The organism is Arthrobacter nitrophenolicus, assembly GCF_045833485.1.
Taxonomy (GTDB): domain Bacteria; phylum Actinomycetota; class Actinomycetes; order Actinomycetales; family Micrococcaceae; genus Arthrobacter; species Arthrobacter nitrophenolicus.
This window is the reverse complement of the sequence record NZ_CP174504.1, coordinates 1,409,373-1,870,745: the sequence shown is the minus strand read 5'-3', so window position 1 is coordinate 1,870,745 and position 461,373 is coordinate 1,409,373. Positions and strand designations below refer to the sequence as shown.

Sequence of the window (461,373 nt, the reverse complement as noted above, 5' to 3'; positions counted from 1 at the left end):
CTCGCATTGTTGGCGCGGCGCTCAGCCTTCGAGCTTGGAGTGCTCGCCCAGACGGTGCCATGAACGGTTGTGGTAAACCAGAGCGTCGCCGGGTTCGCCCGCTTGGACGTCACGCATCACGCGGAACTCCAGGGCGTGAACGGCGATGATTGTGGAGGTGCCTACCTCCATGCGATTGATGACGGCGCAGCGCACCCAGGCGCGGACATCGTCATACACCGCTTCGCCGGTTGCAAGGGCCGACCAGCGGTGCGTCTGGTCGAAGCGGTCGGCGCCGGGGGTCGCTCCAAACTTCGCCAAGCCGACGTCGTGCGCGTCCAGCAGGTGCACGACGACGGTTTCGGCGCGCGACAGCACCTCGGACGCAGAAGACAGTGCCGAGACCGAGAAGATCAGCAACGGAGGGTCCGCACTCACCGACACGACCGACGATACCGTCAGCGCCATAGGCCCTTCGCCGGCATCGGCCGTGACGACGGCGACACCTCCCGGGTGCCCACGGAACAGTGCTTTGAATTCATCGGCCGAGAGGGAGGACGGGAAGCTTTGCCGCGGAGCCTCGAGCCAGGTGTCTGTGGGGTAGGCGTGAAACACCGTTATGGCACCCTGGGGACGGAGCGGGCGAGTTCCTCGCGAACGATGCTTGTCCCCGCACTGAGGGCACTCAGCTTGGCCAGTGCGACGTCCCGCGGGAACGGTGCCATGCCGCAGTTCGAGCTGGGGATGAGCTTGTCCGCATCGACGAACTGCAGTGCCTTGCGGAGGGTGTTGGCGACCTCCTCCGGGGTTTCGACGGTCTCGCTTGCGACGTCGATTGCCCCGAGCATGACTTTCTTGCCGCGAAGGAGCTCGATGAGGTCCATGGGCACGTGGGAGTTCTGGCATTCCAGCGAGATGATGTCGATGCTGGAGCTCTGCAGCAGCGGGAACGATTCCTCGTATTGCCGCCACTGTGAGCCGAGCGTCGCCTTCCAGTCAGTATTCGCCTTGATCCCGTAGCCGTAGCAGATATGCACGGCGGTCTCCGCACGCAGTCCTTCCGCCGCTCTCTCAAGCGCGGCCACGCCCCAGTCCTTGACCTCATCGAGGAAGACATTGAATGCGGGCTCGTCGAACTGGATGATGTCCACGCCGGCCGCCTCCAGTTCTTTCGCCTCCTGGTTCAGGATCGTGGCGAACTCCCAGGCCAGCTTCTCGCGGCTCTTATAGTGGTCATCGTAGAGCGTGTCCACCATCGTCATTGGACCGGGAAGAGTCCATTTGATCGGCCGGTCGGTGGCTGCGCGGAGGAACTTTGCGTCTTCGACGAATACCGGCCGCTCGCGGCGCACCGGTCCGACGACGGTCGGTACGCTCGCGTCGTAGCGGTCGCGGATGCGCACGGTTTTGCGCTGTTCAAAGTCCACCCCGCTGAGGTGCTCGATGAAGGTGGTGACGAAATGCTGGCGGGTTTGCTCGCCGTCGCTGACGATGTCGATGCCGCGCCGGCTCTGCTCGTGGATGGCGATGCGCAGCGCGTCCTGTTTGCCCTCGAGCAGCGCATCTCCCTCCAGCTTCCACGGGGACCAAAGAGTCTCCGGCTGTGCGAGCCATGATGGTTTCGGCAGGCTTCCGACAAGGGTGGTGGGCAAAAGTGTGTTCATGATTGACGATTCTCCGTGGGTCAGTTGACGAGAGCGGGGTAGTTGGCGGTCCACTGGTCCAACAGATCCTTGTGGGGCGTGATGAAGTGCTCCTCCGTGTACTTCGCCTGCGTGAGCGCGAGCTGGCTGCGCTCGACGCGGTCGTAAGCGATCTGGGTCCGCGAGTAATCCTGCTCGCCCAGGCTCGGCTGGTAGACGGCGGCGGCGGCGGAGTTCGCGTTGTAGACCTCCGGGCGGTAGATCTTTTGGAACGTCTCCATGGTGCTGATCGTGCCGATGAGCTGCAGGTTGGAGTAGTCGTTGAGCAGGTCGCCGCGAAAATAGAAGGCGAGGGGAGCCACGCTGCCTCGTGGCATGAAGTAGCGGACCTGCAGCCCCATTTTTCCGAAGTACGCGTCCGTCAGGGAGTAATCGTCCTGCTGGTACTCGACGCCGAGGACCGGGTGGCGGTTCCCGGTTTGCCGGTACGTCTTGCTCGTGGACACGCTGATGCAGACCACCGGCGGCTGCGGAAAGCGTTCCTGGCCTACCGGGGAGTCGAGGAAGTGCTGGAACAGCTTGCCGTGAAGGTCGCCGAAGTCCTCGGGAACGGTGGGCTTGCCTGAGTCCCCTGCTGCCGCCGGCAGTACGACGCTGAAGTCAAAGTCACGGACGTAGGAGGAGAAATTGTTTCCCACGATCCCTTGGTGGCGAACCCCGTTCAGCAGGTCGACGATCTGGATGTCGAGAACCTCGAACAGGGGGAACTGCTGATCCGTACCTTCCGCAGTGAACTCAATCTGCGCGGAGACGATATTAAGCTCGAGCGTGTAGCGGTCCCGGTCCGGGTTGTCCCAGTCTGCGAGATCGTTGAAGCGGCGCCGGATCATGGTCAAGGCGTTGCGGAGGTTCTCCTGGCGGTGCTCGCCCCGTGCGAGGTTGGCGAAGTTCGTCGTGATCCGGGAGCCTTCCGACGGGGAGTAGTCCTCGTCGAAGCGGGTCGTGCTGATGCTGAAGGTGAAGTCGTCTGCCATGCGCTGCCAATCCGTTGATGATGGCCGGCGACGGCCTTTCAGAAGGGGATGTATCCATAGTGCTGACTTCAGGGGGGTATCGGGTAACTAGGCACTGCTATGCGTTCATATAGGATATTCCTATGCCCCAGCCTTCAAGCGGACTGACCCTGCAGCAGCTCCGGTACTTCATTGAGGTTGCAGCTGAGGGGTCGATCTCCGCGGCTGCCGATCTTCTCTACGTAGCGCAGCCGACAATGTCCGCGGCGATGAAGGACCTTGAGGCCCGGGTGGGCCGTGCGCTCCTAGTTCGCTCGGCCCGCGGGGTCACCCTCACCGCCGACGGGGCAGAGTTCCTCGGCTATGCGAGGCAGGTCGTCGAGCAATTCGCTCTGCTCGAGCAGCGATACCTTGGTAGGCCACCGACGCGACGTCTGCTCGGGGTCTCAACGCAGCACTACTCGTTCGCGGTGGACGCCTTCGTCCGGATGGTCAAGGCCACCGAGGTCGCCGAATACGAGTTCTCGCTCCGGGAGTCCCGCACCTGGGACATCATCGAGGATGTCCGGACGCTCCGCAGCGAGATAGGCATCCTGTACCGGAACGATTTCAACCGGAAGATCATCGACAAGTTGCTCCGGGAATCCGGGCTCGCGTTCACTCCGCTTTTCCTCGCCGAACCGCACATTTTCATTTCGCGGAATAACCCGCTCGCCTCAAAGGAGCGTGCGACTCTCGCCGATCTTGCCGGCTTGCCGCGGCTAACCTTCGATCAAGGTGCGAACAACTCTTTTTACTTCGCCGAGGAGATTCTCTCCACCCTGTCCAGTAAGCAGGAGATCCGGGTCTCTGACCGCGCGACGATCTTCAACCTCATGATCGGGCTCCACGGCTACACGATCTCGACGGGCATCATCAGCGGGCAGCTGGACCCGGAGATCGTCGCCATCCCGCTCGACGTTGACGAACGCATTGAAATCGGCTGGATCGGCCACGCCGCGATTCCGCTTACCGACCAAGCGCAGCGCTACCTCAGGGAATTGCGGGCCGTCGTCGCTGAGTTCGGCGTAGCGCTACTCGACTGACTGCAGTGGAGCGGGCGGTCTTTACCCCTTCGGTAATCGGACGTGTTTGTTGCAGCCGGGCGGATTGGTGGTATCGCACATGCCCGTCGCCGTCGTTGGCATGGCCAGGGCGAACGAACGCGAGGAAACTGGCCTGTTCCAGGTGGTGACGATCCAGCCCGGGCGGAACGCTCGGGTTTAGACCAAAATTGGCTCTTCCTCGGGCATTCTGAAACGCCGATAGTGGACCTTATGTAAAGCTATACAGTTGAACCTTCAACTAATCCTCTCCCCCCGTATAGTCATTCGTCGGCCTCAAACCTTGGGTACCACCTCCGGAATTCGGCGACGCCGATACAGCGGCTTGCCCGTTGCTCAAAGTCTTCAATGCGATTGAACAATACATAGGAGCCTCACTGGTGGCGAAGCTCCGGCAAAATAGGCGTTGCTTTGCTCATTGCGTGCAAAAGCAGGGTTCTCTGGTACGGGATACTTTCTTCATGACTTTCCGCTATGACCTTGGGGACGCCCTCGCTGAGCACATCGATCCCGCTATGAACGCTGCAAACCGGCTCAGTACGATCGTGACAAAAGGTACGTATGCCGCGGGGAGCTGGATTGCAACGGTTACGCAGCATGATGCTGGCTTTGTTACCGGAACAATTGGTACTGCGCCGGCGACTCAAGCCGTAGCCGGGATTCCCTGGAGCCTGGCCTCCGGAATCGACCACCTTTCGGCCCTCGCTGACAGCCTTCAGTCAGCGAGAACGATCGGATACCCCCTTGCGACTCTCGCTAGAGGCGCAATGGAGGCGTATGGGCGGGCGCACTTCCTGGTGGATGCCACCGACACGGAAACTTTAGTTAAACGTTGGTTGGCTACACGTCTAAGTGACCTAAAGTTCGCAAGCATGTCCTGTGAGGAGCCGGCAGAAGCGCTGCGCTTAGAACAGCTGAGAGATGATCTGAAGTCCGATGCTTCCTCACTGAATTTCTCTGCCGCCGATACCAAATTGTCCTTCACCGCCCTAGCGACCGCCGTTCACGATCATGTTTATCAAGGAAGCGATGGCTCGGCCGAGTATTCAATGCTTTCGGCCGTCGCGCACGCAGAGAACAGTGGTATTCACCGCCTGTCAAAGTTGGAGCAAAGAGACACATCTCCCGGCGTAAATTCCGCCAGAATTGAAGCATCTGATGAATTCATAGGTCACGTCGTAAGTATTGCCGTCACTATTCATTTTAAGGTTCTTGCAGATTGCATTCAAAAATTTGGTGATGACGTGAGCCAGGACCATCCGCTGTTTGCCTCTCTCGCGGGTGTGCACAGCATGTTGGAGAATTGCTAAGTCGGGGATGGCCACAAGCACAGCTGCCAACCTTCGTGCGCGCCTACGTTTCCCTAGACTTCTGAACTCGCCGCCCTGCAATTGCTGTCAGGGAATCAGCTCGGGCCGGCTCTACGAGTAGGGATGTATTCTGTGATGTGTGCTCATAGGGTGATCACACGTTGATTGGGGGAAGCGATAACCGCTGCAAGCACCGGAGCAAGGTCCCGTGATGAGGACTCATTTCCTGTCGGCGCCTCATGACATACTCATATTCAGAGTTCCTTGCTCTGCGCGACGGAGGACTGCTCACAGTCCATGGGACGGTGGTGTGGACGAAGCGAGCGGCCTCCTGGGACAGCCGCTTGTCAGTTTCCCATCCTGCGATGGCAGACGGAGAGCTTCACTTGAGAATGAAGGTGAACCCCAAGCGGCCGTATTCACCACATGTGCTTCTGGTTGCCCGGGACGTCTGCATGCTCCGTCTAGATGTCAATGACAAGCATAGGGAGGGCGCCGAGATGTTCGACTGTACGCACATACAAGAAACGCCATATCCGGACTCCCGGCCGACGTTCCTCCCCGACCCGCCCCCCCCCCCCCGCTAAATTTCCCCCGCGACGGGGAGATCCGGCCCGGCTTGTACCGATCCGTATTCCATTACTTCACGGAACGCTACAAGATAGATGCAGGTGGTGTTACCTGGTGCGATCCTTAAAAGGGGGCTCCCTTATGACCGAAACAACGAGCGAGATCGTTGATGAAATGGTTGCCAGTTACAGGCGTCAAATCGATGTGGAAGAGGCTGGAGGCGGCTTTCTTTTCACACTCCCCCACACCTTGCACGACGGTACACCTGTGGTTCTTTACGTCGAGTTTGATGGTGAAACTGCTCAAATAAGTGATCAGGGCTTACTCTCAGACCATTTGGATATGGCGGGCGTGGACCTGGGAAAGAAGCAGATTTCGGCCGCGTGGCTGCAGATTAGGTCTTCAGTGGGATATTTGCCAGCGCTGGCGGCTGAGGATTGGGAGATCAGCGCTTTCGCTGACAGGAAGTCACTTAGCAGTGCGCTATACGCGGTGGCAGACTCTGCGATACGTGCAGATGGGCTGAGGGTCCTTGCTTCCCAGTACCGTCCGAAATCCTTCTCCGAGCGAGTAGTAAGCACACTGGGTCATCGCCTCACTGTTGTTCCACGCGCGGTGATTCCGGGAAAGTATGGTTCCAAGAGAGTTGTTACATGCTCGGTCGGGGTAAAACACGTGAACTACATACAGGCCGTGGGCGCCTCCGACCGTATGAGCAGCTTCGATCACACCATCTCGCTATTTAACAGTTCCACCATTCCACCCGAGAAACGGATTGCGCTGCTACAAGGCCCTGTTTCCAAATGGGAGAACTGGCAGGTAAAAGCCTTGGAGGACGTCAGCACTACCCGTTTTGAAGATGGGCTGGGAGCGATGGTGGACGAACTGCTTCATGCTGAAGCAGCATAGCGTCTGACTCCTGAATCAAGAGTGCATCAGAGTCGCGTGCCGCCCAAGTTGAATTAGAGTGGCTAGGCGTCTTCCCTAGTCTCCGTCTGTGCAAGGCGGTAATTTGAGCATTCCTTAAGCCAGATCTTGACTTCGTTGTAGGACAAGCCTAGAACTCAACCTCACAGACGAAGTTTGGAGGCTACGGTGAACGGACAGCGGATCGGTTACGTGCGGGTCAGCACGTTGGATCAGAACGAAAAGCGCCAGCTCGAAGGCCAAATTTTGGACCGCGTCTTTACGGACAAGGCGTCCGGGAGGGACACCGCAAGACCCCAACTAGCTGAACTGCTGCGGTTCGCTCGCGACGGGGACACGGTCCTCGTGCACAGCATGGACCGGCTCGCCCGGAACCTTGACGATCTCAGGGCCCTTGTTCAGGGCCTCACGCGCAGAGGTGTCCGCGTCGAGTTCCTGAAGGAGAACCTGACCTTCACCGGTGAGGACTCCCCCTTGGCCAACCTCCTGCTCTCGGTAATGGGTGCCTTCGCAGAGTTTGAACGCTCGCTCATCCGGGAACGCCAGCGGGAAGGAATTGCCCTGGCCAAGCAGCGCGGAGCCTACAAGGGCCGGAAAAAGATGCTCTCATCTGAACGTGTCGCCGAGATGGTCAAGCGTGCCGACACCGGTGTTCCCAAAGTCATTCTGGCCCGTGATTACGGAATCAGCAGGGAGACTGTTTACCAGTACCTGCGCCAAGCCAAGCTGGCATGAAGCTCCTTGCTCGAGCGACACGGCCGCCTGGGCGGGACAACCTACTTTACAGAACGTCCATTATCGGCGTTAGACCACGGGAGTAGAAGTAGCTGCGAGAATCCCATCTATCCTTGAACGGTGACTCTCATGACCGTTGTTTTTTCCTTCGCGCTTGTTGCCGGACTTCTGACACTGGTCCCCGGCTTGGACACGGCATTAGTCCTGAGGTCATCCATTTCCAAGTCGCGAAGCTTCGCCTTTGCCACGGCGCTGGGCATCAGCACCGGCGCGATGATTTGGGGCGTAGCCGCAGCAGTCGGCGTATCGGCGCTGCTGGCCGCTTCGGACTTGGCCTACCGTGTGCTCACACTCGCCGGAGCGGCATACATGGTCTGGCTGGGGGCGACTTTCCTGTGGAAGACTATGCGAAAAGATAAAATCCCTGCCAGGCCGGCAGGTGAAGCGGCTGGAGTCACCTCCGAAAGAAATGATTTGTTCAAGGGCTGGCTGATCGGCACCGGAACGAACCTGCTCAACCCCAAGGTGGGTGTCTTTTACATCGCCACCATTCCCCAATTCATACCGGCGGGCACCTCACCACTGCTGGTAGGCGTGCTGCTCGCCGGCGTCCACTGCCTGCTGTCCATGGCTTGGTTCACATTGCTGATCTTCGGTTCAGGCTACGCCGCCCGCTGGCTCCAGGGCGTCCGAAGCATTCGCATCATCGATAGCATCACCGGATCTGTCCTCGTAGGTTTCGGCGTGAAACTCGCCCTCGACCCTGCCCACTAGCTTTTCCTTGCTGTCCTCAAAGACTCACAACTCATCGTGAATGTCCGCGAACAGTCCCTCTATTTTCCCCTCGGTCGGCGGGGTTGGCCACGGTGCCCCTGATCTCTTCTTAGCCGGCAAGTCGTCCTGGTCTTCGACCCTGCCGTGCCGGAGGACTGTCGTCGTCGACAGGGCGCCGGGACACTAGCGCGAGCCGGTGCAGTCAGCTGTCGCCGAAGTCGTACTCGTAGAGCGCTCCGCTGGCGCCCAGTGCGAGCAACTGTTGCAGAAGCAATCCTCCTCAGGCCGGAAGACCCGACGGGACGGCTAGCGCCAGGAGTGCCCGGAACATCACCGGACGCGTCTCTGCAGGGATGGACCGGCAGGAACGCAACCAGCTAGTACTGCGGTGCCCCCAGGCGTCCCAGCCTTGCGTTGCGGGTCGCAACACTTAGGGCAAACCTGACAAGGTAATCATTGAGCTGTATGGATGCCTGCTGGGCGGCTTCTGCGTCCCGGGCCAGGATTGCCCGCAGCAGCTGCAGGTGCATCCCCTTCCCTGCCCGCACTTCTTCGGCGGCATCAACAACATGAGCCAGCCAGAACCGCCTGGACAGCCCCTGCAGCGGGGTCATGGCATCACCCAGGTACTCGTTGTGTGCAGCTTCGCAAAGTATGCGGTGCGTCGCCCGGACGGCCCGAACGTAGTCCTCCAGATCATGGATGTCTGCCAGCTCCTCGGTGAGTGCCTCAATGCCGGCGAGTTGGGCGGTGGTCGCCCTTTCACATGCCAACGCCACCGCAAGAGCCTCCATGGCCCTGCGGACTTCGAGCCGCCGGAGTTGTTCATCCACCGAATTCGCCGGGATCTCGATCCCCCGGCCGGGCCTGATGCGGACCAAATGGTCCCGGTCCAGACGCTGGAGAGCTTCCCGCAGCGGCGTCCGTCCGAGCCCGACCTCCTCCACCAGTCCGGCCTCTGTATGGAAGGTCCCCGGTTCCAGCCGCCCGGTCTCGATCATCTCGGCAAGCAATAAATACGCGTCGTCAGCCTTCGTCATCCCACTCCCCTTCCCCTACAGGCTACACAATAGGCACGCGCATACTCTTGATATATTCCGGATATATACTCTACGCTGAAGGTGTAGCAGTGATCCCCACCACATGGAGAATGTCGTGAAGTACAACCCGGCCACCGAGCCCAGCCCCTTGCCTTACTCCCCTTTCAAGAGCTGCACTGTCCCCCGTCCCATCGGCTGGCTCTCCAGCGTGAGCACGACCGGCGTGGAGAACATCGCGCCCTACAGCCAGTGGCAGAACTTGACCTTTGACCCGCCGATGGTGATGTTTTCGGCCAACCAATACCCGGACGGGCGCCGGAAAGACACAGTCATTAATGCTGAGAGCACCGGCTGGTTCGTCTGGAACATGGCGACCTACCCGTTGCGTGAAGCTGTGAACAAGTCCGCCATGGCCCTCGGTCCTGAGGAAAGCGAATTCGAGCATCTGGGGCTGACGCGCACCTATGCAGAGAACTTCCCGGTCCCGATGGTGCAGGAGAGCCCGGTTAAGTTCGAATGCAAGTACCACTCCACCCACCGCATCCCCGGGGCCTCCGCGGTCGGAACGGTCGATATCATCTTCGCCACTGTCGAAACGGTGCACATCGATGATGAAGTCATCACGGTTGACGGCAGGCTGGACATCAAAAAAATTGAGCCCATCGCCCGTCTGGGATACTTCGATTACACCGTGGTGCGCGAGACATTTGAGATGCGCGTGCCCGGAGCGGACCAGGACGCCCAGATGGGTCTGGAAGGACGGGCAGCATGACCAACCACAGCAGCTCCACCCGGGCGGCCGCGGGACCGCTGCCTGAGACCACCGCAGCGGATAAGAGCAAAAGGTTCAGGGACCTCATCGCCGTCAACTTCGGCAACACCCTGGAATGGTACGACTGGACGATCTATTCGATCTTCGCCCCCTATTTCGCCGTCCAGTTCTTCCAGCCCGACAACCCCACCTCCGCGCTGCTGTCGACACTTGCCGTGTTCGCCGTCGGCTTCGTGACCCGGCCCCTGGGCGGGTTCCTCTTCGGCGCGTACGCCGACCGTGCCGGCCGCCGCAAGAGCTTGACCGTCGCCATGATGCTCACAGCCTTCGGCAGCATCGCCATCGCCATCGCACCAACCTACGGCTCCGTTGGGGTCCTGGCGTCCGTGCTCCTGCTCGTCGCCCGTCTCCTGCAAGGCCTGGCCCACGGCGGCGAAATGGGCACCTCCGTGACCTACCTGGTCGAACGCGCCCCCCAGGGGCGACGCGCACTTTTCGGCAGCACGTCCTGGGTCAGCGTCGTCCTCGGAACCATACTCGCCACCATCACCGGCCTGATCCTGAACTCCAGCCTCCCCTCGGACGACATGAAAGCCTGGGGCTGGCGGATCGCCTTCGCCATTGGTGGCGTGCTCGGCCTCTACGCCCTTTACCTCCGCCGGCGGCTGACCGAGACCGACGCATTCGAGAAAGCCTCGCACTCCGACGGAAACGACCCCGATGCCGAGTCACTCCTGCCCGGCCAATCAGGTTCGGCCGGGCAGGTAAAGCGCGGCCTGCTTCACTACTGGCGCTCAATCCTCATCGTCTTCGGCCTGTCAGCAGGCGGCTCAGTCATGTTCTACACCTGGCTGATCTACATGCCTACCTACGCACAAGTCCACTACAAACAGGATGCTTCCAGCGCACTGGTCGCCAGCCTCATCGCCCAGGTATTCTTCCTCGGGGCCGTCCTGGGCGCAGGGTGGCTCGGAGACCGCATCGGACGCAAACCCCTGGTCATCGCCTTCGGCGCAGCTTTCGTCCTGCTGACCATTCCGATCTACAACCTCGTCGACGGGACCTTCGGAACCCTGCTCCTGGCCATGCTGGCATCACTGACAGCCATGGCCCTGCTCTTCGGAGTCAACGGCGCAGTCTGGGCAGAAGTATTCCCCACCAAAGTCCGCGCCGCCGGAGTCGCGGGCCCCCTTTCCTTCGCTACAGCCATATTCGGCGGAACCGCACCCTACGTAAACACAGCCCTCGGCCAGGCAGGCCACCAGGACTGGTTCCTCTTCTACCTCGTAGGAGTCGCCGCCATCACCCTGATCACCGGCCTACTCATGCGCGAAACCAAAAACAACAGCCTCGTCCGTGGGGCATAACACAGTCCCCAAACCTGCCCTTCCGGAAAGCGCTGGGGACGTGCAGACGTCCCCAGCGCTCTCCAAACGCTCCGCCTGGGAAGACACCAAACTCGGGCGCGGCGGAGTTTGCAGGCCCAACGCCTCCTCGAGGTCCACCTTCCCGATCCCGATTCGGGCGCTTCCGCAGCGGCAGATCAATCTCCCCTAACCGCTGTGACCGCCATCCCTCTTGGTTCCGCTACCGCCAACAAGTCAAACAATCAGGTGAACCACAATGAAGCAGCGAACCGATCCCCAGCCTGACCGCATGTGTGCCTCTTCCCGGGGCAGCCGTTGGCAGGAGGCACCCCCCATGACACAGGACCTTGTACCAACCAGCTATGACGGTGCCCTGTTCCCCGACATGGAGGAATAACTTCCCGCACCGGGTGGACTGCCATTTGGGTTGGCACTCCCGCAGTTTCCCTGAGTCACTGACATCAGACCCGGTGAAGGCGGTTCAGTCTCCCGCGTCCAAAAACAAAGTCACAAGTCAGTTCACACTTACTTCCTTAAGGAGCCACCATGGCACCCGCCGATTTCACCACCGGTGCCCGCCCGGTCAAAGCAGCCCGCGGCACCGTGCTCACCGCAAAGTCCTGGCAGACCGAAGCCCCGTTGCGCATGCTGATGAACAACCTGGACCCCGAGGTCGCCGAGCGCCCGGATGACCTGGTGGTCTACGGCGGAACCGGCCGTGCCGTCCGCTCCTGGGCCGCATTTGACGCGATCACCCGCACGCTGGAATCCATGGAAAAGGACGAGACCCTCCTGGTCCAGTCCGGCAAACCGGTCGGGGTGTTCCGCACCAACGAATGGGCGCCTCGTGTGCTGCTGGCCAACTCCAACCTGGTGGGCGACTGGGCCAACTGGCCCGAATTCCGCCGGCTCGAGGCCGAGGGCCTGATGATGTACGGCCAGATGACGGCCGGATCCTGGATCTACATCGGCACCCAGGGCATCCTGCAGGGCACCTTCGAGACCTTCGCCGCAATCGCCCGCAAGCTGACCGGAGACGAGAACGGCACCCTCGCGGGCACCCTGACCCTCACCGGCGGCTGCGGCGGCATGGGCGGCGCCCAGCCGCTGGCCGTGACCCTGAACGAGGGCGCCTGCCTCATTGTCGACGTCGACGAGACCCGCCTGCGCCGCCGCGTCGGCAAGCGCTACCTGGACGAGGTGGAAACCGATCTCGACGCCGCCATCGCCAAGGTGCTCAAGGCCAAGGAAGAGCGCCGCGGCTGGTCAGTGGGCTACGTGGGCAACGCCGCCGAAGTCTTCCCGGAGATCCTGCGCCGCCACAAGGCAGGCGAACTCACCGTGGACATCGTCACCGACCAGACGTCCGCGCACGATCCGTTGAGCTACCTGCCTGAAGGCATCTCGGTGGCGGAGTGGCACCGCGAAGCCGAGGCTGACCCGGAAGGTTTCACCAAGAAGGCCCAGGCATCGATGGCCAGGCACGTCCAGGCCATGGTGGAATTCCAGGACGCCGGCGCCGAGGTCTTTGACTACGGCAACTCCATCCGCGACGAAGCCCGCAAGGGCGGTTACGCCCGTGCGTTCGAGTTCCCCGGCTTCGTTCCCGCCTACATCCGCCCGCTGTTCTGCGAGGGGCTCGGCCCGTTCCGCTGGGTTGCCCTGTCTGGCGACCCGGAGGACATCCGCGTCACGGACGAAGCCATCAAGGAGCTCTTCCCGGACAACGCACACCTGCACCGCTGGATCGACGCCGCCCAGGAGCGGGTGGATTTCGAGGGCCTGCCGGCCCGCATCTGCTGGCTCGGCTACGGCGAACGCCACCAGGCCGGCCTGCTGTTCAACCAGCTCGTGAAGGAAGGGAAGGTCAAGGCTCCCATCGTGATCGGCCGCGACCACCTGGACTCCGGCTCCGTCGCCTCCCCCTACCGCGAAACCGAGGCCATGGCCGACGGCTCGGACGCCATCGCCGACTGGCCGCTGCTGAACGCCCTGCTCAACACCGCCTCCGGCGCCACCTGGGTTTCGCTGCACCACGGCGGCGGCGTGGGCATCGGCCGCTCCATCCACGCCGGCCAGGTTTCCGTCGCCGACGGCACCGACCTCGCCGCGCAAAAACTCGAACGCCTCCTCACCAACGACCCCGGCATGGGCGTCATCCGCCACGCCGACGCCGGCTACGACCGCGCCCTCGACGTCGCCCAAGAGCGCGGCGTCCGCATCCCCATGAATGAAAGCAGGTAAGGGATGAAGGACCGGGATTTTCGGGAACAGATGAGCAAGCAACCCCGAGCAACCCGGGAAGGCAAACAGGATGGTACCGAGCGCCCGCCAAGGAGCACCAATTGAACGGTCGGAGTCAGACCACGATGCGGTATCGAGGCCAGGGTGAAGAAACGCACTCTTTACGAGCAGAACCCCGAATTGAACTTTACTGAAGCCCGCGGAGCGAGAACCGGGGAGCACTGCCCGATGGAGGGATGGCGGGAGCATGTAGGCCGGACAGCTGCCTGGCAAGGCATCGCGAAGGGCAGCGTCCTGCAGACGGACAACAGCCCATCTGTGGGGTGGATGCTGGTCGCAAGCGAATCCAGGCACCCTCGGCCCAAGGACGGCCATTCTTTCCCGGGAGATACCATTGGCAGTTTCTAGCCCACCACTCATTCAGCGCGCTGGACGAAACCCGCAGCTTCCCTCGGGGAATAAACCCTGGCAAGCCCCCCGCATCGACAATCCCGAGACCGGATTCCCGGTTGCCGTCCTTCCGGCCGCCCCGCCTTATTGTGACGACGGCTGCCATTACTGCGAGGGACCGGAGACCGACTAGCCCCCGTAGAAGCGCCCGAGAATGCTTAGCCTCTTTAACAGAAAGAACCACCATGAACTCCTACCGATGCGATGACTGGGGCCGCTTTGTGGGCGCTGAAGTCGAGATCCGCAGGCGCGGCCGGTTAGTGCGGGCCGGAGTCGTTGACGCCGTCGCCGCCGACGTCGCAATGCTGTGGCTGGCGGCGGACGGCACAGAAAGCCGAAGGATCTTCGAAGCAGCAGAAGGATTCGAAGTGTGGGCTGATTCCCACGACCTGCCGGAGAAGCGCCGTCCCGCGGCGATCAGCCAACAGGCGACAATGCCGGCGCCTGAGGCTGCGAGGACCAAATGCCCGAGATGATGACGAGCAACAGCACAAGCCACTGCCGCCAGGTTGCCACGAGATGACTTACACCTACAGGAGCAAAGCAGGTTCCGAACAGCGGGCGGTGCGCGACAGGCAGAAACTCCACCAAGGACTCATCATCCAGGGCCAAGGCCTGGCCCGCATCTCCAGCAGACTTAGCAGTCTGCGAGGCGAGCTGGACTCAGGAATTGCACAAGCTATCTGGGACGATGTGCCCGTGCACGTAGTCGCTTGCGCAGCAGGTGTAACCCCCGCCAAAGCAAGATCCCTCGCGTTGGCCTGGGAAGAACTCCCCCACTCCGGCGTCACCGCCAAATCCCACGTTCAAAGCCTCAGCGCCGTTAGCCAGCAGGCCAACAAACTCGAGGCCGTACGAGGGGAATTACAAAAGCAACAGGAACAGCTCATCGTCAGAGCGCTTGAAACGGGACTACTCGACCCAGCACAGCTGGCGACGGCTTCCGGCCTCACCCTCGAACAGATCAGCATTCTGGCCCGCGCAACACGCCACAACAAGCCTCTGACACGACCCGCCCCGGGTCCTGAAAATTTGGCGCCTGCGGGCCTGACACCGAACCTCATGGAAAACCTAGGAGACGAGAAGAACCAGTGACAACGACCTCAGCTTCGCCCGAGGCACCGCAACAAGGCCCTTACGTGTTGGATTCGACCGCGTCGGCAGATCCCCGTGCCGGAGCGGTGAGGGCCGGTGCAGGTGAGCTTCCCGCTTGGCAGCTGACCAAATCCGCAGGACACGTCATCGTCGACTCGCTCGTTGCCCATGGCGTCACGCGCGCTTACGTCGTTCCCGGCGAGAGCTTCCTCGACGTCCTCGACGGGCTCCACGATTCGCCCATAGACACCGTCGTGTGCAGGCATGAGGGCGGTGCCACTTACATGGCTGAAGCTGACGGCAAAATGAAACAGCTGCCGGGCGTCGCCATGGTGACCCGCGGCCCGGGTGCAGCGAATGCACACGTTGGCCTGCACACCGCTTGGCAGGACTCCACTCCCCTGGTGCTCTTCGTGGGCCTCATCCCGTTCGCGCACAGGGACCGGGAAGCCTTTCAGGAGTTCGATATCAAGGCATGGTTTAACAGCGGCGCCAAGCGGGTGATGGTGCTTGATCACGCCGAACGAGCCTCCGAAATCGTTGCTGAAGCCATGTTCGCAGCCATGAGCGGGCGCCCCGGCCCTGTTGTGGTCGGTCTTCCCGAAGACGTCATCCGCGAGCACGTTGACCCAGCAGTGCATCCGGTCATACCCGTCGCCACGGGCGGAATGACGACGGCGGACGCAGCTGCAATAACCGCAGCACTGTTAGATTCCACGAAGCCCTTGTTCGTCACCGGTGGCAATGACTGGTCCCAGGCGGCCGCCGATAAGCTCACGGCCTGGCTGGAGAAGCACCATCTCCCCGCAGCCGCAGAATGGCGGACGCAAGGGACCGTCCCCTTCGACTCCCCATCATACGTCGGGCCAATCGGTTACGGCCGGCCACGCCCCACCTATGATCTCCTGGAAGAAACCGACCTGCTGATATTCGTCGGCACAGTGCCCGGCGATGTCATCACCGACGGTTTTGTCTGCCGGCAGGACTGGAACAAGAAGAATTTTCTCGTCACGATCGACTCCTCCCTGCGCGGACGATCCGGCCCGGTCTCCTGGCAGATCGTGGCGAAACCTGACGTCTTCATCCGCGACCTTGTCGAGATCGAGCTCCCGGTGAAAGAAGAATGGAAGGCCTGGACATCCCGCATGCGCAAGGAACAGGAAGCCTTCGCTGCTCTGCCACCTGCCGCTCCAGGCAACGGTCCGGCACGAATGGACACCCTCATGGCCAACCTCGTCCCCACGCTTCCCCATGACGCCATGGTCACTTTCGGCGCCGGGGAACATACCAACTGGGCCCACCGGTACTTTCCTACCCGCCGTTACGCCTCCATGCTCAGCGCACGCAACGGATCCATGGGGTACTCGGTGCCCTCAGCGATCGCCGCCTCCCTCGAAACACCCGGACGACGGGTCATTACCATCGCCGGCGACGGCGAATTCCTCATGAACGGGCAGGAACTGGCCACCGCAGCACAATACGGAGCCACTCCCCTGGTTGTCGTGATGGACAACCAGGAATACGGAACCATCCGCACCCACCAGGAACGCCACTACCCGGACCGCGTCTCCGGAACCCAGCTGAAGAACCCGGATTTCGCCCTGATGGCCCAAGCCTTCGGCGGCCTCGGCATAAGAGTCGAACAAGATCACGATATCCCGCAGGCCCTCACCGCAGCCCTCAAAGCCATAGACGATGACAACGTATTCGCACTCATCCATCTCATCGTCGAACAACGCGTCAAAGCGTACTAACACCCCCCTTGCCGATCCTGGACCGTTCCGGAATCGACCACATCACTGGAACATCCAGCACATTAGCCTCCGCCGACCCTGACGCCGGACAGCACTCCCCTTCCTCCTCACAGGGACCCATGAAAACCGCTAGGGTTTCCCAACCTCGCAACTGAGAGGCTCCTGATTCAATCTACAAAGGGCCACTGCAGAGGGACCTTGAAGGCTCATACCGCGTGCCCAAAAAGAACGAAAGTCTCAATGGAAAGCACGCGCGCTCTGCCGGACCTGGAGAAGTCACCAATGTTCCCGACCATGCCCGCCGCCCTCTCGGTACGAGTCGAGAGGGCAGGCGGATGAGATTACTTGATCCTGCTTACCGGTAAAAAGCGAATACATCGCGATTCACTGTCAATAAAACGGAACTTCGCGCTATCTTGACGCACCGCCGTTCCCCGTCCGCCGGATAGGTTTCGCTCCGGACTCCCGCGGGATACGTGACTTTCAGCCCCCGAGCGCCGATGTGCTTGCTTGCTTGCTTGTCACCGTTCAACGTTCCGTCCGCCGTGAGGGTTGCCGCGGCGAGTTTCGGTGGATTCGTCAGGCGCCCCGTCACCTCTGCAAGACTGGCCGGCGTTTCGGTATTCGTCGCCCAAAGCGAGTCTGACCACTTGATCCCCCGGGAACTTCTTGCGCGCACCTGGTCCTACCTTCTCAACGATTCAGGGAAACAGACCTACGCCCGACGCGACCCCGGCGCCCACAACTTCACCCCTGACGCCGTCAACAAACTGAGCAGCTGGAGCACCGGACGGTTCCAGCCCATTTCCCGTGCCGCCCAGACGCGGCCGGGGAAATGAACGTCTTCCTCGGCGGGGCTTGCCGACCACCGCCAGAAGCTGGTCCCGGGGTATCGGCGGAGCAACACCCGAGGCGGGGTCGGACAACGTTCTGGCACGGCATGGCCTAGTTGTCGGTCGCTTCCTGTGCCTTCTTGTGGAACCATTCGATGTGCTCTTGCAGGAGTCGGGCCGCGAGTTCTCCGTCGCGTGCCTTGACGGCGTCGAAGATGCCGTGGTGTTGGGTGCGGAGTATGGAAATGACGTCCGGCCAGGCGTCCATGGCCTCCATGGCACCTTTCACGTACCCGACAATGGCACCGCTTAGGGATTCCATCATGGTCGCCACTACTGCATTGCCGGCAAGGGAGCTCAGCGTCACATGAAACCTGGCGTCCAGTTCATGGAAGGCTTCACGATTGATGTCTGGGTGGTCCATGGCGTGCAGTAGCTGAGCGGCCTGCTCCAGGTCTTCCTCACCGCCAACTCTTTTCGCGCCGGCCCGGGCTGTCCAGGTTTCGAGCAGGATGCGGGTCTCCACGATGTCTGCGACCGGAAGTGTGCTGCTGGCAACGTGCAGCCGGAGTGCGGACGATAGTCCGGCGGACGGGTCGGAGACGACGATTGCACCAGAGGTGGGTCCGGATCCGACGGAGCTTCGCAGTATTCCCATGGCGTCGAGGACGCGGATGGCTTCGCGCACTGAGGCCCGGGAGATGCCGTAGTTTTCGGCGAGTGTTCGTTCGCCGGGGAGGCGGTCGCCGACTTTGATTTTGCCCGAGCGCAGGTCCGCTTCGATGTCTTTAAGGAGCGCGTCATGGGTGCGACGGCGTGGGGTCGCTCCTGCGTCAACGGTTGCCACGGGCGGGTCGGTCCTTAATGCGCGGGGAGTGTGCGGGCATGCCTGCCCGCACACTCCGTACTGTTTGGGTTGGAACGCTAGGGCAGCATCCAGCCAAGGATGGGGGTGGACTGGAGGTAGGACAGCGTGCAGAGCACGAGCAGCAGCGCAACACTCCATCCCACTACTTTACGCAGGATCACGGATTCCTTGCCTTCAAGGTTGACCGAGGATGCGGCGATAGCGAGGTTTTGTGGGCTGATCAGCTTGCCGACGACGCCGCCGGAGGTATTGCCAGCCACGAGAAGGTTTGGATCGATTCCGGCCTTCAGGCCTGCGGTCTGCTGGAGCTTGCCGAACAGGGCGTTGGCTGAAGTGTCAGAGCCGGTGACTGCCGTGCCGATCCACCCCAGGACCGGTGAGAGGAATGCGAAGAAGGTGCCGGTGCCGGCCAGCCAAGTGCCGATGGAAATCGTCTGCCCGGAGAAGTTCATGACATAAGCCAAGGCGAGGACCGTGATGATCGTCAAACCTGCCCAGCGCATCCGGTAAATGGTGTTCCAAATCTCCTTTACCGCATCTCCAATCGTGATGCGGTAGCGGCCACCGTCGTTGTACTTGGAATACACGGCGGCGACGATTAGGCCTGTGAGCAACAGCAGGGTGCCCGGGGTGGAGAGCCACTGGAATGAGTAGACGGTGGATGAGATGGGCTTGCCCTCGGCATTGACGAGGGCGTCGTGCAGGATCGGCCACGGGATCTTGATATCGGTCGAGGCGAGGAATGCGGGGACGTTCACGCCAAGTTTCCACAGCTTTGCGATGCCGAAGACGACGATCACGAGGAAGTACGGGAACAGGGCCAGCCAGGTGCGCCTGGGGGTCAGGCGGTCTTCGGCGGTATCTGCGGTGGCGACAGCTGAGCCCCGGCGTGAGCCGCCGCCTGCCGTGGCGGAGGCTGCCTTCTCGGCTGCCTCAGCGAGCACGCCCAGGCGTTCGCGTGCGGCGTTGCTGCCCTTGGGCGTCCAGACGCGGAAGAACAGTACGGCCGCGCCGAGCCCGGCGAGGGAGGCGACGATGTCGGTGAGTTCGTAGGAGAAGTAGTTCGAGCAGAGGAACTGGGCAACGGCGAAGGAGAAGCCGACAACGAGCGCGGCGGGCCAGCAGTCCTTGAGGCCCTTGCGGCCGTCGAGGATGAAGAGCAGGATCAGCGGCACGATGGTGGCCAGCAGCGGTGCCTGGCGTCCGACGATGGAGGCAATGTCCGTGGCCTGAAGCCCGGTGAGCCCGGCGGCGGTGGTGATCGGGATGGCCATGGCGCCGAAGGCGACCGGGGCGGTGTTGGCGACCAGCACGGCGGCAGCGGCACGCAGCGGAGGCAGTCCGAGAGCGAGCAGCATGGTCGCGGTGATCGCGACCGGGGCGCCGAATCCTGCGAGGGCCTCGAGCAGGCCGCCGAAGCAGAAGGCGATCAGGACCGCCTGCAGGCGCACGTCGCCTTTACCGATCACGTCAAAGACGCGGCGGAGGTCCTCGAAGCGTCCGCTGAGGACGGTGACCTGGTAGAGCCAGACGGCCATGATGACGATCCACAGCACGGGGAAGGCGCCGAAGACCCCGCCCTGGGTGGCGGACAGCAGCGCCAGGCCGGCCGGCATCTGGAACGCCACGATGCCGACGAGCAGGGCCGCCAGCAGGGCGAAGGCCCCGGCGATATGGGCCCTGGTTTTGACGACGGCGAGCAGGATGAAGAAGGTCAGCAGCGGCAGCAGGGCGACGATGGCCGACCAGGCGATGCTGTTGAGCACCGGGTCGGTGCTGGGGGTGAACTGGTCCACGGAGTTCCTCCACATTGAGGGGGCGACAGGGGGAGTATGGTCTGACCTCTGTGGTCGGACCAGTAGAGTGTAGCGCACATCTCCCCCGATTGTGAGCCCCTTCACTTGAGCATCGGTTGTTGCCAGTGGCGCCGGTCACGTGGTCTACTATGGTCAGACCACAACCCCTTAGCCCGAAAGGCTGTCATGCGAATCGCTTTGTTCGCTACGTGCATCGTGGATGCGATGTACCCCGCCACGGCGCGGGCCACCGTAAAGATTCTGGAGAGGCTGGGACACGAGGTCGTGTTCCCGTCCGGCCAGGCCTGCTGCGGGCAGATGCACGTTAACAGCGGCTACATCAAGGAAGCCGTCCCCGTCATCGCCAACCACGTGAACGCCTTCGACACCGAGGACTACGACGTTGCCATCGCCCCTTCGGGGTCCTGCGTCGCGTCCGTAAAGCACCAGCACCCCATGGTCGCCCGCGCCTGCGGCGACAAGGACTTGGAAGCCCGGGCCACCGCAGTCGGCGCCAAAACCTACGAACTGTCCGAACTCCTCGTGGACGTCCTGGGCGTCACAGACGCCGGTGCGCAGCTGGGCTCCTACTTCCCGCATCGGGTCACCTACCACCCCAGCTGCCACGGCATGCGCCTGCTGCGGCTGGGTGATCGGCAGTCCCGGCTGCTGGCCACCGTGCAGGGAATCGACATGGCAGAGCTGCCCGAAGCGGACCAGTGCTGCGGGTTCGGTGGCACGTTCTCGATGAAGAACGCCGATGTCTCCTCGGCCATGCTGGAGGACAAGACGGCCAACATCGCCTCAACCGGCGCCAGCCTGTGCGCCGGCGGGGACGCCTCCTGCCTGATGCACATCGGCGGCGGCCTCTCCCGGCAGGGCAGTGACGTCGCCACCCTGCACCTGGCCGAAATCCTTGCAAGCACCGTTGAGGAGCCCGCGGCCGTTAGCGGCGATGTGCTCGTCTCCATCGGAAAGGCAACACGATGAGCACCTTCCTTGGCATGCCCTCCCTGCCCGTCTACGGCACAGGCAACCTGCACGCCTCCCAGTCCTTCCCAAAGGCGGCCCACCGGGAGCTTGGCAACGCCCAGCTCCGGGCCAACCTTGGCCACGCCACCCACACGATCCGGGACAAACGGCTCAACGTGGTCTCGGAACTGCCTGACTGGGAAAATCTACGCGACGCCGGCTCCGCCGTCAAGGAATCTGTGATGGCCCGCCTGCCCGAGCTGCTGGAACAGTTCGAGGCGAACTTCACCGCCCGCGGCGGCGTGATCCACTGGGCCAGGGACGCCGATGAGGCCAACGAAATCGTGGCCGGGCTGATCCGGGCGACCGGGGAAACCGAAGCGGTCAAGATCAAGTCCATGGCCACCCAGGAAATCGGCCTCAACGAGTACCTCGAAGAACAGGGCATCGCCGCCTATGAGACCGACCTCGCCGAGCTGATCGTTCAGCTGGACCACGACAAGCCCAGCCATATCCTGGTCCCGGCAATCCACAAAAACCGCACCCAGGTACGGGACATTTTCCTCCGCGAAATGGAGGGCGTGGACCCTGAGCTGACCAACGACCCCGCACGCCTTGCCGGCGCCGCCAGGGCGCACCTGCGCCGGAAATTCCTCACCGCCAAGGTCGCCGTCTCCGGTGCCAACTTCGCCCTCGCAGATTCCGGTACCCTCGCCGTCGTTGAATCCGAAGGCAACGGCCGGATGTGCCTGACCCTGCCCGAGACTCTGATCACCGTGATGGGCGTGGAGAAACTCCTGCCCACCTGGCAGGACCTTGAAGTGTTCATGCAGCTTCTCCCGCGGTCATCAACTGGTGAGCGGATGAACCCCTATACCTCCCTCTGGACCGGCGTCACCGAAGGAGACGGGCCCCAGAACGTCCACCTGGTTCTGCTGGATAACGGCCGCAGCGCTGCCCTGGCCGATGAAATGGGCCGCTCGGCACTGCACTGCATCCGGTGCAGCGCTTGCATGAACGTCTGCCCCGTCTATGAACGCACCGGTGGCCACGCCTACGGGTCAACGTACCCTGGCCCGATCGGGGCGATCCTCTCACCCCTGATGACCGGCATCCAGGCCGAGGAGAACAACTCGCTGCCTTATGCGTCCTCGCTGTGCGGGGCCTGCTACGACGCCTGCCCCGTCAAGATCAACATCCCCGACATCCTGGTGCACCTGCGCAGCGTGGACGTGGACAGCAAACGCGGGAAAAAGAAGATCCCCACCCAGATGGACATCGGCATGAACGCCGCATCCTGGGCGCTGTCCTCCGGCAAACGGCTGGGCATGCTTGAAAAAGGCCTGCCACTGGGACGCCTGGCGGCCGGCCCGGACAAGAAAATCACCAAACTGCCCGGCATCGCCGCCGGCTGGACGCAAAGCCGTGACATCCCGGCCCCGCCCAAGCAATCCTTCCGCGACTGGTGGAAGAAGGAACACCACGCCCCGGACACCGCCCCCGCCGCAGCCTACAACCAGGAAGACCAGCCATGAGCGCCCGCGAAGAGATCCTCGACCGGATCCGCACCGCCCTAAAAGACACCCCCGAGGTTCCCGTTATCCCTCGTGGGTACCGGGCCTCGAGCCAGTTGGACGAAGCCGAACTGATCGAGCTGCTGGTGGACCGCCTGATCGACTACAAAGCCCGGGTCTCCATCGTGGACACCGCGGACGTTCCTGCCAAGATTGCAGAACTCCTCGCCGGGGCCGGCAGCTACGTTGTGCCAGCCGGGCTGGACGCCGGCTGGCTCACCGGACCGGAACTCGAACAGGACAGCCGGCGGCGCACGGACTCGGTGACCGCGCCACTGAGCGTCGCCGAGCTCGATGGGATCGACGCCGTCGTGACGGGAAGCGCCGTGGCCGTCGCCGAGACCGGGACCATCATCCTGGACGGCAGCCCCAACCAGGGCCGCCGCGCTATCACCCTCGTCCCGGACCACCACATCTGTGTTGTGAAAGTCGCCGACATCGCCGGGATCCTGCCCGAGGCCCTGGGCCGAATCAACGGCACCAGGCCTTTGACCATGATCAGCGGGCCCAGCGCCACCAGTGACATCGAACTGGAACGGGTTGAGGGAGTTCACGGCCCCCGCACACTCGACGTCATCATCGCCCGCTAAAACTACGGGGGCGCGGCCGGCATCCAGGCCGTGCCCCCACAGTGCCGGCGCCCACCCGTTCACCACCGCCGCCGAACGAAAGGCACCCCCATGCCCGTCTACCGCCACGACACCTGGAACACTCTCCGCGGCGCGGCCGTGGAAATCCGAAAAAACGGGACCACTATTCGCACAGGGCTCGTCGAAGACGTCATGCCCGATTCCTCCGCCCTGTGGATCGCCGCCCACGGGCTGACAGGCCGCGTACTCATCGAAGCCGCTGAAGGACACGAAGTGTGGGTGGAACCAAAGCAACTAAAAGGTACCCGCGCCTACCGCATGACCTGGTCCGCGCTTCACCCCGACCCGGCCGGTACCGGCGTGAAGGCCCCACCCACGGACGGCTGCGCTACCACATGCGTACAGCAGTAACGGAAAGAGCATGACCAACGGGTTCCTCTGACTTGTCTACTTCCTCTCCGACAGCACCGGCATCACCGCGGAAACCCTCGGCAACACCTTGCTGAGCAGATAGGCATCACGCTCAAACCCAGCGGCCGGCCAGTACCGACTGAGGCTGGTGCTGGTCCGTGATGGTGCAATCAGCTTCTGAGATTGAGTGCAGGCGGCTTCTGGAAGGGACATTAGGTCCGGAATCTCGTGTGAATAGGCAACACCCCGAACCGGCGTCCGGGGTGCCTGGCCAGGGAGGATACGCCTGTCGCCGGAGTTCACGACAGTCCTTTCGAAACTGTAGAGGTGTAGAACATTACATCGCCAGCCCCTGTCCCAAGAGATGTCCATCAGGCCCCTGATTCTTTGGACTATTTCGATGATTGTCGGTGCACTGCACCCGGGTTTCCTGCCGCTCCTCATGTCAGGTTGGCTTCTGAGAGCATCATGGAGCGACTGTCAATGAAACCGAATTTCGCCCTATTCTGACGCCGAAGTTGATGGGCGCGGTGTGTAGCGGACGCTCCTAGGGTTTCTGTTCCATCGGGCACGACCCGATGGCTACTGACGGCTTTTTGCGTGGACCGTATCGGTGGCGCCAGATGACCATCCTGCGTTTTCCTCCGGCACAAGGATCAGATCGAGGTAGCCCTTGAGGATGCCGGGCACGTCCACGGTGTCAGGATTGAGGAGCCACTCGGTTTGAATTCCTTCCCATAGAGCCACGATGGTAGGTCCCGCGACATCAGGGTCGACGCCCGGCCTGAGCCGGCCAATGCTCGCCAGATACCGCAGTTCCCCGCTGTATTCCTTCCGGAGGCGGGCGAAGCGCTGGACGAAGTAGTTGCGGGCGGGGTGGTCCTCAGTTGTGGCTTCCCCGGAGAGTACGGAGTAGAGCTCTACGAGGTGGGGAAGCCCTTCATTGTGCTCCGCCTGCCGCACGATGGTTTCGGCAAATCGCTCCCGTGTTCCCGGGGTGCTCGTAGATATCCGGTCACGGTACTCGAGCACCGCAACAAGCAGCTGCGCTTTGGTGGGGAAATGGTGCAGGAGCGTCGTCTGACTAATTCCTGCCCGGTCCGCAACGTCCTGGATACTGCCGCCGTTGTAACCCCGTGACCCGAAGACCTCTACCGCAGCTTCAAGAATTTGCCGTTGACGCTCAGCGGTCTTGGCGTAGGGGCCGCGCGGTCCTGAGCGTGCGTTCGCCTTCTTAGTCATGTAATCCAGTCTAATTTCATGAAAGCCGAGCATTCACTCGGGTTTCATGTTAGCCTTGTCACGTCGGGCCATCCGGCTCCGGTGCCGCGTCCGCGGCGCTGACCATAACGAAGTGGGACTCATGCCATCTTTGACACGACGACAACTCCTTTGCGGTGGGCTCGGCGCCTCCGCCCTCGCCCTTCTCACCGGATGCGCCACTCCGGGAACTGTTTCCGTCAATACCGCACCTGCAATTCCTGCCGCCAGTGCCGGTGAGAAAGTGACCCTCACGTACTGGTCCTGGCTCAAGAACGTCCAGAAGGTTGCTGACATCTGGAACGCCAGCCACCCGAACGTCCAGGTCGAGACGGTATGGATCCCCAGCGGCAACCGCGGCGGGTACTCCAAGCTTTACGCCGCGCTAGCGGCCGGCGGCGGCCCTGACCTAGCGCAGGTTGAAATGCGCACGGTCCCCGAGTTCATGCTCGTCAACGGGCTCGTGGATCTCTCGCGCTACGGTGCCCGTGACTATGCGAACCGTTACGACCCCGCACTGTGGAGCCAGGTGAGTTTCTCCGGGGGTGTCTACGGCATCCCCCAGGATTCGGGGCCAATGGCCACGTTCTACCGCCCGGACGTCTTGGCTAAAGTAGGCGCCTCTGCCCCAGCGACGTGGGAGGAGTGGGCAGCCGTCGGGCAGGAGCTGCGCAGTGTCGACGCTTATATCGACTGTTTCTCCCTCGCGGACACCTCCTACTTCGTGTCTTTTGCCGCGCAGGCTGGTGCCCGCTGGCTGCGTCCAGCCGAGGATGGATGGGTCATCAACATGACTGACGATTCAACGCTGAAGGTCGCGCGGTTCTTTGACCGGGCCATCGATGACGGCATCGTTACTACCGCTTACGGCCCCTTTACTCCCGGCTGGTACGCGGCGGCCTCGAGCGGGGAGTTCGCCTCGCTAACGAGCGGCAGCTGGGCCGATGCGCTCGTACAGAGCGTCAGCGGCGGAGCTGGAAAGTGGCGTGTGGCGCCCATGCCCATCTGGGACTCAACGGGATATGGGTCGAGTTACCTTGGCGGGTCTACCGCGGCTGTCCTGGCTAACAGCAAACACCCCCGCGAGGCCCTTGAGTTCGCTGTCTGGATGACGTCCACTCAGGCCGGCATCGACGCCGAGATCGCCAACAGTGGCATCGGATGGTCGCCCGTGCCGGGCATGATCGGTGCCGCGCGTGAGAAGCCATCCGACTTTTTCGGGGGGCAAAACTACAACCAGAACGTCATCGTGCCAGCGAGTAAGTCGCAGAACATGGACTGGTCTTGGTGGCCCGTCACCACGCAGTCCTTCAACATTTTGAGCGACGGGTTTCGTCGTAAGGCATCGGGCACGAGCTTCGTCGACACCGTAGTGGCTGCCGAGCAACAGATCATGACCGCCTTCAGGAACAAGGGCCTGACGATTAGGAAGGAGCAGGCATGAGCACCGCCGCAGAAACAGCACATCCGGCAGTACCCAGGCGGGAGGGCCGTGACCGGGCAAGGCAACAGCGTCGTGCCGTCACCAGCGCACCCTGGATCCTGCTCGCACCCTTCCTGGCACTCTTCGCCCTCACGTTCATCTTCCCGATCATCGCTGCGGTCGGTTCAAGCTTCACAAAAGTGACCCGCAGTGGCCTCTTCGGCGAAACGGGCGTCCACTCCGGGTTTGCGGGTTTCGAAAACTATGCCCGCGCACTCGGAGACGGAAGCTTTGTCGCCTCGATCGGCCGGGTGCTGCTCTTCGGCATGGTCCAGGTCCCTGTCATGATCGCCCTTTGTACGGTTCTTGCGCTCCTACTGGAGTCAGCCTCGGCTAAGTGGCCCGGTTTCTTCCGCGCCGCGTATTTCATGCCTTACGGCGTGCCGGGTGTCATCGCGACCATCCTCTGGTCGTTTCTTTACGTCCCGGGCCTGAGCCCGCTGGTGGACGCGGCCGGGTCTGTGGGCCTCACCGTGAACTTCCTTGGCCCGGATACCGTGCTGTGGTCCATCGCCAACATCGTTACGTGGAGCTACACGGGCTACAACATGCTGATCGTCATAGCCCAGCTCAAGGCAATTCCCAGTGAGGTTTATGAAGCTGCGCGCGTGGACGGTGCCGGACCTTTCCGGGTCGCGTGGACAATCCAGCTGCCGCTCATCCGGCCCGCCCTCGTGCTCACCACGGTGTTTTCCATCATCGGCACGCTTCAACTGTTCGCCGAGGCCCAAGTCCTCCAGACTGTTGCGCCGGCCGTCAATAGCCAGTACACCCCGAACCTGTCCGCCTACACTACTGCCTTTGCGTACAACGACTACAACGTCGCCGCCGCCCAGGCCGTGCTCATCGCCCTCGCGGCTTTCATCCTCTCCTTCACCTTCCTCCGGTTCACGAACAGGAAGTCCTCATGACTGCTGCCACCCCCACCCTTAGCCAGCCGCAGAACATCGCCGAGAAGCCGCCTGTGACCCGTCGTCGGCGCCCCGACTCCACAACCATTCTCGTCACCGGGCTGCTTGTCGTCGCAGCGCTCTATTTCCTGGTCCCGGTCTACTGGGTGGTGGTCGCCGCGACAAAGACCAGCGGTGACCTCTTCGCCACCAACGGGTTCCTGTTCGCCCCGCACTTTGTCTTGTGGGACAACCTGGCGAACGTCCTCGCCTACGGGGACGGCATCTTCGTGCGCTGGTTCCTCAACTCAATTCTGTATGCAGGAGTGGGCGCAGTCGCCGCGACGTACTTCGCCGCCGCAGGCGGTTACGCCCTGGCCAAATACAACTTCCGGGGCAACAGTTTCATCTTCGGGCTCATCCTCGGCGGCGTTCTCGTCCCCGGCACCGCCACGGCCCTGCCCCTGTTTCTGTTCTTCAGCCAGCTCGGTATCGCCAACACGTACTGGAGCGTCCTGCTACCCTCCCTCGTTTCGCCGTTCGGCCTGTTTCTGTGCCGGGTCTACGCGCAGGCAACCGTGGATCCGGCATTGTTGGAGGCTGCCCGCATCGATGGTGCGGGCGAGTTGCGTATCTTCCATTCCGTGGGACTGCGCGTTCTCACTCCCGCCCTCGTGACGGTGTTCTTGTTCCAGCTTGTGGGCATCTGGAATAACTACTTCCTGCCGCTCGTGATGCTCTCCGACTCGAAACTGTTCCCCATCACGGTCGGTCTGAACAACTGGCTTAGCCAGGCCGACCGACTCCCCGAGTTCTACCAGCTGACCACCGGCGGCGTACTGCTGTCTGTCATCCCGCTGGCCATCGCCATGATCGTCCTTCAGCGTTTCTGGCGTGGAGGCCTCACAGAAGGAGCCGTCAAATGATCCCGAACCCAGCGGAGGCAACAGCCTCCACCGCTTACGTCACCGACCCGGGCCCGGGAGAAGGACGGCGGGTACCTGCCCGTTCCTGGCTTCACACCGACGCCCCGTCCCTGTCCCTCGACGGGCAATGGCGATTCCGGCTCCTCAACGGAGTCCCCGGAACGCCCGGCGGCCGGGGGGTCTTGCCCCGGGGGGAAGCCGCAGACGCGATGGCCGCCGCGGAGTACGACGACACTACGTGGGAGTCGCTCACCGTGCCCTCCCACTGGGTGCTTCAGGGCGACGGATCGTACGGCCGCCCGATCTACACCAACGTGCAGTTCCCCTTCCCCATCGACCCGCCGTTCGTCCCCGACGAGAACCCCACCGGAGACTACCGCCGCACGTTCGAACTGCCCGCCGACTGGAAGACCAACGACTCAGCCGGCGACGGCCGCATCGTCCTGCGCTTCGACGGCGTCGAATCCCGGTACAAGGTATGGGTCAACGGCACAGAAATCGGGTGGGGCGCCGGCAGTCGCCTCGCCCAGGAGTTCGACGTCACCGACGCCGTCAGCGTTGGCACCAATACGATCGCAGTCCGCGTCCATCAATGGTCCGCTTCCAGCTACCTCGAAGACCAAGACCAGTGGTGGCTCCCTGGAATTTTCCGGTCAGTGACCCTCCTGTCCCGCCCGGCCGGCGGCATCGAGGACATCTGGCTCAGGACCGGCTACAACGACGGGGCCGGGATTATAGAACCGGAAGTTAAGGCGACGCCGTCCTCATACCCTGTTCGCCTCCGCGTACCCGAGCTCGGCATCGACGTCGAGTGGGCTAACCCCGCCGATGTTGCACCCGTGGCGGTTTCTGCCGTCGAACCCTGGACCGCCGAAACCCCAAGGCTCTACGACACGACGGTGGCGAGCAAGACCGAAACTGTGTCACTGCGGATCGGCTTCCGCACCGTTGAAATCGTTGGAGACCAGTTCCTGGTCAACGGACGCAAGGTCGTGTTCCACGGTGTCAATCGCCACGAGACCCACCCCACGCTCGGCCGCGTCTTCGATGAAGACTTCGCCCGCGATGACCTCGCGCTCATGAAGCGCTCCAACGTCAATGCAATCCGTACCAGCCACTACCCACCCCACCCAAGGCTGCTCGAACTCGCAGACGAGATGGGCTTCTGGGTCATCCTCGAGTGCGACCTCGAGACTCACGGGTTCGAGCGGCACGACTGGGCCCGGAACCCGAGTGACGAGAAGATGTGGCGCGAGGCGTTCCTTGACAGGATCGAACGGACTGTGGAGAGGGACAAGAACCGCCCCTCGATCGTCATGTGGTCCCTCGGCAATGAGTCCGGCACAGGGCAGAATCTCGCCGCCATGTCCGCATGGGTGCACGCACGTGATGCAGGCCGACCTGTCCACTACGAAAATGACTACGCCGGCGCGTACACCGACGTGTACTCCCGCATGTACGCGACCCTGCCCGAGGTGGAGACGATTGGGCGCGACGGCGACACCACGCCGCTGCTGGGCTGTTCCCCTGCCGAGGGGGCACGGCAGCGGAGCAAGCCGTTTGTTCTGTGCGAGTACGTCCACGCGATGGGCAATGGCCCCGGGAACATATCGCTGTATGAGGACCTGGTCACGAAATACCCGCGGCTGCACGGCGGGTTCGTGTGGGAGTGGCGCGACCACGGTATCGCCGCCCGTACCGCGGACGGCACCGATTACTTCGCCTACGGCGGCGACTTCGGCGAGGAAATCCATGACGGCAACTTCGTCCTCGACGGCCTCGTCCTCTCCGACTCGACCCCCTCTCCGGGACTGTATGAATTCAAGGCCGTCGTGGCGCCAGTGGGACTTACCTTTGAAGGGCTCGAGCCGGGCGGCAAGCCCCTGGTCCGGGTGGCAAACCTGCGACACAGCGCTGATCTGGGAGACCTGATCTTCCGCTGGCGCCTTGAAGATAACGGCGAACCAGTCGCCTCCGGTGAGCTCACCGTCGATGGGCTCGACGGCGGTCCTCTCGCCCCTGGCGCTTCAGCCTCAGTGCCCCTCCCAGTGTCCGCGGAAGGATGCACGGGAGAGGTATGGGTGACCGTCGAGGCCGTCCTCGCGCAGGATGCCGGGTGGGCGCCTTCCGGGCACGAAGTCGCCTCGGCGCAAGGCCGCCTCGCGTTACCCGCGACGCGCCCGCTGCCGTTCGCTGCCGGGCTCCCGGGCCGAGCTTGGCGGCAAGGGGAAAGCGCTGGGCTCCTGGAGCTCGGACCGGCAGTCTTCGATCAAGGGCGACTCGTTACACTCGCGGGCCTCCCTGTCGATGGGCCCCGCCTTGAACTGTTCCGGGCTCCCACGGACAATGACCGCGGCGAATCCCGGGGCGGATACATCGACACCGACCCCTGGGCACCAGACGCAGACGGAATCCCCGGCGTAGGAACTCCCGGGCCTTCGTCGGCAGCACGCTGGTACAAAGCCGGACTGGACCGGCTGCACGGGCGCGTTGAGGCAGTCGAAGTGCTCGATGAACGGGCCCTCCGTGTCCGCACCCGGTACGCCGCGGCGGACCAGGTCCGCACCGTCACCGTCGAGGAGCAATGGATCCTCGATTCCGAAGGTCTGTGGCTGCGGGTGGACATTCTTCCGTCCTCCGATTGGGACGGCGTTTGGCCCCGCGTCGGGGTCCGGTTCGGGCTACCCACCCACGTGGACGCAGCGTCATGGTTCGGGCTGGGCCCACACGAGTCCTACCCGGACAGCCTCGAAGCTGCGCATGTAGGACGGTACGCCGCCGGGATCGATCAGCTCGCCGTGCCATACGCGCGGCCGCAGGAGAGCGGTCACCGCGGGGGTCTTCGTTCGCTCAGCCTGCTCCGGGGCTCAGAACCGTGGATACGGTTCGACGCGTTCCCGGATGCACGGGGCCGCCTGCCGGGCTTCACCTTGAGCCGCTACACGGCCCAGGAGCTGGCCGCAGCTGGACACCCGCACGAGCTGCCTCTTGCCACGCGCTCATGGCTATATCTCGACGCGGCTCAGCACGGGCTCGGCACCCGCTCGTGTGGCCCCGATGTTTGGCCCGAGTCAGCGTTGGCGCCGGAGGCACGAACGCTGACCTTCCGCCTGGGGGCCCCCAAATGACCAGCCTCGTAATGCCCAGTACGAGCACCGAAACCGTCCCGATCTCGGGTCGACAGACCACGCTGCGCTACGGCCCCTACACCGCCGAAATAGCCAGCGTAGGTGCAACGTTGCGCTCCTTGCGCCACAACGGCAGAGACCTGATTCTCCCCTTTTCGGAACATCAGGTCCGCCCCGCCTACCGAGGTGCAGTCTTGGCCCCCTGGCCCAACAGGGTGATCGCAGGTCGATATGAATTCGAAGGCGTGGAATATCAGCTCGGTATCAACGAACCGAGCCGGGGCCATGCGCTCCATGGGTTACTGGCCTGGCAAGACTGGTGCCCCGTGGAATCCGACGAGTCCTCGGCAATTCTGTCCACCGTCATTCAAGCGCGGAGCGGTTACCCCTTCCGTTTGGACGTACAGGTGTCCTACCAGCTGGATCTTTCCGGGCTGCACACCACGGTTACAGCCACCAACACCGGCCCTGGCTCTGCACCTTACGGGGCGGCCGGACACCCATACCTGATCGCCGGCGAGGGCCGGGTCGACGACTGGATTCTCGAGCTGCCCGCAAGGAAAGTGCAGCAAGTCACGGCAGACCTTCTGGTACCAACGGGAGTAAGTGACGTTTCCGATGATCGACGCTACGACTTTGTGTCCCCCCGACCTATCGGTTCCACAACACTAGACCATGCCTTTACCGACCTTGAAGGTGACGATGAGGGCTACTCAACTGCACGCCTGACGACATGGGACGGGTCGGGAACTTCGATGACATGGGGCCGGGACTGTCCCTGGGTTCAGATACACACAGCCGACCTTCCGGATGTGGAATCCAGCAGAGCCGGCCTGGCGGTAGAACCAATGACCTGTCCGCCTAATGCCTTCAACACCAGGACAGACCTCATAGTCCTCCTCCCGTGGAGACGCTGGCCAAGCAGTACGTCGCTTCCGTCACCGGCAGCTCGGGACAGCTCTGCACCTCCCCCGGCCTGGTCTTCGTCCCCGCCGGCGAAGGTGGTGAGCGCTTCGCCGCAGCAGTCACCGGCGCCATCAGCGAACTGTCCGGCCAGACCATGCTTAGCGGAGGCATCGCCTCGGCCTGGCAGCACGGCCATGATGCCCTCGAAGCAGCAGCCGATGTGGAGGTTCTCGGCCGCGGCCAGAAGGGACCGGGAGAAAACGCACCGGCACCGGCCGTGTTCTCCGCCGAGCTGGATGTATTCATCAACAACCCCGTCCTGCACGAGGAAATTTTCGGCGCGGCATCCCTCGTGGTCCGCTACAAGAGCATCGAGGACCTGATCGAGGCAACCAGCAAGCTGGAAGGACAGCTCACCGCGTCCCTGCACATCACCGAGGACGACTACACCGCTGCCGCACGGCTCATCCCCACTCTGGAGCGCAAAGGTCGGCCGCATCATCGTCAACGGCTGGCCCACCGGCGTCGAGGTAGGCCACGCAGTGGTCCACGGCGGCCCCTTCCCGGCCACGTCCGATTCGAAGTCCACCTCCGTGGGATCGCTCGCTATCGACCGCTTCCTGCGCCCGGTGGCCTACCAAAACTTCCCCGACCAGCTCCGCCCCGCGGCACTGCAGGACGCCAACCCATGGAAAGTCAACCGGCTCATCGACGGCAAGCCTGAACAGTCCCGCTAGGAACCTCCCGCCTTCCGGCCCCGGGGCATGCCTCCCGCAACGAGTCGCCCTGGGGCCGGAGCCCCAACCGCACACAGAATTGAGCATTAATGTCCGCCATTGCGCTGGAAGATATCGCGGGAACGCTCCGCACCGCCCGCCTGAGCGGCGAACCAATCGCTGCACCGACGGAAACTTGGCCGGCCCTTGACCCGGAAGCCGCCTTCGAAGTGCAGAAGCTCAACGTCAGCCACGCCGTAGCCAACGGCGATCGGCTGGTCGGCTACAAGCTCGGCAACATCGCCAAAGTCATGCAGGACGCCTTCGGCCTGGACCAGCCCGACTACGGCCACCTCCTGGCCAGCAGCTTCGCCTACGAAGGCACAGCCCTCAATCGGGACTCCTTCATTGAGCCGTTCGTTGAGCTGGAGCCGGCCTTCATCCTGGGCAAGAACCTCGGCGGCAAGAACACCACGGTCGCCGACGTCATCAACGCCGTCGAATACGCAGTGCCGGCCATCGAAATCATCGACTCCCGGGTGAAGAACTGGGCCATCGGCCTGGCAGACACCCTCGCCGACAACGGCTCCACCGGCGCGATCCTTCTCGGCGGAACACCCCGGCGCCTCACCGACCTGAACCTTCGCGACACCCGCGGCGTCCTAACCTTCAACAACCGGGAAGTCATCTCCGGAACCACCGGCAACATCCTCGGCAACCCCCTCGCCGCCGTCGCCTGGCTCGTGAACCGCATGGCCGACTACGACGTGAAGTTCGAAGCCGGCCAAGTCATCCTCCCCGGCAGCTGCCTGCAAGCCGTTCCGATGAAGGAAGCCGGCCGCTGGTCAGGGACCTTCGAAGGCTGGGGCACCATTGAATTCGACGTCGTCTAGTCGAAGGTATTAGTCCAATGTGGAGTGCAGAAGTGGGCCAGCCGGCACTAGGTCACATTGCACTACACCCGAACCTGACGTCTAACCCCCTGACGTGGGCGGACTTGAACAGCGGACGGAGCTCCCATTCGTTCTCCGGTGCCCGCCCCGGTTGCAACTGTTGACAGATGCTCCGAAGGACCTTAGCGGACTCATTAACTCCAGAATCGGCGAACTATTTCGATCAGTCCCGAGCTTCACCACGCTTTTCCCTTGCCCGGCATCTGTCAGGGTGGAGTCTGAGAAGGTCAGGAACCGCTGTCAGCAAAAACGGGACTTCGTCTTATCCTGACGCAGCAGCTGCATTCGTTGCGCCCAATTAGCCGAAGGTTCTTAGGACCACAGCACCGAGGGAGTAAACTCACAGGGACTCACAAGACTCACAAGGACTCACAGATGCCCTCGCTGCCGAACCCTTTCCGCCCCACCGCGGGGGCTACTCCCCCGGAACTCATCGGGCGCCAGGGAGTGCTTGACGAGTTCGAGTACGGTCTTAGGCTCGGTTCGGGCGCCCCAGGATTGCTGACCATCATTACCGGCGCCCGCGGCATCGGCAAGACGGCGCTGCTCAGCGAGGCCCAAGACAAAGCGCGGGAGCAAGGCTGGATCGTCGTCTCCGAAACCGCCACGCCCGGCTTCCTCGGCCGGATCGGCGAGACCATGCGGCTTCACCTGGAAGAACTCGGCCCCGGCCCTGCCGGCCGCCGAATCACCGCCCTTGGCGTAGCCGGATTTACGGTAACGACTCAACTGCCGCCCGAGCGGCAGGTAGATTGGCGCCGGCTGGGCGAGCAACTCCTGAATGAACTCGCGGAAAAGAAGACCGGGCTGCTTTTCACCGTTGACGAGATCCACTCAGCTGACCGGACGGAACTGTCCCAGCTCGCCGCGGACGTCCAGCACTTTATCCGCGACGGGCTGCCGATAGGCCTGCTTTTCGCCGGGCTTCCGGCTGCGGTTTCGGACCTGCTTAACGAAGGCGTCGCCACGTTCTTGCGCCGGGCGGAACGGATCGACCTGCACGCCGCGGCCATCAATGAAGTTGAACGTTCCTACGAGGACACGTTCCGGCAGGCCGGAATCAAGATCGACGAGGACCAGGTCCGGCGGGCGGCTGAGGCGACCGGGGGCTACCCCTTTCTGATCCAGCTCATCGGCTACCAGCTGTGGCGTCAAGCCGAGATCAACAATTTCACCTTGGAAGCGGATAACGTCACCCAAGCCATCGCAGCAGCCAGTCGCCGCCATGAGATGACGGTTATAGAGGCAGCTCTCTCCACCGCCTCGGAGAAAGACATGGATTTCCTCCGTGCCATGGCCGAAGACGATGGTGTTGTTGCCGCCGGGAACATCGGCAAGCGACTCAACGCGAAAAGCAACGTCGTCGCCAACTACCGGGCCCGGCTCATCGCCGCGGGACTTATCGAGGCCCCCGCGTACGGCAAGGTCGATTTCGCCATCCCAGGCCTCCGCGAATACCTCCGCAAAAGTCGAGACAAGTAGCTCCCTTCATCGGGCACAGCTTCATCTCGCCCACCAACCAGCCTTATCGAGTCTCCATTATCGAGGCTTGAAATTGGCGGAGTGGGGGCGTCGGAGAAGGGCTAGTTTCGCCTGCCAAAGCACTCGAATTTGCCCATCTGAGTTGAGCGGCGACTCTGGACAGGACGGCGGCAACGGGCGCAGTCTGGCGTTGTGCGCAGCAAAGATGTCCACGTGGGCGAGACGTATCGGGTTGAAGTCCCGCAACGCCTGCCGCCGGAGCTGTCGGTTCCGCTCTGGGCCGCAGTTGACTGGCCGGCTTTGATGCTGCTTCAGGGATGTTGGTTTGAGCTCACGGTCCTCGACATCGAGGCAACACGGGCACCGGCGACCGTCCACGGGATTCGGTTGCTGCGACGCACCGACGTGGTCCTTCCACTCAACAGCGCGCAGGTCGCCGAACTGGGTTTGCCAGCGGGGTCTTACGAAATTGCCGGGCACGTGCGGCCGCTTGACGACGAGGCTGTTGTCTCGATGCCGGCCGTTCAAACGGTCACCATGCCGGTCAGATGGCTGCATACCCTGGCGTCCAAACCTTCCCGGGACCACAGAGACGCCAGCTACAGCGGACTATGAAAGTTGGTCCCTGCCGGCGTCGGTTTCCCTGAGTTCAGAGCACAAGCGAGAACGACCAGAAAATGACAAGTCAGCAGCCTCCGCAGCGCGTCTACTTGTACCACCACCGCCCAGTTTCCCGCGCACGCGCTGCCCTGGGAAGAGTTAGCTTATGTTCGCGCCCGCGCGGTCCGGCTACAAGCTAATACCGCCTTTCCCGGCTAGAACACCCAGTCCCATGGCTTTACAGAACGGCCGTTATCGGCGCCGGGGAGAAGCGCAGGAAAGGGCTTCTCCTGACCTCCAACCTGCGCCTGCGCTCCCATGCGTTGGGGCCCTCAAAGCGCGTCGCCTGGAAACCGCAAACAGGCCATTATTGCCGCCTGACAGAAGGCAGGCCCGTCCAACAGTGAAGCCAGTCGTCGGTGCCAATTCGAGCGTCGGGTTGCCGTGTTTTCGTCGACCTGCCGGTCTCGGGTTGAAGAACTTCCCCGCCTGAGCGTTGGCCCTTCTCTTCAAATCGGCTTCTACGCCCCACCCTCATACGGAAAACCGGTGGTTACGCCTGCCCCTGCAGTACAGCGCACGGGCTGCCGGCCTGCTCTGCAGCGGCGCCTCCTATTGTCTGAACTGGAGACGTGCTTCAGAGAAGCCTTGAACCCGCGTCAGTTCGATACTCAGTACGAGTTCTAGTTTAACTTCATACACATGGATAGTGGAGTGCGTCTCACTGCCGGTTTTATCATCGTGGTAAGCGTCACAACCGTCGCGACGACAAAGACGTCATGTGACGACCGGCATGGCCGCGCATGCAGGCTGAAGACGAGGCAAAGCGCCTCTTTCGAATTGAGGTTTCGTTAGATGAAAAACCACTACCGGGCTGCATCAATAACCGGGATCGTATCGCTGGCTATTATTCTTTCTGGCTGCGGAGCAGCATCCGAGCGCTCTGCGCAAGGCCCGCAAGTAGATGCTTCGATCGCTCCTGAAATTGGCACCGCACTTCAAAAAGAGGGGCCAGTCCAAATCATTGACCAGGATTTTCTCTCGGCAAGTATCCATGCGGAGATGATGGCCCAATTGTTGGAAAAAATGGGCGGCGAAGCATCGACGCTTAAAATTGCAGACATCAATTCTACATGGCCAGCGATGGCTAAAGCAGACAATCTGGTGAATCCAGAAGCCTGGGATATCTTTTTTGGCCCTCAAATTGAAGAGTACGTCGAAAAAGAAAAGAGCGTCGTTCAACTAGGGACACTTTCTATTACTGCCGAGGAGGGTTGGTATGTTCCTACGTATGTTATCAAAGGCGATCCAGAGCGGGGCATCGAACCAGCTTGTCCAGGCCTTCCCGACTGGAAGGCGCTCAACGATTGCGCGCATATATTCGCTTCCCCGGAGACGGGGGGTAAAGGAAAATACCTCACGGGTCCGGCTGGTTGGATCGATTACTACGGTGACGCTCAAAGGATTGAAAACCTAGGCCTCAACTACGAGGTTGTTGCTGCTGGTTCTGAGGCAGCCCTGGTTGCAGAAATTAAGCGGGCGTATGACCGAGGAGAGCCGCTTCTCAGCCTGATGTGGTCGCCGCACTTCGTAACCCAGAAATATGATCTGACGCGAATCGAGTTTCCCCCGTATACGAAGGAATGCTGGGGTACAACGTTTGCCTGCGGCTGGCAGGATCCCAGCTTGCTCAAGCTAGCAGGCAGTGAGTTTCCAGAGAAACGTCCCACAGCCGCTGACTTCGTCTCGAAATTCTCTCTTAGTGATGATGATCTCGGCGCACTGATGGTTGAGATGGAAGAGAGTCAGGATGCCGCAGACGTAGTTGTTAAGAAGTGGATTGACGAGAATCCTGACGTGTGGTCGCAATGGCTGCCGTCAGTTCCTTCAGAATCATGACGACAGTGACCAAAATAGCCCCTGAGCAAGAGACTCCCCGTGCAGAAATGCAAGAGGTGGAGACCAAGAAAAGTAGAACTCGCCGCGAACTGAATCATGTGGTCAGCGGCCTGAAACCCCCCTATTCCTCCCGTGCTCGACGGGTCGCCTTGTATTTGGGCCTTCTCGTAGCCGTGTTATCAGTGTCCTCAGTGGTAGGACAACAATTCCCGACATCATTTCGGGTACCTTTCGGTTCCGCTACAGAAGCAGTATTCGAATGGGGCGTCGATCATCTGGCTTGGCTGTACGAGCCTGTCGCCGAAAGCCTCGAAGACGTATTAGTATCCATGCAGTTCATGCTCGTGGACCTTCCAGCACCGTTGCTGGCACTCCTTCTTATTGGAATTGCCTACGCACGATGCGGTCCTCTTATCGCCGGACTTCTGACGGTTGCCCTTGGCTTCGTTATCTCAGTGGGATTGTGGGACGAGACGCTGCAAACCCTGGTGCTGATGGTTGTGGCTGTGGTGATCGCCGTCATTTTGGGCATCCTCATTGGCGTCGCTGCACAGATGAACAGAAGGTTTGAAGCTTTCGTACTCATCGCACTTGATGCCATGCAAACTTTTCCAGTTTTTGCCTATTTGGTGCCGATTGTGTTTATTTTCGGCCCTGGAAATACTGGTGCCCTTATTGTGACTATTATTTGGGCGCTCCCGCCAGTAACTCGTATGACAATACTAGGAATTAAAACGGTCCCTTCCGAAAGCATCGAGGCCGCCACGTCCTGCGGCTCGACCGGTTGGCAAATCCTGAGGAATGTACAAATACCCCTGGCACGTCCCAGTATCATGGCTGGCGTCAACCAGACAGTCATGTTTGCCATGAGTATGGCTATCGTTGCCGCCATGATCGGAGCTGGTGGTCTGGGTCAGTCGGTATGGGGCAGCCTGACCCGGCTCGCATTCGGACAGGCACTTGAGGCGGGGATTGCTCTCGTCCTCTTCGCTATCGTGCTAGACCGCGTTACCGGCCAAGGGAAAAAAAGCACAGGACATGGACTGTTCTCCGACTTCAGAACCCTGGTTACGACAACCGGCGCAGAGCGTCCCGCGCTTGTGAAAAGAGCTTTTCAGCAGCACCGCAGAACCATCCTGACGGCAGCGGTGTTATTCGCCGGAACCATCTACATTTCTATGGTCCCAGCTCTGCGATTTGCGAACTTCGAGACCCCACCCGAGTCGCTCAGACTTTCGTTTGCCGATCCGGTTGACCAAGCGGTGGACTGGCTCAATCTCAACCTTGGATTCATTCTCGATGTAGTAGTTGATGGCATTCAGGGGTACGTCCTAAATGGCGTGACGGCCTTGCTCCTGGCAATTCCATGGCCAACAGTCTTTTTCGTGGTGGTCGGGGCAAGTCTGTTGCTCCGCGGCATTCGTGGTGCGGCTCTTGCGGCGGCTGGCCTACTGGGCATAGGAGTGCTGGGAATGTGGGAAGCGGCGGCAATTACTCTCGGGATAGCGGGGGCCGCTGTTCTAGTAGCACTCTTCATTGGGCTGCCGATCGGTGCGGTGATGAGCCGCAGTATCAAACTAGAAAGAACTATCCGCCCAGTACTTGATGTCATGCAGACGCTGCCGGTCTTCCTATTCGTTATCCCTATCGTCGTAGTCCTGGGAACGGGTGCGGTGGCCGGCCTGCTGGCAACCGTTCTCTACTGCCTCCCACCAGTAATACGCCTGACAAATGTCGCACTTCGCGGCGTCGACAGCGAAACGGTGGAGGCGGCCACAAGCACCGGCGCGACGGAGTGGCAACTGCTACGCACCGTCAAGATTCCCCTCGGCATGCCCACGATCATGATCGGAATTAATCAAGCGATTATTCTCTCGCTCGCAATGGCGGTCGTAAGTGCATTTATTGGCACTCCTGGGTTGGGACAGGCACTGCTCACCGGCGTGGTGACTGCCAGACTTGACTTGGGGATTGAGGCCGGTGTGGCCATGTTCTTACTTGCAGTTGTTGTCGACCGACTCGTAACCGGCGTGAACCGGAAGATTCAAGCACATAGTCATCTTGTTCCCGCTTGACGACTAAACGATAGGAAAAGACCCAATGAGTAAAGCCCTCACGGCAGACGAGGCGATAGTATCCTGCCGAAATCTTTGGAAAGTGTATGGACCTGATCCCCATCGGTACGTCTCAGCACACAACGCGGGTGTTGGCGCACTGGACGGCCATACGGCCGCGGTTCGAGATCTGACGTTTGATGTGCGGCCGGGCGAGAAATTAGTCGTTATGGGGCTTTCAGGCAGCGGAAAGTCGACGCTCATTCGATGCTTGACGCGTTTAGTGGAGCCCACATCCGGTGAAGTTATCATCGGTGGCCGCGACGTCACTAAAATGGAGCCGGCAGAACTTCGTGGCCTACGGCGTGACGAATGTTCGATGGTCTTTCAGCATTTCGGTTTGTTTGGGCATCGGACTGTTCTCCAGAACGCTGCATATGGCCTTGAAATCAAGGGTGTAAGCCGAAAGGAAAGGGAGCAGCGTGCGCGCGACGTACTAGACACCGTGGGCCTTTCCGGATGGGAAAACCGTTATCCATCGGAGCTCAGTGGCGGCATGAAGCAGCGTGTTGGGTTGGCACGGGCCTTGGCCTCCGATCCCCAGATACTATTCTTCGACGAGCCCTTCAGTGCGTTGGATCCGCTGATTCGCAGGGATCTTCAGGACGAATTACTCCGACTGGCCAAAGACATTAAAAAGACGTTCATATTCATCACCCACGATATGGCTGAGGCGCTCAAGCTGGGCGACCGGATAATTATCATGAAAGATGGGCAGATAGTTCAGGTGGGCACACCGGAAGAGATTCTCTTGCACCCTGTTGACGATTATGTCCGACGGTTTACCGCTGATGCTTCACGTGCGCATATAGTTCGCGTCGGTACTGTTGCTAGTGAGTCGAAGAGCATCAGCGTTGAGACCTCAGCGTTCGATGCCGTGAAGGTTCTCGATGATTCTGGGAATGATTCCGCAATCATTGTCGATTCCCATGGCCGGCCACTGGGTTACATCAACCGGTCAAAGCTTCTCTCGGTCGGGCACAACGATCCCGTCGGTTCGCTGCACGTTCCGGTTCCGATCATCAGCAGCGACCGGACACTTCATGACGCGACCAATTTGGTGATGGACGGTAACAACCCCGTAGCAGTCATTGATTCTGAGGGCCGCCTGGTGGGGGTGGTTGATACTCGTCTGCTGTTGGCAGCTTTGGTCGATCTTCCAGACCACCGCAAGGAATTCGCAGACATTTCCCGCTAGGGCGGCATTTCCTCAAAGGGCCGACTGTAGGGTCATGTTGATCGCGAGGTTATGACGGCGTTCACAGCTAGTCGACCATCCCTCTTCAAGGCCACGCGGACTGTCCGCGCGTCGTAACTTAGCTCGACCCGCCCTATGCGGATTTGAAGCACATCCGATCCCGCCAGTCTTGCGGGATGCACCGATAAGGAGTCCCATATGCACCTCTCCAAGTTCGTCACCCGGGAAAGTTTCGCCGTCCGTATTGGAGCGGACGGTAACCGAAAATCCGGTACGTTAGAGGACCTGTTCCCCGACTGGGGCATGACAGAACGGCTGGGTATCGTCCTGAGCAAACCGTACGGGGCCATCGAGGCGAGCCTCGCGTTGCTGGCCATGACGCCGTTGTTCTACGGACTGGTTCCCGAGCGTGCGACGACTAAGCCGCAGTATCCGCCGATCTTTCTATTCCACATCGACCGGATGCACGGTAGCCATATCATGCTGGACGTCGTTCCGCATCGCTATGAGGTGCTGGTAGAGAATGACCCCTACGCAGTGCTCACCGCCGTGAAGGACTATGGGATCACGCGGTTGATGGTCCCTGACGAACACGCAGAACATGATCTGTCTTATGTCGAGCGGGCTCCACTGGGCTGGACGGACCTCCGTTACCTGCGGGAAAATTTGCGCTCGGTCTATGCCTATGGCCAGGAGAATGGCTTTGCCCGCTCCTCGGATATTGAGATAACTTCGGCCGATCCGCGTCTGGAGGAGTCGGTGACCCAGGTTCTAAGGCCGGAGGAAAGCATAAAGGTGTTTTCTGATGCCACGGAGGAATCGCTCGCTAAGAAGATGATTGGCGAAACCAGCCTGGAAGACCTCGAAGCGCTTACGCCCATCGTAGCTGAGCGAATGAATGAGGTCCGGGCAGAAGAGCGGGCGCGGTTGCTGGCCGATCGAGTAGGGCGCCGAAACGCTGAGGGGAACATCACACAGGCCTATCGAAAATTGAGCGTTGATGATGGCCTCAGTCGCCTGGTGCCATAACCCCCAGCCCATGGCGTCCCTTGCCCATCATGGATTTCAGCCCGAACGCATCCTCCATCTTGAGTACTCGGGCGATGGTGGGGATCAGGGGAACTTCGCCGCTCTGTGTGCAAGGGACAGTAGGGCTCTCGTCGGAAGCTCGAAGGATGAAACTACAGAGTTTGGCCGAACGATGGTTCACCATCATTGCGGCGAGGAGGGCAAGCCGTAAATTTCACAATGTGTAAGAACTGATCCCTTGACACAGTACGGCTGTAGTACGCAGCCATGCGGCCCCTTGGAGTGAACATAGTGCATGTCGCGAAGCAGTTAGCGGAGAAACATCTGCAAATAAAGATTGGCGTCTCAGACGCTTCCCTGGCCCAGCTCTTCCCCGAATCGCACAAGCATGATCGCTTCGGACTGATTGTTAATGAGCCATTCGGTAGCTTAGGTGCCAGCCTTCTGTTGCAGGCTGCCATCGTTCAGTTTTTCAAAGTTGCCCCGGAGAGACGATTCAGCGCTGCCGTATATCCGGAGATTTACCTTTTTCATGTGGGAGGACGCCATGGCGATCACAGTGTGTTCGACTTCTGGCCGCCGCGCAAGGAAGTGTTCTTGGCGGATAATTCCCCTTTGACAGTAGTGGAGGCATTGAACGACCGGGCCATCACCCGCCTTGCTATTCCCGACGGAACAAGTGGTGGGGATACGTCTGTTTTTGCCGATGGACCGAGCACCTGGGCCGAACAAGCGGCAGCAAGAAATCTCCTAGTGTCATGTTTTGCTTATAGCCCAGAGGGTGTGACATCTGGCGCGGACGTGTGGCTGCAGACATCGCACGGATCTTTTGAGGAGAACATCGCCGCTACGCTGGATATCGGCGCAGTCATTGGCTCTGTACAGGATGTTCCGCCAGAGCTTCCGGGTGAATCTCAACCGGTGGACAACGACAGATGGGCGGCTATAGCAAAGTTGCGACTGGGCGAGGTTGAGTACGACTATGCCCGCACAATCGCCGATCGCCGACTCCGCAGTCTTGATGGCAACGGCCTTAGACGTGAATCCTACCGGCGAATCAGCCCAGAAGAAGCGTTGTCGTTACTGACCAGCCTCTGACCGTATGGCTAAATCAGGACGCCGCGGCGATTGCCCGCGGATGGGGACGGGGACTACGACCACGCGCGTTGGGTTCCCGCCTAGGCCGATGGTGCATCCTAAAACATGATGTCAGCGCCCTACACCTAGAGCTGGAACCGCTGACGATCGTCAACCAAAGGCAAGTCCTCTCGTAGGAGGTTGGGTGGATCCAGCGGCTTGACGGCGGACGCTGGCACAAAGCCGTCTACTTCGATGACGGTGCCCGGGTGTTACTGCCTCGAGGTTATCGTCTACGGGCTTTAGGGCACCGGGTGGCGAAACCAGGCAGTCCCGACCTATTTGGCAAGAGGAGTAGAGGAAGGCTCGAAGGGATTACCAACCTAAAGCCGAGTAGCCGGGCAGAACAGCAGCTCCATCGCCGCCTCTCCCTTCGGGTGGCAAGCCGCTGGCACGGCGCTTGTGCATCTTTTTACGATCCGCTGCCTTCAATCGGAAGCGGGAGCCGAATGCGCGGGCAGATTGCGTCCCGCGCCCGGAGTTTTCGGCTTACCGGGGAAGACAAGGGACTGTTAGGGGCATGCGGCCCGACGGAAGCAGCGAGTTGCAGGCTGTAGCCGGCGAACTGGCAATCTCTTGGTTGCGAAAAGCGAGCCTCAGTTCCTGCTCCGACAATCTCGAAGCGATGCGAGGAGTCCTCCGGCCAGTCACGGCACCAGGGTCCGATTACAAGGCCGGAACACCTACGCTCGTAAACTGCCCGGGGAACGAGTGTTGCGCCAGCTTGAGCTCGTCGCCTGAATATTCGCGCTTTTGGGGTCCATCCGTCGTGTGTTCGGGGGCCAACGGCCAGAGCGCGCAGTAGCGGTCCTGGGTGCCGGTAGTGGCGTGCTTGGGGGCCAGCCCGATTTAGGCTCCTTCCGTCGTGTGTATAGGGCGCACGGCGGAAGGAGTAATCATCAATGGTACGGAAGATCAGAGCGAAGCTCGTGTTGCAGCTGCGCGCCGAGGGCCTGTCAGGCCGGGCGATCGCTGCGTCGCAGGGCATGTCCCGTAAGAGCATCACGGCGGTGCTGGAGGCTGCCGACGCGGCCGGCGTGGCGTGGGACGATATCGCCGACAGTTCGGAGGGCGAGGTCTATACCCGGCTGTTTCCTGGGCGCGGTGAGCATCAGAGTGTGTTCGCGCAGCCGGACTGGGACCAGGTGCATAGGGAGATGGCCCGGGTCGGGGTGACGCTGAAGCTGCTGCATGGCGAGTACGCGGATTCACGCGCCGCTGGCGGTGAGCCGGTGATGGGTTATGACCGGTTCTGCAGGACCTATCAGCGGCATGTGCTGGTCACTGGGGTGGCGTCCCGGGTCGGGCACAAGGCGGCGCAGACGGTGGAGGTCGACTGGTCGGGCCCGACGATGCAGCTGACAGATCCGGTGACGGGCAAGCCGAGGACGGTGTATTTGTTTGTGGCTTGCCTGCCTTTCAGCCGGTACGCGTTCGTTGAACCCGCCCTGGACATGAAGCAGGACACCTGGTTGCGGGCCCACGTGGCGATGTTCGAGGCCTTTGGCGGTTCGGTGCCGCGGATCGTTCCGGACAACCTGAAGACCGGTGTCATTAAGCATCCCCGCGAGGGCGAGGTCGTGCTCAATGACGCTTACCGGGAGATGGCGGCGCACTATTCGGCGGCGGTGCTGCCCGGCCGTATCAGGGCACCAAAGGACAAGGCGAGCGTGGAGAACACGGTCGCCCACGTGGCTACTTGGGTCATTGCCGGGCTGCGCCAGCAGCAATTCACCGCGTTGCCGGAGCTCAGGGCCGCCATCACCGATCGGGTAGCTGCGTATAACGCGGAGCCGTTCCAGAAGCGGCCGGGGTCCAGAGCCAGCGTGTTCGCGGCCGAGGAGCAGCCCCTGCTGACGGGGTTGCCGGCGGCGGCCTATGAGATCAGCCGGTGGGTCTACGGGCGCCGGGTGGGCCGGAACGGGCACGTGGTCTGGGAGAGGAACTATTACTCGGTACCCTTCGCCCATATCGGCACCACGGTGGACCTGCGGATCACCGACCGGGTGCTTCAGGCGTACCGGGGCCACGAACGGTTGACCAGCCACCTGCTGCTGCCCGAGAGCGCGGCGAACGAGTACCGCACCAATGATGCCGACCTGCCGGCCGGCGAGCAGTACCGGCAGTGGGATCCGGAGCGGGTGCGGGAATGGGCCGGACGGATCGGCCCGGCGGCGGTGACGGTGGTCAATCGGATCTTCGAGTCCGTCCCGGTCGACGAGCAGGGCCTGGACGCGGCCCTTGCCGTGTTGCGGCTTTCCCGGCGCTATTCGGCCGAACGGGTGGAGGCGGCCTGCCGGCTTGCGTTGGCAGGCCGCGTGAGATCCCCGAGGTATGCGCATCTGCAACCGATCCTTGCCACGGAGCAGGACAAAGCCGCCGGGCTCAGGCCTCCACGGGATGAAGGAGTCGAACACGGCGGATACGTGCGCGGCGCCGAGTACTACGCAGGTGGCGCCAAATGAGCGGGATCGATACTGAAACCAAACGCAAGCTCCGCGAGATGGGTGCCGTCCCGATGCTGGAAGCGCTCGAGGCCCAGGACGAGGCACTCGTGCTCGGCATGGCCTTCGAGGAACGGCTCCGCCTGGTCGTGGACGAGGCCCACTCCGGGTTCAATCACGCCAAGGTCGAGGGGCTGATCCGACGGGCCGGGCTCCGCTACCCGGGCGCGGACCTACGCCGGCTCGACCTCGTGGACGAGCGCGGCCTCGACCGGAGCCTGATCGCCCAGCTCGGCACGTGCTCCTTCATTGAACGGCAACAGAACGTCGTGTTTCAGGGATTCACCGGGTCCGGGAAGTCCTACCTCGGGTGCGCTCTGGCCAAGCAGGCCTGTCTGCACCGGATCCGGGCCCACTACGTCCGCATGCCCGACCTCGAGGAAGCCTGGGCGCTGGCGAAGGACAAGCCCTTGGGGGCCACGAAGTTCCTGAAGAAGTACGCGGCCTTCACTTTGCTGGTGATCGACGAGTGGCTTCTCGACCACCCCGACGAGGGCATGCGCAGCATGCTGCTGGAACTGCTCGAACGGCGATACGACACAGCTTCCACCGTGTTCTGCACCCAATACGCCAAGAAGGACTGGCACCAGCGGCTCGGCTCCGGGGTCCACGCCGATGCGATCATGGACCGCATCGTGCACAACACCATCTGGGTCGATACCGGCAACCACAACATGCGTGAACACGCCACCATGACGCAATAAGAAAACGCCGGTGGGGGCCGGTGGCCTCCATGCATGCGGCCGCTGGCCCCCACCGGCAATATCACTGGCCCCCTACGGCAAGATCGACTGGCCTCCAAGCCTTCAAATACTCACGCCTCGGCAACCCGCATCCGCGCCCTGGAAGGAACCCACCGGCTCCACGCAACTGGGAACACTTCAACGAGCGCCATGAAATGTCAGTCAAGGCCACACCGCAATCGCCCGCGAGCTCGCCGGCTGGTGCTGGTTACTGGCCGCACCACTCCAGCAAGGAGAACGCATGAACCGCGGCCCGAGATGAACGTGCCGCCTAACGTGATCGAAGTCGGCGGTGGCAGCATCCTGAGCTAACCCGAGTTCCCGCTGTGAACCGACGTCCTCCAACGTGCTCGATTCTAGGCACGATATGCTCCAGCCGAACAAATCGTCATGGGGTACAACCCGCAATGTGAGCCTGACACTGCATTCGAAAACGACTCGCTCACGGCCCCCGCAGCATGACCGGCTGGCACAAAGATGAGCGGCTCCCGAAATCAAACCGGGCAGCCGCTCATCCATGCACTCTTGACAACCAGATCTACACATCAGCGGGAGAGCTTGTCACTGTCCGGCTCCATATCGCCGATGTGTCCGGCGGTGCTTGTGGCGAGGACACGGGCCACGAAGGCGCCGTATTCGTCCATGTAGTGGCGCAGGAACTTCGCCGTGCGTTCATCCTTGACTTCGCCACCCTCCCCGAACATGTCGACGTTGTAGTGAACATAGGCTTCAGGGGAATTCAGCTGTGGTGCGTCTAGGAAGCTCAGGATGCTGCGGAAGGACGACTGCATCACTGCGGTGCCGATACTGCCGGGAGAAGTCCCAATAATTCCCGTGGGTTTACGGGCGAAGGAATTCGATCCCCATGGACGAGATCCCCAGTCGATAGCGTTTTTGAGGGCACCTGGAATGGAACGGTTGTACTCGGGAGACACGAAGAGGATCCCGTCGGACGCTTCGATAGCTTCCTTAAGGGCCAGGCCTTCCGGCGGAAAACCGGCGTCGTAGTCGTAGCTGTAAAGTGGGAGGTCCTTGATGGGGATTTCGGTGAACTCGAGGTCCTCCGGGGCAAGCTTTATCAAAGCCTGCGAGAGAGCGCGGTTGATGGAATTGGTCGCGAGGCTCCCCACGAAATAGCCAATTCTGTATTTTGCTGCCAAAAGCCTAGTCCTTTCTTTTCTGATTACGGCCGGCGGCCGACGTGTGCGACGCTGCGAGTTACGGCAGCGGAGTGGAACACGGCTCAGCCAACCGGTTCAGGAGCCCTGGATCAGAGAGCTCGGAGGGAGCCTGTTTCACACTTAAGCGGGTATGGGTCTATCTCGATAAAATTTCTCCGTTCATGCAGTAACCCACCCGATCCAAGGGAGAAGATCCTGGACTTCCGGACCGCGATTTGCTGCGGGGGGCGCCGGGGACAAGGTAGGAGGGGCAGCGCTGCTGGGTTTTTCCACAGACAGGCAGGTACCAGCGGGCGCCAGAACTTCGAAGTGGAGCGAGCGATGGCTAGTAGAGGCCGAGTGGCAAAACTTCGGGCTGAACACGTGGGACGGGTGTTTGTTCACGTCTAGACCTTCTATAGGACGGTGGATGTGGTGAGCGTCTTTCACTTTTAGCCAGGGTGGAACTCCCTTACGGCGCGCTCGGCCGCTGCACGCTTATCCCATTGCCTGGTTCACGCTCGGATTGTTGTGTAGGACTTAACGAGGGTGCTTGCAATGCTCCATCGCCCTCTCCAGCCGTTTTCGAGGATTAGGACTGTCCCGGCGTTGAGTGTGATGCGGGAGCCGTCATCATGGATCAGTTCTCCTTCTCCTTCGATCACGCTAATAAACTCCTCGTATCCCTGATGGACTGTAGTGAATTCGCCGGGGGTTGCCCGCCACAGCCCCAGTTCCGTTTTGCCGTCTGCAAAAAGTACGTGCGTGCTCGTGGCCGGAGCACCCCGGATGATTCGTTCGGGATCAACTGGAACCGGTTCTGCCCAGTGCAGTGAAGAAGCGTGAAGTACGGTGCTCATGCTTTGGTTCTTTCAGAGTCAGAGTCACGGGACGTAGTTTCAAGGCGCTGCATGACACGTTCCGCGGCCCGCTCGCCGCTGCGTATAGCTCCTTCCATTAGGCCTACGAATTCCGGTTCGCTGTACTCGCCAGCCCAGAAAACATCCCCGACCGGCTTTTCCAAGAGGGCCGTCCCAGCGGCCGTGGCGCCTGGGGCATGGGCGGCGTATGCCCCACCTGCCAGTTGATCCTCGGACCATACAGTGGTCAGCGCGGAAGCGTTTCGCGCGATGTCGAGATCCGTGCGAAGTGCTCGTGCTTTGAGAACCCATTCCGCCGGGTTTTGCGTGAGGTTGGCACGGGAGATGGCTGATGGGGAGCCCATGAAGGCGTTTAGCACCGGGGCCACAACCCCGGAGTCGTCGGTGGCAGTCCAAGTCCAGTAGCGGCCTTCGACGGACATGACAGCACTTGTGGGGGGCGGAGTTTCCAGAGGGAGGTGCAGTTTTGCGGCATGTCCTTGAAGAACGTGCTTTAGGGCTGCGCTGCGGGCCTCAGTTGAAGGCAGGTTCACTTGTGGGTCACGGATTACAGCAAGCGGAAGAGCGACAACGACGGCGTCAAACACGGACGTGTCGGTGTCGGTAGTAACAAGGACACCACCGTCACTGATGTTCTCAACGGCCCTCACGGTTTCGCCGTAACGCACGGCAGAACCAAGTGCAGCTGCCATCGCGTCGGGCAGTCGTTGATTGCCGCCAGCCACTCGCCAGCTGGGTTTGGGTTCGAACGAGGCAATATGCTGCAACGATTTCGCCGTGACCTCTGATGCGCTCACAGCCGTAGAGATTTCAATGCGGGCACGAAGCGCGTCGACCAGTTCCGGTTCGTCGGGCAATGCGGCCAGCAGCTCTTCGGCGGTCCCTTGAAGGCCATTGCTGCTGGTTAATTCCAGTGCTTTCCGCCCGGTACGAATAATGTCATCACAAGTGATGCCAGCCATGTCGCCGGGCTCACGAACGTAATAGCTCATGCCAGTATCAACCAAGCTAAGCCCAAAATGCGATAGCAGCCGCCGCATGGAGGTGTAGCCGTCCAGAACGAACTCGGCACCTCGTTCTATGACATACCTGCCTTGTGGTGTGTCAAGTGTTTCTGACCAAACGCGACCGCCTGGGCGGTTACGGGCGTCGAATACCGTGACGTGTTCGCCGGCTTCGGCGAGTTTTGTAGCTGCTGCAAGGCCAGCCAAGCCGGCACCAAGAATTCCTATGCGGGGCACACAGCCACCTCCGTTTTGATGTGGTATGGGGGAGACAGGCAGAAGACGCTGTTTCTAGCCCAGAGTAAGCCGCTTAGGGTGCCGACAAAATCGTGCCGAAGTGATAGATACCCTCAGTTTTCGTACTTTTGAATAATCTTTGCCTTGTCCGCCGTCGGCTAGCTACGGAATGGAGGACTGGGGATCCGTACAAGCAGGTCGAGCGGCTCGTCCTAGGTGCAGTCCTTCCCTTCTTTGCCCGCGCGCCCTAGTCCTACTTGCGTACAGGATTAGTACAAAGATCATTCTCAAGAACTGTTTGCGACCGTAACAGGGCGCTCCATACTGACTGCTGTAATCGTGAGACTTTCATCCGCTTTCGAGTTCATGTTGAAGCACCAGATTCCACAAATCGCACTCTTATGTCTGAGGTATAGCGTGGCAGCACACCCGCGCATCGCTTCGTAAGGAACTACCGCATGCCAGAGCACACAGGCTCATATAGCAAAATCATCACCGTGGATCACCGTGGCGACATGGAAGAACGCCTTACCGCAGCGGTCAGCGAGGCAGTGGCGCATGCGCTACGAACGTCAGACCACCACGGGATTGTTGTCACGCGTCACGACCAAAGAACGTTTAGTGTCCGTCTTTCTACGAAGATAGCGCCAGGGACGACGGTGGAGCGCGACCTCTGGAGAAGCGACGTTGGATGTCGACCGACTATCTAAGGCTGGAACTCTGTACTTCGGGCTGAAAAGTTCTTTCGCCGGCATTCATGCGACTCCGCCTGTCACAGCTTCGCCTGATCGTTGGCGACCGACCCGGGCTTTCTTTAGCAGAACTCTTACTCGCCCCCAACTTGCAGTGCCCCTGCGGCGCAGTCAGTCGCTACAAATCAAATCTCCGAGGACTACAAATGACAGTTGAATCGGCTGTGTTGCCTGCCACTCCCCTAGAGCGCGAGGCGTCTCTGCTCGCGTCCGTGCCCACCGGCCTGCTGGTTGGTGGCCAGTGGGTGGATGCGTCCGACGGCGGAACGTTTGACGTGCGTGATCCTGCTACTGGTGAGGTACTTGCCACCCTAGCTTCGGCCACGAGCGAGGATGCGGTCGCCGCCCTGGAGGCAGCTTGCGCGGCGCAAGCCTCATGGGCGCGCACTGCTCCCCGGGTGCGCGCCGAGATATTGCGCCGTGCATTCGACCTGGTAACAGCGCGGTCGGAGGACTTCGCGCTGTTGATGACGTTGGAGATGGGCAAACCATTGGCTGAGGCCCGGGGCGAGGTTGCCTATGGGGCTGAGTTTCTGAGGTGGTTCTCGGAAGAAACCGTGCGAAATTACGGCCGATTCCTCACCACCCCCGAGGGCAAAAACAGGATTCTTGTCCAGCACAAACCCGTAGGCCCCTGCCTGCTGATAACTCCCTGGAATTTCCCCCTTGCGATGGCTACTCGCAAGGTTGCTCCCGCAGTCGCCGCTGGCTGCACGATGGTCCTTAAACCAGCCAAGCTGACACCGCTGACTTCGCAGCTATTTGCCCAGACGATGATGGAGGCCGGCCTTCCGGCCGGGGTTCTGAACGTCGTTTCGTCATCCTCGGCGTCGGGGATATCCGGGCCGCTGCTGAAAGATTCCCGCCTGCGGAAAGTCTCCTTCACAGGATCCACACCCGTCGGCAAGCGCCTGATGACAGAGGCTTCGCGACATGTCCTGCGGACTTCAATGGAATTGGGCGGAAATGCTCCGTTCATCGTGTTTGAAGATGCAGATCTGGACAAAGCTGTAGAAGGGGCAATAGCGGCTAAGATGCGGAATATGGGCGAGGCCTGCACCGCGGCCAACCGGTTCCTCGTTCAAGAATCCGTGGCGCAGGAATTCACCCGGAAATTCGCAGCCGCGATGGGCGCCCTCGCCACGGGCCGCGGTACCGACCCTGCCAGTCAGGTCGGCCCGCTGATTGACGACAGTGCTCGCGACGACGTCCACGCCCTGGTCAGGGACGCAATCGATGCCGGAGCCGTTGCCCTCGTCGGGGGTGCCCACGTGGACGGGCCAGGCTACTTCTACCAGCCCACAGTTCTCGCCGACGTTCCCAATAATGCGGAGATCCTCAACCAGGAAATCTTCGGTCCCGTCGCCCCTGTCACCACGTTTAGCACCGAACAGGACGCCATCCAACTGGCCAACGCCTCGGAATACGGGCTTGCGGCCTACCTCTACAGCCGCGACTTCAATCGACTCCTCCGGGTGGCAGAGCAGATCGAGTTCGGCATGGTTGGGTTCAACGCGGGCATCATCTCCAACGCCGCCGCCCCTTTCGGCGGCGTCAAACAATCAGGCCTAGGCCGCGAAGGCGGGTCTGAAGGCATCGCCGAATACACCACCACCCAATACGTCGGCATCGCCGACCCCTATGAGAACTGAATTACTGGTCGGGGTTACGTGCCAACTGAACGAGTGAATAATGCGACTTGCTAGGATACAAACGACCAGAGGACCTCAGCATGCGGTATTGCGGAACGGGGACTGGCACCACCTGGAAGACCCGTTTGCCGAGGTACTATCCTTCACTGGGCAAGTGACGCCAGCGGAAGAGGCGAAGCTACTCGTTCCGGTTAGGCCCTCCGTCCTCATCGGCTGAGCCACAACCGCCCCGGTAATAAGCATCCGCTTCCCGTACAGGCCTGGCACAAATCCGTACATACCTTGGCGAACCCGGAAGACAACGTTAAGTTGACTCAGGACGTCGGTGTAGTGCACGTGGAGGGAGAGCTGGCAGTTGTTATGCGCAAACGGGCTACCGGTCTCACCGCCGAAGACGCGACGGATCATGTGCTGGGTTACACGGTCGCGAATGATGTTACAAACGCCGACCAAGGACTTATAGACGAAAAGCTTTTCCAAGCCAAAGCCGGCATTAATTACACACCTCTTGGACCCTGGATTGAGACCGAAATTAAGGATCCTGAAAAGGTCAGCATCACGGTGAACGTGAACGGCCATGTTAGGGCCGAGTCCGGGTCATTCAACCTCCCCACGAGCGTTGTCGACTGTCTGGTGTACGTCACCCGCTGGACGACTCTTGAGCCTGGTGACATCGTTATGACGGGGGCCCCGGGTACCTTCGCAGCTGTTATCCCCTGATTGTGTCAACGTGATCGGAGCCCACTAGGACGGCCCGAACGGTACCCACCCGTCGGACGTCCGGGGATGATGTTGTGAGGGTGTCTAGGGGTTCTTGGCGTGGTTTCTGGGTCTGTGAAAACACTGCCGCGGGTTGGGACGATACCCGGGGTCCCGGTTGTTGGAAGCTGGCGTCTGGCGGAGTAGTGCGTCAGAGGTAGCTGCAGATTTGTTCGGGATCGCAGCTTGCGTCGGTCCCGGACGCGGCAGTGGCGTGAAGGCCGGCGACGATGGATCGCAGCGCCATTAGTTCAGAAATCTGGTGGTCCAGTTCGGCCAGCTGGTTGGAGAGAAGGTCTTGGACGTGGGCGCAGGGGGCTTCTCCGGCGTCACGGAGGCTAAGAATTTCGCGTATTTGGGTCAGGGCGAGGCCTGCGGCCCGTCCGCGGCGGATGAATTCGAGCCTGGCCACGGAGTCGTCATGGTAGTCCCGGTAGCCGTTAGAGGATCTTTTCGCTGCCGGGAGAAGCCCGCTGTCCTCGTAGAAACGCAGCGTCTTGGTTGTCATCCCTGCCGCTGCCGCGGCCTCACCGATACGCATCATGAACTCATTTCTTAGCAGGCGGCCAGGACGGCGATTCCTTGACATTCCAGTGTAGGGGAAGGTTGAGAATGGGATGCAGAGCTGGTCTTCGGTTGAAGGCTGCACATGGCGGTCGGTTGAGCAACAGGTGTGCTGGCGGCTGCTTCCCTTCCATCTTCAGGAGTCCCTCGTGTCGGCAGCATCTTTCGATTATGACCTGGCCATTATCGGTTCCGGCGGGGCTGCTTTCGCTGCGGCCATCCGGGCAACCAGCCGTGGCAAGCGGGTGTTGATGGTGGAGCGCAGCACTGTGGGAGGCACGTGCGTGAACACGGGCTGCATCCCGTCCAAGGCCCTGCTGGCCGCCGCGGAAGCCCGCCATGTCGCCCTCGATGCTTCCGGACGGTTCCCCGGTATCAGCACCTCCGCAGAGCCGGTGGATATGCCCGAACTGGTCGCCGGGAAGCGCTCACTGGTCGAATCCATGCGGTCAGAGAAGTATGTGGATCTCGCCGCGGGCTATGGATGGAACCTGCAGCGGGGGACGGCGGTGTTCGCCGGAACCGCAGCCGCACCGGTTTTGAACATCACCGCCCCGGGCGGAACCACCGAGACAGTCAGCGCGGAACACTACCTGGTCGCGACCGGCTCCACCCCCTGGATCCCTGAAGTGCCGGGAATGGACGAGGTGGATTATCTGACGTCCACGAGTGCGATGGAGCTGCAGGACGTTCCCGCTTCGATGCTGGTGGTGGGCGGCGGGTATGTGGCGCTGGAGCAGGCGCAGCTTTTCGCCCGGCTCGGCACGGAGGTGACCATCCTGGTCCGGTCCAAGCTCGCCTCGGCCGAAGAGCCTGAAGCCGGGCATGCCCTCGCCGGTGTCTTCGCCGATGAGGGCATCCGGGTCGTCCGTCGAGCGACAGCGTCCTCGGTCCGGACCGATGAGGTGTCGGGGGACGTGGTCGTGGATGCTTCCGTCTCAGGAGGAAACGAGGAATTCAGGGCCGCGCGCCTGCTCATGGCAACAGGCCGGCGCCCGGTCACGGAGGATTTGAACCTTTGCATGGTCGGCGTTGAAACCGGGGACCGCGGGGAAGTCCTGGTCGACGGGAGCCTTCGCAGTACTAATCCGAGGATCTGGGCCGCGGGTGATGTGACGGGTCACCCGGAGTTCGTTTATGTCGCCGCCGCGCACGGGGCCCTGATGGTGGAGAACGCCTTTGAGGGTGCCGGGCGTGAGGTCGATTACCGGCACCTGCCCCGGGTCACGTTTACCAGCCCTGCCCTGGCCGCTGTCGGGATGACGGACAAGGAAGCGAACCAGGCAGGGATCCGGTGCATGTGCCGGGTTCTGCCGCTCAAATTTATCCCTCGCGCGCTGGTGAACCGTGATACCCGCGGCTTCATCAAGATCGTTGCCGACGCGGACACGGGTCGGATTGTAGGGATCACTGTCGTGGGTAAGGACGCCGGGGACATCGCCGCCGCAGGGATTTACATTCTGGAGGCCGGGATGACCGTTGATCAGGTCGCGAATCTCTGGAGCCCCTATCTGACCATGGCCGAAGGCATCAAGATAGCAGCCCAGTCCTTCACTACTGACGTCTCCAAACTGTCCTGTTGCGCGGCATGAAGTGGTCAACGACAACCTATGTGTTCGTGGGGCGGGCGGCCGCGGCTACCTTTTAGTGCGCGTTCCTTGTCAGGCTGTGGGCGAGGCGGTAGGAATCGGTGCCGGTTTCGATGATGGTGCCGTTGAACGTCAGCCGGTCAACGATCGCGGCGCAGAGGCGCGGGTCGGTGAATGTCTTGGTCCAGCCGGAGAACGACTCGTTGGAAGCGATGGCGATGGAGTTCTTCTCTTCGCGTTCGGTGAGGACCTGGAAGAGGAGTTCGGCGCCGCGCCGGTCCAGTTCCATATAGCCGAGCTCGTCAATGCAGAGCAGGTCCACTCGGCCGTATCTGGCGATGGTCTTGGCGAGGACTTTGTCGTCGGCGGCTTCGACGAGTTCGTTCACGAGCCGGGTGGCCAAAGTGTATTTGACCCGGTATCCCTTCTCCGCCGCGGCGGTGCCCAGCCCGATAAGCAGGTGGGATTTGCCGGTTCCGGAGTCCCCGATCAGGCATAGCGGTGCACCTTTTCGAATCCATTCGCCGGTAGCGAGGGTATGGATGGTAGCGGGGTTGATGTTCGTGTTCGCGTCGAAATCGAAATCACCGAGCCATTTATCCCGGGGAAAGTTCGCGGCTTTGACGCGTCGGATTGAGGAGCGACGGTCCCGGTCATCGCATTCGGCCAGCAGCAGCTCGGCCAGGAAGCCTTGGTAAGAGAGTTGTTCCTTCCCCGCGACGGTCAGAGCTTCGTCCAGAACCGCCCGGATGGTGGGCAGGCGCAATCGGCGGCATGCTTGGTCCACGGCCGCGACCGCGGCCTGCTCAGTCAGACCGCGGCGCCGTCGCAGGGTTGGGGTGATGGTGGTGGCCGGTGCGGTGGGGCTCATGAGATGTTTTCCTTCGACGCGGTTCCTGCGGAGTGTTCGGTGCGTTTGGCCAGCAGCTCGTCATAGGCGCTGATCGCCGGGAGCGGCCGCTTGTCTGGAGGGAGCCCGGCGATGACCGCCGCCGGGTCCATCAGCCGGCGCTGGGTCAGGCTGACAACTCGTTGCACTTTCGCTTCAGCATGAGCACCGCGATGACGGTCAGGACGGGACCCACCAGCAGGGATGCTGGAGGCATGTCGGCGGCCTTCAACCGCCACGACGTCGGCACTGACGGCACCTACTCCAAGGGCTGCGGTGATCCCTGCCTCGATGTCTTCGGCTTCCATCGATCGGTGCAGCAGCAGGACGTCAATCAGTTCACGGGTCCCCGCGGCATCACCGTTGACCCTGCGCGAGGCAGACCAGAAGGCGTCATGGGCGCTGGTGAAAGCACCCGACTCCCGCGCCCTGGCCAAAGCAGTGGAACCAGGCAAAGCGCCGGGCTTGGTCTTGAGGACCTCCAGATAATGGTCCAACTGGACCGACTGCCCGCCCTTGGCAATAATCCGCTGGTGCCGGGCCGCCACCGCGCGGCCGTCGAACACCACAACTTCGGATGCCCGCAATGAAACCCGGACCCGCCGACCGATGAACCGTGCTGGCACCGAGTACTTCACCATCCGCACGGTGATCATTGAGGACCGGTCCACTCTCGGGTTCAACACCAGACCGGGATCGAACTCGTCGGCCGGCAACGGTGCCAGGAACGGGCGCTCGGCGGCGAAGTCCTGGCCGATAGTGCGGATCCTGCCATCAATCCGCCGCTGATCGTCTTGAACCTCCCGGCTCCGGATCCAGTCGTTGAGCTCATCAAGGGACCTCGCCACGGGCATCGGGGTCAGCCGGTTGCGGCGGAACCAGCCCACCTCGCCCTCGACCCCGCCTTTCTCGTGAGCGCCGGCAAGACCTGGCTGGCAATAAAAGGCATCAAATCCATAGAACGAGCGAAACAACACCCACCGGTCATTCTCCAGGCGGTTCCGCCCCTGACCGAACACCACGGCCCTGACGGCACTGGTGAGGTTGTCATAGCGGATATGTTTGACCGGCACGCCGCCGATCTCGTTGAACGCCTCGACGTGGCCTTCCAGAAACGCTTCCTGGGCCTGGGTGGGGTAAATCCGGTGGATGGCTTTGCCGGAGTGAGAAAGCCGGAAGATGAACATGTGGCATTTCGTCTTTACCCCGTCCAGCACGATCCAGACTTCACCGAAGTCCACTTCCGCTTCCGCGCCCGGGGCGTGCTCCTGAGGAACAAATACCTCAACCCGGCGGCCGGCCTCCACATCGATCTGCGCCCGGCGGACCCGAACGTAGTCACGCACCGTCGAATACGACAACTCGTCCGCTCCATGCTCCTCGATGAGCCGGGCAAGAATCCTCCGGGCAGTGTGACGCTGCTTCCTCGGCGCCGTCGTGTCCTCGACGAGCATGGCGTCGATCGTCGGTTTATAAGGATCAAGCCGCGGCGAGGACCGTACAGGAGTTTTACGCTCTGGCGGGACCGGGGAACTTAACGCCTTACGCACGGTTTTCCGCGCCACCTGGTGCCTGCGGGCAAGCTCCCGGATTGACGCGCCCTCCACCCGGGCATCCCTCCGAATCTGCGCGAACAACTCCACTCTTGACCCCATCCCGGCCCTCCCGTCGTCGATCCAACACTGGATGGATCAACGTTCACAGGTGGGTACCATTCAAGCCGTCATTAGGTTCGGCATGTCCGGCTGGTGGGTACCGTTCGGGCCGTCCTAGTGGGCTCCGATCAGACTGTCATACTCATCCCCGGAGACTGCGTGCAAATCAGTCTCGGGGGAATAGGTACTTTAACTAACTCCATCGTGTAAGCACTGCGATGAAGACCCCTTATAAGGGGTCAGCCACAATTTTCTAAGAGGCTAAAGCCCTGGCCTTTGGCCCCGATCTGCAAGGTGCCCGAGCAGTACGATGTGCTTTGGGTGGAGCACCGGGCCTTACTTTTCCTAGAGTTCGTCATAGCGAGGGAGCCCCGGCGCTCCCTCGCTATGACGAAGACGCGGAGCAATTTCAATGCTCCCAAGCACCGCAACGATGGCCGCGACTCTCGCCCAGGTGACTTCCTCTTCCATGATCGTGCCAGCAAAGGCAACGGCTACTGTGCCTAGACCAGAGCATGTGGCGTAAGCGACGCCTAGAGCTACCGACCTGAAGCCTCGACCAAGCATGAAGGTAGGCCTCAACCATCTGGCCACGTCTTTTCCTGGCAATCGTTGCGGAAGCAGCCGCCACCGGCCTGCTCGCATAACCAAACGATCCAGGAAACCCGAGATTGCGACAGTCACCGCCGTAGAAGATACGGTTTTCACCCACGCATACCCTTGACCTCACCGGGCCGTTAGGGGGAACTGTAAACGAAGAGTAGTCGTGGCAGCGCGTCGCTACGCAAGTAAAAGGTCCCGCTCGGCCGTCTCAACGACATTCGCCAGAAGCATCGCCCGGGTCATGGGGCCAACACCGCCAGGGTTGGGTGAGATCCAGGCGGCCACGTGCATAGCGTCGGCAGCGACGTCTCCTTGGAGGACGGCTTTGCCGGTGCTGGCCTCGGTTATCCGTGACACTCCGACGTCTAAGACTATTGACCCCGGTTTGAGGTGTTTGCCTTGCACGATGCCCGGTACACCGGCCGCGGCCACGACAACATCTGCGCGCTTTAGCAACTTAGGAAGATCAACCGATCCGGTATGCGCTAAAGTGACGGTCGCGTTGATGGTGCGCCGTGTAAGCAGCAGCCCCAAGGGTCGACCAACTGTGACTCCGCGACCGACGACAAGCACCTCCAAACCGTTGAGAGTGATGCCGTGTCGGGTTAGCAGCTCGACTATCGCGTTTGGAGTGCAGGGCAGCGGAGAGCTGAGATCGCCGCTGACGTTGAGTGCAAGTCTTCCAAGGTTGATCGGATGTAGTCCGTCTGCATCTTTTTGAGGGGATATTTTCTCCAGGACAGCGTTTTGGTCGATGTGTGGGGGCAGCGGCAGCTGCACTATGTAGCCTGTGGTTCTAGTGTCTCCATTCAGCTCTTCCAGAACGCTCTCTAATTCCTGCTGAGAAATTGTCGAGGGTAGATCCCGACGAATGGATTCAATCCCCACTTCCGCACAATCTCTATGCTTCCCGGCCACATAAGAATGGCTTGCAGGGTCATCACCAACGAGAACTGTTCCCAAGCCAACTGTCTTGCCACGGCGCTTCAAAGCTGTAACTCGATCTGCGAGTTCGGTTTTCACGGCATCAGCGGTTGCCTTGCCATCCAGGATGTTGTCGACGTTCTCCGGGGGACCCGGTATCTGCATGACGCTGTTAGTCATAGGCCTTCCTTGTGGTGCTCGTTCCTGGCTCTCGCCCGTGCAGAGACGACCTAAGTCGTTGTCTGAGCCAGTGGGGGTCTATGGGACGTGGCTCCTAACCGCGGAGCCGTTCGCCCTTGGGATCGTAAAAGGGCCGCCGGGAGACCTTTGCAGGGTATAGCCGCCCTTTACACCGGACTTCGAAGTCTCCCGAGAGGTCTACATCAGGTTCAATAGCTGCAATTCCGACTGCGCTTCCCAGCGTGTGGCCGTAGCTGCCGCTCGTCATGCGTCCGACGGGTTGGCCGTTGCAGTAGACCGTCTCGTCATGTACGAACACCGGTTCAGGATCTTCCAGCGCCACATACACTGTTCGATGAGCGGGCGCTGCGGGGTCGAGCTTGAGGAGGGCGTCTTTGCCTACGAAGCCTCCTGGTTTGTCCATGGAGATTGTAAAACGAAGGCCTGCCGAATAGGGATCGTCGATGGGCCCGATGTCGTGACCCAGGTGCCGGAATCCTTTCTCGCTGCGCAGTGAATCCAAGGCGTGGTATCCGGCCAACTTGACTCCCAGATCCTGCCCCGCCTCCCACAGTGCATCGAGGACGTTTGTAGCTATGTCGGCACTCGGATACAACTCATAGCCCAGTTCGCCTACGAAGCTCACGCGCAGACTGTAGGCATAGCCCTCTGCAATTTCTACCGTGCGTCCGTGGGTGTATTTCTGTGCATCGTCGGACCAGTCTTCCGGTGAAACCCTGCTAAGAAGTTCTCGGCTTTTCGGTCCCATGACTCCGATTGTGGCCAGGGCCGCAGTGCAGTCGAACACTACCGCCGCTTTGCCCCGAGCTATTCGGTTGAGGTACGCTGCGGTCTTTTGCTGCGTAAACGATGGGGTAACGACTAAGAACCGGTCCGGGCCGAGACGAGTGATGGTTCCGTCTAGTTCGATCCCCGCTCGCTCATTCAAGAAGAGGGTATAGACCGCTTTGTCGGTTTCAACGTCGATGTCTGCTGTTGCGGCCGTCTGACACACTTCAAGGGCGTCAGGGCCGGCAACTTCGAACTTTGCGAATGGACTCAGATCGAAAAGGACCACACCCTCACGTGCCGCTTTATGTTCCTCGGCGACACGGTCGAACCAAGTCGGGCGTCCATAGCTGTAGTCATAGGTGGGAGATGTTCCGGGGGCCCCGTACCAGTTCGCCCGCTCCCCACCGTTAACTTCACCAAAGCAGGCACCGAGCTCAGCCAGGCGCCCGTGAAGGGGCGTTCGACGGACGTTGCGGCCCGTCTCCATCTGCAAGTTCGGCCAGTGCATTGCGTAAAGCCGTCCAAGGCCCTCCTTGGTTCGGGCCTTGAGATACTTGCGGTTGTTTTGATGTCCGGAAAAGCGCTGCACATCGACCGAGGATGAGTCAAAACCGGGAGTTCCTGAAATGACCCACTCAGCCAATTCCTTACCGATGCCGGGAGCAAAAATGATTCCCTGGGAGTTGAAGCCTGCTGCCACGAACAGATTGGAAAGTTCGGAGGTTTCACCCACGGCAAAATTGGCATCCGGGGTGAAGCTTTCCGGGGCATTCAGGAATCGGTCGAATCCCGCTGAAGAAAGTGCCGGTACTACCCCTTCGGCCTTCGCCCTAATCGGAGCGAAGTGTTCCCACTCCGGCTCGAACTCTGCAAAGCCGTTGGAAGGAACTTCCTCAAGCGCGCGTGGAAGCCCGTCAGGCTCGAATGCGCCGACCAAGAGCCTCCCGGCCTCGTGCCGGATGTAATAGCTGTTGTCTAGATCCCTGTACACGGGCAATTCAGGCACAGCCCCGGAAATTTCTGCAGATCGGACGTGGATGTGCTCGGCGGCGTATAAGGGTACCTTCACACCGGCGGTGGCCGCGAGATCACGGGTCCACAAGCCGCACGCCAGAATCACCCGATCGCAGTGCACGATTCCTTGATCGGTGAGCACGCCGACGACGAGATCGCCTTGACGAAGTATCTTGAGGACAGCAACGTTTTCGCGTATCTGGGTCCCAAAGCTATGGGCGAGTTTAGCGAGAGCCACTGTTGCATGTCCGGGGTTGATGTGACCATCGTCAGGCAGCAGGAGTGCTCCGGCAACCCCTGAGTAGGTTGCGAGAGGCCACAATTCCTTGTATCGGTCCTCAGTTAGCCATTCCGTTCTTACGCCCTGCTGGTCGGCCACGTCCTTTGCATACAGAAGTTCATCAACGCGTCCGGCGGTTCGTGCAACGCTAAGGGACCCGCAACGCTGAAATGATACGTCCAGCCCGGACATTTGCTCGAGCTGACCATAAAAGTCCAAACCGTACTTGGCCAGCTTTGTCATCGTCGTGGTACCGCGGGCTCCAGTGACCAAGCCTGCGGCGTGCCAAGAGGTGCCGCTGCCTAGGACGTTACTCTCCAAAAGTAATGTGTCGTTCTCACCTGCAACTGAAAGGTGATAGGCAATGCTGGCACCGATAATTCCGCCGCCGATTACGATTGTCCGCACATGCGTCGGCAAGGGATCATGGGAAGTATCTGTAAACATGTTGGCGCTTACGGTGCGGTCGACAAGCCTGTCCATCGGGGGCCTCATTTCTGCTCAGGTCGCTGCCAGACCCTGGGCAAGTGGTTGTTGTGCTAGTTGAAAACGACGGTGCGGTGGCCGTTTAACAGGATCCGCTGCTCTGCGTGCCATTGAACAGCGCGAGACAGTGCAAGCCGCTCTGCGTCCTGGCCTGTCACTGCAAGTTGAGCTGGACTGTAGTCATGTCCAACGCGGAGAACTTCCTGCTCAATGATTGGTCCCTCGTCCAGTTCGGCGGTGACGTAGTGCGCCGTCGCTCCAACGAGTTTCACTCCCCGTTCAAATGCCTGGTGGTAAGGTTTGGCGCCCTTAAATCCTGGAAGGAAGGAGTGATGGATGTTGATGGCCTTGCCTACAAGTTCGCGGCAAAGATCGTCGCTGAGCACCTGCATATACCGGGCTAGAACGGTCAAATCCACCTGATGTTCTGCAAGGAGAGCGAGTAGCTTCTCCTCTGCTTCCCTCTTAGTTTCAGGTGTCACCGGAATGTGAAAGAAGGGAATGCCATGGGCGTCTGCAACTGGTTGAAGGGTCGTATGGTTCGAGGCGATGAAGGGAAAGTCAACCCTAAGTTGCCCTGAGCGCCACCGGAAGAGCAGGTCGTTGAGGCAATGCTCGGCTTTAGAAACCAGCAGTGCAACCTTGGGCCGGTCGGCGGCGTCGACCAACGTCCACTCCATTCCGAACGTGGAGGCCATTGCTTGAAACGCCTTTTTCAGATCGCCAACGGATACGGCTGCTGGGCAAGAGACGTGCACGCGCATGAAGAACCTCTGTTCGGCGGCATCGTCGAACTGCTGACTGGCAAGAATATTGCAGCCATGGGATACCAAGAAACCGGAGACAGCGTGAACAATTCCGATTCTGTCTCTGCAACTGAGTGAAAGAATCACTTGGCGGAATTGGGCGTTTTCCATGGGACTCCTAGGGGAGATTCGTACGTTGGGGTGCCCTTGCGAGGAGAAGGGTTCGAGCAGTGCCCATAGGCCTACGCCTGCCAGCTGCACCTGCATCCTACGTTGACCATACGGGCCTAAAGCAGCCCTCGCCATGCTCAATTTGTACGAAAAAATCAGCGTTTTCATACCGCAGTGCGGTGACGGGACGCATGCCTTACTGTATCCGTGACTCGCCGGTGTAGCTGCCTGGAACGTGTAAGACGGCCTATGCGAGTAGTGCAGCCGCTGCCCGAGCAAATCCGATTTCAACACAGCAATAACCGCCTGAACCGCCGGCCTAATGCGGCATTGTTGGCTGCTCTTTGGCCAAGTGACCACCTCCGCCAACGGGTGGCCTAGCCCGGAGACGCGCAGACACCAACGGGGTCGCCATATTGGAGGACTTCAGATCTTTGTGAACCGGCTTTATACGGTGCGGGCAGGACGCGCTGCCCGCACCGCGGCGGGATGAGCGAATAGCATCAACGTCCTGAGGAAGACGTTCACTTCTAGCCGAGGGTGGATCAAGCTCCCGGTTGTCAGGTTCTGACTTTGCCGGGCAACCACATTTAGAGAAGCTCAACGCGGCAACGAGGAAGCTCCCGTCCAGTGCGGCGGACGGGAGCTTCTTGGCCTGGGTTCATTTTTTGAAAAGGTGGTGCGCGCCGCAACGATACAGCGCCGCACTTGACCTCGTTATAGGTGACTGCAGTGAGCCCTACACCGAGGCTGCAGTCCTGCTTTTGATGCGGACGGAGGCCACAAAACCGACGAGGAACACGGCTACCGTGCCGATCATCACATAGGGTAGCGCGCTCAGGGGCCCCGGCGCCGGGTACAAGATTCCGTTGACGTAGAGCCACAGAACGGTAGCAGACGCCGCGACAGCTCCAATGTTAACCAGAACAGATTTCCTTGGGCTGGTGCGATTCAACAACACTGCACCGCCGATGCAGATGAGGAAGTAAGGGATCACCCAGAAATAGACCAGCAAGGTGGCGATATACCCGTAGATTTCCAACGGTGTGGATGATGTCAGCCACAGCATGATTGGGGGGCCAATGAGCGAGGGGATTCCAAGAAAGGCGATGGCTGCCACCGGGCTCTTGTAACGCTTGCTGACATTGGTTAGTGCCGCAGGTAGGAGACCGTCTGAAGCTGCGCTGACCACCACTCGCGACCCGTAGTTGAAAAATCCGATCAGACTGGCGAAGACGGCAACGGCAAGAACCAGGTCACTTATGTTTGACAAAAAGCCCACCCCTGCTGCTTCAGCGAGTACCGAATTCGGTGAGACCCCAAGGGCTAGCTGATCAGCAGAGTCGACAAGTGTCGGTACCTGGATCACTGTAGCAGCGAGGAAGGCCATACCCAGGACGACGGGAACTACCATAATTGCCCGAGGGATAGCGCGGGTAGGGTTCTGGGTTTCTGCGCCGAGGGCTGCGCTGCTTTCGAAGCCGATGAAGAATGCCGAGCCTATGGCGAGACCCTGGAGGAAACTGTTGAAGGTGAAATCGCTAAGGCTAAGCTGTCCTGCCAGATCGACATTTCCGCTGAACGCCGTTGCGATAGTGATAGTCAACATCACCGGTACGGAAACGACCGTGAGGATGACGCTGGACCGGACTGACACGTCCAGACCTCGATAGGCAATCCCCATGGCCACCAACGCTGCTAAGACATAAATCACCAGCTGTATTTCTGGTCCAGCTGCGGTGGATAGGCCCACGGACATGAGGAAACTTCCTACATACAGGCCTAGTGATACGACAAGTACCATAACTACGACGATGTAACCCGGAATCATTGCCGCCGCGATGACGAGCGGGCTCCAGGAGCCAAACACATGGCGAATATAGGAGTAAAGAGACCCGGTTCCGATATACCGTCGCGCGAACACAGTGATGAACAGCCCGACGACTGTGAAGGCAACGACCGACGCGGCCATCGCCAACCATGAAGAACGGCCTGAATAAGCCGCAAGGAAGGCTGGGACTGCTGAAAGACCGACAGCGGGAATAAAGGAAGATACTGAGAGCCCCATCACCTGCGATCCTGTGAGGTGCCCTAACTGCAGATCTGCATGGGCTATATCCTGAGTCGGTGGGGCTTGACCACCATCAGCTGTTGCTCCTGCGTTTTCAGAAGAAGTTTGCAAAGCCGTACGCCTTTCGAAAATGAGTCGCGGCCGCACGGCCGCGACGCTTAGTCCCGCTTTTTCGAATCGAAGAAGCGGATTGGGAAGATGCGTCCCTGCACCTACCAGATAGCGACTTCGGCGCGGAGATGGTTCGCGACTGGTTCAGTCTGTACGGATTTCCGAGCCCCTTCGCCGGTATTGTTTTCGGCAATTTCAAGCTGGTTTAGCCCTCCGGCGACAATCGATGCCGGCGGGAGGGGCTGGCTCTTACTGGTCTCAGAAGAACGGCGCCTCACCATGACGCCGTGGAGAAAACAGAGCAGCCGGCAAAGAGCGATCAGTCGCCGCCGTTCGATGTCAAAGGCCGGAGCTAGCAGTGTCGTTTCTAAGCGCAAAGGTGCTTGCACAGGAATCGGAACTGGCGCTCCAGATTGGTGGCAGAGGGTCAAGTCGATGCACGCAGCCCATATAAGCTCCCCAGGGTCAAGGTCGCTTACATGTGATTCACCTTACGAGTTGGCCCCGACGGCCAAAATCAGACAGATTGCCGAAGTTTTGGATTGATTCGTACCCGCGTACCAGAGGCGTGTCTCATACGGCAGTACTAGTATGCCTGTATGGAGCCACAAGTGCTGACGGTCGGGGACCTTGTTACCGCTCAAAGCCTGGGTACAAAGGTACTTGCAGGCGCGGCAGGCCTTGACCGGCAGGTTCTCTGGGCGCATAGCTGTGAGTTGAGCGATCCCGACCGGTGGCTCGGTCCGCATGAGCTACTCATGACAGTGGGTTTGTGCGTTCCTCACAGTGCCGCTGAGCAACGGACTTTTATTGTCAAACTCGATGAGGCCGGCCTTGCCGGTGTTGCCTTGGGGGATCACCCGAGTCTCCCTCCACTCACCCCGGAACTATACGAAGAAGCAGACAAACGTTCCTTCCCCGTGCTTCTTACGAACCATGCAACTCCCTTCGCTGCGATCGGGCGAACAGTTGCTGCTGCTACAGCCACCACACAGACCATGCAGGTACTCAAGCTCAGCAAGCTCTACCAGCTGTCCGCGTACGCCCGCACTGACCCGGTACGGATGTTAAATGACTTGCAGGCTCTTCTAAGGGCTGGCCTCAGTGTCTTTGATGTGAAAACCGGGCTCGCAATTGTAGAGGGAGCACCGCTGGAATCCATGCCCACTTCCGCGCGGGAACGTACTTATGCCCTCCCGGGGGACAGTGATGCCCGGCTCATGATTTCGGAATTCCCAGGCGAAGAGGTGAGCAGTTTCCTGCTAATCCATGTCCTGCAGGTGATTGATGTCGCGTTGAGCCAACTATTGCGGTCACTTCGCCGCCGTTCCGAACGCTCAGCGCATATGCTGGCGTCCATCTTGGAAGGGCGTAGCCCCGACGGGATAGAAAATCTTCTGGGTACGGGCGGTACTTCGTCTGGGTATCAAGTCGTTGCAGTGGCATTGGGCGAGGGCGAGAAGGTAGCCCGGGCGGCGTCAATCAAGTCACTGGCAGTCCTGGCGGGCTCCGGAGGCAGCTCGTTCTTTATCCTGATGCCCGAGCAGAGCCGGAATGACGTCCGGCAGCTGCTCAGCCGCCTCGACGTCCGGGCCGGAGCATCGTCAACATACCTTGATCTGCGGGATGCTAAAGCGGCAGCCGAGGAGGCCGTGAAGGTCTTCTCATCCGGTGGGATGAACGATCAGTGGATTGACTTCGCCGGAGTCCCCGTGTCGCTGCTTACTCGTTCTCGGAAGGAAGCATCGGCCGTAGTCCAACAGGTACTAGGTGGGCTCGCGGGTACAGATCCTAAATCGACTGCTCTGCGTGAAACACTCTTTGCGTTCCTTGCCAATGACCGCCGCTGGAATGAAACGGCAGCCGCTCTTGGCATCCACCGGCAAACTCTGTCCTATAGACTCACCCGAATCAAAGAGATTACAGGGCGAGATGTCGCGTCTTCAGCGGACCTATCTGCCTTCTGGCTCGCGTTCCAAGCCTGGCCCTCTTACTCGACCATATCCGACTAGGACCGCCGTCATCCGGCGGCTCCTTTCTTCAGACGGCTATCTGACTGTCGTTTTGTACGGAGAAGCGATCCAAGGAATCACACAAACGGGACTCGTGTTTTTGGCTTTCCGTATCATGACTGCCGCCGCCGGAACGTTTAGTGTCGATGGACAGTGCTTGTCATGGATGTATGGCGCCCGTGAGCAGGAAGAATGGGGTCTAACCTTACTGGCCCGAGTCTCGATGCGCTAATCGGTGTCTTACCCAGGTTTCGCGTGCCTAGCACAAGCTCCTGTGTCCCCATACACCCCTCGTCCACGAGCACGTGGTCTTGAGGAACAGAAAGGTTTCCACGATGACAGCCGCCATTCCGGAGGAACTTACCGTAAATCCCGGTGACAGTATCCCCACCTCAGGCCAGCACCCGTATCTGGCCCTTGAACCTGCCGGGTCTGGCTGCGAAGAGCACCCCTGCAGATTCTGCAACATTCCGGAAACTGATTGAGCTGGCAACGAAAGGAAGTTAACCGCCCAGCTGTTCCGGGCGATACCTTCCAAAGAACCCGCGCGATACCGCAAGTGCTTTTCCCGTCCCCATTATCCGTGGGCAAACTCCGTTTGGCACTTGCGCGGGCGAAGCTGCGAAATGAGGGAATGCGGTTGGGCCGTCTTGTCTTCCGCTGGTCCTCGGTCTGTCCAAGGTGCAGACGCCACCGCAGAAAAATCAGCATTGACCGCGGTGGATGTCGCCGACGCTGCGGACGCTCTTGGCGTCGGCGATGAATCCCTCCCCCACGCTTTCGGCACATGTTCTTTTAGCTATAACGCTGCAAGGGTCCGCCTTGCCGCTGCTGGCAGTCCGCCGATGAGTTCTACTTCCCGGGCCGGGCCGACGGAAAACCAGCCCACTTTGCTTCGCGCCGCGGAGGACATTCGGGTCCTGGCCTGTGCCAGAGCTAACCTCAGTGCCACACCTACTAACGCGCCCTCCTTTACTTTTCTTTGTTTCGATACAGCAAGAGCAGGAGACAAATTGGCTGGAACAGATCTGACGTGGCGTGACTCGTCAAGCCTTGTGGCACTGCGTCCCGGTGTGTTCGAAACAGTGCCGCCCAAGGGGAATTCATAGGTAACTGGCGTGGCTTCTGTTCGCGCATGGACATCTGCGGCCGTTCCTGTCCGATGCCTGGCAGAGCCCAAGACCTGGAGGCGGTAGGTTGGTCATGGTTCCCAGCCAACCCCATTGATCGTCGCTTGAGGGGTGGTTACACTCGACGCATTCTGTCTCGTGGCGGCCAAGTAACCCCACAAGAAGTCGATCCATCCAGAATAGAAATGCCATAGTGGAATGATGTCCTTTGTATTCAGGGAAATGACCCGCACGTGTTCCGAGCCGCGCGAGAGATCGGCAGCTGTACGTTGACGCGCAGCGTCCTATAGAAGGCGACGCATCTGCTCGACAGTGTCGACGTCCTCGCCAGTAGATTCATCACTGCAATCAATAAGATCTACAAGCCAGGGTTTCTGGCGCAGAAAGCTCCTGGCTCCAGCATCACCCACTACAGTGCTGGCTACTGCTGGCCGAAGTCTCACATCGATGAGCATTGGGTGACCTCGACGAAGCATCCCGAGGTTGTCTGGGGCTGCGTAAGCAGCCGAAGTGATGCGTCCCGGCCGGTGCGAGACGAGGAGCCGGCTAACAGTGCGGACGGTAAGCCCTGGCTGATCTACGAGAGCCACGAGGATATGGTCGTCTGCATTGGCAGCAGCATCACCAATAAGGTAGGAACTTCCCATACCAGATGGCCATTTGTGGTTTACCAGCGTCCGATAGGGTTTAAGGTTGGCCCCGGCGCTGACCGCTTGTGCCTCTGCCCCAAGTACGACAACTACTTCGTGACAGCCGCCGGCAAGTAGATTGTCGGCGATGATTTCCACGAGGGGTCGTCCACGGTATGGCAAGAGTGCCTTGGGGCCACGTCCAAGACGTGTGCCGGCGCCGGCGGCCAGCAGCACACCCGTAACCTGCACCAAATCCGTGTTCTCCAACGTGAGGTTCCTATTCTTCGCGTTCAAAAACCTTCAAATCCCAGTGACTGGTGCGAGCCTGACGCAGCCGATAGTCAGTGCAAATAATCAGCTTCCTCTCGCCCAACCCATCCTGACGGATCCAGATAATGCCAAGGGAAGGAGCGCTGGTGTCCACCACGCCGGAGTAGCGTAAGGTGTCATCTTCCGACACATGGATCCGGTCGCCCTGCCCCAACATCCGCAAATCAAATAGCTGGGTTTCGTCGAAGTCACCCGGTGCTTGGGTTTCTGGGGATTTCGAAACCAAGATGGTCTTGTTTTCTACCGAGGTCTGCCAAGATGAGCTGCCTTCAGAAGATTGGGCTGCGAACCCTTTCTTGTTGCCCATAGCTAGGCCGGGTCCGAGTGCACTGCGCCAGCGGAATCGCGGAGTGGGCGGCCAGTCCCCTGCCAACGCTTGGCGATTATTTCTGCCACGATCGACACCGCTGTTTCCTCTGGCGTTCGTCCGCCGAGATCAAGTCCTATTGGACTATGAAGTTCGGCGATTTGTGGCTCGAGTACTCCAGCCTCAAGGAGCCGGTTTAGCCGGTCATCATGCGTCTTCCGAGAGCCCATCGCACCTATGTAGGAGGGCTTTGATGGGCCTTCCAGCCGCAGGGCGATATCTAGGACTGGGACGTCGAACTTAGGGTCATGGGTCAGAACACAGATGACAGTGCGGTTGTCCACCTTTCCCTTCGCCACTTCTTCCTGAAGGTAAACGTGGGGCCACGATACGATTACCTCATCGGCCCCAGGAAAACGCGCCGTAGTGGCAAACACTGGACGAGCATCGCAGACCGTCACATTGAACCCGACCATTGACCCAGCCCGCGCGACTGCCGCGGCAAAGTCAATGGCCCCGAAGATGATCATTCTGGGCTTCGGCTGGTAGGAAGAAACAAAGACCTTTGTGCCGGTTTCCATCCGCTCTCCACTGGGGCCGTACGTGATCACTTTGGATTCGCCGGAGGCAAGCACCCCTCTAGCATCGTCGGCCACCGCATGATCCAGCATGGCACTGCCAAGGGTTCCGGAAGCGTGGGTTGGCCAAACTACGAGCCGCTTTCCCAGCATTTCTGCCTGGTCATGTTCCACCACGGTCGCGGTAGCAACCGGGTTACCTACCTGAACGTCCTGAATGACAGTCCTTATATCGGGATAACTTTCGTCGGTAACTCGTTCAACGAAGACGTCGATTATTCCGCCACAGGTTAAACCCACTGCTACGGCGTCATCGTCGCTATACCCAAACCGTTGCAATACCGGGGTACCGCCTTCGATTACGTCCTGGGCAATTTGGTAAACAGCCCCCTCAACGCAGCCGCCGGAAACTGAACCGACGGCCTCCCCCGCGGTGCTAACAGCCATTGCTGCGCCCGCTGGCCGGGGGGCCGATTTTGACGTGCTGACCACTGTAGCGAGTGCGAAGGTTTCTCCGCGCATCGTCCACTGTGCTACTGCTTCAATAACTTCACGCATGTGCTATCCGATCTGCTAGGTCCCTAAAGGCGGCCATGGTGTGGCCTGCGACCAAGGCATCGACGTGCGGAAGAACGGCCTTGATGCCGCTCTGTAGGGGTTCATATCCGGGCTTGCCACGGTGGGGATTGGACCAGATGACACAGTGCGCCAAGCTATGGAGGCGGGCAACCTGGTGGGCCAGCTCCCCTGGATCCCCGCGTTCCCACCCGTCGCTGGCGATCACCACCACAGACCCTCTTAGCATTGCGTGTTGTCCCCACAAGGTGATGAAGGCCTGTAGGGCTTCCCCCAGTCGCGTGCCTCCGGACCAATCCGGCACGACGAAACCTGCGTCCAACAATGCGACCTCTGGATCCGGATGCTGTAAGGCCGACGTCACTCTGGTAAGTCGTGTGCCGATAGAAAATACTTCTGTCGTGTCCGCGCCATCTAAAAGCCGGTGACCGAAGCGAAGAAAACTGTCAGCGTAGGCTTCCATCGATCCCGAAACATCCACGATCAGGACGACTCGGCGTGACTTTTTCGTTCGGTGGCGATACTGCAGCTGGCCTGGTTCGCCGCCTCGTTTTAGGTGGTCTCGAACAGTGTGTGCCGGATCGATGCGCTTGTGGCGATGGGTCCGCTTGTAACGCGCCCTTCTCAGCGGTGGTCTAATAGGCAGAGCAGCAAAGGCCTCCGCAAGATACCTCTTTTCCTCAGCAGACATCAGGGCTACATCCCGATGCTGCAGGGCTTCGTCCTTGCTAGCCAGTGCAATTTGCTGCTCGAGTTCTGACTGGGGGCTGTCGCCGTCTGCTGCGTCTGGCAGGCTGGCCTCCTGTCTCTCCGAAAAGGGCACAGGTACTGGAGGCTCGGATGAAAACCACAAGCGAAACGTCTGGTCGTAAGTCTCGAAGTCATCCCTGCTCCTACACAACGTCGCGCGTCCGGCCCAGAAGACCTCGCTGCGGCGTTGGAGATTGAGAACGCTCAGAGCCTCGAGGTAAAGCCGGGCCTGTTCGGCCCCTATGGCCATCCCCTCATCTCTGAGAGCACCTACGAAGCCATAGAAGATCGTCAAACCTATTTGTGAAGACATCACAATCACAATTCCCGGTCAGGTAGGGAAGATGGTTCTCAAGGTGCTCAAGATAAGCTCCCGGTCGTCTTGGTCTTTGCAGAGGGCACCAATCGTCAAGCCAGCACTGTCGGAGTTAATGTCACTTCCGCCAAGGCGGTCCAAGGCCTGGGCCCAGTCAAGCGCCTCCGCTACCCCGGGAGAACGTCGCAAGCGCCCTTCATTGCGCAGGGACTGGACTACGTCAACCACCTGCTGCGCTAGCTTCTCATCGACGCCGGGAAGCCGCGTCTTGATGATTTCCAACTCACGGGCCGGTTCTGGGTGGTCTATCCAATGGAAGTAGCACCGCCGTTTCAAAGCCTCGTGTAACTCACGCGTCCGGTTCGACGTTAGGATCACGATGGGTGGAACACTCGCGGTGATGGTACCCAACTCAGGAATTGATATTTGGTTTGACGCAAGCACCTCCAAGAGGAAGGCCTCAAACTCATCGTCCGCCCGGTCAACCTCATCGATGAGCAGAACGGCCGGCCCGCCTTGCAAGGCACGAAGAATCGGGCGGGGAAGTAGGAACCGCTCCGTGTATAGGGACTGCTCCAGTTGCTCCGCATTCGTTGTCGAATTTGCTGCCTCTAGTGACCGCAGGTGCAGAATCTGACGTGAAAAGTCCCAATCATAGAGCGCCTGGGTCGATTCGATGCCCTCGTAACACTGCAGCCGGATCAACGGGATCGCGAGCATCTTGGCTAAAGCTTCAGCCAGCGACGTTTTGCCCGTTCCTGGAGCACCCTCGACAAGCAACGGCTTATTCATAGCAACAGATAAGAAGACGGTGGTGGACAAGCCCTCGTCAGCCAAGTAGTTGACAGCCTTGAGCCGCGCGGCCATCTCTCCGGGGCTTTCTGGCTTGATCACTTTGTCGTTGCTCATTGTTCGCCTTGCTAATCGTTTGAGAGGTTGTGCATTCTGGCTCTCCGCAGTGACTACGTATGTCGTAACGGATACCGCTGGTAGACGGCCGCTATGCCGTGCACGAGCGTAAGATCAGCCGGTTCCGGGATGTCCCCCCTGTATCAAAAGGCAGGACATCCCGAAGCCGAGAACATCAGCTCGGACTGAACCCTTTGCTATTCCTGCAAGTTGCTCGCGATCATCGTCTTGCCTTTAACAACCCAGATATCTGCCCGCTGGTCGTTCAGGACTGGGAAGGAACTTCGCATTTCATTCAGCGAATCGAGATCCAGACTGGCGTGGAGAACGGTTTCCTCTCTCTCCGCCTGGGTCAGGATGTTTCCGTTGCCATCCACAATCTGACTGTGTCCACCCAACTCTATGCTCTGGTCAGCCCCCGTCATATTGCACTGAATGACGAAGGATTGGTTTTCGATTGCTCGAGCGCGACCCAGAGTCTGCCAGTGCTGAATGCGCGACAGGGGCCAGCACGCTGGTATCACATTCAGTGCCGTACCCTCAGCTGACATATGCCGATACAGTTCGGGGAAGCGAAGATCGTAGCAAGTGCTGAGTCCAGTGATGGCGGTGCCTCGTTCTGTCTGCACCTCGAGAATCGCGGGCTCATCGCCCGCTGCTATCAGCTTTGGTTCTCCATCGGAAAACCCAAAGCGGTGGATCTTCTTATACGTTGCCCGGAGGGATCCGGCCGGGTCAAAAAGAACGGACGTATTCCACATGCCAGAAGCCGCGTTGCTGTGCTCCGTCACCATGAAAGAGCCGGCATGCAACCAGGCTTTCTTTTCCGTGGCCACTTCGGACAGGAAGGTAAACACCTCACTTTGCAGCGAGACAGCGTTCTGTCGCCAGGTGTCGTAGGAAAACCCGCCATGAAGCCACAGTTCAGGCAGAACGATGAGGTCCGCTTCGCCAATGCCAGAAATCAAGCCCTGGGTACGCGAAATCCTGTCCTCGAGCAGTTCTGCCGAGTCGAATCTCACCTGAACAGCCGCTACATCAAGCTGCCCCCTATTTGGTGCTACTTCGCGCACATCCATCAGGTTCAAGACTTTCGGTTGCTTCCGGCTGCAACACCGGCAGCGAAGACCGCAATCAGTGCAGCTACGACAGAAACAATTGCGGGCAGCCATTGTCCGGCTGCGGGGATCTCCATCTGGGGGCCCTTTTTGGCAGCCCGCGTGTCCTTCGCCAGCTTGATGAGGTCCAGTGCTTCGGGTTCTGCCTGCGAAGGCTGCCTTAGTTCTTTTCCTTGGCCTCCTTCAGTCTTTGAGAGCTCAGTGGATGCTCCGCTGGTGGACTCGCCCCCTGAAGTCATCTCCACGGCCAACCTTTGAGCGAAGACTCCGAGGATGGCGGTCGCCGCTTCATTGATCACACCTCGCCCGAACTGGGCGATTTTTCCGGTCATGTCCAGCTCGGTCTGAACGATAACGGTTGCGCCATTGGCTTCCGGCTCAAGCCGGGCGGTAATGGTCGCCGACATATTCCCTTGCCCGCGGGCATCCTTCGCACGGGCCTGGATTACTGCGCGCCGACCCTTTTCATCGACCTCAATAAAGCGGGCGACGCCTACATACTCGGCCGTGATGGGCCCCACCTTGATTTTTGCCTTACCCTCGTACTCATCACCATCAACGCTGGTGATGGAGGCTCCGGGAAGCATGGGGGCGATTCGCTGCAAGTCCAGCAGTACCGGCCACGCCTCCTCCGGTGGGACGGGCACGGTGAAAGTGTTGGTCATCTCCATGATGGTTTTTCCTTAAACGTTCTCGACGACGGATGGTTCATCCACTTTAGGGAGCCCGAATGCAAATGCGGGGTTTCCGGGCTCAAAGCTTCCCCCGTGCTGCAGGCGGGACGCCATCTCTTTAACTTTCTGGAGATAGGCGTTTCCCTGCTGCAGTTGTTTGGTTTCCCAATTTTGCAATGACCCCCGCAGATCGTGGTTCCTTGTAAAGACTTCAGCAAGGGTGCGTGCGTCGTCACAGGCTTTTGCTCCACCCGCAGCTGCGTGGGGCCGGGGAGTCACAGCCGCGTCTCCGATCAACAGGACGCGGCCGTGAACCATGTGATCCACGGTGGCATCTGCCACAACAGTCACAAAAGGGGAAGACGCGTTGAGCACAAGTTCCCTGAAAGGCTTGAAAAGTCGCTCACCCCTGCTGTGGAACTGACGGAGATTGTGGGGATTCAGCGAGTTATGGTGCACTGATGTCGGGAGCCTTATGCCGCGAACGTCTGTCATAAGTTCGTCGATGTCAGCTCCTTCAGGGACGTTCCAGTACCACTGAAAGTTCAGACGCGGAGACTCTGCGTTTTCCCGTCCAGGTATCGGGTAAGCGATGAGATGACCGTCTTCCAGAAGACCGTACGTGAACTTGTCGTTAAAGTAGTTCCACACATCATCGGAAACTTCGCCCGGCTGAAGCACGCCACGCCAAGTGACGTAGCCCGCGTATTTAGGCTCAACGCCCAACAGTCGTTTACGAACTACAGAGGCTCCGCCGTCCGCGCCGATCAACCAGTTCGCTTCAGCCTGCGTGCCGTCGGAAAAGCGCAGCTGCACCGCTTCGGAATCCTGGTTGAGGCCGACGAGGCACTTACTGGTGTGGTATCGCTCGGGTCCGAACAGCTCGTAGAGCGCCCCGTAAATTGAGTCGTAGCTAGTAAAACGCCAGTCTGCAGGAACGGATCCGAAACTTTCTCCTGTCAGTCCGTCGACATATTCCATGGAGGATGACGGAACGCTAATGGAGTCCAGCTCAACACCTTGCTCCATCAAGTAACGAACAAGCTCCGGTTGAACGACGATGCCTGTGCCGAAGCCCGAGAGGGGCTGGGGGGATCGCTCATAGACATCGACCTCAACGCCAGCATCTCGAAGCATCAGCGCTGCGGCCAAGCCAGCTATCGAACCTCCAACTACTGCAATGCGGTCGGTTGTCGGGCTCATGCATTCTTCCTTAGTGCCATGGCGAGCGGCCGCATTGGCGCGCCGCTCGCTCCCCTAAGACGGATCGGAGCAGCGATCAGACAAAATTCCTGCACTCCATCCTTGGCCAGTTCCTCCAGGTTCAACAGTTCCACCATGGGTACACCTGCTTCAGCAAGGAAGTGCGTGTGCCCTGGAAGCCAGTTGTCCTCGTGCTCGGACGGGCCTACCTCTACGCACTCCTGGTCAGCACCAATTGCAGCAATGTTTTGGGTTGTGAGCCACCGGGCAGCGTCCAAGCTTAGGCCCGGAGGGTTTCCAAGAGTCTTGGTTCCGTCCGGCCAGTAACGCATACGTCCGGTACGAACAAAGGGCACATCCCCTGCCTGCAATGCGAGGCCGGCTTTATCCAGTGCCTCTTCAAGGTCTGCAACAGTGATGGCGTAGGAATCAGGAAGGCAGTCAACGTTCTTCAGGCCAGCAATATCCAGCAACACGCCGCGGGTGATGATTGGCGGAATTGTCTCCGCTCCACCCTTGGTCCAGGTCCGGCTGCCCAGATTCTCCTCAGGCCTGTAGCCGTTATAGATCTGTCCGTCGACACCGAAGTGGTTCAACGAGTCGATGTGCGTTCCGGTGTGGGTGTACATGAAGACAACGTCACCCGAGTAACACACGTGCCTGTTGACATGCTCTCCAACGCCGTTAAGGTTATCCACCACTGTGCCCTGGGGGGTGTGGCTCATGAAAATTTGGTAGCTAGGGTCTCCGGCGCCCTGAAAGCTGGGCATGCCCACGAAGTAGTCAACGCTAAGGTCATAGACCCGCGAAGGATCTGCCCGTTGAAGAACGTCTGCGCGAACGGACTCATCAAGGAGGTTTAGTGCCCCTCGCTCGTCATTGGGTCCCCACGGGCTCTTCCCTACCTTTACATCTGCAGTCTGGCTCATTGGGCTGCCTCAACTTCATAATCCACCACAGCCCTATCCGCGAACATCGGCATAAGTGTCGCGACTACTTCGAGGTGGAAGGGATCCGTGGAGTACTTGTCCAGATCAGCCCAGCTTGCAAAGTCAGAAATCAAAACTCCATCCCACGGCGCGCCGTTGTCGCCAGGGTCACCGGAGTGAGTCCCAATCTCCCAGCCTTGAATGAAACCCAGGCGCGGCGGAAGGGTGTTGAGAATTTCAACAATCTCCTCCTGGCTGCTGCCTTCAGCTACGCGCCATGCAAATACGTGTCGAATCTTAGTCATCAGTGGACCTCTCATATGTGTCTTGGATTACCCGCCGGGTTGTCTGTTCAGTTTCGTAAGAGCAGCGAAGTTGTCCCACTGGCGGATTGCACAAGTTACCGTTCTGCTTTGTTCAAACCTTGACAGCGGGTGAAGATCTGCTCGGGCGTGACTGGCAATCGGTCGATGTGTATGCCATCGGCAATGGCATCATCTATGGCGGAAGCGATCGCCGCTCCAGCGGCAATGATGCCAATTTCCCCAAGGCCCTTGGCGCCGAAGGGGTTGTCGGGTGACTTGGCATCTTCAGTTACAAAGCAGTCGACGTTCGGCATCTCCTGAGCGCCCGGCAACAAGTAGTCCATGAACGAAGTCGTAATAGGCTGTCCGTCCTCTTCGTAAAGGAACTCCTCGTAAAGCGCACCCCCAATTCCTTGAACAGCGGCACCTATGATCTGGCCCCTTGTGGTCAGGGGGTTGATTACCCGCCCGGCTTCCGTGGACGTGGAAAAGCGAAGAATCTTATGACCGCCTGTGTCAGGATCTAGCTCGATTTGCACCAGGGTTACGCCGTATGGGTAGTTCATGGCGTTGTTCACGTAGACGGCGTCCGCAGCCAGGCCGGGTTCGTCATTGTCCGCCCTCGCTGTGAAAGGGTCCCTCGCCGCTGCGATCTCGTACAGCGTAATTTGTTGATCGGTGCCCTTGACCTTGAAACTGCCTGCAGTCAGTTCGAGGTCGTCGGGATCGACTTCCAACATCTCGGCGGCCAGACGTCTGGCTTTATCCACCACTGCAAGCGCTGCCTTGCGGGCAGCACCTCCGGCGAGAACGGTTGAACGGCTGGACCAGGAACCAACGCCATCCGGAATAAGCTCCGTATCGCTGTGAACGATGTCGATGTTTTCGGGAGCGATCTGTAGCTCTTCGGCGACAATCTGGGCCAGAACCGTCTCGATTCCCTGCCCTACCGAAGAAGCTCCGGTCTTGACCGTAACGCGGCCGGCACGGCTGACGTCGACACCGCCTGTTTCGAAAAGCCCCAGCCCTGCTTTGTCCATCAGCACGCCCAGGCCTACGCCCACTTTTCGGCCCTCTGCCCGCAACTGTCTGGATTCCTCAAGCCACTCTGGAAAGTTTGCTGCCTGCAGCGCTTCGTCAAAATGTTTGACTACATCACCCGAGTCGAAGTGGTACGGCTCGTGGACGATATCAAGACCCGGCGCCCAAGGGAGGTCCTCCGCCGTTAAAAGGTTCCGTCGCCGGAATTCCGTCTTACTGAGGCCGATTTCTTCACAAGCCAGATCGAAAATCCGCTCGCGAGCGAAGGTGGATTCGTAGCGTCCGGGCGCACGATACGCGCCGACAGGTGTTTTGTTGGTAAACACGGCGTGCAACGTAGCATCGTAAGCAGGAACCCGGTACGGGCCGAACACGATACCGGCAGTAATGTCGCTGACCAGCGGCTCCGCTTGCCTGAAAAAGGCACCATGATTGTGGAAAATTTCGTCCTTCATGCCGAGGATCCTGCCCTCAGCATCGAGCGCGAGTTCGAGGTTATGCACCATTTCCCGGGCATGGGACGTGGCAGTCATGTGCTCGACGCGGTCCTCAATCCATTTGATCGGTACTCCCAGCGCACGGGCCGCCCAAGCTGCAACCACGGTCTCTGGGAAGACTCCGCCCTTCACGCCGAAATTTCCGCCGACTTCCACGTGTTTCATCCGTACGTTGACCTCGGGAAGATCTAGCATCTTGGCGATGATCCTCCGGTTGTCATGCACATGCACGGTGCCCCAGATGAACAATGTGTCCCTTGCCGGGTCGGGCTGTACCAGTACGGCCCGTGGTTCCATAGGTACACCGGAATGGCGGTTGGTGACGTACTTGTGGCGGATGACGTGCTCCGCTTCGGCGAAGGCCCGATCAATATCGCCGTAGGCCTTTTTGATGCGTGCACCTTCGTTACCACGCCCCGGAAAAAGCTCGACCTTACCGGTCAACGCTTCTTCCGGGTCCAAGAGGACCGGGAGCGGCTCATACTCGATGGAGACAAGTTCGGCCGCGTCTTCGGCACGATAAGGATCAACTGCAAGGACGGCAACCACCGGTTGCCCCACGTACAGCACCTTGTCTACTGCCAGGACCGGGTGACTAAAGTCCTCAATGTTGTCATATATCTCGTGGTATCCCAGCTCTTCCAAGAGAACGGAACCCAAGTGCCGTGTGTGCTCAGACGTGATAACCATTCGTACGCCTGGAGTCTTTTCAGCTTCAGTAACATCAATGGACACGATCCGGGCATGGGCCTGTGTTGAACGGACAATGCGCATATGCAATTGCCCGGGCACTCCCAGATCGCCAGCAAATGTTGCTGATCCAGTGAGTAGCCGGCGATCCTCGCGCCGCAGCACCTCCTGGCCTATCCATGCCTGCCTGTTGCCCTCGTCCGCGCCGGCTCTACCGTTGTCAGGGATGAGCGTTTTAGCCTTTGCCATCATGCGCTCAGTATGTCATCGGGCCGTCCAGCCCGGATGTTCAGGCATTGACAAAAACGCGACCCAAGTATCCGCAGTTAGTAGGCGCCCTCGCGCAGCTTCCATAGCATGATCATTTCGCAGCCCCCTTGTGCGGGGTCACGGAAGCTGAATTTAGGGAGATGGCAGGATGACTGTAACTTCGCAAGTGAAACCTGAAGATGAAATGCTGAACTGGGGACGTCTTATCCTTGACGGCGTTTCCTACTCAGACATGGTGGGTGCCCGCGATAGGCCCAAGGAGATCACCTGGTTTGACTACTGGATGAATCTCGCAAATGAGTATGAGCAGGACGCGGAACGAAAAGTGGCCCTGGGCCATGACCTCTCCGCCGGGGAGCTCCTGATGTCAGCCGCACTTTGCGCCCAGTACGCTCAGTTCCTCTGGTTCGACGAGCGCCGACAGAAGGGCCAAGCTCGAAAAGTTGAGCTATATCAGAAAGCAGCTCCACTTCTGTCCCCCCCTGCAGAGCGTCACGATCTGGTCGTTGACGGCATACCGATGCCTGTCTACGTCCGCATTCCTGAGGGCCCGGGACCACACCCCGCCGTCATCATGCTCGGGGGTCTTGAGAGTACCAAAGAGGAAAGTTTCCAGATGGAAAACCTTGTGCTCGATCGGGGAATGGCTACAGCCACATTTGACGGGCCCGGCCAGGGCGAAATGTTCGAACACAAGCGGCTTGCGGGTGATTACGAAAAATACACGTCCGCGGTAGTGGATCTTCTCACCGGACTTGAAACAATCCGGAACGATGCTATCGCAGTGCTGGGGCGCAGCTTGGGCGGTAACTATGCTCTCAAATCTGCCGCATGTGAACCGCGTTTGGCCGCATGCATCTCTTGGGGCGGATTCTCGGACCTGGACTACTGGGACCTCGAAACTCCTCTGACAAAGGAAAGCTGGAGGTACGTCTCCAAGGTTGGCACTCTCGAGGAAGCAAGGCAGCACGTCCACGCGGCTTTGGAGACCCGGGACGTCCTTCCGCAGATCACATGCCCGACGTACATCCTGCACGGGGTTCACGACGAGGTTCCATTGTCCTTCGTGGATACCGTTCTTGACTTGGTGCCGAAACAACACCTGCACCTAGTAGTTGAAAAGGACGGCGATCACTGCTGCCACAACCTTGGAATCCGACCGAGGCTTGAAATGGCAGACTGGCTCTATGATGTTCTGGTAGCCGGAAAGACGCTCACCCCGACAATGAAGGGGTGGCCTATCAATGGATAAAATCAGAAAGATCAGTACCGGCACGGCGCCGCTTGAATCCTGGCAGCCGGATGGCGTCACCGTCCAAGAGGGAAACCCCAATGGTCATGGGTTCACGCTCTTCGAACGCACTTCCTCTCCTCAATTCGGCACGGGTATCTTCACCTCGCAGCCGAGCACAACAACCTATGAACTTATGGACAACGAGATTATTTACGTTGTCGAAGGCTCCGCAACGCTCACTCTGGCGTCCCAAGAGCCGGTGTCCGTGACTGCCGGCGACCTGGTATTCCTGCCGAAGGGGCATGTGTCGACTTGGGAGTTTCACGAGCCCTTCAAGGAGATCTGGTTCTTGGTTGAATAAGAGCTGCCATCAGCGACACCGCAACGGGGCCACTTACGGTGCTGGCTGCGGGAGAGCGGGAGACTCCTCTAGCCCTCCGAGCTCAAGCTTCATGGCCTCGACCATCCGCCAGAGTCTGATGGCGACGGGCAATTCATCTCGCAGCACTCCTCTTGAACCTATTTTGGCTTCGATCAGTTTCAGCCGATAGGCGATAGTTCGGCTGTGCACTCCCAGGCGCTGTGCAGCCAACGCCGCATTCTGGCCCGAAGCAAAATAAGCTTCGAGGGTTTCGACCAGCCTGCTCGGGGGGTCTTGGTGCAATCCGAGACCCCCCAATTCGTCGGAGATGAATGACGTTACTGCGGCGAGATCGCGCGTAGCCAACGCCTCAAGCATGACATCTTCATACCAAGTAACCTGGGTGCCCAGTTTTTGGGCGACCGACTCGGCTTCCAACGCCCGTCTATGGGAAACTACGAATCCATCGACACCTTCGCTTAGAGTCCCAAACGCAATCCTTGTATCCTTCGGCAAGGCATCTGCGAGGACAACTTGCGGTGAGGGCAGTCGATTCGACCACTCGGCCCAGATATAGCCGGTCTCATCCTCGGCCGTGATAACAAGGGGGCGAATCCGAGAGGCGGCGCCGAACGTACGAGCAACAGCCTCAACGCCTTCGCCCGATACCACCGCAGCCAGGTGCCGGCCTGAAAGGTTGTAGGAAAATACTGTCGAATCTATTGGGAGCCCGGCAAGGAGGGCCCTCAACGTCGATAGCTTCCTGCGATTCTGGCTTTGCCTGGAAAAGGCAGTGCTCTCCATTTGGTACGTTTCGATGATGGAAGCGGAAACTCTATCGTTCCAAGCGAAATGGCTTGCACTGGCATGCCTTAGAACCTTTGACCTTTGGAGAGGATCGATGATGATTCGGTGCGCCTCTTCAAGGATAAACTCCCACAACGTGGCTTGGGCCGCCCTAGATCCCCTGAGTAGGTGATGGAGGTCGACGCCCGCCCGTGCCGCCAACCTCACTTCGCGGAGAGTCTCATTGGAAGCCCTGGTGGCTCCTACCCGCCCTTGACCGATGTATTCGAGGACATCGCGCAAGGAAGCCGTAATGGTTTCCGATTCTGCCTCTGTAAGAGACGAGTTCCGTGTCGCGGTCGAATAGTCTTCGTACGCATACTGCAGTCTTGCCCTAATACAGTCGTAGATTTCAGGAATCCTTGCCTTCACGGCAGCGGAGAGTTCATCCAGTCCTTCCTCAATGGTCATACACTGAGACTATCAACGGAGCTGGCCTGCGCCGAGACGCAGGTAGCGCGCATGAAGTAGGAACATGATCCAGACGCAACTTCTATCGGCAATATCGGCTGCCATTACAGCAAATATAGATCAGCTGTCCGACTCTATGGTCCGTCGACTCCAAGATGATGTTCAGGCTGGTGTGGGCTTAGACCCGGCACTGGCGCAGCGGAGGTCTGAGCGGCTCGCCGCTGCCTTGCTATCTATCAGCAGGGCATTGTCCGGGTCAGAGGAACCCGACGAGGATTTTCTTGCCGAGGCCACCCTCGAGGCGCGTGAGACAGCCCAAGCCGGCGTCGATCTACTCGAACTCATTCACACCTATCGAGTGCTGCAGTCTGCGACGTGGGATGTGCTCTTGGACTTTACAACCACTCTTGTTCCGGATGCATCACAGCAGTTGGAAATTCAGAAGTGGGTCTCTCAGCTGCAGCATCGGTGGCACGACGTTGTAGTCGCCAATGTCATCGACGCGTATCGTTCGGAACAGCATCGGTTCTTTTATAAGTCGGAGGATCACCGGCTTAGAAATGAGTTGCGGGATTTCATTGCAGGACGGCGCATTGCCCGACCTAACGCGAAGTACGCCTTTGAAGGACAACATTTATCCGTGGTGGCCTGGGGACATGATCCAAAGGGTACGATCGACCGCGCCGCTACGCTTATCAACAGCGATGCGCCTTTGATACTGGAAAGCACTGGCGGAGCGTTTTTGGGCTGGTTGGCGGTACCGGAGGGCCAGGATGCCGTCACGCAAGTCAGTGAAAGTGACTTGCCTGATGGTGCACATTTAGCTCTAGGGTCCCTTGATAAGGGCTTTTCCGGGTTCCGGCGCAGTCACCAGCGCGCATGGAGGGCCTATAAAGTGGGCCGCCTGACGGGCGCACGGATAACCCGATATTCCGATGTGGCTCTCGAAGCTGTCTTCGCCACAAATATGCAGGCGGTGCGTGACCTGGTCTCGCAGCAGTTGGGCCCTTTGCTCAGCGATCCCCGCAGAGACATACTTTGCGACACCCTTCGGGCTTATTTCTCGGCCGGTTGCAACGCCGTAGCGGCTGCAACGGCGCTCCAGGTCCATGAGCGCACCGTCGCCTACCGGCTCAGATCCATTGAAGAACGGCTTGGCATAAGCGTTGCAGAACGCAATGTGGAGCTCCTCGTCGCACTACGGCTTTATGGCTTGTTGAAGTCAATTGCTGGGACCGACATTCTGTAGTGAAGGTCAGCGTCCAGTGCTAGCGCGTCGCGGGATTGTCTGTTCTAGGTAGGTCGCGGCACTGATTTGTCCCATGACGCAGAGCGCAAATTCATACCAAGGGGGCAAAGTAGTGACATGAACAATGAGCGCGGCCGGCGGTACTGCCCGTGAAGCCACCTTCTTTCGATTACGTTGTTGCCGATTCGGTTGAGCATGCGCTCCGCCTGCTGGCGGACGGCGGCGATGACGCGAAGGTCATCGCCGGCGGTCAGAGCTTAGTCCCGCTCCTAAATTTCCGGATGGCCCGTCCGTCCCTTTTGGTCGATATAAACCGCATACCTGGTTTGGCAAACATCAAGAAATCCGATCAAACTATTGCGATCGGCGCCTTGACCCGTCATGCGAAGCTAACAAGCTCCAAAACCATTTCGCATAACCTTCCAATCCTGTCGGAAGCGGCGGCATGGATCGCGCACCCTCAAATTCGTACTCGAGGAACGATCGGCGGCTCCCTTGCACATGCCGATGCAGCCGCAGAGCTGCCCGTAGTCCTGCTAGCCCTTGACGCCTCCGTCACCGCAAAGTCTCTACAAGGCGAGCGGAGTATTCCTATAAAGGAACTATTGGTCTCGCATTTTGTCTCAAGCATCCTTCCCGGCGAGCTCATTGTGGAGGTGAACGTACCTCTGCTGCCTCCTGGAACCGGTGCTGCATTTGATGAATTTTCCCGAAGACATGGTGATTACGCCATAGGAGGGGCTGCATCCATCGTCACCTTGGACGAGCAAGGCAAATGTTCGCGGGCGAGGATTACTGTCCTGGGCGGAGGGTCAACCGCCATTCGCTGTCACGAGGCGGAGAGCATCCTGATTGATAGCACTCTCTCCAGTCAAGATATTGTCGCCGCTGCGCGCGCCGCGGTACAGGGTCTTGACCCCGTGCCCACAGTGCACGGGAGTGCTTCGTACCGTGCACAAGTTATTCGGACGCTCGTCGAAAGAACCCTCGCCCAAGCACTGAACCGCGCGAGACCGACACAGGAAAGCAGGGATCACTGATGAACGCCTTTCACCTAACGGTTGAAGTAAATGGAGTCAACCACGAAACGGACGTCGAGCCTCGTCGGCTCCTTGCGGACTTCCTACGGGATGACCTGCACCTCAGGGGTACTCGAGTAGGCTGCGAGCACGGCGTATGCGGTTCCTGTACTGTGCTGATGGATGGCCAGCCCGTGCGATCCTGCACCGTGCTGGCCGTACAGGCGAACAATTCCAGGATTGAAACCGTCGAAAGCCTACAGCAGGACGGACAGCTTCACCCGCTGCAAAGTTCCTTCTCAAAATGCCATGCCTTGCAGTGTGGATTTTGCACCTCAGGATTCTTGATGACGCTTAAGCCTCTCTATGATGACGACGAGGTTACCCTCGATGCGACGAGTGCTCGCGAAGCTATCTCGGGAAATATTTGTCGTTGTACGGGATACCAGCAAATTGTGGAAGCTACAGTAGAAGCCTTCAATTGTAGGGCTCACGACGACTGACTCTAATCTCGACCCCTTCGCGGGGCTCAACGTTTCGGCGTCCCCATCATCCCCTAACAGCTTTCCCCGTGGCGGTTATGGATATTTCCGAAACAGAAATTCCCATAGGCACTCTGCATAATAAAAACGCAGAATCTTAGAAGGCGAAGAAAGCAACAACACGTGCTGAATCCCGATGATGACACGACCAGGATGAACGGACCGGATGAGCAATTCTGGCAGGCAGCTTCTGTACAGAAGATACTTCTCAGCGCAGCCTCCGCCTATCGGGATCCTGAGCATGTCTCGATATGGGAATCTTGGCCTCACGGCTGAAGGTCAAAGACACAGAACAAAACGAAAATGGACCGTAGCCGGAAATCCAGCGTCGCCATCGCGAGTGCAAGACTAAACAGCATCATGCGGTCCCTATGTTTCCGGGCCAGACACGACTCCTCCTGGCTCGGGATTCACCATCCTGGGATAACTGCGGGGAATGCAACATCTGCATTCCCCGCAGTTATCCCAGAGTATGACTACTCTGAACACAGGACGATGTCAGCCGTAAGCCATCACCAGCAGTTCAAGCCAGCGACCGTCGAGAAACCGATAGCGGCGGTTTGGGATCTCCCAAAAACGCCGTCGCTGGCGAGCAACATCTCCCAGGTCGTCTTCGTATATCTGAGCGTGCGCCTCACGACACCCGTGCGAATGCTGTGAAGCCTACGATCTGCTTTGTTGCAGATACTCATTCGATTCCGGCGGGAGCAGTGGGCGCCGACCCTTGTTCCCGGAAATCGCGCGATTGGTCCAACGGGCAACCCAGTTCCTCAAGACCTCGTTCCTGTGCCACCTAAATTCCACCGCCCGGAGCACGGTAACGCCAGGTAGTGCAGTGGGTACCGGAGGCTGACCTCCGGCTAGTCATCCGACGATGCGCCCGGCAGGCGGTCTGGTCAATTCCGGCACGAGCGAAATGCTGTTGCCGCTACCACCCCCCGGCTCCGGCGCCATCAGCGTCACCGGACGCGGGCGCATCCCAAGGAAAGACCAACTCCGGAAAGAGGCCAGCCAGCCAGCAGAGATATCATGCCGGTCACTGCCCGTAAACATGGTGGCACCTGCGTTCGGCCCGGCCACGAAACGGTCCATTTTATATGCTGGACACCTGACCAGCTCTGGAGCGGACAGTTGCGCCGGGACGGTTTCGCGTCCCGGCGCCAGCGAGAGAGGTTTAGCCCGGTATCCAGCTCCGATCTACACACCCAGGGGTTTGGATCACGCTACTTTGCCACTGAGCGCGACGCGAAGCTCGGAGTCCCGCTCGCGCATTCCTGCGCGGACCGCATCAGCAAAATCGTAAACTCCGTCAGTAATTCGGCCAACTGCCTGATTTAGGCCTCCAGGCCCCAGGCTGGACCGTGAGTCAGTAACCGTCCGAAGGGCAATGACTCCAATAGCCACCCCGATACCCATCCAAACGAGTCGTTTCATTATTGGTTCTCCAAAACTCAGCGGCTTCGGCGGCCGGTAACGGGCTTGGAGTGATTTGCCAAGGCCGTCCTGACACCATGGCTGAAAGCCAACACCCTAATCAATGGTGACCCGATCGAGGCGGCGACCAAGGAGGACAGCGCGGAGAGATTGGCGCTGGCGTCCGAAACGTTCGATGCTATGTCGTCCACCTTCTTGAGTTGTTGATGTGTAGTGGAAACAGTAGCTGTTACCTCAGCCATCAGCGGTGTGGTGCCCTCACTCAATGACCTGATCGCAATTCGTACCTCGTCGAGTACCTGGCCCAGTTTCATAATGGGCACTGCCAGCAGCAGGACAAGGAGTGCAAACATCACCGCAGCAATGAGGCCGGCGAGAGCACCAACAGACATAGACATTCATCTCCAAGAACTTATATGTGTGAGCACAAAGCTGCTCATATGGATAGGGAAAGCATGCAGGGGGGGAAATCCACTGGGTGCCGGGGACCCTTGAAGTCAAGACCAGAGATAGAGGCGCACCCTCACAGCGGATGCCTTCTTGTGCAGCGCGCACCCTGAAAAGCGGCAAGGTATGAAAGAACAACGCGTACCTGGCCGCTCAGGCGAGAGTCCCGCCGCGGAGCAGCAAGTAAGGCGGTACCACGCCAGCACTCGATGGCGCGGACACGCCGGCCGATCGCTAGGCAGCAAATCACGAACCGTCAAGCTCGTCACTGCTAAGCCATCTGAACGCCACCGGCCCCAGCCATTCCTGGGGCCGGTGGCGTTCATGGAATCAGTTCAACTGCTAGCAGTTTGTTGTTGTCGCAGGCGCTGGCCACAACCCAGACGCTGCAGCCGCCATCTACAGTTCTTAGACGCACCACGTGCTCCAGCCGTGTGACTGCCCTTGGGCCGGAAGTGAACCTGGAACACCAAGGAGAGGTCTTATCGAACCCGCGCTCTACGCGTGCAGGATTGCGTTTACGGCGCCCTCCGCGGTTTCCAGGGCCCCTTCGATATAGCCCGGGAACGCCAACGAAACATCGGAGCCTACAAAATAAATCCGGTCAGCAGGCTCTCCAAGTTCCTTATGCACACGAGTAAACTGCCCCACTCGGGGAGAAACCCAGGGTCCTTCGAAAAGTGGGTCTGCAATCCAGTCGTGGTAGTCGATACCCAGAACTTCAACCTCTGGCAGGTAGTAACGCACCGCGTCCTTGACAGCGCTTAGGTCGGTAGCGTCGAAGGATCCTGAGTCCGTAAAAGCGACCAACAGTCGTTCGCTTTCCGAAACCTCACAATAGTCGTAAAGCGTGGGAAAAACTCCGTCTCCAACGCATTCAATTCCTGCTTCGGCTCCGCGCACGTGAATGAGAATCTTCAGTCCCCGGCCGCCATGCCCTTCCTCGATCACTGACAGCCGCCTTTCAGGAAGGGAGGGGGTAAACAGGATCCTCCGCCAAGTGTTCATTGGCGTAGCAACAATCACGGAATGAGCTTGAAATGCATCCCCATTTTTGGCGGTTACGTGCACTACGTCGCCAGACTGGTCTATGCCCGTAACGACTGTATGCATTCTGATTTCAGGAATATCCTGGCCCATCGCGTCGACGAGGTCAGCGGAACCATTAGCAAAGACTTCATCCAGCGAGAGAACCACGCCGAGGATGCTGTAGTGATGTGCTGCAATAAGTTGCAGCGCCCAAAGCGCGGATGCTTCGTCAGCCGGCAGGCCAAGCATGTTCCACGCCCAGGCGAGCAAGAATTGTCTGGAAACAGGGGGCAAATCCAGTTTGTCAACGTACTCGATTAGTGGGATGTCCAAGTCCTCAAGGTCTTGGTTCTCCAGCCCCTTTTCCAGATCGATCCTGTGTGCATCCCGCAGCAATGTGTAGATGGCTGCTTCCACTGCAACTGCTTCTAAGCCAGGAATAGGAAATGCCTGGTCCAGTGCGGTCGGTCCAAGGCGATGCTTGAACGAGGTGAACTCGCTAGCAGCTGTAGTGGGAATTCCATACCGGTCCAGTTCAGCCGCTAACCGCGGATGGTGCTTCCGGTGAAGGTACGCTCCACCGATCTCGACCTGTAGATTCGGCACATTCCGGGACTCCCGGGAATACGCTCGTCCACCGAGGCGCCCCCCGCCTTCAAGCAGAACTACTTTCTTACCAGCATTGGTAAGGTCACGTGCTGCTTTCAGCCCTCCAAAACCCCCACCAACCACAATCGCGTCATACAAAGTTTTCTTCCTTCACATTCGTGCCCTAAGGGTGTTCGCTTCTACCCAGAAGTTGCAGGAAACAATGCCCCTACGCCAGGTCCATTGCGCCTCGATCAAGCGCAGGTACACCTGCCCGACCCCAGAGTTCTGTCCAATCTTGGGGCCCTTCCAGGTCAACAATGCCCTTGGTGGCGCGAATAATCTTCTCGGGCGTGGCCGGGAGTTCATAGAGAACGGAACCAAAGGGAGATAGGGCATCATTGACTGCATTGAGTACCGCGGCCGGTGCAGCAATCAGTCCTGACTCTCCCATCCCCTTTACCCCTGATGCTGTCATCTTCGACGGAGTTTCAAGATGCCTGATTTCAAATGGCGGGGAAATGTCCATAGTTGGCGTCTGATAATCCAAGAAGGATGTAGTAGACAAGTTTCCTGACTTGTCATAAACCAGCTGCTCGAAGAGGCCGGCGCCAATTCCTTGAATGACTCCGCCGCGGATCTGACCTTCAACAATTGTGGGATTAATCATTACCCCGCAGTCCTCGACGGAGTACACCTTTTCGACCGTCACGAATCCGGTAACAGGATCCAGCTCAACGATCAAGGCATGACCACCGTTAGAAAACATCGGACGCGATGTGTCCCACGCCTTTGTGAACTCCAGGCCTGGTTCAAAACCGGCAGGCCACTTGGATGAGTCCCAGTAGACCGCCATGGCTACGTCGGCGATGCTCACCCGCGATTCCGGAGCCCCAATTACAGACGCGAAGCCCTCTTCCAACACCACATCTTCCTCAGAAGACTCGAGCATGTTGGCTGCGACGGCAACCAGTTTTTCTCGGATGGCATGGGCTGCACGGTTGACGCATCCACCCGCGATGACAGCGGCGCGGCTTCCGATAGTGCCACTGCCATAGGCGCCCTTGGTGGAGGTACCGGCATCTACGCTGATCGATTCGAAGGGTATGCCCAAGACATCCGCCGCTACCTGGGCGAGGGTCGTTTGATGGCCTTGTCCCTGGGAATTCAATCCCGAAGTTACTGTGACCGACCCAGTAGAATCCATCTTGACGGTCGCCGTATCGTGGAACACATCAGTTGCTCCATGAGCCTGCATCATTCCCGTGCTCTCGCCGCTACTTTCGACGAAGACGCTTATTCCCAGTCCCAGGTATTTCCCGTTCTTGCGAGCTTCTTCTTGTCGAAGAAGAAAAGCCGGGTAATCGACCATTTCTTCCAACGCGTTGATTACTTCAAGAAAGGAGCCCTCCTCATATACGACTCCCTGGGGGTTTGTCCACGGGAATTCCCGGACGACATTCTGCCTCCTGATTTCGAACGGAGAGACCTTCATCTGCCGCGCCAGGTCGTCCATGAGGCACTCGCGGGCAAGAGTTCCCGCCGTGTAGCCAACACCACGGAAGGCGCCCATGGGACACTTGTTGGTAACAGCCCCCTCGTACACATACTCAGCGGCCGGGATATCGTACACACCGGTTGGCGTGACTGCTGCTGTGGCCCAACATTCGACAGCCATAGTCTGCGGGGGCATGTGGTAGGCTCCCCCGTCAACTAAAGCATGGGTACGAACCCCGGTTATTCTTCCCTCAGCGTTGGCAGCATATTGAATTGTCACGAACTGCTCATGAGCGTGTGAACCCGCCAGCAGATTTTCACGGCGATCCTCTACCCACTTCACCGGCGCCTTAAGGTGCTTCGAGGCCAAGGGCATGAGCATTTCTTCTGGAAATACGTGCGCCTTCTGCCCGAAGCCACCACCGGTGTCAGGAGAAATGATCTCACTCCGGGACTCATCGAAACCAAGAAAGAGGCTCAGACACATTTTCACGTAATGGGGCATCTGTGTTGACACCCAAAGTTTGAGCCGATCCTCAGTCCATTCGTAGTCTGCTAGGCAACCCCTCGTCTCCATGGGTGCGGCTGCCACGCGGCCAGGGTGGTACAGGGCGGAAACCACATGCGCAGCATTGCTGAATGCCTCATCCACATCCCCAAAGGTTGCCCGCCCCCGGATGCCCACATTGTCAGGGCGTTCGCCGTTTGCTACCGGGCCTCCTTGAATGGATTGGCGGGGGTCAAGTACGACCTCGAGTTGCTCCAGGTCGAGGCCTACGAGATCACATGCATCTTCTGCTACCGCTCGCGACTCTGCGACTATCAATACAACCGGTTCACCAACGTAGCGGACGACGTCCTTGGCCAGGAGAGGCATGGTCATCGCTTCGCATCCCTCAGCGGTGTACTGCGCTTCAATGCCGGCGCAGTACTCCTCAATGTCCGCGGCGGTCCAGACAAGGTGAACGCCAGGCATTTCTGAGGCGGCCGACGTGTCAATGCCGTTTATTTGAGCATGAGCAGCGGGGCTGCGCACGAAACAAGCATGCAATTGGCCGTCAACGTTGACGTCATTCAGATACTTCCCCCGGCCGGTGAGAAGTCTTGCATCCTCAGTTCGGGGGACCCGTTTACCGATGACGTTTCTTGTTATTGGAGGAGAGAAATAATGTGGGTTATCCATTTTCATTTCCAATCTGGCCCGCTGCATCCAAAACAGCCTCAACAATCGTCTGGTAGCCCGTGCACCGGCATAGGTTACCCGACAGGGCTTCGATAACTTCGTCTCTTGTCGGGCTAGGGTTTGATTCAAGCAACTCGGTAGCCGACATGAGGAAGCCTGCAGTGCAAAAGCCGCATTGGAGGGCGTGGTGCCTTTTGAAAGCTTCCTGAAGGGGGCTGAGGGCGGCTCCATCCGAAAGGTCCTCGACCGTCCGGATGGTGCGTCCGTCGCCCTGAGCGGCAAGAGTCAGGCAGGATCGTACAGCCGCCCCATCCATGAGTATCGTGCACGCGCCGCAGACACCGTGCTCACACCCCAGCTTGATGCCCGTAAGTTTTTGGTCGTTCCTCAGATGGTCGGCCAAGGTATCGCGCGCGTCCACTGCGACAGTTCGGCGACGTCCGTTTACTTCCACGTCAATTTCGACGCGATCTGAAGGCGGTGGTGTTGTCACGTACGTGCTCCTGCTTCAACTATGGTGCGTCGGATCAGCTCCTGCACCAGGCCATGCCGATATTCGGCCGAACCGTGCATGTCTGAGATATACGAGAGCGATTTCGCTCCAGCTTCTGAGGCCACTTCTGCCCTATCCGGCGACAGCTCAGATCCGGTAAGGACCTCTTCTGCATCGGGTACTCGTTGGATCTTGCCGACAGCACCTCCAACGGCGATCCGGGCATCGGAAATGCGCGAATCTTCAGCCGACAAAACGACTGCAATATTCGCGAGCCCGTAGTCTCCGGATCGTCTGGCAAACTCCCCATAGCCCCAGCCGTTCGGGCGTGACGGTATCCAAACATCAGTGATAATTTCATCAGCGGCAACACTTGTCATGTACGGACCGACGAACAAGTCATCGGCCTCAATGGTGCGTCGTCCTCTTACGCTTTGGACTTCCACCATTCCATTGAGGGCAACCAGCACGAGTGGCCACTCGCCCGCTGCATCTCCATGAGCCAAGGATCCACCCAGTGTCCCCCGATTTCTAATCTGGGGATGGGCTATGTGCCGTCCAGCTGCCGCCATCATTGGCAGGTGCTTTGCAATGACAGGGGAACTCACGATGGTGGTATGGGTGACCATAGGGCCGAAGCGAATGTAATCTCCAACTTCTTCCATGTCAGTCAGGCCAGGAACGCCTCCGAGGTCTACAACGACGGTCGGTTGGGCTAACCGCATAGCCATGACAGGTAAAAGACTCTGGCCTCCAGCGATCACTTTGGAGTCCTCATCGTTTGACAGTAAGTCGCAGGCTTCTTCGATTGAAGCCGGCGATGCGTATCTAATTGCGGGTAATTTCATCCTTCACTCCCTCGAATGACTTACATCATTCCCTATGGGCCGTTGCTTCTTGCATGGCATCGAGGAACAACTGCGACGTACCTTTTGTCGGAGTGTGCATAAAGAATGTGTCCCGGCTAACATCCGCTTTCCGGCGAGGGCGGGGCGGGTGGACGAAAGACGGTGGTCCAGGCTGAACGCGTGAACCGTCTTGATGAGTGAGGCCCGCAGAGGGATGCTCTTGAGCCCTTTGGTTTTCCTTTCGGCGCTCGTCCTGACAGCGCCGCCGGTCCGGTCCTGCGCACAGGAATTGGAAGGCGTCTCCCCCGCTATGCGGCGGCTCTACCTGCCATCGCGCCGTCTCCGAGTAGGGGCTGGCATATGGGCGGAAGGTTCAAGTGCTGATACTCCTGCGGCCACAAAGCGAAATCTCGCCTGATGCATAGCCACGTGGAAGGTCCTCAAGAGACACCACCGGAAGAACCAGGACGGTACACAAACGCGCACCTTCCGGCGGGGCTGGGGGCAGCCAAGTAGCTAGGTGGTGATCGGCTGCTACGCGCTCGTGCCGGAAGCAGGCCTGCCGTGTAGCCAGTACAGATTGCCTATTATCGGCAGGCCTCCGGTGCAGCCCGGATGTGCCGAGGCTGCACCGGCCTACCCGCCGGCGAAAGGGGGGAGCACGTCAACCACATCATCGGGTCCCACAACGGTTGACTGGTCGCGCACCGCCACCTCATTGAGCAGGAAGCTGCTCCGCGAGAGGATGCGGGGGAGCGGAGGAGTGCCGGCGGGAGGTTCGGGTCGTTCCACGGCCAGCACGGCGTCCAGGAGCCCGGCCACCGTGGTGCCCTCAGGCAGGTCGAACTTCTCTTCCTCGAGGCCTGCGGCTGCACGTGCGGCAGCGAAGTAGCGTACGTTCATGAAAGTGTCAGCCCCCGATGGCGCTCATGCTGCGGTCCGGCTGGACGAAGTCCGGAGCGTCGAGTCCCACGTGGTCCATGCCGTGGGCCTTTGGCTTCAGCCACATGGCGTCCTGCCAGCGGCGTGCAAGGTCGTCATCCGACGCGCCGGACCGCAGGAGGCCCAGGAGGTCGAATTCCTCGCGTGAGAACAGGCAGCTCATGATCTTGCCTTCGGCCGTGATGCGGGTCCTGCGGCAGTCCGAGCAGAAGGGCTCCGTCACCGAAGCGATGATGCCGACTGTCCCCAGCACAGGCCCCTCCACAGCAGCGGCAACAGACCCGGCCACCCGGCGTCGTACTTCAAAGCGTTCGGCGGGGGCGCCGTCACGAGCCCGCGGATCGGTGGTGAGGACGAAGTCGGTGGAGAGCAGGCCCCGGATCTCGGCCGCGGTGATCATATTGCGGCGGGTCCAGCCGTGGTCGGCGTCCAGCGGCATCTGCTCAATAAACCGCAGCTCGTAACCGCGCTCCAGCGCCCATGCCAGCAGCGACGGGGCTTCGGCGTCGTTGATGCCGCGCATGAGGACCGCGTTGAGCTTGACCGGACCAAGTCCGGCCGCCCACGCCGCATCCACCCCGGCCAGGACCTGGTCCAGGAACGGGCGGCGGGTCAGCTGGGTGAATGTTTCCTCATGCAGCGAGTCCAGGGACACGTTGATCCGGGTCAAGCCGGCGGCCTTGAGCGGCGCGGCCTTTTTGGCGAGCCCCACGCCGTTGGTGGTCATGGAAATCGGCAGGTCGGGATGGTTCCGCCGCAGCTCCGCGATGATGTCCACCAGGTCGTGCCGCACCAGCGGCTCACCGCCGGTCAGCCGCAGTTCGCGGACGCCCAACTGCTCGACGCCGATCCGGACAATGCGGACAATTTCCTCGGCAGACATGACCGCCTGTTTCGCGAGCCATTCGAGGCCCTCTGCGGGCATGCAGTATGTGCAGCGCAGGTTGCACTTGTCTGTCAGGGACAACCGCATGTCCGTGGCACGGCGGCCGTAGCGGTCCACCAGCCCGGCACCCGCGCCGGCAGGACGGGCCGCCGGTACGGACAGCCCGGCATCCTCCCGCGGCTGCGGCATTCCTAGCTGGACACTCATGAAATCAGGCTACGCGAAACCAAGATGGACGCGTTTGTGCTGGAAGGGACAATTGGGGCGGCCAGTTATGCCAAGTAGCTATAGCCCGAAACTCCGCATACCTGCTGAAATCATTTTGCAGTCAGGATTACCAGCTTATACACAGCGCAATGGACGCGACGCGTATCTGAAAATCATGCAAGGAGCCGGCGGCCAAAGCTTTCGTCGGAAAAGTGAAGCGCCCTGGCGTGGCCAAGCAGGATTTCAGTAAGACCGAAAAGATCTCCCGAAGGCAGGACATGCAGAGGCAAGAAGAGCAGTTGATCGCGCTGACCGGCAACAGTCCCGGCCCGGGGACCACCGGAAACTCGCTGCCGGAACATGAACACCGAAGCATTTCCACGCACCTACAGGCAATCCGGGATGTGCTCTTTCCGCTGTTGACCCCACCCAAGGTTGAGCAATTGCCTCTAATGGCTGCGCTCGGTCGCGGCCTGGCGGAGACCTTATATGCACCGATAGATTTGCCACCCTTCACCAACTCTCAGATGGATGGCTATGCAGTCAGATCCCAAGACGTAGCAGAGGGCCGGGGACAATTGCGTGTGGCGCCGCCGGTCCCGGCGGGCGCATTGCCGTCCCCTTTGACTCGAGGGACGGCTGCTCCAATCATGACTGGAGCCCTATTACCCGCTGGGGCTGATGCTGTCGTCCCCATCGAGCGGGCAGTGCCAAACCTTTTTCCGCCCCCTGGTTCGGATACGACAGTGCGGCTTCCCGAGACAGCCGCGGGAACGTTCGTCCGTGGTGCTGGCACTGATATAGCTTCCGGCGAGTGTGCACTCGCCGCTGGCACTGTTCTCGGCCCACGTCAGCTTGGTTTGCTCGCGGCGTTGGGTGTCACTGAGGTTGTTGTTAACCAGAAGCTCACAGTGCTGCTGGCCACCACGGGGGACGAGGTCCTTGAGCCCGGAGAGAACCTCGCGCCAGGAAAGATTTACGACGCAAATAACACTCTTTTGGAGTCCTCGATGCTCCAGGCCGGGCTTACCGTGATCAGGGCGGGCATTGTCAAGGATGAGCCTGGCGCTCTATCAAAGCTCCTGAGAAGTCATGCTGCCCATGTCGACCTGATTGTTACCAGTGGTGGTGTGAGTAATGGTGCCTACGAGCCCGTTAGGCAGACGATGGTCGATCATGACGTTGAATTTTCCCATGTCGCCATTCAACCCGGCGGACCCCAGGGAGTCGGCACTTTTGACGGAATTCCAATCCTCGCGTTCCCCGGAAACCCGGTCAGCTGCTTAATCTCGTTCGAGATGTTCCTGCGTCCGCTGCTCAGCGAAATGTTTGCCGCGCCGACACCGAGGCTTTCCCTCCATGCACCCCTTTCGCATCCCCTAACGTCGCCCACAAAAAAGCATCAGGTCAGGCGGGGAGTCCTCTTACCGAATGGCACAGTACGGCTGGAAGGGGGTGAAGGTTCCCATCTGCTCGGAGCACTTGCACGGGCGAACGTTCTGGTGCACATCCCAGAGGGAATCTCTGAACTAGCTGAGGGATCGAAGGTGGAGGTGTGGGCAGTATGAGGCTAAAAAGCTATCCTGGTGGGCTCACTCACCTGCGGCCGGACGGCAGCGCGCAAATGGTGGATGTTTCAGGAAAAATTGAATCCGACCGGGAGGCGACGGCTACGGCAACGCTCCGTACAACTGGTGAAGTTCTGCTGCTGCTCACAGCAGAAGGGTTGCCTAAGGGTGACGCCTTGGCCGTGGCCCGGATCGCTGGCATCTTGGCTACCAAGAGAACGTCCGACTTGATTCCGCTGTGCCACCCGCTGCCTATCTCGAAGGTCGCGGTCGACTTCGTACTGGCGTCGGACAGCGTGCAGCTTGTTGCCACTGTGAAAACCAATGGCGTGACAGGTGTAGAGATGGAAGCCCTGACTGCGGTGACCGTCGCCGCCTTAACCGTTTACGACATGATCAAGGCTGTAGACAAGCATGCTGTTCTCACCGATATCCGGGTGCTCGCCAAGAGTGGCGGCAAGAGTGGAAACTGGGCGCTGTGAGCATTCTTGGAAAGATGCATGGTTCTAATGGAAGAGGCTGCGCTGGCCTAATGAGAGGACAGGCATGAGCACTGTTCAACAGACGAGTCGTGGAAAAATTGCTACCGGACGGCAGCCAAGCAGGCAGGCCCTTACCGTGGTCCATTCCGGGCTCAGCGATCGACAGCTCTCCGTAGACGTGGCCATCGCTGCCGTGGAGTCGAGCGCATCCGGAGCAGTGGTCAGCTTTAGTGGAGTAGTGCGCAATCACGACGGCGGTAAGGCAGTCGAGCGACTGAGCTACACCGCCCACCCCAAGGCGCCCCAGATCCTGAAAGACGTTTTGGAGGCGGTTGCTGCCGAGTACTCATTTCCAGATGAGGCTGAGGGGTCCGTGCCTGTGCGAATTTGGGCGGCACACCGCGTGGGTGCACTTCGGATTGGGGATGCGGCTCTTGTTTGTGCTGTAGCCACCGGACACCGTGGACAAGCTTTCGCCCTGTGTGCGGAACTGGTTGACCGGATCAAGGATGAAGTACCCATTTGGAAGGAGCAGTTCTTTTCCGATGGAACCGTGGAATGGGTTGGTGTCGGGACCGCAGGATGAACTTTTCCGTACCCCTCACATCTGAATTGAGGTGATCAGGTCATCCAGGAAGGATGTCCACGAGTTCTCTCAGTCAGCACGTAGACGTCGTCGCATTGCCCACCGCCACGGTTGTGAGAACCATCAGCGGAGTCGCGAGCCCGGCGATGCACCGACCCGGAAGCAAAAGGGGTGACTACCCGGGCGCGAATGTAGCGTCGGAGCCCTGCTGGGTATTCCCACATTGAATGATCTATAGAAAGAGGACCATGTGAGCATCACCCGTTGCATCAGCGCCCTGCTGGCCGCGGGCTTCCTTGCCGCCGGACTGGCCGGCTGCGCTTCCGCTACCGCGGGCACAGCCCCGAGCGGCTCCACGAACGCAAGCGCCGGCGGCACCAAGGCGACTGTCGGCACCGTGACCGTTTACGCCGCCGCGTCCCTGAAGTCGACCTTCACCGAGATTGCCGCCGAGTTCGAGGCTGCGCATCCGGGCACGAAGGTCACGCTCAACTTCGCCGGATCCTCGGACCTGGTCGCCCAGATCACCCAAGGCGCCCCGGCCGACGTGTTCGCCTCCGCCGACACCAAGAACATGGCCAAGCTCTCGGACGCCCGGCTCATCGACCGAACACCAACCAACTTCGCCACGAACGTCCTGGAGATTACAGTTCCACCGACCAACCCGGCGTCGATAACTTCCTTCACGGACCTGGCGAAGCCGGGCGTTAAGGTGGTTGTCTGCGCACCGCAGGTACCTTGTGGCTCCGCCGCCGAGAAGGTGGAAAAGGTCATGGGAACAACCTTGAAGCCAGTCAGCGAGGAATCCTCAGTTGCGGATGTCCTAAGCAAGGTCATTTCCGGGGAAGCCGACGCTGGCTTGGTCTATGCCACCGACGTCAAGGCCGCAGGCGACAAAGTCAAGGGCATCGAATTCAGCGAGTCGCGCCAGGCCGTGAACACATATCCGATCGCCACTGTGGACAGCAGCAAGAACAAGGATCTGGCCAATACCTTTATCGCCATGGTCACTGGCAGCGAAGGCAAAAAGGTCCTTGCTCACGCCGGGTTCGGCACCCCGTAAAAAGCCTGGACAGCCAGCATGACGCACCGGCACAAGACCGGCTATAACGGTGTCCCGCCGTGGGTTTTCGCCATCGCAGCAGCAGGAGGGCTGTTTGTCCTGCTGCCGCTGGCCGCCATGGTGGCCAAGGTCAACTGGGGGCAGTTCATCCCGCTCGTTACGTCGGAATCCTCGCTCACGGCGCTCGGCCTTAGCCTTAGGACGTCGGCGGCCAGCACGGTGTTATGCATCGTCTTAGGGGTACCGCTGGCCCTCGTCCTGGCCCGCGCGAGATTCCCGGGTCAGCGCCTGCTGCGGGCGTTCGTTATGCTTCCCCTTGTCCTTCCCCCCGTCGTCGGCGGCATCGCATTGCTCTATACCTTTGGCCGCCAAGGCCTGCTCGGGCGGAGCCTAGAGCTGGCGGGCATCCAGATCATGTTCTCCACCACCGCCGTCGTCCTCGCCCAGACGTTTGTGGCATTGCCGTTCCTGGTGGTCAGCCTTGAGGGATCTCTGCGCACCGCTGGCGTAAAGTATGAGGCGGTCGCGGCAACGCTAGGCGCCCACCCCACAACGGTGCTGCGCCGCGTCACTATCCCGCTGGTCCTGCCCGGTCTCGCCTCCGGATCCGTGCTGTCCTTCGCGCGCTGCCTGGGCGAATTCGGCGCCACCCTCACTTTCGCCGGCAGCCTGCAGGGTGCCACCCGCACATTGCCGCTGGAAATCTATCTTCAACGCGAAACGGACGCCGATGCCGCCGTCGCGCTTTCCCTGGTGCTGGTGGCGGTGGCAGTGGCCGTCGTCGGGCTTTCCTTCCGGCAGCCCCGGACGCTGGCGGCAGAGGCGGAATCAAAATGACTCTGGATCTCAATGCCGCGCTGCACGCGCGCAACTTCGACGTCTCTTTCACACTTGAGGCCACGGAAACAGTGGCCGTGCTTGGTCCCAACGGCGCCGGCAAGTCGACGCTGCTGGGGATCATCGCCGGGCTCATCCGCCCGGACAGTGGGAATGCCGTGCTCGGACAGAAAAGGCTGTTCAAACTCGACAGGGGGACGAACCACTTCCTGCCGCCGCACACTCGGGGAACGGCACTGCTCGCCCAGGAACCGCTCCTGTTTCCGCACATGAGCGTGCTGGAGAACGTAGCCTTCGGGCCACGGGCGGCCGGTGCGAACCGGACCAATGCGCTGCAGACGGCCTGGCACTGGCTCACCGAAGTGGAAGCCGAGGAGTTTGCCGACCGGCGACCCGCCCAACTCTCCGGCGGCCAGGCGCAGCGCGTCGCCATCGCGCGTGCCCTGGCCACGGACCCCGAACTGCTGCTCCTCGATGAACCCATGGCCGCCCTCGACATCCATGCCGCTCCCATGCTGCGCCGCCTTCTCAAACGGGTCCTCGCCAACCGCCGTGCCATCATCATCACGCACGATGTCCTGGACGCGCTCGTGCTCGCCGACCGGGCAACAATCATCGAAGGCGGACGGATCACGGAGGAAGGCTCCACCCGCCAGGTCCTGGAAAAACCACGCAGCAAGTTCGCCGCCGGACTGGCGGGCATGAACCTGCTCCCCGGAACCATTACCGGCCACGGGCTCACGTCCCACGGCGGACTGGACATTACTGCGCACCCCGAGGACGGTGCCGTCCCCGGCCAGAACGGCGTCGCCGTCTTTTCGCCGACGGCAGTCTCGGTCTTCCCAAGCGCCGAGCACGGCAGCCCGCGGAACTCATTCGCCGTCACCATCACAGACTTGGAACCCCACGGCGACCAGATTCGTGTGCACGCGGGCGGCCTTTCCGCGGACATCACCCCGGCGGCCTCGGTGGACCTCGGGCTCACGCCCGGGATGCGCGTCCACTTCGTCATCAAGGCCACGGCCATCGCCGTCTATCCGGCGTAGCCTACAGGACACAAAGCAGCCCGTGTTCTCCCCCGCCACGACATGTCCCTTCCCCGCAAATCAAATGGGTGTAAACGCAGGGGTGGGTTCTTGGTTCATTCCTGCCGACCGACTGGCCTCCGTCGAAGTTGATATCAACGGCGTTCAGGCCACTGCCTCCAACGTTGCCCAACATTTTGAGGCAACAAACACACCAAGGAAAGACCCGGCCGGACATGGGCAATCCTGGCCCGCCTGATGCTCCGGCGCACTGGCGTCATCGCTATTGGACGCCTCAATGTACAGCTAGAGCCTGGCTGTTGGTCTTCCCGTTACAGGCAACGGTCTGCGGAAAACTGGGTAGACCACTTCAGATCAGTCCTTCGCTGGCGCTGCGGGATTGGTGGTTCGTCCGATGAGACCCCACCTGCAGGACCCAGCCATTAATCGATGATCTCTCGGCTCCAGGACCATAGGCTCCGATGTCAGGCGACGTTGATCCCGCTGTTACCACACAAGAACATATTGATGACCCGCTAACAGAGGAAGGAGGCAAGGGGCGCAGCAGGCCTCATCAGGTCACACGGCTTCAATCTGACAGTCGGCGGAAAAACTTCAGGCGTTTCCGAATCCATCTCATCACACGACGCTCTCCCCGGCTCCCTTCAGCGGGGATGTAAAAATCTGGATCTGTGCCCCCGCGAGGAAGATAGACCTCCTCCCCCGGCGCTGGGAATGACGTTGCTGTTTTCATATTCTCAGAAGTCATCCAATCCTCCTCTCGGCCCTCCTTAGGGCATCTTGATGAACCGACGTGCCACAGGGAAATTCTTGGTCTGCATTGCTTCAACCTGCGAACGCGCCCTTGACCATAACGGATCCACGGTAGCCTCAGCGTGGCTCGGCGTCTTTAGACGCGACCATCAAATTTGTACTTCTGGCAGGGCCTAGGAAACCCTTCACTTCCGGCTAGGTGCATGATAAACACCCTCGCGCCAAGCGAATAAGGCCCCCATGTGTCATGGCAAAAGCTGCGACACGCCCGCCTTGAAGTGAGCTTTATAAGAAGCCTTGCGAGTCACCTTTTTGAAGCAATTGCAACGACCGGCTCCACCCCTGCGGCAAACCGCCCTGAAACCTTTTGGGTGCATCGGCGATCAGCTGGTTCGACCAGCTAATATACAGGCGGACAGCTTCCGCTACAGGGAAAAGAAGAAGTCGATCCGATCCCCTCCGAGATGGCGGGTACTCGACCGAGCTCCCGGGTTTCCCGCTTCGGGCCAATAGGGGGCCAGCACGTTGCAGTGATCGCGCTCCTTAGACGTACAAGCCTTATGCCGCAGTTGGCCGACGGTGACTGTTGGATGAGCCCTTACCTCGTACTGGCTCATTCCAAGATCAATGACCAAGACCCCATGTCGTAGCGCTGCGCGGACTGAGCTACCAGTTCGATGGCGGCGTCCTATGTTCGCCCCTTTTCGGCGACCTCGTTGACGTCACCTCGATCTTCCTGGCGACCTTGCGTCTCGTTTCGGATGTTGGGGCTGCCTGCATTCTTAGATCAGAAGCTTTGCTTTGAGGGTAAAGACCATTAGTTATAGCATCCGGCACCGTGGTTCCTTGTCGTCGCCGTGAGCCCGGAGAGCAGTCAAAACTCACCGATCTCTCTTGGATGATTCCCTTCGCGAGGGCCGTTGTCGTTAACGTCCAGCGCGCATTGGACGGCTTAAGCGAGGTGCCTAACTGAGTGACCTGAAGTCAGGCCCGCATTTAGCTTTAGTCCAAAGCCTGCGCGGAAGAGCGGAACGGTCATGTCGAACGGCACATCTTCCTATGAGGCCTCGACAGCGGCCATGGAAGACGCAAGGCCGAAGAGGACGGGTTCCCTTGGGCGGGGTGCGTCCAGTAAGTGCTTCTGTCAAACCTTATTGCTGAAGCCAAACCGACATCGGCTAACGCGGCTCTTCGCGGTAGATGGTGAAACGCGTTCCGTGTCTTGAAAGCTGAAGGGCCCGCAGCCCTGCTGTGATGGATGTTCTCTACGCATTCATCAAGTCAGGAGCTACGAGCCTTGATCGAGCCTACTTCCCCGCGCCCAGATGCTGCCACCACCATCTTCAACTTGCCCGACTACCGGGTCACCGGCACCGAGATTCTTGCCTTCGGGCAGCGACGGATCCATGTCGGTTCAACCGCAGAGGCGGGCTGCCCGTCCTGCGGCGTGATCGGCAGTCGCGTACATTCCCGCCGGCCCCAGCGGCTGCGTGACATCCCCGTCGCCGGGCCGGTTGAGGTGGTCTGGGCAAAGCGACGGTTCTTCTGCGATGAGTACCTGTGCTCACGACAGACATTCACCGAAGAGACCTCCCAGGTCCCTCGCCGGGCACGGTCTACCAGCCGGCTTCGGGATGCCCTCGTGGCCGCGGTGATCGGGTCAGGGCGGGCAGCGGCGGAGGTCGCCGCTGCCTTCGGTGTTTCATGGTGGCTCGTCCAGAAAGCCCTGGACTCCGCAGCCCTCACCCTGCCTGATGTCGATGCCTTGGCCCCGCGGATGCTCGGCATTGATGAACACCGCTACCGGTCCGTGCGGTTCTTTCGCGACCCAGCCACCAAGGCCTGGAAACGCTACGAACCCTGGATGACCACCATTGTCGATCTGGACACCGGGCAGGTCCTTGGCATCGTGGACGGCCGCGACAGTGGCGGGGTTGGAGACTGGCTGTTCGCCCGCCCGCTGGAGTGGCGGCTTGGGGTGCAGGTCGTTGCGATTGACCCCTCGGCGGCGTTCAGAAAGGCCCTGCGGATGTGGCTTCCGCGGACCGCTGTCTCGGTCGACGCGTTCCATTTGGTCAAGCTCGGCAATGACATGCTCACCGAAGTCCGGCAGAGGCTCACCCAGCAGGTTCATGGTCGGCGGGGGCGCTCCATCGATCCAGTCTGGGCCAACCGGCGGCTGCTCCTCCGTGCTGGCGACACGCTCTCGGACCGGGCACGCGCCAGGCTCAGCACCGTGTTTGCCACCGACGACGCCACCGGAAAGCTGCAGGCCGCGTGGCTGGTCAAGGAGCAGCTCCGGGCCCTGCTGATTACCGGTTCCCTTGCAGACGCGGCCGTTGCCAAAGACCGCCTGCAGGTCTTGGTCGAACGGGCCGCTCAGCCGGAGACGAACCGGCTCTGGCGCACGGTCTGCCGGTGGTGGAAAGAGATCGAGGTCCTCATTGTCACCGGCGCGACAACCGCGAAAGTCGAAGCCAATAACACCGCGATCAAGCACATCAAAAGGACAGGCCGGGGATTCACGAACGCAGGCAACTATAAAACGCGTATCCTGTTGCGCAGTGCCGCCAGAACAGCGGCATGAACACCCATCACGGCAGAACATTCACCACGAACCGCGAAGAGCCGCTAACGCAACCCGGATGAATTGAATGAGACTGCCCGGGCGTTCCAATGTACAGCGCAGCGCTGGATAGCCCAAGGTTTGGGTTGCAGTCACGGTACGTGAACCTATCGAATCTCTGGACCTAAACAAGACATTTCTGGAGCGCCTGTTTTTGGACCGAGTTCGTGCTCGTCGAGAACTAATTTGTACCCTGAGCATCCTCTATAACGTCATAAAGTGCAGTCTGATGGTCTACCGATTGTAGTTCGTCCAGCCTGGTTCGTGAGGCGAGAAAGGCAGGATCCTTATGCCAGGCCTCCCAGTCCTGCCGGCTTCTCCAGGTCCCTATGATGACTCGCGTGCTGGGTTCATGAGAGGGGGCGAGCAGCTGACCGGAAATCCAGCCTTCCTTGTCGTGGGCTGATTTGAAGCGCTCTCGGATTAGGTGGTCCCATTCGTTCTCTGAGTTCGACTTGAGTTGCATAGTGCTGACAACGGTTATCATGCAATCTCCTCATACCGTGACAATTGTCTACCACTAAGGGTCTAGTCGTGTTATTGGGTTAGATGCGGGCTTATCCACGGAGCAAGAGTCAGGCAGAATGGGGTCGGTTTCGGGAGACCCGCCCGAGGGCTTCGAGATTCTCCTATTTCGTCGCCAGAACCACGGCCTCCAGCGAGCCACGGAAATCCGTTCTACCTAAGGGACCCGCCCATATGAGAGCGGGCCCCTTAGATCAGTGCAGGTGTAGAAGGAGCGGGAACGCTTTTGATGCTTCTTACTGCCGTACCGGCAATCGATTCGTCTTTCTGGAACGGACAGATACTACTAAAGCGATTAGAAAGACCACCACCGTGCCGATCATGACGTACGGTAGTGCGTTCAGGGGCGCAGGCCGCCCGGGGTTTAGGATGCCGTTGAGGTATAGCCAGAGAACCGTTGCTGAAGCCATAACTGCTCCGACGTTGACGATGAGGGACCCACTGGCCTTCGATCGGTTCAGTAGAACGGCGCCCCCGATACAGATGAGGAAGTAAGGGATCACCCAGAAATACACCAGCAAGGTTGCAATGTACCCATTGATTTCCAGGGGGCTTGCTGGAGTAAGCCAGAGAAGCAGGGCTGGCCCGATCACGGAGGGAATCCCGATGAAAGCGATCGCAGCACCCGGGCTTTTGTATCGTTTGTTGACTCTGATCAGTGCAGACGGCAGGAGGGCATCGGATGCGGCGCTGACAATTACGCGGGATCCATAGTTGAAGAACCCGATGAGGCTGGCGAAGATGGCCACCGCCAGAACGAGGTCGCTGACGTTGGCTAGGAATCCGACACCTGCTGCTTCTGCAAGTACGGCGTTCGGGGAGATGCCTAGGGCGAGTTTGTCGGCCGCATTAACGAGGGTTGGTACCTGTATCTCGGTGCCGGCCAGGTAGAAGAGACCGATGCCGACGGGGATGACTATGATCGCGCGGGGGATGTTGCGGTGGGGGTTTTTGGTTTCGGCGCCAAGAGCGGCGCTGCCCTCGAACCCGATGAAGTATGCCGAGCCGATTGCCAGACCCTGAAGAAAGCTATTGAGCGTCAAGTCGTTGAGGCTGAGCTGTCCCGCCAAGTCGACGTTTCCACTGAACGCGGTGGCTATAGTGATGACCAGCATGACGGGCAGGGAAATGATGGTGAGAATGACGCTGGATCGGACTGAAAGGTCGATGCCTCGATATGCGATGGTCATAGCTATCAATGTTGCGACCACATAGATTAACAGCTGGATTCCTGGTCCCGCCGCGTTTTGTACCCCGACCGATACTAGGAAACTTCCAAAAAAACCCCCACTCCTACAATGAGTGACATGATCGCGACGATGTAGCCAGGGATCATCGCGGCGGCGATGACGAGAGTGCTCCATGAGCCGAACACATGGCGAATGTACGAGTAAAGCGACCCGGTTCCGATGAAGCGTCGGGCAAACACGGTAATGAACAGCCCAATGAGAGTGAATGCCGCTACCGAGGCGGCCATCGCCAGCCAAGAGGACCGCCCGGAGTACGCGGCGAGGTATGCCGGCACTTGTGCCAGACCAACAGCTGGAACAAATGAGGCTATGGAAAGGCCCATGACCTGGCGTCCTGTCAGGTGCCCTAGCTGCAGGTCGGGGTTGGCAATATCCCCCGCCCTCCCTATTTGGGGACCAACGCCCTCTCCCTGGCTTCCAGAAGAAGTAACTTGCATGGCAGTACGCCTTTCAATTAACTCGAGTGACCCTATGGACAGAATGCATGAGGTTCAATAGCAGATTGTTATTCGACCGCAAATTTGGGAAGCGTGCTTCTGTGCGTTCACCCGCTACGCGTTCTCCCGTATTGTCCTCGTTGACATAGTCAGCATTCAGGAGGAAAACCGATCCAGGCGCCTCGGTTAGGCCATCCACGGACAGTACACTCACACGACAGTTCTGTCATCGATCTACTGTCTTGCTCGTACGGCCTGACAACGGCCTCCTATTGCTCAACCTGTTGCGGAACGCCCTTTGCGGCCCTACCTGTTCTGTTCGACCTGTTAGAGCGGACGTCTGACGTCTACTCGCTACAGTGACAAAACAGAGCCGAAGTGGATTGTCTTGCTGCCTCGCCCAAATCTCAACCGAGGCTGACTCATCATCTTCCGTTCTTTCGTCAAGGCTCGCGATAGACGACAGGACGAAGTTTCCGCACTATTTGAACTGCAAATACCCTTGACAAGGGCAACCGCCCATGTATAACGGTCGGGTCGCGCGAGCCGGAATGCGAAGCCGCTTGCAATTCGGAAAAATTGATTGACATGGACGCCTGTCCATGTGTTAATGGACGATAACTCTCTCAAGGGCGAGGTCGCTGATTGTCAGCAAGATAAAGGAGTTTGACTTGGTGTCACCAAAAGTAACCACCCCACTTATTATTCAAGGTGACGTTCTTTACCCTGACGACAGCGAATTTGATGCCACCGCAAAAATCTGGGATGGTCGCCACTTGCAGCGGCCGTCTATAATTGCCCGGTGCATAAATGCGGAAGACGTTGGGACATCCATCCGATACGCCCGCGACAACCATCTAGAAATCTCCGTTCGATCCGGCGGCCACAATCCAAATGGCTATGCGACCAACGACGGCGGCATCGTCTTGGACCTCAGGCTGATGAATGCCATTCACATTGACACGTCCGCGGGTCGGGCGCGCGTAGGTGGTGGTGTGATCGCCGGCGATCTCGTCCAAGAGGCAGCCAGGCACGGACTGGCAGCTGTAACGGGCATGCATCCCAAGGTCGGGTTCTGCGGCCTCGCGCTCAATGGTGGCGTTGGCTTCCTCACTCCTTTGTATGGGCTCGCCAGTGACAACATCCTGGCAGCGACTTTGGTGACGGCAACTGGAGACCTTATTCGCTGCTCAGAGGATGAACGGCCCGAATTGTTTTGGGCAATCAGGGGTGCAGGCCCCAACTTTGGCGTCGTGACAGAGGTCGAGGTCGCTCTCCACGAGCTGCCCAGGCAGATGCTTGCCGGGTTCATGACGTGGGAGCCGGCTGTCGATGAACTCGCCGGACTCTTGGCGTCCATCCTCGATGCGCTCAACGCAATGGCGGATCATCTTTACCCGAGCGTTTTCGTCAGCCTGGATGAAGACAGGGCACCTGCCATCACAGTCTGCGTGGGGCACCTCGGAAACCACGATGTCGCCAAACAGGACATGGAACGGCTTCGTGGCCTAGGCCGGCCGGTCTCCGACTCGATTGTCGTCCGCTCCTATGACGAAGTAGTCATGCTCAATGCCGAGGTGGGTAGTTTCGAGGACGGCATGTCAAATCTTTGGATCGACCGGGAGATCGCGGTGTCGAACAAGCGTTTCGCTGAAGCGGTTGCGGCGAATCTCGACAAGTTCATCAGCGAGCCCTCAAATGGAAGTTCCGTGAAGCTGGAGATCGAGGGGATCCCCTTCGCAAACCCGAAGGGGACGCCAGCCCGGCATCGCGATGCGATGGGCGTGTTGGCCGTCGCGGAATGGAACGGGACGAGCCACGGAGGTGCTAAATACCCCGAGAGGGCACGAGAGCTGGACGCCGCACTGCTTCGCGCAGGAGCTACGACTTCTAAATTCGGCCTCCTGAATAACAACTCAGAGGTCACACCAGAGATGGTCGCGGAGGTTTATACCCCCGAAGTTTACCGCCGGCTTGCGGCAGTCAAACGCGAATACGATCCTGAGAACCGCTTTCATCGCAACTACAACATAGCTCCCGAAAGATCCTAACCCTCCAAGGGCCCTGCACTAAAGCCCAGGAGGCTCTGACTGATTACGAAGAAGTTGGAGCTACCCATCGCTATCCCAGGCGCCACCCAACAGGAAGGAGCATGGAGAGCCGGGCCCAGCATGGCACCGTTGCATCTCTGCTGCCTCGTCCAATTGGGGGACGCGCAGCAGATCCGGTTCTACTGCGGCCGACGGCCGGCGCCTTCCGTACGGGTGAGGCAGGTAAGCCCTCCCTCCGTGTGGGCGCATGCACTTGGGCTTGCAAGGAAAAGTATCCTCTCTACATACAGAGATAATACTTATGCCCCGGGTCCTCCTAGCTTTGACTGAGCGGAAAGGTCTGCGAGCCCCAACTACACATCCCTATTAGCGGCTTGCTTACCGTGGTTCGGCAGCGTTCTAAGACCACCAAAGCAGTCGGATGGCAAGAAGCTATGGTGAAGGTGGAAGCACCGAGAGCATATTGCCTTGCCTCTTGCTGCCCGCCTATTCCGCTAAGAAGGATGAGTCTGCAGGAGGCAGAGCATCCAGATATGGTGGAAGGCCGTTATAGACCTACCTTATCGAGGTATGCATCTACGAGGTTGTCGCAGAGGTCCTTGTGACGCGGGTCGGATGGATCGGCAAAGTACTGGAGACTGCATCCGTCCATGATTACAATCAGTGCCCTGGCAAGATTTCGTGCAGAAATAGTCTGGTCCTGATTCCCCCGCTTTGCGGCGGCAATCAGCAATTTGGAAATTTCTTTTTCATAGTCACTGTAAACACTGCGGGATAAGTCACCGTGATGCGGGTTACGCTTCGCCCACATCCCGATTTCAAATTGGGCCAGGACGTTCAACTCGTCTGAGACCATCTGGGCCCAAAACAAGTCCATGACGCGATGCGCGATACCTCTTAAGTCCTCCGAGCCGTCGACTACGTGCGGGATGGCACGGACCAGTTGCTGAAGCAGCTCCGCCGCAGCTGCCTGCATGAGCTCATCTTTGTTCGTGAAGCAAACATGCACAGCTGCTAGAGAAGCATTCGCTTCCCCGGCTATCGTTCTTAGGCTGGCATTTTCGACTCCATCACGCTTGATGACCCGAATGGCCGCGTCGATGAGCTGTTCGCGACGATCTACCGTGGAAATACGCAACTTGTCTCCTCGCCCCCTAGACTCAGGTTCTACTCTAAATGCCGTAGAGGCCCCGCGCGGAGCCACCCGGTTGGACCGTGCTGGTTTCGCCCCACCAACAGCGCGGGTTCAACTGATTACAGTGCATGCGGCATTCAGAGCAACCTGTGCTTCTTGCCATCGGCCGTATAACTTGAAGCGGAGGCGGTGAGGCGCTGTTTGAACTGGGACATGGCATCTTTGCATAAATATCCAGCCCCTTAGGTTTGTCTGGATTGCGGAGCGGCCTACCACTGCGCGGCGTGGCCGTCGCAGCTCTGGGGATGGGCTAGCGTTGGGCCGCTGTCTGATGCCTCCACCGGCAGCACCGTTGCTGTGCGACCAGTAGCGAGGAGCTTTTCGGCCGAATCTGGCGCAGAAAAGCCGCCTAAGTACACCCCAAACTGACGTCAGATTGACGTGGAAAACGCGTCAGAATAGGGTCCAGTCAGCACTTCCCGGACACTGCCGAAGCCGGGTCCTAGACCCATACCTGACAGAAGCACGCAGGCGCGAAGCTCCTGCCGCCGCTGCATCCCACGGGCACCACGCACGCAAAGACAAGCATCCTTCCCAAAATGTCCCACCCCGCCCCTAGACTTTTGGCCATGGACAACAACGGGAAAGAAACCATCGGCAGCCCGACCCCCGAGCCGGATGCAGGCCTGAACCGCGATCCCGAGGACTGGGTGACCGGGGACGAGCCCATGACTGCGGCACAGCGCAGCTACCTGGACACGCTCGCCCGGGAGGCGGGGGAAGAACTGCCCGCGGACCTCAGCAAGGCCGAGGCGTCCAAGCACATCGACCGTCTGCAGCAGCGCAGCGGGAGGGTGTCAGGGGACGGGAACGACGCCGGCGACTAAGCACCGGCGCAATAAAAGAGAAGGGCCTACCAGGCCTGGTGTTCCCGCGTGAGGCCGAAGGGAACGGACTCGCTCAGCGAAATCGTGAACTTGTCGGCCGCGTGCCGCGTGACCAGGATTCCGTGGCGCCGATCAGCAAGGGCACGTGCCTTGGCAGCGGAGACGGCAGCGTCGAGTTCGCTGTCCATGCTTTGGCGGTCGGCGACAGTCAGGGTCAGGGGAAAGTTCATGGTGAAGCCTTTGTTGAATATTGGGGATAGGGGCAGGGCAACCGCCTGCGCTCCCCAAGGCTGCAGACGACGAAAGGCACATAAAAGGCCTTCGGATCATGATGCCTGATCATAGGAGCGCCAACAACTGGAGAAAAATAACCGCCGGTCAGAGCGGATAGCGTTTTCCCGCGAGGCATGATTACGGCGCCCAATGCGCGGTCAACTAAAGTTGGATCCGGGGCGGAGGCTGATTCCCAGCCGGCTCCAACGCCACAGACACCGCCACGCGGCAGAACCAAGCACCAGCGCAACACCACACGTGTGCCACAACTGACAAGGATCCCGCCATTTCCACCGACGCTTTCTTCGGCAAACTGACCAGGATCCGCAACGTCATCCTCCCCGCACCGGCCATGGAAAAGCTGAACACCGGCCGCGGACTGCTGGGCGGGTTCATCGTGGTCCACCTTGTCTTCCTCATCTTCGCCGCCTCGCTCTCCCTCCGCGGCGAGGCGTTCAGTGACACCTTCATCTACCGCGACTGGGCCATGGCCGGGTTCGACGACGCCAACCTCTCCGGCGGCCCCAGCCCCTGGGTCTACCCCATCCTGGCGCTCATCCCCATGGCCATCGCAGGCATCGCCGGGCCGGGGCCTTTTTTCTTCCTCTGGGTCCTGATGACCACCCTCTTCAACGGCTGGGCGCTCCTCAAGCTCACCGGACGCGGCCGGCACCCTGAGGCAATACCCGCCGGCTGGTGGTGGCTGGTGTTCACGTTCCTCATGGGCTGGCTGGGATTCGCCCGCGTGGACGGCCTAACCGCCCCGCTGGTCCTGGTGGCTCTGGCCTACGGCGTCAACCGGCCGTTCATCGCGTCCGTCCTCCTGGCCATCGGCACGTGGGTGAAGGTCTGGCCGGCGGCCATCATGCTGGCCCTCTTCGCGGTCGTTAAGAACCGGATCCTGGTGGTCCTGGCAGGACTTGCGACGACGGCGGGCGTCGTTGCTCTGGCAGCGGCAGTGGGCAGCGTCCCCAAGCTGCTGAACTTCCTCACCCAGCAGGGCGACCGCGGCATGCAGCTCGAGGCCACCTTCACCACGCCCTGGCTCTGGCTCTCCGTCCTGAACGTCGGTGATTCCCGGATGTACATGAACACCGCCATCAACTCCATGCAGGTGGACGGTCCGGGCACCGCCCTCATGTCCGTCCTCATGCAACCGCTCCTGATCCTGGCCGCGCTGCTCGTGGCCGGCATGACCTTCTGGGCCCTCCATAATGGCAAGATCAGTGGCGGTGTGGACCGCACCGAACTGCTCCTCGCGGGCGCCCTCACCCTCGCCACCGCGTTCGTTGTCTTCAACAAAGTGGGCTCACCGCAGTTCATGGTCTGGCTCGCCCCCGCCGTCGCCGTCGGCCTGGCCCACAGCTGGCGCGACTGGCGCGTCCCGGCCGCCATGCTGATCGTCATCGCCGTGGCCACGTACTTCATCTACCCGCTGTTCTACGACGCGCTCAGCCACAACAACCCGTGGATGGCCCTGGTGCTCACCATCCGCAACGTCCTCCTGGTGGTCCTGTTCCTCTGGAGCGTCCGGCGCCTGTACCTGCTGGGCAAGAAGGCCCCGGCCGCCGCCCCCGCGCTCAAGGAGTCCTGAGATTTCCACGAGGTTTTTCGACCGCCTGGTGGCGGTCCGCAGCAAAGTCCTCCCTGCCAAGGTGGTGGACTGGTTCGCCCGCCCGTCCAGCGTGTGGTGGGGCTTCGCCGTCGTCCATCTCTACTTCCTGGGCTGGATGGCGTCCTTCTTCCTGCACGGCGACACCTTCAGCGACACAGAGCAGTACCGCCAGTGGGCCATGGACGGCTACAACCCCGCGGACCTGGACGGAAAGATCAGCCCGTGGGTCTACCCGGTGCTGGCGCAGATCCCCATCTTCCTCGCCAACATCGCCGGGCCAAGCCTCTACCTGCTCACCTGGTTCCTGATCATCACGGCGCTCAACGCCGTCGGGCTCGTCTACCTGACCCGCGGCCCCCGGAGCACCAAAGGCATTGCCCCGGCCTGGTGGTGGCTGTTCTTCACCGTTTTCATGGGCTACCTCAGCTTCGCCCGGGTGGAAGGCATCACCGCACCCATCGTGCTGATCGCACTGCTCTACGCATCGGAGCGGCCCGTGGTGGCCGGCGTCCTGCTCAGCATTGCCACCTGGATCAAGGTCTGGCCCGCCGCGGTGCTGGCGCCGATCGTGATCGCCAGCCACAAGCGGATCCAGGTGGTCCTGGCGGGCGTTGCCGTGACCGCCGTCGTCACCATGGGCACGTGGCTGTCCGGCGGCCTGCCGCACATCCTGGACTTCCTCCTCAACCAGGGCGAGCGCGGCATGCAGCTCGAAGCCACCTTCTCCACACCGTGGGTGTGGCTGAGCGTGTTGAACATTGCCGGGTCGAAGATGGCGGACAACACCGCCATCAACTCCACCGAGGTCTACGGTCCGGGTGCCGCCACCGCCGCGGTCCTGATGCAGCCGCTGCTCATCCTCGCCGCCGTCGGAGCGGCCATCCTGCTGGTCCGTGCCATGAAACGGGGGGCCGAACGCGAGGAACTGTTCCTTGAAGGCTCCCTGATGATGGTCACCGCGTTCATCGTGTTCAACAAGGTGGGTTCGCCGCAGTTCATCATCTGGCTGGCGCCGGTGATCATTGCCGGGTTGACCCACGACTGGGACCGCTGGAAAGTCCCGGCCGCGCTGCTGATGGGCATCGCGATGACCACCTTCGTGATCTACCCGCTGTTCTACACCCCGCTGATCCATGCCCATCCGATCATGGCGGCCATCCTTACCACCCGCAACGTCCTGCTGGTGGTGCTGCTCTGGTGGTCGGTGCAGCGGACGGCGGAACTTGGCCGGAAATCCACCGCGCCGGTTCCCGCCGCGAACGCTTAGGGGTCAGCGGGAGAAGGGGGTCAGCGGCTGACGGCCCGTTCCCGCTGCGCCAGCAGCCACTGCCAGCCGCGCCGGGCGAGGTCCCAGGGCTTGCCCTGGATCAGCAGCTTGCGGGTGTGCACGTCAAGGAACAGCAGGTAGAACGTGAAGGCGAGCGCGGTGAAGAACGCCAGGGTGGACGCATCGATGGGAAGCTCCACGAACGACCATACGGACAGCTGGTCCTGCGCGCCGAACACCACGAAGAACGTGACGCCCACGTACAGGGACCGGATCTGCCAGTCGTCGCGGATCCCCGTGACGGCCAGGAACGGCAGGAACCACAGGATGTACCAGGGCTGGATGATGGGTGAGAGCATCACGACGGCGGTGAACGCCAGGGCCATCCGGCGCACCGCCCGCGAGTAGTCGCCGCGGAACATCAGCAGCAGGACCAGCGCAATGGCGCCCCACTTCATCCCGGTCCTCAGCCACGTGGCGAGCGTGCCGCCCGGGAGCCCCAGCGCGTTGGCGAGCATTTCCACCTGCTGGCCCAGGAAGCCGGACGGCGAATAGCCCGTGTACCCGGGGGTGGGGTCCATGATGGCCCAGGTCCAGCCGATGCCCAGGTTGTAGGGGATGCCGCTGAGGAGCAGCACACCGAAGCTGAGGCCCGCCGTCGCGCCCCACATCAGGAACTTGCGCGGCCAGGAAGCGGACGGGCCCGCCCACATCACGCCAAGGAACGGCAGCAGCAGGACGGTGATGGGCTTGATCCCGATCGACGCGGTGACCAGGAGGATCCCCACGATGTAGCGGCGGGTGGCAGCAAAGTAGACGCCGGCCACGGCCAGGCCCACCATCAGGGCATCGTTGTGGGCGCTGGCGATGAAGCTGATGAGGAACAGCGGGTTGGCCACGGCGATCCAGAGTGCCCGCGCGCCGTTGATGCCGTGCAGCTCCGCCAGCTTGGGCACGTAGATAACGCAGAGCAGCACCCCGACGCCGGCCAGCAGGCGGAAGAGGAGGACGGAGACGTCCGGCTGCGCGCCGGTCAGCCCCACCACCCCGCGCGCCAGCCACAGGAAATACGGCCCGTAGGGGGTCCGGTTCTCCGCCCAGGCGGGGTCGGCGCCGAGGGCGAACCAGTTGCTGAGCGTGGAGATGCCCACCTCGTAGGGGTTCTGGCCCTCCTGCACCAGCCGCCCCTGGCCGGTGTAGGCATAGACGTCGCGGGAAAAGACGGGCACGCAGAACAGCAGCGGCAGGGACCAGGCGGAGACGGCAATCACCACCGACCGCAGGGACGACTTCCCCCACTCGGCCAGGCGCTGTCCCAGCCGCAGCCAGGACCGCATCAGCACCATGGCGCCAACGGTGAGCAGGACGGTGGAGACTGTGACGCCCCAGCCCTCGGTGCGGAGCGCGATGACCACGGGCTGGCGGATCATGGGCGAGCCATTGGCGATCCAGCCGGTTCCGATGGAACCGGCGAACATCATGAGGGCGCCGACGAACCCTTCGATGATTGCCAGGTAGGCGCGTCCGGTCGCCGGCGCGGAGGCCTTGACCGGCGCTACCGGCTGGCTCTCCGACGTCCCGAGATGTGACCCGCCTGCCGTCATGATTGTGTCTGGTCCCCTACTTCGTTACGGCGCTGGTTGGACCAGCTGAAAGGCCGCCCTGCAACCCGGCCATTTTATCAGCAGGCTTTCCTGCCTCCCCGGGACCAGGCGGGATCGAAGGCCACAATCACGCAACAAGGCTGGGGTAGCCTTGGAACGGCAGCCGAGTCGTCGGCGCATTCCTTTTTCCACCCACTGACTTCCGCGGCCGGGCTGGAACCGTGCGCATTGTGGCGCGCAATCACGTTGCCCACCCGCTCTTCCCGCAGAGCCAAGCACCTGGAGCCGCTCCTTGGCCGTCGCCGCCAGCACCCGTCCCGCCCGGCAACCGATTACCGTACTCACGGCCCTGCGCTCTCCACGGCAGCTTTCCCGCGAGGTCCTGGCCGGCATGGTCACCACCCTGGCCCTGGTCCCGGAAGTCATCTCCTTCTCGATCGTGGCCGGGGTGGATCCCATGGTGAGCCTCGTGGCCTCCATCGTCCTGGCCCTGGCGATGTCCATCCTGGGCGGACGGCCCGGCGTCATCACTGCCGCAGCCGGTTCCGTGGCGCTGGTGATCGCCCCTCTTGTGCATGAGCACGGTGTCCAGTACGTCCTGCCGGCGGTACTCCTGGCCGGCGTGATCCAGGTGGTCTTTGGCCTCGCGGGGCTTACCCGGCTGATGCGTTTCATTCCGCGGTCGGTGATGATCGGGTTCGTCAATGCCCTGGGCGTGCTGATTTTCATGGCGCAGGTGCCGCACGTCATCAACGTCCCGTGGCTCGCCTATGTCCTGTTCGCCCTGACGTTCGCCATCATCTTCATCCTGCCGCGCTTCACCAGGGCCGTCCCGTCGCCGCTGGTGGCCATCGTGGTGGTCACGGCAATCGTCATCGCCGTCGGACTCACCGTTCCCGATGTCTCGGACGAGGGACCCCTCACCGGCCGGCTGCCCGGGATCACCCCCTTCCTTTTTCCCGTGACCCTCGAGACCTTCCAACTGGTCCTGCCCACGGCGCTGAGCGTGGCGTTTGTTGGCCTCATGGAAACCCTCCTGACGGCGAAACTCGTCGATGACATGACGGACACCCCCTCGCACAAGGGCCGTGAATCCTGGGCACTGGGCGTGTCCAACATTCTGGCCGGTTTCTACGGCGGGATCGCAGGCTGTGCAATGATCGGCCAGACCGTCCTGAATGTGAAGACCGGCCAGGCGCGCACCCGTATATCCACGTTTGTGGCCGGTCTGTTCCTGCTGGCGCTGGTGACCGGACTCAGCTCCGTCATGGGGCAGATCCCCATGGTGGCCCTGGCCGCGGTCATGATGGTCGTCGCGGTCACTACCGTCGACTGGCACAGCGTCAAACCGTCCACCCTGAAGAGGATGCCGGTGCCGGAGACGCTCGTCATGATGGTCACGGTCGCCGTCGTGGTCGTCACCGGCAACCTGGCGTACGGGGTGCTGGTGGGGGTCATCCTGGCGATGGTGTTGTTCGCCCGCCGCGTGGCGCACGTCATCAGCGTCGAGCGGAGCCTCGCGGATGACGGCGAAAGCGTCCGTTACGAGGTGGTGGGGCCGCTGTTCTTCGGCAGCAGCAACGACCTGGTGGAGCACTTCGCCTATGCGGACGACCCCGCCTCGGTGACCATTGACCTCAGCCGCGCCCAGGTCTGGGATGCCTCGACTGTCGCCGCCCTGGACTCGATCGAGACGAAATATGCCGGCCACGGGGCTGCGGTGGCAATCGTTGGGATGGATGAGCGCAGCACCGGCTTCCACGGCCGCCTCACCGGACATTTGGGCGCCTGAGCACACCGAAAGAGCGGGGCCGCGCGGCCCCGCTCTTTCCGGGTATGAGGCTTAGGAGAACCGTCCCGGCCGGAAGGTGGCGAGCATGGGGTGCTTCCTGCCGGTCAGGATCTCGCCGGCCAGGAGCTCACCGGCAATGAGGCCCAGGGTGGCGCCGGAGTGCGTGAAGGCGACGAAGCAGCCGGGCACCTGTCCCAGTTCGCCAAGGACCGGCTCGCCGTCGCCGGGGATCGGCTTGTAGCCCATCTTCCAGGACGCCGGCTTGAGCTCCGGGTTGCCGGCAACCAGCTTCGACGCCTCGTCGGCCAGCTCCTGCACAACCTCATCCGGGATGCTGAACGAGCCGTCCGCGTGCTCGGTGATGTGCTCCTCGTACCAGTCGTGGTCCAGCGCGAACGTGCCGCCGGGATTGGGCCGGAGCGCGGCCCGCGGGGTGTTCATCACCGCAGCGACATCGTGCTGCACCTGCTTGGTCACCACCAGCATCGACACCGGTGAGCCGTTGGGGATCCGGACGCCAAGGGGTTCGACGACGGCGGGCGTCGCCGCGCCGCACGCCACCAGGACGGCGTCGGCCGGGTAGGTCCCGCCCGCGGCCGTTTCCACCCCCGTGGCCCGTCCACCCTCCATCGTCACGGAGGTCTTGCCCGCGTTCAGGACGAGTTCACCGCCGCGGGAGTGGAATTCCTCCATCAGGAAGTCGATCAGGTCGGGCAGGCTGACCCAGCCCTCGCCCGGGTTGAAGATGGCCTTTTCCGGCACGGCGGCGGCGTCGATGCCGGGGGTAGCGGAAGCGATGTCACCGGGCCCGAGGAGCTTGGAGTCGTAGCCGATGGACTTCTCGTAGGCGTGCCGGAACTCGGTGGCAGCCTGCTGACCTTCGGTATTCCACATCAGGCCGCCGCCGAACTGCAGCCACTCCCGGGTGGGGTCAGCGGCAAAGAGGGTGCGGTAGCGGTCCACGCCGGCGACCCGCAGCTGGTGGTAGGCGGTGGAGCGTTCGCCGGCGGAATTGAGCCAGGACAGTGACCGGCCGCTGGCCTCGCTGGCCAGGCCGCGCTCGGTCAGCAGGATGACGGAGGCGCCTTCGCGGAGCAGGTGGACGGCGGTGGAAACGCCCAGGATGCCGCCGCCGATGACGGCGACGCGCTTGGTGGAGGCTGCAGAGGACATGGTGTCCCTTTCTGTGAAGCGTGATGGTGGTGGCGCGGCGACGCGCCGGAGCGAAAAATGGCGGGGTGCCTGATGTCAGGCCAGGGCGTGGATGCCTTCGATGACCCTCAGCACCTCGAGGGGTTCGGACGGGTTGACGGGCAACGGTCCGTCTCCGCGCAGTGCGGCGGAAAGCCCGGCGTAGAACTGCGGGTAGGCTCCCCGCTCCGCTGGCACGGGAACGGTGGCACCGTCCGCGCCCAGGAGCCCCCAACGCTCCTGGGGTTCCACACCGTAGGCGGGGTCCGACGGCGGCAGGTCGGCCGCGAGGGCAGGTTCCTGGCCGTCCAGTCCCCACTTTGTATAGCCGGACCGGGAGCCCAGGACGTGGAAGCGCGGACCAGCCTGGGCGGCCATGCCGTTCATCCACAGCCTTGAGCGGACGCCGGACGCGTGCTGCAGTGACACGAAGGCCTCGGTATCGGCGGCATCGGGGTGGGGCCCGCGGTTCGCCGTCTCGCCGTAGCTCCTGTCCACCGGGCCGAACAGCTGGATGGCCTGGTCGATGAGGTGCGCCCCCAGGTCGTGCAGGATGCCGCCGCCCTCGGCGAGGGACACGGTGTCCCGCCAGTTGCCGAAGCCTTCGGGACGCCACCACTCAAAGCGCGACTCGAAGCTGCTGATTTCGCCGAGTGCGCCCGACGCCAGGACTTTCCGGAGGGTCAGGAAGTCGGCGTCCCAGCGCCGGTTCTGGAATACGGTGAGCTGCACCCCGCCGTCGGCCGCCCTGCTGATCAGTTCCGCCCCCAGGTCCGACGTGGGAACGAAGGGCTTGTCCACCACCACGTGCAGTCCGTGGGCGATGGCCGTGGCGGCCAGCCCGAAGTGGGTGTCCGGCGGAGTGCCAAGGATAACCAGGTCGAGGTTTCCTGCCTCCTTGAAGAGTTCCTCCGGGGTGGGGAGGATCCGGGCCTGCGGGTAGAGCCTGGCTGCCTCAGCCACCCGCTCCAGGTGTGAGGTGACGATGACGTCGAGGGAGAAGCCTGGATTCGCGGCGATCAGCGGAGCGTGGAACACGCGGCCGGAAATTCCAAAGCCGACGACGGCAGTACGGATGGGTGCCGCTGCAACGGTCCGCATCACAGCACCTCGGACAGGAAGCGCTGGAGCCGCTCGCTGCGCGGATTGTCGAACAGCTGGGCGGGGGTACCGGCCTCCACCACTTCGCCTTCGTCCATGAAGACCACCTGGTCGGCCACCCTGCGGGCGAAGCCCATCTCGTGGGTCACCACCAGCATGGTCATTCCGCGGCGGCCCAGTCCGGCCATGAGGTTCAGCACGCCCTTGACCAGTTCCGGGTCCAGCGCGCTGGTGGCTTCATCGAAAAGCATGACCTCAGGCTCCATGGCAAGTGCCCGGGCAATGGCGACGCGCTGCTGCTGGCCGCCTGACAGGTCCCTGGGCCGGTGGTCGGCCCGCTCCGCCAGCCCCACCTCGGCGAGGCGGCGGCGGGCGAGCTCCATCGCCTGCGCCTTGGGCATCCCCTTGACGCTCCAGAGGGCCAGCGCCACGTTCTCCAGGGCCGTGTGGTCCGGGAACAGGTTGAAGTGCTGGAACACCATGCCGATTCGGGTCCGCAGGGTATCGGGATTGGCGCTGAGGGTGCTTTCCCCCGCGAGCAGCACCTCGCCGCTCTTCGGTTCGTGCAGCCGGTTGATCCCGCGCAGCAGGGTGGACTTGCCCGAACCTGATGGTCCGATGATGCAGGTGGTGGTGCCCGGAGCGACAGTGAGGCTGACGTCGCGCAGGACGTTGATGTCCCCGTAGGCCATGGTCAGGTTGCGCAGTTCCAGGCTTGAGCCGTGGAACGTCGAGGCGTCCGCCGCGGCGTTGTGGGCGGCTGTAGTTGGCAGGTTCATGTGTTGCTCCCGGTGGTGAGCGGCGAGGCCGCGTCGAGTTCCTTGACTTCCTTCAGCCCGCTGGTGGGGGCGGCGGGGCGACGGCGGCCGGTCCGGAACTTGTTGTCGAAGTAGTTCACGAGGTGGGTCAGCGGAACAGTGATCACCAGGTAGAAGACGCCCGCGGCGACCAGCGGGGAGAGGTTGCCGGACAGGACAGCTGCGTCCTGTCCCACGCGGAACAGTTCGCGTTCACTGACGAGCAGTCCCAGGAAGTAGACCAGCGAGGAGTCCTTGACGATGGCGATGAACTGGTTCACCAGTGCCGGAAGGACCCGGCGGACACCCTGCGGCACCACCACCAGGGCCATGGACTTGGCGTAGCTCATGCCCAGGGCCCGGCAGGCTTCGCCCTGGCCCTTGTCCACGCTGAGGATGCCGGCCCGGAAGATCTCACCGATGTACGCGCTGGCGATCAGGCTGAGCGCGATGATCCCCAGGGGGTAGGGCGACGGACCGAAGATGGATTGGCTGAGGCGTGCGAAACCCTGGCCGATCAGCAGGATGGTGAGGATGGCGGGCAGGCCCCGGAAAAGGTCCGTGTAGATCCTGGCCGGAACGCGCAGCCACTTGGAGGGGGAAATGCCCATGACGGCAACCACCATTCCCAGCACCGTGCCAAGGAGGGTGGCTGCGATGGAAATGATCAGGGTATTGAGAAGGCCGACCCCCAGCAGCTGGGGAAGGACCTCGGCCATCGCGCCGAAGTCGAAGAAGGTACGGATGATGGTGTTGAGCCAGTCCATGGTTGCTCTCAGACGTTAGATGGTGTTGACGGTCCGGGCGGACTGCAGGATGCAGCCCGCCCGGTAAACGGCCTGGGCCTATTTGCTGGGCTCAGGCGAGGCGGTCTGCTCGGCTTTTGGCAGGTACTGCTCGGGCATCGGGGAACCCGGGAACCACTTCTGGTAGAGCTTCTTCCAGGTGCCGTCCTCCATGGCCTCCGCGAGTCCCTTGTTCAGGGCTTCCTTGAAGGCCGGCTTGTCCTTGGCCACGGCGAACCCTGCGGGGGCGTCGAAGGACGGGATGTCCGCGGCGCTGACCAAGCCGTGCTGTTCCTGGTAGGCCTTTGCGGCCTCGTAGTCCAGGAAGTGGGCGTCAACGGTACCGCTGTTGACCGCCGCAATGGCGGTGTTGTTGTCCGGGAAACGGACCAGGCTGGCCGACGTGAAGTTCTTCACGGCATAGGCTTCCTGGAGGGTCCCCTGGACCACGCCCAGCCGCTTTCCGGCAAGGCCGTCGGCGCTGGTGATGCCGGAGGTCTTGGTGGTGATGACGGTCAGGTATCCGGCCAGGTAGCCGTCGGAGAAGTCCACGGTCTCTTTGCGCTTGTCCGTGATGCCGATCGCGGCCACTCCGGCGTCGAACTGCCCGTTGGCCACGGCGGCAAGGAGGCCGGAGAAGTCCTGTCCGGTGAAGACCACGTTGTCTACGCCGGCGCGGTGGGCCACGTCCTTGAAGAGTTCCACATCGAAACCCGTGAAGTTGCCCGAGGCATCCGCGAAGGTGTACGGCTTCGAGTCACCCAGGCTGGCCACCCGGATGGTGCCGGGCTGGATCAGGCCGTAGGGGTTGTCCTCCGTGGTGGTGGAGGCGGCAGTGGTGGAGCCGCAGCCGGAGAGTGCAAGCACTGTGGCAAGGGCGGCCGCAGCCAGGCCGGCGGGGCGGAAGTTCAGTTTTTTCACAGCGTTGTCCAATCGTTGATGGGGAGGCGGTGCTGTCAGGGCCGCCAAAGAAAGTGGCCGATGTTCTTGTTGAGTCCGGTCTCAACACCTAGAATTGAGACCGGACTCACATCGATTGATAGAAATGTAGCCGAACTCACATGGGCCGTCAACAGCCCCGTCGAAAGGTGAAGATGAACGGTGAAGGAGCGAGGCGGCGGGACGTGACCGTCGCCGACGTCGCGAAGGCAGCCCAAGTGTCCAAGGCCCAGGCCGCAAGGGCTCTGGGCAACTACGGCGCCGTCAGCGACGATGTCCGCGAACGGGTACTCGCCGCAGCCGAGGCGCTTTCCTACCGCCCCAACGAGCTTGCCCGCAGCATGAACACGGGGAAATCGCACACCATCGGCGTGGTGGTGGGCGATATCGAAAACCCGCATTTCGGCCTTGCCACCCGGGGCATCACCGACGCCGCGAAGAAAGCGGGCTACAACGTCATCCTGGTCAACACGGATGAGGACCGGGCGGCCGAAGTGGAGGCCGTCCGGATCCTGCTGGACAAACGGGTGGACGGCCTGATCGTCGCACCCGCATCATCGGTGGATACCGCGCACCTCCAGCAGGTGCACCAGTCAGGCCGCCCTCTGGTCTTTATTGATCGGACCGGCGGGGACCTGGATGTGGAGACGCTGGCAGTGGACATGGCCAAGATTTCACTCGAGGCCACGCAGCATCTGCTCGAGGCCGGCCACCGCAGGATCGCCTTCATTTCCACGTTGCGGACCGACGCCCCCTACAAGCCGGGGATGACGCTGGACTCGTCGCAGATCGAGGACCGTTTGGAGGGAATGCAGAGGGCATTCCTGGCGGCAGGCCTTCCGTTCCCGGAGGACCTGGTCCGGCTGAATGCCGGAGACGCCGAATCCATCCGCAGCATTACCCGGGACGTCCTTCGCGGGCCGGAGCGGGCCACTGCGGTGGTCGCTTCCGATGGCCTGATCGCCCTCAGCGTGGTGGAGGCGATCCAGGAACTTGGACTGTCGATTCCCGGCGATGTTTCGTTCCTCATGTACGACGACTTCCCCTGGACCCGGCTCACCACCCCGCCCCTGACCGTAATCGCCCAGCCGGTCTACAACATGGGTGTGGCTGCAGCCAAGGCGCTGATCCGCCAGGTGGAGGGCCTTCCGCCTGCCGCACCGGCGCAGTTCACGGCTACCCTGGTGCGGCGCGGTTCGGTCGGACCGTGCCCGGACCTACAGGAGCCGGTCGCTGCGGGCCGTACGGTTGCGGCCCCCTGACTTCGCCACATACAACGCCGCGTCCGCGGCGGCGATGACGCTGTCCACCTCGGCGGTCCCGGCGTCGTACGTGGAAATTCCGTAACTGGCAGTCGGCATTTCCATGCCGTCCACCGTTGGCGCGGAGGCCAGGCGGCGGCTGATCTCTTCCGCGATCAGTTCGGCCCGCTCAGCACTGGCGCCGGGAATCAGGAGGACGAATTCTTCGCCGCCGTACCGGCCCACCAGGTCCGTGGACCGGACGGTGTCGGTGCAGGCTTCGGCGAAGCGCTGCAGGGCGATGTCCCCGGCGGCGTGGCCGTAGGTGTCGTTGACGGTCTTGAAGTGGTCCAGGTCCGCCAGGATCAGGGCGCCGGAACCGCGCGTGATGGTGCGGTCCGAGAGCAACTCGGCGGCCAGGTCAACGAAGGCCTTGCGGTTGAGCAGGCCGGTCAGGTCGTCCCGGGACGCGACCACCCGGAGGGCCCGCGTCTGCTGCTCGCTGCTGAGCGCCGCCATGCTGAAGGAGACCACCACCAGCAGCACCATGGTCACCAGGGTTGTCACTGCAGAGCCAAAGACCGTGGTGAAGGTGGGCCCGTGCTGTCCCTCGAACAGGAACGCCACCCAGCGGAAGAAGTAGAAGACGGCCAGGCCGCCGGCGGATACCGCCATGGGGATCCGGACCCGCGAATAGCCCGGCTCCAGGCGCCAGAGCTCGCGTGACGCCAGCCCGATGCTGACACTCATCGCGGCGAGGAACACCGGGCCGCCGGACCAGGTGTTCGTGGCAGGGTTGTCCAGGACGGAGGCCACCAGCGTGACCAGCGGGATGCCGGTGAACGCCCACTTCGGCGGAGGTACAGTCCGCAACGACCGCGCACCTGCCCAGACCGCCACCCCGCCATGCACCAGCAGCACGTTGCCCAGCGGATTGGCCCATATCTGGTGGACTGTGCCGTCCAGCAGGAAGCAGGCGGACCCCGTAAGGAAAAACAGGAGCGCCAGGCACCACCAGCCGCTGTACGGCGAGCGCGTGATCCGGTAGGCGGAGAAGTAGAACAGCAGCACCAGGACCAGGGCCATCAGGCCGAAGGCGATCCGGAGGGTCGCGGTGTCCAGAACCATGTCTTCGAAGTCCCCCCCAACGCCGAATGCTGTGCCGACCATCAGTATCTCACCGGGCACGCGCATCGGCGTCGTACCCATGAACAGCCGCGGCGAAACCGCCTAAGGTGGTGCGATAAGCACAGGATTCCCGGACAGGACCACGAAAGGCCCGCCATGCTCCTCCTTTTCGGCTTCAAGACGGTGCTCAAGGCGCTGCCAGGAAAGCCCGCAACCTGCCAGTACTGCCGCTCCTTCGTCCATCACCACCTGGAAGAGCGCGCCACCAAGTTCACGCTGTTCTTCATTCCGGTGTTCACCACCTCCCGGAAATACAACATCACGTGCTCCAACTGCGGCTACGTCTCCTCCATCTCGGCGCGGCAGAAACGCGCCCTGGAACTGCAGCGCTGAGTTTCCGTTCTGGCTCTGGCCCCCGGCGGCGGCCGCGGCTAGAGTGGGACACGGTCGCCCCTGCCGTCCCCGGCAGAGCGGAGAGGACCCTTGGAGGGAATGGAGGTGGTTTTGATGACTGCAGTTGCCGTGCGCCCGGAGCGCCCCGCACCCATCAACCAGACCATTTCCCTCCGCTGCACGGTTCCAGCCTGACTTCCCTTTTTCTTTCGGCTGGGCGGTGCTGCGGGACTTACCCGAGGTAACCGACGTGACCAATCCTTCAGGGTTCTCCCTGACCAGCAGTGCAACAGACAATTCAAGCGACCCGGGCGGGCCGGTGGCCTATGGCTATACACCGGCAGTGGCCCGGCACTTCGCCGCCCACCCGCTGCCGGGAGCAACCGGCCGCGGCCGGGTGGTCCGCGTGGACCGCAACCTCCTGCTCGTGGCGGTGGACAACCAGCTCCTGCATCTTCCCTATCCCCTGGCCGGCGGCATTCCCGTCACGGGAGACTGGGTCTGGACGGGCCCCAACCGCGCCGGTGAATGCCAGATCCTGGCCGTCCTGCCGCGGCTGTCCGAACTGAGCCGCAAGCGGGCTTTCGAGAATTCGTCCGCGGCCCAGGTCCTGGCGGCGAACATGGACGTGGTGGGGGTGGTGGTTCCCGTGGACCGGCCGCTGACCCACAACCGGCTGGAGCGGACCCTTGTGGCAGCGTGGGACTCCGGCGCCACTCCCCTGGTGATCATCACCAAGGCCGACCTCGCCGCAGTGGCGGACGACGTCGTCGGGAAAGTCATTCTGCAGGCCGCCGGGGTGGAGGTGGTGACCACGTCCGCGGAAAACGGCGACGGGATTGACGAACTGCTGCAGCACATCCCTCCGGGCGGCACCATCGTGCTCCTGGGACCCTCCGGGGCAGGGAAGTCAACGCTGATCAACGCCCTGGTTGGCCGCGAGGTCCAGCACACCGGCGCGGTGCGCTCCGGCGACTTCAAGGGCAAGCACACCACCACGTCCAGGGAGCTGGTGCCGCTTGCCAACGGGACCGTGCTGATGGACACACCAGGGGTGCGCGGCTTCGGGCTGTTCGACGCCGAAGACGGCATGGAGGACATGTTCGGCGACGTGGAGGAACTGGCCGCCGGGTGCCGGTTCTCGGACTGCTCCCACCAGGGCGAACCCGGCTGCGCCGTACAGGAGGCCCTCGCGGACGGCAGCCTTCCCGAGCGGCGCTGGCACAGCTACCTGAAGCTGCAGCGCGAGCTGGCCGCCCTGGCCCGGCGCAGCAGCGTGGCCGCCCAGCGCGCGTACCACCGGGAATGGCACCATAAGGTGGTGTCGGCCGGGAAGTCGCAGCGCTGGGCGGAGCGGGACCTGGCCGAACGGCAGGACCGCGCCGGCGGGAAGGACCGGAAGCGGCGGCGGTGAGGGTCCGGAGGCCGGCGGTGAGCGCACCAGAGGCGTTCAACGTTGTAAACTCAGCGTAACCGGCCTCCGGGCCTCAAACCTTTTGCAGGGGGATCCATGGCGGCCACGCTCCACGATGTTGCCCGGGTAGCGGGCGTGTCCTTCAAGACGGTGTCCAATGTCATCAACAACCACCCGCACGTCCGGGAATCCACCCGCGCCAAGGTGGAGCAGGCTATCCGCGAGCTGGGGTACCGGCCCAACCTCACGGCCCGCAGCCTTCGTTCCGGACACACCGGCGCCATCACGCTCGCGTTGCCCCAGCTGAGCCTCCCCTACTTCGCCGAACTGGCCGACGCCGTCATCGAGGCCGCGGCAAAGTGCGGGCTGGTGGTGCTGGTGGAGCAGACCGGCGCCGACCGCGACCGGGAACTCGAGGTCATGGCCAGCCCGCGGCTGAAGATGTCCGACGGCCTGATCTTCAGCCCCCTGGCGCTCGGGCAGGAGGACGCGGACCTGATCAAGGCCGAGGTGCCCATCGTACTTCTCGGCGAGCGCATCTTCGGCAGCACCTCCGACCACGTCACCATGCAGAACGTGACGGCGGCCCGCACCGCCACCGAGCACCTGCTGGACCTGGGCCGGAAGCGGATCGCCGTGGTGGGCGCCCACGAGGGTGAGGTCATCGGTTCCGCCGGCCTCCGCCTGCGCGGCTACCGGGAGGCCCTCGAGGCCAGGGGCATTCCGTACGACGACGGCATCGTGGCCTACGTGGTGGACTGGCACCGGTCCAACGGCGCCGCCGCCATGCACGACCTCCTGGACCGCGGGGCCCAGTTTGATGCCGTCTTCGGGTTGAATGACACGCTCGCCCAGGGTGCCGTGCGGGTGCTGCAGGAGGCCGGGTTCCGAGTGCCGGACGATGTGGCGGTGATCGGCTTCGACGACCTGGACGAAACCCGGTACTCCCTTCCCACCCTCAGCACCGTGGATCCCGGCCGCACGGAGATTGCCGAGACTGCCATCCGGATGCTGATGGACCGCATCAAGGACCCGGCCGGAATGCCGCCCCGCGAGGTCGAGACGGCATTCCAGGTGGTGCCGCGGGAGTCAACAGTGGGACGCGCGGCGGCCGTCCCGGCGTAGGGCCTACTCCCACCGCACTTTTGGCCAGCGGTCCTTCCACTCCAGCCCGGCCAGCCCCAGCCGGAAAGCGCCGTCGAGCTCCTCCGCGTAGTAGTGGAAGGCAAGGACGTTCCCGGAGACGGACTGCCCGCCCGGCCCCACCCGCCCGCCGTCGGATGCGAGCAACGGCGTGCCGCCGCCGTCGAGCAGGTCCTTGCCCTCCGCGTCCACGTAGGGGCCGGTGATGCTGTCCGACCTCCCGACGGCGATGTTGTAGGTGCTTTCCAGCCCCTGGCAGCAGAAATCGCGGGAGAAGAACAGATAGTAGGCACCGTCGTGCGGCAGGATATAGGGCGCTTCAATGGCGTTGGGCGGGGCCTGCCGGTCCGCGATGGCCACCGGTTCTTCCGTCCCCGCCCGCAGGCCGCTTGGCCACTCGAGCTCCACCAGCTGCAGCCCGGCCCAGAAGGATCCGAAGGACAGCCAAGGCCTGCCGTCCTGGTCCTCGGCAATGCCCGGATCAATCGCGTTGAACGCTTTCCCCTTGGACGAGATCACCTCGCCCCGGTCCACCCACTCATAGTTGGGGTCCGCAGGGTCAAGGGTGGTGTTGGTGGCCAGGGCGATGACGGAGAGGTTCCTGCCGAAGGTGGAGGCGGAGTAGTAGAGGTACCAGGTCCCGTCATGCTCGTAGAGTTCGGGCGCCCAGAGGTTGTCCACACCCGGCACCGCCTCCGCAAGCCAGGCCGGCTTCTCCTGCCACACCTCGCCGGCATACTCCCAGTCCACGCCGTCCGCGGACCGACGCACCTGGATGTTGCCGTCTGCCACCTGCCCGTTGCCGGTGGAATAGATGAACCAGGGCTCCCCGTCCTCCCCCTTGACCAGGGCCGGATCGTGGGTGAAGAAATCGCCCGTGAGTCCGGCGTGCTTCGCCTCGGGTGCCGCCCCGGGTGCGGCGCACCCGGCCAGGACAAGGACGACGGCGGCCAGCGCCGCTGCCAGCCAGGCCCCCGGCGGGCGGCGGGCAGCGGCGCCTGTGGCTGGTGACGGCACGTCAGCCAAGCGCGACGGCGGACCAGGACACCGGAGGCAGCGTCACCGTGAGCGTGCCCTCGTCCAGGACAACGCCGTCGAGCTGCTTCAGGCCAACCCGGTCCTGGTCCTGGAGGGTGTTCTTGGCGTAGACGTCCTCGTCGTGCAGGGTCACTGCCTCGGTGACCACCGTGGCGTTGAGTTCAGCGACGTTGACGGTCACGTCGATGGACTCGGTCTGGCTGCGGTTCACCAGGAAGATGGCCGACTCTCCGGTGGCGGCGTCGGTGGTTGCCACGGAGTCCACCAGCGGGGCATCGCCGTACACCGCCGTCGTGTAGGTTCCTGCCTCGATGCGGGGACGGAGCACCTCACCCTTTGCCAGCCGGGACGTGACGGAGAACGGGAAGAACGTTGTCTGGCGCCAGGTGTCGCCGCCGGGCTCGGTCATGATGGGGGCAATCACGTTGACCAGCTGGGCGAGGGAGGCTGCGGCCACCCTGTCATGGTTCTTCAGGAGCGTCATCAGCAGGTTGCCGAACACCACGGCGTCGGCCACGGAGTAGGTATCCTCCAGCTGGCGCGGAGCGTGCGTCCATTCCTCGTTGACCTCGTCGGAAGCCTGGTGCTCGTCCAGGTACCAGATGTTCCATTCGTCGAAGGAGAGCTGGATGGTCTTCTTGCTCTTGAGCTTGTGCTTGACGTGGTCGGCGGTGGCCACCACGGTTTCGATGAAGTACTGCATGTCCAGCGAGGACGCCAGGTAGGAGCCCAGGTCGCCGTTGCGCTCCTGGTAGTAGGCATGGCAGGAGATGTAGTCCACGTAGTCGTAGCTGTGCTCCAGGACCACGCGCTCCCATTCGCCGAACGTGGGCATGGCGGACCCGGAGGAGCCGCAGACCACCAGTTCCAGGTTCTTGTCCGCAGTCTTCATGGCCGACGCGGTGCGGGCAGCCAGCTTGCCGTAGTCCTCGGCGGACATGTGCCCGATCTGCCAGGGCCCGTCCATCTCGTTGCCCAGGCACCACATGCGAATGTTGTACGGGTCCTTGGCACCGTTGGCGATGCGCTGCTCGCTGAGCGCCGTGCCTGACGGGTGGTTGGTGTACTCCAGCAGGTCCAGGGCGGCCTCGATGCCCCGGGTGCCCAGGTTGACGGCCATCATGAGTTCCGAGCCGGTGAGCTTGCACCAGCGGGCAAATTCGTCCAGGCCCACCTGGTTGGATTCGAGTGAGTGCCAGGCGAGGTCCCGCCGCACGGGCCGCTGGTCGCGGGGGCCCACGCCGTCCTCCCAGCGGTAGCCCGAGACAAAGTTGCCGCCGGGGTAGCGGATGGTGCTGGAGCCGAGTTCCTTGACCAGTTCGATGACGTCCAGGCGGAAGCCATCCTCATTGGCAGTGGGGTGGCCGGGCTCGTAGATCCCGTCGTAGACGCAGCGGCCGAGGTGTTCCACGAAGGAGCCGAAGATCCGGCGGTTGACGGGGGCCACAACGGCGTCCCGGTTCACGGTGATGACAGTGGGTGCCACGACAGCCAGGTGGGTCTGTTCGGCAGCGGCGGAGGTGATGGTCACGGTTTTTCCTATTCTTTATAACGTTGTAGAACTAGCGAAGGACGAGTTGAAGTGTGCGTGAGGGTGCAGATCGGCTTAGGGGCTTGCGGGCTCCAGCCCGCCGAGCCTCCGGCCCACCAGCCATCCGGACAGGAGCAGGGGAAGCGAAGCGCCGACCAGGGGCACCAGCACCGTCATTCCGGAGAAAATGACAGTGGCCGCCGCCAGGGTTGCCAGCAGGGAAAGGCCCATCACGGGCGAGATGAGCGGCAGCATGAACGCTGCCCGCCATGTCCTGCTAACGGTGTCCCGGTACCGGGCGCAGATGGACACCGCCGTAGCGGCTGCAGCAATGGTCACGGCGGCGACCACCGCGGACAGGACCAGCAGGACGGCCCGCATCAGGGGCGGCATCGCGGTCCCAGCCGGACCCAGCAGGGTCCCGACGTTGAATACCAGTACGACGCCGGCGGTCCAGAACGCGGCTCCCACCAGGTTGGCGCGCCGGAACTGGTACCGGTAGGCGGTGACGAAGTCACGTACCACATGGTCTCCGGCCGAACCGTCCCGCAGCCTGCCCAGGACCGTGCTCGCGGCCACTGCTGCAGGGAACAGGCCCAGGACCACGAGTCCGGCCAGGGTTCCTGCCACAAAGAGCACGTTGACCAGGACCAGGGCTGTGGAGAAGCGGAGCCAGCCCATCAGGCGGCCTGCCCACCCCATCGGCTGATCATTCATAGGGCGACATCCGGGTTCCGCTCCAGGCCACCCCGTGCTGGTCCAGGCCGCTGAAGGACAAGGCCGGGCGGCTGCGGGACCAGTCCCAGGAACCAAAAACCACGGCATCGAGTTCAACGGCACCATCGGGGCTGCCGGGAGCAGCAACGCGGAGCCTCATCTGTTCGGGGGCGCCCGCGGAAACTGCTCCGCCCGCGTCAATGCACTCGACGCTCAGGGCCACCGCCGTGACGAGGTCAGGCGATTCCGGGGCGAAGCGGAGGACCTGCCAGGTTCCCGCGACTGGAACGGAAGTAGGCAGCGCCTCACGCCCTGCCCCTGCGAAGGGCTGGGGCGCGACGACGGGCCAGCCGGAAGCGGTGAAGAAGATCCGGCGCAGCTGCACCACATGCTGGCTGGGATCAGCCGCGAAGCGGACGTGGTGGACCGCGAAGTGCTCGGCCCGCCCGTCCGGCCCCTCCTGCGTCAGGACAGAGTTGTGGCCCGGCGCGAGCCAGCCCGTGCCGCCGTCGAACTGGTAGCTGCCCAGCACCTTCGTACCCACCGACGCGGGCGGGGACTCCAGGTCCGTCATCGGGTTGCCCAGGAAGTCGCGGTAGGGGCCGGTGATGCAGTCCGCCACCGCCACCCGGATGTTGTAGGTGCTGAACAGGGAGTCGTAGGAGCAAAAGAGGACATACGCATCGTCCTCCGGGCGGTACAGCACAAAAGCCCCTTCGACTGCGCCCTCCACGGACTTGGGGCGGCGGGCGATGACGGTTCCGAGGTCGCCCTCCACCAGGGCCAGGCCCGTTGCGGCGTCCAGCGGCAGCGTGTAGATCCCCGAGAAGAAGGACCCGTACGTAAGCCACGGCTTTCCGTCGGCATCGAAGGTGACCGCCGCATCTATGGCGTTCTGGGAATGTTCGCCGGCGCGGGTGGCCACCACAAGGCCGCGGTCCTCCCAGGGCCCGGCCGGTGAGGAAGCAACAGCAAGTCCTATGGCTGAGGTGTTGGAGCCGAATGTGGACGCCGAGTAGTACATGTGCCATCCGCCGCCGGGCCAGCGGACCACATCGGGCGCCCAGAGGCCCTGCGCGCCGGACCAGGCTGCGGCTGGTTGCGGGACGCCGTCGAACGCCGTGCCGGCGTAGGTCCACTCCACGAGGTCGGTGGAGGTCCTGATATGTACCCCTGCAGGAATATCTTGCGCGTTGGCAACGGCATCGGTGGAGAACATGAAGTAGGTGCCGTCGTCCTGCACCACCGTAGGGTCGTGGGCGTGGCGGGAGCCCCATGACGCAGATGGTGGGTTGGCGCCAGCGGGAAGCGGAAGCAGTTCGCGGGAAACATCAGTATCGGTGGCCACGGCTCAGCCCTTGGATCCGGACAGCGCAATGGACTCGATGATCTGGCGCTGGAAGACCACAAAGACGATCAGCACCGGCAGGAGCGCCACGAAGGACGCCGCCATGATCAACGGGTAGTCCGTCTGGATGGCGTACTGGGCGTTGAAGTTCGCGATCACCAGCTGCAGCGTCTGGGTGCCGGGCGAATTCAGGTAGATGATGGGGGCCAGGTAGTCGTTCCACATGGCCATGAACCAGAGGATGAACTGCGCCGCCAGCGCCGGCCGGATGGCGGGCATGATGAGGGTCCAGAAAATCTGCAGGTAGGAGGCACCGTCGATGCGGGCCGCCTCCACGATGGAATCGGGGATGCTGTTCAGGAACTGGCGCAGGAAGAAGATCATGATGATGTTCCCGAAGAGTCCCGGCACGATCAGCGGCAGAAGCGTGTCCACCCAGCCGATGCTGGCGAAGATGGTGAACTGCGGAATCATCAGCGTGGGAAACGGGATCATGAGCCCGGACAGGAGTCCCAGGAACAGGACGTTCTTGAAGGGCATGCGCATCTTCGCGAAGGCAAAGGCTGCGAGCGCGGACGTCAGTGAACCCACGATGGTCACGGAGCAGGCCACGATCAGGCTGTTCTGGATGCCGCTGAGGAGCGGGCCGGCAGTCCAGATGCGGGCGTAGTTCTCCCAGACGAAGGGGTCCGGAATCCATTGCGGCGGAAGCGCAAACACCCCGTCCTTCGTCTTGAGGGAGGTGGAGAAGGTCCAGGCCAGCGGGGCAATCATGACGATCGCGCCCACGCTCAGGACCAGGGTGGTGATGACATTGCCAACGCGGAGCGTTTCCTTGGTGGACCGCGGGCGGCCGCCTGTGGGGCGGGAAGCAGACTTACCTGCGCCCCCGCTGCCGTCGGGGAGTTCCTGCGTGGGTTCCAGCGGCGGAGTGGTGATGACATGCTGTGCGGACATGGCTGCCTGCCTCAATCGATCGAGAACTGGTTGCGGCGGTTGAGCCGGAACTGGATGAAGGTGATAGCGAAAACCAGCAGCCCCAGGACCACGGACATGGCGGACGCGTAACCCATCTGGAGGTTGTCGAACGCCTTCTGCCAGATGTACCAAACGATGGAAGCGGACTGGAACTCGGGGCCACCGGTGGGGGTCATGATGTTGATTTCCACGAAGATCTGGGAGCCGCCGATGATGCTGGTGACGATCAGGAAGAACGTGACCGGCCGGACCATGGGGATGGTGATGTGCCGGAACTGCTGCCAGGCCGATGCGCCGTCCAGGGCCGCTGCCTCGTAGAGGTACTGGGGCACCGACTGGAGGGCGGCCAGGTAGAGCAGCATGGAGTACCCCAGGCCCTTCCAGATGGCCATGATGATGAGGGCCGGCTTGACGGTGTTGGTGTCCTGGAGCCAGTTGGGGCCGTCAATTCCCACCAGGGCCAGGCCCTGGTTGATCAGGCCGAAGTCTCCGTTGAAGGCCCACTGCCAGAGAATCGCGACGGCGGCGATCGAGGAGATGACCGGGAGGTAGTAGACGGTGCGGAAGAAGGTGGTTCCGCGCATCTTCCGGTTCATGGCCAGCGCCAGGCCCAGCGAGATGGCCAGGCCGACGGGGATCCCGATCATCATGTAGAGGGTGTTCCACAGCGACTGGAGGAAGTAGCGGTCACCGAACATCTTGGTGTAGTTGTCCAGTCCCTTGAAGACCGGCGCCGAGATGCCGTTCCAGTTGGTGAAGGAGGCATACACCGAGAAAAGGAGCGGGAAGAGCGTAAAGAGGAGGAAGCCGATCACCGGTATGGCAACAAAAGCGAGGGCCGCCTGGTGTTCTTTCCGGTGGAGCCGTGAGCGGCGCGGGCGCGTTGTGGTTGTTGTCATACCGGTGATCCCTCCCGCTAGTTTCCGGCCTGCTGGTTGGCGGCGTCCAGGAATTCCTGCATCCTGGGCTGCGCTTCCTTCAGGTAGTCGGCGGCGGTCTGCTTGCCGTCCAGGACGGGCTGGATGTTGGTGAACAGTTCGTCATACCACTCGGCGTTGAAAGTATTGCCGCCGGGCAGGGCGCGGCCGTAGTCCTTCACGATCTGCAGGAACTCTTCCTTGTTGGCCGGCTTGGTGCTGGTGTCCGCAGCCCAGGCCTCGGCCATGTCCTTGAGGTTGGGGATCTGGATGCCGGCGTCCACCAGGCTCTGCTGGGCTTCCTTGTTGGCTGTCAGGTACTCCACGAGCTTGACGGCGTCCTCCGGGTGCTTGGTGCTTTCGGAGACGGCGATGCCCAGCGTTCCGATCCAACTGGCGGTTTCGCCGCTGTCCCCGGCCGGGTAGGGGATGACGTCCCAGTCGAAGCCCAGCTTCTGGTAAGTGGACAGGTCCCAGGGGGCGATGGGGAAGAACCCGATTTCGCCCTTCATCCAGCGCTGGTAGGTGTCCAGGGTCTGCGCCTCAGCCACGGACGGCGTGACACCGTGGACGTTCTGCAGGTCCGCGAACCACTGCAGCGATTCAGCGAACTCGGGCGTATCCACCGTCACCTTTGTCCGGTCTTCGTTGAGCCAGTCACCGCCGTTGGACCAGACGAAGGGCTGCAGGTTCCACTGGACGTTCAGGCCGGTGCCCCACTGGTCAAGGGTGCCGTCGCCGTTTGTGTCCTGGGTGAGCTTTTTCGCGGCTGCCACGAACTCGTCGAAAGTGTATGGCTTGTCTTTGTCCGGCAGCGGGATTCCTGCCTTTTCCAGCATGGTCTTGTTGTAGCCGAAGGAGAACGGGCCCACGTCCTTGGGCAGGGCGTAGATGGCACCTTCACCTACGCGCTTGCCGTCATACCGGTAGCTGTCCACGCCGTATTCCCAGATGTTGTCCAGGTCGATAGTGTCAGAGCCCTCAACGTACTCGGTGATGTCCTTGACGATGCCGTTCTGCACATAGGCCTGGACGTCGCCGGGGCCGATGTAGAAGACGTCCGGAACCTGCTTGCCGGCGATCGCCGCCTTCAGCTTGGTGGCGTACTGGTCCGCGGTGGTGACAATGATTTCCACGTCCACCCCGTTATCCGCTTCGAACTGCGAGACTGCCTGCTCATAGGCCTTTTTCTCGTCCTCACCTCCCCTGAACATGAACGTGAGTTTCTTTTCGCCGCTGTCCTCGGCGGAGGGGGCGGAGCAACCGCCGAGCATCAGGCCGGCGGCGGTAAAGAGCGCCAGGGTCGCGGCCATGGGACGTGACTTCATCATCACGCAGTCCTTCCGGGTTGGGTGGAGCACACAAGTGTATGGGTGAGGCGATACGGGAGCCCCACTGTCCGCGGTGGCGGACCGGCATCCGGGGCGTTTTCTTGCAACGTTGTAAGAACCATCACACAGGCCCTCATCCGGCGTCAAGGGGCCGGCGCCGGATTTGTTTCCGGCGCGATTCCGCCGCCATTGACCCAAAACGTGATCCATGCCATATTTTTCTTACAACGTTGCAATGAAACGGCGCCGCGCATCCCTGCTGCCGACCAGCCCCTCTCTCCCGGAAGGACCACGTGATGACGTCACGTCCCTGGGTGCTGCGCGCCGCAGGATTGGCAGCAGCTGCAACCCTTGCCCTGGCAGCCGCACTGCCGACGACGGCCGCCGCCGGCCCCGCTCCCGTCACCCACGCCATCAAGAGCCAGATCAGCCAGGCCGGAGAACCGCCGGGCCAGCAGAAGCTTCCCGTGGACCTGCCCGGTGGAAAGACGGTTGTGGGCGAAACCTCGCCCATCCACGATCCGGCGCTGATCGTTGCCGCCGACGGCACCTGGTATGTCTATTCCACCGGCCTGGTGAACCGGGAAAACGGCGGCACCATCCAGGTGTGGACTTCCCGCGACCATGGGACAACCTGGGAGTACGCCGGGACGGTCTGGGACCGCATCCCGGCATGGATCGACGAACACTTCTCTGACGGCGAGCTGCCCGGCAACCTCTGGGCGCCGGAAATCACCGAACACAACGGCACGTACTACCTGTACTACTCGGCGTCACGCTTCGGCGGAAACAAGTCGCTCACGGCCCTTGCCACCAACACCACGCTCGATCCCAGCGACCCCGACTACGAATGGGTGGACCAGGGAATGGTGGTCTCCTCCCCCGCCACCGGCCTCGACCCGGCCAATCCCGCCAAGACCTTCAACGCCATCGACGCCGGCATCATCGAGGACGCCGACGGCACCCCCTACATGGCCATTGGCTCGTTCTGGTACGGCATCTTCCTGGTCCAACTTGAGTGGCCGAGCGGAAAGCCGGTTGCCGGATGGGAGTCCAAAGCCGTAAACATCGCGGACCGGTTCATGCCCGGGAACCCCATCGAGGCGCCGTACATCACCAGGCACGGGGACTACTACTACCTCTTTGTCTCCTTTGACGCCTGCTGCCGCGGCGGTGATTCGACGTACAAGGTGGCCGTGGGCCGTTCCACCTCGGTCAAGGGCCCGTACCTGGACCAGGAAGGGCGCGACATGTTCGGCGGCGGCGGATCCGTCGTCCTCGATTCGCATGGCGCAATCACCGGCCCGGGCGGCCAGTCCGTCTTTGGCGACTACCTGGCCTTCCACTACTACGACGGCTCCAACCCGGACATCCCGTATTTCCCGACCCTCGGCATCCAGAAGATTGACTGGGTGGACGGCTGGCCGGTCTTCAACCAGACCGTGGAAACGCCGTCGGTCCTGAAGCAGCCAAAGGCCGCCGCCGCAGGCAGCGCCGTCACGTTCACCGCCACCGCGGGCGGCACGCCGGGTCCGGTGGCAGTCTGGGAAATTTCGTACGACGGCGGCGCAAGCTGGCAGCGGGCGGACCACCAGCCCGTGACGAAGCGGACGGACGAAGGCAGCTACCGCTCGACGCTCGAAGTTTCCTCCGGCACATACGGCGATGCAGGCCTGCTGGTCCGGGCAGTGTTCCGGAACGCCCACGGCAAAGCTGCCACTGACGCCGTCGGATTCCCCGCCCCTCCCGGCAGGTAAGGCTCCTTCCGTCAAAGTTCGGGGGCGCGCTCCTCAGGCAGCGCGCCCTCGTCCTCCGGATGCCGTTTCAGGTTCAGCAGGGCAAGCGCCAGGCCGCCCCAGACAGTAAGGATGGCGATGATCATCATGGTGATGGCTATCGGCGTCACAGCGCCTTCTCCTTTTCCTCTTCGGCCACCACGGCGTCGTACTCGGGGTCGTAGTGGGCCTTGGACCGGTGGCTCCATGGGATGAATGTCAGTGCGAGCGCCAGCACCACCAGGGCACCGGCCATACCCCAGCCGAAGATGCCCACAAACCATTCCGGGTAGCCCTCATAGGTGGCAGTGATCTTGCTGATGAACTCGTTCGACACCATGTAGATCAGCGCCAGTGGAACGACGCCGGCCACCAGGATCATCCAGGTGCGCCGCATCTTGACGGTGGAGATCCTGTTCAGGTGGGCGGACAGCAGCGGCAGTTTGCGCAGGAACCAGGCGAGCACCAGGACGGTGACCAGGGCCCCGAGCGTGATGCCGAAGCTGTTGACGAACGCATCGGAGGTGTCCAGCAGGTAGAGGCCGGTGGCCGTGGGGAAAAGACCCAGCGAGACCGCCGCCACCAGCCCGCTGACGACGAGTGACGCCTGGACCCGGCCCCAGCCGAGCTTGTCCTGGACCGCGGCCACAATGACTTCCAGGACCGAGATCAGGGACGTGATGCCCGCGAAGACCAGTGACCCGAAGAACAGCACGCCCATGAAGGCTCCAAACGGGGCCTGGGACACGATGGTGGGGAACGCCACGAATGCCAGCCCGATGCCTTGGGTCACCACCTCGTCCACCGCGGTTCCCGCAGCCTGGGCCATGAAGCCAAGGGCGGCAAAGACGCCGATTCCGGCCAGGATTTCGAAGCCCGAGTTGGAGAAAGCCACCACCATGCCCGAGCCCGTGAGGTCCGTCCGGCGCTTCAGGTAGGAGGCGTAGGTGACCATGATGCCGTACCCCACGGAAAGGGAGAAGAAGATGTGTCCGTAGGCCGCCGCCCAGACGGCCGGATTCGCGAGCGCCGCCCAGTCCGGTGCGAAGAAGGCGTTCAGGCCTTCGGCCGCACCGGGCAGGAAGAGCGACTGGACCACAAGGAGGAGGAACATCACCATCAGCAGCGGCAGCAGGATGGCGTTGGCGCGGGAGATGCCCTTCCGGATCCCGGCCACCATGATGAGGATGACGGCGGCCCAGGTCAGGAGCAGCGGGAAGAACACGGACGGCACGTATTCGAATCCCAGGCCGGGGGCCTCGGCGATGCTCAGGAAGTTCCCGAAAAAGAAGCCCTCGGCGTCATCGCCCCACGCCTCGGTGAAGGAAAAGACCGTGTACATAACGGACCAGGCGATGATGACCGCGTAGTACGCGGCAATCACAAAGCAGACCAGCACCTGCCACCAGCCGAGCGGTTCGGCGGCACGGTGCAGCCGCCGGTAGGCCAACGGCGCCGAGCCGCGGAACTTATGGCCCACCGCATAGTCGAGGAACAACAGCGGGATGCCGGCCGTGAGCAGGGCCACCAGGTACGGGATAAGGAACGCACCGCCGCCGTTGTCGTAGGCGATGTAGGGGAAGCGCCAGATGTTGCCCAGCCCCACCGCCGAGCCGATGGCGGAGAGGATGAACAGCCGGCGGGACGAAAATGTTTCGCGTTTGGCCGGGCTGGCGGGCTGCGCTGGGGAGGAAGCAGTCATGTCCGGACTTTACTGCCGCCCTTCCGCCCGCAACAGCCCCCTCTGTTGTGGCGCACCCGGGAAGGCCTGGCCGGCGGCCTTTTTGTCACCCCCGGAGAGTAGGGTTCCGTCATGGACATCATCATGGTTCCCGGTTTCTGGTTGGACGCTTCCTCCTGGGAGGAGGTGACGCCGGCGCTCGAGGCAGCCGGACACCGCACGCGGCCCCTCACCCTTCCCGGCCTGGAGTCGGTGGATGCCAACCGTGCCGGCATCGGCCTGCGCCAGCATATCGACGCCGTGGCCGCGGAAGTGGACGCCACGGACGGAAAGGTGGTGCTCGTGGGCCATTCAGGCGGCGGGGCCATCATCCACGGGGTGGTTGATGCCCGCCCGGACAGAATTGCGCGGGCCATCTACGTGGACAGCGGCCCCCTCGGTGAGGGCGGCGTGATCAACGACGAACTGCCTGCAGACGGCGACGACGTTCCGCTTCCGCCCTGGGAAGGGTTCGAGGACGCCGACCTGGTGGACCTCGACGACGGCCTCCGCAGGAAATTCCGCGAACGGGCCATTCCGCAGCCCAGGGGCGTGGCCTACGATCCGCAGCACCTGCACGACGAGCGGCGCTACGACGTCCCCGCCACAGTCATCGCCTGCGAATTCCCCTCCGCCATGCTGCGCGAATGGATCCAGGCAGGCCATCCATTCGTCGCCGAGCTCGCCAGGATCCGGGACGTGGAATACGTGGACCTGCCCACAGGCCACTGGCCGCAGTTCACCAGGCCGGCGGAACTGGCCGGGGCCATCCTCGCCGCCGTGGACCGGAACGGCCAGCTACATTGAACGGACCGCCCCGTGCCTAGGAGTTCCCATGCCGCGCCCCCGATCACCGCAACTGTCCGTGGATGCCATCATCCGCGCCGCCCTGTCCCTTGTTGATGCCACCGGAGACTTCAGTTTCCCGAAAGTGGCCAAGGAACTTGGGGTCAGCCAGGCCTCGCTCTACAACCACATCGACAACCGCGAACACATCATCGAGCTGATGCGCGGACTCGTCTTCTCCGAGTTCTCCGCACGGAAGCGCCTTGACCCTGCCGGCCTCCCCTGGGACGAGGCACTTCGGACCCTTGCCCACGAGTACCGCGACTGCCTGGTGGACCACCCCAGGCTGGTCCCGCTCCTGGTGACCCAGACCGTGCAGGATTTGGGCGTGATGCGGATCTACGAGGATATGGCGATCGTCCTGGGCAGGGCAGGCCTGGACCTTTCGGTCATCGTCCCTGCCATCACCACCGTGGACTACCTGGTCCTCGGCTCCGCACTGGAACTGACTGCCCCCGACGTCGTCTGGTCTCCCCCGCCGGGAGAATTTCCCGCGCTGACTGCAGCCATCAGCGGACTGGGCTCCCCCGCCGAGCGGTCCGACACCGCCTTCGCTTTCGGGCTGGAGACCATCGTGGCCGGGATCCGGGAGGTAACAAAAATAAGTTTCTGAAAGGCTTTCACTAAAACCCTTGTGCCGGGCGGGGTCCATCTTCATAATAAATGAAGGCCATTCATTTTGTGACGGCATTCACTCCATCCCAGCAAGGAGAATTCCATGTCCCAGGACGACCCCACCACAGGGCGCGTACCCCTGACGCCGCGCCGGGCGGTTTCCGTCTTCGGCATCAGCGTCGTCGGCTTCATGACCGCCAACCTGGTTCCCGTCATGATCGTCGCCCTGACCGGCGAACTCGGCTTTTCGGACACCGAAGCCGGCACCCTGATGACCGGCTCGCTGCTCGCCTGCGCCGTCGCATGCCTGCTGTCGTCCAGGCTGGCAGCCGGAAAAGGAAGGTACCTGGTGGCGCGCGCCGGTCTGGGGCTTGCCGCGGCAGGTTTCGCAGCCGCAGCCTTCATCCCGTCCGTTCCCGTCGTCGTCGCCGGCGTCCTGATCGGCGGGCTCGGCGCGGGCGGCGCCGTCTCGGCAGGCGGGGCCGCCCTGGGCGCCCTCCGCAACCCGGACCGCGCCTCGGGCCTCAGCGGCTTCGCCAACCGCGTGATCGTTTCCGTGGTTCTCTTTGTCGTCCCTGTTCTGGGCGCGGGCATGGGCAGTGCGTTCGGCCTGCTCGCGGGCCTTGCCCTGGCGGCCCTGTTCACCACCGCCTGGCTGCCGGGCAGCCCCGCCAGTACCACCGACGGGCCGCGGGCAGCCGCCGCCCCGGGTAAGGGCTCCCGGTCCACGACCCTCGCCGGGCTCGGCCTGCTGGCCTGTTTCGCCCTGTGGGCCCTCAGTGAGGATTCCCTCTGGGCCGTGGCCGCCACCATGGGCGCCGACCAGGCGCGGCTCGACGAAACCGGCATGGGGCTGGTCCTCAGCCTCTCCACGCTCGGCGGACTCCTCGCCTCTGGCCTCATCGGGTTGGCCGGGCGCCGGCTGGGCAGGACAGCGCCGCTGGCCGTGGCGCTGGTGGCGGGGGCAGCGTTGAAGATGCTGTCCGGAACAGTGACCGATCCGGGCCTCTACATGGCAGTGATCATCGCCTGGAACACCATCTACATGCTGGCCTTCATCTACATCGTGGCCACCGCGGCCGCGCTGGACGCCTCCGGGCGCTGGTCCGCCCCCGTGCTCGGCGTCTACCTGATTGGGTCCTCATTCGCCCCGTTCTTCGGAACGTTCCTCTCGGCTTCGGCGGGGTATGACGTCCTCGGCTACGTCCTGGCGGGCATGACCCTGGTCCTGGCTGTTCCGCTGATCCTGATCTCCCGCCTGTCCGTCCGGATCGACCGGGAGGCGGTCGGCAACCCCCCGACCAACATCAACAAGGCGGCCATCGTCTAATGCCCTGCTCCGACCTGAAGGAAAGCACTCCCTTGCCTGCACGCACGCTGTATACCAACGCCGCCGTGTTCACCGCCGACGGCGCTCCCGCGGAAGCCTTCGTCGTGGAAGGATCACAGTTCATCCACGTGGGGGACGAAGCCGGTGCCCGCATCGCGGCGGGGAAAGGCGCTGCGGAAGTGGACCTTGAAGGCCGCTTTGTCCTGCCCGGCTTCGTAGATGCGCACACCCACCTGCTGATGACGGGCCAGGCCCTGCAGAAGGTCCAGCTGCGGGACGCCGCCAGCCTCGCCGAACTGCAGCAGCGCCTCCGGGACGCTGCTGCGGCCAGCGATGCACCGCGGATCCTCGGCGCCGGCTGGCTCCACAGCGCCCTCGACGGGCAGCCCCCTACCCGCCAGTTGCTGGATGCAGCGGTCCCGGACCGCCCCGTCTACCTGGACGCCAATGACCTGCACTCCGTCTGGGTCAACAGTGCGGCCCTGGCGGAACTGGGCATCGACAACGACACCCCGGACCCCATCGGCGGACGCATCGGCCGCGACCCTGGGACGGGCGAGGCTGACGGGGTGCTGTATGAAACGGCAGTCCAGCAAATCATCTGGCCCGCCCTTGCGGCGCAGGCCACGGACCAGGACCGCGACGCACAGCTGGAGGAGGCCTTCGCCAACTACCTGGCCGTCGGCGTGACCAGTGCCGTGGACATGGCCGTCCAGGACGACGACCTGGCTGCTTTCCGCCGCGCCATGGAACGCCGGAACGGCACATTGCCCATCCGGGTCAAGGGCCACCTCCTGGTGGCCCGCCACGAAGCGGAGTCCGACAACCTGGCACAGGTGGCCAAGGCCGCGTGGCTGGCGGCCGAACTGCACAGTGACTGGCTGCAGATCTGCGGCATCAAGCTGATGGTGGACGGCGTTATCGACAGCTGCACCGCCGCCATGAAGGAGCCGTACGCGGACGGCAGCAGCGCCGAGCCGGTCTGGGACCGCGCATCGCTGACCCCGGTGGTGATTGCGGCGGACGCCGCAGGGCTGCAGATCGCCCTGCACGCCATCGGCGACGAAGCGTCAGACATCGCCCTGGATGCGCTGGAGGAGGCGTACCGCCGCAACGGGCCGCGGGACCGCCGGCACCGCATCGAACACCTGGAAACAGTCACGGAGGCGAACGTTTCGCGGCTGGCGGCCCTCGGCGTCGTGGCTTCCATGCAGCCCGTCCACGCGGACCCTGCCATCCAGGACACCTGGCGCAGCATGCTGGGCGACCACCGCTGCGAGCGGGCCTTCCCCTGGACCGAGTTCACGGAGGCCGGCGCCACTCTTGCACTGAGCACCGATGCGCCGACGGCACCGCACCAGCCGCTGCCCAACATGTACATTGCCGCCACCCGCCGCTCCGCCCTTGACCCCGCACTGGACGCAAACCTTCCCCGCTACGCCCTGAAGCTTGCTGACGCGTTCTGCCACGCCACCCGGGACGCCGCCTACTCCTGCCGCGCCGAAGACCGCCAGGGCAGGATCGCCGCCGGCTATCTGGCGGACTTCACCGTCCTGGACACCAACCCGCTCCAGGCGGACACCGCCGAACTGCTCACCAACTCCACCCGGCTCACCGTTGTGGGCGGCAAGGTGGCGTACGACGCCGGAGTCTCCCCGGCCGGCCGTCCCGCCGCAGCCGGTGCCCGCGTGGGCCAGCCCGCCTAAGACATTTCCCCACCACAAGCCAGACCGAAAGACCCAGGAATACCGATGAAACCCGCTCCCGCCCCCACCGCAGCCGCCACCGAACCGGCACCGGCAACGTCCATGCCCGCTGAATGGGACGCCCACCAGGGCACCTGGATGGCCTTCCCGCCGCCCAACGACACCTTCGGCGAAGTAGGAAGTCCAACCCTGGACCGCGCGCGCGCCGCCTGGACCAAGGTGGCCCAGACCATCGCCCGCTACGAACCCGTCACTGTGGTGGCCGATCCCCGCGATGCCACCGCAGCCCGGGAATGGCTGGGCGACGGCATCACCGTGCTCGAAGTCCCCCTCGATGACGCCTGGCTCCGGGACAGCGGACCCACCTTCGTGCACCAGCCGGACGGTTCGCTGGCTGCCGTGGACTGGATCTTCAACGGGTGGGGCGCGCAGGAGTGGGCCGCGTGGGACAAGGACCAGGACGTTGCCCGCACCATCGCGGCGGAGACTTCCGTTCCCGTCAGGTCCAGCTCCCTGGTCAACGAGGGCGGCGGATTCCATGTGGACGGTGAAGGAACCGTGCTGTTGACCGAGACCGTCCAGCTTGATCCCGGCCGCAACCCGGGAGCCACCAAGGACTCGGTGGAGGCCGAGATCCATGCCGCGCTGGGCACCACCAGGGCCATCTGGCTGCCCCGCGGCCTCACCCGCGACTACGACGAGTTCGGCACCCGCGGGCACGTGGACATCGTGGCCGCCTTCGCCGGTCCCGGCACTATCCTGCTGCACCGGCAGGACGACCCCTCCCACCCGGACCACGCCGTCTACCTGCAGCTGAAGGCAGCTCTCGCCAGCCAGTTGGATGCGCAGGGACGGCCCCTCCGGATCATTGACGTCCCCGCCCCCACCACGCTCAAGGACGACGAAGGCTTCGTGGACTGGTCCTACATCAACCACTACGTGGCAAACAACGTGGTGGTGCTGTGCGCCTTCGATGATCCCAACGACGCCATCGCCGCCGGCATCCTGGAGCGTGCCTACCCCGGCCGCACCGTGGAACTGGTGGACGCCCGCGACATCTTCGCCTTCGGCGGCGGCATCCACTGCATCACCCAGCAGCAGCCGGCAGCGCGGGGAGGTGCGGCATGAGGCTCGCCGAAACAGCCGGCACACCGGGCACAAAGGCCCGCTTCGACGTCGTCGAGGCCTCCATCAGTGAACTCCGTGAGGCACTGGAGTCGGGGGAGGTCACCAGCGAGGAACTGGTGCGGCTGTACCTGGCGCGGATCGAGAAGTATGACTGCTCCGGAATACATCTGAATGCGCTGGTGGTGATGAACCCGGACGCCCTCGCCGACGCCAAGGCATCCGACGATCGCCGCGCCCGGAACGCCACCCTGGGACCCCTGGACGGCATCCCCTACACCGCAAAGGACAGCTACCAGGCCCGCGGCCTCACGGTGGCCGCCGGATCTCCCGCCTTCAAGGACCTGGTGGCCCAGAAGGACGCCTTCACCATTGAACGGCTGCGCGCCGGGGGTGCCGTCCTGATCGGGCTGACCAACATGCCGCCCATGGCCAACGGAGGTATGCAGCGCGGCGTATACGGCCGCGCCGAAAGCCCGTACAACGCGGACTACCTCACCGCCGCCTTCGCCTCCGGGTCCTCCAACGGCTCCGGCACGGCCACGGCCGCCAGCTTCGCCGCCTTCGGGCTCGCGGAGGAAACCTGGTCATCAGGCCGGGCGCCGGCGTCGAACAACGCCCTCTGCGCCTACACCCCCTCACGCGGCGTGATCTCCGTCCGGGGCAACTGGCCGCTGGTCCCCACCATGGACGTGGTGGTGCCGCACACCCGGACCATGGACGACCTGCTGGAGGTCCTGGACGCCGTGGTGGCGGACGACGCGCAGACCCGGGGCGACTTCTGGCGGGTCCAGCAGTGGGTGCCGGTTCCCAAGGCCTCCGAGGTGCGGCCGGCCTCCTACCTGGAGCTCGCGGTCCCGGACAGCGCAGCCGCCAGGGGTGTGCTCGCCGGCAAGCGGCTGGGGATCCCCCGGATGTACATCAACGCGGACCCGGAGGCCGGAACAGCACCCGCCGGCGGGATCGGCGGCCCCACCGGGCAGCGCATCGAAACCCGGCAGTCCTTCATCGAGCTGTGGAACGCCGCGCGGCGAGACCTGGAAGCCGCCGGCGCCCACGTCGTCGAGGTCGACTTCCCGGTGGTGTCCAACTATGAGGGCGACCGCCCCGGCGCGCCCACCATCGCCACCCGCGGCCTGGTGTCGCCGGACTACCTGCGCCGCGAAATCGTGGACCTCTCCGCCTGGTCATGGCACGACTTCCTCGACGCCAACGGGGACCCGCACCTGAACCGGCTGGCCGACGTCGACGGTGCCGCCATCTTCCCCGCTCCGGACGGTTCCCTGCCGGACCGGTACGACGGGTTCGACGACGACATCAGCGACTACCCCGCCTGGATCCGGAAGCACGGGGTCCCCTCCCTCGCGGACATCCCCCACCTCGAAGAAGGGCTGAAGGGGCTAGAGGAAACGCGGCGGGTGGACCTGGAAGAGTGGATGGACGGGCTTGGCCTGGACGCCGTCGTCTTCCCGGCAGTCGCGGACATCGGCCGGGCGGACGCAGACGTCAACGAAGCTTCGGCTGACCTCGCCTGGCGCAACGGCGTGTGGGTGGCCAACGGGAACCTGGTGCCCCGGCACCTCGGCATCCCCACGGTCACAGTACCTATGGGACTGGCACCGGACATCGCCATGCCGGTTGGCCTCACCTTCGCCGGCAAGGCGTACAGCGATTCGGCACTGCTGCACCTGGCCGCGGCCTTCGAGGCCACCGGCAGCCGACGCGTCCCGCCGCCGCGCACCCCTGCCGCTGGCGCCTGATCTCCTGGCATCACCCCCGGAAACGGATATTCTGGAGGCAGTGATCTTCATATCCTGCCTGTGACCCGCAGCCTCCGCTGCTTCCTCCCGTCGCTCCCCTTCGGAGCGGTGATTCCGCGTGCCCCGGAGGGGAACTCCACGACGAGTTCCCCTCCTCCCCACACCCCAACCGGAACCATCGTCGGGAGACACCATGAACATCCTGCCCCCGGGCACCACCGCCCCGGTCCCAGATCAGAATCGGCTGCGGGCTGACTGCTCACGCTGCTTCGCGCTGTGCTGTACAGCCTTCGGCTTTACCCGCTCGGCGGACTTTGCCATCGACAAACCGCCGGCCTCGCCGTGCCCCAACCTCGGGGCGGACTTCTCCTGCACCATCCATGACCGGCTGCGGCCCCGCGGCTTCCGGGGCTGCACTGTCTTTGACTGCTTCGGTGCCGGCCAGGCAGTCAGCCAGGGCCTGTTCCAGGGTGTCAGCTGGCGTGCCAGCCCGCAGTCCGGGCCTGCCATGTTCGGGGCTTCAAGATCATGAAGCAGCTGCATGAGATGCTCTGGCACCTGGCCGGGGCCGAGGCACGGGTGTTCAGCCCGGACACTGCTGCCGAGGTGCGGGAACTGCGGGAGGAGCTGGCCTCCGCGGCGGACGGAACCCTCCAGGACCTGCTGGACCTTGACCTCGACGTCCTTCACGGCCGGGCCCGCGATGTGCTGGGTGAGGTCAGCGCGGAAATCCGGGCCGGCTATTTCGCCGCGGACGGTGATCCCGGGGCCGGCCGGCTGCATGCCGGTGCCGACCTGGCGGGTGCCCGTCTGCGCGGCGGCCGGTTGTGCGGGGCGGACCTGCGCGGCGCCTGCCTCATCGGGGCCGACCTCCGCGACACCGATCTCGCGGGCGTGGACCTGCTGGGTGCGGACCTGCGCGATGCAAGGCTCGACGGCGCCAACCTCACCAGCGCACTGTTCCTCACCCAGGCGCAGGTCAGCGCTGCCCGGGGAACCCTCGCCACGCTGCTCCCGCCGGTGCTGGCCCATCCCGACCATTGGAAGGGGTCCTGATCCCCGGCGGGGCGGACGGGCTGCTGTCCGCCTTGACACCGCGATTGTTAGCGCTGACAGTGGAGGGAGCCATCCCCGCCGACCGAAAGCCGACTTTATGAAGAACTGGGCAGGAAACCTCGACTACTCATCCCGTGAGGTGCAGCGGCCCGGGTCCGTGGCCGAACTGGCCGAGGTTGTTGCCCGGTCGCCCCGGGTGAAGGCGCTGGGGTCCCGGCACTCCTTCAACACGGTGGGCGACACGGATGGCGTGCACGTTCTGCTGGACGCCCTGCCCCGGCAGATCGAGCCCGATTCGGCGAAAGCCACCGTCCGCGTCAGCGGCGGCGTCAGTTACGGCGAGCTGTGCCGGACGCTGGAAAGGCGGGGCCTGGCCATCCATAACCTGGCTTCCCTGCCGCACATTTCGGTGGCGGGCGCGGTGCAGACCGGCACGCACGGGTCCGGCGTCGGCAACCAGTCCCTGGCGGGCGCCGTCCAGACCATCGAGCTGGTCCGGCCCGGCGGCGACGTGGCCACCCTGTCCCGCGGGGACGGCGACGAGTTCCTGGCCGCCGTGGTGGGATTGGGGGCATTCGGCGTCGTCACCGGCCTGGAACTGTCCGTCCGGCCCAGCTTCCGGATGCGCCAGCGGGTGCTCGAGGACCTGCCGTGGGACCGCGCACTGGAAAACTTTCCGGCCCTGGTGTCCAGCGCCTACAGCGTAAGCCTCTTCACCAACTATGCCGGCGACGCCATCAGCCAGGTCTGGCTCAAGGCTCTCGACGAGGAACCGCCCCTGGCCGGCCTCTTCGGTGCTACGGCCGCCGCCCGGCCCCGGCACCCGCTGCCGGACATGTCCGCGGAAAACTGCACGCCGCAGATGGATGAGCCCGGCCCCTGGCTGGACCGGCTGCCGCACTTCCGCCACGAGTTCACGCCCAGCAAGGGCGAGGAGCTGCAAAGCGAATTCATCCTTCCGCTGGAGCACGCACCCGCCGCCATCGAGGCGGTGCGGGGGCTCGCAGACAAGCTGGCACCCCTGCTGTTCGTCTCGGAGATCCGCACCGGCGCGGCCGACGATTTCTGGCTCAGCCCGTTCTACCGCCAACAGAGCGCCGCCCTGCACTTCACCTGGAAGCCCCTGCAGCCGGAGGTGGAGGCCCTCCTTCCCGAACTCGAGGACCGGCTCCGTCCCTTCGGGGCCCGCCCGCACTGGGGCAAGCTGTTCTCACCCGCCGGCCATGACTGGGAGCAGCTGTACCCCCGCTTTGCAGGGTTCCGCTCGCTGGCGGCAGCGCACGATCCTGACGGAAAGTTCCGGAACGGGCTGCTGGACACCGTACTCGGGGTGCCGGCGGCCAGCCCGCGCTGATTTTGCCCGCTCGGGGCGGCGGCGGAGCAGCGGCTAGGCTTGAAGCATGAAACGCCGCCTCGCCGCCCTGTCCGCCGTCCCCCTGATGCTGCTGCTTGCCGGCTGCGGTGCCGTGGAGGAAGCTGCCACCGATGCCGCCAACGATGCCGCGTCTAAAGTTGCCACGGCGGCCGCGGACGAAGTGAACCGGCAGATCTGTGCCGTGGTCCAGGACGGACTGGTGAGCGTGGAGGACAAGCAGGTCCTTGCCGGGTTGGTTTCTGCAGCCCGCACGGCAGGGGTTCCCGCGGAAATTACGACGCCGCTGGGCGAGATTGCGGAGGCCGGCGACCAGGTGCCGCAAGAGTCCGTCGAGGCATTGAAGGACGCCTGCCCGGCTTAGCTAGTCTTTCCGCTCGGGGTCCACGGCTCTAGCCGGCTGCGCATCGGACTGTGGCTCCTGGGCCAATTCCTCGCCCGGCCCGCGCCGGCCCCCAGTCTTGGGCGTGTGCGGCCGCCGCGTCCGGTGGTCCGGCGCCACGAAGGGGAGCACTTCCGGATGCCGGTTTGCCGGCAGCGCGCTGACGAACTTGGTCAGCTCGTCCTGCAGCACTTTCCAGCCAATGCTGGGGTCATCCGGGTAGGCATTGATCTCGGCATGCCGGGCCGATTCCAGTGCCGTGCGTCCGGCTTCGGTGAGTTCGACTTTGAGCTGCCGGCGGTCTGTTGCCTGCCGCGTCCTGGTGATATGCCCCGCTGCTTCCAGCCGGGTAAGGATCCGGCCAAGCGTCTGGCTTTGCACCCGAATGGCGTCGGCCAGCTGCTCCTGGTTCAGCGGGCCCGGGGCCAGGCCCTCCAATGCAATAACGGCAGCCCTCGTCAGGCCCAAGTGAGCCAGCGCATCATCCTGCCGCCTTTGGACCAGCCGCGCCGCCAACGTGATGAGGCGGTAGCTGTTCCGGGCGTCGGGATCAAGGTTGCTCGTCATCGGCCATGGCCTTCCTGTAGGTGGCAATAGGCTGCTGCACTTGCTTCTCTACGGTCCTACAATAAGCATGCTTAGCATCAAATTCGCAAGTAGGCTTACTATCCTCCCACGTCCCGGCCGCGCAAAATCACAAGCGCTTGCCGCTGCCCCTTGCGCATCAAAAGGGAAGTGTGCTTAGTATCTAGTTAGTAACCATGCTTACTAATCGCCAGCACTGCTGGTTCTTGATCGCCAGCTAACCCTTGAGAAAGAGAGCCCGATGACAGAGAACCAATGGCCCCAGACCCCGAACACCACGCCGGCCGATCCGTACGCCGGACAGGCCACAGGAGTTGATGGCAGCTACACGACTGCTGCCGCGGACACCTCCTCCACCTCCAAGACGCAAGCGGCGAAGGAAGAGGCTTCGCATGTAGCCAGCGACGCAGCAACCGCAGCCCAGGGGGTCGCCCAGACGGCCAAGAGTGAGGCTGCCAACGTGGCTGCCGAGGCGAAGTACAACGCACAGGACCTGCTGAACCAGGCAAAGTCCGGCCTGACCAGCCAGGCCGGCACGCAGCAGCAGAAGGCAGCGGAGGGCATCCGCTCCCTGTCCAGCCAGCTGCAAAGCATGGCCTCCGCCCCGGACCAGCAGGGAATGGCCAGCGATCTCATTCGGCAGGCCGCCCAGCGCGGTGAATCGGTCGCATCGTGGCTTGAGAACAAGGAACCCGGCGATATGCTGACCGAGGTCCAGCGCTTCGCCCGCAACCGCCCCGGCACGTTCCTGCTGCTTGCGGCCGGTGCCGGCGTCCTGGCGGGCCGCCTTACGCGGAGCCTCACGGCAGGCGCACCGGAGACCAGCACTGGAGTGACGGGCACGCTGGCACAGCAGGCGGCCACCCCGCCGGCAGCACCGCTCCGCCAGGAAACGGTCTACGCCGCAGGCACGGACGATCTTTTCACGGAACCGACAGTGGGCACCGGAGCGCCGGTATCCACCTCCACCCTTCCGGCTGGAACCACGGAGGACACCCCGCTCCGCTTCGAGGATGACCCCTACCGGGATGAGGACGGCAGCTACCGTGCTGCTGACGGCACCTACCGGTCAACGGAAGGGCGGCAACTGTGAGTAGCCAGATTCCTGAGATGCCGCCGAGTGAGGCGCATCAGAAGGCCGATAACGCCTCCCTTGGGGAGCTCCTGGGTGATGTGACCCGGGACCTGTCCACCCTGATGCGCCAGGAAGTGGAACTGGCGAAGGCCGAACTCAAACAATCCGCCAGCCGCGCCGGGAAAGGCTCCGGCATGCTCGCCGGCGCCGGCGTGGCCGGACACTTCGTCCTGGTCTTCCTGTCCCTGGCCCTCATGTTCGCCCTCGGCGCCCTGATGCCGCTTGGCTGGGCCGCCGTGATCGTCGCCGTCCTCTGGGCCATCATCGCCGCGGTCCTGGCCAGCATCGGCCGCAAGGAACTCAAACAGATCAAAGGCCTGCCCCAGACCGGCGAAACACTCTCCGAAATCCCCCCAACCCTAAAACCAGGTGAGGTCAACCGATGAGCGAGAACCCCGACGCAATCCGCCAAGACATCGAAGCCACCCGCGCCCGGCTGGGCACCAACGTGGACGCCGTCGCGGACAAAGTCACCCCGTCCAACATCGTCCACCGCCAAACCGACAAAGTCCGGGACGCCGTGACCGGGGTCAAGGAGAAAATCATGGGAACAGCAGACCACGCCACCACCCGCGTCCAGAACACCATGCACACCGGAACCGGACACACCAGCGACGCCCTGCACCACACCGGCGACACCCTCCACGACGCCAAGGACAACGTCGCCGCCCGGCTCTCCGACGCCGGCACGGCCGTGTCCCACGCACCGGACCAGGTCAAAGCCAAAACCCAGGGCAACCCCCTCGCCGCAGGCCTGATCGCCTTCGGCGCCGGGATGCTCGTCTCCTCCCTGATCCCGCCAAGCCAGAAAGAACGCGAAGCCGCGGACCAGCTCAAAACCGCAGCCCAGCCCCTGGCCAACCAGGTCACCGAGGCCGCCAAAGACATGGCCCAGGACCTCAAGGAACCCGCCCGCGAAGCGATGGAAAACGTCAAAGCCACCGCCACCGACGCAGCCCAAAACGTCAAAACAGAAGGCCAACACGCCGCCACCGACGTCAAGGACCGCGCCACCGACGCCAAAACCAACGTCCAAAACACCTAGGACAAACAGCCGAGGGCCGCTCTTCCGTCCGGAAGGGCGGCCTTCGGTTTTCCCCGCCTAAGCCAAGGAGCAACGCCATGAAGAAACTGCTTTTCGCCCTGCTGCCCACCGTCATCAGCCGCATCATGCGTGCGCGGAAGGCGCGGCAGGCGCGCACCGGCCACGTTCCCCCGCGGAACCGGTACTAGGTCTCCACCAGGGCCCTAGCGCTTGCCCTTCTTGCGGGATCCCTTGCCGCGGCCCTTGTCCGGGTTGGGGGCATAGCGCTGGGCGACCTTGGGTGCCGGCTTCCGCACTCCCCCGCCCCGGCGGTCCGGCTTGGGATCCTTCTTCACCTTGGCCGGCTGGGCGGACGGCTGCCGGGAGCTTTGGGCGGTGCGTCCCCGGACGATCCCGATGAACTCCTCCAGGACCTCGTCCGTGGCGTCCGCCAGCCAGACCAGGGCGATCTCGGTTCCCGGGGCGCCGTTGAGCCGGCGGGCCACCGTGTCCTTGACGTTGAAGTGGCGGGCGACGGACATGGGCAGGACAGCCAGGCCGGCCCCGGCGGCAACCACCTGGAGCGCGGCTTCCGGCCCACCGAGGGCAGCAACATCCAGGAAGGACTCCTGCTCCAGGTCGGCGAGCGCCACCTCTTCGAACACAGAGATTTCGTGGCCCTTCGGAGCCACCACCACCGGCTGCTCCTCGTAGAGCGGGATGACGCTCAGGCCGTCGCGCTCAACGGGGAGCCGGACAAAGGCCATGTCCGCCTGGCCTCCGCGGACAGGGCCAACGTGCGCGCCGCCGTCGTGCATGAACGCCTGCAACGGAATGTCCGGCATCCGCTCTTCCCAGCGGCGGATCCACTTGCCGGGGGTCACCCCCGGCACGTAGGCAATGCGGAGGGTCCGCGGCGCCGCCTGCTCCCCCGCGTCGGAGTCCTCGGATGCGTCGGGCGGGGTGGTGTTGTCAGTGGGCACGTCTTCACAGTACCGTCCGCCCGGATACCCTTGAAGCATGACCTCTGCAAACTCCCAGTCCATGAAGCCGGCCACCGTTGCCAAGAAACTTGGCATCTACCTGCCCGCAACACCGCAGGAGTTCCAGGAATCAACCATCACCCGGGAGGAGTTCGCCGAGCTCCAGGCCAACCCGCCGGAATGGCTCGCAGAGCTGCGCCGCAACGGCCCGCACCCCCGTCCCGTGGTGGCGCAGAAGCTGAACATCTCCATCAGCGGCCTGGCCCGCGGCGGCGTTGAGGACGCGCTGACGACGGCGGAAATCACCGCGCTGCTCCAGGCTCCCCCGCAGTGGCTGGTCACCGAGCGCGCCACGCACGCCGCAGTCCGCGCCGAAGCCCAGCGGGTGAAGGAAGAGGCCGCGAAGAAGGCTGCAAAGAAAGCCCGCGCGCAGGCCAACTAGGCTCTCCCGCATCAGAGGCTTGTCCGCCGGTCCCACCCGTAAAGGCGCGGACCCGCGGACAATCCTCTGTTCTTTAAGGAATGTCAGTCCTGGTGCAGCTGGACGAAGTTGCCGCAGCCGTCGTCGAACACGGCGCTGATGCCGGACGGGTCCTCGGCCGGTTCGCCCCGGAACACCACGCCCTCGTTGATCAGCCGGTCGTACTCGGCCTGGACATCCGGGACGCCGAAGACGATGGCCGGGAGGCCGGCGTCGTGCAGGGCATTCATGTAGTTGGCTGCGATCGGATTGTCGCTGGGTTCCAGCAGCAGGCCAACTGAATTCGCGTCCGCACCGGGGTCCTTGATGATGTACAGGTTGTACTCCTGCATGGCCATCAGGGTCTCGAAGCCCAGGGTTCCGGTATAGAAGCTGTGGGCGGCGGCGGGGTCCTTGACGTGGATGCTGCACATTTTGAGTCTCATGCTCCTCACCGTACGTTCCAGCCCCGCTTCAGGGAACCTTCCAGGCCATTGACCCTGCGTCCCGGACACTGTGCAATTAAATGACCAGCCCGGGATTCCGCGGCCCGGGCGCTGTTAGGGTCGGGTGTCAGCCATGGGGGAATCCTTGTTCGAGGGATTGGTCCAGGGGGTGTGGGCGCTGCTGCTGGCAGGGCCTGTCCTGGTAGCCAGCGTCGCCGCCACCGTCTTTGTGGTCCGGCGCCGTGCCCTTGCCGGTGGCAACGGGCAGCCGGAACGGTCGGACCAGCTCTTCTGGGACCTGTTCCTTGGGGCATGCGTCGCTGTTCCTGCCCTTTTGATTCCTGCGCTGGTCTCGCCCTGGACCGGCCTGTTCCTGGGCGCGGCCGGGGTGGCCGCGGGCGTTGCGGCGTACCGGGGAACCCCGCGGTACCTCAGCCGGCGCGCGGCGCGGCAGAACAGCCGCGAGCAGGAGTCCGCGCACCTGGCGGCTATTGCCCGGCACGACGAAGTTGTCGCCAGGTGGCGGCGCTATGAGCTGGACCCGGCGTGCAGCATCGACTATCCAGCCCTCACGGACGTGCGCCTGCCGGAGACCTCGGCGTTCATCAAGGCGATGCGGACGGCGGACCAACTGCGCCTCCATGCCCACCAGGGCTATCCCGACGCCGTCACGCGCCTTGCTGCCTCGCTGGCCGATGCCGAGCGGGCGGCCGGGATTCCCGCCGAGCAGGCATAGGCCGGACGTTAAGTGGTGTGTCGGCGGCGCTGGAAGGTTCCGGCGCACCGGCGATAGCATCCGGAGATGAAGCCAGAGGAATTGCCGGAGCGCGACCAGTTCGGCCGGCTGCTCGAGGACCGCGGGGTGTGGCGCCAGGCCACCACCCTGGAAGCCGCCGGTGAGCTCACCGCCCGCTGGCTGGAGGGCGGCAGCTCGTACCAGCCCGGTCACTTCGCCGCGGGCTACGACGCGGAGACGGGACCCATAGCTGCGGCCTTGGCCGAGCTGAACCGGAACGGGCTGTTCACCAAGGAGTCCCAGCCGGGCCTGCAGACCGGTACCGCCGCACAGCGGGAGTACGTGACAGGCTTCTGCAGCGCCGCCGTTGCCGGAGACCTGCTGTCACTGTCCACCCGGACTGACCTGGTCACGGTGGCCCACGCGCCGGGCGAGGCCAGCAGCGCGTCAATCCCGGTCACCCTGGCCGGAGCGGAAGTCACCACGGTGCTGGGCTCGAGCGAGAACCCGGTGGACGAGGCGCAGATCCGGGATTGGGCCGACGAGACCAATGACGCCCTGGCACTGCTGCTTGCCGACTCCTGGTACGTGGAGATCCTGGACCCCGTGTGGGGACGCAACGGTGTACTGCTTCCCGCCGTGCTCGGTGCCCTGACCGGGCGGGACGTTGGGCACTACCGGACCTGACCTGCGGGCCTGACACTTTGTGGCATGAGCAATCTCCCCACCCCCGGGCGCGTCCCGCTCCGGCCGTGCTCCCCGACAGGCACCCGGTAAGGCATCAGCCATGGACCTCCGCCTTTTCTCTCGGCTGGTGTTCCTGCGCGCCGCCCGGCGGAGAAGGGATCACTGGGACGCCGCCCGGATCACCGCACACCAGGACCACGCCCTCCAGGAGCTCCGCAGCGCAGCCTATGCCGGCTCGGCGTTTTACCGGCGCCACCATGCCGGCCTCCGCGATGCCCCACTGGACCAGTTGCCGCCGGTGACGAAGGCGGACCTGATGGACCACTTCGACGAGGCGGTCACCGCACCGGGCCTGAGGCTCGCTGACCTTGAAAACCATTTGCGCGCCCTGGCCCAGAGCGACGGAGACCCGGGGCTGCCCTGGCAGGGCAGGTGGTGGGCTGCAGCAACGGCCGGGACCACCGGCCGGCGCGGAACCTTCGTCTGGAACCGCGCCGAGTGGGCAACCGTCCTGGCCTCCTACGCCCGGGCGAACGACTGGGCCGGGATCCCGGTCGGGCTCACCAGGCCCCTGAAAATGGCCCTAATCAGCTCGCGCGTCCCCACCCACCAGTCCGCCGTCGTCGGCGCGTCCGTGCGCTCCAGACTTGTCCCTGCCCTCCGCCTGGACGTTACCGCGCCCATGGCCGAGACGGTTGCCGCGCTGAACCGGTTCCAACCCAGGGTCCTGGTGGGCTACGCCTCAGCCCTCAAACCCCTCGCGGCGGAGCAGCGCGCCGGACGCCTGCACATCTCCCCGGAGGGCGTCATGTCCGCATCCGAGGTCCTCAGCCCCCACGCTGCGGCGGAACTGGAGGCCGCATGGGGAAGCAAGCCCTTCGATGTCTACGCAGCCACCGAGACGGCAGGGATCGCATCTCCGTGCACCTACAGAAACCGCCACGTCTATGAAGACCTGCTGATAGTCGAACCCGTAGACCAGGCCGGAACACCCGTACCGGCCGGAACAACGGGGACAAAGCTGCTCGTCACGGTTCTGTTTTCCCGGACGCTTCCCCTCATCCGCTACGAAATGTCCGACACCATAAAGCTCGGCGGACGCGGCTGCCCCTGCGGACGCTCCTTCACACTGCTCCACGAGATCGAAGGCCGGATCGAGGACGTCCTGCACCTGCCCGGAAAAGCAGGCCGGGTGGCGATCCATCCGATCGTGTTCCACCACATCCTCGACGAAGCTGGCAGGAACGGGTGGCAGGTTGTCCAGGAGCCCTCAAAACTCCACGTGCTTCTCTGCGGCCTCGCCCCGGGAGCTTCCATGGAAGGAGTCCGCGACGCAGTAACGGGCGCGCTCAAGACAGCAGGCGCAACAGACAGCCAGGTGGACGTGGAGCTGGTAGACCAGCTAGAGAGGACGGCCCTGGGGAAAGCACCCTTCGTGCGGGGGCTGCCCGGCCGGCAATGACGCATCCACTGCGGGACTCACGGCACAAGGGGAAAACGAAAAAGGCGGGGCTGCTGCCCCGCCTTTTTCATTCACCGAAACCTACAGCTCCACGGTGCCGCTTTCGCCCACACTCATCCGGTCATGGGTGACCTTTGACTTGACCCACTGCAGCACGGTTGCGGCGGTGCCGCCCGGGCTGGTCCAGTACTCGGCGGAGTCCGAATCGACATGCAGCAGGCACACCTCGGGGGTGTCCGGTCCGTCCGGGAACCACGCTTCGACTGCCTGGTTCCACAGCTCGTGGATCTTGGCCCGGTCCGTCACAACCTCGGCGGTCCCGGCCACGGACACCCATTCGGTGCGCTGGCCGAAGGCGACATTGACGCGCGCGTCGGCCCGGACGTGGGCGACCTGTGACGTGCCGAGCCCGGTGAAGAACCACATGTCGCCGTCGTCCTTAACCTCCTGGACTGCCAGCGGCCGGCTCACAAGGGCGCCCTTCTCGTTGATGGTGGTCAACATCCCGATCCTGGAATCGTTGATGATGTCCGTAACCTTGCTGATGCCCTGGGCGTCAGTCATGTCTCACCTCGCTTGTCTGCATAGGGGACGCTCCCCACCGGCAAGCCTATTAGTAAGCATGCTTATTTGCTACCCGACGGCGACAGCCACCCTTGCCACTTCGGCGATCCGGGCGGCGGTCTGGCGGCCGATCCGGATGGCGCCGTCCACGTGCTGGTAGCCTTCGGCGGCGAGGTCGGAGGAGGCCCAGTAGATGGGGCCGACGGGGCTCAGCTGGTCCTTGCCGTAGCGGTGCAGGCCGCCCAGGTCGTAGCTGGCGGCGTAGGCGCCGCGGGTCCATTCCTCCGAGCCCCAGTCGGACTCGTAGTAGACCTCGGGCGTGAGTGCCTCGTCGCCGAGGAAGCCTGCGATGGAGGCCAGGATCGCCTTCTTGCGGTCTTCGGCACCCAGCTCGAAAACCGCGTCGGCCTTTTCATCGGAGACGAAGCCCACCAGGGTGCCGCGGATGTCACCGTGGTTGGTGTTGTCGTAGACCTCCTGGACCAGGGCGTCGGCGCCGAAGCCCGTGCCGGAGAGGCCTTTGTCGCGCCAGAAGGGGCGGTCGTAGACGGCGTGGACCTTGATGACCAGGCCCAGGGACTGGTGCTGGTGCATCTGGTGCTGCCGGCGGGGCAGCGGCGGGTTAAAGGAGACGCGGGAATACAGGTTGGGCGGGACGGCCATGATCACGAACCGGGCATTGACGGTGGCGCGGTCGGATTCGACGGTGACGCGGTGGCCGCCGTCGGCGTCCGGCTCCCAGTTGATGGTGCGCACCGGGGTGTTGAGGACGACGTCGTCGCCCAGTTCCTGCGCCTGCAGCAGGGAGACCTGCTGCATGCCGCCCACCACGCGGCGGTCCAGGATGAAGTCCTCGTCGGTCAGGTGGGTGAATGAGCCAGCCGAGGCTGCCATCAGCACGGCCTGCAGTGCCGAGAAGGCGTGGGCCGGCTTCGTGAGCATGCCACCGGCGATGAACAGGCCGATGTTCTTGCAGGCTTCCTCATTGGCGGAGTTCTGCCGCAGCCAGTGGTGGAAGGAGATGGTGTCCAGTTCCCGCGCCTTGGGGTGGGCCCAGGGTTCGGTGGCGCCGATTTCCGCGGCGAGCCCGTCGAGCAGGGCGACCAGGCGGTCCATTTCGGCCTTGGTTGCGGGATCCACCGGGAAAGTGTCGCCGGTGTAGCGGACGGGGATGCCGTCGGAGCCGATGTAGACGGATTCGCCCTGGCGGTAGCGGGGGTAGGTCTCTAGTCCGAGCTCGTCGAGGAGGTCCAGGAGTACGGTCTGGTCCGGGGAGACCCACTGGCCGCCGATTTCGAGCATGGCGCCGTCCACGGTATCGGTCCAGGTACGGCCGCCCACACGGTCGCGGGCCTCGAGCACGGCGACGGTGAGCCCGGCCTTCTTGAGCTCCCGGGCTGCGGTGAGTCCGGAGGGACCGGCGCCAACGACGACGACGTCGCGGTTCAGGTTCAGCATGATGTCCTCTCTGCCTCCCGCGAAGTGACCGGGAGCACTAAATGAATGCCGTTCATTTAGTAGAACTATAGCTGGTAGTGGCCGGGACCGGAAGTGCCCGGGTGGAATAATGCTGGGGACCACCAAAGAAAGGGCAGGAATGCCGGCAGTATCAGCCGAAGAAGGACGCACCGCGGGGACCGGGACGGGGCGCCGGCGGGCCGGCCGGCCATCGGCTGCGGTGCTGGACAAAGCAGGCATTACGACGGCGGCCCTGGACCTGGTCAGCCGCAAGGGCTACGACGGGCTCACCATGGCGGCGCTGGCGAAGCAGCTGGAGGTGGCGCCGTCGGCCCTGTACAACCACGTGGCGTCCAAGCGCGACGTGCTGCTGCTGGTGGAGGACCACCTGACGTCGTTGGTGGATGTCTCGGCGTTCGGCTCGAAGTCCTGGGAGGATGCGGTGCGCACCTGGGCCTGGAGCTACCGGGACGTCTTTGCCGAGCACACTCCCCTGATTCCGGTCATTGCCGTGCTGCCCGTAACGGACGCACCGCAGACCCTGGCAATGTACGAGACGGTGAGCAAGGGGTTCCTGGACGCCGGCTTCCCGGAGGAGCGGATTGTGTCCGCGATCGTGGCACTGGAGTCCTTTATCTTCGGATCCGCCTATGACGTGACCGCGCCCGGGGACATCTTCGAGCCGGGGTCCATGGCGGATGCGAACCCGCACTTCACCGCCGCCGTCCGCAGCTCCGCTGGCCCCGGGCGCCCCGCCGACACGGCGTTCGGCCTGGGGCTGGAGGCGCTCATCTCGGGACTGGGGGCGCTGCGGGGGCAGGCGGGCTGACCTAGCGCCCGGCGGACCCGCTGCCGTCCGCGATGGTACAGCTGATGTCCCCGAGGAGGCCCGCGTCCGGATCGGCGCCTTCGCCCAACAGGCCGCCGACAACTGCCCCCACGTCCGCCAGGGCATCGAGGCACGTGGGGTCGTCCGTTGGCGGCGTCGGGCTGGAGGGTGCAGCCGGCGCATTCACGGGGGTGGGCGCGGGGGATGGCGCAGCCGGTTGGCCGGTCGTAGTCGGCACCGCCGCCACCGGAGCAGGAGAAGCCGCGGCGGTTCCGCCGCCCGCATCCTGAGGCGTCCCCTCGACGTCGGGGGCCTGCCCGGCTGCAGCGGCCTCCCCCGCCTGCGCGGCGCCTTCCTCCGCCTTCGCCTGGGCTTCTGCCTTCGCCTGGGCTTCTGCTTCCGCGTCGGCGTCAGCCTCGTCCGCGGCCTTCCTGTCCGCCGCGGCCCTGGCCCTCGCAGCCGCCGCCAATTGGCTGGTACCCACCGCAGCGGCGTCGGCGCTGGCCGTGGTCCCGGCTTGCGCCGGATCTGCCGCCGCCGTCGGACCGGGTGCGGTGCACGCGGTTGTCACGAACAGAGCAAAGAGCGTACCGGTGGCCAGCAGATAATTCCTGCGCATGGAAAACAAAGCCTCTTCATGGGAGTGCGGAGCGGCAGGCCTCGAGAGGTTCCCGCCTGGAACGGTTTCCGGCCTGGTAACGGAGGGGCACCCCAGGGGCATAGCACCCAGAAGCAGCAATGATGCTTCGCCGGGCGTGCGCTCCGACCGGTGACCTAAACGTTACATTCCACTGTCGGATCCTGGCCAATCGCCACCCCTGGAAGTACTTGTACTACAAGTTAGTTACTTGTATCCTATGAGGGAGGGCGATGGCGCCCAGCATCCCGCCACTAGGAGAATCCATGAGCACCGTCGACCTGATCCGGCACGTCAAACTGTCCACCGCCCGCCTCCCGCTCGCCGTGCCCATCAGCGACGCCAAAGTGTTCACCGGCCGCCAGAAGCCGATGACGGAAGTGGTCTTCCTCTTCGCCGAGATAACCACCGAGCAGGGCCACACTGGCCTCGGCTTCAGCTATTCCAAGCGCGCAGGCGGCCCGGCCCAGTACGCCCATGCCAAGGAAGTTGCCGAGGGCATAATCGGCGAGGACCCCAACGACATCGGCAAGCTTTACACCAAGCTCCTCTGGGCGGGCGCTTCGGTGGGCCGGTCCGGCGTCGCCACCCAGGCCCTCGCCGCCATCGACATCGCCCTGTATGACCTCAAGGCCAAGCGCGCCGGACTCCCCCTGGCCAAGCTCCTCGGCTCCTACCGCGACTCCGTCCAGACCTACAACACCTCCGGCGGCTTCCTGAATGCCACCCTCGACGAGGTGAAGGCCCGCGCCACGCAGTCCCTCGACGAAGGCATCGGCGGCATCAAGATCAAGGTGGGCCTGCCGGACAGCAAGGAAGACCTCCGCCGCGTGGCGGGCATCCGCGAGCACATCGGCTGGGACGTCCCGTTGATGGTGGACGCCAACCAGCAGTGGGACCGGGCGACGGCACTGCGCTTGGGCCGCCAGCTTGAGGAATTCAACCTCATCTGGATCGAGGAACCCCTGGACGCCTACGATTTCGAAGGCCACGCCCACCTCGCCAAGGTGCTGGACACGCCCATCGCCACCGGCGAGATGCTCGCCTCCGTGGCCGAGCACAAGGGCCTCATCGCCGCCAACGGCTGCGACATCATCCAGCCGGACGCCCCGCGCGTCGGCGGCATCACCCAGTTCCTGCGCCTCGCCGCCCTCGCGGACGAACGCGGCCTGGGCCTTGCCCCGCACTTCGCCATGGAGATCCACCTGCACCTGGCTGCGGCCTATCCGCGCGAGCCATGGGTGGAGCACTTCGACTGGCTGGACCCCCTGTTCAATGAGCGGCTCGAAACCAAGGACGGCCGGATGATGGTGCCGGACCGCCCGGGACTCGGCGTCACCCTCAGCGACCAGGCCCGCGCCTGGACCACCGAATCAGTGGAGTTCGGCGCGTAATCTTGAAGCCATGAGCCGGAACCTCACCGCGGACCTTGCCGCCGACCTTCGCAACCGCATCGTTGACGGCATCATCCAGCCCGGTGAGAAGCTGCCCAGCGAAAACACGCTCATCAGCGATTTTGGCGTCAGCCGCACCGTGGTGCGTGCCGCCCTCACGCGGCTCCAGGCCGAGGGACTGGTGGAAACCGAGCGCGGCCGCGGCAGCTTCGCCCTCACTCCGCCCTCGGACGGGCCCGCGGCAGCGCCGGGGGCCCGTCCGGTGGCCACCACCGAGGACCGGCTGCACCTGCTGGCATTCAGGATGGGCGTGGAAACGGAGGCAGCCGCCCTGGCCGCACGCAACCACACCGAACGGCAGCTGCGTGCGGTCCAGGCGGCACTCGAGGAGTTCACCGCCAGCGCCGGGCACCCGGCCCACGCGATGAAATCCGATTTCGAGTTCCACCGGGCGGTGGCCGCCGCTTCCGGCAACCCGTACTACTCCGACTGCCTCGCCGCCCTGGGGCAGACCATGATCGCGATGCCGCGCACCCGCCTGATGACCGGCGTCGAGCACTACGCCCGGGACCACTTCGACCAGGTGGTGCAGGAGCACCGCTCCATCGCCGACGCCATTGCCGACGGTGACGAGGCCGCGGCGGCAGCCGCCATGCGCAGCCACCTGGCCAACTCACGACGCCGGTTTAAGGCCTCCGCGCGCACGTCCGGATAAGCCGGGCCCAGGCACCCTGGCGGCCTCCCGCCGTCGTACGCCTGCACCCTGAACCCTGCAGCCCGCGCCTAAGCTTGTTCGCGCATCGGAATCCTGAAGGCACTGATGCGCGAACAGGCCCGGGAATCAAGACCAGAAGACAACGCAAAAGAGCCCCGGTCCTAAGACCGGGGCTCTTTCATTTGCGTGCGCGAGGGGGGATTTGAACCCCCACGCCCTTTCGGACACTGGCACCTGAAGCCAGCGCGTCTGCCGTTCCGCCACTCGCGCGCAACTTCTTCCACCGAACCGCACCGGTTTCCCGGATTCGCAGTCTTGTAAAAGCAGCGAGATCAAGCATAACGGACAGATGCCGCAAAACACCAATTGGCCTCCGGGGGGCTGTGTGAAACCCCATACGGACACCCGCTCTTCCCAGTCCCCGCGCAGGTTGAACGGCCGTCGGGCAAGGAGACCGGGACCCCCGGGCATGAACTTTTCCGGGCGGCGGGCCGTTGTGGATTAAGGTCATTCACAGGCCTGCCCAGTAGTATCGGATGTAGCGGCGGCTGCGTCATGCAGGTGCACTGCCGGGTTGTGCATTGCACGTAAAGAGAAGTTCCGGAACTAGGACTGCCCCGCATCCGGGGGGAAAGGAGAAGAACCATGGGTCTGCTGGACAAAGTTGAGCGCGGCATTGAAAAGGCTGTCCGGGGCGTCTTCTCCACCGGATCCAAAGCCCAGGTTGAACCAGTGGAAATCGCCAGCCGGCTGCGCCGGGAAGTGGACCACAGGGCCCTGACCATCACGGCCGGTCGGACGCTGGCACCCAACGTCTTCGACGTGCAGCTCAGCGACGACGACTTCCGCAGGGCCCAGGAATGGGGCACCCCGCTGGCCGAGGAACTCTGCGACGTTGTCATCAACCACGTCCGCGGCCAGGGCTACACGCTGCAGGGCCCCGTCCGGATCTCCTTCCGCCGGGATACGGAACTGCGGGCAGGAGACTTCGAGATCGTCTCCTCCACGGAGAAATCGGGCGCCGCCCAGGCCGCTGCTCCCGCCCGGCCCAGCGTTCCGGCCGCGCCCAGCCGCCAGCCGGTCCGGCTCCAGCCCGTGCTGGACATCGACGGGCAGCGCTATTCGCTCAACGCCCCGTCCATCGTGCTCGGCCGCTCCTCCGAAGCCGATATCCACGTGGAGGACACGGGCGTCTCGCGCCGCCACCTTGAGATCCGCACCGCGAACGGTGTCTCCACTGCCGTGGACATGGGCTCCACCAACGGGAGCTACGTCAACGGGCAGAAAGTTTCCGGAAGCACCGAACTTACCGACGGCTCCACCATCACGATGGGACGGACAAAGATCATTTTCCGCCTGCTTCCAGCCAGCCCGGGTGGCCACGCATGAGCGACCTCACCATTACCGCGCTGCGGTTTGGGTTCCTCCTGCTCCTGTGGGTGCTCATCTTCAGCATCGTTTCCGCCATGCGCCGCGACCTCATGGTCGGGCGCAAAGCAGCGTCCGGGGTGCCCAGCGCACGTCAGGTCCGCAAGAACCCGGACCTCGCCGAGACCCCGCCGACCCCCGCCAAACAGCAGGCCCGGCAGCTGGTGGTGGTTGAGGGGCCGTTGAAGGGAACCTCGGTACCGCTGGCCGCCAGCCCCATCCTGCTGGGACGCGCCCAGGAGGCCACCCTGGTCCTAGAGGACGACTATGCCTCGGGCCGCCACGCCAGGCTGTTCCCCCAGGGCAGCCGCTGGTTCATCGAGGACCTGGGTTCCACCAACGGAACCTACCTCGCGGACCAGCAACTGACCCGAGCCCTCCCCGTTGAGCCAGGCGTACCTGTGAGAATCGGCAAGACGGTCATCGAATTGAGGCCATAGCCATGGCCGTCCCAGAGAACACCGCAGACGGGCAGAAGCCCGCGGAGCGGCACCTCATCATGCGCTTTGCCGCGCGCTCCGATGTGGGCCGGATCCGGTCGAAGAACGACGATTCGGCATACGCGGGACGCCACCTGGCCGTCGTGGCTGACGGCATGGGCGGCCATGCGGGAGGCGACGTTGCCTCCGCTGCCACCGTCCTGGACATGATCCACCTGGACCGCCCGGACTACGACGGGGATGCCGGCACCATCCTCGCGGACGAAATCCAGACCGCGAACTCCCTGCTCTCCGAACTGGTGCACATCAACCCGAAGCTGGCCGGGATGGGCACCACGGTTACGGCACTGCTGCTCGCCGAGGGCAAGCTGCATTTCGCCCACATCGGCGACTCCCGCGCCTACCGCCTCCGCGACGGCGAGTTCAAGCAGGTCAGCGTGGACCACACGTTCGTCCAGCGGCTCATCGACGAGGGCCGGCTCAGGCCAGAGGAAGCGGAAAGCCACCCGCATAAGAACGTGCTCATGCGGGTCCTCGGCGACGTGGACGCGAGCCCAGAACTGGACCTTGACACCCTCGACGTCAAACCGGGCGACCGCTGGCTGCTCTGCTCCGACGGGCTCAATTACGTCGCGGGGCATGCCGTGGAGCGCACGGTCAAGGAAACCAAGGACCTCCGCGAGTGCGTGGAAACCCTTGTGGAACTGACCCTCGAGGCCGGCTCCCCGGACAATGTCACCGTGGTGATGGTGGAGATCGTTGAAGAAACGCCCGACGACGTCAGTACCGCCGCCGTCGACGTCATCACCCCCGTTGTGGGCACCAAGCCTGCTCCCGCGGCCGAGGCGCCGCGCACGCCTGAGGCCGAAGCGAAGGCTCCGGACACCGGCACGGACGATGCCGCCGAAGCCGGGGGCGGCGGGAAGCCCACCGAACGCGCCGGGTCCAGCGTCGTGGAGCCCGGCTCCACCGATCCGCACCTCGGCGAGCACCTCACCGCCGAGGTCCTCCGGGAAGAACTTTCCAGCAGGCCGCATGAGCTCGTCGGGGCCGCAGCGGCTGCTGCCGAATCCGGGTCCATCCCCACTATCGGCGGACGGACTGTCGCCCGGCGGGCCGCAACCGTCCTCACCCACAAAGCCGAACCGCTCACCGGCGATGACGACGAAACCCTTGTGCCGCTGAAACCCCGCCGCTGGGTCACCTGGTCCATCGCGGCCGCCCTCCTGGTGGTCCTGACCGTGGGCTTGTGGCTGGGCTATGCCTGGACCCAGACCCGCTACTACATCGGCGAGTACGATTCCCGGGTCGCAATCTTCAACGGGGTTTCCCAGCGGCTCGGGCCCATCCAGCTGTCCAGCCTGGAAGCGGTCACCGAGATCCGGATGGACTCCCTGCCGCCGTTCTCCCAGCAGCGGGTCCGGCAGACAGTTCCTGCCAACGACCTTTACGACGCGCAGCGGATCGTGAAGAACCTCGAGCTGACGGGCACCACGTCCCCCGAGGACGAATGCCCGTCCCCGTCGGCCGGTGCGGCACCGTCAGCGCCGGCCCCGGCCCCCACGGATCCGGCGGCGCCCGCCCCCACTGATCCTGCTGCGCCCGCTGCGGCCAGCCCGTCCCCCTCACCCACTGTTACCTGCGAGGTGGGCCAATGAGCCAGCTCAGCACCCTTCCCAAACCGCGCCGCAACGTCGAGCTCGCACTGCTTCTGCTGGCTCTGGCCGTCGGCATCGGCGCCAACATGCTGGTGGGCGTCGACCAGGAAAAGGCCTTCGACTCCGATTTCTGGTTCCAGTCCAGCCTGCTGGCAGTGGCGGCACTGGTCTTCCACGGCGTCCTCCGCTTCCGCGCCAAATATGCCGATCCGGTAATACTTCCAATTGTGGTGGCCCTGAACGGGATCGGCCTGGCCATGATCCACCGCCTGGACGCACCCGGCGAGGACACCGGAAACAACCAGCTGCGCTGGACCCTGATCGCCATGGCCGTGGCCATCGCCGTGATCTGGTTCCTCAAGGACCACCGGATCCTGCGCCGCTTCACCTTCATCTCCCTGGCCGCGAGTGCGCTCCTGCTGATCCTGCCCCTCGTGCCTGGCATCAGCGCCGGTGAGATCCTCGGCGCCCGCGTATGGATCCGGCTCGGGCCCATGACGTTCCAGCCCGGCGAGGTCGCCAAGATCACCCTGGCCATATTCTTCGCCGGGTATCTGTCCTCCAACCGCGACCTCATCCTGCTGGCCGGCCGGAAGGTGGGCCCGCTGCAGTTCCCGCGGTTCAAGGACATGGGCCCTATGATCACTGCCTGGCTGGTCAGCATCGGCGTGCTCATCTTCCAGCGCGACCTCGGCTCCTCCATTCTTTTCTTCGGCCTGTTCATCGTCATGATCTACGTGGCCACCAGCCGGATCAGCTGGGTGGTGATCGGCCTGGCCCTCATCGCCGGGGGCGGGTTCGTTGCGGCCCAGGTGTTTTCCCACGTGGAACTCCGGATCTACGGCTGGCTGAACGCGTTCACCGAGGAGGTCTACGGACGCTCCCCGGGAGGCAGCCTGCAGATCGTCCAGGGCCTCTTCGGCATGGCCAACGGCGGCCTGGTGGGCACCGGACTCGGGCAGGGGCGGCCGGACCTGGTTCCGTTCGCCAACAGTGACATGATCATCGCGTCCCTGGGTGAAGAGCTGGGGCTCATTGGCCTGTTCGCCGTCGTCCTGATGTACCTCCTGCTGTTCACCCGCGGGTTCCGCGCGGCGCTGGGCACCCGGGACGCGTTCGGAAAGCTCCTCGCGTGCGGCCTGTCCTTCGCTGTGGCGCTGCAGTGCTTCGTGGTGATCGGCGGCGTGACGCGCCTGATCCCCCTGACCGGCCTGACCACGCCGTTCCTGGCGGCGGGCGGCTCCTCGCTGCTGGCCAACTGGATCATTGTTGGCCTGCTCCTGATGATTTCGCACACCGCCCGCGGCCCCGTGGACACCACGCCACTGCCGCCGGCCAAGGGATCGGAAGCAACCGGCATTGACACTCCAACCGAGGCGGTGAAGCACCTGTGAACCAGGCAATCCGGCATTCATGGGTGGCGGCCGTCGCCATGTTCGCCCTGATCTTCGGCGCCATCAGCTACGTCCAGGTGATCGGCGCTGACGAACTCAAGGCAAACCCGTGGAACCAGCGGGCTGTCCTGCAGAGTTTCTGCAACGACCGGGGCGCCATCGTCGTCGGCGGCTCCCCGGTGGCTGAATCGGTGGAAAGCGGCTCGGAGACCTGTGCTTTCCAGCGCACTTACCCGCAGCCGGAGCTGTACGCGGGCATCACCGGGTACTTCTCGCAGAACTTCGGTGCCACCGGCCTGGAGCAGTCCATGGGCGGTGAACTGGCGGGCAACTCGGACCAGCTCTTCCTGGACCGGGTGGGGCAGCTGTTCCTCGGCAACCAGCCCAAGGGTGCTTCGGTGGAGCTCACCATCGATCCTGAGATCCAGCAGCTCGCCTACAGCCTGATCCCGGATGGACAGCGGGGATCCATTGTGGTCACCAACCCCAAGACCGGCGCCATCCTGGCCATGGTGTCCAAGCCGTCCTACGACCCCAACCTCGTGGCCACCCAGGATCTCGCGGCTGCAGCCGCCAGCATGAATGAACTGGTCAAGGTGCCCGGGATCAACCTGAATCCGAACGTCAGCGGTCCCACGGGCGAGCTGCTGGCTCCGGGCTCCGTGTTCAAGCTGGTGGATACTGCCGCGGCCCTGGCGTCCGGAAAGTACAACAAGGACAGCGAGCTTCCCAACCCGGCCGAGCTGCCGTTCGAAGGCATCCAGTACCGCCTGCCCAACTATGCGGGCGGCAACTGCTACACCCGGGACACGGCCAGCTTCGCTTTCGCCCTGCAGCAGTCCTGCAACACTCCCTTCGCCAGCATTGCCCTGGATCTTGGCCGCGACGCCATCGCCGACCAGGCCGAGAAGTTCGGCTTCGGCCAGGACATGGGTGACCAGCTGAAGCTCGACTACGCCAGCGGCAACACCTTCCCGGATGACCTGGACGGCCCCGGCCTGGCGCAGTCCGTCATCGGCCAGAAGGACGTCCGCGCCACGCCGCTGCAGGTGGCCATGATGACTGCGGCCATCGCGAATGACGGCGTGCAGATGCAGCCCAACCTCATCAAGACCCTGCGCTCCCCGGACCTCCGCGTCATCGATGAGCCACAGCCCAAGCAGCTGCGCACTTCCACCACCCCTGCCATCGCCAACCAGATCACCGAGTGGATGGTCAGCGCGGTCAGCGAAGGCATCGCAAACCGTGCGGGCGTTCCGGGCGTCCAGGTGGCGGGCAAGACCGGAACGGCGGAGCTCGGCAACGGAACCAACAACTCATGGTTTACGGGATTTGCCCCCGCAAACAATCCGCAGGTGGGTGTCACCATCGTCATGGAGGGCGTAGACATCAACACCGGCGCACAGCTGACCAGTCCGAACGCGAAGAGAATTTTTGAGGCGGTGTTGAATAAGTGAGGCCTACAACCGGAATCACCCTCGGCGGCAGATTCCAGCTGACCACGCGGATCGCGATCGGCGGCATGGGGGAAGTCTGGAAGGCGAAAGACCTCGTCCTGGGCCGCATCGTCGCGATCAAGGTACTCAAGGAGGAATACACCGGTGACCCCGGCTTCCTCCAGCGGTTCCGCGCGGAGGCCCGCCACACCGCCCTCCTGAACCACGTGGGCATCGCCAACGTCTTCGACTACGGCGAGGAGGAGGGCTCGGCCTACCTCGTCATGGAGCTCGTTCCCGGGCAGCCGCTGAGCACCATCATCGAGCGCGAGCAGGTGCTGTCCCCGGACCGCACGCTGTCCATCATTGCCCAGACCGCCCGCGCCCTGGCCGTTGCCCACGCACAGGGCCTGGTGCACCGTGACGTGAAGCCCGGAAACCTCCTGATCACCCCTGACGGCCGGGTCAAGGTCACCGATTTCGGCATTGCCCGCCTCGCGGACCAGGTTCCGCTGACCCAGACCGGCCAGGTCATGGGCACCGCCCAGTACCTGGCGCCGGAGCAGGCCACCGGCCAGACCGCCACCGGGCAATCAGACATCTATTCACTGGGCGTCATCGGCTACGAGTGCCTCAGCGGGCACCGGCCCTTTTCGGGGGAATCCCAGATCGCGATTGCCCTGGCGCAGGTCAATGACGCGCCGCCACCCCTGCCGGAGAGCCTGCCTGCACCGGTCCGCGCCCTGCTGATGTCGATGCTGGCCAAGGATCCGAAGGACCGCCCGGCGAACGCGATCAAGCTGGCCGAGGCAGCAGAGGCCATCCGCAACGGTGACATCAACGCAGCACGCGCCGCCGTGCCCGGCATGCTCCTTTTCGATGCCACCACGGGACCCATCACCGCGCCCGTTGACACTGCCACCGCACCCACAGGCGTCATCGGTGCCTCGCGGGATTCGTCCCCGACGCCCACTTCGGCCCTGCCCGTTCTCGGAGCGGCCGCTGCCGGTGCCGCCGCCGGGGCTGCCGGGGCATCCGCCGCAGATGCGGACGGCCCGCAGGGCCCGCTGGCCCGCGCCAACGCGCTGGCTGCCGAACGCAACTGGGTGCCGGAGGAGACAACTTACGACGACGAGCCCGCCGATGAGCCCGAGCGGAAAGGCCGGAGCCCCTGGACCTGGCCCCTCATCGCCCTGATCCTGCTGGTGCTGTTCGCCTTGGTGGGGTTCTTCCTGAACCAGCAGGGAATCCTGTTCCCGTCCAACAACGCAACGTCCAGCCCGCCGTCGTCGAGCCCCCAGGCCACCACCGCCAGTCCCACCGTCACGTCGGCATCGCCGACTCCCACGAGGAACACCCCGAGCCCCACCCAGGAGCCCACGCAGGAGACGGTCAACGTGATCCCGGCTGCCTACCTGGGCAAGGATTACCGCCAGGTCCAGTCGGAGCTGTCAAACCTGGGGCTTGCCGTGACCGTTGAGCCGCTGCAGACCTCGGAGGCCGCACCGGGACGGGTAGTGGGGCTGAACCCGACCGGTCCCTTGCCCGTGGGATCACCCATCACCGTCACCTACGCCGTGGCGCCACCCACCCCCACTGCCACTCCGACGCCCACACCGGTTCCCACCACGTCGTCGGTGGCAGCGCCCACCGCGACCTCGCTGCTGCCTGACTGCGCAGACGGCGAGCTTCCGGGTGCCCCGCCAACCTGCAAGCCGTAGCCCCCAGGACAGCCAGTGAACGAGTCACCGCGCACCCCGATGCACCGGGAGGACAGCCTCCCGGTGGACAACCAGCGTGTCCTGAACGGCCGCTATGAACTGGGCGGCCTGATCGGCCGCGGTGGCATGGCTGACGTCTACCGGGGTACCGACACCCGGCTGGGGCGGACCGTGGCCATCAAGCTGCTGCGACCCGACCTGGCCCGGGACCCCCAGTTCCAGGCGCGGTTCAGGCGCGAGGCACAGGCGGTGGCGGCGCTGAACCATTCGTCCATTGTTGCCATCTACGACACCGGGGAACACACGGTCCCAGACGGTTCCGCCGAGTCCGTCCGCGTTCCCTACATCGTCATGGAATTCGTGGAGGGCAAGACCATCCGCGAGCTCATCCGCGCCAACAGCGTCACCATCGCCCAGGCCATCGATTATTGCCTGGGCGTCCTGGCAGCGCTGGAATACAGCCACAAGGCCGGGATTGTGCACCGCGACATCAAACCGGCCAACGTCATGTACTGCGAGGGCTCCGACTCGGTGAAGGTCATGGATTTCGGCATTGCCCGTGCCATGGCCGACTCCTCGGCCACCATGACGCAGACACAGGCTGTGGTGGGCACTGCCCAGTATTTGTCGCCGGAGCAGGCCCGGGGTGAAACGGTGGATGCGCGCAGCGACCTGTACTCCGCTGCCTGCCTGCTCTATGAAATGCTCACGTCCCGGCCGCCCTTCATCGGCGACAGCCCCGTCTCCGTGGCCTACCAGCACGTCAGGGAGATCCCGGAGCCCGCCAGCAGCGTAAATCCCGACGTTTCCCCGGCGCTGGACTCCGTCCTGGCCAAAGCCCTGCAGAAGAACCGTGAGGACAGGTTCCAGGACGCCGCCGCCTTCCGGCGCGCCCTCCGCGCGGCCAGGTCCGGGATTCCGGTCATGGCGGTCCCCGCCTCGGAGGCACCCACCGACCCCAACGACTACGTGCCGGCCGCGGCGCCGGCAACCCAGGCCTTCGCTGCCACCGGTGCGAGCTTCCTCGACGATGCCCCCACCGGCCGGCTGGCCGCCACCTCCGCATACCCTGACCGCGGCACAGCCGCCGTTCCCGCCGCCGAGGAGGAGGACCCGGCCCCGGCACCGCTGCCGTTGGGGTTCGCTCCGGAAAGCGAGCGGAGCACCCGGCAGACGTCCCGCCGTCGTGCGTGGATAGCCACCCTGGTTGTTGTCACCCTGCTGGTCCTCGCTGGCGGCGGCCTGTGGCTGTACAACACGGTGAACCGGCCCGCGCCCATCGTGCAGGTCCAGATTCCGGCCGTGGCCGGGATGACGGAGTCTGCGGCGTTGCAGGAACTGTACAAAGCGGACCTGCCGCCCAGGATTGTCCGGATGCAGCATGACACCGTTGCCAAGGGAACCGCCATCGGCACCGAACCGGCATCCGGTGCGTTGAACCCGGGCACGGAAGTGGTCCTGAACATCTCGGAAGGGCCCAGCGCCGTCAAGATTCCGGAGAGTCTTCCCGGCAAGACGGAGGCTGCTGCCCGGGACATGCTGCGTCAGAGCGGGCTGGTGGGCGCCCCGTCCACCACCACGGCCAACAGTGCCACCGTGCCGGCGGGAATCGTCATTACCACCAGCCCTGCCCCCGGCCAGATGGTGGGCGTGGGAACCACTGTTGAACTGGTGGTCTCCACTGGCAAGGTGGCAGTCCCCGAACTGCGCGGCCGCACGCGGGAGGAAGCCGAGGCTGCCCTCAAGGAGCTGGGCCTGGTCCCTAATGTCATCGAGGTGGAAAACGGCCAGGTGGAGGCCGGGCGCGTGACGGACCAGAGCGATGCCGTCAACGCCGCCGTGGAACAGGGCAAGACGGTCAGCATTGTGGTGGCCAAGGCGCCGCCTCCGCCGCCGTCACCCACCGCAACCCCAACGCCGACGGCGAGCCCCACCAAACGGGGCTAGTGCTGGATGAGCGGGCTCAGCTTGGCAGCCCGTGCCGCGGCGCCCTTCATGCCCAGCGACTCCAGCCAGTTGCCGAGCATCTGGTAGCCGCCCTCGGTCAGGACCGATTCGGGGTGGAACTGGACGCCGCACAGCGGGGCGGTCCGGTGCTGGAGTCCCATCACCACGCCCGAGGCCGTCTGGGCAGTGACTTCCAGGACGTCCGGAATGGTTTCCCGGACTGCCGCCAGGGAGTGGTAGCGGGTGGCCGTGACGGGGGAGGGGAGTCCTGCGAAAACACTGGTGCCGATGTGTTCCACCAGGGAGGTCTTGCCGTGCATCAGCTCCGGGGCATGCGTCACCTTCCCGCCGAAAGCCTCGGCCAGCGCCTGGTGGCCCAGGCAGACCCCGAACATGGGGACGCTGTTTTCCCCGCACCACTTGATCAGTTCGATGCAGACACCTGCCTCGGCCGGGTTGCCCGGGCCGGGTGAGATCAGGACGCCGTCGCGGGTGCTGGCCAGCTCGATGGCCTCGGCGAGGGTGACATCGTCGTTGCGGACCACGGTGGTCTCGGCGCCGAGCTCCTGGAGGTAGCCCACCAGGGTGTAGACGAAGCTGTCGTAGTTATCCACCACGAGGATCTTGGTTGTGGTCATGGCTGGCTTGCTGCACCAATCGTTGAGTCAGTGAACTGGGTGTACTCGGACATCCACGGAAAAAGGAACTGGACCATCAATACCAGTGCAACGGCAATGAGTACCAGCGAGGTGACGATCCGCAGCCACAAAGGCCCTGGCAGGTGGCGGAAAATCCATCCGTACATGCTCAGCCCTTCCCGACCGCTGCCGCCACCTGGGCGGCGATTTCCGCCGGCGGGCCTGCCGAGGCGGGCCGCCAGCTGTCCAGCAGGGCGTAGGCGATGATGCGTTCTTCCGCCCCGAAACGCGGGTTGCAGCTGGTCATGGTGAGGTAGCTTTCCGTGGGTGTGACGCCGGGCAGGGTTGGCACCGGCTCCAGGACGTCGGTACGGCTGGGCATCACTATCTGGTTGTTGCGGAAGACGTACACGTAGTAGCCGTCTTTGGTCTGCACGTAGATCTTGTCGCCGGGAACCAGGGTATGGATGTTGTCCAGCACGGCGCCGTGCGTCTGCCGGTGGCCGGCGACGGCGAAGTTGCCCACCGCTCCGGGCATGGCCGTGGTGGCGTAATGGCCCAGGCCCAGGGTGTCCAGGACGTCGCTGGTGGTGCCCTGCACGATGGGCCGCGTGTAGCTGGGGCCAAACCGGGGGATGTACATGATGCCGATGGTTCCGGCGTGGCCGGGGGCGGCTCCCACCACCGGCGGACCGAAATCCTCGGCAGGCGCGGGCGCGCCTGTTTCCTGCGGTGCGGGGGCCGGCGGGCTGCCGAGGTCCTGGTTTCCGAGGTCCTTGGCGAATTCCTTGATGACTTGGCTCTGCCGCGCGTCCGATTCCACGTTGGTCCACCACAGCTGCCAGGCGACGAACAACAGGAGGATGATGCCTGCGGTGATGAGGAGTTCGCCGAGTACCTGGATGGTTATGCGGACTATTCCGACGCCGGCAGCCGGCGCAGCGGCGGGCCTCGCCTTCTCCTGCAATACCACGCGTTCTCCTCGGGGCGGTTCCGCTGGGCACCGGCGGCCCAGGAAGTCCGGCTAGAATTGGCTGCTAGTAAGAATCCAGATTTGTCCAAGATCGCGCAGACCGCTGGCAATTTCCTTCTTGCAGGATATCAAGCCCGGGACGCCGAGCTTGCCCACCCTGCCAAGGAGAGCCAGTGCCCGAGTCAAAGCCGCGCAAGAAGACTGCCAGCACCGTCCAGTCGGCCTCCCCGCAGGCTTACAAACCGAACCCTGTCTGGTTCAAGCCCGTTATGTTCGGGTTGATGATCATCGGGCTGTTCTGGATCATCACGTACTACATCAGCGAGGGTCTCTTCCCGGTCCAGGCCTGGGGCTCCTGGAACATCGTGGCCGGCTTCGGCATTGCCATCGTCGGCTTCCTGATGACCACCCGCTGGCGCTCCTAGGCCTTCTTCTCCAAAAATTCTTCACGGCCCCAGGAGGAACCGGATGGCTGCCGACACTGCCGGCTCAGTGATAATCGGCGACGACGGCCTGGCCCGCCCGGCCTGGGCTGCGTCGGATCCGTTGCTCCGGGAGTACTACGACCAGGAGTGGGGCCTTCCGGTGACCGACGAGCACGGTCTTTACGAACGGATCTGCCTGGAAGGTTTCCAGGCCGGGCTTTCCTGGGCAACCATCCTGCGCAAGCGGCCGGCCTTCCGCACCGCCTTTGAGGGCTTCAATCCGGATGCGGTAGCGCTGTTCACCGCCGCCGACGTGGAGCGGCTCCTGCAGGATCCCGGCATCGTCAGGAACCGCATGAAGATCCTCGCCACCATCAAGAATGCCCGGGCCACCGTTGCCCTGAGGAAAGAGGGCGGCCTGGTGGACTTCGTGTGGCAGTTCCGTCCCGTGTCCACCCCACGTCCGGTGGTCCACACCGATATTCCCACCCAGTCCGAAGAATCGGTGGCACTCTCAAAGGCCCTCCGCAAAAAGGGGTTCTCCTTCGTTGGACCCACCACCATGTTCGCCCTGATGGAGGCCATTGGCATGGTGGACACCCACCTCCTGGACAGCCACCGCCGGGGCTCGTCCGGAGTGTGGCAGGAACCAGCCCGATAGGACCTTCTCCCCAGCTGTTGGCAAAGTTATCCACAGTGTTGAAAACCTGCGGATAACGCTGGGGAGTACCGGCCCTCCGGCCCCCACTGGGGCCAGCAGTCAAAACCTGCCCCCGCCATGCGGTTATTAACAGTGTGGAATACCCTGTGGATAATCGCCGCTGTGGAAGGTGCGGCTAGCTTTCCTGGCGGTCGCGCCGGACCGGATGGTGGCTCACGATGGAGATGCGGTTGAACGCGTTCATGCTGACCGCCACCCAGCTGACCACCGAGAATTCCTCTTCCGTCAGGGACTTGCGTGCCATTCCTTCCTCCTGCTCACGGAGCTGCTGGCCGGGGAGTTCAGTGATGCTCTCCACAAGGGCCAGCGCGGCACGCTCCTTCTCGGTGAACAACGCTGTGTCCCGCCATGCCGGCAGCACAGCCAGGCGCTGGGATGTTTCCCCGGCCTCGAGTGCTTCCCGGACATGGAGGTCCAGGCAATAGGCACAGCCGTTGATCTGGGAAATACGCACATTGAGGAGTTCCAGGGTCCTGGCGTCTATTCCGGCGTCCGCGGCAGCTTCCTTGACCTTCAGGGCCAGCCCGTTGATGGCGCGCCAGACAGCAGGATGCTGCTTGTCGAGGAAGATGTGCTGCGTGGTGGTCAAGGAAGACCTCCTGGAGGGGCGGGATTGCGGAACAGGGGCACTTGAAGCTTATCCACTTACCAACATTCCAATACCCACAAGTTATCCACAGCTGTGGAAACCATTTGGGGATTATCGGCCAGGAAAGGCCTGCACACTGGGATGCAGGGCGGGAAAGCATCCTGAACTACATCGGCGGAAGTTATTAACAGTGTGCATAAGAGTGTTGAAAGGACCGCCTGCTACAGCCTTCAGTGCCCTGAGAGCCAAGATATCCAAGGCTTTATCCACAAATCTCCGAAAAATACTCAGTTTGTCCACTTAAGCACAGGGCTATCCCCAAGAGTTATCCACAGATGTGGAGAAAGGCGCCCCGCGTGGTGGAAACATCCCGGAAAGCGGACGCTGGCGCAGAAGTCAGGCATGAATGACAGGCATGTAAGTTATTAACACTGTGGATAAGGCCTGTGGAAAACGAAAACCCCCGGCACCCTGTGTGGGTGCCGGGGGTCATGAGCCGTGTCCGGGATTGTGGGCCGTGCCCGGTGCGGGTCCAGCTAAAGCGCGACGCGTAGCCAGGCTGCGAGGGCGAGGATGACCAGCACAGCCGCCAGTCCTGCTGCCTGGATCAAGCCCTGGCGCGGACCACGCGGGGTGTAGGCGAGGACTGCAGCGCAGAGCCCGCCTGCGACCAGGCCGCCCAGGTGCGCCTGCCAGGCGATCTGGGGGATCACGAAGCCAATCACTCCATTGATGGCGATCAGTACCCACAGCTGGCGGGTGTCGCCTCCCCGGTGGCGCTGCACCAGCAGCATGGCACCGAAGAGCCCGAAGATCGCCCCGGAGGCACCGACAACACCATAGAGGGGCCTGCCCGGTTCATAGAGGGGGGTCAGCAGAAGGTAGCCGACCGAGCCGCCAATGGCGGAGATCAGGTAGAGGGCGAGGAACCTCGCGCGCCCCAGCAGCGGCTCCAGCGCCTGCCCGAACGCCCACAGCATGTACATGTTCAGCACAATGTGGAGGATGAAGCCCTGCGAGTGGAGGAATGCTGCGGTGAGCATCCGCCACGGTTCAAACTGGTTCCAGCGGGGCTCCGCATAGATATTGGCGAAACCCAGGGTCTGGTAAATGGCGTCATTGGGGACCAGCCACTGCAGGACGTAGAGGACTGCGCAGACGGCGATGATCCCGAACGTCACCCTGGGCTTGCCGGCCGCGACGGCGCCGCCATAGACGGTCCGTACCTCCGGCGCCGCACGCTGTGCCTCGTTGACGCAGTCGACGCATTGGAATCCGACGGCGGCCGCCCGCTGGCAGTCGGGGCACGCGGGGCGCCCGCACCGCTGGCAGCGAACATATGAGGGCCGGTCAGGGTGCCGGGGGCATACCGGGACCTGGGCGGACGGCTCAGCCGACGGAATTCCGTAACTCATGGTGTGGTGTTACAGCTGCTCGATATCGATGCTGTTGATGGTGACATCCTCCACGGGGCGGTCACCCATGCCGGTGCGGACGCCTTCGATGGCGTCGACAACCTTCTTGGATTCCTCGTCAGCCACTTCGCCGAAGATGCTGTGCTTGCCCTGGAGCCAGTCGGTGGGGATGGTGGTGATGAAGAACTGGGATCCGTTGGTGCCCTTGCCCATCTGGATGCCGGCGTTGGCCATGGCCAGCTTGTAGGGCTGGTTGAAGCTGAGCTCGGGGTGGATTTCGTCGTCGAACCGGTAGCCCGGTCCGCCGGTGCCGCGGCCCAGCGGGTCGCCGGCCTGGATCATGAAGTCTTTGATGATGCGGTGGAAAATCGTCCCGTTGTACAGCGGAGTGCCGGTCTTGTCCTCGCCGGTCTCCGGGTGGGTCCACGCCTGCTCGCCGGTGGCGAGGCCGATGAAGTTCTTGACGGTCTTGGGCGCGTGGTTGCCGAAGAGGTTAACCACGATGTCGCCGAGGCTCGTGTGGATGGTTGCTTTTGCGGTTGCGATTGCAGTCATAGGCCCCATTCTTCCACGCCGGTCCCTGCCGGTCGCGGCCGCTGCAGCAGTTCCGCGCTGGGTGAAATCGCCCTAAAATCCGCGGTGGGAATAGCAGGTGAACTTCAAGCCACGTAGGCTAACCACAGACCGTCACATTAATCGGGAGGTAGTTGTGAAGAAATCGGATCGTATTGCCCGTGACCTTGAGCTGTCAGTCATTGAGGCAGTAGAAAATGCCAAGGATTGGGCCGCCCCCCGCGTGGAAGCAGCTGTGGACTGGGCGGTTCCACGCCTCCAGCACAGCCTGGACACCGCTTCTCCCAAGATCCAGGAAGGGCTGAAGTCAGCGGCGCACAACCTGGCGGACGGGGTGGCCACCGTGACCCCCCGGATCCAGGACGGACTGGCACAGCTCGCCCCGAAGATCAACGACGCCGTCGAGGGTGCCTCCCCGCGTCTCCACGAGGCGCTAGACAAGGCCACCCCGGTGGTCCTGAACGCCCGCGACCGCGTTGTGGTGGAGTACCTTCCCCGCCTGTCGGACCAGATCGGCCACGCGTCCGAGGCTGTCCACCGCACCCTTGAGGGCACTCCGGCCCGGGTGGATGCGGTGGCACAGAAGCTCGGCGACGTTGGCATCATCCACGCCATCCAGGAGCAGGCACAGGCCACCGGCACCCAGCTGAAGGCAGCCGCAGCGGAAGCCGGCCGCACCGTTGGCATCGAACTCGCCCAGCCGAAGCCCAAGAAGCAGCGCGGCTGGCTGGTCTTCGGCGTCATCGCCGCGGCAGTGGCTGCCGGTGTTGCCGCCTGGAAGGCCTCCAAGCCCGTGGAGGACCCGTGGAAGACACCTTCCCCGGTGACCCCGGCCCCGACTCCGGCGCCGGTTTCTGCCGCCACCGTCAACGAGGTCAAGGAAACCACGGTTGACGCCGCGGACAAGGCGGGCGCAGCCTCGGCTTCGGCCGCCGCTGCGGGTGGGGACAAGGTCTCCGATGGTGCGGACACCGTCAAGGACAAGGCAGGGGATGCTGCAGACAAGGCCAAGCACGTGGCCGAGGACGCCGCCGAAACCACGGCCAAGATTGCAACTGACGCGAAGACTGCCACCAAGAACATCGCCGCAAACATGAACGGGGACAAGGGCGCCAGCCAGGCCTAGTTACCCGCACACACCGCGAAGGGGTTCCGTTCCAGGACGGGGCCCCTTCTGCGTCTGCGGACGCGGCAGGGGGCGGACGCTGGTTCCCGTCCCGGACGCGGCATCCCCGCGGTGCTAGATTTGAAGTGATGTCAGCCGATCAACCCCTTGGGGATGCCTTGAACGACGCAGCCGAGCTGCCCCGCGTGTCCATCGTCATCCCGGCGTACAACGAGGAGGGCGTCATCCGGCAGTGCCTCATCGCTGCCATCTACCAGTCCGTCCCGGCGCACGAGATCATCGTGGTGGACAACCTCTCGAAGGACCGGACCGCCGACATTGTCCGGCAGATGCAGCTCGAGTATCCGGAGAGCCCTGTCATCCTGCTGAGCCAGGACCGCGAGCAGGGCCTGATTCCCACACGTAACTTCGGCCTGGACCACGCCACGGGCGACGTCCTGGGACGGATCGACGCCGATTCCGTCCTGGAACCGGACTGGGTGGAGCAGGTGCAGAAGGCGTTCCTTGACCAGTCGGTGCAGGCAGCCACGGGCCCGGTGGTCTATTACGACATGCCGATGCGCCGGTTCGGACTGAAGGCGGACGACAAGATGCGCCAGCTCATGCTCAAGCTGGCCAAGCACCAGTACCACTTCCTGTTCGGCTCCAACATGGCGCTGCGCGCCTCCGCGTGGGAGACCATCCGGGCCGAAACCTGCCGGGATGAGAAAGACGAGATGCACGAGGACATCGACCTGTCCCTGCACCTGGCCGACCACGAGCTCAAAGTGCAGTACTGTGCCCAGATGGTGTCCGGGATGTCGGCGCGCAGGCTGGAGGATTCACCGCGGGACTACCGCTACTACGTGACCCGGTTCGACCGCACCTACAAGGCGCACAACGTCAAGAAGATGGCCTTGAAGGCCCCGATGGTGGTCTTCTTCTCCGTGTATTTCCCGGCCAAGCTCCTGCGCGCCATCCACACCGTGAACACGGCGCAGCCGGTCCGCCGCGGCGGCCAGTAGCTAGTCCGTCCCCAGCTCCGCCAGCCGGTCCGACGGCGGCTCCTGCCCACGAGCGGCAGGGCGCCTGCCGGCCCTTCCGGGCTTCTGGCCCAGGACGACGACGGCGAGCCCCGCCAGGATCAGGCCCAACCCGGCGTACGTGCCGGCCGGCAGGGTCTCCCCGAGGAACAGCGCGGCAAGCAGCGCAGCACCTGGTATTTCGAGAAGGATAATCATCGACACCAGGAGCGGGCTCATGGTGGCCAGCAGGTGGTTGAACGCCGTGTGCCCCACCAGCTGTGCACAGACTGTGATGGCCGCGATGCCAAGCCACCCTGCGGCCTCGAATCCGGCCAGCGGCTGTCCGGCCACGAGCGCCAGTAACGCCACCAGGGCGGCGCAAACCCCGTAGCAGAGCGTGGTGTAGGTGCTGGTGGTCATGTTCTGCCGCGCTTTGCCGCCAGCGAGCGTGTAGAGGCCGGCCAGGGCGCCTCCGGCCACGGCGAGCAAGTCTCCCAGCAGGGCCTGCGGCGACGATCCCATGTCAAAGCCCGTGATGGCCACGACGCCGGCAAACGCTGTGCCCAGCCCGGCCAGGACCTGCCAGTGGTGCCGGACGCCGCGGAACAGCTGGAACACTGCGATCCAGGCCGACTGCAGGCAGACCAGGGCCGTGGCGGCGGCAACCGACGTCAGCTGGAGCGAGGTGATGAAGCAGGCGAAGTGCAGGGCCAGGGCGGCGGCCGCCAGCAGGGACCAGGCGAAGTCCCTGCGGGTTATCCTGCGGAACTGGCGGGGTTCCTGGATAAGGGTGGGTGCGGCCATCACGGCGGCGGCAATGGCGTTCCGCCAGAAGGCGATGGCGAGGGCACTGACGCTGGTGGCGCCGAGCGTGGCGGCAATCAGCGGACCCGAGGAGGCAACGCCCAGGACGCCCATGGCCGCGAGGAAGAAGGTCACTGCTCCACCCTATGGTGCTTCGTGATGGTGGGGACAAAGCAAAAGTCCCGGCCCGCGTTTCCGCGGACCGGGACTTTCTTATGGTGGAGGCACGGGGACTCGAACCCCGAACCCCCTGCTTGCAAAGCAGGTGCGCTACCAATTGCGCCATGCCCCCATAAGAAGCAACCCGTCAATCATACCCTAGAACCGGAGAGCCATTTACCGGCTTCCAGCCCAGGCGCCTCGGCTAGTCAACCGAATCGGTGGACTCGCTCCAGACAGTTTTCCGGGCTTCGGATTCCTGTGCCTTGCGGTAGACCAGGATGCCTGCGATTGCAGCTGCAAGTACCAGCAACTTCTTCACATGCTCCCCGTTCCGGTCCGGCTGCGGGCTAACCCGAACCAAACCTCCACTTGAACCTGCACAGGTTCCGTGGGCGTACCAGGACTTGAACCTGGGACCTCTTCGTTATCAGCGAAGCGCTCTAACCGCCTGAGCTATACGCCCCGATGCCTCATCGGGCCGAGACATGACTTTACAGCACATCCCGGCCCGATCTCAAATCGGGCGTTTCCGCCGGTCCGGGACCGGCGGAAACGGGACCTAGGGAACCAGATCTAGTCGTCGGTGAGGGTGACGCCGATGCCGCCCACCAGGGTGGCCGAGATGTTGTAGAGCACGGCGGACAGCATGGAGAGTGCGGTCAGCAGGACCACGTTCACCACGGCGATGATGGTGGCAAAGGATGCCACCTGGCCCAGGGAGGCCACCTTCTTCAATTCGAAGCCGCCGCCTTCGGTACCGGCCAGGGTGCCGAGCAGGCTGTCCACCTGGTCGAAGATGCCGGTAAGGTCCAGGACGGTCCACAGGACAATGGCAGCCACCACGGTAACGATGCCCAGGGCCACGGACAGCAGGAAGGCCATCTTCAGGACGGACCAGGGGTCAACCTTGCTGATCAGCAGCCTGGCGCGCCGCACCTTGGCCTTGGGGGCGGGCTTGACCAGCCCGGGAGTGCCCTGCCCCGGAGCACCTGCCGGACGCTGCCCGCCGGTGGCGGGCCGGGAACCCTGCGCGGGCCGCTGTCCCGGCTGGGCCGGTTGACCCTGGGACGGACCTTGGGCGGGGCGCTGGCCGGGCACGGCCGGGCGCTGGCCCGGGGCGGCGGCAGGCGCTGCCGGCCGCTGCTGCGGACGAACCGGGGCGTTCACGCGGGGAGCGGCTGAGGGCCGGTTTCCGTCGGGAACAGTGCTGCTCGGCTTGGGAAATGAGTCGGGATTACTCACTCGTTACCTCCGTGGTGTCTTCGTTCGGCTCAGCGTCGCCCGAGGCGTCCTCTGACTCAACGGCCGGTGATTCGTCTGCCATTCCTGGCCCGGCGGACTCCCCAGGGGCCCCGCCATCTTCAGCCAACGTTACGTCATCCTCCGGCGATTCCTCGCCCTCAAGGCCCCGTTCACTGTTGCGTGCCACTTCGATGATCCGGTCGTTCTTGTCCGGCTTGGCGAAGATGACGCCCATGGTGTCGCGCCCCTTGGCGGGGACGCCGGCCACCGAGGACCGGACAACCTTGCCGCCCTCCATGACCACCAGCACTTCATCTTCCTCCTGGACGATGAGTGCTCCCACCAGGTCGCCGCGTTCCTCCGCCAGCTTGGCCACCTTGATGCCCAGGCCGCCGCGGCCCTGCAGGCGGTATTCCTCCACGGCGGTCCGCTTGGCGTAGCCGCCCTCGGTCACGATGAACACATAGGAACCGTCGGTGACCACGTTGGCGGCCAGCAGCTCGTCGTCCTCACGGAACTTCATGCCGGTCACGCCGGAGGTGGCCCTGCCCATGGGCCGGAGCGCATCCTCGGTGGCGGTGAAGCGGATGGACTGGCCCTTGCGGGAAACCAGCAGCAGGTCGTCTGTCTCGGACACCAGCTGCGCGGACACCAGTTCGTCGCCGTCGCGCAGGTTGATGGCGATGACGCCGGCGGACCGGTTGGTGTCGTAGTCCTCCAGCCGGGTCTTCTTCACCAGGCCGCGCTTGGTGGCGAGGACCAGGTAGGGGGCCTGCTGGTAGTCCTTGAGGTCAAGCACCTGGGCGATGTGTTCGTCGGGCTGGAAGGCCATCAGGTTGGCCACGTGCTGGCCCTTGGCGTCACGTCCGGCTTCCATCAGCTCGTAGGCCTTGGCGCGGTACACCCGGCCCAGGTTTGTGAAGAACAGGAGCCAGTGGTGCGTGGTGGTGACGAAGAAGTGTTCCACCACGTCGTCGCCGCGGAGCTGGGCACCCTTGATGCCCTTGCCGCCGCGTTGCTGGGACCGGTAGTTGTCGCTGCGGGTGCGCTTGACGTAGCCGCCGCGGGTGATGGTGACCACCATCTCCTCTTCGGGGATGAGGTCCTCCATGGACATGTCGCCGTCGTAGCCCATGAGGATCTTGGTGCGCCGGTCGTCGCCGTGCTTGTCCACGATCTCGCCGAGTTCGGTGCTGATGATTTCCCGCTGGCGCTGTTCGGAGCCCAGGATCTCGTTGTATTCGGCGATGAGTGCTTCGAGTTCCGCGTGCCGGTCCTGGATCTTCTGGCGTTCCAGGGCGGCGAGGCGGCGCAGCTGCATGTCCAGGATGGCCCGGGCCTGGAGCTCGTCAATGTCCAGCAGTTCCATCAGGCCGTCGCGTGCCGCCTCGGTGGTGCTGGAGGCACGGATGAGGGCGATGACCTCATCGAGCATGTCCAGTGCCTTGAGCAGGGCGCGGAGGATGTGTGCTTCCTCCTCCGCCTTCCGCAGCCGGTAGCGGGTCCGGCGGGCGATGACGTCCAGCTGGTGCGTGACCCAGTGCCGGATGAAGGCGTCCAGGCTCAGGGTGCGCGGTACACCGTCAACGATGGCAAGCATGTTGGCGGAGAAGTTGCTCTGCAGTTCGGTGTGCTTGTAGAGGTTGTTCAGCACAACCTTGGGCACGGCATCCCGCTTGAGGACGATCACCAGGCGCTGGCCGGTGCGGCCGGACGTCTCGTCCCGGAGGTCGGCGATGCCCTGGATCTTGCCGTCCTTGACCAGTTCGGCGATCTTGATGGCCAGGTTGTCCGGGTTCGCCTGGTAAGGCAGTTCGGTGACCACCAGGCAGGTGCGGCCCTGCAGTTCCTCGACGTTCACCACGGCACGCATGGTGATGGAGCCGCGGCCCGTCCGGTAGGCGTCCTCGATGCCCTTATGGCCCAGGATGGTGGCGCCGGTGGGGAAATCGGGGCCCTTGACGCGCAGCAGGAGCTGCTCCAACAGGTCCTCGCGGCTCGCGCCCGGGTTGGACAGGTACCACTGCACGCCGTCGGCCACTTCCCGCAGGTTGTGCGGCGGAATGTTGGTGGCCATGCCGACGGCGATGCCGGACGAGCCGTTAACCAGCAGGTTGGGGAACCGCGCCGGCAGGATGGTGGGTTCCTGGTTCTTGCCGTCGTAGTTGTCCTGGAAGTCGACGGTTTCCTCGTCAATGTCCCGGACCATCTCCATAGCCAGCGGGGCCATCTTGGTTTCGGTGTAACGCGGGGCGGCCGCGCCGTCGTTCCCCGGGGAGCCGAAGTTTCCCTGGCCCAGCGCCAGCGGGTAGCGCATGGTCCAGTCCTGGATCAGGCGGACCAGGGCATCGTAGATGGCGGTGTCGCCGTGGGGGTGGTACTGGCCCATGACCTCGCCCACCACACGGGCGCATTTGTTGAAGGAACGGTCGGGGCGGTAGCCGCCGTCGAACATTGCGTAGAGCACGCGGCGGTGGACGGGCTTGAGCCCGTCACGGACGTCGGGAAGGGCACGGCCCACGATAACGGCCATGGCGTAGTCCAGGTAGGACCGCTGCATTTCCGTCTGCAGGTCAACCTGCTCCACGCGGTCAACCAGCACGTCGCCCTCAAGAACGGTGTCCGGGTTTCCGGCGTCGGGAGCCGGGTTCTCGGGTGTTTCGTCGCTCATTTATTTATTTCCGTTTCAGGTATATGTCGAAGTCCGAATATCTTGGGCAGTGCCCTAGATATCCAGGAACCTGACGTCCTTGGCGTTCTGCTGGATGAAGTTCCGGCGGGACTCCACGTCTTCGCCCATGAGGACGGAGAAGATCTGGTCCGCGGCGAGGGCGTCGTCCATAGTGACCTGCAGCAGCGTCCGGTTGTCCGGGTCCATGGTGGTGTCCCACAGCTCGGTGTAGTCCATCTCGCCCAGGCCCTTGTAGCGCTGGATGCCGTTGTCCTTGGGGATCCTGCGGCCCGCGGCCTGGCCGGCCACCAGCTTGGCGTCGCGTTCGCGGTCGCTGTAGACGTAGTCGTGCGCCGCGTTGGACCACTTGATGCGGTACAGCGGCGGCTGTGCCAGGTACACGTAGCCGTTCTCGATCAGGGGACGCATGTAGCGGAAGAGCAGCGTCATCAGGAGGGTGGTGATGTGCTGGCCGTCCACGTCGGCATCGGCCATCAGGACGATCTTGTGGTACCGGAGCTTGGAGAGGTCGAAGTCCTCGCCGATGCCGGTGCCGAAGGCGGTGATCATGGACTGGACTTCGGCGTTGCCCAGGGCTTTGTCCAGGCGGGCGCGCTCCACGTTGAGGATCTTTCCGCGCAGCGGCAGGATCGCCTGGGTCTCGGGATTGCGCCCGCGCTTGGCGGAACCGCCTGCCGAGTCACCCTCCACGATGTAGACCTCGCACTTCTCCGGATCCTTGGAGGAGCAGTCCGAGAGCTTTCCGGGCATGCCGAACGATTCCAGCGGGCTCTTGCGGCGCGCGTTGTCGCGTGCCTTCCGCGCCGCCATGCGGGCCTGCGCGGCGGAGATGGCCTTCCGGATCACGTCGCGGGCCGGGCCGGGGTTGCGTTCCAGCCAGTCACCCAGGCCGTCGGTGACCACGCGCTGGACGAAGCCCTTGACCTCGGAGTTGCCGAGTTTGGTCTTGGTCTGGCCCTCGAACTGGGGCTCGGACAGTTTGACCGAAATGACGGCTGTCAGGCCTTCACGGATGTCGTCACCGGTGAGGTTGTCGTCCTTTTCCTTGATGATGCTCTTCTCGCGCGCATAGCGGTTGATCAGCGAGGTCAGGGCGGCGCGGAAACCCTCTTCGTGGGTTCCGCCCTCGTGGGTGTTGATGGTGTTGGCGTAGGTGTGGACGCTTTCGGAGTAGGCGCTGGTCCACTGCATCGCCATTTCCACGGCGATCTTGCGCTCGGTGTCCTCGGTTTCGAAGGCGATGACGTCCTCGTGGACCACATCCACCTTCTTGCCGGAGTTCAGGTGCTTGACGTAGTCCAGCAGGCCGTCGTCGTACTGGTACACCACGGTCCGGTGTTCGGCACTGACCTCGCCCTCGGTGGCGATGGCATCAAGGTCCAGGTCGGCGTCGGCGTCGTCAGCGGCAGGCGTGCGCTCATCCGTCAGCGTGATGCGCAGGCCCTTGTTGAGGAACGCCATCTGCTGGAAACGGGCACGGAGGGTCTCGAAATCGAACTCGGTGGTCTCGAAGATTTCCGGGTCCGGGTAGAACGTCTGGCTGGTACCGGTGCGGTCCGTTTCCTCGCCCTTGACCAGGCTGCCCTGGGGCTTTCCGCCGTTGGCAAAGGACATGCGCCAGACGTGGCCCTGCCGTCGGACCTCTGTGTCCACCCGGCTGGACAGCGCGTTGACGACGGAGATGCCCACGCCGTGGAGGCCGCCGGACACGGCGTAACCGCCGCCACCGAACTTGCCACCGGCGTGCAGGATGGTCATGACCACTTCGACGGTGGGCTTGTGCTCGGTGGGGTGCATGTCCACGGGAATACCGCGGCCGTCATCCACAACCTTGACGCCGCCGTCGGCCTGGAGGACCACCTCGATGTGCGTGCAGTAGCCGGCGAGGGCTTCGTCGACGGAGTTGTCCACCACTTCGTAGACCAGGTGGTGGAGCCCCCGCGGGCCGGTGGAGCCGATGTACATGCCGGGACGTTTCCGGACGGCTTCCAGACCTTCAAGGACAGTGATGTCGCTGGCCCCGTATTCGCGCGGCTTAGCAGATTCCGCCGGAGTATCAGGCGTACGGGCATCCTCGACTACGGGTTCAACTGCCAGATCTGTATTGTCGTTAGCCACAGGCGCTGTCGACTCCTCTGTTCTCGATGATGGCCGGCTGATTCCTCCTCCATCCGGAAAAGGCACCCGCCAACAGGCACAAACTTATGGCGCGGGTGGCTTGCTGACGGTGGGGGTCCGCACCCGTGTGCTGAAAGCACCCGGGTGCGGACGCAGTCAACGTTTCACCCGCGCCCAGTTATCTACAACGATTCTACCGGGAAACAGCCCATATTCCCGCATTCCGGGGCCGTGGACGGGAAGCTGCATGGCTGTGGACGGCCGCTGGCCGCGCCTAGGGCGCCCCAAAAGGACCGTCCCCGGGGGCCTATACACCCACCGGCCCTTCCAGCGCTCTACACGGCGTTGGGAGCATTTTCAATAGTCCGGCCGGAGGCTATCCGTAGGTGTCCCGTGGTCCGCGGCCATTGACGGTCCGTCCGCCCTTGCGCCAGCTGGGCGCGGAGGGGCCCAGGACCTGGATGCTGGTGACCACCCCGTCGCCGAGTTCCACGCGGAATTTCTCCAGCAGGCTGGTGCTGAGCAGCCGGAGCTGGGTGGCCCATGCCGTGGAATCACACCTGACGTGCAGGGTAGTGTCCGTGAAGCTCTCAGGGGTGCAGTGCGCGGAAATCTCCGGGCCCACGAGGGCAGGCCATTCCGCCATGACGGAACCCACGGCCACCGGCGACGTCCAGCCGCGTTCAGCCACGAGGCGTCCCACCACCTTGCCAAGGCCCAGGGGATCGCGGCCGGTGGAATGGAACTGGCTGAAACCGCGGGTATCCCGGATTCCGCCCCTGGCTTTGGGAGAACCCGGCCGAACGGCCTTCCGGCGGACTTCGCCCCGGGCAGCCGCGGCCTCGCGCATCCGGTTCAGCGCTGCCTGCGGCGCATCGATGCTGTCGGGATCGCGGCCGGGCTGCAGCCCGCCGCCGTTGTCACCGTCCCTGCTCATCAATACCTCCCGGGATGACTTTCACCCGCCGGCCGGACAGCTCTTCCGGGATATCGGCGTCGACGGCGGCGGTCACCAGGACCTGTTCCGCGCCGGAGACTATTGCCGCCAGTTTACGCCTGCGCTGGACGTCCAGTTCGGCAAAAACGTCGTCAAGGATCAGGATCGGTGCAGAACCACCGGTGCGGGCGTCGTCGAGCATCACGTAGTAGGAGGCCAGGCGCAGGGACAGGCACATGGACCAGGTTTCGCCGTGCGACGCATAGCCCTTGGCCGGGGCCTGCCCCAGGACAAGTTCCAGTTCATCGCGGTGCGGTCCCACCAGCGAAATGCCCCGTTCCAGTTCCTTCTTCCGTGACTCAGCGAAGGCGAGGACATACCGTTCCGTGAGCTGTTCGACGGAAAGCCTGCGCAGGTCCTCGGTCCCGACGGCGTCTCCCGGCACTCCGCGCGGCGCACCTGCCAGGGGGGCGCCGTCGTCGTCCATCTGGTTCTGGAGTGTGGATCGATAGGTGGCATCGGCTGGCTTGGATGCGTCAGTCAGTTCCGCGTAGGCGCGGGCAAGGTGCGGCCGGAGGCGTTCCACCAGTTCAAGGCGTGCGTGGAGGAGCTCGGCGCCGGCGCGTGCCATGTGCTGGTCCCACACATCCAGGGTTGCCTCGTGTCCGGAGGTGAATTTCCCGGACCGTGCCGACTTGAGCAGGGCGTTGCGCTGTTTCAGCACCCGGTCGTAGTCGCTGCGCGTGGCGGCATGATGCGGAATGAGGCTGGCCAGCAGTTCGTCCAGGAACCGCCGGCGGTTGGCGGGATCGCCCTTCACCAGGGCAAGGTCCTCGGGAGCGAACAGGACTGTCTGGCAAATCCCCAGCAGGTCCCTGGCCCGGACGGGATTGCTGCGGTTGATCCGCCCGCGGTTGGCGCGGCCGGCGTTGATCTCAAGCTCCAGGATGGTGGTCTGGTCCCCGCGGACCAGCCGTGCACGGACCAGCGCCCGGTCGGTCCCGAACCGGAGCAGGGGGGCATCGGAACTGACCCGGTGGGAACTGAGCGTGGCGAGGTACCCGATGGCTTCCATCAGGTTGGTCTTGCCGATGCCGTTGTATCCCACCAGGACGGTGACGCCCGGCTCCAGGGCAAGGTCCACCTGGGCGTAACTGCGGAAATCGGTCAGGGAGAGGTGTTCCAGGTACACGCGGGTTTCGACAATTCTGGGGACAACGGCGGTCCCCGGTGGGTGCTACTTGGCAGGACGGGTTGCGTGTCCGCCGAACTGGTGGCGGAGGGCGGACACCATCTTCATGGCGGGTGAACTGTCCTCCCTGGACTCAAAGCGGGCGAACAGTGCGGCGGTGATGGCCGGGGCAGGAATTGCGTTGGCGATTGCTTCTTCCACAGTCCAGCGCCCCTCGCCGGAATCCTCCACGTAGTCATCAATGTTCTGCAGGCCCGGGTCCTCCTCCAGCGCCTTGACCAGCAGGTCAAGCAGCCAGGACCGCACCACCGTGCCTTTTTGCCAGGCGCGGAAAGTGCCGGGCAGGTCGTTGATGATGTCCTTGGATGCAAGGAGCTGGTAGCCCTCGGCATAGGCCTGCATCAGGCCATACTCGATTCCGTTGTGGACCATCTTGGCGTAGTGACCGGCACCGACCCCGCCAACGTGGACAAAGCTGTCCGCTCGTTCCCCCTCGGGGCGCAGGGCATCGAACACGGGCAGTGCGCGTTCGATGTCAGCCGCATCCCCGCCTGCCATCAGGCCGTAGCCGTTCTGCAGGCCCCAGACACCGCCGGAGACGCCGCAGTCGGCGAAGCGGATGCCCTTGGCAGCAAGGATTTCGCCGTGCTTCTGGTCCTCAGTGAAGCGGGAGTTGCCGCCGTCGATCACCAGGTCGCCCTGGTCCAGCTTGTCCGCCAGCTCGGTGATGACCGCATCCGTAATCGCGCCGGCGGGGACCATCACCCAGATCAGCCTGGGGACGGGGACTGCGGCGAGCAGCTCGTCCACGGAGGCAACATCGCTGATGTCCGGGTTGCGGTCGTAGCCCGTGACGTCGATCCCGCCTTTGCGGAGCCGCTCGCGCATGTTGAATCCCATTTTGCCAAGGCCAATCAGTCCAATGTGCATCAGGAGCTCTTTTCTGCGCGGTGAATGGGTGGCGGTGGTTGGGGCCCCATCGGTGAGGGGCCCGGCCTGAGCTTGCGAAGGCTGGGAGCCGATGGGGACTAGTTGGGGAGGCGGACCGGCATCACCAGGTAGCGGTAGTCGTCCTGGTCCTCGCCGTCGGCGTCCGCCTGGGCCGTGATCATGGCCGGCTTCGGCGCCGAGGTGAAGGAGAACCGGACGAACTTGGTTTCGATCACGCTCAGGCCTTCCACCAGGTAGTGCGGGTTGAAGGCCACGGTGATGTCGTCCCCGGAAAGCTGTGCTTCCAGCTCCTCCGAAGCCTGCGCGTCCTCACCGGTGCCGGCGTCGAGGTTCAGCTGGCCTTCCGTGAAGGCAAGCCGTACCGGGGTGTTCCGCTCGGCCACGAGCGAAACACGGCGGACCGCCTCAACCAGTTCCTGGGTTTGCACGGTGGCATGGATGGGGGTTGATTCCGGGAACAGCGAGCGGATCTTCGGGTAATCGCCGTCCACCAGCAGCGAAGTGGTGGTTCGCCCGCCGCTTTCGAAGCCGATCAGGCGGCTGTCGTCGTCGGAGAGTGCAAGGTTGATGTCCCCGCTGTTGCCGAGTGTCTTGGCGACCTCGTTGAGGGTTTTCGCCTTGACCAGGGCGCTGGTGGAGATACCCGGCGTCACCGGCTTCCACGGGACTTCGCGCATGGCGAGCCGGTACCGGTCCGTGGCCAGGAGGGTGATCAGGTCGTCTTCGATCTCCATCCGGACACCCGTGAGGATGGGGAGGGTGTCGTCCTTGCTCGCGGCGATGATCACCTGGGAAACAGCCTGGGCAAAGGCATCGCCGGGGACTGTGCCGCTGATCGCGGGAAGCGCGGGCAGGGGCGGGTACTCGGCCTCGGGCATGGTGGCCAGGTGGAAGCTGCTTCGGCGGCAGGTGAGCGTCACTTTGTTGCCGTCGGTTTCGACGTCGACCGGAGCGGAGGGAAGGCTGCGGCAGATATCCGCCAGCAGCCGGCCTGACACCAGGATGGTGCCTTCGTCCCGGATGTCCGCGGCAATTTCGAGCCGTGCGGAGGTCTCGTAGTCAAAGCTCGAGAGGCTGACGGTGCCGGCTTCGGCCTTCAGGAGGAGGCCGGACAGGACGGGTACGGGCGGCCGCGGAGACAAGGACCGGGCTGTCCAGGTGACGGCTTCTGCCAGGACGTCCCGATCGACTCTGAACTTCACGGAAGGGTGCCGCCTTTCATTGCTGCTGCGTTTGGGTTCCGGCACTCCCGCGGTAGGAGTCCCTGGAAAGTGTTGTCCCCGCCCTGTTTGGCGCATGGTTTGTACTCGGCGGACCACGCACGGACCCAGGGATGGGAGCGCTGCTGACAGCTTAGCCGGAACATCCGCGATTAACCCATCCCCCAGTCCGGCCCCAAGGGGTCCGGGCCGCCCGGCCCGCCCGGCAGAGGTGTGCAGATCGATCTTGTTGTTTGAGGGACTTCGATTTTTTGGGATTAGTAGTGTTAATAACTGCTGTGGAAACTGTGGATAACCGTGCTTCAGCCTGCGTTCGAGCGGTTAAGCCCTGTTCATGGACTGTGGGTGGAGCAGGTTTTAAACAGGGTGTGGATGGGGACAGAAATTTTCGCCGTTTTCGCGATCCACAGGCGGCTTAAGGGTTTTAAGCCCATTAACCGCGGTTGTCCCCTTAACTATCCACAGCCTTATCCACATGCACCTGTTAATAAGGTATAGGTGGCGGGTCAGGAATCGCGCTGCTGTTGCTTAATCCGGTTGGTCAGCTCTGTCACCTGGTTGTAAATCACACGGCGCTCGGCCATGAGTTCACGGATCTTGCGGTCCGCGTGAATGACCGTGGTGTGGTCGCGGCCGCCGAGCTCCTGGCCGATCTTGGGCAGGGACATGTCGGTGAGCTCCCGGCACAGGTACATCGCGATCTGCCGCGCCGTCACCAGCGTGCGCGTGCGCGACTTGCTGCACAGTTCTTCCATGCTGAGCTTGAAGTAGTCGGCCGTCTGCTGGAGGATCTGGCTGGATGTGATTTCCTGGGCGCCGTCGTCCGTGATGAGGTCCTTGAGGACCATTTCCGCCAGGGCCACGTCCACCGGCTGCCGGTTAAGGCTGGCGAACGCCGTGACGCGGATCAGGGCGCCTTCGAGTTCGCGGATGTTGCTGGAGATCTTGGAGGCGATGTACTCAAGGGCGTCATCCGGTGCCGAAAGTCCCTCGCTGAGGGCCTTCTTCCGGAGGATGGCGATGCGGGTTTCGAGTTCCGGCGGCTGGATGTCCGTCAGCAGGCCCCACTCAAAGCGGGATTTCATCCGGTCCTCGAAGCCAGCCAGCAGCTTGGGCGGCTGGTCCGAGGTGATGACCACCTGCTTGTTGTTGTTGTGCAGCGAATTGAAGGTGTGGAAGAACTCCTCCAGCGTCCGGTCCTTGCCGGCCAGGAACTGGATGTCGTCGATGAGCAGCACGTCCACGTTGCGGTACGTGGTTTTGAAGCTGGCGCCTTCGTCGTCGCGGATGGAGTTGATGAAATCGTTGGTGAATTCTTCGGAGTTGACGTAGCGGACGCGGATGCCGCTGTAGAGGCGCCGGGCGTAGTGGCCGATCGCGTGCAGCAGGTGCGTCTTGCCCAGCCCGGAATCGCCGTAGATGAACAGCGGGTTGTAGGCCTTGGCGGGGGCTTCGGCAACTGCCACGGCCGCAGCGTGCGCGAAGCGGTTGGACGAGCCGATCACGAAGGTGTCGAAAACGTACTTGGGATTCAGCCGGCCGAACTCATGCGAGGTGCTCGGCAGCATGGGCTGGGGCTTCTGCTCCACCAGCTGGTCCGAGACGAAGGACGGTTCGACGACGGGTTCAGGCTCTTCGTGGACGGGCACCAGATCGGTATCGACGTCGATGGCGCACCGGATGTCTTCCGAGAAGACGCTGTGCAGGGCATCGTCGAGGGCATCCTTCACCTGGGTCTGGAGCACCTCGCGGGTGAGTTCGTTGGGTACGGCCACCAGGAGGGTGGAACCGATCAGGCCCTGGGCCTGGGCGAGGATGACGAAGCCGCGCTGCCGCGGGGAAACGCGGTGGTCTTGCTCCAACAAACTGACCACCCGGCGCCAGGAACTTCCGACAGTATTGGCGTGGTTGGCTTCGTCTACTGTCATCAATGGGTTCCCTCAAAACTTGCTTTGCCTGCAATGCCTGCAGCCCAAAGTCCGGAACCAGGGTGCTGGCCCAGCTTAATCCACAGGGTTATGCACAGTCCGTGGATAATCGGCTACTGAGCCACTCTAGGGGATGAAAAGCCTAGAAGATAGCTGGCCAGTTGCTTGTGGATAATTACACGATTGTGGTTCCCAAAAGGGGGCTGTGAGCCACTTCATCCACAGGCTTTGAGGGGTAGTTAGGAACAGCTGGGGATAGCGCTCGGGGGCCGTCCCGGTTTGACGCAGGGGCTCAAATTGCCCTAACGTTGTGAAGTCCTTTGTGTCCGCTTTTTGGCCCCATCTGAATCTCCCAGACGCTCCGCGTTTGGGCAGCCGGGGGAAGCGTGCATATACAAAACTTAGCGTCGGCCAGTTCTTCCCCATACTGATCGGGTGGGCGCACCTTTGATCCACTGGAGTAACTAACGTGAGCAAGCGGACTTTTCAGCCGAATAACCGCCGTCGAGCCAAGAAGCACGGCTTCCGCCTTCGTATGCGTACCCGTGCCGGCCGCGCCATCCTGGCAGCCCGCCGTGGCAAGGGCCGCACCGAGCTGTCGGCCTAAATAACCTGACTTGTCGGTAGACATTCCTTTGCGAGCTTAAGGTGCTGGCCGCCCGCAACCGCCTGAGGACTGCTACCGATTTTTCAACAACTGTACGTTCCGGTGTCCGCAATGGGCGCCGGAACGTAGTGTTATATGCGGCAGCTATCGCTGCCGACGAACCCAGCCGGATCGGGTTCATCGTTTCCAAGAGTGTAGGGAACGCTGTGGTCAGGAACCTCGTTAAGCGAAGACTGAGGGAAGCGGGTGCCGCCTCGCTGCGCGAGCACGGCACCGGTTTCGCCATAGTGGTGCGGGCGCTTCCCGCGTCCGCCTCTGCCAGCTGGGACCAGCTGCTGAAGGACTACAACGCTGCACTGGAATCGACGCTGACCCGGCTGGCCGGACGCCCCATACAGGCGGCCGCGAACGGTTCGGCTGGTACAACACAGGAGGGGACATCGCGTGCGTAACGCCACCGCCGTCGTCGCCCGTCTCCGTCCTGTAGCCGCCGCCGTCGGAATGTTCCTGTGGAACCTGCCCCGGAACACCCTCATCGTGCTGCTCAAGGCTTACCGCAAGGTGATTTCACCCTTGTACGGGCAGGTCTGCCGTTTTTTCCCTTCATGCTCGGCTTATGCCCTTGAAGCGGTTACTGTCCATGGCGCCGTCAAGGGGAGCTGGCTCGCAGTCCGGCGCCTCGGCCGCTGCCATCCATGGAACGCCGGCGGTGTGGACCACGTCCCCGCCGGAAAGCGGGACTGGCCGGAGAGCCAGGCCCCCACAATTGTTGTGCTGAACAACCCGGACAAGTACCTGGCTGCTCGGACTGATGGAGAAGGCCGCAGTGCGGCCTGACGAATAGGGATAAGTATGGACTTCTTTGAAACAATCATGTTTCCGTTCAAGTGGCTTGTGTCCATCATCATGGTGGGCTTCCACGAGGGCCTGACCGCCATCGGCCTGCCCGAGGCATCGGGCTGGACGTGGACTCTGTCCATCATCGGGCTGGTGCTGGTGATCCGTGCCGCCCTGATTCCCGTGTTCGTGAAACAGATCAAGGCTCAGCGCGGCATGCAGCTCCTGCAGCCGGACCTGAAGAAGCTCCAGGACAAGTACAAGGGCAAGACCGACCAGCTGTCCCGCCAGGCCATGGCGCAGGAACAGATGGCCATGTACAAGAAGCACGGCACCAACCCGTTCTCCGCATGCCTGCCCATGCTGATCCAGATGCCGTTCTTCTTCGCGCTGTTCACCGTCCTGTCCGGCATATCAGGTGCCCGCGACAAGGGCGAAGGCATCGGCGCCATGAGCCACGACCAGGTAGTGCAGTTCGACGACTCCACCATCTTCGGGGCACCCCTGAACGCCACGCTGCTGCACGGCGGCGGCGGCGAGAACCAGATCACTGTTGCCGTCCTCTCGATCCTGATGATCCTGGCCATGACGGCCTCGCAGTTCATCACGCAGAAGCAGATCATGGCCAAGAACATGTCCGAAGAGGCCATGGCCAGCCCGTTCATGCGCCAGCAAAAGATGATGCTGTACATCCTGCCCATCGTCTTCGGTGTGGGCGGCATCAACTTCCCCATCGGTGTCCTGATCTACTGGACCACCACCAACCTGTGGACCATGGGCCAGCAGTTCTTCGTCATCCGCCGCATGCCGACGCCGGGATCCCCCGCCGCCAAGGCCCTTGCCGAGCGCCGTGCCGCCAAGGGCCTGCCCGCCCTGTCCATCCTCAGCGGCAAGAAGGATGACGACGCCGATGCCGCCGCGGCAGCAGCCATTGCCGAACCCAAGGGCCAGCGTGTCCAGCCCCAGCGCAAGAACAGGAAGAAGAAGTAATGTCAGCCGAGAGCACCGAACACGCCCTTTCTGAAGACATGATCGAAGAGCAGGACGAGTCCGTGAACGAAGAGACTTCCGCGCCGAAGATGTCCGCTGTCAGCCGTCTCGAGGAAGAGGGCGACATCGCGGCGGACTATCTTGAGGAACTGCTGGACATCGCCGATATCGACGGCGACATCGACATCGAGGTCCGCAACGGCCGCACCTACATTTCAATCGTTGCCGAGGAAGAGTCCGAAGGCTTGGAGAGCCTGGTTGGCGAGGACGGCGAGGTCCTTGAAGCACTTCAGGAGCTCACGCGCCTTGCGGTGCTGTCCGCAACGGAGAACCGGTCCCGGCTGGTCCTTGACATCAACGGATACCGCCAGGAGCGCACCGGCCACCTGCAGAAGATCGCGGAGGACGCCGCGGCCGCAGTGAAGGAAACCGGCAAGTCCGTGGCCTTGGAACCGATGAGCGCCTACGAACGGAAGATCGTCCACGACGCCGTCGCAGACCTGGGGCTCGTCAGTGAGTCCGAGGGCGAAGGCAGCGGACGCCACATTGTTGTATCCGCAGACTAGAGAATTGCTGGCCCGCTGAACATGGTTGACATCACGGCACCTGAGCTTCTGGCCGCCGAAAAAATCTTCGGCGACCGCCTTGATCTGGCCAAGCGCTACGTTGAGCATCTTGCCACTTCGGGAACTGAACGCGGCCTGATCGGGCCGCGGGAAATCCCCCGGTTGTGGAGCAGGCATGTGCTGAACTGCGCTGTCATCGAGAGTCAGATCCCGCACGGCAGCCACGTAGCCGACGTCGGCAGCGGGGCCGGCCTGCCTGGTCTGTGCCTCGCCATCGCCCGGCCCGACCTGGAACTGACCCTGATCGAGCCCCTGGAACGCAGGGTGATCTGGCTCCAGGAGGTGGTGGACGACCTCGGGCTGGACAACGTGACGGTGATGCGCACGCGTGCCGAACTGGCCGTTGGCCATGTTGATGCAGACGTGGTGACGGCGAGGGCAGTCTCGGCATTGAGTAACCTCGCAGGGCTGACCATCCCCCTCTTGAACGGCAAGGGCGAAGTTGTTGCCATCAAGGGACGGAGCGCCGGCGAAGAAATCGAAAAAGCAGCCAAGGTGATCCGCAAACTGGGCGGCGTTGAAACGTCAGTCCTGACCGTGGGTGACAACCTGCTTGAGGAACCCACCACGGTAGTGCGCATCGTTGTAAACAAGTCCCAAAAGAAGTCCTAGTCCTGGCCCGGTAGCCGTAGTCTGCCGGGCCAAGCAGTTAGGCTAGTCAACGGCAGCAAAAAATGGCTGAACGAGAGTGAGTGTGCCCCAGTGACCAGTAGTGAAGCCTCCGCACAACGGATACCGCCGTTTGTGTCATTGGGGTCAGCTCGTTCCGTCACTGGACCGGGACTTGCCCCTGGCCGGGGCGGAAATCATCCGCAATCGGTAGCGAATGCCGGATCCGCCGCCCTCGTTTCACGTGAAACAACCCCTGCCGGTAGATCGAACATCATTGACGCGATGGATGATTCCAGTCCTATCGCCCGCGAGCTCGCGCACGAAACCAAGCGCCGGGAGCGCCTCATGGGCCGCAAGCTGCCCCGGCCGGAGAAGACCCGGATCTTCACCGTGTCCAACCAGAAGGGTGGGGTGGGAAAGACCACCACCACCGTGAACATCGCGGCCGCACTGGCAGCAGCCGGACTGAATGTCCTGGTGATCGATATCGATCCGCAGGGAAACGCCTCCACAGCGCTGGGCATTGAGCACCACGCGGACGTCGACAGCATCTACGACGTCCTCATCAACGATGTGCCGATGGCAGACGTGGTGGCCCAGTGCCCCGATATCGATAAGCTCATTTGCGCGCCGGCCACCATCCACCTCGCAGGCGCGGAGATCGAGCTGGTATCCCTGGTGGCGCGTGAACAGCGTTTGCGCCGGGCCATCGATGTATATGCCAAGACGCGTGAAAAGAACGGAGAGGAGCGGCTGGACTACATCTTCATCGATTGCCCGCCGAGCCTCGGACTTCTCACAGTCAACGCGTTCTGCGCCGCCAACGAGGTCCTGATTCCCATTCAGTGTGAGTACTATGCGCTCGAGGGACTCAGCCAGCTCCTGAAGAACATTGAGATGATCCAGAAGCACCTCAATGACGAGCTCGAAGTTTCCACGATTCTGCTCACCATGTACGACGGCCGCACCAACCTTGCTGCACAGGTTGCTGCCGAAGTCCGCACGCATTTCCCGCAACAGGTGCTGTCTGCCGTAGTACCGCGCTCGGTCCGCATTTCCGAGGCGCCGAGTTACCAGCAGACTGTCATGACGTATGACCCTTCCTCCAGTGGCGCACTGTCTTACCTGGAAGCCGCTGCTGAAATAGCAGAACGCTAGAAATCTTCAAACTGCAACGACCGGAACCGGCACTGCCTGGTTCTACCACTGGAGGGATTTATCCATGAGCGAGAAGCGACGGGGCCTAGGCCGCGGTCTTGGCGCGCTGATTCCAAGTTCCGCCGCATCCAACGGGCAGAGCAACGGTGCAGCAGTATCCCGCCCGGTTGACCTCTTCTTTCCTGAGGGACGGAAGAAAAGTGATTCGCCGGACGCTGCTGCCGGCACAGCGCAGTCCGTTGCAGACAAGCTGATCGCTTCCCCTGCCCCCAGGACCACGTCCAGGCCGTCCAGGAAACAGGATGGTGATTCGCAGGAAGCAGGCACTTCTTCTTCCGCTACGGATTCTGCAGGTGCCAAGAAGACGGAATCTTCCTCCACTTCTGCTGCAACCAAGAGTTCGGCGCGCAAGGGTTCTCCCGCCAAGGCGGATGTTACGAAGCCGGCTGAGGCCGAAGTCCGCGACGATGAATCCTCGGATGGGTCCACGGCGGAGCCGGTAGCTGCCCCCGCGCTGATTGACGACGGGGTGGAGCTCGTCGAAGTTCCGGGTGTCCGCTTCGCCGAAATACCGGTTACGGATATCCATCCCAACCGAAAGCAGCCGCGCAACGTCTTCGATGAGGACGACATGGCGGAGCTGGTGCACTCTGTCCGTGAAATCGGCGTCCTGCAGCCAATTGTCGTCCGTAAGTCAACCGAATCCGGTAGCGAGCCGTTCGAGCTCGTTATGGGTGAACGCCGGTGGCGCGCAGTCCAAGCGGCGGGGCTGGACACCATCCCGGCCATCGTCCGGGATACCACCGACGACGACCTTCTTCGCGATGCTCTGCTCGAGAACCTCCACCGGAGCCAGCTGAACCCGCTGGAAGAGGCTGCGGCGTACCAGCAGCTGCTAGAGGATTTCGGTACCACCCACGAGCAGCTGGCCGACCGGATCGGGCGCTCACGGCCACAGGTGTCCAATACGCTGCGTCTGCTGAAGCTTCCTCCCCTGGTCCAGCGCCGCGTTGCCGCCGGCGTCCTTTCTGCGGGGCATGCCCGCGCCCTGCTGTCCCTTCCGGATGCCGCGGCCATGGAGCGGCTGGCACAGAAGATTGTTGCCGAGGGCATGTCCGTGCGCGCCACCGAAGAGGCGGTCACGCTCTACCAGGATCCAGCCAAACCGGTAAAGAACAACATTCCGCGGCCTGGTGCCCGCCATGAACGGCTCGACTATCTGGCTTCATCCCTCTCTGACCGCCTGGACACTAACGTGAAGATTTCCCTGGGTGTCCGGAAGGGGAAGGTCAGCATTGAGTTTGCGAGTGTTGAGGACCTGAACCGCATCATGGATGTATTGGCTCCTGGTTCCACCAACTAGCAACTTCTTGTGAATAGGCCCGGTTCGTTGCGAACCGGGCCTCTTCTGCGTCTGTTGGGGGCCCTATACTTGCCACTGAACGTCATGAGACAGTCCAAATCACTATTCGGAAATCTCATTCTTCACAATTCAGCAGTTTGTATTGCCCCTCGCCCTCCCGGTAGAAGAGGCAATCGACGTTTTGAAGCCCCGAAACTGCAACATATATGGACACAGATCTATTTGTGAACCAGCTCCGCAGAAACCACACATGAACCGGCTCAGGTCGATGCCGTCATCTAGTTTTGCGTTTCACGTGAAACACGTGGGCCTACTATGCCTAGCGTAGAAGGTGCCCATCGATAGAAGAATCACGATATCCGGCCCCCTCCACCTGCGGCGAAATGCGACATGCTGCCTGATTAATTTCGACGAGCTTGCGGCAGAACATCGGGGCGTCCTAGGCGATTTGTAGAAGCAAAGGCGTCGGACTCCCCTATATTCGATATATGCGACCCCCTATCCGCCTGGAAGCGCGGGTGTGAGGCGTTCAGTGAACAGAGTTCTGATTCTCGATCTGAATCTCGATCCGACCAGTGGGACTATTGCCTGCACCCACCCCAAGCTGGTCTTCTCAGAAACCTACAAATGTCCCGGCCATTTGCGTGCTGTACATCCCTTACGCCTGATCTCGCGCGATACAGGTCAAGCCATAGAAACGGCAATCGCGACGGATCCTGCGGAAAAATACGACAAGTTTGTGGCTGGAAAGGAGACGTGTCCCACTGATTGCCGGTCCTCCCCTAGATACGGCTTTTGTCGCAAGATTACCTGGCAAGAAGCCCAGGAATGTCACCCACACGCTGAAACTACCCATTCTATGGTCCTCTGGTGGCGTTTCACGTGAAACATCAAGATCCGCTAACGCTACGGATGATGTCCTACGGCACGATCACCGGAGCGCCACCCATGGCGTCAGCGTACCCAAGGGCGATATTCACTCTTTCAATATGAGGCAGCACCGCTATCCAGGCCCAACCGAGGCGTTTGCAAATCTTTCGACGCTGGCGAAACTGGGGTGCCTTCGCGTTAAATGCATGGGCGCCGTCAGTAGAATGCCTTCCACTCCGATTGAGTGTGCAGCAGGAGGGCTATCTATTCTGACCCATTTGGCCTGATGTCGCTAGCCATTTCCAATGGTGCGGTTTACCCGCAACAAGCGGGGCAGCTGTTTCACGTGAAACAGAACGTAGGCCCGCTGACGTCACGGACACTCCCCCTAGCGGTACCCACACCCGAATTCGGCACTTCCTCGGACGCCGCGGCCCGCATGGTTCTGTGACCATACAGGCGGCAACCTTCAGTTCTCCCTTTGTTCCATCCGGCCGAGCAGTACGTTCTGCCGGACGCCAGGGGCGACATCCGACTCCGATACTCCGATATGAGCGGAACCCGCAGCAATGCAGTGTGAGCGCATATAGCGGACAGGACGCGCAGACGGAGTGATTCCGCGGCCTTTGATGGGTCCCGTCTGTGCCACGGTCGCGCGGCTCGCCTCCTTGTGGGCAATCCCCGGGACGGCAGGTATGGACCCTTTCCTCTCTGGGAAGTAGGCGGCCGACTCCGCTTTGACATCCGGTACAGGCTCCGCCCACGCCGGGGGCACGACAGGTGCTGCTGGTGACTGGGTACACCTGCTACCGACATACCGCAGGTGTTGCTGTGATGTTCCCAGGCCCGTAGCTGACCAAGAGGTCTGCTTCGAGTGGCCGGGCGCGGACCTTCCGGATGCCGGAGCCGGGCCAACAACAGGAGCGTCTGCCGCGCCAAATGATGGTTTCCAGCTCATCCACACCCCGCGGATCGGGTTCGGACATCAGTGGATATCCCTGTGGATAACGTGGTGGATAACTCGTAGTCATCCTGTTCAGTCCGTCCGAGGACGACGAGCCCAACCGAGCACATGACCGTACCCTCGCAAGCTCGAAGGAGCGTCGTTGGCAAGGGACACGGCTAGCTCTTGTTTCACGTGAAACCGGGCACCCTCACGGATGGCTAGGAATCGCTGCCTTTTAGTCTTTGAAAGCACGAACCGGGTTGATTTCCCTGGCCAGTTAGCTAGGTTTTCGCGTACGACCGATACCATTGCGGGTCGGCGCGACCATCCGAAGACGCCTGAACGCTCCCCGACTCCTTTGTCCTGCCAGGAGACCGCCTAGCAATGCCCACGAGAAGCTGTCTCCGGTCTTGAGCTGCCTGTGGATAACTGTGTGCATAAGATCACTAGTGACCTGTGGAAAACTTGTGAATAGCGGTGGGCGCTAGCGGCCCAGATTTGGTCCGAGAGCTGACGCTTCAACCCCTGCAACCGGCGCCTCTGCTGCTGAGATCCGCTTGTGCCCTGGTAAGCTGCCGTCGGACCGATCATGCCTGGCCCTCCCACCCATTGCGATGAAGCCAGTGTTGAACGAAGCGGCTCCCACTGGGCGACGCGCCCCGCAGACGAATTTTGATGTGTCGGTCTCCGGATTCGTGATGCTTCCACCGTACCTCCGCGATGTTTTGGATAGCCGCTCTGGGTACGCCCGCGATTGCCGTTGCCGCGATATCCCATCGACGCCACGCGTCAAGAGCGTAGTGACCTAGCACCAGGGGCTACCGCGATGCCCTGAGCCTGAACATTCGACTCGGATCCTAAAGGAAAAGGAGGATGCCACCTTAACGACTGCGTTCCGGCTGCCGGTGATTCCGGCGGCCAGCTAGTGAACCTTGCGTTCTCCTTTCCGTCTCTTCCGTTCAGCTCTTTTTTCACGCGGACCGTGACAGCTTCACGCTCCTACTGTTTCACGTGAAACAAGGCAGCGGGCGTGGTGATTTTGCAGCTTCGGATCGCAACGGGAACGGTCCCGGCGGATTGGAAGCCAGGACCGGACGACCTGCGGACCTGCCAGGCCGGCTCAGACTGTGCAGCCCATGAGCGGCTATTGACACGCCGCCATACGGGTAACGCCAGAAGAAGAGCCGATGCAACGTGGTGGCCGTATCGGTACGCCAAGAAGCCTGATTCGCGATATAGGATTCGGAGGTCCGGGTGAGTTACAAGTCAGGTCGAGGACAGGCTTGCGGTCAGGCTCAGGATTAGGCCGCGGTCCAGTTCCAGTCGGGCGATCTGGCCCTCGCTATGCCACTTCTAACTCACCCCTGGTTAGACGTTTTGCGGCACAAGATCCTGCTTGCTTCGGCAACGGCAGCGGAACTGACAGAATTGCACCTAGCAACGCACTTCCCCTTGCTGCAGTGAGTCCTATGTCGCTGCAGCGGGTCTTATGTTGGGAGCTGGGATGCGTCTCTTCGTGTAGGAAGTCGAATCAGTCTTGCGAGATTTGGGCGTAGGCTGCTTAGTTCTTCGCCCGGGCCATACCCGGGTACATGAGCACTTCTGTTTGCTGCCGGCCACAACATCTTGCATCCAGTGGCAGATTGCCGTTGGGAGTTCGGTGGACGTAGCACCCCAATTCGAACTATGAGCACATCAGTACAGTGCGCGCCGCTTGTCTGGGGTATATCGCTGCGAGTACGTGGGTCTGGTTGTGATCACGGTGAGCTGTGCCAGTAACCAAGCACTTATGCTTTCATCCAAGGGAAGCAGGCGTCTGATTACTTCAACTCAAATTTGTGAGGGTCCATGGTGCTGTGGCTCTGCCGCAATGGCGCAGCTTGTTGGGGTGCGTGGGCCAGTGATGTTTCACGTGAAACGCCGATCAAGCAGCGCCGGGCTATGTCGGGAGCCCAACGCCGTGGGCATCGGTGGTCTTGCTTGTGCTCTGCCCCAGCTACTTCCCAATTGTGCCGGTGAGCAGACATCTACGTACCTCGGCGGTAAACACCGTGGACAACTCTCTGTCATCGGAAGGTCTACGGCGCCAACCAAGCAACCCCCAAGGGCTCCGCGAACCACAAGTGCATGTTCCACGTGAAACATGGCCTGACCCTCGTGCCGATCAGCACTGTTGCATTGTCGGGTAATGGGGCAAGTACTTGTAGGGTTTCACGTGAAACGTGACTCACCCCTCCCCGTGCGGCTTGTTGCACGAGCGCGGGCGTTACAAGCCAGGCAAAAAAGTGGCCACCACCCGAAGGCGGTGACCACTTCGACGTTCTCGATGAAGAGCCCGGAAGAGCGTTTACGACAGGACGTCCGCGAATTCCTTCTCGAAGAACTGCTTCGGCTTTGCACCGATAACCGTGCTCTTCACTTCTCCACCCTGGAACAGGTAGACGGCGGGAATCGAGGTGATGCCATACTCCGCAGCAATGGAGGGGTTGTCATCGACATTCACCTTGACGACATCAACCTTCTCGCTGTACTCAACGGAGATTTCGTCGAGGATCGGACCGAGCTTGCGGCAAGGGCCGCACCATTCAGCCCAGAAATCGACAATTACCGGCTTTTCAGAGGACAGGACGTCCGTTCCAAAACTTGCGTCAGTTACGTCTTTTGCGTTGCTCATTGCGTTCTCTTTCTCCTCGGTTCGTAGGTTGCTGACTTATGCGGGCAGGTTGGCCAGGTAGTGTTCCACATCGATGGCAGCCACACATCCGGAACCGGAAGCCGTGATGGCCTGGCGGTAGGTGGGGTCGATGACGTCCCCTGCAGCGAAAACGCCGGGGATGCTGGTTTTGGAGCTCCTCCCCTGCACGGCGATGGTTCCTTCGGGCGTCAGATCGAGGACATCCTTGATCAGGTCGGTCCGGGGGTCGTTGCCGATGGCCACGAACACACCGGTCACGGCAAGATGCGACTCCGTGCCATCGAGGGTGCTCTTCAACGTCAGGCCGGTGACTTTGTCTTCGCCAAGGACGTCCTCCACGGTGCTGTTCCAGATGAAGTTGATCTTCTCGTGGGCCAGCGCGCGGTCTGCCATGATCTTGGATGCCTTCAGAGAATCGCGGCGGTGTACTACCGTGACTGATTTTGCAAACTTGGTGAGGAACAGGGCCTCCTCCATCGCGGAGTCGCCGCCACCGATGACGGCAATGTCCTGGTCCTTGAAAAAGAAACCATCGCAGGTTGCACACCAGCTGACACCATGCCCGGAGAGCCGCTTCTCGTTGGGAAGGCCCAACTCGCGGTACGCGGACCCGGTGGAAAGGATGATTGCCCTCGCCTGGAAGGTCTCCCCCGTCGCAATGGTCACCGTCTTCACGGGGCCCTGGAGATCCAGTGCCGTGACATCCTCGAACTGGATCTCAGTGCCGAAGCGTGCGGCCTGTTTCTCGAAATTCTCCATGAGGTCCGGACCCATGATGCCGTCGGGGAAACCCGGGTAGTTCTCAACGTCGGTGGTGTTCATCAGTTCACCGCCTGCGGTCACAGAGCCGGCGAGCAGCAGCGGCTTCAGGTTGGCACGGGCCGTGTAGACGGCGGCTGTGTAGCCGGCCGGTCCGGAGCCGACAATGATGACATCACGCACTTCGGACGCGGTGTTTTCTGCGATGGTCACTGAACGGTGAACCTCTTCCTTACTTGACGCGCCCCGCTGTGGAGGCCGGCCACATGGCACAACTGCTACTGGATGCTGAATATTCCGGCGCTGGATTTGGGATGACAGCCGGCGAACGGCAAAGTGCGGCCCCCTCCAGGCGCTCGTTCCAGATTACCGCCCCGCCAGAGCCAAGGACGACGGGAAGGCACGCCGTCGAATCCTGGATGACGCGATGCGTCGCCCCGGCCGGGCACCACTACCGGCGCGGATAGAGGAACGGCCCTCCCCCGAAGGGAAGGGCCGTGTACCTGAGGACCGCAGACGTCCAATAAGCCGCTACTGGACCTTGATCTCCGCCAGGCGCAAACCGTAACCATAGCGGGTCTTTGGCGCGGCCAGCTTGGGAAGGGAGTTGATCGAAACGATGACGTACTGTGCCTGGGCAGGTTCTGCCAGCGGCATGTTGAGGTCCGTGGAAGTGAAGCTGCTGGTCCCCACTGCACGCGCCCCGTCCAGCGATGGGCGGTCGTTGGTGTAGACCGTGATGTTGCCCCCGGAGCCACCGAGTTGGGACAGGGTGATGGAGGAGACCGCAGCGGGCTTCTCGAGTTTGACCACGAGCGGTACGCCCTGGGCTGCCAGGCCGCCCCAGTTTTCGGTGGCGAATTCCATGTCTGACCAGTAGCTGGCTGCGTTCCCGTCGTAGGCCTTCACCAGGTCACCGTCGAAGGTCGCGGCAAAGTCGAAATTGCCCTGGCGCGAAACGCTTTCGATGGCCGGCGGTGCGGCAGGCGGAGCGGAGCTGGGTGCCTGGGTTGCCGCGGCTGATCCTTCGGGAGCACTGGTGGGGGCCACCGGTGCGGGGTTGTTTGCCTGCGGCTGGGAGAAGAGGCTGCCCAAACCGGTCAGCGCCCACACGAGGCCGGCAATGAGGACGACGGCCAGCAGCCCGCCCACGAGCCAGCGCATGGAGCGCGGTTCGCGTTCAGGCTCGTCGCGGTCGCCGTCGTAATCCCCCGGGTCGGCGAAGGAGACGCCGGCAGCAGCGGGTGCCGCGGCCCGGGCGAACATGGCGGGCTTCTTGTTGACCGGCTGGGGTTCATCGTACGGCTCTGAGTCAGCGTGGTACTGCTCCTGCTCGTCCGCCTGGGCGTAATCGTCGTCGGACCACAACGACACTTTGGGCTTGCCGGAACCGGTATCCCCGATCGCATTGCCAGGGGCGGTGGCGGGAGCTGGAGCCGATCCGCTGGATACATCCTGCACCGGCTGGGCGGCGGTGGCGTCCGGATCAGCGTGGCTCGTTGCTGCTTTGCCGGTAGCGGACCCCGCAGCAGCGGCGGCACCGCCAGCAGCCCCCGCGGCAGCAGCACCGCCGATTATCGAAGCTCCGCTCCGGCCGCTTCCGGGTGCCGCAGCGGGACGCGCGGGAGGCTTGGGCGGCACAACAGGTGCGGTCCGGTAGGGGTCCACCTGGCTTTGGTGCGTGTCGCCGTAATTGATATATCCGGCGTCGACGTGGTCTTCCTCGTCGTAGGGCTCAGGCTCACGGGAGCGGGGCTGGCCGAAGATCTCGCTGCCCAGCGTGTCAGTGAAGAAAGGCTCCACGTAGGGCGGGTTCGAGGCGACCACAAGGTCCAGCAGGTCAGCGGCGGAGGTGTGGTTGGTAATAAGGTAGGTGGCGGCATCGCTCACGCCGAGGTCCAGGACCTGGACGGTACCAGGCCGCTCACCCGTGGCCACTTCGCGGGCGCTTTGCGCAACCTGCTCCGTGTTCTGCGGACCGGCAACCAGGATGCTGACCGGCCGGTTCAGGACCTGGTCCACACCGTCCAGCACCAGATCGTGGTCGTGCGAGGCCAATACCGTGGCTGTGACCTTGTAGCGGCCGCCCAGTACTGATCCGACATCGATCGGGTTGGACACGTGTTCCTCCTAGACTGTCCGGGGTTGCCGGCATGGATGATGCAACCCCCGTTCAAGGACCCGCCGAGTGGCTTGCCCCCGAATGCAACTCCCCCTGTACCTTTCCGATCCTAGCGGATTGCGTCCGGCACGCCGCGGACTATGGCCGTCGGGAGCGGCCGGGAGCCTACTTTTTACGCCGCCGCCGCTGCTTGAAATAGGGGTTCTCGCCGGCCTTCCCCTGGAAGGTGCGGCGCCCGGGGAGCGGAATCTGCTCGCGGAGCAGGCCTCCCCGTGCGGTGCCGGGCTGGTCCTCGCCGGGCAGGTACCCGCCGTCGGACTTTTCCTGGGGGCCGCCGTCATGTGAATTCGCACCGCCCGCCGTCCGCTCCGGCTCCGGGCCGGCACGGAAGGACACCGCGTCAAATTCGCCGGAGATCCTGGGGATCAGGCCGGTATCCACGGAGGTGGTGGCACGCTCGGGGCGGTGCATGCGGGCCTCCGCCGAGGCACCTTCCACCGATGGGGTCCCTTCCGGGGCGGACGACGGCGGCGCCCCGCCTTCCGCGGCAGGAGCAGCGGGGCCCCCACGGCCCAGGCGGCCAAGCAGCGGCCGGAGCAGGTCACGCAGTTCCGCAACCCGGAACAGCTTCAGCAGGAAGAAGTAGGCCACCAGCATGACGGGGCCCACCACCACCACCGTGATCAATGCAGTCAGGCGGTTCTGCCAGGCGAAGCCATCGGGGCTGTAGCTGCCCATCAGCCAGAGGGCCCCGGCACCGGCGATTGCTGAACCCAGGGCGGCGTAACCCATCCGGATGTAGGAGTTGGCAATCCGCGGACCGTCCAGGTGTCCCAGGAGCCGGCGCAGGAAGTAGGCGCTGATGACCACGGAGAGGATGTTTCCCACCATATAAAGGACGGCGATGGCGTAGATGATCTGGTTTACCGGCAGGAACTGGATGGCGAAGGCACCCGCCACGTAGACCACCGCCAGCAGCAGCTGGATGTAGAACGGCGTGCGCGCATCCTCGTTGGCGTAGAACACCCGGGACATCATGAAGTTCGCGCTCATGAAGGGAGTGCTCAGGGCGAGGATGGTGAGCGTCTGGGCCAGCATCACGCCGTCCTGGCGCGAGCCTCCGGAGAAGAACATGCCGAGCGGTCCGGCCAGCGCGAACAGTGCCAGCGCGCCGAACACGGTGGCGACGGCCATGGTGCGAAGCCCGTGGGACAGCGCATCGCGCAGTTCGTCCCGGTTGCCGTCCTGGGACGCGCGGGTCATCCTGTTGAACAGCACCGTGGCGAGGGACAGCGCAATGATGGAGTGCGGCAGCAGGTACAGCTGGCTGGCGACCTCGAGGACGGCGTTTCCGGGCAGCATGGCGGCTGCCGGGTCGCCCGCCTCCTGCAGCCGGAGGCGTTCGGCACCGGGAATGGTGGCGATACGCATGACGTAAAGGAACGCGAGCTGCCCGACGGCGGCCGTCAGGAGCGTCCATACGCTCAGCCTGGCTGCCTGGCCGAGTCCGACGCCCCGCCAGCCGAAGCGCGGCCGCAGGCCGAGCCGGAGCCGGAAGACCGGGATCAGGAGGATGGCCGTCTGGGAGACGACGCCGATGGTGGAGAACCCTGCCACAAAGAGCGTCTGCGTATCGCCCCAGTTGTCCAGGCTGTGGGGATTGGCCTCGTTGGTGCCGAAGATCCAGATGAACATCCCCAGCCCGGCGATGGCCACGATGTTGTTGAGGATGGGCGCCCACATGGCCGGCCCGAACGCGCCGTTGGCGTTGAGGACCTGGGTGAGGAGGGCATACAGGCCATAGAAGAAGATCTGCGGCAGGCACCAGAAAGCGAACGTGACTGCCAGCGCCTTTTGCTGCGGTGAATAGCCCTGGGTGGTCAGGTCGATGACCCACGGGGCGGCCAGCGTGACCATGGCGGTCAGGCCCAGCAGGAGCAGGACAGCAAGCGTCAGCAGCCTGCTGATGTAGTCGGCTCCCCTGTCCGGCGCTTTGCTGGCCTTGATGATCTGCGGCACCAGGACCGCGTTGAACACGCCGCCGGCCACCAGCAGGAAGATCAGGTTGGGAAGGTTGTTGGCATTGATGAACGTGTCGTTGACCGTGGAGCCAAGCCCCAGGGCAGTGCCGAGCATCCAGGTCTTGCCAAATCCCAGGAAACGCGAAACCAAGGTCCCGGCGGCCATGATGGCACTGGACCGGGTTTCGCTGGCACCCGCCGCAACCTGCGGGGCATCCGGACCGGCAAGGTCCGGCCCGCCCGCTTCCGGGGGCACGCCGTCGGGAACCGCATCGCCGCGGCGGCCGGCGTTATCGGATGGAGAGTTGGTAGCTGACATCGAGTTCATCGTCTCACCCGCAGGGGCTTATCGCCGCAACGCCCGGACGCCAGCGCGGCAGGCACACTGCGGCGGACGGGAGGCCGGGGCACCCTATAAGTGTCCGGGCAGGACCTCACGGGCGAGGTCGGCAATGCGCCGCTCATTGGGGAAGGAGAGTTTCCGGGCCAGTTCCTGGATGGGCACCCACGCCACGTCCACGGCCTCCTGGTCGGGATCGTTTTCGATGGTCAGTTCGCCGCCCGTGGCGCGCAGGAGGTAGTGGTGCACAGTCTTGTGGACGCGGTGGCCGCTGACGGTGAACCAGTAGTCAATGCTGCCCAGCGGGGCCAGGATGCTGCCCTCAATGCCGGTCTCTTCGGCGATTTCCCGGACCGCCGCCTCTTCATTGTTTTCCTTGCCCTCCGGATGGCCCTTGGGCAGGCACCACTCCAGGCGTCCGCCCCTGTTAAGGCGGGCGATAATCGCAACCCGCAACTCGGCGTCGGACGTGTCCACCACCACGCCGCCGGCCGAGACTTCCTCCACCGTGGGCAGCGAGGCCGGCGCCGAATGCGGGGCAGGGGCAACATGCGCACCGATTGCCGATGGCAATGGTGCGTTCGTCCTCCTGCCTGGAGCGCTCGGTACTGGATGGGCCATGGAGTCCACTCTAACGACTGTTGCCCGTTCGTGATGACCGGAACATGACAACAACATGGACGGCATATGACGCAGTTTCATGCCGGCAGGTGGAATCCTCCGGATCTTGACAGTATTTTGGCCTGCCGGGCCGCCGGTTTCTGCCAAGCTTAAGTAACTATGGCGCACGTACATCACAAGACTGAATCTCACACCGTCGACTTCAAGGTGGACCCGGTGGTCCTGGAGCTGGGTCAGCGCTTTGTGGACGCCGGGCATGAACTGTCGCTCGTGGGCGGCCCGGTGCGGGACCTGTTCCTGGGGCGGACCTCCCCCGACCTTGATTTCACCACGGACGCCACGCCGGACCAGACGGTAGCCCTGATCAAGAAGTGGGCGGATAACTTCTGGGACATCGGCCGCGCCTTCGGAACCATCGGCATGCGCAAGGACGGGTTCCAGATCGAGATCACCACCTACCGGGCCGAAGCCTACGATCCGCAGTCCCGCAAGCCTGTGGTGGCCTTCGGGTCGTCGCTGACCGATGACCTGCTCCGCCGGGATTTCACCATTAACGCCATGGCCCTGAAATTGCCCTCCCTCGAGCTGGTGGACCCGTTCGGGGGCGTGCGGGACCTCCACGCTTCAGTTCTGGCCACGCCCGGTGCGCCCGAGCTGTCCTTCTCCGACGACCCGCTGCGGATGATGCGGGCCGCCAGGTTCGCCGCGCAGCTGGGGGTGGCAGTGCACGACGACGTCCGCGAGGCCATGACCCGGATGGCGGAGCGCATCACCATCATTTCGGCCGAGCGGGTCCGCGACGAGCTGGTCAAGCTCATCTGCGGCGCCCGCCCCCGCGTGGGGGTGGACCTGCTGGTGGATACCGGCCTGGCCGAATACGTGCTCCCGGAAGTCTCGGCCCTGCGCCTTGAATCCGACGAGCACCACCGGCACAAGGACGTGTACCAGCACTCCCTCCAGGTGCTGGAGCAGGCAGCGGAGCTGGAAACGGACGCGGACGGCCCTGTCCCCGGCCCCGACTTCGTGCTGCGCTTCGCGGCGTTGATGCACGACGTCGGCAAGCCGGCTACGCGGCGCTTCGAACCGGGCGGCGCGGTCAGCTTCCGCCATCACGACATGGTGGGTGCCAAGCTCACCACCAAGCGCATGAAGACCCTCCGCTTCGACAAGGACACCACCAAGGCTGTTGCCCGGCTGGTGGAGCTGCACATGCGCTTCTACGGCTACGGTGACGCCGGCTGGTCGGATTCAGCCGTCCGCCGGTACGTCACCGACGCCGGGCCGCTGCTGGAGCGCCTGCACCGGCTGACGCGGTCCGACGTGACCACCCGGAACCAGCGCAAGGCCGAGCGGCTCGCTTTCGCCTATGACGACCTTGAAGGACGCATTGTCGCCCTGAAGGAACAGGAGTCCCTGGATGCCGTGCGGCCGGACCTGGACGGGGCCCGGATCATGGCGGTGCTCGGCCTCAAGCCCGGGCCCGTCGTGGGCAGGGCCTACAAGTTCCTGCTCAACGAGCGGATGGAACACGGACCCCTTCCAGCGGAGGAAGCTGAGGCCCGGCTGCTCCGCTGGTGGGCCGGGCAGCCGGAATCGGCACCTGCTGCAGCGGATCCCGCAGGGTCTCCCGCCGTCGTCGAACCTTCCCCCTCCGAGGAGACCAAGTGACATATCCCGCCCTTGCCCCACGCCCCCAGCTCTGGATCCTGCGCCACGGCGAGACCGAATGGTCCAAGAGCGGCCAGTACACCGGGCTGACGGACCTACCGCTCACGGTAGAAGGTGAACAGCAGGCCGTGGAGGCCCGGAAGGTGCTCGACGCAGTGGACTTCGACCTGGTGCTCACCTCGCCCCTGCGGCGGGCCCGGCGCACAGCCGAACTTGCGGGTTTTCCCGACGCACAGCATGAGCCGCTGGCCGTGGAATGGAACTACGGCGACTACGAGGGCATCAGCTCCGACCTGATCCGCAAGGACAACCCCGACTACCTCATCTGGACCCACGGTGTTCCCAACGGCGAGACGCTCGACGAAGTGGCGGCAAGGGCCGACAAGATCATTGGGCGGATCCTGGAATCGGGGATGGACAATGTGCTCATTGTGGCGCACGGACACTTTTCCCGGATCCTGACTGCCCGCTGGCTCGAATTGCCGCCTACCGAGGGCCGGCATTTCATTCTTGGAACGGCCAAAGTCTGCACCTTGGGCTGGGACAAGAAGACCCCCGCAATTGTGCGCTGGGGCCTCTAACAATCCCTCGTTGAAATTTCTTTTTGCAGTTTTCCCGAATTAGGTAGTCAACCACGGATTAGTGGTGTACTTTTATTCCTGTCCCCAAGGCAATCTGCCAGGGGTCAGCGCCCCGGCTGCACGCTTTCATTGCGGCAAACAGGAGAAAAGGAGGTTGGGAGAAATGATGACTTTGACTGGCGGACGGAAGACCACCATCAATGCCGCCCCGGCCTCGGCGCATAATGCGCACCTGTCCTGGGGCTTTCCGGGCTGCTAACGCCTGGCCGCTCGGCCGTCTGCTGATTACCGGCGGCGGCTGACCGGCAGTACATTCCGGGGAACCAGAAGCTCCCGCTCCATGTGGCGGCTTAGGCTTCCCGTATTCTGCAGCCCATGCCGGCCCGCTAGCCGTTGCATGACCTAGTCCTGCCTGCGGCGCGCGGCATTCCCCGCACTTATTGACGCCTGGAATACCCAATCTATACCCGGGGTATTTCCTGCATTAATTATTGCTGCAATTTTCCCATTACTTACCGGTTAATTTGCTGCGCCCTTTTTTCGGGCTGCCTTTTGACCGGCATTCCTTTAATAGGAGGTGAAAAACCATGGTCCGGAAGATCCGTGAACTGCTGTTTCCTCTGCGACTGTCCGGCAGGAAGCAGTTCAACAGGGACCTGCTGGAACAGCAGAGGGAAGACGTCTTCGTCCTGATGCACCAGCAAATGGGCGGCCTCCGCTGAGCACGCCGTGGGCCTGTGGTGTGGGGCGCCCCAGACCACAGGCACACCGGTAAGCTCGATTGCATGGAGGAAAGCCAGCCTGCGGGGAACCGGGCACGGTCGCGGCTGGTGGTTCCCAGCCGCAGCGACGTCCTGTTGCGGAATTTCACCGAGGTAGCCGGCGGTCCCATGGGGCGCAGATCCGAGCCGGGCGTGGTTTCTCCGGGTCCTTTCACCGTGGAGCGGGTCCTGGTACTCCTGGCCGTTCTCGCAGCCTTGGCAGGAGTCCTGCTTAAGGGGTACTGCCGCGCCAACGGCTGGGAGCCGCCCACACACTTCTATGCCACCTGCTATTCGGACTTCCCCGAGCTGTTCCGGAGCCGCGGCCTGGCGGACGGCGCCTTCCCCATCCTGGGCGGGCAGTTCGAATATCCGGTACTCATAGCCTTGGTGGCGGGGCTAACCGCCTGGCTGGTGCCCGGCACTGGCGCCTCCGAAGGACGCGTCCTGGCGTATTTCGACATCAACGCCGTTTTGCTGGCCGCGGCGGCTGTGGTCACGGTCCTGGCAACAGCGCGGATATCGGCCCGCCGGCCCTGGGACGCCGCGATGGTGGCGCTCGCGCCGGGGATCATCCTCGCGGGAACCATCAACTGGGACCTCTGGACAGTGTGCCTGGTGGCGGTGGGAATGTACTTTTTCGCGTCGCAGCGGCTGGTGCCTGCCGGCATCCTTTTCGGACTCGCCACCGCCACCAACCTCTATCCCCTGCTGGTCCTTGCTGCCATCCTGCTGCTGGCCCTGCGGACGGGCCAATACCGTCCCCTGCTGGTGACCGGCGCAGCCGCGGCCGTGACCTGGACTGCAGTGAACCTGCCGTTCGCAGCGGCCAACTTCAGCGGCTGGTCCTACTATTTCCGGTTCAGCGCTGACCGCGATGCCGGTTACAGCTCCCCATGGTTTGCTTACAACCTGCTCGCCGGCAGGCTGCGCTGGCCGGGCCTGAGTCCGGCGGCTGTCGACCTTCTTGCACCGACATTCCTTGCGCTGCTGTGCGCCGGGATCGCCTTTGTTGCGCTGACGGCACCCCGCCGCCCACGCCTGGCCCAGCTGGCCTTCCTGCTGGTGGCAGCGTTTATCCTCACCAACAAGGCCTACTCCCCGCAATTTGTGCTGTGGCTGATCCCGCTGCTCGCGCTTGCCCGGCCACGGTGGCGGGACTTCCTGGTGTGGCAGGGCATTGAAGGCCTCCACTGGGGCGCGGTGTGGATGTACCTTGGTCAGGTGACCAGCGCAGGCTCCTCCCAGCACAACCTGGACATGCCGTATTACGTCCTGGCAGTGGCCGCCCACATGGTGGCCGTGGCGTACCTGATGGTGAGGATCACCTGGGATATCTACGACCCCACTTACGACCCCATCCGGCGCCACCACGTTGATGACCCCCATGGCGGGCCGTTTTCCGGCGCGCCGGACCGCTTCCGCCTCAGCCTGCGCCGCGCGGAACATCCCATTCTTCCTGGAAAGGACCCCACGCATGCCTGACGTAGTGGTAGTCGGTGCCGGCCCCAACGGCCTGGCCGCAGCAGCAGTCATGGCCCGGGCCGGACTGTCCGTGGAGGTCTTCGAGGCCGCGTCCTCCATTGGCGGCGGGACGCGGACCTCCGAACTGATGCAGCCCGGGCACTTCCATGATGTGTGCTCGGCGGTGCATCCCATGGCGCTGGCCTCACCGTTCTTCCGTTCTTTTGAGCTGGCCCGCCGGGTGGAGCTGGTCAGCCCGGACATTTCCTACGGTTCGCCGCTGGACGGCGGACGCGCAGCCCTCGCGTACCGGTCCCTGGACCGCACAGCAGCGGAGCTCGGCAGGGACGGTGCAGCATACCGCCGGCTGATGGCGCCTTTGGTCAGGAACATCGACGGCGTCATGGACTTCACGCAAAACCAGCTGTACCGGATTCCCCGGGACCCGCTCGCGGCGGTCATGTTTGGCCTGCGCACCCTGGAACAGGGGACACCGGCATGGAACGCCAGGTTCCGGGAGGAGTACGCACCCGCCCTCCTCAGCGGGGTGGCGTCCCATGCCATCACCCACCAGCCGTCCCTGGCCGGAGCCGGCGCTGGCCTCATGCTCAGCGCCCTGGGCCATGCCCAGGGATGGCCCGTCCCGATCGGCGGTTCCGCCGCCATCGCAGCGGCCCTTGCCGGGGACCTCACCGCCCATGGGGGTGTCATCCACACCGGCGCACCCGTGGACAGGCTGACGGACCTGCCCAAGGCACGCGCCGTCCTGCTGAATGTGTCTCCGCGTGGCCTGCTGAAGATGGCCGGGGATGCCGTGCCGGCCCGCTACCGCTCCTCCCTGGAGTCATTCCGGTACGGCAATGGCTCCTGCAAGGTGGACTTCATCCTGTCCGGACCTGTCCCCTGGCAGGCGCCTGGACTGGCCGACGCCGGCACCGTCCACCTGGGCGGCACCCGGGAGGAGCTGGCCCGGTCTGAGAATGACGTCAACGCAGGCAGGCATCCGGAGAAACCCTACGTCCTGGTTGCCCAGCCGTCCCGGTTCGATCCGGGCAGGGCGCCGGCGGGCCGCCACACCCTGTGGACTTACTGCCATGTCCCCACCAATTCAACGAGGGACATGACGGAAGCCGTCACCGCCCAGCTGGAACGCTTTGCACCCGGGTTCCGCGACCTCGTGGTGCAGTCGAAGGCAGTTACCGCCGCCGGGCTCGCCGAGTACAACCGCAACTACATCGGCGGCGACTTCAGCGTGGGCACGATGGACCTGCGGGGCCTGTTGCGCCGGCCGGTGGTGTCACGCGTTCCGTGGCGCACTCCCCTGCCGGGCGTCTACCTGTGTTCATCCGCCACACCGCCAGGCCCCGGCGTCACGGGAATGCCCGGCCTGCATGCGGCGACACATGCCTTGCAGGATGTTTTCCGGCTGCCGGTACCCGCGTTGGGACTGAATACTGCCGGCGGCAACTGACCCGCCGGGGCGGTCCGTCATGCAGGCAAAACCGGCGGCAAAAGCAGGGGATAATGGCGCGATGGGGAAAAAATCGATATTTGCTGTTGCTGTTGCCGCGCTCATCCTGGGAACGTCACTGGTTGCCTGCGATGACGGCCGCAGCGGAGCGGAAGCCGCAGCTGCGGAGCTTGCCATCGCCGTTTCCGGCCTGGACATCAGTTCCGTGGAGTTCGACGGCAAGGATGCTGCTGCCGCCAACGACCAGCTCAAGTCCGTCTTCGCGGCCCTCGATCCCCAAAAGCCTTCCGTTGCCGCCGGCGAGCTCACCCTTGATGGGGACAACGCCTCCGCGCCGCTGAACTACACGTGGACGTTCGGCGAGGCGGAATGGAAATATACGGTCTCGGCCAGGTTCAAGAAGTCCGGCGACAAATGGCTGACCGTATGGGACCCCGCCACGTTGGTGCCTGGCCTGGCTGATTCAGAGGTCCTGAGCAAGGGCGCCCAGTCGCCGCCGCGTGCGGATATCCTCGGCGCCGGGGACGTCCCCCTGGTCACCTATCGCCCCGTGGTCAACGTCGGCATCGACAAGCCCCAGCTCGGTTCCGCCGATCCTGCTGATTCGGCCGGCAAGCTCGCCGCCCTGGTGGGCGTCGATCCCGCGGTGTATGCGGAACAGGTCAAGGCCTCGGGCGCCGAAGCTTTCGTTCCGGCGATCACGCTGCGGGAAGAGGGCCGCACCATCACCAACGAACAGATCGCCGCCATTCCCGGTGCCCGCGCCATCCCCGCCACCATGCCCCTGGCCCCCACCCGGTCTTTTGCCCGCGCCGTACTCGGTTCCGTGGGTGAGGCCACGGCGGAACAGATCGAAGAATCCGAAGGGGCCCTCGCTGCCGGCGACCTGACCGGCATCGGCGGGCTGCAGCAGCAGTACGACGAACAGCTCCGCGGGTCTGACGCCGTCGTCATCCGTGCCCAGCGGGCCGACCTGACCCGGGAACAGATCCAGTCCTCGGCAACGGACCCCCGGCGGGTCCTGTTCGAGGTGGAACCGACGTCCGGCACACCGCTGAAGACCACGCTGGACCCCCGGCTGCAGACGCTTGCCGAAGACACCCTGGCGAAGGTGGGACCTGCCTCCGCCATCGTCGCCCTCCGGCCCTCGACAGGTGCCGTCCTGGCTGTCGCATCCGGTCCGGGCAGCAACGGCTACAACACCGCCATGCTGGGCCAGTACGCGCCGGGGTCGATCTTCAAGATGGTCGATTCCCTGGCAATGTTCCGCAACGGCCTGACGCCCGAATCCAAGGTTGAGTGCACTCCCACGCTCACGGTGGATGGCCGGACCTTCAAGAATGCGGAGGGGTATCCGGAGGGTTCCCTGGGCTCGGTCACCCTCCGGGACGCCTTTGCGCACTCCTGCAACACGGCATTCATTGCCGCCCGGGACAAAGTCTCGCAGGGCCAGCTCGAGTCTGTCGCCATGGCCATGGGACTGGCCGTGGAGGCCCCCACCCTTGGAGCGGAAGCCTTCCTGGGATCTGTCCCGGGTGAGGCGTCGGGGACCGAACATGCCGCGTCCATGATCGGCCAGGGCAAGATCCTGCTGTCACCCCTGGCTGCCGCCATGATGGCGGGATCCGTGGCCAAGGGCGCACCCGTGGCGCCGCAGCTCGTCCTGAATCCCGACGGCGGCGAAGCGGCTGCCGGGACCACCAGCGGTTCCACTGCCCCCGCCGCCCAGCCCTCGGCCACGGCAACGGCGGAAGCCCCTGCTCCAGCTTCCGGGCAGCCGATCACCGCGGAGGAGGCCGCGTCCTTGGCGGACATGATGCGTGCCGTCGTCACCAGCGGGCACGCCGGGTTCCTGTCCTCGGTTCCGGGAGCTCCGGTCGGCGCCAAGACAGGCACCGCCGAGTTCGGCAATGATGTACCGCCGAAGACCCACGCCTGGATCGTGGCCGTGCACGGCGACCTTGCCGTGGCCGTCTTCGTGGAGGACGGCGGGCTGGGCGCAACCACCTCGGGGCCGCTGCTCAAGGAATTCCTGACTGCCGCCGGCTAGAATTTTTGTCCACGTATGGCGGCTTCCAAGCCCGTCAGGCCGCCATATCCGGGCAAAAACTCATGGGTGGGGCGTGGGAAGATGGACTGCGTGGCCCATATTGACGTTTCCGGCATCGACTATTTCCTCTCCGACGGCACCCAGCTGCTGAATGGGGTCACCTTCAAGGTTCCGGACGGCACCAAGACTGCGCTGATCGGACCCAACGGGACGGGCAAGACCACGCTGTTCCGGATTATCGCCGGAGACCTCACCCCTGATGAGGGCGTCATCGGACGGTCCGGAAGCATGGGCATCATGCGCCAGTTCGTGGGACAGGTCCGGGACGGATCCACCGTGCGCGACCTGCTGGTTTCCGCCGCCCCGCCGGCGCTGGCTGCCGCCGCCCGCGAGGTGGACGAGGCCGAACTGGCCATGATGGAGCACGACGACGAGCCCACCCAGATGCGGTACGCCCAGGCCATCGTCGATTGGGGCGATGCCGGCGGATACGACGTGGAGACCGTCTGGGATGAGGTCTGCATGGCCGCGCTGGGACTCCCCTTTGACCGCGCCCAGCACCGCCCGGCGTCGAGCCTTTCCGGCGGTGAGCAGAAGCGGCTGGTCCTCGAAGCGCTGTTCGCCGGACCGGATGAGCTGCTGCTTTTGGACGAACCCGACAACTACCTCGATGTGCCCGGCAAACGCTGGCTCGAGGAGAAGCTCAACGAGTCCAGGAAAACGGTCTTCTTCATCAGCCACGACCGTGAACTGCTGAACAATGCCGCGGGGCGGATCGTGACGCTGGAGCCCGGCATCAACGGGGCTGCGGCATGGATCCACGGCGGCGGATTCGGCTCCTACGTGGAAGCGCGGGCAGACCGGAACGCACGGTTCGAGGAACTCCGCAAACGCTGGGACGAGGAGCATATCAAGCTCAAGGAACTCGTCAACATGTACAAGAACAAGGCAGCCTTCCGCTCCGATATGGCCAACCGGTACCACGCAGCCCAGACCCGGCTGGCCAAGTTCCTCGAGGCCGGGCCGCCGGAGGCGCTGCCCATTGAGCAGAACGTGCAGATGCGGCTCAAGGGCGGCCGCACGGCCAAGCGCGCCATTGTTGCGGAGCAGCTGGAACTGACCGGGCTGATGAAGCCGTTTTCCACGGAGGTCTGGTTCGGTGACCGGGTTGGGGTCCTGGGCTCCAACGGGTCCGGCAAGTCGCACTTCCTGCGGCTGCTTGCGACCGGTGGCACGGACCCGGAGCGGGAGCACCTGCCCGTATCCGACGTGGACATAGCGGAGGTGCCGCACGAAGGGACCGTCAAACTTGGGGCCCGCATCCGCCCCGGCTTCTTCGCGCAGACCCATGTGCGGCCCGACCTTCTGGGCAAGACGCTGCTGGACATCCTGCACCGTGGGGACGAGCACCGCTCGGGGCTGGGCCGCGAAGCCGCAGCCGGTGCCTTGGACGGCTACGGCCTGGCCGGACAGTCGGAGCAGAAGTACGAGTCGCTCTCCGGCGGGCAGCAGGCACGGTTCCAGATCCTGCTGCTCCAGCTCAGCGGTGCCACCCTGCTGCTGCTTGACGAGCCCACGGACAACCTTGACCTGCATTCGGCTGAAGCGCTGGAACGGGCCATCGACCACTTTGAGGGCACCGTCCTGGCCGTGACGCACGACCGCTGGTTCGCACGGACCTTCGACCGGTTCCTCGTGTTCGGCTCCGACGGCAAGGTGTATGAATCGGCCGAGCCCGTCTGGGACGAAAAGCGGGTCGAGCGCGCCCGCTGACGGCAAGCGATGATCACAACGATGATCAGTTGCTCAAGAATTGCTATCATTTGAGCATGAAGACGGACGAGCGGCACCGCGCAATCGCAGACCTTCTGCGGGCGCGGGCCGAAGTCAGCGTCGAAGAGCTCACTGTGGCCTGTAACGCGTCCGGAGCAACCATCCGCCGCGACCTTGAGATGCTGGCCGCCAACGGGGTGCTCCGTCGGGTGCACGGCGGGGCCCGCAGCCTGCTGGGGCCCGGGGACAACCCCGGTTACGGGCAGCGCGAACTGGAGGACCAGGACGCCAAGCGACGTATCGCGGCTGCTGTTGCGGGCCTGCTGCGGGACCGTGAGCATGTCTGGCTGGACAGCGGGAGCACGGCCACGGAGGTGGCCCGTGCCCTGGCTGGCAGGGACCTGACGCTGATGCCCATGTCCTTGCAGGCGCTGAACGCTGCCGCCGGTGAGGACGCCGGGGCAGGCGTCCGGCCCGGGCTCCTGCTCCCCGGTGGAAACGTGGTGCCCGGTGAACTGTGTTTCCGCGGACCCCTGGCCGAGGCAAACATCCGGTCCCTGCGGTTCGATACGGCAATCATCACGCCCTGCGCCGTAAGCACCAGGGACGGACTCCTGGCCCATGACCTGGAAGATTCCGCCGTGAAACGGGCCGGGCTGGAATCGGGAACGCGCGTCATCCTCGCTGCTGCCGCCGCGAAGTGGCACAGCAACGCCCGGGTACTGGTCGCCGGCCTTGAGCGGGTGGATGTGATGGTGACGGACAAGGTTTTCAGCTCCGAAGAACGCGCCCAACTCGATGAATACTCTGTGGAAGTAGTGAATGTATGAGCACGAATACGGGCACGGTCCAGGACACCGGACTCAAGGCAGCCGCAGTGGCGACTTTCCTTGTCTTCGGCATCAACGGCCTGGTCTTTGCCAGCTGGGCTGCCCGGATTCCGGCGGTGACCGAAACATTGAACATCACCTCGGGGCAAATGGGCACGCTGCTGCTGTGCACCGCCGTCGGTTCCCTGCTGGCACTGCCCACGGCCGGTTTGGTGGTGGGCCGCATCGGAACGGCAAACACCGTCCGGTTTGGCGGATTGCTGGCAGCCGCGGCCGGGGCGGGCATCGCCCTTTCCCTGTACCTTGAATCCATTCCCGGCACGGCAATCGCGCTCTTCTTCTTCGGAATCGCCATTGGCCTGTGGGACGTTTCGCAGAACATCGAGGGCGCCGATGTAGAGCACAAACTCCGGCGCACCATCATGCCGCAGTTCCACGCCGCGTTCAGTGGCGGGGCCTTCGTGGGTGCGCTGATCGGGGCCGGACTCTCCAACCTGGGAGTGGACCTGCCCCTGCACCTGCTGGTGATCGCAGGCGTGGTGGTACTGGTGACCATGATCGCCCCGCGCCACTTCCTCCCCCATGTCCCCGCAGCCACTCCCGAAGGGGAAGCAAAGCAGGCGAAGGGCCCGTCTGCGTGGCGGGACAGCCGGACGCTGCTCATTGGCGTGGTGGTCCTCGGGGCCACCCTCACGGAGGGTGCCGGCAATGACTGGATTGCCAAGGCCTCCGTGGACGGGCTGGGAACCTCCGAGTCCACGGGTGCCCTCATGTTTGCCCTCTTTGTCCTTGCTATGACAGCGATGCGGTTCCTGGGGGGACGGGTGATCGACAAGTACGGGCGGGTCGCCGTCCTGAGGGCCAGCATGGCGGCGGCGGCAGCCGGCCTGGGCCTGTTCGTGCTCGCCGGGAATGTGTGGCTTGCGGCCGCGGGGGCTGCCTTATGGGGCGTGGGCGCCGCGCTGGCCTTCCCGATGGGTATGTCCGCTGCCGCGGACGACCCGAAGCACGCCGCAGCCCGGGTCTCCGTCGTATCCACTCTCGGCTATATATCGTTCCTCGCCGGGCCGCCCCTCCTGGGTTACCTTGGCGACCTCACCGGGATCCACCTCGCTCTTCTGGCCATCATGGCCCCCATTGTGCTGGCGCTCCTGCTGGCCGGAGCGGCAAAACCCCTCCCGGCCAAGGCTGACGGCACCTAGCCGGCACGGGCAGGAGGATGCCCATCGGCTGGGGGTAGTCTGGGGGCATGCGGAGCTCATGGCGTCACAGCCACCGGTGGATCGGCCGGCTCGATAGATACCTGGTGCGGCATGTATCAGACCTGCCCGGAGGAAACCATGATGATTTCTTCCGCAGGCTCTCGGCCTCGGCCAACCACGGCAAACTTTGGATGGCCGTCGCAGCCCTGATGGCCGCGTTTCCGAGCAAGACCCGCCGCGCAGCACTGCATGGACTGCTGGCCCAGGCGGTGGCGTCGGCGGTGACCAACGGAATCTTCAAGACCCTGCTCCCCCGGACCCGGCCCCTGCCGGAGCACCTGCCTGTCTTCCGTTTTGTGCATCCACAGCCCACCAGTTCCTCCATGCCCTCAGGGCACTCGGCATCCGCCATTGCCTTCGCCGTTGGCGTAGGCCTCGTGCGGCCGGCCATCGGCGCCGCGCTGGCGCCCGCAGCGATTGGTGTGGCCTATTCCCGGGTGCACACGGGCGCACACTGGCCGTCCGACGTCTTCTTCGGATCAGCGCTCGGGGCGGGAGCAGCCTTCGTGACCCGGCACTGGTGGCCGGTGCGGCCACCCTTCCCGCAAACGTCGAGAACCTGGACCGAGGCACCCGAACTGCCGGGCGGGGAAGGCCTGAGCATTGTGGTGAACACCTTGGGAGGATCCTTCCGGGAGGAAACGGCGGCGGCACTGCGCGATGTATTCCCCAAAGCGCATATCATTACGGTCCCGCCTGGGGAAGATCTCCTCGAGGCCATCACCGCCGCAGCCGAATGGCCGGGCACCCGTGCCCTGGGAGTCTGGGGCGGCGACGGAACCGTTGGAGCAGCGGCCGCCGCCGCCGTCGAACGTTCGATTCCCCTCCTGGTCCTGCCCGGCGGAACCCTGAACCACTTTGCCCGTGATGCCGGCACCGGCAGCCTCAAGGAAGCAGTTGCGGCGGCGTCGAGGGGCGAGGCAGCCCTGGCGGACATCGGCATCGTCCGGGCGGAGCGGGGGCTCCCCGGACAGCCGGAAGTGACGGAACTGCTCATGCTGAACACGTCCAGCGTTGGCCTGTACCCGAACTTCGTGCGGCGGCGGGAGCACTTGCAGGCCGCTTTGGGCAAGCCCCTCGCCGGGGTTATCGCCATGTTCCGGACCTTCGCCGCCGGAACCCCCGTCACGCTGAGCGTGGACGGTGTGCCGCACCGGGTGTGGATCGCCTACGTGGGCCGCGGCCGGTATTACCCGCGGGACCACGCGCCGTTGCTCCGGCCCGTCATGGATGACGGCGTGCTGGACGTCCGGCTGATCACTGCGGATGAGTCGTTCGCCAGGTTGCGACTGCTGTGGTCCGTCCTGACGGGGACGGTGGCAGGTTCCAGGATCACGCACCTGAGGGAAGCCACGGAAGTGCGTATCGACGCGGGCGGGGCACCCATGGCCCTGGCTGTCGACGGCGAGGCCCTGGCAGGGGTGCGCAGCGTGGAGTACAGGGTGCTCCCCAGGGCCTTGGCCTACTACTCGCCCCACACCTGACCCGCTGCGCCCCGGGCTGCCGGTCATCCAGGGGGACTACCCTGGTTCGCCCCTGAATCATCCCTGAGGAAGGCGAAAAGGGACCGCTGCGACAGTAGCGTAAGGGGTACACCACCGAGCTGGACCCATCCGCAGCCGTGCGCTGCCGACCGGAGGAACATCCAATGATTGAGGCACACGACCTGGCCAAGGTCTATGGCGCGAAGACCGCGGTGGCAGGGGTCAGTTTTACCGTCCGGGCAGGGCAGGTCACGGGCTTCCTGGGGCCGAACGGTGCCGGCAAGTCCACCACCATGCGCATGATCATGGGACTCGACCGGCCCACGTCCGGAACCGTCACCGTCAACGGCCTGCCGTACGCGGAGCACAAAGCGCCGCTGCACGAGGTGGGCGCCCTGCTGGACGCCAAGGCCGTGCACACGGGGCGCAGCGCCTACAACCACCTCCTGGCCATGGCCGCCACCCACAGCATCCCCAAGAAGCGGGTCCACGAAGTCATCGAGATGACGGGTCTGGAAGCCGTGGCACGCAAGAAAGCGGGCGGATTCTCCCTCGGCATGGGGCAGCGCCTCGGCATCGCCGCTGCCCTGCTGGGCGACCCGCAGACGCTCATCCTGGACGAACCGGTCAACGGCCTGGACCCGGAAGGTGTCCTCTGGGTCCGCAACCTGGTGCGCTACCTGGCCAACCAGGGCAAGACCGTCTTCCTCTCCTCGCACCTCATGAGCGAGATGGCGCAAACCGCCGACCACCTGATCGTCATCGGGCGCGGCCGCATTATTGCTGACGCCCCCGTCAAGGAGATCATTGCCGGCACCCGTCAGGCCAGGACCCTGGTCCGCACGGACTCGGCCCCGCAGCTTGCGTCCCTGCTGGCGGGCAACGGCGTCACGGTGGACCAGAGCGAGCCGGAAACCCTGACGGTGACGGGACTGGAACCCCGCCAGATCGCCCAGGTCGCGTTGAGCAGCGGCGTCCTGGTCTACGAGCTCACCCCGCAGCTGTCCTCCCTGGAGGACGCCTACTTCGACCTCACCAAGGACGAAGTGGAATACCATTCGCACCTGACCGGGGGCCCCGCAGTGGCAGCCCCGGCAACGGCAGGAAAGTAAGGACGATGAGCACCCAGACAGCAACCCCCGCCACGCCGGCCCGTTCTTCCGCGGGAACCCGCGGGGTCACTTTCGGCGGCGTCCTGCGCTCCGAATGGATCAAACTCTGGTCCCTGATGTCCACCCGCATCCTGCTGCTCCTCACCCTGGTGGCAATCGTTGGCGTGGGCGCACTGGCCGTCCTGATCCGCTACACGTTCCTGGACGAGATGATCCGCAACGCCAGGGACCAGGGGCAGACCCTGACGCCGGAAATGATGGAGCAGACGTTCCCGCCGGGATCCGGGTTCGACCTCTACAACCTGCCCAACGCCGGCCTGCAGATCGGCATCCTGGTCCTTGGCTCGCTGGCGGTCCTGTTCATGGCTTCGGAGTACGCCACCGGGATGATCCGTTCCACCATGAACGCTGTACCGCGCCGCACCCCGGCATTCGTGGCCAAGGCCATCATCCTGGCCGTGATCTCCTACGTCATCACCACCATCGCGGGCCTGGCCACGTTCCTGATCGCCATGCCGGTCTTCCAGGGCATCGGGTTCGACCTCGACTGGTCCACGGACGGCGTGCTGTACAGCATCTTCACCGGTGGGCTCTACGTTGCCGGGGTGGCACTAATCGGGCTCTCGCTGGGGACGCTGCTCCGCAACTCCGCCGGCGGGATCACCGTCCTGGTGGGCATCTTCTTCGTGCTGTCCATCGCGGCCAGTTTCCTGACGCTCATTCCGGGCGAATTCTGGAAATACGTCCCGCAGTACATTCCCAGCGAGGCCGGCGGCCGCTTCCTCTCCATCGGCCACACGGACGGTGTCATCGATCCGTGGCAGGGCGGCCTGATCTTCCTGGGCTACGTGCTGGTGTTCCTGGTGCCGGCGCTGATTGTGCTCAAGAAACGCGACGTCTGACCTGCACTCACGAATGAACCAGGAAGGACCGGGGAAGGACGCGGCAGCCGGACAGGCTGACGCGTCCTTCGCAGAGCTCACGGCCCGGCGGCGCGGGCTCATCCGGCGCTACCTCTACCAGCACCCGCGGATCATGGATGCGCTGGTGGCTTCCAGCTATGCACTGCTGGTGGCGCCCACGGTGGTTGATGCAGTCCTCTCCGGCACGTGGCTCGCGGCAGCCCTGCTGGTGGCGGTGGCGGGCGCCATGTTCCTGCGGCGCTCCCATCCGGTGGGGCTGGTGGCGTTCGTGGCGGTGGTGGAGGTTGCGGTCACCCTGCTGCACCCGTGGGGTTCCAATGCGTCCGCCGGGTTGTGGTTTTCGCTCTATGCCGTGGCGGTGGTGCACACGCGCCGCTTCGCGCTGATCACCATGGCGGTGGCCACGGCACCGCTTGCCCTCCTGTACCTGCTGGCCGCCGTCGGACCCATGGAGAACTCGTTTGTCCAGGACCACGGGGTCAATCCGGGGGATTTCCACCTCCTGACCAGCATTGCCACCGGAGCCACCATTGCGCTGTCGAACGTCATTGCCACCGGCATCGGCATCGGCGTCAAGCAGCGGCGGGAACACGAACAGGAGGTGGCGGCGTGGGCGGCCCGTACGGCGCAGCTTGCCTCCGTGAACGAACGCAACCGGATCGCCCGCGAAATGCACGACGTCGTCGCCCACTCCCTGACCGTCATGGTCAGCCTGTCCGACGGTGCCGCCGTCGTGGTCCGGAAAAGCCCCGAGCGCGCCGGTGAGGTGCTGGGGGAACTGTCCCGCACGGGCCGGACAGCCCTTGCGGACATGCGGCGTGTCCTGGGCGTCCTCCGCGATGATGCCGGTGCGGCTGCACCCCGCCTGCCGCTGGCCGGCGACAGCCTGGCCAAGCTGCTAGAGGGCTTCCGGACGGCCGGCCTGCCGCTGCACTATTTACACAGCGGCCCCGCGTTGCCCGATGACGCCGCCTTCCAGCTCACCGTGTACCGGATCGTGCAGGAATCGCTCACGAATGTGCTCCGCTACGGACGGTCCCTGGCCCGGGTGGACGTCAGCATCACCGTGTCCGGCGGGATGGTCACCATCGAGGTGCTCGACGACGGCGCGGGAGTTCCGGGGCAGGCGCCCGACGACGGGGGCGGCCCGCACGGCGGCTCCTACGGCACCGGCCAGGGCCTGGCGGGGATGGCGGAACGCGCCCGCATCTACGCCGGCACGGTGGAGGCCGGCCGGACCGGGCGCGGCTGGCGGGTCCTCGCCGTCCTCTCCTGGCCGGGGGACGGCAGCACCGAAAGACCAACCCATCCGTTCGAACTGCAAGGCAAGGCATGACAGACAATGCGCCCATCACCGTCCTGCTGGTGGATGACCAGCCCCTGCTGCGGATGGGGTTCCGCCTGATCCTGGAGGGCGAGGAGGACCTCCGGATCGCAGGTGAGGCGTCCGATGGCGCGGAAGCCGTGAAGCTGGCCAAAGAGCTCCAGCCCGACGTGGTGCTGATGGACGTGCGGATGCCCGTCCTGGACGGCATCGAGGCCACCCGGGCGATCACCGCTGCCGGTTCCAGCGCCCGGGTCATCATCCTCACCACGTTCGACGTGGACGAGTACGCCTTCGCGGGCCTGCAGGCGGGCGCGTCCGCATTCCTGCTCAAGGACGCGGCCCCGCAGGACCTGATCCACGCGGTCCGGGTAGTGGCCAGCGGCGACGCCGTAGTGGCTCCCCGTGTGACGCAGCGGCTGCTGGAAACGTATGTGCGGGGTGCCGGCCGGCCGGTGCCCGCTGCCCCCGCGCCCGATCCCCTGCTGGCTGAGCTGACGCCGCGGGAAACGGAGATGCTCGGGGCGATGGCCGAGGGCCTCTCCAATGCGGAGATCGCCCACCGGTATTTCCTCTCCGAGGCCACCGTGAAGACGCATGTGCGGCGGATCCTCACCAAGCTCCACCTCCGGGACCGGGTCCAGGCCGTCGTCTATGCGTATGAGACGGGCCTGGTGGTCCCCAGCAACCCGGACTACTGATCCAGGGAAGGTACACGGCGGGGCTCAACGTCACCCCCTAGACTCGGAACCATGCCTTTCGAATCCTCCGCCACCGAGCACATCCAGGACCTTGGCGCCTACGTCAGCGCATCGCCGTCGAGCTTCCACGCAGCGCATGAGGCGGGCCGGCGGCTGGAGGATGCCGGATTCACGCGCCTGGATGAGCAGGAGCCGTGGGAGGGCGGGCCGGGACGGTTCTTCATCATCCGGGACGGTGCCCTGATCGCCTGGGTGGTGCCGGAGGGTGCGGGACCCACCACCGGTTTCAATATCCTCGGCGCGCACACCGATTCGCCGTCCTTCAAGCTCAAGCCCAAGCCCACCACCGGCTCCCACGGCTGGCTCCAGGCCGGCGTGGAGGTGTACGGCGGTCCCCTCCTTAACTCCTGGCTGGACCGGGAGCTGCAGCTGGCGGGGCGGCTGGTGATGCTGGACGGCACCGAGCACCTGACCGCCACCGGTCCCCTGCTCCGGTTCCCGCAGCTGGCGATTCACCTGGACCGCGCCGTCAACGAGGGGCTGACCCTGGACAAACAGCGGCACATGAACCCGGTGTGGGGGCTGGGGAATCCGGCGGACTTCGACCTGCTGGCCGTTTTGGCGTCGTCCGTGCCCGGGAAGGCCCCGGACCCGGCACGGATCGGCGGGTACGACGTCGTCATTGCGGACACGCAGGCCCCCGCGGTTTTCGGGGGCAAGGGGGAGTTCTTGGCGTCCGGGCGGCTGGACAACCTTTCGTCCACGCACGCGGGGCTTGCCGCGCTGGTCGCCCACGCCTCCGGCGGGGCCGCTCCGGGGGCGCCGGTCGCCGTCCTTGCAGCGTTCGACCATGAAGAGATCGGCTCCAACTCACGCTCCGGTGCGTGCGGGCCCATCCTTGAGGACGTCCTGGTGCGCGTCTCCGACAGCCTCGGTGCCTCGGTGAGCCAGCGGCGGCAGGCGATGGCGTCGTCGTTCTGCCTGTCGGCCGATGCCGGCCACGCCGTCCACCCGAATTATCCCGAGCGGCACGACCCGGCCAACCTGCCGGTGCTCAATGGCGGCCCGCTGTTGAAGATCAATGCGAACCAGCGGTATGCCACCGATGCTTTTGGTGCCGCCTTCTGGGCCCGGCTGTGTTCCGAATCCGGGGTGCCGTACCAGGAGTTCGTATCCAACAATGCCATTCCGTGCGGCTCAACCATCGGTCCGCTGACGGCCACCCGGCTGGGCATCCGCACTGTGGACGTGGGGGTGCCGCTGCTCTCCATGCATTCGGCCCGCGAGCTGTGCGGCGTGCAGGACCCGCACCGGCTGGCCACCGTCACGGAGCTGTTCTTCCGGACTGCCGCCTAGCTTTTTCTTTCCGGGGAGTCCGCTACAGGACCGGCAGCACATACGGTGCTGCGGCGCCGTCGTCCCTGGCGGCGGCAAGGGCAGTCAGTTGCGCCCGCGACTCCACCCCGAGTTTCCGGTAGATGGAGGTCAGCCGCACCTCCACGGTCCGCACCGACACATAGAGCGTGGCAGCGATGTCCTTGTTGCGCATCCCCCGTGCCACCATCTTGGCCAAAGCGCGCTCATGGTCCGCAAGCATGAGCATGGCAGGATTGTCCTGCTGCCGTGGGGGCTCCAAAAGCTCGTGGAAAAGGAACGCGTCCACGTGCTGGCTCCAGGCCACAGCCCCTTTCTCCTCGAACATCACCTTGGCATGGGCCAGGGCGTCGCGTGCGGCCCGGACGCGGCCAAAGGCGTTCAGCCGTTCCGCGTAGCACAGCAGCGTCCGTGCCCGTTCCAGCACTGAATCATGCCCGCCCCTGCCCTCCAGCGCCTGGCTGAACAACTGCAACGCCTGCTCGCCGTCGGCCAGCATGGCACGGCTCCGCGCCACCGCCATGATGAGCCAAGGCGACCGCAGTCCCACGGAGCGGCTTTCCAGGCGGACCAATGCCTGCGTTGCCTCCCGGTGGCGGCCAAGCCGGATGAGGACCTCCACCAGGTCCGCCTCGCACCGCAGCAGGGCGGGGTTGCCGAAAGCCTTTCCGATCTCGGCCGCCCGGGACAGCTGCGCGAAGGACTCGGCCAGGTCACCCCGGAGCAGCGCAAAGTGCCCCTGCCACGCGGCCAGCTGGGCAGTGATGGCCGGATGGCTTTCGCAGCCTGCATGGCGGAGTGCCTCCGAAGCGGCTGCCTGTGCCCCTGCCTCGTCGCCCAGGGCATGGGCCCGCCAGACCCGGAAGATGTGCCGCATTCCGCGGTGGTACTTGTTCTCCGGCTCGTGGCGTTCCAGGTCGTCGATGAGCATGACGGCGGCCCGGACGTTTCCGGCCCGGATTTCGTTGTCCGCTGCCAGGTACATTGCGGTTTCGCGCCAGTTGATGCTGCCGGCGTCGCTGGAGCTCCGCACCAGGGCGAACGCCTCCCGGGCGTGTTCGTAGCGTTCCGCGTAACTGAGGGCCCGCCCCTGCACCAGCAGGCTGAGCATCCTGACGCTTCCCGCCGGCTCATGCTTCCGGCTGATGGTGCCCGTATCCCCGCTGGCGGAGGCGACGAGCATCCTGGCCCGCTCGATGATTGCGAGGCACTCAGCAGTCGCGGATTCCCGGAACCCGGTGGCCTGTTCCAGCAGCACGGTGGCATCATCGAGCTCCCACCGTTCGGCGAAGTAGAGCGCAGCCAGCGCCAGCAGGTTAGCCGCATACCCCGGGTCGTGGCCGCCGAATTCCTTCACCAGGCGCAGCACCATGCTTGGCCGGACAAAGCCGCCCTGGATGAACTCGATTTCAAACGCCAGGCCTGTCAGCCGCAGCACCAGGGCAGGGTTCCGCGTCACCCGCTGCGCCCACTCCAGGCAGCGCCTGGCGTACACGAATTCGCCCCGGTTGAACATGAGCCCGGCAACGGTGGTGAGGCGGGCAGCGGTTTCCGCTTCCCAGGGATTGATGGTGAGGGCCCGTTCGATGCACTCGACGGCAAAGGGGACATCCCCATCCTGGATGAGGTCCACGGCGCTGCGAAGGAGGCCGAAGGGAGTTTGCCGTTCCATCGCGGTGAAGCTCAGGTGCCAGCGGCGGGCGTGGGGATCCGCCGTTTCGGACGCCTGTGCGAGGGCATGGTGGCCTGCCGCGCGCACGGCGGGCGTCATGGCCGAGAACAGGTAACCCCGCAGCAACTGGTCCGGGATTCCCAGGTGCGGCCCGGACCGGGTCACCAGGCCGGCGGCAAGGAGTTCATCCACGCCGGACCACATCCCAGGGACCATACCTTCCAAAGAGGTGACCTCAGTGCGCCGGGACAGGGCCAGCAAGTCCAGGATCTGGCGTGCACCAGCCGTCAGCGTGGCGACGGCGGAGGCGGCTTCCGCTTCGAAGCTGGCACTGCAGGGGAACGGAAGAGGCAGGGCGTACTTTCCCTCCGCCTGACGGTCCAGGAGGTGGTGGTAAAGCTCGACGGCGGCCAGCGGGTTTCCCTTGCTGGCCGCGGCAACCGCGTGGGCCGCCGCCGTCGTGCTGTGGCGCGAGGGTATGGCCTCCAGCATCCGCACCGTGTCGCTGTAGCTCAAGGGACCAAGGTGGAGGACGGCCGGCCCGCCGAGGGGGCCTTCCGGTACGTCCTCGCGCACGCTTATGAACAGCGCTATGTCCGTTCCGGCAAGCCGGCGGCTGATGAATCCGATGACCGCCTGGCTGCCGGCATCCAGCTGGTCCGCGTCATCAAGCACGATGACCGTCCGGGCGGAGGACCGCTGGTGCAAACCGTTGAGCAGCATGGTGCCCACCGTGGGAATGCTGGGCGCCCGTGTGCCATCATGCAGGACGTCATCCGCGATTGCGTTGAGTACCGGGTCATCCATGCTGTTGAGGAGCACCGTAAGGCCGGAGAACGGCCAGTCCGACTCTGCTGCGCTGGCGGTAAGGAAGACGGTGCGGTGTTCGGACAGGGTGGGGATTTCGGCAAGCAGGGCAGACTTGCCCGCACCGTGCCCGCCACTGATGGTGAGGGCGGTCTCCTTGGGACCCCGGACTGCCGAACGGATCCGGTCCAATTCCTTGTTGCGGCCAATTAAGCACATGGGGTCCCCATCCCTGAAGAAGGAGACCGCTTTCTTTTCGCTTCAATCCGTTCCAACAGTGACCGCCGCACTGCCGGTTACGGGGCCGCAACCGGAGGTCCGGCAAGCTGCAGGCCCAACGCCTCCAGCACGGTACCCAGCCGTAGAAGTGAATATAACGCCGCCCCGTCACGGGGCACCATGCAGATATCCGCTGGATTGGCTCAAGATTGACTCCGTGTGATTTCCGCTGCGTTTCAACGTTTCCCCTGAAATACCTTTTGATTACTCCTGCTGCTCCCACCTGTGAGAAGATCTGAATCCGGTTCCGGCCATCTGTGCGGCTGCACATGACGCCCCTTCCCGCGCCACGCTTAGGGTTGGAAAAACCCTGTGACCCACCACACTGGATGCAGCGTTGAACGGCACCGGCCAGCCCCCTGACGCCGGCGTCCGGCCTCCATCCATTCCGCAATGACCCAAAGGACGGCGCACCATGCCCGCTGACCAGCAGTTAGCCAAGTCGCTCAAGCCGCGGCACCTTTCCATGATCGCGATCGCCGGCGTCATCGGCGCTGGCCTCTTCGTTGGTTCCGGTGCCGCCATCCAGCAGGCCGGCCCCGGAATCCTGGTTGCCTACATGGCGGCCGGCATCGTGGTGGTCCTGGTGATGCGCATGCTCGGTGAAATGGCTGCGGCCAACCCCGAGACCGGTTCCTTTTCCACCTATGCGGACAAGGCGCTCGGCCGCTGGGCGGGGTTCAGCATCGGCTGGCTCTACGCCTGGTTCTGGATCATCGTGCTCGGCATCGAAGCCACCGCCGGTGCCGCCATCATGCACCGCTGGGTGCCCGGTATCGACCAGTGGATCTGGGCGCTGATCCTGATGGTCCTGCTGACGCTGACCAACCTTGGCTCCGTGAAGTCCTACGGCGAGTTCGAGTTCTGGTTCGCCTCGATCAAGGTCGCCGCGATCGTGCTGTTCCTGCTCTTCGGTGCCGCGGCAATCCTTGGGCTGGTCCCGGGTGTCCCTGCCCCCGGCCTGAGCAACCTCGTGGATAACGGCGGGTTCATGCCCAACGGCGCAGGTGCTGTCCTGGCCGGCATCCTGGTTGTGGTCTTTTCCTTCTTCGGCGCCGAGATTGCCACCATCGCTGCCGGCGAATCCGAGAACCCGGTGGATGCGGTCAAGAAGGCCGTGAAGTCCACAGTGTGGCGAATCCTGGTCTTCTACATCGGCTCGATCGCCATCGTGGTCACCCTGCTGCCCTGGAACGACGCCAGCGTGGCCAAGAGCCCCTACGTTGCCGTGATCGAACTCTTCGGCATTCCCGGCGCCGGCACCATCATGGACGTTGTGGTCCTGACGTCAGTGCTGTCCTGCCTGAACTCCGGCCTTTATACCGCCAGCCGCATGCTCTTCTCGCTGTCCAAGCGCGGTGACGCCCCCGCGTCCTGGACGAAGATCTCGCGCCGCGGCGTGCCCGCCTCCGCCGTGCTGGCCTCCACTGTGGTTGGGTTCGTGACTGTGGGCCTGAACTACATCGCCCCGGACACCGTCTTCCTGTTCCTGGTCAACACCTCCGGTGCCATTGCGCTGTTCGTGTGGCTGGTGATCGCATCCTCCCAGCTGATCCTCCGCAAGCGGATGGGCGCTGCCGGCAAGGACCTGGCGCTGAAGATGTGGCTGTTCCCGTACCTGACCTGGCTGGCCATCGCCAGCATCGTGGCCCTGGTGGTGGGCATGGTCATCCTGGAATCCACCCGCGAGTCCCTGCTGTTGTCCGTGGCACTGGCAGCCGTTGTAGTGGCTGTGGGCGTGTGGCGCTACCGCAAGTCCGGCCCGGCCTCCGCCCAGGCCGGGGACGCCGACGAAGCCCGCGAAGTCCCTGCCACGGCAGGCCCGGCGTCGTAATTCCCGCCCCGAGTGTCCAACGGACCGCCCGCCCGGAAGCCGCCTCGGCTCCCGGGCGGGCGGTTTTCCACATAGGAGCATCCGTCCTGCGCCGGGTGGCGCACGGGGGCTAGGCTCGAAGTCAAGCGCGAATCGCCTATACGTTCCAAATGCACTAAGATAGTGAAGTCTGTGCTGCGTCCCGCCCCGTTCCGGTGGCTGGCCACGGCACTGCATCGCAAATGAACCTCCTGTTACGGAAATGCCGTAACCGCTTAGCCCAAAGGAGGTGGGTTCACATATGCGTCCTTACGAATTGATGGTAATCATCGACCCCGAGGTCGAAGAGCGTACCGTTGAGCCGTCGCTTCAGAAGTTCCTGAACGTCATCACCAACGATGGTGGAACCATCGAAAAGGTTGACATCTGGGGCCGTCGCCGTCTGGCTTACGACATCAAGAAGAAGTCCGAAGGTATCTACGCCGTGGTGAACTTCACCGCCAAGCCGGAAACCGCCAAGGAACTTGACCGCCAGCTGTCTCTTAACGAGACCATCATGCGCACCAAGATCACCCGCCCCGAAGAGCAGAAGGTTGTTGCTGAGTAATTCAGCACCGATCTTCATTCTTTACCCCGCAGGAAACGAACTCTTCACCCAGGATCGAACAAGGAGGCAGTAGATGGCAGGCGAGACCACCATTACGGTCATCGGTAATCTCACCAATGACCCGGAATTGCGGTTCACACCGTCCGGTTCGGCAGTAGCGAACTTCACCATCGCTTCCACCCCGCGCACCTTTGATCGCCAGTCCAACGAGTGGAAGGACGGGGAAACCCTGTTCCTCCGCGCCGCCGTCTGGCGTGAAGCAGCCGAAAACGTGGCCGAGTCCCTTACCAAGGGCATGCGCGTCATCGTTACCGGCCGTCTGAAGAGCCGTTCCTACGAAACCAAAGAAGGCGAAAAGCGCACCGTTATCGAGCTCGAGGTCGACGAAATCGGCCCCAGCCTGCGCTACGCCAATGCCAAGGTCAACCGCACCCAGCGCTCCGGCGGTCAGGGCGGCGGCTTTGGTGGCGGCAACAGCGGCGGTGGCTTCGGAGGCGGCAACTCTGGCGGAAGCCAGGGCGGCAACTCCGGTGGAGGCTGGGGCGGCGGCAACCAGCAGGCTGCGCAGGATGACCCCTGGGCCACGCCCGGCGTCTCCAACGCGGGCGGCTGGGGCAACGGCCCCGATTCCGAACCTCCCTTCTAACAACCAATAAAGGCCCGACGCCGGGACCGCAGAAAGTGCCTTCGACACCTGTGCGGATGCCGCCGCCGGACCACCACCATCCCGTGGATCAACATCCACGGGCTCCCTAGAATAGGAGCTCCACGATGGCTAAGGCTGAACTCCGTAAGCCCAAACCAAAGTCCAACCCCTTGAAGGCCGCTGACATCACTGTCATCGACTACAAGGACGTAGCATTGCTGCGCAAGTTCATCTCCGACCGCGGAAAGATCCGCGCCCGTCGCGTCACCGGCGTCACGGTCCAGGAACAGCGCAAGATCGCACAGGCAATCAAGAACGCCCGCGAAGTTGCTCTGCTGCCTTACTCCGGCGCTGGCCGCGGCTAAGGAAGGGATTAACTAACATGGCAAAGCTCATTCTGACCCACGAAGTAACCGGTCTCGGTGCTGCTGGCGACGTTGTCGAGGTCAAGGACGGTTACGCACGTAACTACCTGCTGCCCCGCAACTTCGCCCTGACCTGGTCGAAGGGTGGCGAGAAGCAGGTTGAGTCCATCAAGGCTGCCCGCGCCGCCCGCGAGCACGCTTCCCTGGAAGACGCTCAGAAGCAGGCCGCTGCACTGCAGTCCAAGCCGGTTCAGCTCGTCGTCAAGGCCGGCGAAACCGGACGCCTGTTCGGCACGGTCAAGCAGGCCGACGTCGCCAACGCTGTTGAGGCCGCAGGCCTGGGCAGCATCGACAAGTGCAAGGTTGAACTGCCCGTCCACATCAAGTCGGTCGGTTCCTACCAGGCCAACGTCCGTCTGCACGACGACGTTGCTGCTGTGATCGAACTCGACGTAGTAGCAGGCAAGTAGTCCCTGACTGCACCTGGAAAGACCCCCGTTGCCGGATTCCGGCAGCGGGGGTCTTTCAATTGGGTTTCAGGGGCTGTGCAGTTCTGCCATGACGTGCCGGTACCCGCTGCGGACCAGCCGGGTGAGAACGTCCCTGTCCACGTCGTCCAGCCTGTTGATATACAGGCAGGCAGCGCCTGTCTTGTGCTTGCCCAATCTCTCCAGCAGCGCCTTGGCTTCCGGGCCGTACGTCAGGCCGTACAGGGCGAGGCTGGCCTTGCGGGGCGAGAATCCGACGGCGGCGGAGTCACCCTCCCGGCCGCTGCCGTACCGGTAGTGGTACCTGCCGAAGCCCACGATGCTGGGACCCCACATCACGGGCTCCTGCCCGGTGGCCTCCCGCATGAGTGCCAGTAGTTCGTAACCATCAGTCCGCCGGCCGGGATGCTCTACTGACGCCAGGAACTCCTCCACCGGGACGCCCGTGGGCATCGTCTTGTTCTCCGTCATGGACGTAGTCTCGCAGACGCCCCAGTGCCATGCCAGCAGTGCTGCTAGCATGCAGCGGTGACTATCGAACCCATCCGGCCGCGCCCCTTCCACCAGGTTGACGTCTTTTCGGAACGGGCGTACCGGGGCAACCCGCTTGCCGTTGTCCTTGATGCCGAAGGCCTCACCGGAGGCCAGATGCAGCACTTCGCCAACTGGACCAATTTGTCCGAAACCACGTTCCTGCTGCCCCCCACCGATCCCCGCGCCGACTACCGGGTCCGGATCTTCACCGGCAGCGAGGAGTTTCCGTTTGCCGGGCATCCCACGCTGGGCTCGGCCCACGCCTGGCTGGAGGCCGGTGGAGTTCCAAAGACGCCCGGCAGCGTGGTGCAGGAGTGCGGGGCGGGTCTGGTCCACATAAAGCACGACGGCGGCCGGCTGGCCTTCGCTGCTCCGCCGCTGACACGCTTCGGGCCGGTGGATGGACCCACCAGGGGGCAGTTGGCGGCGGCACTCCGCCTGGCGCCGGAGGACATCCTTGACGCTTCCTGGCTGGTAAACGGGCCGGAATGGATCGGCGTGCTGCTTGCCTCTGCAGGGCAGGTGCTTGCGCTGGAGCCCGATCTGGCGCTCATGGGGGATTTGAAAGTGGGTGTTGTGGCCCCGCACGGGCCGGGTGCGGATGCCGACTTTGAGGTGCGCACCTTCATTCCCGGGGATGCCATGGTGGAGGATCCCGTTACCGGCAGCTTCAATGCGGGTGCAGCGCAATGGTTGATGGCAAGCGGCAGGGCCCCGCAGGAATACGTGGCCGCACAGGGGACAGTCCTCGGCCGTGCCGGACGCATCCACGTCAAAGCCGGGGGCGGCGAAACGTGGATCGGCGGGCACTCCAGCACCTGCATCCGCGGCGAGGTACTCCTGTAGCTTCGGGCGCACCTGGCAACGGGAATACCCACGGGAGGCCGGCCGTTCACCATGTAGATGCAAATGCATGTATGGTGAATGAACGATCAACAGGAGATATGCCATGGAAACCCGCCGCATCACAGTTCTTTCCGCTGGACTCGGTGTCCCGTCGTCGAGCCGCCTGCTGGCTGACCAGCTGGCGGCGTCCGCGGAGCGGCAGCTCTCGTCCGCCGGTTACGACGTGACGGTGGACGTCGTGGAGCTCCGCGACCTCGCGGTGGACATTGCCAACAACTTCGTGACCGGTTACGCCGCTCCCCGGCTGGCGGAAGTCATTGCCGGCGTGGAGGCGTCCGACGGGCTGATCGCCGTAACCCCCGTATTCAGCGCGTCCTACAGCGGCCTGTTCAAGTCATTCATCGACGTTCTGGACCCCAAGTCGCTGGACGGCAAGGCAGTGCTGCTGGGTGCCACGGGCGGTACGGACCGCCACCAAATGGTCCTGGACCACGCCATGCGTCCCCTGTTCAGCTACCTGCGCACGCGGATCACCGCCACAGGCGTCTTTGCCGGGCCGCAGGACTGGGGAACGGTGGACGACGGCGGTTCCTCGCTCGCGGGCCGGATTGACCGCGCTGCCGGCGAGTTCGCCGGGCTGCTGACCGGCACCCAGCCCGGCCGCAAGCCTGCCCCGATGCAGTCGCTCCCCTTCGAGCAGCTGCTGGCTGGCATCTCCGGGAACCGCTGACGCGGACCGGAGCGAACTTTCGGGGACAGCCGGTCGTTGTGCGGGATATGAAATGCCCTGTGGATGCCGTGGACCTGTTGATGACCGAGCGCAGCGGGGTGGAAATTGACTACTGTCCGCAGTGCCGCGGGGTCTGGCTGGACCGAGGCGAGCTGGACAAGATCCTGGACCGGGCCGCGGAGCTGATGCCAGGCACGGCGCCTGCCCGGCCTGCACCCTCCGCGTCAGGTCCTACGCCGCCCCCGCTCTATCCCAACTTCCAGCCGGGGCGTGAGCAACCGCGCTACGATGACCGGAAGTACGGCAAGCAGGGCTATGACCGGGATTACGACCGCCGGCACAAGAAGAAGGAAGGCTGGCTGGGGGAGCTGTTCGATTTCTAGGCCGGGGCCTTAATCGTCCAGCAGCTCGATGAATTCCCGGGCCTGCTTCATGGAGATGTCCGAGTGGCGGGTCAATGCCATCGCGGCCGCCTCCCTGTCACCATTCCGTGCCAGGGTGCGGATCCTGCCGTAGATCTCGTCGTTAAGCATGTTGCTGCTGACCTCGCGGGTGACGTCGCCCTTGCTCGCAATGGCGCGGTAGCGGTAGGGGAACCGCTGCGGCTCGTCGTCGTCCTCGTCGGGCTCCGGGCCGGCTGCTTCCGTGCTCCGGTAGGGCTGCGGGTGGGCGGCCAGTGCACCCACCGCATCCCGGGAGGCGCGCAAACCGTCGCCGGTGGCCTCGTAGTAAAGCTTGATGGCTGCCATGGCCTGCCCCTGCGCGATCAGGGCATAGAGCCGGCGGTGCTCGTCCTCCGAGAGCTTGGCTGCCGCTGCTCGGGCCAGCTCGGCTGAGGTCGCCGCGGGCTGCGGAGTCGCGGCCGGATGTGCTGCCTTGCGCTTACCCAAGGCGCGCATGGCAAGCATCACTCCTGCCACGACGGCCAGGAGGATGAGGACCGGGACCACAAGCGATTCCATTGTTCTTAGCCTTCTATATGTTTCCTGGCCGGTGCCAGATCTGTTTGCCTGCGTCCTGCTGCTGGATATGCTGCTGCGCGTTTTGGCTGGGGCGCGTCTTCGCCTCCAGCCGGGCGCGGGCGGCGGTTGCCGCTTCAACCTGGGCTGCGTAATGCCGGGCTGAGCGTTCGGCAAGGTCGCGCTGGTATTTTTCCGCGTCGGAGATGCCGGAGTCCCGCGGGCTCAGAGCCGTGAAGAGACCCCAGATGAGCGCCACCAGGACAATTGCCGGCAGAAGCACCAGCAGCAGTTCGCCCATACTTAGAGCTTATGCCAGATCCACGTTATCCACAGCAATATTCACGCGTGCGCATACAGCGTGGCTGGCATTCGTCGCAGTCGCTGCAGGGGGAATATGAGAAGTCCCACTCCCTGCCCATGGCATGGGTCACTTGAGCCGTTTAGCCACCCCCTGGCCCAGCGGAAGGGAAAGACCCTGTGGATGAAATTCCACAGAAGAAATATTTACTCCACAGTCTTAATGTGCTGTTTCCGCAGGTCAGAGCCCGATAGCAGGCAAAAGTTTTTTTCTTTCCACAGGCTTTCACACAGGCTGTGCACAAGCTATGCCGCTTAGTGCACAGGTTATCCACAGCCGCCCAGGCCTTCCGGCTTTGCGGCCGGGGCTCGGGGGGCTAGCGTAGCGGAGTACCTGTTGTGAGGGCAGGAAATGGCTCCGGCAGCCGGGTGTTCACACTCCACGCCGCGGCCCATGACTGTCCTCAGGAGAGGCCTCTGTGGAAAACCTGTGGACAGTGGGGATAACTCCCGGATCATGTGCTTTCGGGGTGGCGGCAGCATTGTCGGACCCCGCCGGTAGAACTGGACAGGTGGCTGGGCACGGACTTTTCCGGGTGAGCCTCAGACAGGACAGTAACCACCGGGCAATCCATGTCCCGGTACAAATGGAGGACGGCAGCTTTGTCAATCGCGCAACTGGACCCGGTGGAAACTACCCGCGGATCAGACTCAAGCCGAAAGCCTCCCCAGGACATCGCCGCCGAGCAGTCGGTTCTTGGCGGCATGATGCTGTCCAAGGATGCCATTGCCGACGTGGTTGAGATCCTCCGGGGCCAGGACTTCTACCGTCCGGCCCACGAAACCATCTACGAAGCCATCATTGACCTCTACGGCCGGGGTGAGCCCGCGGACGCAGTGACCGTCTCGGACGAGCTGACAAAACGTGGCGAGATCAACAGGATCGGCGGCCCGGCCTACCTCCATGAACTGATCCAGACCGTTCCCACGGCGGCCAATGCCGGGTACTACGCCGAGATCGTGGCCGAACGCGCCGTCCTGCGGCGCCTCGTGAATGCCGGCACCAAGATCGTCCAGCTGGGCTATGGCTCCGACGGCGAGGTGGAGGAGCTGGTCAACCAGGCGCAGGCCGAGGTCTACGCGGTGGCCGAGCGCCGGACCGCCGAGGACTATGTGGTGCTCAAGGACGTCATGGAGTCCACCGTGGACGAGATTGAGGCGTCCGGCCACCGCGGTGAGGGCATGACCGGTGTCCCCACGGGCTTCTACGAGCTTGACGAACTCACCCACGGCCTCCACCCGGGCCAGATGATCGTGATCGCTGCCCGCCCCGCCGTCGGTAAGTCCACCTTCGCCCTGGACTTCGCCCGTTCCGCGGCGATCAAGAACAATCTGGCAACCGTCATGTTCTCTCTCGAAATGGGCCGCAACGAGATCGCCATGCGTCTCCTCTCGGCCGAAGCCACCATCGGCCTGCAGGACCTCCGCAAGGGAACCATCAAGGACGAGCAATGGTCCAAGATCGCCACCACGATGGGCCGGATGAACGACGCTCCGCTCTTCATCGACGACAGCCCCAACATGTCCCTGATGGAAATCCGGGCAAAGTGCCGGCGCCTCAAGCAGCAGCACAATCTCAAGCTCGTCATCCTGGACTACCTGCAGCTCATGAGCTCCGGCAAGAAAGTGGAGTCCCGCCAGCAGGAAGTGTCCGAATTCTCCCGTGCGCTCAAGCTGCTCGCCAAGGAACTCGAAGTGCCCGTCATTGCCCTGTCCCAGCTCAACCGTGGGTCTGAACAGCGGCAGGACAAGCGCCCCATGGTTTCGGATCTTCGAGAGTCAGGGTCCATTGAGCAGGACGCCGACATGGTGATCCTGCTCCACCGTGAGGACGTCTACGACAAGGAATCACCGCGCGCCGGCGAAGCGGACATCCTGGTGGCCAAGCACCGTAACGGCCCCACGAAGGACATTGTGGTCGCCTTCCAGGGCCACTACTCGCGGTTCGCGAACATGGCGGCCGACGCCGGCGGCGGCGGCTTCTAGCTGCGGCGTCAGGCCGGAGCAGCCTGCCCGGCGTCCTGTCCGGCCGCGCGGCGTGCCCCGGCCTGTCCAAGCAGGTGGTTCGGCAGCCGGTTTCCAGGGGCGGTGCCCCGGATCTCCAGCAGCTCGCGCGCATGCGCGTGCAGCCTCTTGTCCTCATCGCTGACTGGCACCCAGGCGGGGACCGGCACGGAGTTGCCCTCGGCGTCGCGGGCGACCATGACGGTGAGGCAGTAGGTGGTGAGGTTCAGCTCACCGCCCTTGGGGTCGCCGGACCGGACGTGGACGGCAATGTGCATGCCCTTGGTCCCGGTGTAGACCAACCGGGCCTCCACCTCCACCACATGCCCGATCAGCAGCGGCCGGTAGAAGCGGACGCCGCCGGAGAACACCGCAACTGTGTCCCTGCCGCAGTAGCGGGACGCGCAGACGTAGGCGGCCTCGTCGATCCACTTCATCACAATGCCGCCGTGGACTTTGCCGCCCCAGTTCACGTCGGTGGGGGCCGCCATGAACCGCAGGGTCACCCGCTCGGCCGTACCCGCATCGGTATATTCCTGCCGGTTCATAGCTTCCACGATCTGTTCCCGGACCTTGATCCGGGCCAGGGCGTGGTCCCGCTGCTCGATCTCGTCAGGCGTGGCGGGCTCGAACTGCTGAACGGGGATGGGTTTGCCGTCCTCGCCCACCGCCACGAAGATGACCATGCACTGGCTGCGCATGGTGGCGGGCCCGCCCTTGGGATCGCCGGAGGAAACCACCGTGCGGATGTGCATGGAGGACCGGCCGGTGTAGACGATGGTGGCTTCCACCTCCACCATGTCGCCGCTGTTGACGGGGTCCGCGAAATGGATGTTTCCGACGTAGGCGGTGACGCAGTAGGACTTGGCCCAGCCCACCGCCGCTGCATAGGCGGCCTTGTCCACCCACTCCAGGACTGTCCCCGCGTCCACGGAGCCGCTGTGGCCCACATCCGTGGGGGCGGCCAGGAAGCGCAGGGTCACGGAGTTCGAAGTGCCGGTCGCAGTCATGGTGCGATCATACTGACGCCCCGGGTTACCGGCGGGTTGGGGTGAAACACAACGCTGCCCCGCCCGCCGGAAAGGCGGGCGGGGCAGCATTGCGGGAATCCCCTAGCCGGCCCGGGTGTACACGATATCCGGCTGGGCGGGAAGTTCCATTCCAACACCCATGAAGAAGCCCGGGTGCGGCGGCTGGTTGTAGGAGACGTTCTCCCGCGCCACCGACAGGCGGTACACCGGATCGTGCATCAGGGTCCGGAGCCGGACGTCCGTGCCCGCCGTGGTGGTGTAGATCCGCAGCTCGGTGCTGTCAGCAGAAGGCCAGGCAATTTCCTCCCGCCAGTCACCCAGCAGATCGGCCTGGATGGCAGGCGTTCCCTTGGTGCTGTTGTTCGACTTTGCGCCGGTTGCGGTCAGCAGCCGTTCGCTTGCTGCGGCCTGCCAGTTCCACTTGGCGATGCTGGGCGTGCCGGTGCTTGTGGTGGCGTCCCAGTCGTGGTCGACGATTTCGCGGAGCAGGTCCCCGTCCCACCAGGCCAGGAAGTTGGCGGCCGGAATCTTCTCGGCGATCAGCTCCCCCTTGGCGGAGCGGAGCTGGCCGACGGGGGAGTTCCAGGCGGCGTCCCCGCCGATGGCCCAGCCCTCGGCGCCGGGGTGCCGGGGATCGATGTCGCCCATCGCCGCCCGGCCGGTGTCCTTCACGGCAGGGATGCTCCACAGGACCGCACCGGTCTTCGAGTCGCGGAAGGTGGCGCCCCGGTTGCCGCTGGATCCCATGTCCTCGTGGGCTGCAAAGGTCTCCAGCCCCGGGCGGGACGGGTCGAAATCGCTGGTGTGGATGGCGTCGCCGTGGCCCAGGCCGGTGGTGTAGAGCGGCTTGCCGTTGTCGTCGATCGTCATGGAACCGAAGACGAACTCGTCCTTGCCGTCCGCGTCCACGTCGGCGACGGACATGTTGTGGTTGCCCTGCCCGCGGTACTGCGTGCCGCTGGCGTCAGAGTCGAAGATCCAGCGTTTGGTGATCTTGCCGCCCACAAGGTCGTACGCCGCCAGGACTGCACGGGTGTAGTAGCCGCGGCTGAACATCATGGACGGGCGCTCCCCGTCCAGGTAGGCCACGGCACCCAGGAACCGGTCCACGCGGTTGCCGTAGGTATCTCCCCATGCCCCCACATCCCCGCGGGGCGGGTCATAGGCCACGGTGTCCATCACGGTGCCGGTGGCACCATGGAAGACGGTGAGGAATTCCGGGCCGGTGAGCACGTAGCCGCTGCTGTTGCGGTAGTCGGCGCCGGCGTTGCCGATGACCGTTCCGGCGCCGTCACGGGTTCCGTCCGCGGTCTTCATGGCCACCTCGGCCTTGCCGTCGCCGTCGAAGTCGTATGCCAGGAGCTGGGTGTAGTGCGCGCCGGCACGGATGTTCGGTCCCATGTTGATCCGCCAGAGCCTGGTGCCATCCATCCGGTAGGCATCCACGTAGACGGTGCCGGTGTAGCCCGCCTGCGAGTTGTCCTTGGAATTGGACGGGGACCACATCTGGATGATTTCGTACGTGCCGTCCCCGTCCAGGTCCGCGACGCTCGCGTCACCGGCGGAGTAGGTGTAGGGCTGCCCGTCCTTGGTGTAGTCGTCAGCCGGCTTGTCCAGCTTCACCGCCAGGTAGTCCTGCGCCAGCGGCGTGAACTCCGCGGTCAGCTGGTCGGCACCGGCACCAACGGCCTTGATGGCGTAGCGGGAAGCAGCCGTCCCCGCCAGGTCAAGGAAGGTGGTGCTGTTGCGGATGGGCTCCCCGGTGAGCTGTACGCCGTCGCGGATCACATGGAACCCGATCTGCTCCGGGTCCAGGCCCAGCATGCGCCAGCCTAGTCGTACACCGCCCTCGGTCAGGAGCGCCACGGGAGCACGGTCAATCTGCTCCATCTGCCGGTTGACCACCGTGACCTTCTCCGTGCCGATCACGGGGGAGGGGGCGGACTCACCGCCCTTGTTGACGGTGATCACGCGGTAGTAGTACTTGATGGTGGTCAGCACGGTGTAGTCGGTGAAGTTCACTTCCGTGGCGCGGCCGACGTACTCGAACGGACCGTCCAGGGAAGTGGAGCGGTAGACCTGGTAGGCGGCGGCGTCGGCCACCTTCTGCCATTTGAGGGTCACACTGGTCTTCTCCACTGCCTTGATGTCAACCTTGCCGGTGGCTGCGGGGACCGGGGTCGCGGGGTCAACCAGCGCGGTCTCCGCGGTGTTGGAGCGGACCGACTCGAGGCCGGTGCTGTCCAGCGCCGTCACGAAGTACTTGTACGTGAGCCCCGGGAAAGCGGTGGTGTCCTGGAAGGCCGGAGCCGTCACGTGATCGGCCACCAGCTGCGGGTCGGCCTCAAAAGAGGCCTGGCGGAAAACCTTGTAGCTCGCGGCGTCGTCCACCGGATCCCAGGCCAGATCCACGGTGGCGGGGTCGCCTGCGGCGTTCACGGCGGTGGTGCGCAGGTTGGTGGGCCCCACCAGCAGCGGGGTGACCTCCAGGCCGTTGAGCCGCTGGCCCGATCCGCTGATGGCCAGGTTCAGCTGTCCGTCGGAGACCAGGACCTGGTTGATGATCTTGGTGGCAGAGGATTCTTTTCCGGAGGACACCTGGCCGAACGGGATGCCTTCGGCAGCAACGTCCGTCCGGGTGGAGCCGATCCAGTCGCTGTGGTACGTCTTCAGTGCGTAGGTGCCGTTGGGGACGTCCAGCCGGAATTCGAAGCTGCTGCCGCTCAGGACGAAGTCCCGGAGGAGGTTGCTGGTCACGGCGCCGCGGTCGCGGTCGCTGAGGACGGAGGTGTCCTTGAAGCCGAACGTCCGCTCCGGCGTGTACGCCATGGTCCGGTTCACCTCGGTGTAGCCGGCTTCCACCGGCGCCCCCACCGGACCGAAGTCGAACTTGTACTTCGCCTTCTTGGTGGTCAGGGCCAGGGCGTCGCTGGGCTCGGACAGGCCCTTGCCGTTCATGGCGGCCACCCGCACGCTGTAGGCCGTGCCTTCGGCAAGACCGGCCAGGTTGGCGGTGGGAACAGTGGCGGTAGTGGCGAGTTTGTAGGCGGTATCCGGCTCGTCCGCCAGCTTGCGGTACACCTTGTAGATGTCGGCACCTTCCACCGGCTGCCACTTGAGCAGTGCCCCGGCATTGGAGATGCTGCCCGCCACCAGGCCCTGCGGCTTGGCGGGAACGGACGACGGCGGCGCCACCTCGCGGACGCGCGTGGCCAGGGGCAGGTTCAGGCCCTTCACCCCGCCTGCGACCAGGCGGGCGATCTGGATGGCGCCGTACTCCTGGAAGTGGGTGTTGTCCACGGTGCCGGTGGGCCGGTTGGGGTAGACGCCGGCATCGACGTGGAGGAAGACCGACTTGGTGTCCTCGGGGCCGATCTGGTCGTAGTACGCACGGCTGGAAGCGGAGAGGTCCACCAGTGGCACGCTTTCCTCTGCGGCAAGCTCCTGCATCTTGGCGACGTATTCGGGGAAGCTGACGCGGAACTTGCCTGTGGCCTCGTCGTAGTCACGGCGGCCCACCGGCGTCACCAGGATGGGGGTCGCACCGCGCTGGCGGGCACCGTGGACGTAAGTGCGGAGGTACTCCTTGTAGTCGGCGGGCGACGCGTACCGGTCATCCACGCCGATAGTGGCGTCATTGTGGCCGAACTGGACCATCAGGTAGTCGCCGGGATTGATGACGCGGAGGATTTCGTCCAGGCGCCCCTGGCTGATGAAGTTCTTGGAGCTCCGTCCGCCGATGGCGTGGTTGCGGAAGGTCACGGCGCCGTCAAAGTAGCGGTCGATCATCTGGCCCCAGCCTGCCTGCGGGACGTAGCCGGGATCGTAGGTCTGGACCGTGGAGTCGCCCGCAAGGTAGACGCCGGGATCGGTGGTGGCGGTGCGGGGGGCCCGCGCAGCGATGACCAGCGAGTTGATCTTGGCGGCCGTGCCGCTGAAGTCGAGGTTCAGCTGGCCGTCCACCAGCGAAATGGGGAACTCCATTTCCAGGTACTGGCCGGCAGGCTTGTCCGTGAGCTGGACCTTGGCCATCTTCTCGGCCGTGATGGCGATGTTGGTTGCTTCCGTGGCATCGCCCGCTATCAGCTTGACGGTGTAATCGCCGTTCGGAAGGTCCACGAGGAAGGTGCTGCCCTGGGCCTGGACAAAGTCCGAACGCAGGGCGTCGCCGGTGCCGCGGTCCGCCCCGGAGGTGGCTGAGGTGTCCGTGAAGCCGAACTTTCCTGCTGCGGAGTACTGCGTGCCTGCATCCACGTGCGTGTAGCCGGCGGCCGTAGCACCGGGACCAAAGTCGAACTTGAATCCGCTTCCCGCAGGCGGCAGGGCAGTGTCCGCCTGGACGGCGGGAAGGCCGGTGAAGGCTATCGCCGCCGAGGCGATGGCTGCAGTGGCAGCCCTGGCACCGGAAGCGGCCAGCCGTCGTCGGCGCGGCGGGTCTTCCAGGGTGGGAGGGATGGGTTGCGGGGGTTGGTTCACGGACATCTCCTTCGATGAGCGGTGGCAACGCAGCCCGGTCGGTTGTAACGATTCAAAAGCAGCGCGTCCGCTGAAGGGTGCTTGCTGCAATCGAAGGTGGATCCCGAAAGGGAACCGGTGAAGAGGCTGAGACCTGGGTGCGGGTGATGCAGCTCGCACGCTGCACTCACCATGGTTTATCAGCTTGCCGGGGGGAAGGGCAAGCGTTTTCCCGATCTTTCCCGCGCGATAGTGATATTTGCTGTTCGAATTTGTTGGTAAATGGCATCAGATCCGTTTGGTTAAATGCCCGACGGCGGCCGGGCCCAGAGTGCGCGGCCGCCGTCGGGCGCTGGCTTTCCGAGTTTCTGTTACGCGAGGACAGCCAGCTTGGAATTGCCGCGGCCGAAGAGGGCCCGGTCCACCGAAAGGCGGCCGGCTCCGGTGAGCGCCAGTGCGAAGGCGGCCGCTGCCAGCAGCAGCACCAGTTCGAAGCCGCCGTTCGCGGCAAAGACACCCGCGGACGCGTGCACCAGGAAGAGTGCGCCCAGCATGTCGAGGGCCAGGAGGGCGGCAACCACCCGGGTGAGGATGCCCAGAATCAGGGCAATGCCACCGGCGAGTTCGAGCACGGCCACTGCCGGGGCTGCGATCTCTGCTGCGGGCACGCCCATCTTGGCGAAGGAGGCCTGGGTGCCGGCGATAGTCCATTCGGAAAACTTCTGCCAGCCATGGGCTGCGAAGAGAAAGCCGAGGACGATGCGCAGGGTGGTGAGGGCAGTAGTGGTAAGTCGGGGCTGGTTCATGCTTTCCAGTCTTCAGGAGGAATAGTTGAAGAGTCAACTATGTGGCGCGAAGTGTGGGCTTTGTCATGCAGGTGCGTCCGAAGACGCGGCAATGAGTCTCCCGGTTAAGCTGGCACGGTGCCCCAACTTTCAGCCCCCCTTCCCGCGGCAACCCGCCGGAGCAACGGCAGGGAAATCCTCCGCCTCGCCGTCCCCGCCTTCGGCGCTCTGGTGGCCGAACCGCTGTTCCTGCTCGCTGACTCCGCCATCGTGGGGCACCTGGGGGTGGAGCAGCTGGCCGGCGTGGGGCTGGCATCGGCTGTGCTGCACACCGCCGTCGGGCTCATGGTGTTCCTGGCCTACTCAACAACCCCGGCGGTGGCCCGTGCCATCGGCGAGGGGCAGCTGGGCAAGGCCCTGGCGGCCGGGCGCGACGGCGTGTGGCTGGCATTGCTGCTGGGTGTGGTCCTTGCGGTGGCCGGCTTCGTGGCGGCTGAGCCGCTGATCGGGTTGATGGGCGCGGAAGGGGAGGTCCGCACCTTCGCGGTGAACTACCTTCGCTGGTCCATGCCGGGACTGGTGGCCATGCTCCTGGTCTTCGCGGGCACCGGCGTCCTCCGCGGCCTGCAGGATACGCGGACGCCGCTGGTGGTTGCCACCGCAGGCTTCGGGATCAACATTGTCCTGAACCTGTGGCTGGTCTACGGCCTGGGCTGGTCGGTCACCGGTTCAGCGGTTGGGACCAGCGTCGCGCAGTGGGCCATGGCCTGCGTCTATGTGGTGATGGTCCGGCGCAACGCCGTCCGGCACGGGGTCAGCCTCCTCCCCAGCTGGCGCGGGATCCGGAGCATGACCAAAGTGGGGTCGTGGCTCATGCTGCGGACCTTGAGCCTGCGCGCAGCCATCCTGGTGACGGTGCTGGTGGTGACCGCGCAGGGCGCCGTGAACCTTGCAGCGCACCAGCTGGCGATGACAATCTTTTCGTTCCTGGCTTTTGCCCTGGATGCGCTGGCTATTGCCGCCCAGGCGTTGATCGGCAAGGAGCTGGGGGCCTGCAATGCCGCCAAGGCGCGCGAGCTCACGCGGACGATGATCCGCTGGGGCATCGGCTTCGGCGTGCTGACCGGCCTGCTGCTGGCCGCGGTGGCACCCTGGGTGGGGGCACTCTTCACGTCCGACCGGGAAGTGCAGTCCGTCCTGGCTGTTGCCCTGTGGATTGTTGCCGCCGGCCAGCCTGTCGCCGGGTATGTCTTCGTCCTGGACGGGGTGCTGATTGGTGCCGGGGATGCCAGGTACCTGGCGCTGGCGGGACTGGTGAACCTCGCCGTCTATCTGCCCCTGCTGGCCGCCGTCGCCTGGTCCGGCGCTGCCGGTGGAGCAGGCCTGGGCTGGCTCTGGGCCGCTTTCGCGGTGGGCTACATGGCTGCCCGGGCAGTGACTTTGGGCCTCCGGGCCCGGTCGGACCGGTGGATGGTCCTGGGCTCGGCCTGACTGTTGCGACCGGCCCTCGATACGCGGCGAAGCGCTCCCCACTAAACTGGTCCGGTGACGCAACCACTTACCCCCGCAGGCGCCGCTCCCGAAGCCGCTCCCCAGTCCGACCTCTGGAAGCCGGTCCTGCTCCGCTCGGCGGCTGCGCTGGTGTTCGGTGCCGTGACTATCTTCTGGCCCTCGCCCTCTATCGAAGTCATGGGCTGGGCCGGCGGGCTGTACCTGCTGGGCACCGGCATCGTAACCCTCTGGGGTGCGCCGGCCACGGGTTTCCCGCGGGAGTCCGCATCCGGCAAACTCCTCTCCGCAGCCGGCTCGGTGCTGACCGGTGCCGGTTTCGCGCTGGTGCTGCTGCACGGCGACCTGCTGTTCGCCGTTGTGGCGGCCCTTGGCCTGGGCGCCGTCGGGGCCCTTGAGCTGTGGTGCGGCCTCCGCCAGCGCCGCCGGCACGTCCTGGCCCGGGACTGGGTCGCGTCCGGCATCATTGGCCTCGGAACCGCCGCCGTCCTGCCCTTCTTCATCAGCCTCGGCGCCCACGCCCTGCTGGGAGTGGCCGGCGGTGGAGCCATTATTTCCGGCGTGTTGTGGGTGCTCTCCGGCCTGACGCTAAGGCACGATGCCCGGACCGGTGCCCGCAAGCCGTAAACTAGGAGGGCGCGGTTCTACTCCTCGTAGAAAATTGGGCCGGGCGCACCAGCACATCACCTAAACCAGGACGGCCGGCATGCCGCCTGCAGGGAGGACTTACAGTGGCAGACCAGCATCCAGGAAAACCGCGCAGGCTGCGGACCTCGGTGAAGGGGCCGCTGATGTTCTCCGCGTTCTGGGCCGTCGTCACCTTCATGGCGGTACTCATCTTCGCCTCGGGCGGCAGCGCCAAGACGCCCCGCTTCGACCTCGCGCTCACCGGCGCCGGCATCGCCTTCATCGTCACCCTGGTCATCGCGGCCATGCTGTCCATGAGCTACAAGGAAAACGCCGAGCACCTGGGCAAGGGCTCCGGCATCAACCTCAGCTCAGCCAAGAAGCCCTCCCATGGCTTCGGGCCGGGCGCCGCCAACCCGCCCGCCTCCGACGCCGGCCCTGAAGGACCAGCGGAGCGCTGACCCGCCTGCGGGCCGACTTTCCACCCGGTCAGCCCGCTGCCGCCTGCCGCGCCCGGTAGGCGGCCACATGTGCACGGTTGGCGCAGTTCCCGGTATCGCAGTAGCGCTTGGACCTGTTCCGGGTGAGGTCAAGGACAACAGCGTCGCAGTCCTCCGCCTCGCACGTTCGCAGCCGGTCCATCTCCTTGCCGCGGATCACGTCCGCCAGGGCCATGGCCGCTTCGGTGCTCATCCGGTCGGCCAGCGGCGCTTCGGGCACCGACGCATGAAGGTGCCAGTCCCAGCCATCGTGCTTGACCAGCTGGGGCAGGGCCTTTGCCTCGCGCAGCAGCCGGTTCACGATTTCCACGGCCGTGTCCTCATCCGCGGTCCAGAGCAGGGTGAGCTCGCGCCGCAGTGCGCGGACGCTGTCCAGTTCCGCGGCATCCCTGGTCCTTGAGCCGGTAAATCCCTCGGCTTCCAGGAAGGCATCAAGGTCCGCCTGGGCAGCCAGCCCTTCCCGTCCGTTCGCCGCCGAATTAATCAGGCCCACCACGGAGCGCAGCGCCACCTCGGTGTCAGGGGCAAAAACCATCTTGACTCCTTACAGTGCAGACGGGTACTGTCATGACCAATACCCCACTTTACTCCTGACAGGAGGCGACGGTGCCTGCCGCCAACAACCAACCCCGCAGCCGCGTGGCCCCGGCGGCCGGCCGGGGATTCCTGGCCTCCGGACTTGGCGTCGCGCTGTTTTCCTCCGCCGTCTTTGGAACCTCCGGCTCGTTCGCTAAAGCCCTGCTGGAAACCGGCTGGTCTACGGGAGCGGCCGTGACGCTCCGGCTGACCGGCGCCGCCCTGATCCTTGCCATCCCCGCCGTCCTTGCCCTGCGTGGACGCTGGCACCAGCTGCGGGACAACTGGCTGACCATCCTCCTGTTTGGCCTGATCGGGGTGGCGGCCTGCCAGCTGTTCTACTTCAATGCGGTGGCCCGGCTGTCCGTGGGAGTCGCCCTGCTCCTGGAGTATCTGGCGCCCGTCCTGATCGTCCTCTGGCTCTGGGCTGCCAGCCGGAAGCGTCCGCGCGCGCTGACGCTCGGCGGAACCCTGCTCTCCCTGGCCGGCCTGGTGCTGGTCCTGGACCTCACCGGCGCCGTGAAGGTGGATCCCGTGGGCGTCCTCTGGGGGATTGCCGCAGCGGTCTGCCTGGCCATGTACTTCTTCATCACCGCCAAGGAGAACGACACCCTGCCGCCCATCGTGCTGGCCTCGGGCGGCCTGATGGTGGGTGCAGCGGTAATGTGGCTGGCCGGCGCAACCGGCCTGCTGCCCATGGCGTTCAGCACGGCAGACACGAAGCTCGGGGGATGGGTTGCCCCCTGGTGGGTCTCCCTCGCCGGCCTCGTGGTCCTGGCGACAGTGCTCGCCTACGTCTCAGGCATCATGGCTGCCCGTGCCCTCGGCTCCAAGGTGGCGTCCTTCGTCTCGCTCACCGAGGTGCTCTTCGCCGTGGTCTGGGCCTGGCTCCTGCTGGGCGAACTGCCCGGTGCCATCCAGCTGCTGGGCGGTGTGCTGATCGTCGGCGGCGTCATCCTGGTGCGGCTCGATGAACTGCGCGCCCCGGCCGCGGAAACAGAGGCGGGGCCTGGCGGGGAAGCCGAACCGAAGGCGCCGTCCCCGCTGGAGCACGCGAACGACGTCGAACCCGTCCCCTAGGCCGGGCAGCAGCAGCCGGCAGCCGCGAGGCTTAAAGGGCAGGGCCCGGACGCCGTATGGTGTCCGGGCCCTGCTGCAAGCCTTCGCGACCGGAAGGTTAGCGGGAGGCCTGGCTCTGCTCTTCAGCGTTCCGCTTGGCCTGGCTGCCGGCGTCCTTGAGCGCCTCGGCAACCTTGGTCAGCATGGCGGTGTGGGTTCCGGACCACTCGTTGCGGAACTTGTCCGCGTCCGGGCCCTCCCAGTTGGTGCTGCTCAGAACCTTGGTGAGAGTGGACTTCTGCGTCTCGATCTCGGACGCACCTGCCTGAAGCTTGCTGCCGAGCTGGCGAAGCTGCTCAACGTCTGCACCCCAAATAGCCATCAGTTTCTCCTCTTGGTTAGTGGATCCGAATACGGTCGGCATCCCCAGCGGCCTCCCGGCTCATCCGGAAGATCCATTGCCTAAAACCTATCCCGGCCGCTCAAACAGTGTCGATGGGCACCCCTGCCCATGCCGGACTCCCCATGGACGGATGCCTGCCAACCCGCACGGAAGGGGTCGATCCCAGGCGCTCCAGAGCCTAGCATGGCCTTATGTGCCGGAATATCCGAACCCTCCACAACTTCGAGCCGCACGCCACCTCCGAGGAAGTGCATGCCGCCGCGCTGCAGTACGTGCGCAAGATCAGCGGCAGCACCAAGCCCTCCAAGGCCAACCAGGAGGCCTTCGACGAGGCGGTCCACGAGATCGCCCACATCACCCAGCACCTCCTCGATTCGCTGGTGACGCAGGCCCCGCCCAAGGACCGGGACGCCGAGGCTGCCAAGGCGAAGGCCCGCGCCGCCGTCCGGTACGGCGCCGCCTAAACGGTCCGGTTTCCCGGCGGCGGGGCTACCTGCCGAAGCTGCGCAGCCGCAGTGAGTTGGCCACCACCAGGACCGAGCTCGCAGCCATCGCGGCACCGGCGATCATGGGGTTGAGCAGCCCCAGCGCGGCCACGGGAATGCCCACCGCGTTGTAGAAAAAGGCCCAGAACAGGTTCGTTTTGATCGTCGCCAGGGTTTTCCTGGAGAGCTCGATGGCCTGGGCCACTTGGGTGAGGTCGTTGCCCATGACGGTCAGGTCCGCGGCCTCGATGGCCACGTCGGTGCCGGAACCCATGGCAATCCCCAGGTCCGCCTGCGCCAGGGCCGCAGCGTCGTTGACGCCGTCGCCGGCCATGGCCACCGTTGCCCCGCCGGCCTGCAGCCGGCGGACGGCCTCAACCTTTCCTTCCGGCAGGACACCCGCATACACGTCCGCCGCATCAATGCCGACGGCGGCAGCCACCTGGGCGGCTACGGCGGCATTGTCGCCGGTCAGCAGGATGGGACGCAGCCCCAGGTGCTTCAGCCGGGCAACAGCCGCGGCGGATCCTTCCTTGACGGTGTCCCGCAGGCTGATCACGCCGGCCGGGGTGCCGTCCACGGCAACCCAGATTGCGGTGGCGCCTCCGGCCTCCGCCGCTGCCAGCACCTCCTGCTGTCCGCCCGTAAAGGGAATGCCGTTGTCCTCAAGCCACCCGGTGCGGCCGGCCACCACCAGCCGGCCCTCGACGGTGCCCAGGACTCCGCCGCCGGGTGCTGAACGGAAGGCCTGGACGGCGGGCAGGGCGCCGTCGTCGTGCATGGCCTGCTTTGCCGCTGCCGCGATGGCGTGCGCCACGGGGTGCTCGGACGCAGACTCCACCGCTCCGGCCAGCCTGAGCACTTCGTCCTCCGTGAAGCTGCTGAAGGCAGCGGTGGCATCAACGGCCAGGACGCCGGTGGTCACCGTCCCGGTCTTGTCGAGCAGGATGGTGTCCACGGTGCGGGTATCCTCGAGGACCTGCGGGCCCTTGATGAGGATGCCCAGTTGCGCTCCGCGGCCGGTACCGGTCAGCAGGCCAACCGGCGTGGCCAGGCCCAATGCGCAGGGGCAGGCAATGACCAGGACCGCGACGGCGGCCGTGAAGGCCGAGCGCAGCTCGCCGCCGGTCACGTCCGGGCCGGAGAACAGGAGCCACAGCGCGAAAGTGGCCGCCGCAATGGCCAGGACCACCGGCACGAAGACAGCGCTGATACGGTCCGCCAGCCGGGCGATGGGCGCCTTGCCCGTCTGTGCCTGCGATACCAGCCGGGCCATCTGCGCCAGGGTGGTTTCCGAGCCCACCCTGGTTGCCTTGACCAGCAGCCTTCCGGAGGTGTTGATGGTGGCGCCGGTGACCGCTGAGCCGGGTGCCACTTCCACGGGGACGGACTCGCCGGTGACCAGGGAGGCGTCCACCGCTGAGTTGCCGTCCACCACGACGCCGTCGGTGGCGATCTTCTCACCCGGCCGGACCACCAGGACGTTGCCCACCTGAAGCCGGTCCGCGGGGACGCGCTGCTCCACGCCGTCATGCAGGATGGTGGCGTCCTTGGCCCCGAGGTTGAGGAGGGCCTGCAGGGCGTCGCCGGCCTTTTTCTTGGCGTTCGCCTCCAGGTACCTGCCCAGGAGCAGGAAGGTGGTGACCACCGCCGCCACCTCGAAGTACAGGCCGCCGGTTTCCATTCCCTCCATGCCGGGGTGCTCGGTCATGCGGGGGTCGGCGGCAAGCTGCCAGGCGGAGAACAGGTAGGCCGCGGCCACGCCGAGGGATACCAGGGTGTCCATGGTGGACGCGAAGTGCCGCGCGTTGATGGCTGCGGCCCGGTGGAACGGCCAGGCGGCCCAGGTCACCACCGGCAGTGCCAGTGCGGCAGCAACCCAGCCCCAGTTGGCGAACTGGAACGCCGGGACCATGGAAACCAGGAACACGGGCAGCGTCAGGACGGCGGCCACCAGCAGGCGGGGCAGGAGCTGCGCCGCTGTGCCGCCGTGGGCGAGATGGTCACCTTCGACGGCGGCGCCCCCGGGTGCTGCGGCTTCCCCGGTGTCCCCGCTTGTGATCTGGGCATCGGTGACCTCACTGGTACCTTGGCTCGGACGGTGCGGCTGGCGGACTCTTGCCGTGTAGCCCGCCGCTTCAACCGTGGCTGTGAGTTGTTCGTCGGTGATCCCGGCCGGAACCCTGACGTAGGCCGATTCGAGCGGGAGGTTGACGGTTGCCTCCACGCCTTCGAGCTTGCCGAGCTTCTTCTCCACGCGGTTGACGCAGGAGGCGCAGGTCATGCCCTCGATATCGAGCTCCACTACGCGGGTGTCCGGCGGGCGGAGCAGGTCCTGGTGGCTCATGTCTTGTCCCCGTTGGCCCTTCTAGGCTTCGTTGGCAACGACCAGGTACCCGGCCTCTGCCACTGCTTCGCCGATTTCCGAGGGTGACAGTTTTTGGGTGGACGTGATGGTCACGGTGGAGATCCCGCCTGCGTTGAGTTCAACGTCCACGGCTTCCACCCCCGCAAGGGCTTCGAGTTCTTCGCTGACCGCGGAAACGCAGTGGCCGCAGGTCATGCCGGAAACGCTGACGGTTGTGATGGTGGGGGAGGTGGTGCTCATGGCTGGCTCCTGATCGTCTGGCCGGCGGTGGCCGGCGATGGGTGCAGTTGGGGGTTTAGCGAAGCAGTCTGCCGATGGCCTCGGCCGCTTCCTTGACCTTTGCATCAATGGCTTCGGCGCGCGCTTCCGGGTCGGGTTCGGCGGCGGCCCCGACCACGCAGTGGCCGATGTGCTCCTCCACCAGCCCCAGGCTGACGGCATGCAGGGCTTTGGTGACGGCGGACACCTGGGTGAGGATGTCGATGCAGTATTTGTCCTCATCCACCATCCGCGCAATGCCGCGAACCTGCCCCTCGATGCGCTTCAGCCGGCGGAGGTATGCCTCCTTGTTTCCTGTGTAGCCGTGTTCCGGCAAGTGCTCCACTGCGGACGCGGCGGTTGCTTCTTGGATGGAGTTCATGAACCCACCGTATACCCCTTAGGGGTATCGGGCAAGTACCCCCAGGGGGTATGTGCAAACTTTCGGGAAGAAGGGCACAAAAAAGCTCCGGAGTGCGTTATTGGGGGATACGCACTCCGGAGCAGCTCTTGGGCAAAAACCGGTGTCCACCTGCGTGGACCGGCCTGCTTGAATCAGCTTACTGGCTGGTATTAGCGTCCGCCAGCACCGCGAATAACTACTTTCACTTTATTTTCAGCGTGCCATTTCCGAGCCCTGCCGGCAGCCCCGGGAGGGGTTACGGTCTGTCCTCGTGAGCCGGCATCCGGTACGGAACCACCAGGACGGGCTTGCTCTGGTGGTGGGTCAGCCAGGCTCCCACCGAACCATTCAGTGCCTCCGAAAGCCGGTGCGAGAATCCACGTTCGGACGTGCCCACAATGATCATCGGCACGTTGGCTTCGGCGGCCAGCTGGCCCAGCGCACGGGCGGGATCGCCAGCGAGGGTGCGGAGCGTCCAGTCCACCGTGCCGCTGCCGGGCGGCACCTGGTCCACGGCTGACTGGATGTCTGACTTGAGTTCCGCTGTCAGGGTCCGGATGTCCTCGTCGTCGGCGTCCGGATGAAGCGACAGGCGGTGGGCCGAGCGGGCAGGGTCCCACTCCACCAGGTAGCTGGCCTCATCCACAAACGCGCACACCAGGGGCGTGCCCAGCCGGGCGGCCAGGGTGGCCGCGGTCTGCAGGACTTCCGGATGCTGTTTGGGCATGATCCCCACCAGCAGGGGGGCAGTTCCACTGAACCGTTCCGATGTCATAGCTCATTGTGCGCCCGGGCAACTGCCTTGAACAGGTCCTGCCTCGTCACGTAAGCGCAGGTGAGGCCGTTATCACCACGTTCTTGCCCCACGGGTCTTCGGTGTAGCAGGAGATGAGGACCAGGCGGTTGGGCACGATGTCCCAGATGGGGCTGTCCTTCAAGCTGGACTTCACGAACGTCGTCACGCTGTCCACCTGGTAGGTCAGCGTTCCCGAAGCGGTGTCCACCTCGAAGCGGTCACCCACCCGGGAGGCTGAGCTCAAGTGGTTGAACGGCGCCTCCGCTCCGTCCCAGCTGTGGCCGATCACGTACGTCGTGTTTGCTGAGCCCTCCCCGGGGGTTCCGAACGGAACCAGCCAGTAGCCGTCCTTGGTTTCCGGCGGCACGATGGTCTGGCTGTCCTGCGCGGCGCCGTCGAGGTCCAGGGGGTGCACCGGCACGTCAAAGCCTGCCGCCCCGTACCGGATCCGGACCGGTGCCGCCGCTGCCGGCAGCACCGGTCCAGGTTGTGGTGGAGCGGCCGCGGCGGGCGCCGTCGTCGGCCTTTGGATGTCCGGCGTGCTGCCCACCAGCGGTGCTGCGGTTGCCGGTGCAAGGGTTGCCGTTTCAACGCTTCCGACGGCGGCCGGCTGCGGCTGGTGGAGCAGTGGGCCGCCGAACGTAATGGCCAGGAAGGCCAGGATTCCGGACAGGAGGATCGCGAGGTCACCGCGGTTCAAGCGGCGCCACCGGCGGCCGGTCCGGGCAACGTGCCGGCTGCGATCCTGGGACATCTCTACTCCTCTGCTGGCAGGGGGTGATGGGAAGGAAGGCGCCCCGCCGGGCACTGGCGGGACGCCTTCCTTGTCAGTGGCCGCGGAACGCGGCTCGAGCCCCGGGCTTAGCCTGCGGCGGAGGCGTCGGCCCTGCGGCGTACGGCCACTGCGGCTCCTGCTGCCACCAGTGCGCCCAACCCGGCAACCCAGGCGGGGGAGTATTCAGCCCCGCCAACGGCTGTCTGTGCGTTGTAGCCCTTGTTGGTGCCGAGGTTGGTGGTAGCGCTTGCGGCAGCACCGGTGCGTGCCGGCACCTGTGGCGTGGCGGCGGCGGGCTGCGCTGGAACCACAGGTGCACTGGCAGCAGGCGGCGCGGCCGGAGGAGCCACCACCTCGGCGGCCACCGGCGGGTGGACGACCGGCTGCTCGGCCGGGGGCACCACCACCGGCTGCTCGACGACCGGCTCAACCACAACGGGCGGGTCGACCGGCGGCGTCACCACGGGGGGTGTGACCACCGGCGGTTCAACGACGACCGGCAGTGTTTCGCCCGGCGGCAGCGGCGCGCAGTTGTCGACGTAAAGGAGCTTGCCGGCGTCGGTCCAGTTTTTGCCGGCCGACTGCGACGTGGGTGGAATGATGTCCAACGGGTGCTGGTCGTGGCCGCTGAGGCCATTGACGTTGAATTCCAGCGCTTCCCAGCTGCTGCCGTTGTTGTGGCAGACGGTGACTTTCTCAGGTGCGGCCATGGCAGGGGCAGTGAGGCCAATCAGGCCCAGCCCTGCCACCCCCAAAGTGGCTAAGGTGCGTTTCATTTTTTCTCCCCAGTTATCCGTAGCGGTCCATGCGCGCGGGGAGTGCCAGCGTTGACGCCGTATGCCCCAGCAGCACGGTCAGCTTGCTTGAGGTTTCAGGCTAGGAGCGGCGGCAGGGGCGGGTCGCGAGTAGGAGGTACTCGACTTTATGGGCCGCTGACGTGGGCCGATACCTGCTCCTACGCGGAAATGGGGGAGTACTACTTGTTCAGCGTGGGAAACCGGCCGACTCTTTTGATCCTCCCTTGTCCGCGGTTGGCCCCGCGCCTAACGTTGAAGCATACGAAAGGTGTGTGGACATGGAAATCTACATGTGGTGGCTGGACCTGGACCTCGACACCAAGGAGTGGCTGCGGGAGAACCTCCGTGCCGAGGAGTTGCCGCTTCCCGTGCTCCAGGGCATTGCGGAAGCGGGCGGACCGCACCCCGATAACCCTGCAGCAGTCCTGAGCGATGCCGACTGGGATTTCATCGAGACGCAGTCGGAGTTTGTCGACTGACCCGAGGACCCGGAGGCTTCTGCCGCCATAAAACCGTTGCGGGCCGCCCGCAGCGATGGTTGCATGGGGGACATGGCATCCGCAGAGAGTTTTGTCTTAGCGATCGGGACTAAAAAGGGACTGTGGCTGGCCACCAGCCAGGACAGGAGTACCTGGTCCTTCACCGGCCCCCATTTCCTGATGAGCGAAATCCCCAGCATCGGGATCGATACCCGGAACGGGCGCACCCGGATCATGGTGGGCGTCCGCAATGAGCACTGGGGACCCACGGTTGCCCATTCCGATGACCTCGGCGCCACCTGGTCCGAGCCCGAGCAGGGGGCCATCAGGTTTCCGGAGGACACCGGCGCGGCCGTCGAGCGGGTGTGGCAGATCTATCCGGATGCCAAATCCCGGCCGGGGGTGGTCTGGGCTGGCGCGGAGCCCATTTCCGTGTGGAAATCCACGGACGGCGGCGAACACTTCGAACTGAACCGGGGGCTGTGGGACCACCCGCACCGCAGCGAGTGGGGTGCAGGATATGGTGGCGCAGCGGCGCATTCCATCGTGGTCCATCCCAGTGGGAAGACCGTCCACGTGGCTATGAGCACTGGGGGCGTTTACCGGTCGGTTGACGGTGGCACCTCCTGGGAGCCGCGCAACAAGGGAATCTCGGCCTACTTTATGCCCGACCCCAACCCTGAGTTCGGCCAGTGCGTGCACAAGATTGCCGCGGATGCCGCCGTCGAAGGCCGCCTTTATGCGCAAAACCATCACGGCGTCTACCGTACGGACGACAATGCCGAGACCTGGACCTCCATCGCGGACGGCCTGCCCGCTGATTTCGGATTCGTGATGCTCACCCACCCCCGCCGCGCGGGGACGGCCTGGGTGGTGCCGCTGAAAGCTGACGGCGAACGCATTCCGCCCGATGGTGAACTGGCGGTGCACCGCACGGACGATGCAGGCTCCACCTGGAAGCGGCTGGCGTCCGGCCTGCCCACCGGCGAGTACAACAGCGTGCTGCGCGATGCCGCTTCGGTGGACACGGCGGAACCCGCGGGCGTGTATTTCGGCACGCGCGGCGGCGCTGTCTATGCCAGCGCGGATGAGGGTGACACCTTTACCGAAGTAGCATCGCACCTGCCGGATGTGCTGTGTGTCCGGGCGGCAGTGGTGGCCGGTGCCTGACATCGCAGTGGTCCTGCCGAGCGTCCTGCAGCCCCTCGCCGGCGGGCAGTCCGTGCTGACTGCGCCCGCCGACGGGCCTGTGACGGTGGGGGAGCTGCTGGATGCGGTGACCTCCGGCTACGCCGTTCTCGGCAGGCGGCTCCGCGACGAGACGGGCGCGCTGCGCCGCTTCGTGAATGTCTATGTGGACGGGGACGAGGTGCGCCGCCTGCAGGGGCTGGAAACCGAGGTGGCGCCGGGCCAGGAGGTTCTGGTGATCCAGTCGGTGGCCGGCGGCTGAATCCCGTGTGTGCCGCGGCTGCGGGCAGTCCTTACTGACTACACCCGCTTGCCGCGGCGGCGCTGCCCCGGGAAGGGCAGCAAGGCGTTGAAGTTCAGGCGACCCGCCAGACGGTGCATTCGTCCGCATTGATGGCTTTCCGCAGCCCTGTAATCCGGTCCAGGATCCAGACCACGCCGATGCCCGGCGCTGTTTCCTGGACGCTGCCGCGGCGGATCACCACGTCGTCGTAGGAAGGGCCCACGGAAAGGCGGGCTTCAATTTCGTCACCGCGGTGGAGCTGGTCCAGGGCGCGGACTCTGGTTACATGCGTGGTCGCTTTCTTCAACATTGCGTGGCCTCCTGGCTGGAGCTGGTGCCGGCTCTTGCCTGCACTACCAAGTGTGGCCGGGCAATGTTGCGCGCCGGTTTCCCCGCGGTTAGGGACCGGTTAGTTCTTCGAGCCGGTGTTGTTTCCCTGGTGCCGGGATTCCGCTCAGGCGGCGCCGCGGCTGCGGTAGCCGGCCAGGAAGGCCGAAATCCTTTCCACGGCTTCCTCGATGTCCAGGACGGACGGGAGGATCACGAACCGGAAGTGGTCCGGGGCGGGCCAGTTGAACGCGGTGCCGTGGGAGACCAGGATTTTCTGTTCCTGCAGGAGGTCCAGGACGAACTGCTCGTCATTGGCGATCGGGTACAGTTCCGGATCCAGGCGCGGGAACAGGTACATGGCCCCCGACGCCGGCACGCAGGTGACGCCGGGGATGGCAGTGAGCAGTTTATGGGCGAGGTCGCGCTGTTCCCGCAGCCGTCCGCCCGGATTCACCAGGGCCTCGATGCTTTGGTAGCCGCCCAGGCAGGTCTGGATGGCGTGCTGGGCGGGAACGTTCGCGCAGAGGCGCAGCGAGGCAAGCAGCTCCAGGGCTTCCCGGTAGCCGGCGGTGGCGGCGAGGGGTCCGGTGATGGCCACCCACCCCGCGCGGTAACCGGGCATCCGGTAGGCCTTGGACAGCCCGCTGAAGGTCAGGCAGCACACGTCTTCCGCCACTGACGCGGTGTGGATGTGGCGGGCGCCGTCGTACAGCACCTTCTCGTAGATCTCGTCCGAGAACAGCACCAGGTTGTGCTTGCGTGCCAGGGCAGCGAACTGTTCCAGGATGTGGCGGGGGTACACCGCGCCCGTGGGGTTGTTCGGGTTGATGATCACGATGCCCTTGGTGCGGCTGGTGATTTTCGCTTCCACGTCCGCCATGTCCGGCCACCAGTTCTCTGCCTCATCGCAGAGGTAGTGCACCGGTTTGCCGCCGGTGAGGGTCACGGCAGCCGTCCAGAGCGGGTAGTCCGGCGCCGGGACCAGGATCTCGTCACCGTTTTCCATGAATGCCTGCAGGCACATGGAAATGAGTTCGCTGACGCCGTTGCCGACCACGATGTCCTCAACGCCGATGTTCATCAGGCCGCGGGTCTGGTAGTACTGCGAGATGGCGGTGCGCGCGGTGAAAATCCCCTTGGAATCGCTGTACCCCTGCGCACCGCGAAGGTGGTGGATCATGTCAACGACGACGGATTCCGGCGCTTCCAGCCCGAACGGCGCCGTGTCCCCAAGGTTCATCTTGAGGATGCGGTGCCCCTCGGCCTCCATGTTCTTGGCCGCCTGGAGGATGGGGCCGCGGAGTTCGTAGCGGACATTCCGGAGTTTGCTGGAGTGTTGCATGGCGCGCATGGTTGATCTTTTCACACAGCCGGCGCCGGCCGCCCCTGCTTAGGGCAGGGGAGGCCGGCGGCGGTGCTAGGAAACTGCAGCGCCGGTTCGTTCGGCAGCGATGGCGTTTGGAACTGCGAGAAGTGCTATCAGGGCAAGAGCTCCGGCCGCTGCGAATACGTAGAATCCCCAGGGATAGGCGATGCCTGCTGCCACCAGTCCGCCCGTTACTGCAGGTCCCATGATGGCCCCCACGCGGCCCACGCCGGCAGCGAAGCCGAGTGCCGTGGCACGCAGCCGGGCCGGGAAAAGCTGGCTCACCCAGGCGTAGACGAGCACCTGGGAACTGAAGACGAACACTCCAGTGACGAAGACAAGCACGTTGAGCAGGACTGCGTTCTCCACCTTGATGCTCAGGAGCGCCAGGCACAGTGCCGAGAGGCCGAACCACAGCAGCACGATGGGTTTTGTGCCGTGCTTGTCTGCCAGGATGCCGGCGACAATAAGGCCGGCGACAGCGCCAAGGTTCAGTACCAGCAGCAGCGAGAGGCCCGCGCTGACCGGATACCCTGCGGATGCCATCAGTTGGGGAAGCCACGTGTTCAGGCCGTACACGAGCAGCAGCCCCATGAATGATGCCGCGGCGATGGCTGCGGCTACCACCGGGTACGGCTTCTTCACCAGGTCGCGGAAGCCGGTGCGGGACTCCGCCCCGGCTGCCCTGGCCGGTGGCAGCGTCTCCGGCAGCTTGAACCACAAGAAAGGCAGGAGCAGCAAACCTGCAACGCCGCCCACGACGAACATGGTCCGCCATTCCGGAATGACCAGCAAGGCCAGGAATGCCGTGGCCACGGCGCCGACGTGGTACCCGGTCATGGTGCGGGTGGTCGACTTGCCGGCATTGCCTGCAGGCGAGTAATCGTTCATGTACGCCAAGGCAGCGGGCAGGCAGGCTCCGAGCCCGGCACCGGCCAGAAGCCGGAAAACGCCGAACACGGCAACGTTCGGCGCCCACACGACGGCGAGGGTAAACACCGAAAACCACAGCACGCAGGCCATGAGCAGGTTTCGCCGCCCCAGGCGGTCCGAGAGGGGAGCAATGAAAAGCGCACCCGCGCCCACGCCCACCAGGGAAACCGTGGCCACGAAGGTGGCGCCCACGGCATCAAAGCCCAGCTCGCCGGTCTTGATGAGTGTCGGGATGACGGTGCCGAGAACCACAAGGTCGAAGCCGTCCAGGACCATTGCCAGCCAGCACAGCCATACAGGCCAGCGCGAGGGCAGGCCGGATGAAGAAGTTGTCATGAAATCCTCGTTGATATCAGAAAGATGCCTTCGCCGCCCGGTCAGCAGGGTGTGACCCGCGGCATAAGCAAGAAGACTACATGGCAGTTCTCTTAACGTACAAATGTTCGTCTAGCGAACAGTTGGATTTCGGTGCATCGCTTATGGCGCCAGCCGGTCCCCCTTCCGGTGCACCCGGAACCAACGGTATCCGTAGCGCCCCAGCTCGGCCGTAAAGCCGCCGCCGGGCTCCAGTTCCACGTTGTCGCCGTCGAACAGGTCCAGCAGCATGGCGTCCTTGTAGGCCTGCGGCGGGGCGTCCTCTCCACCCACCAGGCCGCTGACCTTCACCGGGTCCTCGCCAAAGTTGTGCAGCAGCACCAGCGTCCCGCCGTCGGAACTGCAGGTATGGGCGAACACCGCGGGCTCCGGCTGGTCAATGACGTTGAATTCACCCCAGCCCAGCTCCGCGGACTCGCGGTAGCGGCGGATCAGCGTGGCCATGAAGTTGAACAGCGAGTCCGGGTCCCGCTTGGCCGCGGCGGCGTTGACCCGGCCGGGCCCGTAGTCGCCCCTGGCCAGCGGAGCCACCAGGTCCGCTGCCTTGGCACTGGAAAAGCCGCCGTTCTTTTCGCTGGTCCACTGCATGGGGGTGCGCACGGCGGCGCGGCTCTTCTGCCGAAGGTCCTCGCCCATGCCGATCTCCTCGCCGTAGAACAGCACGGGCGTGCCCGGCAGCGAGAACATCAGCGAGTACACCATCCGGATCCGTTCCTGGTCGCCGCCCAGCATCGGCGGCAGCCTGCGGCGCAGGCCCCGGCCGTAGATCTGCATGTTCTTGTCCGGCCCGAAGGCGGCGAAAACCTCCTGCCGCTCGCCGTCGCTGAGCTTGTCCAGGGTGAGTTCGTCATGGTTGCGGACGAACATGGCCCACTGGTTGTCCGGATGGATGGCCGGCCGGCTCTTGAGCGTCTCCGCGAGCGGGCGGGCATCCTGCCGGGCCAGCGACAGGTAGATGTGCTGCATCGACATAAAGTCGAACTGCATGTTCAGCTCGTTGCCCTCGGGACCGCCGAAGTACTCCAGCTGCTCCTTGTAGGGCAGGTTCACCTCGCCCAGCAGCACCGCGCTGCCGTTGCGGCGGCTCACAAAGCTGCGGAGCGCCGCAAGGTACTCGTGCGGGTCCAGGTTGGCGGCCTCATCCTTGGGCTGGCCGCGGGTCTCCAGGAAGAACGGCACGGCATCCAGCCGAAAACCGTCCAGCCCCAGTTCCAGCCACAGTCCCATCGCCTTCGCGATCTGGTCCCGGACGCCGGGATGGGTGACGTTGAGGTCCGGCTGGTGCTTGGCGAACATGTGCAGGTACCACTCGCCCGTGGCGTCGTCCTGCGTCCACAGCGAATTCTCCTCCCCGGGGAAGACCACCTCGGAGGACGTGTCCGGGGGAGTGTCCTGGCGCCACACGTAGAAGTCGCGGAACGGGTTGTCCGTCGATTTCCTGGCCTCGACGAACCACGGGTGCTGGTCGGAGGTGTGGTTGACCACGAAGTCCGCGATCACGCGCATGCCCCGGTCCTTGGCGGCGCGGATGAACTCCACCAGGTCGCCGAGCGTGCCCAGCCGGGAGTCCACGGCGAAGAAGTCCGTCACGTCATAGCCGTCGTCCCGGTCCGGGGACGGGTAGAACGGCATGAGCCAGATGCAGGTCACGCCCAGGGCGGCCAGGTAGTCCACCCGCTGGGTCAGCCCGGCGAAATCTCCGGTGCCGTCGCCGTCGTCGTCAAAGAACGTCTCCACGTCCAGGCAGTAGATGACCGCGTTCTTCCACCACAGGTCGGACGTCTCGGCGAGCCTCATGCCCGGGCCTCCGACGACGGTTCGGCAGCCGCTGCGGCAAGCTGCGGTTCAGGCGCTCCGCCGGATGTCCGCAGGTGGGGCAGGACGTCCGCCGCGAACGCGTCGATGAAGGGAGCCTGCTCCTGGCCCACGAAATGCAGGTAGAGCTCGTCGAACCCGAGCTCGGCGTAACCGGCCAGCCAGTCCACGTGCTGCTCCAGGCTTGCCGATACGTTGACGCTTGTGCGGACCTGCTCCTCGCCCACATGCTCGCCCACGCCGTCGAAATGCCCGGCCGTCGGCAGGTCCCAGGGCACAGGCGGGGCGAACGTGTTGGTCCGCCACTGGTCCACGGCGATGGCAGCAGCCTGCTCTTCGCGGGACGCCCACGAAAGGTGGACCTGCAGCACGGCCTTGCCTTGTCCGCCGTTGTCCCGGTAGGCGGCCAGCATGTCCCGCAGCTTGTCGGCAGGCTGGTTGACGGTGACCAGCCCGTCCGCCCAGGCGGCGGCACGTCGTGCTGTCTCCACGCTGATGGCGGGCGCAATCAGCGGCGGCGGAGAATCCGGGACATCCCAGATCCGCGCCTGCTCCACCGTCACCAGGCCGCGGTGCGTGACTTCCTCACCGCGGTGCAGCCTGCGGATGACGTCAACGCACTCTTCCAGCCGGCGCTGCCGGATGTCCTTGGCCGGCCAGGCATCGCCGGTGATGTGCTCGTTCATGTTTTCGCCGCTGCCGGGGGCGAACCAGAACCGTCCCGGGAACATCCCGGCGAGGGTCGCGGACGCGTGGGCGATGATTGCCGGGTGGTAGCGCTGGCCCGGTGCCGTCACCACCCCGAACCGGAGGCCGGTGGTGGCCAGGGCGGCCCCCAGCCAGGACCAGGCGAACCCGGAATGGCCCTGGCGTGCGGACCACGGCTCGATGTGGTCGGAGCACATGGCGGCGTCAAAGCCTGCGCGCTCCGCATGCTGGACATCCTGGAGCAGCTGGCCGGGACTGATCTGTTCGTGGGAGGCGTGAAAGCCGACGGTAACCATCGTTAACCTCTACCGTCCGGTACGGTGCCCTGTCGAGGGCATCCCGGACGGCGGTGCCCAAACCCGTCCACTTGTCGGATAAGTTTGGAACTTGTAGTACTGCGTTCCTGCCGACGATGCGGGGGCCGGCGGAACGGGAAGGAAGTACCTCAATGGGAGGCGTGCTGATCGGGCTGGCGGTGATCGGCGTCGTGATCGCCGTGGGGTACATCGCGGCGCGCTGCGGCCTGGGCGGCGAGCCCACCGTCACGGCATTGACGCGCACGGCGTTCTTCATCACCAACCCGGTCCTGCTGTTCACGGTGGTCCTGGAATCGGACGTCAGCGTGGTGTTCTCTGCCTACGTGCCGCTGGCCCTGCTTACCGCACTGGTCACCGCGCTGCTGTACGTGGTGATCAGCCGGCTGTGGTTCCCGAGGCCGCTCGCCGAAACGGCGGTCGGCGCCATGGCCAGTTCCTACGTCAACGCCAACAACATCGGCATCCCCATCACCCTGTACGCGCTGGGGGACGCCACCCCCGTGGCACCGGTGCTCCTGGTCCAGCTGCTCCTGCTGGCGCCGCTGGTGCTCACCTTGTTGGACCTTTCGGCCGCCGGCAGGTTCTCGCCGCGGCTGATGCTGACGCAGCCGTTCCGGAATCCCATGATCATCGCCACCCTCCTGGGCGTGGTGCTGGCGGCGTTCAACGTGGAGCTGCCTGAGCCGGTGATGGCCCCGCTGGCCTTGCTCGGCGGCGCGGCCGTGCCGGTGGTGCTGCTGGCGTTCGGCATGTCGCTGCACGGCAGCCGGATGCTGGGCAGCGGCGGGCATACGGCGGAGATCCTCACCGCCACCGTGCTCAAGTCCGCGGTGATGCCGGCGGTGGCGTTCGTCGTCGGTCGCTTCCTGTTCAACCTGGACCAGCCCATGCTCCTGGGCGTTGTCCTCATGGCTGCGCTCCCCTCCGCCCAGAACGCCTTCCTGTTCGCCAGCAAGTACGGCCGGGGAGTGGCCGTGGCCAGGGAAACCATCATGCTCTCCACGGCCGCTGCGGCGCCGGCGCTGATCCTCATCGTCTGGCTGCTCGCAGGCTGATCCGCCGCGCCGGCAGGCAGGGCAGGGGTTCCGCGCCGGCCGCCCCCGGGCAAGAATGGGCACATGGAACTTCCCGTGATGCCGCCTGTCCCGCCCATGCTCGCCAAATCCGTCAGCGGCATCGACGGTATTCCGGGGACAGGGAGCCTCAGCTACGAACCCAAGTGGGACGGCTTCCGGTCCATCATCTTCCGCGACGGGGACGAGCTGGAAATCGGCAGCCGCAACGAAAAGCCGATGACCCGGTACTTTCCCGAGCTGGTGGCGGCGCTGAAGGAGAACCTGCCGCCGCGGTGCGTGGTGGACGGGGAAATCATCCTGGTGGGCGCCTCGGGCGACCGGCTGGACTTCGACACCCTGCAGCAGCGCATCCACCCCGCCGCCAGCCGGGTGAAGCTGCTGGCGGAGCAGACCCCGGCATCCTTCGTGGCCTTCGACCTCCTGGCCCTGGGCGATGACGACTACACCGGCAGGCCCTTTTCCGAACGCCGCGCCGCGCTGGAGAAGGCGCTGGCGGCCAGCAAGGCACCGGTCCACCTCACGGCCGCCACCACGGACAAGGACACCGCCGGCAAATGGTTCGAGCAGTTCGAGGGCGCCGGCCTGGACGGCGTGGTGGCCAAGAGGCTGGATGGCCGGTACGAACCGGACAAGCGGGTGATGTTCAAGATCAAGCACGAGCGCACGGCCGACTGCGTGGTGGCCGGCTACCGGCTGCACAAGAGCGGGCCGGACAGCATCGGCTCGCTGCTCCTGGGCCTGTACAAGGACGACGGCGGCCTGGCGAGCGTTGGCGTGATCGGCGCCTTCCCGATGAAGCGCCGCAAGGAGCTGTTCCAGGAACTGCAGCCCCTGGTGACCGATTTCGACAACCACCCCTGGGCATGGGCGAAGCAGGAGGAAGGCGAACGGACGCCGCGGAACGCCGAGGGCAGCCGCTGGAGCGCCGGCAAGGACCTGTCCTTCGTGCCGCTGCGGCCGGAACTGGTGGTGGAGGTCCGGTACGACCACATGGAGGGGGACAGGTTCCGGCACACCGCCCAGTTCAACCGCTGGCGCCCGGACCGGGACCCGGAGTCGTGCACCTACGCGCAGCTGGAGGAGCCGGTCAACTTTGACCTCGCCTCGGTCCTGGAGACCGGCCGGCCCTAGCCGTTGCCCCGGACTGCCGGGTTCCTGGCGTCCAGCATGCTCCACAGGCCGTCCGCGCGGCAGGGAATGGACGCGTCCACCAGTGCCCGGCTGTGCGGGTGCCGCGGGGCGGCGAAAAAGTCGCGCGTTTCGGCCACCTCCACAACCTTACCCTCGAGCAGGACCGCCACCCTGTCGCACATGTACCGCACCACGTCCATGTCGTGGGAGATCACGATCAGGGACAGGTCATGCTCACGCTGCAGCCGCAGCAGCAGGTTCAGGATGGTCCGCTGCGTGAGCGCGTCCAGGGCTGAGGTGGCTTCGTCGCAGATCAGCACTTTAGGTTCGAGCAGGAGGGCGCGGGCGATGGTGGCCCGCTGCAGCTGGCCGCCGGAGCATTGGCCGGGGCGCTTGTCCAGGAGGGCGGCATCCAGCTCCACCTCCTTGAAGGCGGCCGCGATCCGCTCGTCCCGCTGGGCGGGCGGGAGGTCCCGCCGCGGCGGCAGCGGTGCCTGCAGGCTTGCCCGCAGGGTCATGCGGGGGTCGAACGCGCCGTGCGGCTCCTGGAACACCAGCTGCACCGCCGTGGGCCGGGCGGCGCCGCCGTCGAACCGCCGGCTGATAATCCCGGTGCTGGCCTCCTCAAGCCCGACGATGGCCTTGGCCAGGGTGCTCTTGCCGGACCCGGACTGGCCGAGGACGCCCAGGATCTCCCCGCGGCGGAGCGTGAGTGAGACATCTTCCAGCACGGTACTGCCGCGCCTGCGCCCGAAGCGCTTGCCCACCTTGTCCAGGACCAGCACGTCGCCTTCTCCGGGGGACGGACGACGCCGGGAGGCGGGTGCCAGCTGCGCCGCGGCCAGCAGGTCCCGGGCATACTCCGTTGCGGGGCGGGTAAGCAGCTCACCTGCGGGTCCGTCCTCCACGATGCTGCCGGCGTTCATGACCAGGACGCGGTCCGCGTAAGCGGCGACGGACGCCAGGTTGTGCGTGATGTACAGGATGCCGAGCCCGCGCTCCCGGCGCTCGCGGTCCAGCAGCTGCAGCACCTGGCGTTCAAGCATCTTGTCCAGGGCTGACGTAGGCTCATCGGCCAGGAGCATGTCCGGTTGGCCGGCCAGCGCCAGGGCGGTCATGGCGCGCTGGGCCATGCCGCCCGAAAGCTGGTGCGGGAAAGAGCGAAGGCCATTGCCGGGGTCGGCGAAACCAACCTCCGCCAGCAGCTCCAGGGCCTTGGCCCGGGCCTTGGACCCGCGCAGCCCGGCGTGCAGGCGCAGCGGCTCTTTGAGGTGGTTCCCGATGGTCCGGTTGGGGTTGAACATCCGCTTGGGCTGCTGGAACAGCATGCCCAGCCGCCCGCCGCGGACCGCGTTGAGTTCGGGTTCGCGGGCGCGCGCCAGGTCCTGGTCCCCCAGCCGGATGGACCCTGCGGTGATTTCCAGCTGCGGGGGCAGCAGCCGCAGGCACGACATGGCGGTGAGCGTCTTCCCCGACCCCGAACTGCCCACCAGGGCCACGAACTCACCGGGCTCGACGGCGAGGGAGACGCCGGACAGCAAACGGCGGCCGTGTCCGCCGTCGTCGGTTTTGTGCCGGACCTCCAGGCCGTCCAGCACCAGCCGGGCGCTCACGTGTCCGCCGCCGTCGGAAGCAGCAGGGGCCCGGCGGCCATGTGGGCGGCGCGCTGGCCCAGCAGGGTGACACAGAGGGCAACCGTGAAGATGACCAGGCCCGGGGCCAGGATGCCCAGCGGTGCACGGTCGGCAAACGGCTGCGCCGCGGCCAGCATGGAGCCCCAGTCCGACTGCGGCGGCTGGACGCCCAGGCCGAGGTAGGAGAGGGCGCCTACGCTGATCAGCAGGTGGCCGAACCGCAGGGTGGCCTGGCCCAGGATCGGGGCGGCAAGGTGCGGCAGGACGTGCCGGAAGATAACGAAGCGCGGACTGCAGCCCAGCACCCTGGCGGCATCCACGAACCCGCGGGCGGAGACGTCGTAGGCAAGGGTCCGTGCCAGCCGGGCGAAGGGCGTCCAGCCGGTGACGGTGAGCGCCAGCAGCAGGGGACCGAATCCGGTGCCGAGGGCCGCGACGATGAACAGCGCCACTACCATCTCCGGCAGCGCGAGCAGGACATCGTTCGTGCGGGTGAGGAACTCATCCACCCAGCCACGTCGCCGGGCGCTGAGGATGCCGATGCCCACCCCCAGGATGCACGTCAGCACCGTTGCCAAGGCGGCGACGGACATGGAGAACCGGCCACCCTCCAGGATCCGGCTCAGCGTGTCCCGGCCCAGGTTGTCGGTACCCAGCCAGTGCGCTGCCGACGGCGGTGCCAGGCGCAGTGCCAGGTTCTGCTCCGCGGGCGGGTAGGGCGAGATCCACGGGGCAAGCAGCACCGCCAGGACGATCAGGGCAAGGACTGATCCGGCAACCGCGGTCACGCTGATCCGGCTACGCAAGGGAACCTCCCACCGTGGGGTTGAGGAAGCGGTGGACGAAATCGGCCAGGGTGGTTACCCCCACGGCCAGCGCCACGACCACCACCACGCCGCCCTGTGCCAGGGGGATGTCGCTGTTGACCACGGAATCGAAGAGCAGGCGGCCCATGCCGGGCACGGCGAAGATCACCTCCACGATCACCGAGCCGCCCAGCAGCCCGGCGAACCAGACAGCGAACAGGGTGGACAGGGGCACCAGCCCGTTGGGAATGACATGGCGGATGATGGACTGGGCCTGGCTCAGGCCGCGGGCCCGGGCGGCCGGCACGTGGTCCGCTGCTGCTGCGTCGATGATGCCGGCGCGGACCGCGGAGGTGAAGAAGCTGATGGGCCGCAGTGCCAGGGTCAGGGCAGGAAGGACTGCCGAGGACATGTCGTTCCAGCCGGCCGTGGGCAGCACCGAGAGCTTGAGGGCGAAGACCAGGACCAGAACCGGTGCCACCCAGTACTCCGGCATGGCGATGAACGCCTGGGTCACGGCGGTGATGGCCTTGTCCGGCATGCTGCCCGGACGCAGCCCGGAGATGATGCCGAGCGGAAGGGCGACGGCGGCGGCGAGCCCCAGCGACATGGCCACGAGGCTGAGCGTGACGGCAAGCGCGGGCAGGACCTGCTCTGCGACGGGGGTGCGGCTGACGTAGGACAGCCCCATGTCACCGCTGAAGAAGTCGCCCAGCCACCGGAAGTACTGGGCGGCGAGGGGATCGTTCAGTCCCAGGCTCTCGGCGAGGGCCTGGACGGAGGAGTCCTCGATGGCATCGCCGGCGACCCTGGACCGGATGATCTTCCGGACCGGGTCGCCGGGGGTGACGTAGGGGATGAGGAACACCGCGAAAGAGGACACAGCGACGGCGGCCACCAGGGTGGCCGTCCGTTTGGCGATGAACTGCAGCATGCGGTGGTCCGGTGTTCGAGGGACTTGGGGGCTAGGAGGCGGCCTTGGCCGTCTTTGCCGTCAGGACATAGCGGGACAGCGGGTCCTGGACGTAGGAAAGGACGTTGGTGCGGACGGCGTCGGTGGCCTGCTCGTTAACCAGCCAGGCGTTGACCGCCTTGTCCTGGAGGATCTGTCCGGCCTCCGCGTACAGCTTGTACCGTTCGTTGGTGTCCACCGTCTTGGCCGCCTCGGCAATGATCCGGTCGTACTCCGGATCGCAGAAGTGGCTCAGGTTGTAGGTGCCCTTGCAGGTGTAGTCGGCCGTCAGGAAGCCGATGGGGTCGGCGATGTCGATCAGTCGGTTGCGCTGGCTGAGCAGCATGTCGTAGTTGCCCGCCAGCACATCCGGTTCCGCCGAGGCGTATTCCTTTGCCTGGATGGACAGCGGGATGCCGATGTTCTTCAGGTTCTCCTGGATGACCGCGGCCACGTCCGCGAACTCGGCGCGCTCCACGATTGCGATGATCTCCAGCGGGCGGTCAGCGGTGTAGCCGGCCTTTTCCAGCAGGGCGCGGGCTCCCTCCAGGTCCTGCTTGTGCTGCTCCTGCGCCTCGCCGGCCCAGGGCTCGGACGGCGCGAACGGTCCCGTGGCGGGCAGGGCAGCGCCCTCGTAGACGCTGGCGGCCAGGGCTTCCAGGTCCAGCGAGTCGCGGATCGCCTTGCGGACATCGATGTTGTCCAGCGGTGCGCGGCCGTTGTTCATGTACAGGGTGGCAGTGCGCGGCGAATCGGCGCCCAGCACGGTGACACCGGCGGTGCCCTTCAGGGTGGCGAGACTCGCCACCGGGATGGACAGGGAGATGTCCGCCTCGCCGGTCTGGACCTGGGCCGCGCGGGTGGCGCCGTTGGTGATGAAGCGAATTTCCGCTCCTGCCAGCTGGACCTCGCCGCCCCAATAGTTTTCGTTGCGGTCGAGCGTCAGGGACTGCTTCGCTTTTTCCGAGACGGGGGTGAAGGGGCCGGTGCAGTGGCCGAACGGGTCCACCTCTGCGTCCTTGTAGGCCGCCGGGGCGAGGATGCCGGTGTTGACGCTTGCCAGGCGGTACGGGACCAGCGGGTTTTCGGCCGGGGTGCTCACACGGACGGTGTTTTCGTCCACGGCGCTGACGCTGCTGACCATGGTCCGGTTGAAGGCCCGGGCCGGCACTTTGGCGTCCAGGACGTGGTTCAGCGAGGCAACCACCGACTCCGCGGTGAGCGGGGTGCCGTCCTGGAAGGAAACGTCCTGGCGGATGGTGAAGTCCCAGTCCAGCGGGGACGTCTGCTTCCACTCTGTCGCAAGCATGGGCACTACCTTGCCCTGTGCCTGGTCGAACCGGGTGAGGGTTTCCAGGCAGCCGGACAGCGAAAGGATGTAGGCGGCATCGGATTCGATGGCCCAGTTGGCCACCGGCGCGCGGAAGTTGTCCACCACGATCCGCTGGCTGGTGTCCGCGGCAGCCGTGCCCTGGACGGCCTGGGTCTGGGTGCCGCTGAAGCCGCAGCCGGCCAGGGTAAGGGTGGCGAGGGCTGCCACGAGGACGCGGGGCCGGAGGAACGAGCGCACGAAAATACCGCCTTGCAGGGCTGCCGGGGAAGCAGGAATAAAAAGATGGGAACGACTTAGGGTAGCCTTCCCTTCCTGAAAACCGTGAATTGATGTCGGTCCCTGCCTGCCGGATGACCCAGCCGGCCGCCGTCGTGCCTTCCTGCCCGGTTACTGCCCGCCGGCCGGTCCCCGGGCACCGAAAAGCCCGCCGTTTCCGGGGAAATGGCGGGCTGTCCGGGGAGCAACCGGGAGGGACCGTACGGTGTGCGGCCTACTTCAGGCCCAGCTGCTGGGTGGGGGTCTTGAAGGATTCCTTGGCGGTGAGGGCCGAGATGGCTGCCACGGCGCAGATGACCGCGGTGAAGATGCTGATCTGGACCCAGCCGCCGGCCTTGATGCCGCCCATGGCTGCGACGATGGCCGGGGCGAAGCCTGCCATCAGGAAGCCGAGCTGGGTGCCGATGGCCAGGCCGGAGAACCGGACCTTGGTGCTGAACATCTCCGCGTAGAAGGACGGCCAGACGGCGTTGGAGGCTGCGTAGCCGCAGGAGAACATGCCGATGGCGGCCAGGAACATCAGGGGCACGCTGCCGGACTCAAGGCTGAGCAGGAACAGGGGCGTCAGCACCGCGCTGGCCACCGCGCCGTAGATGAACACGGGCTTGCGGCCGATCTTGTCCGCGAGCATGCCGAACAGCGGCTGGGTGCCCAGGGCCACGAGGTTGGCGCCGACCACCAGCCACAGCGTGATGGTCCCGTCCACCCCGGCAACGGTCTTGGCGTAGCTGATGGCCAGGGTGCCGAAGACGGTGGAGACGGCGGCGATGAAGGCGCAGCAGATAACGCGGAGGACGTCCCGCCAGTGGCCCTTGAGCAGGTCGGCAACCGGGAGCTTGGAGATCTGCGCGGACTTCTGGGCTTCCTCGAAGGCGGGCGGCTCGTGCAGCGTACGGCGGATGAAGAACGCCACCACGACCACCACGGCGCTCAGCCAGAAGGGGATGCGCCACCCGATGCCGTACTTGATCTCGTCCGGAAGGGCCAGGACGGGGATGAAAACGAGGGCCGCGAGGATCTGGCCGCCCTGGGTGCCGGTGAGGGTCCACGAGGTGAAGAAGGAGCGGCGGTTGTCCGGGGCGTGTTCCAGCGTCATGGAGGATGCACCGGCCTGCTCGCCGGCGGCGGAAAGGCCCTGGCAGAGCCGGGCCAGGACCAGCAGTGCCGGAGCCCACCAGCCCACGGTGTTGAAGTCGGGCAGGCAGCCGATGAGGAAGGTGGAGGCGCCCATCAGGATCAGGGTGAACATCAGCACCTTCCGCCGGCCGATCCTGTCACCGAAGTGCCCCAGGATCACGGCGCCAACGGGGCGTGCCACATAGGCGAAGCCGAAGGTGGCGAACGACATGATGGCGGCGTTGGCGTCAGCGTCGGGGAAGAAGACAGTGGGGAAGATCAGCGCCGCTGCCGAGCCGAAGATGAAGAAGTCGTAGTATTCGACGGCGCTGCCCAGGAAGCTGGCGAGGGCCGCCTTCTTGGGCGTCCCGGCATGGGTGGCGGTACCCGCTCCGGCGGACGGAAGAGTCTGGCTCATGGAGTTCCTTTGTGTGACGACATTGTCGCTGGTGAATCTTGGGGGATCGCAGCCGTGCCTGGGTGCGGGCGGGGCGCGATGCGGCTGGAGTCCGGTGGAGGTCCAGGGCGAGTAGCCACATGATGAGAGCTACTTGTGCGATACAGCAATGATGGCTGTGAGGGCAGTCACCTGTCAAGAAAATGATCACGATCTAGAAATAGCTCTCACATTGTGGCAATATCGAGCTATGAGTGTGAATCAAACCACAGTGGCCGATGACGTTCCCGCTGAGGAGGCCGGCGCCCCGGCAGGCGGAAAAAAGACGCGGGCGGGGGACCGGACGGACATGGTGGGCAAGGCCCTTGGCCTGCTGGTCCTCCTGGGTGATGAGCCCCGGGGGGCCAGTGCTGCGGAAATCTCACGCCGCGCGGAGCTGCCGTTCAGCACCACATACAGGCTCCTGGGCTCCCTCGCCCGCGACGGGTTTGTGGATTATGAGCCGGACGGGCGCCGCTACCACCTTGGCCTGCGCATCTTCCAGCTGGGCCAGCGGGTCTCCAGCTATCACGGCTTTGCCGGCACCGCCCTCCCGGTCCTGCGCCGCGTCACCGGGCAGACGGGTGAGGCAACCATCCTCAGCGTCCGCGACGGCCTCCACCATCTCACCGTGAACAAGGTGGATGGGCCGCAGATCTTTCGCGTCACCAGCGACCCCGGACACCTGGGCTCCCTGTCCACCACGGCGGTGGGGAAGGCCCTGGTCGCCTTCGCGGAAGATTCGGAGCGCGAGCGGCTGCTGGACGAACTGCCGCTGGAGGCGCTGACGGAAAAATCCATTACCGACAGGCAGGCCTTCCGCGAGGAAGTCGAGAAGGTGCGCCACCAGGGCTACGCCGTCATGGATGAAGAGAATGAGGCGGGCATGCGCGCCGTCGCCGTCCCGCTGCTGAACGCCCAGGGCCACGCGTTCGCGTCCCTGGCCACCGCGGTGCCCGTCTTCCGGCTCAGCCTCGAGGCGCTCGAGGCCTATGTCCCGCTCCTGCAGGAGGCCGCAGCGGAACTGGCGGCACGCCTTCCCCAGCGCTAAAAGTTCGTATCTCGAACAGGAGTGCGATAAGTGAACAAATGCTGTACTGTATTTTCCATCACCGGAACCGCCGCAGGGCTGGTCCGGTGCCGTTACCAAAGGAGCTGCACGGATGAGTTCTCGAACTGAGTCCTACCTGGTGGGACTGGTCGGCGACGGCGTCACGCCGTCACTCACCCCGCCCATGCACGAACGCGAAGGGGATGTGCAAGGCCTGCGCTACCTGTACCGTCCCATCGACCTCCTGGAGCTGGGCCTGCCCGGCGAAGCTGTGGGCGAGCTCCTTCAGAGTGCACGCACCCTCGGATTCAACGGGCTCAACATCACCCATCCCTGCAAGCAGCTGGTCCTGCAGCACCTGGATGAAATCTCCCCGGACGCCCGCCGGCTGGGCGCCGTGAACACGGTGGTCATCCGGGACGGCCGCTTCATCGGCCACAACACCGACTTCTCCGGCTTCGCCGCAGCCCTGGCCTCCGGCCTGCCGGGTGCACGGCTGGACCGCGTGGTGCAGCTTGGTGCAGGCGGCGCCGGATCCGCCGTCGCCTATGCCCTGCTCACCGCCGGAGTCAGGACGCTGGACCTGGTGGACATGGACCCTGCGCGCGCCGCGGAGCGGGCGGCGGAACTGGCAGGCTTCTTCCCGCACGCCACCGTTACGGCCCGGACGACGGCGGAGCTGCCGCAGCTGATGCCGCTGGCCGACGGCCTGGTGCACTGCACGCCGGTCGGCATGGCTGCGCACCCCGGCGTACCCCTTGACCTTGACCTGCTGGAAGCACGCCACTGGGTGGCGGACATCGTCTACCGCCCCATCGACACCGAACTGGTCCGCGGCGCCCGCGCCAAGGGCTGTGACGTCCTGGACGGCGGCCGGATGGCAGTGGGCCAGGCGGCCGACGCTTTCCGGATCTTCACCGGCCTGGACGCCGACCCGGACCGCATGCGCTCGCACTTCCTGGAGCTCGTGGCCGCCGAGGAGGTGGCCGCCTGATGCGTACGGGAATCGCCACCGTCTGCCTCTCCGGCACCCTCAAGGAAAAGATGCAGGCCTGCGCCATCGCCGGCTTCGACGGCATCGAGATCTTCGAGCAGGACCTGGTCACCTCGCCGCTGAGCCCGGAGGATGTCCGGAAGATGGCCGCGGACCTCGGGCTGGGTTTGGACCTCTACCAGCCGTTCCGGGATTTCGACGGCGTCACCCCGGACCTGCTCAAGGCCAACCTCCGCCGGGCTGAGGCGAAGTTCGGGCTCATGTCCCGCCTGGGCATGGACACCATCCTGGTCTGCTCCAACGTTGCCACGGCCACGATCGACGACGACGGCCTGCGCGCCTCCCAACTGGCGCAGCTGGCCGGGCTTGCCGGAGACCACGGCATCAAGGTGGCGTACGAGGCCCTCGCCTGGGGCAAGCACGTGAACGACTACGAGCACGCGTACCGGCTCGTGGAGATGGTGGACCACCCCAACCTCGGAACCTGCCTGGACTCCTTCCACATCCTCTCCCGCGACTGGGACACCGCGCCGATCGAGCAGATCAACGCGGACAAGATCTTCTTCGTCCAGGTGGCCGACGCCCCCAAGCTGTCCATGGACGTGCTCTCCTGGAGCCGCCACTACCGGGTATTCCCCGGTGAAGGCCAGTTTGAGCTGGCCAAGTTCATGGGGCATGTGGTCCGTGCCGGCTACACAGGTCCCGTCTCCCTCGAAGTGTTCAATGACGTCTTCCGCCAGTCCGACGTCGAGCGCACTGCCGTGGACGCCATGCGGTCGCTCATCTGGCTCGAGGAACAGAGCGCCAAATGGCTCGCCGCCACGGACGCCGAAGGGGCCGGCGGCGCCGCCCTCCGCCGTCGTTATCCCATGGAACTGGCCACCCTGCCCAAGGTGAACGAGCCCGCCGGGTTCAACTTCGCCGAGGTCAAGGCAGACGATACCGCCCAGCTTGAAAAGCTCCTCGGCCAGCTCGGCTTCGCCTTCCAGGGCCGCCACCGCACCAAGGACGTCCAGCTCTGGACCATGGGCCAGGCGCGCGTGATCATCAACGAGCAGGCAGCCCTGCACACCGAACCGGCCATCGCCGCCCTGGGGTTCGACGTCGATTCGCCGGTCATTGCCTCCGCCCGCGCCCAGCAGCTCAAGGCGCCGGTGGTGGCCCGCAAGGTCCAGGCTGACGAGGAGGTGTTCCAGGGCATCGCGGCCCCGGACTCCACGGAAATCTTCCTGTGCCAGGGCAGCCCGGACGGCACCGCGGCGTGGACGCGCGAGTTCGGCGAGGGCCTGGAGCACCCCTCGAGCGGAGCCAGCGCCGTCATCGACCACGTCAACCTGGCCCAGCCCTGGCAGCACTTCGACGAGGCCGTCCTCTTCTACACCAGTGCGCTGGCTTTGGAACCGCAGCCGTTCGCCGAGGTTCCCAGCCCCAGCGGCCTGGTCCGCTCGCAGGTCATGCAGACGTCCGACGGCGCCGTGCGGCTGGTGCTCAACCTCGCACCCGTGCAGCAGGCACAGAGCGAGGTGCGCCAGACCTACCAGGAACACATCGCCTTCGCGGTGGAGGACCTCGTGGCCACGGCCCGGGAGGCCCGCCGCCGCGGCCTGGAGTTCCTGCAGATCCCTGCCAACTACTACGAGGACCTGGACGCCCGGTTCGATCTCGAACCCGGTTTCCTGGCCACGCTCCGGGAACTGAACCTCCTGTACGACCGCGACGCCGACGGCGAATTCCTGCACTTCTACACCGCCACGGTGGGCAGCGTGTTCTTCGAGATGGTGGAACGCCGCGGCAACTACGACGGCTACGGGGCGCCCAACGCCCCGGTTCGGCATGCGGTCCAGTACGACTCCCTGCACCGCCCCTGAACCCGCACCACTGCAAACCCAACCAAACACCAGAAAGGAGCCAGCCGTGCCGCACGAATTGAACGCCCCCACGGACGAGCTTGTCCCGGCTGCCGAACCCAAGGCAGGACATGCGCCCCTGGACACAGCCGTGGAAACCCAGCAGGACCTCAGCGCAGAGATCAACGGCCTGGCCGACGCCTACGCCCGTGCACTGAAGGACGGCGCCCCGGCGGAAACCCAGCCCCGGCTGGACTACCCGCCGTACCGCAGCAGCATCCTCCGGCACCCCACCAAGAGCCTGCACCACGCGGATCCGGAAACCATCGAACTGTTCTCGCCTGCCTTCGGCCACCAGGACGTCCACGCCCTGGAAGCAGACCTGACCATCCAGCACAACGGCGAACCCCAGGGCGAACGCATCATCGTGGCCGGCAAAGTCCTGGACGGCGACGGCCGCCCGGTGGCGGGGCAGCTCGTGGAGATCTGGCAGGCCAACGCCTCCGGCCGGTACATCCATAAGCGCGACCAGCACCCGGCACCGATCGACCCGAACTTCACGGGCATCGGCCGCTGCATCACCGGTCCGGACGGTTCCTACCGGTTCACCACCATCAAGCCGGGCGCGTACCCGTGGAAGAACCACCTGAACGCCTGGCGTCCGGCGCACATCCACTTCTCGCTGTTCGGCACCGAGTTCACCCAGCGCATCATCACCCAGATGTACTTCCCGGGCGACCAGCTGTTCCCGTTGGACCCCATCTACCAGACCATCGTGGACCAGGACGCCCGCGACCGGCTGGTGGCAAGCTACGACCACAGCCTCACCGAACCGGAGTGGGCCCTGGGCTACAACTGGGACATTGTCCTGACCGGTCCCAAGCGGACCTGGACCGAAAACGAGGCACTTGGTGCCGCAGGCGACGAGGAATAGGCAGAGGACCAGTCACATGAGCAACCAGACCAGCCAGCTCGTCCCCACCCCCGGCCAGACCGTGGGCCCGTTCTACGGCTACGCGCTGCCGTTCGAGAAGGACAACGAGCTCCTTGCCCCGGGATCGCCCGGCTCCATCCGCCTCCAGGGCACCGTCTACGACGGCGCCGGAGAGACGATCCCGGACGCCATCCTGGAAATCTGGCAGCCCGACGCGGAGGGCAACATCGTCCAGCAGACCGGTTCATTCCACCGCGACGGCTACACCTTCACCGGGTGGGGCCGCGGCGCCGTGGGCAACACCGGTATCTACACCTTCACCACCGTCAACCCCGGTGCCACCAAGCCCGGCGCGGCCCCCTTCATCTCGGTGGCCGTCTTTGCCCGCGGCCTGACCAACCGGCTCTTCACCCGCACCTACCTGCCGGAAAACGAGGAGGCCCTGGCCCAGGACCCGCTGCTGTCCTCCCTGGACCCGGAACGGCGCAAGACCCTTATCGCGCGGCGTGATCCCGACGGCGGCCTGACGTTCGACATCCGCCTCCAGGGTGAGGGCGAGACCGTCTTCCTGGACTTCCAGTGACGGACGCCGCTGCCCCGAACGCGGCCGCCGGCCACGGTGTCGACGCCGGCCTGCTCCGGCCCGCCTCCGCATCGCCCATGGTGGCTGCGCTGACGGGTGACGGTGCCGTACTGGCGGCGATCCTCGCCGTCGAGGCCGGCTGGGCCGCGGCGCTGGAACAGGCGGGCCTGGCGCCCGCCGGTTCCGCCGCCGTCGTCGCGTCCGCCGCAGAACCGGGCCGCTACAAGGCCGCCGATATCGCGGTGCGCGCCCAGGGCGGCGGCAACCCTGTCATCCCGCTGCTGGCGGACCTCCGCCGGCACGTGGCGGCGCTGGATACTGCGAACATCGGCGCAGTGAAGGCGGTGCACACGTCGCTGACCAGCCAGGATGTGCTGGACACGGCGCTGATGCTGCTCGCCCGCAACTCCGTGGCCGCGCTCCTCGCCGACGTGAAAGGCACGACGGCGGCGCTCGCGGCCCTGGCCGGGCAGCATGCGGACACGCTGTGCGTGGGCAGGAGCCTGACGCAGCACTCCCTGCCGTACACGTTCGGGCTCCGGGCAGCGCAGTGGTTCCACGGGCTGGCTGCCGCCGGACGGCAGCTCGCCGCGGTGGAGTTTCCGGTCCAGTTCGGCGGGGCGGCAGGCACGCTTGCCGCCGGAACGGTGCTGACCGCAGGCTCGGCGGCGACGCCCTTCAGCCTCGCCGATGCCCTGGCCGCCCAGCTGGGCCTCGCCCCCGCGGCCGCGCCCTGGCACACCAGCCGGCTGCCCATCACCTCCATCGGCAACGCCGCGGCCGCGGTACTGGACGCCTTCGGCAAGATCGCGGCGGACGTCCTGTTCCTCAGCCGGCCCGAGGTGGCAGAGGTGGCCGAACCCCGTGCCGCCGGCCGGGGTGTCTCCTCCGCCATGCCGCAGAAGCAGAACCCGGTCCTCTCGGTGCTGGTCCGCAGCACAGCCCTCCAGGCACCCAACCTGGCAGCCCAGCTCCACCTGGCGGCCGCAACCTTCAATGATGAGCGGCCGGACGGTGCATGGCACACCGAGTGGCCCGCGCTCCAGCAGCTGCTGGCCCTGGCGCTCGGCGCTGCCGGAAACATCCGGGAGCTTGCCGAAGGCCTGCAGGTCCACCCGGACGCGATGCGGCGCAACCTCGACCTGGCCGGCCCGCTGCTCCTGGCGGAGGGCGTCAGCGCCGCCGTCGCCCCGCTGCTTCCGGAGCTGGACGGCAGGAGCGGCAAGCAGCAGCTGCAGGATGTGGTGGACCAGACCCTGCAGGCACAACCGTCCGAGCAGCCGTCCGCATACCGGAAACTGCTCCGGGACGCCGTTCCCGCGGGCCTGCTGACGGACCTGCGGCTCGAGGAGCTCCTGGATCCGGCCAGCTACCTGGGCCAGTCCCGGGAAATCTCCCGCCGGATCCTCGCCGCCTACCCGGACTTTGCCTCCCCTGACCTTCCCGCTTCAGCCACCGACGCGAACGGAGCACACCGTGGCTAAACCTGCCCTGAAAGCCGCATTGCTTTCACCCCAGCGCCCCCTTGGCGGGCATCCCCTCGTAGTGGTGGGTTCCTCACTGGGCACCTCCTCCATCCTCTGGAACCGTGCCGCCTCCCTGCTGGGCAACGACTACGACGTGGTGGCCTGGGACCTGCCCGGGCACGGCGTCTCACCGGCCGCCACCGAAACCTTCGACGTTTCGGACCTGGCAGAAGCCGTGGTGGACCTGGTCGATTCCATTGCCCCCGGCGAGGCCTTCCACTACGCCGGTGTTTCGCTGGGCGGTGCCACCGGCCTGCAGCTGGGCATCAAGCACGGCGAACGCCTCAAGAGCCTGTCCGTGCAGTGCAGCGGCGCCAAGCTCGGAACCCCCGAGGGATGGCTGGAACGCGCCGAAACAGTCCGCAGCCAGGGCACCCCGGTGATGATCCAGGGTTCGGCGCAGCGCTGGTTCGCACCCGGCTTCATGGACCGTGAACCGGAGGTCAGCAGCCGGCTCCTGCACGCCCTCCGGGACTCCGACAGGTTCAGTTACGCGTTCTGCTGCGAGGCCCTGGCCGCCTTTGATGTCCGTGCCGGGCTGGGCAGCATCCGGGTCCCCACCCAGGTCATTGCCGGTGCGCTGGACGGTGTGGCGCCGCCGTCGATGGCCGAGGAAGTGGCGGCAGGCATCACGGCCGGGGGCGGGACCGCCACAGCCGTCACCCTGGAAGGCGTGGCGCACCTGGCGCCGGCCGAGGCCCCCGCCCACACTGCCGAGCTGATGCGCAGCCTCCTGGACTGGGCCGAATCACAGCCCGAAAAGGGAGGAAGCAAATGAGCGGGGCCGAGAGGCACGGCGTGGTCCAGCCGGACGCCACGAGCAAGGAGATCTACGACGGCGGCATGGTGGTCCGGCGTGAAGTCCTAGGCGACGCCCACGTGGACCGGGCCAACGCCAACAAGGACGAGTTCACCGACGACTTCCAGGACATGATCACCCGGATCGCGTGGGGCGGCATCTGGACCAGGCCCGGCCTGTCCCGGCAGATGCGCTCCGCCGTGACCATCACCGCCATGGTGGCGCACGGGCACTGGGAAGAACTGGCCATGCACATCCGCGCAGCCATCACCAACGGCCTGAGCCGGGACGAGATCAAGGAAATCCTGCTGCAGACCGCCATCTACTGCGGAGTGCCCTCCGCCAACACCGCCTTCAAGACCGCCCAGCAAGTGTTTCGAGAAATGGACACCACCCCATGAACCAGGCTTTTGTGTACGACGCCGTGCGCACCCCGTTCGGCAAGTTCGGCTCCGGCCTCGCCGCCGTCCGCCCGGATGACCTCGCGGCGCACGTCATCAAGGAATCGGTGAAGCGGGCTCCCGGGCTCGATCCCGAAAGGATCGACGAGGTGGTGTTCGGCAACGCCAACGGCGCGGGAGAGGAAAACCGCAACATCGCCCGGATGGGCACCCTGCTCGCCGGGCTTCCGGTCTCGATCCCCGGGACCACTGTCAACAGGCTCTGTGGCTCGTCCCTGGATGCGGCGATCATCGCATCCCGCCAGATCAACGCCGGCGACGCGGACCTGATGCTGGTGGGCGGTGCGGAGTCCATGTCCCGTGCCCCCTGGGTGCTGCCCAAGACGGAGAAGCCCTACCCGGCCGGTGACATGACCCTGGCCTCCACCACTTTGGGCTGGCGCCTGGTGAACAAGGCGATGCCGAAGGAATGGACCATCTCCCTGGGCGAGGCCACCGAGCGGCTCCGCGAGAAGTACGGGGTGACTCGTGAAGCGCAGGACGAGTTCGCGGCGAACTCCCACAACCTTTCCGCCGCCGCCTGGGACGAGGGCTTCTACGACAATCTGGTGGCCCCCGTGCCCGGCACCGACCTGGTCCGGGACGAGGGCATCCGCCCCGGGTCCTCCGCGGAGAAGCTCGCCGGCCTGAAGACGGTGTTCCGGGCCGAGGACGGCACGGTCACCGCCGGGAATGCGTCGCCGCTGTCCGACGGCGCTTCCGCGGCCTGGGTGGGCAGCGAGACTGCCGCCGGGCTGCTGGGCCTGGACCCGCTGGCCCGGATCGCGGGCCGCGGCGCGCACGCGAATGACCCGCAGTACTTTGGCTACGCCCCGGTGGAGGCGGCGAACAAGGCATTGGCGAAGGCGGGAATCAGCTGGGACCAGGTGGGCGCCGTCGAGCTTAACGAAGCGTTCGCCGCCCAGTCCCTGGCGTGCGTCAACGCCTGGGGCATCGACCACTCGGTCGTGAACCGGCACGGCGGCGCGATCGCCATGGGCCATCCGCTGGGTGCCTCCGGCACCCGGATCCTGGGCACCCTCGCCCGGTCCCTGCAGGCCTCGGGTGAACGCTGGGGCGTTGCCGCGATCTGCATCGGCGTCGGCCAGGGCCTGGCCGTCGTCCTCGAAAACGTAACTGCCGGAGTGAAGGGCTAAAGAGCGATGCTGCAATTCATTGACACTGTTGGCGAGGCCGTGGCCGGAATCAAGGACGGGTCCACGGTAATGATCGGCGGGTTCGGCAACGCCGGACAGCCGTTCGAACTGATCGACGCGCTGCTCGAGTGCGGCGCCACGGACCTGACCGTGGTGAACAACAATGCCGGCCAGGGCGACCAGGGCCTGGCGCTGCTGATCAAGGAAGGCCGGGTGCGGAAGATGATCTGCTCCTTCCCGCGGCAGTCCGATTCGTGGCACTTCGACGCCAAGTACAAGGCCGGGCAGATCGAACTGGAACTGGTGCCGCAGGGCAACCTGGCCGAGCGGATCCGTGCCGCCGGGGCAGGGATCGGCGGGTTCTTCACCCCCACCGGGTACGGCACCATGCTCGCCGAGGGCAAGGAAACCCGGATCATCGACGGCCTCGGCCACGTGTTCGAAACGCCCATCCACGCAGACGTCGCCCTGATCAAAGCTCTGCAGGCGGACGGCAAGGGCAACCTGGTCTACCGCAAGACGGCCCGGAACTTCGGCCCCATCATGGCGGCCGCGGCCAAGCACACCATCGTGCAGGTCTCCGGGATCGTGCCCACCGGCAGCCTGGATCCGGAGAACATCGTGACCCCGGGCATTTACGTCAACAGCATCGTCAAAGTGGCCGGCAGCGGCACCGCTGCAGGCCCGAACCCGAAAGCGGCCTGAGATGAGCCTCACCGAAACCAGCATCAAGACCTCCGAAACAGCCCTCAGCCGCGACGACCTCGCCCGCCTGGTGGCCCGCGACATCGCCCCGGGGTCCTTCGTGAACCTCGGAATCGGCCAGCCCACCCTGGTCTCCAACTACCTCACCGAGGAACAGAACATCACGCTCCACACGGAAAACGGGATGCTGGGCATGGGCCCCGAAGCCACGGGGGACGAGATCGACGATGACCTGATCAACGCCGGCAAGATCCCCGTCACCGAACTCCCGGGCGCCTCCTACTTCCACCACGCCGACTCGTTCGCGATGATGCGCGGCGGGCACCTGGACATCTGCGTCCTGGGCGCCTTCCAGGTCTCCGTCACCGGCGACCTCGCCAACTGGCACACCGGCGCACCCGGGGCGATCCCCGCCGTCGGCGGTGCCATGGACCTCGCCACCGGCGCCAAGGACGTGTTCGTCATGATGACCCTGCTGACCCGCGAGGGCGCCTCCAAGCTCGTGGAATCGTGCACCTACCCGCTCACCGGCGTCGGCTGCGTCACCCGCGTCTACACCGACAAGGCAGTCTTCCTCACCGGACCCGGCGGCGTCACCGTCCGCGAAACCTTCGGCTGCACCCTCGAAGAACTCCAGGAACTCGTCCCCGTCCCGCTCAAGGCCGCACCCGCCGTCGCCGGCGGCTGAACCCGCGGAGGAACCTGGCTCTTCCGCCGCCATAGGATTGGGAACCATGACCACAACAGCAGCCGACGGCGGCACCCCGGCCGCCCCGCAGGCCGGCGACCAGTACGTCCAGTCGCTGGCCCGCGGGCTGGCCGTCATCCGTGCCTTCGACACAGACCACCCGCTGATGACCCTCACCGAGGTGGCAGCCCGGACCGACCTGACCCGGGCCACGGCGCGCCGGTTCCTGCACACCCTGGTGGAGCTTGGTTACGTGCGGACCGACGGGAAGACGTTCGCCCTCACGGCCAAGGTCCTGCAGCTGGGCTATGCGTACCTTTCGGGCCTGTCGCTGCCCCAGCTCGCACAGCCGCACCTGGAGGAGCTGTCCCTGAAACTGGGGGAGTCCACCTCCGCTGCGGTCCTGGACGGCACCGACATTGCCTACATCGCCCGGGTGACCACACGCCGGATCATGACCATCGGCATCACGGTGGGGACACGCTTCCCGGCGTATGCCACGTCCATGGGCCGGGTTCTTTTGGCGCACCTGCCGCCCGCTGACCTGAAGGCGTACCTGGCCGCAGCCGACATCAAGCCCCTTACCCCGCGCGCCCTGGGAACCGTTCCGGAGCTGCTGGCCGTGCTGGAAACAGTCAGGGCCCAGGGCTGGTGCGTGCTGGACCAGGAGCTGGAGCTGGGCCTGATGTCGGTGGCCGCCCCCGTATATGACGGGCCCAAGGTGGTTGCGGCGGTGAACGTGTCCCTGCAGGCCCAGTCGGTGGACGCCAAGCCCGACCGGGACGCCTACCTCGCATCCGTGGCGCACGAGATCGTGGCCACGGCAAAGCTCATCTCGGCTGACCTCAGCGCCCGGAGCTAGTGCTTTTTCCTAGCGCGCTTGCGGCGGGTGTTGAAATCAAAAGAAGGGCGACGGCGGGAGTTCCCGCCGTCGCCCTTCTTTCGTCATCGCTGGGGTGGCCAGCCGCTACCTGACCGGGTTGCCCAGCTCGCGCAGTGGCGTCTTGCTGGTTTCCCGGGCCCACAGGGCACCGACCACTGCAAGGATTGACGACGCTGCGACGATCCACGCTGCCGGTCCCCAGTTGGCCTTGTCCGCCCCCACCAGGGCCGTGCCCAGCAGCGGGGTGAAACCGGCACACAGGATGCCGATCTGGAGGCCGATCGCCATTCCGGAGTAGCGGACCTTGACGTTGAAGAGTTCGGAGAACCAGGCGGGGTAGATGGCGTTGGACATGGCGTACGTGCCGGCGGTGATCAGCGTGCTGGTCAGGAAGATCATCGGGATGTTCCCGGTGGAGATCACCGAGAAGTAGACGAAGATCATGATGCCGGAGCCCAGGACGCCGGTGATGAACACCGGGCGGCGTCCAAAGCGGTCCGAGAGGTGGGCCATGAGCGGCTGGGTGCCAATGGCCAGGACGTTGCCGAGGATGCTGACCCAGAGCATGGTGGAGGCCGGGACGCCGACGGTGACGGCATAGGCGAGGCCGAAGGACTGCATGAAGGTGTTCGTCACGGTCTCGAAGGACATCAGGGCAACCTGGAAGAACTGCGCGGGGTGGGTCTTGAACATCTTCGCGAACGGAAGTTTCACCAGTTCGCCGTGGTCATGCTTTTCCTCGAAGACTTCCGGCTCGTCCAGGGAGCGCCGCACCAGGTACGCCACGATGAGCACGACGACGGAGAGCCAGAACGGGATGCGCCAGCCCCATGCCAGCCGGTCGGTTTCGCTCATGGCGGCCACGGGAAGGAAGGCGAGGGAGGCCAGCACGATGCCGGCCGAGATGCCGCTCATGGCAAAGCTTGCGAAGAAGCCGCGGCGGCCGGTAGGGGCTTCCTCCGTGGAGAGGGCGGATGCGCCGGCTGTCTCCGCGCCGGCGGAAAGTCCCTGCATCAGCCGCAGGGCAACCAGCAGGGCGGGAGCCCAGTATCCGGCGGTGTTGAAGTCGGGCAGGACGCCGATGAGGAAGGTCGCTGCGCCCATCAGCACCAGGGTCAGCACCAGGGTGTTCTTCCGGCCGATCCTGTCACCCAGGTGCCCGAAGAAGACGGCGCCGAAGGGGCGTGCCACGTAGGCCACACCGAAGGTGGCAAACGAGGCGATGAGTGCCACCGTGGGGTCTCCGGCGGGGAAGAAGATCTTGGAGAAGACCAGGGACGCCGCCGTGGCGTAGATGAAGAAGTCGTAGTACTCCAGTGCGCCGCCCAGGAACGCTGCCAGGGCCGCCTTCCTGGCACGCTTGAGCTGCCGTTCTGCCTGGGCAGGTGTCTGGGCCTCGGGCCCTGCTGCGATGTTGGTCATTTGGGTGATCCTTCCACGCTGAAGGCGGTGGGTCTTTTACAGGATGTGTACGCATAGCGAACAACTGTGCGTAATGCGTTTTATATGAGCATACTAGGTGGTGAGGTGGACCACAACGGCAGAAGTGATCCCCCTCGATGCAGCCCCCCGCCTGGTCACGAAAGGCAGCACAATGCAGAACACCGCACACCCCTCCCGATTGGTCCTGATCGGATCCGCAGCATCACAGGCGATGTCGCCCGGGTTGTGGAATCCCGTCCTGGGCCGGCTTGGTACCGGCTGGACATACGAGGCGTGGGATGTGCCGCCGGACGGGGACCTGGTGTCCGTCCGGGACCGGCTGCTGGAACCCGGCATCATTGCGGCCAACGTGACAATGCCGCACAAACACTGGGCGGCGGACGCTGCCGACAATGCCACAGAGGAGGTCCTGCTGGGCGGCGCCTGCAACCTGCTGCTCCGCAGCGGGTCCACGCTCTTCGGACACAACACCGACATCATGGCGGCCCGTTCGTTACTCGGGGGAGAATTCCAGCGAAACGTTCTCCTGATGGGCGCAGGTGGGGCGGCCAGGGCAGTCCTGATCGCGCTGAAAGGCAAAGCCGGCACGGTAACCATCAGCGACAGGGACCCTCGGGCCATGGAGAAACTCCTGGGCCTGGCCAAAGAGCTGGGCATGGCAGCGCGTTCCGTGGACTGGGATGAGGCCCGGGGACTGGCTTCCGAAGCCTCCCTGCTGGTTAACGCCACCCCACTCGGAAAGAGCGTTTCGGACGGGCCGGTGTGGGGCGATGGCCCGCTTGCCCCTGACGCCGTGGTTTACGACTTCGTGTATGCCGGCCATGTCACCGCCACCATCGCACGGGCCCGCCGGCTTGGTGCGCGGTGCATCGATGGCTGGGACCACCTGTATGGGCAGGCGGTGGCGATGGTCCCCCTCCTCGGGATGGACGAACAGGCACGCGAACTGCTCGGGGAATCGCTGGTCCGGGTGCGGTCCGGAGCCTGAAGGGGGCGGCTCGAGGCCTTCCCGGCGGACACCTATATGATCGAAGCGGACCTGAAACCCGGTGCGCCGCACGGGGCGGCCAAGCGTTCGAAGAGGAGCAAAGCAGTCCATGGAGGAGCAGGCCGCCTACTTTGTTAAGTCGGTTGAGAAAGCCTTCGATGTGCTGCTGGCCTTCACGCCGGAGCATCAACGCCTGACGGTTTCGCAGGTCGCCACATTGACGGACATGACCCGGGCCTCCGCCCGGCGGTTCCTGATGACACTGGCGGACCTTGGCTACCTTCGTGCCGATGGCCCTGCATTTGAACTGACGGCCCGGTCCCTGGACATCGGCAGGTCCTTCCTGGCGGGCCTGACACTGCCCGGCGTTGCCGAGCCGCACCTCAAGGACCTGGCGGCCAGGCTCAACGAAACCACTGCCCTGTGCGTCCTGGACGGCGCCGACGTCGTTTACGTGGTGTGCGTCCCGTCCCCCCGGCTGCTGTCCGTCTCCATCACGGTCGGCACCAGGTTTCCGGCCTGGGCGACGTCCATGGGCAGGGTGCTTCTTGGCGGGTTGCCGGAACCGGAACTGCAGCAGTACCTGGAGACGGTCCAGCTGCACCGTTACACGCAGCGCTCAGTCAGCAGCATCGAGCAGCTTCGCGCTGAGGTGGATGCGGCGCGGGACCGGGGCTGGTCCATGGTGTCGGAGGAGCTGGAGGAAGGCCTGCGCGGTGTCGCGGTACCTGTCCGGCGGGGAAACGACATCGTTGCCGCCGCGAACGTGTCCCTGCAAACGCACCGGGCATCGGCCGAGGACGTGGAAAGGGCGGTTGTGCCGCAGCTCCAGGAAGCAGCCAGACGCATAGCCCTCGACTACAGCGGTCCTGTGACGGGGCATCGGCCCACACATCGAAGCGCCTAATGTAACTGTTCCCGTACAAGGCAAGCCTGCCTACTCCCGCCGGGGCGGTGCTGGCCATAGACTCAACCCAACTACGTGCAGCAGCGCCGCTCCGCGAAGCCCCGGGCCGGATCACCAGTCCCGGGACCGGATCAACCGTGGCAGCGCCGCCGCACTCGTCAGCGAGGAGAGTCGGCGGGTGAAACTGGGCATACCGCGGGAACACCGCGAGGGCGAGCGGCGCGTTGCCGCGACGCCGGAATCGGTCAAGCAACTGGCAGGCTTGGGCCTCGAAGTGCTCATAGAAGCCGGCGCCGGTGAAGCCGCGGGCCATGCCGACGACGAGTACCGCCAGGCCGGTGCCGCCGTCGTGCCCCTGCTGGTAGCGAAGGAACTCGATGTCCTGGCCCACGTCCGGCCCCTTGACCCGCATTCGGCCCTCTCCCTGAAGCCTGGGGCGGTCACCGTTGGCCTCGCCTCGCCGGCGTCCGAACTGGACACGGTGCAGGCGCTCGCGGACGGGCGCATCACCTCCTTCGCGATGGAACTGGTCCCCCGGATCTCCCGGGCGCAGTCCATGGACGCCCTCAGTTCCCAGGCCCTGGTGGCCGGCTACCGGTGCGTGCTGGAAGCGGCCATCCGGCTGCCGCACTTCTTTCCGCTCTACATGACGGCCGCCGGGACGGTGCCTCCCGCCCGGGTCCTGGTGCTGGGTGCCGGCGTGGCAGGGCTGCAGGCCATCGGCACCGCGAAACGGCTGGGCGCCCGTGTCTTCGCGAACGACATCCGCCCCGCGTCCGCCGACGAGGTCGCATCCATGGGCGGCACCTTCATCCGGCTGGACCTCGAAACGGCGGAAGCGGCCGGCGGCTACGCCCGCCAGCTCAGCAGCGACGCCGGAACCCGGCAGCGGCAGCTGCTGGCACCCCATGTGGCGCAGTCGGACGTCCTCATTACGACGGCGGCCGTCCCGGGCAGGCCCGCCCCGCTCCTGGTGACCCGGGAAATGGTGCAGGGCATGCGGCCGGGGTCTGTCGTCGTCGACCTCGCCGCCGAGTCGGGCGGCAACGTGGAGGGCGTGGTCGCCGGAGCGGATATCGCCGTCCCCACGGCCGACGGCGCAGGGCACGTGAGCCTGGTGGGGCTCAAGGACCCGGCCTCGGCGATGGCCGCGGATGCTTCCCGGCTATACGCCAAGAACGTGGCAAACCTGCTGGCGCTGATGGTCCGGGACGGCACTGTTGCCCCGGACTTCGGCGACGAGGTGCTGGCGGGCGCATGCCTGACCCACGACGGCGGGGTGCGGCACCAGCCCACAGCGGAACTGCTTGCACAGAGAATCCACGCACGGCAGGAAGGGGCACTCTGATGGACGGAATGAGCCTGCTGACCATCACGGTCCTGGCCGTGTTCGTCGGGTTCGAGGTGGTTTCCAAAGTTTCCAGCACTCTGCACACGCCGCTGATGTCCGGCGCCAACGCCATCCACGGCATCATCCTGGTGGGTGCCATTATCGTCGCCGGCCAGGCCGCCGACCCCTGGGTCCTGGCCGTCGCCTTGCTGGCGGTCGTCCTGGCCACCGCCAACCTGGTGGGCGGTTTCGTGGTCACGGACCGCATGCTGCACATGTTCCACGGCAGGAAAGACGTTGCCCGCTCCGCATCGGCGAAGGCGGAGAGCAAATGACAGTCCTCGATCCCGTCTGGACGGCGCTGCTGTACCTCGTGGCGGCCGTGTTCTTCATCCTGGCGCTGCGCGGCCTCAGCTCCCCGCGGACCGCCCGCCGTGGAAACCTCATTGGTGCACTCGGTGCCCTGATCGGCGTGATCACGGTGTTCTTGTCCGTGCGGCTGGACAACATCCCCTGGATCCTCGGCTCCATCGCGGTGGGCACCGTGGTGGCAGCCCCCGTGGCCCGCGGCGTGAAGATGACGCAGATGCCCCAGCTGGTGGCCATCTTCAACGGCGTGGGCGGCGGTGCCGCTGCCCTGGTGGCCCTCCTCGAGCTGGGCCATACGCCTGATCCCTGGGTGCGCCTTGCCATCGTGTTCACCCTCCTGGTGGGCGCCGTCTCGTTCGCCGGATCCGGCGTCACGTTTGCGAAGCTCCAGGAACTGATGACCACCCGACCCGTGGTGTTCCCCGGCCTCCCCGTGGTGATGGCTGCGGTGCTGCTCGCCTCGGTGGCGGCCGCCGTCGCCGTCGTCTTCACGGGGTCGGTGGCGCTGGCGGTGCTGCTCCTTGTGCTGGGGCTGGCAGCCGGCGTCCTGCTGGTGCTGCCTGTAGGCGGCGCCGACGTCCCGATCGTGATTTCGCTCCTGAACGCCTTCACCGGCCTGGCCGTCGCCGCGTCCGGCGTGGTGCTCGGCAACGTCCTCCTGGTGGTGGCGGGCACCCTGGTGGGCGCCTCGGGCACCATCCTCACCCGCGCCATGGCGGCAGCGATGGGCCGCAGCGTGGCCGGTATCCTCTTCGGTGCCTTCCGGGGAGGCTCGACGGCGGGGTCCACGGCCGTGAGCGAGCGTCCCGTCCGGTCCTCCAGCCCCGAGGACGTGGCCGTGCTCCTGGGCTACGCGCAGCGCGTGATCATTGTTCCCGGGTACGGGCTGGCGGTGGCGCAGGGACAGCACACCGCCGCGGAGCTGGCTGCCGCCCTGGAAGCCCGGGGCATCGACGTCGCTTTCGCCATCCACCCCGTGGCAGGGCGGATGCCGGGGCACATGAACGTGCTCCTGGCCGAGGCCAACGTCCCGTACGAGTCGTTGAAGGAAATGGGGGAGATCAATCCAGAGTTCAAAACCGCGGACGTGGCGCTGGTGGTGGGCGCCAACGACGTGGTGAACCCGGCAGCCAAGACCTCCTCCGGCTCGCCGATCTACGGTATGCCCATCCTGGAGGTGGCCGAGGCGCGGCAGGTGGTGTTCCTCAAGCGCTCCATGCGGCCGGGTTTCGCCGGGATCGAGAATGAACTGCTCTACCAGCCGCAGACGTCCCTGCTTTTCGGCGATGCGAAGGACTCGCTGGCACAGGTGCTGGGAGCCGTGAAGGCGCTGTAGCTACCGGGTGGTTGCGTACCTGCTCCGAACCCTGCCCGGGGCAGGCTACTCTTCTTTCAGAAGTAGCCTTCCAATTGCCACCAAAGGACACCATGACTGCCAACAGCACCGCCGCCCCCCAGCGCGCAGCCATCATCATCAATCCGGCGAAGACGGTGGACGTGGATGTGAAGGAGCTTGCAGCCCGGCACGCGGCGGAAAACGGCTGGGGCGAGACGATGTGGTTCGAGACCACCAAGGAGGACCCGGGCGTGGGACAGGCCAAGGAAGCCCTCGCCCAGGGAGCCGACATTGTGATCGCCGGCGGCGGTGATGGAACGGTCCGGTGCGTCGCCGAAGTCCTGTCCGGCGGGGACGTGCCGATGGGCCTGCTGCCCCTGGGTACGGGGAACCTGCTGGCACGCAACCTGGGCATGGACGTCACGGACTACGACGGCGCCATGGCCGGTGCCCTCGCCGGAACAGAGCGGAAGATCGATGTGGTCCGGGCCCGTCGCAGCGACCCCGACCTGGAGCAGCTCTTCCTGGTGATGGCGGGCGTCGGCTACGACGCCACCATCATGGCGGACACTGACGAGGACCTGAAGCACAAGGTGGGATGGCTGGCCTACGTGGACGCCGGCATCCGCAACCTGCCCGGCAAGCCGGTCAAGGCCACCGTGGTGATCGACGGCAAGCGGGTGGTCCACCGCGGCGTGCGCAGCGTGATGGTGGGCAACTGCGGCAAGGTCCAGGGCGGGCTGGAGATCTTCCCGGAGGCCAAGGTGGACGACGGCCTGCTGGATATCGCCGTCCTGGCGCCGCACCAGGGCCGGCTGGGCTGGCTGTCCGTGCTCGCCGGCATCATCGGCAAGGGCCGCGGCAAGGACACCGCCGTGGAGTACTTCCAGGGCAAGTCCGTGGAGATCACCCTGGAGCACAAGGACGACTACCAGCTGGACGGCGACCACGAGGGCCAGGGCAAGCATGTGCTGATGACCATGGACCCGGGTGCCCTGACCCTCCGCATGTAGCCGTTCCTAGGCCAGCAGCCTGCCCCACCGCGGCTCCAGCAGCGGCGCGCCCGCGAGCTTCAGGGCATGCCAGAGCGTCACCGCCACGGAGTCCAGCACGGCAACGCCGGTGCTGTCCTCGATTTCCGCCGTGATGTTGGCCCCGTACAGGTTCGTGCAGAGGTAGATCAGGGCATCGGGGGCAGCCGCTGCCAGTTCCCGTGAACCGGGCAGCATCTCATCGTCGGTGACCCGGGCAAAGGACTCGTTGTCGCTGAGGCCCAAGGCCCGGTGGTCCATGGTCTTGATCCCTTCCCGCTCATACGAGGCGATGATTTGGCGGTTCACGTCCTCCGTGTACGGGGTGAACAGCGCCATCCGCTCCGTGCCGGACGTCCGGAAGGCTTCGAGGTAGGCCAGGGTGGAAGTGGTGGCGGGGATGCCGGTGGCATCGGTGATTTCCGCCACGAGTTCCCGGTCGTGGTCTGAACCCAGCCAGGAACCGGATGTGCCGTTCCAAGCGATGACGTCCACGTCCGCCGTCGCAAGGAGCCTGGCGGCCTCGCGCATGACTGCCGGGTCGAACTGCCGGTCGGAAGAGTCATCCAGGGCGATCCTGGTGACCGGGATACGGGTGAAGTGGACGGTGACGTCGGTACGATTTCCCAGGATCCGGTAGGTCTGGGGCTCCAGGCACGTGTTGGAGGACGGCACGATCATGCCGATCCTGCGTGGCCGGGTGGTCGATGGCATGGTTGCTCCTAAAAGGCTGCGGCGTGGGCAACGCCGGCGGTGGTGGCGGACTGGTGCTGGCGGAAGCCGTTGCGGGCAAGGAAGCGGCCGGCGGCGCCGGGATCGTGGAATCCCTGGCCGTCCAGCACCACGCGGCCACCGGAAACAACGACGGCGGGCCAGCCGGCCAGCACGTCTCCGTGGAAGGGTGAAAAGTCCGTTCCCATATGCAGGTTTGCGCCGTCTACGGTGCGTTCCTCGGCGGGGTCGAAGATGACCAGGTCGGCGTCGAACCCTTCGGCGATGCGGCCTTTTCCGGGCACGGCGTTGATCCGCGCCGGGCCGGCGGAGAAGGCCTCCACGAAGTCCTCCACGCTGGCGCCGGCACCGGTCATTGCAGTGAAGGTGACGGGCATCCTGGTCTCTACGCCGGGCAGGCCGTGCGGCATGGCGCGGACGTCGTCGGTCCGTTCGCGCTTTTGGGAGAGGTCGTAGCAGGAGTGGTCCGAGGACATGGTGTGGATGGCCCCGGTGGCCAGCCGTTCCCTGAGCGCGGCCACCGTCCGGGCGCTGCGCATGGGCGGGCAGCAGGCGAACCACTCCGGGAAGGCCGAGCCGTAGACGGAATCGTCCAGGGTGACGTAATGCGGGCAGGTTTCTGAGAAGGCCTCAAGCCCGCGGGACCGCGCATCGGAAACCAGGTCCACGGCCCCGGGCGTGGACTGGTGAACGAAGTACACCGGGGCGCCGGTGTACTCGGCCATGGCCAGGGTTTCCTTGACCGAGGTCTCTTCGGCCAGTTCGGGCCGGGTCCGGTGCAGGTGCCCGATGCCGATCCGGCCGTCCTGTGCGTGCTGTTCCGTGCAGTCAGCGATGATGGGGTCGTGCTCGGCGTGGATGTAGGTAAGGCCGTCCAGCCGGACCATCTCGCGCATGACCTTGAGGATGGTGTCCCCGTCGGCCATGGTGGTGCCGCGGTTGGTGGTGTACATCTTCACCGAACGCACCCCCTCGGCGGCGAGTTGCTCCAGCTGCCACGGCACGGTTTCGTTCCAGCTGATCACGGCGCCGTGGAGGGCGACGTCGCACCGGGATTCGGTGGCCAGCTCCTTCTTGTGCAGGACGGCGGCGAGCGGGGTTTCCTGGGCATCCCGTGGAATTCCGAAGTCGATGATGGTGGTGGTGCCGCCCCACAGGGCGGCGGTGGACGTGGTGCGGTAGTCGTCCAGGGTGCGGAAGCGTCCCGTCACCTGGGCGACATGGCAGTGGCCGTCCACGCCGCCGGGTATCACCAGCCTCCCGGCGGCATCAATGGTCCGTAGGGCGGCAGGCGCAGGGCGGGCGGCGTCGGCAAGGTCGGTGACCAGGCCGTCCCGGACCACGATATGGGCGGCCCGGCGCCCGTCACTGTTGACCACGGTGGCGTTGGAAATGACAAGGTCTGGCTGCTGGGACATCGGTGTCCTCCTTCGGGGAAAGCTGCTGGTTCAGGCGGTGGGCAGCGCGGGCACTGCGCTGTCCTGGGCCGCAGCAAGGGCGGCGTCGAGGTTCGGGCTGAGGCCGGCGCGGGCCTTCCCGGGCGGCGGGGCGAAGGCGCCGGCACGGTGCGGACCGGACCCGAGTCCAGCTACCGCCTCGGCCATCCGGATTCCGGCGGAGATTCCGTCCACCACGGGAACCGGGATCTGCCCCTTCAGGTCGCGGGCGAGCCCGGCGAGTGGGGCTCCTGCGAGGATGACGACGTCGGCGCCGTCCTCCGTGACGGCCTGCCGGCTCAGTGCCATGAGGGTTTCCTTGAAGTCCTGCTGGACCGAGCCGATGCTCTTCAGGGACTCGTTGATCGAGCGGATGGACGCCAGCCGTCCGCCGAGGCCGAACCGCTCCACGCAGTCCAGGTACCAGGGTTTGATCCGGTCCGAGATGGCGATAATGGAAAAGCGGTGCCCCTGCAGCGCCGCTGCGCAAAGTGCGGCTTCGGTGATGCCGATGACGGGGACGCCGGCCAGTTCCTTCAGCGCGGGCATGCCGGGATCGCCGAAGGCCGCCACCACCACGGCATCCACGGGTTCGGCGCCGGGGAGGGTGTGCGCGGCAATAATTTCAGCCACGGCGCCGGCGGCCACGAGGGATTCAAAGCGGGTCTCGATGTATTCCATGCCGTAGGCGGCAGTGCGGACCACCAGTTCGGTGCCTGGCGCAGCGGAGCGCAGTGCCTCGGTTTCGATCAGGGCTGTGACATCGTCGCTGATGTTGGGGTTGATGACCAGGAGTCGCATTATCTCTTCCGGTGAAGTTGGGGTTCGGTTTTTTGGAAGTCTTCCGGGAATTGCTCCCGGTACTTTCCGATGTGGGACGCCGATTGTGCCGCGGCACGGTCGGGGTCGCCGCTGGCAATCGCGGCATAGAGTTCGCGGTGTTCCCGGATCAGCTCCGGCAGGTCGCTCACGTGGCGGAACAGCCAGTGCATCCGGCCCTGCAGGGGCTCAAGTGCTGACTTGAGGAAGTTGTTGTCGGCGATGCCGGTGATGGCATCGTGGAATTCGCTGTTGGCACGGTGGGCCTCCATCACGGCGCCCTTGGCGAGGAAACTCTCCGCGTTGTCCAGCAGCCCCTTCAGGTAGGCAAGGTCTTTCGCGGTGGCCCGCACGGCGGCAAGCCGGCAGGCCAGGACTTCGAGGGACTGGCGGACATCGAAGAGGTCCTCCACGTCCTTGGGGCTCAGGGTGCTGACTTCTGCCCCCCGTGCGCCCCGGTCGCTGATCAGCCCCTCCTGGCGGAGCATCCGCAGTGCTTCGCGCACAGGGAGCCTGGAGACGGAGAATTCGGCCGCGAGGTCCCGTTCCACCAGCCGCGTGCCGGGAGGGTAGTGTCCTTCGAAAATCCGAGTGCGGAGCGTGTCCCGGACAGCCTCGCGCAGCGGGCGTTCTTTGTCCTGGGTGTCTTCTGCGGTCAGCATGGTGCTCCATTCGGATTCTTGGTGGACACGGCTCCCGGCAGCGGGAACGCGGATCAGGTGTTGCCTTGGATGGCTAGCTTAGACAGGAAGCCGCTTGTTGTAGTTCAGCGTCAGCACGGAGGCGCCCATGACGATCGCCGAGCCCACGAAGTAGAGCAGCGCCCAGGTGTAGGAGCCTGTGGCGCCCACGATCAGTCCGACGGCGATGGGAGTGACGAAGCCGGAGATATTGCCGCTGAAATTCATCGCCCCGCCCAGGACGCCCGCGTTGGTGCGTCCGCCCAGGATGGAGGGGATGCTCCAGAACAGGCCCACCCAGCGCAGGAAGAACATAACCAGCGAAAGTAGGACGACGGCGGTGGTGGGGTCAGCGACCAGCGTGACGCCGACCAGGCCGCCAATGACCACGGCGCTGGAGATGCCCAGCAGGGTCCGCATGACGCGGTTTGCCGACGCACCGGAGGCCCGCCACTTGTCGGCGATGGTGCCGCCGATGATTTCGCCCACGAACCCTGCGCCGAAGATCACGAAGGTGGACCAGCCGATGGTCTTCAAATCGAAGCCCTTTGCCTGCGCCAGGTAGAGGGGTCCCCAGGTCAGCAGGCCGTAGAACACGCCGTTGAAGCCCAGCCATCCAAAGCACATGGCCCAGAAGGAACGGAACTTGAGGTACGGGAGCAATGCGCGCTTGCCCTGGCTGCCATCCAGCTTCGCCTCGGCATCTTCGGCGGCGTGGGAGGCTTCAATGTAGGCGGCTTCGGCCTCATTGACTCCGCGGTGCTCGCGGGGATTGTCGCGGATGTACCACCAGACGGCCAGGCCCATGAGGACCGTGGCGGCACCGGCGATCACGAATGCCCAGCGCCAGCTGCCGGTGGACGCGATCAGCCCGGCAATGATGATGCCGCCGAGCCCGGCACCCAGCGGAGCGCCGGCGTCGAGGATGGTGGCACCGCGGCCGCGTTCCGACTTGTGCATCCAGATGGCGTTGAGCTTTCCACCGGCTGGCATCACTCCGGCCTCGGTCACGCCAATGCCCATCCGGGCAATGAACATGCTGAGGAATCCGCCGGCCATGCCGGAGGCGGCTGTGGCCGCGCCCCAGCCGACACAGGAGGCGGTCATGACCTTGCGGGGACCGAACTTGTCGATCAGCCAGCCAACCGGAATCTGCATCAGTGCGTAAGTCCAGAAGAAGGCGGACAGCAGGAGGCCCACCAGTTCAGGAGCGAGGTTGAACTCCTTTTGGATGATGGGGAGGGCAACCGAGATGGAGCCCCGGTCAATGTAGTTGACGGCAACGAGGACCAGCAGCAGGAGGAAGAGCTTCCAGCGGACTGCTGTGCGCCGTTGCACGCCGTCCTTGCTGGATTCGACCGGTGCCTGGTCTATGGGTGTATCGACGGCGGATGCCGCCGTTGTTTCAGTGTTTGGGATGGACACAGCTTCTCCTTCACGGGGAAGTTTACGGATGGGGAAAGTGCGGGGATGTGCGCGGTCCGCCCTGCAGCGGCGGGTTCCGCAAAACTAATGGAAACGCGTGGGTCGGCGATCCGGAGCGCCGGGATGGTTCTTTTGGGATCCCAATTTGGGATCCCAAAAACAACGGTAGGAGTGACCCCGACCACTGTCAAGGATTTTCGTGAACTCTGCCCGGGCAGCCTCTTGAAAACGGATTGTGACCGGCATTGGCCAGTCGTTAAGGGCTACTGGGGCGCGGCGGGGTTCCGGTGCGCCAGGATTTCCGCGAGCTCTGCCAGCCGGTGGGCCCGGGCGGATTCCGCCGGCGTAAAGGGCTCGCCGGGCCGGGCGAAGGTGATGGGGCCGTGCCACGCGGTGGGGATCTTAAGCCGGGTGCCGGCGTCGTCCGCGGCGTGGGCCGCGGCCTCCTCGGCGGGGGTGAGGATCCGGGCCCGCAGCAGCTCCGCAACGGCAAGCGGAAGTTCATCGGGCGCATCCGCGATCCGCGCCGCAAGGCTCAGAGCCCGGGTCTGGCCGTCGGCCATGGCCAGGCTGGTGGTCGGCCACACCTGCGGGGCGGAACCGCCCCCATCCAGCAGGGCGTCCAGGAGCTCGCGCTCGCCGATGCCGCCGGGTGCGGCAAGCACAAACTCGTCCAGGACGCCGCCGGGTACCGGATGCACGTGGATACTCAGAATGTTGGTGCCCGTCCGGGCCAGCGCCTTGGTGACCCGCTGCAGCGAGCCGGGTTCATCATGCAGGACGGTACGTGCCCGCCACAGCGCCGGCGCCGTGCCGAGCGTCCTGCGCAGCCGCAGCGCCGGGGCGTGGAGCCAGCCGCGCAGGATCCTGCTGGCCGAGGGTTCCGCCACCCAGATCACCAGGACAGTGGCGGTGACCGTCAGGACCAGCACCTTTGCCAGGTACGGAAGCTCGGTGCCCACCACCAGGGCATGCACCAGGAGTTCGATTGGAAGCATCACGGCGACGTTTGCCAAGGTCAGCCGCGCCTTGGTCGGTTCAGGCATCAGGCCGCAGACTTCACAGCTCAGTTCGGCCGCGGGGGAGTTCCGTGCGGGGAGCTTCATGGCATAAGCATCACCGGCCGCTGTTTCAGCCGCGTTGCCTCCGCGTTCCATTCAAGGGAAAGCGCCGGGTGGTTTCCGGAGCCCGCCCCGTAGGATTTAGCAGGAACGTCAGCGCGGCCGCCCGTTAGATACCTCCTCCCGGAACCTGCAGGAAAGGCGCCACTGTCCCCGTGAAGATGCTCGCTGAAATGTTCAGCATTGCCCCCGGCAACAAGGACCACCACCCCGCCCTGAGGTGCGCCACAGGGGTCTTTGTTCCACTGCTTACGCTGGTGCTCCTGGGGCGGCTGGACCTGGCGATCTTCGCTTCCTTCGGTGCCTTCACCGGGATTTACGGCAGGGGTGAACCCCATGGCGTCCGCTTCGCGCTGCAGTTGCGGGCCGGCCTGCTCATGCTGCTGGTGATCCTCCTGGCCTCGCTGGCCGCGAGGATGCAGGCGGCGTGGGGGCTGGACGACGCGACCACCACCTGGCTCCTGGTGCTTGCCACCACCGTCGTGGCAGGCGCCTGCTCGGTGGCGATTTCCTGGTTCCGGCTGCGGCCAGCGGGCTCCCTGTTCCACATCTTCGCCTTCGCCGCCATCGCGTCCATTCCCAACCAGCCCCCGCTGTGGCAGGGGATGCTCGTCTCGGTCCTCACCACGGTGCTGTGCCTGCTGATCGGGTTCTCCGCCCGGATCCTGCCCAGCCACCGCACCCCGTGGACCCGCCCCCGGCCCATCCGGCGGACCCCCGACGAAAAGCGCGCGGCCTGGCTGGAAGGCCTCGGATACCTGGTGGCTGCCGGACTCGCCGGATCGCTCGCCACCTGGGCCGGCGAACGGCTGGGGTTCGGCCACAACTACTGGGCCATGGTGGCCGCCGTTGTTCCCCTGGTGGGGCACACCACCCGGCACCGGATCCGCCGCGGCATCCAAAGGATCGTTGGCACCGTGCTGGGCCTGGTGATCCTGGCCGGCATCGTGCTCCTGGACCTGCAGCCGTGGCAGACGGTACTTGTCATGGCACTGTGCCAGTTCGGCGCGGAGATGTTCATCATCCGCCAGTACCTGCTGGCCCAGGTCTTCGTGACACCGCTTGCCCTGATCTCCACGCTCCTGGTGGTCCCGTCCTCGCCCGCCATCCTGCTCCGCGACCGCATCATCGAGACGGTGATCGGAGCCGCCGTCGGCATTGCCGTGGTGCTGGCCCCGGGTGCCTGGCGGCGTTTCCGGGAACGCACGACGGCGGGCTGACGGCCTTCCGGCTGCGCGGTACGCTGGGTGCCGGGACCATTCAACGGAAGCTGGTGCGGCGTGGCGAACTCGAGGTCCGGCGACTCGGTGGTGGACCGGATCGTCCGGCTGATCTCGGCCTTTCCCCAGGATGTCGGCACCCTCCAGCTGTCCGAGCTCGCGGCCCGTGCCGGGCTGCCGCTGACCACCGCGCACCGCCTTGTGCGGCAGCTTGCGGAACACGACCTGCTGGAAACCGCGCCCGGAGGCATGGTCCGGCCGGGCGTGCGCCTATGGGAGCTGGTGAACAGGACCTCGCCAACCCTGGCTCTGCGGGAGGCGGCCATGCCGTTTATGGAGGACATCCAGCAGGTCCTGAACCAGAACGTGAACCTGACGGTGCTGGACGGCTGGGAGGCATTGTTCGTCGAAAGGCTTTCGCGGCGCGGGTCGGTGGCAAACCGGGCCCAGGTGGCCGGGCGGATGCCCGTCCACATCACGTCTGCCGGGCTGGCGCTGATGGCGCACCAGGACAAGGCCCTGCAGGCGCAGTACCTTGACCAGTTCAGCGACCCCGACGGCAAGGCCACTGTAGACGCCCTGCGCGGGCTGCTCGGCGAAACAGCCCGCCAGGGCTTCGCCCAGCTGAAGGGCGTGGTGGATCCGGACACCTGGGGCATCGCCGTCCCCGTGCTCAACCGCCGGCTGCGTGCGGTGGCCTCCCTCGGCGTCGTGGTTCCCCTGCGGGAGATGCGCCTGCAGGCCCTGGTTCCGGCCCTGCAGACGGCAGCCCGCGGTATCGCCCGCGGGCTGGGCGACTCCTGACTGTTCCCATTCAACGGAATTGCTGTTACGGCCGTCACCCCTCCTGCCGCACACTGGGTGCCAGAACCCAGAACGCCGGCACCGCACCGCGGGCCCCGCAATGAAGCGAGACGAACCATGGCAACACGCAAGATCATCTCCACCCAGGTGGCCATCATGGGGGCAGGCCCGGCCGGGCTCATGCTCTCCCACCTGCTGGCGAAGGCCGGCATCGACTCCACAGTGATTGAAGTCCGCAGCCATCAGGAGATTTCGGAGACGGTCCGCGCCGGCATCCTCGAACATGGGACCGTGAACCTGCTGGTGGACAGCGGCGTCTCGGACCGTGTCCTGCGCAAGGGGGACCGGCACGACGGCATCGAGCTGCGGTTCAACGGGGAGAGCCACCGCGTGGACTTCAAGGACCTGGTGGGGGAGTCCGTGTGGCTGTACCCCCAGACGGACGTGTTCGCGGACCTGGCCGCCCGCAGGAAGGCCGACGGCGGCGACGTCCGCTACAGCGTCACGGACACCTCCGTCCACGATCTTGAGGGCAGGCCGAAGGTCTGGTTCACCGACGCCGACGGTGTGGAGTTCGAGATCCAGTCCGACTTCCTGGTGGGCGCTGACGGTTCCCGCAGCCACTGCAGGTTCCAGATCCCGGAAGCGCACCGCAAGTGGTACTTCCACGAGTACCCCTTCGCCTGGTTCGGCATCCTGGCCGAGGCCCCGCGCAGCTCCGACGAACTGATCTACGCCAACTCCGCCAACGGTTTCGCCCTGATCAGCCAGCGCACCGAGACGGTGCAGCGGATGTACTTCCAGTGCGACCCCAAGGAAAACGTCGCCGAGTGGGACGATGACCGGATCTGGGCCGAGTTCCGCAGCCGGGTGAACGGCAACGGTTTCGAGCTCAAGGAGGGGCCGGTCATCGAAAAGATGGTCCTGCCCTTCCGCAGCTTCGTCCATACCCCCATGCGCCACGGCAACCTGTTCCTGGCCGGCGACGCCGCGCACACGGTCCCGCCCACCGGGGCCAAAGGCCTGAACCTGGCGATCCATGACGTCAAGGTCCTCTTTGAGGGGCTGGACAGCCACTACAACGCCGGTTCCGGCCGCCTCCTCGAGACCTACAGCGACCGTGCGCTGGAGCGGGTCTGGAAGGCACAGCAGTTCTCCTACTGGATGACCACCATGCTCCACACGCCCGCCGACGCGGACGACTTCTCCCGCGCCCGCCAGCTGGGTGAGCTGAACTCGGTGGTGTCATCTCGCCACGGCATGGCCTACCTCGCCGAGGCGTATACCGGCTGGCCGGGCGCGCGCTAGCCGATCAGGCGCCGGATGGCGTCCGCGACGGCGGCCACGTCCGGCTCGTCGTCGCGCCTGACGGTCAGCAGGTGGAGCAGGAGCCCGTCGCCATAGTCCGCCACGTCCCGCGCCCGCGCGGCTGCGTCCGCGACACCCATCGCCGCCAGCATCTGTTCCAGTCCGCCCACCAGGAGTTGGTGCCCGGCCGTCACGGCCTCCGGGTGGTCCAGGGAAAGGGCCATCCGGGCGCGGGTCAGCCCGGTGTGCTGCCGGGCCAGGGCCAGCACCATTGCGGCGAGTTGTCCGGCAAGTTCCTTGATGTTCGACGGCGGGCCTGCGGGACCCTGGTCCCGCAGGAGCTCGGCGTCCAGCTGCAGCAGGCGGTCCAGCACGCCGTCAACCAGGGCTGCCCGGTTGCGGTAGTAGTTGGACGTTGTTCCTTCGGCCAGTCCCGCCGTTGCATCAACTGCCCGGTGCGTGAGGCCCTTCATTCCCTTGTCCGCCACCACGGCCAGTGCGGCATCGAGTAATTGGGTGCGGCGGTCCGGCATAAAGCCAGTCTAGTGACCCGTTCCGCAATTACTACAAAAGTAGTAGAGTTTGCCCATGGAGACCATCTCGATCGTGGGAGGCGGCATCGCGGGGCTCGCGCTCGCCGCAGGCCTGGACCAGAGCAGGTTCAGCGTCACTGTCTATGAGAAGCGGCCCGAACTGCCGGCTGTGGGCACAGCTCTAGGTATGTGGCCCAATGCCCAGCGGGCCCTGGCCCGGCTGGGGATCCTTGACGCGGCCCGGGCGGCCAGTCCCGTGATCGGCAGCGGGTCGGTGCGAAACGCTGCCGGCCGGCCCTGGGTCACCGTTGACGCCGGCGGGATGTTCGCCATTTCCCGGAAAGACCTGTTGCGGCTGCTGGACGCCGCCGTGCCGGCCTCTGTCCGCCGGGTCACCAGCCAGGTCCGGCATCTTCCGGCCGACGCCGGCCTGGTGGCTGGCGCCGACGGCGTGCACAGCGTTGTCCGCGGGGAGGTTTGGGGTTCTGCTGCTGCCAGGCTCACCCCGTATCTGGCCGTGCGGGGGACGGTGCCTTTCCGTCCTGATCCGGACGACGTGGGGGAGTACTGGGGCCGCGGGGACCTGTTCGGCATCGCTGCCGCTCCGGCCGGAGGCTTCTGGTACGCCAGCTACCGCTCGGAAATCGGCCCCTACGGGATCGATCCGGTGCCAGTCCTGGGGCAGGCCCGGGAGCGCTATGCCGGGCACGCGCCCGCCATCCGCCGGGTGCTGGCGGCGGCAACTCCGGAGGACATCCTGGTGCAGCGCCTCTGGACCACCCCGCGCCTTGGCACTTTCGTCCGCGGCAACGTGGTCCTTTTGGGGGACGCTGCCCACGCCATGTTTCCCACGCTTGGCCGGGGCGCCTGTGAATCGCTCGTGGATGCCGTGACGCTGGCCGATCTCCTTAACACGCGCCCGCGGGAGGAGGCTCTGCAGGCTTACGACAGGCAGCGCCGGCTGCGCACCCGTGCCCTGAGCGTGGCCTCCGCGGCGCTCCTGCGCGTTGCCCTGGCCGATAATGCCCAGCCCCTCCGGGACCGCCTGCTCAACCTGGCGCGGAGGCGGAACGGAAGGGCCGCCGTCGGGAGCGGCACAGCGGCCTGATCAGCGCACGGGCGCGGCCGGAAGCTTGCTGTCCTCCCCGGAGGCGGATGCGGCCGCGGGCGGCGGCACTGCCGCAGACGACGCCGGAGGCACTGCAGGCAGGCGCTTCTTCCCCGCTCCCTGGCGGCCGGACCGGCCGTACACCAGGTACATCGTGATGCCGGTAATCACCATCAGGAGCACCGTGTAGACGAAGGTGTTGGCGATCCCTTCCACGCCTTCTGCGCCGTCGGTGTTGGCCTTGATGACCAGGCCCAGCGGCTGGACCAGCGGGTGCGCCAGGAAGATGGCGGTGTCATAGTCGTCCAGCAGGCTGTTGAAGTTCAGCGCGGTGATGGCGGCGGCCGCGGGAAGCACCAGCGGCAGGAGGATCCGGCGGAACACGTAGAGTGTCCTGGCCCCCATGATGGCTGCGGCTTCCTCCAGCGAGGAGTTCACCGACGCGAAGGATGCCTTGAGCATGCGCAGGGTGAAGGGGATCTTCACCGTGACGAACGCGATCAGCAGGATCACCGTGGTTCCGGTGAGCACGGCGCCGCCCACCAGCGGATTGGGGTGGTCGTAGCTGATGATGAGGCCCAGGGCCAGCAGCGCCGACGGGAGGATCCAGGGGATGTGGAGCAGGTACTCGAACGCTGAAGACACCCAGTTCCGGTACTTCTGGAGCAGCCGGGCCACGAACAGCAGGCCGCCGACGGCGATGAGGGCAGCCAGCGCGCTGTACACAACGCTGACGATGAAGGGCCGCAGCCCGGACTGCTCAGTCAGGACCCGGACGTAATTATCCAGGGTCAGGTTCGCCAGGGAGAGCTGGCCGGTCTGGATGGCGGCGCCGTCGGCGAAGGAATACAGCACGATGAGCAGCACCGGAAGGGTGTACACCGCAAACAGCAGGTAGGCCACCACGTGGACGGCGGCGTTCGCCAGCGGGTTGCCGATCTGCTGCTTCTGCAGCGCCGAGGACACTTTGGACACCGAAAAGTACGTGCCGCCCTTCTCCAGGCGGGTCATGACGGCCAGCATCAAGACCGTCGCCAGGCCCAGGATCACGGCCAGCAGTGCGGCAAGGTCACGGGAGGTGGGGCTGTTGGTGAACGTGAGGATCATCGGGGTGATGGTCTGGAAGTCCCGTCCGCCCAGCACCTGAGGGGCACTCAGGGCGCCCAGGCCGGTGAGGAAGGACAGGATGGTCACCGCGAACAGCGTGGGCTTGAGCATGGGAAGCACGATGCGCCGCAGGATGGTCCAGGTGGAGGCGCCAAGGTTCCGTGCTGCCTCGATGGTCTGGTAGTCCACGCCCTTCAGGGCGTTGGCCACGAACAGCATGTGGTTGGTGGTGGTGGCAAAGGTCATGACCACCAGGACGGCAAAGAACCCGGAAAACCACGCCGGGTCCATGCCCGGAAACACCTTCACCAGCAGCGAGGTGACGATGCCCTTGTCGCCGTAGATGAACTTGTACCCGGCGGCCAGCACGATGCCGCCGTAGATGAACGTTGAGGCGTAGCCCAGGAAGAGGATCCGCGAACCCCGGATCCGGAAGTAGTGGGTCACCAGGACGATGAAGATGCCCACCACATTGACGGTGATGGACAGTGCCACCGCCAGGAGGAAGCTGTTGCCCAGCGCCTTCATGGCCCGCTGCGACGAGAACAGCTTTTCCGCCGCCCGCCCGGAGAAGCTGCCGTCCGGAAAGAAGGTGGCCATCAGGACGTTCACATTGGGCCAGACGAGGAACGCGGCAATGAACCATGTGAGCACCACGCCCACCACCAGCACGAACGGGGAGCGGGCCATGCCGCGGACGGATGTGCTGCTCATGGCAGGGCTACCGCAGGATCCTGCTGCCGCAGGGCAACCCCCGTTTCCGGGTGGTACTGCAGGACGTGGGCAGGCTGGAGGTAGATGGTGGTTTCGGTCCCGGCTTCGGGGTGTGCTCCGCCGTCCTCCCGCACCAGCAGGCGGATGTCCGCGCCGTGGCTGCGCACCACGTACCGGCTGTGCAGGCCGTGGTAGGTGCGGGACAGCACCTTTCCGGACATCCCGACGCCGGCGCCCCCATTGCCGGGAGCGTCCAGGGACGCCTTTTCCACCCGCAGGTAGGACCTGGCGTCCGTGCTGAGCCCGGCCCCTGACAGCCGGTTCAGCTCCGCGACAAACTCCGGTGTCAGGGCCGAGCTGTCACCAATGAAGTTGCAGACGAACTCGGTGGCGGCATGGTCGTAGATCTCCTGCGGCGTCCCCACCTGTTCAACCACGCCCTTGTTGAACACTGCCACCCGGTCGCTCATCGCCAGTGCCTCGTCCTGGTCGTGCGTGACATAGACGGTGGTGATTCCGAACTCGCTCTGAAGGTCCTTGAGCTGCTGCCGGAGCTGGTGGCGGAGCTTGGCGTCCAGGTTGGACAGCGGCTCGTCCAGCAGCAGGATCTTGGGCCTCAGCACCAGGGCCCGCGCCACGGCCACGCGCTGCTGCTGACCGCCGGACAGTTCCGCCACGTTCTTGGCCAGCTGCTCGTCGCTCAGTTCCACCCGGCGGGCGATGTCCCGCACCAGGCGTTCACTGTCCGCCGTCTTCTCCTTCCGCACCCGGAGCCCGAACGCGATGTTCTCCCACACGCTCATGCTGGGAAAAAGCGCGTAATTCTGGAACACCATGCCCACCTGGCGTTTGTCGCTGGAAAGCCGGGTGACATCCTTGCCGTCCACCCGGACGGTTCCCCTGGCCGGCTGGATGAACCCTGCCAGGGTGCGCAGCGCCGTCGTCTTCCCGCATCCGGAAGGGCCCAGCAGGGTGAAGAATTCACCAGGCCGGACGTGCAGGTCCAGGTTGGGGATGGCGGTGAAATCGCCGAAGGTAACTTCGATGTTGTCCAAGCGGATCATGGCAAACCTGTCTGGTGGTGCGGCCCAAAGCGGAAGGGGAAAGCTGCTGGAAACCGGACTACGTCATGTACTCCAGTTCGATCTTCTCCACCCAGGCGCCCATGTTCTCCTGCACGAACTCCCAGTCGATGTCCTGCTGCTTGAGGTCGGCGAAGAAGTCCACAACCTCGGGGTTGGCCTGGGCCGCGGCACCCTCGTTGACAGGCATGGAGTTGAACTGTTTGGCGAACTGGCCTTGCACGTCCGCGCTGCCGAACCAGTCAATGAACTTCTGGGCCTGTTCCTTCTTCTCCGTGCCCTTGACGAGGGCAATCTGCTCGACCGCGAGGGGGACGCCCACTGAGGGAATGACCGTCTCAACGTTGACATTGAAGGATTTCTCGCGGTCGGCGATGATCGAGGACGGCATCTGCCCCATGTCCACCTCGCCGGAGGCAATGCGGGCAAAGAGGTCAGTCTTCGCCACCGCGGGACTGCCGTTCTGGAAGTACTGTTCCACCTGCTTCCACCCCTCATCCGAGATGCCCAGGTCGCCCGAACCGTCGCGGTAGCGGCTGAGGATGCCGGCGAAGACGAGCTGTGCGGTGGCGGTGCCCAGGCCTGTCACGCGCTCGTAGCGGTCCTTGAACTCGTCCTTGGTCCACAGGTCCGTCCAGTCCTGCGGGGCCGCGTCCTTGGAGATCTTGTCCGAGTTGTAGCCCAGCAGGATGGCCTGCTTGACCAGCGGCCAGTACGTCTCGCCGTCGGCCAGTTCTTCGTCCACTTCGCCCGCCCAGGAGGGCTCATAGGGTTCCAGAACGTCCTCGGCCTTGATCTGGGAGAAGTACATGTTGTTCAGCCCGAACGCTACGTCGGCGATGGGGTTGTTCTTTTCGGCGATGAGTTTGTTGGTGGCGTCCGCACCGCCGGCACCCACAATTTCGATCTTGAACCCGGCCTCGGCGGCCTTGGCGGTCAGCCAGTCGCCGCGGCCCTCTCCATTGGAGTTGGTGTACACCACCAGGGTGTCGCCGGAACCGCCGGCAGGGGCGGAGGCGTCGTCGGAAGCGGCCGGGGAGGTGGTGCCTCCGCCGCACCCGGCGAGAAGGGTGACGGCGACGGCGGCGGCAACCAAAGTCTGCAATTTACGCACGATCAGGACTCATTTCTGACTGGAACCGGAGCATGTCCGCACAGCCTATAGCGGGGCAGGCGGAATGCGGGGCTGTTATTGCTATCGATTCGATAAACAGCCCGGCTGTCCAATGTGGTCCAGTCGCGGGAACTGATGGAGGCGTGCGGATTAACGCCGGGTGAAAGGTCAGTCCTGGGTGATGGTCTCCGTTAAATGGTGCGTGGGGATGCGGTCCCGGTCGTAGGTGATCTCCGTGTAGCCGTGGGGCTCGGGCCTTCCGGCCGGGCTCAGGTTCACGAACACAATCTCTTCGATGGTGAGGATGCTCTGCCGGGTGATCATGTTCCGGACTTCGGCCCGCATGGTCAGGGAAGTCCGCCCGAACCTGGTGGCCGTCAGTCCCATCTCGATGAGGTCGCCCTGGACTGCCGAACTTACAAAGTTGATTTCGGAAATGTACTTGGTGACCGCCCGGCCGTTGCCCAGTTGAAGGATGGCGTAGATCGCCGCTTCCTCGTCGATCCACTTCAGCAGGCTGCCGCCAAACAAAGTCCCGTTCGCGTTCAGGTCCTCGGGGCGCACCCATTTGCGGGTGCGGAAGGTGATGTCTGCTGTTTCCATAGGCCGAGATTAGCTGAGGGCCGGAAGGCTTTGCGGAGTGTGACGGCCCCAGCCGCCCCTAGGCCATGGCCGTATGGGCGGCACTGCGCGCGTGGATGCTCTTGGCGTAGCAGTACGAGTGCTCCACGCCCACATACGGGCCGAAGTTGGGCACCGGCTCGAACCCGGAATTCTGGTAGAAGTTCCGGCCGTCCGGCTGGGCGGAACCGGCCTCGGCCTTGATGCGCGTGATCCCCTGCTTGAACGCCTCCGCTTCCAGCGCCGCGAGGATGGAGCTGGCAACGCCCGAGCCGCGCGTGTAGGGGACCACGTACAGCCGTTTGATCTCCGCAGTGGTCGGGTCGAGGAGCCGCAGGCCGCCGCACCCTACGGGTTGGCCGGATCCCTTGTCATAGGCCACGATGAAGACGGCGCAGTCGGCGCTCGACGGCGGGGTGCCGGGTTCGTGGTCCGGGGTGCCGAAGCGGGCATCAAGTTCCGCCTGCTGCGCCCGGCGCAGGTCTGCCCCGACGGGGTTCGACCAGGGAACCTGGCGGATGTTCAGCCTTGGATTGGTCTGCATAGTTCCTCGTTTCGCCGGAGGGTTATGCACTAAAAGGCTAGAAGCATGCGGTTACGCGGGTGTTTCTTCCGGGTAAGGGGCTGGATAACACCAAGAGCCACCAATAGTCAGGTTACTTGGCAGTCTAGTTATCAGACGGTCTAAACTAATCCCATGGTTTCCACAGGTAACGAAGGCTCCGGCTACTGGTACGGTCCGGACGGGCAGCTGGACTACGGCGCTGCCGTTTTGAAGTCCCTGCGCGATTACCGCTCGGCAGAAACCAGCATGCGCCGCTCCACCAGGGATTCCATGGGAATGGGGGAGACCGACCTTCTGGCGCTGCGGTACCTCCTGCGTGTGCAGGCCTCGGGCAAGACCGTGGTGCCCAAGGACCTGAGCCAGTTCCTGGGCATCACCAGCGCCTCCACCACCTCGTTGATCGACCGGCTGGTGGCGAGCGGCCACGTCCGGCGCGAGGCCCATCCTTCGGACCGCCGCTCCGTCGTGGTTGTGCCCACTGTGGAATCGGACCAGGAAGTGCGCGAAACACTGGGCGCCATGCACCGCCGAATGATGGCTGTGGCGGAGAGCCTGACCGCGGATGAGGCGCGCATCGTTGTGGAATTCCTGGAGCGGATGACCGAGGCGGTCAGCGCCCAGGAGGCCACGCACGCCAAAAGTAGCTAGATGCACTAGCTAGTTTGACTAGTAATATGTAAGCTTACGATCAACCCTTGAATGAACTGCCCGATGGAGTCGTGAGCGCGTTGATCACTTTTACCGAAGTTTTGCCGCAGCAGAGCAGCGGAATGCACTGCGGAATGCCCATGGAACTGGTGACTCCCGCCCTCGGGGGTGCCGCCGTGCTTTACACCTTCGAGCCTGTTGGACAAGGAGCCGTGGAGCTGCCCCCGGTCTGGCGCTGCAGGTGCGGTTTCCAGCTGGACGCCTGGCAGCCCTCTGCCCAGGCCGCCGGGCACACCTCCGCTGCCTCCGATCCCGCCCGGGCCACTGCGCCGTACGCCGCATGAACACCCCCGCCCTTGCACCCCCGGTTCATGGGCGCCGCGCAACGCTTCCTGACGGGGACGGGATCCTGGCTGGCCGGTTTCGGCTGCGGGAACGTCTGGGACGCGGATCCGTTGCGGAGGTCTTCCGTGCTGTGGACATGAACGGCGGGCCGGACGTTGCAGTCAAGGTGGCGGTGGAGAACTCGGAGAAGCAGCACGGGCGTATCGGCAACGAAGCGGCTGTCCTGGCCGCCCTTCACCATCCGTCCATCATCAGGTTCATCGCGCAAGGCGTGATGCCGTCCGGCGGCCCGCGCGGCGGACTGCCGTTCGTGGTGGAGGAACTTGCGCTGGGAACCAGCCTTGCAGAGGCCGTCCGCAGCAACCGCAGTCAACCCGACGAGGTAGCCGGCTGGGCTGTCGGGCTGTTCGGTGCGCTCGCCCACCTTCATGGCCGTGGCCTGGTGCACCGGGACGTCAAGCCCGCCAACCTGATGCTGAGCGGACTGCGGCGGAGCCCGGTGCGGATCATCGACTTTGGGATCGCCGCTGCCGCCGGATCGGCGCCGGAACCTGGCATGTCCTCCGGCACCGTGCACTACATGAGCCCGGAACAGGCATCCGGCGGCGAGACTGAAACGTCCTGGGACGTCTACTCGATGGGGCTTGTCCTGTTGGAGCTCCTGACCGGGACTAAGGCATTTCCCGGAACCGCGATCGAGTCGCTGGTGGCCAGGACGCTCCGCAGCCCCCATGTTCCGGACTGGCTGCCGCCCGGCTGGCAGACCTTCCTCCGCTCCCTGACGGCGATGGAAAGCGGGGAGCGGCCGACGGCGGCGGAGGCCGCGCGCATGGCCTCCCGGCTTCTTCCCAAACCCGCCGAAGAGGGCTTCAGTCCCTGCCGCAGGATGGCTGTTTTTCCTGCCCGCAGGATCCGGCAGTTGGTCTAGGCGCCTGTTGCGTCACTGCCCGTAGGGTCCGCTGCCGTTGGATCGGCAAGTGACAGTCCGCCTACCGGGCTGCCGTCCCAGTGGATCAGCTTCCATCCGACGTCCGGGTCACCTTCAAGGGCCACGATTCCCGTGTTGGCCAACACGTGGCGGGCTGCGAATTCATGGTCCACGTCGCCGGCGCGGCGGCCCGCCCATGTACGGATCGCGGCGCCGTGGCTCACTACTGCGGCCGCCTGGTGCTGTGCGTCGAACGCCCGCTCCACAACCTGCCGGATCGCCGCATCAAACCGCTCAAAGAATGTGTGTCCGTCCGGACCGGCCGGCATGCGCTGGTCCAGGTCCCCCGCAGCCCAAGAGAACACGGTTCCCATGTAGCGCTTGTGGGACTCATGGTCAGTCAGTTTCTCCAGGGCCCCGGCTTCGATCTCGTGCAGGCCCTCAAGCACCTCGACGTCCAGGCCGTGCACACGTGCCAGCGGAGCAGCCGTGATTTGGGTCCTGATCAGCGTTGACGCGTACAGGGCCCCGATGGGCTCATTGGCCAGGGACCGCGCCATGGCCTCGGCCTGCCGCTCACCAAGTTCCGTCAGTCCGGGCCCCGGGTGGGCGGTATCCAACTGGCCGAGGACGTTGCCGGGGGTCTGTCCGTGGCGGATGAGCAACAGCTTCATGCTCTCAAGTTTCGCACCCCGGGCACCTGGCTGAGGACCTGCCCACTGTCCCCGGGCAGAGCGAAGGCGCCTGGCCTTCCCAGGCCAGGCGCCGTCGTCGTAATTCTCCTGCCCCTGCGGGGCGGGCTACTTGAGGTGGTCCACCAACTGGTCCGCGATGCCCGTGTACTTGCCGGGTGTGAGTGCGAGCAGGCGTGCCTCGGCTTCGGTGGAAAGGCCGAGGCTCTGCACGAACTCCCGCATGCGCGCGGCATCCACGCGCTGGCCGCGGGTGAGGTCCTTGAGCCGCTCGTAGGGGTTCTCCATGCCCTTGACGCCGGCGACGGCCTCGGCACGCATGACCATCTGGATGGCTTCGCCCAGGACTTCCCAGTTCGTGTCCAGGTCGCCGGCCATCACGTCCTCTGCAACATCCAGGCGCTCCAGGCCCTTGGCCACGTTGGAGATGGCCAGCAGCGAGTGGCCGAAGGCCACGCCGATGTTGCGCTGGCTGGAGGAGTCCGTGAGGTCGCGCTGCCAGCGGGACGTCACCAGGGTTGCCGCCAGGGTGTCCAGCAGGCCATTCGAGATTTCCAGGTTCGCTTCGGCGTTCTCGAAGCGGATCGGGTTGACCTTGTGCGGCATGGTGGAGGAGCCGGTGGCGCCCGCAACCGGGATCTGCGCGAAGTAGCCGATGGAGATGTAGCTCCAGATGTCGGTGCAGACGTTGTGCAGGATGCGGTTGAAGCGGGCCACGTCGGCGTACAGCTCGGCCTGCCAGTCGTGGCTTTCGATCTGGGTGGTAAGGGGGTTCCAGGTCAGTCCCAGGCCCTCCACGAAGGACCGGGAGACCTCCTGCCAGTCGGCGCCGGGAACAGATGCGACATGGGCGGCGTAGGTTCCGGTGGCACCGTTGATCTTGCCCAGGTACTCGGTCTTTGCGATCCGGTCCAGCTGGCGGTTCAGGCGGTGCGCGATGACCGCGAGCTCCTTGCCCAGGGTGGTGGGCGTGGCCGGCTGCCCGTGCGTCCGGGAGAGCATGGGAACGGAGCGGTTGTCCTCAGCCATTCTGCCGATCTGGGCCACCAGGGCGCTGGCGGCGGGCAGCCACACGTCCTCCACAGCACCCTTGACGCCGAGGGCGTAGGAGAGGTTGTTGATGTCCTCGGAGGTGCAGCCGAAGTGCACCATGGCCGTCAGGTTTTCGATGCCGATGCCGGGAAGGCGCCTGCCGATGTAGTACTCCACGGCCTTCACGTCGTGGACCGTGACCGCTTCGATTTCGGCGAGTTCGGCCACGGAGGCGGCGTCGAATTCGGTGACGATGGCGCGGAGCTGGTCCTGCTGGTCCTGGCTGAGCGCTCCGGCGCCCGGGAGCACGTTGTTGCTGGTCAGGTGGATGAGCCATTCAACTTCGACAGCCACACGGTCCCGGTTCAGGGCGGCTTCGGACAGGTAGTCCACCAGCGGTGCTACGGCGGACTGGTAGCGGCCGTCCAGGGGACCGAGGGCGATCTTTTCCTGTGACGCGGCGAGGGCCAGGCGTCCTGAGGGCGTACGTGTATCAGCTGTGGCGGCAGTTTCAGGCATGTGCTGATTGTTTCACGAACTCAGGTGGCCCCCGAAGCGTGCCTGCCCACGTTACTTGTCCACATAGTCGACGGCGGTGCTTCGGCTGGTCCCGGATTGTTCGTAGCGTGGGCGCAACAGCCAGAACGGCACGGGTATCAACGGCACCGGGAAGCCGGAGGAGGGGAGAACTCACATGGGGAACGACCCTGGCGGCAGTATCTGGGGTGTCACCGCGCAGCGCAGCGCCGAAGTACAGCAGCTCGCTGCTCGGCTCATTCTCTGTGAGGCCCGGGCAGAAGAAGTACTTGCGGGGTTTCGGGAGATCCAAATGCAGGAATGGCAGTCTCCGGCCGGCCAGGCCTACCGGAACACGGTCAGCCTCCAGGCCGCGGCCATGCGTCGGGTCCTCGACTCCCTCCACGAAGCGGCAAGCTCGGTGACGAGCCACGCGAGGGCGGTGCTGGCGTCCGAGTGTAATTACGGCGGGCCATCCTGATGGGGGAAGAAACCCCGTCGGACACAGGAGCGGCCTTCCGGCTGTCCCGTCCAGCCGGGGAGGGCAACATGGTCATCTCCGGAGGCATCGGTGGATTCAGCTTCCAGCTTGAGGAACTGGCCTCCGGTTCAGCCCGACTGGATGACCTGGCATCCCGGCTCGGAGCCGTAGAGGGCGACGCGTGGCGGGTGTGGCAGGAACTGGCGCAATTCCAGAATGAGCCCCGGTCCACGGGAACGGCAGCCCTCCTTGCGGTGGGTGCCGCGAATGAGGCCCTCCGTGCCGTTCGGACTGAGCTCCAAGGGATCAGCAGCCGGGTGCGCCAGTGCAGGCATGATTACGAAGCGGCGGAAGCCCGGTCCCGGACGTTCAGGAGCCTCGGAATGTGGAGCCCTGCGGCGGAACTGGAGAAGCACGCCGACTTTTGGCGGACAGGATTCCTCAACCGAAATGCCGCCGAGATGCTGGTGGGCGACTCCGTTGCTGCACTGGCAGCACTCAAGTCCCTGGTCGAGGGTGGAATTCCAGGTCTGAGGCCGGAACCGCTCGACGTGCGGCAGGAGGAAAGCGTTCCGATAAGCCTTAAGGCTTCACCTGCCGGCCTCCTGGAGCGGATCCGGCTGATCGAACAACGGGGCAGCGGATACATCGAGGTTGTCGAAGTTGACCAGGACGGCCGAAAGGCGTACGTGGTGGTCATCCCGGGCACACAGATGGCGGAGGAAGACTCCGGCCGCAATCCCTTCGATCTCGGTGGGATAGCAGACGGGCTGGGCAGTAATTCAGCGGTCGTCAATGCCGCCGTTGTCCAGGCGCTTCGGTCGGCTGGAGCGGAACCCGGATCGCCGGTGGTCGCTGCCGGCTACAGCCAGGGCGGAATTCACGCCATGAATCTGGCGGCCGACCAGCAGTTTCGATCCGAGTACGACATGAAGTATGTCGTCACGGCGGGATCACCCGTCGGCCGGATAACACCGCCGCCTGACGTCAACACCCTCCACCTGGAACATCGGACCGACTGGGTCCCCGGGAGCGACGGCTCACCCAATGCGGACACCGCCAACCAGGTCACGGTGACAATGACCAACGACCTTCACGTCCGGGTAGGGGAGGATGTGGGACTGGGCCCTGGCCACAGTTTCGATGGGTACCAGGAAGCCGCACGCCTGGTCGCCGGCAGCAGCGATCCGTCCCTTGTGCATTCCACCGCGGTGCTGGCAGGAGTCCTGGGAGCGGGCGGGACGGCCACGGCTACCAGGTACTCCCTGTCCCGCACCAAGGGCCCCACTCCCACGCTCGCGCCCCAAGACCCCCGCGCCCATGAGCGGGGGCATGGCGGCCGGTAGGGCCGGCCCTGCGGGCTAGCGCTTCCGTGCCCCTGGCAGGACGCTGGCCACCATCGAAACCAGCGAGATGATGATTGCCGCCAGCACAGCTGTCCAGAAGAAGGAGTCGATGGTGAACTCCACCGGCGTGTAGCTGCTGATCCAGGACGTCAGGTAGAGCATGGCTGCATTGATGATGATTGTGAACAGGCCCAGGGTCAGGATGGTGAGGGGCAGGGCGAGGAACCTGACCAGCGGCCTGACGAAAGCGTTTACGATGCCGAAGATGGCGCCAATGAACAGGTAGGCCAGGACGAGCCCGACGGCGTCGGTGCCCTCTGTGACGCCGCGTTCGGCAACGGCCTCGGAGGCAGCGGAGCTGGAGATTTCCAGTCCCGGCAGAATCCAGCTCGCCACCCACAGCGCTGCGGCGTTGATGATGATCCGAAGAATGAAGGAGCCCATGGAACCATGCTTGCACAGGGCACTGTGCGCGGGCTTACAAGACGGAGAGAAGTAGTCTGGGTTGCATGACGTCTTCAGAGGCCCCGGCCGACGGGATTCCGCCGCGCCCGGTGGTGGGCCGGCTGCCCCGCTATGCGGCAGGGAAGCCGCCGGCCGCCGTCGAAGGACTGGCCAGCTACAAGCTCTCTTCCAATGAGAACCCGCTTCCGCCGCTCCCCGCCGTTGTGGAGGCCATCGCGCGCCAGCAGGACTTCAACCGCTACCCGGACCCGCTCAGCAGCCGGTTGCGGGAGGCCCTTGCCGAATTCCTGGACGTCCCGGCGGAGGACATCGTCACCGGTGCCGGCAGCCTGGGCGCGCTGAACCAGGTCCTGGCCACGTTCGCAGGCCAGAACGACGATGGCAAGCCCGATGAGGTCATCTACGCCTGGCGGTCGTTCGAGGCCTATCCCATCAGCGTTGGCCTGGCAGGCGCCGAGAGTGTCCGCATCCCGGTCACCGCCGATGGCCGGCACGATCTGGCAGCCATGGCCGCCGCCGTCACTGCCCGCACCAAGGTGATCCTCCTGTGCACGCCCAACAACCCCACCGGTCCCGCGCTGGCAGCAGCAGAGACTGAAGCCTTCATCCGCTCCGTGCCTTCCAGCGTTGTGGTGGTCATCGATGAGGCTTACCAGGAGTTCGTCCGGGCAGCCGACGCCGTGGATGGCCTGGCCCTCTACCGCAAGTACCCGAACGTGGTGGTGCTCCGCACGTTTTCCAAAGCCCATGGCCTGGCAGGGCTTCGGGTGGGCTACAGCGTGTCCAACCCGGGGCTCACACAGCACCTGAGGGTGGCTGCCACCCCGTTCGCCGTGTCGCAGATTGCAGAAAAGGCAGCAATAGTTTCGCTGCAGAATTTCCCGCAGGTTGTAGAAAGGGTACAAATGCTCGTGGATGAGCGGACCCGGGTGGCGGCCGGCCTGCGGGACCTGGGCTGGACTGTTCCCGATGCCCAAGGGAACTTCGTGTGGCTGGCCCTGGGTGCCGAAAGTACCCGTTTCGCAGACCTGGCCGCTGCCCGGGCCCTGTCCGTCAGGGCGTTCCCGGGCGATGGGGTCAGGGTCAGCATCGGCGAGCAGGAGGCCAATACGAGATTCCTGCAGTTGTGTGCGGACTATACAAAGCCCTCAGGTCCTTCCTAGCGCTTAACAAGTACTCCCGTGCCTACCTACTGAAGATAAAGTTAGGATCAGTAAGCCAATGTATATGCCGCAACGGGAATGTATTCCGTAAGAGGCATATATCCCAGCGACATTGCATTGCATCCGGATGCGGCAAGCAAGGAGACGGTATGGGCACACATCTGCCTTCCACCGAGTTCGACGGAACAGCGGTAGACGACCAGCGGGAAGCTGACGCGGAAGCCGTCATGGGCGAGCCCCCGGCGCAGATGGTGCAGCTGCTGGGACCTGACGGGAAGCTCGGCGCTGACCCGGTCTACAGCCAGTACGCGGACAAGCTCACGCCGGAGCGCCTGCGCGGGCTGTACGCGGACATGGCCGCAATCCGCCGGTTCGATGTTGAGGCCACCGCCCTCCAGCGGCAGGGGCAGCTGGCCCTGTGGGTTCCGCTCACAGGACAGGAAGCAGCCCAGATCGGATCGGGCCGGGCGAGCCAGCCGCAGGACTACATTTTCCCCACGTACCGGGAACACGGCGTCGCGCTGACCAGGAACGTTGACCTTGCTGAACTGCTCCGCCAGTTCCGCGGTGTATCCAACGGCGGCTGGAATCCGAAGGACACCAACTTCCACCTCTACACCCTGGTCCTCGCCGCCCAGACACTCCACGCAGTGGGCTATGCCATGGGCATCCAGCGGGACCAGAAGCTGGCCGCAGCGGCCGGCGGGGCCCGCCAGGAACCGGACGCCGCAGTGATCGCCTACTTCGGCGACGGCGCCAGTTCCGAGGGCGACGTCCACGAATCCATGGTGTTCGCCTCCTCCTACAACGCCCCTGTGGTGTTTTTCTGCCAGAACAACCACTGGGCCATTTCCGTCCCCACCAACGTGCAGACCCGCGTACCGCTGTCCAACCGCGCCAAGGGCTATGGCTTTCCCGGCATCCGCGTGGACGGCAACGATGTCATCGCGGTGCACGCCGTCACGGAGTGGGCCCTGGAGCACGCCCGGCAGGGCAAGGGTCCTGTCCTGATCGAGGCCTTCACCTACCGCGTTGGCGCGCACACCACTGCCGACGATCCCACCAAGTACCGCCCTTCGGCCGAGGAAGACGCCTGGCGTGCCAAGGATCCGCTGCTCCGGCTGGAGAAGTACCTGCGTGCCGAGGGCCTGGCGGATGACGACTTCTTTGCCAGGGTCAAGGCCGACGGCGACGAACTCGCGGCCTATGTCCGGCGCACCACCCATGACCTCGAGACTCCGGACATCCGCTCCGCCTTTGCCAACACCTACGCTGAGGCCCACCCCCTGGTGGCCGAGGAACTGGCATGGTTCGAAGAATACGAGGCCGGCTTTGCCGGTGTTGATTCCTCCGCGGAACAGGGACAGGCAGCAGCAAAGGCAGGCCACTGATGACCACCATGACCATCGCCAAGGCGATCAACCAGGGCCTGCGCGCCACCCTGGCCGGCAACCCCAAGTCACTCCTGATGGGCGAGGACATCGGCCCCCTCGGCGGCGTGTACCGGGTGACCGACGGGCTGATCGGCGAGTTCGGCCCCGACCGTGTCGTGGACACCCCGCTGGCTGAGTCCGGCATCATCGGCACCGCCATCGGCCTGGCCCTGCGCGGCTACCGGCCGGTCTGCGAGATCCAGTTCGACGGGTTCGTCTTCCCCGGCTTCAACCAGATCACCACCCAGCTGGCCAAGATGCACGCCCGCAGCAACGGCAACCTCACGGTGCCGGTGGTCATCCGCATCCCCTACGGCGGCGGCATCGGGTCCGTGGAGCACCACTCGGAATCACCCGAAGCGCTGTTCGCCCACACCGCAGGGCTCCGGATCATCACCCCGTCCAACCCCCACGACGCCTACTGGATGATCCAGCAGGCCGTGGACTGCCAGGACCCGGTGATCGTCTTCGAGCCCAAGCGCCGCTACTGGCTCAAGGGCGAGGTTGACACCGAAGCGCCGGGCCACGCCGCCGATCCCTTCAAGGCCCATGTCCTTCGGGAAGGCACCGACGCCACCGTCGTCGCCTACGGGCCACTGGTCCCCGTTGCCCTCGCCGCCGCCAACGCGGCCGAGGAGGACGGCCGCAGCGTGGAGGTCATCGACCTCCGCTCCATCTCGCCGCTCGACTTTGACACGGTCACCGCCTCCGTACGGAAGACCGGACGCCTGGTCGTCGCCCATGAGGCGCCTACCTTCGGAGGGATCGGCGGCGAGATCGCGGCCCGCATCAGCGAGCGGGCCTTCCATTCGCTTGAAGCCCCCGTTATCCGCGTTGGTGGCTTCCATATGCCGTACCCCGTCGCGAAGGTGGAGGAAGACTACCTTCCGGACATCGACCGCATCCTGGAGGCGCTGGACCGCGCCCTCTCCTACTGAGGACACCATGACTCTCAACAAGTTCAACCTGCCCGACGTCGGCGAAGGCCTGACCGAGGCCGAGATCGTCTCCTGGAAGGTCAAGCCCGGCGACGCCGTTGCCATCAACGACGTCCTCTGCGAGATCGAAACCGCCAAGTCCATCGTGGAACTGCCGTCCCCCTTCGCCGGGACCGTCACTGAGCTGCTGGTCCCGGAAGGGGTGACCATCGACGTCGGGACGGCCATCATCAGCGTCAGCGACAAAGTGGAAGGCGATCCCACGCCCGCTGACGTTCGCGCCCCGGAAGCACCCGTGCAGCCGCTGTACGGCACGCTCCCTGCCGACGAGGAGGGCGCAAGGGACGACGCCGACGCGCAGGACAATGCCCCGACCGGCGGTCCGCTGGTGGGTTCCGGCCCCAAGGCCGACGCCGTCAAGCGCCGCCCGCGCAAGGTGCAGCCCTCTGCCGCCGTGACCGTCAACGCACCCGAGGTGGAACCGGTCCAGCCCCATACGCCGGCGGAGGTCAGCCAAGCCCCACGCCCCGCCGCTTCCGCCCCGGCGGACGCCATCGACAACCGGCCCACCCTGGGCGGCACCATTACCGGGCTGGTCAACCGGGTCCTGGCCAAGCCTCCCGTGCGGAAGATTGCCCGGGACCTGGGCATCGACCTGGCGGATGTGGTGGCTACCGGTTCCCGCGGCGAGGTAACCCGGGAGGACCTGGTCAGCTACCAGGCCCAGCGCGACGCCGAACTGGACAAGGCGGACGGCTTCTGGGGCAAGGCGGGCAAGCCGCAGGACCAGCGGATTGAACGGATTCCGGTCAAGGGTGTCCGCAAGGCCACGGCCAAGGCGATGGTGGAGTCGGCCTTCTCCGCTCCGCACGTCAGCATCTTCGTGGACGTCGACGCCAGCCGGACCATGGAGTTCGTCAAGCGGCTCAAATCGTCACGGGACTTCGAGGGCATCCGGGTTTCGCCGCTGCTGATCCTGGCCAAGGCCGTCATCTGGGCTGCCGCACGGAACCCCAGCGTCAACGCCACCTGGGTGGACAACGCCGACGGCACCGACGCCGCCGAGATCCACGTCAAGCACTACATGAACCTGGGCATCGCCGCTGCAACACCGCGAGGCCTGATGGTGCCGAACATCAAGAACGCCCAGGACCTGTCCCTCAAGGAATTGGCCCTCGCGCTGAACAACCTTGCCACCACTGCACGGGCCGGCAAGACCCAGCCCGCCGAAATGCAGGGCGGCACGCTCACCATCACGAACATCGGGGCGCTGGGCATCGACACGGGGACGCCCATCATCAACCCCGGCGAGGTGGCCATCGTGGCGTTCGGCACCATCAAGCAGAAGCCCTGGGTCCTTGACGGTGAGGTCATCCCGCGCTGGATCACCACCCTTGGCGGCTCCTTCGACCACCGGGTGGTGGATGGTGACCTGTCCGCACGCTTCATGGCAGACGTTGCGGCCATCCTGGAAGAGCCCGCGCTGCTCCTGGACTAAGGGACGTGGTTGTCAACAGCAACACCATCCGGGCGAAAAACAGGACCGCCAGATGGCTGACCGAGGCGTTCCAGCCGCCCGTGGTGGTCAGCATCCAGCTGCTGGTCAGCCCGCTGACGGAGGACGGGTTCCCCGGAACCATGGTGTACGGGGCGCTGGCAGCCGTGTTCGTCTGCGTGCTGCCGCTGATCCTGCTGCTGGTCCTGGTGCGGCTTGGAAAGGTCACAGACCACCACGTCAGTGACAGGAAACAGCGGGCACCGGTCCTGCTCATGGCGCTGGGCTCGATCCTGGCCGGGCTGCTGGTCCTGGAGGCGGCGGGGGCGCCACGGAGCGTTGTTGCCATGGTCCTCGCCGTGGTCGGCGGGGTGGTGGTCCTGGCCGCTGTCAGCCCGTTCTGGAAAATGAGCGGCCATGCAGCAGCCATTTCCTGCTCTACCGTTATCGCCGTCCTGATGCTGGGGCCGGCGTGGGCCCCGCTGCTGCTTCTGGTACCGGCGGTCGGCTGGTCGCGCGTGGTGCTTCGCGCGCACACCGTGGCTCAGGTGGTGGCAGGCTCACTCTTCGGGGGAGTGGTGATGGCGGGCATCTGGTGGATGCTTCAGGGCCTGATGGCGCCGTAGGACATCGTGGTGAACATCTCGAGGGCGGCCGGATCGGCGGTGTTCCCCAGGGCCACAGCCGCAGCCGTCAGCAGCACGCCCATCGCGGCAGCCATTCCGGCCCACGCCGTCAGCAGCTTCCAGTCCTCGCGCAGCACGCTGCCTACGGTTTCGGGAAGCTGCAGGTCAGGGGCAATGAGGTTCGGCGCACTGTCAACGCTGCCGTCATCCAGCAGTGCCACGACGGTTCCGTTGCTGCGGTCAACCCGCATGGAGCAGATGTGGTTTCCGTGGCGGGCCAGGAGGATGTCGTGGCCTACGAGCTGGCGGCGCTGGAGAGTGATCAATGGTGCCCCTTGGTAGTGGTGTCTGCTGTTGTCCGCACCGTTGGGGCCTGATTCAATTTTATCTTTGCGCTCAGGGCTTAAATGGCGTATAGCGCGTGAGAACGGACACCCCCCGGGGCGACCTTGGCCACCAGGGGGAGTGTCCGCGGTAACTCCTAGTCGGCGTCGTACGTGTTGGCGATGTAGACGTCACAGGGCGCGTTGTGGGCCACGCTGTTCGCCACGCTGCCCAGGACCCGGCCGATGCCCTGCATCCTGCGGTTTCCCACCACGATGATGCGGGCCTCCATCCGGATGGCCTCCTTGATCAGGGCGTCAGCAGGGCGGCCGCGGGCAGCCGAGTACGTTACCTTCCCGCCGCCTCCCAGTGATTCCGCCACTGTCCGCGCAACATGCTCGGCGGCGTCGGCGTCGGAGACGATCCACTGGTCGCTTCCGCTGCCAAACACCTCTGTCCTGTCACTGTCGAAGGCCGTCACCACATGGAGCGAGGCATCCAGGGCGAGGGCCAGGTCCCGGGCGGATTCCGCCGCCTTCTTTGCCGTTCCGCTGCCGTCAACCCCAACAACGATGATTCCACTCATATGTTTGCTCCTTTGCTTGGTTCCGCGGCACTGGTGTGGCCAACGCTACAGCGCGGCGATGGCTTCCTGAAGCACCGGCGCCAGCCGGCGCACGCCCTCGGTAATAGCCTCGGGGGGCACCGCGCTGAAGGCGAGGCGCAGCTTGTTGGACGGCTCGTCCGACGGCGTGAAGGCGGCGCCGGGGATAAAGACCACGCCCGCGTCAATCGCCTTGTGCAGCAGCGGGTAGGTGTCCAGGCCTTCCGGGAGGGTCACCCAGACAAAGAAGCCACCCTCCGGGGTGGTCCAGGTTGTCCCCGCGGGCATGAATTCCTTCAAGGCGGCCAGCATCGCCTGGCAGCGCTCGGCGTACAGGCTCCGGTAGGTCTCGATCTGGCCCTTCCAGTCGTAGTCGCGGAGGTAGGCGGAGACGAGCATCTGGTTCAGGGTGGGCGGGCACAGCGTGACGGATTCAGCGGCAAGGTAGTACCGGCGCTGCAGGTGTTCGGGCACCAGGGCCCAGCCGATGCGCAGGCCCGGAGCGAAAATCTTGGAGAACGACCCCATGTAGATGACGTCGTCGGCGTTATCGGCACGCAGCGGAGGCAGTGGCTCGCCGCTGTAGCGCAGCAGCCCATAGGGGTTGTCCTCAAGGACCAGAATATTCGCCTTGCGGCATATGTCGACGACCTGCTGGCGGCGTTCCTTTGCCAGCGTGATACCGGAGGGGTTGTTGAAGTTGGGGATGGTGTAGAGGAACTTGATGCTCTTGCCGGACAGCTGCAGCGCCGCGATTTTTGCCTCCAACAGTTCCGGGACCAGGCCGGATTCGTCCATGCCCACCGTTTCCACCTGCACCTGGTAGGACTCGAATGTGTTGAGCGCGCCCACATAGGTCGGGTCTTCCACCAGCACCACGTCCCCCGGATTGCAGAAGACCTTCGTGGCTACGTCCTGCGCTGACTGGGAGCCGGCGGTGATCACCACGTTCTCTGGCAGGGCATCCAGGATTCCTTCGGCGGCCATGACATCGCAGATTTGGGTCCGCAGCTCCAGGGTCCCCTGGCCGGTCCCGTACTGCAGCGCGGTCAGGCCGTCCTCTGCAATGATCCGGGCCGCCGTGGCACCCAGCCGCTCCAGCGGCAGCGACTGGAGGTAGGGGCTTCCGCCGGCAAGGGAGACCAGGCCCGGGCGCATGGAGATGTCAAAGACGTCGCGAACCGCGGACTGGCGGATGTTCGCGGCCCGGTCCGAGAACAGTTCCTCGTGCCGGTGCGCCGATGTGGCGGCCCGTTCGATCGCATCTATTGCTTCCGCTGGCAGCGTCCCGGTTGCGTCGATTGTTTCGTGGCTCACACCGACAGGATACAGCCGGGGGTTGCCTAAAAAGCAACACCTGTTGCAAATTAGTGCCTACGGGCTAGTCCTGGCGCAGCACCTCGGAAAGGGGCTGTCCATTTACGTAAACGTCCGCCCTGATGGCGCCAACGGCGGCCACGGCGGTGTGGGTCAACTGGGCCTCCACTCGCGGAACGTCGCAGGCGCCCCCAAGGCTGAGCGTTCCGGCCAAGTAGACCGTGACGGTGGTCCCGTCGAAGCTCCCGGACAGGAACGTCAGCTCGGAGCCGTCCAAGGCGTTGTAAACATCCGACACCTCGATCGGATCCAGCGGAATGTCGGCGTCTCCGGCCCCTTGGAGCAGGGCGTTCATCGCCGCAGTCAGCAGGGGCTCGGTCCCGGGTGCGGCCCGGGCCAGTCCCACCAGGCTGTCGTTGCAGCCGAAACGCACGCCGCTGCTGCCGCCGTCGTCAAGGAGGACGTAGTAAGCGGTAAGCATCCGTGGTGCCGCGGGGTTCACAGGAGGACTCGACTTGGCGGGGGACGGGGACCGTGTTGCGGCTGTTTCCCTCGGCCGCGCCGCCTCCGGGACGGACAGGCCCTGGGGTGGTGCCATTGCAGGGGGACTGGTCGAGGGCCGGGTTGGGGTTGGGGCGAGGGTGGGTTCGGGCGGCGTGGTGGGAGTGCCGGCCGGGGCTGGCTCCTGAGGCTGCGGCGCGGGAGCGGTGGGGACGGGAGTCGGTGCAGGGCTGCTGACGGAACCGCTGCCCGGGTTGGGGGAGGCGGCGGAGGGTGTTTGTGGGGCCTGGTTCACGCAGGAGGCAAGGAGCAGCGGAAGGGCGAGGGCTGCCGCCGCCCAGCGCTTCCTTGTCCGGCGCCTCCCGGCGCTCCGCCCTGCTGCCATGACTGCACCGCGATCCCGTTCCGGTACGTTTCGTGCATCAATGCTACGGCTGGCCCTTCCGGGTGCGTATGTCCGGGAGGTACCGGTTGGGACAAGAGTTGGTCACGGTGTCCGCAGGCGGCAACGCCCGGTCCGTCGGAGGGCGGACCGGGCGTTGCCCGCGGGATATTGCGCCTTAGGCTGCGGGTGCGGCAGCAGCAAGGGCATCGAATACGCCCTTGATCTGCTCAACCACTTCGGCGTCGTCCTTGGGGTGGACTTCGGCGAACCGGACCATCGAGCCGGGGACGGCCAGCTTCACGTCCTCGAGGACCTGGGCGCCGGCGATGCCCGCGGCCTTGCGGGCCTCGTCCTGGGCCCAGACGCCGCCGTACTGGCCGAACGCAGTTCCGACGACGGCGGTGGGCTTGCCGGCGAGGGCGCCGGCGCCGAAGGGGCGGGACAGCCAGTCGATGGCGTTCTTCAGGGCGGCGGGCACCGTGCCGTTGTGCTCGGGGGTTACCAGGAGGACGGTGTCGGCTTCGCTGGCTGCCGAACGGAGGGCGGCGGCAGCGGCGGGAACCTTGCCTTCAACGTCGATGTCCTCGTTGTAGAAGGGGATATTGCCCAGGCTTTCATGGATGACGACGTCCACCTGCTCGGGGGCGTTGAGCTGGATTGCCTCCGCCAGTTTCTGGTTCGTGGATTCGGCACGCAGGCTGCCGACGAGAGTCAGTACTTTGCTCTTGGTCATAAGAACTCCTTGTCTTGGTGGCAGCGGGGCGCCGCTTGCCGGTTTTCTCTGAGGCTGGTCATGCCTTTCACCAGGCTAAACGGACCACGGTCCGTTTCTATTCCCGGGGGCTAGAATGACGCTGTGAGCCTCATCCCACTGCGGCCGGGCATGACGCCGGCGACGGCAGCTGAACGCAGTGACGCCGCCCGCAACCGGGAGCGGCTGCTGGCGGCCGCCCGGGAGATCATCCAGGAGGGCGGCGCACAGGCGCTCACTATGGACCGTCTCGCGGAGCGTGCCGGAGTGGGCAAAGGAACTGTATTCCGCCGGTTCGGCAGCCGGGCCGGCCTCCTGCTGACGCTGCTCGACGACTCCGAAGCGGCGTTCCAGGAGCGCTTCCTGTTTGGTCCACCTCCCCTGGGGCCGGGCGCTCCCGGCCTTGAGCGGCTTGTTGCTTTCGGGGCGGCGCGGATCGCGTATGTGGTGGAGTTCGGCGACCTTGTGCTCGCGGCGGAGAACGCCTCGCGCAGCAGCCGCTTCGAGGTGCCGGCAGCGGCGCTCTGGCACCGCCATATCGAAGTGCTGCTCCGCGAAGAAGGCTTCACCTCCGACCCATGGCTAATGGCGGGCTCCCTGGGCGCTGCCCTGGACCCCGGGCGGCTTCTGAACCTGGTGCGGGTCCACGGGATTACCGCTGACAGGCTGGCTGCGTCGTGGCAGGATCTTGTCACACGGGTGGTCAAAGGCGCATAGATTACGCGGGCAGATGCCCCAGCGTCCAGTCAAATCAACTTCACAGAATTATTCATAACAATCTGGTACCCGCGGGTAGCTTTCGCCCCGGTCGCCCGCAAATTCGCTGGCGGCCTGTGGTAGTTTCCTCTGGAATGTGACCCGCGACATAGTCCGCCAGGACGCCCGGCCAGGGTGCGGGTCGCCAGCTACCCGCTGGCAATGGATCCGGTGACGCGGTACAACTCCCGCTGATCCGGTGGGGACGGAAGGATCCAGATAGCGTGCTCAGGTATCTCGCGCGGCGCGGCCTCATTTACGTGGTCATGATCTTCCTGACGACGTCCGCGGGCTACTTCCTCGCGGTGAGTTCCCTGAAGCCTGCATTGCTCGAGCAGGAACGCATTCCGCGCCCCACTCCCGAACAGGTTGCTGCCTCGATGCGGCTCAAAGGGCTGGACCCGGACCTGAGCCCCTGGGAGCGCTACGTCGACTGGCTGACCGCCATCGTTACCCGGTGGGACTGGGGCAGGAGCCCCAACGGGGCCTTCATCAACGCGGAGTTCGGCGACAGGGTATGGATCTCCACCAGGCTGTTCCTCGCATCCATCATCCTGACCCTTGTCATCGGCGTGGCCCTGGGGGTCTACTCCGCCGCCCGGCAGTACAAGTTCCAGGACCGGGTCATCACGTCGTACAGCTACCTTGCCTACATCGTGCCCGCACCCATCGCCTACTTCCTGGTGCAACTGGGGGCTATCAATATCAACGAGTCCGTGGGTGAACGCATCTTCTTCGTCACCGGCATCTCCACCCCCGGGATTGAACCGGGCTGGGCGCAGTTCGTGGACATGCTGGCGCATTACGCGGTCCCCACCGTCGCAATCACCCTGGTGGGATGGGGTTCCTACCAGATCGCCCAGCGCCAGTACCTACTGGACAACGTGAATGCGGATTTCGTCCGGACGGCCCGCGCCAAGGGGCTCAGCCGCAACCAGGCCATAACCCGGCACGCGCTGCGGGTCTCCTTCATCCCGGTGGCACAAAGTATCGCCTTCACCATCCCGGCCATCTTCGCCGGCGGATTCTTTGCGGAAAAGATCTTCGCCTGGCCCGGCGTTGGCTCCTGGAGCATTGACGCCATTTCGCTGCAGGACGTCAACGCCGCCACGGCCACGCTCGCCTACGGCTCGGTCATTTTCGCCCTGGGAGCCATCCTGGCGGACTTTGCCACCACCCTGGTTGACCCGAGAGTGAGGGTGCAGTAGCCGTGACCAACCTCAACGCCGTCGATCCGGCAGCAGCGGCGCAGGATGCGCACCTGGAAGGCGCCGACGTCGTCATCGGCAAGTCCACCATCATCTTCCGCCGGTTCATGCGGAACAAGACAGCCGTGGCCGGCCTGGCCATCTTCCTTGCCCTGACCCTGTTCTCCTTTGTGGGCGGGTACTTCACGCCCTGGGACAAGGAAACCATCGACCCCTTCAACATCGGGATGCCGCCGTCCGCCGAGCATTACCTGGGCACCTCCCAGGCGGGCATCGACCTCTACGCCATGACGGTGGAGGGAACCCGGATCTCCATCCTGATCGGCCTGGTGGTGGGACTTGTTTCGGTCCTTATAGCCGCGGTCTACGGCTGCACCATGGCCTACTTCGGCGGCAAAGTGGACAAGCTGATGCTTTTCGTCCTTGAAGCGCTCATCATGATGCCGGCACTCCTGGTGGTTGCCGTGGCCACCAGCGGCGGCGGAGCGGGGCTCAAACAGGACCTGCCCTCCTGGCTGCTGCTGATCATCGTCCTGCTGGTCTTCAGCTGGATGGGAACCGCACGCCTCATCCGGTCACTGTCCATGTCCCTCATGCAGCGGGACTTCGTCAAGGCGGCCCAGTACATGGGAGTGCCGCCGCGCCGGATCATCTGGCGGCACCTGGTGCCGAACATCGGCTCGCTGCTGGTCCTGGACATCACCCGCGGCGTCACCGCCGCCATCCTTGCGGAGGTTGCCTTCTCCTTCATTGGCATCGGCATCAAGCTCCCGGACGTCAGCCTCGGCGTGCTGATCGGCGGCGCCACCTCCCAGGTCCAGACGTTCCCCTGGATGTTCTGGGTGCCCCTGACCGTCATGTTCCTCCTCACCGGGTCCCTGGCCATGATGAACGACGGCCTGCGTGACGCCTTCGACCCCAGCTCCAGTTCCAGCGGCAAGGCGAGGAAAAAGAGGGCCAGGAACAACGGAACCGACCAGTCACTCGTGCAGAAGAAGGCGTCATGAGCAGCGAAACCACCGCCGGGCCGGCGGAGTCCGCAGGGTTGCCGGCGGAGCGGCTCCACGTTGCCGGGCTTGCGGCCCCCAGCGACGCCGTGCTGTCGGTCCGCGACCTGCACGTCCGCTTCACCTCCGAAAACGGGATGGTCCACGCCGTCCGCGGCGTGGACTTCGACCTGATGGCCGGCAAGACGCTTGGCATCGTGGGGGAGTCCGGTTCCGGCAAGTCCGTCACCTCCCTGGCCATCATGGGACTCCTGCCCGCCGCCGCGGAGGTCTCCGGCTCCGTCCGGCTTAACGGCCGGGAACTGCTCGGCCTCAGCGACAAAGCCATGTGCGGTTACCGCGGCAATGAACTGGCCATGGTCTTCCAGGACCCGCTTTCCTCCCTGACGCCCGTGTACACGGTGGGCACCCAGATCATCGAAGCGCTCACCATCCACAACCCCGGCATGAGCAGGCAGGCGAAGGAAGCCCGCGCCGTCGAACTCCTGGCCATGGTGGGGATTCCCAGCCCCAAGGACAGGCTGCGGGCCTTTCCGCATGAATTCTCCGGCGGCATGCGTCAGCGCGTGATGATCGCCATCGCCATCGCCAACAACCCGCGGGTCCTGATCGCGGACGAGCCGACGACGGCGCTGGACGTCACCATCCAGGCGCAGGTCCTCGAGGTGCTCCACACAGCACAGGAAGAGACGGGCGCCGCCGTCGTCATGATCACCCACGACCTCGGCGTGGTGGCCGGGATGGCGGACGACATCATGGTCATGTACGCGGGCAGGCCGGTGGAGACCGGCGGGGTGGATGACATCTACTACAACCCGCGCATGCCGTACACCATGGGCCTGCTGGGGGCCGTGCCCCGGGTGGACGTGGCAGAAAAGACGTCCCTGGTGCCCATCGAGGGCATGCCGCCCAACCTGCTCCACCAGCCCACCGGCTGCTCGTTCGCCCCCCGGTGCCCGCTGGCCTCGGACCCGTGCCGTGCCGGGGAGCCCCCACTGTCGGCGGTCCCGGGCAGTGCACGGCACCGCGCCGCATGCATCAAATCGGAGTCGCTTGGAGCGGACGTGGACGCCCAGGACGTCTTTGCGGCTCCGCCGGTGCCCGTCTCCCGCTTCGATGCGATGCCGCGGGAGGAGCGCTCCGCAGTCCTGGAACTGAAGGACATCCGCAAGCACTTCCCGCTCACCAAGGGAGCCCTGCTCAAGCGCCGCATCGGCACGGTCAAGGCCGTGGACGGGATCAGCTTCGACATCCGCGAGGGGGAGTGCTTCTCGATCGTCGGCGAATCAGGTTCGGGAAAGACCACCACGCTCCTGGAAATCATGGAGTTCCACAAGGACCAGGACGGCGAGGTGGTCATCGGCGGCCTGAGCAACAAGCAGGCCGCGGACGCCAGGACCAAAAGCGCGATGCGCCGGGAACTGCAAATGGTGTTCCAGGACCCCACCGGCGCCCTGGACCCGCGGTTCACCGTTTACGAAGTCCTCGCCGAACCGCTGCAGAACGCAGGCATGGACCGGCAGGCCATCAAGAAACGGATCATGGAGCTGATGAGGCTGGTGGGCCTGCAGCCGGACCATGTCAACCGCTTCCCCAACCAGTTCTCCGGCGGCCAGCGCCAGCGGATTGGCATTGCACGGGCGCTGGCCGTGAACCCCAAGCTGGTGGTCCTGGACGAGCCCGTCTCGGCCCTGGATGTTTCGGTGCAGGCGGGGGTCATCAACCTCCTGGACAGGCTCCGCGCCGAGCTGGGGCTGAGCTACCTTTTGGTGGCGCACGATCTTTCCGTGGTCCGGCACATCTCCAACCGGGTCGCCGTGATGTACCTGGGCAAGATTGTGGAGATCGGGGAGGTTGACCGGGTCTTCGGCAACCCGCGCCACCCGTACACCCGGGCCCTCCTGTCCGCCATTCCCGTACCTGACCCCCAGGTGGAACGCACCCGCGAACGGATCATCCTCAAGGGCGACCTGCCCTCCCCGCTGGACGCGCCCAAGGGCTGCAACTTCGCCACCCGGTGCCCTGTCTTCGCCGCCCTGCCGCCCGCAAAACAGGAAAAGTGCCTCAGCCTGGAGCCGCCGCTGGAGCCCGTGACGCCATCAGAGGCGGCACGGACCCTGGAGGCTGCCCCCGGGCCGTCGCCGGACCAGCGCTTTGCCTGTTTCTTCCCGGACGGACAGCTGGATGAAGACATGCTGGTAGTCCACGACACGGCGGACCACCATGCGCCCTAGGATTAGTCGACCCATCACTCCACCCGCACTCAACGAAGGGAAAACCATGAGGAATCTGAACAGGATCGGCGGGGCAGCTGCCATTGCTGCTGCCCTGGCGCTGACGGCCTGCGGCGGTGGTGGCGGAGCCACTGGCCCCGAAACGGCCAAGGGGCAGGAGGCAGGCAGCGACCTGTCCAAGCTCATCAGCATCAACGAGAAGCCTGCGGCCGATCTTGAACAGGGCGGCAAGGTGACACTTCCGCTGGGCAGCATCGGTCCGGACTTCAACGGTTTCTCCAATAACGGCAACAGCTCGGACAACTCCGCCCTGATGGCTCCGATCAACCCCGTTGCAGTGACGGGTGGCGGCATCGGCGGCTGCTGGAAGGTCGACTTCGAGGGCAAGGCGAGCCCCAACAAGGACTTCTGCGAGTCCGTGGAAAGCGAGATGGTTGACGGCAAGCAGACCGTCACCATCAAGGTCAACGACAAAGCAACGTACAACGACGGCACGCCGATCGACATCAAGGCCTTCCAGAACACCTGGAACATCCTGAAGAGCCCGGATGCCGGCTACGACATCGTGTCCTCCGGTTCCTACGCCTTCGTGGAGTCTGTCGAGGCCGGAAGCAGCGACAAGGAAGTCATCGTCAAGATGACGCAGCCGGTCTACCCGCTCGAAGACCTGTTCTTCGGGCTGATCCACCCGGCTGTCAACACGCCGGAGATCTTCAACGAGGGCTTTGTCGGCGAGATGCACCCGGAGTGGATGGCAGGCCCGTTCAAGGTGGACCAGTACGACCCCGCGGCCAAGACCCTTTCCCTGGTGCCCAATGAGAAGTGGTGGGGCACGAAGCCGGTCCTGGAGAGCGTGGTCTTCCGTCAGCTGGAAACCAGCGCCCAGATTGCAGCCTTCAAGAACGGCGAGATCGATGCGATGTCCGCCAACACCATCGCGCTCTACAAGCAGCTGGAAGGCACCAAAGACGCCGAGGTCCGCCGCGGCCAGCGGCTGTTCGCCGGCGGCCTGAACATCAACGCCCAGCGGATCACCGACGTCGCCGTCCGGGAAGCCATGTTCGCCGCTGTGGACCGTGAGGCGCTGCGCAAGGTCCGGTTCAACGGCCTGAACTGGGAGGAGCCCAGCTCCGGTTCCATGATGCTCCTGCCGTTCTCGGACTACTACCAGGACAACTACCCCGTGAAGGAGACCGGCCCGGATGCCGCCAAGAAGGTCCTGACCGATGCCGGGTACACGGAGAACGCCAGCGGCGTCATGGAGAAGGACGGCAAGCCTGTTTCCTTCAAGATCAGCAACTTCGGTGACGATCCCACCACGCTGGCCTTCACCCAGACCCTGCAGAAGCAGCTCCAGGCCGGCGGCATGGACGTGGGCATCGATCAGCGGGCCTCTGCCGACTTCGGAAAGGTCATCGGCGGCCGCGAGTTCGACGTGAGCGTCTCCGGCTACACCGTTGGGGCGGATGCGACGTCCGCCGTCAAGCAGTACTACGACTCCAAGACCAACGAAAACGGCCTGGGAGACGCTGAACTGGACAAGAGGATCGCCGAGCTCGCCTCCATCGAGGACAACGCCGAGCGGAACAAGGCAGCCATGGAGGTTGAGAAGGAGCACATGGCGAAGTACTTCTCCATGGGCGTGGTCATGAACGGCCCGCAGATCTCCTTCGTCCGCACCGGCCTGGCCAACTACGGCCCGTCCCTGTTCCAGAGCCTGTCCCAGGTTCCGGACTGGACCACCCTGGGCTGGGAAAAGAAGTAACCCTGCCCCCGGGACGCCCTCTCACTTAACGTTGGTTTTCCCGCAACGCTCTCTCGCTTCCTTTCCGGAAGTGAGAGAGCGTTAGCGGTTAAGGGCCATTAAGTGAGAGAGCGTGCGGGAGTACGGTAGCCCTATGACCGGTACTGCTGCTGCCCGCCCCATCCGCACTGCCGTCGTCGGCTACGGACTGTCCGGAAGCGTCTTCCACGCCCCGCTGATCGCGGCTGACCCCAGCTACTCGCTGGACGTCGTCGCAACGTCCGACGCCGGCAGGCAAGCGGCTGCCAGCGCCCGGTATCCGGGGGTCAAGACAGTCCGCAATGGTGACGCCGTCCTGGACGTTGCGGGCGACCTGGACCTGGTGGTGCTGGGAACCCCGCCGGCCACCCACTACCCCCTGGCCAGGGCTGCCCTGGAAGCGGGGCTGGATGTGGTGGTGGACAAGCCCTTCACCGTCACCAGTGCACAGGGGCAGGAACTGATCGAACTGGCCGGGGAATTGGGCCGGGTGCTGACGGTCTTCCACAACCGGCGGTGGGACGGCGACTTCCTGACCCTGCGGAAACTGCTGGAGGTGGACGCCGTCGGCACCGTGACAAGGTTCGAGTCGCGCTTCGAGCGCTGGTCCCCCATCATCGCCAAGGCCTGGAAGGCGCGCGCAACGGCAGCCGAAGGAGGCGGTGCGCTGTTCGACCTGGGCAGCCACCTCATTGATCAGGCGCTCCAGCTCTTCGGCCCGGCCACGGTGACCCATGCCGAGCTGCGGGCGCGGCGCTCCGACGAGCGGGCGGATGACGATGTGTTCGTGGTGCTGCGCCACGAGACGGGGGTGCTCAGCCACCTGCACATGAACATGCTCTGCGCGCAGCAGGCCCCGCGCTTCCGCGTCCTGGGCTCGGTGGGCGGCTACACCAAGCACGGCGTGGACCCGCAGGAACCCTACATTGTGGCCGGAGGCAGCCCCCTCGACGCGGAATACGGGGTGGAGGCGCCGGAATGGGCAGGGCTCCTGGGCCGTGACGGCCACCTGGATGTCCTGCCCACCGAGCGTGGAGCCTATCCGGAGTTCTACCGGCTGCTCGCCGGGAAGATCCACGACGGCGGTGCCGCCTCCGGCGCGCCCCTTCCCGTGGACCCGGCGGACGCCGTCGAGACCCTGAAGATCATCGAGGCGGCACGCGGGCTGGCCCGGTAGCGCCTCCTGCTAGGCCGAAACGAGCTCGTGCCAGTCCGCCACGAGGGGCAGGTTGTGCGCCTCCGAAACCGAGTGGTGCGCGACGTGGCCGGCGGCGATGTTGAGCCCGGCTGCGAGGGCGGGGTCACGGTCGAACGCCGCCTTGACGCCCAGGTTGGCCAGGGCCACCGCGTAGCGCAGGGTGACGTTGGTCAGCGCGTACGTGGAGGTGTTGGGGACGGCGCCGGGCATGTTCGCCACGCAGTAGAAGATGGTGTTGTGCACCTTGTACGTGGGTTCCTGGTGCGTGGTGGGGTGGGTGTCCTCGAAGCAGCCGCCCTGGTCCACGGCGATGTCCACCAGGACCGAGCCGGGCTTCATCCGCGCCACGAGGTCGTTGGTCACCAGTTTGGGGGCCTTGGCGCCGGGAATCAGGACCGAGCCGATCACCAGGTCGGCGTCCACCACGGACTTCTCGATCTCGTACTTGTTTGAAGCCACCGTCTTGAGTCGGCCCTGGTACTGGGCGTCCAGTTCGCGGAGCCGGTTGATGTTGATGTCCAGGATGGTGACGTCGGCGCCCAGGCCCAGCGCCATCGCCGCAGCGTTGGTTCCGGCAACGCCGGCTCCGAGCACAACAACCTTGGCGGGGCGGACGCCGGGCACGCCGCCCAGCAGGATGCCCTTGCCGCCGGCGGGCGCCATCAGCGAGGACGCACCCACCTGGACGGACAGCCGGCCGGCAACCTCGGACATGGGCGCGAGCAGGGGCAGGGTGCGTCCCTCCTGCACCGTTTCGTAGGCGATGGCCGTGACGCCGGAGTTGATGAGCTCGCGGGTCAGTTCCGGTTCGGCGGCGAGGTGGAGGTAGGTGAAGAGGATCAGGCCCTTGCGGAAGCGGTGGTACTCGGCCTTGATGGGCTCCTTCACCTTCATGACCATGTCCGCGCGGGCCCAAACATCGTCCGCCTCGTTGACGATTTCCGCGCCGGCGATCGAGTATTCCTCATCGGTGATGCCTGAACCGAGGCCCGCGCCGCGCTCCACCAGGACCGTGTGGCCATGCGTGCGGAACTCGTGGACACCGGCGGCAGTGATGGCCACCCGGAATTCGTTGTTCTTGATTTCTTTGGGGACACCGATGATCATCGTGGGCTCCAGGTTCTCGGCCGTGTGGGCCGGAAAGTGCGGAAGGATTTCGTGTTTCCACGATAAATCCGCTTGTGAGCCAGCTGACATGGACCAGTGGCGGGCATGCAGGGAGAACCGCATGATTCCGCGGATTTCTCCCGTTTAGGATCGACAGATGTCGAGTCCTGGGGCGTCAGGTGTCGCCTGCTGTCCGTTCGTCCGCGCACGTCCACAAGCAGTAGTGTTGCCCCATGCAGCAGGGTGTGGAGCAGCTCGTGGAGCAGGTGGCGCAAAAGCTCGGCCGCGGGCTGTCGCTCGAGGACCTGGACGGGGTGCTCCTCGCCTACAGCTCAAACCAGTCCCACGCCGACCGGGTACGGGTGAACTTCCTGCTCAGCAAGAAGGTGCCCGCCGACGTCTCCGCCTGGCAACTCTCGCACGGCATCGCCACCGCCGTCCGCCCCGTGGTGGTCCCGGCCAACCCGGACCTGGGAATGCTGGGCCGCGTCTGCGTCCCGCTGATGGTCCGCGGGTTCCGCGTGGGATACCTGTGGGTGCAGCAGGACTCGGCCGAGGAGAATCCAGCGGCCATCCTCACCCAGCTTCCGGCGGTCAACCACGAGCTGGAACTGCTGTCCGGGCTGCTGCTGGATTCCAACACCGCCGAATCCGAGTACCGGCGGAGCCGGGAGCGGGAGTTCCTGGCTGCCTGCGCCGGAGAACCCAACGCGGTGGCCGCCGTGGCCGGGTGGAAGGAAGTCCAGGGGAAGGGACCGTGGCAGATGGTCACGGTCCTCGATGCCGACGGCTGGGCCAGCGGACCGGATCCCATCGCGGCCACCCTGACCCACCGCTCCACCGCGCTGCAGGCGACCGTGGGTGTTGATGCTGCCCTGTTCAGCGCCGGCACCGAGACCCATTCCGTGGTGCTGTTCCGCGAATCGACCGGCCGGGCCAACCACGCCCAGGTCCTGGTGCACTACCAGCTGGAACTGGCCAAACGCTCGGGCCGCCCGGTCCACCGCATCATCCTGGGCATCAGTGAAGGCTTCAGCAGGACCCGGCAGCTGTCCGAGGCGTACCGCCAGTCCAGGGTTGCCGCGCAGGCCGCCGCGGTGGACCCGCAGCTGGGCGAACTCGTGGACTGCCGGGCGGCCGGCGTGTACCAGCTGCTGGCCTCCGCCGGGGGAGGGGTGGGCGCCTGGGCGGACTCCGGCTCCGTCTACTTCCGGATGCTGGAGGACCACGACCGCAACGGTGAGCTCATTCCCGTCCTGGAGCTCCTCTATGACAACGACGGCTCGGTGCAGGACGTGGCCGCGCGGCTGCATCTGCACCGCAGCAGCATCTACAACCGGCTGGGCCGGATCCGGCAGCTCCTGGGCGTGGACCCGCTCAAGGGGCTGCCCCGGCTGGAACTCCACGCAGCCCTTAAGATGCGGCGCTGGGCAGGCCGGCCAAGGATCTAGGCGTCCTGCCCGTCCACCGCTTCCTGCGGGCCGGACTTCTTCCTGGATTCCTTCTTCTGGTGCTCCAGTTTCTGCCGTTCAAGCTTCTGCTTGTCCAGCCAGGCCATGATGGCCGCCAGCGGGATGCGCCGGTGCGTACCGCGGTACTCCACCGGGATTTCGCCGCGGTCCGTCATGTTGCGGAGGTAGGTGTGCGAGATGCCGGCCAGTTCCGCGGCCTTGGAGGTGGTCAGCATTTCCTCCACGCTGCTGACCGTGACCGCTTCGCCGCGGCTGAACCGGTGGAGGAGATCGACGACGGCGCCCCGGGCCAGGGGCGGCAGCCGGTGGACCGTGCCGTCCACGAAGACGGTGATGTCATCGCTGCCCGCAAGTGCCCGCTGCAGCTTGTCCGCGTCTTCCCGGGGGAGGGCGCCGGTCATCCGGGGAGCTATCAATGCCATATTTTCAGCCTACCGGTGCCCCGCCGCGGCTGGCGGTATGCTCGGCTGATGGCATTGAGTGGCGGACAGGACGTGGAACACGGCGGCCTGCAGGGAAAGCTCTATGCCTCGGTCCTGCCCGCCGTCGCCGGGCCCAGGCCAAGTTACGTGCTGCTGCACGGGATCGGCGTCTCCCACCGCTACCTGGCACGGCTGCACCAGGAGCTGGCCAAGGCAGCCGACGTCTACACCTTCGACCTGCCGGGATTCGGCAACGCTGACCGCCCCCGCCGCCGGCTTCGAGTGGAAGACTTTGCCGCCTTCGTGACCGCGGTGCTGGCGGAAGCCGGCGTACGGCACTACCTGGCGGTGGGCCATTCCATGGGAAGCCAGCTTGCGGTGGAGCTGGCGCTGCAGGAGCCCGGCCAGGTGTCCGGCGCCGTCCTGATGGGGCCGGTGGTGGATGACAGCCGGAATTCGGTGGCGCGGCAGTCCCTGGCACTGGCCAGGGACGCGCTGTTCAGTGAATCCCTGTCCGCCAACATCATTGTGTTCGGCGACTATTTCCGGGCCGGCCTGCGCTGGTATTTCACCGAGCTGCCGGTGATGATGGAATACCCCATCACCGGGCGGCTGGCCCGCGTCAGCCAGCCCGTGCTGGTGCTCCGGGGCGCCAAGGACCCGATCGCGCGGCGCCCGTGGTGCGCGCGCCTGGCCGGCGTTGCCCCGCAGGGCACCGCCGGCGAAATCCCCGGGCAGGGCCACGTCTTCCAGCACACGGCTCCCGGAACCGCGGCGGAAACCATCAGCGGATGGGTCCGCGCGGTGGACGGGTTCGGCGTCAGCGCCTGATCAGAGCCCCAGCTCCTCCAGGACAGGGAGCTTCTCCCGCACCCACGCCCGTGCCTCGGTGGCGCTCGGTGCGGACAGCGCCAGCTTGGCAAGTTGCTGGGCCTCGGACAGCGTGACGGTCTTCAGCACGGCGGCCACGGCCGCAATGGAGCGCGCGGTCATGGACAGGGTATTCACGCCAAGGCCCGTCAGTACGACGGCGAGGGCGGGATCCGCGGCAGCCTCCCCGCAGACGCCCACGGGCTTGCCGCTGCCTTCTGCCCGGGAGCCTTCAACGGTGAGCCCCACCAGGCGCAGGACGGCCGGCTGCCATGGGGTGTTCAGGTTGGCGAGCGGACCGAGCTGGCGGTCGGCCGCCATGGCGTACTGGGTGAGGTCGTTGGTGCCCAGGCTGGCGAAGTTCACCTCACGCAGGATGGATTCGGCCGTCAAGGCGGCGGAGGGGACCTCCACCATCACGCCGGGGTTCCTGATGCCGGCGCCTGCGCACATGGAAGCGAAGTGGGCTGCCTCCTCGGCCGTCGAAATCATGGGTGCCATCACCCACACGTCCGCCTCCGACTGCTTCTCTGCCAGCGCGATTGCTTCCAGCTGGCGGTCGAGGACGCCCGGAGTGGTGAAATCGGTGCGGTAGCCGCGGACGCCGAGGGCCGGGTTGGGCTCAGTGGAGTCAGTCAGGAACGGAAGCGGCTTGTCCGCGCCGGCATCCAGGGTGCGCAGGACCACTTTCTTGCCCGGGAAGGCATCAAAAACACTCTTGTAGGCTGCGGCCTGCTCTTCAACGCTGGGCTCGGTGTCCCGCTCGAGGAAGCAGAATTCGGTGCGGAACAGGCCCACGCCCTCGGCGCCCAGCTTGGCGGCCGCCTCGGCGTCCTTGCCGCCGCCCACGTTGGCGAGCAACGGCACAAGGTGGCCGTCCGCCGTCGCGCCCGTTCCGCTGAACTCGGCCAGCAGGGAAGCCGTGGCGGCCCACGCTTCCGCTGCGGCACGGAGGGATCCGTCGGGCTGGGCGGTGATGCTGCCGGCAGCCCCGTCCACGTAGACCTCGGTGCCGTCCGGGAGTTCGTCCACGCCCACCGCGGCGACCACGGCGGGAAGGCCGAGGGAGCGGGCGATGATGGCGGTATGGGACTGCGGGCCGCCGCCGGAGGTGACCAGGGCCAGCACCTTGTTGGGGTCCAGGGTGGCGGTGTCGGCCGGGGCGAGGTCCTCGGCCACCAGGATGAACGGGGTGCTGGAGCTGGGGATGCCCGGCGCGGGAACACCGCGGAGCTCAGCGACGATCCGGGCACGAACGTCAAGGACGTCGGTGGCCCGTTCAGCCATGTAACCGCCCAGGTTATGGAGCATTTCGGAGACCGAGGAGCCTGATTCCCAGATGGCGCGCTCGCCGGACACGCCGCGGGCAATGAGCTTGCTGGCGCCCTTGATCAGCATGGTGTCCTTGGCCATCAGTGCGGTGGCTTCGAGGACCGCCTTGCCGTCGCCGGTGGCGTGCGCGGCGCGTGCCTTCAGTTCATCGTGTACCGCCTGGGACGCCGCCTTCAGGGCTGCAGTTGCTTCCTCGGCCGTCGTGCCCGGTGCCAGCTGTTCACCGGCGGGAGGTTCGCTGATCGGTTTCGGCATCTGCCGGATGACTCCGATGACGCGGCCTGGACTGACGCCTACTCCTGGGAAGTTCTGCACTGAAGGTCCTCATTCTCTTCCGGTAGCCAGGCGCGTCAGGATCTCCGGCGCCGTGCCGGGACCGCCAGAGGACTGCTACGTCCAGGGCGGGAAACGTGCCTGAAAAAATTGTATGTGATTCAGTTCATATAGCAATGCTATAGGTGCTAGGGTAGCGGTTATGAGTTTGGATGGCCAGCTTCCCCCCAAAATGCGACTGCTGCGTGCGGCGGCCGAATTGCTGGCAAAATCCGCGGGGGCTCCCGTCTCCACCCGCCAGATCACCCAGCTGGCAGGGGTTTCGGCTCCCACCCTGTACCACCACTTCGGCGACAAGGAGGGCTTGTTCGACGCCGTCGTCGCCGCGGGTTTTGAGGAATATGTCGCGGGCGAAAGGGATTTCGCCCCCTCCGGGCATCCGCTTGAGGACATCCGGAGAATGTGGGACAACCACGTGCAGTTCGGCCTCAACCAGCCGGAGCTGTACCTGGTGATGTTCGGCAACATCCGCCCGGAAAGCCGCCCCGCCATCGTTGCCGATGCCGAGGCCCTGATGGAGGAGATGCTGAACAAGGCAGCGGCGGCGGGCCAGCTGAACGTCCAGCCCCGGGAAGCGGCCAGGTCCATCCTGGCGGCCAACGTGGGCGTGACGCTGATGCTGATTGCGGAGCCCGCCTCCGAACGGAACCTCGAACTGTCCACCATGACCCGGGACGCCATGATCTTTGCGGTGTCCGCCGAGCCCTCCACGGGTCCGGTGCCGGGCGATACCGGGAAGTCCTCGGTTGTGGTGGCTGCGATCGCCCTGAACGCCGCACTTCAGGCCTCGCATTCAGACCAGCTCTCGAGCTCGGAACTCAAACTCTTCCTCGAATGGCTGCACCGGATCTCCACCAGCCCGGCCTGAAGCAGCCTCCTGCGCATCAGCCCGTTACACAGCAGTACGTCGCTCGTCACCATCGGACCATCCTGCGGAGCAGCAGGACAGACGGTTAGGAAATCACATGGCACCAGAAACAGTTGCGAAACCCCGCACCAGCATGCGGGTTGGCGTCCAGAAGTTCGGAACATTCCTGTCCGGAATGATCATGCCCAACATTGGTGCCTTCATCGCCTGGGGCCTCATCACGGCGCTCTTCATCGAGAAGGGCTGGCTGCCGGTTCCCGAACTGGGCGGCTTCGGCACCAACGCCGAAGGCGAACCCAACACCGGCCTCGTGGGACCAATGATCACCTACCTGCTGCCCCTGCTGATCGGCTACACCGGCGGCAAGATGGTCTATGACGTCCGCGGCGGCGTGGTGGGCGCCATCGGCACCATGGGCGTCATCGTGGGCGCCGGCATCCCGATGTTCATCGGCGCCATGATCATGGGCCCCCTGGGCGGCTGGACCATGAAGAAGATCGACTCGATCTGGGACGGCAAGATCCGCCCCGGCTTCGAGATGCTGGTGAATAACTTCTCGGCCGGCATCTGGGGCGCCCTCCTGGCCATGCTGGGCTTCTACGCGATTGCACCGGTGGTCTCCGCCTTCAGCGCCGGCGCCGGCAATGTGGTGCAGTTCCTGGTGGACAACGGCCTGCTGCCGCTGACCAGCATCTTCATCGAGCCGGCCAAGGTCCTCTTCCTGAACAACGCCATCAACCACGGCGTCCTGACCCCCCTTGGCGTCCAGCAGTCCCTGGAGCAGGGCAAGTCCATCCTGTTCCTCCTGGAGGCAAACCCCGGTCCGGGCCTCGGCATCCTGCTGGCCTACATGTTCTTCGGCCGCGGCGCCGCCAAGGCCTCCGCTCCGGGTGCTGCCATCATCCACTTCCTCGGCGGCATCCACGAGATCTACTTCCCGTACGTGCTGATGCGCCCGCTGCTCATCCTGGCTGCCATCGCCGGCGGCATGACGGGCATCGCCACCCTGGCCGTCACCGGCTCCGGCCTGGTCGCCCCGGCCGCCCCGGGTTCCATTTTCGCGGTGCTCGCCCAGACCTCCCGCGACAGCTACCTGGGCGTGATCCTCGCGGTCCTGCTGGCGGCAACGGTGTCCTTCCTGGTGGCCTCGGTGATCATGAAGACCACCAAGCACAGCGACGAGGTTGACCTCAATGACGCCACCTCCCGGATGGAACAGATGAAGGGCAAGAAGAGCTCCGTTGCCTCCACCCTGACCGGCGCAGGCGCTGCCGCAGGCGGCGGCGTGGGCGTCCTGGCCGGGCCGGTGCGGAACATCGTGTTCGCCTGCGACGCCGGCATGGGCTCGAGCGCCATGGGCGCCTCCGTGCTCCGGAACAAGATCAAGGCGGCCGGCTTCCCGGACGTCAAGGTCACCAACGCCTCCATCGCCAACCTCAGCGACACCTACGACGTGGTGATCACGCACCAGGACCTGACTGAACGCGCCAAGCCCGCCACGGCCAGCGCCGTCCACTACTCCGTGGACAACTTCATGAGCAGTCCGCGCTACGACGAGATCGTTGAACTGGTCCGCGAAAGCAACACCTCGGCAGGTACCGCCCCGGGCACCGAGCCCGCCGCCGGAACCCCCGGCGGCGCGCACTCCGCCGGCGCTCCCGCCGGTGTTGCCGCCAGCGCGGGTGCGGCCGGAACCGCCGCCGGGGCAACCACCGGATCCGCGGCGGGCGGCGGGGAGATCCTGGCCCGGGACAGCGTGGTGCTGGACGGCTCGGCCACCACGCGGGACGCCGCCATCGACGAAGCCGGCCGGCTGCTGCTGGCCCGCGGCGCCGTGGATGAGGGCTACATCGCGGCCATGCATGAGCGCGAGGCATCGGTGTCCACCTACATGGGCAGCTTCCTGGCCATCCCGCACGGCACCAACGCCGCGAAGGACCACATCCGCAAGTCCGCGGTGTCCGTGGTCCGCTACCCCCAGGGCATCGACTGGAACGGCAAGGAGGTGAAGTTCGTGGTGGGCGTCGCAGGCGTCAACAACGAGCACCTGCACATCCTGTCCTCCATCGCGAAGGTCTTCACCAACAAGGAGCAGGTGGCCCGCCTGGAAGCCGCCCAATCCGTGGATGAAGTCCTGGAGCTCTTCGGAAAGGTCAACGCATAGTGAAGGCTGTACATTTCGGTGCCGGAAACATCGGCCGCGGCTTTGTTGGACTGCTCCTGCATGACGCAGGGTACGAGGTTGTCTTCGCGGACGTGGCTGATGCCCTCATCGCGCAGCTCGCGGAGGCGGACAGCTACCGGGTCCACGAAGTGGGGGAGAACCCCGCCGTCCGGACCGTGGACAACTTCCGCGCCCTGAACTCGAACACGCAGGAAGCGGAACTCGTCGCGGAGATCGCCACGGCGGATATCGTCACCACGGCCGTGGGACCGCACATCCTGAAGTTCGTGGCGCCGGTCATCGCCAGGGGCATCGCCGCGCGCGGGGACGGGATGGCCCCGCTGCAGGTCATGGCCTGCGAGAACGCCATCAATGCCACGGACATCCTGGCCCGGGAGGTGGCCTCCCGTCCGGAGGCCGCCAACGGGGCTTTGGAAGGGCGTGCGGTGTTCGCCAACACGGCGGTGGACCGGATCGTTCCCAACCAGGAGGCGGGCCAGGGCCTCGATGTCACGGTGGAGACCTTCTATGAGTGGGTCATCGACCGGACGCCCTTCGGCGGTGCCGCCCCGTCCATCCCGGGAGCAACCTTCGTGGACGAACTCTCGCCCTACATCGAGCGGAAGCTGTTTACGGTGAACACGGGCCACGCCTCCGCAGCCTATTTCGGGTTCGAGGCAGGCATCGAAAAGATCTCCGACGCGATGGCCGACCAGGACGTGGCAGAGGATGTGCGTGCCGTGCTGGAGGAGACCAAACAGCTGCTGGTGGCCAAGCATGGTTTCAACAACGACGAGCAGGAGGCCTACGTCCAGAAGATCCTGGCCAGGTTCTCCAACCCGCACCTGCCGGACACGGTCAACCGGGTGGGGCGTGCGCCGCTGCGAAAGCTCGGCCGGCACGAGCGGTTCATCGGCCCGGCCGCTGAACTGGCAGAGCGCGGGGTGGTTCCGGAAGCCCTGCTGGGTGCCATCGCCGCTGCGCTGCGCTTCAACGATCCGGCAGACACCGAGGCGGTGGAGCTGGCCGGCATACTGGCAGCCAGCAGCCCGGCGGACGCCACAGCGAAAATTACCGGGCTGGAGCCCGGGCATCCGCTGTTCAGCGCCGTCTCCACCCTGGTGGAGGAACGGCAGGCGGAGGTGGCCCAGGCGCCCGCCTGACCCCTCCTGCTCCCGCAGCTGACGTATTGCATAAACAACGACGCCGGCACTTCCGCAAGTGCCGGCGTCGTACGTGTTGGCCGTCCCCCAAACGCCCGCTCACTTTTGGCGGGTAAACGCTGAACGCGCGCTCACTCCTGTGCAAGGCTGGGCGGGTGACTTCCGCCCCTGATGCCCTGACTCCTTTGCTGACAGCCGCCGTCGACGGCGGCACCTTCCGCCTGCGCCGCGCCACCCGTGGTGACCTTCCCGCCGTCGTACGCCTGCTGGCTGACGACGCACTGGGTGCCGCCCGTGAAACCGGCGGGGACGTGGCACCTTACGAGCGGGCTTTTGAAGCGATCGACGGCGACCCCGCCCACCTGCTGGCGGTGGGCGAGGTAGTGCCGGACGGTGAAACGGCCGGCACGGTCATTGCCACGTTCCAGCTGAGCTTCCTCCCGGGCATATCGCGGCAGGGTGCCTGGCGCTCGCAGCTTGAGGGCGTCCGTGTGGCCGGCGGCTGGCGCGGGCGGGGTGTCGGCGAACTGATGGTGCGGTGGGCTGTTGACGAGTCCCGGCGGCGGGATTGCGCCCTCATGCAGCTGACCACGCACAAGTCCCGTACCGCCGCGCACCGTTTCTATGAGCGCCTCGGCTTCGAAGCCAGCCACGAAGGCATGAAGCTGGCGCTGTAATGCCACCGGAAGTGCAGGGCTTCTAGGCTTTGACGGAGCCCTTGGGCACGAACAGGGTCTCCGCCTGTTCCAGGGACATTCCGTTCGTTTCCGGCACCTTGAACATCACGAAGAAGAACGACGCCGCGGCGAACAGCGCGTACATGGCGTACGTCAGCGGCAGTGAAGCGGCAGCCATCACAGGGAAGCTGAGGGTGATGGCGAAGTTTGCCACCCACTGGGCAGCCGCGGCCAGGCCCAGGGCGCGGGCACGGATCCGGGAGGGGAAGATTTCGCCGAGGAGTACCCATACCAGCGGGCCCCACGAGGCACCGAAGCTGATGACGAACACGTTGGCGGCCACCAGGGCAACCGGGCCCCAGGCGCCGGGAAGCGTGATGTCCGCTCCCGTTCCGGTAGCGGAGGCAAAGGCCAGTGCCATGACGCCCAGGGATACGGCCATGCCCACGGAGCCGGCCAGCAGGATGGGCCGGCGGCCGATCCGGTCCACCAGCGCGATGGCCACCAGGGTCACCAGGATGTTGGTGACGGACGTTGCCACGGAGATGGTCAGCGAGTCTTTCTCCTGGAAGCCCACGGCCTTCCACAGGGTGGTGGAGTAGTAGAAGATGACGTTGATGCCGACGAACTGCTGCAGGACGGAGAGGATGATGCCGACCCAGACGACTGCCTGCAGCCCGAACGCCTTGCCTCGGAGCGAGCCCTTCTGGCCGGCCAGTTTGTCTTCCTCGATGGCTTCCCGGATGTCGCGGATGTGCCGGTCGGTGTCCTCTGTGGGAGCAATCGCGTCAAAGACCTTGCGGGCCTCGTCCTCCTTGCCCAGGAACACCAGGAACCGCGGGGACTCAGGGAGCGTGTAGGCAACCCAGCCGTAGACCACGGCCGGCAGGGCCGCGGCCAGGAACATCCAGCGCCAGGCCTCGATGCCAAGCCAGAAGGCCTGGTCCGCGCCGCCGGCACTGGTGGCAAACAGGGCGTCGGACAGCAGGGCGGCGAAGATGCCGGTGGTGATGGCCAGTTGCTGAAGTGACGCGAGCCGCCCACGGATCTTGCGCGGCGAGATTTCGGAAATGTAGGCCGGGGCGATCACGGACGCCAGGCCGATGCCCAGTCCGCCCACCAGGCGCCAGAAGATCAGGTCCCAGACGCTGAACGCGAACCCGGTGCCGAGGGCGCTGACCAGGAAGAGCAGGGCGCCGAGCTTCATGGCGGGGATGCGGCCGTAGCGGTCTGCCACCTTGCCGGCGAGGTAGGCGCCGGCGGCGCAGCCCAGCAGTGCGATGGCGACGGCAAACCCGGTCACCGCCTCGGACAGCGCAAATTCGTCCTTCATGGCGTCCACGGCGCCGTTCACCACGGACGAGTCGAAGCCGAATAGGAATCCGCCCACCGCCCCTGCAAGCGCCAGCCAGATCACCCGCTGCGGTATCCGGGCGGTGGTCTGCTCCTGTGCAGTGGGCATGGTTCTCCCTGGGTTTGGGGTCTGGTGGAATGCGGTGCGGACATCGTCGGCTGCGGTACCGGCAAGAGGGCCGGCGCACACGCGCTAAACAGTGTGGCACGTCACCGCCCGAGGTTCCACTTGGCGACGACCACCCCGCTTAACCGGGGACGACGACGGCGGGCCGCGCCGCCGTCGTCGTCCCCGGGGCGGTCAGTGCGCTGCCGCGGCAGCCGCCTCCGGGGACGGCCTGTGGTCCGTCAGCTTCTTGTTGGGGAGCGCGAAGCTGATGAGGAACGCGATGCCCGTGAGGGCCGCGGCGGTGAACATCACCACGTCGATGGAGTAGGCAAAGCCCTCCGTGATGGGCCGGGTCAGCACGTTGTTCGCGGTGTGCAGCCAGCTGGTGTCGTTCAGGGACTCGTTGGAGGCGCCGTCACGGAAGAACTCGTACAGCTTGGCGTTTGCCGGGTCCGCCGCGACGGCCGGGTCCTGCAGCACGGCCAGGTACGCGGGATCGGCCATCGCCGACTTCATTCCGTCAGCGATCCGGCTGGCGGCGAGGCTGAACAGGAGGGAGATGAATACGGCTGTTCCCACCGCGCCGCCCATGGACCGGAAGAAGGCCGCGGAGGATGTCCCCACGCCCATGTCCCGCGCCGGAACCGAGGTCTGCATGGCCAGCGTGAGCGGCTGCATGCAGAACCCGAGCCCCACGCCGAAGAAGACCGCGATGACGCCCGGAACCCACAGGGCTGTATCCACGCCAAGCGAGAAGCCCATCACCGTGGCCGCCGCGGTGAGGATGCCGGTGCCTATGACGGGGAAGATCCGGTAGGTTCCCGACGCCGAAATGGTCCGCCCGGCCGTGATGGACCCGGTCAGGATTCCTACAGTGAAGGTGATCATCATGAGGCCGGCCTGGGTGGGTGTCAGCCCCTTCACCAGCTGGAGGTAGAGGGGCAGCATGGCGATGGCGCCGAACATGCCGATGCCGATGATGAAGTTCAGCAGCGAGGACAGCCCGAAGGTGGTGTTTTGGAAGAGCCGCAGCGGGATCAGGGCGGAGTCGCCGGCCCGCTTTTCGGCCAGCAGGAACCAAATGATGCCCACCACGCCGAGTCCGTAGCAGAGGAACGAGTTCAGGGACGTCCAGCCCCAGCTGCGGCCCTGTTCGGCCACGAGCAGCAGCGGCACGATCGCCAGCGTGATGGCGGCGGCGCCCCAGTAGTCGATCTTCTGCTTCGCATGCTTGGCGGGCAGGTGCAGGAACAGGAACACCACGGCCAGTGCCGCCAGGCCGATGGGCAGGTTGATGAAGAACACCCAGCGCCAGCCGTCAAAGCCCAGGATGTTCGCGGAACCGGCGAACGCACCGCCCACCACCGGACCGAGCACGGACGAGATGCCGAACACGCTCATGAAGTAGCCCTGGTACTTGGCCCTGTCCTTGAGCGAGACGATGTCGCCGATGATGGTCAGCGCCAGGGCCAGCAGGCCGCCGGCACCCAGGCCCTGGACGCCCCGGGCGAAGGCCAGTTCGGTCATGGAGTTGACCGAGCCGGCGTACAGCGAGCCCACCAGGAAGATGGCGATCGCCGTGAGGTAGAGGGGCCGCCGGCCAAAGATGTCGCTCAGTTTGCCGTACAGCGGCGTGCTGACGGTGGACGTGATGAGGTATGCGGTGGTTGCCCACGCCTGCAGCGACAGGCCGTCCAGGTCATTGGCGATGGTGTAGATGGAGGTGGACACAATGGTCTGGTCCAGCGAGGCCAGGAACATGCCCAGCATCAGTCCCACCATCACGGTGACAATTTGGCGCTGCGTCAGCGCTTCTCCGGCTGGACGCGCCGCGGGGGTTTTGGGCATGGAAACTCCAGGTGGGGAAAGGGCCGGGCAAGGATAGTTGCTTTCAGTAACTATCGTACGCCTGCCGGTTATTCCCTCCTCCGGAAATTCTTTTGCTAGCGCTCCACGAGGATGCCGTCCGGATCGCACCACACCATGGCGCCGGGGCGGAAAGTCACGCCGTCCACCACCACGTCCACATCCACTTCGCCCGCGCCGGCTTTGGCGCTTTTCCTCGGGTTGCTGCCGAGCGCCTTCACCCCGAGCTCCAGGCGGGCGATGGCCTCACGGTCCCGGATGGCCCCGTGAATCACGACGCCGGCCCAGCCGTTGGCCACTGCGCTTTCGGCGATCATGTCCCCCATCAGGGCCGTGCCCAGGGAGCCGCCGCCGTCCACGACCAGCACGCTGCCGTTGCCCGGCGTGGCCAGGGTGGACTTGACCAGGGCGTTGTCCTGGAAGCAGCGGATGGTCCGGATGGGCCCGCTGAAGTGGGAGCGTCCGCCCAGGGACTGGAACTGCAGCGCCACGGACGCCAGCTCGTCACCGCGCTCGTCGTACAGATCCGCGGTGTTGACGGTGGTGCTTTCGGGGGTGGACGCTGCGCTCATGTGGTTCTCCTCTGGATCCGTCTTGCCGCCCCGCTGAAACGGCGTGGGAATGCGGTACCGCCCACGATAGTCTGACTTCCACCATCATCTGCTGCACCAGGGGAGCCTGACATGAGCCTGTCCGACACGCCCGCTCCGCCGGATCCGCACGCTGCCAAAGCAAGCTCGACGGCGGCGCTCGCCGAGCCCACGCGGAAGGTCACCGCGCGGTGGGTGACCGGCCTCGTCCTGGTCAACGTCGGCATCAACGCCGCGTTCTTCGGACCCATCAACGTCTTTGTCGCCCAGCAGGCCACTGGCATCGACGAAGCCAACAAGGAAGCCATCGCCTCCCTCGTACTTGGGTGCGGGGCCGCCGTATCCCTGGTTGCCAATCCGCTCTTCGGTGCGCTGTCCGACCGGACGGTCTCGGGTTTCGGCCGGCGCTCCCCCTGGGTCCTGGCGGGTACCATCCTGGCCACGGCAGCGTTGCTGGCAATGTCCGGGGCCGCGGCTGTTGCCCTGATGGTCCTGTTCTGGTGCCTTGTCCAGCTGGGCGCCAACGCGGCCTATGCGGCCATTACCGCCGCCATTCCGGACCGCGTGCCGGTGCTGCAGCGCGGCGGCGTGGGGGGACTGGCGGCCCTGGGCCAGACGGTGGGAATCCTCCTCGGCGCGGTTTTCGGTGCGGTAGTTTCCGGCAACTTCATGGTGGGTTACTGGCTGTGTGCGGCCGCCCTGCTGCTCTCCGTGCTGCCATACCTGTTCCACCGGAATGACCCGCCGCTGCCCAGGGAGCTCCGCCCGCCGTTTTCCTTGGGCAATTTCCTCCGCGGCTTCTGGATCAGCCCGGTTCGCCACCCGGACTTCGCGTGGGCCTGGCTCACCCGCTTCCTGGTCAACGTCTGCAACCAGCTAACCATTGTGTACCTGATCTTTTTCCTCGCGGACGTCATCAAGCATGAGAACCCAGCGCTGGGAGTCCTGACCCTTACCGGCATTTATGCGGCGTTGGTGATGATTACTGCGGTGATCGCGGGGCCGTGGAGCGACCGGGTGGGCAAGCGCAAGCCATTCGTGATCGCCTCCTCGGTCATGATCGCCATGGCGGGCCTCACCATGGCGTTCTTCCCCGTATGGACCGGCGCCTTGATTGGGGCCTGCATCCTGGGCATCGGCTTCGGCGCCTACCAGGCCGTTGACTTCGCCCTGCTGACGCAGGTGCTCCCGCAGGCCGCGGACCGTGGCAAGGATATGGGGGTCATCAACGTGGCCGCTTCGCTGCCGCAAGTGTTCGCGACGGGCCTCGCTTTCCTCGCGGTGACGCAATTCGGCGGGTACGGCACGCTCTTCACAACTGCAGCCATCATCGGACTCCTGGGGGCCGTTTTCGTGGTCAAGATCAAGAGCGTCGCCTGACCGGCGGAAGACCGGGTAGTAAGGTCACTGACAAATAACGTCACACAACTGTGTCGTATAGTTGATCCCGGACTGCAGGCGGATTCGGGATGGGGACGCTCCCGGCTGCTGCACTACAGGATCACAACCCCGGAATGCTGATGCCCGAAACCATTTCAGACCATCCGCCCATGGCCGCCAGGCCCTCCGCTCCTCGCCAGCGGCTCCGCTATACCCGCATCCTGGAGTCCGCAGCGGCGTTCGCCCGCAAAGGCCTGGATTCCGTGGAACTTGCCGAAGTTGCCGCCAAGGCCGATGTGCCGCTGGGAACGCTCTACCGGTATTTTCCTTCCCCCACCCACCTGATGCTTGCCCTGTACCGCCACCAGCTGGATGAGCTGCAGGCAGGCGCCCGGACCGGGCCTGCCCGGTTCCGCGGTCGCGCCCTGCCGGGGCTGGTGATGGAAATCTTCCACATGCGCGTCATGCAGCCTGCCGTGGAGCAGTGCTTGAGCCGGGGCGTCTACCTTCCGGACCGCGACACCACTGCGCTGCTGCGGGAGATCGACGCACTGGCCGAAAAGGTGGTGGGCGCGGCAGCCACGGACGCTGTTGCTGCGCGCGTCCTGCTCTTGACCGTCACTGGTCTGGTCCAGTCCGTCCGGAACCGGCGCCTTTCCCTCTTCGAGGCCGAAGAAGACCTCAAAAAGGCCTGCGCCCGCCTCTCTCCGGGCGCCGAAGCCGGGTTCACACTGTCCCAAAGTGCGTAACCGGCCTAGACCAATAACCCAATAAGTACGCCTTTATCACGTGACGTGGGTCACAAGTGCGCTTGCTCAAGCGTTTTGGCGGCCGCAGGCTGTGTCAAATCGTCGGCCGGCCCCGGAAACCGCTGCCTACCATGGAGGAACCGGAGCAACAGGGAGGAACACAACAGCCCCACGCTCCCGCGGACCCGCCACCCCTGGGTTTCCTGTCGCACCATTCCCCTTGCCTGCGCCCGCCCGGGCGCCGGGCTTCCATGTGCCGTGCGCGCACGGCGAGCACCAGGAGACAACGACGTGTCCATTGACGCAATCACCGCCATCGACGATTCCGCTGCCACCCCGCTGACCGAGGACGAGATCTTCAGCGCCCACCAGGGCGGCAAGCTGACCATCGGCACCACCGCCCCGCTGTCCAACAAGCGGGACCTGTCCATCGCCTACACGCCCGGTGTGGCCGAAGTCAGCCGTGCCATCCACAAGCAGCCGGAACTCGCCCGCACCCTGACCTGGGCCGAGCGCCTGGTGGTCGTGGTCAGCGATGGCACCGCCGTGCTGGGCCTGGGCAACATCGGCCCCAGCGCCTCCCTGCCCGTCATGGAGGGCAAGTCGGCCCTGTTCAAGACCTTCGGCGACCTCGACTCCATCCCCTTGGTCCTCAACACCAGCGATGTTGACGAGATCGTGGAAACCCTGGTCCGGCTCCGCCCCAGCTTCGGCGCCGTCAACCTTGAGGACATTTCGGCGCCGCGCTGCTTCGAACTCGAGGAAAAGCTCATCGAAGCACTGGACTGCCCCGTCATGCACGACGACCAGCACGGCACCGCCGTGGTGGCCCTCGCCGCCCTGACCAACGCCGCCAAGGTCACCGGCCGCGGCCTTGCGGGCCTCCGCGTGGTGGTGTCCGGCGCAGGTGCCGCCGGCATCGCCGTCGCCGAAATCCTGCTGGCCGCCGGCATCAGCGATGTTGTCCTGCTGGACTCCCGCGGCGTCATCAACAGCCAGCGCCCGGACCTGGCCGCGGACGCCACCAGCAAGAAGGCCGATATCGCCGGCCGCAGCAACCCGCGCGGCGTGGCCGGGGGGCCGGCCGAGGCACTCGCCGGCGCTGACGTCTTCATCGGCGTCTCCTCCTCCAAGCTGGACGAGGACCACCTCGCGCTCATGAACCAGGACTCCATCGTGTTCGCGCTCTCCAACCCGGACCCCGAAGTCCTCCCGGAGGTGGCCGTGAAGTACGCCGCCGTGGTGGCCACCGGGCGCAGCGACTTCCCCAACCAGATCAACAACGTCCTGGCCTTCCCCGGCATCTTCCGGGGTGCCCTGGACGCCGGTGCCCGCCGCATCACCCCCGCCATGAAACTGGCGGCAGCCCGGGCCATCGCCGAACTTGCGGCCGAGGACCTGTCCGCGGACTACATCGTTCCCAGCCCGCTGGATCCGCGGGTTGCCCCCGCCGTCACCGCAGCCGTTGCCGCCGCGGCGGCAGCACAGTAGCTCCCCTGAAATTACGACGGCGGTGCCTCCTTGCGACAGGAGGCGCCGCCGTCGGGGGTTAAGGGCGGCGGCCATACACTGGGGTGCATGAACTCCGAGACCGTGGTGACCGTCCTGTGCGGCCTGGCGATCCTCGTGGGGGTGGCCGGCACCGTCATCCCGGTCCTTCCGGGCAGCATCCTGATCGGAGCCAGCCTCCTGGCCTGGGCCATCTGGGGCGGCGCGGGGACGGCAGGCTGGGTGGTCTTCGCCGTCGCCATGCTGTTCGTCGCCGCCGGCATGGCCGCCAGTGCCGTGCTCACCGGCAGGAAACTCAAGCAACACGCCATTCCAAGCCACAGCATCGTGGCTGCCCTCGTGGCCGGGGTGATCGGCATGTTCATCATCCCGGTCGTGGGACTCTTCGTCGGCTTCGCGGCCGGCCTGCTGCTCAGCGAATTCCTTCGCACCCGCAACATCGGCCGGGCGGCCACCTCCAGCTGGGCAGCCCTCAAAGCCACGGGGCTGGGCATGCTGGCCGAATTCGGGCTCGCGTCCCTTGCGGCCAGCACGTGGGTCATCGGGGTGTGGATTGCCGCCGCCGGCGGTTGAACGGCTTGCAGCCAGGAATACTGCCGCGTAAAACCGGAGGCATGATCGAGCCAAGTTCAGCTTTGGAACAGGTCCAGGCCTGGATGGAAAAGTACCAGGCGGCCTGGAGCAGCAACCTGCCCGAGGACATCAGCGCCCTGTTCACACCAGACGCCCGGTACGAGACCCGGCCCGCGGACCCGGACCCCTGGGTGGGCCGCGACGACATTGTGGACCGCTGGCTGGCCGCCCGGGACGAGCCCGGGGACTGGACGTTCAGCTGGGAGCTGCTGGGAACCGACGGCAATACCGCCTTCGTCCAGGGGCTTACCACCTATTCGGGTGACCGGCCCACCTATGACAACCTGTGGGTGATCCGGTTTGACGGCACCGGCCGTGCCGCCTCCTTCACCGAATGGTTCATGCAACGGTCCGGTTAGCATGGAAAGATGACCGCCGGGGACACTGCACCGATCTACTGGGACAGCCGGGACCTCACCCCTTTCGGGAACCCGCAGCTCCGTACGCCCGTCCACGACCTGGCCGGGGGAGTGGGGGGCCTGCTCACCGGCGTGCTGGGTGGCCGGAACCCTGCCCTGCTGTCCATCGACGGCGACGTCCCCCGCCTGAAGCTCCTCCTGCCCAAGCCGGCCAAGGCCGTCCACGAAGCCGTCTTCACCAGCCGGGAGCCCGAGCGGTTGATCACGCTGGCCCGCGCCCACCCCGGCTGGGCGGGACTGTGCTACCTGATGGCCGGGCTGCTCGCGTACAAGCACGGTGGCTACCTGCGCGCCTCCGAGCTGCTGCACCGCGGGCTCACCATCCGCAATGACGAGGATGCGAACCGCTACTCGTCCACCTACCTCACCAGGATCGTCACCCGGATCGAACTTGCCGAGCGAGTGGAGATACCGGTCCTCTTCAGCGAAGAATCCGTGTTCCTTGCCCTGTCCCACTCGCTGCGCGAAACCGGCCGGACGGAAGCGGCGCTGGACGCGCTGACCGGCCTGCCGCCGTCGCTCCCCATGGCCCTGACGCGCTGCTCGCTGGCGCTGACGCTGGGACGCAGCCGGACCGTGATCGACTGGACGGAAGGGCTGCTGAACGCGGATGACCTCTCCGCGGCGCTGCTCCTCGTGCGGGCGCGCGCCCTGCGCAGGGAGGGGCGCTATGAGGCCGCCCATGAGGCAATCGGTGAGGTCCTGCGCCGCCGCAAGACGCACATGGTGCTGCGGAACGATGCCATGACGGACCGGGCACTGCTGGTGCTGGAGTCCAGCCGCCGGTCCCTGAACCCGCGCGACTGGGGCAGGCGCCGGCCGGATCCCGAGCCGCAGCGTGAGATCGCCGCACCCATTCCCATCCGCAAGGACGAGGAGATGCGCCGCATCTGGGAACAGGACTGGAAGAAGCTCAGCGGGGACTAGCTGCGGCGGCGAGCAGCGGCACCAGCTGCTCGCCCAGCAGGACCACGGCAAGCAGCACCATGATGACACCGCTTGCCAGGGTCACGGCGCGTGCTGCCCCGGGCCGGCTCTGCAGCAGCGTCCGGGAGAGCAGTGCGACGGCGGTGTACACCAGGCCCGCCAGCGCCACGAAGGTCATGCCCAGCAGCCCGGACTGCACGGGCACGGGCAGGGATGCCTCGGCGCTGACGAACTGCGGGATCAGGGCCACATAGAAAAGGAGGCCCTTCGGGTTGATCCCGCTGGTGCCCATGCCCTGGAAGAATGCGCGGAGCTGGCTTCCGGCGGGAGGGACGACGGCGCCTGCCGCACTGAAGGACGCGCCGCGCCACGAGCGCAGGGTGCTGACGCCCAGCCACATCAGGTAGGCGGCGCCGGCCAGGGTGATCCATCCCAGGACCCCGGGCATTCCGGCCAGCAGCGCCGCCAGTCCCGCGACCAGCAGGACGGTATGGAGGACGTACCCGCCGCAGAGGCCGGCCACCGCGGGAACGAAGCTGCGCTGCCTTAAGCCGGCGGTGATGGTGTAGGCCCAGTCCACGCCTGGAGTGCACGCCAGGGCGGCCGCTACCAGTATGAAGGCCAGGAACAGCTCCGGATTCATGGGGTTTCTCCTGTCGGTTCTCTCAGGAGAAACGATAGGGACTTCCGGCCCGGAAGTGCTGTCCTCTTTTCGCCCGCCACCCGGCATGGGCAGTAGGATTATTGCGTGATTGACGCTGTTGACAGGAATATATTGCGCCACCTGAAAGAGGACGGCAGGATGACTGCCACCGCACTCGCCGCAAAGGTGGGCCTGACCGTGGCGCCCTGCCACCGGCGGCTGCGCGACCTGGAGAAGTCGGGCGTGATCCGGGGGTACAAGGCGGACATCGACCCCGCGGCGGTGGGCCTGGGGTTTGAGGCGATCGTGTTCGTGACGCTCCGGCAGGTGGACAGGCCCACCATGGAGATTTTCGAGAACCGGGTGGCGGACCATCCCAACATCGTGGAGGCGCAGCGTCTCTTCGGCTCGCCGGATTACCTGCTCAAGGTCATCGCGGAGGACTTGCCCGCCTACCAGCGCTTCTACGACGCCGAACTGACGTCCCTGCCCGGCGTCGAACGGCTCACCTCAACACTGGTGATGAAGAACCTGAAGTCCAACGCCGGCCCGCCTGTCTAACCGTCCGCTCACTCCGCAGGCAGGACGTGGACGATGATCACCTGGGTGTCCTTGCCGCCGTCGTACCTCAGGTCGTAGTTGACCGTCAGTCCGGTGGCCGTGCCTGGCGTGATGGAGAAGTCGCTTTTTGAATCCGGAGCTGCCTGGGTGCTGCTGATCCAGTCCTCTGCCGAGGCCTCGGAGATCCCGTACCGTTCCACGCCGTCGCGGATGAGTGCCACGTACTCGTCGAGGGAATCCGCGGTGAGGAAGTAGGTCACCTCGCTGAAGTCGGCGCGCCTGGCCGTGGTGTTGAACCTGATCCGGTCCGTCTCCGCGGTGATTTCGCCGTGGGGCGCCGCGATGCTCAGGCTGATCTTGCCGGCGCCGCGGGTGTTGATTTCGGGGCCATAGCTGTCAGCCGCCACCCGGACGGCGGCTTTGTCGAGCCGGCCGGAGCTCATGTCCAGGCGGGCCGCCTGTGTTTCGCGGATGGTGTCCACGCCGGGGGCATCGAGTGTGGAGAATTCTGAAGTTTTCACGGTGCTCCCTGGCGAGGATGAGGCGGAGGTGGGATCGGCGGGTCCGGCGGGCTGGCAGGCGCTGAGGGCAAGTGTTGCGGCCAGCGCGGGCAGGAGGAAGAGAACGACGGCGATGGCGCGCCTTGTGTGGCGGGCCGGTGCTGTGCAGGGTGGAGTCACTGGTGGACCTCCGTGTCAAAGCCGCCCAGGAACCTGTCCATGATTCCCGGGATGTTGTTGGTGGGACGGTACTGGTCCACGCGGGCATCGAAGTCCGAACCGATGATCCGGGCTGCCTGGTCCGGGTCCGTGGCCAGCAGGTCCTGGTAGGCCGGCAGCGTATCCTGCCGGATCAGTTCCCAGCGCTGGTCCGCATTGGCGATGTTGCCGTCCGGGAAGCCGGTGGTGAAGTCGGTGCGGAACTGCGCGGGGTTGTCCCAGCTGGTCAGCGGAATGTTCTCTGGGCCGGGGCTCTCCACGCTGAAGGTGTAAGGGAACACCTCCGGGTAGCTCCTGGCTCCCGGGATGGAGGGGTCGCCGGCCAGGGTCACCATGTACGTCACGGCTTCCCCTCCCGGGTGCCCGCGCATGTTGTCGTAGTCGTCGGCGATGATCTCGTTCTGCTCCCGGTACAGCAGGGCCGTGTTTCCTTCCTGCACGCGGTCCGGGTCACCGGAGTCGATGTCCGCCCACGCATCGGCCGTTCCGGCGTCGATGGCGCCGGAGTCCCTGAGCCGGTTGATTTCGTCCAGTCCGCCGTTGAGGTAGGCCTGGTGCTGCCGGGCCTGGTCCAGGAAGATCTCCTTGTTCATGTCCAGCATGCTGGTTTCGTAAAAGCGGATCTCCTGGTCCGTCATGCCGGCCAACTGCTCGATCTCGTCGAGGACCGGCACGGGGATATCGGCGGCGGGGTTATCGGCGATCTGCTGCGCGAGGTCACGCAGCATGGCCATGTCACGGAAGCCGCCGGCGAAGGACGGACCAATCATGTTCGCCATTCCGGCCCACTGCAGGTCGGGGTTGGCAAGGTAGGCCTGGCCGTAGAAGTCGTAGACGCTCCGGATGGTTTCCCAGTTGGGCTCCGTGCCCCTGGAGGTATCCCAGCTGGCGGGGTCGATGCCCATGTCCAGCATGGCCTGGTTGTTCCAGTAGGAGCTGAGGAAGTCCGCGTATTCCGGCGAGTTCTTGTCGATCAGGCCTGAGTCCGCGGCCGCATCCAGGGCAGCCTTCGCCGCGTCAGGGTTGGCCAGCGCCCACCGTTCGAATTCGCCGCTTTGCAGGTACTCCCGGCGTTCCTCCGGTGTCATGGCGGTGAGGGTATCGGTCAGGTTCTGGGCTGTCCCATCGCCGGAACCGCCAGCGCCCCCGGAACCACCGGCGCCCACTGAACCGCCGGCGCCCCCTGAACCGCCCGGGCCGCTGCCCGTGCTGGCCCGCTCCTGTTCGTCTGCATTGGCGAGAAGCACCTTGGATGCCGCCTCGAGCCCGGCTGTCGCGGACTTTAGGAGCTTCACGTGGGATGAGGACCATTCGCCGCGGAACCGGTCGCCGTCGCGCCCCTTCCACAGGCCGGCGCTGATGGTACTGCCCAGCTGCTGGCTCAGGGCGTCCAGTTTGTTGGCCCCGCCCGCCAGCTCCTTGGCCAGCTGCCGGAGCTGCCCAACGTCGCCACCGTAGAACGTCCCCGCCATGATTCCCCCCCGATTGGATATCCCGGCTGTCAGCCTAACCGGGACGGGTGGCAGGCGGCGATGGGGAGAGGTCCCCGGTGCCCGTCGAAGGGGCGGCCGGGGCTTGGTCAGTCTGCTGCGAGCAGCCCGGTGGTGCGGTAAGGGATGACTTCCCGGAGGAACATGCTGGTGGAGGTGCGCACGATGCCCGGGCACAGCCGGATCTCCTCGGAAACCCGGTAAAGGTCGTCCGGGCTGGTGGCGACAACCCTGATCAGCAGGTCGGTATCCCCGGCCGGGGCGTGGCATTCGAGGACTTCGGGGATTTTGCGCAGAGCCGCGATGGCCTCGTTGAGGTGGCTCTGGTCGAGCTCCGCACTGACGGATGCGGCCACCCCGCGTCCCAGGGCGGCGGGGAGCACCCTGCTGCTGTTGGGGCGAAGCGCACCTGACGCCGCCATGCGTTCCAACCGCGTCTGCACCGTTCCGCGCGCCAGTCCCAACCGCTGTGCCAGCACCATGATGGGCACGCGCGGGTCCTCGTCGAGGGCGCGAAGAATCCGCTTGTCGGTCGGGTCCAGTTCCTGCAATCTGATCAGTTCCTGTCTCTGAAGCGGGGAGAGATTGATCGGATTGACCAGTGCAATCCGTGCCGGTTGCACCAACTGTAGGATCTCTGCTGAAATATTGGCAACTGGGCAACGGCTACCGCCGGAACCCGCAGGCCAACGGCATTTCGGCACACCACCCGGACGCTGCAGACCGCTTCCCGCAAGGAGGCCGCCGCTGATTGACTCTTGTTCACGCATCGTCATTCCGCACCTTTCACGGCAAGAGCCCCTGAGCCACCGATCATCGGATTTCCGTAGCAATCGGTAGCTGAGGGGCTCTTGTGTTGTCCGCATAGGCTGGATCCATGACGTCTGCCGGCCGCTTTGCCCCCAGTCCTTCCGGTGAGCTTCACGTGGGCAATCTGCGCACCGCCATGCTGGCGTGGCTGTTTGCCCGCTCCACGGGGCGGAGCTTCCTGCTCCGGGTCGAGGACCTGGACCGTGCGCGGGCCGGTGCGGAGGCAGTGCAGTTGCGGGACCTTGAGGCGGTCGGGGTGACATGGGACGGCGGCGTGGTCCGGCAGACTGCCCGTGGCCGGCTCTACGAGGATGCCATCGGGCGGCTCGGTGATGCCGGCCTTACCTACGAGTGCTTCTGCACCCGCCGGGAAATTCAGGAGGCGCCCTCGGCCCCGCACGCCCCGCAGGGCGCCTACCCCGGCACCTGCCGGAACCTGGACCCCGCGGAGCGGGAGTTCAAGCGCTCCATCCGGCCCGCGGCCATCCGGCTGCGGTCTGCGGTCCAGGAGTTCACCGTCCACGATGTCCTGCACGGCGAATTTCCTGGCGTGGTGGACGACTTTGTCCTGCGCCGAAACGACGGCGTGGTGGCTTACAACCTTGCCGTGGTGGTGGACGATGCGGACCAGGGCGTGGACCAGGTGGTCCGGGGTGACGACCTGCTTCCGTCCACGCCACGGCAGGCCTATCTGGCATCCCTCTTGAATATTCCGCTTCCGGAATATGCCCATGTTCCCTTGGTGGTCAACTCCGACGGCGCCCGGCTGGCAAAGCGGGACGGGGCAGTGACGCTTGCCGACCTTGCCGGGGCGGGCGTCTCCGCTAATGCCGTGCGGGACCGTCTTCTCGCCTCCCTGAACCTTCCCGCCGGCACCCTGGAGCAGGCGTTGGCAGCGTTCAATCCGGCTACGCTCCCGCGGCAGCCATGGGTCTGGAGCGGCCCGTAGGCTTGGGGTATGTCAGATGACCATTTTCCGGCCCACGGTCCGGCCCCAAGGTTCACCGTAGAGACTGCCAAAGTCCTTGCCGAGGTGGCCCACAACCGGCAGAAGGACAAGTTGAAGAGGCCTTACCGGGAACACGTCCTGGCTGTGGGCGACGCCCTGGCCGACTTCGACGACGATATCCGGATCGCGGGATACCTGCACGATATCGCCGAGGACACTCCGATCACCCGGCAGGCCTTGCTGGACATGGGCGTTTCCGAGCGCGCCGTGGAGATTATTGAGCGGGTCACCAACCGGCTTCACAGCAACCCGGACGATTACCAGGCCGGGATTCGCGAGATCGCCGAGGACCACGACGCTGCCCTGGTCAAGATTGCGGACAACGCCCACAACTCCCTGCCGGAAAGGGTCAAAGCCCTTGCTGAGAAATGGCCGGACAAACCGCCGGTCACCAAATACCGCGACGCCCGGCCCGTGCTGTACGCCGCCGTCGAGGTGGAGGAGGTCCGCAAGATCCTGGCCCGGGTGAATCCGTGGCTGCTGGAGGAGCTGGACGACCGCCTGGACGAGGAAGACACCACCGACTACGAGAATCTCTCCTATGGTGAAGCGGGCGCCGGCGCCGCATCGGCTGACGTTAGGGCTGGGGAGCGGTAGTTCCTGCTTCAAGCCGTTGCAGCGCGGTGTGCAGCCGCTCGGCTCCGCGGCGCTCATCGATGACGATGGACGCCGCCAGCCCCAGCACCATGACCAGCATGCACACCGGGACCGAGGCCCCCAAAGCCGCCATGGCAACGGCCCCGGCCAGGACCACCATGATTCCGGCGGCAACCGCAATCACCGTCCGGTCCGGCCCCATCATGGTGCTGTACAGCCAGGTCAGGGCAAGTTTGAAGACAGCAACCGGGACGGCGATGGAGGCGACGGCCGCTGCCGCACTGATGTGTGCCTCATGGTCGATGTAGTACGCCGCCACATGCAGCCCTGCGCCGGTGGCCGCAATCGCCGCGAAGATGGGAATGTGGCCGTAGCCGAAAAGGAATGAGCGGTGCCGCCTCAGGTGCAGGGCCCGTCCGGCCGGCAGCATGAAGTACACCCACCACATCCCGAAGGCCAGGGCCGTACCGCCGAAGCCGACCAGTGCCGCGTCCACGCTCCAGCCGTGGTTCGCCACGATCGCCCGCAGGGTTTCAATCGCGCCGATCAGGCACTCGCCCAAGGCGATGATGGCCAGCAGCCCGTACCGCTCGGCGATATGGTGTGCGTGCCATGGGGTCCTCTCATCGCGTTCCGCCGCATAGGGCGTGGCCATTTCCAGTGCCACCAGGGGGATCACCAGAAGGAATGTGGTGGCTACATCGGTGTCCACAACCAGCACGGCGATCCAGCCGAGCTGTACGAGGGCAAGGTATTTGGCGTAGCGCAGGCACGTCTGGCGGCGCGCGGGATCCTGGCGGGACGCCCGGATCCACTGCGTTACCAGGGCAAGCCGCATGATCACGTAGCCGGCCACGATGACGCGGTTGTCCACGTGCCGACCCTCCACAATCGAGTGGAACATCGGTTCGATCCCCATCGTGAGGATCAGCACCCCCACGATCTGGACCATGGTGACCACCCGGAACACCCAGTCGTCCGTGTCATAGGCGCTGGCAAACCAGGTGAAGTTGATCCAGGCCCAGATCACCGCAAACATCGCAAAGGAAAACGCCATGAGGCCCTCCACAAAGTGGGCCTCGGCGATCTCGTGGGCGAACTGGCTGCCCGCCACCCCGAAGGCGATGACAAAGGTCAGGTCAAAGAAGAGTTCCAGGGGCGTCGCGGCCCGATGTTTTTCATGCGGATCACGGCCGCCCATGCGCGCGAAGGCATGCCGGAGAGGGTTCGAGGACATGCCTCAAAGATTACTCTGGACCGCTTTCGGCTCCAGGCCGGCAGCGAAGTCCTCGGCAAACCGCCGGACGCCGTCCCATTCCGTATAGATGTAGTCGCGGGACGTATCGGTGTCCAGGCCGCCTTTGTCCTGAGCGATCTTCTTCATCACCATGCGGTTGAGGAACCCGTACTGTGTATACAGCAGGGCCCCGCTGAAAAGGGCCACCCGGGCAGGGTGCCAGCCCGTCTCCTCCTCGAACTGGGCAACGTATTGTTCGGCGTTTTCCATGTCGCCGTGCGCGGCCAGGCTGACGGAGAACAGCGCAGAAGGGATCCCTTCCAGCGCTTCGCGGTTCTTCAGCACGAAGTCCCGGACGTATTCCTCGTGCTTCCCCATGTGGATGGAAGCGCCCACGATGGCGGCGTCATACTTGCCGGCCAGAAGGTGGTCCGAGTGTTTCAGGTCCACGGGCTCCACGTCGTGTCCGTGGGCCCGCAGGACGTCGGCAATAAACTCCGCGATCCGGGCCGTCTGGCCCTCGGAGGTCCCGTAAGGGATAACAATGTGTGCCATACCTCGATACTGGTGCCCGCCCGGTGCGGAGGTAAGGGCAGAAAGTCCCGGGCCTTTCAGACGCGCGCGAGGGCGTCGATGTCCTCGAGGAAGTCCTGGTGGACTTCCTCGCTGACGGTGGTGCGGGTTTCGCCGATGGCATCCAGGTAGTCCTGGGTGGACGGTCCTTTCCGCACCGCTTCCCGGACTGACGGCCGCGCTCCGGAGGCCAGCCCGCCGTCGTCGTACACGGCCTTTTCCAGCGCGCGCTGGGAGGCGCTGCGGGCGGCATACTCGATGTCCGCGGGGGAGAAGCCCTCGGTGCGTTCCACCAGGAGCTCGACGTCCACGTCGTCCACCACGGGTGCGGGGATGAAGCGCTGCCACATGGCTTCGCGTGCGTGGCGGTCGGGCAGGCCGATGGGGATGACGTAATCGAACCGGCCGTGCCGCAGGAACGCCGAATCGAGCGCGCGGATGAAGTTGGTGGCGCACACCAGCAGGCGGCCCGGCTGTTCGCGGAAGGCGGGGATGATCTTCAGGAGTTCGTTGGTGACGCCCTGCAGCGGCGACGGCGGTTCACCGGACCGCTGCGAGGCGATCTCTTCCACTTCATCGATGAACACCACCGCGTGTTCCAGTTCCGCGATCTCCAGGAAAGTTTCGCGCAGCGCCCCGGCCAGGCCCTGGGGATCAGCCGCCAGGCGGGACGGAAAGACTTCGACAAATGGCCATTCCAGGCGGGAAGCGATGGCCTTCGCGAAGGTGGTCTTGCCGGTGCCGGGCGGGCCAAAGAGGACCACGGCGCGTGGCGGGACCACGCCGAATTCATCGGCCAGGTCCGCTTCGGCCAGTGGAAGCACCAGCCGGCGTTCCAGCAGTTCCTTCTCCCGGTGCATGCCGGCCACGTTTTCCCACAGGTCGCGGGCCAGGACGCGGCCACCCAGCTGGCCCAGCGCACCCAGCTCCTGCCGCTGGACGGGGATGGTCCGCTCGAAGTACCGCAGGTTCTTCTTCAGCGCGAAGCCGCGGCCCAGGAATGCCTCCACGCGCGTTTCGGAGTCCGGCATCAGCGCCGAAAGCTTGTTCAGGCCGTGGGGTGCCATCCGGTTTTCGACGGCGGCCAGCAGCGAGGTGCCTATCCCGCGGCCGCGGTATTCGGGGAGGGTGGCCAGGAAGACGATCCAGCCCTGGTCGTGCGCGGCGCGTCCGACGGCGGCGCCCACCACCTGCTCGCCCTGCACCGCCACCACGGCATGGTCCTTCTCGCAGGAGGCAAGCACCTCGGAGAGGGCGTAGACCGGCTCGACGTTGCTCGCCTTAAGGGTTTCCCAGAGATGCAGGATCCCGTCCAGGTCAGCCGAGTGGAAGTCCCTGATTCGCCAGTTGGTCATAGCCGCCTAATCTCCCGGGTGGTTCGTCATTGAGCCGGCATGTTCGTGCCACTGCCGAGCTTAGCGAACGGCGGCGGGCGGAAGGTTGCGGCGGCGTTGCATTACGGCTTCCTGGAAGGATTGCCGCCCGCGTGGATTCAGAGCCCGAGGGTGGAGAGGGTGTTCCGCAGGGTGTCCGCGGAGTGTTGCAGGGCTGCCAGCTCGTCCTGGTCCATTGGGGTGTCCAGGACGCGCAGGACACCCTGGCGCCCCACGATGCTGGGCAATGAGAGCGCCACTCCTGAAATCCCGTACTGGCCGTCAAGAACGGTGGACACAGGCAGGACAGCATTCTCGTCCCGGAGCAGGGCTTCCACGATGCGGGCACCGGACAGGCCTATCGCGTAGTTGGTTGCTCCTTTGCCGGCGATGACCTTGTAGGCCGCCTGGGTCACTTCCCGCGCGGTGTCAGTGAGGTGCTCCTGGGTGAACGTCCGCCCGCTGCCGGACGTCCATTCGCGGATGGGCACCGGCCCGATCCTGGCCCCGGACCACACTGGGAATTCGGTGTCTCCGTGTTCGCCCACCATGCTGGCGTGGACGCTTGCCACCGAAACACCGGCGTGGCGTGCCAGGAGCCAGCGGAGCCGGGACGTATCCAGCACAGTGCCGGACGAGAAGATCCGGCCCGCCGGCAGTCCGGTAATTTGCCGGGCAGCGACGGTGAGCACATCGCAGGGATTGGTGACCAGGACGTAGACCGCATCAGGTGCTCTCTCCAGCAGCTTCGGCATCAGCTGTTCGAGGATGCGGACGTTGGTCCCGGCCAGGTCGAGCCGGGTCTGTCCCGGTTCCTGCTTGGCGCCGGCTGTGATGACCACGACGTCGGCACCCTCCGTCACGCCGATGTCACCTCCGCCCGTGACTGAAGTGGCCCCCGCTGCGAACTGCGTGCCGTGCGCGAGGTCCAGCACTTCTGCTTCCGCTTTGCCGGAGTTGACGTCGAACAGCGTAATGTTGCTGGCCGAACCGCGGATGAGTGCGGCATAGGCCAGGGAGGTTCCCACGCTGCCGGCCCCGACGATGGCAAGTTTGGATCCGGGCATCAGCCTTCCCGCCTTTCCGGGTCCTGGCGCCAGGACCCGCGCTCTTGGTGTAAGCCAACAATGCCAGCATGGCACCGATAAAGGGTAGGGCGGGCCGCCGGCGGGGTAGGCGGAGCCGTTGAGTGTCCCATCCCTGAGGAGTAACGTGTGCCCCACCTCACCCGCACCCCCATCAGGAGCAACCATGCCACATCTGGGACGCCGGCTAGGAGCCGTTACGGCTGCGCTGGCGATGAGCGTGACCACAGGGGCGATCATGAGCCCTGCCTCTGCCCACAAAGCCGACCATCAGTACCAAACCGCCAAGGAACCTGTAGCCGAAGGCCGCGGAGGTGCCGTCAGCACTGTCGACCCCGAGGCTTCGGCTGCCGCCATCGAAGTTCTCAGCAAGGGCGGAAACGCTGTTGACGCCGCCGTCGCAGCTGCCGCCACCCTCGGCGTCACGGAGCCATACAGCGCCGGGATCGGCGGCGGCGGCTATTTTGTCTACTACGACGCGAACAGCGGGAAAATCCACACTATCGACGGCCGAGAGACGGCGCCGGCGGCAATGCCCACCAATGCGTTTATTGATCCCGCCAACGGCAAGCCGTACAACTTCACGCCCGAACTGGTCACCAGCGGAGTCTCGGTGGGCGTCCCGGGAACCCCGGCCACGTGGGAGCGGGCGCTGGAACGCTGGGGCAAATTCAGCCTGGCGAAGGCACTGGAACCGGCCATCGAGGTAGCTGAGCGCGGGTTCGTGGTGGACGAGACCTTCCGCCAGCAGACTGATGACAATGACGAGCGTTTCAGGGCATTCCCGGCCACCACTGAGCTCTTCCTGCCGGGCGGTCAACTTCCGGTTGTTGGCTCAGTACTGAAAAACGAGGACCTCGCCGACACCTACCGGCTGTTGGCAGATGAGGGAACACGGGCGTTCTACGAGGGCCCGCTCGCGGATGAGATCGCCAAGACAGTGCAGAACCCGCCGAAGGACCCGGCCACGAAGCTTCCCGTTCCCAAGGGCTTCATGACCGCGCAGGACCTCGCAAAGTACCGTGCCATCGACCAGGACCCCACGCATGTGAACTACCGCGGCTACGACGTGTACGGGATGGCACCCTCCAGCAGTGGCGGTACTACCGTGGGTGAAGCGTTGAATATCCTCGAGACGTTCGACCTGCCGGCCGTGGCCAAGGCGGACCGGGCCGCTGCCCTCCACCACTATCTCGAGGCAACGGCCTTGGCTTTCGCCGACCGCGGGAAGTACGTGGGTGATCCGGCGTTCGTGGACGTACCAACGGAAGCGCTCCTGGACGAGGTTTTCGGCAAGGAACGGGCCTGCGAAATCAATCCGCTGAAGGCGGCAACCAAGCCGGTCCCCGCTGGCGACGTCACCTCGTACGACGGCGTCTGCCCGGTCAAACCGGCAGCGCTCGCGGATGAGAAGGACACGGAGAACATCTCCACCACCAACCTCACTGTCTCCGACAAATGGGGCAATGTGGTGGAGTACACGCTCACCATCGAGCAGACCGGCGGATCAGGCATCACGGTTCCGGGCCGCGGCTTCATCCTCAACAACGAGCTCACCGACTTCAACACCGTTTACAACCCGACGGAAGCCAACCGCATCGAGCCGGGCAAGCGGCCGCGCTCCTCGATGTCGCCCACCATTGTGCTCAAGGACGGCGAGCCCTTCCTGGCACTCGGTTCGCCGGGTGGTTCCACCATCATCACCACCGTCCTGCAGACGCTGATCAACCGGATCGACTTCGGCATGAGCATCGAGGATGCCTTGGCCGCACCCCGGGCCACGCAGAGGAATACCGCCAACGTGACTGCCGAACCGGCATTTATCGACCAGTACGGAACTGACCTTACGGCCCGGTTTGGACACAAGCTGGTGCCGGCAGGCGATGCCTTTACCTCAGCCGCCGAGATCGGCGCCGCCACGGCCATCGAGTTCGACCTCGACGGAAGAACCGTGACGGCTGTCGCCGAACCGGTCAGGCGTGGCGGAGGCTCGGCGATGGTGGTCAAACCGGAGCGGTAGCTTCCGGCTTACTGCTTAAACCCTGACGGCGGCACCCCGGGTTCCATGGTTGTGGAACCCGGGGTGCCGCCGTCGGACGTTCCGAAGGGTTACTTCTTGAACGTCTCCGCGGGCGGGTTCGCGACCACCGGAGATACTCCGGTGTGGCCGTCGCGGGTTGCGGCGATTTCGTGGATGCGGGTGCGGCAGGCGTACCAGCCGATGACCATGAGGATGGATGCGATGGCGGTGACGAGCATGGTGAGGGGGGATTCGATGAAGACCATGGCCAGGACGCCTGCGAGGAAGAGCAGGGAGAGGTAGCCGGTGTAGGGGGCGCCGATCATGCGGAAGGTGGGGCGTTGCAGCCAGCCTTTGTCTGCCCAGCGTTTGAGTTGGATTTGGCACAGGACGATGGTGGCCCAGGTCATGATGATGCCGACGGAGGCGACGTTGAGGACGATTTCGAAGGCTTGGGCGGGGACGAGGTAGTTCAGGGGGACGCCGAGGAGGGAGACGGCGGCGGTGATGGCGATGCCGCCGTAGGGGACGCCTGCTTTGTTCATGCGGGAGGCGAATTGGGGGGCGGATCCGTTGACGGACATGGAGCGCAGGATCCGGCCGGTGGAGTAGAGGCCGGCGTTGAGGGAGGACAGGGCGGCGGTGAGGACGACGAGGTTCATGATGACGTCTACGCCTTGGATGCCGATGGAGCCGAAGAAGGTGACGAAGGGGCTGACGCCTTTTTCGTAGGAGGTGTAGGGCAGGAGCAGGGCCAGGAGGATGACGGAGCCGACGTAGAACACGGCGATGCGGAAGACGACGGAGTTGATGGCCTTGGGCATGATTTTTTCGGGGTTTTCGGTTTCGCCGGCGGCGGTGCCGACGAGTTCGATGGAGGCGTAGGCGAACAGGACGCCTTGCATGAGGATGATCATGGGGAGCAGGCCGTTGGGGAAGATGCCGCCGTTGTCGGTGATGAGGCTGATGCCGACTTGTTGGCCGTCGACGGGGGTGCCGAAGATGACGAAGTAGGTGCCGACGATGAGGAAGATGACCAGGGCGGCGACTTTGATCAGGGCGAACCAGAATTCCATTTCGCCGAAGACCTTGACCGAGACGAGGTTCAGGGCGAGGACGACGATGAGGGCGGTCAGGGCCCAGGCCCATTGCGGGACGGCTGCCATCCAGGGGATGTAGTTGCCGAAGAAGTTCATGTAGAGGGCTGCGGCGGTGATGTCCACGATGGTGGTGGTGGCCCAGTTGATCCAGTAGAACCAGCCGGAGACGAAGGCTGCTTTTTCGCCGAAGAATTCGCGGGCGTAGGAGACGAAGGAGCCCGAGGAGGGCCGGTGCAGGACCAGTTCGCCCAGGGCGCGCAGGATCAGGAACGCGAAGAACCCGCACACGGCGTAGGCGATGACCAGGGACGGGCCGGCCGCGTTGAGCCGGCCGCCGGCGCCCAGGAACAGGCCGGTCCCGATCGCACCGCCGATCGCGATCATCTGGATCTGCCGCGGCTTCAAATTCTTGTGGTAACCCTTATCCTCCGCGTGCAGCGCCTGCTCCGATGCATGCGCCTGCGGGGGAATGGTGTGGTCTGTGACGGGGGGATTTGTCATGGGTGTGTCCTTCTAAGTCCGGGGATGTTCGGGGACTACTTGCTGAGGTTTGCCAGGCGTTCGGGGCTGAGGAGTTCCTGAAGCTGGGCACCGGTAAGGAGCCCGTGCTCAAGGACGAGTTCTGCCACGCCCTTGCCGGTGGCGAGTGCTTCCTTCGCGATGGCGGTCGCGGTGGCATAGCCCAGGTGGGGATTCAGGGCTGTGACCAGGCCGATGGACTGTTCCACGGTGCGGCGGAGGTGTTCGGTGTTGGCGGTGATGCCCCGGATGCAGCGTGCGGTGAGGGTGCGGCACGCCGCTTCCAGGTGGGAGATGCTCTTGTGGAGGCTATGGACAATGACGGGTTCGAAGGCGTTGAGCTGGAGCTGCCCGGCTTCGGCGGCCATGGTGATGGTGACGTCGTTGCCGATGACTTCGTAGGCCACCTGCGAGACCACTTCCGGGATCACCGGGTTGATCTTGCCGGGCATGATGGAGGAGCCGGACTGGACGGCCGGCAGGTTGATTTCGCCGAAGCCGGCACGCGGGCCGGATGAGAGGAGGCGGAGGTCGTTGCAGATCTTGGAGAGTTTCACGGCCACGCGCTTCAGCACGCCGGAAAGGTGGACGAAGGCGCCCACATCCTGGGTTGCTTCAATGAGGTCGACGGCGGTGACCAGCGGCAGGCCGGTAACTTCGGCCAGGTGCCGGCAGGCTGCCTCCGCGTAGCCGGCGGGTGCGTTCAGGCCCGTGCCGATGGCGGTGGCGCCGAGGTTGATCTCGTGGATCAGCAGTTCAGCTTCGGCCAGGCGCAGCCGGTCCTCGCCGATGGTGATGGCGTACGTGCCGAACTCCTGTCCCAGGGTCATGGGGACGGCGTCCTGCAGCTGGGTGCGGCCCATTTTCACCACGGTGCGGAATTCCAGGGCCTTGGCGGCGCAGGCTTCCTCAAGTTCGGCCAGCGCGTCCACCAGTTCCCGTGCAGCGAAGATGGTGCCCAGCTTCACGGCGGTGGGGTAGACGTCATTGGTGGACTGGCTGAGGTTGACGTGGTCGTTGGGGTGCAGCCGCGCGTAGTCGCCCTTGGGATGGCCCAGGATTTCCAGGGCACGGTTGGCGATGACCTCGTTGGCGTTCATGTTCGACGACGTGCCGGCACCGCCCTGGATGACGTCGACGACGAACTGGTCGGCCAGGTGCCCGTTCAGGATGTCCTGGCACGCCTGCTCGATGGCTTCCGCGCGTTCGGCGTCGAGGAGCCCGAGCTCCCGGTTGGTGCGGGCGGCGGCAAGCTTGACCGCTGCCAGGCCGCGGACCAGGTGCATGTTGGAGCAGAGCTTCTGGCCGGTGATGGGGAAGTTTTCCACGGCCCGGAGGGTGTGGACGCCCCAGTAGGCGTTGGCCGGGACGTCCCTGTCGCCGAGCAGGTCGTGCTCGGACCGGGTTGTCGGAACGGAAGTGTCGTCCGCGGCGGTTTCGACGATGGTCATGGGAGTCCTCACAGGGCTTCGTTGTCGGGTTTGGACAGGCTGTTGCTCAAAAAGTCGGTGGCCTGCAGCAGGCCCACCTGGTGTCCGCCGCCCAGCACGGGGGCGGTGGCGATGCCGGCCAGCGCGGCGGTGTCGACGCCGATCGCCTCCAGCAGGCTCACGGTGGCGGGCATCCGGGCGCGGTCGCCGCCGTCGGAAATCTTCACGGCCACGGCGCGGCCGTCGGGCAGGCCCACCAGCTGGACGCCTTCAAAGCCGTCCTTGGCGACGGCCCCCGGGAGCAGCCGCATGAGGTCGGTGACGTCGCGCCCTTCCCCGGCCACCATCTCCGGGTGCTGCTGCATGGCGAGGCCGACGGCGGCTTCCGCGCCGCCGTCGTCGTCTCGGGCCGCGAAGGAGGCGGCCTGGGCGATCCGGCCGAAGGCGCGGGCCATGCCGCCCAGCGTCAGCGCGAAGAGCGGGGTGCCGCAGCCGTCCGTGCTGACGGCGGGCGGTTCCTCGCCGGCCAGTTCGACGACAGTGGACCGGACGAGCTGCTGCAGCGGGTGCTGCGGGTGGAGGTAGCCCTGGACGGGCCAGCCGTTGATGACGCAGGTTGCGGCCATGGCGGCATGCTTGCCGGAACAGTTCTGGGTGAGCTGGGTGGCGCGGCCGCCGGTGCGCAGCCAGTCTTCGCGTTCGGCCCCGCCGTAGGGGAGGTCGGTGCTGTTTTCCAGGTCGGTGACGGACAGGCCGTGCATGTCGAGGATGCGCAGGGCGCCGTCACGGTGTTCTGCCGCGCCGGAGTGGCTGGCCGCTGCCAGCGCCAGGAGGTCTGCCGGGAGCTCGAGCCCGGCCCGGATCATGGCGACGGCCTGCAGCGGCTTGAGTGAGGACCGGGGGTAGAAGGGGGTCGCCGGGTCCCCAGCGGCTGCCAGCGTGGAACCGTCGGCGTCGAGGGCGATGGCCGAGCCGTAGTGGACGCTCTCCACCAGGCCGTCGCGGATGGCGGCGACCAGGGGAGTGTGCTGCGGCAGGCTTGATGGTGCCGGGGCATCAATGCGGGCAGCGGAAAACACAGGGGAGGGCATGGGGTCCTTGGGGTTGCTTTGTTGCTAGTTGTTGAGGATGGAGTCGAGGGCCTCGCCCACGGCGCGCAGGTGGTTGGCCATGGCCGCACTCGCGTCAGCGGCGGAGCCGGCCTCGATGGCTGCAAGGATCTGCTGGTGTTCAATGTCTGAGGCGTGCTGCCGGTCGGCCACCATATTCAGTGTTTCCGACTGGTGTGCCTGGGCATCACGGATGTCCGCCACCACGCTTTCGAACACCTTGTTGCCGCTGGCACGCGCGATGGTGGCGTGGAAGCTGGAGTCCAGGGCCACCCAGGACTCGGGATCCGTTTCGGTGGCCATGGCGGCCACGATGTGGCGGAGGGTCTCGAGCTCCTCGTCGGACCGGCGTTCCGCCGCCAGCCCGGCTGCCGGAACTTCAATGTGCGGGCGCGCCTCGGTCAGGTCCCGGGCCGAGTACTGGCCGAGGGTGAGGTCGTTGGCCACCTTGTTGGCGACGACGAACGTGCCCTTGCCCGTCTTGGTGACCGTCAGGCCCAAAGCAGTGCAGGAGCGCAGCGCTTCCCGGATCACCGACCGGCTCACCCCGTACTGCTGTGCGAGCGTCGCCTCGGAGCTGAGCTTGCCGCCCACGGGAATCTGTCCGGCCTCAATGTCGCCGCGGATGGCGTTGAACACCGCCTCGGCAGCACTGAGCCGCGCGAGGGGGAGGGGAGCAGGCTGTCCTGCTGTCCGGCTGTCTGACAGGTTCACGCTTTAAATATGGCACCGGTCACAACTGGTGTCAATGCGGGATGCCCCTGCGGTTGGCGGCAGGGTTCGTTGTTGCCCGGGTTTAGCGGCACGTTCGTACCGGTTTTCTCTTTTCTCCAGGCCGCTTCGGGACTAAGCTTCCAGATACAGCATTAACCGGCACGAACGTACCTATAGGGCGATCATGGACAAGCACTTCACGGACTTCCTGGCTGGCGAAGTGCGCTCTCGCCGCACCGTCCTCGGCCTTACCCAGCGGGACCTGGCCGACATGGCAGGTGTCTCCGAACGGTTCGTCCGGTTCGTGGAACAGGGCAAGCCCAGTATCCAGCTGGATTCGCTGGTCGCGGTCCTCGACACCCTGGGGCTTGAACTGCACCTCACCACCCGGACCAGCCAGGCCGCCCGTACCCGGGCGGGAGCGGGACGTGCTGAAGGCGGACCATCATGAGGCACCGGATCGCCGATATCTACAAGGCAGGCGTCCTGGCGGCGAGGCTGGAACGGTACGACGGCGGAACCCGGTTCAGCTACCTCCCGGCCTACCTCGCGTCCGGGGGACCCGCCGTCGCCTCCTCCCTGCCACTCAGCCCCGAGCCTGTCCTGTCCGCCGCGGGGGCCGCCCCGCCATACTTCACGGGGCTGCTGCCCGAGGGCCGCCGGCTCAACGCGCTGCGGCGTTCCATCAAAACCAGTGCTGACGATGACCTGTCCCTGCTCATCGCCGCGGGCGGAAACCCGGTGGGGGACGTGCAGATCGTGGGCCACGGGGAACCGCTGGACCCCGACGAACACGCGGTGGAGCTGGACCAGAAACAGCCCGTGGATTTCGGCCAGTTGCTGGGTGATCCGGACCTGATCGACCCGGTGGCGCTTGCCGGCGTTCAGGACAAGCTGTCCGCAGGCATGATTTCGCTTCCGGTGGCCAGTGCTGGCAAAAGGTTCATCCTCAAACTCAACGCCCCGGAGTTCCCGCATGTGGTGGAGAACGAACTGGTCATGTTCCGCTATGCCGCCAGGCTCCGGATTCCGCTCAGCCGCGTCCAGCTGATCCGCGACATCGCCGGCCGGCCGGGCCTGCTGGTGGAACGCTTCGACCGGGTGCCCCTGCCCGGCGGAGGCCTGGATGACGTGCTGCGCCTGGCGGTCGAGGACGGGGCCCAGGTTCTGAAGCTCTATCCGGCGGACAAGTACAACGTGGGGTACGGGCAGGTCTGCCATGCGCTGGCCGAACATTGCTCGGCGCCGCTTCCCGCGCTCCGGAACCTCGCCATCCAGGGCGCCTTCGCATGGCTCACCGGCAACGGCGACCTGCATGCGAAGAACGTCTCCATGGTCCAGCAGCCGCATGGCGAGTGGGCGATCGCACCCGTCTACGACATCCCCTCCACAGTGGTCTACGGCGACAAAACCCTGGCCCTGACCCTGGACGGCAAGCGGACGGGGATCTCGCGCCGCCACTTCCTGGGCTGGGCAACGGAGCTCGGACTCCCGGAACGCTCGGCCGTCCAGGTGCTGGAGCTAGCCCTTAAAGCGTCGGGACCGCTGCTGGCGGACCTTGAGGCGGGAACGGCCTTCGCCGTCGTCAAAGGTTCACAGGGGGACGACGACGGCGGCTCGCCCTTCCCGGACATGGTCACCAGGGCGTGGGTCAAAGAGTTGAAGCACCGGCGGCGTCTCCTCGAGGGTTAGGCAAACCCCGTGTGGTGGAGGGTCAGGAACCGTCCCACCAGCGCAGCACCCGCAGGGCGCGCAGTGTGTTCCAGCGGCTGGGGCTTCCATCGCCGTCCTCCAGCTCGAAGTGGACCTTTCCGGGATGCGTGTTCTCCAGCAGCCAGGTTCCGTCTGGCTGCTGTTTTATGCGGACCAGCTCTACAGCATCTGCCAGGCGCCGGTCCGGGGCAGCTCCTGTGGCCCGGAAGTAGTCCAGCCCGCGGAGGACGTCATAAAACCAGCGGGTCGGATAGGAGAAGAGCAGCCAGTCCTCGCTGATGATGCCACCGGTTGATTTCCGACGCATCAGCCGGCGCTCCAGGAGGTATTCCTCAGCCCCTTCCCGGGCAGCCCGGGATGCCGGCGTCCCTCCGGTGGCCTGCTCGTACTCCAGGAGTCCTTCGAGGACGCAGATGGTGCTGTGGAACGAGGACCGTAAGGATCCCCGTTCGGCCTCGCAGTTCCAGCCGCCGTCGGGCAACTGGTCACCCGTCAGCCGCTGCACCACACTGTCCACGTGTTGCCCGAAGTAGGCGCCCAGCGCGGCGGCCATGCCGTTGATGCACGGTTCAACTTCACCTTCGAAAAACGGCTGGTTTCCTTGTTCCCAGCGGCTGTTTTCCCTGACGAGTGAGACGGCTCGGCGGGCCTGCGGGCTGTCCGGGACCAGGCCGAAATCGCGGAGGAGCAGGAGGCTGTAGGTGGTTGCGGTCCAGGGCTGGTTGACGGGGTCATCGTCCACTGCCGGCCAGTACGTGCCGCCCGCCCACTGCCCGTCCGATCCCTGCAGGGAAAGCAAGCGGGACCCCCAGCCCTCGGTGGCGACCCGGTTCCGTTCGGCCCTGACTTCCGCGGCAGGGGCAACAGCCAGGTCCCGCAGGGTCTGCCAGCGGATGGCCGGGTCACCGGCCAGGAGCCAGTCCAGGACGTCCTGCTGCGCGGCAGGTGTCACAGGTGCTGGATGCCGGCCCGCTGCATGGCGTCTTTATAGGTCTCGACGTTCTTGGCCAGGAGTTCTTCCTGCTTGGCTTCGGAGACTGCGAACGCCCGGCCTCCGAGCGCTGTCGCCTTGTAGATCTTGATGCCGCTGTTCTTCAGGGCGGAGTGGTAGGTCTTTTCGTACAGGGTGAGGAAGGCGGAGGCGTCGGTGCCGTGGGCGATGATCGCCGAGACGCGTGCGTTGATCTTGAGGAACTGGCGGAACGGGCGGAGGCCGTCGGTTTTTTCCTGAACGCTCAGCGCTGACGGGCTGCCGGGCTCCCGGACCCAAGGGTAGGCGTTCCACGGCATCACGTAGCGGGGGTCGAGCTCGGCCAGTTCGTAGATCTGGGTGGCCCGACGGGCGGCTTCATCGTCATTGTTGTGCGAGACAAAACCGGACTCGGTGCCTTTTCCGGGGCTCCCCTGCAGGCTGACGAGCCGGCATTCATCCTCATCGTGGACGGGGTCGATGTACGGCACGGTAGAGCCGGGCTTCCTCTCCATGAGTTCGTCGCAAAGCTGGGTTACCTTCGCGATGTTCGGTTCCTGTAGCAGGGCCTTTTTTTCGTCCCAGTCAATCGTCACGATCTCTCCCTCACAGCAAGGTGGTCAGAATCAGGCGTCTTAGGCCACTCTACGCTTCCGCCCTGAGGGTGGGCAGGAAAATTTGGCCATGGCACCCCCATGCCCGGAGCAGCTGTTCAAAGTGCGCGCTGCAGAAACAGAAGGCAGCAGCACGGGTGCTGTTGAATGACACTATGCAGTTCACCAGGAAGGGCCTGAAAGCCGACGGCTTCACCGGCTTCCGCCCTGTCCGCGACCTCGAAACCATGCGGATCCCGCAGGGGACAGGCCTGTTCGCCGTGGTTGCCCCGCAAGGATTCCAGCCGCGTTTCCTGAAGAAGAGCACCGCGGGCACCTTCAAGAAAAAGGACCCGACCCTTCCCGAAGCCGCGCTGACCGCGGAGTGGGTGGAGGACGCCGTCGTTCTTTACATCGGGAAGGCCGGACCGGGAAGCAAGGGCAGCAGGGGCCTGCGGCGGCAGATCCAGGAATTCGTGGACTTCGGGCAGGGAAAACCGCCCGGGCACTGGGATGGCCGGACCATCTGGCAGCTCGCCGATGCCGGATCGCTCTCCATTGCTTGGAAGGAGCTGGCCCCGGAACAGCTGGGTGACGCGGAAGCCGGCTACCACGCAGCGTTCCTGGCGGAATTCGGGAAGCTGCCGTTCGCCAACCTCGTGCAGGCGCGGGCAAAGACCGGCCGCTGACGGCAGGGACACAACAAACGGACACAACCCGGCGTCCCCGCCCGCTGGATTCAGGCCTGCCCGCGGAGCCGCTCCATTTCGCGGCGGTCCTTCTTGGTGGGCCGCCCGGTCCCCCTGTCCCGCTGCGGCAGCCCGAGCGCCGGCGCGATCGGCCGGGGAGGGGTGTGGTCAGTAAAGCAGTGGGACGCCGCTTCCGCCCCCACACGCTTGGCAATGAGCCGCCGCACTTCGAGGGTGCGTTCATAGCCCGGCATCCTGACTGTCACGGTATCGCCGGTCACCAGGGTGGCAGAGGCTTTGGCCGGGCTGCCGTTCAACCGGACGTGCCCCGCCCGGCAGGCTGCGGTGGCGGCGGAACGGGTCTTATAGGCGCGGATCGCCCACAACCACGCATCGATACGGACGCTGGCGGGGGAGGAAGGAAGGCTGGTCATGGCTGGCACCGAGTATAGCCCCGGGCGCGCCGGCAATCAGTGCAGCGTCATTCCACCGTCACGCTGACCTGCTGCACCATGTTGTTGCCCATCCCCTGGTAGTTCCAGTTCTGCTCCAGGGGCTGGGTGGCTCCGGTGGCATCCGTGGCACGGCAGGACAGGATGTGCACGCCCGGGTCCGCCACCCAGGGCAGCGTCCACTTCCGCCACGCGAACCCGCCGGCCGGCTTGTCCAGCTGGGCGGGCAGCCACGTACCGTCGATCCCCACCTCCACGCCCGTCACCGCACCCTCTCCGGACCAGGCACGGCCCTGCAGCAGCACCGGGCCCGGGGCCAGGATGCGGTTCCGGGTGAAGAAGTCGGGGACCCCCGGCGGAACCATCAGCGAACGCACCCTGATCCGTGAAACCGGAGTGCCGGCGTCGTCCGCGGTCTCCTGGTAGCGGTACGCCACCTGCTGCTGGTATCCGGTGAAGGGAGCAGTGACCACCTCGATGGACTCAAGCCACTTCACGCTGGCCATGCCGTACCAGCCCGGGACCACCAGGCGGAGGGGGTAGCCGTGCTGGGGCGGCAGCTCGGCGCCGTTCATTGTGTATGCGAGTACGACGTCGGCACGCAGCGCTTCACGGATCGGCAGGCTCCGCGCGTAGTGGTGGGGGACGCCGCCCTGCACCCCGGCATCGGCACCGGTGAAGACCACCTCCACGGCGTTCTGGTGAACACCCGCCTTGCCCAGGAGGTAGGCGAGCGGAACGCCGGTCCAGTGCGCGGTGCCTACCCCTTCCTGGATCCAGGGCTGGCTCATGGGCCGGGGTGAGAGGAGGGAACGGCCGTTGCCGGCGCACTCCAGCGTCACGGGCACAGTGATGGCGGGGTCCTTCCGGAGCGCTGCCATGCTCAGTTCCAGTGCGCGCTCCACAGCACCGCTGATTCTCAGGTGCCAGGAACCGGCGTCCAGGTCCGGGATGTCGAAGTGCGTGAGGACGTAGTGAAGGCCGGGCGGCGTGACATCCCTGCGCAGTGCCTCCAGCGGCATGGAATGGTTCCGGGCTGACAGCTGCAGCTCTTCCCGGGTCAGGGGGCCGGTGGTGGGGCCGGCCCCCGGCTGGGCGGATGCTTCACTGGCTCCGGTGGACTGCTCGTGCCGGGACGTCTGGGTCATGCCACAGGTCTACGCCCGCACCGCCGGCACGTCAACGCCTCTTCCCGGGAGCCCGGAACTACAGGACCGGACGGGTGAGGAACTCCGCCAGGCTGATCGGGTCCTGCCCCGTCAGCCCATGCACATCCGGGGAGACTCCGGCCATCTCCCCGCGGGCGATGGAGGTGTAGGTGCTCACCCAGGCGTCCAGCTGCCACTGCGGCGCGTTATAGGAGGCGCGGGATGCATAGGCCTCGTCCACCGTCTCCGGCTGGTACGTGACGGTCCGGCCGGTACCCTGCGTCAGGACCTCGGCAGCCCGTGCCAGGGACAGTTCCTCCGGGCCCGTCAGGTTGTAGGTCTTGCCCTTGTGGATTGCCGGATCCCGGAGCACCGCAACGGCGCAGCGGGCGATGTCCTCGCGGGCCACGCCGGCAAAGGTGCCGCTGCCGGCGGGCCCCTGGATGACCCCGCGCGTGCCGGCGAGCAGCGGCAGGACATCCAGGTAGAGGTTGTCCCGCAGGAAGGTGTAAGCCATCCCGGACGCCTTGATGCGCTCCTCGGTGGCGTAGTGGTCCCGCGCCAGCGTAAAGGCCGCGTCCGGGGCCGCCCCGAAGAGGGACGTGTACACCACGTGCTCCACTCCGGCTGCGGCAGCGGCGTCCACAAAGGCATAGTGCTCCTGCACCCGTTCCGCGTTCTCCGCGGCGGACACCATGAACAGGGTCTTGACCCCTTCGAGGGCGGACCGCGCCGCCCCGGAGTCCGCGTAGGAGCAGGCCAGGGGAAAGGTATCCCCCAGCGCGGGTGCCCGCTTGGTGTCGCGCACCAGCAGGCGCTGGGCGAATCCGGCGTCGGCCAGCTGCCGCGCCACCATCCCGCCCAGCCCCCCGGTGGAACCCGTGACCGCCAGGTCCGGCAGCGCGGCAGCGGAAGCCACCGGTTACGCTTCCCGCTTGGGCGGGGACTGGGTCTTTGCCGGGTCGCGTTCAGCCAGCGAACCGATGGCGTCGTCAATCCTCTTCAGGACCTCCGGCTCCAGCGTCACCCCGGCCGCCGCCACGCTGTCCGCGATCTGCTCCGGACGGCTGGCGCCCACGATGGCCGATGCCACGTTGGGGTTCTGCAGCACCCAGGCGACGGCCAGCTGCGGCATGGAGAGGCCGGCTTCCTCCGCGATCGGCTTGAGGTCCTGCACGCCGGACAGGACGTCGTCGCGCATCCAGCGCTCGATCATTTTGGCCCCGCCCTTGTCATCCGTCGCGCGGCTGCCCTCAGGGGCGGGCTGGCCGGGAAGGTACTTGCCGCTGAGGACGCCCTGGGCCATGGGAGACCAAACGATCTGGGACACGCCCAGTTCCTCCGATGCCGGCACTACCTCGGCCTCGATGACCCGCCACAGCATGGAGTACTGCGGCTGGTTGGAAATGAGCTGGAAGCCGAGCTCTTTGGAGAGGGCGTGGCCTTCGCGCAGCTGATCTGCCGTCCACTCGCTGACCCCGATGTACAGGGCCTTGCCCTGGCGGACGATGTCCGCGAACGCCTGCATGGTTTCTTCCAGCGGCGTTTCGAAGTCGTAGCGGTGGGCCTGGTAGAGGTCCACGTAGTCTGTCTGCAGCCTGCGCAGCGAGCCGTTGATGGATTCCATGATGTGCTTGCGGGACAGGCCAAGATCGTTCTTGCCCTTGGGGCCGGTGGGTCCGTAGACCTTGGTGAAGATCTCCAGCGATTCACGGCGCTCGCCCTTCAGCGCCTCGCCCAGGACAGTCTCCGCCGCGGTATTGGCATAGACATCGGCCGTGTCGAAGGTGCTGATTCCGGCGTCCAGGGCCGCCCGCACGCACTGGGTGGCGACGTCGTTCTCCACCTGGGAGCCGTGGGTGAGCCAGTTGCCGAACGTGATTTCCGAGACTTTGAAACCGCTGTTTCCGAGGTATCTGAATTCCATGCGTTTCACGCTAGCCCAGATGGTTGCTCAGGGTAAGGGCTTCTTCCCATCTCCCTGTTCGCCGGCGGGCGATGTTTCCTTCAGCATGTGCGGCGGGCCGGCCAGGGACACAAGCGACCCGGTGTCCAGCGGCGCAAGGGTTGGCGGGTGCGGAGGTTTCTTGAAGGACCTCGGAACCTCGTGCAGGGGCTGGTGGTTGTGCAGGGCGGACTCCACCAGCGGGGCCACCTCGGCCACTTTCTCGGCCGGCACCCGGGGATCCGGCAGGTCCCGCACGGAGAGTTTGATCTCGGGCGCGGCTGCCCGTGCCCGCGCAATGGCGCGGGCGTCGGCCTCGGCAACGGCGGAGGCCCAGTCCTCGGCCAGGACGGGCGGTTCGCGCCGCGCGGCGGTCAGCGCAGGGTGATGGTCGACGGCGGTGCGCAGCGCCGTTCTAAGGTGTGCGGGCTTCAACGCGGCGCGCCAATCGCGCGGCCGACTCCCGCCGGTCTGCCCGGCAGCGGGTTTCCCGAAGGCGCGGGCAAGCAGCCCCGGGCGTGCCGGGCCGGATGCCGGTGCCGCGGCAGCACCGCCGTCGACGGTGTCCTTCCGGTCCTCCACCCGGGTGCCGTAGAGCTGGACAAGCGGTATGGATTCCTTCCGCGGACGCCAGCCGAACAGGCCCATCAGGATAATGGCGGCCAGCCGTCCCACGCCTGCGAGCACCAGGGTGATGACGCCCAGGAGGAAGAGGATGAAGAACATCAGGAAGGCAACGCCCACGGTGCCCAGGAAGGTCAGGTTGAGGACGAGCGTATCCGGATTTTCCACGTCACCTCTCCTTTCTGCAGGCAGCGGAACACACGCCTCTGCCACTGTGCCCGGGCCATGGCACCTTCTCCACCATACGGATTTTTGCTGTCCCGTGCCGCCGGTGGAGGCGGCGGTCCGGCTGTTGTAGCAAAGCTGTTATCGGATATGACAGCATCCCGGTATGACAAAAAGTGCGGGGCAGGAAAACTGCGTGTGCCTGTCCGGGGAGCCGTACGCGCAGTGCTGCGGGCGCTTCCACTCCGGCGCGGCGGAGGCCGCCACCGCGGAGCAGCTCATGCGGTCCCGCTACAGCGCGTTTGTGCGCCTGGACGCGGACTACCTGCTGCGCACCTGGCATCCGGACACGGCCCCTGCCACCCTGGAACTGGATCGCGGGATGGGCTGGCGCCGCCTGGACATCCTGTCCACCAGCGGAGGCGGTCCGTTCGACAGCGCGGGGACGGTTGAGTTCAAGGCCCACTACCGGCACGACGGCGTGCGCGGAGTCCTGCACGAGGTCAGCAGGTTCGTCCGGGAGGACGGCCGGTGGTACTACGTGGACGGGGACGTCCGCGCCTGACGGATGCGGGTGTGCTGGTGAAGCCACGGCTGTCCCACCGGCTTACTCGTCGTCGTAGTCGCTGTCCGGAGTGAACCCGGCCCGGTCCACTTTGCGGTGGAACCTCATGCCGGCGAGTCCGCCCAGGACCGCACCCACCAGGGCGACGGCCGCAACCACGACGGCGGCGATGATGCTGGTGGTTGTCAGCTGGCCCTCGTTGACGGGGATGCGCGGGAAGCTGTTGAGGTTGGCCAGGACATTGAACTGCTGCCCGGCCACCATCCCCAGGACAGCGATGATGATCGCCGCGATCAGTGCCCAGATCCAGACCATGAGTCCCTGCTTGGCGCCGTTGAAGCGGGCCATGCGCCCGGCCACGTAGCCGCCGCAGTAGTAGGACAGGAAGAGGATCACCAGCAGGACGATAATGCCCACCAGTCCAACCGTGCCCTGGTTTTGCGCCGCCTGGTTCACTGCCTCGTTGACATCAGTGTTGCTGGCAAGGCCCACTGCCGTTCCCGCGGCTGCCACCAGGGCGGTCAGCAGGACAGCCATGCCGGTGGCGGTGAGCCAGCCGAAGAACGCCGAGCCCACCTTGATCCCGCCGAACTGTTCCTTTTCCCGCGCCACTGCGGTCTGCCGGTCGGTGAGGTTCGGGTCCACGGCCGGGGCTGCGGCGGGAGTGTAGTCCCGTTCGGCATAGGCTGCCGGCCGCTCCGAATATGCGGAGGCCGGCGTGGTGTCCGTTGCCGGTACCTGGTCGAAGGAGCGGGTGCTCTGGCTGTCCGCGTCTGCGGTGCGGTAGCTCCCGCTCGGGGTGTCGTCCTCCCGGGCGCGCCGCGGAGGCAGGTTCTCTGGGTCAGTTGAGCTGCTCATGGCTCAACTCAACCACCCAGCCGAGCCAGTAGCAAGCGTGCTTACTATTTTGTGACCTGCGGTTTTACCGGTACCGGCGGTGCAGATTGTCCTTCTTGGAGGGGCCTGGAGAGGCGTCGGCGATCCACGGACCGGTCCCTTCGGACTGGTCCAGGACGCCTTCCTCCAGCCATGTGTAGTCACCGGCGAGGACCTTGCGCGTGAGTCCCCGGTCGGCGTCGTCCGTGTTACGCCACAGCTGGTCGAAGTATTCCTCCACGCGCACCCGCGCCTGCTCGCAGTACGCTTCGGCGAGCTCATAGGCGCTCGCGGCCCGTTCCGGGGCAGTGTGCAGGAGCATCTCGGCGCGGACGCAGCAGGCAGTAATGGCGAACAGCTCGGCACCGATATCCACCACGCGGCCGAGGAAGGCCTGTTTCCGCTCCATTTTGGCCTGCCAGCGGCCCATGCCGTAAAAGGTCTGCCGGGCCAGGCGGCGGGACGAGCGCTCCACGAAGCGCAACTGTTTGGCCAGCCTTCCGAACTCCCCGTAGGACCGCGGGTCCATGCCGGCCCCGGCCACGAGCTTGGGCAGCCACTTGGCGTAGAAGCCTGACGCGCCGACGGCGGCCTTCGCTTTGTCCGACAGGCTCGCGTCCAGGGACGCGAGGTCACCCGCTGCGGCCAGGTGCGCATCCACCGCTTCCCGTGCGATCAGCAGGCGCATGATCTCGGAAGATCCTTCGAAGATCCTGTTGATGCGCAGGTCCCGCAGCTGCTGCTCCGCCGGCACTGCCCGTTCACCGCGTGCCGCCAGTGATTCCGCCGTCTCGAAGCCGCGCCCGCCGCGGACCTGGACCAGTTCGTCGGCGATCCGGCAACTGATCTCGGTTGCCCACAGCTTGGCCAGCGCGGCTTCGATCCGCACGTCCTTCTGGCCGGCGTCGGCGAGCTCGGCGGAGAGTTCAAAGACGGCATCCAAAGCGAACGCGGAGGCGGCGATGAAGGCGATCTTCTTGCCCACGGCCTCATGTTCACCCACCGGCCGGCCCCACTGGGTGCGGGCGTTGGACCATTCGCGGGCGATCTTCAGGCTCCAGCGCCCCGACGCCACACAGAGCGCGGGGATGGAGAGCCGCCCTGTATTAAGGGTGGTCAGCGCGATCTTCAGGCCCTGGCCTTCGCGTCCCAGCCGGTTGGCCGCGGGTACGCGGACCTGGTGGAACCGGGTGACCCCGTTTTCGATCCCGCGCAGGCCCATGAAGGCGTTCCGGTTTTCCACCGTGATGCCGGGCGAGTCCATGTCCACCACGAAGGCGCTGATCCCGCCCTTGTGCCTGGTTCCGTCGGCGGCCGTGTAGGCCGGAACTACCGCCATCACCACCACCAGCTCGGCGATCACCCCGTTGGTAGTCCAAAGCTTCACGCCGTCCAGGAGGTACGCCTCGCCGTCGTCCGTTGGCGTCGCGGTGCTGCCCATCCGGGCGGGGTCGCTGCCCACATCCGGTTCGGTGAGGAGGAACGCGGTGATGGCTCCGGCCGCGCAGCGCGGCAGGTACTCCCGTTTCTGCTCCGGGCTGCCGAACACCTTGACCGGTTCGGGAACGCCGATCGACTGGTGCGCCGAGAGCAGGGCGCCGAGGCTGGGATGCACGCTGCCCAGCAGGGCGAGTGCGCGTCCGTAGTAGACCAGGGACAATCCCAGCCCGCCGTACTCCTCCGGGATCTTCATGCCGAAGACGCCGAGATCGGCCAGGCCCCGGATGTATTCGTCCGGGATCTTCGCCTCGCGCTCAATAATGCGGCCGTCCATGGTCCGCGCATATTCAGTGAGGCGGGCCATGAACGCTTCGCCCCGCTCCACATCCCGGGGGTCCGGGGTGGGCCACGGATGGACCAGGCTGAGGTCGAAGCTGCCCAAATACAGGCCCTTGGCGAAGCTGGGGCGGTCCCAGTCTGTCTGCCGGGCGGCCTCTGCGACGGCCCGGGCGTCCGCTGACGTGGCGCCGGCTCCGATATGGCCGGCCGGTACGGGAGTTTCCTCGGCAGGGGCGTCTGCGGACGGGGACTCAGTGGCGGAGGTCATGGGTTATCTCCTTGGCCGGAATGGCCGGTGAAGCCATGGATCCGCCGGGTTGGAGAACCCTTTAGCTGTCTCTCAATATTACCCGCGGGTAGGTTCCGGTGCTAGGGGTGGACTGGGCCTGGAGTTCGCCGGCAACGTCCACTGTGGAGGCGTGGTGCACCAGCCGGTCCCAGCCCGCGTTGATGCCATGGACCACCGCCAGGAGCGAGTTCACAACCACCACCCATGCCAGCTTGCCCACGCCCAGCAGCACCAGCGCTGCCAGCCCTGCGGCAAGGACGAAGGCTGCCAGGATGAGCGCAAAGACCAGCGTTCCGATAAAGACAAGAGTGCCGGTTTCCAGTGTGCTTAGGTCGAACTGCATGAATCCCCCTGCTGCGGCGTTGCGGTGGCGAAGATCAGTAGCAGAAGCGTAGGGGTACTTCTTCGCGGGGGGCCAGAGCCCCGGCGTCCGGAAACAGCTGTTGATATGGGATCGAAATCCTACGGCGCAGTAGGTCACGGAGCGGTCGCGGCTGCTGGGTTAACCTTGTAGCTGGCAGTTTTCCGTTCCAAGCCGCCGCCCCCGCCCCGTAAACAGCCCAAGGAGAGTGTGTGCCCCGCTCCGCCAGGTCATCAGCTGACGCCATCAGCGCCCGGCTCCGGGACCTCGAACTCCTCACCAAAGGGCCCGCCTGGGCCCTGACGCGCTCGGCGCCCTGGGTGATCGCGGTGCTGCAGGCATCCTTCACCCGCACCCGTCCGCAGGCTCCGCTTGAGGAGTTCCACGCCGACGTCGACTCCTTCCTTGAAGAGCTGCGCCGGCAGGATCCCGGGCTGGGCGGCGGAGCCAACGGCAAATCCTTCGGCGATGAGTGGACGCGCCGCCAGTTCCTGACCCGACGGAACCAGTCAGGCCAGATCGTGTACGAGGTGACCGAGCCTGCCGCCCGCGTCCTCGCCTTCCTGGACAGCCTGTCCAGCGAACGCTCAACCCTCAACGGCTCCCGCCTGGGCACCCTCCTGGGGGACGTGGAAAAGCTCGCCAACGAGACAAACCCGGACCAGAGCGAGCGCCTCGAATCCCTGGAAGAGGAGATCGAGGAACGCCAGCAGCTGATCCAGGACATCAGCAGCGGCGAGTTCGACGGGCTGCTGGACGATGACGAAGCGGTGGAGGCCGCCGGCAACATCCTTGACCTCGCCGCGAGCCTGCCGGCGGACTACAAGAAGATGCGTGACCGGATCGAGGAGCTGGTGGGTGAGCTGCGCAACCAGATCATCGAGGAATCCCTGACCAAGGGCGCCACCATGGCCCAGGTGCTGGAGGCGGACAAGCGGCTCCGCCAGAGCCCGGAGGGCAGGACCTTCCGCTCGTTCACGGCCTTCCTTGAGGATCCCCAGCAGCAACTGCGGTTCCGCTCCGCCATCGGCGAGGTGCTGAGCCGGCAGTTCGCGGACGAGCTTTCCGCCGAGGACCGCGAAACCCTGAAGAACCTGGTGGCTGAACTGCGCCAGCAGCACAGCCAGATCCAGCGCATCTACGGCAAGCTCAGCGAAAGCCTCAACACTTACATCCAGAGCGACGACTTCCGCCAATCCCTCCGCCTCCGCCAGGTCCTGCGCGAGGCCGAGCAGGCCATCCGCGCCCTGCCTTATGAGCGCGACCGCCCGGGGCTGGTGCCGGGACCCGTGCTCTACAACGCGGGCTTCGAGTCCCTCTCCATGGTGAAACTCTTCGACCCCGACGAGTTCGCCGCCCCGCCAAAACTCGCGGACCCCATCGCCTTCAGCGACTCGGACAGGGTGCGCTCCGTGCGGACGGGCAAGGCCAAACCCCAGGCCATCCGCTTGGCAATGGCAGGTGCCGAAACCCTCGCGGAGGCGTGGCAGAACCTGCCGCCCGAGGAGCAGCACATCAACAGCATCCGTGCCCTCCTGTCGGAAGCCCTGCACGCCGGGGCCGACTTCAACCGCGGGGCCTGGGATGGCCTGGATTTCGAACAGATAGACGGCACCACGCGCAGGGCCTACCTGCCCATGGTCACGCTCGCAAAGGATTCAAATGACTGAAGAAATCACGACGCCGGTGGTTGAGCCCGTCGAAACCAGGGAAGCCCCGATTTCGACTGGCTCAATCACCGGAGCAGTCACTCCGCGCGACACGTTCGTTGACGGTGCTGCCCTGTTCCCCGGGGACACCGGCGTGCTGTCCATGAAGGTGCGGCAGGCGCTGGTGAAGCTCCTGAAGGGCCCGTACATCGACGGCGGCCGGGACGAGAAGCTGTGGACGGTGCTGCTGGACAACCAGGTGATCCTGCGGAGCAGGCTTTCCGAGCTGTTCCTGGCCATGCAGCTGGACCATGAGCGCAAGATCGCGGTCCTGCGCCCGGTGGATCCGGAGGTGATCGGCGGCGGCGCCCGCTCCAGCATCCTGCGGCAACAACGCGCACTCAGCCGGGTGGAGACCATCGTGCTGCTCCGGCTGCGCCTGCTGCTGGACCGACACGTCACGGCCCAGACGGATCCCACCATCACCCGCGAGGAGATCGCCGACCTGGTGGCCCACTACCAGCCCGCCGGCCAGCAGGACGCCCTGCGCGACTCTGACGTCGTCACCCGCGCCGTCACCAAGCTCCTGGCCCGCCAGCTCCTGCTTCCCACGGGCCTGGATGATGTCTACACCATCTCCAACGCCCTGCCCCTGGCCCTCCCGTTCGAAAACATCGGCGACATCCCGGCCCACATCGAAGCCCTGGTGGCAGCATCAGCAGACCAGTCAGGAACAGAACCCCTCCTCGACCTCGACGCCGATCCGGTGGTTGAGCCCGTCGAAACCGAGGAAGACGAAGCGGAGTCAGCACAGTGAGTATCGCCAGCATGCTTCCGATGGGCGAGGTGACCAACCCGGGCCAGATGCGGCTTGCGCTGGTGCAGGTGGTCAACTGGGGAACCTTCCACGGGGCGCACACCATGCACGTGGACCGGGACGGCACGCTGCTCACCGGCAACTCCGGCGTGGGCAAGTCGACGCTGTTCGATGCCATGCTCCGGGTGTTCGATGCCCGGCCGCGGTCCAACGAAGCGGCGGCGCAGCGTTCGGGCGGGGCCGTGGAGGACAAGCGGACCACCTTCACCTACATGCGCGGCAAGGTGGGTGACAAGGCCGTGGGCGAGGGATCGGCGAGTGCGTTCCAGCGCCCGGGTGCCACCTGGTCCGCCGTCGCGCTGACGTTCGACAACGCGGCCGGCACCAGGGTGACGGTCTCGGCGCTGTTCGACCTGCCGAAGAACGGCACGGAATCCAGCGTGGGCCGGTTCTACCTGATCGACAGCACGCCCCTGGACCTGGAGGCCGTGGAGGGCATCGCCGACAAGCGGTTCACCAAGGCTGTGCTTGAGTCGACGTTCCCGCACGCCCAGGTTTTCGACGTGCACAAGGCTTTCGCCGAGCGCTTCCGCCGCCTGCTGGGCATCAACTCGGACCAGGCGCTTCCGCTCCTGCGCGTCATCCAGGCGGGCAAGGGACTGGGCGGCAGCGTCAACACGTTCTTCCGCGACCAGGTGCTGGATGCGCCCGCCACCCTTGCCGCCGCGGACGACGTGGTGGAGGAGTTCAGCAACCTGATGTCCATCCGGCAGCGGCTGGAGGACGTACGGCAGCAGCGCGACCAGCTGGCTCCCGTTCCAGGGCTGAACCGTGAGTATGCGCAGTCGCTCCTGGACGCGAACCGGCTGCGGGAGCTTGCCGGCGAGGAGTTCGAGGCGTACCGGCAGCGGCTGGCCGTCACGGTCCACGAGAAGACGCTGGTCCGGTTCAAGGAGCTGGCCCAGGCGAAGGCCAAGGAGCTTGGGGCCGAGCGCGCCGTCCGGGACGGCCTGGCCAAGGAACTGCGCCAGCTGGAGACCGACTACAACAGCCAGGGCGGCAACGCGATTTCCGCCATCGAGCAGTCGCTGGAAAACGCCCGGGTGGGGTTGAAGCTCCGCCAGCAGGTGGAGGAATCGGCCCAGCAGGCGCTCGCCGACGCCGGGTTGCGGCTTGAGTGGACGGCCGGGGGCTGGGAGCAGGCGCATGAGCAGGCGGCGGCACGGTCTGCCGAGCTGAAGGACGATTCGCAGGCCCTGCAGGAGCTGCGGTTCGAGGCCTTCGACGCCCACGCGACGAAGAAACGCGAACTGGCAGCGGCTGAGCAGGAACTCGTCTCACTGAAGACGCGCAAGTCCCTGCTGCCGCCGTCGAGCATTGAAAACCGTTCCGCGATTGCTGCCGCCACCGGCATCCCGGAAGAGCGGATGCCGTTCGCCGGTGAGCTGATGGACCTGGCTGAGGGGGAGGAGCGCTGGCGGCCGGCGGCCGAACGCGCGCTCCGCAGCCTGGCCACCACGCTGCTGGTTCCGGGCGAGCACTTCGCCGCCGTCACGCGGTACCTGAATGACAACAAGGTGCGCGGCGCCTTGCGGGCAGTGGATGTCTCCAAGCCGCTGGCCGGCGGCGCGCTGGCCGTGGAGGACGTGCGCGACGGCGACCTGCTCACCAAGCTGGACATCCTCGCCACGGGTGCGGCTGCTGAACCAGGGGCATGGATCCGGGAACGGATCGCCCTCGACTTCGCCTACCCCTGCGTGGAGGACCCCGACGAACTGGCCGGGCTGGACAAGGGCCTGAGCCTGGGCGGCGTAGTCAAGCGAAACCGCCACACCGTGGAAAAGGACGACCGCTTCACCAGCCGGCAGGATTACGTCCTGGGCTTCGACAACGCCGCCAAGCTGGAACTCGTGGCCGGCCAGGTGGAGGATCTCCGGCAGGAAGTGGCCAAGGCCGCCGAACTCGCACAAAGCCGCGAGGATTCGCACCAGGGCATGAGCCGGCAGCTTGACGCCCTGCGCCGCATCGCGGAGGACGACCGCCCGTGGGAACAGGTGTCTGCCGCGGTGGCAGCGGATGAGCTGGCGCGCATTGAGCAGCGGCTCAAGGACGCCCTTGCCGCCCAGGCCGACCTTGAACCCCTGCGCGCCACCATCGAGGAGGTACGCCAGAAGCACCAGTCCAGCACGGAGGCCGCCGCGGTCCTGCAGAGTGAGTACAAGGCACTGGACCGGCAGCTGACCGCCGCCGATTCCATGCTGGAAGGCGCGCGTGAACGCCTGGCCCAGTCGCCGCCGTCGGACGCCACGGTTGCCGCGCTGGAACCGTACTTCGCCGACTTTGGCGACGTGACCGAAATGCACGAACTGGACAACCTGGCCAACCGGGTGCGGACTGCGCTGCTGGGCGAGCTGCATGCGGCCGAGTCCCGCGGGCAGGCCACCGCCGAGCGGCTGACCCGTATCTTCGAGGGCTTCGTACGGGACTGGGGGAGTGCCATCTCCGCCGACCACGGCACTTCCATCGGTGCTGCCAGTGAATTCGAAAGCCGGTACCACGCGATTGTGAGCGACGGGCTGCCGGCGCAGGAAGCCGAGTTCCGGCAGTTCTTCAACCAGCGCACGCACGAGTCCTTCAGCACCCTGCTGCACCTCCTGGACGAGGAGCGCCGCTCCATCACCAGCCGGATCCTGCCCCTCAACGGCATCCTGTCGCAGGTGAACTTCCACGAGGGCAGCTACCTGGAACTGGACATCAAGCAGACCCTGCCGCCCACGGCCAAGCAGTTCAAGGACGCCATCCAGAACGCGCTCAAGGCCCGCCACGCCCGGCCTTCCCGTCCCGATGCCGCGGGCGGGGACAAGAACGACGACGACGAGCTCACCGCGCGCTACAAGTCGCTGGAGACGCTGGTGAAGCGGTTGGGTTCGCAGGCGCCGGAGGACCGGCGCTGGCGGGCCGAGGTGCTGGACGTCCGTGGACACCTGTTCATCCAGTGCAAGGAGCACCGTGAGGTGGCCGGAACCCCGTCAAACGGGAAAAACAGCGGCAAGAAGACCGACGTCTTCATGCATGCGGACACGGGCTCCATGTCCGGCGGTGAGCGGCAGCGCTTCACCGCCTTCATCATGGCCGCTGCCCTGAGCTACCAGCTGGGCATCGCCGAACAGGGGTTCACCACGTACGGCACTGTGATGATGGATGAGGCCTTCGTCCTGGCCTCGGAGGAATTCGCCGGTGCCGGCATCAAGGCGCTGCACGAGTTCGGATTCCAGCTGCTGCTGGCTGCCCCGGAAAACGTGATTGACCTGTCCCGGCACCTGGGCTCGGTGACCGAGATCCTCCGGGACCGGCGCACCAACCGGTCCGGCGTCCTGACAGCCCCGGTGATCAAGCCCCGGCCTGGTGAGGAGGGGGCCTGGCGGTCCGAAGCCAACCCGGTGGATATCGTCCTCCGCTGATCCGAAACCATATATAACAAATTGATGGATTTATTGCTCCGGCTCTGGTGGGCTGCGATTTTGATGTGCCACTCTTGGCTCTACCAACCCACCTCGCCTTAGTAAATCCCATAGGTACTGCGGACAATCTGGGGTTCCGCACTGTTCCCCAAGAGGACGATGGCGTCATCTTGAAAGGCATTCCGATGCACCCACAACAACGAGCATCCTTCCTCCTGGCCGCGGTCGCTGCGGCGGCGCTGTCCCTCGCGGGCTGTGCTGCCGGCACCCCTGCGGGGAGCGCGTCCCCGGCGCCCTCCGCCTCAACGGCCGCGCCCAGCCCGGAGCCGTCCATTGTTCCCGCCGCCACCTCCTCTCCCGTGCCCCAGGGGCCGGAGGCCTTCACGTTCGCAGACGGCCGCCTGTCATTTGCGTACCCGGCGGGCTGGAGCGTGAAGCACGAGCAGGTGTCAGCGTCCCCCGCCGTGGAGACGGCGACCGTCCTGGATGCCAGCGGCAAGGAGCAGATCGCCGTGTACTACAGCCAGGTCGGCGACGCCACGGCCGGAAACGTCAGCAGGAACATCATTGAGACGGATCCGGTGCCAGGGCTGATCGGCGCCTCCGTTCCCACACCCAGTTCTTCGTTCTTCATTGATCGCGCCGATGGCGTGGTTACTTACCGGATGGGACTCACGCCAGGATCGCCCGTCTCGCCCGACGGGCAGGTGCAATACGGCCTCGTCAGAATCGGCGACCGCATTCTGACCGCAGATGTGCTGTTCGATGAACCACGGTTCGAGGGTCCTGAGGCGGCGCAAACCTGGTACTGGAGTGCCGAGGGCCGGGCCCTGAAGTCCGTGCTCATGAGCTTCTCCTACCACTGACCGGCAGTCAGGGAAGCCCGTCCTGGCATTCCGCCAGGGCGGGCTTCCGCACCACATCCCTTTTACTGGAAGGCACTTACATGCGCTCGGCACGACGTGTGATCTTTTTCCTCGCGGCTACTGCCTCCGCCGCACTGTCGCTGACCGGCTGCATGGCCAATGCCGAGCCCGGAAGCGGCGGCACAGCCACGGGCCCGGCGTCGCAATCGGCCCCCGCCCCGCAACCGGCCCTGCCCGGCGTCACCACGTCCCCTGCCACCACACCGGTAGAGGAAGCTGCGCCGGCCGCCCCGCCTCCGTCGTCGGCTTCCGCTCCAGCCCCCGCCGCTTCCGTGACCTATACCTTTCCCGATGGCCGCCTGGCCTTTGCGCATCCGGCCGGCTGGCGGGTGGCGCACAGCCAGGGTGTGGAATCACCCTCCGTTGAACATGCCACCGTGTATGACGCCGCCGGAAACGAACAGATCAGGATCTTCTACAGCGAGGTGGGCGGTGCCGTTGCCGGCCCCCTCACCAGGACCGTGTTCTTTTCAGAGCCGGTCCCGGGGTTGCAGGGGCAGTCAGGCCCGGCGGACACCCATGCCTCTTTCTATGTGGACAACATCTACGGCGAACTCCATTACAAGTTGTCCCTCACTGCAGGAGCGGCCCTCTCGCCTGACGGCAGGGAAGTTGCTGACGCTTCCATCATCGGCGGAAACCGCATCCTGATGGCCGGCGTCGTATTCACCGGAGGCCCCTTTGCCGGCGACGAGGCGGCGAAGGCGTGGTTCGCCGGCGCAGAAGGACAGGCCCTCAAAGAAGTGCTGATGAGCTTTTCCTACCGCTGATCCTGCACCCGACCCAGGAACTGGGCGGTGCGGTCCTTCAGGCCTTCAATCTGGCGAAGGACGACGGCGGCAGGGTCCGGATTGATCTCGTTGGCCGGCGGTTCCTTGCGCACGTTTCCGCAGCACAGGAAGTCGGCGCAGATGAGGGTGCCTACGGTGTTGCCGTCGCGTCCGGACTGGCCGGCCCGCCTGGCCACCCACAGGAGCACGTCCTCCTTGGAAAAGACGTCCCGGCAGAGCTCGCAGAGGACTGAACGGTTCTTCCGGGCGCCGCCTTCGGGGGCACGCAGCATGATGCCGGTCAGGCCCTTGGGGCCGGGGACTACCAGGTACCCGCGGAGGGGCATCTTCCCGTCCCGCCAGCCCAGGAACTCGAGGTTGTCCCAGTCGAGGGAGTCGAAATCCTTGGGCAGGTTGAGTTTGGCCGCCTCGGAGCGGCTTGCATTGATGAAGGATGCCCGGATCTGTTGGGGCGTGACTGATTGCATGGCTGTACTTTCGTAAGAGATTGGACCCGATGGTGGGTCAGGAAAAAAGGGGTCAGTCATTCCCCGCGGAGCAGGCCAAAGCGGCCGCCCCGCTTCCCATGGCAGCGGCGGCGCCCAAGGCCCTGCGCGTGCACATTTCTCCGTGTATCCCGTCTCTTCTGCCGGCTGGCTGGCCACTTGCGGAACCAGCAGTGTCATCCTGCCAAAAGAGGCATGCCCTGTCCAAGGCAGCGGCACGCGCCTGTCCTTGTGTCCTTCGTCACGATGGGGAATAAGACACGTAAACGTTGCGTAATGCAGTGGAGGGTAGGCTAGCCTTACTTAAGTTCGCATCGTTCACTTAAGGAGTTCCGTGACTTCCCCCCTCTTCACAGGCCTTAGTGCCACACGCCGCACGCTGTTCAAATCAGCCGGCAAGGCGACGGCTGTTCTGGCCGCAGCGGCACTCACCCTCTCGGCCTGCTCCACCGGCCCCGCGTCCTCCACCACGGACGCCGGCGCCTCCAGCTCCAGCAGCTCGCAGTTCCCGGTCACCATCGAACACGCATTCGGCAAAACCACCATTGAGAAGCAGCCCACCCGCGTAGCCACCGTCTCCTGGGTCAATGACGACGTCGCCATTGCCCTGGGTGTTGTTCCCGTTGGTGTCCCCAAGAATGAGTGGGGCGGCAACGAGCAGGGCTCCACCCCCTGGAAGGACGCAGCCCTCGAGGAGCTCGGCGCCGGCTTCGGCTCAGACAAGGCCCCGGTCCAGTACTCCGAGGCGGACGGCATCAACTTCACCGAGATCGCCAAGCTCACCCCGGACGTCATCCTGGCCGCCTACTCGGGCCTGACCGAAGAGGACTACAAGAAGCTCAGCGAGATCGCACCGGTCGTTGCCCACCCGGAACTGGCCTACGGCACCTCCTGGCAGGACTCCACCTCCATCATCGGCAAGGCCCTCGGCAAGGACGCCGAAGCCACCAAGCTAATCTCCGACACTGAGGCCACCATCAAGGAGAAGGTCGCCGAGTACCCGCAGATCGAAGGCAAGAGCTTTATCTACGGCAACCTGGAGCCGGCCAAGGGTGACGGTGTCAACGTCTACACGGCCAACGACAACCGCCCCCGTTTCCTCTCCGACATCGGCATGACGCTTGCCCCCGTGGTGGAGGAAAACTCCAAGGACTCCAAGGAGTTCTTCATCCCGTGGTCTGCCGAGAAGGCAAATGAGCTCGAATCCGACGTTTTCGTGACCTGGGTTCCGGATTCCTCCACCGCGGACGCCATCAAGGCCGACCCGCTGCTGAGCCAGATCCCCGCCATCAAGAACGGTGCCCTGGTTGCAGATTCGGACAACACGCTGACGCTGTCCATCTCCGCCGCCTCCCCGCTGAGCCTGCCGTGGTCGCTGGACACGTTCCTGCCGCAGCTGGCCAGCGCAGCGGACGCAGTGAAGTAAGCACCGTTCCGTGACGCACAGTACGACGACGGCGGCCTCCCGGGGAGGGGACACCGGCACCGCGGTGCAGGTGAAAGGACCGAAGGGTCCCTCCCGCGGCCCCGCCTCTGGAGGAAAGCGGGCCGCCTGGCTGCTGGCCGCCGTCGTCGTGCTGGCGATCCTGGCCGGGGCGTCCCTGGCCATTGGCGCCCGGGGCATTCCCCTCGGCACCGTATGGGAGGCGCTGACCTCCTTTGATCCCGCGAACGGGGACCACGCAGTAGTCCACGCCCGGATCCCCCGGACCGTGCTCGGCCTCCTGGCCGGCGGCGCGCTGGGCCTCGCGGGCGCGGCCATGCAGGGCGTCGCCCGCAACCCGCTCGCCGATCCCGGCATTATGGGCGTTAACGCCGGAGCCGCACTGGCAGTGGTGACCGGCATCTACGTCTTCGGGGTCGCCACCTTCTCCGGCTACATCTGGTTCGCCTTCATCGGCGCCGCGGTTGCCGCCGTCGTGGTGTACCTCATCGCATCGCTCGGCCGGGACGGTGCCACGCCCGTAAAGCTGGCACTCGCCGGTGCCGCGCTCAGCGCAGGCCTCTACTCATTGATGAACGTCATCCTGGTCTCCAGCCAGGACACCCTGGACCGTTTCCGCTTCTGGCAGGTGGGCGGCGTGGCCGGCCGTGACTGGTCCGTAGTCATTCCCGGGATACCTTTCCTGGCCGTGGGCGCCGTCATTGTGCTCCTGACCGGACGCATCCTCAACAGCCTTGCCCTCGGCGATGATATTGCCCGGGGACTCGGCCAGCGCGTGGGCCTGACCCGCGCGGTCACTGCACTGGGCATCGTCCTGCTCTGCGGGACGGCCACCGCCCTTGCCGGGCCGATCGCCTTCGTTGGCCTGGTGGTTCCGCACGCCGTCCGGTTCCTCACCGGACCCGACTACCGGTGGATCCTGCCGTTCTCCCTGGTGGCTGCTCCCGTGCTGTTGCTTGCCGCCGACATCATCGGCCGGGTTGTGCTGCTCCCCGGCGAAGTTCCCGCAGGCATCATGACCGCCCTTGTGGGTGCTCCCGTGTTCGTCTGGCTGATCCGCCGCGGGAAAGGGGCCGGACTGTGACCCTCGCCCCCGTGATGGAGCAACGCCGCGGCCGCCTGTCCCTGAACCGGACCGCCGTGCTGGCTGCCGGCGTCGTGATCCTGTTTGCGGTGTACGTCCTGCTCGGCAGCTACACCGTCACCATCCCGGACTTCTTCAGGATCCTGGCCGCGCACCTGACGGGCGGCGAGAAGATTCCCGGTGCCAGCTTCATCGTTATGGAAAACAAGCTTCCGCGGGCGGTCATCGGCACCATGATCGGGCTCGCGTTCGGCCTCGCCGGTGCGCTGTTCCAGACAATGCTCCGTAATCCGCTGGCCAGCCCCGACGTCATTGGGATCAGCTACGGTGCCAGCGCCGCCGCCGTCATCGCCATCGTGATCTTCGGCGCGTCCGGCGCGGTCGTCTCCGGGGCGGCCCTGGCCGGTGCCCTGGCCGTGGCCGGGCTCATCTACGCAATCTCCGCCGGGGGAGCCCTGCGCGGAACCAGCCGCGGCAGCGCTGCCGGCAACCGGCTGGTCCTGGCCGGCGTGGGCATCGCGGCCGCACTCCACGCGGTGGTCAACTTCCTGATGACCCGCGCCGATATCCGCACCGCCGCCGACGCCCTGGTCTGGCTCAACGGCTCCCTGAACTCCGCCAACTGGGACCGCGCCGGCGTATTGTTCTTCGCGCTGGTGGTCCTCATCCCCGCCGTGGCCGTCATCGCCGGGCCGCTGCGCATCCTTGAACTCGGGGACGACGCCGCCGCCGGCCTGGGCGTCCGCGTCAACGCGTCGCGCCTCGCCCTCGTGATCATCGCCGTCACCCTCGCGGCCGTCGCGACGGCGGCAGCGGGCCCGGTAGCGTTCGTCGCCTTCCTTGCCGGGCCCATCGCCCGCCGCTTCACCGGCAAGGCCAGCCTCCCGGCGTCGGCCCTGGTGGGCGCGCTCATCGTCCTCGCGGCCGACTACTTCGCCGCCAACCTTGCCCCGCTGCTGCTGGACGGCACCGTCCTGCCGGTCGGCGTCATCACCGGCGCGCTCGGCGCCCCCTTCCTGCTGTGGCTCCTGGTCACGGCCAACCGAAAGGACGCCTGACGTGGCTGTTCTCAATGCCAAGGACCTGACGCTGAAATACGACCAGCGCTGCGTGGTGGACGGCCTGAGTGTCGAAATCCCCGAGGGCAAGGTGACCATGATCGTCGGCGCCAATGCCTGCGGGAAGTCCACGCTGCTCCGCGGCCTGTCCCGGCTCCTGAAACCCGCATCCGGTGCCGTCACGCTGGACGGGAAGGACATCCACTCCCGGCCCGCCCGTGAGCTGGCCCGTATCCTGGGCCTCCTGCCGCAGCACCCCACTGCTCCGGACGGCATCACCGTCCGCGACCTGGTGGGCCGCGGCCGCTACCCGCACCAGGGCTTCTTCCGCAGCTGGAGGGAGGGGGACGACGCCGCCGTCCAGCGCGCGCTGGAAGCAACCGAGACGCTGGCCCTCGCCGAGCGGGACGTGGATGAACTCTCCGGCGGGCAGCGGCAGCGGGTGTGGATCGCCATGGCCCTCGCCCAGGAAACCGACGTCCTGCTGCTGGATGAACCCACCACCTACCTGGACCTCGCCCACCAAGTGGAGGTCCTGGACCTGGTGACGGACCTGAACCGCAAGCGCGGCACCACTGTGGCAATCGTCCTGCACGACCTCAACCTCGCTGCCCGCTACGCGGACAACGTCATCGCCATGAAAGCAGGCGCCGTGGTGGCCGTGGGCAACCCGCGTGAGGTGGTCACCGAAAGCCTGGTCCGCAGCGTCTTTAACCTCGACTCCCGCGTCATCCCGGACCCCGTGTCCGGAACACCCCTGATCATTCCCATCGGCCGCCACCACGTCCCCACCGAACTGGAGCTTGTTTCATGAAGACCCGAGATGCTGCGTCCGCCAAGCCGATGAACACCAAGCCGATGAACACCAAACCGATGAACACGGAGCCGATGACCCTGGCGTTCGAGGTCACCGTCTCATCCGTCCAGGAACTCAGCCCCAACTTCCGCAGGATCACGTTCGGCGGCTACTCGCTGCGGGACTTCGGCGTCCACGGGGGCACCCTGGACCTGCGGATCAAGCTCATGATCCCGTCCCTCGCCGCAGACGGCACGCAGATTCCGCTGCCGGTCTTCGAAATGGCCGAGGCAGGGTGGTACCGCGAATGGCTGGAGATGGACCCCGCCGTCCGCGGTTCGATGCGCACCTATACGGTCCGGCAGGCCCGGCTGGACGCCGTGTACCCGGAGATCGACGTCGACTTCGTGATGCATTTCGATGACCACGGCCACGGCGGTCCGGCTGCCAACTGGGCCCTCAACGCCAAGCCGGGCGACGCCATCACCATCATCGGCCCGAACAACCGCGCCGCGCACTGCGTCACCGCCGAGATCTACTCCGGCATCGAATGGCGGCCCGGCCTGGCCCAGCGGATCCTGCTTGCCGGCGACGAAACGGCTGTCCCGGCCATCTCCGCCATCCTGCAAAGCCTGCCGGAGTACATGACCGGCCACGCCTTCCTCGAGGTCCCCGAGGCGGGCGACTTCCTGGAACTCACCTCACCGGCCGACGTCGAAATCACCTGGCTGGCCAGGGGCGCGCAGATCGGCCGGTCCCGGCCGCACGGAGAACTGCTGCAGGAAGCAGTCCGCAAAGCCGTTCCCGTACCCGGCTGGGTGGGGATCAAAGAAGTGGACGGCGGCGCCGGACCCGAGCCCGAGGACGTCAACGTGGACGTGGACATCCTCTGGGAAACCCCGTCCCGCATGGAAACGTCCGAGATCATCGCCACCAAGAACCCGGACATGCCGGCCGGTGCCATGCCCTTCTACGCGTGGATCGCCGGCGAAGCAGCCGTCATCAAGGACATGCGCCGGTACCTCGTCCGCGACGTGGGCATCGACCGGAAGCAGGTTGCGTTCATGGGGTACTGGAGGCAGGGCAAAGCCGAGGGCTAAGCCCTTCCGCCTGGTTGGGTCACCGTGACTGCCGGCTTGCCGTCGCTTAGACACCTCCCGCCGCTTCCTTCGGCCGCGGGCGGCCTCATTCAGCTCTGGTCGGCGATGCGCTCCTACGCAAGCCGCCAGTCACGGCTTATCCGCACGTCACCAAACGCCCGCTCACATCTGGCTGCTAAAACCTGGACTCGCGCTCACGTTTGGCGGCGTAAACCCGGACGCTCTCGCACTTACTGTTCATCCCGGCGTCGTACTTCCTTTTCTTTTGGTGGCTAGGTTGGCGCTGTGGTGCGTGAACCTTTGCTTCCTGACTTCGGGCGGCGGGTGTTCGTTGCCCTGGGGGACTCATTCACCGAGGGAGTGGGGGACCGGGACGAGCGGCTGCCCAACGGGGTCCGGGGCTGGGCCGACCGCGTGGCGGAGAAACTCGCCAAGGCACAGCCGGGGTGGAAGTACGCAAACCTGGCCATCCGCAGCAAGCGGCTCCGGCAGATCATCGATGAGCAGCTGGAGCCTGCGTTGCAGATGCGGCCGACGCTGGTCACCCTCTACGCCGGCGGCAACGACATCCTTGACCTCAAGACAGATATGGCTGTGCTGATGGCTGACTATGAGGAGTTCGTCCGCCAGTTGGCGGGAACCGGAGCCACCGTTGTGCTGTTCACCGGCTTCGACGTCAAGGTGTCCGCGCTGCTCGAACCGCTGAGGAAGCGCAATTCCTTCTACAACCAACGCGTCCGTGACATAGCCGCCAAGTACGGGGCGGTCCTGGTGGATTACTGGTGCCTGGATGCCTTCCACGACCGGCGGATGTGGGACTCGGACCGGCTCCACATGTCAAAGGCCGGACACAAGTACCTGGCCGGGCAGGTGCTGGACCAGCTGGGCGTGCCGCACAAGATCAAACCCATGGACTGGGAGCCGCCAACGCCTGTCACGCTGCGGGAATGGGAACGGCGGCAGCGCCGCTGGGTGAACGACTGGGTCCTGCCGCTTTTCGGACGCAAGTTGCGCGGCGTCACGTTGGGGGACCAACTGAGCCCGCGCTGGCCCCAACCGGTCAAAGTCCCCAGGAAAGGCGGGCTGAAGAAGCTGGCGGCGGAGTCGTTCGACGGCGGCACCGCGCGGCAGCCGACCCAGCCGTCTTAGCTGGTGGCTGGGGGAGGAGTGTCCAGCAGGTTCTCGAAGCCCGGCGCCACCCGGCCGGCGTGGAACTCCACCACTTCGAAATCGGCCACGCCATTGGTGTAGAACGGGTCCTGCGCCAGGCTGGCGTCCAGCGTGGCGCGGTCCGCCCGGGACAGCAGCAGCCCGCCGGTCCGGGGAACCTTGCGGCCTGCGGCGATGAAGACGCCGTCGTCGAATGCTTTCTGCAGCCAGCTGATGTGCGCGTCATTGTGGAAATCGACGATGTCCTGCGGAACCCGGTAGGTCAGGGAGACAACATACATGCGCCATAGCCTACCGGCGCCCGGACAGCCGGGCCCGGGGGCTTCGCTTGAAAGATCAATCGTAGAATATGGGAATGACCGAACCGCGGTGGCTCAACCCCGATGAACGACGTGCCTGGCTGGCCCTGGTGAGCATCAACACCCTGCTGCCCGCAGCCCTGGACACAAAACTGCACGCTGCCGGCAAACTCTCGCTGTTCGACTACACCGTTCTGGCAATGCTGTCCGAGGCGGACGAGCGGTTCCTGCCCATGAGCGAACTCGCTGCCCGGAGCAGCGCGTCCCTGTCCCGGCTGTCCCACGTGGTGACCAAGCTGCAGAAGCGCGGATGGGTGGAGCGCCGGCCGCATCCCCACGACGCCCGGGTCACCATCGCCCACCTCACCGATGAAGGGATGGCCACCATCGTCGGCCTGGCGCCGGACCACGTGGAATCGGTACGCGACCTCTTCCTTGACGCCCTGACCGAGCAGGACGTCCTGGACCTCGCCCGGATCGGCGAAAAAGTTGTGGGCCGCCTGGACGCGGACCACTGGATCCTCCGCGAAAACTAGTCACCCGACCGCGGGGCTCCCGCCCGGTTGGTTGCTCCCGGCAACGGATGGCAAACTAGCCGCTATGGATTTCACCTCCCGGTTCGTGGCCCTCGGCGACTCCTTCACCGAAGGGGTGGGCGACGACGATCCCACCCGTCCCAACGGCGTCCGGGGCTGGGCTGACCGGGTGGCAGAGCAGCTTGGTGCTGCGGACCCGGGATTCGGCTACGCCAACCTCGCCATCCGCGGCAGGAAGCTCCGGCAGATCCTTGCCGAACAGGTGGACGCCGCCGTCGAGCTCAAACCCACCCTGGCGAGCATCTACGCGGGCGCAAACGACATCCTGCGCCCCCGCATCGACATCGACGACCTGCTGGCAGAGTACGACGACGGCATCCGTAAGCTGGCTGCCACCGGCGCCACAGTGCTGATGTTCACCGGATTCGACGCCCGCGGCTCCAAGGTCTTCGGCACGATGCGCGGCCGCACAGCCATCTACAACGAGCTGGTCCGCGGCATCGCAGGTGATCATGGGGCCCTTCTGGTCGACTACTGGCGCTTCAGCGAGTACTACGACTGGGGCATGTGGGCGAAGGACCGCATGCACATGTCCGCTGCGGGGCACGCCAATATGGCCAAGCGGGTGATGGAGGTGCTCAAGTATGACCACTCCATCGACATCCCGCCCATGACCCCGGTACCGGAACTTCGCGGTGCCGAGGCCCTGCGCGCCAACGCCCAGTGGTTCCGCGAATACGCCGGGCCGTGGGTGGTCCGCCGCGTCACAGGCAAATCGTCGGGAGACAACCTCTCGCCCAAGTACCCCCAGCTGACCCGGCTTTAGGCGCACGGGCAGGTGCCGCCGTCGGGCCCGCTTATACACCCATTTCCCCCGGATTGGTCTTTAATTGCGCGAACTCGTAGACTTGGTAGGCGCTAAGTGCGCGGAGCGTGCGCAATTGCTCCGGTTGCCCGGTATTTTCTCCAGGGTGGCCGGTAGTTAGGGGCTCAAGTTGCGTGACTAACCGTTCGCCCTTCTTTATTTTTGGGTCGCCCTTAGCAGCATGGTCCAGCAGCAGATATGCGGATCATTACATTCAATTCTTGAGGAGAAGTCATGGCAGCACACTGCCAAGTGACCGGGGCCGAGCCGGGCTTTGGGCACAGCATTTCGCACTCGCACCGCCGCAACAAGCGCCGGTTCGATCCGAACATCCAGAAGAAGCGCTACTGGGTTCCGTCCCTGCGCCGTAACGTCACACTGCAGGTCTCTGCTCGTGGCATCAAGACCATCGACGTACGCGGCATCGACGCAGTCGTCGCCGAAATCCTGGCTCGTGGGGTGAAGCTCTAATGGCAAAGGACAAGGACGTACGTCCGATCATCAAGCTCAAGTCGACTGCGGGCACGGGTTACACCTACGTAACCCGCAAGAACCGTCGTAACGACCCGGACCGCCTGGTCCTGAAGAAGTACGACCCCAAGATCCGCCAGCACGTCGAATTCCGAGAGGAGCGCTAAACATGGCTAAGAAGTCCAAGATTGCTCGCAACGAGCAGCGCAAGGTCATCGTTGAGCGTTACGCTGCCAAGCGCCTCGAACTGAAGAAGACCCTGGTTGACGAAAACGCAACCGACGAAGCACGCGAAGCAGCCCGCCTGGGCCTGCAGAAGCTGCCCCGCAACGCGTCCCCGATCCGTCTGCGTAACCGCGACATCATCGATGGCCGCCCCCGTGGCACCTTCCAGAAGTTCGGCATCTCCCGTGTCCGCTTCCGCGACATGGCCCACAAGGGCGAACTCCCGGGCATCACCAAGTCTTCCTGGTAATCCCGCAAAGCTGATACCAGCTGCTTGGGAAAGGGCCGGCGACCATTACGGTTGCCGGCCCTTTCTTGCTTTAACCCACAGCCGGAACTGCCGGAGTTCGGCCTGTGTTGCAGCCCACAGGAAGTTATTGCGACGGCGGGTGGTGGTTTGGGGGTTGTGGTGGGTGGTTTTGGCGCGTGTTTGCGGGGTTTTGGTGGGGTGGTGGGGTCGGGTTGCGGTGGGGTTCGGGGGCGTGTATTGTTTTCTGAGTCGCCGCGGGGGAGACAGCGAAGAGCTGGTTACCGCGGGCGGCCAAACCCCCTAAAACTAAGACCAAAACTGGTGGCTCGTCAGGGCGCCGGAAACTGGTTGGGGGCGGTCGAGAGGGACGCGGATCGCGGAAACGCTGGTTTGCAAAGTTCTTTGAAAGCCGGTAACTTTGAAAAGTTGCTCCGGAGCGATCCGCTGGCTGTGATGCTGGTGGTGGTGCCGGGTGTGTCTGTTGTTTGAGAACTCAATAGTGTGCCAAGTTTGTTGATACCGATTATGTAATGTGATTGGTTGAATTGCCGGATCGTGCCGCCCCTGTGGCATTGGTTTGGTTTTACAGCTGGTTTCAAATTTTGTGCAGCCTTTGCTGGTGTTATTTCCACTGGTTTTGGTTGTGTCTGTTTTTGTTTTACTTCAACGGAGAGTTTGATCCTGGCTCAGGATGAACGCTGGCGGCGTGCTTAACACATGCAAGTCGAACGATGATCCGGTGCTTGCACCGGTGATTAGTGGCGAACGGGTGAGTAACACGTGAGTAACCTGCCCTTGACTCTGGGATAAGCCTGGGAAACTGGGTCTAATACCGGATATGACCTTCCATCGCATGGTGGTTGGTGGAAAGCTTTTGTGGTTTTGGATGGACTCGCGGCCTATCAGCTTGTTGGTGAGGTAATGGCTTACCAAGGCGACGACGGGTAGCCGGCCTGAGAGGGTGACCGGCCACACTGGGACTGAGACACGGCCCAGACTCCTACGGGAGGCAGCAGTGGGGAATATTGCACAATGGGCGCAAGCCTGATGCAGCGACGCCGCGTGAGGGATGACGGCCTTCGGGTTGTAAACCTCTTTCAGTAGGGAAGAAGCGAAAGTGACGGTACCTGCAGAAGAAGCGCCGGCTAACTACGTGCCAGCAGCCGCGGTAATACGTAGGGCGCAAGCGTTATCCGGAATTATTGGGCGTAAAGAGCTCGTAGGCGGTTTGTCGCGTCTGCCGTGAAAGTCCGGGGCTCAACTCCGGATCTGCGGTGGGTACGGGCAGACTAGAGTGATGTAGGGGAGACTGGAATTCCTGGTGTAGCGGTGAAATGCGCAGATATCAGGAGGAACACCGATGGCGAAGGCAGGTCTCTGGGCATTAACTGACGCTGAGGAGCGAAAGCATGGGGAGCGAACAGGATTAGATACCCTGGTAGTCCATGCCGTAAACGTTGGGCACTAGGTGTGGGGGACATTCCACGTTTTCCGCGCCGTAGCTAACGCATTAAGTGCCCCGCCTGGGGAGTACGGCCGCAAGGCTAAAACTCAAAGGAATTGACGGGGGCCCGCACAAGCGGCGGAGCATGCGGATTAATTCGATGCAACGCGAAGAACCTTACCAAGGCTTGACATGGACCGGACCGCCGCAGAAATGTGGTTTCCCCTTTGGGGCTGGTTTACAGGTGGTGCATGGTTGTCGTCAGCTCGTGTCGTGAGATGTTGGGTTAAGTCCCGCAACGAGCGCAACCCTCGTTCTATGTTGCCAGCACGTGATGGTGGGGACTCATAGGAGACTGCCGGGGTCAACTCGGAGGAAGGTGGGGACGACGTCAAATCATCATGCCCCTTATGTCTTGGGCTTCACGCATGCTACAATGGCCGGTACAAAGGGTTGCGATACTGTGAGGTGGAGCTAATCCCAAAAAGCCGGTCTCAGTTCGGATTGGGGTCTGCAACTCGACCCCATGAAGTCGGAGTCGCTAGTAATCGCAGATCAGCAACGCTGCGGTGAATACGTTCCCGGGCCTTGTACACACCGCCCGTCAAGTCACGAAAGTTGGTAACACCCGAAGCCGGTGGCCTAACCCCTTGTGGGAGGGAGCCGTCGAAGGTGGGACTGGCGATTGGGACTAAGTCGTAACAAGGTAGCCGTACCGGAAGGTGCGGCTGGATCACCTCCTTTCTAAGGAGCGCCTCACAATTATCATTCTCTGCTGTATGGCGGGGTGTGGTGTTGTCAGGAGTACGCCCGTTGCGCAGACGCTAGTTCTGCGGCGGGTGCTCATGGGTGGAATATCAACAAATAGCGGCTGCCTGGTTCTGGTTCTTGTCTAGTACGGATGCATCCCCCTTGGGGTGTGTGTCCTGGAACGGCGGGGCCGGGGGTTGGGTGGTTTCGTGTTTGGCACACTGTTGGGTCCTGAGGCAACAGGGCCGGGGGGTTTTGGTTCCCCGGGGTTTGTTTGTTTCTGGTTTCCCTGCCACGTCGTTTCATGCGCTGTTGGCCTCCTTTTTTGTGGGGGGTTGGTGTGTGGGGTGTGTGGTGTGGGGTTGTTGTTTGAGAACTACATAGTGGACGCGAGCATCTTCCATGAGGAGCCCTTTGGGGTTTTTCGTGGATAAGCAATTTCCAAGAATTGGAACCTGGATCTGGCCGCATTGTTTGAGACTCTTTCGGGGGTTGATGGGGTGTGGGCGGTTTCTGTGGTTCTCTCGAGTGTTTTTGTTGTTGATCTTTTGTGGTCAAGTTTTTAAGAGCACACGGTGGATGCCTTGGCATTAGGAGCCGAAGAAGGACGTAGGAATCTGCGATAAGCCTGGGGGAGTCGATAACCGGACTGTGATCCCAGGGTGTCCGAATGGGGAAACCCCGCCAAGCGCGCGAGTGACTTGGTGACCCGTACCTGAACACATAGGGTGCGTGGAGGGAACGCGGGGAAGTGAAACATCTCAGTACCCGCAGGAAGAGAAAACAATAGTGATTCCGTTAGTAGTGGCGAGCGAACGCGGATCAGGCTAAACCGTTCCATGTGTGATAGCCGGCGGGCGTTGCATGGTCGGGGTTGTGGGACTTTCCATACCAGTTCTGCCGGGCTGGTGGGGTGTGATGTGCGCGCATAGGTGAACGGTTTTGAAAGGCCGGCCAGAGAGGGTGTTAGTCCCGTAACCGTAATGCGTTTGTGCCGCCTGTGAGAGTATCCCAAGTAGTACGGGGCCCGAGAAATCCCGTGCGAATCTGTCAGGACCACCTGATAAGCCTAAATACTCCCTAATGACCGATAGCGGACCAGTACCGTGAGGGAAAGGTGAAAAGTACCCCGGGAGGGGAGTGAAACAGTACCTGAAACCGTGTGCTTACAATCCGTCGGAGCAGTCGCGAGTAATCGCATAGTAACTGTGACGGCGTGCCTTTTGAAGAATGAGCCTGCGAGTTAGTGTTACGTCGCGAGGTTAACCCGTGTGGGGCAGCCGTAGCGAAAGCGAGTCTGAATAGGGCGTGTGAGTGGCGTGATCTAGACCCGAAGCGAAGTGATCTACCCATGGCCAGGTTGAAGCGACGGTAAGACGTCGTGGAGGACCGAACCCACTTCAGTTGAAAATGGAGGGGATGAGCTGTGGGTAGGGGTGAAAGGCCAATCAAACTTCGTGATAGCTGGTTCTCCCCGAAATGCATTTAGGTGCAGCGTTGCGTGTTTCTTGCTGGAGGTAGAGCTACTGGATGGCTAATGGGCCCTACAAGGTTACTGACGTCAGCCAAACTCCGAATGCCGGTAAGTGAGAGCGCAGCAGTGAGACTGTGGGGGATAAGCTTCATAGTCGAGAGGGAAACAGCCCAGACCACCAACTAAGGCCCCTAAGCGTGTGCTAAGTGGGAAAGGATGTGGAGTTGCTCAGACAACCAGGAGGTTGGCTTAGAAGCAGCCATCCTTAAAAGAGTGCGTAATAGCTCACTGGTCAAGTGATTCCGCGCCGACAATGTAGCGGGGCTCAAGTACACCGCCGAAGTTGTGGCATTCACACGTGTTCTAAGCCTTTGTGGTTCAGGAGTGTGGATGGGTAGGGGAGCGTCGTGTGGGCAGTGAAGTCGCGGTGGAAACCAGCGGTGGAGCCTACACGAGTGAGAATGCAGGCATGAGTAGCGAAAGACGGGTGAGAAACCCGTCCGCCGGATGATCAAGGGTTCCAGGGTCAAGCTAATCTGCCCTGGGTAAGTCGGGACCTAAGGCGAGGCCGACAGGCGTAGTCGATGGACAACGGGTTGATATTCCCGTACCGGCGAAAAACCGCCCATGTTGAACAGGGGATACTAACTGCCCGAGACCTGCCCGACACCCCTTGTGGGTGAAGGGTTTTGGTGGAGCGCAGGACCTGATCCTGGGAGGCAAGCGTATTAACAGGTGTGACGCAGGAAGGTAGCCGAGCCGGGCGATGGTTGTCCCGGTCTAAGGATGTAGGGCGAGTGGTAGGCAAATCCGCCACTCATAATGCCTGAGATCTGATGGGACCCCCGTTTGGGGGGATTTGGTGATCCTATGCTGCCGAGAAAAGCATCGACGCGAGGTTTTAGCCGCCCGTACCCCAAACCGACACAGGTGATCAGGTAGAGAATACTAAGGCGATCGAGAGAATTATGGTTAAGGAACTCGGCAAAATGCCCCCGTAACTTCGGGAGAAGGGGGGCCCCAACCTTGAACGGACCATGCGTCCGGGAGGGGATCGGGGCCGCAGAGACCAGGGGGAAGCGACTGTTTACTAAAAACACAGGTCCGTGCGAAGTCGCAAGACGATGTATACGGACTGACTCCTGCCCGGTGCTGGAAGGTTAAGAGGACCGGTTAGCCGCAAGGCGAAGCTGAGAATTTAAGCCCCAGTAAACGGCGGTGGTAACTATAACCATCCTAAGGTAGCGAAATTCCTTGTCGGGTAAGTTCCGACCTGCACGAATGGAGTAACGACTTCCCCGCTGTCTCAACCATAAACTCGGCGAAATTGCAGTACGAGTAAAGATGCTCGTTACGCGCAGCAGGACGGAAAGACCCCGAGACCTTTACTATAGTTTGGTATTGGTGTTCGGAGTGGCTTGTGTAGGATAGGTGGGAGACGTTGAAGCCCGGACGCCAGTTCGGGTGGAGTCATCGTTGAAATACCACTCTGGTCACTTTGGACATCTAACTTCGGCCCGTAATCCGGGTCAGGGACAGTGCCTGATGGGTAGTTTAACTGGGGCGGTTGCCTCCTAAAAAGTAACGGAGGCGCCCAAAGGTTCCCTCAGCCTGGTTGGCAATCAGGTGTCGAGTGTAAGTGCACAAGGGAGCTTGACTGTGAGAGAGACATCTCGAGCAGGGACGAAAGTCGGGACTAGTGATCCGGCGGTACATTGTGGAATGGCCGTCGCTCAACGGATAAAAGGTACCTCGGGGATAACAGGCTGATCTTGCCCAAGAGTCCATATCGACGGCATGGTTTGGCACCTCGATGTCGGCTCGTCGCATCCTGGGGCTGGAGTAGGTCCCAAGGGTTGGGCTGTTCGCCCATTAAAGCGGTACGCGAGCTGGGTTTAGAACGTCGTGAGACAGTTCGGTCCCTATCCGCTGCGCGCGCAGGAAATTTGAGAAGGGCTGTCCTTAGTACGAGAGGACCGGGACGGACGAACCTCTGGTGTGTCAGTTGTACTGCCAAGTGCACCGCTGATTAGCTACGTTCGGATGGGATAACCGCTGAAAGCATCTAAGCGGGAAGCTCGCTTCAAGATGAGATTTCCATACACCATTGTGTGTGAGAGGCCCCCAGCCAGACCACTGGGTTGATAGGCCGGATGTGGAAGCGAGGACTAACGACTCGTGAAGCTGACCGGTACTAATAGGCCAACAACTTACACCACAAAACAGCACAACTGCTTGCGTCCACTATGTGGTTCCCAACCAACAACCCAACACAACGGGAAACGGTTGAAGGAACCAACCAATAATTGAATACAACACCACAGCTCCCTAACCGGAGCATGTTGTAACCACAAAGATTTCCCACACCACCGTCACCGGTGGTGACGGGTCAAAGGGTTACGGCGGTCATAGCGTGGGGGAAACGCCCGGTCCCATTCCGAACCCGGAAGCTAAGACCCACAGCGCCGATGGTACTGCACCCGGGAGGGTGTGGGAGAGTAGGACACCGCCGGACATAACATTAGTAGGGCCCTGACAGCGAATGTCAGGGCCCTACGACTTTAACCACCACACACCCCCAGGCACTGGTACCTAGGGCCGCCGCCGGATTGCTGCCTGCCTGGCACCTAGACTCGGTTCATGACCCGTTCAGCAGATGCTCCCGGCCGGCGCGCCACCATCCTGGATGTCGCGGCTGCTGCAGGTGTCTCCCGCCAGACCGTTACCCGGGCCATGAATGACATGCCCGGCATCAGTGCGGCCACCCGTGAGCGGGTGCAGAAATGCGCTGTGGAGTTGGGCTACTCCCCAAGCCGGTTCGCAAAAGGGCTTGTCCAAGGCGCTCGGACCTCGGTAGGCCTGGCGATCCCGGACCTGACCAACCCCTACTTCCCTGCTTTCGCGTCAAGCGTGGTGGAAGCGGCCACGCAGCGGGGCTGGAACGTCGTCGTGGATGATTACGGGCACGGGACAGGCAGTGGCCTCGACGCCGTGAGCCGGCTGGCACCCCAGGTTGACGCCTTGATCGGGTACTTGGGGGAACATGCGGCCGAGGCGCAGTCCCTCATGGGCAGTCGGCCCGTGGTGGGCCTGGACTGCCCGGGCGGCAGTTCCGCCGGCAGTATCGGATTCGACTACCCCTACGCGGCCGGGCTCGCCCTGGACCATCTGGCCAGCACTGGCCGACACAAGGTGGCCTTCCTCGACTCGGACCAGGGCGGTCCGGCCGGGAGCCGTGGGGCTGCTGTTGCCGCGGCTGCTGCAGCAGCGGGTATCCCGCTGGCAAGGATCCATGCTTCCCCGTCCGCAACGGCCGCGCGGGACGCAATTGGGGGTCTGCTGGAGAAAGAGCCCGGACTGGATGCGCTGCTGGCGTTCAATGACGTCATGGCGGCGGGTGTACTGAAGGCTCTTCACAGTGCAGGAAGGTCTGTCCCTGGAGACTGTGCCGTGATCGGCATGGATGGCATTCCGCTGGGCGAACTCCTCACTCCCGAGCTGACCACCCTCGCCCTTGACCTGCGTGCGGTGGGACGGGCCGCCGTCGACCTCGTGGAAGCCCTGCTCTCCGGTGCGGTGGAGCCCGGCAGTCCCGCTGCTTCGCTGACCCTCCGGCACGAACTCATCGTCCGTCAATCTGCCTGAGAGCCTATTCAAGGGGCGCGGCAACGGTTACGCTTGTTGAGATTCGTGAACGTTCACGTAGTACGGCCCGCCTATCACGCAAGGAATACCATGCCAGCCCAGCCCCCCTTCACAACAGCAGGAAATACCCTGACGTTCGGCACCGCGCAGGGGTCGGAAAGTCTCGACGTGGGGGCAGCGGCCGTACGGGAGCTGTCGTCGGTGAAACCCGGGCGGGGTTCGCTCCCGGCACGCGCCTACCTTTCCAGCAGCGCGCCCAAGCTCTCCCTGAATGGTGAATGGCACTTCCGGTTGAGCCCCGGAATCCGCTCTGCGCCGGCCGCCGGCTGGCAGTTGGGCGAAGACCTTGGCGGCTTCACCACCCTGCCCGTCCCGTCCAGCTGGCCGATGCATGGCCATGGTGCGCCCGCCTACACCAACGTCCAGTTCCCCTTCGCCGTCGAACCGCCGCACGTTCCTGAGGCAAACCCCATCGGGGACCACCTACGGACCTTCGAGGCCGGACCCGCGTTCATGCCCCATGCTGTGCTGCGGTTCGACGGGATAGAGTCAGCCGCAACCATCTGGCTGAATGGGATAGAGCTGGGAACCACCCGCGGGAGCAGGCTGCCCCACGAGTTCGATGTCTCGGGCATCCTGGTGGAAGGGACCAACACGCTTGCCGTCAGGGTGGCCCAGTTCTCGGCCGCCAGCTACGTCGAAGACCAGGACATGTGGTGGCTCCCGGGAATCTTCCGTGATGTCACACTCCAGGCCCGGCCCGCGGATGGCATCGATGACGTGTTCGTCCATGCCGGCTACGACCACGAAAACCGCGAAGGCGTGTTTCGCGTCGAGGCGAGCCGGGGCGATCAGGGGATTGACGCCGTCGTACGCGTTCCCGAATTGGGTCTGGAACTGCCGGCTGGAACGGATGTGCGTATACCCGGAGTCGAACCCTGGTCGGCTGAGCTGCCCAAACTCTACGAAGCATCGGTCAGCACTCCGGGCGAAACTGTCCGCCTGCAGCTGGGCTTCCGCAGCATCGCTATTGAGGATGCCCAGTTCAAGGTCAACGGCCGGCGCATCCTCCTGCGGGGTGTCAACCGCCACGAACATCACCCCCGCCTGGGCCGCGTTGTTCCCCAGGATGTGGTGGAGGCCGAGCTGCGGTTGATGAAGCAGCACAATATCAACGCCATCCGCACGTCCCACTACCCGCCGCACCCCGAATTCCTGGCGCTTGCCGACCGACTGGGCTTCTATGTAGTCCTTGAATGCGACCTGGAAACGCACGGGTTCGAGAGTGCAGGCTGGGCGCAGAACCCGAGTGACGATCCGCAATGGGAACCCGCGCTGCTGGACAGGATGCAGCGAACGGTGGAACGGGACAAGAACCATCCGTCCGTCATCATGTGGTCCCTCGGCAACGAGGCCGGAACCGGCAGGAACCTTGCCGCCATGTCGCGCTGGACCAAGGACCGCGACCCCTCCCGCCCCATCCACTACGAGGGGGACTGGTCCTCGCCCTACGTGGACGTCTACTCGCGCATGTACGCAAGCCAGGATGAAACGGCGCTGATCGGACAGGGTATCGAACCGCCCCTCGAGGACGCGGTCTTGGACGCCCGGCGCCGGGCTATGCCCTTTGTGCTGTGCGAATACGTGCACGCCATGGGGAACGGCCCCGGCGGCATGAGCGAGTACCAGGAGCTCTTCGAGCGGTATCCGCGCTTGATGGGTGGTTTCGTGTGGGAGTGGCTGGAGCACGGCATCACCTTGAACTCTGCTGACGGCAGTGAGTACTTCGGCTACGGCGGTGATTTCGGTGAGGAAATTCACGACGGCAACTTCGTCACGGATGGCCTGGTGGACGCGGACCGCAAACCACGGCCGGGACTACTGGACTTCAAGAAGGTCATCGAGCCGCTCAGGCTTGAGGTGGCCGATGACTGGTCCGGGTTCCGGATCCGCAACCTGCAGGACTTCGCCGACACCTCCGCGTATGAGTTCCGCTACACGGTGGAGTCCGACGGCGGCCTGCTGGACGCCGGACCGGTGCAGTTCGCGCCGTTGCCGCCACAGTCCGAAACGGCGGTTCCCCTGCCCACCGCCGTCGCGGACAGCGCCGCTGAGCTTGCACGTGCCGGACAGGCGGCGGTACTGACGGTTCGCGCCGTTCTTGCGGCCGATTCTTCCTGGGCTGCCGCCGGCCACGAAATCGCATGGGGCCAGTCCGTCCTGCTTCCCAGTGCTGTTGAGACTGCAACGACCGAACGTGTGCTGGTTTCGGACGATGAGCTGCGGCTGGGGCCGGCACGGTTCAGCCGGATGACCGGAATGCCCACCTTCCTGGGAGACGTGCCGGTGGAAAAGCTGGGGCTGGTGCTGTGGTGGGCGCCCACCGACAACGACCTGGGCAGGGAATGGGGCGGCGCGGACCCGCGCCCGCTCGCCACCCAGTGGAAGGACGCCGGGCTGAACCGGCTGCACACCAGGCTCGTCGGCATCAGATCCGAGGTTACGTCCGACGGCGGTGAGCGGCTCACGGTCCGTACCCGGGTGGGTGCCGCGGACAAGCAGTTCGGAGTCCAGGTGGAGTACTGCTGGACCAGCGACGGCGCCTCCCTGGCTCTCCACACGCACGTCCGCCCGGAAGGGACCTGGGACAACGCCGGCTTTGAGGTGGAATGGGCCCGCATCGGACTGGAGCTTGTCCTCGCTGGAGAGACGTCAGCAGTGAGCTGGTTCGGGAAGGGCCCGCACCAGAGTTATCCGGACACCGGCCAAGGGGCCCGTACCGGATGGTTCTCCCTTCCGCTCGCCGACTTGGACGTGGACTATGTCCGCCCCCAGGAATCAGGGGCGCGCTCAGGGGTGCGTACTGCCTCCCTGGACGTTGCCGGAAGCCCGCTGGAGATTACGGGCGAGCCTTTTGCCCTCACAGTCCGGCCCTACAGCATGGCAGTCCTTGACGCGGCGGCCCACCGGCCAGAGCTTGCGGCGGATGGCAGGTCATACGTGTACCTCGACCATGTGCAACGGGGCGTGGGCACCGCGGCCTGCGGGCCAGGGGTCTTGGAGCCGTACCGGTTGAAGCCCCGGCCGGCAGAGTTCACCCTCGTCTTCCGGATGTGAGGGGACCCCCGATGTGAGCCACCCCATAATTGCCCACCGCCCACGGTTCAGTACGGCTTGCCCTTCTGCTTGACCCCGGGATCCCCGCCATTACGGGGATTCCGGGGGGCCCGAACCCTCAAACAGGGGCGATTTGCAGTGGGGTCCGGCGACGTGTATTGTTTTCTGAGTCGCCGCCGCTGAAGCGGAAAAATAGCGGCCAAACCCCTTCAAAACAGCCTGGAAAATGGCCCGCTCGCTAGCGTGCCTTGACCCGGTGGGGGCTGATCACGAATGCTGCAGCTGCTGAAAAGCGGATTTGCAAAGTATTCGGCGGTCGGGTAAGTTTGAAAAGTTGCTCCGGAGCGATCCGCTGGCTGTGATGCTGGTGGTGGTGCCGGGTGTGTCTGTTGTTTGAGAACTCAATAGTGTGCCAAGTTTGTTGATACCGATTATGTAATGTGATTGGTTGAATTGCCGGATCGTGCCGCCCCTGTGGCATTGGTTTGGTTTTACAGCTGGTTTCAAATTTTGTGCAGCCTTTGCTGGTGTTATTTCCACTGGTTTTGGTTGTGTCTGTTTTTGTTTTACTTCAACGGAGAGTTTGATCCTGGCTCAGGATGAACGCTGGCGGCGTGCTTAACACATGCAAGTCGAACGATGATCCGGTGCTTGCACCGGTGATTAGTGGCGAACGGGTGAGTAACACGTGAGTAACCTGCCCTTGACTCTGGGATAAGCCTGGGAAACTGGGTCTAATACCGGATATGACCTTCCATCGCATGGTGGTTGGTGGAAAGCTTTTGTGGTTTTGGATGGACTCGCGGCCTATCAGCTTGTTGGTGAGGTAATGGCTTACCAAGGCGACGACGGGTAGCCGGCCTGAGAGGGTGACCGGCCACACTGGGACTGAGACACGGCCCAGACTCCTACGGGAGGCAGCAGTGGGGAATATTGCACAATGGGCGCAAGCCTGATGCAGCGACGCCGCGTGAGGGATGACGGCCTTCGGGTTGTAAACCTCTTTCAGTAGGGAAGAAGCGAAAGTGACGGTACCTGCAGAAGAAGCGCCGGCTAACTACGTGCCAGCAGCCGCGGTAATACGTAGGGCGCAAGCGTTATCCGGAATTATTGGGCGTAAAGAGCTCGTAGGCGGTTTGTCGCGTCTGCCGTGAAAGTCCGGGGCTCAACTCCGGATCTGCGGTGGGTACGGGCAGACTAGAGTGATGTAGGGGAGACTGGAATTCCTGGTGTAGCGGTGAAATGCGCAGATATCAGGAGGAACACCGATGGCGAAGGCAGGTCTCTGGGCATTAACTGACGCTGAGGAGCGAAAGCATGGGGAGCGAACAGGATTAGATACCCTGGTAGTCCATGCCGTAAACGTTGGGCACTAGGTGTGGGGGACATTCCACGTTTTCCGCGCCGTAGCTAACGCATTAAGTGCCCCGCCTGGGGAGTACGGCCGCAAGGCTAAAACTCAAAGGAATTGACGGGGGCCCGCACAAGCGGCGGAGCATGCGGATTAATTCGATGCAACGCGAAGAACCTTACCAAGGCTTGACATGGACCGGACCGCCGCAGAAATGTGGTTTCCCCTTTGGGGCTGGTTTACAGGTGGTGCATGGTTGTCGTCAGCTCGTGTCGTGAGATGTTGGGTTAAGTCCCGCAACGAGCGCAACCCTCGTTCTATGTTGCCAGCACGTGATGGTGGGGACTCATAGGAGACTGCCGGGGTCAACTCGGAGGAAGGTGGGGACGACGTCAAATCATCATGCCCCTTATGTCTTGGGCTTCACGCATGCTACAATGGCCGGTACAAAGGGTTGCGATACTGTGAGGTGGAGCTAATCCCAAAAAGCCGGTCTCAGTTCGGATTGGGGTCTGCAACTCGACCCCATGAAGTCGGAGTCGCTAGTAATCGCAGATCAGCAACGCTGCGGTGAATACGTTCCCGGGCCTTGTACACACCGCCCGTCAAGTCACGAAAGTTGGTAACACCCGAAGCCGGTGGCCTAACCCCTTGTGGGAGGGAGCCGTCGAAGGTGGGACTGGCGATTGGGACTAAGTCGTAACAAGGTAGCCGTACCGGAAGGTGCGGCTGGATCACCTCCTTTCTAAGGAGCGCCTCACAATTATCATTCTCTGCTGTATGGCGGGGTGTGGTGTTGTCAGGAGTACGCCCGTTGCGCAGACGCTAGTTCTGCGGCGGGTGCTCATGGGTGGAATATCAACAAATAGCGGCTGCCTGGTTCTGGTTCTTGTCTAGTACGGATGCATCCCCCTTGGGGTGTGTGTCCTGGAACGGCGGGGCCGGGGGTTGGGTGGTTTCGTGTTTGGCACACTGTTGGGTCCTGAGGCAACAGGGCCGGGGGGTTTTGGTTCCCCGGGGTTTGTTTGTTTCTGGTTTCCCTGCCACGTCGTTTCATGCGCTGTTGGCCTCCTTTTTTGTGGGGGGTTGGTGTGTGGGGTGTGTGGTGTGGGGTTGTTGTTTGAGAACTACATAGTGGACGCGAGCATCTTCCATGAGGAGCCCTTTGGGGTTTTTCGTGGATAAGCAATTTCCAAGAATTGGAACCTGGATCTGGCCGCATTGTTTGAGACTCTTTCGGGGGTTGATGGGGTGTGGGCGGTTTCTGTGGTTCTCTCGAGTGTTTTTGTTGTTGATCTTTTGTGGTCAAGTTTTTAAGAGCACACGGTGGATGCCTTGGCATTAGGAGCCGAAGAAGGACGTAGGAATCTGCGATAAGCCTGGGGGAGTCGATAACCGGACTGTGATCCCAGGGTGTCCGAATGGGGAAACCCCGCCAAGCGCGCGAGTGACTTGGTGACCCGTACCTGAACACATAGGGTGCGTGGAGGGAACGCGGGGAAGTGAAACATCTCAGTACCCGCAGGAAGAGAAAACAATAGTGATTCCGTTAGTAGTGGCGAGCGAACGCGGATCAGGCTAAACCGTTCCATGTGTGATAGCCGGCGGGCGTTGCATGGTCGGGGTTGTGGGACTTTCCATACCAGTTCTGCCGGGCTGGTGGGGTGTGATGTGCGCGCATAGGTGAACGGTTTTGAAAGGCCGGCCAGAGAGGGTGTTAGTCCCGTAACCGTAATGCGTTTGTGCCGCCTGTGAGAGTATCCCAAGTAGTACGGGGCCCGAGAAATCCCGTGCGAATCTGTCAGGACCACCTGATAAGCCTAAATACTCCCTAATGACCGATAGCGGACCAGTACCGTGAGGGAAAGGTGAAAAGTACCCCGGGAGGGGAGTGAAACAGTACCTGAAACCGTGTGCTTACAATCCGTCGGAGCAGTCGCGAGTAATCGCATAGTAACTGTGACGGCGTGCCTTTTGAAGAATGAGCCTGCGAGTTAGTGTTACGTCGCGAGGTTAACCCGTGTGGGGCAGCCGTAGCGAAAGCGAGTCTGAATAGGGCGTGTGAGTGGCGTGATCTAGACCCGAAGCGAAGTGATCTACCCATGGCCAGGTTGAAGCGACGGTAAGACGTCGTGGAGGACCGAACCCACTTCAGTTGAAAATGGAGGGGATGAGCTGTGGGTAGGGGTGAAAGGCCAATCAAACTTCGTGATAGCTGGTTCTCCCCGAAATGCATTTAGGTGCAGCGTTGCGTGTTTCTTGCTGGAGGTAGAGCTACTGGATGGCTAATGGGCCCTACAAGGTTACTGACGTCAGCCAAACTCCGAATGCCGGTAAGTGAGAGCGCAGCAGTGAGACTGTGGGGGATAAGCTTCATAGTCGAGAGGGAAACAGCCCAGACCACCAACTAAGGCCCCTAAGCGTGTGCTAAGTGGGAAAGGATGTGGAGTTGCTCAGACAACCAGGAGGTTGGCTTAGAAGCAGCCATCCTTAAAAGAGTGCGTAATAGCTCACTGGTCAAGTGATTCCGCGCCGACAATGTAGCGGGGCTCAAGTACACCGCCGAAGTTGTGGCATTCACACGTGTTCTAAGCCTTTGTGGTTCAGGAGTGTGGATGGGTAGGGGAGCGTCGTGTGGGCAGTGAAGTCGCGGTGGAAACCAGCGGTGGAGCCTACACGAGTGAGAATGCAGGCATGAGTAGCGAAAGACGGGTGAGAAACCCGTCCGCCGGATGATCAAGGGTTCCAGGGTCAAGCTAATCTGCCCTGGGTAAGTCGGGACCTAAGGCGAGGCCGACAGGCGTAGTCGATGGACAACGGGTTGATATTCCCGTACCGGCGAAAAACCGCCCATGTTGAACAGGGGATACTAACTGCCCGAGACCTGCCCGACACCCCTTGTGGGTGAAGGGTTTTGGTGGAGCGCAGGACCTGATCCTGGGAGGCAAGCGTATTAACAGGTGTGACGCAGGAAGGTAGCCGAGCCGGGCGATGGTTGTCCCGGTCTAAGGATGTAGGGCGAGTGGTAGGCAAATCCGCCACTCATAATGCCTGAGATCTGATGGGACCCCCGTTTGGGGGGATTTGGTGATCCTATGCTGCCGAGAAAAGCATCGACGCGAGGTTTTAGCCGCCCGTACCCCAAACCGACACAGGTGATCAGGTAGAGAATACTAAGGCGATCGAGAGAATTATGGTTAAGGAACTCGGCAAAATGCCCCCGTAACTTCGGGAGAAGGGGGGCCCCAACCTTGAACGGACCATGCGTCCGGGAGGGGATCGGGGCCGCAGAGACCAGGGGGAAGCGACTGTTTACTAAAAACACAGGTCCGTGCGAAGTCGCAAGACGATGTATACGGACTGACTCCTGCCCGGTGCTGGAAGGTTAAGAGGACCGGTTAGCCGCAAGGCGAAGCTGAGAATTTAAGCCCCAGTAAACGGCGGTGGTAACTATAACCATCCTAAGGTAGCGAAATTCCTTGTCGGGTAAGTTCCGACCTGCACGAATGGAGTAACGACTTCCCCGCTGTCTCAACCATAAACTCGGCGAAATTGCAGTACGAGTAAAGATGCTCGTTACGCGCAGCAGGACGGAAAGACCCCGAGACCTTTACTATAGTTTGGTATTGGTGTTCGGAGTGGCTTGTGTAGGATAGGTGGGAGACGTTGAAGCCCGGACGCCAGTTCGGGTGGAGTCATCGTTGAAATACCACTCTGGTCACTTTGGACATCTAACTTCGGCCCGTAATCCGGGTCAGGGACAGTGCCTGATGGGTAGTTTAACTGGGGCGGTTGCCTCCTAAAAAGTAACGGAGGCGCCCAAAGGTTCCCTCAGCCTGGTTGGCAATCAGGTGTCGAGTGTAAGTGCACAAGGGAGCTTGACTGTGAGAGAGACATCTCGAGCAGGGACGAAAGTCGGGACTAGTGATCCGGCGGTACATTGTGGAATGGCCGTCGCTCAACGGATAAAAGGTACCTCGGGGATAACAGGCTGATCTTGCCCAAGAGTCCATATCGACGGCATGGTTTGGCACCTCGATGTCGGCTCGTCGCATCCTGGGGCTGGAGTAGGTCCCAAGGGTTGGGCTGTTCGCCCATTAAAGCGGTACGCGAGCTGGGTTTAGAACGTCGTGAGACAGTTCGGTCCCTATCCGCTGCGCGCGCAGGAAATTTGAGAAGGGCTGTCCTTAGTACGAGAGGACCGGGACGGACGAACCTCTGGTGTGTCAGTTGTACTGCCAAGTGCACCGCTGATTAGCTACGTTCGGATGGGATAACCGCTGAAAGCATCTAAGCGGGAAGCTCGCTTCAAGATGAGATTTCCATACACCCTCGGGTGTGAGAGGCCCCCAGCCAGACCACTGGGTTGATAGGCCGGATGTGGAAGCGAGGACTAACGACTCGTGAAGCTGACCGGTACTAATAGGCCAACAACTTACACCACAAAACAGCACAACTGCTTGCGTCCACTATGTGGTTCCCAACCAACAACCCAACACAACGGGAAACGGTTGAAGGAACCAACCAATAATTGAATACAACACCACAGCTCCCTAACCGGAGCACGTTGTAACCACAAAAGATTTCCCACACCACCGTCACCGGTGGTGACGGGTCGAAGGGTTACGGCGGTCATAGCGTGGGGGAAACGCCCGGTCCCATTCCGAACCCGGAAGCTAAGACCCACAGCGCCGATGGTACTGCACCCGGGAGGGTGTGGGAGAGTAGGACACCGCCGGACAACACATCACGGTCGAGGCCCCAACCACCAGGTTGGGGCCTCCCGCATTTAAAACCACCAAACCCCCGGCGAGTAGGTTTTGAAACCCGCCACAAATGAGAGAGCATCCCGCCAGGCCTTGCAGGAGGTGAGAGAGCGTGCCCGAAGGGGTACGGGGCGTGGAATTTGATGGAGGATCGGCCGCCTGAAGGCCCGCAAACCCCCCAAAATCCGGTGATTAACCTCAAAAAGTCGCGGAAACACGCGGAATTTGCCGCCCTCGACCGTCCAAGCTGGTAAGTTTTCGAACAGTGGCTTGTGCGCATGCCGCGTATAGGCTCCAGAATCATGATCGTCCAGGAGGACATAAATGGCTAAGAACCGTAGTGAACTTGTTGCAGAGGTAGCGGGCAAGGCCGGCACCAGCCAGGCAGCCGTCAACTCCGTCCTCGACGCACTGTTCGAGGTTTTCGAGACTTCCGTCGCCGCGGGCGAGAAGATCACCATCCCGGGCTGGCTCGCCGTCGAGCGTACCGACCGTGCAGCACGCACCGGCCGCAACCCGCAGACGGGTGAGACCATCCAGATCGCAGCAGGCCACAGCGTCAAGCTGACCGCCGGCTCCAAGCTGAAGGCTGCGGTCTCCAACAAGAAGTAAGCAACTTCTTCCCGGTCCGCCATCCTAGCGGCGGACCGGACAGAAAAGGGCGGCAACCATCCGGTTGCCGCCCTTTTGCATGGGCCCTGCCCCTTGATCAGCAGATTCGCGGCCCGGGCAGGCGTAGCGGACAATGGAGTGGTGTCTTCTGCCGCAAAATCCCAATCCACCACACCCCTGCCCGCCGGCAAAGGCGGACGGGGGCCGGGCGGTGATGCCCTGGGTGTCTCCCTGCCCTGGCAGCTCGCGGGACTGGCAACCCTGTTCCTCGGCCTGACAGTGGCCCTGATCTTTTCAGGTGCGGCCGCCACCCGGGGCGTTGCTGATCCGGGTGCCTTGGTGCGATGGGGACTCCCCGTCAGCAAGGCCCTCCACAACATTTCACTGGCCACGGTCATCGGCGGCCTGGTCTTCGCCGTCGGCATCCTGCCCAGGAGCCTGGCCCCCCGCAGCAGGGACAGGGCCGAGGGGAGTGAAGGTCCGGAACACCCCGCCTTCAGCAGGGCCCTGGCGGCAGCGGCGGCCGCCGGCGCAGCCTGGACCCTCTCGGCCATCGCAGTCCTGGTCCTCACCTACGCGGACGTGGCCGGCCAAGGCCTGTCAGGTGACGCCGAGTTCACCCAGGCCCTCGTGTACTTCATGACCGACATCGAAACCGGCCGTGCCTGGCTGGCCGTCACCATCATCGCTGCCGTGGTGACCACAGCGCTGTTCGGCGTCAGGTCGCTTGGGGGCTTGGCGCTCACGCTCATGCTGGCACTGATAGGGCTCGTGCCCACAGCCCTGATCGGACACTCCTCCAGCTCATCCGACCACGAGGGCGCCATCAACTCCCTGGGCCTGCACCTGGTGGGCGTCAGCACCTGGGTGGGCGGCATCATCATGCTGGCCCTGCTCTCCGGCATCCTGACCGGTGCCAAGGCAGGGGCTGCGGGCGACATCACCGAGGCCACGCTCAAGAGGTTCTCCAGCCTCGCCGGGTTCGCGTTCGTGCTGGTCCTCGCCTCCGGCGTCATCAACGCGAGCATCCGCATCACCAGCTGGGCCGACCTCTTTGGCTCCGCGTACGGCCAGCTGATCCTGGCCAAGACCGCCGCCACGCTGGTGCTGGGCGGAATCGGCTTTATGCACCGCCAGTGGGTCATCCCGCAGCTGGGCCGCCAAGGCAACACGATGTCGTCGCGCCGGGTGCTCTGGCAGCTGATCCTCGCGGAGCTCCTGGTAATGGCCGGAACGTCCGGCATCGCCGTCGCACTGGGCCGTTCAGCCCCGCCGCAGCCCACCACTTACGCGCCGGACGCCTCGCCCGCTTTCATCCTCACCGGCTACGAACTTCCCCCGGAGCTGACCGCGGAACGGTGGCTGACGGAATGGCGCCTGGACTGGCTGTGGATCGCGTTCGCGCTGTTTGGCCTGGTGTCCTACTTCCTGGGCGTTGCCAAAATCCGCCGCCGCGGCGACTCCTGGCAGTGGTTCCGGTCCATCAACTGGGTCATCGGCCTGCTGGTGCTGACCTACATCACCTCCGGGCCGCCGTCGGTCTACGGCCGCATACTGTTCTCCGCACACATGGTGGACCACATGGCACTGACCATGGTTGCCCCCATCTTCCTGGTGCTGGGCGCCCCGGTCACGCTTGCGCTGCGCGCCCTGCAGCCCCGCGGTGACGGCTCGCGCGGGCCACGCGAGTGGATCCTGGTCTTCGTGCACTCGAAGTTCTCGCAGGTAGTGACGCACCCGCTCTTCGCGGCGGCCAACTTCGCCGGCTCGATCGTCCTGTTCTACTACTCGGACCTGTTCGGCTTCGCCATGCGTGAGCACGTGGGCCATGAGCTGATGATCGTGCACTTCCTGCTGACCGGCTACATCTTCATCCTGACCATGATCGGCACTGACCCGCTGCCCCGCCGCGCGCCCTATCCGCTGCGGCTGCTCCTCCTGCTGGCGACCATGGGCTTCCACGCCTTCTTCGGCGTCGCCATCATGGGCGGGGACAACCTCCTGGCCGCCGACTACTTCGGCAACCTGGGCCGGGCGTGGGGAGACTCCGCGCTGGTGGACCAGCAGAAGGGCGGCGCAGTGGCCTGGGGCATCGGCGAAGTGCCCACCCTCCTGGTGGCGATCGGCGTCGCCATCATGTGGTCCCGTTCCGACGCACGGGAAACCAAGCGGGTGGACCGGGCCGCGGACAGGAATAACGACGCCGATCTCACCGCTTACAACGATATGTTTGCCAAATTGGCCGAACGCGACGCCAAGCTGGCTGAACGCAACAAGCTGGAAGGACGCTGATGAGCGAAACCGTACGCACCCACGCCCGGGTCCGCGCCTCTGAACTGGTGGGCCGCAACTGGTTGAACACCGGCGGCAAGACCCTGGACCTTGAGGCCCTCCGCGGCAAGATCGTGCTGGTCGACTTCTGGACGTTCTGCTGCATCAACTGCCTCCATGTCCTGGACGAGCTGCGTCCCCTGGAGGAGGAGTACTCGGACGTCCTGGTGACCGTCGGCGTCCACTCACCCAAGTTCGAGCACGAGGCCGACCCGGTGGCCCTGGCCGCCGCCGTGGAACGCTACGAGATCCACCACCCGGTCCTCGACGATCCGGAGCTGGACACCTGGAAGGCCTACACCGCCCGCGCCTGGCCCACCCTGGTGGTCATCGACCCCGAAGGCTACATCGTTGCGCACCTGTCGGGCGAGGGCCACGCGGACGGCCTGGCAGTGCTGATCCCCGAGCTCATCGCCGAACACGAGGCCAAGGGCACCCTCCACCGCGGTTCCGGCCCCTATGTGGCGCCCGAACCGACGTCGGGCACCCTGCGGTTCCCCGGCAAGGCGCTCTTCCTGCCCGCCGGCCGCGGCTCGGGCGCAGATGAAGCGTCCGACGGCGGCCCCGCAGCAGGTGCCGCAGTGAAGGATGCTGCGGAGAAGGGTTCCTGGCTGGTCACCGATACCGGGCACCACCGGGTGGTGGAACTAGGCACCGACTTCACGACGGTCCTGGCCACCTTCGGTTCCGGCACCAAGGGCTATGCGGACGGCCCGGCGGCCGGCGATACCGCAACGGCGCAGTTCAACGAACCCCAGGGCCTGGTCCTGCTGCCGGAGGATGTGGCAGCCAAGGTCGGCTACGACGTCGTAATTGCAGACTCCGTCAACCACCGCCTGCGCGGACTGTCCCTCACGGACGGCAAGGCCTCCACGCTCGCCGGCAACGGTGTCCAGCGCCTGCTGGAGACGGGCCCCGCACGCGTGGACGAGGACGCCGCCGGATTCACCGGCCGGCTGAGCGGGCACCCCCTCGAGGTGTCGCTGAGCTCGCCGTGGGACCTGGTCTGGTCGCGCAAGCTCAACGCCGTGGTGATCGCCATGGCCGGCACCCACCAGATCTTCAGCTTCGACCCCGTCTCCGGCGAAGTGGACATCATCGCCGGCAACGGCCTGGAGGGCCTCCTGGACGGCCCCGCCCACGAAGCCTGGTTCGCGCAGCCCTCCGGCCTGGCCGAGGACGGCGACGGCAACATCTGGGTGGCCGATTCCGAGACGTCGGCGCTCCGGAAGCTCGTGATCGACGATGCCGGCAGCATCACCGTGGAGTCTGCGTTGGGCAAGGGCCTGTTCGATTTCGGCTTCCGCGACGGTCCTGCCGTTGAAGCGCGCCTGCAGCACCCGCTGGGCGTGACAGTCCTCCCCGACGGCTCCGTGGCGATTGCGGACACCTACAACGGCGCCGTGCGCCGCTACGACCCCTCGGCGGGAACCGTCTCAACCTTGGCGCGGGGACTCCTGGAACCCTCAGACGTCATCGTGGACCACACCCATTCGGCCGGTTCCGAGCCGCTGCTGGTAGTAGTGGAGGCCAACCAGCACCAGCTGGTGTACGTCCCCATCCCCAAGGAAGCGCAGCAGGTGGACGAGGGCGCGTCCCAGACGCACCGGCCCAAGAGCCCTGTGGCGCCCGGCCCGCTGGAGCTCACTGTCCGGTTCACCGCCCCCACCGGGCAGAAACTGGACGACCGCTGGGGCGACCCCACGCAGCTCAAGATCTCTTCCACCCCGCCGGAGCTCCTGGTGTCCGGCGGCGGAACCTCCGTGGGGCTGCTCCGCACCGTGGAGCTCTCGTCCGGGATTCCGGAGGGCGTGCTGCACATTACCGCCCGCGCTGCCGCTTGTGACGGCCCGGAGACCGAGGACGGCGAGATCCCGGACCACGCCGCCTGCCACCTGTACCAGCAGGACTGGGGCATCCCCGTGGTCCTGCAGGCCGACGGCGACACCGAGCTCGTCCTGGACCTCCGCGGCATGGACTGACGCCCCGCCGTCGTAATGCTAAAGGCTGCCTGCTGTGTCTCTTGATGTCACGGCAGGCAGCCTTTTGCGGCCGTACCCCCGCAAGAACCGCGACTGCGCGCGGCCTGCCGTGCGCAGTGGAGCCAAAAGCGTGCCTGACGTGACGTTGATGGATACCTCCAGTTCTTCACATAGGGCCGACTCCGGGTGCTGCACCCCCACTGGCAAGACGGGCTGTACGTAGAGGCATCCTGCAACCGGACCGGGGACTTTACGCCCTCCCGACGGCGTCCCCGGACCTGGTTGCCGTACTGCGGAACCGGGAATTGCTGACCTGTTCCAGCGCCGCGCCGTACTACAACCTCTGGTGCGTGAAGCCTCCGGTTCTTCGGCACGTCTACCACCAGCGGCAGGCAGCAGTGGGTGACCCTGCCGTCCACCACGCAGGGCTGCTGCTGCCACCTTCCAGGCTTCGTCCGGTCGCTGCGCTCGCCGATGTGCTGGTCCACGCTCTGCGGTGTCTGCCCTTCCCGGAGTCGCTGGTCATGGTGGAGTGCGCGGTATCGAGGGGAGACATGACCGTCGGCTTCCTGCGCCATCGGCTGCCCGGGAAACGGAACGGGAAAGCAAGGGCGGTGCTGGACTGGGTGGACCGGGGATCCGACTCACTCCTCGAAACACTGGCGCGCACATATTTTCGGCAGGCAGGCATCTCTGTGCAGACGCAGTTCTACCTGGCGCGGGTGGGCTACGTCGACCTGTTGCTGGACGGCTGGCTGGTGGTGGAGCTTGATGGCCGGCACCATGCCGAGTGGAACCAGGTCCAGAAGGATCACCGGCGGAACAACGAGTCCGTGGTCCAGGGCTACACGGCCCTTCGGTACTACTACTCCGACGTTGTATACCACCCGGATGCCATGGTGGCCCAAGTGCTGGCGGTGCTTGCGAGGCGAGCTAGAAGCTCAGCATCGGGGTGACTTTGACCGCGTCGCCGGAGACGTCCAGGCGGGTGGTAAAGCTGAAGTCCACCTCTGCCTCGAGGGGGTACCAGATGCCGGTGAAGGAGTTCTGCTGGAGCGCTTCCACCTTGGCCTTGCCGTCCAGAGGAGCCACCACCCAGCGTCCGTCGAACGGCTCGATGGAGACGTTGGGATACTCCGTGACGGTCCACTTGATGCTGCCGTCCTGCACCCGGTTGTTGCTGGCGTAATAGAACGGGCAGTCCGGCTGCAGCTTCTGCTCCTTGCCCGCTTCCGCAGCACAGCCGTCCAGGAACTCCTTGACCTTGTCCGCCACGTCTTCCTTCAGCCTGCCCGTTGCCTGCGTCAGCAGGTTGAGCGGTGCCACGGGAACATCGCGGGCCGTCACGGTGGCCCGGGTGGCGGGGGCGGAGAAGTACTGGCCGTTCAGGGCGGCCTCGTACTCGCCGGGGTAGAACACGGCGAACGAGTTCCGGCCGTTGGGCATGTTCACCGGGACGCCGTTGACGTTGGCCTGGTTGCCGTTGACTACGGTGATGTCCAGCGTGGGCAGCCGGGAGGGGACGAATGCCCAGGTGTTGAAGAAGATCCACTCCGTGCCGGTTTTCTCCAGCAGGAATTCGGTGCTGAGGCGGCTGCCGTCAATCGTGTATTCCATCGGCACCACCACCTGGTCGCCCGGGCGGTCCTGCGGGTCGCCGATCTCCACGTTGGTGAGGCGGGACGCCGCGGTCTGCAGCCCGGTCCCGTCCAGCATTGCGGCGTTGCTGGGCGGCACGGTGGCGCGCAGCAGCCCCAGCGCCCTGCCGCCGTCGCCGTCCTGCAGGGCGTCCAGATATTCGCGGACCGGCTGCTGCGGGCTCGCCACGGTGTTGTTCACCAGGTTCACTGCAACGACGGCTCCGGCCACGGCAAGCATGAGGCCGAGCAGCCATCCGGCCGCTATCCTCACCAACGCTTGACTCATCTGCACGTTCCTTACAGTAACGTTAGTGCGATCGCACACTAAAGTTGGTGTCTCCCCTACCCGGGGCAGAAACGTGGGGAAAACGTCCGACGGCGGCGTACGGCGCAGCCGGTCAGGGCGCCGTAGACAGCGCTTTGGTCAGCGGCGGCGGCGCCGGGACGACGTGCCAAACACGCCGCGCAACAATTCACGGCCCAGCTGGGTACCGACGGACCTGGCCATGCTCTTCAGGCCGCCGCCGAGTGCGCCGCCAAGGACCGCGCCGAGGTCGTCCATCATCCCGCCACCGGGCTGGGGCTGTGACTGCCTGCGGGGAGCCTCAACAGGTGTCTCGTCACGGCGCGACGCGGGTTTGCTGCTTGTCCTGCTGCTCGGCCTGCCCAGGATTTCCTCCTCGATGCGGCGGGCCTCCTCATCCACGTCCAGCGGGCCCGGAACTTCCGCTGCCGGACCCGTGGGTGCGGCGGTCTTGCCGGCCAGCTTCTCGTAGGCGGACGGGTTGTCCACCGCGGTTCCGTATTTGGGCAGGAGTGCCGAGCCGGCCACGGTGCTCCGGACCAGGGCTTCCTCGCTGGGACCCATCACGGATTCCGGCGCACGCAGGCGGGTATGTGCCACCGGCGTAGGGGCGCCTTTGTCATTCATGACGGTGATGACCGCTTCGCCGATGCCGGCTGATGTCAGGGTCTTCTCAAGGTCGTAGTCGCTGACCGGGAACGTGGACACGGTGGCCTTCAGGGCCTTGGCGTCCTCCGGGGTAAAAGCCCGTAAGGCGTGCTGCACCCGGTTGGCCAGCTGGCCCAAAACGTCGGCGGGAACATCCTTGGGGGTCTGGGTGACGAAGAAGATGCCCACGCCCTTGGACCGGATGAGCCGGACGGTGGTGGTGATCGCCTCGAGGAAGGCTTTGGACGCCCCGTTGAACAGCAGGTGCGCCTCGTCCAGGAAGAACACGAGCTTTGGCTTGTCCAGGTCGCCGGCCTCCGGCAGGTCCTCAAAGAGATCGGCCAGCAGCCACATCAGGAACGTGGAGAACAGCATGGGCTTGGTCTGCAGGGTGGGCAGCTCCAGACAGGTGATCACGCCCCGGCCGTCGGGGGCGGTGCGCAGCAGCTCGGCGGTATCGAACTCCGGTTCGCCGAAGAACTTCTCCAGCCCTTGTGCTTCCAGGTTGACGAGTTCCCGCAGGATCACGCCGGCAGTGGCTTTGGAGAGCCCGCCGAGTTCCTCCAGCTGGTCCTTGCCCTCGGCGGAGGTCAGGAACTGGATGACGGCCCGCAGGTCCTTGAGGTCGACCAGTTCCAGGCCGTTCTTGTCCGCAAAGTAGAACACCAGCTGCAGGCTGGACTCCTGCGTGTCGTTCAATTCCATGATGCGCGAGAGCAGGATGGGGCCGAAGGACGAGACTGTGGCGCGGACCGGGACGCCGTTGCCGTCGCCGCCGAGCGCCAGGAATTCGACAGGGAACGTCCGGCCCTGCCAGGGCTGGCCGATGCTTTCGGTGCGGACGCTGAGCTTTTCGCTGCCTGTTGCCGCCGTGGCCAGCCCGGAAAGGTCGCCCTTGATATCCGCCAGGAAAACGGGGACGCCGGCCGTGGACAGCTGCTCGGCCATCATGTGCAGCGTGACGGTCTTGCCGGTGCCGGTCGCCCCTGCAACCAGCCCGTGCCGGTTCATCATGGCCAGCGGCAGCCGCACCGGAGCATCCTTGTGCAGCTCGCCGTCGATGATGGCAGCCCCCAGTTCGATGGTGGCGCCTTCCAGGGCGTAGCCCTTCTGGATGGTGGCAAGCTTCTCTGCTGTGGTTTTCCTGGCCATGGCGCAAGCTTAGCGGCGGCCAGTGCCGGAGCCGCTGTACCGGCGAGGTCAGTCCTGGCCTGGCGCAGCAGTGTCCTTGCCCGTACGGCCTGGGTGGATGCGACCGTCGTCGACCCTGACGGGGGAAGATCAGGCTGCACTCACGGTGTGGGAGCAGGTTCTGTAGGTCCCTCCGAAATTGTCAGACCCCCTTCCTAAGCTGTAGTCAGCGGAAAAGGACACCAAGGACATTAAGGGGAAGGGGCGCACGTGCAGACGGAACTGGCAGCTGACGACGTCTGGTTTCCTGCTGTCCGGTTTGCGGACGGCGGGCCGCTTCTCGGCGGTGAAGTCAGCTATCCGCTGCCCTCCTTCCTGACTGCTGATGAAGCTCTTGGGTTGGCACAGTCAGCCGACCGGCTTATTGCCTGGGCCACTGCCATGAAGATGCGGGCCGTTGCCCGGGTCGAAGAAGCGGTTGCTGAGGAGATGCCGCCCCGCGATGGCAGCCAGCCCATGCGTTTTGGCGGAGAAGAGGCCCACGCCCTCGCGGTTACGGAGGTGGCAACAGCCTGTGCTGTTTCGGAAGGATCAGCAGCCCAGTCCGTGAATGACGCTGTGGAGCTCACCACGTGTCAATGGGAGGTCCTCGAAGCGGTTGAGGAAGGAAAAATCTCCCCCGCGCATGCACGAGTCATCCTCGAACAGGCGCGCTCTTTGCCCGCAGCCCACCATGGCGAATTCTCGCGGATAGCCCTGCTGCGCACGCGGACGCGCCAGGGCCGGCTCCGCACCGCCGTCGAACTGCGGACCAGCCTGCGTCGGCTGCGCGAGCGGCTCCATCCCGAAAGCCTCTCGTCCCGGAAGGCATCGGCCCGGCGTGAACGGGGTGTATGGTTCACGCCTGAGCGGGACGGCATGTGCACTATTACCGCCTATCTGCCGGCAGAGGCCGGCCTCCCCATTTTCAACGGGCTTGACCGCGACGCCCGGCTGGCCAGCGCCCGGGCTGCGGAAGCGGACACGTATCAAGTGCCGGGTACTGCCGCCGCTCCCGGAAGCCGCACACCACCACGAACCTTGCCGGAGTACCGTGCAGATGCACTGGCCTACCGGCTTCTGGGCGGATCCAGTGAGGGAATCGGGCCCTTCCGCCCCGAAGTCGTGGTAACCATCCCGGTAGGACAGGTTCTCGCCGGCGTACCTGCTGCGGCGCCCTTCGCACACGAGGCCGGCGCGACCGGGCTGCGCACCGCTGAGCTCCAGGGGTACGGACCCATTGATGCGGACACGGCACTCAGGTTGGCGGCCTTGGCTCCTAACTGGCACCGTCTTTTTACCGACTTCAGCACGGGCCAGGCCCTGGGAGTTGGCCGAACGGCTTACCGTCCGCCCCAGGCCTTGCTCCGATACCTGCACAGCCGGGACGGCACGTGCCGGTTTCCGGGTTGTGCCCGCCCGGCGCGAGGATGCGAAGTGGACCACACCATCGAATGGCAGGACGGTGGGCACACCGAGCCGGGGAACCTGGCACTGCTGTGCCGAAGGCACCATGCCCTCAAGTCCATCGGTGCCTGGAGCTATGAGCATTTGTCCCATGGCGGCGATCTTCGATGGCGCTCTGCGCTGGGCAGGACCTACAGCACCGGTGCCGCAGACGCCGGCGCAGTGGACAGGGATGCGGGCCGCGCCGAAACCGCTGAACCGGCCTCAGCCGCAAAGCCTCCGGTACCTCCGCCATTCTAGAAATCACATCGTGTTGCATGTGAAGCGATCAGTCGAGGCCTGATCAGTCGTAGGAAGGCCGGTGCCATTCCTGGTCGGCGGGCATCCGGCCGATACTCCAGGCGGAGACTTTCCGAAGATCGACCCTCGTTGCCTGCAGGCAAACCTTCCGGCCGCCTGTAACAAGCACAGGGCCGAGAAAGTGAAGGTACGGATCCTGGCTCAGCTTACGTTCGTCCGATGCCGGCGCCCCAGACTCAAGAGCGTCCGCCACTTCCGGGCTTCCGGCCCGGACCTGGTCGTTCTGCCGTCGCTCCCAGGCCTGCTCGGAGACGGCCGATCCCGAGATGATGGTGCCGTCAACGACCACCGTCAGCTCGATAGTGGCGTTCGGGTCACGCCGAACGGTCGCGGCCAGCAGCTGCGCCAGGCGGCTGTCAGTGGTATCCGTCTCCGCCATCGCCTGTCCCTTCTCCGCCGAAACTGGATCAGCTCCTCTAACAGCTTATGTTCCGGTTTCCTTCGTCGTCAGGCTGCCTACTTCTTGGGCCTGTTCTCCTCGTACCAGCGCACCAGGATTGCTTCCTGGTAGGTGCCCGAGCCCACGACGTTGCGCTTGCCCGCCACGTTCTTAGCTTCCTTGATCTCACCGATATCGGACCCGCTCTACGCATAGAAGCTCAGGAGGTCGTTGCGGTAGGTCGCGAAGCCGAACTTTTCCCTACGGGCCTCGGTCACGGTCACGTTGGCAAGTACGGCCTCGTACTTGCCGGACTCGGTGCCGTCGCCGCCGTCGCGCCCGGGTCTGCGCAGGCTGCCAGTCCCAGCAGCGCTGCTGCTGTCAGAGCCGCGACAGCGGTGGGCTTGGCCTTAATGGTCATGATTTTCCCCTGGAAAGTCGGTAGGTGATGCAACGAAACGGATGCGTTGGAGCAACTATCCGGCAGCCCCGGAAGGTGAATCAAAGGCCGCCGCAATGCGGGGATGCAGGAAGTAACCGCGGTTAACCGGGAGACCGGCGCGGTCATATTCCGTGCCCTGGCTGGGCCTTGACCAAGTAGTCGCGCGGCCCGGCCGCTTCGGAAAACGAGTACTTGAAGGTCAAAGTCAGGTGGCCAATTACGCGTGTTCTCCGGTGGGGCTGGAACTTACCTTTAGTGCAGGCAGCGGCCAACGTGGGCCGCCCGATGGTCTCAGGAGCTCGCATGCGCACTTCCCCCAGCAAATCTGTCCTCTCCCGCCGTCTTGCTGCAGCAGTTGTCTTGCCGGGTCTACTCACCAGCGGCCTGGTTTTGGTCCAGCCGGCCTTTGCTGCAGGAACCACGTCAAATACCAGCATCTGCAACGGCGTTGTTAACCAATTCGCCCACCGCGGGACGGTCCAGGAGAACCTGCTGAAGGCAGCGGCAAAGAAGAACGCGGATGTCATCGCCAAATTGGAGGCTGAGAAGGCGCAACTCACGGCCCAGGAAGCCGAGCTGGCGGCTGGCATTGACGCTGCTGACAAGGCGCTGGCTGAGCTTGCAGCCGAGGAGCAGCAACTCACTGATGCCGAGGCTGAAGCAAAACAGGAACTGGAACGGTTGCTTGCCGAGCAAGCCGACACAGCGGCGCAGGTTACGGAAGCCGAAGCTGCCCTCGCTGGTCTTCAGAGTGAGCGGGCTGGCGTTGTCAGCGAGCTTTCGCCGCTCCAAGCAGAGCTGGCAGCAGCCGAGGCTTCAGTCAAAGGCCTGGAAGCCGAGTTAGCCAAAATCGTTACAGAACAGGCCGCCAACAGCGAGGAGCTCACCGCGGCTCGGGCCGAGCTCGAAAGACTGCAGAAAGCTGCGGCTGATGCCGTCAGTGCCGTGACCGCCAAGGAAACCCAGATCCAGCAGGCCGAGGGTGAACTGGCTGCGCTTTCCACGGCGGTGGCAGAGGCGTCAGCCGCTGTCTACGCGGCGCAGCTGGAAGTCACCAAGGCCCAGGAGGATCTGGAGGTCCTCGAAGCGGACAGCGCTACCGCAAGTGAGACGCTGAACGCTGCGAGGGAGCGGTTGGCGGAGGAGGAGCAGACGCTGGCCGACCTCGCCGCAACGGCGACAGCCGCAGATGCAGCAGTTGATGATAAAGAGGCACAGATAACCGAGGCCGAGGGTCAACTGGCGTCCCTCCAGTTGACGGCTACCCATGCGACGGATGCCCTCCGCGCTCAAAACGACGCCATAGCAGCGGCTGAGGCTGAGCTGGCAACCCTGCAAGACACTGCCGCGGAAGCCGCGAAAGCAGTGGAGGACAATACGGCCGGGATCAGCACCCTCAGCGCGGAGATCGCTACCCTTCAGGGTCAGATCACCACGCTGAGTGCAAGCGTCACGGCAAAGCAGGCTGAACTGACCACGGCCCAGAACGAGCTTGCAGCGCTTCAGGCCAGGAAGACCACGCTTGACCTGCAAATTGACGATCTCACCAAGCGCATGGCCGCCATCAAGGGCAATAACGATGAGAAGCAGGCTCTGCTTGATCAGCGCAAGGCTAAGCAGGACGAGCTGGCCGTCGTCAACGGCCTCATCTCAGACAAGACCGCACAGATCTCCGGACTGCAGGGCGACCTGACAACTCTGCAGACCCAGGTGAACACCCTTAACACCCAGCTGCTGGCCAAGCAGACGGAGAGCAGCTCACTGCAACAGCAGGCGGCGCCGCTGCAGGCAGCACTCGATGCAGCTAACGCAGGGCTGGCCGCCAAAGAGATCGAGATCGCCAACCTCAAGGGACAGGTTCCGGCCCTGCAGGAAGAAGTTGACCAGGCCAATGCTGCGGTGACGCTCAAGCAGGACGAACTTTCCACCCTTCACGGCCAACTTGTAACGCTCGAGCAAGCGGCCTCCGACGCTGCCGCCGCCGTCGCGGCCCAGCAAAAGGTGGTCGCCGACCTGGAAGCGGAACTTCCAGGGCTGGTGACCGACGCGCAGCAGGCTCAGGAGGCTGCCACCGACCAGAGGGCCCTGCTGGCGGAGAAGGAGGAGGTCCTGGCGAAAGCACAGAGCGAGCTCACCACAGCGGATAACGCCGTTGATGCCAAGAAAGAGGAGCTGTCAGCGTTGCAGGCCGAGCTGGCAGAGCTGCAGGGCCTCTTGGCGGCAGCGAACGGTGCCGTGGCCGCGCAGGAGACGCAGGTCGAATCCCTCAATAAGCTGGCCGAAAGCCTTGCCGCGCAGGTCTCTGACCTCAATGGCCAGATCACCGCCAAGGAAAACGAGATCCTGTCCCTGCAAAGTCGGGTGGCACCGCTCGCGGACCAGCTCAACCAGCTCAACGGGGAGATCAGTGCGGTGGAAGCCAACCTGAAAACTCTGCAGAACCAGTTGACCAGCCTGGACCAGCAGGTGACGGAGGCGCAGACCACGCTGCGGACTCTGGAAGGCCAAAAGAAGGCGAACAAGGATGCAGTTGCTGCCCAAAAGCTGGTCGTCAACTCCCTGACAGCCAAGCTGGGTGACGTCCAGAAGCAGATTGCTGCCGTCGACGGAACGATCGCGCTGGGAGGCTGCGCCGTCTAAGTGGTGGGGAGGCCGGCGCCCAACGACGTGCGCCGAACGGAAGTGGCCCGGTCCTAGGACCGGGCCACTTCCTTGCCTGAAGACCTAGCCCAAAGCCTTGATCACTTCCTTGGCCACGTCCTCGCTGGACTGCGGGTTCTGCCCCGTGATGAGGTTGCCGTCGCGGACCACGTTGGAGCTCCAGGCCGGACCGTTCTCAATCACGGCGCCCTTCTCCTTCAGCGCATCCTCCACCAGCCATGGAGTGTTCTCTCCGGTGCCGCCGCCCAGCTCCTCCTCGTTGCTGAACACCGTGAGGCGGCGGCCCTTGAACGTGAACGCGCCGCCGTCACCCGTCGCACTCAGCAGCCCTGCCGGACCGTGGCAGAACGGCGCGATGATCTTGCCGTCCCTGTCCGCGGCAGCCAGGAGCCTGCCCAGGTCAGGGTCCTTGTACAGGTCCGCCATGGGCCCGTGCCCGCCGGGCATCACCACGGCGTCATAGGCGGTTGGGTCGACGCCGGCCAGCGCCAGCGGCTGCGACAGCTCGCCGTCGATCGACTCGAGGTAGTCCCGGAAGCCTTTCGCGCGCTCCTCGCCGCCGGCGGATTCCGCTGCCAGGCTGACCTGGTCCACGGTGGGTTTGCGGCCACCGGGCGTGGCGATGTGCACGGTGTGCCCCGCGTCGAGCAGGGTCTGGTGCGCCACCACCAGCTCCTCCGCCCAGAAACCGGTGGGGTGTTCGCTGCCGTCCTTCATGGTGAGCGAGTCGGCTGCCGAGACGACCATCAGGATGTTTGCCATGGTGTTTCTCCTGTCTGTTCCACTTGCTTGCTTTAGGGCGGCAACATCATAAGTTTGCTGAGTATTCCGCAAGTCACAGAAATAAGCCGGGGCCCGCCGTCGTTATGCCAAAGGTGCCCGCCGCGACCCGACGGGCAAAACTACGCAACGCTTCGAAAGGCCGGCCCCCACGTGACTCTCCCGCTCTCCATCCTCGACCTGGCAACCATCGGCAAAGGCCAGACGGCGGCGGAGAGTTTCGCAGGCAGCGTGGCCATGGCACAGAGCGCGGAACGGCTGGGATACCGGCGCGTCTGGTACGCCGAGCACCACAACATGTCCTCCATCGCCTCATCGGCCACCAGTGTCCTGATCGCCCACGTAGCCGCCCACACCGAGAGCATCAGGCTCGGTGCCGGCGGCGTCATGCTGCCCAACCATTCGCCGCTGACCATTGCCGAGCAGTTCGGAACCCTCGAAACCCTCCACCCCGGCCGGATCGACCTCGGCCTGGGACGGGCTCCCGGGAGCGACCAGAACACCATGCGGGCCCTGCGCCGGGATCCCATGTCCGCGGACAGCTTCCCCCAGGACGTCCTGGAACTGCAGGGCTACCTCACCGGCCCCACCCGCATCCAGGGCGTGGAAGCCACACCCGGCAAGGGCACCAACGTTCCGCTGTACATCCTGGGCTCCTCCCTGTTCGGTGCGCGGCTGGCGGCACAACTCGGGCTGCCGTACGCCTTCGCGTCACACTTCGCCCCGAACGCGCTGCAGGACGCCGTCGCCATCTACCGGCGGGAGTTCAAGCCGTCGGCCCAGCTGGACGCGCCGCACGTCATCGCAGGCGTGAACGTCATCGCCGCCGACTCCGCATCGGACGCGCAGGCCATGCTGCAGGCCACCAAGCGCGCCAGGGTTTCCCTCTTCTTCGGCGGCGGACGCGAGTTCACCGACGACGAGGCGGACATGATCCTCGACTCGCCCCAGGGCCAGCACCTCTCGCAGATGATGACCTATTCAGCGGTGGGCACGCCCGACGTCGTCCTGGATTACCTGGACAGCTTCGGCCGGCACGCCGACGCCGATGAGCTCATCGTGGCCCACCAGAGCCCCGGCACCGCGGAGCGGCTGCGCTCCGTCGAGCTGCTGGCACAGGCTGCGGGACTGGCCCGGGTCTGATCGGGGGGGGGGGGCACCGCGCCGCCGTCGGACTTTTACACATACGCAATGGTGGGGACTTTCGGGTGAAACCGGCCGGGCGGACCATGGGGAGTGCCCCCTCCGGAATCCTTCCAGCTCCGGAGCGGGGCACCACCCGGTAACCTCCGGCCATCCGGCGGCTGCCTTTCCGGGTGTCCTGCCGAAGGGGTGCCACCATGCCGACGCCGTTGAACCAGACCGTGGCCGATACCGCCCTGCTCACCCGGTCCCTGCCGCTGGGGCTGCTCCGGTCCTTTGTGCAGTCAGAGGCCGCCGACGACGGGCTGACCCCCACGCTGCTGGCCGAACTCAAGATCCTGGCCCGGGTGCCTGGCCTTCTGGTGGCCTGCAACTACGGCGGAACCCTGTGCGATGCGGAGGGCATTTCCACCGAGACCCTTCCGCTGGGCAGCGCGGCGATAGCACTGCGCGCGCTGGCGGCGCTGCCCAACACCCACGCCGCCGTCATTTCCGGCCGCTCCCTCCGCGACCTGGCCGCCGTGTCCAGGCTGCCTGCGGAAGTGCACCTCATCGGCTCCCACGGGGCTGAGGCGGACATGGGGTTTGCGCATGCCCAGCCCCTTGCCACGGAAGCCCTCCTGCAAAAAGCCACCACCGCGGTCAACGAGGCAGTGGGATTCCATAAGGGAATCTGGGTGGAGCGGAAACCGGTGGCGGTTTCCATCCACACCCGCCCCGCCACGGCTGACGTGGTGCAGGCCGTCACCGAGACGGCGCGGGAAGTGGCCCGCGCGCACGGGCTGTTCTTCATCGTGGACGGCTCGGTCCTGGATCTGTCCGTGGTGGAGCCGTCCAAGGCCGAGGCGCTGGAGGCGCTGCGGTCCAGGCTGGGAGCGAGCGCCGCCCTGTACGCGGGGGACGCCTACAGCGACGAACTGGCCATCGCCACCCTCCGCGGCCCGGACATGGGAGTGCGGGTCGGGCCGGGGGAGACACGCGCGGCACACCGCCTGCGCGATCCCGAGTCCTTCGCGCGCGTCCTTGCCATCCTGTTCGAGCTTCGGCGGGCGTGGCTCTTCGGCGAGGATGCCGTGGGGCTGGAACGGCATTCCATGATCGGCAACGGATCGTCCACGGCCCTGGTGACCCCGGATGCAAAGATCTGCTGGATGAGCCATCCGCTCCCGGACTCCGGCTCGCTCTTCGCCCACATCCTCGGCGGAGACGCGGCCGGCCACTTTTCGGTGGAGCCGGTCAAGGCCTCCCAGGTGCTGGGCCAACGCTACGTGGACAGCACCATGATCGTAGAGACGCGGTGGGCGGACGTGACGGTCACGGACTACCTGGAGCCTGCGCCGGAGGGCATCACCAGCCTGGTCCGGGTGCTGTCCGGAAGCGGTGCCGCCAGGATTGTGTTCGCCCCTCGGCCGGACTATGCCAACGCCCCTTTCAGCATGGAGGCCCGCGGTGATGAACTGCACGTGATGGGCACCTCGGATCCCATCGTCCTTTTCGCGCCGGGCGTGCAGTTTGCCGTCACGTCCGACGGGCGGCACGCCACGGCCACCGCGGTGGTCAACCTGCAGGACGGGCCGGTGGTGCTGAACCTGCGCTGCGGTGACACCGAGCCGCAGCCGGCGGATTCCGACGGCGAGATCGACCGGCGTGCCATCGTTGCCCTTCACTCCCGCAGCTGGGTGCAGGAACTGGACCTGCCGTCCGTCAAACCCTCGCTGGTCCGCCGCTCCGCGCTGGTGCTGCGTGCCCTGGTCCACGAACCCACCGGCGCCGTGCTCGCCGCCCCCACCACCTCACTGCCCGAGGGCATCGGCGGCACCAGGAACTGGGACTACCGCTACTGCTGGCTGCGGGACGGCTCCATGACCGTGAACGCCCTGGTGGACCTCGGCTCCACCCGGGAGGCGGCGGGATTCCTGGACTGGCTGGGGCGGATCCTGGAGCACGCGCCCGGCCCCGAGTGGCTGCATCCGCTGTACTCGGTGACCGGGGCGCCGCTCTCCACGGAAGCCGTGATTGACAGCCTTCCCGGGTATGCGGGGTCCCGGCCGGTGCGGATCGGAAACGCCGCCGACCACCAGGTGCAGCTGGACGTCTTTGGCCCGATCGCCGAACTGATCTCCGCCCTGAGTGAGCGGGACGGGGACCTTGCGGACAGCCACTGGGACCTGATGGTGCAGATGGCCTCGGCTGTGCTGGCGCGTTGGCACGAACCTGACCACGGCATCTGGGAGGCCCGTCGTGCGCCCCGCCACCACGTCTACACCAAGGTCATGTGCTGGGTGACCCTTGACCGTGCCCTGCGCACCGCCGCCCGGCACGGCAGGGTGCCCGTTCCCGAGTGGGAACCCACAGCAACGGCCATCCGGGAGGAAGTCCTCCGGGAAGGCTGGGACGAGTCCGCCTCGTCCTACACGGTGTCCTATGACAGCCCGGACCTGGACGCCGCCGTCCTCCATATCGGCCTGTCCGGGCTGCTGGACGTGGCGGACCAGCGCTTCCTGGACACCGTCACCGCCGTCGAGCGCGAGCTGCGGGTGGGCCCCACGGTGTTCCGTTACAGGTACGACGACGGGCTGCCGGGCCTGGAAGGGGGCTTCCACATTTGCACCACGTGGCTGATTGAGGCCTACGTGGCAGTGGGGCGGATCGAGGAGGCCTGGGACCTCTTCGACCAGCTCGTGAACCTGTTCGGCCCCACCGGCCTGCTGCCCGAAGAGTACGATCCCGGCACCGAGACCCATCTGGGAAACCACCCGCAGGCCTACTCCCACTTGGGCTTTATCCGCTGCGCCCGCCTGCTGGATGCGGTGGGAGGCAGGAAGTAGCAGTGGCCCGACGGGCTACCGGGACGCGCGGAAGATCTCCGGCGCGGGCCGGGTTCCGGTGGCCAGGTCCGCCAGGATCCGCCCGATTACGGGCGTGAACTTGAAGCCGTGCCCGGAGAAGCCGGCGCCGATGACCACGGGGCCGATCCGGTCCAGGATGAAGTCCTCGTCAGGGGTGGTGGTGTAGGTGCAGCTGACCGCCTCGAAGGAATCCGCGTCCACCCCCGGCAGCCAGGTCCGGGCGTAGTCCTGCAGCGCCGCGAGCTGAACCGGTTCCGGCTGGAAGGACCGGCGGTCCGGATCCACCACCGGTCCCGTGCCGTGCCAGCCGGCCTTGACTCCCTCGCCGGGCGTCAGCATACCGTACACGGGGGAGTACCAGCCCTGGTACTCCGCACCGGTGCCGGGGTAGTGGTTGAAGCCGGGCCACACGGCGCCCTCATCCGCAACCCGGAAGTGCAGCGGCTGTTCCTGGGTGACGGTGAGCCGCGGAATCCGAAGCGCCCCGCCGCCGGCAGCGGCCAGCAGTTTCCCGGTCCACCCGCCTGCAGTTACTACAGCCTGCGCGGCGGTGACCGTCTCGGTGCCGGACGCCGACTCGAGGACCAGCCGGACGCCGTCGTCCATCACCTGGAAGTCGACCACCTTGATGTGGTGCCGGATGTCGGCGCCCCGTGCAACCGCCAGCCGCTGGAAGGCGGGAAGCGCGGCTTCGGGGTTGAGCTGGCCGCCGTCGGGCATGTGCAGGACCTGCTGGTCGAACCGGATCCCGCGCCACCGCTCTGCCGCTTCCTCGAGGGGGAGGAATTCGGCGCGGATGCCCGCCTGCGTGAGGGCGCCGGCAATCCCTGGCAGCAGCGGCTCCGGGCCGTGGGTGACGATGCCGGTGCGTGACAGCAGCTGGTCGCCGCTTTCCTGCTCAAGGTCGTCCCACAGCGCGAGGCTTTCGGCCAGCATCGCCACATACTCGGGCCGGTGGTAGCCGGGGTTGAGGTTCCGGGTGCTGCCGTGCGACGCCCCGATGGCGTGCCCCGGCCCGAACTGCTCCACCAGCGTCACCTGGCGGCCGCGGCGGGACAATGCCCACGCGGCGGCCGAGCCCATGGCCCCGCCTCCGATCACCACGGTGTCGAGGATGCTTCCCATCAGTTTTCTCCCATCATGTGAGCAGCAGCGCGACGCCGATCATCGCAGGCACGGCCACCACGGTGGTAATCAGCACGGTGTCCTTTGCCACCGTAAGTCCCGTCTTGTACCGGCTGGCGGCGACGAAAACGTTCTGGGCGGTGGGCAGCGCGGAGGTGACGACGACGGCGAACAGCGCGTGCCCTTCCATCCCCACGGCGAAGCGGGCAAAGACATAGGCCAGGGCGGGCTGCACGGCCAGCTTAAAACCGCTGGCAAGCAGTGTGTCCGTCCGGCGTTCCGACGATGCCTGGAGCGGCCGGGTCCCGTTGAGGCTCATGCCGAACGCGATCAGCATGGCAGGGATGGCGGCCCCGCCAATCAGGTGGATGGGTTCCATCACCAGTTCCGGGACCTTGAAGCCGGTGCCGGCAACCACCAGGCCGAGCGCGGAGCCCACGATCATCGGGTTCCGCAGGATCATGAAGATGAAGCTCAGGAAAGTGGTGCGGTGCGAACTGGTGCTCGAATCCAGGATCAGCAGGAACAGCGGGGTGAAGAAGGCGAGCTGGAAGATCAGCAGCGGGGCCACATAGCTCGCGTCCCCCAGGACGTAGACGGCGATGGGGATGCCGAGGTTCGCGGAGTTGGCCAGCGAGGCAGCCATGGAGGACATCAGGGATTCCGGCAGTGAACGTTTGAGCCAGAATTTGGCGATGGTGAAGAAGAGTAATGCCGTGGCGATGGCAGCCACCGCCGTGACCAGCAGGGGAGCGGCGAACACTTCCTGCAGGCGGGCCTTGCTCAGCGTTTCGAAGAGCAGCGCGGGGCTGGCCACGAAGAAGGTGAGGGAACTCAGCACCGGCCGGGCGTTGTCCCCCAGCACCTTCTGCCGGCCCACGAACCAGCCCACCAGGATGATGCACCACACCACAAAGAACCCCGCCAGCACGCCTAGCAATGAAGAACCTGCAGGGTGCGGCGGGGCAGCGTACCGGAGACCACGCTCCGGTTAGAAGTCGGCGTTGTTCAGTGCGAACGGCGGGCGCAGGAGGCCGGGTGTGATGCCCTCGGCGGGGTCATTGCCGAGCTGGACCACCTTATTGTTTTCGTCCACGTGGACCACCCTGGGCTCGTACGCCTTTGCCTCTTCGGTGGTCATCTGCGCATAGGTGATCAGGATGACGAGGTCGTTTTCGTGCATCAGGTGCGCCGCAGCGCCGTTGATGCCGATGACACCGGAACCGCGCTCGCCGGCGATGGTGTACGTCTCCAGCCGTGAACCGTTGGTGATGTCCACAATCGAGACAAGCTCGCCGGGGAGGATGTCGGCAGCCTCCAGCAGGTCCAGGTCAACGGTGACCGAACCTACGTAGTGCAGGTCAGCGTGCGTGACGGTGGCCCGGTGGATTTTGGACTTGAACATTGTTCGATTCATAACGGGACCAGTCTAGCGCCGGGCCTGGTCGGGCGCAGTGACGCAGGGAACACTGTCAGGCCTGCCGTGCCACAGCCTCCGCGGCGGCCGCGAGGGTTTCCCGTGCGGCGAGGATCGCGGGACGCTTGGCGCTGGAACGGCGCACCGAGGTGAACACCGTGCGGTGCGGCTTGCCGGGCAGCTCCAGCAGCTTGGCGGTGGTGCCCCGGCCTGTCCACACCAGGTCCGGCATCAGGGCCACGGCGTTGCCGGACTCGATAAGCCGGATCTGCGCCTGCAGGTCTGCGGTTTCAAAGCGCACGTCCGGTTCAAAGCCTGCGCTGCGGCAGGCCTGTTCCGCCCAGTGGCGCGACGCTGCCCCCCGCGGCTCCATGACCCAGGCGAGTTCCGCGGTGTCCTCGATCCCGCGGATGGCGGGGACGCCGTCGGACTCCGGCGGTACGGCAAGCCGGATGGCGTCCGTGGTCAGTTTGATGCGGTCCAGTTCCGGGTAGCGCGGCGCGGCGTGTCCCGGGTACTGCTCGGCGATGACAAGGTCGAAGTCCCGCGCCCAGGTCTCATGGAGTGCGGTTTCCGGCTCGCGCTGGATCATCTCGATCCGGACCTCGGGGTAGGCTGCGGACATCCGGGTGAGCGTGTCCGGCATGAGCGCCAGTGCCGCAGACTGGAACACGGCGATCCGGACCGTTCCTGTGACCGTGGTGAGGGAGGCAGCCAGGTCCGCCTCCGCCTGCTCCATGGTCTGCAGCAGCTGGGCCGTGTGCGCCACCAGCACCTCCGCCTGCGGCGTCAGCTGCACCCGCCGGCCTGTCTTGCGGAGCAGTTCGACGCCCACTTCCTTTTCCAGCAGGGCCAGCTGCTGGGACACCGACGACGGGCTGTACTGGAGTGCGTCCGCCACCTCCGCCAGCGTCCCGCGGATGCTCAATTCGCGGAGCAGCCGGAGCCTGCGGACGTCGAGCATGAGGGAATCCTTACCGAAACTAACGAATATAGGTTAGAAGTAGTCACTTTATCTAATGCAAGGAGGCTTGCATACTGTTGGGACCGAGTTACCCCCGTCACAGCCATTTCGTGGCGTGCCGCGGCGGGGTCGCACCCCAAGCAGGAGTTCCTGATGAGCACTAGAGATATGAGCCAGTCAGTCATGCGGCGCAAGCCGATTGACGACATTGAGGAAGAAAACAAGCACAGTGGCCTGTTCAAGTCACTCGGACTGTGGCAGCTCACCGCGATTGGCGTAGGTGGCATTATCGGCGTCGGCATCTTTTCCCTCGCGGGACTGGTGGCGGCAGGAAGCGAAGGCACGCCCGGAGTGGGGCCCGCGGTGCTGTTCTCGTTCCTGATTGCCGGCCTGGCCTCGGCGGCCGCGGCGCTGTCCTACGCCGAATTCGCGGGCATGATCCCGCGCGCAGGCTCCGCCTATACCTACGGCTACGTGGCGCTGGGTGAGATTATCGGCTGGTTCATCGGTTGGGACCTGCTGCTGGAATACATTGCCATTGTGGCCGTGGTGGCCATCGGCATCTCCGGTTACTTTGACGCCTTCCTCTCCGGCATCGGCATCAACATGCCCGTCTGGATGACGTCGACGGCGGACGAGGGCAAGGGCGGCATCGTCAACATCCCGGCCATCCTGGTCTGCCTCCTGGTCACCTGGATCCTCTCCCGCGGCACTAAGGCCTTCGGGCGGTTCGAGCTCGTCGCCGTGGCCATCAAGGTGATCCTGATCCTCTTCATCATCGGCCTGGGCGTTTTCTATATCGACACCAACAACTACAACCCGTTCATGCCCAGCGGTTTCGGCCCGGTCCTGGCCGGCGCGGCCACGGTCTTCTTCGCCGTCTTCGGCTATGACGCCATGAGCACCGCGGCCGAGGAGGCCACCGACGGCAAAAAGCACATGCCCAAGGCCATCATCCTGTCCCTTATCATCGCCATGCTGCTCTATGTGGCCGCCACCCTGGTCCTGACCGGCATGCAGAACTACAAGGACATTGACCCCAAGGCCGGATTCGCCTCGGCTTTCACCGGGGTTGGCCTGCCCGTCATCGCCACCATCATTTCGGTGTTCGCGGTGCTGTCCATCCTGACCGTGATGCTGACCTTCCTCCTGGGCGTCACCCGCGTGTGGTTCGCCATGAGCCGCGACGGCCTGCTGCCCGGCTGGTTCGCCAAGACGGACAGGCACGGCACGCCGCAGCGCGTTACCTGGATCGCCGGCGTCGCCTCGGCCTTCCTGGCTGGCGTGTTCCCGATCAAGGAGGTCGCGGACCTCACCAACATCGGCATCCTGGCCGCGTTCGTCGTCGTCTGCCTTTCGGTGATCATCTTCCGTTACAAGCGTCCGGATGCGCCGCGGACCTTCCGCCTGCCGTTCATGCCGGTAATTCCCGCCTTCGGCGTGCTGGCGTCCGCGTTCCTGATGTTCCAGCTGCACTGGGAAACCTGGCTGCGGTTCGGCGTCTGGCTGGTCATCGGCCTGGCCATCTACTTCTTCTACGGCCGCCGGCACTCCCTCATGAACCCGGACAGCCCGCGGCACGAGGAGCTCGTGGAGATGCACCGCCCGCTCCGCTGACCTGCCCCGGGGGACGCTCCCTCTCTCACTTACTGCCGCTCAAACACGGACGCTCTATCACCTTCATGCGGAGGGTGATAGGGCGTTTCCGTTTTTCCCGCATTAAGTGCGGGAGGGTGGAGTTCGGCGGGGGTTTAATGCTTCATCTTTTCTAACCTGTATTGGTTGGAAAACATCGCTTTATCTTATGTGAACGCAGGCCCATACTGGTGGATAAGACCACTCCAAACCCCCAGGAAAGAACGGGAAAAGCCATGACCCACGTAGCAATGGAGCCGGCAGTTGCCGCACGTATTGCGCCGCAGACCGTCGACGTCGATGTCCCGCAGGCCAAGGCCCTGGCAGACGACGCAGTGGCCCTGGTCCGCCGCTGGCTGACCGAGGCCGCAAAGGTTCCGGTGGACGCTTCCGCCGAGCAGCTTGCCGGAGTTCTCAAGGACCCGAATGGCCTGGAGTTCACGGTGGGCTTCGTGGACGGTGTGGTCCGCCCCGAGGACCTGAACGTCGCCGCCCGCAACCTGGCCAAGCTTGCCCCCAAGGTTCCGGCTTTCCTGCCCTGGTACATGCGCAGCGCCGTCGCGCTGGGCGGCACCATGGCCCCGGTAATGCCGCAGGTTGTCATCCCCATCGCCCGCAAGGTCCTCCGCGAGATGGTGGGCCACCTGATCGTGGATGCCACGGACGCCAAGCTGGGCCCGGCCATCGCCAAGATCAGGAAGGACGGCATCAAGCTCAACGTCAACCTCCTTGGCGAGGCAGTCCTCGGCGAACACGAGGCATCGCGCCGGCTCGAAGGCACCCACACCCTGCTGGCCCGCCCGGACGTGGACTACGTGTCCATCAAGGTTTCCTCCACCGTTGCCCCGCACTCCGCCTGGGCCTTCGACGAAGCCGTGGAGCACGTCGTCGACAAGCTCACCCCGCTGTTCCAGCTCGCCAACTCCTTCGCCGCCCCCGGAAGCAGCACCGGCGGGAAAGCCAAGTTCATCAACCTGGACATGGAGGAGTACAAGGACCTGGACATGACCATCGCGGTCTTCACCCGGATCCTGGACAAACCCGAGTTCAAGAACCTCGAGGCCGGCATCGTGCTCCAGGCCTACCTCCCGGACGCACTCTCCGCGATGATCCGGCTCCAGGACTGGGCAGCCGAACGCCGTGCCAACGGCGGCGCTGCCATCAAGGTGCGCGTGGTCAAGGGCGCCAACCTGCCCATGGAGCAGGTGGAAGCCTCCCTGCATGACTGGCCGCTGGCCACCTGGGGCACCAAGCAGGACTCCGACACCAGCTACAAGAGCGTCATCAACTACGCGCTGCACCCGGAGCGGATCAAGAACATCCGGATCGGCGTGGCCGGTCACAACCTGTTCGACATCGCCTTCGCCTGGCTGCTGGCCAAGCAGCGCGGCATCGCGGATACCGCACAGCGGAGTATCGAATTCGAAATGCTCCTGGGCATGGCCCAGGGCCAGGCGGAGGCCGTCAAGAAGGACGTCGGCTCGCTGCTGCTCTACACGCCCGTGGTGCACCCGTCCGAGTTCGACGTCGCCATCGCCTACCTGATCCGCCGCCTCGAAGAGGGCGCCAGCCAGGACAACTTTATGTCCGCAGTGTTCGAACTGAGCGAAAACGAGGCCCTGTTCGAACGCGAAAAGCAGCGCTTCCTGTCCTCCCTGGAAGCCCTGGACAACAGCGTGCCGCCGGCCAACCGCCAGCAGAACCGCAGCCTTCCGCCCGTTCCCATGCCGCACACCGGCTTCCGCAACACCCCGGACACCGACCCGTCCCTGCCCGCGAACCGCGACTGGGGCCGGGCCATCCTGGACCGCATCCCGTCCTCCACCCTCGGCCACGCCTCCGTGGCCGCCGCATCCATCAAGGACGAGGCCACCCTCAACACGGTGATCGCCACCGCCGTCGAAAAGGGCAAGGCCTGGGGCGGGCTCTCCGGTGACGAGCGCGCCGAAATCCTGCACCGCGCCGGCGACGTCCTTGAGGCCCGCCGCGCTGACCTGCTCGAGGTCATGGCCAGCGAAACCGGCAAGACCATCGACCAGGGTGACCCCGAGGTCAGCGAGGCAGTGGACTTCGCCCACTACTACGCCGAGTCCGCACGCAAGCTGGACAAGGTCGACGGCGCCACGTTCGTCCCTGCCAAGCTCACCGTGGTGACCCCGCCGTGGAACTTCCCGGTCGCCATCCCGGCCGGCTCCACCCTGGCGGCACTCGCCGCCGGCTCCGCCGTCGTCATCAAACCGGCCAAGCAGGCCGCCCGCAGTGGCGCCGTGATGGTCGAAGCCCTCTGGGAAGCCGGCGTGCCCCGTGACGTCCTGACCATGGTGCAGCTGGGCGAGCGTGAGCTCGGCAAGCAGCTCATCTCCCACCCGGCCGTTGACCGCGTCATCCTCACCGGCGGCTACGAGACCGCCGAGCTGTTCCGCTCCTTCCGCAAGGACCTGCCGCTGCTGGCCGAGACGAGCGGCAAGAACGCCATCATCGTCACCCCCAGCGCGGACCTGGACCTGGCAGCCAAGGACGTGGCCTACTCCGCGTTCGGCCACGCCGGCCAGAAGTGCTCCGCCGCATCCCTGGTCATCCTGGTGGGCTCGGTGGCCAAGTCCAAGCGCTTCCACAACCAGCTGATCGACGCCGTCACCTCACTCAAGGTGGGCTACCCGCAGGATCCCACCAGCCAGATGGGCCCCATCATCGAGCCTGCCAACGGCAAGCTCCTGAACGCCCTGACCACCCTCGGCGAAGGCGAGAACTGGGCGGTGGAGCCAAAGAAGCTGGACGGGACCGGAAAGCTGTGGAGCCCGGGTGTGCGCTACGGCGTCAAGCGCGGTTCCTACTTCCACCTGACCGAGTTCTTCGGCCCGGTGCTGGGCGTGATGACAGCGGACACCCTGGAGGAGGCCATCGCCATCCAGAACCAGATCGAGTACGGCCTCACCGCCGGGCTGCACTCCCTCAACTCGGAGGAACTCAGCATCTGGCTGGACTCCATCCAGGCCGGCAACCTCTACGTCAACCGTGGCATCACCGGTGCCATCGTGCAGCGCCAGCCGTTTGGCGGCTGGAAGAAGTCCGCAGTGGGTGCCGGCACCAAGGCAGGCGGCCCCAACTACCTGGCCGGCCTGGGCGACTGGGCTGCAGCACGCAGCACGGCGACTGCCTCCGTTACCCACCCGGGTGTCCGCCGCATCATCAACGCCGCCGGCGCCGCCCTGGAGCCGGCCGGGCTTGAATCCGTCCAGCGTGCCCTGGCGTCCGACGCCGAGGCCTGGGCAGAGGAGTTCGGCACCGCCAAGGACGTGTCCGGCCTGGGCGCGGAACGCAATATCTTCCGCTACCGCAGCCTGCCCGTCACCGTCCGCCTGTCCGAAGGGGCGGCGCTCGCGGACCTGGTCCGGACCGTGGCAGCCGGCGTCCTGGCCGGATCGGAGCTCACGGTGTCCACCGCCGTCGAACTTCCCGCCCAGCTGCGCCCGGTGCTTACCGCGCTCGACATCGACGTGACTGTAGAGTCCGACGCCGGCTGGCTGGCTTCCGCGGGACGCCTTGCCTCCGCCGGCAAGCTTTCCGGAGCGCGCATCCGGCTGATCGGCGGGGACGCGTCCGCGCTCGCCGAGGCAACCGGCGGTCGCCCCGACCTGGCGGTGTACGCCCACCCGGTCACGGGGGCGGGCCGCGTGGAACTGCTGCCGTTCCTGCACGAGCAGGCCGTCAGCATCACGGCACACCGCTTCGGCACCCCGAACCACCTCTCGGATGCGCTGATCTGACCAGGCGCAGGCAACTCTAACCAGGCGCAGGCAAACACAAGGCCGGGCGGCCACCTTCCCGGGTGGCCGCCCGGCCTTGTTTGCTGTCAGTGTCCGCGCTGGCTGCGCGGCAGGAGACCTTCGGGCGTCAGCCCAGGTACCACCCGGGCGGCGTCCACGTCACGGGAACGCTGTGTGCTGAGAAGTCCTCGCAGCGGGTGCAGGTGTAGGCCACTTCCCCAAGGGTGGCTACTGCACCGTCGCGCCGGTAGGTGGGCGGTATATAGGACTCAAGGTAGATGAATTCGTCGGTACGGCACTTGTCGCAGGTTGGCTTGCCCACGTAGCCGGAATCCGTGGTTGCTACTCCCGCGCCGAGGATTGATTGGCGGGTTGCGGGCCGCGCAGGAGTGTGCGGGTGTGCATGGGCCGCACTGAAATGGGTGTTCTTGGCTGTCTTCATTGGCTGCCTGTCCCGGGCGGAAAGCTCTGTTGTTCAGGGCACGCCCGTGTAAGAGAACCGGCCAGCTGCTTGACCCTGGGAGACCAGCATAGATTAGGTAACGTTCTGACATCAATGGATAGATTTCACGGGGTGGCGTATTGCTCCGGTTGCCGTTTGGCCCCGCGGGAGTACCGTTCCTAGGCCTGGCGGTTGATAGTCCTGCCCACGATGGACTGCGTGAGCGCATCGATGACTTCCGAGTTGGCCAGCGGATTGCGGATCAGGGTGAAGTCCACGTCCCCCACGGCGGGCAGGTCGAAGCGCCGCGTGATGATCTTCAGGTCTTCCGGGACCAGCGACGTCGGCATGACTGCCACGCCGATTCCGGCCCGGACGGCAGCCAGGACTCCACTGATCTGGCGGGTGGTGCATGTGATGCGCCAGGTCCTGCCGTGTGCTTCGAGGGCATCAATGGCCAGTTTCCTGCTCAGGCTGGGCGAGGGATAGGCGATCAGCGGGACCGGGTTGCCCGGTTCCAGGCTGGTCTGCTCCAAGCCCACCCAGGAGAACGAATCGTGCTGCACCACCGTGCCGTCCTTGGCGCCGGCCACCCACTTCACGAACACCAGGTCCAGCTGGCCTGCGTTGAGCTTTCGGTACAGCTGGTCGCTTTGGCCCACCGTCAGCTCCAGGTTGATCTGCGGGTAGATCTGCCGGAACTCGCGGAGGATCCGGGGCAGGCCGGTAATGGCAAGATCGTCCGCCGTGCCGAACCGGAGGCGGCCGCGCATCGCCGAACCGGAAAAATAGCGCGCCGCGGCGTCATGGGCGGACAGGATGTTGCGGGCGAACCCTGCCATCGCATCCCCGTTGTCTGTCAGCCGGACGTCACGGGTGTCCCTTGCGATCAGCACGCGCTTGGCTGCCGCCTCCAGCTTCCGGATGTGCTGGCTGATGGTGGGCTGCGCGAGGCCCAGGCGCTCGGCGGCCTTGGTGAAGCTGAGCGTTTCGGCCACTGCCAGGAAGGAGCGCAGCTGGGCGGGTTCAAACACGGCGGACTCCATCAGTCTTGACTGGCATTACGTACTGCAATGGGAGTTATAGGCACGATACGCCTCCATAATCTTCCTGCCCAGCCTAGCGTTAAGGACATCCCAGCCCGCCCGCAATTTGAGGACACCACTGTGGCACCCCCACCGCCGTCGTCGGCAACCGTCACCCAGCCCGTCATCGATTCTGCAGGTTCTGCATCTGCCCCTCCCATGGAGGACATCCACACCCAGCCGCTCCCGGTTGTGGCCGAACACCTCCCTTGGCGGCACACCTTCATCTCCCTGAAAGTGCCCAACTTCCGGATTTTCGCTATGGGGCATTTCGTGGCCGTCATCGCGCTGTGGATGCAGCGCATCGCGCAGGACTGGCTGGTGCTGCAGCTTTCAGGCTCCGTAACGGCCGTGGGAATCACCGTTGCCCTGCAGTTCCTGCCGTCCCTCCTCTTCGGGCCGTGGGGCGGGATGGTGGCTGACCGGTTCGCCAAGCGCCGGATCCTCATTCTGTGCCAGAGCCTGGCAGCGGTCCTGGCCGCGACGCTGGCTGTCCTCGCACTCACCGGAACCATCGAGGTATGGCATGTCTACGTGATCGCCCTGGTGCTGGGCCTGGTCACCGTCCTGGACCAGCCGGCCCGGCAGGTGTTCGTGCACGAACTGGTAGGTCCGAAGTACCTGCGGAATGCCATCAGCGTGAATTCCACAACTTTCCAGCTGGGCGGCCTGATCGGCCCGGCTTTGGCCGGCCTGCTCCTGACCGCCGTCGGTGCGGGCTGGGCTTTCGCTGCCAACGCCGCCGCCTGCTGCTCCACGGTGGCGATGCTTCTGGTCCTCCGCAAGGACAAGCTGTTTGTCAGCGCCCCTGCGCCCAAGAGCAAGGGGATGTTGCGGGCAGGCCTTCGTTACGCACTGGGCAAGCCCACCATCTTCTGGCCTTGGCTGATGGCTGGCTTCATTGCAGTGTTCGCCATGAGCCTGCCCGTGCTGCTTGCAGCGTTCGCCGACAACGTCTTCGCGGTGGGTGCAGGTGGCTACGGGCTGCTCAACGCCCTGGTGGCTCTCGGCGCCTTGGCCGGGGCAGTGGCGTCCACCCGCCGCCGGCGCTTGCGGCTGCGGTCCGTGGTGTTCTGCGCCGGCATGTACGGGGCGATGCTCTGCCTGGCCTCGCTGGCACCATCCATGGCCTGGTTCGGCGCCGCGATAGTCCTGTCAGGATTCTGGTGCCTGATGTTCCTCACCGGCTCCAACCAGCTGGTCCAGGTCAGTTCGAACATGGGGATCCGGGGGCGGGTGATGAGTCTCTACATCATGGTGCTTATCGGCGGCCAGGCTTTGGGCGGGCCGATGCTGGGCTGGATCGCCGAACACGCGGATCCGCACGCCGCACTCCTGGTCTCGGGCGGGGCCCCTGCGCTCGCGGCGCTGACAGTGTCAGTCCTGCTGGCCCGGAAAGCAGCGCTCACGCTCCGGGTGGACCTGAAGGACCGGCGCCGGCCGCTGCAGATCGTGGACCGGACAGCGGCAGCCTGAAGCAAACGCCAGCATTCTTTGGTAGCTGCTCCAGGCCGTCGGTCGGCTTCCAGCCGGCGGTTTCCCGGCTACTTCTTCTTGGCAGCGCTCTTGCCGGAGGGGATATCCAGGGAACTGGCCGGCGCGGAAGCGGCCCTCTTGTCTGCGCGTTTTTCCTTGATGGATTTGCCGGACTTTTTTGATGCCGTTTGACGCGGGGACTTATCAGCCATGATTGCTCCTGTAGCGGAACCGAAAGGTTCCTGACTACAGACCCTACACCCCGGCACCTAATACGGTCCGTGCGCGGCCACGGCAATACAGGGGAAACTGGAGCGGCTGACGGGAATCGAACCCGCGTATCAAGCTTGGGAAGCTAGCGCTCTACCATTGAGCTACAGCCGCACTGCCGCCGCTCGCGCGGGGCAGAACTTAGCTTAGCGCAGATGTAGCTTCAATCCGCCCAACCCTGAGCGCTGTTGGCCGTGTCCCGTGGGCCCCGGCGTCATCCAGTAACTCTTCAATAACGTCGCAGGCCCTGGCTAGGTGCGGGTCCGGAGCGCTGGTTAACCTGAACCGGAAGGCTGCGGCGTCAGGGGGAGGCGGCCAGCGCGGCAGGCCGACGGCAACCACGGGAAGATTTACATGGCATTCGCAGAACACGAGGTCCTCATCCGGCGTGACGCCATGGCTGTGTACCTCTACCTGCTGGACGCCACCAATCTTCCGCTCTGGCGCGAGGGCGTCCGCAGCGTGAAGCTGCTGCAGGGCCCGGCTGAGGCCAAGGGCGCCGTCTACCGGCAGATGGTCGCGGGCCGGTCCGGGCTGAGCATCCCGGCTGACCTAGAAATCACCCAGGCCCGTCCGGGCGCAGAAATCGAGTTCCGGGTCCTGTCCGGCCCCGCAAACCGCAGCGGCGGCTACTACCTCAGCACGGAAGAGGCGGGAACCCGGGTCCGGTTCGCGGTTGAAGCGCAGGCCGAGGGCCGGTTCGCGTTCCTTGACCGGCTGGGCCTGCTGAACAAGATGGTCCAGCGAAGCGTCCGGGCAGAAGTGGCCCAGCTGGAGCGGCTCAAGGACGTCTTGGAGCTCCAGCCCGCCGTCTAGGTCCCGGCTGGTCGCGTCTGCCGGGTCCGCCTACCGGGCCCGCTTACTGGGCCAGCCGCTGACCGGTCCACGGCCCTGCGATGTTCGACGCCGAGGCAAGGCTTCCACCGGTCAGGTCCCAGTACTGGACAACGTCACCCGCACGGCGGAGGGCCACGCCGGTTGAGTTCAGCCCGGTGACGTCCCGCAGGGCCTTCACGCCCGTGGCATCCTGCCAGCCGGTGGCAACGGTGGGCCGGGCTTCGGCGCGCAGCGCCGTGGTTCCCCAGCCGCGGTACAGCACAACCGCTCCGTCGGTGCGGATGGCCAGCAGGTCCTGGAAGCCGTCGGCATCGTAGTCCACCATGGCCAGCCTGCCGCCTGGCAGCCCGCTGGCGACCAGGGTCCGTGCGGCGAGGTCACCGGTTCCCTTGTTGGGATACAGGTAGAGGTTGCCGGCGGCATCCCGGGCAAGGATTTGGGGCATCCGGTTATTGGCACACCAGCCGCCCACGGCCAAGGTCAGGGTGTCCCACCCTCCGGCGCCGAGGGTGACCGGTGCCTGGAACCCGCCTGCGGCAATGCCGCGGTGCAGAGTCAGGTTGCCGTTGGTCCATTGGGTGAGCAGGTCATAGGCCCCGTCGCGGTCCCAGTCCGTAACGAAGACTTCCTTGACGCCGTAGAAGCCCGAACCGATCAACCTTATAGACCCGTAGGAGCGTGCGCCGAGCGAGGTGCGGGCAAGGAGTTGGCCCGTGGCATCTACAGTGACCAGGTCTCCGGGGCCCGTGATGGCTGCGGCGGACAGGTCCAGCGTGGGCGGCATGTGCCGCACCGTGGCATCGCACATGGTGGGAGCGGGAGGCGGCAGGGCGGCTCCGCCGCCGCTGCTGGCGCCGCCGGGCGAATTGACGGTGCCCGCCGGAAGCGTGGTGTAGCCGAAGAAGTTCACCACGCCCCAGATCTTGTAGGTGCGGTCGGTGTAGGAGATGCCGGCGCCCATCACGTTGAACCTGGGGTCGAGCAGCATGGCGTTGTGGCCGGGCGAGCCCTTCCACCACTCCACCAGCAATGCCGCATCCCGGTCGGTGCGGATGGCGATCACTTCGCCGGCGCCATTGTTGGGGTTCAGGGCGCGGGGATCAGTCCAGAAGTTGGCACGGTGCTCGATGACCTCGCGTGAGGCAATGTTGTCCGACCACTCCTGCGCCAATCCCGCCACTGTGGGGTGGTACTTCACGGGCGCCAGGCCTTTGGACACCCGGTATTCATTGATCCGGTTGAAAACCGTGAGGATTGCGGCCGAGTTGTCATCCCGCACCAGGGCTTCGGGACTCGGTACGGCAAGCATGGATTCGGGGGCGGGCAGCGCCGGTGCGGACTTTCCCAGTTCCTCATCCGGCGCCCACAGCGGCGGGATCCACGGAACTTCCGGAGCGGCATCAGCCGTGCCGGCGGCAGTGGCCTCGGACGTCACGGGCTCGGGGGCCGGGGCCGTCCCCGAGGTTGTGGGGGCGGGCGCCTCCGGGGCGGGAGATGCTGTGGCCGGCGACGCCGGACGGATCTCCGGTTCCACGGCAGGGGTGAGCGGTGATCCTGCTGACGGGTCCCCTGCACCGCCCGCGCCGCCGCCGCGCAATGCGGGCTCCAGCAGGACACTCCGCGGACCGGCGGCGACTGCCGGGTCGCTGGCCGGCAGCGTAGCAGGGTGGGTGCCCGCTGACGAGGAGGCCAGCGCCAGGGCGCAGAGCACGCCAATGAAAGAGGGCGCTACCAATCTATTCACAACATCCCCAGCTCTGTTGGGCCATCCGGGAGACCATCCGGCGCCTGAGTATCTGAGGCAACATTAGCCCCATGAGGCCACAGCAACAACGGAAAAATATTGGTGTGGATAAGCCATACGGTAATTTGGGACGGTGCTGATCTCTGACCGCGATATTCGTGCCGAAATTGATTCCCAGCGGATCGTCCTGGAACCCTACGATCCCGCGATGGTGCAGCCGTCGTCCGTGGATGTGCGGATCGACAAGTTCTTCCGGTTGTTCGACAACCATAAGTACGCGCACATCGACCCCGCGCAGGAGCAGCCTGAGTTGACGCGGCTGGTGGAAGTCGAAGAGGACGAAGCCTTCATCCTGCACCCGGGGGAGTTTGTCCTGGGCTCCACCTACGAAACCGTCACGCTGCCGGACGATATCGCTGCCCGGCTGGAGGGCAAGTCCTCGCTGGGCCGGCTGGGCCTGCTGACGCACTCCACCGCCGGATTCATCGACCCCGGCTTCTCAGGGCACGTCACCCTTGAGCTGTCCAACATGGCCACGTTACCCATCAAACTGTGGCCGGGCATGAAGATCGGCCAGTTGTGCTTCTTCCGGCTGACATCGTCCGCGGAGTACCCCTACGGCCAGGGCGAGTACGGAAACCGCTACCAGGGCCAGCGCGGGCCCACCGCAAGCCGCAGCCACCTGAACTTCCACCGCACCAGCATCTAGCCGGCTCCGGATCCGGCAGCCACCTCATTCCGCAGGCACCGCGCTTACGCCTTCGCCGGAACTCCCTGCCTGCCGCCGCCGGCTGCGCCGACCAGAGGTTCGACGTAGCGCGCCGCCAGCGGGCCCAGCACGGCCATGATCAGCACGTAGGCCGTTGCCAGGGCTGCAAGTTCATTTGGTACCGCTCCCGACGCCACTGCCAGGCCGGCGATCACGATCGAGAACTCGCCGCGGGCGATCAGCGCTGCTCCGGCACGGAAGCGGCCGCGCCGGGCAATGCCAGCACGCTTCGCGGCCCAGACGCCCGTGACCATCTTGGTGGCGGCGGTGATGACGGCCAGCACCAGGGCCCATCCCAGTACCGGAGGGATGGACGAAGGATCGGTGTTGAGCCCGAACGCCACAAAGAAGATTGCCGCGAACAGGTCCCGCAGCGGTTCAAGGATGCGGGTGGCGTTGTGGGCTGTGGCGCCGGAAATGGCGATGCCGAGCAGGAACGCCCCCACCGCGGCGGATACCTGCATGGCTGAAGCGAGTCCGGCCACGAGCAGCGCGGCACCAAGGACGTTCAGGAGGAACACTTCCGAGTTCTCGCTGTGGACGGCCCTGGACACGTGATGCCCGTGCCGCAGCGCAACCATCAGGACCACACTCACGACTGCAAGCGCGATGCCCACGCTGGTGAGCCCGCCGAGGAAACTGACCCCGGCCAGGATGGTGGTCAAGACAGGCAGGTAGACGGCCATGGCCAGGTCTTCGAACACCAGGATGGACAGCACCACGGGCGTTTCCCGGTTTCCCAGCCGGCCGAGGTCGGTGATGACCTTGGCCGCAATTCCCGATGAGGAGATGTACGTGACGCCGCCCAGCACCATGGCCCCCACACCGCCCCAGCCCAGCAGGTAGGCCAGCGCGGCACCGGGCAGGAAGTTCAGTACCAAGTCGAGCACACCGCCCTGCCAGGACCGGCGCAGGCCCGTGAAGAGCTCGGTTGCCGTATATTCCAGCCCGAGCATAAGCAGCAGCAGGATTACCCCGATTTCGCTGCTGATGTGGGCGAATTCGTGCATCCCCTCAAGCTTGACGATGCCGCCTGCGCCGAAAGCGAGCCCGCCCAGGAGGTAGAGCGGGATGGGTGACATTGCGATCCGTCCGGCCAGCCTGGCCAACAGGCCGAGGCAGAACACAACGGCCCCCAGTTCAATGAGGGTCAGGGCCAGCGGGTCCATAGGACTCAGCCGTGGCGCAGGATATCGGCTGCCGCGTCGAGACCTTCCTGCGTTCCGACTGCCACCAGCAGGTCCCCGGTGTGGAGGACGGCGTCGGGGCCCGGCGAGGGGAGCACCTCACCTTCACGCATGATGGCCACGATGGACACGCCGCACCGGGTGCGGATGCATGCCTTACCCATGGGCTGGTTCTGGAACGGGGAGTCGGGAGCGATCGAGAACTGCCGGGTGACAATTCCGGGGTAGTCCTTGTGCTCTTCGGTCAGCTTCATGGCCAGGTGCTGCCCGCCCAGGAGGTTGCCCAGGGTGGCTGCTTCGTCGCTGGTCAGCGGAATGGACGCCTGGCAGGTATCGGGATCATCCCAGGTGGAGATGATGAGTTCCGTCTGACCCTCGCGCAGCTCCACCACGCCGATTCGGCGGCCGGAGGCTGTCATGAAATCCTTCCGCAGGCCAAGGCCCGGAAGGTTGGTCTCATCCACGTTCATGCTTCAAGCCTAGTCTTCCGGGGGCGCCCGTGGGGTGCGGTCAGTGAGCCCGGAAGTCCTGCCCGGATTCAGGCCGCCGGAACAACCGCAATAGGCGCCTCGTCCGGCGCTTTCACCGGGAGCAGGACCAGCAGGCCGGCCAGGAGGACCACCATGATGCCCAGGATCCCCCAGCGCTGGGCCTCGCCGGCAGGAACCAGCGGCGTGGCAACGGCAATGCAGAGGGTGAACAAGGCTGGAGCAAGGAAGCTGACGGCACGGCCGGTGGTGGCATACAGGCCGAAAAGTTCACCCGACTCGCCGTGTGGTGCCAGCCGCGCCAGGTACGCGCGCGACGAGGACTGGGCGGGACCCACGAACAGGCAGAGGAAAAGGCCGAACACCCAGAACGTGGTGCTGCCTGCCCAGGCCATGCCAAAGAAGACGTACTCGCCGTTGCCAAGGACCAGGATCACGGTGCCCGCGGCCAGCAGGCCGAGCAGGGAACCGATGATGACGGCCTTCGGTCCCACCCGGTCATCCAGGAATCCGCCGATCACGGCCCCCACCGCCGCCACCACATTCCCGAAAATGGCGAAGAAGATGACCTGGGAGAGCTCGAAGCCGAAGGTTCCGGCCGCGATGATCCCGCCAAACGTGAAGACCGCGGCAAGCCCGTCACGGAATACGGCGCTTGCCAGCAGGAAGTAGATGGTGTGCGGGCTGGTGGCATAGATCGCCTTGATCCGCCGCACCAGCAGACCGTAGCTGGCCAGGAAGCCCAGTTGCCTGCCCTTGCCTGTGCGGGGCAGTTCGGGGACGGCGAACAGCACGGGCAGGGCGAATACGAAGAACCACAAGGCGGAGAAAACGGCCACCAGGCGAATGTTCAGGCTGTCCTCCGTGGACGCGCCGAACCACTCGAAACTGGGCTGGACGAACAACTGCAGGACGGCCAGCAGGGCCACGATTCCGCCCAGGTATCCCGCACCCCAGCCAAAACCGCTGACCCTGCCGATGTTCCGGGGCGTGGATATCTGGGCGAGCATGGCGTTGTAGTTGACGCCGGCGAACTCGAAGAAGATGTTTCCCAGCGCGATCAGGGACACGCCCAGGAGCAGGAATTCGGGCCGCGGAAACACGAAGAAGCACAAGGCGGTCAGGACGGCGACGGCCGCGGTGTTCACACCCAACCAGAGCTTCCGCCGGCCGCCCGCATCGGAACGCTGCCCGGTCACGGGGGCCAGCAGGGCGATGGCCAAGCCCGCCACGGTAAGGGCAGCGCCGAGCACGGCGGACGCCTGATCTTCCCCGCCAAAGGCGCTGGAGGTCAGGTAGACGGTGAAGACGAAGGTTGTCATCACGGCGTTGAAGGCCGCGGAGCCCCAGTCCCAGGAAGCCCAGGCCAGGATTCTGCCCTTATTGGAGGCGTGCTGGCCTGATTCAAGGTCCGAGGCCGGCTGCATGGCCCCCGGAGCGCTGGCGCTGTTCATACGATGCATCGTATCCGCCGAGGGCGAACACGGCGCGGACCCTGCCCCGGAATGCCGGGGGAGGCGGCGGTCATGTTACCCGATGCGGGGCGGAGGCAAAAGAGACTTGATAAACTGCCTGTTCCCGAACCTTACTTTTTGCCGCCTGCTTTACTTTTGACAATCGAATCCCTGACGTTGCGGAGAATCCAGTGGTAACAGTCCTTGCCGTGCACTTTTCGGTGGCTGTCCTGGCGCCGCTTCTCTTCCGGGCCTGGGGCCGCAATGCGTTCTACGCCCTGGCTGTTGTCCCTGCAGGTTCCTTCGCCTGGCTCCTTTTCCAGCACGCACCCGTCTACTCGGCAGCCGGTGCTGTGGCCGAGGTCTTTCCGTGGATTCCCGGCCTGCACCTCGAATTCGCCTTCCGCCTGGATGCGCTGGCCTGGGTGATGTCGCTGCTGGTGCTGGGCGTCGGTTCCCTGGTGCTGGCCTACTGCGGGCGGTACTTCAAGCGGAAGGACCAGGACCTCGGAGCATTCGGAGCCCAGCTCCTGGCCTTCGCCGGCGCCATGTTCGGCCTGGTGGTGGCGGATGACCTGCTGCTGCTTTTCATCTTCTGGGAACTCACCACCATCCTGTCCTACCTCCTGATCGGGTTCGCCCGGACCAGGCTGGCAGCGCGCCGGTCTGCCCTGCAGGCCCTGATGGTCACCACGGCAGGCGGCCTGGCCATGCTGGTGGGCCTGATCATGCTGGGGCATGCCGCCGGAACGTACCGCATCTCCGCGATCCTCGGCCAGGCTCCCGCCCTGGCGGGCGGAGCGTCCGGCCCCATGGTGAGCGCCGCCGTCGTGCTTGTCCTCGTCGGTGCCATCACCAAGTCGGCGCTGGTTCCCTTCCACTTCTGGCTCCCCGGAGCCATGGCAGCCCCCACTCCCGTCAGCGCGTACCTGCACGCCGCGGCCATGGTGAAAGCCGGCATCTACCTGGTGGCGCGGCTCGCGCCGGGCTTCTCCGAAACGGCCTACTGGCAGCCGGTGGTGCTGGGGCTGGGCCTGGCCACCATGCTGGTGGGCGGCTACCGCGCGCTCCGCCAGACAGACATCAAGCTCATCCTCGCGTACGGGACCGTCAGCCAGCTGGGCTTCCTCACTATGGTGGTGGGGCTGGGCACGCCCGATGCCGCCCTGGCCGGACTGGCGATGCTGCTGGCCCACGGCCTGTTCAAAGCCACCCTCTTCCTGGTGGTGGGCATCATCGACCACCAGTCCGGCACCCGTGACGTCGGAAAGCTTTCCGGCGTCTTCCGGTCCTCCCGCGCCCTGGGCATCGTGGCGGGCGTCGGTGCCGCGTCCATGGCGGGCGTCCCGCTGCTGGCCGGGTTCGTGGCGAAGGAATCGGTGCTGGAGGCCTTCGTGCACCACGCCGAAGACCCTGCCGCCGGGCCGTGGGGAGCGGTGGTCCTTGGCGGAATCGTGCTGGGATCCATCCTCACGTTCGCCTACAGCGCGCGCTTCATGTGGGGGGCGTTCGCCACCAAGCCGGGCGTGGAGCCCACCCCGTTCAAGGCAATCCGGCCGTCCTTCCTGGCCGCCCCCGCCATCCTGAGCCTCCTCACCGTCGTGTACGGGCTCTGGCCGGTCCCCGTCGACGCCTGGCTCCAGCCCTACGCTGCACTGTTCGCATCCACGGCGCCCGACGCCGGCACCCCGGCTGAGCAGGCAGGGCACCTGGCGCTGTGGCACGGCTTCACCCCCGCGCTGGGCCTGACAGCGCTGACCTTCGCGCTGGGCCTGGCAATGTACTTCGGCCGGAATGCCGTCGTGCGGCTGCAGTCCAAGGTGCCGGCGTGGGTGGACGCCGACCGCGCCTACCAGCTGACCATCGGCGCCCTGGACGACATTGCCGTCTGGGTTACCGGCCGCACCCAGCGCGGTTCGCTCTACTACTACCTGGCCGTCATCCTCAGCGTGGCGTTCGTGCTGCCCCTGGCCGCCATCCTCGCCGCCCGCAAACCGCTTCCCGAGGGCCTCTACCTGGTGGATCCCGGCTCGCCGCTCCAGCTCGTGGTGGGAGCCGGCATCGTGATCGGCGCCCTGGCCGCGGTCAAGGCGAACAAGCGCTTCCTGGCAGTCCTGATGGTGTCCGTCACCGGTTACGGCATTGCCCTGATGTTCGCCCTGCAGGGCGCCCCGGACCTGGCCCTTACCCAGATGCTGGTGGAGACCATCATCCTGGTGGCCTTCGTGCTGGCCATGCGCAGCCTGCCGGCCGAACTCCGTGACCGCACCGGCGGAAAGTACCGGGTGGTCCGCGTCCTGATCGGCCTGGGATTCGGTACCACCATGGTGTTCGCCGCGATCTTCGCCATGGGAGCGCGCATCGCCACTCCCGTCTCGCTGGAGTTCCCGCAACTGGCCTATGAAGGCGGCGGCGGGCTGAACATCGTGAACGTGACGCTCGTGGACATCCGGGCGTGGGACACCTTCGGGGAGATCACCGTCCTGGCGCTCGCCGCCACTGGTGTGGCAAGCCTGATCTTCGTCCGCGGCCGGGGCGACCGGATCCTGATGTCCGCGTCGGTGGCCGAGGGATCCGTGGGGCGCCACCATGGCGTCGATCCCGGGAGCCGGGACGGCGCGGCCCTGGCCATCAGCAGGAAATTCGCTTCCGCCACCCGGGACGCCTGGCTGGTGGCCGGGCGGACCCTCGCGCCGGAGCGCCGGTCCATCATCTTCGAGGTGGTCACCCGCCTGGTCTTCCACTCCCTGGTGATCTTCTCGCTGTACCTGCTGCTGGCAGGCCACAACCTTCCCGGCGGCGGATTCGCGGGCGGCCTGACGGCCGGACTTGCCCTCACCATCCGCTACCTCGCCGGCGGGCGGTTTGAACTGCGGGAGGCGACCCCCGTCAGCGCCGGGGCACTGCTGGGCATCGGGCTGGCCATCGCCGCGGCCTCGGGCGTGGTCCCGCTCCTGCTGGGCGGCCAGGTGTTCCAGACCGCCATCATCCAGTTCTGGCTGCCCGTCTTCGGCGACATCAAGTTCGTCACCTCCACCATCTTCGATATCGGTGTCTACATCGTGGTGGTGGGGCTGGTGCTCGACGTCCTGCGCAGCCTCGGCGCCGAAATCGACGAGCACTTCGAGGAACGCGCAGCTGCTCCCGCCGAGGACCAGGAGCCGGACGGCATTCCGGCGGAAACCACGGCGAAGGGCAAAGCATGAGCGTCAACCTGACCCTGCTGATCATCATGGGTGCCCTGTACGCCTGCGGGATCTACCTCATCCTCGAACGCAGCCTCACCCGGGTACTGCTGGGGCTGATGCTGCTCGCCAATGCCACCAACCTGCTGATCCTCGCCACCGGCGGATACGCCGGACTGGCTCCGCTGTACTCCAAGGACATCGCGGCCGAGGACTACAACGACCCCCTGCCGCAGGCGCTGATCCTGACCTCCATCGTGATCTCCTTCGCGGTCACAGCCTTTATGCTCGGCATCATCTACCGGACCTGGGTGCTTGCCCGGCGCGATGAGATCCAGGATGACGTGGAAGACCTTCGCGTCGCCGAGACCCCCAGCTTCGATGCCGAGGACGACGCCGAAATCCCGGCGGAGACCTCCGAGTTTCCCCTCACCATGCTGGGCGGTGACGGCCGGGACATCTCCGACCACCGCCCGTCCGGTGACGGCGGGCGTGCCGCCGGCACGGCCACCCTCGTGGCCGGCGGCCGCGAAATGCCGGCCGAGGACGCCGCCGCCGAAGAAAAACCCGGCTCCCGGAACGTGGAGCCCGGCCCGGAAGAAGGCGGAAAGTGAACATCGCAAGCTTTGCCCCGCTCGCCGTCGTACTTCCCATCCTGGGCGCTGCCCTGACCTTCATGCTGATCCGGCATTCCCGGGCGCAGCAGGCCGTCAGCATCGGTTTGCTGTCCCTGACCCTGCTGCTCGAATGCCTCCTGCTGGCCCACGTGTGGGAGGGCGGCACCGTGGCGGTGACCATCGGAGGCTGGCTGCCGCCGTGGGGCATCGTGATGGTGGTAGACCAGTTCTCCTCGCTGATGCTGGTGGTCTCGTCCGCGGTGAGCCTGGCCGTGCTGGTGTACGCCACCGGCCAGGGCATGGCCGACGGCGACCACGACGCGCCTGTCTCGATCTTCCACCCCACCTACCTGATCCTGGTGGCAGGGGTGTCCAACGCCTTCCTCTCCGGGGACCTCTTCAACCTGTACGTCGGCTTCGAGATCCTGCTGACCGCAAGCTACGTGCTGATGACCCTCGGCGGGACGGGCCCCCGGATCCGCGCAGGCGTCACCTACGTGGTGGTGTCTGTGGTGTCCTCGGTGCTGTTCCTGATCTCCATTGCCATGGTGTACGGGGCCACCGGAACCGTGACCATGGCGGACCTTGCGCTCAAGCTGGGGGAACTGGACCAGGGCACCAGGACCCTCCTGCACGTGATGCTGCTGGTGGCGTTCGGCATCAAGGCGGCCGTTTTCCCGCTGTCCTTCTGGCTGCCCGACTCCTACCCCACGGCCCCGGCCCCCGTCACCGCGGTGTTCGCCGGCCTGCTGACCAAAGTGGGCGTCTACGCCATGGTCCGCACGGAAACCCTGCTGTTCCCCGGGGACTCGCTGAACACGCCCCTGATGGTGGCGGCGCTGCTGACGATGGTGGTGGGAATCCTGGGTGCCCTGGCGCAGAGCGACATCAAGCGTCTCCTCTCCTTCACCCTGGTCAGCCACATCGGCTACATGGTGTTCGGGCTGGCCATGTCCTCGGTGGCGGGACTGGGCGCGGCGGTCTTCTACGTTGCCCACCACATCACCATCCAGACCAGCCTGTTCCTGGTCACCGGGCTGATCGAACGCCGCGGCGGAAGCTCCTCCGTGGACCGCCTGGGCGGGCTGGCCAAGCTCTCGCCGCTCCTGGCGCTGCTGTTCTTCATCCCCGGCATGAACCTTGCCGGCATCCCGCCGTTCTCCGGGTTCCTGGGCAAGGTGGGACTAATGCAGGCCGGCATCGAACTGGGAACGCCCCTTGCCTACGCACTGGTGATCGGCGGCGTCCTCACCAGCCTGCTGACGCTGCTGGCAGTGGCCAGGGTCTGGAACCGCGCGTTCTGGCGCCGGCCCTCCGACGCCGAGCACCCGGACCCGGTGCTGCTGGCAGGGCCGGACGAGGACGCACAGGCGGACGGGCAGGTCCAGGGGGAAGGGCGCCAGGATGGCGGTGCCCGCCGGACCGGCATGCTGCTGACCTCCCGCACCAGCGCCACCCGCTCCGCAACGCTGCTGCCGCGGACCATGGTGGGCTCCACGCTGGGCCTGGTGGCGCTGGGCGTGTCCCTTACCGTCTTCGCCGGGCCGCTCTTCGGACTGTCCGACCGGGCGGCTGAAGACATGCTGGACCGGACGCCGTACATTCAGGCCGTCATGGGCGGGGACACCGTGGTGCCACCCGTCCGGACCGCGGGAGGAGGTCAATGAGCCGCCGCCGCATTTCACTGCGCCAGGAACTGCCGCTCCTGGTGTGGCTGGTGATCGTGTGGGGTGCTCTCTGGCAGGACTTCAGCCCCGGCAACCTGCTGTTCGGCGCGCTGCTGGCAGTCGCCGTCGCCCGGCTCTTCTACCTTCCGCCGGTGGAGCTCAGCGGCCGCTTCAACATCCTCTACGCCATCCCGTTCGCCCTGGCGTTCCTGGCGAAGGTGGTTGTTGCCAGCGCCCAGGTCCTGCACCTCGCTATCACCAGGGGACCCAAGGTGACCAACGCCGTCGTCGCGGTTACCCTGCGGAGCCACCAGGACCTGATGGTCACCGCCACCGGGCACGTCATATCCCTGATTCCCGGTTCCCTGGTGGTGGAAGTGGACCGGTCAACGTCCACCCTCTACCTGCACGCCATCAACATCAGCACCCCGGAGGACGTGGAAAACCTGCGCAACGAAGTGAGGTCCATCGAGGCCGGACTGATCCGGATCATGGGCACGCGCGAAGAACTGGAAGCAGTCCGGATGGAGGCAGCCGCATGATGCAGGCCGTCCTGGCCGTCACGGCCGTCATCTTCTCCCTGGCCGCCGCCGGGGCCATCATCCGCATAGCGCGCGGGCCCTCGCTGCTGGACCGCGTCCTGGCCTCCGATGTGCTGCTTGCCATCCTGGGCGGGGCGCTGTGCGTGGACATGGCGGTGAACCGGCACCTTAACAACCTGATGCTGGTGGTGGCCATCTCCGTCATCGGCTTCATCGGATCGGTGACGGTGGCCCGGTTCGTGGCCGACCGGAGGGAGCAGCCCAGTGAGCCCTGATACCTGGACCTTCGACCTGGCAAGCGCGGACGGCTGGATCAACCTGGTGTCCGCCGTGTTCATGGTGGTGGGCGCGGTGATGTCCCTCGGCGCGGCCATTGGCCTGCTGCGCTTCCCGGACCTGCTGAGCCGCATGCACGCCGCCACCAAACCGCAGGTTCTGGGCCTGTTCCTGCTGCTGGCGTCCATCGGGCTGCAAATGCGGACCTGGTGGGTGTGGCCGGTGCTGCTGGTGGCCTGGATCTTCCAGCTCCTCACGGTTCCCGTCTCGGCGCACATGGTGGGCCGGGCAGGCTACCGGACCAAGCACCTGCACCGCGAGCTGCTCACCTCGGACGAGCTGGAGGCAGTGGTGCAAAAAGCCGCCGCCAAGGCCGCCCGCGAGGACGGCTCCGGCGACGGCCCTGAACGCCAGCCTTAGAGGCTAGACGACGTCCTGGCTCTTCGCGAACCGGGTGATGGCACGCTGGGTCCCGCGGTTGGTCAGCACCTGGATCACGGCACTCACCGACGCGGACACGAGCGCGAACGTGAGGGCGGTGCGGAGCGTGGTGGGGACATCCTCCTTGTCGCCCTTGGGCGGCTTCCGGCCCGTGGTCTTTTCCCAGATCACGTCCACTGCCTTGGTTCCGGCGAATCCGGCCAGCAGGCTGATGCCCGTGCCCAGCAGCTTGATGAAGAAGTTCATTCCGTGCCTCCTAGCGTCGTGAAATCAGGACTTCCCCTAGCCTAACGTCAGGGTGGCCGCCCCACGTCAGGGCGCCCTCACCAGGCCTTCCCAGTTCACGGTCCAGTGCGGCGGAAAACCGGGCGCATCCCGGTCCGGGCCGCCGTCCCAGCCGGCAGCCATCAGGGCAACGGCCGCCAGCAGCCCGCCGTTGCCCGGCAGGTACAGCGGCAGTGATTCCGTCTGCCGGTTGTGGCCGTTGGGCAGCACCAGGTTCTTCGCTGCGTCCAGCAGGAGCGCGTCGACGGCGGTTTCCGGGTCTTCGAGCCTGGCGGCGGTCATGGCCATCACCGGATAGTCCCAGCCCCAGGTGCTGTCCCAGTCCCAGTCGGCCAGGACGCTGGCCAGGGTTGCGCGCATGATGGCGGGATCGATGAGGTCCGTCCGCGGCAGCACCCCCAGCGCGTAGAGCATGGAGGGATGGTCCGTGCGGATGGTTGTACGGCTCCACACCGATGGCCGCGTATACCCCGTCCACCACCGTGGGGCGCACCATCCCGTCCGCCACCTCCGCCCACTTCTTCCGGGGCGGCAGCCCCAGCCGCTCCCGCCAGGTGTTGGCCACCCGCAGGGCCCACTGCCAGTAGGCGAGCTCGAAGGTGGGGTTGCTTGCGGTGGTCCTGGTGGATTCGTAGCTCTCCTGGGCGGGCACCAAGGGCGGGCCCAGCTCATAACCGCGGGCGGTCGGGTGCGCGAAGCCGGCCATGAACTCGGCGCTTACACAATCTCCGCGAACTCCTCCAGCAGGTCCCGCGATGGCTCCGCCCGGTACGCCAGTTCCGCGAGGTGGATGGGGTGCGGCTGCTGCCAGATGAGGAACGTGCCGATGGGGCTGGGGCTCTCGCGCCCGTCCGGGCCCACCTGCTTGGGCCAGCGGACGCCGTCGAACCCCTGGGCCTTCGCTGTCTGCCGGGCGGGCTCCAGGATGGAGGCGTACCAGCGCAGCGCGGGCAGCAGGAGTTCGGTCCGGTCCCAGGCCGCGAAGTGGGCTGCATGCCACCAGTGCATCTCCAGGTGGAATCGTCCGCGCCAGGAATTGCAGACCAGTCCTGTTTCCTGGGGCGGCAATGAGCCGGAGCAGTTGATGGCGGTGAGGTACTGGGAAAGGACCGCCCGGCGTTCGATCTCCGCCGCGCGTGGATCGTCCGGTGCGGAAAGTTCGACGGCGGCGCCGGACTTCCAGAATTCCGGCCACGCCGTGCGGGAGGCCCGGATGACGGCGGTGCCGGCCCCGGACTTCTGCGGTGCGCCATCCCCGCCGCCGGTGTTTCCGGTACGCCTGGCGCTTCCGATGCCCCCGGTGCCGCGGGGCTGGCAGTCACCCGTACCGGTGCTGGTGAAGTGGACACTGAAATCCAGGACCTGCTGTCCGGCCGCAGCCCGGACCAG

At 64.6% G+C, this 461,373-nt stretch carries 400 protein-coding genes, 4 tRNA genes, 6 rRNA genes and 5 pseudogenes (1 of these 415 cut by a window edge); 232 read left to right on the top strand and 183 right to left on the bottom strand.

Going from position 1 to position 461,373, the window contains the following annotated elements:
* Positions 1-21 precede the first annotated feature (21 nt).
* The 3 genes from ACJJV6_RS08730 to ACJJV6_RS08720 are packed head-to-tail and all read right to left on the bottom strand — an operon-like array spanning position 22 to position 2,656.
* Positions 22-594: a flavin reductase family protein gene (locus ACJJV6_RS08730; protein ID WP_407710315.1), complete on the bottom strand. Its 573-nt coding sequence runs from the start codon at positions 592-594 to the stop codon at positions 22-24.
* A 2-nt stretch (positions 595-596) separates the two neighbouring features.
* A complete protein-coding gene (locus ACJJV6_RS08725; protein WP_407710314.1) occupies positions 597-1,643 on the bottom strand; it encodes a methionine synthase in 1,047 nt (348 codons plus the stop codon).
* Between the two features lie 20 nt (positions 1,644-1,663).
* A complete protein-coding gene (locus tag ACJJV6_RS08720; protein ID WP_407710313.1) occupies positions 1,664-2,656 on the bottom strand; it encodes a DUF1852 domain-containing protein in 993 nt (330 codons plus the stop codon).
* 122 nt (positions 2,657-2,778) lie between these two features.
* Between ACJJV6_RS08720 and ACJJV6_RS08715 the strand changes: the two genes are divergently transcribed.
* The 5 genes from ACJJV6_RS08715 to ACJJV6_RS08695 all read left to right on the top strand — a co-directional run bounded on the left by ACJJV6_RS08715 (position 2,779) and on the right by ACJJV6_RS08695 (position 8,054).
* Complete coding sequence (locus ACJJV6_RS08715; protein WP_009357545.1) at positions 2,779-3,720, top strand: LysR family transcriptional regulator; 942 nt, start codon at positions 2,779-2,781, stop codon at positions 3,718-3,720.
* Positions 3,721-4,199: 479 nt separating this feature from the next.
* Positions 4,200-5,048: a hypothetical protein gene (locus ACJJV6_RS08710; RefSeq protein WP_160166599.1), complete on the top strand. Its 849-nt coding sequence runs from the start codon at positions 4,200-4,202 to the stop codon at positions 5,046-5,048.
* 711 nt (positions 5,049-5,759) lie between these two features.
* Positions 5,760-6,527 carry a DUF1828 domain-containing protein gene (locus ACJJV6_RS08705; protein WP_009357479.1) on the top strand — a complete coding sequence of 256 codons (768 nt, stop codon included), beginning with the start codon at positions 5,760-5,762 and terminating at the stop codon, positions 6,525-6,527.
* Positions 6,528-6,713: 186 nt separating this feature from the next.
* Positions 6,714-7,280, top strand: a complete 567-nt coding sequence (locus ACJJV6_RS08700) for a recombinase family protein (RefSeq protein ID WP_354176578.1) — start codon at positions 6,714-6,716, stop codon at positions 7,278-7,280.
* A gap of 129 nt (positions 7,281-7,409) precedes the next feature.
* Positions 7,410-8,054, top strand: a complete 645-nt coding sequence (locus ACJJV6_RS08695) for a LysE family translocator (protein ID WP_354176590.1) — start codon at positions 7,410-7,412, stop codon at positions 8,052-8,054.
* 377 nt (positions 8,055-8,431) lie between these two features.
* Here ACJJV6_RS08695 and ACJJV6_RS08690 read toward each other — a convergent pair whose 3' ends face one another.
* Complete coding sequence (locus tag ACJJV6_RS08690; RefSeq protein WP_009357484.1) at positions 8,432-9,094, bottom strand: GntR family transcriptional regulator; 663 nt, start codon at positions 9,092-9,094, stop codon at positions 8,432-8,434.
* Positions 9,095-9,209: 115 nt separating this feature from the next.
* On the opposite strand from ACJJV6_RS08690, the gene ACJJV6_RS08685 reads away from it, so the two are divergent.
* From ACJJV6_RS08685 to ACJJV6_RS08655, 7 genes are all read left to right on the top strand, one after another.
* Positions 9,210-9,866 carry a flavin reductase family protein gene (locus ACJJV6_RS08685; RefSeq protein ID WP_035752437.1) on the top strand — a complete coding sequence of 219 codons (657 nt, stop codon included), beginning with the start codon at positions 9,210-9,212 and terminating at the stop codon, positions 9,864-9,866.
* The gene (locus ACJJV6_RS08680; RefSeq protein WP_009357486.1) at positions 9,863-11,233 is read left to right on the top strand and encodes an MFS transporter; all 1,371 of its coding nucleotides are present in this window, start codon (positions 9,863-9,865) and stop codon (positions 11,231-11,233) included. Before ACJJV6_RS08685 ends, ACJJV6_RS08680 begins: the two co-directional genes overlap by 4 nt.
* Positions 11,234-11,779: 546 nt before the next feature.
* Positions 11,780-13,477: a urocanate hydratase gene (locus ACJJV6_RS08675; protein WP_009357487.1), complete on the top strand. Its 1,698-nt coding sequence runs from the start codon at positions 11,780-11,782 to the stop codon at positions 13,475-13,477.
* 635 nt (positions 13,478-14,112) lie between these two features.
* Positions 14,113-14,403, top strand: a complete 291-nt coding sequence (locus tag ACJJV6_RS08670) for a hypothetical protein (RefSeq protein ID WP_407710312.1) — start codon at positions 14,113-14,115, stop codon at positions 14,401-14,403.
* Positions 14,404-14,446: 43 nt separating this feature from the next.
* On the top strand, positions 14,447-15,022 hold the full coding sequence (locus ACJJV6_RS08665) for a hypothetical protein (protein ID WP_009357489.1): 576 nt from the start codon (positions 14,447-14,449) through the stop codon (positions 15,020-15,022).
* Between the two features lie 86 nt (positions 15,023-15,108).
* Positions 15,109-16,776: a thiamine pyrophosphate-dependent enzyme gene (locus ACJJV6_RS08660; protein ID WP_407710482.1), complete on the top strand. Its 1,668-nt coding sequence runs from the start codon at positions 15,109-15,111 to the stop codon at positions 16,774-16,776.
* Positions 16,777-17,426: 650 nt separating this feature from the next.
* Positions 17,427-17,615 carry a hypothetical protein gene (locus ACJJV6_RS08655; protein WP_009357491.1) on the top strand — a complete coding sequence of 63 codons (189 nt, stop codon included), beginning with the start codon at positions 17,427-17,429 and terminating at the stop codon, positions 17,613-17,615.
* A gap of 106 nt (positions 17,616-17,721) precedes the next feature.
* Here ACJJV6_RS08655 and ACJJV6_RS08650 read toward each other — a convergent pair whose 3' ends face one another.
* Positions 17,722-18,456 (bottom strand): FadR/GntR family transcriptional regulator, encoded by a 735-nt coding sequence (locus tag ACJJV6_RS08650; RefSeq protein WP_009357492.1) that lies wholly within the window; start codon positions 18,454-18,456, stop codon positions 17,722-17,724.
* 77 nt (positions 18,457-18,533) lie between these two features.
* Entirely contained in the window at positions 18,534-20,273 is a 1,740-nt protein-coding gene (locus tag ACJJV6_RS08645; RefSeq protein WP_193592506.1) for an L-lactate permease, read from the bottom strand.
* A 186-nt stretch (positions 20,274-20,459) separates the two neighbouring features.
* Here ACJJV6_RS08645 and ACJJV6_RS08640 point away from each other — a divergent pair, with 186 nt between their 5' ends.
* From ACJJV6_RS08640 to ACJJV6_RS08625, 4 genes are all read left to right on the top strand, one after another.
* Complete coding sequence (locus tag ACJJV6_RS08640) at positions 20,460-21,263, top strand: (Fe-S)-binding protein (protein ID WP_354176573.1); 804 nt, start codon at positions 20,460-20,462, stop codon at positions 21,261-21,263.
* Entirely contained in the window at positions 21,260-22,780 is a 1,521-nt protein-coding gene (locus tag ACJJV6_RS08635; protein WP_407710311.1) for a LutB/LldF family L-lactate oxidation iron-sulfur protein, read from the top strand. Before ACJJV6_RS08640 ends, ACJJV6_RS08635 begins: the two co-directional genes overlap by 4 nt.
* Entirely contained in the window at positions 22,777-23,409 is a 633-nt protein-coding gene (locus tag ACJJV6_RS08630) for a lactate utilization protein C (protein ID WP_009357496.1), read from the top strand. The genes ACJJV6_RS08635 and ACJJV6_RS08630 overlap by 4 nt, the downstream gene beginning before the upstream one ends.
* A gap of 90 nt (positions 23,410-23,499) precedes the next feature.
* Positions 23,500-23,820 (top strand): hypothetical protein, encoded by a 321-nt coding sequence (locus tag ACJJV6_RS08625; RefSeq protein ID WP_407710310.1) that lies wholly within the window; start codon positions 23,500-23,502, stop codon positions 23,818-23,820.
* A gap of 582 nt (positions 23,821-24,402) precedes the next feature.
* On the opposite strand, the gene ACJJV6_RS08620 is transcribed toward ACJJV6_RS08625, so the two are convergent.
* Positions 24,403-25,062, bottom strand: a complete 660-nt coding sequence (locus ACJJV6_RS08620) for a TetR/AcrR family transcriptional regulator (protein WP_052014066.1) — start codon at positions 25,060-25,062, stop codon at positions 24,403-24,405.
* 121 nt (positions 25,063-25,183) lie between these two features.
* Here ACJJV6_RS08620 and ACJJV6_RS08615 point away from each other — a divergent pair, with 121 nt between their 5' ends.
* From ACJJV6_RS08615 to ACJJV6_RS08540, 16 genes and pseudogenes are all read left to right on the top strand, one after another.
* On the top strand, positions 25,184-26,524 hold the full coding sequence (locus tag ACJJV6_RS08615; protein ID WP_354176588.1) for an extracellular solute-binding protein: 1,341 nt from the start codon (positions 25,184-25,186) through the stop codon (positions 26,522-26,524).
* A complete protein-coding gene (locus tag ACJJV6_RS08610; protein WP_009357499.1) occupies positions 26,521-27,474 on the top strand; it encodes a carbohydrate ABC transporter permease in 954 nt (317 codons plus the stop codon). Before ACJJV6_RS08615 ends, ACJJV6_RS08610 begins: the two co-directional genes overlap by 4 nt.
* The gene (locus ACJJV6_RS08605) at positions 27,471-28,379 is read left to right on the top strand and encodes a carbohydrate ABC transporter permease (RefSeq protein WP_009357500.1); all 909 of its coding nucleotides are present in this window, start codon (positions 27,471-27,473) and stop codon (positions 28,377-28,379) included. Before ACJJV6_RS08610 ends, ACJJV6_RS08605 begins: the two co-directional genes overlap by 4 nt.
* Positions 28,376-31,507: a glycoside hydrolase family 2 TIM barrel-domain containing protein gene (locus ACJJV6_RS08600; protein ID WP_354176569.1), complete on the top strand. Its 3,132-nt coding sequence runs from the start codon at positions 28,376-28,378 to the stop codon at positions 31,505-31,507. The genes ACJJV6_RS08605 and ACJJV6_RS08600 overlap by 4 nt, the downstream gene beginning before the upstream one ends.
* A pseudogene (locus ACJJV6_RS08595) lies at positions 31,504-32,379 on the top strand (aldose 1-epimerase family protein); the annotation flags it as partial. The gene ACJJV6_RS08600 and the pseudogene ACJJV6_RS08595, both read left to right, overlap by 4 nt.
* 32 nt (positions 32,380-32,411) lie before the next feature.
* Positions 32,412-33,150: pseudogene (locus ACJJV6_RS08590) on the top strand (aldehyde dehydrogenase family protein); the annotation flags it as partial.
* Positions 33,151-33,239: 89 nt separating this feature from the next.
* Positions 33,240-34,022 carry a 2-keto-4-pentenoate hydratase gene (locus ACJJV6_RS08585; RefSeq protein ID WP_009357502.1) on the top strand — a complete coding sequence of 261 codons (783 nt, stop codon included), beginning with the start codon at positions 33,240-33,242 and terminating at the stop codon, positions 34,020-34,022.
* A 435-nt stretch (positions 34,023-34,457) separates the two neighbouring features.
* On the top strand, positions 34,458-35,564 hold the full coding sequence (locus ACJJV6_RS08580) for an ATP-binding protein (protein WP_009357503.1): 1,107 nt from the start codon (positions 34,458-34,460) through the stop codon (positions 35,562-35,564).
* A gap of 192 nt (positions 35,565-35,756) precedes the next feature.
* Positions 35,757-36,179, top strand: coding sequence for a hypothetical protein (locus ACJJV6_RS08575; RefSeq protein WP_035752401.1), 423 nt, complete (start codon positions 35,757-35,759; stop codon positions 36,177-36,179).
* 840 nt (positions 36,180-37,019) lie between these two features.
* On the top strand, positions 37,020-38,063 hold the full coding sequence (locus ACJJV6_RS08570; protein ID WP_407710309.1) for a glycine betaine ABC transporter substrate-binding protein: 1,044 nt from the start codon (positions 37,020-37,022) through the stop codon (positions 38,061-38,063).
* Positions 38,064-38,068: 5 nt separating this feature from the next.
* A complete protein-coding gene (locus ACJJV6_RS08565) occupies positions 38,069-40,138 on the top strand; it encodes an ABC transporter permease (RefSeq protein ID WP_407710308.1) in 2,070 nt (689 codons plus the stop codon).
* 25 nt (positions 40,139-40,163) lie between these two features.
* Positions 40,164-41,375, top strand: a complete 1,212-nt coding sequence (locus ACJJV6_RS08560) for a glycine betaine/L-proline ABC transporter ATP-binding protein (RefSeq protein WP_407710307.1) — start codon at positions 40,164-40,166, stop codon at positions 41,373-41,375.
* A 198-nt stretch (positions 41,376-41,573) separates the two neighbouring features.
* Positions 41,574-42,404, top strand: a complete 831-nt coding sequence (locus ACJJV6_RS08555) for a hypothetical protein (RefSeq protein ID WP_354176566.1) — start codon at positions 41,574-41,576, stop codon at positions 42,402-42,404.
* 291 nt (positions 42,405-42,695) lie between these two features.
* On the top strand, positions 42,696-43,502 hold the full coding sequence (locus tag ACJJV6_RS08550; protein ID WP_354176564.1) for a hypothetical protein: 807 nt from the start codon (positions 42,696-42,698) through the stop codon (positions 43,500-43,502).
* A 941-nt stretch (positions 43,503-44,443) separates the two neighbouring features.
* Complete coding sequence (istA, locus tag ACJJV6_RS08545; protein ID WP_407710306.1) at positions 44,444-46,006, top strand: IS21 family transposase; 1,563 nt, start codon at positions 44,444-44,446, stop codon at positions 46,004-46,006.
* Complete coding sequence (locus ACJJV6_RS08540; protein ID WP_141002472.1) at positions 46,003-46,749, top strand: ATP-binding protein; 747 nt, start codon at positions 46,003-46,005, stop codon at positions 46,747-46,749. Before istA (ACJJV6_RS08545) ends, ACJJV6_RS08540 begins: the two co-directional genes overlap by 4 nt.
* A gap of 584 nt (positions 46,750-47,333) precedes the next feature.
* Here the strand turns inward: ACJJV6_RS08540 and ACJJV6_RS08535 are convergent.
* From ACJJV6_RS08535 to ACJJV6_RS08525, 3 genes are all read right to left on the bottom strand, one after another.
* Entirely contained in the window at positions 47,334-47,948 is a 615-nt protein-coding gene (locus ACJJV6_RS08535) for an NADPH-dependent FMN reductase (protein WP_407710305.1), read from the bottom strand.
* A gap of 515 nt (positions 47,949-48,463) precedes the next feature.
* Positions 48,464-48,808 carry a cupin domain-containing protein gene (locus tag ACJJV6_RS08530; protein ID WP_009357510.1) on the bottom strand — a complete coding sequence of 115 codons (345 nt, stop codon included), beginning with the start codon at positions 48,806-48,808 and terminating at the stop codon, positions 48,464-48,466.
* Positions 48,805-50,070 (bottom strand): flavin monoamine oxidase family protein, encoded by a 1,266-nt coding sequence (locus ACJJV6_RS08525; protein WP_407710304.1) that lies wholly within the window; start codon positions 50,068-50,070, stop codon positions 48,805-48,807. Before ACJJV6_RS08525 ends, ACJJV6_RS08530 begins: the two co-directional genes overlap by 4 nt.
* Positions 50,071-50,968: 898 nt before the next feature.
* Between ACJJV6_RS08525 and ACJJV6_RS08520 the strand changes: the two genes are divergently transcribed.
* The 3 genes from ACJJV6_RS08520 to ACJJV6_RS08510 are packed head-to-tail and all read left to right on the top strand — an operon-like array spanning position 50,969 to position 53,194.
* Positions 50,969-52,474, top strand: coding sequence for an NAD-dependent succinate-semialdehyde dehydrogenase (locus tag ACJJV6_RS08520; protein WP_009357512.1), 1,506 nt, complete (start codon positions 50,969-50,971; stop codon positions 52,472-52,474).
* Positions 52,475-52,514: 40 nt separating this feature from the next.
* Entirely contained in the window at positions 52,515-52,691 is a 177-nt protein-coding gene (locus ACJJV6_RS08515) for a DUF2437 domain-containing protein (protein WP_407710303.1), read from the top strand.
* Positions 52,688-53,194: a fumarylacetoacetate hydrolase family protein gene (locus ACJJV6_RS08510; protein WP_407710481.1), complete on the top strand. Its 507-nt coding sequence runs from the start codon at positions 52,688-52,690 to the stop codon at positions 53,192-53,194. The genes ACJJV6_RS08515 and ACJJV6_RS08510 overlap by 4 nt, the downstream gene beginning before the upstream one ends.
* A gap of 190 nt (positions 53,195-53,384) precedes the next feature.
* Here ACJJV6_RS08510 and ACJJV6_RS08505 read toward each other — a convergent pair whose 3' ends face one another.
* Positions 53,385-53,774 carry a heavy metal-responsive transcriptional regulator gene (locus ACJJV6_RS08505; RefSeq protein ID WP_031216440.1) on the bottom strand — a complete coding sequence of 130 codons (390 nt, stop codon included), beginning with the start codon at positions 53,772-53,774 and terminating at the stop codon, positions 53,385-53,387.
* Between the two features lie 172 nt (positions 53,775-53,946).
* Between ACJJV6_RS08505 and merA the strand changes: the two genes are divergently transcribed.
* On the top strand, positions 53,947-55,389 hold the full coding sequence (merA, locus tag ACJJV6_RS08500) for a mercury(II) reductase (protein ID WP_011691634.1): 1,443 nt from the start codon (positions 53,947-53,949) through the stop codon (positions 55,387-55,389).
* 52 nt (positions 55,390-55,441) lie between these two features.
* Here merA and istB read toward each other — a convergent pair whose 3' ends face one another.
* The 7 genes from istB to ACJJV6_RS08465 form a co-directional block, all read right to left on the bottom strand.
* The gene (gene istB, locus ACJJV6_RS08495) at positions 55,442-56,257 is read right to left on the bottom strand and encodes an IS21-like element helper ATPase IstB (protein ID WP_011691635.1); all 816 of its coding nucleotides are present in this window, start codon (positions 56,255-56,257) and stop codon (positions 55,442-55,444) included.
* Positions 56,254-57,930 (bottom strand): IS21 family transposase, encoded by a 1,677-nt coding sequence (gene istA / locus ACJJV6_RS08490; RefSeq protein WP_011691636.1) that lies wholly within the window; start codon positions 57,928-57,930, stop codon positions 56,254-56,256. Before istA (ACJJV6_RS08490) ends, istB begins: the two co-directional genes overlap by 4 nt.
* Before the next feature lie 345 nt (positions 57,931-58,275).
* Complete coding sequence (locus tag ACJJV6_RS08485) at positions 58,276-58,497, bottom strand: SMR family transporter (protein WP_354176586.1); 222 nt, start codon at positions 58,495-58,497, stop codon at positions 58,276-58,278.
* A gap of 213 nt (positions 58,498-58,710) precedes the next feature.
* Positions 58,711-59,637, bottom strand: coding sequence for a bifunctional methylenetetrahydrofolate dehydrogenase/methenyltetrahydrofolate cyclohydrolase (locus ACJJV6_RS08480; RefSeq protein WP_009357515.1), 927 nt, complete (start codon positions 59,635-59,637; stop codon positions 58,711-58,713).
* Positions 59,638-59,731: 94 nt separating this feature from the next.
* Positions 59,732-62,206: an FAD-dependent oxidoreductase gene (locus ACJJV6_RS08475; RefSeq protein WP_354176559.1), complete on the bottom strand. Its 2,475-nt coding sequence runs from the start codon at positions 62,204-62,206 to the stop codon at positions 59,732-59,734.
* A 56-nt stretch (positions 62,207-62,262) separates the two neighbouring features.
* Entirely contained in the window at positions 62,263-63,126 is an 864-nt protein-coding gene (purU, locus tag ACJJV6_RS08470) for a formyltetrahydrofolate deformylase (RefSeq protein WP_009357517.1), read from the bottom strand.
* A gap of 739 nt (positions 63,127-63,865) precedes the next feature.
* Positions 63,866-65,308, bottom strand: a complete 1,443-nt coding sequence (locus ACJJV6_RS08465) for an APC family permease (protein ID WP_354176558.1) — start codon at positions 65,306-65,308, stop codon at positions 63,866-63,868.
* A gap of 599 nt (positions 65,309-65,907) precedes the next feature.
* Here ACJJV6_RS08465 and pmfR point away from each other — a divergent pair.
* A complete protein-coding gene (gene pmfR, locus ACJJV6_RS08460; protein ID WP_035752413.1) occupies positions 65,908-67,320 on the top strand; it encodes a transcciptional activator PmfR in 1,413 nt (470 codons plus the stop codon).
* Positions 67,321-68,734: 1,414 nt separating this feature from the next.
* Here pmfR and nboR read toward each other — a convergent pair.
* From nboR to kdhC, 11 genes are all read right to left on the bottom strand, one after another.
* Positions 68,735-69,349 (bottom strand): nicotine blue oxidoreductase, encoded by a 615-nt coding sequence (nboR, locus tag ACJJV6_RS08455; RefSeq protein ID WP_009357520.1) that lies wholly within the window; start codon positions 69,347-69,349, stop codon positions 68,735-68,737.
* Between the two features lie 10 nt (positions 69,350-69,359).
* On the bottom strand, positions 69,360-69,719 hold the full coding sequence (locus ACJJV6_RS08450) for a hypothetical protein (RefSeq protein ID WP_035752419.1): 360 nt from the start codon (positions 69,717-69,719) through the stop codon (positions 69,360-69,362).
* Positions 69,720-69,721: 2 nt separating this feature from the next.
* Positions 69,722-70,855 (bottom strand): XdhC family protein, encoded by a 1,134-nt coding sequence (locus ACJJV6_RS08445; protein WP_035752422.1) that lies wholly within the window; start codon positions 70,853-70,855, stop codon positions 69,722-69,724.
* Positions 70,848-71,918 (bottom strand): VWA domain-containing protein, encoded by a 1,071-nt coding sequence (locus ACJJV6_RS08440; protein WP_354176555.1) that lies wholly within the window; start codon positions 71,916-71,918, stop codon positions 70,848-70,850. Before ACJJV6_RS08440 ends, ACJJV6_RS08445 begins: the two co-directional genes overlap by 8 nt.
* 36 nt (positions 71,919-71,954) lie before the next feature.
* Entirely contained in the window at positions 71,955-72,848 is an 894-nt protein-coding gene (locus tag ACJJV6_RS08435; protein WP_354176553.1) for a MoxR family ATPase, read from the bottom strand.
* Between the two features lie 197 nt (positions 72,849-73,045).
* Positions 73,046-73,927, bottom strand: coding sequence for a carbon-nitrogen family hydrolase (locus ACJJV6_RS08430; RefSeq protein ID WP_235046828.1), 882 nt, complete (start codon positions 73,925-73,927; stop codon positions 73,046-73,048).
* A 5-nt stretch (positions 73,928-73,932) separates the two neighbouring features.
* Positions 73,933-74,637, bottom strand: coding sequence for an SRPBCC family protein (locus ACJJV6_RS08425; protein ID WP_009357526.1), 705 nt, complete (start codon positions 74,635-74,637; stop codon positions 73,933-73,935).
* A gap of 12 nt (positions 74,638-74,649) precedes the next feature.
* Positions 74,650-75,843 carry an FAD-dependent monooxygenase gene (locus tag ACJJV6_RS08420; RefSeq protein WP_354176551.1) on the bottom strand — a complete coding sequence of 398 codons (1,194 nt, stop codon included), beginning with the start codon at positions 75,841-75,843 and terminating at the stop codon, positions 74,650-74,652.
* Entirely contained in the window at positions 75,840-76,772 is a 933-nt protein-coding gene (locus ACJJV6_RS08415; RefSeq protein WP_141002297.1) for a cyclase family protein, read from the bottom strand. Before ACJJV6_RS08415 ends, ACJJV6_RS08420 begins: the two co-directional genes overlap by 4 nt.
* Positions 76,769-77,077 carry a Dabb family protein gene (locus ACJJV6_RS08410; protein ID WP_407710302.1) on the bottom strand — a complete coding sequence of 103 codons (309 nt, stop codon included), beginning with the start codon at positions 77,075-77,077 and terminating at the stop codon, positions 76,769-76,771. Before ACJJV6_RS08410 ends, ACJJV6_RS08415 begins: the two co-directional genes overlap by 4 nt.
* A gap of 95 nt (positions 77,078-77,172) precedes the next feature.
* Positions 77,173-79,557: a 6-hydroxypseudooxynicotine dehydrogenase complex subunit gamma gene (kdhC, locus tag ACJJV6_RS08405; RefSeq protein WP_354176548.1), complete on the bottom strand. Its 2,385-nt coding sequence runs from the start codon at positions 79,555-79,557 to the stop codon at positions 77,173-77,175.
* A 166-nt stretch (positions 79,558-79,723) separates the two neighbouring features.
* On the opposite strand from kdhC, the gene ACJJV6_RS08400 reads away from it, so the two are divergent.
* Positions 79,724-80,827 (top strand): 2,6-dihydropseudooxynicotine hydrolase, encoded by a 1,104-nt coding sequence (locus tag ACJJV6_RS08400; RefSeq protein WP_035752425.1) that lies wholly within the window; start codon positions 79,724-79,726, stop codon positions 80,825-80,827.
* Positions 80,820-81,170 carry a cupin domain-containing protein gene (locus ACJJV6_RS08395; RefSeq protein ID WP_009357532.1) on the top strand — a complete coding sequence of 117 codons (351 nt, stop codon included), beginning with the start codon at positions 80,820-80,822 and terminating at the stop codon, positions 81,168-81,170. The genes ACJJV6_RS08400 and ACJJV6_RS08395 overlap by 8 nt, the downstream gene beginning before the upstream one ends.
* Positions 81,171-81,203: 33 nt before the next feature.
* Here ACJJV6_RS08395 and ACJJV6_RS08390 read toward each other — a convergent pair whose 3' ends face one another.
* Complete coding sequence (locus tag ACJJV6_RS08390) at positions 81,204-82,427, bottom strand: CdaR family transcriptional regulator (protein ID WP_009357533.1); 1,224 nt, start codon at positions 82,425-82,427, stop codon at positions 81,204-81,206.
* 64 nt (positions 82,428-82,491) lie between these two features.
* Between ACJJV6_RS08390 and ACJJV6_RS08385 the strand changes: the two genes are divergently transcribed.
* The 3 genes from ACJJV6_RS08385 to kdhB all read left to right on the top strand — a co-directional run bounded on the left by ACJJV6_RS08385 (position 82,492) and on the right by kdhB (position 85,198).
* Positions 82,492-83,676: a CdaR family transcriptional regulator gene (locus ACJJV6_RS08385; RefSeq protein ID WP_009357534.1), complete on the top strand. Its 1,185-nt coding sequence runs from the start codon at positions 82,492-82,494 to the stop codon at positions 83,674-83,676.
* A gap of 149 nt (positions 83,677-83,825) precedes the next feature.
* Positions 83,826-84,716, top strand: a complete 891-nt coding sequence (gene kdhA / locus ACJJV6_RS08380) for a 6-hydroxypseudooxynicotine dehydrogenase complex subunit alpha (RefSeq protein ID WP_009357535.1) — start codon at positions 83,826-83,828, stop codon at positions 84,714-84,716.
* Positions 84,716-85,198, top strand: coding sequence for a 6-hydroxypseudooxynicotine dehydrogenase complex subunit beta (kdhB, locus tag ACJJV6_RS08375; RefSeq protein WP_009357536.1), 483 nt, complete (start codon positions 84,716-84,718; stop codon positions 85,196-85,198). Before kdhA ends, kdhB begins: the two co-directional genes overlap by 1 nt.
* 1,257 nt (positions 85,199-86,455) lie before the next feature.
* Here the strand turns inward: kdhB and ACJJV6_RS08370 are convergent.
* The 8 genes from ACJJV6_RS08370 to moaA form a co-directional block, all read right to left on the bottom strand.
* Positions 86,456-86,671, bottom strand: a complete 216-nt coding sequence (locus ACJJV6_RS08370; RefSeq protein WP_009357537.1) for a hypothetical protein — start codon at positions 86,669-86,671, stop codon at positions 86,456-86,458.
* A gap of 17 nt (positions 86,672-86,688) precedes the next feature.
* Positions 86,689-87,063: a DUF948 domain-containing protein gene (locus ACJJV6_RS08365; protein ID WP_009357538.1), complete on the bottom strand. Its 375-nt coding sequence runs from the start codon at positions 87,061-87,063 to the stop codon at positions 86,689-86,691.
* Positions 87,064-87,616: 553 nt separating this feature from the next.
* Positions 87,617-88,894: a (S)-6-hydroxynicotine oxidase gene (locus ACJJV6_RS08360; protein ID WP_035752428.1), complete on the bottom strand. Its 1,278-nt coding sequence runs from the start codon at positions 88,892-88,894 to the stop codon at positions 87,617-87,619.
* Between the two features lie 70 nt (positions 88,895-88,964).
* Positions 88,965-91,415, bottom strand: a complete 2,451-nt coding sequence (gene ndhC / locus ACJJV6_RS08355) for a 2,6-dihydroxypyridine 3-hydroxylase subunit NdhC (RefSeq protein WP_035752431.1) — start codon at positions 91,413-91,415, stop codon at positions 88,965-88,967.
* Positions 91,408-91,908 (bottom strand): 2,6-dihydroxypyridine 3-hydroxylase subunit NdhB, encoded by a 501-nt coding sequence (gene ndhB, locus ACJJV6_RS08350; RefSeq protein ID WP_354176544.1) that lies wholly within the window; start codon positions 91,906-91,908, stop codon positions 91,408-91,410. The genes ndhC and ndhB overlap by 8 nt, the downstream gene beginning before the upstream one ends.
* A complete protein-coding gene (gene ndhA, locus ACJJV6_RS08345; RefSeq protein ID WP_009357542.1) occupies positions 91,905-92,756 on the bottom strand; it encodes a 2,6-dihydroxypyridine 3-hydroxylase subunit NdhA in 852 nt (283 codons plus the stop codon). Before ndhA ends, ndhB begins: the two co-directional genes overlap by 4 nt.
* Before the next feature lie 636 nt (positions 92,757-93,392).
* A complete protein-coding gene (locus tag ACJJV6_RS08340; protein ID WP_009357543.1) occupies positions 93,393-93,659 on the bottom strand; it encodes a MoaD/ThiS family protein in 267 nt (88 codons plus the stop codon).
* Positions 93,660-93,666: 7 nt separating this feature from the next.
* Complete coding sequence (gene moaA / locus ACJJV6_RS08335) at positions 93,667-94,791, bottom strand: GTP 3',8-cyclase MoaA (RefSeq protein ID WP_407710301.1); 1,125 nt, start codon at positions 94,789-94,791, stop codon at positions 93,667-93,669.
* A gap of 278 nt (positions 94,792-95,069) precedes the next feature.
* Between moaA and glp the strand changes: the two genes are divergently transcribed.
* From glp to ACJJV6_RS08300, 7 genes are all read left to right on the top strand, one after another.
* A complete protein-coding gene (glp, locus tag ACJJV6_RS08330) occupies positions 95,070-96,359 on the top strand; it encodes a gephyrin-like molybdotransferase Glp (RefSeq protein ID WP_083875050.1) in 1,290 nt (429 codons plus the stop codon).
* Entirely contained in the window at positions 96,356-96,841 is a 486-nt protein-coding gene (gene moaC / locus ACJJV6_RS08325; protein WP_407710480.1) for a cyclic pyranopterin monophosphate synthase MoaC, read from the top strand. The genes glp and moaC overlap by 4 nt, the downstream gene beginning before the upstream one ends.
* 64 nt (positions 96,842-96,905) lie before the next feature.
* On the top strand, positions 96,906-97,427 hold the full coding sequence (locus ACJJV6_RS08320) for a molybdenum cofactor biosynthesis protein MoaE (protein ID WP_083875047.1): 522 nt from the start codon (positions 96,906-96,908) through the stop codon (positions 97,425-97,427).
* A gap of 250 nt (positions 97,428-97,677) precedes the next feature.
* On the top strand, positions 97,678-98,490 hold the full coding sequence (gene modA / locus ACJJV6_RS08315) for a molybdate ABC transporter substrate-binding protein (RefSeq protein WP_407710300.1): 813 nt from the start codon (positions 97,678-97,680) through the stop codon (positions 98,488-98,490).
* 18 nt (positions 98,491-98,508) lie between these two features.
* Entirely contained in the window at positions 98,509-99,327 is an 819-nt protein-coding gene (locus ACJJV6_RS08310) for an ABC transporter permease (protein WP_354176538.1), read from the top strand.
* On the top strand, positions 99,324-100,373 hold the full coding sequence (locus ACJJV6_RS08305) for a sulfate/molybdate ABC transporter ATP-binding protein (protein ID WP_009358054.1): 1,050 nt from the start codon (positions 99,324-99,326) through the stop codon (positions 100,371-100,373). Before ACJJV6_RS08310 ends, ACJJV6_RS08305 begins: the two co-directional genes overlap by 4 nt.
* A gap of 2,050 nt (positions 100,374-102,423) precedes the next feature.
* The gene (locus tag ACJJV6_RS08300) at positions 102,424-103,713 is read left to right on the top strand and encodes an ISL3 family transposase (RefSeq protein WP_407709387.1); all 1,290 of its coding nucleotides are present in this window, start codon (positions 102,424-102,426) and stop codon (positions 103,711-103,713) included.
* 220 nt (positions 103,714-103,933) lie between these two features.
* Here ACJJV6_RS08300 and ACJJV6_RS08295 read toward each other — a convergent pair whose 3' ends face one another.
* The 3 genes from ACJJV6_RS08295 to ACJJV6_RS08285 all read right to left on the bottom strand — a co-directional run bounded on the left by ACJJV6_RS08295 (position 103,934) and on the right by ACJJV6_RS08285 (position 105,964).
* Positions 103,934-104,239, bottom strand: a complete 306-nt coding sequence (locus ACJJV6_RS08295; RefSeq protein ID WP_009358055.1) for an antibiotic biosynthesis monooxygenase — start codon at positions 104,237-104,239, stop codon at positions 103,934-103,936.
* Between the two features lie 274 nt (positions 104,240-104,513).
* A complete protein-coding gene (locus ACJJV6_RS08290; RefSeq protein ID WP_407710299.1) occupies positions 104,514-105,641 on the bottom strand; it encodes an APC family permease in 1,128 nt (375 codons plus the stop codon).
* Complete coding sequence (locus ACJJV6_RS08285) at positions 105,542-105,964, bottom strand: hypothetical protein (RefSeq protein ID WP_354176592.1); 423 nt, start codon at positions 105,962-105,964, stop codon at positions 105,542-105,544. The genes ACJJV6_RS08290 and ACJJV6_RS08285 overlap by 100 nt, the downstream gene beginning before the upstream one ends.
* 674 nt (positions 105,965-106,638) lie before the next feature.
* Between ACJJV6_RS08285 and ACJJV6_RS08280 the strand changes: the two genes are divergently transcribed.
* The gene (locus ACJJV6_RS08280; protein WP_035752807.1) at positions 106,639-108,015 is read left to right on the top strand and encodes an FAD-binding oxidoreductase; all 1,377 of its coding nucleotides are present in this window, start codon (positions 106,639-106,641) and stop codon (positions 108,013-108,015) included.
* 547 nt (positions 108,016-108,562) lie between these two features.
* On the opposite strand, the gene ACJJV6_RS08275 is transcribed toward ACJJV6_RS08280, so the two are convergent.
* Entirely contained in the window at positions 108,563-109,153 is a 591-nt protein-coding gene (locus ACJJV6_RS08275; protein WP_235046871.1) for a TetR/AcrR family transcriptional regulator, read from the bottom strand.
* A 626-nt stretch (positions 109,154-109,779) separates the two neighbouring features.
* Between ACJJV6_RS08275 and ACJJV6_RS08270 the strand changes: the two genes are divergently transcribed.
* Positions 109,780-110,037: a DUF3072 domain-containing protein gene (locus ACJJV6_RS08270; protein WP_009358058.1), complete on the top strand. Its 258-nt coding sequence runs from the start codon at positions 109,780-109,782 to the stop codon at positions 110,035-110,037.
* A gap of 26 nt (positions 110,038-110,063) precedes the next feature.
* On the opposite strand, the gene ACJJV6_RS08265 is transcribed toward ACJJV6_RS08270, so the two are convergent.
* Complete coding sequence (locus ACJJV6_RS08265) at positions 110,064-110,267, bottom strand: hypothetical protein (protein WP_009358059.1); 204 nt, start codon at positions 110,265-110,267, stop codon at positions 110,064-110,066.
* Between the two features lie 395 nt (positions 110,268-110,662).
* Here ACJJV6_RS08265 and ACJJV6_RS08260 point away from each other — a divergent pair, with 395 nt between their 5' ends.
* Both ACJJV6_RS08260 and ACJJV6_RS08255 read left to right on the top strand, forming a co-directional pair.
* Positions 110,663-111,904, top strand: a complete 1,242-nt coding sequence (locus ACJJV6_RS08260) for a glycosyltransferase 87 family protein (RefSeq protein WP_407710298.1) — start codon at positions 110,663-110,665, stop codon at positions 111,902-111,904.
* 28 nt (positions 111,905-111,932) lie between these two features.
* A complete protein-coding gene (locus ACJJV6_RS08255; RefSeq protein WP_407710297.1) occupies positions 111,933-113,192 on the top strand; it encodes a glycosyltransferase 87 family protein in 1,260 nt (419 codons plus the stop codon).
* A 20-nt stretch (positions 113,193-113,212) separates the two neighbouring features.
* On the opposite strand, the gene mptB is transcribed toward ACJJV6_RS08255, so the two are convergent.
* Positions 113,213-114,796, bottom strand: coding sequence for a polyprenol phosphomannose-dependent alpha 1,6 mannosyltransferase MptB (gene mptB / locus ACJJV6_RS08250; RefSeq protein WP_407710296.1), 1,584 nt, complete (start codon positions 114,794-114,796; stop codon positions 113,213-113,215).
* 292 nt (positions 114,797-115,088) lie between these two features.
* Between mptB and ACJJV6_RS08245 the strand changes: the two genes are divergently transcribed.
* The gene (locus ACJJV6_RS08245) at positions 115,089-116,588 is read left to right on the top strand and encodes a SulP family inorganic anion transporter (RefSeq protein ID WP_407710295.1); all 1,500 of its coding nucleotides are present in this window, start codon (positions 115,089-115,091) and stop codon (positions 116,586-116,588) included.
* Between the two features lie 51 nt (positions 116,589-116,639).
* On the opposite strand, the gene ACJJV6_RS08240 is transcribed toward ACJJV6_RS08245, so the two are convergent.
* The 5 genes from ACJJV6_RS08240 to ACJJV6_RS08220 form a co-directional block, all read right to left on the bottom strand.
* Positions 116,640-117,761, bottom strand: a complete 1,122-nt coding sequence (locus ACJJV6_RS08240) for an NAD(P)/FAD-dependent oxidoreductase (protein ID WP_407710294.1) — start codon at positions 117,759-117,761, stop codon at positions 116,640-116,642.
* A gap of 75 nt (positions 117,762-117,836) precedes the next feature.
* On the bottom strand, positions 117,837-118,880 hold the full coding sequence (locus tag ACJJV6_RS08235) for a Gfo/Idh/MocA family oxidoreductase (protein ID WP_407710293.1): 1,044 nt from the start codon (positions 118,878-118,880) through the stop codon (positions 117,837-117,839).
* A complete protein-coding gene (locus ACJJV6_RS08230; RefSeq protein ID WP_133350207.1) occupies positions 118,880-119,659 on the bottom strand; it encodes an amino acid ABC transporter ATP-binding protein in 780 nt (259 codons plus the stop codon). The genes ACJJV6_RS08235 and ACJJV6_RS08230 overlap by 1 nt, the downstream gene beginning before the upstream one ends.
* The gene (locus ACJJV6_RS08225) at positions 119,656-120,444 is read right to left on the bottom strand and encodes an amino acid ABC transporter permease (protein ID WP_133350209.1); all 789 of its coding nucleotides are present in this window, start codon (positions 120,442-120,444) and stop codon (positions 119,656-119,658) included. The genes ACJJV6_RS08230 and ACJJV6_RS08225 overlap by 4 nt, the downstream gene beginning before the upstream one ends.
* 78 nt (positions 120,445-120,522) lie before the next feature.
* Positions 120,523-121,383 (bottom strand): ABC transporter substrate-binding protein, encoded by an 861-nt coding sequence (locus ACJJV6_RS08220; RefSeq protein WP_407710292.1) that lies wholly within the window; start codon positions 121,381-121,383, stop codon positions 120,523-120,525.
* A gap of 173 nt (positions 121,384-121,556) precedes the next feature.
* On the opposite strand from ACJJV6_RS08220, the gene ACJJV6_RS08215 reads away from it, so the two are divergent.
* Positions 121,557-122,663: a LacI family DNA-binding transcriptional regulator gene (locus tag ACJJV6_RS08215; RefSeq protein WP_407710291.1), complete on the top strand. Its 1,107-nt coding sequence runs from the start codon at positions 121,557-121,559 to the stop codon at positions 122,661-122,663.
* On the opposite strand, the gene ACJJV6_RS08210 is transcribed toward ACJJV6_RS08215, so the two are convergent.
* On the bottom strand, positions 122,619-123,770 hold the full coding sequence (locus ACJJV6_RS08210; protein ID WP_035752809.1) for a GGDEF domain-containing protein: 1,152 nt from the start codon (positions 123,768-123,770) through the stop codon (positions 122,619-122,621). The two genes, ACJJV6_RS08215 and ACJJV6_RS08210, sit on opposite strands and share 45 nt — an antisense overlap.
* A gap of 156 nt (positions 123,771-123,926) precedes the next feature.
* On the opposite strand from ACJJV6_RS08210, the gene ACJJV6_RS08205 reads away from it, so the two are divergent.
* The 3 genes from ACJJV6_RS08205 (at position 123,927) to ACJJV6_RS08195 (ending at position 126,702) form a co-directional block, all read left to right on the top strand.
* Positions 123,927-124,163 (top strand): zinc-ribbon domain-containing protein, encoded by a 237-nt coding sequence (locus ACJJV6_RS08205; protein WP_009358071.1) that lies wholly within the window; start codon positions 123,927-123,929, stop codon positions 124,161-124,163.
* A gap of 250 nt (positions 124,164-124,413) precedes the next feature.
* The gene (gene rsgA / locus ACJJV6_RS08200) at positions 124,414-125,577 is read left to right on the top strand and encodes a ribosome small subunit-dependent GTPase A (protein WP_407710290.1); all 1,164 of its coding nucleotides are present in this window, start codon (positions 124,414-124,416) and stop codon (positions 125,575-125,577) included.
* A 96-nt stretch (positions 125,578-125,673) separates the two neighbouring features.
* Positions 125,674-126,702, top strand: a complete 1,029-nt coding sequence (locus ACJJV6_RS08195; protein WP_009358073.1) for a LacI family DNA-binding transcriptional regulator — start codon at positions 125,674-125,676, stop codon at positions 126,700-126,702.
* A 3-nt stretch (positions 126,703-126,705) separates the two neighbouring features.
* Here ACJJV6_RS08195 and ACJJV6_RS08190 read toward each other — a convergent pair whose 3' ends face one another.
* The 7 genes from ACJJV6_RS08190 to ACJJV6_RS08160 all read right to left on the bottom strand — a co-directional run bounded on the left by ACJJV6_RS08190 (position 126,706) and on the right by ACJJV6_RS08160 (position 134,580).
* Entirely contained in the window at positions 126,706-127,737 is a 1,032-nt protein-coding gene (locus ACJJV6_RS08190) for an arabinan endo-1,5-alpha-L-arabinosidase (protein ID WP_407710289.1), read from the bottom strand.
* A gap of 1 nt (position 127,738) precedes the next feature.
* The gene (locus tag ACJJV6_RS08185; RefSeq protein WP_407710479.1) at positions 127,739-129,244 is read right to left on the bottom strand and encodes an alpha-N-arabinofuranosidase; all 1,506 of its coding nucleotides are present in this window, start codon (positions 129,242-129,244) and stop codon (positions 127,739-127,741) included.
* Between the two features lie 120 nt (positions 129,245-129,364).
* Entirely contained in the window at positions 129,365-130,006 is a 642-nt protein-coding gene (locus ACJJV6_RS08180) for a YesL family protein (RefSeq protein WP_407710288.1), read from the bottom strand.
* Positions 129,999-131,354 (bottom strand): arabinan endo-1,5-alpha-L-arabinosidase, encoded by a 1,356-nt coding sequence (locus ACJJV6_RS08175; RefSeq protein WP_407710287.1) that lies wholly within the window; start codon positions 131,352-131,354, stop codon positions 129,999-130,001. Before ACJJV6_RS08175 ends, ACJJV6_RS08180 begins: the two co-directional genes overlap by 8 nt.
* Before the next feature lie 3 nt (positions 131,355-131,357).
* A complete protein-coding gene (locus ACJJV6_RS08170) occupies positions 131,358-132,311 on the bottom strand; it encodes a carbohydrate ABC transporter permease (protein ID WP_407710286.1) in 954 nt (317 codons plus the stop codon).
* 11 nt (positions 132,312-132,322) lie between these two features.
* The gene (locus ACJJV6_RS08165; protein WP_407710285.1) at positions 132,323-133,231 is read right to left on the bottom strand and encodes a carbohydrate ABC transporter permease; all 909 of its coding nucleotides are present in this window, start codon (positions 133,229-133,231) and stop codon (positions 132,323-132,325) included.
* A gap of 17 nt (positions 133,232-133,248) precedes the next feature.
* Positions 133,249-134,580, bottom strand: coding sequence for a sugar ABC transporter substrate-binding protein (locus tag ACJJV6_RS08160; RefSeq protein WP_009358079.1), 1,332 nt, complete (start codon positions 134,578-134,580; stop codon positions 133,249-133,251).
* A 296-nt stretch (positions 134,581-134,876) separates the two neighbouring features.
* Here ACJJV6_RS08160 and ACJJV6_RS08155 point away from each other — a divergent pair, with 296 nt between their 5' ends.
* Positions 134,877-136,337, top strand: a complete 1,461-nt coding sequence (locus ACJJV6_RS08155; RefSeq protein WP_407710284.1) for an arabinan endo-1,5-alpha-L-arabinosidase — start codon at positions 134,877-134,879, stop codon at positions 136,335-136,337.
* 11 nt (positions 136,338-136,348) lie between these two features.
* On the opposite strand, the gene ACJJV6_RS08150 is transcribed toward ACJJV6_RS08155, so the two are convergent.
* Together ACJJV6_RS08150 and ACJJV6_RS08145 are read right to left on the bottom strand one after the other, a co-directional pair.
* Complete coding sequence (locus tag ACJJV6_RS08150; protein ID WP_009358081.1) at positions 136,349-136,486, bottom strand: methionine/alanine import family NSS transporter small subunit; 138 nt, start codon at positions 136,484-136,486, stop codon at positions 136,349-136,351.
* Positions 136,483-138,057, bottom strand: coding sequence for a sodium-dependent transporter (locus ACJJV6_RS08145; protein WP_407710283.1), 1,575 nt, complete (start codon positions 138,055-138,057; stop codon positions 136,483-136,485). Before ACJJV6_RS08145 ends, ACJJV6_RS08150 begins: the two co-directional genes overlap by 4 nt.
* A gap of 111 nt (positions 138,058-138,168) precedes the next feature.
* On the opposite strand from ACJJV6_RS08145, the gene ACJJV6_RS08140 reads away from it, so the two are divergent.
* The 9 genes and pseudogenes from ACJJV6_RS08140 (at position 138,169) to ACJJV6_RS08100 (ending at position 148,249) form a co-directional block, all read left to right on the top strand.
* Complete coding sequence (locus ACJJV6_RS08140; RefSeq protein WP_407710282.1) at positions 138,169-138,882, top strand: alpha/beta fold hydrolase; 714 nt, start codon at positions 138,169-138,171, stop codon at positions 138,880-138,882.
* Positions 138,883-138,910: 28 nt separating this feature from the next.
* Entirely contained in the window at positions 138,911-139,534 is a 624-nt protein-coding gene (locus tag ACJJV6_RS08135; RefSeq protein WP_407710281.1) for a TetR/AcrR family transcriptional regulator, read from the top strand.
* A 105-nt stretch (positions 139,535-139,639) separates the two neighbouring features.
* Positions 139,640-140,866 (top strand): MFS transporter, encoded by a 1,227-nt coding sequence (locus tag ACJJV6_RS08130; RefSeq protein WP_354176517.1) that lies wholly within the window; start codon positions 139,640-139,642, stop codon positions 140,864-140,866.
* Positions 140,866-142,572 (top strand): amidohydrolase, encoded by a 1,707-nt coding sequence (locus ACJJV6_RS08125; protein ID WP_009358084.1) that lies wholly within the window; start codon positions 140,866-140,868, stop codon positions 142,570-142,572. The genes ACJJV6_RS08130 and ACJJV6_RS08125 overlap by 1 nt, the downstream gene beginning before the upstream one ends.
* 45 nt (positions 142,573-142,617) lie before the next feature.
* Positions 142,618-143,700 carry an agmatine deiminase family protein gene (locus tag ACJJV6_RS08120; RefSeq protein ID WP_354176515.1) on the top strand — a complete coding sequence of 361 codons (1,083 nt, stop codon included), beginning with the start codon at positions 142,618-142,620 and terminating at the stop codon, positions 143,698-143,700.
* Positions 143,697-145,457 (top strand): amidase, encoded by a 1,761-nt coding sequence (locus tag ACJJV6_RS08115; RefSeq protein WP_354176514.1) that lies wholly within the window; start codon positions 143,697-143,699, stop codon positions 145,455-145,457. The genes ACJJV6_RS08120 and ACJJV6_RS08115 overlap by 4 nt, the downstream gene beginning before the upstream one ends.
* Positions 145,458-145,650: 193 nt before the next feature.
* Positions 145,651-146,513 (top strand): annotated as a pseudogene (locus tag ACJJV6_RS08110) (pentapeptide repeat-containing protein).
* 97 nt (positions 146,514-146,610) lie between these two features.
* A complete protein-coding gene (locus tag ACJJV6_RS08105) occupies positions 146,611-147,867 on the top strand; it encodes a D-arabinono-1,4-lactone oxidase (RefSeq protein WP_009358086.1) in 1,257 nt (418 codons plus the stop codon).
* A gap of 46 nt (positions 147,868-147,913) precedes the next feature.
* Complete coding sequence (locus tag ACJJV6_RS08100; RefSeq protein WP_009358087.1) at positions 147,914-148,249, top strand: hypothetical protein; 336 nt, start codon at positions 147,914-147,916, stop codon at positions 148,247-148,249.
* Here ACJJV6_RS08100 and ACJJV6_RS08095 read toward each other — a convergent pair whose 3' ends face one another.
* Entirely contained in the window at positions 148,250-148,834 is a 585-nt protein-coding gene (locus ACJJV6_RS08095; protein WP_009358088.1) for a MarR family winged helix-turn-helix transcriptional regulator, read from the bottom strand.
* A gap of 259 nt (positions 148,835-149,093) precedes the next feature.
* Here ACJJV6_RS08095 and ACJJV6_RS08090 point away from each other — a divergent pair, with 259 nt between their 5' ends.
* Genes ACJJV6_RS08090 through ACJJV6_RS08080 form a run of 3 tightly spaced genes read left to right on the top strand, consistent with a single transcriptional unit; the run spans position 149,094 to position 151,032 of the window.
* Complete coding sequence (locus ACJJV6_RS08090; protein WP_354176512.1) at positions 149,094-149,945, top strand: hypothetical protein; 852 nt, start codon at positions 149,094-149,096, stop codon at positions 149,943-149,945.
* A gap of 17 nt (positions 149,946-149,962) precedes the next feature.
* Entirely contained in the window at positions 149,963-150,373 is a 411-nt protein-coding gene (locus tag ACJJV6_RS08085) for a phage holin family protein (protein ID WP_407710478.1), read from the top strand.
* The gene (locus ACJJV6_RS08080) at positions 150,370-151,032 is read left to right on the top strand and encodes a DUF3618 domain-containing protein (RefSeq protein ID WP_407708850.1); all 663 of its coding nucleotides are present in this window, start codon (positions 150,370-150,372) and stop codon (positions 151,030-151,032) included. Before ACJJV6_RS08085 ends, ACJJV6_RS08080 begins: the two co-directional genes overlap by 4 nt.
* 203 nt (positions 151,033-151,235) lie before the next feature.
* Here ACJJV6_RS08080 and ACJJV6_RS08075 read toward each other — a convergent pair whose 3' ends face one another.
* The gene (locus ACJJV6_RS08075) at positions 151,236-152,069 is read right to left on the bottom strand and encodes a LysR family transcriptional regulator substrate-binding protein (protein WP_009359412.1); all 834 of its coding nucleotides are present in this window, start codon (positions 152,067-152,069) and stop codon (positions 151,236-151,238) included.
* Here ACJJV6_RS08075 and ACJJV6_RS08070 point away from each other — a divergent pair.
* On the top strand, positions 152,032-152,436 hold the full coding sequence (locus tag ACJJV6_RS08070; RefSeq protein ID WP_035753827.1) for a DUF5997 family protein: 405 nt from the start codon (positions 152,032-152,034) through the stop codon (positions 152,434-152,436). The genes ACJJV6_RS08075 and ACJJV6_RS08070 overlap by 38 nt on opposite strands.
* An 83-nt stretch (positions 152,437-152,519) precedes the next feature.
* On the opposite strand, the gene ACJJV6_RS08065 is transcribed toward ACJJV6_RS08070, so the two are convergent.
* On the bottom strand, positions 152,520-152,900 hold the full coding sequence (locus ACJJV6_RS08065) for a VOC family protein (protein WP_035753825.1): 381 nt from the start codon (positions 152,898-152,900) through the stop codon (positions 152,520-152,522).
* 133 nt (positions 152,901-153,033) lie between these two features.
* Between ACJJV6_RS08065 and ACJJV6_RS08060 the strand changes: the two genes are divergently transcribed.
* The 3 genes from ACJJV6_RS08060 (at position 153,034) to ACJJV6_RS08050 (ending at position 155,785) form a co-directional block, all read left to right on the top strand.
* Entirely contained in the window at positions 153,034-153,636 is a 603-nt protein-coding gene (locus tag ACJJV6_RS08060; protein WP_083875118.1) for a hypothetical protein, read from the top strand.
* Positions 153,637-153,702: 66 nt separating this feature from the next.
* Positions 153,703-154,323 (top strand): DUF6919 domain-containing protein, encoded by a 621-nt coding sequence (locus ACJJV6_RS08055; RefSeq protein ID WP_009359408.1) that lies wholly within the window; start codon positions 153,703-153,705, stop codon positions 154,321-154,323.
* A gap of 100 nt (positions 154,324-154,423) precedes the next feature.
* Positions 154,424-155,785 (top strand): phenylacetate--CoA ligase family protein, encoded by a 1,362-nt coding sequence (locus ACJJV6_RS08050; RefSeq protein WP_009359407.1) that lies wholly within the window; start codon positions 154,424-154,426, stop codon positions 155,783-155,785.
* 81 nt (positions 155,786-155,866) lie between these two features.
* On the opposite strand, the gene ACJJV6_RS08045 is transcribed toward ACJJV6_RS08050, so the two are convergent.
* The gene (locus tag ACJJV6_RS08045; RefSeq protein WP_009359406.1) at positions 155,867-156,349 is read right to left on the bottom strand and encodes a pyridoxamine 5'-phosphate oxidase family protein; all 483 of its coding nucleotides are present in this window, start codon (positions 156,347-156,349) and stop codon (positions 155,867-155,869) included.
* A 69-nt stretch (positions 156,350-156,418) separates the two neighbouring features.
* A complete protein-coding gene (locus tag ACJJV6_RS08040) occupies positions 156,419-157,807 on the bottom strand; it encodes a flavin monoamine oxidase family protein (RefSeq protein WP_407710280.1) in 1,389 nt (462 codons plus the stop codon).
* 109 nt (positions 157,808-157,916) lie between these two features.
* On the opposite strand from ACJJV6_RS08040, the gene ACJJV6_RS08035 reads away from it, so the two are divergent.
* Entirely contained in the window at positions 157,917-158,636 is a 720-nt protein-coding gene (locus tag ACJJV6_RS08035) for a TetR/AcrR family transcriptional regulator (protein ID WP_407710279.1), read from the top strand.
* A gap of 1 nt (position 158,637) precedes the next feature.
* Here the strand turns inward: ACJJV6_RS08035 and ACJJV6_RS08030 are convergent, their stop codons facing one another.
* Positions 158,638-159,255 (bottom strand): hypothetical protein, encoded by a 618-nt coding sequence (locus ACJJV6_RS08030; RefSeq protein WP_407710278.1) that lies wholly within the window; start codon positions 159,253-159,255, stop codon positions 158,638-158,640.
* 284 nt (positions 159,256-159,539) lie between these two features.
* Here ACJJV6_RS08030 and ACJJV6_RS08025 point away from each other — a divergent pair, with 284 nt between their 5' ends.
* Positions 159,540-160,667 (top strand): L-talarate/galactarate dehydratase, encoded by a 1,128-nt coding sequence (locus tag ACJJV6_RS08025; protein ID WP_407710277.1) that lies wholly within the window; start codon positions 159,540-159,542, stop codon positions 160,665-160,667.
* 10 nt (positions 160,668-160,677) lie between these two features.
* Positions 160,678-161,382 carry a FadR/GntR family transcriptional regulator gene (locus tag ACJJV6_RS08020; protein WP_009359401.1) on the top strand — a complete coding sequence of 235 codons (705 nt, stop codon included), beginning with the start codon at positions 160,678-160,680 and terminating at the stop codon, positions 161,380-161,382.
* 187 nt (positions 161,383-161,569) lie between these two features.
* On the opposite strand, the gene ACJJV6_RS08015 is transcribed toward ACJJV6_RS08020, so the two are convergent.
* Positions 161,570-161,652, bottom strand: a tRNA-Leu gene (locus ACJJV6_RS08015).
* 375 nt (positions 161,653-162,027) lie between these two features.
* Here ACJJV6_RS08015 and ACJJV6_RS08010 point away from each other — a divergent pair.
* The 7 genes from ACJJV6_RS08010 to pknB are packed head-to-tail and all read left to right on the top strand — an operon-like array spanning position 162,028 to position 171,406.
* Positions 162,028-162,771: a DUF3662 and FHA domain-containing protein gene (locus ACJJV6_RS08010; RefSeq protein WP_009359400.1), complete on the top strand. Its 744-nt coding sequence runs from the start codon at positions 162,028-162,030 to the stop codon at positions 162,769-162,771.
* Complete coding sequence (locus ACJJV6_RS08005) at positions 162,768-163,250, top strand: FHA domain-containing protein (protein WP_009359399.1); 483 nt, start codon at positions 162,768-162,770, stop codon at positions 163,248-163,250. The genes ACJJV6_RS08010 and ACJJV6_RS08005 overlap by 4 nt, the downstream gene beginning before the upstream one ends.
* Positions 163,251-163,252: 2 nt before the next feature.
* Positions 163,253-164,908 (top strand): PP2C family serine/threonine-protein phosphatase, encoded by a 1,656-nt coding sequence (locus tag ACJJV6_RS08000; RefSeq protein WP_009359398.1) that lies wholly within the window; start codon positions 163,253-163,255, stop codon positions 164,906-164,908.
* Complete coding sequence (locus ACJJV6_RS07995; RefSeq protein WP_009359397.1) at positions 164,905-166,302, top strand: FtsW/RodA/SpoVE family cell cycle protein; 1,398 nt, start codon at positions 164,905-164,907, stop codon at positions 166,300-166,302. Before ACJJV6_RS08000 ends, ACJJV6_RS07995 begins: the two co-directional genes overlap by 4 nt.
* Positions 166,299-167,759: a penicillin-binding protein 2 gene (locus ACJJV6_RS07990; RefSeq protein ID WP_009359396.1), complete on the top strand. Its 1,461-nt coding sequence runs from the start codon at positions 166,299-166,301 to the stop codon at positions 167,757-167,759. Before ACJJV6_RS07995 ends, ACJJV6_RS07990 begins: the two co-directional genes overlap by 4 nt.
* Positions 167,756-169,459, top strand: a complete 1,704-nt coding sequence (locus ACJJV6_RS07985; protein WP_354176132.1) for a protein kinase domain-containing protein — start codon at positions 167,756-167,758, stop codon at positions 169,457-169,459. Before ACJJV6_RS07990 ends, ACJJV6_RS07985 begins: the two co-directional genes overlap by 4 nt.
* A 39-nt stretch (positions 169,460-169,498) precedes the next feature.
* Positions 169,499-171,406, top strand: a complete 1,908-nt coding sequence (gene pknB / locus ACJJV6_RS07980; protein WP_009359546.1) for a Stk1 family PASTA domain-containing Ser/Thr kinase — start codon at positions 169,499-169,501, stop codon at positions 171,404-171,406.
* On the opposite strand, the gene ACJJV6_RS07975 is transcribed toward pknB, so the two are convergent.
* Together ACJJV6_RS07975 and ACJJV6_RS07970 are read right to left on the bottom strand one after the other, a co-directional pair.
* Positions 171,403-172,044, bottom strand: coding sequence for an aminodeoxychorismate/anthranilate synthase component II (locus ACJJV6_RS07975; protein ID WP_009359545.1), 642 nt, complete (start codon positions 172,042-172,044; stop codon positions 171,403-171,405). The two genes, pknB and ACJJV6_RS07975, sit on opposite strands and share 4 nt — an antisense overlap.
* A 169-nt stretch (positions 172,045-172,213) precedes the next feature.
* Positions 172,214-173,017: a class E sortase gene (locus ACJJV6_RS07970; RefSeq protein ID WP_407710276.1), complete on the bottom strand. Its 804-nt coding sequence runs from the start codon at positions 173,015-173,017 to the stop codon at positions 172,214-172,216.
* 173 nt (positions 173,018-173,190) lie between these two features.
* On the opposite strand from ACJJV6_RS07970, the gene ACJJV6_RS07965 reads away from it, so the two are divergent.
* Together ACJJV6_RS07965 and ACJJV6_RS07960 are read left to right on the top strand one after the other, a co-directional pair.
* Positions 173,191-173,442: a cell division protein CrgA gene (locus tag ACJJV6_RS07965; protein WP_407710275.1), complete on the top strand. Its 252-nt coding sequence runs from the start codon at positions 173,191-173,193 to the stop codon at positions 173,440-173,442.
* A 43-nt stretch (positions 173,443-173,485) separates the two neighbouring features.
* On the top strand, positions 173,486-174,103 hold the full coding sequence (locus tag ACJJV6_RS07960) for a DNA-3-methyladenine glycosylase I (protein ID WP_407710274.1): 618 nt from the start codon (positions 173,486-173,488) through the stop codon (positions 174,101-174,103).
* A 175-nt stretch (positions 174,104-174,278) separates the two neighbouring features.
* Here ACJJV6_RS07960 and ACJJV6_RS07955 read toward each other — a convergent pair whose 3' ends face one another.
* The 3 genes from ACJJV6_RS07955 to ACJJV6_RS07945 form a co-directional block, all read right to left on the bottom strand.
* Positions 174,279-174,752, bottom strand: a complete 474-nt coding sequence (locus ACJJV6_RS07955; protein ID WP_407710273.1) for a carboxymuconolactone decarboxylase family protein — start codon at positions 174,750-174,752, stop codon at positions 174,279-174,281.
* Between the two features lie 536 nt (positions 174,753-175,288).
* The gene (locus tag ACJJV6_RS07950) at positions 175,289-176,167 is read right to left on the bottom strand and encodes a rhomboid family intramembrane serine protease (protein ID WP_407710272.1); all 879 of its coding nucleotides are present in this window, start codon (positions 176,165-176,167) and stop codon (positions 175,289-175,291) included.
* Positions 176,168-176,176: 9 nt separating this feature from the next.
* Positions 176,177-176,722, bottom strand: a complete 546-nt coding sequence (locus ACJJV6_RS07945) for a peptidylprolyl isomerase (RefSeq protein WP_009359538.1) — start codon at positions 176,720-176,722, stop codon at positions 176,177-176,179.
* 154 nt (positions 176,723-176,876) lie between these two features.
* Between ACJJV6_RS07945 and ACJJV6_RS07940 the strand changes: the two genes are divergently transcribed.
* The gene (locus ACJJV6_RS07940; protein WP_407710271.1) at positions 176,877-177,866 is read left to right on the top strand and encodes a hypothetical protein; all 990 of its coding nucleotides are present in this window, start codon (positions 176,877-176,879) and stop codon (positions 177,864-177,866) included.
* 128 nt (positions 177,867-177,994) lie between these two features.
* Positions 177,995-178,870, top strand: coding sequence for a glycosyltransferase family 2 protein (locus ACJJV6_RS07935; RefSeq protein WP_035753914.1), 876 nt, complete (start codon positions 177,995-177,997; stop codon positions 178,868-178,870).
* On the opposite strand, the gene ACJJV6_RS07930 is transcribed toward ACJJV6_RS07935, so the two are convergent.
* The 12 genes from ACJJV6_RS07930 to dnaA all read right to left on the bottom strand — a co-directional run bounded on the left by ACJJV6_RS07930 (position 178,871) and on the right by dnaA (position 192,116).
* Positions 178,871-179,809: a DMT family transporter gene (locus ACJJV6_RS07930; RefSeq protein ID WP_407710270.1), complete on the bottom strand. Its 939-nt coding sequence runs from the start codon at positions 179,807-179,809 to the stop codon at positions 178,871-178,873.
* Positions 179,810-179,890: 81 nt separating this feature from the next.
* Positions 179,891-179,966 (bottom strand) — tRNA-Ala (locus ACJJV6_RS07925).
* A 72-nt stretch (positions 179,967-180,038) separates the two neighbouring features.
* Positions 180,039-180,155: a DLW-39 family protein gene (locus ACJJV6_RS07920; protein WP_235047105.1), complete on the bottom strand. Its 117-nt coding sequence runs from the start codon at positions 180,153-180,155 to the stop codon at positions 180,039-180,041.
* A gap of 70 nt (positions 180,156-180,225) precedes the next feature.
* Positions 180,226-180,299: transfer RNA gene (locus tag ACJJV6_RS07915), tRNA-Ile, on the bottom strand.
* 110 nt (positions 180,300-180,409) lie between these two features.
* Positions 180,410-181,078 carry a DUF3566 domain-containing protein gene (locus ACJJV6_RS07910; protein WP_354176137.1) on the bottom strand — a complete coding sequence of 223 codons (669 nt, stop codon included), beginning with the start codon at positions 181,076-181,078 and terminating at the stop codon, positions 180,410-180,412.
* Positions 181,071-183,749 (bottom strand): DNA gyrase subunit A, encoded by a 2,679-nt coding sequence (gene gyrA / locus ACJJV6_RS07905; RefSeq protein ID WP_354176139.1) that lies wholly within the window; start codon positions 183,747-183,749, stop codon positions 181,071-181,073. The genes ACJJV6_RS07910 and gyrA overlap by 8 nt, the downstream gene beginning before the upstream one ends.
* A gap of 54 nt (positions 183,750-183,803) precedes the next feature.
* On the bottom strand, positions 183,804-185,888 hold the full coding sequence (gene gyrB / locus ACJJV6_RS07900; RefSeq protein WP_354176141.1) for a DNA topoisomerase (ATP-hydrolyzing) subunit B: 2,085 nt from the start codon (positions 185,886-185,888) through the stop codon (positions 183,804-183,806).
* Between the two features lie 376 nt (positions 185,889-186,264).
* Positions 186,265-186,825, bottom strand: coding sequence for a DUF721 domain-containing protein (locus tag ACJJV6_RS07895; protein WP_407710269.1), 561 nt, complete (start codon positions 186,823-186,825; stop codon positions 186,265-186,267).
* Positions 186,809-188,017 carry a DNA replication/repair protein RecF gene (recF, locus tag ACJJV6_RS07890; RefSeq protein ID WP_009357112.1) on the bottom strand — a complete coding sequence of 403 codons (1,209 nt, stop codon included), beginning with the start codon at positions 188,015-188,017 and terminating at the stop codon, positions 186,809-186,811. The genes ACJJV6_RS07895 and recF overlap by 17 nt, the downstream gene beginning before the upstream one ends.
* A gap of 45 nt (positions 188,018-188,062) precedes the next feature.
* Positions 188,063-188,947 (bottom strand): phosphogluconate dehydrogenase (NAD(+)-dependent, decarboxylating), encoded by an 885-nt coding sequence (gnd, locus tag ACJJV6_RS07885; protein WP_354176144.1) that lies wholly within the window; start codon positions 188,945-188,947, stop codon positions 188,063-188,065.
* A gap of 98 nt (positions 188,948-189,045) precedes the next feature.
* Positions 189,046-190,170, bottom strand: coding sequence for a DNA polymerase III subunit beta (gene dnaN, locus ACJJV6_RS07880; RefSeq protein ID WP_009357111.1), 1,125 nt, complete (start codon positions 190,168-190,170; stop codon positions 189,046-189,048).
* Between the two features lie 524 nt (positions 190,171-190,694).
* Positions 190,695-192,116, bottom strand: a complete 1,422-nt coding sequence (dnaA, locus tag ACJJV6_RS07875; RefSeq protein ID WP_009357110.1) for a chromosomal replication initiator protein DnaA — start codon at positions 192,114-192,116, stop codon at positions 190,695-190,697.
* 469 nt (positions 192,117-192,585) lie between these two features.
* Here dnaA and rpmH point away from each other — a divergent pair, with 469 nt between their 5' ends.
* The 8 genes from rpmH (at position 192,586) to ACJJV6_RS07835 (ending at position 198,309) form a co-directional block, all read left to right on the top strand.
* Positions 192,586-192,723 carry a 50S ribosomal protein L34 gene (gene rpmH / locus ACJJV6_RS07870; protein WP_003800212.1) on the top strand — a complete coding sequence of 46 codons (138 nt, stop codon included), beginning with the start codon at positions 192,586-192,588 and terminating at the stop codon, positions 192,721-192,723.
* A gap of 41 nt (positions 192,724-192,764) precedes the next feature.
* Entirely contained in the window at positions 192,765-193,175 is a 411-nt protein-coding gene (gene rnpA / locus ACJJV6_RS07865; protein ID WP_035752146.1) for a ribonuclease P protein component, read from the top strand.
* Positions 193,168-193,560 carry a membrane protein insertion efficiency factor YidD gene (yidD, locus tag ACJJV6_RS07860; protein WP_009357108.1) on the top strand — a complete coding sequence of 131 codons (393 nt, stop codon included), beginning with the start codon at positions 193,168-193,170 and terminating at the stop codon, positions 193,558-193,560. The genes rnpA and yidD overlap by 8 nt, the downstream gene beginning before the upstream one ends.
* Before the next feature lie 15 nt (positions 193,561-193,575).
* Positions 193,576-194,550, top strand: a complete 975-nt coding sequence (gene yidC, locus ACJJV6_RS07855; RefSeq protein WP_133350293.1) for a membrane protein insertase YidC — start codon at positions 193,576-193,578, stop codon at positions 194,548-194,550.
* Positions 194,550-195,116 (top strand): R3H domain-containing nucleic acid-binding protein, encoded by a 567-nt coding sequence (locus ACJJV6_RS07850; protein WP_009357106.1) that lies wholly within the window; start codon positions 194,550-194,552, stop codon positions 195,114-195,116. The genes yidC and ACJJV6_RS07850 overlap by 1 nt, the downstream gene beginning before the upstream one ends.
* A gap of 21 nt (positions 195,117-195,137) precedes the next feature.
* Entirely contained in the window at positions 195,138-195,788 is a 651-nt protein-coding gene (gene rsmG / locus ACJJV6_RS07845; protein ID WP_133350297.1) for a 16S rRNA (guanine(527)-N(7))-methyltransferase RsmG, read from the top strand.
* A 90-nt stretch (positions 195,789-195,878) separates the two neighbouring features.
* Positions 195,879-196,946, top strand: coding sequence for a ParA family protein (locus tag ACJJV6_RS07840; protein ID WP_407710268.1), 1,068 nt, complete (start codon positions 195,879-195,881; stop codon positions 196,944-196,946).
* Positions 196,947-197,010: 64 nt separating this feature from the next.
* A complete protein-coding gene (locus ACJJV6_RS07835; protein WP_407710267.1) occupies positions 197,011-198,309 on the top strand; it encodes a ParB/RepB/Spo0J family partition protein in 1,299 nt (432 codons plus the stop codon).
* A 4,163-nt stretch (positions 198,310-202,472) separates the two neighbouring features.
* On the opposite strand, the gene trxA is transcribed toward ACJJV6_RS07835, so the two are convergent.
* The 5 genes from trxA to ACJJV6_RS07810 all read right to left on the bottom strand — a co-directional run bounded on the left by trxA (position 202,473) and on the right by ACJJV6_RS07810 (position 208,635).
* Positions 202,473-202,799 (bottom strand): thioredoxin, encoded by a 327-nt coding sequence (gene trxA / locus ACJJV6_RS07830; protein WP_009357103.1) that lies wholly within the window; start codon positions 202,797-202,799, stop codon positions 202,473-202,475.
* Positions 202,800-202,835: 36 nt separating this feature from the next.
* A complete protein-coding gene (trxB, locus tag ACJJV6_RS07825) occupies positions 202,836-203,792 on the bottom strand; it encodes a thioredoxin-disulfide reductase (protein WP_407710266.1) in 957 nt (318 codons plus the stop codon).
* Between the two features lie 318 nt (positions 203,793-204,110).
* Positions 204,111-205,700, bottom strand: a complete 1,590-nt coding sequence (locus ACJJV6_RS07820) for an ABC transporter substrate-binding protein (RefSeq protein WP_407710265.1) — start codon at positions 205,698-205,700, stop codon at positions 204,111-204,113.
* Positions 205,701-205,866: 166 nt separating this feature from the next.
* Positions 205,867-208,041, bottom strand: a complete 2,175-nt coding sequence (murJ, locus tag ACJJV6_RS07815) for a murein biosynthesis integral membrane protein MurJ (RefSeq protein WP_407710264.1) — start codon at positions 208,039-208,041, stop codon at positions 205,867-205,869.
* 93 nt (positions 208,042-208,134) lie between these two features.
* Positions 208,135-208,635 (bottom strand): NUDIX hydrolase, encoded by a 501-nt coding sequence (locus ACJJV6_RS07810; RefSeq protein WP_009357101.1) that lies wholly within the window; start codon positions 208,633-208,635, stop codon positions 208,135-208,137.
* A 207-nt stretch (positions 208,636-208,842) separates the two neighbouring features.
* Between ACJJV6_RS07810 and ACJJV6_RS07805 the strand changes: the two genes are divergently transcribed.
* The 15 genes from ACJJV6_RS07805 (at position 208,843) to ACJJV6_RS07735 (ending at position 227,443) form a co-directional block, all read left to right on the top strand.
* Positions 208,843-210,351: a CCA tRNA nucleotidyltransferase gene (locus ACJJV6_RS07805; protein WP_407710263.1), complete on the top strand. Its 1,509-nt coding sequence runs from the start codon at positions 208,843-208,845 to the stop codon at positions 210,349-210,351.
* A complete protein-coding gene (locus tag ACJJV6_RS07800; protein ID WP_009357099.1) occupies positions 210,348-210,932 on the top strand; it encodes a histidine phosphatase family protein in 585 nt (194 codons plus the stop codon). Before ACJJV6_RS07805 ends, ACJJV6_RS07800 begins: the two co-directional genes overlap by 4 nt.
* Positions 210,933-211,519: 587 nt before the next feature.
* Positions 211,520-211,654, top strand: a complete 135-nt coding sequence (locus ACJJV6_RS07795) for a hypothetical protein (protein ID WP_009357098.1) — start codon at positions 211,520-211,522, stop codon at positions 211,652-211,654.
* 63 nt (positions 211,655-211,717) lie between these two features.
* Complete coding sequence (locus ACJJV6_RS07790; protein WP_407710262.1) at positions 211,718-213,178, top strand: glycosyltransferase family 87 protein; 1,461 nt, start codon at positions 211,718-211,720, stop codon at positions 213,176-213,178.
* Positions 213,171-214,628: a phytoene desaturase family protein gene (locus ACJJV6_RS07785; protein WP_407710261.1), complete on the top strand. Its 1,458-nt coding sequence runs from the start codon at positions 213,171-213,173 to the stop codon at positions 214,626-214,628. Before ACJJV6_RS07790 ends, ACJJV6_RS07785 begins: the two co-directional genes overlap by 8 nt.
* 61 nt (positions 214,629-214,689) lie before the next feature.
* Positions 214,690-216,678 (top strand): penicillin-binding transpeptidase domain-containing protein, encoded by a 1,989-nt coding sequence (locus ACJJV6_RS07780; RefSeq protein ID WP_407710260.1) that lies wholly within the window; start codon positions 214,690-214,692, stop codon positions 216,676-216,678.
* 90 nt (positions 216,679-216,768) lie between these two features.
* A complete protein-coding gene (locus ACJJV6_RS07775; RefSeq protein WP_407710259.1) occupies positions 216,769-218,451 on the top strand; it encodes an ABC-F family ATP-binding cassette domain-containing protein in 1,683 nt (560 codons plus the stop codon).
* A 56-nt stretch (positions 218,452-218,507) separates the two neighbouring features.
* A complete protein-coding gene (locus tag ACJJV6_RS07770) occupies positions 218,508-219,281 on the top strand; it encodes a DeoR/GlpR family DNA-binding transcription regulator (RefSeq protein WP_407710258.1) in 774 nt (257 codons plus the stop codon).
* Positions 219,278-220,483: an MFS transporter gene (locus ACJJV6_RS07765; protein ID WP_407710257.1), complete on the top strand. Its 1,206-nt coding sequence runs from the start codon at positions 219,278-219,280 to the stop codon at positions 220,481-220,483. The genes ACJJV6_RS07770 and ACJJV6_RS07765 overlap by 4 nt, the downstream gene beginning before the upstream one ends.
* Before the next feature lie 47 nt (positions 220,484-220,530).
* Positions 220,531-222,027, top strand: a complete 1,497-nt coding sequence (locus ACJJV6_RS07760; RefSeq protein WP_407710256.1) for a bifunctional phosphatase PAP2/diacylglycerol kinase family protein — start codon at positions 220,531-220,533, stop codon at positions 222,025-222,027.
* A gap of 164 nt (positions 222,028-222,191) precedes the next feature.
* Positions 222,192-223,139 carry an ABC transporter ATP-binding protein gene (locus tag ACJJV6_RS07755; protein WP_407710255.1) on the top strand — a complete coding sequence of 316 codons (948 nt, stop codon included), beginning with the start codon at positions 222,192-222,194 and terminating at the stop codon, positions 223,137-223,139.
* A gap of 5 nt (positions 223,140-223,144) precedes the next feature.
* A complete protein-coding gene (locus ACJJV6_RS07750; RefSeq protein ID WP_407710254.1) occupies positions 223,145-224,041 on the top strand; it encodes an ABC transporter permease in 897 nt (298 codons plus the stop codon).
* A 13-nt stretch (positions 224,042-224,054) separates the two neighbouring features.
* Positions 224,055-225,398 carry a sensor histidine kinase gene (locus ACJJV6_RS07745; RefSeq protein WP_407710253.1) on the top strand — a complete coding sequence of 448 codons (1,344 nt, stop codon included), beginning with the start codon at positions 224,055-224,057 and terminating at the stop codon, positions 225,396-225,398.
* Positions 225,395-226,087: a response regulator transcription factor gene (locus ACJJV6_RS07740; RefSeq protein ID WP_009357087.1), complete on the top strand. Its 693-nt coding sequence runs from the start codon at positions 225,395-225,397 to the stop codon at positions 226,085-226,087. The genes ACJJV6_RS07745 and ACJJV6_RS07740 overlap by 4 nt, the downstream gene beginning before the upstream one ends.
* A 51-nt stretch (positions 226,088-226,138) precedes the next feature.
* Positions 226,139-227,443, top strand: coding sequence for a M18 family aminopeptidase (locus ACJJV6_RS07735; protein WP_354176160.1), 1,305 nt, complete (start codon positions 226,139-226,141; stop codon positions 227,441-227,443).
* A gap of 22 nt (positions 227,444-227,465) precedes the next feature.
* Here the strand turns inward: ACJJV6_RS07735 and ACJJV6_RS07730 are convergent, their stop codons facing one another.
* Positions 227,466-230,159 carry an AAA family ATPase gene (locus ACJJV6_RS07730; RefSeq protein ID WP_407710252.1) on the bottom strand — a complete coding sequence of 898 codons (2,694 nt, stop codon included), beginning with the start codon at positions 230,157-230,159 and terminating at the stop codon, positions 227,466-227,468.
* 475 nt (positions 230,160-230,634) lie between these two features.
* On the opposite strand from ACJJV6_RS07730, the gene ACJJV6_RS07725 reads away from it, so the two are divergent.
* The 5 genes from ACJJV6_RS07725 (at position 230,635) to rplI (ending at position 234,120) form a co-directional block, all read left to right on the top strand.
* The gene (locus ACJJV6_RS07725; RefSeq protein WP_407710251.1) at positions 230,635-232,053 is read left to right on the top strand and encodes an amino acid permease; all 1,419 of its coding nucleotides are present in this window, start codon (positions 230,635-230,637) and stop codon (positions 232,051-232,053) included.
* Between the two features lie 280 nt (positions 232,054-232,333).
* Positions 232,334-232,639 carry a 30S ribosomal protein S6 gene (gene rpsF / locus ACJJV6_RS07720; protein ID WP_015939036.1) on the top strand — a complete coding sequence of 102 codons (306 nt, stop codon included), beginning with the start codon at positions 232,334-232,336 and terminating at the stop codon, positions 232,637-232,639.
* Positions 232,640-232,712: 73 nt separating this feature from the next.
* Complete coding sequence (locus ACJJV6_RS07715) at positions 232,713-233,285, top strand: single-stranded DNA-binding protein (RefSeq protein ID WP_009357084.1); 573 nt, start codon at positions 232,713-232,715, stop codon at positions 233,283-233,285.
* Between the two features lie 125 nt (positions 233,286-233,410).
* On the top strand, positions 233,411-233,650 hold the full coding sequence (gene rpsR, locus ACJJV6_RS07710; protein ID WP_003800144.1) for a 30S ribosomal protein S18: 240 nt from the start codon (positions 233,411-233,413) through the stop codon (positions 233,648-233,650).
* 17 nt (positions 233,651-233,667) lie between these two features.
* On the top strand, positions 233,668-234,120 hold the full coding sequence (gene rplI / locus ACJJV6_RS07705; RefSeq protein WP_407710250.1) for a 50S ribosomal protein L9: 453 nt from the start codon (positions 233,668-233,670) through the stop codon (positions 234,118-234,120).
* Between the two features lie 66 nt (positions 234,121-234,186).
* Here rplI and ACJJV6_RS07700 read toward each other — a convergent pair whose 3' ends face one another.
* Positions 234,187-234,609, bottom strand: a complete 423-nt coding sequence (locus ACJJV6_RS07700; protein WP_407710249.1) for a DUF1801 domain-containing protein — start codon at positions 234,607-234,609, stop codon at positions 234,187-234,189.
* Positions 234,610-234,666: 57 nt separating this feature from the next.
* On the opposite strand from ACJJV6_RS07700, the gene ACJJV6_RS07695 reads away from it, so the two are divergent.
* The 3 genes from ACJJV6_RS07695 to ACJJV6_RS07685 all read left to right on the top strand — a co-directional run bounded on the left by ACJJV6_RS07695 (position 234,667) and on the right by ACJJV6_RS07685 (position 236,631).
* Positions 234,667-235,518: a PhzF family phenazine biosynthesis protein gene (locus tag ACJJV6_RS07695; RefSeq protein ID WP_009357082.1), complete on the top strand. Its 852-nt coding sequence runs from the start codon at positions 234,667-234,669 to the stop codon at positions 235,516-235,518.
* 103 nt (positions 235,519-235,621) lie between these two features.
* Positions 235,622-236,248, top strand: coding sequence for an FMN reductase (locus ACJJV6_RS07690; protein ID WP_009357081.1), 627 nt, complete (start codon positions 235,622-235,624; stop codon positions 236,246-236,248).
* Between the two features lie 47 nt (positions 236,249-236,295).
* The gene (locus tag ACJJV6_RS07685) at positions 236,296-236,631 is read left to right on the top strand and encodes a zf-TFIIB domain-containing protein (protein ID WP_035752142.1); all 336 of its coding nucleotides are present in this window, start codon (positions 236,296-236,298) and stop codon (positions 236,629-236,631) included.
* A 9-nt stretch (positions 236,632-236,640) separates the two neighbouring features.
* Here the strand turns inward: ACJJV6_RS07685 and ACJJV6_RS07680 are convergent, their stop codons facing one another.
* Together ACJJV6_RS07680 and ACJJV6_RS07675 are read right to left on the bottom strand one after the other, a co-directional pair.
* The gene (locus tag ACJJV6_RS07680; protein WP_009357079.1) at positions 236,641-237,210 is read right to left on the bottom strand and encodes a hypothetical protein; all 570 of its coding nucleotides are present in this window, start codon (positions 237,208-237,210) and stop codon (positions 236,641-236,643) included.
* Positions 237,211-237,223: 13 nt separating this feature from the next.
* Positions 237,224-237,508 carry a hypothetical protein gene (locus ACJJV6_RS07675; protein WP_009357078.1) on the bottom strand — a complete coding sequence of 95 codons (285 nt, stop codon included), beginning with the start codon at positions 237,506-237,508 and terminating at the stop codon, positions 237,224-237,226.
* A gap of 662 nt (positions 237,509-238,170) precedes the next feature.
* On the opposite strand from ACJJV6_RS07675, the gene dnaB reads away from it, so the two are divergent.
* On the top strand, positions 238,171-239,553 hold the full coding sequence (dnaB, locus tag ACJJV6_RS07670; protein WP_009357077.1) for a replicative DNA helicase: 1,383 nt from the start codon (positions 238,171-238,173) through the stop codon (positions 239,551-239,553).
* 8 nt (positions 239,554-239,561) lie between these two features.
* On the opposite strand, the gene ACJJV6_RS07665 is transcribed toward dnaB, so the two are convergent.
* The 3 genes from ACJJV6_RS07665 to ACJJV6_RS07655 form a co-directional block, all read right to left on the bottom strand.
* Positions 239,562-240,581 carry an acyl-CoA thioesterase gene (locus ACJJV6_RS07665; RefSeq protein ID WP_009357076.1) on the bottom strand — a complete coding sequence of 340 codons (1,020 nt, stop codon included), beginning with the start codon at positions 240,579-240,581 and terminating at the stop codon, positions 239,562-239,564.
* Positions 240,582-240,683: 102 nt separating this feature from the next.
* The gene (locus ACJJV6_RS07660) at positions 240,684-245,084 is read right to left on the bottom strand and encodes a fibronectin type III domain-containing protein (protein WP_152419531.1); all 4,401 of its coding nucleotides are present in this window, start codon (positions 245,082-245,084) and stop codon (positions 240,684-240,686) included.
* 344 nt (positions 245,085-245,428) lie between these two features.
* Positions 245,429-245,863, bottom strand: a complete 435-nt coding sequence (locus ACJJV6_RS07655) for a DoxX family protein (RefSeq protein WP_009357074.1) — start codon at positions 245,861-245,863, stop codon at positions 245,429-245,431.
* A gap of 117 nt (positions 245,864-245,980) precedes the next feature.
* Here ACJJV6_RS07655 and ACJJV6_RS07650 point away from each other — a divergent pair, with 117 nt between their 5' ends.
* The 3 genes from ACJJV6_RS07650 to ACJJV6_RS07640 all read left to right on the top strand — a co-directional run bounded on the left by ACJJV6_RS07650 (position 245,981) and on the right by ACJJV6_RS07640 (position 248,439).
* Positions 245,981-247,333: an MATE family efflux transporter gene (locus ACJJV6_RS07650; protein ID WP_009357073.1), complete on the top strand. Its 1,353-nt coding sequence runs from the start codon at positions 245,981-245,983 to the stop codon at positions 247,331-247,333.
* Positions 247,334-247,387: 54 nt separating this feature from the next.
* The gene (locus tag ACJJV6_RS07645) at positions 247,388-247,978 is read left to right on the top strand and encodes a DUF308 domain-containing protein (protein WP_407710248.1); all 591 of its coding nucleotides are present in this window, start codon (positions 247,388-247,390) and stop codon (positions 247,976-247,978) included.
* Positions 247,979-248,082: 104 nt separating this feature from the next.
* Positions 248,083-248,439: a hypothetical protein gene (locus tag ACJJV6_RS07640; protein ID WP_133350384.1), complete on the top strand. Its 357-nt coding sequence runs from the start codon at positions 248,083-248,085 to the stop codon at positions 248,437-248,439.
* Positions 248,440-248,467: 28 nt separating this feature from the next.
* Here ACJJV6_RS07640 and ACJJV6_RS07635 read toward each other — a convergent pair whose 3' ends face one another.
* On the bottom strand, positions 248,468-249,013 hold the full coding sequence (locus ACJJV6_RS07635) for a CGNR zinc finger domain-containing protein (protein WP_009357071.1): 546 nt from the start codon (positions 249,011-249,013) through the stop codon (positions 248,468-248,470).
* Positions 249,014-249,084: 71 nt separating this feature from the next.
* On the opposite strand from ACJJV6_RS07635, the gene ACJJV6_RS07630 reads away from it, so the two are divergent.
* Positions 249,085-250,134: an EamA family transporter gene (locus ACJJV6_RS07630; protein ID WP_354176169.1), complete on the top strand. Its 1,050-nt coding sequence runs from the start codon at positions 249,085-249,087 to the stop codon at positions 250,132-250,134.
* Between the two features lie 97 nt (positions 250,135-250,231).
* On the opposite strand, the gene ACJJV6_RS07625 is transcribed toward ACJJV6_RS07630, so the two are convergent.
* Positions 250,232-250,495, bottom strand: coding sequence for a WXG100 family type VII secretion target (locus ACJJV6_RS07625; protein ID WP_009357070.1), 264 nt, complete (start codon positions 250,493-250,495; stop codon positions 250,232-250,234).
* Positions 250,496-250,707: 212 nt separating this feature from the next.
* On the opposite strand from ACJJV6_RS07625, the gene ACJJV6_RS07620 reads away from it, so the two are divergent.
* A complete protein-coding gene (locus ACJJV6_RS07620; RefSeq protein ID WP_009357069.1) occupies positions 250,708-250,980 on the top strand; it encodes a DUF2277 domain-containing protein in 273 nt (90 codons plus the stop codon).
* A gap of 25 nt (positions 250,981-251,005) precedes the next feature.
* Here ACJJV6_RS07620 and ACJJV6_RS07615 read toward each other — a convergent pair whose 3' ends face one another.
* The 6 genes from ACJJV6_RS07615 to ACJJV6_RS07590 form a co-directional block, all read right to left on the bottom strand.
* Complete coding sequence (locus tag ACJJV6_RS07615; protein WP_009357068.1) at positions 251,006-253,348, bottom strand: cation-translocating P-type ATPase; 2,343 nt, start codon at positions 253,346-253,348, stop codon at positions 251,006-251,008.
* Between the two features lie 21 nt (positions 253,349-253,369).
* A complete protein-coding gene (locus tag ACJJV6_RS07610) occupies positions 253,370-253,609 on the bottom strand; it encodes a heavy-metal-associated domain-containing protein (RefSeq protein WP_009357067.1) in 240 nt (79 codons plus the stop codon).
* A 55-nt stretch (positions 253,610-253,664) separates the two neighbouring features.
* Positions 253,665-254,009: a metal-sensitive transcriptional regulator gene (locus tag ACJJV6_RS07605; RefSeq protein WP_009357066.1), complete on the bottom strand. Its 345-nt coding sequence runs from the start codon at positions 254,007-254,009 to the stop codon at positions 253,665-253,667.
* Between the two features lie 277 nt (positions 254,010-254,286).
* Positions 254,287-254,805, bottom strand: a complete 519-nt coding sequence (locus tag ACJJV6_RS07600; RefSeq protein WP_009357065.1) for a universal stress protein — start codon at positions 254,803-254,805, stop codon at positions 254,287-254,289.
* 46 nt (positions 254,806-254,851) lie between these two features.
* Complete coding sequence (locus tag ACJJV6_RS07595; RefSeq protein WP_009357064.1) at positions 254,852-255,580, bottom strand: class F sortase; 729 nt, start codon at positions 255,578-255,580, stop codon at positions 254,852-254,854.
* A 107-nt stretch (positions 255,581-255,687) separates the two neighbouring features.
* Positions 255,688-256,377: a hypothetical protein gene (locus tag ACJJV6_RS07590; protein WP_200859137.1), complete on the bottom strand. Its 690-nt coding sequence runs from the start codon at positions 256,375-256,377 to the stop codon at positions 255,688-255,690.
* 299 nt (positions 256,378-256,676) lie between these two features.
* Here ACJJV6_RS07590 and ACJJV6_RS07585 point away from each other — a divergent pair, with 299 nt between their 5' ends.
* The 3 genes from ACJJV6_RS07585 (at position 256,677) to ACJJV6_RS07575 (ending at position 258,327) form a co-directional block, all read left to right on the top strand.
* Positions 256,677-256,877, top strand: a complete 201-nt coding sequence (locus tag ACJJV6_RS07585) for a hypothetical protein (RefSeq protein ID WP_009357062.1) — start codon at positions 256,677-256,679, stop codon at positions 256,875-256,877.
* 63 nt (positions 256,878-256,940) lie between these two features.
* A complete protein-coding gene (locus ACJJV6_RS07580; protein ID WP_354176174.1) occupies positions 256,941-258,047 on the top strand; it encodes an exo-alpha-sialidase in 1,107 nt (368 codons plus the stop codon).
* Entirely contained in the window at positions 258,007-258,327 is a 321-nt protein-coding gene (locus tag ACJJV6_RS07575) for a MoaD/ThiS family protein (protein ID WP_407710247.1), read from the top strand. Before ACJJV6_RS07580 ends, ACJJV6_RS07575 begins: the two co-directional genes overlap by 41 nt.
* A gap of 94 nt (positions 258,328-258,421) precedes the next feature.
* On the opposite strand, the gene ACJJV6_RS07570 is transcribed toward ACJJV6_RS07575, so the two are convergent.
* The 5 genes from ACJJV6_RS07570 to ACJJV6_RS07550 form a co-directional block, all read right to left on the bottom strand.
* Positions 258,422-258,658 carry a hypothetical protein gene (locus ACJJV6_RS07570; protein ID WP_009357060.1) on the bottom strand — a complete coding sequence of 79 codons (237 nt, stop codon included), beginning with the start codon at positions 258,656-258,658 and terminating at the stop codon, positions 258,422-258,424.
* 144 nt (positions 258,659-258,802) lie between these two features.
* On the bottom strand, positions 258,803-260,029 hold the full coding sequence (locus ACJJV6_RS07565) for a pyridoxal phosphate-dependent aminotransferase (RefSeq protein ID WP_009357059.1): 1,227 nt from the start codon (positions 260,027-260,029) through the stop codon (positions 258,803-258,805).
* 66 nt (positions 260,030-260,095) lie between these two features.
* The gene (locus ACJJV6_RS07560; protein WP_035752141.1) at positions 260,096-261,313 is read right to left on the bottom strand and encodes an aromatic acid/H+ symport family MFS transporter; all 1,218 of its coding nucleotides are present in this window, start codon (positions 261,311-261,313) and stop codon (positions 260,096-260,098) included.
* Positions 261,314-261,454: 141 nt separating this feature from the next.
* The gene (locus tag ACJJV6_RS07555; RefSeq protein ID WP_009357057.1) at positions 261,455-263,149 is read right to left on the bottom strand and encodes an alpha-amylase family protein; all 1,695 of its coding nucleotides are present in this window, start codon (positions 263,147-263,149) and stop codon (positions 261,455-261,457) included.
* The gene (locus ACJJV6_RS07550) at positions 263,146-264,171 is read right to left on the bottom strand and encodes a TIGR03885 family FMN-dependent LLM class oxidoreductase (protein ID WP_009357056.1); all 1,026 of its coding nucleotides are present in this window, start codon (positions 264,169-264,171) and stop codon (positions 263,146-263,148) included. Before ACJJV6_RS07550 ends, ACJJV6_RS07555 begins: the two co-directional genes overlap by 4 nt.
* A 152-nt stretch (positions 264,172-264,323) precedes the next feature.
* Between ACJJV6_RS07550 and ACJJV6_RS07545 the strand changes: the two genes are divergently transcribed.
* Positions 264,324-265,247 (top strand): AEC family transporter, encoded by a 924-nt coding sequence (locus ACJJV6_RS07545; RefSeq protein ID WP_009357055.1) that lies wholly within the window; start codon positions 264,324-264,326, stop codon positions 265,245-265,247.
* A 63-nt stretch (positions 265,248-265,310) separates the two neighbouring features.
* Positions 265,311-266,399, top strand: coding sequence for an ATP-dependent DNA ligase (locus ACJJV6_RS07540; protein ID WP_009357054.1), 1,089 nt, complete (start codon positions 265,311-265,313; stop codon positions 266,397-266,399).
* Here ACJJV6_RS07540 and ACJJV6_RS07535 read toward each other — a convergent pair.
* The 5 genes from ACJJV6_RS07535 to ACJJV6_RS07515 form a co-directional block, all read right to left on the bottom strand.
* Positions 266,396-268,012 carry an ATP-binding cassette domain-containing protein gene (locus tag ACJJV6_RS07535; RefSeq protein ID WP_407710246.1) on the bottom strand — a complete coding sequence of 539 codons (1,617 nt, stop codon included), beginning with the start codon at positions 268,010-268,012 and terminating at the stop codon, positions 266,396-266,398. The two genes, ACJJV6_RS07540 and ACJJV6_RS07535, sit on opposite strands and share 4 nt — an antisense overlap.
* Entirely contained in the window at positions 268,009-268,821 is an 813-nt protein-coding gene (locus tag ACJJV6_RS07530) for an ABC transporter permease (protein WP_240685084.1), read from the bottom strand. Before ACJJV6_RS07530 ends, ACJJV6_RS07535 begins: the two co-directional genes overlap by 4 nt.
* A 10-nt stretch (positions 268,822-268,831) precedes the next feature.
* The gene (locus ACJJV6_RS07525) at positions 268,832-269,773 is read right to left on the bottom strand and encodes an ABC transporter permease (RefSeq protein ID WP_009357051.1); all 942 of its coding nucleotides are present in this window, start codon (positions 269,771-269,773) and stop codon (positions 268,832-268,834) included.
* Between the two features lie 31 nt (positions 269,774-269,804).
* Positions 269,805-271,361, bottom strand: coding sequence for an ABC transporter substrate-binding protein (locus ACJJV6_RS07520; RefSeq protein WP_009357050.1), 1,557 nt, complete (start codon positions 271,359-271,361; stop codon positions 269,805-269,807).
* A 253-nt stretch (positions 271,362-271,614) separates the two neighbouring features.
* Positions 271,615-272,934, bottom strand: coding sequence for an MFS transporter (locus ACJJV6_RS07515; RefSeq protein ID WP_009357049.1), 1,320 nt, complete (start codon positions 272,932-272,934; stop codon positions 271,615-271,617).
* 229 nt (positions 272,935-273,163) lie between these two features.
* Between ACJJV6_RS07515 and ACJJV6_RS07510 the strand changes: the two genes are divergently transcribed.
* The 12 genes from ACJJV6_RS07510 to ACJJV6_RS07455 all read left to right on the top strand — a co-directional run bounded on the left by ACJJV6_RS07510 (position 273,164) and on the right by ACJJV6_RS07455 (position 284,538).
* The gene (locus ACJJV6_RS07510) at positions 273,164-274,003 is read left to right on the top strand and encodes an IclR family transcriptional regulator (RefSeq protein WP_083875014.1); all 840 of its coding nucleotides are present in this window, start codon (positions 273,164-273,166) and stop codon (positions 274,001-274,003) included.
* A gap of 112 nt (positions 274,004-274,115) precedes the next feature.
* The gene (locus tag ACJJV6_RS07505; RefSeq protein ID WP_009357047.1) at positions 274,116-274,997 is read left to right on the top strand and encodes a shikimate dehydrogenase; all 882 of its coding nucleotides are present in this window, start codon (positions 274,116-274,118) and stop codon (positions 274,995-274,997) included.
* The gene (locus ACJJV6_RS07500) at positions 274,997-276,865 is read left to right on the top strand and encodes a bifunctional sugar phosphate isomerase/epimerase/4-hydroxyphenylpyruvate dioxygenase family protein (RefSeq protein ID WP_009357046.1); all 1,869 of its coding nucleotides are present in this window, start codon (positions 274,997-274,999) and stop codon (positions 276,863-276,865) included. The genes ACJJV6_RS07505 and ACJJV6_RS07500 overlap by 1 nt, the downstream gene beginning before the upstream one ends.
* A gap of 46 nt (positions 276,866-276,911) precedes the next feature.
* Positions 276,912-277,778, top strand: coding sequence for a protocatechuate 3,4-dioxygenase subunit beta (gene pcaH / locus ACJJV6_RS07495; RefSeq protein ID WP_407710245.1), 867 nt, complete (start codon positions 276,912-276,914; stop codon positions 277,776-277,778).
* Between the two features lie 16 nt (positions 277,779-277,794).
* The gene (gene pcaG / locus ACJJV6_RS07490) at positions 277,795-278,361 is read left to right on the top strand and encodes a protocatechuate 3,4-dioxygenase subunit alpha (RefSeq protein ID WP_354176179.1); all 567 of its coding nucleotides are present in this window, start codon (positions 277,795-277,797) and stop codon (positions 278,359-278,361) included.
* 77 nt (positions 278,362-278,438) lie between these two features.
* Positions 278,439-279,845 carry a lyase family protein gene (locus tag ACJJV6_RS07485; RefSeq protein ID WP_354176232.1) on the top strand — a complete coding sequence of 469 codons (1,407 nt, stop codon included), beginning with the start codon at positions 278,439-278,441 and terminating at the stop codon, positions 279,843-279,845.
* A complete protein-coding gene (locus tag ACJJV6_RS07480; protein WP_354176181.1) occupies positions 279,838-280,665 on the top strand; it encodes an alpha/beta fold hydrolase in 828 nt (275 codons plus the stop codon). Before ACJJV6_RS07485 ends, ACJJV6_RS07480 begins: the two co-directional genes overlap by 8 nt.
* Positions 280,662-281,087, top strand: coding sequence for a 4-carboxymuconolactone decarboxylase (pcaC, locus tag ACJJV6_RS07475; protein WP_009357905.1), 426 nt, complete (start codon positions 280,662-280,664; stop codon positions 281,085-281,087). Before ACJJV6_RS07480 ends, pcaC begins: the two co-directional genes overlap by 4 nt.
* Positions 281,084-282,283, top strand: coding sequence for a thiolase family protein (locus ACJJV6_RS07470; protein WP_009357906.1), 1,200 nt, complete (start codon positions 281,084-281,086; stop codon positions 282,281-282,283). The genes pcaC and ACJJV6_RS07470 overlap by 4 nt, the downstream gene beginning before the upstream one ends.
* A gap of 6 nt (positions 282,284-282,289) precedes the next feature.
* Positions 282,290-282,988, top strand: a complete 699-nt coding sequence (locus ACJJV6_RS07465; protein WP_354176184.1) for a 3-oxoacid CoA-transferase subunit A — start codon at positions 282,290-282,292, stop codon at positions 282,986-282,988.
* 1 nt (position 282,989) lies between these two features.
* Complete coding sequence (locus ACJJV6_RS07460; protein ID WP_009357907.1) at positions 282,990-283,676, top strand: 3-oxoacid CoA-transferase subunit B; 687 nt, start codon at positions 282,990-282,992, stop codon at positions 283,674-283,676.
* A gap of 46 nt (positions 283,677-283,722) precedes the next feature.
* Positions 283,723-284,538, top strand: a complete 816-nt coding sequence (locus ACJJV6_RS07455) for an IclR family transcriptional regulator C-terminal domain-containing protein (protein ID WP_407710244.1) — start codon at positions 283,723-283,725, stop codon at positions 284,536-284,538.
* A gap of 105 nt (positions 284,539-284,643) precedes the next feature.
* Here ACJJV6_RS07455 and ACJJV6_RS07450 read toward each other — a convergent pair whose 3' ends face one another.
* Positions 284,644-285,981 carry an MFS transporter gene (locus ACJJV6_RS07450; protein WP_354176188.1) on the bottom strand — a complete coding sequence of 446 codons (1,338 nt, stop codon included), beginning with the start codon at positions 285,979-285,981 and terminating at the stop codon, positions 284,644-284,646.
* 172 nt (positions 285,982-286,153) lie between these two features.
* On the opposite strand from ACJJV6_RS07450, the gene ACJJV6_RS07445 reads away from it, so the two are divergent.
* The 6 genes from ACJJV6_RS07445 to ACJJV6_RS07420 all read left to right on the top strand — a co-directional run bounded on the left by ACJJV6_RS07445 (position 286,154) and on the right by ACJJV6_RS07420 (position 291,945).
* A complete protein-coding gene (locus tag ACJJV6_RS07445; RefSeq protein WP_152419564.1) occupies positions 286,154-286,990 on the top strand; it encodes a shikimate dehydrogenase in 837 nt (278 codons plus the stop codon).
* 109 nt (positions 286,991-287,099) lie between these two features.
* Entirely contained in the window at positions 287,100-287,897 is a 798-nt protein-coding gene (locus ACJJV6_RS07440) for an IclR family transcriptional regulator C-terminal domain-containing protein (RefSeq protein ID WP_009357910.1), read from the top strand.
* 178 nt (positions 287,898-288,075) lie between these two features.
* On the top strand, positions 288,076-289,245 hold the full coding sequence (locus ACJJV6_RS07435) for a Re/Si-specific NAD(P)(+) transhydrogenase subunit alpha (protein WP_009357911.1): 1,170 nt from the start codon (positions 288,076-288,078) through the stop codon (positions 289,243-289,245).
* Complete coding sequence (locus ACJJV6_RS07430; protein WP_009357912.1) at positions 289,245-289,562, top strand: NAD(P) transhydrogenase subunit alpha; 318 nt, start codon at positions 289,245-289,247, stop codon at positions 289,560-289,562. Before ACJJV6_RS07435 ends, ACJJV6_RS07430 begins: the two co-directional genes overlap by 1 nt.
* On the top strand, positions 289,559-290,932 hold the full coding sequence (locus ACJJV6_RS07425; RefSeq protein ID WP_009357913.1) for an NAD(P)(+) transhydrogenase (Re/Si-specific) subunit beta: 1,374 nt from the start codon (positions 289,559-289,561) through the stop codon (positions 290,930-290,932). Before ACJJV6_RS07430 ends, ACJJV6_RS07425 begins: the two co-directional genes overlap by 4 nt.
* A 92-nt stretch (positions 290,933-291,024) precedes the next feature.
* On the top strand, positions 291,025-291,945 hold the full coding sequence (locus ACJJV6_RS07420) for a diacylglycerol kinase family protein (protein WP_009357914.1): 921 nt from the start codon (positions 291,025-291,027) through the stop codon (positions 291,943-291,945).
* Between the two features lie 6 nt (positions 291,946-291,951).
* Here ACJJV6_RS07420 and ACJJV6_RS07415 read toward each other — a convergent pair whose 3' ends face one another.
* The 6 genes from ACJJV6_RS07415 to ACJJV6_RS07390 form a co-directional block, all read right to left on the bottom strand.
* Positions 291,952-292,677: an aspartate/glutamate racemase family protein gene (locus tag ACJJV6_RS07415; RefSeq protein WP_035752708.1), complete on the bottom strand. Its 726-nt coding sequence runs from the start codon at positions 292,675-292,677 to the stop codon at positions 291,952-291,954.
* Between the two features lie 8 nt (positions 292,678-292,685).
* A complete protein-coding gene (locus tag ACJJV6_RS07410; protein ID WP_009357916.1) occupies positions 292,686-294,113 on the bottom strand; it encodes an amidohydrolase family protein in 1,428 nt (475 codons plus the stop codon).
* Positions 294,114-294,143: 30 nt separating this feature from the next.
* Entirely contained in the window at positions 294,144-294,932 is a 789-nt protein-coding gene (locus tag ACJJV6_RS07405) for an aspartate/glutamate racemase family protein (RefSeq protein WP_009357917.1), read from the bottom strand.
* On the bottom strand, positions 294,932-295,612 hold the full coding sequence (locus ACJJV6_RS07400; RefSeq protein WP_009357918.1) for a GntR family transcriptional regulator: 681 nt from the start codon (positions 295,610-295,612) through the stop codon (positions 294,932-294,934). The genes ACJJV6_RS07405 and ACJJV6_RS07400 overlap by 1 nt, the downstream gene beginning before the upstream one ends.
* Positions 295,613-295,690: 78 nt before the next feature.
* The gene (locus tag ACJJV6_RS07395; protein ID WP_354176192.1) at positions 295,691-297,055 is read right to left on the bottom strand and encodes an MFS transporter; all 1,365 of its coding nucleotides are present in this window, start codon (positions 297,053-297,055) and stop codon (positions 295,691-295,693) included.
* A 263-nt stretch (positions 297,056-297,318) separates the two neighbouring features.
* Positions 297,319-298,161, bottom strand: a complete 843-nt coding sequence (locus ACJJV6_RS07390) for an ACT domain-containing protein (protein ID WP_407710243.1) — start codon at positions 298,159-298,161, stop codon at positions 297,319-297,321.
* Between the two features lie 170 nt (positions 298,162-298,331).
* On the opposite strand from ACJJV6_RS07390, the gene ACJJV6_RS07385 reads away from it, so the two are divergent.
* From ACJJV6_RS07385 to ACJJV6_RS07375, 3 genes are all read left to right on the top strand, one after another.
* Positions 298,332-299,396, top strand: coding sequence for an FUSC family protein (locus ACJJV6_RS07385; protein ID WP_407710242.1), 1,065 nt, complete (start codon positions 298,332-298,334; stop codon positions 299,394-299,396).
* A gap of 60 nt (positions 299,397-299,456) precedes the next feature.
* Positions 299,457-300,200: an IclR family transcriptional regulator gene (locus tag ACJJV6_RS07380; protein ID WP_407710241.1), complete on the top strand. Its 744-nt coding sequence runs from the start codon at positions 299,457-299,459 to the stop codon at positions 300,198-300,200.
* A 117-nt stretch (positions 300,201-300,317) separates the two neighbouring features.
* On the top strand, positions 300,318-301,508 hold the full coding sequence (locus ACJJV6_RS07375) for a 4-hydroxybenzoate 3-monooxygenase (protein WP_407710240.1): 1,191 nt from the start codon (positions 300,318-300,320) through the stop codon (positions 301,506-301,508).
* On the opposite strand, the gene ACJJV6_RS07370 is transcribed toward ACJJV6_RS07375, so the two are convergent.
* On the bottom strand, positions 301,505-302,041 hold the full coding sequence (locus tag ACJJV6_RS07370) for a TetR/AcrR family transcriptional regulator (RefSeq protein ID WP_407710239.1): 537 nt from the start codon (positions 302,039-302,041) through the stop codon (positions 301,505-301,507). The two genes, ACJJV6_RS07375 and ACJJV6_RS07370, sit on opposite strands and share 4 nt — an antisense overlap.
* Positions 302,042-302,096: 55 nt before the next feature.
* On the opposite strand from ACJJV6_RS07370, the gene ACJJV6_RS07365 reads away from it, so the two are divergent.
* Positions 302,097-303,149 (top strand): FAD-dependent monooxygenase, encoded by a 1,053-nt coding sequence (locus tag ACJJV6_RS07365; RefSeq protein ID WP_407710238.1) that lies wholly within the window; start codon positions 302,097-302,099, stop codon positions 303,147-303,149.
* Here ACJJV6_RS07365 and ACJJV6_RS07360 read toward each other — a convergent pair whose 3' ends face one another.
* The 5 genes from ACJJV6_RS07360 to ACJJV6_RS07340 form a co-directional block, all read right to left on the bottom strand.
* Entirely contained in the window at positions 303,150-304,970 is a 1,821-nt protein-coding gene (locus tag ACJJV6_RS07360; RefSeq protein WP_407710237.1) for an ABC transporter permease, read from the bottom strand. It lies immediately after the preceding gene.
* A complete protein-coding gene (locus ACJJV6_RS07355; protein WP_407710236.1) occupies positions 304,967-306,034 on the bottom strand; it encodes an ABC transporter ATP-binding protein in 1,068 nt (355 codons plus the stop codon). The genes ACJJV6_RS07360 and ACJJV6_RS07355 overlap by 4 nt, the downstream gene beginning before the upstream one ends.
* Positions 306,035-306,092: 58 nt before the next feature.
* Entirely contained in the window at positions 306,093-307,166 is a 1,074-nt protein-coding gene (locus ACJJV6_RS07350) for an extracellular solute-binding protein (protein WP_407710235.1), read from the bottom strand.
* Positions 307,167-307,334: 168 nt separating this feature from the next.
* Complete coding sequence (locus ACJJV6_RS07345) at positions 307,335-307,769, bottom strand: acyl-CoA thioesterase (RefSeq protein ID WP_133350469.1); 435 nt, start codon at positions 307,767-307,769, stop codon at positions 307,335-307,337.
* Positions 307,770-307,827: 58 nt separating this feature from the next.
* On the bottom strand, positions 307,828-308,331 hold the full coding sequence (locus ACJJV6_RS07340) for a GNAT family N-acetyltransferase (protein WP_133350471.1): 504 nt from the start codon (positions 308,329-308,331) through the stop codon (positions 307,828-307,830).
* Positions 308,332-308,484: 153 nt separating this feature from the next.
* Between ACJJV6_RS07340 and ACJJV6_RS07335 the strand changes: the two genes are divergently transcribed.
* The 3 genes from ACJJV6_RS07335 to ACJJV6_RS07325 all read left to right on the top strand — a co-directional run bounded on the left by ACJJV6_RS07335 (position 308,485) and on the right by ACJJV6_RS07325 (position 310,273).
* The gene (locus ACJJV6_RS07335) at positions 308,485-309,000 is read left to right on the top strand and encodes a MarR family winged helix-turn-helix transcriptional regulator (RefSeq protein WP_009357927.1); all 516 of its coding nucleotides are present in this window, start codon (positions 308,485-308,487) and stop codon (positions 308,998-309,000) included.
* Between the two features lie 140 nt (positions 309,001-309,140).
* Positions 309,141-309,344: a hypothetical protein gene (locus tag ACJJV6_RS07330; RefSeq protein ID WP_407710234.1), complete on the top strand. Its 204-nt coding sequence runs from the start codon at positions 309,141-309,143 to the stop codon at positions 309,342-309,344.
* Positions 309,341-310,273, top strand: a complete 933-nt coding sequence (locus ACJJV6_RS07325; RefSeq protein WP_009357929.1) for a serine/threonine-protein kinase — start codon at positions 309,341-309,343, stop codon at positions 310,271-310,273. Before ACJJV6_RS07330 ends, ACJJV6_RS07325 begins: the two co-directional genes overlap by 4 nt.
* On the opposite strand, the gene ACJJV6_RS07320 is transcribed toward ACJJV6_RS07325, so the two are convergent.
* Entirely contained in the window at positions 310,270-310,947 is a 678-nt protein-coding gene (locus tag ACJJV6_RS07320; protein WP_009357930.1) for a histidine phosphatase family protein, read from the bottom strand. The genes ACJJV6_RS07325 and ACJJV6_RS07320 overlap by 4 nt on opposite strands.
* Positions 310,948-311,073: 126 nt before the next feature.
* A complete protein-coding gene (gene purB / locus ACJJV6_RS07315) occupies positions 311,074-312,516 on the bottom strand; it encodes an adenylosuccinate lyase (RefSeq protein ID WP_009357931.1) in 1,443 nt (480 codons plus the stop codon).
* Positions 312,517-312,691: 175 nt separating this feature from the next.
* Between purB and ACJJV6_RS07310 the strand changes: the two genes are divergently transcribed.
* On the top strand, positions 312,692-312,994 hold the full coding sequence (locus tag ACJJV6_RS07310; RefSeq protein WP_009357932.1) for a hypothetical protein: 303 nt from the start codon (positions 312,692-312,694) through the stop codon (positions 312,992-312,994).
* 68 nt (positions 312,995-313,062) lie between these two features.
* Positions 313,063-314,340, top strand: a complete 1,278-nt coding sequence (locus ACJJV6_RS07305; protein ID WP_235046860.1) for a hypothetical protein — start codon at positions 313,063-313,065, stop codon at positions 314,338-314,340.
* A 15-nt stretch (positions 314,341-314,355) separates the two neighbouring features.
* Here ACJJV6_RS07305 and ACJJV6_RS07300 read toward each other — a convergent pair whose 3' ends face one another.
* Positions 314,356-314,784 (bottom strand): phage holin family protein, encoded by a 429-nt coding sequence (locus ACJJV6_RS07300; protein WP_009357934.1) that lies wholly within the window; start codon positions 314,782-314,784, stop codon positions 314,356-314,358.
* A 65-nt stretch (positions 314,785-314,849) separates the two neighbouring features.
* Here ACJJV6_RS07300 and ACJJV6_RS07295 point away from each other — a divergent pair, with 65 nt between their 5' ends.
* The 5 genes from ACJJV6_RS07295 to ACJJV6_RS07275 all read left to right on the top strand — a co-directional run bounded on the left by ACJJV6_RS07295 (position 314,850) and on the right by ACJJV6_RS07275 (position 320,460).
* Complete coding sequence (locus ACJJV6_RS07295; protein ID WP_354176204.1) at positions 314,850-315,968, top strand: histidinol-phosphate transaminase; 1,119 nt, start codon at positions 314,850-314,852, stop codon at positions 315,966-315,968.
* 149 nt (positions 315,969-316,117) lie between these two features.
* Positions 316,118-317,359 carry a pyruvate dehydrogenase (acetyl-transferring) E1 component subunit alpha gene (gene pdhA, locus ACJJV6_RS07290; protein WP_009357935.1) on the top strand — a complete coding sequence of 414 codons (1,242 nt, stop codon included), beginning with the start codon at positions 316,118-316,120 and terminating at the stop codon, positions 317,357-317,359.
* Positions 317,359-318,339 carry an alpha-ketoacid dehydrogenase subunit beta gene (locus ACJJV6_RS07285; protein ID WP_133350486.1) on the top strand — a complete coding sequence of 327 codons (981 nt, stop codon included), beginning with the start codon at positions 317,359-317,361 and terminating at the stop codon, positions 318,337-318,339. The genes pdhA and ACJJV6_RS07285 overlap by 1 nt, the downstream gene beginning before the upstream one ends.
* Before the next feature lie 7 nt (positions 318,340-318,346).
* The gene (locus ACJJV6_RS07280) at positions 318,347-319,837 is read left to right on the top strand and encodes a dihydrolipoamide acetyltransferase family protein (RefSeq protein ID WP_354176206.1); all 1,491 of its coding nucleotides are present in this window, start codon (positions 318,347-318,349) and stop codon (positions 319,835-319,837) included.
* A 5-nt stretch (positions 319,838-319,842) separates the two neighbouring features.
* Entirely contained in the window at positions 319,843-320,460 is a 618-nt protein-coding gene (locus ACJJV6_RS07275; RefSeq protein WP_009357936.1) for a phosphatase PAP2 family protein, read from the top strand.
* Here ACJJV6_RS07275 and ACJJV6_RS07270 read toward each other — a convergent pair.
* From ACJJV6_RS07270 to ACJJV6_RS07250, 5 genes are all read right to left on the bottom strand, one after another.
* Positions 320,439-320,786 (bottom strand): hypothetical protein, encoded by a 348-nt coding sequence (locus ACJJV6_RS07270; protein ID WP_009357937.1) that lies wholly within the window; start codon positions 320,784-320,786, stop codon positions 320,439-320,441. The genes ACJJV6_RS07275 and ACJJV6_RS07270 overlap by 22 nt on opposite strands.
* Positions 320,787-320,941: 155 nt before the next feature.
* Entirely contained in the window at positions 320,942-321,370 is a 429-nt protein-coding gene (locus ACJJV6_RS07265) for a universal stress protein (protein ID WP_009357938.1), read from the bottom strand.
* 45 nt (positions 321,371-321,415) lie between these two features.
* Entirely contained in the window at positions 321,416-322,705 is a 1,290-nt protein-coding gene (locus tag ACJJV6_RS07260) for a PLP-dependent aminotransferase family protein (protein ID WP_009357939.1), read from the bottom strand.
* Positions 322,706-322,769: 64 nt separating this feature from the next.
* On the bottom strand, positions 322,770-323,207 hold the full coding sequence (locus ACJJV6_RS07255) for a hypothetical protein (protein ID WP_354176208.1): 438 nt from the start codon (positions 323,205-323,207) through the stop codon (positions 322,770-322,772).
* Between the two features lie 559 nt (positions 323,208-323,766).
* Positions 323,767-324,324, bottom strand: a complete 558-nt coding sequence (locus ACJJV6_RS07250; protein ID WP_133350496.1) for an NAD(P)H-dependent oxidoreductase — start codon at positions 324,322-324,324, stop codon at positions 323,767-323,769.
* A 123-nt stretch (positions 324,325-324,447) separates the two neighbouring features.
* On the opposite strand from ACJJV6_RS07250, the gene ACJJV6_RS07245 reads away from it, so the two are divergent.
* The 6 genes from ACJJV6_RS07245 to ACJJV6_RS07220 all read left to right on the top strand — a co-directional run bounded on the left by ACJJV6_RS07245 (position 324,448) and on the right by ACJJV6_RS07220 (position 332,507).
* Entirely contained in the window at positions 324,448-325,059 is a 612-nt protein-coding gene (locus ACJJV6_RS07245; RefSeq protein WP_009357941.1) for a TetR/AcrR family transcriptional regulator, read from the top strand.
* Between the two features lie 263 nt (positions 325,060-325,322).
* Positions 325,323-326,306 (top strand): ABC transporter permease, encoded by a 984-nt coding sequence (locus tag ACJJV6_RS07240; RefSeq protein ID WP_009357942.1) that lies wholly within the window; start codon positions 325,323-325,325, stop codon positions 326,304-326,306.
* A 2-nt stretch (positions 326,307-326,308) separates the two neighbouring features.
* Positions 326,309-327,313, top strand: a complete 1,005-nt coding sequence (locus ACJJV6_RS07235) for an ABC transporter permease (protein ID WP_009357943.1) — start codon at positions 326,309-326,311, stop codon at positions 327,311-327,313.
* On the top strand, positions 327,310-329,547 hold the full coding sequence (locus ACJJV6_RS07230; protein ID WP_009357944.1) for an ABC transporter ATP-binding protein: 2,238 nt from the start codon (positions 327,310-327,312) through the stop codon (positions 329,545-329,547). The genes ACJJV6_RS07235 and ACJJV6_RS07230 overlap by 4 nt, the downstream gene beginning before the upstream one ends.
* A gap of 46 nt (positions 329,548-329,593) precedes the next feature.
* Complete coding sequence (locus ACJJV6_RS07225; protein ID WP_009357945.1) at positions 329,594-331,312, top strand: ABC transporter family substrate-binding protein; 1,719 nt, start codon at positions 329,594-329,596, stop codon at positions 331,310-331,312.
* A 133-nt stretch (positions 331,313-331,445) separates the two neighbouring features.
* Positions 331,446-332,507, top strand: coding sequence for a Gfo/Idh/MocA family oxidoreductase (locus tag ACJJV6_RS07220; RefSeq protein WP_009357946.1), 1,062 nt, complete (start codon positions 331,446-331,448; stop codon positions 332,505-332,507).
* Between the two features lie 9 nt (positions 332,508-332,516).
* Here the strand turns inward: ACJJV6_RS07220 and ald are convergent, their stop codons facing one another.
* Positions 332,517-333,635 carry an alanine dehydrogenase gene (ald, locus tag ACJJV6_RS07215; RefSeq protein WP_009357947.1) on the bottom strand — a complete coding sequence of 373 codons (1,119 nt, stop codon included), beginning with the start codon at positions 333,633-333,635 and terminating at the stop codon, positions 332,517-332,519.
* 233 nt (positions 333,636-333,868) lie between these two features.
* Here ald and ACJJV6_RS07210 point away from each other — a divergent pair, with 233 nt between their 5' ends.
* On the top strand, positions 333,869-335,086 hold the full coding sequence (locus ACJJV6_RS07210; protein WP_009357948.1) for a CdaR family transcriptional regulator: 1,218 nt from the start codon (positions 333,869-333,871) through the stop codon (positions 335,084-335,086).
* On the opposite strand, the gene ACJJV6_RS07205 is transcribed toward ACJJV6_RS07210, so the two are convergent.
* Complete coding sequence (locus ACJJV6_RS07205; protein WP_035752712.1) at positions 335,083-335,529, bottom strand: helix-turn-helix domain-containing protein; 447 nt, start codon at positions 335,527-335,529, stop codon at positions 335,083-335,085. The two genes, ACJJV6_RS07210 and ACJJV6_RS07205, sit on opposite strands and share 4 nt — an antisense overlap.
* 48 nt (positions 335,530-335,577) lie before the next feature.
* Here ACJJV6_RS07205 and ACJJV6_RS07200 point away from each other — a divergent pair, with 48 nt between their 5' ends.
* Complete coding sequence (locus ACJJV6_RS07200) at positions 335,578-336,360, top strand: alpha/beta fold hydrolase (RefSeq protein WP_035752714.1); 783 nt, start codon at positions 335,578-335,580, stop codon at positions 336,358-336,360.
* Here the strand turns inward: ACJJV6_RS07200 and ptsP are convergent, their stop codons facing one another.
* Positions 336,361-338,046, bottom strand: a complete 1,686-nt coding sequence (ptsP, locus tag ACJJV6_RS07195) for a phosphoenolpyruvate--protein phosphotransferase (protein ID WP_009357951.1) — start codon at positions 338,044-338,046, stop codon at positions 336,361-336,363. It abuts the gene before it with no gap.
* Between the two features lie 160 nt (positions 338,047-338,206).
* Between ptsP and ACJJV6_RS07190 the strand changes: the two genes are divergently transcribed.
* The 4 genes from ACJJV6_RS07190 (at position 338,207) to ACJJV6_RS07175 (ending at position 342,936) form a co-directional block, all read left to right on the top strand.
* Positions 338,207-338,932: a TetR/AcrR family transcriptional regulator gene (locus tag ACJJV6_RS07190; RefSeq protein ID WP_035752716.1), complete on the top strand. Its 726-nt coding sequence runs from the start codon at positions 338,207-338,209 to the stop codon at positions 338,930-338,932.
* A gap of 97 nt (positions 338,933-339,029) precedes the next feature.
* Complete coding sequence (locus ACJJV6_RS07185) at positions 339,030-341,096, top strand: PTS mannitol transporter subunit IICBA (RefSeq protein WP_354176209.1); 2,067 nt, start codon at positions 339,030-339,032, stop codon at positions 341,094-341,096.
* Positions 341,096-342,259 carry a mannitol-1-phosphate 5-dehydrogenase gene (locus tag ACJJV6_RS07180; RefSeq protein ID WP_009359169.1) on the top strand — a complete coding sequence of 388 codons (1,164 nt, stop codon included), beginning with the start codon at positions 341,096-341,098 and terminating at the stop codon, positions 342,257-342,259. Before ACJJV6_RS07185 ends, ACJJV6_RS07180 begins: the two co-directional genes overlap by 1 nt.
* A 155-nt stretch (positions 342,260-342,414) precedes the next feature.
* Positions 342,415-342,936, top strand: a complete 522-nt coding sequence (locus tag ACJJV6_RS07175; RefSeq protein WP_009359170.1) for a GNAT family N-acetyltransferase — start codon at positions 342,415-342,417, stop codon at positions 342,934-342,936.
* A gap of 22 nt (positions 342,937-342,958) precedes the next feature.
* On the opposite strand, the gene ACJJV6_RS07170 is transcribed toward ACJJV6_RS07175, so the two are convergent.
* The 3 genes from ACJJV6_RS07170 to rraA all read right to left on the bottom strand — a co-directional run bounded on the left by ACJJV6_RS07170 (position 342,959) and on the right by rraA (position 346,836).
* A complete protein-coding gene (locus tag ACJJV6_RS07170) occupies positions 342,959-344,398 on the bottom strand; it encodes a sugar porter family MFS transporter (RefSeq protein WP_009359171.1) in 1,440 nt (479 codons plus the stop codon).
* Positions 344,399-344,590: 192 nt separating this feature from the next.
* Positions 344,591-346,246, bottom strand: coding sequence for an MDR family MFS transporter (locus tag ACJJV6_RS07165; protein WP_009359172.1), 1,656 nt, complete (start codon positions 346,244-346,246; stop codon positions 344,591-344,593).
* Between the two features lie 95 nt (positions 346,247-346,341).
* The gene (rraA, locus tag ACJJV6_RS07160; protein WP_009359173.1) at positions 346,342-346,836 is read right to left on the bottom strand and encodes a ribonuclease E activity regulator RraA; all 495 of its coding nucleotides are present in this window, start codon (positions 346,834-346,836) and stop codon (positions 346,342-346,344) included.
* Between the two features lie 111 nt (positions 346,837-346,947).
* On the opposite strand from rraA, the gene ACJJV6_RS07155 reads away from it, so the two are divergent.
* The 6 genes from ACJJV6_RS07155 to ACJJV6_RS07130 all read left to right on the top strand — a co-directional run bounded on the left by ACJJV6_RS07155 (position 346,948) and on the right by ACJJV6_RS07130 (position 352,471).
* Positions 346,948-348,234, top strand: a complete 1,287-nt coding sequence (locus ACJJV6_RS07155; protein ID WP_009359174.1) for an MFS transporter — start codon at positions 346,948-346,950, stop codon at positions 348,232-348,234.
* Between the two features lie 140 nt (positions 348,235-348,374).
* Complete coding sequence (locus ACJJV6_RS07150) at positions 348,375-348,983, top strand: TetR/AcrR family transcriptional regulator (RefSeq protein WP_035753660.1); 609 nt, start codon at positions 348,375-348,377, stop codon at positions 348,981-348,983.
* A gap of 291 nt (positions 348,984-349,274) precedes the next feature.
* The gene (locus tag ACJJV6_RS07145; RefSeq protein ID WP_009359177.1) at positions 349,275-350,474 is read left to right on the top strand and encodes an NADP-dependent malic enzyme; all 1,200 of its coding nucleotides are present in this window, start codon (positions 349,275-349,277) and stop codon (positions 350,472-350,474) included.
* Between the two features lie 87 nt (positions 350,475-350,561).
* The gene (locus ACJJV6_RS07140) at positions 350,562-351,065 is read left to right on the top strand and encodes a DUF456 domain-containing protein (protein WP_009359178.1); all 504 of its coding nucleotides are present in this window, start codon (positions 350,562-350,564) and stop codon (positions 351,063-351,065) included.
* Positions 351,066-351,106: 41 nt separating this feature from the next.
* A complete protein-coding gene (locus ACJJV6_RS07135) occupies positions 351,107-351,484 on the top strand; it encodes a nuclear transport factor 2 family protein (protein WP_035753655.1) in 378 nt (125 codons plus the stop codon).
* 9 nt (positions 351,485-351,493) lie between these two features.
* Positions 351,494-352,471, top strand: coding sequence for a hypothetical protein (locus tag ACJJV6_RS07130; RefSeq protein WP_354176210.1), 978 nt, complete (start codon positions 351,494-351,496; stop codon positions 352,469-352,471).
* On the opposite strand, the gene ACJJV6_RS07125 is transcribed toward ACJJV6_RS07130, so the two are convergent.
* A complete protein-coding gene (locus ACJJV6_RS07125; protein WP_009359180.1) occupies positions 352,458-353,114 on the bottom strand; it encodes a LysE family translocator in 657 nt (218 codons plus the stop codon). The genes ACJJV6_RS07130 and ACJJV6_RS07125 overlap by 14 nt on opposite strands.
* Positions 353,115-353,219: 105 nt before the next feature.
* On the opposite strand from ACJJV6_RS07125, the gene ACJJV6_RS07120 reads away from it, so the two are divergent.
* A complete protein-coding gene (locus ACJJV6_RS07120) occupies positions 353,220-353,675 on the top strand; it encodes an Lrp/AsnC family transcriptional regulator (RefSeq protein ID WP_083875100.1) in 456 nt (151 codons plus the stop codon).
* An 8-nt stretch (positions 353,676-353,683) separates the two neighbouring features.
* Here ACJJV6_RS07120 and ACJJV6_RS07115 read toward each other — a convergent pair whose 3' ends face one another.
* The 3 genes from ACJJV6_RS07115 to ACJJV6_RS07105 form a co-directional block, all read right to left on the bottom strand.
* Entirely contained in the window at positions 353,684-354,355 is a 672-nt protein-coding gene (locus tag ACJJV6_RS07115; RefSeq protein WP_009359182.1) for a hypothetical protein, read from the bottom strand.
* A complete protein-coding gene (locus tag ACJJV6_RS07110) occupies positions 354,352-355,866 on the bottom strand; it encodes a WXG100 family type VII secretion target (protein WP_354176211.1) in 1,515 nt (504 codons plus the stop codon). Before ACJJV6_RS07110 ends, ACJJV6_RS07115 begins: the two co-directional genes overlap by 4 nt.
* A gap of 107 nt (positions 355,867-355,973) precedes the next feature.
* Positions 355,974-356,435 (bottom strand): Lrp/AsnC family transcriptional regulator, encoded by a 462-nt coding sequence (locus tag ACJJV6_RS07105; RefSeq protein WP_009359183.1) that lies wholly within the window; start codon positions 356,433-356,435, stop codon positions 355,974-355,976.
* A gap of 326 nt (positions 356,436-356,761) precedes the next feature.
* Here ACJJV6_RS07105 and gluQRS point away from each other — a divergent pair, with 326 nt between their 5' ends.
* Both gluQRS and ACJJV6_RS07095 read left to right on the top strand, forming a co-directional pair.
* Entirely contained in the window at positions 356,762-357,643 is an 882-nt protein-coding gene (gene gluQRS / locus ACJJV6_RS07100) for a tRNA glutamyl-Q(34) synthetase GluQRS (RefSeq protein ID WP_407710233.1), read from the top strand.
* A 9-nt stretch (positions 357,644-357,652) separates the two neighbouring features.
* Positions 357,653-358,300, top strand: a complete 648-nt coding sequence (locus ACJJV6_RS07095) for an HD domain-containing protein (protein ID WP_407710232.1) — start codon at positions 357,653-357,655, stop codon at positions 358,298-358,300.
* On the opposite strand, the gene ACJJV6_RS07090 is transcribed toward ACJJV6_RS07095, so the two are convergent.
* From ACJJV6_RS07090 to ACJJV6_RS07075, 4 genes are all read right to left on the bottom strand, one after another.
* Positions 358,281-359,537, bottom strand: coding sequence for a low temperature requirement protein A (locus ACJJV6_RS07090; protein ID WP_354176214.1), 1,257 nt, complete (start codon positions 359,535-359,537; stop codon positions 358,281-358,283). The genes ACJJV6_RS07095 and ACJJV6_RS07090 overlap by 20 nt on opposite strands.
* A gap of 3 nt (positions 359,538-359,540) precedes the next feature.
* Positions 359,541-360,092 (bottom strand): flavodoxin domain-containing protein, encoded by a 552-nt coding sequence (locus tag ACJJV6_RS07085; RefSeq protein ID WP_407710231.1) that lies wholly within the window; start codon positions 360,090-360,092, stop codon positions 359,541-359,543.
* Positions 360,093-360,148: 56 nt separating this feature from the next.
* Positions 360,149-361,465 (bottom strand): ATP-binding protein, encoded by a 1,317-nt coding sequence (locus ACJJV6_RS07080; protein WP_009359186.1) that lies wholly within the window; start codon positions 361,463-361,465, stop codon positions 360,149-360,151.
* 137 nt (positions 361,466-361,602) lie between these two features.
* Positions 361,603-362,550, bottom strand: coding sequence for an L-lactate dehydrogenase (locus tag ACJJV6_RS07075; RefSeq protein ID WP_407710230.1), 948 nt, complete (start codon positions 362,548-362,550; stop codon positions 361,603-361,605).
* Positions 362,551-362,734: 184 nt separating this feature from the next.
* Between ACJJV6_RS07075 and ggt the strand changes: the two genes are divergently transcribed.
* Positions 362,735-364,588 carry a gamma-glutamyltransferase gene (gene ggt / locus ACJJV6_RS07070; RefSeq protein ID WP_035753658.1) on the top strand — a complete coding sequence of 618 codons (1,854 nt, stop codon included), beginning with the start codon at positions 362,735-362,737 and terminating at the stop codon, positions 364,586-364,588.
* A gap of 89 nt (positions 364,589-364,677) precedes the next feature.
* Here the strand turns inward: ggt and ACJJV6_RS07065 are convergent, their stop codons facing one another.
* Genes ACJJV6_RS07065 through ACJJV6_RS07050 form a run of 4 tightly spaced genes read right to left on the bottom strand, consistent with a single transcriptional unit; the run spans position 364,678 to position 369,460 of the window.
* A complete protein-coding gene (locus tag ACJJV6_RS07065) occupies positions 364,678-366,189 on the bottom strand; it encodes an amino acid permease (protein ID WP_354176218.1) in 1,512 nt (503 codons plus the stop codon).
* A gap of 35 nt (positions 366,190-366,224) precedes the next feature.
* Positions 366,225-367,658 (bottom strand): aspartate ammonia-lyase, encoded by a 1,434-nt coding sequence (locus ACJJV6_RS07060; RefSeq protein ID WP_009358822.1) that lies wholly within the window; start codon positions 367,656-367,658, stop codon positions 366,225-366,227.
* 8 nt (positions 367,659-367,666) lie between these two features.
* A complete protein-coding gene (locus ACJJV6_RS07055) occupies positions 367,667-368,728 on the bottom strand; it encodes an asparaginase (RefSeq protein ID WP_009358823.1) in 1,062 nt (353 codons plus the stop codon).
* Positions 368,729-368,752: 24 nt separating this feature from the next.
* On the bottom strand, positions 368,753-369,460 hold the full coding sequence (locus tag ACJJV6_RS07050) for a FadR/GntR family transcriptional regulator (protein ID WP_009358824.1): 708 nt from the start codon (positions 369,458-369,460) through the stop codon (positions 368,753-368,755).
* A gap of 184 nt (positions 369,461-369,644) precedes the next feature.
* On the opposite strand from ACJJV6_RS07050, the gene ACJJV6_RS07045 reads away from it, so the two are divergent.
* Together ACJJV6_RS07045 and ACJJV6_RS07040 are read left to right on the top strand one after the other, a co-directional pair.
* Entirely contained in the window at positions 369,645-369,911 is a 267-nt protein-coding gene (locus ACJJV6_RS07045) for a helix-turn-helix transcriptional regulator (RefSeq protein ID WP_009358825.1), read from the top strand.
* Positions 369,908-371,152 carry a type II toxin-antitoxin system HipA family toxin gene (locus ACJJV6_RS07040; protein WP_009358826.1) on the top strand — a complete coding sequence of 415 codons (1,245 nt, stop codon included), beginning with the start codon at positions 369,908-369,910 and terminating at the stop codon, positions 371,150-371,152. The genes ACJJV6_RS07045 and ACJJV6_RS07040 overlap by 4 nt, the downstream gene beginning before the upstream one ends.
* A 22-nt stretch (positions 371,153-371,174) precedes the next feature.
* Here ACJJV6_RS07040 and ACJJV6_RS07035 read toward each other — a convergent pair whose 3' ends face one another.
* Positions 371,175-372,125, bottom strand: coding sequence for a hypothetical protein (locus tag ACJJV6_RS07035; protein WP_009358827.1), 951 nt, complete (start codon positions 372,123-372,125; stop codon positions 371,175-371,177).
* On the bottom strand, positions 372,122-372,739 hold the full coding sequence (locus ACJJV6_RS07030; protein WP_009358828.1) for a uracil-DNA glycosylase: 618 nt from the start codon (positions 372,737-372,739) through the stop codon (positions 372,122-372,124). The genes ACJJV6_RS07035 and ACJJV6_RS07030 overlap by 4 nt, the downstream gene beginning before the upstream one ends.
* A 173-nt stretch (positions 372,740-372,912) precedes the next feature.
* Here ACJJV6_RS07030 and ACJJV6_RS07025 point away from each other — a divergent pair, with 173 nt between their 5' ends.
* Positions 372,913-373,425 carry a hypothetical protein gene (locus tag ACJJV6_RS07025; RefSeq protein WP_009358829.1) on the top strand — a complete coding sequence of 171 codons (513 nt, stop codon included), beginning with the start codon at positions 372,913-372,915 and terminating at the stop codon, positions 373,423-373,425.
* Between the two features lie 50 nt (positions 373,426-373,475).
* Here ACJJV6_RS07025 and ACJJV6_RS07020 read toward each other — a convergent pair whose 3' ends face one another.
* Genes ACJJV6_RS07020 through ACJJV6_RS07000 form a run of 5 tightly spaced genes read right to left on the bottom strand, consistent with a single transcriptional unit; the run spans position 373,476 to position 377,762 of the window.
* On the bottom strand, positions 373,476-373,859 hold the full coding sequence (locus tag ACJJV6_RS07020) for an RNA-binding S4 domain-containing protein (RefSeq protein ID WP_009358830.1): 384 nt from the start codon (positions 373,857-373,859) through the stop codon (positions 373,476-373,478).
* A 47-nt stretch (positions 373,860-373,906) separates the two neighbouring features.
* A complete protein-coding gene (locus ACJJV6_RS07015; RefSeq protein ID WP_009358831.1) occupies positions 373,907-375,025 on the bottom strand; it encodes a sulfite oxidase in 1,119 nt (372 codons plus the stop codon).
* Between the two features lie 58 nt (positions 375,026-375,083).
* Complete coding sequence (locus tag ACJJV6_RS07010) at positions 375,084-375,944, bottom strand: SDR family oxidoreductase (protein WP_407710229.1); 861 nt, start codon at positions 375,942-375,944, stop codon at positions 375,084-375,086.
* Positions 375,945-375,947: 3 nt separating this feature from the next.
* Positions 375,948-376,952, bottom strand: coding sequence for an aldo/keto reductase family protein (locus ACJJV6_RS07005; RefSeq protein WP_009358832.1), 1,005 nt, complete (start codon positions 376,950-376,952; stop codon positions 375,948-375,950).
* 27 nt (positions 376,953-376,979) lie between these two features.
* Complete coding sequence (locus ACJJV6_RS07000; RefSeq protein WP_009358833.1) at positions 376,980-377,762, bottom strand: hypothetical protein; 783 nt, start codon at positions 377,760-377,762, stop codon at positions 376,980-376,982.
* A gap of 163 nt (positions 377,763-377,925) precedes the next feature.
* On the opposite strand from ACJJV6_RS07000, the gene ACJJV6_RS06995 reads away from it, so the two are divergent.
* Complete coding sequence (locus ACJJV6_RS06995; RefSeq protein ID WP_035753380.1) at positions 377,926-378,324, top strand: YchJ family protein; 399 nt, start codon at positions 377,926-377,928, stop codon at positions 378,322-378,324.
* 42 nt (positions 378,325-378,366) lie between these two features.
* On the opposite strand, the gene ACJJV6_RS06990 is transcribed toward ACJJV6_RS06995, so the two are convergent.
* The 3 genes from ACJJV6_RS06990 to ACJJV6_RS06980 all read right to left on the bottom strand — a co-directional run bounded on the left by ACJJV6_RS06990 (position 378,367) and on the right by ACJJV6_RS06980 (position 381,611).
* Entirely contained in the window at positions 378,367-379,182 is an 816-nt protein-coding gene (locus ACJJV6_RS06990) for a TIGR04086 family membrane protein (RefSeq protein WP_009358835.1), read from the bottom strand.
* A 64-nt stretch (positions 379,183-379,246) separates the two neighbouring features.
* A complete protein-coding gene (locus ACJJV6_RS06985; RefSeq protein ID WP_407710228.1) occupies positions 379,247-381,247 on the bottom strand; it encodes an acyl-CoA dehydrogenase family protein in 2,001 nt (666 codons plus the stop codon).
* Between the two features lie 61 nt (positions 381,248-381,308).
* Positions 381,309-381,611, bottom strand: coding sequence for a hypothetical protein (locus ACJJV6_RS06980; protein ID WP_009358837.1), 303 nt, complete (start codon positions 381,609-381,611; stop codon positions 381,309-381,311).
* A 230-nt stretch (positions 381,612-381,841) separates the two neighbouring features.
* Here ACJJV6_RS06980 and ACJJV6_RS06975 point away from each other — a divergent pair, with 230 nt between their 5' ends.
* The 5 genes from ACJJV6_RS06975 to ACJJV6_RS06955 all read left to right on the top strand — a co-directional run bounded on the left by ACJJV6_RS06975 (position 381,842) and on the right by ACJJV6_RS06955 (position 389,252).
* Positions 381,842-383,299, top strand: a complete 1,458-nt coding sequence (locus ACJJV6_RS06975; protein ID WP_407710227.1) for a DUF3375 family protein — start codon at positions 381,842-381,844, stop codon at positions 383,297-383,299.
* Positions 383,292-384,095 carry a DUF4194 domain-containing protein gene (locus ACJJV6_RS06970; protein WP_009358839.1) on the top strand — a complete coding sequence of 268 codons (804 nt, stop codon included), beginning with the start codon at positions 383,292-383,294 and terminating at the stop codon, positions 384,093-384,095. The genes ACJJV6_RS06975 and ACJJV6_RS06970 overlap by 8 nt, the downstream gene beginning before the upstream one ends.
* The gene (locus tag ACJJV6_RS06965) at positions 384,092-387,556 is read left to right on the top strand and encodes an ATP-binding protein (RefSeq protein ID WP_009358840.1); all 3,465 of its coding nucleotides are present in this window, start codon (positions 384,092-384,094) and stop codon (positions 387,554-387,556) included. The genes ACJJV6_RS06970 and ACJJV6_RS06965 overlap by 4 nt, the downstream gene beginning before the upstream one ends.
* 185 nt (positions 387,557-387,741) lie before the next feature.
* The gene (locus ACJJV6_RS06960) at positions 387,742-388,422 is read left to right on the top strand and encodes a hypothetical protein (RefSeq protein WP_354176224.1); all 681 of its coding nucleotides are present in this window, start codon (positions 387,742-387,744) and stop codon (positions 388,420-388,422) included.
* Between the two features lie 80 nt (positions 388,423-388,502).
* A complete protein-coding gene (locus tag ACJJV6_RS06955; RefSeq protein WP_035753383.1) occupies positions 388,503-389,252 on the top strand; it encodes a hypothetical protein in 750 nt (249 codons plus the stop codon).
* On the opposite strand, the gene ACJJV6_RS06950 is transcribed toward ACJJV6_RS06955, so the two are convergent.
* Complete coding sequence (locus ACJJV6_RS06950; RefSeq protein WP_009358842.1) at positions 389,243-389,740, bottom strand: FBP domain-containing protein; 498 nt, start codon at positions 389,738-389,740, stop codon at positions 389,243-389,245. The two genes, ACJJV6_RS06955 and ACJJV6_RS06950, sit on opposite strands and share 10 nt — an antisense overlap.
* 352 nt (positions 389,741-390,092) lie before the next feature.
* Here ACJJV6_RS06950 and ACJJV6_RS06945 point away from each other — a divergent pair, with 352 nt between their 5' ends.
* From ACJJV6_RS06945 to ACJJV6_RS06920, 6 genes are all read left to right on the top strand, one after another.
* On the top strand, positions 390,093-391,184 hold the full coding sequence (locus ACJJV6_RS06945) for an iron-siderophore ABC transporter substrate-binding protein (protein WP_009358843.1): 1,092 nt from the start codon (positions 390,093-390,095) through the stop codon (positions 391,182-391,184).
* 64 nt (positions 391,185-391,248) lie between these two features.
* Positions 391,249-392,286 carry an iron ABC transporter permease gene (locus tag ACJJV6_RS06940; RefSeq protein ID WP_235046970.1) on the top strand — a complete coding sequence of 346 codons (1,038 nt, stop codon included), beginning with the start codon at positions 391,249-391,251 and terminating at the stop codon, positions 392,284-392,286.
* A gap of 14 nt (positions 392,287-392,300) precedes the next feature.
* Positions 392,301-393,344: an iron chelate uptake ABC transporter family permease subunit gene (locus ACJJV6_RS06935; RefSeq protein WP_035753391.1), complete on the top strand. Its 1,044-nt coding sequence runs from the start codon at positions 392,301-392,303 to the stop codon at positions 393,342-393,344.
* A 1-nt stretch (position 393,345) separates the two neighbouring features.
* Positions 393,346-394,158, top strand: coding sequence for an ABC transporter ATP-binding protein (locus ACJJV6_RS06930; protein WP_009358846.1), 813 nt, complete (start codon positions 393,346-393,348; stop codon positions 394,156-394,158).
* A 44-nt stretch (positions 394,159-394,202) separates the two neighbouring features.
* Positions 394,203-395,240 carry a siderophore-interacting protein gene (locus ACJJV6_RS06925; protein WP_407710477.1) on the top strand — a complete coding sequence of 346 codons (1,038 nt, stop codon included), beginning with the start codon at positions 394,203-394,205 and terminating at the stop codon, positions 395,238-395,240.
* A 285-nt stretch (positions 395,241-395,525) separates the two neighbouring features.
* Positions 395,526-396,389, top strand: coding sequence for an SGNH/GDSL hydrolase family protein (locus ACJJV6_RS06920; protein ID WP_009358848.1), 864 nt, complete (start codon positions 395,526-395,528; stop codon positions 396,387-396,389).
* On the opposite strand, the gene ACJJV6_RS06915 is transcribed toward ACJJV6_RS06920, so the two are convergent.
* Entirely contained in the window at positions 396,386-396,691 is a 306-nt protein-coding gene (locus ACJJV6_RS06915; protein WP_009358849.1) for a YciI family protein, read from the bottom strand. The genes ACJJV6_RS06920 and ACJJV6_RS06915 overlap by 4 nt on opposite strands.
* A 74-nt stretch (positions 396,692-396,765) precedes the next feature.
* Between ACJJV6_RS06915 and ACJJV6_RS06910 the strand changes: the two genes are divergently transcribed.
* The 17 genes from ACJJV6_RS06910 to ACJJV6_RS06830 all read left to right on the top strand — a co-directional run bounded on the left by ACJJV6_RS06910 (position 396,766) and on the right by ACJJV6_RS06830 (position 421,484).
* Complete coding sequence (locus ACJJV6_RS06910; RefSeq protein ID WP_009358850.1) at positions 396,766-397,245, top strand: MarR family winged helix-turn-helix transcriptional regulator; 480 nt, start codon at positions 396,766-396,768, stop codon at positions 397,243-397,245.
* Positions 397,246-397,309: 64 nt separating this feature from the next.
* Positions 397,310-398,071: an SGNH/GDSL hydrolase family protein gene (locus tag ACJJV6_RS06905; RefSeq protein WP_009358851.1), complete on the top strand. Its 762-nt coding sequence runs from the start codon at positions 397,310-397,312 to the stop codon at positions 398,069-398,071.
* 273 nt (positions 398,072-398,344) lie between these two features.
* A complete protein-coding gene (gene rpmB, locus ACJJV6_RS06900; RefSeq protein ID WP_009358852.1) occupies positions 398,345-398,581 on the top strand; it encodes a 50S ribosomal protein L28 in 237 nt (78 codons plus the stop codon).
* Complete coding sequence (gene rpmG, locus ACJJV6_RS06895; RefSeq protein WP_003798558.1) at positions 398,581-398,748, top strand: 50S ribosomal protein L33; 168 nt, start codon at positions 398,581-398,583, stop codon at positions 398,746-398,748. Before rpmB ends, rpmG begins: the two co-directional genes overlap by 1 nt.
* A gap of 2 nt (positions 398,749-398,750) precedes the next feature.
* A complete protein-coding gene (rpsN, locus tag ACJJV6_RS06890) occupies positions 398,751-399,056 on the top strand; it encodes a 30S ribosomal protein S14 (protein ID WP_009358853.1) in 306 nt (101 codons plus the stop codon).
* 663 nt (positions 399,057-399,719) lie between these two features.
* A 16S ribosomal RNA gene (locus ACJJV6_RS06885) occupies positions 399,720-401,244 on the top strand.
* A gap of 558 nt (positions 401,245-401,802) precedes the next feature.
* A 23S ribosomal RNA gene (locus ACJJV6_RS06880) occupies positions 401,803-404,943 on the top strand.
* 179 nt (positions 404,944-405,122) lie between these two features.
* A 5S ribosomal RNA gene (rrf, locus tag ACJJV6_RS06875) occupies positions 405,123-405,239 on the top strand.
* The 16S, 23S and 5S rRNA genes sit together here, the layout of an rRNA operon.
* Positions 405,240-405,364: 125 nt before the next feature.
* On the top strand, positions 405,365-406,369 hold the full coding sequence (locus ACJJV6_RS06870; protein ID WP_009359651.1) for a LacI family DNA-binding transcriptional regulator: 1,005 nt from the start codon (positions 405,365-405,367) through the stop codon (positions 406,367-406,369).
* A gap of 90 nt (positions 406,370-406,459) precedes the next feature.
* Positions 406,460-409,486: a glycoside hydrolase family 2 TIM barrel-domain containing protein gene (locus tag ACJJV6_RS06865; protein WP_354177416.1), complete on the top strand. Its 3,027-nt coding sequence runs from the start codon at positions 406,460-406,462 to the stop codon at positions 409,484-409,486.
* 571 nt (positions 409,487-410,057) lie between these two features.
* A 16S ribosomal RNA gene (locus ACJJV6_RS06860) occupies positions 410,058-411,582 on the top strand.
* Positions 411,583-412,140: 558 nt separating this feature from the next.
* Positions 412,141-415,281 (top strand): 23S ribosomal RNA (locus ACJJV6_RS06855).
* A gap of 180 nt (positions 415,282-415,461) precedes the next feature.
* Positions 415,462-415,578 (top strand): 5S ribosomal RNA (rrf, locus tag ACJJV6_RS06850).
* Between the two features lie 349 nt (positions 415,579-415,927).
* Complete coding sequence (locus tag ACJJV6_RS06845; protein WP_009358243.1) at positions 415,928-416,215, top strand: HU family DNA-binding protein; 288 nt, start codon at positions 415,928-415,930, stop codon at positions 416,213-416,215.
* 138 nt (positions 416,216-416,353) lie between these two features.
* Entirely contained in the window at positions 416,354-418,507 is a 2,154-nt protein-coding gene (locus ACJJV6_RS06840) for a cytochrome c oxidase assembly protein (RefSeq protein ID WP_407710476.1), read from the top strand.
* On the top strand, positions 418,507-420,528 hold the full coding sequence (locus ACJJV6_RS06835; RefSeq protein ID WP_407710226.1) for an NHL domain-containing thioredoxin family protein: 2,022 nt from the start codon (positions 418,507-418,509) through the stop codon (positions 420,526-420,528). The genes ACJJV6_RS06840 and ACJJV6_RS06835 overlap by 1 nt, the downstream gene beginning before the upstream one ends.
* Before the next feature lie 350 nt (positions 420,529-420,878).
* On the top strand, positions 420,879-421,484 hold the full coding sequence (locus ACJJV6_RS06830; RefSeq protein WP_235046904.1) for an endonuclease domain-containing protein: 606 nt from the start codon (positions 420,879-420,881) through the stop codon (positions 421,482-421,484).
* Here ACJJV6_RS06830 and ACJJV6_RS06825 read toward each other — a convergent pair.
* Positions 421,462-422,454 (bottom strand): hypothetical protein, encoded by a 993-nt coding sequence (locus tag ACJJV6_RS06825; protein ID WP_200859161.1) that lies wholly within the window; start codon positions 422,452-422,454, stop codon positions 421,462-421,464. The genes ACJJV6_RS06830 and ACJJV6_RS06825 overlap by 23 nt on opposite strands.
* A gap of 138 nt (positions 422,455-422,592) precedes the next feature.
* Positions 422,593-424,272, bottom strand: a complete 1,680-nt coding sequence (locus tag ACJJV6_RS06820) for a helicase HerA-like domain-containing protein (protein ID WP_009358239.1) — start codon at positions 424,270-424,272, stop codon at positions 422,593-422,595.
* A gap of 249 nt (positions 424,273-424,521) precedes the next feature.
* Between ACJJV6_RS06820 and ACJJV6_RS06815 the strand changes: the two genes are divergently transcribed.
* On the top strand, positions 424,522-425,997 hold the full coding sequence (locus ACJJV6_RS06815; protein WP_009358238.1) for an HNH endonuclease signature motif containing protein: 1,476 nt from the start codon (positions 424,522-424,524) through the stop codon (positions 425,995-425,997).
* Positions 425,998-426,040: 43 nt separating this feature from the next.
* On the opposite strand, the gene ACJJV6_RS06810 is transcribed toward ACJJV6_RS06815, so the two are convergent.
* A complete protein-coding gene (locus ACJJV6_RS06810; protein WP_354175776.1) occupies positions 426,041-426,436 on the bottom strand; it encodes a hypothetical protein in 396 nt (131 codons plus the stop codon).
* Positions 426,437-426,525: 89 nt separating this feature from the next.
* Positions 426,526-426,759, bottom strand: a pseudogene (locus tag ACJJV6_RS06805) (ABC transporter substrate-binding protein); the annotation flags it as partial.
* A 422-nt stretch (positions 426,760-427,181) separates the two neighbouring features.
* Here ACJJV6_RS06805 and ACJJV6_RS06800 point away from each other — a divergent pair.
* Positions 427,182-429,518 carry a hypothetical protein gene (locus ACJJV6_RS06800; RefSeq protein ID WP_009358236.1) on the top strand — a complete coding sequence of 779 codons (2,337 nt, stop codon included), beginning with the start codon at positions 427,182-427,184 and terminating at the stop codon, positions 429,516-429,518.
* 84 nt (positions 429,519-429,602) lie between these two features.
* Here ACJJV6_RS06800 and ACJJV6_RS06795 read toward each other — a convergent pair whose 3' ends face one another.
* The gene (locus tag ACJJV6_RS06795; protein WP_009358235.1) at positions 429,603-430,301 is read right to left on the bottom strand and encodes a type 1 glutamine amidotransferase domain-containing protein; all 699 of its coding nucleotides are present in this window, start codon (positions 430,299-430,301) and stop codon (positions 429,603-429,605) included.
* Between the two features lie 171 nt (positions 430,302-430,472).
* Here ACJJV6_RS06795 and ACJJV6_RS06790 point away from each other — a divergent pair, with 171 nt between their 5' ends.
* On the top strand, positions 430,473-431,462 hold the full coding sequence (locus ACJJV6_RS06790; RefSeq protein WP_009358234.1) for an LLM class flavin-dependent oxidoreductase: 990 nt from the start codon (positions 430,473-430,475) through the stop codon (positions 431,460-431,462).
* Between the two features lie 197 nt (positions 431,463-431,659).
* Positions 431,660-434,290, top strand: a complete 2,631-nt coding sequence (locus ACJJV6_RS06785; protein ID WP_354175773.1) for a trehalase-like domain-containing protein — start codon at positions 431,660-431,662, stop codon at positions 434,288-434,290.
* A gap of 15 nt (positions 434,291-434,305) precedes the next feature.
* On the opposite strand, the gene ACJJV6_RS06780 is transcribed toward ACJJV6_RS06785, so the two are convergent.
* The 4 genes from ACJJV6_RS06780 to ACJJV6_RS06765 are packed head-to-tail and all read right to left on the bottom strand — an operon-like array spanning position 434,306 to position 437,817.
* Positions 434,306-435,436: an FAD-dependent oxidoreductase gene (locus tag ACJJV6_RS06780; RefSeq protein ID WP_354175771.1), complete on the bottom strand. Its 1,131-nt coding sequence runs from the start codon at positions 435,434-435,436 to the stop codon at positions 434,306-434,308.
* Positions 435,437-435,449: 13 nt separating this feature from the next.
* A complete protein-coding gene (locus ACJJV6_RS06775) occupies positions 435,450-436,376 on the bottom strand; it encodes an AEC family transporter (RefSeq protein WP_035752904.1) in 927 nt (308 codons plus the stop codon).
* A 51-nt stretch (positions 436,377-436,427) separates the two neighbouring features.
* Positions 436,428-436,853 carry an aspartate 1-decarboxylase gene (panD, locus tag ACJJV6_RS06770; protein WP_009358232.1) on the bottom strand — a complete coding sequence of 142 codons (426 nt, stop codon included), beginning with the start codon at positions 436,851-436,853 and terminating at the stop codon, positions 436,428-436,430.
* 55 nt (positions 436,854-436,908) lie between these two features.
* A complete protein-coding gene (locus ACJJV6_RS06765; RefSeq protein ID WP_009358231.1) occupies positions 436,909-437,817 on the bottom strand; it encodes a LysR substrate-binding domain-containing protein in 909 nt (302 codons plus the stop codon).
* Positions 437,818-437,970: 153 nt separating this feature from the next.
* Here ACJJV6_RS06765 and ACJJV6_RS06760 point away from each other — a divergent pair, with 153 nt between their 5' ends.
* Together ACJJV6_RS06760 and ACJJV6_RS06755 are read left to right on the top strand one after the other, a co-directional pair.
* Positions 437,971-439,434, top strand: a complete 1,464-nt coding sequence (locus ACJJV6_RS06760; protein WP_407710225.1) for an amino acid permease — start codon at positions 437,971-437,973, stop codon at positions 439,432-439,434.
* Positions 439,435-439,688: 254 nt separating this feature from the next.
* Positions 439,689-443,219: a bifunctional proline dehydrogenase/L-glutamate gamma-semialdehyde dehydrogenase gene (locus ACJJV6_RS06755; RefSeq protein WP_407710224.1), complete on the top strand. Its 3,531-nt coding sequence runs from the start codon at positions 439,689-439,691 to the stop codon at positions 443,217-443,219.
* A 127-nt stretch (positions 443,220-443,346) separates the two neighbouring features.
* Here the strand turns inward: ACJJV6_RS06755 and ACJJV6_RS06750 are convergent, their stop codons facing one another.
* Together ACJJV6_RS06750 and ACJJV6_RS06745 are read right to left on the bottom strand one after the other, a co-directional pair.
* On the bottom strand, positions 443,347-443,661 hold the full coding sequence (locus ACJJV6_RS06750) for a hypothetical protein (protein WP_009358229.1): 315 nt from the start codon (positions 443,659-443,661) through the stop codon (positions 443,347-443,349).
* Between the two features lie 179 nt (positions 443,662-443,840).
* A complete protein-coding gene (locus tag ACJJV6_RS06745) occupies positions 443,841-444,695 on the bottom strand; it encodes a LysR substrate-binding domain-containing protein (protein WP_009358228.1) in 855 nt (284 codons plus the stop codon).
* 132 nt (positions 444,696-444,827) lie between these two features.
* On the opposite strand from ACJJV6_RS06745, the gene ACJJV6_RS06740 reads away from it, so the two are divergent.
* Entirely contained in the window at positions 444,828-446,222 is a 1,395-nt protein-coding gene (locus tag ACJJV6_RS06740) for an MFS transporter (RefSeq protein WP_354175766.1), read from the top strand.
* Between the two features lie 68 nt (positions 446,223-446,290).
* Here the strand turns inward: ACJJV6_RS06740 and ACJJV6_RS06735 are convergent, their stop codons facing one another.
* Together ACJJV6_RS06735 and ACJJV6_RS06730 are read right to left on the bottom strand one after the other, a co-directional pair.
* The gene (locus ACJJV6_RS06735) at positions 446,291-446,434 is read right to left on the bottom strand and encodes a hypothetical protein (RefSeq protein ID WP_009358227.1); all 144 of its coding nucleotides are present in this window, start codon (positions 446,432-446,434) and stop codon (positions 446,291-446,293) included.
* A gap of 98 nt (positions 446,435-446,532) precedes the next feature.
* Positions 446,533-446,606 (bottom strand) — tRNA-Gly (locus ACJJV6_RS06730).
* A 240-nt stretch (positions 446,607-446,846) separates the two neighbouring features.
* Between ACJJV6_RS06730 and ACJJV6_RS06725 the strand changes: the two genes are divergently transcribed.
* Complete coding sequence (locus ACJJV6_RS06725) at positions 446,847-447,308, top strand: SRPBCC family protein (RefSeq protein WP_009358226.1); 462 nt, start codon at positions 446,847-446,849, stop codon at positions 447,306-447,308.
* Positions 447,309-447,351: 43 nt separating this feature from the next.
* Here the strand turns inward: ACJJV6_RS06725 and ACJJV6_RS06720 are convergent, their stop codons facing one another.
* Complete coding sequence (locus ACJJV6_RS06720) at positions 447,352-449,073, bottom strand: CAP domain-containing protein (RefSeq protein WP_152419574.1); 1,722 nt, start codon at positions 449,071-449,073, stop codon at positions 447,352-447,354.
* Between the two features lie 133 nt (positions 449,074-449,206).
* Here ACJJV6_RS06720 and dcd point away from each other — a divergent pair, with 133 nt between their 5' ends.
* Positions 449,207-449,782 carry a dCTP deaminase gene (dcd, locus tag ACJJV6_RS06715; protein WP_009358224.1) on the top strand — a complete coding sequence of 192 codons (576 nt, stop codon included), beginning with the start codon at positions 449,207-449,209 and terminating at the stop codon, positions 449,780-449,782.
* Positions 449,783-449,826: 44 nt separating this feature from the next.
* On the opposite strand, the gene ACJJV6_RS06710 is transcribed toward dcd, so the two are convergent.
* The 3 genes from ACJJV6_RS06710 to ACJJV6_RS06700 all read right to left on the bottom strand — a co-directional run bounded on the left by ACJJV6_RS06710 (position 449,827) and on the right by ACJJV6_RS06700 (position 452,971).
* Positions 449,827-451,011, bottom strand: coding sequence for a cation:proton antiporter (locus ACJJV6_RS06710; protein ID WP_009358223.1), 1,185 nt, complete (start codon positions 451,009-451,011; stop codon positions 449,827-449,829).
* Between the two features lie 5 nt (positions 451,012-451,016).
* On the bottom strand, positions 451,017-451,499 hold the full coding sequence (locus ACJJV6_RS06705; RefSeq protein ID WP_009358222.1) for a cation:proton antiporter regulatory subunit: 483 nt from the start codon (positions 451,497-451,499) through the stop codon (positions 451,017-451,019).
* A 68-nt stretch (positions 451,500-451,567) separates the two neighbouring features.
* Positions 451,568-452,971 (bottom strand): MFS transporter, encoded by a 1,404-nt coding sequence (locus tag ACJJV6_RS06700; RefSeq protein WP_009358221.1) that lies wholly within the window; start codon positions 452,969-452,971, stop codon positions 451,568-451,570.
* A 191-nt stretch (positions 452,972-453,162) separates the two neighbouring features.
* On the opposite strand from ACJJV6_RS06700, the gene ACJJV6_RS06695 reads away from it, so the two are divergent.
* Genes ACJJV6_RS06695 through mnhG form a run of 6 tightly spaced genes read left to right on the top strand, consistent with a single transcriptional unit; the run spans position 453,163 to position 459,678 of the window.
* Positions 453,163-456,177 (top strand): Na+/H+ antiporter subunit A, encoded by a 3,015-nt coding sequence (locus tag ACJJV6_RS06695; RefSeq protein ID WP_407710223.1) that lies wholly within the window; start codon positions 453,163-453,165, stop codon positions 456,175-456,177.
* Positions 456,174-456,770, top strand: coding sequence for a Na(+)/H(+) antiporter subunit C (locus tag ACJJV6_RS06690; RefSeq protein WP_133347535.1), 597 nt, complete (start codon positions 456,174-456,176; stop codon positions 456,768-456,770). Before ACJJV6_RS06695 ends, ACJJV6_RS06690 begins: the two co-directional genes overlap by 4 nt.
* Positions 456,767-458,440 carry a Na+/H+ antiporter subunit D gene (locus ACJJV6_RS06685; RefSeq protein ID WP_407710222.1) on the top strand — a complete coding sequence of 558 codons (1,674 nt, stop codon included), beginning with the start codon at positions 456,767-456,769 and terminating at the stop codon, positions 458,438-458,440. Before ACJJV6_RS06690 ends, ACJJV6_RS06685 begins: the two co-directional genes overlap by 4 nt.
* The gene (locus tag ACJJV6_RS06680; RefSeq protein WP_009358218.1) at positions 458,437-458,982 is read left to right on the top strand and encodes a Na+/H+ antiporter subunit E; all 546 of its coding nucleotides are present in this window, start codon (positions 458,437-458,439) and stop codon (positions 458,980-458,982) included. The genes ACJJV6_RS06685 and ACJJV6_RS06680 overlap by 4 nt, the downstream gene beginning before the upstream one ends.
* The gene (locus tag ACJJV6_RS06675; protein WP_407710221.1) at positions 458,979-459,257 is read left to right on the top strand and encodes a monovalent cation/H+ antiporter complex subunit F; all 279 of its coding nucleotides are present in this window, start codon (positions 458,979-458,981) and stop codon (positions 459,255-459,257) included. The genes ACJJV6_RS06680 and ACJJV6_RS06675 overlap by 4 nt, the downstream gene beginning before the upstream one ends.
* Complete coding sequence (gene mnhG, locus ACJJV6_RS06670; protein WP_133347543.1) at positions 459,247-459,678, top strand: monovalent cation/H(+) antiporter subunit G; 432 nt, start codon at positions 459,247-459,249, stop codon at positions 459,676-459,678. Before ACJJV6_RS06675 ends, mnhG begins: the two co-directional genes overlap by 11 nt.
* A gap of 3 nt (positions 459,679-459,681) precedes the next feature.
* Here mnhG and ACJJV6_RS06665 read toward each other — a convergent pair whose 3' ends face one another.
* Both ACJJV6_RS06665 and ACJJV6_RS06660 read right to left on the bottom strand, forming a co-directional pair.
* A complete protein-coding gene (locus ACJJV6_RS06665; RefSeq protein WP_009358215.1) occupies positions 459,682-459,945 on the bottom strand; it encodes a DUF4235 domain-containing protein in 264 nt (87 codons plus the stop codon).
* Positions 459,946-460,011: 66 nt separating this feature from the next.
* Positions 460,012-461,373 (bottom strand): annotated as a pseudogene (locus ACJJV6_RS06660) (hypothetical protein); it runs 825 nt beyond the window's last position.

Excerpts from the sequence above, each read along its gene's own strand:
- ACJJV6_RS08725 (WP_407710314.1), bottom strand. The coding sequence starts at position 1,643 with ATGAACACACTTTTGCCCACCACCCTTGTCGGAAGCCTGCCGAAACCA.
- ACJJV6_RS08720 (WP_407710313.1), bottom strand. The coding sequence starts at position 2,656 with ATGGCAGACGACTTCACCTTCAGCATCAGCACGACCCGCTTCGACGAG.
- ACJJV6_RS08715 (WP_009357545.1), top strand. The coding sequence starts at position 2,779 with ATGCCCCAGCCTTCAAGCGGACTGACCCTGCAGCAGCTCCGGTACTTC.
- ACJJV6_RS08710 (WP_160166599.1), top strand. The coding sequence starts at position 4,200 with ATGACTTTCCGCTATGACCTTGGGGACGCCCTCGCTGAGCACATCGAT.
- ACJJV6_RS08705 (WP_009357479.1), top strand. The coding sequence starts at position 5,760 with ATGACCGAAACAACGAGCGAGATCGTTGATGAAATGGTTGCCAGTTAC.
- ACJJV6_RS08695 (WP_354176590.1), top strand. The coding sequence starts at position 7,410 with ATGACCGTTGTTTTTTCCTTCGCGCTTGTTGCCGGACTTCTGACACTG.
- ACJJV6_RS08690 (WP_009357484.1), bottom strand. The coding sequence starts at position 9,094 with ATGACGAAGGCTGACGACGCGTATTTATTGCTTGCCGAGATGATCGAG.
- ACJJV6_RS08680 (WP_009357486.1), top strand. The coding sequence starts at position 9,863 with ATGACCAACCACAGCAGCTCCACCCGGGCGGCCGCGGGACCGCTGCCT.
- ACJJV6_RS08675 (WP_009357487.1), top strand. The coding sequence starts at position 11,780 with ATGGCACCCGCCGATTTCACCACCGGTGCCCGCCCGGTCAAAGCAGCC.
- ACJJV6_RS08670 (WP_407710312.1), top strand. The coding sequence starts at position 14,113 with ATGAACTCCTACCGATGCGATGACTGGGGCCGCTTTGTGGGCGCTGAA.
- ACJJV6_RS08665 (WP_009357489.1), top strand. The coding sequence starts at position 14,447 with ATGACTTACACCTACAGGAGCAAAGCAGGTTCCGAACAGCGGGCGGTG.
- ACJJV6_RS08640 (WP_354176573.1), top strand. The coding sequence starts at position 20,460 with ATGCGAATCGCTTTGTTCGCTACGTGCATCGTGGATGCGATGTACCCC.
- ACJJV6_RS08635 (WP_407710311.1), top strand. The coding sequence starts at position 21,260 with ATGAGCACCTTCCTTGGCATGCCCTCCCTGCCCGTCTACGGCACAGGC.
- ACJJV6_RS08630 (WP_009357496.1), top strand. The coding sequence starts at position 22,777 with ATGAGCGCCCGCGAAGAGATCCTCGACCGGATCCGCACCGCCCTAAAA.
- ACJJV6_RS08625 (WP_407710310.1), top strand. The coding sequence starts at position 23,500 with ATGCCCGTCTACCGCCACGACACCTGGAACACTCTCCGCGGCGCGGCC.
- ACJJV6_RS08620 (WP_052014066.1), bottom strand. The coding sequence starts at position 25,062 with ATGACTAAGAAGGCGAACGCACGCTCAGGACCGCGCGGCCCCTACGCC.
- ACJJV6_RS08615 (WP_354176588.1), top strand. The coding sequence starts at position 25,184 with ATGCCATCTTTGACACGACGACAACTCCTTTGCGGTGGGCTCGGCGCC.
- ACJJV6_RS08610 (WP_009357499.1), top strand. The coding sequence starts at position 26,521 with ATGAGCACCGCCGCAGAAACAGCACATCCGGCAGTACCCAGGCGGGAG.
- ACJJV6_RS08605 (WP_009357500.1), top strand. The coding sequence starts at position 27,471 with ATGACTGCTGCCACCCCCACCCTTAGCCAGCCGCAGAACATCGCCGAG.
- ACJJV6_RS08600 (WP_354176569.1), top strand. The coding sequence starts at position 28,376 with ATGATCCCGAACCCAGCGGAGGCAACAGCCTCCACCGCTTACGTCACC.
- ACJJV6_RS08585 (WP_009357502.1), top strand. The coding sequence starts at position 33,240 with ATGTCCGCCATTGCGCTGGAAGATATCGCGGGAACGCTCCGCACCGCC.
- ACJJV6_RS08580 (WP_009357503.1), top strand. The coding sequence starts at position 34,458 with ATGCCCTCGCTGCCGAACCCTTTCCGCCCCACCGCGGGGGCTACTCCC.
- ACJJV6_RS08570 (WP_407710309.1), top strand. The coding sequence starts at position 37,020 with ATGAAAAACCACTACCGGGCTGCATCAATAACCGGGATCGTATCGCTG.
- ACJJV6_RS08560 (WP_407710307.1), top strand. The coding sequence starts at position 40,164 with ATGAGTAAAGCCCTCACGGCAGACGAGGCGATAGTATCCTGCCGAAAT.
- ACJJV6_RS08555 (WP_354176566.1), top strand. The coding sequence starts at position 41,574 with ATGCACCTCTCCAAGTTCGTCACCCGGGAAAGTTTCGCCGTCCGTATT.
- istA (WP_407710306.1), top strand. The coding sequence starts at position 44,444 with ATGGTACGGAAGATCAGAGCGAAGCTCGTGTTGCAGCTGCGCGCCGAG.
- ACJJV6_RS08540 (WP_141002472.1), top strand. The coding sequence starts at position 46,003 with ATGAGCGGGATCGATACTGAAACCAAACGCAAGCTCCGCGAGATGGGT.
- ACJJV6_RS08530 (WP_009357510.1), bottom strand. The coding sequence starts at position 48,808 with ATGAGCACCGTACTTCACGCTTCTTCACTGCACTGGGCAGAACCGGTT.
- ACJJV6_RS08520 (WP_009357512.1), top strand. The coding sequence starts at position 50,969 with ATGACAGTTGAATCGGCTGTGTTGCCTGCCACTCCCCTAGAGCGCGAG.
- ACJJV6_RS08515 (WP_407710303.1), top strand. The coding sequence starts at position 52,515 with ATGCGACTTGCTAGGATACAAACGACCAGAGGACCTCAGCATGCGGTA.
- ACJJV6_RS08505 (WP_031216440.1), bottom strand. The coding sequence starts at position 53,774 with ATGCGTATCGGTGAGGCCGCGGCAGCGGCAGGGATGACAACCAAGACG.
- istB (WP_011691635.1), bottom strand. The coding sequence starts at position 56,257 with ATGAGCCCCACCGCACCGGCCACCACCATCACCCCAACCCTGCGACGG.
- istA (WP_011691636.1), bottom strand. The coding sequence starts at position 57,930 with ATGGGGTCAAGAGTGGAGTTGTTCGCGCAGATTCGGAGGGATGCCCGG.
- ACJJV6_RS08485 (WP_354176586.1), bottom strand. The coding sequence starts at position 58,497 with ATGCTTGGTCGAGGCTTCAGGTCGGTAGCTCTAGGCGTCGCTTACGCC.
- ACJJV6_RS08480 (WP_009357515.1), bottom strand. The coding sequence starts at position 59,637 with ATGACTAACAGCGTCATGCAGATACCGGGTCCCCCGGAGAACGTCGAC.
- ACJJV6_RS08475 (WP_354176559.1), bottom strand. The coding sequence starts at position 62,206 with ATGGACAGGCTTGTCGACCGCACCGTAAGCGCCAACATGTTTACAGAT.
- purU (WP_009357517.1), bottom strand. The coding sequence starts at position 63,126 with ATGGAAAACGCCCAATTCCGCCAAGTGATTCTTTCACTCAGTTGCAGA.
- pmfR (WP_035752413.1), top strand. The coding sequence starts at position 65,908 with ATGGAGCCACAAGTGCTGACGGTCGGGGACCTTGTTACCGCTCAAAGC.
- ACJJV6_RS08450 (WP_035752419.1), bottom strand. The coding sequence starts at position 69,719 with ATGGGCAACAAGAAAGGGTTCGCAGCCCAATCTTCTGAAGGCAGCTCA.
- ACJJV6_RS08445 (WP_035752422.1), bottom strand. The coding sequence starts at position 70,855 with ATGCGTGAAGTTATTGAAGCAGTAGCACAGTGGACGATGCGCGGAGAA.
- ACJJV6_RS08435 (WP_354176553.1), bottom strand. The coding sequence starts at position 72,848 with ATGAGCAACGACAAAGTGATCAAGCCAGAAAGCCCCGGAGAGATGGCC.
- ACJJV6_RS08430 (WP_235046828.1), bottom strand. The coding sequence starts at position 73,927 with ATGGATGTGCGCGAAGTAGCACCAAATAGGGGGCAGCTTGATGTAGCG.
- ACJJV6_RS08425 (WP_009357526.1), bottom strand. The coding sequence starts at position 74,637 with ATGGAGATGACCAACACTTTCACCGTGCCCGTCCCACCGGAGGAGGCG.
- ACJJV6_RS08420 (WP_354176551.1), bottom strand. The coding sequence starts at position 75,843 with ATGAGCCCGACAACCGACCGCATTGCAGTAGTTGGAGGTTCGATAGCT.
- ACJJV6_RS08415 (WP_141002297.1), bottom strand. The coding sequence starts at position 76,772 with ATGAGCCAGACTGCAGATGTAAAGGTAGGGAAGAGCCCGTGGGGACCC.
- ACJJV6_RS08410 (WP_407710302.1), bottom strand. The coding sequence starts at position 77,077 with ATGACTAAGATTCGACACGTATTTGCATGGCGCGTAGCTGAAGGCAGC.
- kdhC (WP_354176548.1), bottom strand. The coding sequence starts at position 79,557 with ATGATGGCAAAGGCTAAAACGCTCATCCCTGACAACGGTAGAGCCGGC.
- ACJJV6_RS08400 (WP_035752425.1), top strand. The coding sequence starts at position 79,724 with ATGACTGTAACTTCGCAAGTGAAACCTGAAGATGAAATGCTGAACTGG.
- ACJJV6_RS08395 (WP_009357532.1), top strand. The coding sequence starts at position 80,820 with ATGGATAAAATCAGAAAGATCAGTACCGGCACGGCGCCGCTTGAATCC.
- ACJJV6_RS08390 (WP_009357533.1), bottom strand. The coding sequence starts at position 82,427 with ATGACCATTGAGGAAGGACTGGATGAACTCTCCGCTGCCGTGAAGGCA.
- ACJJV6_RS08385 (WP_009357534.1), top strand. The coding sequence starts at position 82,492 with ATGATCCAGACGCAACTTCTATCGGCAATATCGGCTGCCATTACAGCA.
- kdhB (WP_009357536.1), top strand. The coding sequence starts at position 84,716 with ATGAACGCCTTTCACCTAACGGTTGAAGTAAATGGAGTCAACCACGAA.
- ACJJV6_RS08370 (WP_009357537.1), bottom strand. The coding sequence starts at position 86,671 with ATGAAACGACTCGTTTGGATGGGTATCGGGGTGGCTATTGGAGTCATT.
- ACJJV6_RS08365 (WP_009357538.1), bottom strand. The coding sequence starts at position 87,063 with ATGTCTGTTGGTGCTCTCGCCGGCCTCATTGCTGCGGTGATGTTTGCA.
- ndhC (WP_035752431.1), bottom strand. The coding sequence starts at position 91,415 with ATGGATAACCCACATTATTTCTCTCCTCCAATAACAAGAAACGTCATC.
- ndhA (WP_009357542.1), bottom strand. The coding sequence starts at position 92,756 with ATGAAATTACCCGCAATTAGATACGCATCGCCGGCTTCAATCGAAGAA.
- ACJJV6_RS08340 (WP_009357543.1), bottom strand. The coding sequence starts at position 93,659 with ATGAACGTACGCTACTTCGCTGCCGCACGTGCAGCCGCAGGCCTCGAG.
- moaA (WP_407710301.1), bottom strand. The coding sequence starts at position 94,791 with ATGAGTGTCCAGCTAGGAATGCCGCAGCCGCGGGAGGATGCCGGGCTG.
- glp (WP_083875050.1), top strand. The coding sequence starts at position 95,070 with ATGCAGAGGCAAGAAGAGCAGTTGATCGCGCTGACCGGCAACAGTCCC.
- moaC (WP_407710480.1), top strand. The coding sequence starts at position 96,356 with ATGAGGCTAAAAAGCTATCCTGGTGGGCTCACTCACCTGCGGCCGGAC.
- ACJJV6_RS08320 (WP_083875047.1), top strand. The coding sequence starts at position 96,906 with ATGAGCACTGTTCAACAGACGAGTCGTGGAAAAATTGCTACCGGACGG.
- ACJJV6_RS08310 (WP_354176538.1), top strand. The coding sequence starts at position 98,509 with ATGACGCACCGGCACAAGACCGGCTATAACGGTGTCCCGCCGTGGGTT.
- ACJJV6_RS08305 (WP_009358054.1), top strand. The coding sequence starts at position 99,324 with ATGACTCTGGATCTCAATGCCGCGCTGCACGCGCGCAACTTCGACGTC.
- ACJJV6_RS08295 (WP_009358055.1), bottom strand. The coding sequence starts at position 104,239 with ATGATAACCGTTGTCAGCACTATGCAACTCAAGTCGAACTCAGAGAAC.
- ACJJV6_RS08290 (WP_407710299.1), bottom strand. The coding sequence starts at position 105,641 with ATGGAGCACTCTCGTCATCGCCGCCGCGATGATCCCTGGCTACATCGT.
- ACJJV6_RS08285 (WP_354176592.1), bottom strand. The coding sequence starts at position 105,964 with ATGCAAGTTACTTCTTCTGGAAGCCAGGGAGAGGGCGTTGGTCCCCAA.
- ACJJV6_RS08270 (WP_009358058.1), top strand. The coding sequence starts at position 109,780 with ATGGACAACAACGGGAAAGAAACCATCGGCAGCCCGACCCCCGAGCCG.
- ACJJV6_RS08265 (WP_009358059.1), bottom strand. The coding sequence starts at position 110,267 with ATGAACTTTCCCCTGACCCTGACTGTCGCCGACCGCCAAAGCATGGAC.
- ACJJV6_RS08260 (WP_407710298.1), top strand. The coding sequence starts at position 110,663 with ATGGAAAAGCTGAACACCGGCCGCGGACTGCTGGGCGGGTTCATCGTG.
- mptB (WP_407710296.1), bottom strand. The coding sequence starts at position 114,796 with ATGACGGCAGGCGGGTCACATCTCGGGACGTCGGAGAGCCAGCCGGTA.
- ACJJV6_RS08240 (WP_407710294.1), bottom strand. The coding sequence starts at position 117,761 with ATGTCCTCTGCAGCCTCCACCAAGCGCGTCGCCGTCATCGGCGGCGGC.
- ACJJV6_RS08235 (WP_407710293.1), bottom strand. The coding sequence starts at position 118,880 with ATGCGGACCGTTGCAGCGGCACCCATCCGTACTGCCGTCGTCGGCTTT.
- ACJJV6_RS08230 (WP_133350207.1), bottom strand. The coding sequence starts at position 119,659 with ATGAACCTGCCAACTACAGCCGCCCACAACGCCGCGGCGGACGCCTCG.
- ACJJV6_RS08225 (WP_133350209.1), bottom strand. The coding sequence starts at position 120,444 with ATGGACTGGCTCAACACCATCATCCGTACCTTCTTCGACTTCGGCGCG.
- ACJJV6_RS08215 (WP_407710291.1), top strand. The coding sequence starts at position 121,557 with ATGAACGGTGAAGGAGCGAGGCGGCGGGACGTGACCGTCGCCGACGTC.
- ACJJV6_RS08210 (WP_035752809.1), bottom strand. The coding sequence starts at position 123,770 with ATGGTTCTGGACACCGCGACCCTCCGGATCGCCTTCGGCCTGATGGCC.
- ACJJV6_RS08205 (WP_009358071.1), top strand. The coding sequence starts at position 123,927 with ATGCTCCTCCTTTTCGGCTTCAAGACGGTGCTCAAGGCGCTGCCAGGA.
- ACJJV6_RS08195 (WP_009358073.1), top strand. The coding sequence starts at position 125,674 with ATGGCGGCCACGCTCCACGATGTTGCCCGGGTAGCGGGCGTGTCCTTC.
- ACJJV6_RS08180 (WP_407710288.1), bottom strand. The coding sequence starts at position 130,006 with ATGAATGATCAGCCGATGGGGTGGGCAGGCCGCCTGATGGGCTGGCTC.
- ACJJV6_RS08170 (WP_407710286.1), bottom strand. The coding sequence starts at position 132,311 with ATGTCCGCACAGCATGTCATCACCACTCCGCCGCTGGAACCCACGCAG.
- ACJJV6_RS08165 (WP_407710285.1), bottom strand. The coding sequence starts at position 133,231 with ATGACAACAACCACAACGCGCCCGCGCCGCTCACGGCTCCACCGGAAA.
- ACJJV6_RS08160 (WP_009358079.1), bottom strand. The coding sequence starts at position 134,580 with ATGATGAAGTCACGTCCCATGGCCGCGACCCTGGCGCTCTTTACCGCC.
- ACJJV6_RS08155 (WP_407710284.1), top strand. The coding sequence starts at position 134,877 with ATGACGTCACGTCCCTGGGTGCTGCGCGCCGCAGGATTGGCAGCAGCT.
- ACJJV6_RS08145 (WP_407710283.1), bottom strand. The coding sequence starts at position 138,057 with ATGACTGCTTCCTCCCCAGCGCAGCCCGCCAGCCCGGCCAAACGCGAA.
- ACJJV6_RS08140 (WP_407710282.1), top strand. The coding sequence starts at position 138,169 with ATGGACATCATCATGGTTCCCGGTTTCTGGTTGGACGCTTCCTCCTGG.
- ACJJV6_RS08135 (WP_407710281.1), top strand. The coding sequence starts at position 138,911 with ATGCCGCGCCCCCGATCACCGCAACTGTCCGTGGATGCCATCATCCGC.
- ACJJV6_RS08130 (WP_354176517.1), top strand. The coding sequence starts at position 139,640 with ATGTCCCAGGACGACCCCACCACAGGGCGCGTACCCCTGACGCCGCGC.
- ACJJV6_RS08125 (WP_009358084.1), top strand. The coding sequence starts at position 140,866 with ATGCCCTGCTCCGACCTGAAGGAAAGCACTCCCTTGCCTGCACGCACG.
- ACJJV6_RS08120 (WP_354176515.1), top strand. The coding sequence starts at position 142,618 with ATGAAACCCGCTCCCGCCCCCACCGCAGCCGCCACCGAACCGGCACCG.
- ACJJV6_RS08115 (WP_354176514.1), top strand. The coding sequence starts at position 143,697 with ATGAGGCTCGCCGAAACAGCCGGCACACCGGGCACAAAGGCCCGCTTC.
- ACJJV6_RS08105 (WP_009358086.1), top strand. The coding sequence starts at position 146,611 with ATGAAGAACTGGGCAGGAAACCTCGACTACTCATCCCGTGAGGTGCAG.
- ACJJV6_RS08100 (WP_009358087.1), top strand. The coding sequence starts at position 147,914 with ATGAAACGCCGCCTCGCCGCCCTGTCCGCCGTCCCCCTGATGCTGCTG.
- ACJJV6_RS08095 (WP_009358088.1), bottom strand. The coding sequence starts at position 148,834 with ATGACGAGCAACCTTGATCCCGACGCCCGGAACAGCTACCGCCTCATC.
- ACJJV6_RS08090 (WP_354176512.1), top strand. The coding sequence starts at position 149,094 with ATGACAGAGAACCAATGGCCCCAGACCCCGAACACCACGCCGGCCGAT.
- ACJJV6_RS08085 (WP_407710478.1), top strand. The coding sequence starts at position 149,963 with ATGCCGCCGAGTGAGGCGCATCAGAAGGCCGATAACGCCTCCCTTGGG.
- ACJJV6_RS08080 (WP_407708850.1), top strand. The coding sequence starts at position 150,370 with ATGAGCGAGAACCCCGACGCAATCCGCCAAGACATCGAAGCCACCCGC.
- ACJJV6_RS08070 (WP_035753827.1), top strand. The coding sequence starts at position 152,032 with ATGACCTCTGCAAACTCCCAGTCCATGAAGCCGGCCACCGTTGCCAAG.
- ACJJV6_RS08065 (WP_035753825.1), bottom strand. The coding sequence starts at position 152,900 with ATGAGACTCAAAATGTGCAGCATCCACGTCAAGGACCCCGCCGCCGCC.
- ACJJV6_RS08060 (WP_083875118.1), top strand. The coding sequence starts at position 153,034 with ATGGGGGAATCCTTGTTCGAGGGATTGGTCCAGGGGGTGTGGGCGCTG.
- ACJJV6_RS08055 (WP_009359408.1), top strand. The coding sequence starts at position 153,703 with ATGAAGCCAGAGGAATTGCCGGAGCGCGACCAGTTCGGCCGGCTGCTC.
- ACJJV6_RS08050 (WP_009359407.1), top strand. The coding sequence starts at position 154,424 with ATGGACCTCCGCCTTTTCTCTCGGCTGGTGTTCCTGCGCGCCGCCCGG.
- ACJJV6_RS08045 (WP_009359406.1), bottom strand. The coding sequence starts at position 156,349 with ATGACTGACGCCCAGGGCATCAGCAAGGTTACGGACATCATCAACGAT.
- ACJJV6_RS08040 (WP_407710280.1), bottom strand. The coding sequence starts at position 157,807 with ATGCTGAACCTGAACCGCGACGTCGTCGTCGTTGGCGCCGGTCCCTCC.
- ACJJV6_RS08035 (WP_407710279.1), top strand. The coding sequence starts at position 157,917 with ATGCTGGGGACCACCAAAGAAAGGGCAGGAATGCCGGCAGTATCAGCC.
- ACJJV6_RS08030 (WP_407710278.1), bottom strand. The coding sequence starts at position 159,255 with ATGCGCAGGAATTATCTGCTGGCCACCGGTACGCTCTTTGCTCTGTTC.
- ACJJV6_RS08025 (WP_407710277.1), top strand. The coding sequence starts at position 159,540 with ATGAGCACCGTCGACCTGATCCGGCACGTCAAACTGTCCACCGCCCGC.
- ACJJV6_RS08020 (WP_009359401.1), top strand. The coding sequence starts at position 160,678 with ATGAGCCGGAACCTCACCGCGGACCTTGCCGCCGACCTTCGCAACCGC.
- ACJJV6_RS08010 (WP_009359400.1), top strand. The coding sequence starts at position 162,028 with ATGGGTCTGCTGGACAAAGTTGAGCGCGGCATTGAAAAGGCTGTCCGG.
- ACJJV6_RS08005 (WP_009359399.1), top strand. The coding sequence starts at position 162,768 with ATGAGCGACCTCACCATTACCGCGCTGCGGTTTGGGTTCCTCCTGCTC.
- ACJJV6_RS08000 (WP_009359398.1), top strand. The coding sequence starts at position 163,253 with ATGGCCGTCCCAGAGAACACCGCAGACGGGCAGAAGCCCGCGGAGCGG.
- ACJJV6_RS07995 (WP_009359397.1), top strand. The coding sequence starts at position 164,905 with ATGAGCCAGCTCAGCACCCTTCCCAAACCGCGCCGCAACGTCGAGCTC.
- pknB (WP_009359546.1), top strand. The coding sequence starts at position 169,499 with ATGCACCGGGAGGACAGCCTCCCGGTGGACAACCAGCGTGTCCTGAAC.
- ACJJV6_RS07975 (WP_009359545.1), bottom strand. The coding sequence starts at position 172,044 with ATGACCACAACCAAGATCCTCGTGGTGGATAACTACGACAGCTTCGTC.
- ACJJV6_RS07960 (WP_407710274.1), top strand. The coding sequence starts at position 173,486 with ATGGCTGCCGACACTGCCGGCTCAGTGATAATCGGCGACGACGGCCTG.
- ACJJV6_RS07950 (WP_407710272.1), bottom strand. The coding sequence starts at position 176,167 with ATGAGTTACGGAATTCCGTCGGCTGAGCCGTCCGCCCAGGTCCCGGTA.
- ACJJV6_RS07945 (WP_009359538.1), bottom strand. The coding sequence starts at position 176,722 with ATGACTGCAATCGCAACCGCAAAAGCAACCATCCACACGAGCCTCGGC.
- ACJJV6_RS07935 (WP_035753914.1), top strand. The coding sequence starts at position 177,995 with ATGTCAGCCGATCAACCCCTTGGGGATGCCTTGAACGACGCAGCCGAG.
- gyrA (WP_354176139.1), bottom strand. The coding sequence starts at position 183,749 with ATGAGCGACGAAACACCCGAGAACCCGGCTCCCGACGCCGGAAACCCG.
- ACJJV6_RS07895 (WP_407710269.1), bottom strand. The coding sequence starts at position 186,825 with ATGAGCAGGGACGGTGACAACGGCGGCGGGCTGCAGCCCGGCCGCGAT.
- gnd (WP_354176144.1), bottom strand. The coding sequence starts at position 188,947 with ATGCACATTGGACTGATTGGCCTTGGCAAAATGGGATTCAACATGCGC.
- dnaA (WP_009357110.1), bottom strand. The coding sequence starts at position 192,116 with ATGACAGTAGACGAAGCCAACCACGCCAATACTGTCGGAAGTTCCTGG.
- yidC (WP_133350293.1), top strand. The coding sequence starts at position 193,576 with ATGGACTTCTTTGAAACAATCATGTTTCCGTTCAAGTGGCTTGTGTCC.
- ACJJV6_RS07850 (WP_009357106.1), top strand. The coding sequence starts at position 194,550 with ATGTCAGCCGAGAGCACCGAACACGCCCTTTCTGAAGACATGATCGAA.
- rsmG (WP_133350297.1), top strand. The coding sequence starts at position 195,138 with ATGGTTGACATCACGGCACCTGAGCTTCTGGCCGCCGAAAAAATCTTC.
- ACJJV6_RS07835 (WP_407710267.1), top strand. The coding sequence starts at position 197,011 with ATGAGCGAGAAGCGACGGGGCCTAGGCCGCGGTCTTGGCGCGCTGATT.
- trxA (WP_009357103.1), bottom strand. The coding sequence starts at position 202,799 with ATGAGCAACGCAAAAGACGTAACTGACGCAAGTTTTGGAACGGACGTC.
- murJ (WP_407710264.1), bottom strand. The coding sequence starts at position 208,041 with ATGTCAGCTACCAACTCTCCATCCGATAACGCCGGCCGCCGCGGCGAT.
- ACJJV6_RS07805 (WP_407710263.1), top strand. The coding sequence starts at position 208,843 with ATGGCGCACGTACATCACAAGACTGAATCTCACACCGTCGACTTCAAG.
- ACJJV6_RS07795 (WP_009357098.1), top strand. The coding sequence starts at position 211,520 with ATGGTCCGGAAGATCCGTGAACTGCTGTTTCCTCTGCGACTGTCCGGC.
- ACJJV6_RS07790 (WP_407710262.1), top strand. The coding sequence starts at position 211,718 with ATGGAGGAAAGCCAGCCTGCGGGGAACCGGGCACGGTCGCGGCTGGTG.
- ACJJV6_RS07785 (WP_407710261.1), top strand. The coding sequence starts at position 213,171 with ATGCCTGACGTAGTGGTAGTCGGTGCCGGCCCCAACGGCCTGGCCGCA.
- ACJJV6_RS07780 (WP_407710260.1), top strand. The coding sequence starts at position 214,690 with ATGGGGAAAAAATCGATATTTGCTGTTGCTGTTGCCGCGCTCATCCTG.
- ACJJV6_RS07770 (WP_407710258.1), top strand. The coding sequence starts at position 218,508 with ATGAAGACGGACGAGCGGCACCGCGCAATCGCAGACCTTCTGCGGGCG.
- ACJJV6_RS07765 (WP_407710257.1), top strand. The coding sequence starts at position 219,278 with ATGAGCACGAATACGGGCACGGTCCAGGACACCGGACTCAAGGCAGCC.
- ACJJV6_RS07760 (WP_407710256.1), top strand. The coding sequence starts at position 220,531 with ATGCGGAGCTCATGGCGTCACAGCCACCGGTGGATCGGCCGGCTCGAT.
- ACJJV6_RS07755 (WP_407710255.1), top strand. The coding sequence starts at position 222,192 with ATGATTGAGGCACACGACCTGGCCAAGGTCTATGGCGCGAAGACCGCG.
- ACJJV6_RS07750 (WP_407710254.1), top strand. The coding sequence starts at position 223,145 with ATGAGCACCCAGACAGCAACCCCCGCCACGCCGGCCCGTTCTTCCGCG.
- ACJJV6_RS07745 (WP_407710253.1), top strand. The coding sequence starts at position 224,055 with ATGAACCAGGAAGGACCGGGGAAGGACGCGGCAGCCGGACAGGCTGAC.
- ACJJV6_RS07740 (WP_009357087.1), top strand. The coding sequence starts at position 225,395 with ATGACAGACAATGCGCCCATCACCGTCCTGCTGGTGGATGACCAGCCC.
- ACJJV6_RS07735 (WP_354176160.1), top strand. The coding sequence starts at position 226,139 with ATGCCTTTCGAATCCTCCGCCACCGAGCACATCCAGGACCTTGGCGCC.
- ACJJV6_RS07730 (WP_407710252.1), bottom strand. The coding sequence starts at position 230,159 with ATGTGCTTAATTGGCCGCAACAAGGAATTGGACCGGATCCGTTCGGCA.
- ACJJV6_RS07725 (WP_407710251.1), top strand. The coding sequence starts at position 230,635 with ATGCCCGCTGACCAGCAGTTAGCCAAGTCGCTCAAGCCGCGGCACCTT.
- rpsF (WP_015939036.1), top strand. The coding sequence starts at position 232,334 with ATGCGTCCTTACGAATTGATGGTAATCATCGACCCCGAGGTCGAAGAG.
- ACJJV6_RS07715 (WP_009357084.1), top strand. The coding sequence starts at position 232,713 with ATGGCAGGCGAGACCACCATTACGGTCATCGGTAATCTCACCAATGAC.
- rpsR (WP_003800144.1), top strand. The coding sequence starts at position 233,411 with ATGGCTAAGGCTGAACTCCGTAAGCCCAAACCAAAGTCCAACCCCTTG.
- rplI (WP_407710250.1), top strand. The coding sequence starts at position 233,668 with ATGGCAAAGCTCATTCTGACCCACGAAGTAACCGGTCTCGGTGCTGCT.
- ACJJV6_RS07700 (WP_407710249.1), bottom strand. The coding sequence starts at position 234,609 with ATGACGGAGAACAAGACGATGCCCACGGGCGTCCCGGTGGAGGAGTTC.
- ACJJV6_RS07690 (WP_009357081.1), top strand. The coding sequence starts at position 235,622 with ATGGAAACCCGCCGCATCACAGTTCTTTCCGCTGGACTCGGTGTCCCG.
- ACJJV6_RS07685 (WP_035752142.1), top strand. The coding sequence starts at position 236,296 with ATGAAATGCCCTGTGGATGCCGTGGACCTGTTGATGACCGAGCGCAGC.
- ACJJV6_RS07680 (WP_009357079.1), bottom strand. The coding sequence starts at position 237,210 with ATGGAATCGCTTGTGGTCCCGGTCCTCATCCTCCTGGCCGTCGTGGCA.
- ACJJV6_RS07675 (WP_009357078.1), bottom strand. The coding sequence starts at position 237,508 with ATGGGCGAACTGCTGCTGGTGCTTCTGCCGGCAATTGTCCTGGTGGCG.
- ACJJV6_RS07665 (WP_009357076.1), bottom strand. The coding sequence starts at position 240,581 with ATGACTGCGACCGGCACTTCGAACTCCGTGACCCTGCGCTTCCTGGCC.
- ACJJV6_RS07660 (WP_152419531.1), bottom strand. The coding sequence starts at position 245,084 with ATGTCCGTGAACCAACCCCCGCAACCCATCCCTCCCACCCTGGAAGAC.
- ACJJV6_RS07655 (WP_009357074.1), bottom strand. The coding sequence starts at position 245,863 with ATGAACCAGCCCCGACTTACCACTACTGCCCTCACCACCCTGCGCATC.
- ACJJV6_RS07635 (WP_009357071.1), bottom strand. The coding sequence starts at position 249,013 with ATGGTTTTTGCCCCTGACACCGAGGTGGCGCTGCGCTCCGTGGTGGGC.
- ACJJV6_RS07625 (WP_009357070.1), bottom strand. The coding sequence starts at position 250,495 with ATGGCTATTTGGGGTGCAGACGTTGAGCAGCTTCGCCAGCTCGGCAGC.
- ACJJV6_RS07620 (WP_009357069.1), top strand. The coding sequence starts at position 250,708 with ATGTGCCGGAATATCCGAACCCTCCACAACTTCGAGCCGCACGCCACC.
- ACJJV6_RS07615 (WP_009357068.1), bottom strand. The coding sequence starts at position 253,348 with ATGAGCCACCAGGACCTGCTCCGCCCGCCGGACACCCGCGTAGTGGAG.
- ACJJV6_RS07610 (WP_009357067.1), bottom strand. The coding sequence starts at position 253,609 with ATGAGCACCACCTCCCCCACCATCACAACCGTCAGCGTTTCCGGCATG.
- ACJJV6_RS07605 (WP_009357066.1), bottom strand. The coding sequence starts at position 254,009 with ATGAACTCCATCCAAGAAGCAACCGCCGCGTCCGCAGTGGAGCACTTG.
- ACJJV6_RS07600 (WP_009357065.1), bottom strand. The coding sequence starts at position 254,805 with ATGACATCGGAACGGTTCAGTGGAACTGCCCCCCTGCTGGTGGGGATC.
- ACJJV6_RS07595 (WP_009357064.1), bottom strand. The coding sequence starts at position 255,580 with ATGTCCCAGGATCGCAGCCGGCACGTTGCCCGGACCGGCCGCCGGTGG.
- ACJJV6_RS07590 (WP_200859137.1), bottom strand. The coding sequence starts at position 256,377 with ATGAAACGCACCTTAGCCACTTTGGGGGTGGCAGGGCTGGGCCTGATT.
- ACJJV6_RS07585 (WP_009357062.1), top strand. The coding sequence starts at position 256,677 with ATGGAAATCTACATGTGGTGGCTGGACCTGGACCTCGACACCAAGGAG.
- ACJJV6_RS07580 (WP_354176174.1), top strand. The coding sequence starts at position 256,941 with ATGGGGGACATGGCATCCGCAGAGAGTTTTGTCTTAGCGATCGGGACT.
- ACJJV6_RS07575 (WP_407710247.1), top strand. The coding sequence starts at position 258,007 with ATGTGCTGTGTGTCCGGGCGGCAGTGGTGGCCGGTGCCTGACATCGCA.
- ACJJV6_RS07570 (WP_009357060.1), bottom strand. The coding sequence starts at position 258,658 with ATGTTGAAGAAAGCGACCACGCATGTAACCAGAGTCCGCGCCCTGGAC.
- ACJJV6_RS07565 (WP_009357059.1), bottom strand. The coding sequence starts at position 260,029 with ATGCGCGCCATGCAACACTCCAGCAAACTCCGGAATGTCCGCTACGAA.
- ACJJV6_RS07560 (WP_035752141.1), bottom strand. The coding sequence starts at position 261,313 with ATGACAACTTCTTCATCCGGCCTGCCCTCGCGCTGGCCTGTATGGCTG.
- ACJJV6_RS07555 (WP_009357057.1), bottom strand. The coding sequence starts at position 263,149 with ATGAGGCTCGCCGAGACGTCCGACCTGTGGTGGAAGAACGCGGTCATC.
- ACJJV6_RS07550 (WP_009357056.1), bottom strand. The coding sequence starts at position 264,171 with ATGGTTACCGTCGGCTTTCACGCCTCCCACGAACAGATCAGTCCCGGC.
- ACJJV6_RS07545 (WP_009357055.1), top strand. The coding sequence starts at position 264,324 with ATGGGAGGCGTGCTGATCGGGCTGGCGGTGATCGGCGTCGTGATCGCC.
- ACJJV6_RS07540 (WP_009357054.1), top strand. The coding sequence starts at position 265,311 with ATGGAACTTCCCGTGATGCCGCCTGTCCCGCCCATGCTCGCCAAATCC.
- ACJJV6_RS07525 (WP_009357051.1), bottom strand. The coding sequence starts at position 269,773 with ATGCTGCAGTTCATCGCCAAACGGACGGCCACCCTGGTGGCCGCCGTC.
- ACJJV6_RS07515 (WP_009357049.1), bottom strand. The coding sequence starts at position 272,934 with ATGAGCCAGACTCTTCCGTCCGCCGGAGCGGGTACCGCCACCCATGCC.
- ACJJV6_RS07510 (WP_083875014.1), top strand. The coding sequence starts at position 273,164 with ATGAGTGTGAATCAAACCACAGTGGCCGATGACGTTCCCGCTGAGGAG.
- ACJJV6_RS07505 (WP_009357047.1), top strand. The coding sequence starts at position 274,116 with ATGAGTTCTCGAACTGAGTCCTACCTGGTGGGACTGGTCGGCGACGGC.
- ACJJV6_RS07500 (WP_009357046.1), top strand. The coding sequence starts at position 274,997 with ATGCGTACGGGAATCGCCACCGTCTGCCTCTCCGGCACCCTCAAGGAA.
- pcaG (WP_354176179.1), top strand. The coding sequence starts at position 277,795 with ATGAGCAACCAGACCAGCCAGCTCGTCCCCACCCCCGGCCAGACCGTG.
- ACJJV6_RS07485 (WP_354176232.1), top strand. The coding sequence starts at position 278,439 with ATGGTGGCTGCGCTGACGGGTGACGGTGCCGTACTGGCGGCGATCCTC.
- pcaC (WP_009357905.1), top strand. The coding sequence starts at position 280,662 with ATGAGCGGGGCCGAGAGGCACGGCGTGGTCCAGCCGGACGCCACGAGC.
- ACJJV6_RS07470 (WP_009357906.1), top strand. The coding sequence starts at position 281,084 with ATGAACCAGGCTTTTGTGTACGACGCCGTGCGCACCCCGTTCGGCAAG.
- ACJJV6_RS07465 (WP_354176184.1), top strand. The coding sequence starts at position 282,290 with ATGCTGCAATTCATTGACACTGTTGGCGAGGCCGTGGCCGGAATCAAG.
- ACJJV6_RS07460 (WP_009357907.1), top strand. The coding sequence starts at position 282,990 with ATGAGCCTCACCGAAACCAGCATCAAGACCTCCGAAACAGCCCTCAGC.
- ACJJV6_RS07455 (WP_407710244.1), top strand. The coding sequence starts at position 283,723 with ATGACCACAACAGCAGCCGACGGCGGCACCCCGGCCGCCCCGCAGGCC.
- ACJJV6_RS07450 (WP_354176188.1), bottom strand. The coding sequence starts at position 285,981 with ATGACCAACATCGCAGCAGGGCCCGAGGCCCAGACACCTGCCCAGGCA.
- ACJJV6_RS07445 (WP_152419564.1), top strand. The coding sequence starts at position 286,154 with ATGCAGAACACCGCACACCCCTCCCGATTGGTCCTGATCGGATCCGCA.
- ACJJV6_RS07440 (WP_009357910.1), top strand. The coding sequence starts at position 287,100 with ATGGAGGAGCAGGCCGCCTACTTTGTTAAGTCGGTTGAGAAAGCCTTC.
- ACJJV6_RS07430 (WP_009357912.1), top strand. The coding sequence starts at position 289,245 with ATGGACGGAATGAGCCTGCTGACCATCACGGTCCTGGCCGTGTTCGTC.
- ACJJV6_RS07425 (WP_009357913.1), top strand. The coding sequence starts at position 289,559 with ATGACAGTCCTCGATCCCGTCTGGACGGCGCTGCTGTACCTCGTGGCG.
- ACJJV6_RS07420 (WP_009357914.1), top strand. The coding sequence starts at position 291,025 with ATGACTGCCAACAGCACCGCCGCCCCCCAGCGCGCAGCCATCATCATC.
- ACJJV6_RS07415 (WP_035752708.1), bottom strand. The coding sequence starts at position 292,677 with ATGCCATCGACCACCCGGCCACGCAGGATCGGCATGATCGTGCCGTCC.
- ACJJV6_RS07410 (WP_009357916.1), bottom strand. The coding sequence starts at position 294,113 with ATGTCCCAGCAGCCAGACCTTGTCATTTCCAACGCCACCGTGGTCAAC.
- ACJJV6_RS07405 (WP_009357917.1), bottom strand. The coding sequence starts at position 294,932 with ATGCGACTCCTGGTCATCAACCCCAACATCAGCGACGATGTCACAGCC.
- ACJJV6_RS07400 (WP_009357918.1), bottom strand. The coding sequence starts at position 295,612 with ATGCTGACCGCAGAAGACACCCAGGACAAAGAACGCCCGCTGCGCGAG.
- ACJJV6_RS07390 (WP_407710243.1), bottom strand. The coding sequence starts at position 298,161 with ATGAAGCTCCCCGCACGGAACTCCCCCGCGGCCGAACTGAGCTGTGAA.
- ACJJV6_RS07375 (WP_407710240.1), top strand. The coding sequence starts at position 300,318 with ATGGCAACACGCAAGATCATCTCCACCCAGGTGGCCATCATGGGGGCA.
- ACJJV6_RS07370 (WP_407710239.1), bottom strand. The coding sequence starts at position 302,041 with ATGCCGGACCGCCGCACCCAATTACTCGATGCCGCACTGGCCGTGGTG.
- ACJJV6_RS07365 (WP_407710238.1), top strand. The coding sequence starts at position 302,097 with ATGGAGACCATCTCGATCGTGGGAGGCGGCATCGCGGGGCTCGCGCTC.
- ACJJV6_RS07360 (WP_407710237.1), bottom strand. The coding sequence starts at position 304,970 with ATGAGCAGCACATCCGTCCGCGGCATGGCCCGCTCCCCGTTCGTGCTG.
- ACJJV6_RS07355 (WP_407710236.1), bottom strand. The coding sequence starts at position 306,034 with ATGATCCGCTTGGACAACATCGAAGTTACCTTCGGCGATTTCACCGCC.
- ACJJV6_RS07345 (WP_133350469.1), bottom strand. The coding sequence starts at position 307,769 with ATGGAAACAGCAGACATCACCTTCCGCACCCGCAAATGGGTGCGCCCC.
- ACJJV6_RS07340 (WP_133350471.1), bottom strand. The coding sequence starts at position 308,331 with ATGCAGACCAATCCAAGGCTGAACATCCGCCAGGTTCCCTGGTCGAAC.
- ACJJV6_RS07335 (WP_009357927.1), top strand. The coding sequence starts at position 308,485 with ATGGTTTCCACAGGTAACGAAGGCTCCGGCTACTGGTACGGTCCGGAC.
- ACJJV6_RS07330 (WP_407710234.1), top strand. The coding sequence starts at position 309,141 with ATGGAACTGGTGACTCCCGCCCTCGGGGGTGCCGCCGTGCTTTACACC.
- ACJJV6_RS07325 (WP_009357929.1), top strand. The coding sequence starts at position 309,341 with ATGAACACCCCCGCCCTTGCACCCCCGGTTCATGGGCGCCGCGCAACG.
- ACJJV6_RS07320 (WP_009357930.1), bottom strand. The coding sequence starts at position 310,947 with ATGAAGCTGTTGCTCATCCGCCACGGACAGACCCCCGGCAACGTCCTC.
- purB (WP_009357931.1), bottom strand. The coding sequence starts at position 312,516 with ATGCCTGAAACTGCCGCCACAGCTGATACACGTACGCCCTCAGGACGC.
- ACJJV6_RS07310 (WP_009357932.1), top strand. The coding sequence starts at position 312,692 with ATGGGGAACGACCCTGGCGGCAGTATCTGGGGTGTCACCGCGCAGCGC.
- ACJJV6_RS07305 (WP_235046860.1), top strand. The coding sequence starts at position 313,063 with ATGGTCATCTCCGGAGGCATCGGTGGATTCAGCTTCCAGCTTGAGGAA.
- ACJJV6_RS07300 (WP_009357934.1), bottom strand. The coding sequence starts at position 314,784 with ATGGGCTCCTTCATTCTTCGGATCATCATCAACGCCGCAGCGCTGTGG.
- ACJJV6_RS07295 (WP_354176204.1), top strand. The coding sequence starts at position 314,850 with ATGACGTCTTCAGAGGCCCCGGCCGACGGGATTCCGCCGCGCCCGGTG.
- pdhA (WP_009357935.1), top strand. The coding sequence starts at position 316,118 with ATGGGCACACATCTGCCTTCCACCGAGTTCGACGGAACAGCGGTAGAC.
- ACJJV6_RS07285 (WP_133350486.1), top strand. The coding sequence starts at position 317,359 with ATGACCACCATGACCATCGCCAAGGCGATCAACCAGGGCCTGCGCGCC.
- ACJJV6_RS07280 (WP_354176206.1), top strand. The coding sequence starts at position 318,347 with ATGACTCTCAACAAGTTCAACCTGCCCGACGTCGGCGAAGGCCTGACC.
- ACJJV6_RS07265 (WP_009357938.1), bottom strand. The coding sequence starts at position 321,370 with ATGAGTGGAATCATCGTTGTTGGGGTTGACGGCAGCGGAACGGCAAAG.
- ACJJV6_RS07250 (WP_133350496.1), bottom strand. The coding sequence starts at position 324,324 with ATGACCAAGAGCAAAGTACTGACTCTCGTCGGCAGCCTGCGTGCCGAA.
- ACJJV6_RS07230 (WP_009357944.1), top strand. The coding sequence starts at position 327,310 with ATGAGCAGCGAAACCACCGCCGGGCCGGCGGAGTCCGCAGGGTTGCCG.
- ACJJV6_RS07225 (WP_009357945.1), top strand. The coding sequence starts at position 329,594 with ATGAGGAATCTGAACAGGATCGGCGGGGCAGCTGCCATTGCTGCTGCC.
- ACJJV6_RS07220 (WP_009357946.1), top strand. The coding sequence starts at position 331,446 with ATGACCGGTACTGCTGCTGCCCGCCCCATCCGCACTGCCGTCGTCGGC.
- ald (WP_009357947.1), bottom strand. The coding sequence starts at position 333,635 with ATGATCATCGGTGTCCCCAAAGAAATCAAGAACAACGAATTCCGGGTG.
- ACJJV6_RS07210 (WP_009357948.1), top strand. The coding sequence starts at position 333,869 with ATGCAGCAGGGTGTGGAGCAGCTCGTGGAGCAGGTGGCGCAAAAGCTC.
- ACJJV6_RS07205 (WP_035752712.1), bottom strand. The coding sequence starts at position 335,529 with ATGGCATTGATAGCTCCCCGGATGACCGGCGCCCTCCCCCGGGAAGAC.
- ACJJV6_RS07200 (WP_035752714.1), top strand. The coding sequence starts at position 335,578 with ATGGCATTGAGTGGCGGACAGGACGTGGAACACGGCGGCCTGCAGGGA.
- ACJJV6_RS07190 (WP_035752716.1), top strand. The coding sequence starts at position 338,207 with ATGAGTTTGGATGGCCAGCTTCCCCCCAAAATGCGACTGCTGCGTGCG.
- ACJJV6_RS07185 (WP_354176209.1), top strand. The coding sequence starts at position 339,030 with ATGGCACCAGAAACAGTTGCGAAACCCCGCACCAGCATGCGGGTTGGC.
- ACJJV6_RS07170 (WP_009359171.1), bottom strand. The coding sequence starts at position 344,398 with ATGCCCACTGCACAGGAGCAGACCACCGCCCGGATACCGCAGCGGGTG.
- ACJJV6_RS07165 (WP_009359172.1), bottom strand. The coding sequence starts at position 346,246 with ATGCCCAAAACCCCCGCGGCGCGTCCAGCCGGAGAAGCGCTGACGCAG.
- rraA (WP_009359173.1), bottom strand. The coding sequence starts at position 346,836 with ATGAGCGCAGCGTCCACCCCCGAAAGCACCACCGTCAACACCGCGGAT.
- ACJJV6_RS07155 (WP_009359174.1), top strand. The coding sequence starts at position 346,948 with ATGAGCCTGTCCGACACGCCCGCTCCGCCGGATCCGCACGCTGCCAAA.
- ACJJV6_RS07150 (WP_035753660.1), top strand. The coding sequence starts at position 348,375 with ATGCCCGAAACCATTTCAGACCATCCGCCCATGGCCGCCAGGCCCTCC.
- ACJJV6_RS07140 (WP_009359178.1), top strand. The coding sequence starts at position 350,562 with ATGAACTCCGAGACCGTGGTGACCGTCCTGTGCGGCCTGGCGATCCTC.
- ACJJV6_RS07135 (WP_035753655.1), top strand. The coding sequence starts at position 351,107 with ATGATCGAGCCAAGTTCAGCTTTGGAACAGGTCCAGGCCTGGATGGAA.
- ACJJV6_RS07130 (WP_354176210.1), top strand. The coding sequence starts at position 351,494 with ATGACCGCCGGGGACACTGCACCGATCTACTGGGACAGCCGGGACCTC.
- ACJJV6_RS07125 (WP_009359180.1), bottom strand. The coding sequence starts at position 353,114 with ATGAATCCGGAGCTGTTCCTGGCCTTCATACTGGTAGCGGCCGCCCTG.
- ACJJV6_RS07110 (WP_354176211.1), bottom strand. The coding sequence starts at position 355,866 with ATGGCGGGGACGTTCTACGGTGGCGACGTTGGGCAGCTCCGGCAGCTG.
- gluQRS (WP_407710233.1), top strand. The coding sequence starts at position 356,762 with ATGACGTCTGCCGGCCGCTTTGCCCCCAGTCCTTCCGGTGAGCTTCAC.
- ACJJV6_RS07095 (WP_407710232.1), top strand. The coding sequence starts at position 357,653 with ATGTCAGATGACCATTTTCCGGCCCACGGTCCGGCCCCAAGGTTCACC.
- ACJJV6_RS07090 (WP_354176214.1), bottom strand. The coding sequence starts at position 359,537 with ATGTCCTCGAACCCTCTCCGGCATGCCTTCGCGCGCATGGGCGGCCGT.
- ACJJV6_RS07085 (WP_407710231.1), bottom strand. The coding sequence starts at position 360,092 with ATGGCACACATTGTTATCCCTTACGGGACCTCCGAGGGCCAGACGGCC.
- ACJJV6_RS07080 (WP_009359186.1), bottom strand. The coding sequence starts at position 361,465 with ATGACCAACTGGCGAATCAGGGACTTCCACTCGGCTGACCTGGACGGG.
- ACJJV6_RS07075 (WP_407710230.1), bottom strand. The coding sequence starts at position 362,550 with ATGCCCGGATCCAAACTTGCCATCGTCGGGGCCGGCAGCGTGGGAACC.
- ggt (WP_035753658.1), top strand. The coding sequence starts at position 362,735 with ATGCCACATCTGGGACGCCGGCTAGGAGCCGTTACGGCTGCGCTGGCG.
- ACJJV6_RS07065 (WP_354176218.1), bottom strand. The coding sequence starts at position 366,189 with ATGACAAATCCCCCCGTCACAGACCACACCATTCCCCCGCAGGCGCAT.
- ACJJV6_RS07060 (WP_009358822.1), bottom strand. The coding sequence starts at position 367,658 with ATGACCATCGTCGAAACCGCCGCGGACGACACTTCCGTTCCGACAACC.
- ACJJV6_RS07055 (WP_009358823.1), bottom strand. The coding sequence starts at position 368,728 with ATGCCCTCCCCTGTGTTTTCCGCTGCCCGCATTGATGCCCCGGCACCA.
- ACJJV6_RS07045 (WP_009358825.1), top strand. The coding sequence starts at position 369,645 with ATGGACAAGCACTTCACGGACTTCCTGGCTGGCGAAGTGCGCTCTCGC.
- ACJJV6_RS07040 (WP_009358826.1), top strand. The coding sequence starts at position 369,908 with ATGAGGCACCGGATCGCCGATATCTACAAGGCAGGCGTCCTGGCGGCG.
- ACJJV6_RS07025 (WP_009358829.1), top strand. The coding sequence starts at position 372,913 with ATGCAGTTCACCAGGAAGGGCCTGAAAGCCGACGGCTTCACCGGCTTC.
- ACJJV6_RS07020 (WP_009358830.1), bottom strand. The coding sequence starts at position 373,859 with ATGACCAGCCTTCCTTCCTCCCCCGCCAGCGTCCGTATCGATGCGTGG.
- ACJJV6_RS07015 (WP_009358831.1), bottom strand. The coding sequence starts at position 375,025 with ATGACCCAGACGTCCCGGCACGAGCAGTCCACCGGAGCCAGTGAAGCA.
- ACJJV6_RS07005 (WP_009358832.1), bottom strand. The coding sequence starts at position 376,952 with ATGGAATTCAGATACCTCGGAAACAGCGGTTTCAAAGTCTCGGAAATC.
- ACJJV6_RS06995 (WP_035753380.1), top strand. The coding sequence starts at position 377,926 with ATGACAAAAAGTGCGGGGCAGGAAAACTGCGTGTGCCTGTCCGGGGAG.
- ACJJV6_RS06990 (WP_009358835.1), bottom strand. The coding sequence starts at position 379,182 with ATGAGCAGCTCAACTGACCCAGAGAACCTGCCTCCGCGGCGCGCCCGG.
- ACJJV6_RS06985 (WP_407710228.1), bottom strand. The coding sequence starts at position 381,247 with ATGACCTCCGCCACTGAGTCCCCGTCCGCAGACGCCCCTGCCGAGGAA.
- ACJJV6_RS06980 (WP_009358837.1), bottom strand. The coding sequence starts at position 381,611 with ATGCAGTTCGACCTAAGCACACTGGAAACCGGCACTCTTGTCTTTATC.
- ACJJV6_RS06970 (WP_009358839.1), top strand. The coding sequence starts at position 383,292 with ATGACTGAAGAAATCACGACGCCGGTGGTTGAGCCCGTCGAAACCAGG.
- ACJJV6_RS06960 (WP_354176224.1), top strand. The coding sequence starts at position 387,742 with ATGCACCCACAACAACGAGCATCCTTCCTCCTGGCCGCGGTCGCTGCG.
- ACJJV6_RS06955 (WP_035753383.1), top strand. The coding sequence starts at position 388,503 with ATGCGCTCGGCACGACGTGTGATCTTTTTCCTCGCGGCTACTGCCTCC.
- ACJJV6_RS06950 (WP_009358842.1), bottom strand. The coding sequence starts at position 389,740 with ATGCAATCAGTCACGCCCCAACAGATCCGGGCATCCTTCATCAATGCA.
- ACJJV6_RS06935 (WP_035753391.1), top strand. The coding sequence starts at position 392,301 with ATGGAGCAACGCCGCGGCCGCCTGTCCCTGAACCGGACCGCCGTGCTG.
- ACJJV6_RS06925 (WP_407710477.1), top strand. The coding sequence starts at position 394,203 with ATGAACACCAAACCGATGAACACGGAGCCGATGACCCTGGCGTTCGAG.
- ACJJV6_RS06915 (WP_009358849.1), bottom strand. The coding sequence starts at position 396,691 with ATGTATGTTGTCTCCCTGACCTACCGGGTTCCGCAGGACATCGTCGAT.
- ACJJV6_RS06910 (WP_009358850.1), top strand. The coding sequence starts at position 396,766 with ATGACCGAACCGCGGTGGCTCAACCCCGATGAACGACGTGCCTGGCTG.
- ACJJV6_RS06905 (WP_009358851.1), top strand. The coding sequence starts at position 397,310 with ATGGATTTCACCTCCCGGTTCGTGGCCCTCGGCGACTCCTTCACCGAA.
- rpmB (WP_009358852.1), top strand. The coding sequence starts at position 398,345 with ATGGCAGCACACTGCCAAGTGACCGGGGCCGAGCCGGGCTTTGGGCAC.
- rpmG (WP_003798558.1), top strand. The coding sequence starts at position 398,581 with ATGGCAAAGGACAAGGACGTACGTCCGATCATCAAGCTCAAGTCGACT.
- rpsN (WP_009358853.1), top strand. The coding sequence starts at position 398,751 with ATGGCTAAGAAGTCCAAGATTGCTCGCAACGAGCAGCGCAAGGTCATC.
- ACJJV6_RS06870 (WP_009359651.1), top strand. The coding sequence starts at position 405,365 with ATGACCCGTTCAGCAGATGCTCCCGGCCGGCGCGCCACCATCCTGGAT.
- ACJJV6_RS06865 (WP_354177416.1), top strand. The coding sequence starts at position 406,460 with ATGCCAGCCCAGCCCCCCTTCACAACAGCAGGAAATACCCTGACGTTC.
- ACJJV6_RS06845 (WP_009358243.1), top strand. The coding sequence starts at position 415,928 with ATGGCTAAGAACCGTAGTGAACTTGTTGCAGAGGTAGCGGGCAAGGCC.
- ACJJV6_RS06835 (WP_407710226.1), top strand. The coding sequence starts at position 418,507 with ATGAGCGAAACCGTACGCACCCACGCCCGGGTCCGCGCCTCTGAACTG.
- ACJJV6_RS06825 (WP_200859161.1), bottom strand. The coding sequence starts at position 422,454 with ATGAGTCAAGCGTTGGTGAGGATAGCGGCCGGATGGCTGCTCGGCCTC.
- ACJJV6_RS06820 (WP_009358239.1), bottom strand. The coding sequence starts at position 424,272 with ATGGCCAGGAAAACCACAGCAGAGAAGCTTGCCACCATCCAGAAGGGC.
- ACJJV6_RS06810 (WP_354175776.1), bottom strand. The coding sequence starts at position 426,436 with ATGGCGGAGACGGATACCACTGACAGCCGCCTGGCGCAGCTGCTGGCC.
- ACJJV6_RS06800 (WP_009358236.1), top strand. The coding sequence starts at position 427,182 with ATGCGCACTTCCCCCAGCAAATCTGTCCTCTCCCGCCGTCTTGCTGCA.
- ACJJV6_RS06795 (WP_009358235.1), bottom strand. The coding sequence starts at position 430,301 with ATGGCAAACATCCTGATGGTCGTCTCGGCAGCCGACTCGCTCACCATG.
- ACJJV6_RS06785 (WP_354175773.1), top strand. The coding sequence starts at position 431,660 with ATGCCGACGCCGTTGAACCAGACCGTGGCCGATACCGCCCTGCTCACC.
- ACJJV6_RS06780 (WP_354175771.1), bottom strand. The coding sequence starts at position 435,436 with ATGGGAAGCATCCTCGACACCGTGGTGATCGGAGGCGGGGCCATGGGC.
- panD (WP_009358232.1), bottom strand. The coding sequence starts at position 436,853 with ATGAATCGAACAATGTTCAAGTCCAAAATCCACCGGGCCACCGTCACG.
- ACJJV6_RS06765 (WP_009358231.1), bottom strand. The coding sequence starts at position 437,817 with ATGCTCGACGTCCGCAGGCTCCGGCTGCTCCGCGAATTGAGCATCCGC.
- ACJJV6_RS06760 (WP_407710225.1), top strand. The coding sequence starts at position 437,971 with ATGAGCACTAGAGATATGAGCCAGTCAGTCATGCGGCGCAAGCCGATT.
- ACJJV6_RS06755 (WP_407710224.1), top strand. The coding sequence starts at position 439,689 with ATGACCCACGTAGCAATGGAGCCGGCAGTTGCCGCACGTATTGCGCCG.
- ACJJV6_RS06750 (WP_009358229.1), bottom strand. The coding sequence starts at position 443,661 with ATGAAGACAGCCAAGAACACCCATTTCAGTGCGGCCCATGCACACCCG.
- ACJJV6_RS06735 (WP_009358227.1), bottom strand. The coding sequence starts at position 446,434 with ATGGCTGATAAGTCCCCGCGTCAAACGGCATCAAAAAAGTCCGGCAAA.
- ACJJV6_RS06725 (WP_009358226.1), top strand. The coding sequence starts at position 446,847 with ATGGCATTCGCAGAACACGAGGTCCTCATCCGGCGTGACGCCATGGCT.
- ACJJV6_RS06710 (WP_009358223.1), bottom strand. The coding sequence starts at position 451,011 with ATGGACCCGCTGGCCCTGACCCTCATTGAACTGGGGGCCGTTGTGTTC.
- ACJJV6_RS06705 (WP_009358222.1), bottom strand. The coding sequence starts at position 451,499 with ATGAACGTGGATGAGACCAACCTTCCGGGCCTTGGCCTGCGGAAGGAT.
- ACJJV6_RS06700 (WP_009358221.1), bottom strand. The coding sequence starts at position 452,971 with ATGAACAGCGCCAGCGCTCCGGGGGCCATGCAGCCGGCCTCGGACCTT.
- ACJJV6_RS06690 (WP_133347535.1), top strand. The coding sequence starts at position 456,174 with ATGAGCGTCAACCTGACCCTGCTGATCATCATGGGTGCCCTGTACGCC.
- ACJJV6_RS06680 (WP_009358218.1), top strand. The coding sequence starts at position 458,437 with ATGAGCCGCCGCCGCATTTCACTGCGCCAGGAACTGCCGCTCCTGGTG.
- ACJJV6_RS06675 (WP_407710221.1), top strand. The coding sequence starts at position 458,979 with ATGATGCAGGCCGTCCTGGCCGTCACGGCCGTCATCTTCTCCCTGGCC.
- ACJJV6_RS06665 (WP_009358215.1), bottom strand. The coding sequence starts at position 459,945 with ATGAACTTCTTCATCAAGCTGCTGGGCACGGGCATCAGCCTGCTGGCC.